This is a genomic window from Tamlana sp. s12, from assembly GCF_016767215.1.
Taxonomy (GTDB): Bacteria; Bacteroidota; Bacteroidia; order Flavobacteriales; family Flavobacteriaceae; genus Pseudotamlana; species Pseudotamlana agarivorans.
Window position 1 is genome coordinate 2076172 of record NZ_CP068547.1, and the last position, 461373, is coordinate 2537544.

The window sequence follows — 461373 nt, forward strand, 5'->3', positions numbered from 1 at the left end:
AACGGTCTCGTGTATGATTTGTGGCGTGTTTAGGCACCGAATTTCGTAATTAAGCCCAAACTAGCCATTAATTATACACCGTGTTGGCTGTAGTTTTTTATTTTATAATCTTTCTTGATAAGGAATAAACATGATATTCGATGGTGAAATTTTCATCGAATTTGATATTAATTTTAACTTTAACGTCGTCATATTTCAATAGATATTTTAAAGATTCTTTGGGTAAGAATAATTTCTTTTGTGAAATAGGGTCAAAATAGCAATAAAAGTTATCTTTCAAGATAAGATTTTTAGAATTGTCATTTAAATCTAAAATTGAAACATTTAAAATTTCATTTAATTCTTCGATATTTGTTATCCTAATATCTTTTGTTCTAAAAATTTCTTGACCACTGTATTCTTTTAAATATTTTTTCGGTGTTTTAAAGTATTCAAAATAAATATTCTCTCTCCAACCGCTATAATTTTCAATTAATTCGCCTCTTCCTGTATTCTGAGAAAAATTAAATTCTCCATTACCAAGATAAGTACGGTCTAATTGCATAGAGCTCCAATATTCATTAGCAGATATAATTTCTCCGTTTATAATTTTTGTACAGTACTTATATACATCTTCATTATAATTGTAAAAATAAGATTTATTTATTCTGATTTCATTGTTTTTAAAATTATCAACATTAGATAACATTTTAAGTTCTTCGAAATTAATTGCAAATAAATATTTTTGAAGAAATTCAATGTCATTTGTTAGTATTTTAGGCAGGTATTTATCGAAAGAGGATGTAAAAGAATTATTATCAATTTGCTCTAATATTTCTTCATTGATAACCTTCAATATCGTTTCTTTTGAAAAAATTTTTTCAATATGAAATTTATCACAATCATGTTGATAATAATTATTTTTTATAATAATATAATAATTTTCTTTCATTTCATTAAATTACAGCCAACTACTGAATAAACCAATGTTTGAATATTATTGGTTCTAGTTATTCTGTGTAATTCGAGTTGATTATTAATTTCAATAAATAAGCAAACAATATACAACTATTTAAGAATTACAGTAGCATCTTCCCACTCTAAAAATTCTTTTTTTATTGGAGTTTCTTCTAGTGTTTCTGAAATTGGTGCATCGTCCATTTGCACAAGCCCTTGATCGTACACATTAAACTTTAGTTTTGTTAGGTCGTTGCTTTGGTATCTGTTTTTATTGTGTACAATCACATTGTCTTTAAAATCCTCACCTTTTAAGCCTTTCATAATTATATCGCCATCAAATCCTGCTTTTGCACCACCTCGCATGCTGCCAGTAACGGTACGCTGAAAAATTGAGAATATTAATTTACCATTATAAGCTTTTCGTAAATCGTTATCAAAATCTAGTTTTGCAGCTTCAAAAATCTTGTTCCAGCTATCAATTAAAATCACATCATAATTCGGGATCAAACTATCTAAAAGCTGTTTTTCTTTGCCTTTGTCAAGCTCGCCAACGGTATCAATGTTATTCATGTTTTGTGGCTCGATATACTGCTTTACTTTATCCTGAAATAAGGTGCTTTGTGGGTGTTCTTCCAAACTAATAAAAAGGACTTTGTAATTCTTAGCCATTTCGTTTGCTAATTGAAACAGGAAGCGTGTTTTTCCTGCGCCCTGTTCAGCATCAATAGTACAAGCCACCGATCCAACTGGTTTAACCTCAATATCACCTAAAAACTTACCTAAATCGCCACCAATTATAAATGATCCATTACTTTGTACTTCATGGTTTATTTTAGTCACTAAAGGGTTGCTTTGTGGCTGTGGTGTTTCTATTATGGTTGCTACTGGTTTTTCTACTTCAATAATTATAGGAGTTACAACTTCAATAGTTTCAGGTTCAATAATGCCATTTAAAGCATGGGTTTTATTTCCATTAACAATGTCGTTGTATTCCTTTTTAAGATGCAAGGCTGTAGTGCTTTTTCTAACGCCATTAATCGCTTTTCTAATAAAATCAAAACTAACACCATGGGCTTTTTTTAAGGCTTCCATGGCTTTTCTATCGTACTTTATATTAGTGGTTTTTGATTTTTTTAATCCAAATAACGCCAGTTGTCCTGATTTGCTTTTAGGTTTTGGCAGGACTACTTTTTTAGTAGAAGTATCTGTAGTCTGCTTTTTAGGTTTTGGGGGTTCAGGATTTAAGAATCGTTTTAATGTTGATATATTATATTTTACAATTTTATTGATTTGAAAAACGTCTTTTCCATTAAAATTATACTCATTCCAAGCCGTGTTATACTGGTAATCTTCTAATCTTGAAAGCATAAATGTTAACTGATCTTTACTAAGTCTATCAGTCGTTGTTTTATAGATTTTTTCATAAATATAAACTGGTACATTTACGTAAACAGGCTTTTTTTCGTCTCTTATATAACCGTTATTAAAATGCAGTAATGTAAAATGCCTGTTCTCTACAAGATCCAACATGTTTTTAGCTGCATTGCTTAATGTTTTGTCTGTAAAACTTGTTAAACGGTTTAATTGCTGTGTCGGGTTGCTAAATATTTGTTTCTCGAATTTTTTAGGTAAATCATTTAAAACGAATAGTGTTTTTTCGGGTGTTTTTCGTTTTGTATGTTCAGCTCTAATTTTCTCAATGTACGTTTGGATTTTATCACTCCAAAGAATGTCGTTTGCGTATTCTTTAGATATTTGTTTTAGCTGAATATTAGTTAGTTTTTTAGGATCAATTAACTTCTCAATAAGTAATTCCTTTTTCTTTTTTTTAGCTGCGCCTTTAGCTTTAATTTCTTTGGAAATTTCATCGAATTCTTTCCAGTAGGCAGGATCTCCATTTTCATCAAAATTTAAAATATAATCGGCTGCCTTTTGACTTTGGGCTGCTGCTTTAAAAATAGCTTTATGATTATCTTGTAGCTCTTTTTTAACGCCTTTAGCCCAACCTTTAATGTAGGATGCGTTGTTCTTTAAATTGGCTAACATAATGCCGCTTTCAGCATTTAGAAATATAGCTCCAATTTCGGCAACCAATTCTTCTAAGGCATATTGACCATCATATTTATTTGCTCCACGTTCAAAGCCTGCAATATTTCGTCTGTTGGTTCTGCTTGCATGTCCTGTGGCGTGTATAAATTCATGAAATGCTATACCGTACCAACTTTCAACGGCATCAAATTGAGATTTTAAAGGCATAACAACGGTATCGCTGTTCGGGTTGTAATGCGGTGATTCCTTTGTTTTTTGATCTAAATGCCTTGTTTCAAAATTTGGTTTATTGGGCATGTGTTTTAAAACTAAATCGGCTGCTAAAATTTTCTTTTCAGTAGATTTAATGTCCTTTTCTTTTAGCTTTAATTTGGCTCTTTTAGCATCAAAATCAATGTTTTCAATGTCTCGCTCGTTAAATACATTGTAGTACTTTAAAAAGCCAATTTTGCGTAAATCTTTATCGTCTTGACCTAACTGGTTTTTGAGTTGCTTGTATCGTTTTTCTGAAATGGTTTTGCCTTTATACGTGTAGACAAAATTATAATAAATGGCTTGCTGAGAAAGTGATCCTTTTTTTACTTTTCCTTTTTCCTCTTTAATTTGTTTAAATGTGAGCCAAAACAAACGGTTATCGGTTATCACTTCAGTAATGCCTTCTTCAAATTCACCATTACTATTGATGTAAACTTTACCTCTAGTTTCGTCGGTATGATAACGGTACATAGACAATACCAGTGCATTAATCCCTCGATAATATTTTTCGGACTGGTAATTCATAGGCAGATTTGCAAATGTGAAAGACGTGTCTTTTGCTTTGTTAAATCCTGCGCTCCATGGTAACTCGCCACTTTCATCAATAATCTTGATGAATTTATTGGTTATCATTTTATAAATATCTTCGTTTGATATTCTTTTTCCCAAGCCCTCAGCTTCGGTTAAACCGAATTGCTTTTCCTGATCAGGGGAAATAAACGGAATGCCTAAAGCAGAAAAACTCTCGTAGTACTCTACGGTTTTTACTTTGGTAAAATCGAAACCCTGTTCATTAGGGTAGGCTGCCAGTAAAGCCCTTAATTTATTGGCAACATGTTCGGCATGTTCTAATTCAGCTCGTTCTGCAAAAGTCATTAAATCATGTCTTGAAATTTGTTTGCCTGCTAAACCATTGTATTCGGTAACTATTTTGTTATAAGCTGTTTTCATGACTATAATTTTGTGTTGTAAATTTTGTTAAAGGCTTCAAATTCTAATTCGATCACTACATTTTTATTTTCAGGGTTTTTTAAAAACGCTTGTAGTTTGGAAAATCCTGTAATTAGGTTGGTTGTAAAAGGCACGTTTTTAAGTTCTAAATCTTTGTCAGGATCTATATTAAGGGAGTTTATATTTACATTTCCAGCACCTATTAATATGCCGTTTGCTTCGTAAAACAAAATGCGTTTTAAGGTTACTAAACCAATGGTTTGTAAGTTAAAAGCTTGCTTATTTGGGTTTTGAATTGTAAAATCTACTAAAAAGGAGGCTTGTGTTTTTAAAGGCTGAATTCTAACATTATGAATTTTATTTAATTTAACCGTTAGAGTATCGATAAACATTTTAAGCTCTTGCAGTTTGTTAAATCCTGCATAAAGTAGAAGCGATGGTATGACTAGTAATAAGTATTTCATGTTGTAGTTGTTCTGAGTTTTAATTATTGGTTTTTAGATTGTTTAATCTCAAATTGAATTCGATTCGCATTTCTTGTTGTTGCTTTTCTAAATAGTCCACATGCTTTTTTAGATCTGTAATAATTAGCTGGTAAACCCCTAGAGAATCTTTTAAATTTCTAATTTCAATACCATCTGCTTCGCTATTATATTTTCGTTTGGTTAGTAAAAAAGTCAAGGAAGAACTAATTAAAGTTGATCCTCCAATGGCTGCAATGAAGCCTGAAATAGTTTCGTTCATGGTTATCTAATTTTAAAGTAATAGCCTAAGTGTATGTTTGCTTGATTGTCAAGTAAATTATACCCCAATGTTATGGCATGGTTGGTTTTTACGAGTAGAATTTTTGGTGTGATTTCTTGAATTCCTGATAGTGATCCTCCAAATGAAGCTCCAAAAAAGTAACTGTTTTTCCGAACGGTTCGCATTTTGAATACAGTTTTAGGCTGCAAAATTTTGTATTCCAATTTGGGGAGTAAAACTTTGTTTTTTTGTAAATCGAAAGCCAGTTTTAAGTACAGATTTGAATCTCGGTGCTTTATGGTTTGTTTCAGTTTTGAATAATATTGCTGAATGATAAATGCCGTATCTACAACTTTAGGAATATAAATAATATGATCCTCCAAACGGTTCAGACTATCAACCTGAACCGTAAGAGAATCAACAACAACTAACAAAGAATCAACAAAATGTGTTTTACTGAATATTTCAGTTTTTTGGATGTTTTTAGTAGCAGCGTTTTTTAATATTTTGTTAGTCAGAAAATAGGCTGCAAGTGTCATTAGTATAATAATGACGACTATAAGTAAATCTTTAATTTTGCTTATCATATTGGTAGGAAAAGACGATTAGTGAAGTGATTATTAAAGCGGTGGCAACTAAACTAAAACCTAGCACCACTTTTTTTTTTCAAATGCAGAAACTCTATTGATCCAGCCGTTTAGGAATACAGAATTTGTTCCTTTTGAAATGCTTTTATAATAAGCAACACGCCCTTCTTTGTAAGCTTGAAAAAAGAATAGGGGGTCGGTGTTGTTTAATGCGGTAAGGGTTTTTATGCCTATAGCACCATCAACAACTAGTGAATGACCTAATTTGTTTAGTGTTTTTTGAACGAGTTTTGCACCGTTGCCAGTTCCAGCATTAACGGAATGATCGAAGATAATTTCGGCTACATCTTGATCGATAATTTCATCGCCCCAAATGGGTTTCCAAAAGTATAGATTGTAAATTTCCTTGCTTTCTGTAAGTGATAAGTTTTTTACATCGATTTCTGTTGGTGGGTAGCCTTTCCAGCGTTCTAGTACTGGGGCTGAAATGCCGTAATTTGTACCAACTAAAGCTCCTTTAGAATTGTAGTTGCCTTTGTCGTTTGGGTGATTTTGATAACCGCCCTCATGTTTTAAAATAAGTTGTATTGCAGGGTTGTAGCTTGCCATTTTTTTAATGTTTTTAGATCACACACCCGTAACATTAAAAAGAGAACAGTATTTACATTTCGACTGGTATATAACTTAAGCCAGTTGCTTTATTTTTTTTTGAAGCCAAATAGATAATCGCCAAAATAAAAACGCTTATACCAATTTTAAAAGCGGTGGTTTTATAAAAAGGCGTTTTGGTTGCTAATGGATTTTTACCAACAACTAAAACAGCATCCAAAGCAGTAGCGGTGTCCTGTAAAATAATTATAGGTTGTATTTCGGAAACTTTCATTCGTGCTGTTTCCATGCCTAAATATGAAAATGCTGCAATTTCGTTTCCATCTGCTTCAACTTCAAATGTACCATCATCATCGGCAACTGTGCCGTTAGCTCCTATGACTATATGAGCGTTAGGTAATGGGTTTCCAATGGTATCAGTTAATCTTCCTTTAACTATCATGTTTTTTCTTTTTAATAATTATTATAATGGCTATGGCAGCAACAAAAGCAGCAGCACCTATTATTTTAATCCTGTTACTTTTTGTTTGGTCGGCAGTTGCACTTGGAGCAGGGGCGTTTTTTTGATCGCAACTCGCTTTTAATGACTGCATGTAATCAGAATCCGCTAATACACCTTTCATTTTTAACATTTCAAACGTTTCGCAGGAGGTTTCGGAAAAAGGGATAAAGTTTGACATTATTTTAAATTTAGGTTAAGTGATCGCTCAATAAAGGCTTTCATGGCATTGGGTTGGACTATTTCATCTTGTAACCACTTTGTAAGTGAGCCTTTTTCTTCATTGACGTATAAATTGTTGAAATCGTTATAAACAGAAACCAACACCGTATCGTTTTCAGATGTTAAACGTTTGTATAGATCCACGTCTCTCATGCCAAAAATTTCAATCAGATCTTCATGCAAGCTTAAAGCGTATGCTCTTACTCTTTTTGCAACATCTTCGGTAACGCCTTTTTCAAGATCTACGGTAGGCAATGGTACAGGAACGACTTTAGTTTCTTCCTCTTTTTTACCTTGGTTTTTTCCTCGGTTATAGGTAATCAATAATGTGATTAGCAGAATAAAAGTACCAATGCCTATTACTTTGGTCGTAGCACTATATTTAGCAATACTCTTTGCGGTTTCTTTGGTCATATTAAATGTTTTTACCAATAATTAAACCGCCAATAAAAACGCCTGTTAGGATTAGGTATTTTTTATTTTTAGTACAACCACAAGTACCAGATCCTTTTATTTTTTGATGTGAGGCTTCAATGAATAAAACTTCTTCATGATTTGGCTCGTCAATAATTACTGTTTCGCTTAATGGTGTGTTTGTGTTTAATAATGGAATATCTGCGGAATCCATAGCATCTAAATCGGAATACATAAGTACATTCATGGTGGTTTGGGGTTTATTAAATTTCTAAGGCATCCAGCATGGCTACCATATCTTTATCGTTTGTGAGTTTTTCAAGCTTTTCGAGTTGTGCTGTTGTTGCCACTTTTTCGATAGATTGTAGGCAATTTGTGCGTTTAATCTCGTCGTTAAAATCTTTAAAATTTGTAATTGTTACCATGTTATTCTTCTGTTTGTTGTTGTGTTTTAATTATGTTGTGATTTACTAATACTTCAATAATTTCTTTTGAAATTTCGGGAGCGTTTTCATGTTGGTTCGCTTTAACCATGTAGATCATAAAATCCTTGAAAGCTTCGGGAGTTGTTTCCAACTCTAAAAAATTGATTAGGTATTTTATTTTAGGATCTAAAGAGTTTTGTTCAATTGCTTCGGGGCTTCCTAATGCAGCAGGAGTTTGACCTTTAGAGAAAACAGACGTTAGAACGGCTAAAACCTGAGGGGATTTAGCAAGTTCCATAAATTTACTGTCATTGTTTTTCTTTAATTCTTGCATTTCAAGCTTGTTTTCGAGCTTCATATTGTCAAATTCTAAAGTTTTCAATTGTCCTTCCAGTATGGTGTTTTTTGTTTTTACTTCTGCGAGTTCGGTAGCTTTATCTTTAGCTGTAAAAATTTCAGCCATATTTAAGCCCATGTGTTGTAATCCTGCAAGCGCAGAAAAATTAGTGTCTTGATTGTTGTTATTCATTTCGGGCATTTTAAAGTTGATCGTTATGGTTTTAGCAAAACCTTGTTTAAAGGCACTTCCGTTTCTTTTTTCGGGTACAATTTGAATTTCTTCACTACCGTTAGTTTTTACCAAGTTGGTTATAAATCCAGCGGAATCTTCAAGATCGTAGGCATGATGTGCTAATCTTTTTTGATTGGGTTTCGTTTGATAAATAGTGAAAGCCCACCCGTTTGAATCTATTTTTTCTGCTATTTGTTGTATTGTCATTTTGTTGTTGTATTAAGAAGTGTAAGCATTAACGGCAGCTATACTTATTTCATATTGATCCGCTGTAGGTGCTATATCAAAACTAAGACTCAAAGTGTTTTTGTCTAACTCAATTTGAGTTGGATTAACAATTTCATTTGTGTTAACATCCTTTGCCTTTATATGTAATATATACTCGGTGTTCAAATTATGTGTGATTGTATAAGATGTGGATGATCCGTCGCCAATAACAGTAGTGTAATAGGTTACTTTACCTGCTTTGTTATCGAGTATTTCTTTAAGAATTATGTTTAATTTTTCTACTGTAACTAGGTCTTTACCATTTGTAATGTTTTCTGGTTTTGCGTTTGGTGTCGAGGCTACACCATTTTTCGCTACTGAGATATTTATCTCTTTTATAACATTACCTATTTCATCTAAAGTTAATATGTGTTGTTTTTTTTTGCTGATTTTATCTACTCTACGAGAGGTTCTATTTGCTATATAGATGTCATCTCCTTTGATTTGAAACGCATACGCTTGTCCTTCTCCTGTATATAAAAGAGTTACATCGCCCTCTTTGGTAACTTCATAAAAGTTATAAAATGAATCTGCGTAGATAGAAGTTAGAATGTATAATTTGTTCTCATAATACACCATGTATTCTGGTGGAATGGAAAACGTATGCAAAATGGTAACAGTTCCATCAGGCGTTATTTTACTTAATCTTTTGTCGTAGTGTCCTTCTAAAGCATACATAACATCGTCCTCGTCAAAAACAAGAAAAAAAGGTTTTTCACCTCCTGTTTGTGCGTATTCACTTAGTTCACCTGCTTGTGTGATTTTAAGGATGTTATAGTAAGGAGTTGAAGCAGGGTAGCTAATTATGTATAGATTATCATTTGAGTCTATTGCAGGATAGATTGTTGTACCTAATAGATTTTCATCTTCAAAAAATAGAGTGATATTTTCCTCTAAATCCATTTTATAAATAGCCTCACTGTTAAAGTATGGCATAAAATAAATGTTACCTAAACTATCCATTAGGCTATAATAAGACTGATTAGACACAGGGGTTGACAATATACTAACATTTCCAAATAAGTCTATCCTGTACACATTGGTACCTCCACCTGTAACATATAATACATCATCCCTGATAATTATAGCAACGGGTGTTGAGCCTAAAACAGCAAAAAGTGAAACATCCCCTGTTGGAGTTACTTTATATATTTCTCTTGGGTTTTTCCCGCATAAGTATAAATTTCCTGAACTATCATAACTCATTGTTTCAATAACGGAAACAGGTAAATCACTTGTAGACCAATTCGGGATAATATCAAGTCCTGAAATGTTATTATTCATTTCATTAAATTTAACGCCTTGAACTTCAACTATCCGATCTGTATAATTACCTGAATCTGTTACTTTTTGTAGGTTTGGAGTTATTGGCGGTATTTCTTCCGATTTATCCGAAACATTCTTATAGACACCTAAACCTTTATATCCGTCTCTCATAATAATTAAGCGTTACAGGTATCAGATGTTGTTTGTAAAATATACAATTCCATGCTTTGAGTTTCTGATCCTGTAAATTTTACCGATTCGTTTTGCTCATAAACCACCCCTGTAAAAGGCACGGTAAAACTATCTCCTGTTTCTAAAGTTCTGCCTAAAAATTCAACAGGGGCTTCCCCCAAATTTTCAACATAAAAAGAAGTGCATAATAATTTTACAGATCCGTTTTTTAGAAATTGAGTTGGTAACAATTGCCCTTTAGGGAATGGATAATCCATAATATATTTTTTAGATAAATATTAGTTTAATCGTTTTTTAATACGAATACTAGATCGAATGACAATGCCGATGTTAAGACCTCAGGGATTTCAACAGTAACATATACTTTTCGACCTCTTGCTTCAATATCTAAAGGCTTTTTACGAGCGTAATAGTCACCATAACCTTTGTCTATAAAATCGTCCTGATGTGTTGGTTCTTGAATTTCTCCGCTGTTATCTCTTAAGCCTAAACGAACAGCTCCAATGCCACCGTTAGAAATAGAGTACATTGCAACACCAACAGCCTTACTCATTTCAGGATCAAGTATTATTTCGTTATCTCTTTTTGATCCTGCTGATGTTCCTGTAGGATATATAATTGTTAATCTTTGATATTTTACGTTTGCCATTTTGTATGAATTAAAAAAATCGGTTCGGAATTACCGTAACCGATTTTTTAATGAATAATGATTTTCAGTTTATCTCTGGAAAGTTCCCATTCCTTTTAAAGAAACTTCGATGTAGTGCTTGTCTGCTCCTAAATCTGTGCCAATTGGAAAATCGATAATGACATCAAAAGGAACTTCTTCTTTCAATAAAGCTAAACCGCTTAATTCAATATAACCTGATTTACCATCTTTTACAGGAGCAATAAAATCTGAAACTGGTAAGTTGATAATATCTTTACCTCCTTGACGTATAATTAAGTCTGCATTTTTAAATCCTGCTGGTACGGCTGCATCATCATTTACATAAGAAATACTAGCTTCTTTTCCCGATGCAGCATTGTTCCCGTAAGCTACTCTAGCGTGAGTGATCACTTGATTGTGTGCTTTTTCAAGCGTTTGCCCGATAAAAGTTTGTACACCAGCTAATTTTTTTCCGTTTGGTGTTAATAGGTTTTTTTCGCCTGCTAAAGTTGCTGGAACTTCCGCACGAACAAATTCGGTATTGTCTCTTAAAAGAAGACCTCTGCTTTTTAATTTCGTTGCTGTGTCAACAGGGAATTGTGCCTGTGCAGCTAACTTTTGAATGAACTCTTGTACTGTTTTGAATGTGGATGTATTCATAATAATGTTTTAATTGTTTAAATTTTAATTTTGGGTGTGTGTGAAAATTTTAAAATAATATGGTTTTTAACTCATGTCAACCTCGGTGTACTCGGCATCTTGAATATATTCTACGCCACCATAAAGGGCGTTTAATGCTTCTGCTGTTTCTGCTATTTCAATTGTATCAGAAACCACAGGAACAACTGTTTTTGATTTACTAAGTGAGATCAAATTATAATCTTCAATAGCTGTTTGACCAGCACATACGGTAACGCCAAGCAATAATGCTTGTGCAATAGTGTGCATCATTCCGCTTCCTCTAACCATAGATTGTGCTAAAATTGATCCTCCTAAAATTCCAAGGTTCATTTCTTTTGAAACTGGTAAATTATGCGCTACCATTTCGTATCCTTGATACCCTGCAATAGCCCCGACTGTAGTAGCTCCTGCATTAATGATTTGCGGCTTTTTTGGTGTTTTTATTTCTAGTTTTGCCATTTTATTTATTTACTTTTTTTTGATTTGATTGCATAAGCTATTCCTCCAATAACTAATAATCCAGCTATTGAACCTCCTACAATTAACATGGTGTTATCTTTTGGGGCAGCAATAGGAGCAGGGGTAGGAGCAAGTATGTTATTCTTTGCTAAAAGCGAGGCTAAATCTGCCGTACCAATAATATCTGTAGGTGATGTGTTTTGTGCGCTTTCAGGAAGTACTAATTTGTAAAAGGGAGCTTTAAACTTGAAACCATTAATAGTTTTTTCAGTAGTTCCTAGACTTTTTAATTCGCCATCCATGCCTAAAGCGTATTGACGAAATTGGCTCATAACATTACTAGCAGCATCGCTATATCTCTTAGCATTCTTTGCTTGCTGGTCAATGCTATTGTTGCTTTTAAAATTGTGTGATTGTACTTCAGCCTCTTCATAAGCTAGTTGTGTCAACATTGTATTTAATGTTGTTGCTGCTTGTTCAGGCTTCATAAACATTAGATCGTTAAAACCGTTTTCAGCTTTGATTTCTTCTATTCTGTTTATTACTGATTGATCCTGATTTTCGTTGTCTTTTTTCTTTGTTAGAAAACTAAACATACCGTTTAATTGTTCTTTTTCTAATAAAGTGATTGATGTTGGTTCTAGTACCATAATTTATTTTTTAGATGATTTATACCCAAAATAAGCAGCAGTTACTCCACATAAACCAGCAACAGCGATTGCAATGTTTTGAGTTGATTTTAATTTTTTAATTTCCTGATCTCTATAATAAATCTCATTGTTTAAGATCTCTACTTCGCTTGCCGAGTTCTGAGATCCAGACGGAGTAATAAATGTGGTTAGTAAATCTCCCAAAAAGCCGTTTAATTGTTCAGGTTTTGTATTAATTTCTATGACCATAGTGCTTAGTTTTTTTTATTAGAATCTCTAAGCTTTTTTTCACTAGAAATTGGTTCGTTTTCCTTTGGTTTTGACTTTTTTAAGGCAATAGCCCCAAGAAAAACACTAAAAGCAATAGCACCTAAAATATATGCTCCTGCCATGTCTGTTTTTGGTGTTTCCGTGGATATAACCGTGTTCCCAGCGTAAGGAATGGTTGCTGTACTGGTAGTTGTTTGGGTTTTAGGAGTTAACCAAGAAGCTAGTAGATTACCAACTAAAGTGCCTGCGCCATTAGCAACATTGTCTTGTCTAATTTCTTGTTTTAAAACCTTTGTATCTCTTCTTATTTCGCCTACCTCAAGACGTGTTTCCTGCCTGTCTAAAGCTGCATCCTCTCTTGTGTCCAAACGGTTTTGCTGTCGTATTTTGGCAGCTTCAATTTGCTCATCGCTACGTAGAAAATCAAATAATCCGTTTAAGGCATAATGAGGCAATTCAACATTCTTATTCATTTACTTTTTTTTATTTTCTTTTTTACCTCCAATTAGTGCAACTATAGAAGCGGTTAGCACTCCTATAAAAATGTGTTTTGGGTAATTGAATTTTTTAGGCGGTAACTCAGGAACTTTTAACTGTGTAACTACGTGTATAATCTCACTACTTGTTTGTTTTGCTTGACTAGTGATTGTATCTGTGTTGCTTTCAGCTAAAAGTTGAGCTAAGTTTTTGAAAGGCAGTCTCCCTTTTGGTGTGTTGCTTGTTCTATAGTCACATGTATTATTACATGATAATTGAGATAAACCGTTTAGACCATTTTCTAAAATTAGTTCATCAAATTTTTCTATATACAAAGGCTCTTGATTGTATGGTACTGTGCCGTCAATGACTAAATTATGCGCAGGCAAAAACACGTAAACATGTGTCCAGTATTCGGGTTTATAGTTAACTTGTTTTATTTGTCTTAAGCTGTTTTCTATGCCTAAATTGGTAAGAATACTAGACACTATAATAGAGTAGCTTTTACAGTCTACACCAGTTGATCTATTTGCCCATGTTCTTGATGGGCTATAAAGTTGTTGATCTGTTAAATCTTGTAAATATTGAATGTGCCAGTAAACAAATTCTTTTATGTTTTTTACCGTTTCAAAATCGGTTTTGCCTTGTAGTTTTTTAGCTAGTTGCTTTGTTTCATCTAAAGTCCGAAAAACAATTTTTTTCATGTTTTTCAGCGTATGAAAAGTATCGCCCTTACCTAAATATACTTTCTTGTTTTTAGGTAAAGGCAATAAAGGATTGAATTTTGCTCCTGTCTTAATGTTACGGGTGTGTGTGATAATTTATAACTTTAAATGAGTGTTGGAGACAAACATACATCGCTAGTTTTTAGAGAACTTAAGATAAATTACGATAAGTAATGATTTGTCACGATAAGTAACGATAAATCACGATTTATTAAGATAAGTAAAGATCTTAACCGTCCTAAAAATTGTATATTTGAGTTAGATTTTCACACATACTTTATGACATTTATTAAACTTGATCCTGAAACTGGAAACATTAAAGCTGTTACTGGTACTACTAGAGGAGAATTAAAGAAATTTTACAAATGCGAAAAGAATTTTGCTAAGTTATCGGCAGAATTTAACAGCATAGCCCCTGAAATAAAAGGCTTAACTATATTTCCTGCAAAAGTTGTTCGGAAAATTATTGAAGAGCTGGGGATGCCTAGTGAGGAAATTGATATGCAAGTTGCTTAATTATCATTTATACTTTTTTGTCTTACTTTCAAAACGTATTGTCTTGCTAAAAAAGACATGGTTTTCTCAATAAAGACAAGGGGTTTGAGAGTTGTCTTATTTGTCTTGCTTTTTTGAATGGTCAGTCCGTATTGAAAAAAGATTTCTAGGGAGAAATAATAAAATTCAGACTTAACATACTTTTACCAACTTGCAGTTAGTATGTTTTCATCTGCTTTTCGTTGTGGTCTGCGCAAATATGCTGTAGTGATACTTAAATCATGGTGTCGTGCTTGATTCATAACCGATACAGGAGAAACCCCATTATCTAATGCAAATGTAATACCACTATCTTTTAAAGAATATAAAGGGTTTTCAGTGATCTTGTTTTTAACAATGTGTTTCATCCAGCGGTCATAATACATTCTTCCTGATGCTTGTATTTTTCCTGTTTTACATTCATTTCGAGAAAAAAGATAATCATCTAGCTTCGCATTCCTAATATGTAATGCTAATTGCTGCATCAATTCAGTTTGTACCGTTAAATAACCACTTGTTTTTTTGCTGTTTTGTCGTGAAAGGTGGATTAGTCTATCTTTTATTAAAACGTCTTTTACTTGTAGCTTACTTAGTTCTGTAGGACGTATGTAACAATAATAAATGAGCTTACAAACTAAAGATAGTTCAACATAATTTTTATCAAGGTATGCGAAAACATTTTTAATTTCATCAACTTCAATTAAACCTCTTACTTTTTCTGAATTCTTTTTAGTTTGAAACACAACAGTTACATCAATGTTTTTATAACCTTTTAAAATCATGTATTTATTAAACAATCGAAGTGCATGTAAATAATTGTTGTATGTACGAGCTTTGTTTTTACGCTCAATATACACGTAGTCTAAAAATTCAGAAACTAAAGTTGCATTAAAATTGATAACAAATTCTTTATCCCTGCCTGTAGCAATAAGCCAATTATTAAAAAGAGATATGTAACTAGAATAGGTTCTGTACGTGTCTTTTCTTATTGTTCCGCTATGATAATCCCGATCTAAGCTGTTTATGTAGTTGTTTGTAGCATCTTTAATAAGGCTTAAAGCTTTAGGTGCATCATCTTCGATTATTTCATTCCATCCACGTTCTAAACGACTGTTAATGGAAGCGACCATTTTTCTAGCCATTTTTCGTCTTTCAGAAATACTTGTATGTGGAGGAATACGCTTGCGTTTGCGAACGAGCTTTTTGGTAATGGGATTAATAATTGAATAGACAATTAGCCAATCTTTATTTTCTCTTAACTCTGCTGGAATATAATCAACAAATAATTTAGAGGAATTTGATTGGGCGTTTTTTAATTCTTTCATTTTTTTTTTACTCGATTAGTTTAAAACTAAAAAAGGGTAAATGGAAATGAAATGGAGTGACACAGATTTGACACACGCTTTTAAATGAAAATACCGAAACCCTTTTGTTTAGAAAGTGTTTCGGTATTATTGTAGCGAGAGCGGGGCACGATCCCGCGACCTCCGGGTTATGAATCCGACGCTCTAACCAGCTGAGCTACCTCGCCATAATTTGAGGCTGCAAATATATAAACATTATTAATGTTACCAAACAGATCTCAAAAAAAATAATATTAAATTTTATACCCTCACTTATCAATTTATGTATATATTGGCAATATAAATTTCTAAATTACTTATGGACGACAAAATTAGATTTGATATAGAATTTCAAATACACGCTTCCCCTCAACTTTTATATCAATATATTTCTACACCTTCGGGTTTATCAGAGTGGTTTTCGGATAACGTAAACTCACGAGGTGAACTCTTTACTTTTATTTGGGATGGTAGCGAAGAAAAAGCAAAACTCTTAAATAAGAAAGGTGGAGAACGTGTTAAGTTTAGATGGATTGCTGATGAAGAAGATGGCCTTACTTGTTACTTTGAAATTCGTATCCAAGTTGATGAAATCACTAAAGATGTGTCTTTGATTATTACAGATTTTGCTGATGATGATGATGAGGTTGATGAGGCTAAAATGCTTTGGACCAATCAAATTTCAAGTTTAAAGCAAGTATTAGGTTCTGCTTAATTACAAATAGCATATTTTAAATTATATTTGTCCCGCTTACGCAAAAAAATGCCGTAAGCGGGATTTTTTATGACAAATTTTAACGGAACACTTTTAGACGGCAATGCTTTTTTATCAATTAAAAATAGGGGATACGCTTATGGCGACGCTATTTTTGAAACCATAAAATCGAGTAGCGGAAAAATTTTGTTTTGGGAAGATCATTATTTTCGCTTGATGGCTTCTATGCGCATCATGCGTATGGAAATTCCGATGACGTTCACCATGGAGTTTTTAGAAAGTGAAATTCAGAAAACCCTTGAAGCTAATGGTCTTGAAAAGCAATCTGCCCGTGTAAAATTAAGTGTACATAGAAATGAAGGCGGCTTTTATACGCCAAAAACCAACCAGGTGAGTTTTGTGATTGCCACCGATGCGCTTGCAGAAAGTTTTTATACCGTTTCAGAGGCGCTATATCAAGTCGATTTGTTTAAAGACTATTACGTGTCGCCAAGTTTATTATCTACCCTTAAAACTAATAATAAGGCTTTAAATGTGGTAGGTAGTATTTATGCAAAAGAGAACGATTTAGATAATTGTCTTTTACTAAATACCAATAAGCAAGTTGTTGAGGCCTTAAACGGAAATGTCTTTCTTGTTAAAGGGAACACCATAAAAACACCCCCATTAACCGATGGTTGTTTAAAAGGGGTTATGAGAACGCAACTTATTGAAATTATTAAAGCGCTTCCAGAGTATGAATTTGTAGAAGATTCAATTTCTCCTTTCGAACTTCAAAAAGCAGATGAAATGTTTATTACCAATGTTATGATTGGTATACAGCCCGTGAGTAAATACAGAAAGAAAACCTTTGCTAATGACACAGCAAAAAGTTTACTTCAAAAACTAAATGTAAAAATTCGTTTGAATTAGTTGTAACTCGGGTTTTCAGGGGCGTTAGACCAAATACTATATTCCCCACCAAATTCTAGCATCTTTTCTTTCCAAAAAGATTCATAGTCTTTTTCGATGATATCCTTTTCGTAAATGTTTTCAGACACCACCCAAGAATGTGATTTTAACTCCGAGTCTAATTGATTGGTGTCCCAACCAGAATAGCCTAAAAAGAAACGAATATCATTTTCGTTAATGACATTCCCTTTTATTAGTTCTGCAACACGATTAAAATCTCCACCCCAATAAATACCTAATGATATTTCGATGCTATTAGGAATGAGTTGAGGTATTTTATGAATGAAATATAAATTGTCTTGCTCTACAGGGCCGCCATTATAAACTTTAAAAGTAGCCTGAACTTCTGGGATTAACTCATTAATTGTGTAATCGAGGGGTTTGTTGAGAATAAAGCCTATGGACCCTTCTTCCGAATGATCTGCTAATAAGACTATAGAACGGTTAAAAGAAACATCACCAATAATTGCAGGTTCTGCAATTAATAAATCTCCTTTTTTGGGTTTTATTGTCACCATATGTCGAGGAATTTAGTAACTAAAACTAATATTAATTTATTAATAATGCAACTCTTTTAGAGATATATAAAGAAAAAGCCTCCGTTTTGGAGGCTTTTTGTAAGATATAAAGAAGTAAATGATTAGTTTACTGCATTTGATAAATCAGAACCAGCTTTAAACTTTACAATGTTTTTAGCTGCAATTTTGATAGTTTCTCCTGTTTGAGGGTTTCTTCCGTCTCTAGCAGCTCTGTTAGAAACTGACCAAGAACCAAATCCTACTAAAGAAACTCTAGTTCCTTTTTTTAAAGCTCCTTCAATTTCAGTTAACGCACATTCTAAAGCTTTTTTTGCAGCAGCTTTAGTGATTCCTGCGTGTTCTGCCATTGCGTCGATTAAATCTGTTTTGTTCATAATGTATAATTTAATTATTAATAAAAGTTGGATAACATTTTTGTTTAAATCCTTTACAAATTTATACGGATTATCAAATCATGCAAGTAATAGCAAGGGAAATACCTAGATTTGTTAATAACTTGACGCATTTGTTAATAAAGACGATGTTGTTTATCGGATATTTGACGATATCAATGGTAACAAGGGTTTACAGCATTTTTGCGTTTTCTTCAAAAGTATATCCATTTAAAAGGGACGGAATGTCCATGGCGCGTTTCCCAGGAAGCTTAATTTCTTTCAAAATAAGGTAACCTTCTGTTACTGCTACTTTTAACGTTTTTTTGGTGGCAACAACGGTTCCGTTATTTGTGTTGTGGTCTTCTATTTCTTTTTCAGTAGCATAAATTTTAACATCTAGTTGGTCTTCACCATTAATTAAAGTACACCATGCGGCAGGGTAGGGGCTCAAGCCACGAATATGATTGAAGATAGCGTCAATAGGAGCATTCCAATTAATTTTACAATTCTCTTTGTGGAGTTTATAGGCTGTTTTTATGTCTTCTGAAATTATCTGTGGCACAGTTGTAACTTCATTTTTTTCTATGGCGTTAACGGTCTCTATAACCAACTGGCTTCCTGTAACCATGAGTTTATCATGAAGACTTCCTGCATTTTCATGAGCATCGATAGGCACCTTTTTTTGCAAAATCATATCGCCAGTGTCAATCTCTTCATCAATAAAGAAGGTAGAAACCCCTGTTTCTGTTTCGCCATTTATAATCGCCCAGTTTATAGGGGCTGCACCACGGTAGTTAGGAAGCAGCGAGGCATGTAAATTAAAGGTACCGTATTCTGGCATTTGCCACACCACCTTCGGAAGCATTCTAAAAGCAACTACAATCTGTAAATTCGCATTTAATGCTTTTAATTCCTCTAAAAAATCTTCGCTCTTTAAATTGGTAGGTTGCAAAACCTTTAAATTTTGAGAAAGCGCATATTTTTTTACGGCACTTTCATTAAGTTTTCTCCCGCGTCCTGCAGGTTTGTCTGGTGCTGTAATGACACCAACGATATTTTTATGATGTTCTACTAAGGTTTTTAAGGTATCTACGGCAAAATCTGGGGTGCCCATAAATACGATTCTTAAATCTTTCATTTCTGATGTCTTTATTATTGGATCGTCATTTTATAAATGACTTAATTTATATGTGTTTTTCTGTGTAATACTAATAATTTGATGTTCCAAAAGTAGTTTTAAAACGGACTTTAAGTCGTTTTCCGAACAATTAATGGCTTCTAAAAGTGCTCTTGAAGAAAAATCGCCAGATTCTAAAACCCCAATAACCCGATTTTTTAGTTCCTGAAGGTTGGATGCCGAAGTTTTTTTGTTTTTCTTTTGAATACACACCGAGCAAATGTTACAATCTTCAACATCTATTTCGCCAAAATAGGAGAGCAGTTGCACGCTTTTACATATCGAATCATTTTCAATATAATCGAGCATGGCCTTTACTTGATTTTGTTTCAGTTTATTTTGTTGCTTAATTATTGGTGCAATTCTGTTGATGGTTTTTTCATCTTCCCGAGGTTCAATAAACGTTACCTGAGCATCGGTTTTAGCTAGGTTTAAAGTGATTATTTCATCATCTTCAAGCTGTTCCAGGGTGCTTATTAACTGAAATTCATGAATCGATGCTTTTTTAGCGACCTTTTTTAAATCAATTTTAGTCGGATTGTCGAAAATACCGCCATACATTCTTAAAATCGATTTTACAATAATTCCGTAATCTTCATGTGTATCTAAATAATTAAAAAGCGCATTGTTTGAAATGACAAATTGTAGGGTGACTTTATTTTTAAACTGTTTCGATAATGTAATAACACTGTTTCTATCTAGGAAAAGCAGGGCATTATAGCATAAAACGGATGGGAATTGATAAGTCTTACAGAAACTATTGAAATCAAAGTCGAAGGTTTCGTATTCACCTTCCCCATATGAGATTTGGAAATAACTACACAGCTTTCGATAAACTTGTTTGATGAAATCGACATCCGGAAGCGTGCTTAAAAATTGATTTTTAACCATGGTTTCATCGCTGTTGTTTTTTAATATCACAGCAAAAGCCTTATTTCCATTTCTTCCTGCTCGGCCAGCTTCTTGGAAGTAGCTTTCAATACTTTCTGGTAAATTGAGATGAATAACGGTTCTTACATCGGGTTTGTCGATTCCCATACCAAAGGCATTTGTGGCTACCATAACTTGCGACTGGTTTTGCAACCAAGCCGTCATATTTTTATCCTTTTCATCATTGTTTAATCCGCCATGATAAAAAGTAGCACTTATGTTTTTAGATTTTAAGAATGCCGATATTTCAATAGTCGCTTTTCTATTTCTAACATAAACAATAGAAGGTGCAGGATTCTTTTTTAAAATGGTTTCCAATCGGTAATGTTTATCATTTTCATGAAAAACCATATATGCCAGATTCGTTCTTAAAAAGGAGTTTTTAAAAATTTTAGGCTGAATAAAATCAAGTTCTTTAACGATATCATTTATAACTTCCGGTCTTGCTGAAGCAGTTAAGGCCACAACATTGGCCGAGGGACGTAAACGCCTTAGTAGGGTAATGTTTTTATATGCTGGCCTAAAATCACTGCCCCATTGGGAAATACAATGTGCTTCATCAACAGCAATTAAATTCACGTTCATGAGTCGTATACGATCCTGAACGAGCTCTTGCTGCAAACGTTCTGGCGACAAATAGAGAAATTTATAGTTGCCATAAATACAATTGTCTAGCATCGTGTCCAATTGGCTGTAACTTATACCGCTGGTAAGTGCCATGGCTTTAATCCCTTTTTCATTCAAGGCTTGTACTTGGTCTTTCATTAAGGCAATTAATGGCGAAATTACAATACAAATGCCTTCTTTGGCTAGGGCCGGAATTTGGAAACATATAGATTTTCCACCTCCTGTTGGTAACAAAACGAAAGTGTCTTCACCTTCTATAACCGCATTGATAATAGCTTCCTGTTCGGGTCTAAAACTGGTGAAATTCCAATAGCGTTCTAATATGTTTATAGGGTGTTCCAAATTAGAGATTTATGGATTTTAAGATGAAATCCGTGCGATTTTCTACGGTATCGAAAGGGACATCAATCAGATTATAGTGGTAAGATTTATAAGTGTTCACAATATGTTTATGAATGCTTTCGGCTTGTTCAAAAGTTTCATAGCGTTCGCTGTCACTCGTATAAATGGTAGCCCAAGGTTTTAAAATAAAAACAAGGTCGTATTTTATGGTTTCGCAAGCATTTTTAAATGCGATGGGATAACGGTCTCCTATAAAATCCATATAAGCTAAGACATCATGAACACCGCGATCGAAAAAAATAGTTTTATCCTTTTGGATTTCAGCGTCTTTATATTGCTGAAGCCTGCCTTTAAGCAGCATATCACTAAACATAAGCGGATTGCTTAAAAATAGCTGATCGATGCCCTTTTTTTGGGCTTCAATAATAACCTGACGAGAAATTTCTTCCATACAAGGAAATCCTCTTTTAATCAATTCATTAATTAATGTTGATTTTCCTGTGCCAGGACCTCCCGTTATTAGAATTTTTTTCGTGTTCAAATCGGCGATATTTGTTGTAAAAATCGGAATTTAGCGGCTATAAAAAAAATTGAAATGCACCTAAGCTATTTTTATTAGCAAACTTATCCTTATCTTTTTAGTTTTATTGAAGAATTCATCAAGAAAATCATAGCGATAAGAATGGATGATATTGTATATTTGTATAAGAAAAAAAGCCTATGAACCCAGCTCCTAATTCAGAAGAATTTTATAAAAAATTAAAAGAACAACTATACGATACAGCGCAATGGCCATCGGAATATCTATATAAATTTATAGTCCTTTCAACTCCTGAAAAAATACTTCAAATAGAAAATATTTTTGATAATTTGGGGGCAGTAATTGATACAAAAGAGTCCAAAAACGGGAAATATACGAGTGTTTCAATTAATGTTAGTATGAAAGACCCTGAGGCTGTTATTGCCAAGTACAAAGAAGTTGCAGAAAATGTTGAAGGCGTTATAAGTCTTTAGTTTTTTTTTGTACTTTGCGCATGCAGAAACACTTCATGCAATACAATAAAACTCTACACATTTATTTTGATTGATAATTTAGAATATAACACAGAGCGTGAACATTTAATCATTCCGGAGTACGGAAGGCATATGCAGAAAATGATTAATTACGCCAAATCCCTAGAATCCAAAGAAGAACGTAATAAAGTCGCAAAAGGTATTATTGCGGTCATGGGAAATATGCAACCGCATTTAAGAGATGTTCCAGATTTTCAGCATAAGCTTTGGGATCAAATGTTTATCATGTCTAATTTTGAATTAGATGCCGATTCACCTTATCCTATTCCTACAAAGGAAATCTACGAAGAGCGTCCAGAACCGTTAAGATACCCGCAAAATTTCCCTAAATACCGTTTTTATGGAAATAATATTAAAACCATGATTGACGTGGCTAATACTTGGGAAGACGGAGATTTAAAAGAGGCTTTAATTTATACGATTGCAAATCATATGAAAAAGTGTTTTTTAAACTGGAACAAAGATACGGTTGAGGATACTGTGATTTACGATCATTTATATGAACTTTCTGGTGGGAAAATCAATTTGAAAAATTCGGAAGAAGATTTGTCAGATGCTAATAGTTTGATGCGTTCTAAAACGAAGTTTACAAGTAATAACACCAAGAAAACCCATCATAAGAAGAATAATTCTAATAACCGACAAAGAAAACGCTATTAAATTCCATGGGAACATTTAAAATTGAAGGCGGTCACCAATTAAAGGGAAGCATACAACCTCAAGGCGCTAAAAACGAAGCTTTACAGATTTTGTGTGCTGTTTTATTAACACCTGAAGTAGTTACGATTCATAATATTCCAAATATTATTGATGTTAACAAGTTAATGGCGTTGCTAGAACACCTCGGTGTTAAAGTTAATAAATTGGGCAAGGGCTCTTATACTTTTCAAGCCGATGAGGTCAATTTAAAATATTTAGAATCCGATCAATTTAAAATTGACGGCCGTGGTTTACGTGGCTCTATCATGATCGTTGGTCCGTTATTAGCCCGTTTTGGCAAAGGTTACATTCCTAAGCCTGGTGGTGATAAAATTGGTCGTCGTCGTTTAGATACGCACTTCGAAGGGCTTATTAATTTAGGTGCGAAGTTTAGATATAGTAAAGAAGAACAGTTTTATGGTGTTGAAGCCGAAAAATTAAAGGGAAGATACATGCTTCTTGAAGAGGCTTCGGTTACTGGTACTGCTAATATATTGATGGCAGCTGTTTTAGCTGAGGGAAAAACAACCATATACAATGCCGCTTGCGAACCTTATTTACAGCAACTTTGTAAGATGCTGAATAGAATGGGGGCTAAAATTAGTGGTGTAGGTTCTAACCTGTTGGAGATTGAAGGTGTTGATAGTCTTGGCGGAACCGAGCATACCATGCTTCCTGATATGATTGAAATTGGAAGTTGGATTGGTTTAGCTGCAATGACTAAAAGTGAACTAACCATTACCAATGTGTCTTGGAATGATTTAGGATTAATTCCAGAAACGTTTAGAAAATTAGGAATTACTGTTGAAAAGCGTGGTGATGATATTTATATCCCTGCTCATACCAACGGTTATGAAATACAAAGTTTTATCGATGGTTCGATTTTAAGTATTTCTGATGCCCCATGGCCTGGTTTTACTCCAGATTTATTAAGCATCATATTGGTTGTTGCCACACAAGCTAGAGGTAGTGTTTTAGTGCATCAAAAAATGTTTGAAAGTCGCTTGTTTTTCGTGGATAAACTTATAGACATGGGAGCAAAAATTATACTTTGCGACCCGCATAGAGCTACGGTTATTGGACATGATTTTAAATCGACTTTAAAAGCAACAACAATGACTTCGCCAGATATTCGTGCTGGGGTTTCTTTGTTAATAGCAGCACTTTCAGCGAAAGGCACATCGTCTATTCAAAATATAGAACAGATAGATCGCGGATATGAAAATATCGACGAACGTTTACGTGCTATTGGAGCTAAAATAGAACGTGTGGAATAAAAAATACACCCAAAATATTTATACCGAATTTAGACTTGTTTTATTCATTTAAAGCAAGTCTTTTTTTGTCCATATTACAAGGTTTGTAAATGAACTATAAAAAGGATTTATGAAGTAGGTTGAGGGGCTTGAAGGATGGATAGGTTAAAACAGGTCATAAAAAACCCTTGCATAATAAAAAATTAGCAAGGGTGTAATTTTTGTTAAGGTCTACCTTTTAACCTTTTTTCAATTTTTTGTTTAATCGCCGTCAAACGTTTCATAAGATCCATAATTTCAGGATCTTTTTCTTCTTTATAAATGGTGTTTAAACTTAATATTAGGTCTTTTACTTCTCTTGAGGATTCAATGCGCTCACTAGTCGTTTTAAACGTGTGTTTACGTTGCTCGAATTCTAAAGCTCGGTCAATTATCTCCATACGGTGTATTTAATCTTTAATCAATTTTAAGGGACGTGACGAGTAGTTTATCATCACAATTTGCCAATATAATGAAATATATGAAATTTTCGATTTTTATCTCAAATAATTATAAAAATTTTAATACTCTGAGATCAAAAGTACTTGTTTTTTCGTTTTTTTTAATTTATATAGCCCAATTTCCAAATTTTGAATCTTGTTATATATTTTGACTTAACATCAAGCAGGATTGCAAATTATAGAGGTTTTTGTAGGTGTAAAGCGTGTAAATAGTCTATTTTTATGTTTTTGTTAACAATAATCGATTTTTCGATACTTAATTTTATAGCTATTGAAAAATTCAAAAAAAACAATCTAAATGAAAAAATTACTATTACTTTTTATGGCTTGTGCTACAGTGTATACTGTTAATGCTCAGGTAAACACACCGCAATCAAGCCCTGCAGCAAAACTTGAACAAAAAGTTGGGTTAACCGATGTAACTATTGAATACTCACGCCCAGGCGTAAAAGACCGTAAAATCTTTGGTGATTTGGTGCCATATGGTAAAGTTTGGCGTACAGGAGCTAATAAAAACACCATTATTACTTTCAGTACAGACGCAACGATTTCAAATTATAAAATTAAAGCAGGTTCATATGCGATCTTTACAGAGCCAGGAGAAAGCCTTTGGAAAGTGTATTTTTATGCAGATACTGAAAACTGGGGTACGCCTAAAAAATGGGATGAATCTAAAGTAGTGGCTGTAACTTCTGTAAAAGCTTACGAAGTACCATTTAACGTAGAAACGTTTACATTAGATATCAATAGTATCACTAATGGAGGGGCTAATCTTGAACTTATTTGGGAAAAAACATACATCGCTATTCCTTTTACAGTACCAACTGATGATGCTGTTTTAGCAAGTATTAATGATGTGATGAGTGGTTCACCTAAAGCAAGTGATTATTATGCAGCTGCTTCATATTACTTACAGGAAAGTAAAAATCCAAAACAAGCTATGGAATGGATTGACAAAGCGGTAGATATGACTAAAGAAAAACCGCTTTTTTACTATTTAAGAAAACAATCTTTAATTCATGATAAAGCTGGTGATTCAAAAGGAGCTATTGCAGCAGCGAGAAAATCATTAGAATTAGCAAAAATTGCAGGTAATGATGATTATGTTAAAATGAATGAAGATTCTTTAAAAGAGTGGTTGGGGGAGTAGTTTCAAACCATACTTTGAATAAAGATTATTAAAAAATGGCTGTCCTAAGTTTTTAAGACAGCCATTTTTTTTTGTTTCAATAAAAGTTAAATTGCTACAGCGTATACTTTATACTAATACTCCAAATTTATAAGCGCTCTTACCTGATCCAAAGTGCTTATCAGTTGTTTGCTAAACGCGAACGTCATAACATCACTTTCAGTTTTTCCTTGGCGCAGTAAATTGTTAAAGTGGATAGTTTCATAATTGTAGCCTATGGTTTTGTAGTCAAAATCTAAGGTCTTTTCCTCGTTTTCTGTGTATAATGTAATTGTTGAAGGTTGATGAAACATGGTGTTTAATTTAACCGTGGCCTTTTCAAAGCTAAAAATTGCTTCCGTTTTTAAATCTTCAACCAGGGAACTTTTTAATTTTGCAATAGCACCGTCCTCATATTTAAAAGTCATATCACAAGAAGCGTCTGCGCCGTTTTTAAAATAAGTAGCTTCAGCTTCGATCTTGTTGGGAAGTCCTAAAGTCGATAAAGCGGCGAAAATAGGGTAGATGCCTATGTCTAATAAACTACCACCACCTAAGGATTTGTTGAATAGTCTCGAACTATTATCAAAATCTCTATAAAATCCGAAATCAGCTTCAAGTTTAAGCAATTTGCCATAAGTGTTGTTTTTTACCGCATCTAAAACAAATTGGTAGTGCGGCAAGAAGTAGGTCCAAAGTGCTTCCATTAAAAGCACGTTTTTAGATTGGGCTACAGCAATCATGGTTGTGACTTCCTCCGCATTCATGGCGAATGGCTTTTCACAGAGTACAGCTATACCATGCTCTAAACATAGTAAGGTGTTTTCTTTGTGCAAAGCATGTGGTGTTGCGATATAAACCGCATCGATATTGTCGTCTTTTGCTAATTGCTCATAGCTAGCGTATGTTTTAGTTGCATCGTACTTTTCAGCGAAATCTTTTGCTTTTTCAATACTTCTAGAGGCTACAGCATACAATTTTGCCCCGGGCACCGTTTGTAGGTCTGTGGCAAATTTATTAGCGATTTTTCCAAGGCCAATAATGCCCCAGTTAATTATTTTCTGTTGTGATTGCTTTGTCATTTGGCAATACGGATTGAAGGATACATGCCAAGGTAATAACGATTAGGCAGCCTACAAAATTTAACCATAAAAATGGCAGGTTAATGTATTCATATTGATTAAGTAAAAACAAAGCGATTACTATTATTTGGGTGATTAAGGCCCCTATAAAAACAGCATTACCTTTAACAAACTTGAAGAAAAAGGCTAGTAAGAATATACCTAATACATTTCCATAAAATATAGAGCCAATAATGTTAACCAGTTGAATAAGGTTTTCAGCTAAGTTCGCCACACAGGCAATACCAATGGCGATTAATCCCCAACCAAAGGTGAACCATTTTGAGGCTTTAACCATAGCTTCTTCAGATTTTTCACTTGTATTACGTTTGTATAAATCCATGGTTGTTGTTGAGCCTAAAGCGTTTAATTCGCTGGCCGTACTAGACATGGCAGCACTTAAAATTACAGCCAATAACAAACCAATTAATCCGCGTGGTAAGTTGTTCAAAATAAAATGTATAAACACATAATCTTTATCGTTGCTTTCAACTTTAACACCTTGACTTTGGGAGGCCTTATCGATTAAAACTTTAGCCTCATTTCTAATATCTTCTTCAGCTTCATTAGCTAGAGAAATGTATTTTGATGCCGTTTCGTCTTGAGTTGTGATAAACGATTCAATAATTTTTTGCTTATCATCAAACACTTGTGCTTGTTCCTTTTGCAGTGTTTTATAGTCGTCTGCATATTCCGAATTTAAAACCAATTCGGTTGCCGTAGGGTTGAAGTTAATAGGGGAGCTGTTAAATTGATAAAACACAAAAACCATAACCCCAACAAGAAGGATAAAAAATTGCATCGGTATTTTTAAAATACCGTTAAAAATGAGTCCTAATTGCATTTCCTTTACCGATTTACCTGAGAGGTAGCGTTGCACCTGACTTTGGTCGGTTCCGAAATAGGAAAGCATTAAAAAAGTACCACCTATAATACCGCTCCAAAAGGTATAACGGTTATTCAGATCGAATGAAAAATCAAGCACCTCCATTTTGCCGCTAGCTCCAGCGATTTCTAAAGCTTTTGTAAAAGTGATGTCTTGCGGAAGTTTATCAACGATCAAGAAAAAAGCCACTAACATACCAATAAAAATAACGACCATTTGGTGTTTTTGAGTTACGTTAACAGCTCTGGTTCCACCAGAAACGGTATAAACGATAACCAATAAGCCAATAATGATGTTTAGGGTGAGTAAATCCCATCCTAAAACAACAGATAAAATTATGGCAGGAGCAAAAATGGTTATTCCGGCAGCCAACCCACGCTGAATTAAAAATAGAATAGCTGCTAGGGTTCTGGTTTTTAAATCAAATCGATTTTCTAAAAACTCATAGGCTGTATAGACTTTTAATCGATGATAAAGCGGAATAAAAACCATGCAAATAACCACCATGGCAATAGGTAAGCCAAAATAGAATTGTACGAATCCCATGCCGTCATTAAAAGCTTGTCCTGGTGTTGATAAAAAGGTAATCGCACTGGCTTGAGTTGCCATAACCGATAAACCTATGGTCCACCACTTAGAGGTGTTACCTCCACGAAGATAATCCGTTACGTTTTTACTGCCTCTTGTTTGCCAAGTTCCATAAGCTACAATAGCTATTAGGGTTGAGCATAGTACGGTCCAGTCAATCCAACTTAAAGTTTGCATATTTTAAAAGGATTTTGTGATGAAGTAAAACGCAATGAAATATAGCACATTGACTATTAAAACAACAGAATATAACTTTAGCCAAGTTTGTTTTGGTGGTTCTTCGTTATTCATAAGTTGGTTTATTTTTCGGTTTGATTAAGGTCTTCTTTGCCTAATGAAAGCATATTTGCGAACAAACGATAGGCTCCAGAAACACCTGATGGAAATTCTCTAAAAAAGCTGAGTCCTGTGTAAATATAGTAGCCTTTACCATACTTAGCGACAAGTAAGCTTCCTTTTTTATCCGATTCCTTTTTATCGTGAATTTCTAAAATAGGGGTGAATTCCTTGCCCCAGGCATTCGGAAAATATAATCCGCGTTCTTGCGTCCAGCCTTCAAAATCTTTTTGAGTGATTTTATTAGGGTAATTTAAAACGGGATGTTTCGGACTTAAAAAGCGAACCTGAGCGTTTTCATCGGTAACACGGTCTCTGGATAAAGTTAATTTATAAGGGGCAATGTTGTCAACTTTTAAACGGTGACTCGTATTGTACTGTACAATCATATTTCCGCCTTGAGCTACAAAATCAAAAAGCGTTTGCTGTTTAAACTGTAAGTCATCTAAAGTATTGTAAGCACGAATTCCAACAACAACAGCATCAAAATGGCTTAAGCTTTCTGCAGAAATTTCAGCAGGTGTTAAAAACTGAACCTCGTATCCAATTTGTTCGAGACTCTCCGGAACCACATCACCGGCACCTTGTATGTAAGCGATATGTTTTCCTTTTTTCTGAATATCCAAACGAACAACTTTTGTTTCATTAGGAAGTAAAACGGTTTGTTTAGGAATGTGGCTATAATCAATTTCTATAAGCTCTTTGTTATAGGCCTGATTTCCAACGAAAACCACAGGACTAATATATCCTTCATTACCATTTTTTGGCGGCGTTATCGTAAAATTAAAGCTTTGATCTTCGCCTTTATGAATTATAGATACGGGTTGTGATTTAGGAAATACTTGCCAACCTTCTGGGTGTTCAATTTCTACGGAACCTTTTAAATTGTCATGTCCGGCTTTTACAATGACTTGGATATTTCTTTTGCTATCGGAATTAAAAATGATGACTTTTTCTGTAATACTAGCTGAAGCTTCTGGGATGATTTCAAACGGACGATACAATTCGCCTTTATCGGGTTCGGAGTAACGCTGAATCACGTCTTTTGAAATACTGACAGGCACATTATTGATGAGTAAATTAAACTTTACGTCGTAAGCTCTAGGGGTTTCTGGAAGGCCTATTAAATCTTTGTTATCCACATGATACATTCCAAGACTTCCTTTTTTGTTGAGCCAGTATGGTGTTGTTGGTTGCTGATTTTCTTTAATGTTTAAAACCTCCTCGAAGTTGTATTTTGTATTATTCTTTAGGTCGATGTTTTTTGAAACACTAAGTTTTTCTGAAGTTTCATAACTGAGTAAACGCATCGGTATGTCACTTCGGTTAAGCACTTCAATGTTAATTTTTACAGCTTCGCTAGGCGTGGCCCAATTGGTTTCTGCCGAAGCTTCTAAATACAAACCGGCACACATTTCTATTATATGAATGAGCTCTTTAGATTTTTGAATTTTCCAATGTTCATTGTCTACTTTTTGAAGCAGTTGATAGGCTTTAACCAATTGTGGAATATGCTCTGAAGGGTTTTTAAAATTGAAATCCTTTTCTACAGCGTACAAAATCTCGCCGATGGATTGTCCGCCTTTAATGCGGTTCCATGTGGTATCAATGCCTTCAAAAATGTTGTCATTATCCTTTAACGGATCACCTTTAAGAAATTCTACATACTCTTTTTGAGTGCCTCGCTGGGTTAAATTACCAAACCCTTGACATAAATGCTGACTCCTAGCAATGGCAGCCACTTCGTTGTTAGACATGCCTTTTAGTGGGTAAAAAGTACCTATATCGAAACTAATCATATCACTTTTATCGGCCGCATCGAATTTATCTTGTCCGCCATAAAACCAATGGCTTGTATTAAAAAACAAGCGTTTAGGTTGCCAAGTGGTGGTTCTATCTAATTGTTCTGGGAAAGCCGTTTTATCGTTAGCCAACTCAAAGGCTTCAACGCTTAGCATGGCCGATCCTGTGTGGTGACCATGGGTGGTACCAGGACTTCTATGGTCAAAACGGTTAATAATAATATCGGGTTGAAATGTTCTAATGGCTAAAACGACATCGCTTAAAACCATGTCCTTATCCCAAATTTCAAAAGTTTCATCAGGGTGTTTGGAGTAGCCAAAATCGTTGGCTCTTGTAAATAGTTGTTCACCACCATCAACACGTCTGGCAGCAAGCAATTCCTGAGTTCTTAAAACACCTAGTAATTCTCTAATATCGGATCCTATTAAATTTTGACCGCCATCACCACGGGTTAAAGAGAGGTAAGCAGTTCGGGCTTTTAAGTGATTAGACATGTATGCGATTAGTCGCGTATTTTCGTCGTCTGGATGCGCTGCAACATATAATACAGAACCTAAAAAGTTGAGCTTTTGTACGGATTCGTAAATTTCAGATGATGAGCTTTTTATAGGTTTTTGTGCGTAGGTAATTAATAGCGTGAGTAAAGCTATTGTAAAAGAAAGGCGTTTTTTGTTCATTTTGGTTATTCGCTAAAAAATCAAATATACCAAAGTTGATGCTGCGTTAAAAGGTTTTAGTGTTTCTTTAACGGTTTGGGTTGGGAGAGTTCTAAAGTCGCAAAGTTATAGAGATGTAGAGTTTCAAAGTTCCAAAGTTATAATGATATAAAGTTACATTGAAGCAACTTCTAAAAGTTAAACTGGAAACCAAACGGCTATCCCCTAGAGGGGATTATAGGGGTGTTTTTATATTTTGTAAGTATAAAGTTCGAAAGCTAAAGAGCTTCAAAAGTACCTCGACAACCACGGTGTAACAAGGTTGCTGTATCATTGAGTCTTAGGATTAATAATCAATAAACAATTATCAATAATCAATTGCTTTAAGTTTTTAAGGTAGTGTTCAAATAAAAAATCACGGCTAGTAAAATTACCAACCGTGATTATTATATGAATAAAAATTAATTTAAAAAGACTTATTACCTTTTAATGAAACGTTTTAAAGTTTCAGTACTTCCGTTGGTTACTTTGAGTAAGTACATTCCAGATTGTAAAGGTCTTAAATCAATTTTTTCTGCTCCAGAAGCTTGTGTGTTTGAATACACAAATTGTCCTAAAGTGTTATAGATTTCAATTTTAGACGTTTGACTTCCAGATAGTTTAACAGTGATGAAATCTGTTGCTGGATTAGGGAATACCGATACAGCAAAAGCGCTATCTTCATCGGTTACTTTACCAGAAGCTTCTTTAGCTGAACCAGCAATTAGCTCAAATTCAATCCAATCGATATCAGCACTTTCTCCATCAGCGTTAGAGGTTAACACGATTTCATTGTTACCTGCGTTTAACGCAACGACTAAGCTAGCTCTAGCAAAAGCTGAACTTTCGGTAGCAGGAAGTGATAATGTTTGTGAATTCCCATTAAAACTGATATTTACAGTAGGATTCATTGTAGCCTTTCTGGTATATCTAAGTGTTACCGTATAGTTTCCAGAAACAGGAGCATCAAAGTTCCAGATAATTTGTTTCCTAGCACTGTTTGAAAGGTTAATGGTATTTTCAAAATCGGCAGCATCATAATATTTGATAGATCCGTCGTAAGCGATAGTTCCAGCATCGGTAACTTCAATACGTGTAGGTTCTGTTGGTTCTACAATAGAACCTTCAATTGTTGCAGATGCGTAGTTTGAATTAATAGAACCGTTGGCTTTAATCCAATAGAAATATTCGGTATTGGCTTGTGCAGTTGCGTCTACATAACTTGTAGCAGATGTAGCCAGAGTAGCTATACGTACTCTTCCGCTTGGATTTGAATCTAAATCTCTGTACACTTCAATGCTTGTTGGAGCAAAATTGGAGTTCCAATTTAAACTTATAGACGCTTCTCCTGGAGTAGCTGTTAAGCTTATTGAATTGCCAGGAGCAGAAATCGTTGCTGAAGCAGCATTAGAATTAAATGCACCATTTGATTTAATCCAGTAATAGTACGTTGTTCCAACAGCAGCTGTATTGTCGGTGTAACTCGTAATATCAACAGAAGCGATATTTGCTAATTTAGTTCTACCAGCAGGATCGGCGTCAGTATCTCTGTATAGTTCGTAGCTTGTTGCAGTTCCTTCAACTAAAGTCCAGTTAAGGTTAATTTCAGTTTCAGTAGCAACGGCGTTAAGTGAAACTACAGGGTCTGCATCTGGTGCAGAAATCGTTGCAGATGCAGCATTAGAGTTAAATGAACCGTTAGCTTTAATCCAGTAATAGTACGTTGTACCTACAGCAGCTGTGTTGTCGGTGTAATTCGTAATATTAACAGAAGCGATATTCGTTAATTTAGTTCTACCAGCCGGATCGGCATCAGTATCTCTGTATAATTCGTAGCTTGTTGCAGTACCTTCAACTAAAGTCCAGTTAAGGTTAATTTCAGTTTCGGTAGCAACGGCGTTAAGTGAAACAACAGGATCCTCAGGTTGGTCGATCACTAAACCGTATTCTACAGCACCTAAATCTGGTCGAGATCCGCTGTAATCAATTCCTGAAGTAGTTACACCTGCATCAATTAAATTACTGCTTGATTTTAAGTTTAAGAATCCGTTAGAAGTAGGATCTGCATTTGGACCTGGTGATAAAGTCACGAAATCTGAACTACTAGCAGTTAATGTTCCATCAATATTAATGAATGCGTTTGGAGCAGAATAATTACCTCTAATACGATCTGTTTGAGAATTACCTAAAGAGATGTTGTTTTTGAAAATGTGACTAGCACCATCTCTAGTATGAATGTTATACTCTCCGTTATTATAAGTTGTATTATTAGTGAATTCTATAGCACCAATGTTTCCATTATCTGTAAATCCGTGTTTTCCGTTATTGAAAGCGATACAACGACGTACAATATGGTTTATTTTGTGTGCAGATGATCCTAATTTGAAACCATTTTTATCGCCTCCACCAGAAGAACCACCTGTAGTTAATGTACCGTTACTGTGAGCAATACAATCTTCGAAAGTTACTACACCAATTGGTCCTGTATCACTCTTCGTGTATAAATCCCAACCATCGTCAATATTATGGTGCGCCACACATCCACGGAAGGTGTTACCTACACCACAAGTTAATTTAGCGGCAAAACCATCGGCATCTTCATTATCAGAATCACGGTTATCGTATGCTTCACAATTTAAAATTAAGTTATGTGAAGGCCAATCACTAATAGAAGTTGCATTTGTGTTGTATCTACTTAACTGTAAACCAGTATCATGGTTTGATCTAAAAATACAACTTTCAATGGTGTTGTAGTTTCCAGAAAGTAGCATACCGTTGTCACCAGCTTCTTCAATAGTAATGTCTTTAAAGTGCCAGTAGTTACCATCTAAAACAATACCACGGTTTGAAGATGACTCCGACTGAGCGGCAAAGCTAAGAACAGGCATACCGTCGTACCCGAATACTTTAATTTTAGAGCTAGAAGATCCGTTTTTAGTGATAACAATAGTAGAAGAGAAGTTATATTTACCTCCTTTTACATAAATAGTACCTCCTGAAGACACGCTAGAAAGCGCAGATTCAAACGTTTTTGGTGAATTTATAGACCCAGAGTTACTTGCAGAACCGTTATTGGCCACGTAAATGGCTGAAGGGTCGATAGGTGGGTTTTCAGGATCAGGATCGTCATCTGAATCTGGAGTAGTCACTTGCGCAGCATTCGATGAATAATCATTACTAACTTTTACCCAGTAGTAGTAAGTTGTTTCGGCAGCAGCCGTATTATCGCTGTAGAATCTAGCATCTGGTGCTAAAGTCGCAATTTTTGTTCTACCAGCAGGATCAGAATCGATATCTCTATAGATTTCAAGAGCGTCAACGGTGATGTTACTAGCTGTCCAACTTAAGTTCACATTGGTGCCAGAAACAGAAGCACTTAAAGATACGCTAGGATCTCCTGGAGGCGGATTAACAACATCTCCTGTGCTAAGTATCATGTAGTAAAGGTTTGCAGTGTCACCTTTTGTAATGGTGTGCGAACCAGCACTTAGTTGTTGCGTTAACTCGCCACCAGATACATTAACATTATTACCATCAATTTTAATGCTTCCAGACCAACCTTCGTTAAAAACAAGGGTTATAGAACCACTTGAAGCTGCATTAAATGCAATGCTTGTACTAGACTCAATTTTTAAACACTGTGTTAGGGTTAAACCGGCGTAGTTAACCGTTCCTTTAGAATCGGAAAGGTTTCCAGAAATACTAAATACACTGCTGCTTGTTCCAGAAGTTGTGAAGTTATGCGTTGTACCTCCCGCTGGCGGTGGTGTAATTATTTCGCCATCACCGTCTGGTTTTGCAGATTGTGAATTTGATTCTACATTACCATTGGCTTGTACCCAATAGTAGTAGGTCGTTCCGTTATCTACAGAATTATCGGTATAGCTTGTAGCGCTAGATGATAAATCGGTTAATTTCGTTCTTCCGCTAGTGTTAGAGCTTGTGTTTCTGTAAACAGCAAAAGTTGAAGCAGATAAATTCGCCGTAGTCCAATTTAAAGTTACAGAGCCATCGCCTGCATTTGCAGTAAGTGAAATACTTGGGTCGGTTGGAATTATTGGAGGCGTACCTTCGCCTTGAATGTATTGTAAAGATGTATTATAGTTTACCAAAGCTGATTTAAGGGCACTATTTACGGCATAAGACGTATCATCTACAGAATTATTAAAAGTGAAGTTGAAATCACCACCTTCTTGTCTGCCACTATACGTCGTCACGTTAGTTTTAGCGTTTTGAGGTGAATCTGCAGTATAACTATACATTGCAGAAGAATTGTCGAAATTGTTGTAAGTGTTAGAACCATAAGATGATTTTACACTACTGCTAATGGTTTGACTTTTACTTGTAACCACATAAGCATCAAAATCTGTTGTCGATCCCGAATAATTAGAGTCTCCATAGGCAACAAAACGTTTTTGCCCAGTCAAATAATTGTTGTAAGCCTTAATGGTACCACCATCTTCTTTAGAAAATGTTGGCATATCCGAGTAATCGTTGGAACCTTCACTTTCATCATAAACATCAGACCCTTGCATAGAAGTCAGCATAGGGTATTTACAGTTACGGAAATAGTTTCCTTCTACAAAAACCGATGATCCTTTGGTAGAACCCACACCATATTTAGCAATACCATCGTAGTAGTTGTTGTAAACGTGTGCCGAATAAAAACGTACGCGAGGGTGGCGCGAATCGGAATGGTCATACCAGTTGTGGTGGTATGTAATGTACAAACCTTCAGTCGTGTTTTCGCTTAAACCTAAAAGGTTAGATTTTCCTGCATCCCAAAAGTGGTTATAAGAAAAAGTAACATAAGTTGATTTTTTACAATCTAAAGCGCCATCTCCTTTTGCTTGATCAGAGTCTCCACCAGCATCACCATAAAAGAAATCACAGTTGTGTACCCAAACATATTGGTTGTTTTGCTGTAAACCAATATTATCACCTTCACCGCTATCGCAGTTCATGGTACCAATATTTCTTACTTCAATGTTTGTTGCATTTTTAATACGAATACCCCAACCGTCAGCGGTAGCATCATCGCCTACGCCTTCTAGGGTAATGTAGCTCGAGGCATTATTACTGTTTTCAATAACAATATCACCATTTTGCATATACGACATATCAGTTACCTGTCCGATAAGACGAATAATTAAAGGGCGTGTGTCTTTGCCTTTTTTAAAGCCTTCAAGAATAGTTTGTATACCAACACAAGGGTTAGAACTAGCTCCTGTAACATCCAGGCTAACAGTATTTTTAGTGTTTTCAGTTAAGTATAAGATAACCGCGTTATCTTTTGGTGTTCCATCTTCTTTGTAAGCTCCAGGAACTCGGCCATTACTAAATGAAAATCCTGTACGGTCGTGGGCTTTTACGGTAATATTACTTGTTGTTGCTCCAGATCCTTCAGATCCGTTAAATACAGGGGCAACTTTAATAGTGTACTGTCCTGCTTTCAAACCTAATACGTCGGCACGGTAGTAGCTTCCGTACCCGCGAATGAGTTGTGTGTCAATTTTTCTGTTACTAATACCTTGTCCGCTATAATACACGTTATAGGAATCGGCTCCAGAGACTGGGGTCCATTTTACGTTGGCTGTTTCGAACCAACCGCTTGCTTCGTTAATCGTTACCGACTGAGCAATCGCTAGAAAGGATGCTAGGAGGAATGCTAACGAAAAAACTGTTTTTTTCATTTTGTTTAATTTAATAGTTAATGTTTAGTTGTTTTTACAATTCTAATCACATCACGTTCATGTTATTAGAAAATGTAATCGATTACATTGATAGATTTTGTAATCCATTGCCTAAAGTATATGTTACACCTCTGTTTTCCAAATAATTACGAAGTAATGTTAATAACTTCTTAAAATTTGAGGCAAAATTGTGTTTATTTATCGATGAAGTGCATAAAAAATTGTGTTATTAATATTTTTGTAAGGTAATTTGGTGTCGATTTGTTGTATTGGCTTGTTTTGTGTTAAAATTTTGGATTACAAAGAGGGAGGGAGGGGAGTTACAAAGTTATATAGCTGTAAGGTTATAAAGTTAGAGAGAAGCAACTTCTAAAAGTTGAACAGGAAACTGAGCTCATATCCCGTTGAGGACTGTCGAGATGAAAACATTGTTTTTATAGAAGATACATGGCGAAGCCAATAGGGGTGTGCGAGATGGGAGTTTCAGAGCTTCAAAGTTTCAAAGAAACTCTAATAAGTTCAGTGTGACAAAGTTGGTATATAGTTTAATAGCAGGGGTATTCGTCCATAATCAATAATAATTAGTCAATTTTTTAAATCACTCTTTATTATATTTCTTATGTTCAATATTTTTGGTTTTCAAAATGCCGTAAAACTTTCTTGGCGAAATTTTTAGGTCTTTGGTGATGTCACTTACTTTTTTCTGCCCTTTTTTATACAACTTTAAATTATCGTTTACTTTTTTATTAAAGTAGTGTTTTTCTAGTTTCTCAATAACTTGTAATTCAGTGAGGTTTGAGTCCTTTGCATATTTTTCAATTTCAGATTTAATATCTTTTAAACTACTCATATGTTTTAATTTTAAGGATTATTCTTTACGAACACTATCGTATTTAAGTGGCTAATTTACTAAATAAAAACTGATTAAAAAATCCGAAAGGATTTTTATGAGTAGTCGAGACTAGTAATAAATTATATCCGTGTTGTCCAAGGTTTTTATTTTAAATTGTGTAAGATTTTCCAGTTTTCGTTTTGTTCATTAGATAAAGATTTGAAAATCATAAACCCAAATTCTGCGATTAAATTTATTTGTTTTTTTGTTTCTTCATATGTCATTATTAATTTCCAAGAACCCTGAATTTCCTCGTGTGAAAAGAATGCCTTATAAATGAACATTTGATTTTTACTAAAATTTAGCTTTTTTGTATCTAATAAGTGAAGTGAATGTACAATTGAATGTCTAACATTTGTAATTACATAATACCAATCATTCAAATTTATATCAGTATTATTTAGATTTTCAGATTCCTTATAGTTAGGACTAATTTCGCGTAATAGTTTTAATAACGCTGTATTATTCTTTGATCTGTAATATTTTCGTAGAAATTCTTTTTGATCAGTTAAGAGTTCTTTTTTAACTTTTAAATGTTTTTGGTATGTAGGGTATACGTTAAGGAATTCTCCTATTATATTGAATAAAAAACTTTCCAATATTTCGTAACAATTTGCTAAAAAAGTCATTCCATTTTGAGAAATTAAAGTATCTATGCTTTTTATCATCTCTTCTTGACCTTTAATTTCTATTTGAAACTCAGTAGGATAGTTTAATTTCCAGCCGTTAGCACTTTTTCCTGTTAAATCACCAATAATCAACTTAGTTCCTATGATAGGCTCAATACCTGAATTTGATTCATGCTTTTTCTCAATTTGTTTTATCGTATTGGACAAATGGACTTTGGTCTGATAATGTAAGGATTCATACAAAGCTATTTTATTCAAAAAGTCATCAATTTCCTTTTTTAACGGATTTGTCATTTTCTGTATTTTTCTTGACTAACGATAAATTTTGATCTAAATATGTCTTTGAAATTCAGCCGTTAGCTAATGGGACTATTCGGATAGTTTTGGGTTGATTTTTTTGGTACAACTATGCTATATAAAATAGCTAACAGAGCGGCTTATAATTTACTTTTACCTCCAAATTAAATTCTTCACTATTAAATTCTTCACTGTTCACTTTTAATTATTAACTATTACCTTTTCGTTTCTAACTTTCAATATTCATAGCTCATTCAACAAGCTCGTTGTTAGAAATCCGCAGAGATTAATATTCAATAGTAAATAAACAATAATCAATATTACAACCACTTCTTACGCTTAAAGTAATATAACATGGCTAAAAACATGGCAATCATGACACCCCAAACAACAATATAGCCATATTTGTAATTTAATTCCGGCATATACTCGAAGTTCATACCGTAAACACCTGCAATGAAGGTTAGTGGAATAAAAATGGAGGCCATGATGGTTAGTACTTTCATGACTTCGTTCATTTTGTTGCTAATAGCGGTCATATACATATCCATTAAACTGGAAGCCATTTCTCTATAAATGTCTATACTCTCGGAAACTTGAATTAAATGATCGTAGATATCTCTAAAAAAAGTGATTGTTTTTTTCTCGATAAGCGGGTTTTCATTTTTATCAATTTTGATAAGGATTTCCCGAAGCGGAAAAATAGAGCGGCGCATGCGAAGAATTTCGTGTTTTAAATCTCGAATTTTTTTACTGGTTTGATCGTCAACATTTCCTGAAAAAATAGCATTTTCAAAGTCTTCAACTTTATCTCCTAAGAGTTCTATAACGCTAAAGTAATGGTCTACAATAGCATCAACTAAAATGTATAATAAATAATCAGACCCTAACGATCTGGCTCTTCCGCGCCCAGCGATGATACGTGCTCTAACGGCATCAAAAACATCGCCTTCCGATTCTTGGAATGTGAGTACGTAGTTTTTGCCTAAAACAAAACTCACTTGTTCCGAAATGATGTTTTCTTCATCATCATCTTTATAATACAGCATTTTCAACACCACAAAAAGGTATTCGCCATAGTCGTCGAGTTTAGGGCGCTGGGAAATACTTACAATATCCTCAACCACTAAAGGGTGTAAATTAAAATGATTCCCTAAAGATTCAATCGCATTCACATGGTTTAATCCGTTGAGGTTCACCCATGTCACCGAATCGGAGTTTTTGAAGTTATAACTTTCTTCAACCGAATTCAGCTCCTTAACAATACAGTGGCTTGTATTGTAATCGAAGGCTTCAATAAACAGTTTTTCTTTAGTGCGTTCTCCAGTGTATATTGCACTTCCAGGCGCTTGACCTAATTTTTTTTTAGAATGCTTTGTTCTCGTTTTTTTTGCCATGGAAAAGAAAGTAGTCTGTGTTAAAAAGTATAATGAGTGGTTGATTACGGTTTCCGACTAAGTTAATGAAACTTCATGAATTAAACAGCATCGCCATCATCGTCATGAATGTCATCAATCGCGTCTTTTTGAATTAATGACACTGCCTTTTGAAGCATGAGATTGTTAGGGTAAGTTACCAAACTTCCGTTGTCCAGTCGTAAATGCAATTGAAAGGCTCTAATATCTTCAATGATACCGGTTATTGGGAAATCTTTATCGTGAATTTCTATTTTATCACCCACTTTATAAGGAAAGTTGAAAAACATAATAATACCTGAAGTGATATTACTAAGAATAGACCAAATAGCGAAAAGTCCAATACCTATAACTGCAAAAATAGATGAAAATACAACCGCCAGTTCTTTAAATTCCGTTCCGAAAATTAGCGATTCAATTAAAAGACCTACTAATAAAAAATTGACCGTAACATAGCGTTTCATTAAGCGAATTCGAGCATCGTTAATGCCGTTTTTTCGAGCCACTTTAGTAATGGTGAAGTTAATGATGTACCGCAAAATCAGTAGTGAAAAAATGACTATTGCCGATACAATAAGTTCGTTTTGATAAGCTTCTTGAAAATTTACAAGCATATAAAATAAGTCGTTTTTAGTTAATCAAAGATACATTGGAATCTTATTTCGTCCTAATAATTCATTTTTTCCATTGATGAAAAAACGAATCAAAAAAATCTAGGCTGACGAAACTTTATCTAAATTTTTTGTTTGTTCCCTAAATTTTAGGAACTCGCCATTAAATTCTGTGATTTCCGGAAAGCCCTAGTTGGCTCAAACAGCCTAAAATTTTGCGGGTACTTCACTTCAAATTTTACGATAAATTTTCGATAGGCCAAAAACATACCTTTGAAAAACAATCCTTAGATTGATAGTTTAAATTAAATCTTTTAAATAAAAAAGGGACGATTTCAGTGTATTAAGAATCTAAATGCAACGATTCTCTTAATTTATCATCTTTATTATGATTTAAATTCCAATAGGCCGATTTGATGGTTTTTAGTTTGGTTGCCTTGGTGGTAAGCGATTTTGCTTGTTTACCAAATCCGCTGCTAAAGGTTTCCTCCCAACTTAAAATATCATAAGGGAATTTGGGATTAAACATAATTTTTAAGGTGCGTTCTAATTCTGGATAATGTACAGTATAGCTATCCGCTTCCAAAGTTGCTGTCGCAGCATATGCTTGTAATGGTTTGTGTTTTAATCTGATAAATTCAAAAGCTGGAATGATTTGCAAGTTGCCCGTTGGTAGTGATTGCGGATTGATACGCAGCTGTGTCCAGAGTTCGTTTTCTAAAATAGATTTATTGAGGCTGAAATGTTTATCGGCTTCGCCCTGAAAATAGGAGTGGGAAGCGATTTCAAAAGCCGTTTTGTTATTCAATTGCGTGTAAACATGTCCGCACCATTCTTGCACCGAAGTCGAAAGTTTTAAAGCATGTTGATTGTTCGAAACCGGATAGAAAACACTCTGCATGATGCTGTAGGGGTAAATGCCCGTATTGAAATTTTTTGTGGCGTTTAGTTTTAAAACGGGAATGGTTTCATCATTTCGGCGATCGGCTTTAACTTGTATATCTGGAAGAAAATCTTCAGTAACAAAAATTAAAACGGCTGTGCCTTGGCGAATTTCTCCGTAACGGGCTTGTTCCAGTTTGTATGAAGATATTTCAGCTTCACCGGCATACCAATAGCTTTTAAATTCTGATGATAATGGGGTTTTGGTTGATGACGTTTTCACGGATTTCGTTTCAGTTACATCAACTTCCGAACTAGATGATTGATGTTCTGCGGATGGTTTTTGGTTGCAGGATAGCATCAAAACGCATAGCCCAAAGATACTCTGTTTTATAAAGGGTTTAGAAGTAAATAGTTTCATAACAAGGATTTTACCCATAAAGTTACAATCTTATTTTTCTTCTGCAATGGCGTTTAAAGTTTTATAAACCAGATGCACAGGCAGTCCCATGACATTAAAATAAGAACCTTCTATTTTGGTCACACCAATTTGTCCGATCCAATCCTGAATACCGTAAGCACCTGCTTTATCGAAAGGATGGTCTTTTTCAATGTAGTATGTAATTTCATCATCACTTAAAGGTTTAAAAGTAACTTTTGTGATGTTATGCAAGGTTTTTTCGAAGGTCGGGGTTGTAAAACACACCGATGTAATCACTTCGTGTGTCGTATCGCTAAGGGATTTTAAAATACGGAAAGCTTCTTCTGCATTTTCTGGTTTACCTAAGGCTTTGTTGTTGTGCCAAACAATGGTATCACTGGTAATAAGGATGTCTTTGGCTTGTAACTCATCTTTAAACGGTAAGGCTTTCAGTTGGGCTAAATAATTACTGATTTCAAAATGGGTGAGTCTTGAGGGATATTCCTCTTTTACTGGTTTTAAACGAATTTCAAAATCTAAATCCAAATTCTTAAAGAATTCTTGTCGGCGTGGCGATCCCGAAGCCAAGATGATATGAAAGTTTTTTAAAGCGTCGTTAATCATGAATTAATATTTATACCATTTCTTATTTGAAATTACAGTAATAAAACGCTCCTTTTTTTCTTTCTATTTCAGAATAAAAAGAAACCGTAGCTTGGGCTATGCTTTATTTTTCTTCATTATATAAAGGAAAAAAATCAAGATTTTCTTTTACGGTAATTTCAAATATGAACTGGTAATGCAAACTTGTATAAAAGTAAGGAAAGCATCCCGAATAGCATGACTAATTTATAGAGATTACTAAGTTGATGGTAATCTTGCTTCGATTTGGCGTAGCAGGTTTTAATGAAGGTGAAAATTAGCGGCGCTACTACCAGAGCTAAAAAATAAAGAACCGCCACTTGAATGTTATATAAGGTGTTGATAACATAATAAATGACAGCTAGGAGCGGAATGATGCTAAAAATTATTAAAATCGTTCGGGTTCGGGCTCTTCCCATAGCAATGGGTAAAGTGTTCATGCCAGCTTTGTAGTCGCCGTTAATATCTTCTAGGTCTTTTGCGATTTCTCGAAGCAGATTGAGCATGAAGGCAAATAAGGCATAATGCCAAATGACTTCAAAAAGGGTGAGTTGTATCTCTCGGTTTTGTGGCGTCATCACAGGTAATAAATCAAATAAACCGACAATAATTAAGCTTAACCCAACCAGTACTGAAATAACTAAATTACCAATTAAAGGCATTTGTTTTAAGGTGGTGGAGTACACATAAAGCAAAGCGGATATTAACACGAATATCGTGAAAAATGGCGCTTTGTTTACGGCGTGTGACAAGTAAAATCCTAAGGCAACACCAATAATATTGAAAGTGATGAAAAGATTATACGCTGCTTTTTCTGAAATGCCAGAACCAATAATGATCTTATCGGGCTTATTAACGAAATCGGTTTCAATATCGTTAATGTCGTTGATAATATTTCCAGCTGCAGCAATACAAGTGGTCGCTAGTGACAAAACTGAAATCCCTACAAAATCCAAAGCCGTATCAATGCCAAAAGGCTCCAAAAGCGCGTACTTGATTAGGAATTGTACTAAGACAATCATAATCAGGTTTTTCCAACGAATGAGGTTTAAAAAGGCTTTGACGGGGGACAAGGGATGATTTGTGATTTACTATTGATTATTGATTATTTGTGTGGCTTACGGCATATAGCATAGGGCAATTTATTATTGACTATTGACTTTTAAACTGTGTTTAATTTTTTCTGCCTATCTAATATTTACCATTTAATATTTAATATCGCTTAGACTTTAAACTTTAAACCTGAAACCCATAAACTAATGATGATGCGCCGAAAAATTCCCACTCCATTTACTCTGAATTTTCAGAACCTGTTCAATAACATCTCTTACAGCGCCTTCGCCACCTTTTTTATGTGAAATGTATTTTGAAATGTTTTTTATTTCAGGTACGGCGTCTTGCGGACAACAAGGTAGGCCTATAATTTGCATCACCGGGTAGTCTGGTATATCATCGCCCATGTATAGGACGTTTTCAGCGTTGATGTTATTCTTTTTAAAATAATCTTCTAACTGTTCAATTTTATTTTTAGCACCTAAGTAAATGTCTTTAATACCCAGGTTTTCTAATCGAACTCTCACACCTTCATTTTTACCACCAGAAATAATACAGATATTATAACCTTGAGCTGCGGCAGTACTCAAAGCGTAGCCGTCTTTCGTGTTCATAGTTCTTAACATTTCTCCAGATGTGGTAACGGTTACCGATCCGTCTGTTAAAACGCCATCAACATCAAAAATAAATGTGGTAATATGTTCTAGGTATTCTTTATAGCTTTTTTCTTCCATGGGTATGTTGAATTGATTTTGTTAGTAGCTTATAGATGTCTTTGTGCTCTTGTTTTTCCAATAATTTTAAATGCGCATTTATAGTTTTTTTATCGTTGCGCTTGGCAGGGCCAGTTTGCGCCATATAAGGCGACATGTCTTGAACTTTTTTAGCTGTTTCCAGAATTAAAGGTTTTAGCATGTCGAATTCGGCACCTTCACTTTCAGTAATTTCATGAGCAATGCGATAAAGCTGGTTGGTGAAATTATTCACATAAACAGCCGCTAAATGCAGGGTGCGACGTTGATCGCTATTCACCCGCTTGGTTGGAGATCCTAGACTTACAGCTACTTTTTTAAGTAAAGGATAACTTTTTTTATCAATGGTTTCAATGCAAATAGGTACATTGGCGAAATCGACATCGGCATCTTTACTAAAGGTTTGTAAGGGATACAGCACGCCACGTTTGAGTTTTTTATCCAAATCATAAACACCAACGCTTCCCGAAGTATGCACGACCAATTTGTCCTCAAAAGGTAATTTTGAAGAAAGTTCAGCTATACTATCGTCGCTAACCGTTAGAATATATAGATCTGCATCAACTAAATCATCTAGATTATCGCAGGTATTAACCTGTTTACTGTATGGTTTTAGCTTGTCCAAAGTTCGGTTATACCATTGTATTACAGAAACTTCGTTCGTTTTATTAAACGCTTTAAATAAGTGTGTGGCCACGTTTCCCGCGCCAAGAATTACTACTGAAATCATGCCGCTAAAATAGGTAATATTAGCCTATTTAAAAACCTATTGTTCTATCTTTGTGTTATGGAGAAAAAAGATATTAAAACCAGAGACGACGTGTTTTTGTTAGTTTCCTCTTTCTATGATAAAATCCGTAGCGATGCAGAATTAGGCCCGTTTTTTAATGATTTAATTAAAGATTGGCCTGCGCATATCGAAAATTTAACCAATTTCTGGGAAGCCAGTTTGTTTCTAAAAACCAAGTATTTGGGTAATCCTTTAGAGGCGCATATAAAAGTCGATCAAGAAAATAATCATATCATAAACGAGCGTCATTTCGGACTGTGGCTAAACCTATGGTTTAAAACAATTGACGAACTTTTTGAAGGCGATTACGCCCAAAATGCCAAGCATCGTGCTCGTAAAATGGGCACTTTTTTATACCTAAAAATATTCGAAGCGCGAGGGAATCGGGGGTAGGTATAATCGTATTTTACAATCACATAATTTTTCTCTGTGTGTCTCTGTGTATACTCTGCGGATCTCAGTGAAATAACATTTTTACACAAAGCTACACAAAGCTACACAGAGAAACACAGAGCTTCACGGAGATTTATAAGCATATAGGAGCCTTTGTGTGTCTCGTGTAAACTCAGCGAATCTCAGTGTTATAACATTTTTACACAAAGCTACACAGAGATACACAGAGCTTCATGGAGATTTACAAGCAAATAGGAGCCTTTGTGTGTCTCTGTAAAAACTCAGCGGATCTCAGTGAAATAACATTTTTACACAAAGCTACACAGAGATACACAGAGCTTCATGGAGATTTACAAGCAAATAGGAGCCTTTGTGTGTCTCTGTAAAAACTCAGCGGATCTCAGTGAAATAACATTTTTACACAAAGCTACACAGAGAAACACAGAGCCTCACGGAGATTTACAAGCAAATAGGAGCCTTTGCGTGTCTCTGTGCAAACTCAGCGGATCTCAGTGAAATAACATTTTTACACAAAGCTACATAGAGAAAACACAGAGCCTCACGGAGATTTACAAGCAAATAGGAGCCTTTGTGTGTCTCTGTGCAAACTCAGCGCATCTCAGTGAAATAACATTTTTACACAAAGCTACACAGAGAAACACAGGGCTTCACGGAGATTTACAAGTAAATGGGAGCTTTTGTGTGTCTCTGTGTAAACTCAGCGCATCTCAGTGAAATAACATTTTTACGCAAAGCTACATAGAGAAAACACAGAGCCTCACGGAGATTTACAAGCAAATAGGAGCCTTTGTGTGTCTCTGTGCAAACTCAGCGGATCTCAGTGAAATAACATTTTTACACAAAGCTACACAGAGAAACACAGAGCCTCACGGAGATTTACAAGCAAATAGGAGCCTTTGTGTGTCTCTGTGCAAACTCAGCGGATCTCAGTGAAATAACATTTTTACACAAAGCTACACAGAGAAACACAGAGCCTCACGGAGATTTACAAGCAAATAGGAGCCTTTGTGTGTCTCTGTGCAAACTCAGCGGATCTCAGTGAAATAACATTTTTACACAAAGCTACACAGAGAAACACAGAGCTTCACGGAGATTTACAAGCAAATAGAAGCCTTTGTGTGTCTCTGTAAAAACTCAGTGAATCTCAGTGAAATAACATTTTTACGCAAAGCTACACAGAGAAACACAGAGCTTCACGGAGATTTACAAGCAAATAGAAGCCTTTGTGTGTCTCTGTAAAAACTCAGTGAATCTCAGTGAAATAACATTTTTACGCAAAGCTACACAGAGAAAACGCAGAGCTTCACGGAGATTTATAAGCAAATAGAAGCCTTTGTGTGTCTCTGTGTAAACTCAGCGGATCTCAGTGAAATAACATTTTTACACAAAGCTACACAGAGAAAACGCAGAGCTTTATCGAAAGTGATAATTAGAATACATTCTTTGTGTGTCTCTGTGGAACTCAGGGCATCTCAGCGTAAAAGCTTAATTATACAAAGCTACACAGAGAAAACGCAGAGTTTCAAGGAGATTTAAAAGCAAATAGAAGCCTTTGTGTGTCTCTGTGGAACTCAGCGGATCTCAGTGAAATAACATTTTTACGCAAAGCTACACAGAGAAAACACAGAGCTTTACAGAGAATAAATGACATAATGAAGCCTTTATATTTCTTCATGAAATAAAACACACCTCAAAGTTTCAGAAAGAAAGGCGTTACCAATATAAAGGCAGCAATTCAACCTACAACTCATTGAATTAGCCTCTATTTTTTGAATACTTTAACACTTCAAAACAAACTTAAATCCTTAAATTTGCGCGACCTCAAAAAAGGCAATTCATTATGCAGAAAAAACTCGCCAACATTTTATTTTCTACCAAAGTTACAGCCGTTTTATTTATCGTATTTGCAGCTTCCATGGCGGTAGGGACTTTTTTAGATGCCGGACAAGAAACATCACCTACACCTTACACTAGAAACTTAATCTATAATGCTTGGTGGTTTGAAGCCATTATGGGGTTTTTTATTGTTAACTTTTTAGGGAATGTGGTGCGTTTTCGTTTGTACAAAAAGGAAAAATGGGCAACTTTTATTCTGCACTTGGCTTTTATTTTTATTCTTTTAGGTGCTTTTATCACAAGATATATTAGTTATGAAGGGATGATGGCTATTCGTGAGGGTGCTACGGAAAACACGTTTCTTTCTCAAAAAACATACATTACAGCTTTTATTGATGGCGATTATGAAATTGATGGTGTCCCACAGCGTTTGCCAATAGAGCGTGAGGTTGATTTTTCAGGACGTATGGAAAATCATTTTGAAATAGACACCAAATACAATCAGCAGCCTGTAAAGATCACTTTAGAGAAATTTATTGTTGGTGCTGAAGAAGATATCGTACCGAATGAAAACGGCGAAGAATATTTGAAATTAGTAGAAGCAGGAAGCAGTGGACCTCATAATCATTTTCTTAAAGTAGGTGAGGTGCAAAGTGTTCACGGTATTTTAGTGGCTTTAAACAAACCTACTGAAGGCGCGATTAATATCAACTATGCAAATGACGAGCTTACTATTAAATCGCCATTTGAAGGTGAATACATGACCATGGCCACTATGGCTCAAGGTAAATTGGTTAAAGACAGCTTACAGCCTTTAATTTTACGTTCGAGATATGTTATAGGAAACATGCAAATGGTATTTCCTAAGCCTGTTGTAAAAGGGGAGTTTGATATTGTTGAAGGGTCTGCTTTGTTAAAAAGTAGTACTACCGATGGTGTTAAACTACGTGTAAGCTCTAATGGCGAGTCTAAAACCGTTGCTGTTCTTGGTAATAAAGGAAGTAGTGGAACATTTAAACAAATTTCAGTTGGAGGTTTAGATATTGCCTTGAAATATGGTTCTAAAGTTTTAGAATTGCCTTTTGCAATAAAACTTAATGATTTTGAAGCCGAACGTTACCCAGGAACAGAAAATGGATACGCTGCTTTCTCTAGTGAAGTAACCGTCATTGATGACACTCAAGATGATTTCGATTATAAAATTTATATGAATAATATCTTAGATCACCGCGGATTTCGCTTTTTCCAATCGAGTTTTGATCCCGATGAAAAAGGTACTATTCTATCTGTAAACCACGATTATTGGGGAACTTTAATAACTTATATCGGTTACTTCATGCTGTACTTTGGTTTGCTTGCTATCATTTTTACCAAACATTCTCGGTTTGGAGACTTGAGAAGACAGTTGGCTAAAATAAAATCTAAAAAGGCTAAACTATTAACGGTATTGGGGCTTTGTTTCAGTTTGTCTGGAATCGCTCAAAACCATGATCATGGCGCGCATAGCCCAGACGACGGTCATAATCACTCCAAGCCTACAAAGGAACAAATCGATTCTATTCTTCAGAAAAATATAACCCCTAAAGAACACGCCGATAAATTTGGTCACTTAGTGATTCAGGATTTAAGCGGACGTATGATGCCTATAAACACCTATGCATCCGAGTTATTGCGTAAGTTGAGTAAGCATGATGATTACGAAAATTTTGACGCGAATCAAGTTTTCTTATCCATTCAAGAGAGTCCGATGTTATGGTATAATGTACCTATCATTTACCTAAAGCCTAAAAAGGGTGATTCTATTAGACATTTAATTAATGCGCCTAAAGATGCGAAGTACGTGGCTTTAGCCGATTTCTTTACTGAAAGAGGCGAGTATAGGTTAGCACCGTTTTTAGAAGAAGCCTATAAAGCACAAGTGCCTAACGGATTTCAAAAGGAATTTAAGGAAACCGACCAACGTGTTAGTTTGCTCTATAATGCTATTGAAGGGATGTCTTTAAAAATTTTCCCAATTCCTGAAGATTCAAATAATAAGTGGATTTCTACTTACGATTATGCTCAGGATATCTCGGTGATTAAAGATTCTTTGTACAGCAATTTTGTGAAAAATGGTTTCAGAACGTATTTATTCAAGCTTAATGAAGCAAAACAAACAGGGAATTTCGACGAAGCTAATAAACTGCTAACGGCGTTTAAGAAAACGCAAGAGCGTTATGGCGCCGAGGTGATGCTAAGCGATAAAAAAATTAAAACCGAAATCCTATATAACAAATACGATATCTTTAAAAAGCTATTTAGCTGGTATATGTATGCGGGAACCTTCATGTTTGTGTTACTTATTGTTCAGATTTTTAACGATAAACACAAATGGATAAACACCGGTGTAACTATATTTAAGTATATCATTGTGGCACTGTTTGTATTGCATACCGCAGGATTAATTACAAGATGGTACATTTCGGGGCATGCACCTTGGAGTGATGCTTACGAATCGATGATTTATGTGGCTTGGGCGACCATGTTATTCGGATTAATTTTTGGACGAAAAAGTGATTTAACATTGGCTTCTACGGCTTTTGTGACGTCTATGATATTGATGATTGCCCACTGGAATTGGATGGATCCAGCTATTGCTAACCTACAACCTGTATTAAATAGTTACTGGTTAATGATTCATGTGGCGGTTATCGTGGCAAGTTATGGTCCTTTTACTTTAGGGATGATTTTAGGTATTGTATCGCTGTTTTTAATGATTTTCACGAACAAGACCAATAAAACTAAAATGGACTTAAACATTAAGGAGCTTACCGTAATAAACGAAATGGCACTTACTGTTGGTTTAGTGATGCTTACTATTGGAAACTTTTTAGGAGGTATGTGGGCTAACGAAAGCTGGGGGCGTTATTGGGGTTGGGATCCTAAAGAAACTTGGGCGCTTATTAGTATCATGATTTATGCCTTTGTAATTCACATGCGTTTGGTACCTGGTTTACGTGGTCGTTGGATTTATAATCTACTTTCTATTGTCGCTTTTGCGAGTATTTTAATGACCTATTTTGGGGTGAATTTCTACCTGGCTGGTCTACACAGTTATGCTAGTGGTGATCAAATTGTAAGTGTGAAATTTATTGCGATTGCTTGCGTTCTAATCGCTATTTTAGGATTTTTCTCTTACCGAGGATATGCGAAATACTATAAAAAGTAATTTTTTGTAAGCTTGGTGTAAAGTTTGAAGTTTTTTCCGACTTAAAAGTCATACTAACTTTATACTAATCATATGAAAACCTATTTATTACTTTTTTTAAGCGTATTTACTTTAGCTGCTTGCTCTTCTGATGATGATAGTAACGATAGCACGGATGATATGATACCGGAGAAGGCTTCGTACCGAGGGGAATTTGAATCTAAGGCTCACCCAACATCGGGGATTGCCGATATAAATGAAGAACATACCCTTTTAAACCTTACTAATTTTAAGTCTGATGACGGTCCTTCATTGGAACTGTATTTGGCTACAGATGAAGACGCTACTAAATATATTAGTTTAGGGTCTTTAAAAGGCTTAGACGGGAATTATGAATATGCCACTCCTGAAGATATAGATTTTTCAGAATATGACCATGTTATCGTTTGGTGCGTGCCTTTTGGAGTTAATTTTGGGCAGGCCGTTCTAGAAATGAATTAAATTAAATTTGAAATATAATTATAGCCTAAGGCTATTAAAATAGCAAGACCGAAACTTAATAGGGTACCAATTAAAACGTATTCTGTTAATTTTCGGTCTTTTGCTTTTGATAAATCTCCAAAGCGAAATACCGATTTTGCTGCTATTAAAAAACCAACACCTTCCCAGTGATTGGTTATAATAAACATAAAAACAAACAGGCGTTCTAAAATACCTATATAAGCACCTGCATCTTTTAGTGAAGATTCGTTATCAAAATCTTTCAAATCCCATTTAGAAATAATGGTTTTCATAACCACCGAAGTCACCTGGGTTAAACATACAAAGCTTGTTAGAAGTAGTAAGGTCTTGGCTTCAAAAATAAAGTGGAGGTCAACTTTAAAAGGGTAATAAATAGACAGAACAAGCCCTATAATAATAAAGTGAGCCAATTGGTCTAGAGCGAATAGTATGCGATTGTTAGTGCGATCGTTTAAATGAAGTTTAGCCAAATCTATTATAAAATGCGAAACCGTAATAAGTGTAATACCTATCCAATAACTGAAATCGAATTGCAACAGAATAATAAGGACTACAAAATGCACAAAAACATGCCAATAAAGGTATTTCGATTGGTGTTTGTGTTTTTCTTTATGACGAACCCATGCGTTTGGCTGACATACAAAATCGCCAATAAAGTGCGCTAAAAATAATTTAAGAGCCAGAACTAACATAGATTTTGTATTTGTGTTTTATAGTAGTTTAAAAGTTTGTTGAGCTCGTCTAAACCAGCACGTTTTAAACCCTGACTGATGTTTCCTTGGGTTTTATCAAGGAGTTCTGCCAATTCATTTTGATTGTAGTTAGGGTGCTCTAAAGTGGTTTTTATTAAGGTTGCCGAAGTACTCGTCCAATGATTTATGGTAAGTTGCGCCAATTCTAACATGATGTTTATGGTGGTGTCAAACTCAGTAAACGGCGATTTTATGGCTAGAGTGGTTTTCTTTAAATTTTCAAAACACTCCCCAGAATTTATAAAGGCTTCTCCGTTAGATTCTGTGATGTTTTTTGAGGTGAACGACTTTTTTCCAAGGCCAATAGCTAGGCGTACATCAATGTTTTTAAACTGTTTTATGGTCGCTTTTATTAAAATACAGGCGTGTAAGGCCTCACCAGGAGCAACCTCCAATTGAAAGCTATCACCTCTGTAAATCTCCCATTGGCTAGGCGTTTCACCAAAATGGTTTAAAATAGACTTAAGGGCTTCCAGCCAGTTTTGGGGTGAGCTTTCCTTAGAGTTTATTATATCGCCTGTTATAATGCTTATCATTTTAAAAACTAATGTTTTATCAAATGTATTCTTTTTTATTTAATACAGCAAATTATTAGCTTAAAAACTAATAAACTTAATTATTAGTTAATTTGCTAATATTTGTAATTATTAGTCTTTGAGATGATAAAATCATTCAGTTGAATTGTTAATATTTTTTCTGAAATAGAATATCTTTGCGGTCTTAAAAATTACGATTAATAGCCTATGAAATTACTAAAAGAGTTTAAAGAATTTGCCGTAAAGGGGAACATGATCGACATGGCTGTGGGGATTATAATAGGGGCGTCTTTTAATAAGGTGATTGATGTTTTAGTGAAAAAAATATTTTTACCACCTTTATCCTTACTAACCGATGGTGTTAATTTTGAAGATAAAAAACTGATTCTAAAAGATGCTGTTTTAGATGCTTCTGGGGCAATTGCCAAGGAAGAAATTGCAATAGGTTATGGGGCTTTGGGTGAGGCGCTAGTCGATTTTTTAGTTGTAGGTTTTACCGTTTTTGTAGTGGTTAAATTTATGAACCGATTGCGCAAAAGAGCACACGATACCAAGGATAAGGCAGTGGCGCCTCCTAAAGATATTGAGTTATTATCCAGACTTACCACACTTATGGAAGAGCAAAACGCGTTATTAAAATCTAAAAAATAAAACGGCTATGGCTAAAACAGGAAGAGAAAAAAACACAAAAAATAAAGCCAAACATTCCAAGCTCATGGCTAGAAAAGAAAACAAAAAAAGAGCAGAAGCTACTTTACGAAAAGAACGTTTAAAGGCTATTATTCAAAAAGCTAATGCGCAAAAAGATGATGGTGAGGCTTAAAAAAGCTTTGTTATTTTATCGTATGAAATCTCTTTGAAATCGCTAATAACCATATCGGCAATAGAGTAATCTTGATTTTTAGAGTGAAAGCTGTCGTAACCCACACAAAAAATGTCAGCATTTTTGGCTGCTTTCATCCCATTGGTAGAGTCTTCAATAACCATACATTCTTCTTTTTTGAATCCCGTAGCTTCAGCAGACTTAATAAAAATTTCTGGATGTGGCTTAGATTCTTTTAAATCCCCACCGCTAAATTTCGCTGTAAAATATTGATGCAAATCGAATCTATCAAAAATTTGATTGATGCTGGTCATCGCCGCAGAAGATCCTAAAACCAAAGTTAAACCATTGCTATGGTAATCCTTAATTAAATCTAAAACCCCGTCAATTAACCCTAAAGAAGAGTTGTGTTCAAAAAAATGTTTAAAATAATGACGCTTACGCTGAACTAAGGTTTCGGGAGCCTGATCCAAATTAAAATGATCACACAAACGCTTACAAATATTGATGGTAGATTGCCCAGTAAAGGATTCGTATAGGTCTTTTGAAACATCAATACCTACTTCATTAAACATATCGTGATAAGCCTTGTTGTGCATGGGTTCGCTGTCAATAATTACCCCATCCATATCAAAAATAACCGCTTTTAACATCTCAATTTTTTTTGTGTAAATATAATAAGATTAAAAAGTTTAAAAGGTCTAGTTTCTCGAAAATTGAAGTGAGACTAATTCCGCGAAAGCGAACTCTTAAAAAACACTAATTTTTACAAGTACCTTGCATAAATTGAAAATAAGACTCCTTTAAAGCGAAATTATTTTAAACTTTGTAGCCTGAAGGCGTTTAAAGCGTGTATTTTATCATTTAATTGAATTACTATCAAAACACATTCAAATATGCATCCCAAAAACAAGCATAAATCGGGCTACGATCTTGAGGCCTTAATACTCGTGTATCCCGAATTGAAAATCTATGTTTTTGAAAATAAATACAACACCCAAACCATAGATTTTGCTAACCCTAAGGCGGTTAAAGCTTTGAATACGGCTTTGCTTTTTCAATATTATAACATAAAGTTCTGGGAGTTTCCAGATACCAATTTATGTCCGCCTATCCCTGGCCGCGTGGACTATATCCATCATATAGCAGGTTTTTTAGAAGCTTCAGGAATTAACAGTCATATTAAGGTTTTAGACATTGGTACCGGGGCAAGTTGTATTTATCCTATTTTGGGACAAGCAGAATATGGATGGACCTTTGTGGGCACCGATATAGATGATAAATCCTTAGCTTATGCTCAGAAAATCATAGATAAAAATGAGCTGAATACTGCGATAACGCTAAGGAAACAACAAGATGCTTCTCATATTTTAAAAGGTGTGGTAAATGAAGCTGATAGTTTTTCGGTTTCGCTTTGTAATCCGCCATTTTTTAAATCGGAAGCTGAAGCTTTAGAGGCCACCATAAAAAAGTTAAAAGGTTTAAAAAATGAAGTAGGGCAGGTGATCAGAAACTTTTCTGGTACCCAAAATGAATTATGGTATCGTGGAGGCGAGAAGGCGTTTTTGCATAATTATATTTTTGAAAGTACTTTTTATAAAGAACAGTGCCTCTGGTTTACAAGTTTAGTGTCTAAAAAAGACTTGATACGAGGCTTAAAAACCTCACTTAAAAAATTAGGTGCTACCGAAGTAAAAGTTATAGAAATGGGACAAGGCAATAAATTGTCTCGAATAGTAGCATGGACGTTTCAATAGAGGGATCGTAATAAAAGGAATATTAGCCAGTTTTTAGTAAGCTTTTAAAGTCAATTACGATTAAAGGTCTTATTTTGTAAGTACATTATTTTTAGTTTTTAAGATTAAGAAATAGATATGAAGTTAGATATTTTAGCCATAGGAGCACACCCCGATGATGTCGAATTAGGCTGTGGCGCCACGATAGCCAAAGAAGTTGCTCAAGGCAAAAAGGTTGGTGTTGTCGATTTAACACAAGGGGAGTTAGGTACTAGAGGTACCGCCGAAACCAGAAAAGTGGAAGCTGCCAATGCCGCTAAAATTTTAGGCATTTCGGTTCGAGAAAATTTAGGCTTTTCTGATGCTTTTTTTGTGAACGATCAAGCGCATCAGTTGGAGGTTATAAAAATGATAAGAAAATATAAACCAGAGATGGTGCTTTGTAATGCTATTGATGACAGACATATAGACCATGGTAAAGCCAGTAAATTGGTTAGTGATGCCTGTTTTTTAAGCGGATTAACAAAAATAGAAACCACCTTAGACGGATTTTTACAAGAGGCATGGCGACCAAAGTTTGTTTATCATTACATCCAATGGAAAAATATAGAACCCGGTGTGGTTGTTGATGTTTCTGGTTTTATCGATAAAAAAATGGAAGCGGTTTTAGCCTATAAAACCCAATTTTTCGATCCTAAAAGTAAAGCGCCTGAAACACCGATATCTAGCAAAAATTTTACCGATAGTGTTATTTATAGAGCCAGAGACCTAGGGAGATTGATAGGAACCGAGCATGGCGAAGGCTTCACAGTAGAGCGATATCCCGCTGTTAGTAGTTTGTTCGATTTAAAGTAGTTAGCTTTGAAGCGGAAAAAAAATTAAAAATTTCTGTAAAATTTTTAAAAAAGTCTTTGTTGGAAAGACTTAAAACGTTTACATTTGCACACGCATTACAAAATGCAGTTACACGGTGGTTGTAGCTCAGTTGGTTAGAGCATCGGTTTGTGGTACCGAGGGTCGTGGGTTCGAATCCCATCTTCCACCCAAAACAAGAGCCTTTCAAGAAATTGAAAGGCTTTTTTTGTGGATTAAAACAGCCTAAATTAAATTAATCTAGAGTTTTAGAACTTTCATAGAAGATTCTCGAATATTTAAATTACCATTTAAAACAACCGTTTGATAGATACTACTCTCTTTGTTATCAATTTGTTTTAATAATAATTCAGCAGCGGTTTTTCCAATAAGTTTTGTAGGCTGGCTTACGCTTGTTAACTGAGGGTCTACAAATTCGCTAAGTTGGGTTTCAGAAAAACCTGCGAAAGCAATATCTTTTGGAATTTTAAAACCATGTTGTTTAAAAACACGCATGGCTCCAATAGCGCAATAATCATTCGAAGAAAATATTGCATCAGGGATGTTTTTAGTTTCAATAAAACGAGTCGCTATTTCTTCACCATCTTCAACCGTTAAATGACTATAAATAATTTTTTGTGGAACTAATTTATGTTTTGTCATAGCGTCCTTATAACCACTAATTCTATTATTCGTATAACTGTATTTTTTCTTTGGTGCGATGTGTATAATATTTTTTAGGCCTTGCTGAATTAGGTGTTCAGTAGTAAAAAATGCCCATTTGTAATCGTCAAAAAGTACTTTAGTGGCTTCTAGTTCATCAATAACACGATTAAAAAACACAATAGGAAGCCCCTTGGCTATTAACTGTTTGTAATAAGCGATGTTTTCTTCTTCAGAACATAAGGAAATAATTAGGCCGTCTACCATATTGTCAACTAAGGTTTCTACATTTTTTCGTTCTGTTTCCGAAGATTCATTGGATTGCATTAATAAAACCTGGTAGTTATGCTCTAATAATACATTTTGTGCACCTAAAATAACTTGTGGGAAATATGATTTTTCAAACTCAGGAACAACAATACCAATATTAAAACTGCGCTGTTGAATTAATTTTTTAGCCATAGGATTAGGTCTGTAACCTAACTCTTTAGCTGTTTTTAAAATCAATTCTTTGGTATCTTGACGGATGTCATATTTGTCATTAAAAGCTCTAGATACTGTTGAAATAGAAACGTTTAGTTTCTTGGCGATGTCTTTAATGGTAATATGTTTCATAAGTGATTATTTCAAACAAATATATAGAATAAAAGTTTTCGGGAATTTCGGAAACGTTTTCGGAAATAAATATCGTTTTCGGGAACGTTTCCGTAACTATTTCTAGTTGAAATAAAATTCGAGTTACAAAGCTTCACTATTTTTATAGAGAAAATTATAATTAATGAATAATATAGACATCATTGTAATTCTTGTATTTACGGCATTGGTATTTGTGTGCGGAATGAGTTTTTCGAAAAGCGGAAAAAACATGAAATCCTTTTTTGCTGCGGGAGGTAATTTACCTTGGTGGATGAGTGGTTTATCCTTGTTTATGAGTTTTTTCTCAGCAGGTACTTTCGTCGTTTGGGGTTCCATTGCTTATTCAAACGGGTTGGTTGCTGTCACCATACAGTGGACCATGTGTTTGGCTGGTATTATTATTGCTTTTCTCATCGCTCCTAAATGGCAAAGAACCAAAGTGCTTACTGTGGCTCAATTTATTACCGAAAGATTAGGAGCAAAAACCCAAAAAATATACACCTATTTATTTTTAATAATATCCATGTTTACTACTGGTGCATTTTTATATCCTGTAGCTAAAATATTGGAGGTTTCAACCGGAGTTCCAATAACAACAAGTATTATCTTTTTAGGTGTTTTGATACTGATATATACCGCTGTTGGCGGACTGTGGGCGGTAATTGTTACCGATGTGCTTCAGTTTGTGGTGCTTACAGCCGCTGTTTTAATTGTATTACCATTGTCTATCGATAAGATTGACGGACTTCAAAATTTTGTAACGCTGGCACCCGAAGGTTTTTTCGATTTGGTAAATCAAGAATATTCACTAGGGTTCATGGTTGCTTTTGGACTGTATAATTTGTTTTTTATAGCGGGTAACTGGGCCTATGTCCAGCGATATACAAGTGTGTCTAATTCAAAAGAAGCTAAAAAAGTGGGATTGCTGTTTGGCGGACTTTATCTGGTTAGTCCAATTATATGGATGCTACCTCCAATGATTTACAGTGTTTTAAATCCAGGACTTCCAAAATTAGCAGACGAAGGGGCGTATTTATTAATGTGTAAAGACGTGTTGCCTATTGGCATGTTAGGATTGATGCTTGGAGGGATGGTTTTTGCAACCTCTAGCTCCGTAAATACCACATTAAATATATCTGCAGGCGTACTAAGTAACGATATTTTTAAAAGATTATATCCTACAACCTCATCGGAGAAATTAGTAAAGGTTGGTAAGTTAGCAACGGTTGTACTCGGGTTAATTACCATAGGTATAGCCTTGTTGGTACCGTATATGGGAGGTATTGTAGAGGTGGTTATGAGTTTAGCAGCCATAACTGGTGGCGCGATGTTTTTACCTCCAATTTGGGCATTGTTTTCTAATAAATTAACAGGAAAAAGTGCTTTAATGGTAACTATATGTTCGCTAATCATAAATGCTTTCTTAAAGTTTTTAATACCCATATTATTTGATTTTAAACTGGATAGAGCTAGCGAAATGATGTTTGGTGTTGGTGTTCCGGTTGTTTTACTCGTGATGGTAGAATTGTATTTTAACTTAACTAACCAAACGGCTATTGATTATACGCGATATATCAAATTAAAAGAAGACCATCACCTTGAAGATGAGGAAGAGGACGAAGAGGATACTAATAAACGTGGAGCTCTAGTTATCGGTATTGGTGTTCTATGTACAGGAATATTAATGTTGGTATTGGCTGTTATCGCAGAAAAAGGTCAGGGTTCGGTAACAATCATAGGGAGTTTAGTTTTCATTTTAGGAGGGTATATTATTTATAAAAATAAAGCATGATAGTACAGGGATTTAATAAAACAATTCGAACAAATAAACAGCTTGATTTTATTAGTGATTTTGTTATTGTTGGCGGAGGTTTAGCCGGTGTTTGTGCAGCTATTACATCAGCTAGAAAAGGTGTAAAAACAACTTTAATACAAGATCGTCCTGTGTTAGGTGGTAATGCCTCATCTGAAGTCCGACTTTGGGCGTTAGGGGCAACATCTCATATGGGAAACAACAACCGTTGGTCCAGAGAAGGTGGGGTGGTTAATGAAATTTTCGTAGAGAATTTATATCGAAATAAAGAAGGTAACCCCGTTATTTTTGATACCATTTTAATTGATAAAGTTTTAGCCGAAAAAAACATTACACTGTTGTTAAATACAGCAGTTTATGATACGGTAAAAAATGGCGATCATAAAATAGCTTCTGTAAAGGCTTATAATAGTCAGAATGCTACTTTTTATAACATTTCAGCACCACTTTTTTGTGATGCTTCTGGCGATGGTATTGTTGCTTTTCAAGCAGGAGCAAGCTTTAGAATTGGTGCAGAAGCAAAAGAAGAATTTGGCGAATTATTTGCTCCCGATATAGCTTACGGAGAGCTGTTGGGGCATTCAATCTTTTTCTATACTAAACGCGCTTCTAAACCCGTAAAATACGTGGCGCCAGAGTACGCTTTAAAGGATATTACCAAAGTACCACGATATAAAATCATTGAAAAAGACGATACCGGTTGTCGTTTTTGGTGGTTAGAGTACGGAGGAAGAAAAGATACCATTCACGATACTGAAGAAATTAAACATGAACTCTGGAAAGTTGTGTATGGCGTTTGGGATTACATCAAAAATTCGGGTGAATTTGAAGATGTCGAAAATTTAACCTTAGAATGGGTTGGTAATATTCCCGGAAAAAGGGAAAGTCGTCGTTTTGAAGGCCTTTATATGATGAAGCAACAAGACGTTATAGAGCAAAAAAGATTTGACGACGCTATAGGTTATGGTGGTTGGGCCATAGATCTTCATCCTGCCGATGGTGTTTATAGTGATAAATCGGGGTGTACACAATGGCATAGTAAAGGAATTTATGATATTCCTTATAGCAGTTTTGTAAATAAAGACATCGATAATTTATTAATGGCTGGCAGAATTATAAGCGCTTCGCATGTGGCTTTTGGTTCAACACGAGTTATGGCTACCACAGGGTTTACTGCTCAGGCAGTAGGAATGGCAGCAGCTATTTGTGTGTCAGAAGGCATTCAACCAGCCGATATTTTGAAAAACGGTAAAATAAAACAGTTGCAAAATGAATTGAATTTAATCGGACAAAGTATCCCGAATATTCCAATTGATGCCGAAAGTAATTTGGTTTCAAAAGCAACAGTTACAGCGTCTTCAGAATTGGCACTAGGTACAATTGACTTTGATGGCGATTGGTTGTCTTTAGAAACTTCGGCAGCAGCTTTACTTCCGTTAAAAAAAGAAATAAAATACAACTTTAAAATAGCCGTAAACGCTACTGAAAAAACACAATTAGAAGTCCAATTACGCGTTGCAGAAAAGCAGTATAATTATACTCCAGACATCACTTTAGAAACTGTAATTATTGATATGGTTCCTGGCGAACAAATGGTTGAAGTACCGTTTTCAAAAGCATTAACAAAAGATCAGTATGCTTTTGTGTGTTTTATGGCTAACGAAAAATTGAAAATTCAAGAAAGTAACCAATTATATTCGGGAGTTTTAGCTGTTTTCAATGGTGTAAACAAAGCCGTTTCTAACAATGGAAAACAAACACCACCTGAAAATATTGGTGTAGATGCTTTCGAGTTTTGGATTCCTAAACGTAGACCAGCAGGAAAAAATATTGCTATGGAAATTTCGCCAGCTATTGATGCTTATGGGGTTCAAAATATATCTAATGGCTTTGTTAGACCTTGGGGTACAGCAAATTCGTGGACAGCGGCATTAGACGATAAAAACCCTTCATTAAAAATAGAATGGCAAGAAGTAGAAGAACTTTCAGAAATTAGCTTGTTTTTAGATACAGATTACGATCATGCGATGGAAACCGTGCAATTTGGACATTATGATGATGTGATTCCTTTTTGTTTAAGAAACTATAAAATTACATCGGTAGAAGGTGAAGTATTGGTGGAGGTAAAAGATAATTATCAAGGTTTGAATGTGCATAAACTTAAAAATAAAATAAAAACAAAAGGGGTGTTAATTGAAGTTGAGCATCCTTCAAATAATGTTCCAGCTACAATTTTTGAAGTTGTTTGTCAATAAAATACAATTCATGTTATGAAGCAAATTCTAATAGTTTTCACAGTTGTATTTTTTATGTTAGGTTGTGAAAATACTCAATATGAGCAGGATATAATATCTCTAAACGGTATTTGGCAATTTTCAACAGAAAAGGAATTATCAGAATCTGAAATTTTAGCTGCTGATTATAATCAATGGGATACTTTAAAGGTTCCAGGAAACTGGAATACTCATGATGAATACAAAAAATATATTGGTAAAGCCTATTATGAAAGAGCATTTACGGTACCAAATAATTGGAAAGGAAAACAGATAAGAATACAATTTGATGCCGTATATCAAACCTCTAAAGTTTGGGTAAACGGACAGTTATTGGGTAAACATGTTGGCGGTTACACCCCTTTTGAGTTTAACATTACAGATATCGTAAACTACGATAAACCCAATACGGTTTTAGTAATGGCTGATAACAGCTACTATCGTGGCGCCTGGTGGCCGTGGGGTGGCATAAGTAGAGATGTAACCCTAATTCAAAATAATGCGATTCGATTTGTATACCAACACATTTCGGCCATACCAAATTTTGAAACCAATATGGTGAAGTTTATAATGGATTATAAATTAGAGAATAATAGCGCTGATGTGTCAGAAATTACCATTAATACGAATATTAACACGATTGCTAATAAAGAATTGTTTTCTAAAGAATTAAAAGCAGAAATAGAAGGTAATAGCACTAAAACATATCAGCTTATTTTTGAAAGAGATTTATCAGAATTTGATTTATGGGATCTCGAAAGTCCTAACTTATATCAAGTTACAAGTACTGTTGCTACCAATAAAGTAGAAGATAAAATTACCGATAAGTTTGGTGTTCGAAAAATTGAAGCACGAGGCGATCAACTATTTTTAAACAATAAACCTTTATATGCAAATGGTTTAAATAGAGTACACGATCACCCTGATTTTGGAAATACAGAACCAGACGAATTGGTTATAAGCGATATGAAAGATATTATGGCCTTAGGAGGGAGAATGTCTCGTTTAATGCATGCGCCTTTAGCTAAAAATATACTTGAATTTTGCGATGAAAATGGTTTTTTATTAATTGAAGAAATTCCTGTTTGGGGAGATGATGACCAACAAACCTTTAAAGATAACCCACAAACCAAAGCATGGTTAAACGAATTAATTACACGAGATTATAATCATCCATCAGTAATTGGTTGGAGTGTTGCTAATGAATTAAGGGAAAATGATTCCATAGCACCATGGGGTGAAAAAGCCTTGACTAAAAATCAGTTTGAATACATTAATTCTATGTTGGATTATGTAGAAACCTTAGATACAACACGATTAAAAACCTATGTTGGATTAACCACTTATCAATCTGGTAGTAACATGGAAAATGAACCTTACGAGAAGTTAGATCTTATTTGTATCAATAGCTATAACAATGCCTTATTTGCAGCAGAAAAAACACATGAAAAATTCCCAGGAAAACCAATTTTTTTATCCGAAATAGGTATTAAACAAATTGGACCAGCTCATGATGGGACCTTGTCTGAAGAATTAGTAAATCAGATTAGCGGTTTGCGTAATTATCCTTTTGTTGTAGGGTCATCTTTATGGTCTTATAATGATTACAAAAGTGGTTATAAAGGAACACCGGCTTCGGGATTTAGAGAGTGGGGAGTGGTAAACGAAAAACGTGAACCTAAAAAAGCATACGAACAAATTAAAGCATTGTATCATGATTAAATCAACTATAAAATTATTAAGCCTGATAGCCATAGTACTTATTTCTTCTTGCTCTCAACAAAAAAAAGAGTCGGTTCAAGAAAGTAAAGAATATGGTGGATTTCCTTGGGATATTCCTCAAACAAAACCAGATAGACCATTAAGTAAGGCTATGGAAAGACTTTATACAAATTACAAAACCCCTAGACCAGAGGATAATGAATTGTACTCCAGCTTTGCTTATACAGCACTTCAAGGTTTTGATTATCATGATGGAGACGGAACAGTTTCACGCCGCGATCCATCAAAAGTTATTGTAGAGGATGGTAAGTTTTATGTTTGGTATACCAAAAGGCATACGGTTGCTCCTCCTGTAGGATATAGTAATGCCCACAAATCTACCGATGTTATTCCTTCTACAGATTGGGATTTAGCAGAGATTTGGTACGCAACCAGTACCGATGGTTTTACTTGGGAAGAACAGGGGGTAGCTGTGTCTAGACCGGCAGAACCTCATGTTGGTGCAAGATCGGTTTCTACGCCTGATATTTTAAAATTTGAAGATAAATTCTACTTGTACTACCAAGGATTTAATATCGCTAGCGGAAGTAGTCCAAAAGGAGACGCTTGTCCAGTAACGGTTTCTTATGCTAATTCTCCGGACGGCCCATGGACAGCAACAAATAAAATTGTGGTTGAGAATGGTGCGCCTGGAACTTGGGATCAATACTCCATACACGATCCGTACCCTTTAGTGTATAAAGGGAAGATATATTTATACTATAAAGCTGCTTTTGGAGATCGCCCAGATTATTTGGTAGCTAACGGATTGGCAATTGCCGACAACCCTATGGGGCCTTTTAATAAGCATCCTTTAAATCCTGTGTTAAATTCGAGTCACGAAACAGCTTATTTCCCTTTTGAAGAAGGTATAGCGACTATAGTAACTAGAAATGGAAATGAGAGTAATACCATTCAGTATGCACCCGATGGGGTAAATTTTGAAATTGCTTCGGTATCTGCTTTACTTCCCATTGCCGCAGGCCCATGTGTTCCAGATGCTTTTAATAGTAATGGAAATGGTAGAGGAATTACTTGGGGCTTATGCCATTTTACCAATTTTGGAGATGATTGGGGAAAAGAATACAGTGTTTTAGGACGCTTTGATTGCGATTTAAGTCTTGATCTAGATGATAAGGGCTTAAAACAAACACAAACAAAATTTAGACCCGAAGTCTATTTTTCCAAAGGATTAAATGAAAAACAAAAAGAACGAATACTAACTAAAACCAATAGGAATGAACTTAATAAGTAAACTAACAATTGTAATGCTATTCTTTTATAGTAGTACAGTTTTAGCACAATTACCAGCAGAAATAACTCCCGAAAATGGGTGGTATTTAAATTGGGAAGATGAATTTGATTACCCTAATGAACAACTAGATGACCATTGGATTTCTGCTAATGGACCAACAGATAATGATATAGTGTTATGCAGCCGTTGGCGAGAGAATGCCGTAGTGGCAAATGGTATTTTAGAACTAAAAGCGATTAAAGAACAACATGGTGGGCAAGAATGGACTGCTGGAAGTATCTGGACCAAGAGTAATGATTTCAAATACGGATACTATGAAGCCAGATATAAATATGCAGGCGCTACAGGAACTAATAATTCCTTTTGGTTATATCCATACAGTCAATCAGATCCAGGACATGATAAAATTGAATTAGATGTTAATGAAGGACAGTATCCCAATATTATCAAAACAAATATTCATAATTGGACACCAGGAGATAAAGAAGTACATCCTATACAGGAAAAATACACGGTTGAAGGCGCTGGAGGACGTCATAGTGGCTATACACACGAATTAGAATCTCCCATTAATACAACCAAGCTAAGATTTTCATCAAATAATGCTTCTCATTTTCATATTGGAGAGTTTAGAGCATACGCACCAAACGTAAATGGGTACCCTGCAGAACCAACATCAGAAACTGCTGATACCGATGTGCCAGGGTTGATCAATCACTCTAGAGATGCTTCTACAACCTTCACAGCTAGTGGGCAATATGTTGTAGCAGGTAGAAATACTGATCCGGAAAATGTAGCCGATGGAGCTGTTGCAGAAGTAGGTAAGAGTTGGATCGCACCGGCATCGGGAGAAAAGTGGTTAGAAATTGTATTTGGTGAGGCGAAAGAAATAGGATGTGTTCAATTTTCGAATGGATGGTATGATGGTAGTACGAACGCTTGGAATGGATTAATCTCGGATTACGAGATAGAATATTGGAATGGTGCTTCTTGGGTTAAATTGGCAAGCTATGATAGTACTGCGAGCATTGATTTAGCTAACGAGTATCATACTTACGGATTATTATGGACCCCTGAAGCTCATGTTTTTTATTTAGACGGGAAAGAGATTCGAAGAGAAGCTAATCCAGCTTATTTGCAAAAAAATAAATGGAATACAGATGGTTCATGGGTGTCTGTAGAAAATCATGGTAAAACGCAATTATTGTTAAGCTTAGCAATATTAGGACATAACTATGCGGGACCTGTTACAGATGCTATTGATGGTACAAGTATGAAGGTTGATTGGGTACGTTACCATAAGAATGATAATTTAGTTCTTGGTGTATCTGACTTTGACAAAAAAACCGGAAGCATTTATCCAAATCCAACATCAGATGTTATAAAGTTAAGTGATGCAGAGGGCGCCGTTAAAATATATAATACACACGGACAATTATTAATTTCAGATAACGTACAAGCTAATGAGGATATTGATACTTCTGAATTGCCCAATGGTATATACTTTATTGAAATCCTTAATGAAAATTATAGAATTTCGAAAAAGTTCATTAAAAAATAACTCTTTTTAAGAAAAAGGCAACTTTATAAGAGAACCACGATTTGTTTATACTTTTACGATTCATTTGATAGCAGGTAAATTAGATCGTTTGAAGTTAATATCCCACCCAAAACAAGAGCCTTTCAAGAAATTGAAAGGCTTTTTTTGTGCTCAAACTCTTCAAGAAAAAGGAGTGTTTTAATTTATTTCTAAAATTTCTATCCACTAAAACACTATTAATTTATTTTAAATTTTAAATTTGTTTAATAAAAACTGTATATAGTTGAACAATATTAAAAAAGACTTTACAATTAAGGACCTTGAGAATCTCTCAGGAATTAAAGCGCATACCATTCGTATTTGGGAAAAAAGATATGGTTTACTATCTCCGCAAAGAACCGATACCAATATAAGGTGCTATTCAGCGAAAAGCTTGCAAAAATTACTAAATGTTGTTTTGTTGAATAACAACAATTATAAGATTTCTAAGATTGCTGAGATGTCCGATGAAACCATTCGTATCAAAACGAAGGAATTGGCTATCCACAACGCGATAAACGATGAAGCTATTAATGCGCTTAAGATATCGATGTTTCAGTTTGATAAAGTTTTGTTTAATAATGCCTATAACAAACTGCTTCAAAAAAAGAGTTTTCGAGAGATTTTTAAAGATGTTTTTATTCCTTTCTTGAATCACATTGGTTTACTGTGGCAAACCGAAACGGTACTGCCAGCACATGAACACTTTATATCTAATATGATTGTTCAGAAAATACAAATCAATATTGAGCAGTTGGCAGCACACCCTGTAGATTCTGGTTCCATTTATGTTTTGTTCTTACCAGAAAATGAAATTCATGAATTGGGACTCATGTTTTTAAACTACGAATTGACGCTACGTGGTCATAGAACGATTTACCTCGGACAAAGTCTACCGCTTAATAATCTGGATTACTTTTTTGAAAGTGAAGATGCCATTTGTTTTGTAACCTGTTTAACGGTCATGCCCTACGATGATAAAGTTATCGGGTATTTTCAGGAAATTAATGACATTCTAAAAGATACCAAACATCAACTCATTGCTACTGGCGAAAAAACAGCATTTGTGAAAGATGTTGATTTTACAGCAAATATCACTACATATCCTTCACTTCTCGAACTCTTGCAAAACCTTTAATACCGTCCTTAAATTATTTTGTTTAACTTTATTTTGTAATTGTTAAACAAAATTTATTATCTTTGAATGTGTTTTAGTGTTATAAGGCACTATTTTTTTGGCTTAGTTTACTTTTGTTTAATTAAAATTATTAAATGTTAAACAAAACTATTTTTTAAGCAGTGTTTATTTAAACGAGTATTAATTAAAAAATTAAACCTTATGTTATTTCAAAGAAAATTAATCAGACTTACTTTATGCTTTCTGTTACTAGTTCCAATGTTCTCTTGTAGCAGTGATGATGATTCTAATAGTGGAGAAAAACCCTCAACTATTACAGACATTGTATCTGAAAAACCTGAGTTATCCAGTTTAGCCGCTGCTTTAGAGGTTGCAGGTTTAGATGATGATTTGGATGGTTCGGGTAGTTTTACATTGTTCGCGCCTAATAATACAGCCTTTCAAGCATTATTAGACTCCAATGCTTCATGGAATTCCTTAGCTGATGTTCCTGTAGAAACCCTTCAAGCTGTATTGTTATTCCACGTTGTTGGTGATGAAATTAATTCTACCGACTTGTCAAACACCTATGTAAATACTTTGTCTACTGGACCAAATAGTGAACCTTTATCACTACAGGTTGAAACCACTGGTGGTGTTGTTTTTAATGGTAGTGCTCAGCCCATAAGTGTCGATTATGATGCTACAAATGGTGTGGTGCATATTATCGACGAAGTTATGTTGCCAAGCAATATTGTGATGCTAGCTTTAAATAATAGTGGCTTTACTTCATTAGTGGCTGCTTTAACCGACAGCAGACATACTACAGATTTTGTTTCGGTACTTTCAGGCGATGGACCTTTCACAGTTTTTGCGCCAACAAATCAAGCTTTTCAAAATTTATTAGACACTAATAGTGCTTGGAACTCTTTAGCAGATATTCCTATTGCAACTTTAGATGCTGTTTTGAAATACCATGTGATCACACCTGCCAATGTGCAGTCAGATCAATTAAGTAACGGTGATGTTACCATGTTAAGCGGTGGCGAAATCACCATAGATTTATCCAATGGAGCACAAATAATGACGACTAGCAATCAAACAGTTAATATCATTGTTAGCCCACAAACAAGTGATGTGCAGGGGACAAATGGTGTTATCCATGCTATTGATGCTGTGCTTTTACCTTAATCAACACAGATTTGTTTTAACCAGCTTAGGCTATTAATATCTCGCATTTGAAAAAAAATATATACATAATAGGCTCTGGATTTTCAGCATTATCGGCTTCTTGTTATCTAGCGCAAGCAGGTTATCACGTAACGATTCTAGAGAAAAATAAAACCGTTGGAGGCCGTGCAAGACAGCTTCTTAGAGACGGATTTACATTCGATATTGGACCGACATGGTACTGGATGCCGGATGTTTTTGAGAAATTTTTCTCAGATTTTAATAAAAAGCCTTCCGATTTTTATGAACTAGAAAGGTTAGACCCTGCTTATCAGGTATATTTTGATGAAGCAGATGCGATTACCATTCCAGGTCATCTAGAGGCTATTTATAAGGTTTTTGAAAAAGAGGAGCCAGGAAGTTCTAAACATCTTCAAGCTTTTCTTAAATCTGCCGCCTATAATTATGATGTATCAATTAATAACTTGGTTTACAAACCAGGAGCCTCAGCTTTAGAATTAGTGACTCCGGAGACTATAACTAAAATTACTCAGTTTTTTTCAAGTTTAAGATCGCAAGTAAGAAAGCATATTAAGAGTAAAAAGCTGATTCAAATTTTAGAGTTTCCGGTGTTGTTCTTGGGGGCAAAACCTAGTAACACCCCTGCGTTTTATAATTTTATGAATTATGCCGATTTCGGATTAGGAACTTGGCACCCAAAAGGTGGCATGTATATGGTTATTGAGGCCATGATTGCCTTGGCAAAATCGTTAGGTGTAGTCTTTAAAACGGATGCCAATGTTGAAGAAATAAAAGTAAATGTTCAAGGAGAAATTGATGCTTTGGTAGTAAACGGAGAAAGACTAGAAACCTCCATGGTTCTAAGTGGCGCCGATTATCATCATACCGAAACGCTATTACCTGAAAAGTACCAACAATATTCTGAAACCTATTGGGATTCTAAAGTGTTTGCACCGTCTTCCTTGCTTTTTTATGTGGGGTTTGATAAAAAAATAGAGCATGTTTGTCACCATACCTTGTTTTTTGACACCGATTTTGATACCCATGCCAAAAGTATTTACGATACCCCAGAATGGCCAGAAAAACCCTTGTTTTATGCGAGCTTTCCATCTATTACCGATGCTAGTTTCGCACCAAAAGGTAAAGAAGCGGGGACTTTTTTAATCCCCTTAGCACCAGGTATAAAGGATACGCCTCAAATTAGAGAAGAATACTTTAATCTGATTATAGAACGGTTAGAACTTTTAACAAATCAAAAAGTTCGTGAACACATCATTTTTAAAGAGAGTTTTTGTGTCAACGATTTTATAAAGGATTACAACTCCTATAAAGGTAATGCCTACGGTTTGGCTAATATTTTAACACAAACGGCTTTTTTAAGACCAAAAATTAAAAGCAAAAAAGTGAAGGGCTTGTTTTTTACAGGACAACTCACAGTGCCAGGTCCCGGAGTACCACCGTCATTAATCTCCGGAAAAATCGCATCAGATTCAATTTTAAAAACTTACAAAAATGAAACAGTTGTTTGATGATGTTTCTTACTCATGCAGTAAGCTTGTTACCCAAAAATATAGTACATCCTTTACGTTGGCTACCAGAATGTTGGCACCAAAAATACGTGCAGATATTTATAATATTTATGGTTTTGTTCGCCTTGCCGATGAAATTGTAGATTCCTTTCACGATTACAATAAAGAGGATTTGTTTGCAGAGTTTGAAAATCAATATTACGAATCTAAAAGCAGAAGTATTAGTTTAAATCCTGTAATAAATGCTTTTATTCATACGGTAGATAAATATGATATTCAAGATGATTTGGTGCAGGCTTTTTTAAAAAGTATGAAAGCCGATTTATATAAAACAGCTTATACGAATGTTGATGAATACAAGGCTTATATTTATGGTTCAGCAGATGTAGTAGGACTCATGTGTTTGAAAGTTTTTGTAAATGGAAATCAACAAAAATACGATGAGCTCAAAGATGCTGCCATGCGCCTAGGTTCTGCATTTCAGAAAGTGAATTTTTTAAGAGATTTAAAAGATGATTACGAGGTATTAAACCGTTCATATTTTCCGAATGTTAACTTTTCTTCTTTAGACGATCATTCTAAAGCAACTATTATAAAAGAAATTGAAGAAGATTTTGATTACGCTTTTCATCATGGTGTATTGAAATTACCTGTGGAAGCCAAATTTGGAGTCTATATGGCGTATCGTTACTATTTAAGATTATTAAAAAAATTAAAAAAAGTATCTTTTTCTGAAATTATGAAAACTAGAATTAGGATTTCTAATGCTATGAAGATGAATTTATTAGCAAGGAGCTATGTCAAGTATAAATTAAATATTATTTAATGAAATTTGTATTTTTAAACCTGATCATTATGATGGTATTTGGGGCGAATCTGCCAGGTTATATTCTGGAATATCACGAGGCTTTAACTCCAGAAAAGGAATTACAATTTATTGAAAAATATGAAAATGATTCTGATGTTGATGTTCAAGCTTACGTCATTTCTTTTAAAATGAAGCAAGCTAAGTACGAACGTTTACCATGGAATAAAGTAAAAGTGTTTAATAGGTATAAAAACCAATTGGATGGGCTCATTTCAAAACATGATAAAAACGTACATTTAAGGTATGTGCGTCTTGTTATTCAAGAAAATATTCCAAGTTTTTTAAATTATAATTCTGATATTGAACAAGATAAAGCCCTTTTAATGAAAGCAATGAATCATCAAGATGAAACGGATTATTTGGATGAATACATTGTGAAAAACACCTCGATATGAATGTTTTGATTTATATAGGAACAACGTTGTTAACCTTCATTATTATGGAAGGCGTTACATGGTGTACTCACAAGTACATTATGCATGGTTTTGGTTGGTTTTTACATGCCGATCATCACCAACCCGGTTATCCCCATGTATTTGAGAAAAATGATGCTTTTTTTGTGATTTTCGCTATACCCAGCATTTTGTTATTTTATTTTGGAGTGACCCCAGTGTTAAACCCTCTTTTTTTCGTAGGACTAGGCATTTTTTGTTATGGTGTGGCTTATTTTTTAATCCATGATGTTTTAATACATAAGCGTTTTAATTGGTTTAAAAACACCAAAAATTGGTATTTAAAAGGGTTACGAAAAGCCCATCGTATCCATCACAAACACCTCGATAAACCCGACGGTGAATGTTTTGGGATGTTATTGGTACCTTTCAAATATTTTAAATAATAACAGTGAATCACTATTTATACTTAATATTAAATTTGGGCAGTCTTAGTGTACCTTTGCTGTACAGTATTTTTGAGAAAAAATTTCACTTTATACAGTATTTTAAACCCGCTTTTTATAGCATTTTATTGGTAGCTATACCTTTCTTAATTTGGGATGCTTGGTTTACATCTTTAGGAGTTTGGGGATTTAATTCAGATTACCATTTATCATTTTTAATTTTTAAAATGCCAATAGAAGAATGGCTATTTTTCTTTTGTATACCCTACGCTTGTTTGTTTACTTATGAAGTTATTAGATATTATTTTCCTAATTTAAAAACATCACGTTTAGTGGCTACTTGGGCGAGTTGGTCATTAATAGTACTAGCAAGTAGTTTGCTTTTATTACATTTTGGGAAATGGTATACGACCATCAATTTTATATTTTTTATACTCCTGATGGGGTATGGGGTACTACGACACTTGGAGACTTTAAGAAAGTATTTGCCGGTATTTTGTATCATATTAATGCCGTTTTTTATAGTTAATGGTGTGCTTACAGGTGGTTTTACTGAAGCGCCAGTCGTGTTTTATGACGATTCTGAAAACCTCGGATTTCGTTTGCTCACCATCCCTTTTGAAGATGCTTTTTACGCTTTCAATTTGCTGTTTTCAGTACAATTACTGTTTAATTTTTTTGAAAGAAAATACCATGCTTAATCCATGTATGATTTTGTTTTTCGCTGTTTTGTCATTTCGACAGAAGGAGGAACGACTGACGAGAAATCTCATGCAACCAGATGCTTTTTAATGATTCGTCGGAATGAAAGGATTCCTATGATCAAATACATTGAAATGATTTAAACCAATCTTTTTAAAATAGAATACACCTATGCTTAAAAATAAATACATCCGTTTTGCCATTTTTCTAGTTACTAACATATTGGCCTTGGTGATTGGGGCGGTATTAATGAATAATGGACCACAATCTGAATGGTACACCTCATTAAATCAGGCGCCTTGGACACCACCAGGCTGGGTTTTTGGAGCCGCTTGGTTTACAATCATGTTCCTCTTTGCCTTTTACATGACAAAGCTAAGTTTTCAATTTGAAGCCTTAAGCAAATACCTTATCGTACTCTATAGTTTACAATGGGTATTAAATGTGAGTTGGAATTACATTTTCTTTAATAAACATGAGGTACTGCTAGGATTAATCACCATTGTGTTGCTTTGGTTGCTCATAGGATTTTTTACAATTAATTTTTATAAGAGGCTTAAGCTCTACACGCTTTTAATTTGTCCTTATTTAATTTGGATGACCATAGCTACAAGTTTAAACGCTTACATTTTTTTCAATAATTAAAATATGATGCGATTTGAAAAACATTCTGGCATATACACACTGTATACCGAACAGATTTTAAATATTCCGTTAGAGGAAGCTTGGTTGTTTTTTAGTGCTCCGGAAAACCTTAAAGAAATTACGCCTCCTAAAATGGGCTTTGAAATCACGTCTAAAGTAGATGAAAGAGCTTATCCCGGACAAATAATCACTTATAAAGTGGGTTTGTTTCAAGGAATAACACAGAATTGGGTTACAGAAATCACGCAAGTTAAGCATCAGGAATATTTTATAGATGAACAACGATTTGGGCCTTACAATTTATGGCATCATGAACATTTTTTTGAAGCTTTGTCTGAAGGGAAAACTTTAATGAAGGATAAAATATCCTATAAATTACCTTTTGGGGTTTTAGGGGATTTGGCACACCGTTTTTATATAAAGAATGAGCTTAAGGCTATTTTTAAATATAGGCATGAGGTCTTAGAAGAAAGATTCAATGGAAAATAAAATAACTATTTTTTGGTTTCGTCGCGATTTGCGTTTGGAGGATAATACCGCGCTTCATTTTGCTCTAAATTCAGGAAATAAGGTCTTACCCATTTTTATTTTTGATGAAGATATCCTTGAGTCACTCCCTGAAAGTGATGCTAGAATTACCTTCATTTATAACAGCTTAAATGAAATAGATATACAGCTTAAGTCCTTTGGAAGCTCGCTACTCGTTTTAAAAGGAAAACCTTTAAATATTTGGAAGAAACTATGTACTGAATATCGCGTTGAAAAGGTATATTTCAATAAGGATTACGAGCCTTATGCGATAAAAAGAGATAATCAAATATCCGCGTTTCTAAATACCCAAAATATACAGACGCATTCATATAAAGATCAGGTTATTTTTGAAGAACATGATATTTTAAAAGCAGACAAAAGTCCGTATACCGTTTATACACCCTATAAAAATCAGTGGTTGAAGCACTTCAATTTAAAAGTACATACGGCCACTTTCGATTGTTTAAATCTTAAATCACAGTTTTTAAAGTTTCAATGTACTTTCCCAACACTCGAAAAACTTGGTTTTAAGGAAAGCGATATCAAAGTAAAACCATATCAACTAAATGATTTAAAAGCGTATGATGAACTGAGAGACTATCCGGCCTTAGATAAAACCTCGAATTTATCACCATATTTACGTTTTGGTCTGGTTAGCATTCGTAGAATAGTGGATCATGCCCATCAAACCAATGCTGTATTTTTAAGTGAGCTGATTTGGCGTGAATTTTTTATGCAGATATTGTTTCATTTCCCGAAAGTGGTGACTCAAAATTTTAAATCCAAATATGATAATGTTATTTGGAGGCATGATGAATCTGATTTTAAAAAATGGTGTGCAGGAGAAACCGGATATCCATTAGTTGATGCCGGTATGCGTGAGCTAAATAAAACGGGTTACATGCATAATCGTGTTCGCATGATTACTGCAGGGTTTTTATGTAAGCACCTGTTAATCGATTGGCGTTGGGGTGAGGCTTATTTTGCTGAAAAACTATTAGACTTCGAGCTGGCCTCCAATAACGGTAATTGGCAATGGGCAGCAGGTACAGGCTGCGATGCTGCTCCATATTTTAGAATATTTAATCCCACAACTCAAATTAAAAAGTTTGATAAAGATTTAGAATATATAAAACGATGGGTACCCGAATTTCAGGAGTTAGATTATCCGAAACCTATTATCGAACACAAAGCAGCCCGAGAGCGCTGTTTACATGTTTATCGCCAAGCACTAAGTTAATCATAAAGCGGATTAATTTTAGTGTTGGGGGATTTCGAAAAACAATTAAGAACAAGCCAAGTCTTGTGACTACTGCTGTAAGAAGCCCTTTTTAACCCCTTGACATATTTAAGTCTTTTAATGCTTCAACTTACTCAGCAAGTAATCTTTGAGCAATAGCCTTTGTACAAAATGATGATTTTCTTTTGGAGCTTAATGGTTAAGATGTTCTAAAATTTATTCTCTAAATCAATAAACAAACTGTTTGTCGATCCGTAGTCTCCATTCCGTGAATATTTATGATAGTTTATTAAAGGATCACTTTGATGCGATACATTAAAGGTTATATTTGGCCCAACTAAAAATTAACATACATTAACTAACCAAAAAGTAAAAATGAAAAACCTATTACAATTCGCATTAATTTTATTATTAGCTACAACAGCAGGTTACGCTCAAAAATTAAAAGTAAAAGAAGGATCTTTTAAGTCTTTAAAGGATATTAAAGAGTACACTTTAGTTTTTGACTACGCTGGAGTAGAAATTCCTAAATACGATTCTGAAGAAGAGTTTCTTGAGGATAAAATGGCCAAGAGAGAGGAAAAAGAAGCAGGGGCAGGAGAGGTATTTAAAAAATCATGGTTTGCAGATAGAGAAAATGTTTATGAGCCAAAGTTTATAGAGTCTTTCAATAAAAGATTTGAAGATGGTGAAGTAAAAGTTACTAAAGAAACTACTGCTTCGCACACTATGGTTATAAAAACAACTTTAATGTACGCAGGTTATAATGTGGGTGTTATGAGACAAAATGCTAAAATAGAAGCTTTAATTAGTATTTATGAAAATAGTGCTCCAGATAAAATATTATTTTCTGGAATGTACACTAAAGTTGAAGGTCAAGGAGCTATGGGCTTCGATTATAACTCTGGATACCGTATTTCTGAAGGTTATGCTAAACTAGCGAAAGAATTCGCTAAAGATTTAAAGAAAAAGGGATTGAAGTAATTGTTGGTTTTTTAGTAAGCTAACAAACAGAAAAGTTCTTAATATAAAAAAAGAGGCTGGTTTAAAGTTAATTTGACGTCAATCTGAATTTATTTCAGATTCTCATAATTGTTGATTTTCAATATGATGAGATTCTGTGTCGAGCACAGAATGACGATTGTTTTAACTTTAATTCAGCCTCTTTTTTTACTTTTATTAGTCTTGATTCGTGATCAAAAATATTGAACTCAAAAAGTACAAATCCAAAATAATCACCTATTTGCTAAGGTGTATGAATCGTTAATCTAATTTCACACGATTTTCACGATTTGCCAATTCCCAAGCAGTGTAAAAAACCAAACGTGCACGGGTTTCTAAAAATTCATAGTTAATTTTATCTGGCGTATCACTTGGTCTGTGGTAATCGTCATGCGTTCCGTTAAAATAGAAAATCACAGGAATGTTGTTTTTTGCAAAATTATAGTGGTCAGAACGGTAATAGAAACGGTTTGGGTCGTTATCATCATTATAAGTATAATCCAAATCCAAGTTCACATATTTATTATTAACAGCTTCAGAAACGTCATGGAGTTCCTTACTTAATTTATCAGATCCTATTAAGTACAAATAATTTTTTCCGTTTTTATGTTTGTCATCAACACGTCCAATCATATCGATGTTTAAATCGGTTACCGTATTCTTTAAAGGGAAAATAGGCTCCACATCGGTATAATATTTAGAACCTTGTAATCCAATTTCTTCGGCAGTAACATGTAGAAATAAAATGGTTCGTTTTGGTCCGTGACCAGCTTTTTCGGCAGCTTTAAAAGCTTTAGCTATTTCTAAAATAGCTACCGTTCCAGAACCATCATCATCGGCACCATTGTTAATATCTCCATTTGAAGACACACCAATATGATCTAGATGCGCTGAAATAACTAAAATTTCATCTGGTTTTTCAGAACCTTTAATATAGGCTAAAACATTTTCTGAATCTTTTGTACCTGTTGGAAGAAAAGAGGAAGGCACTTTTTGAAAATAGTTGCCTTCTCCAAGGGGTGACGGAATTTCATTAGCGATGTAGAAATTTTTCAAAAACTCAACAGCTTTTTTTTGTCCAGGTTCACCAGTGCCACGTCCTTCAAATTCATCTGAAGCATAAGTGTATAGCTTTTTCTTTAAGCTTTCCGCGGATATAATTTTAGCATAAGGTTCAGGATCAATAGAGGTTTTACTTAGGGTTTTACTCTGTGAGTTACTGTTACAAGAGTTTAGTAAAAATGCAGCACAAAAAAGGGTGATAAAATGTTTCAAACTTAATCTTATTTATAATTTTGAAGCTATAATACAAAAATGTATTTATTAAATTATGTTTTATTTCAATTTAACAGTTCAATAGTCAAGGAATTAGGCCGGAATTTTAAATAATTATTATTTCGGCAAAAAACAAGGCATGATAAAAGTCAGTATAGCTATCTTTTTTATAAATTACATTTGTAACTTGATTTTAAAATTTTAATTGATGGAGTTTTTAAACGCAACGTATCTCGCTTTATTTTTAATTATTTGTATCGGATTTATTATAGGAAACATTAAAATTAAGGGGATTTCGTTAGATGTTTCTGCTATTATTTTTGTTGCCTTATTATTTGGTCATTATGGTGTTGCTTTACCAGATATTTTGCAAAAAATCGGACTCATTTTGTTTATTTACACCATTGGTTTACAAGCCGGTCCAGGTTTCTTTGACTCCTTTAAAGAAAATGGTAAAAATCTCGTTATTATCGCTGCTCTGGTGGTGTTTTCGGCGGCCATTATTACTTTTCTTTCCATTCAATTTTTAGATATCGATAAGTCTATAGCCATAGGTTTAATGGCGGGAGCACTTACTAGTACCCCAGGTTTGGCTACAGCTATTGATGTAACCCATTCACCTTTAGCATCCATTGGTTATGGTATTGCGTATCCATTTGGGGTTATTGGGGTAATTTTATTTGTGAAACTCTATCCTAAAATTTTTAAAATAAACTTAACAAAAGAAGAAGCTGAATACGAAGAAAAGGCGCATGGGAATCTAGAAACCATTACACGTGCTAATTTTGTTGTTGAAAATGAAGGTGTTATCGATAGAACGATTGAAGATTTACAAGTTGGATCGATGACTAAAGGTGTGATTTCGAGAATAAAGCATAAAAATGAAGCTTTCGTGCCTAAAAAAAATACGGTATTACATAAAGGTGATTATATAAGAGTCGTGGGGACCGAAGACGCATTAAATCGCATAGAATTATTAATTGGACCTAGGATTGATGTTGAAATATCTCTAGGAGAGGCCTATATTGTACAGTCATATTTGGTAACAAAAACAGAATTAGTAAATAAAACCTTAGGGCAATTAAACCTTAAAAATACCTTTAATGCTACGGTTACTAGAGTACGACGTAGTGGTATCGATTTATCGCCTAATCCTAACCTTAAATTGCAAATTGGTGATAAATTAATGATCTCTAGTCAGAAGAGTAGTGCCAAACAGATTTCAAGACTTATTGGGGATAATAAAAGTAAACTTTCTGATACCGATTTTTTCCCCTTAGCTCTAGGTATTGTTATTGGTATTCTTGTAGGTGGTGTTTCTATATCGTTTGGAGATGCATTTAAATTTAATTTGGGATTAACAGGAGGCGTACTTATAGTCGCTATGATTTTAGGACGTATAGGAAAAACAGGTAATATGCTTTGGGTAATGAGTGGTAACTCTAATCACTTGTTACGACAATTCGGACTAATGCTTTTTCTAGCCGTTGTTGGAACAAATGCAGGAGCAACCTTGGTTGAAACCTATTCGCAATATGGTATTAAATTGTTTTTAATAGGCGGATTAATAACCTTTATTCCTATGGTTTTAGCAGCTATCGTAGCCCGTATGTTTTTCAAAATAAATATTTTAACGCTTTTAGGGACTTTAACAGGATCGATGACAAGTACGCCAGGTTTGGCTGCTGTAGATAGCATGACTAAAACGGATGCGCCTTCAGTGGCCTATGCTACTGTTTACCCGATTGCTATGGTGCTATTAATTATTTGTTGTCAGGTGCTCGGGCTGTTATTCTAAGCCGTTATATTAAGTATCGCTTTCTGTTTAAGTTAAAAAATGCCATTACTACGGATTTAAAAAGTAATCCATATACTTAAAAATGAAATGATATAAGGGGCTAATATGGCTGTAAAAACGCCGTTGATAATAAGGCCGATACTGGATAGTGCTCCAAAATTCCCACTAATTTGCATGGATTTGGACGCGCCTAATACATGAGCAGCAGTACCCATTGAAATGCCTTGAGAAATAGCGCTTTTAATGCGTGTTATTTTCATGATTTCATAACCAAATATAGAGCCAATTATCCCAAATAAAATTACTACAGATGCGGTTAGGGCAGGAATGCCTCCTAAGGTTTTAGAAACTTCCATGGCAATGGGAGTGGTTACCGATTTGGGAGCTATTGAAAAAATAATCTCCTTGGGAGCACCCATAAATTTAGCGATTAAAACCACCGAAATAACGCCTACAATACAACCTACCAATTGGGAAACAATAATAGGAATGGCTTGTTTTTTGATTTTCCCTAATTGCTGATACAGCGGGACACCAAGAGCGACGATGGCTGGTTTTAATAAAAACTCAATCATTCGACTGCCTTTTTGGTAAACCTCAATATCGATTTTGAAAAGCCATAAAAAGCCAATGATGAGAATAATGGCAATTAGAACGGGGTTTAAGAAAATAGACTTGGTTTTTTTCTGCAGGTTTTGTGCTATAAAATAGGCTACAAAAGTAAGCGTGAGAATAAATATTTCGGTGTTTAAAACAGCATCCATGGGCTATGATTTTTTGCCTTTTTTGAAGGTGTTTTTATGTTTCATAAACAACTGATGTGTCCAGCCAGTACAGGCAAAAACAATGATGGTGCCTAGGGTAGAAGCCACAATAATAGGCCAGAAGGAGGCTTTAATCAAATCTAAATACAACATAATGGCTACACCAGGCGGAACAAAAAAGAAGGCCATGTTTTTGGTTAAAAAATGACTCAATCCGCTTACCCATGTTAACTTAATCCAACCCAATTCTAACAAAACGGTTAATAGGATCATGCCAATAATACTAGAAGGCATTTTTATGCCGGTTAGATGGACTACAACTTCTCCAAAAAGTAAACAGCCTAGTATAATTACGACTTGCCTCATGGTTTTAAACTGATTTTGTATTGCTACTTGGGAATATTATTTTCGAAAATACGATGCATCTGTATAATATGCTAATAATTGTGAGTTAACAGTTCCTGAGATGCTTATTGGTATTTATAGGAGCAAAAGAAAGGAGCTATATTGAGGTGAACTAAAACTAGGGTTTATTTTATTCTGTGGGAATCAGCAAGCGTTATATGGTTATTCCGATTCCTAAGTTTATAGTAGTTGGCTCCTTTTCATTTTTGAAATTAACATAATTAGTTAAATAAGAGTCGGAATCATTATTTTTAATAGCATTAAAATATTGATTAATTTTTAAACTTAAATAACCTTTTGTGCTAGCAGAATAAGAAATGTTCTTTTTTAATTGAACAAATGCTCCAAAACTTATTGGATTAAATTTGTCCTTTATATCATTGTCAAAATTTTGGGATACGTTCGTATTGTCTACTGGGTCAAATATGGGGTCTTCAGGATTAATGAAATTAGGACTACTAATTCTTGATTCTCCTTTCTCTCTTGCTGATATTAAAAAACTTGAAAAACCACCAATACCAAAAAGTAATGAACGGTTGTTTCCAAAATGAAAATTGAAGTTAATAGGTGTTTGAATTTGACTAACATTTCTGTTACCATTATTTGTAACATAACCTACTTTGTTTTCAATTGAGAATCTGTCCAAATAAAAACCAACCCCAAAGTCAATAGATGTTTTTTTGTTTAGCGAATAATTAACACTAGGTAACACAAAAGCTCCAATATTCATCGAAGATTTGATTTGAGGGTTGCCGTTAATGTTTGAGTCCGTAAGTTTACTTGTTTTTGGAAAGGATAAGGTTGTTCCAGTAGATAATTGTATTGTTACTTTTTTTTCTTGCGAAAAAGATTTTGTGAATAAAAACATTAATAATGCCACTAGAAATAATTGCTTCATGGTTTTTGGGTGTTTAATAAGTTTTAATTGTTTGAGAGTTAGTTGATCATTATTTTGGAAAGAAATCATTTTTTTTACTTATGCCTTTTTTTTGAGTATGACAAGTTCGCAATAATTCATAGATATTGTTAGTCACAGTTTTTATTCATTCCATTTCTTTACCCTTTTTACTAACTGAGTTATTTTCAATTTTAAATCTAAAATATCTAAATCAACTACCTCGATATGCTTTACTATTTCCGCTGAAAATCTACTTTTATTGGACGAATATTTTTTTGTGCTTTTGCTGGCAATGATGTCTTCTAATTTCTTATCCGAGTCAATTTTCAAATTTTCAATCCCTAGCCAACTTTTTATTGTGTTTGAAGTTAGGTAGTTTTCTATTTCTCTTCCTTTTGTAACCCAAGAATTTCTATCTCCTAGTTCTTTTTTTATCCTAGATTTTGTTGGATTAATTTTTGTTTGTTTAGAAAACCCATCTCTATCCATAAGGACAAAAGCATTTCTGTTAAGCTTTAAAAGAGGAATTAGTTCTGAAATCATTTGTTCATTATCAAAAGATAGGTGAGAAAGCAATTTGCCTCCATAAAACATTATTGAAAAGTGCAGCCCTTCAATTAGTGTGTTGTCTAATAGCTCAATCCACTTTAGGATATAGATTCTATCGCTTGGTCCTTCGACCCAAATTATACCATTAGCTTGTAAAATGTCACTCGAATGATAACCTAAATCATTTAAAATTGAAAATGTTCTATCTGTCCTTTTTGCATTATAAATGGTAGATTTGATTCCATCATTTAATACGTGGTATATGGACGTATTATACCTTGAGTCTAGGAAAATGTTAGAATGAGTTGTTATAAAGTAAATATTCTTTGTTTTATTCAAAAACCTAATGAACTTTCTTTGCAATTCAGGGTGAAGATGAATTTCTGGCTCTTCAATACAAACTACAGAGTTTTCATGAATTACTAATGTACTACACATTATTACTAACTGATGAATTCCTGTTCCGAAGGATTCAAGCGGCAATCTATTACCATCAATAGTTAATACGATTTCCTCTTTAGTGTGTGGAATTTCAATTTCTAGGTCCGGTTTATTTATTAATTCGCGAACAAAAGCCTGAATTAAATTGAATTTTTCTCTAGATTTTTCATCTCCTATTACGGGGTTTTGCATTTCGAACATTTTGCTGATAATGTTAGAACCATTTATAGAAGAGTTAGAATCTCCATACGAGTGTCCTTCTTTAATAACTCTTAGATGTGGGATATAAATTAAGTCACTAAAGGAGGATTGAATTTTAGCGATTATTGTCTTAGTCCATTGTTGTTCTATGGTATTAATTAATTCAATACGACTAGCCGTTGAATACTTAGTTTGAAAAGGTTCTAATTGTTGTGGAGTTAAATTTTCAAAGAATTCTGGAAGTTTAATTTTTTGAGAATTTAGTGATATACTAAAATTATGGAATTCTGAAAGAAAATTTTTGTAGTCAAATTTTAAATGTGGTCGTATTTTATTTTTATCAATAGGAAATTCGTCGCCTTTTATTTTTAGATGTAATACTGATTGTTCTCCGTTTCTACGATGTTGATTTTGAATATCATTAGGGAATTTATTTAAATCCTTGATTATGAAATTTAGTGTTTGTAGAAACCTAAGAACGTTTGATTTACCACAATTATTTTTTCCAATAATTACGTTAATCTTTTTTAGGTTACAAAGATAGACTCCCTTTTCATCGAAACTTCTATAATTGCTAATTCCAAATTCTTGTATATTCATTTAGTTTAGTTCTAGCTACTTATAATAAAAAAACTGTCCAAAAGCTAAATACAATCGCAATTTGAAATACATTCAGATTTACGATAAAATTTACCTTTCAGACAGCTTTATATATTGTAATTATAAAGATTTTGAAGTTTATAAAACTTATCCGTTTAACATAACAGGCATAACTAGCATGGTAACTTGTTCGCCTTCATCTAAACCATCAACAGGCGTTAAAATTCCAGCGCGGTTTGGCATACTCATTTCTAGTTGTACATCATCAGAATTTAGGTTATTCAACATTTCAGTTAAGAAACGTGAGTTAAATCCGATTTGCATATCATCACCTTGGTAATCGCAAGTTAAACGCTCTTCGGCTTTGTTGCTGTAATCAATATCTTCTGCAGAAATATTAAGTTCGGCACCAGCAATTTTTAAACGAATTTGGTGTGTGGTTTTGTTAGAGAAAATACTAACACGACGTACAGAATTTAAAAATTGATTTCTGCTAATCACCAGTTTATTCGGATTCTCTTTTGGAATAACCGCTTCGTAATTTGGGTATTTACCATCAATTAGTCGGCAAATTAACTCTGAGTTCTCAAAAGTAAACTTGGCATTAGACTCATTGTATTCAATGGCTACTTCGTCTTCACTAGCAGCTAAAATACCTTTTAAAAGATTTAAAGGTTTCTTAGGCATAATGAATTCGGCAACCTGATTGGCTTTAATATCTTCACGGGTGTATTTCACTAACTTATGCGCATCGGTAGCAACAAAGGTTAAGCCTTCCGTAGAAAACTGAAAAAAGACACCACTCATTACCGGACGTAAATCGTCGTTTCCAGCGGCAAAAATAGTCTTGCTAATAGCAGTTGCTAAAACATCGCCAGTTACCACGGTTTTGCTTGGGTCTTCTAAAGCCACAGCCTTAGGGAATTCTTTACCATCAGCGTAAGCTAAAGCATATTTACCATGGTTAGAACTAATTTCGATGGTGTTGTTGTCTTCAACCACAAAGGTTAAAGGCTGCTCAGGAAAGGTTTTTAAAGTATCTAAGAGCAAACGTGCAGGAATTGCTATGCTACCTTGACTATCGCTCTCTACGTCTAATTTAGAAGCCATAGTGGTTTCTAAATCGCTAGCAGAAACGGTAAGTTCGTTTTGGTCTAGTTCAAACAAAAAATTATCTAAAATAGGTAAGGTATTCGAACTGTTAATCACACCTCCTAAAACCTGTAATTGCTTTAATAAATAAGTACTTGATACTATAAATTTCATCTGAGAATATTATGTTTGCTAAGCTGATTTTCAATGTGTTCCTGTAGTTTCTTAAAATTAAACTAGCAGTTTCACGCAAATCATTAAAATAAATAAACCTAGCTTTTATTGACATTATGCTTCATACAAATATATTCTAAACGGCTTATATTTGGAAACAAACTTATTAACATTTAAGCGGCGTATTTTTTCTTTCTGATATAGTTGAAAGCCATGCCGAAAATCGCGAGTAAAACCAGTGGTAGTACGATGTTTATAAGGCGCCACTTGGTTTTTTCGGCAGCTATTTTTTGCTGATCTAAAAAGGCAACGGCAATTTCTTTCGACCGAATGTTTATAAGTCCGTTATCATCTAGCAAATAATTTACGGCATTGAGTAAAAATTCTTTGTTCCCATACGTTTGCCCCGTCCAGCGGTCGAAACCTAATTCTTGCGGCACATGTCGTATCACATCGTTCTTTATAATGTCACCATCGGCGATAAGAATCATTTTTGTTTGTACACTTTTATCTTTGGAATTTGAAAGCTCAAAAGGCTTGATGCGGTTGCTGTAAACTGAGTTGAATGCGCCTTCGAGTAACACAGCTAAATTTTGGTTTCCGGCATTAAAAAGTTGCGGATTTTGTTCCTTAGTAACCAGTTCTAAACTAATTTTTCTCGGGGTACCTTCTAATTTTGATAGAGGTGCCGACTGCAACAAAATGGTCTTTTTTATGTCGTTTTTTAAGGTGTCGATTGGGTTTGCAAAATCAAACTTTATCAAGTTCAAATTGTTTACAATAGGGTGGTTGCTCTGACTTCCTGCAAGCGGGGAGTAGGGCCATTGCAAATGCTGAAATTGCGACTGACTCCCTTCACCAATGGCTAAAGTAATAGGTGCTGAATATAGGGTGCTTACCATTTCTGGATTCACACGAGCACCATATTTAAAGAAAAAATCGGTTAGGTTTAAATCTCTGGGGATGGCAACGTTACTGCCGTTAGCGTTGTATAAACTGTCCTTTTCCATGGCAATGGCATCGATAAGCCATAAGCTTTTGCCGCCGTTCATGGTGTATTGATCTAAAACGTACTTCTCTTCTTCGGAAAAAGCTTCGGTAGGTTTCGCCGAGATGATTAAATCGTAAGTCTCTAAATCGTGAAGCGTTTTTTGCGGATTGTTAGCAATGCTATCCAAAGTAAAGGGGGCAATAAAGTAGTAATTGCCTATTTTTTTTACAAAATCAGCGATGTATCGATCTTCAAGTTGCTTATTACCTTTTAAGATGGCAATTTTACGTTTTTTAGGCGTAGTGAGTTTGCTAAAACCATCGGCAAAAGCATATTCCAGATGCTGCACCGAATTGGTTACCAACTCTTGCTGAGTGGCTCCAATTTTGTTTTTTACTAACGGAATAATAACCGTTTGGTCGATATAACTGGCAAGGGCCCAAGGAAAAATAATGGCTTTTGACGATTTACCACTTTCGGTAACACTTAACTGCATAGGGGTTAAACCACGTTGAGTAAGTTGCTGGATGTTACGCTCGCGGGTGGCTTCATCTTCAACAGGGTTAATAAAGTTGAAAATGATGTTTTTGTTTTCAGCAGAAAACTCTTCAAGGAGTTGCTGTGTTTCCTTTTTTAGGCGTCTAAATTCTGAAGGGAAATCATCACCATCTAAAAACACATCAATAATAAGCGGCGCATCAACATGTTTTATAGTTTCAATCGCTGATTGGCTTAAGGTATAACGTTTATCGGCAGTCAAATCAAAACGTTCAAAAACAAAACTGCTTATGAGGTTAATCCCAATTAAGGCGATTATAAGAAGGGCTATATTTTTGATAGTGTTATTCAAAGGTTTTCTCTAATTTGTAGGTTCTTAGGGCAGTTACTTTGTCGTTAGTAAACAGCAATTCAATGCATTCTTGGTCTTTGTTAAAAGCACCAGGCTTAAATCCTAAATTATAATTCCATTGGTCTTCAGAATTGGCTTTGATGCTATCATCCCAACCATACCATTCGCTTTCACCAAGCAGCTGTTTCACTTCTCTTTTGGGTTTTCCTATAAGTAAACTGTCTTCTATAATATTATGGAGCATCTCAAAACGCAATTCAGGATCTTCCTCCCAAGCTTCAGCATTGAAATACTTTTCATGATGGTAGTTGCTGAAAATATTGATAACGGGATAGAATATATAAAAGTACACCAAAGGTGTTAAAGCCAAACTGACTATAAAAGTAAGCCATTTGCGTTTATCTATGGTATTTATAAACAGCCAAACCAGAACGAATACAATAAGTAATGAGATAATAAAAAGCGGAGTTAAAACCATGGTTATGCTTTATTCAAATTTATTTTAGTTAGCATTAAAAAGAATAGCGTTAAGCTTATAAAATAGACCAAATCTCTCGTGTCAATCACACCACGACTCATGCTTTTAAAATGCGCGCTCATGCCTAATTGATTAATAAAATCATTAGAAAGGAAGTCGGCAACACCTTCAAAACCGATATAAAAAATAAAACATATAAAAACAGCGGTAATAAAAGCTACAATTTGATTGTCGGATAAGGTCGAGGAAAATACGCCTATGGCTGTATAAGCCGCGATGAGAAATAGGAGTCCGAAATACGATCCCATAGTACTACCCATATCTAAATTTCCAACAGGATTCCCAAGTTCATAAACCGTATAAACGTACAGTAAGCTAGGTATAAGTGCAATAAGTATAAGTACAAAAGCGCCAAAATATTTCCCTAAAACTATATGGAATAATGAAATAGGTTTGGTAAGCAATAGCTCTAAAGTGCCTTGTTTTTTTTCATCTGAAAAACTACGCATCGTTACGGCCGGAATTAAGAAAATTAAAATCCAAGGCGTTAGTAAGAAAAAAGAAGACAAATCGGCAAAACCATAATCTAGAATATTGAATTCCCCCTTAAACAACCACAGAAATAAGCCGTTAAGCGTTAAAAAAATAGCAATAACCAAATATCCAATTGGCGAGGCAAAAAATGAATTTATTTCTTTTCTTAATATGGCGAACATTTAGTTTTGTTAAAAGTTAAAAGTTAAAAGTTAAAAGTTAAAAGTTAAAAGTTTCTACTAGTTCCTGGTTGTTGGTTACTGGTTTTTGGTTGTTGGCTTCCGTCTCCCGTCATTTTTCCCTATTCTAACAAACATACCCCTTTTATTATTATTCGAAATCAGAAATTTTATGAACCTGCTGCGGGTAATCGACATCCTGTAAATTAATAGGATCCGGAATAAACTTAATGCTTATCGCGTCCATGAGTCCGAGTCCGAGAAGGGTAGAAGCACTACCAACGGTGGCACTATTACTTTTATAAACGGCAATTTCTAAAAAATCACCAGAATTAAAAACCACTAAGCGTCTGCCTTCATCATGACGTTTGTTTTCTGGAATGTCAAAATTAACAATATCACTGTATTTATGGTATATAGTTTTAAAGGTGTAATGACGCGCTGTAATTTCAAAACGTCTTCCTTTTTGTACGCTTTCAAAAAAATGACGCTTAATATTGGTCACCACATTCCCGTAGTTATCAATATAAATCACCGAACCAATAATTTGGGTTTTATCGTCATTAACGTAAGGCGTAATATTTTTAATAGGTTTAATACCTGAAATGTTTTTTCCAATCACATCTAACGTACCACCACGAGCAATATGGCAGGCCACCTGCACAAAAACATCCAACACCGTAAAACTACTTGTTATTTTATCGTGAATATTAATTTCTACAATCTGTTCGGGAGCAATTTCCGAGCAAATCATACTCATAATACCATTGTTAGCACACACAAAATAATGTCCATCTAGCTTAACAGCGATGTGTTTGTTTTCCGGATTTAGCTCCGAATCAATACCAATAATATGGATGGTGCCTTTAGGAAAACTATTGTATGCATTCTGAATGATGTAAGCCGCCTCAGGAATGTTAAAAGGTGATACAGCATGTGAGATATCAACAATTTTAACATCAGAAAGTTCGCTGTAAATAGCACCTCGTGTAGCGCCAGCAAAGTAATCTTTCTCTCCGAAATCAGTTGTTAGTGTAATAATTGCCATGGGCAAATTGTTGATATGTTTTTAACGTTAAGTCCCTCAATTTTACTTAAATTTGAGAGAGTCATGAATAAGATACAAACCTACAAATTTTCATTTTCGTTTTTATAATTTAAATGAAAAATATAAGGCCATAAAATCTTATTCATTAAATTAGAAGCACAGAAAAACAACAGAACAGCTATACATTAATTTTTAACCTAAAACCACGCCTTTGAACGAAATAATCATCGAACTTGAAGAGATTTCTCCAAAAGATTTTTTTGGAGCACAAAACACGAATATTGAACTTCTAAAAAAGTACTTTCCTAAATTAAAAATTGTAGCCCGCGGGAATAAAATTAAAGCTTTTGGTGATGAAGAATTACTGGAAGAATTTGATAGACGCCTCACCATGCTCCTAAAGCATTTTGCAAAATATAATAAGCTCGACGAAAATGCCATCGAGCGTGTTTTAACCAGTCAAAGTAGCGATGATTATACCACCTCCGAAAAAAGTGGCGAAGTTATCGTGCATGGGGTTAGCGGCCGACTCATAAAAGCTCAAACGCCAAATCAGCGTAAAATGGTAGAGCTCATGCGTAAAAACGATATGGTTTTTGCCATCGGTCCAGCAGGAACAGGAAAAACCTATACCGGCGTAGCCTTGGCTGTTCAAGCTTTAAAAAACAAGGAAGTTAAGCGTATCATTTTAACCCGTCCAGCGGTAGAGGCAGGGGAGAATTTAGGATTCCTTCCGGGCGATTTAAAAGAAAAATTGGACCCTTACATGCAGCCTTTATACGATGCGCTAAGGGATATGATTGCTCCCGAAAAACTCGCGCATTATATTGAAAACGGTACCATTCAAATCGCGCCATTGGCCTTTATGCGTGGACGAACCTTAGATAATGCCTTCGTGATTTTAGATGAAGGGCAAAACACTACCCACGCCCAAATGAAAATGTTTTTAACCCGTATGGGAAAAAACGCCAAGTTCCTATTAACGGGCGATCCTGGTCAAATCGATTTGCCACGCCGTACCATTTCCGGACTTAAAGAAGCTTTACTCATCTTAAAAAATGTGGAAGGTGTGGGCATGATTTTCCTAGACGATAAAGATGTTATTCGTCATAAACTCGTTAAAAAAGTTATTGAAGCCTATAAAAGCATTGAAAACGCGGACTAAAGAAATCATAATTTTTTTTCAGGAGCAGAAACCTGCTTTCCGTTTTATCTTTTTCGCCCTTTAGGGGCAAAAAAGGATGCCACTTCAATCAGGGCTAGGGGCACGAACATAAAGATAAAGGCCTGAAAAACCATGATACGTGGTTGATAACATTAAAATATTAAAAAGCATAAAAGATGATGGTTGTGAAAAACATACCATCATCTTTTTTTAAGATTAACCCCAAAATTGTATAGATTTTGATTTTTAAGGTTGAATTAAAAATTTTAAAGGAGTATATGTTTGAAATACTTTTGTTGGTTTTAATTTAGAAAACAAGAAATATGACAGATCCTGCATCATTAGCAAAAACCATCGAAAGCGCTTCAAAAGTTGCAAACACACCTTTATTTACTACAGTAATCGATAAAATAACTGGATTTAGATTGAGCAAATGGGCCGCGGAAGGTGAAGTAAGGAAAAAACTCATTCATGATGAATACGAGAAAGCTAAAGAGGGAGGTATAATGGGGATGCAGTACATTGAATACATGAGGAACACCGAAAATTTAATTGATACTGCAGTAAAAAGTTCAAAATATATAGAAGCTGGTAAACCGAATGAAATCAAAATGGATAATGATTTCTTTTGGAATACAATTGAGCACTCTAAAACAGTTTCTAATGAGGATATGCAAGAGCTTATAGCCAAAATAATTGCTGGTGAATATAATGAACCCGGCACTTATTCTATGAGTACACTGCAAATACTTAAGATGCTCGGAAAAAGTGAACTTGAATTATTCGAAAGAATTTGTTCATTGTGTGTTAATGATGACCAGATACCTCAAAATATTTTTTCATTGCCAGAAAGTATCAGACCTGTTTTGAATTCACTTGGTATAGATTTCAGTAGTCTTCAAACTTTGCAATCGTTGGGCCTATTCCTACCCAACGATATGAGTAGAAATTTAAACAACCCTGAAAAGAAAAAATTCGCTTTAAAATATTTCGATCAAAAAATCAGATTTGAACCAACGCATGAAAAGCAATTTGATATTGAAATGCCAAGTTTTTACGGTTTGTCATTAAACGGAAAACAGATAATTAAACACCTGAACCCTAAATTTATTAATGAATACTTTGAATGGTTAAAGACAAATTATAAAATCAAGAACTATAAATTAATGGAAAATAACTAACACCAACAATAGTTATAAGTAATTGCTTGCTCTCGCCTCTTTCTAAAAATCCTCTTGGATTTTCAGTTTGGTGTGTACTTGCAAAGTTTAGTTCTAGGCCACGTAACGACTCATAGCTGAGACCGTTAGCTGTAATCCCCCATAGAACCCCAAAAACTCCTCAGTACGTAAGTTAACGTAAAATTGAGTAAATTGAAGCAGAAAGTTTTAATAATTATGAAAAAATCGGATATTTATAAACCACTGATTTTTAGAAACATAATTTTACGTTAGTCAGAATATGACAAAAGAGACCCTAAAATTTATATATTTTATTGATTTAAACGAACCTATTGTTTGTTTAAATCTAATAAATACAAATCAGATAAGTTCTCCTACACTCGCTCATTATCATTCTTATAGAACTGAATACCCTCTTTATAAAATAACTCCTGATGAACTTTTAACAGATATAAACTCAACCCAATTTGGGTTTGTTTCTCCGAGGTTTCAATATATAATAATATCAAATTGGGCAACAAATGGGTTAAAAGTAGGAATTGGAACAATTAACACAAAATTTTATTCAAATTCCGATATTGAACGAATTCATAAAATAGCAAAACTTGAGGTTGAATTTGAAAAGGTTAGGAGACAAATTAATTCAAATTTGCCAAGTAGATTGACTTGTATTTTTGTCGCGGAAGATGATATTGACGGAAGAAATATGTTAAGAAATATGTTTTTTAATAGAACAAAATTTCACATAGCACCTGTAGTTTTGAATTCAATAAAATCACATAAAGCAGATTCAAAATGGATTACGGATTACGAAAAGACTAAAAAAATCAGTTCAATTGTAAAATACTGGCAAGGAATAGACTTTGATAAACATCATCAATATGAATATTTAATTGAAGGAGTTGTTAGGTTGGAAAACAAAGAAGATAGAGAAATAATAAAAACGGAATTCAATAGTGAAAAATACTACAGCTAACACCGGATAAATTTATTACTAGTTTATCCTAACTTACGAAAAACCTCTCTGATTTTCTATTCGCTTTTATTTGCTAAATTGCATGTTTGACCAAACAACAAACCATATACAACAACGTGTTAGGTAATCCTTCATAGAAACCCAATAATTCCTCGGTACGTTGGCTAACGAAAAATTGAGTAAATAGGAGCTGAATATATTAATAAATGTGAGAAAATTGAACAGTTTTAAACTGTTGATTTTCAAAGATATATTGTTGGATTAGTCAGGATTAAACAAAGATCTCGAATAAATGAATTGGATACAGATTTACAATAGAATTTTTGAATTGATAAATATTCAAGGCAATACTTATTACGGAGGAACAAAATTTTTAAATATCATTAAAGAAGTTAATTATAATGTCCCATCTTATATAAATTGTATAGAGCAACGTAGGGCTGAAAACAAAAGTACAAGCAGAAGAGATTACTTTTTTGACCTAATAATGGAACAACCTGAAAATGAAAGAATTCAAATAGTAAATTCTATTATTGGCGCGATTGGTCATATAGAACCAGAAAGAACGGCTTCCATTCGCGACTTAATTGAGCCTGTAAATCATTTAAAAGTTCCACAGGCTGAAATCCCAATTAATTTATGGAATGCAGATAGACTAATAGATTATTTAGAGAGAATGGATTTAGCTATAACAAAGGTAATTATGAATTGTATTAACACTCACTTATACTTGGTTGGAAAGGTTCTATAAATCATTTATTAGAGAAAAAATTGCTGCTCAAATAAATCTTAATGAATTAACACCTATGGCTGTACAAATAAAAAATTATTTAAAAATGGAACTTGAAACAAACAATATTGGATATCCTGAACAAGTAATTATTCTTATTTCTACAGTTACAAATGTCGTTGCTAAAGCAAGAAATAATTTTAGCGATTCTCATAGTGGAAATCGTGCAGAAAAATGGGTCGCAATATTTATTCGTGACAATGTAAATTCAATTGTAAAAATGATATTAAACTTTATATAAATAAACAATATGGAAACTAAATCACAAAACATTTCACTTAAAGCAATATTAATAATAATGGCAGTTGGAATTTGGGCAGTTGTACTTCAAAACGCAGGAATAATACCGACGAAACAAAACGTATACTTGAAAGGTGGATATGTAAATGTATCAGGAAATGTTGGTGTTTCGGGTAGCGTTGATGTTGATAATACTGTTGATATTAATATTAGTGAAGTTAATGGCTGGGGTGCTAAAGCGTATAGTAATGGCTTATTAGGTGTTTATGATCCTTATCAAAACTAAACAATCGCCCTCAAAGTATAAAAAAATAGAGGTTTAGTAGCTATAACAAGAGTAAATATGCTAAAGGCTTGTGTTTAAATGAAAAGTTAGTTTGTGTAAACCCGCTAATTTCTTGTCCGAGATCGTTGAGGGTAATTAAGCAGTTCTAATATGGGGAAGCCTACAAATACTTTAATTAGTTTATGAATAAGATTAAAAAATATATTGGTATAATTAAATGGTTCGACCAATTAAAAGGATTTGGAGTTATAGTGAATCATGAAAATAAGGAGTTTTTTATCCATAAATCGAACATTTTAGATTCTCCTGATAAGATTTTAAAAGCTACTTCCTTTGTTTTTGAAGAAGGAAGTAAAAAAAAGGGAAAGTCCTCCCCAGCAGTAAATTGTACGATCCCCAAAACACAAAATGATTTTAATCTAGCAATGGAATTAATTGGGAAACCACGAACTGTTGGCATTGAGGTTAAAATTATAGGGAAGAGCAGTTGGGGTAATTCATATACCAAAAGAGAATTGGGTAAATATGATATTTTAAATTATTTTTTATATAAAGTACTCAAAGATAAAAGTAAATCAGATATTATTGATTTTTTTAGAGATGCATTCAATGAAAATATTACAGGTTGGGGAATAAGTGAAATAACCGATTTTTATAGGGTTACAAAAAATAGAATCAATGCTTTAAAACTTGAACCAGAGGGGACAGAAAATAAAACCGAAAGATTCACGGGAATGAATGAAGGAAATTATAAAGTAATAAAGCATTTAATTGATTATTATAATGCTAATATAAGTAGTAAAATTTCCGTTCAATTATGGAAGTCTGGAGATTTGGACTATTCTGAAAATAGTAAATTGAATATTGACCAAGGTTTTTACCTAAAGAAAGATCTACCCTTTGATCAAAATTATTTAGTTGAACATATTAGTTTGTTAAATGCTGCAGATTTTAAAAACATATCTAAATATAACATTCGAGATGAAGTAAATTTGAAATTAATTAATTCTTTTTTTTCAGATATTATTTCAAATATCGAAACTTTAAAAGAAAAAGTAGAGGTTTACAATATCCTGGATTCAAGTCAAAGAGAAGAATTGTTTAAAATGATTTTGACAAATATTACCTCAGGTTTATTATTTGATGTTTGGAGTAATAAAAGATTGTTTGTTGATTATGAAACAAAAAAACTTAGATTATATTTTCCCGATTCTGCAGATTATTTCATTGACGAAAAAATTTTATTTGAAAACTGCTCTAGTATTGGTTTTGATTTAATTAAAAGAATCAAAACTTTAAATGGAGAAAGTACTAAGCAAATCTTTTCAATTTTAAAATTGAAAGTTGAAAGAAAATTAATCGATACTGAAAATTTAATAGAAAATATAAAAGCAATTAAACTATTAAAAGGAAGTGAGCAAAATATCATTCTTCAATTAATTTTTCCTCAGTTAGTTGACGAACAAATTTCTTTATTAATTGAAAATAATTTTTTACAGTTTAGTGAAAAACAATGTGCTTTATTGAATTTTTCACTTGATATTGATGATAACACAAAAACAAGATTCATCAATGTTATTGCTGGGGACTATAAGATTGAAATAAGAAAAAGATTAAGGCTATTAAAAATATTAAGTGAAGACGCTTTAAAATCTTTCTCAGTTAAATATATAAAGGAATTTAATGATGCGGAAAAATTGATTTTTACATCCTTTTGCGATGATTTAAACGTATTTATTGCTATTTGTAATAATTGGTTGTTTGAAAATGTATATTTAACACGAAAACTTTTAGTGTATGGTGGTAAAAATAACTTTAGTCTATCTGAACGATTCCAAGCAAAGTTGTTAGGTCAATTTAAAATATTTTCTAATAAGGCTAAACTTGAAATATTAAGATATTATCTCCATGACCCTTTTATATGTTTATGTATAGAATCATTTGATTTCTCATTTCCGGATGAAGTTGAAATGCTTTTTACTCTAATTGATCCTGGAGTGAATTATAAAGAAGAAATCATTGAGGTATTCGATAATCAAAAAAATAATATTTCAATACTAGATTTATTTGCACTTTCAAAACTATTTAAAAAATACAATTTATATTTTGATAACTCAGACTTGGAAATACGTTTTCAACAAACTTTAAAATCTGAAGAACTTATAGGTTTAGTGGATTTTTTAGCAAAATTAAAAGGTGAGGATTTTAAATTAACTGAAACGCAAATAGTAAATTACATAAATTGTAAGTTACCAGAGAATGATGCATTGTGTCTTAATATAATTCCACTTGTTATTAGTTCTAATTTATTAATTTCTATTCTTAACAAATGCACGTCGTTAGTTGATAGTTCTAAACACCTTAATAGTCTATCAAATAATAAAATTTTCAAGAATCTATCCGAGGAATTTATAAAAGAGCATTTAATGAATTACCTTGAGAAAGAGCCGATAAAAATATTGGACTTAGCATTAATTCACTTTAAAAATCTATACGTATATTTTGCAGACAGAATTTTATTAAATAATAAAGTTTTTATAGGTTTTCATAGTCTGCTTCTAAAAAAATCCAAAGAAATAAATGCTGTATTTGATGAGAAAGATAACGATCTTAATATTCTCACCCGTTCTTTTAATGATCCTCTTAACGAATGCAATATTGCTAAGTTACAAGATCTATTTGTTAGACATAAATATGCTTTTCAGTCAGATTTTATAAAGTTTAATGCTTATCTAGTGTATAAGAATCATCAATCAGTTCTAAAATTTAAGAAAATATTATCATCATATGAGTTTACTGAGTTAAGTGCATTGTTGATCAATAGCTTTATTTTATATCCAGTCAAATCAAGAAGTGAGTTAATGTCTTTAATGAATCGTATCCTAAAGGAACATTTCAATTTATTAACAAAAAATATAGTGACAATTGATACTTATATTAATATTTACTCAATAAGAAATTTAGTAAAAAAATGTAATGGAAGAAAAAAATATTCAGGTATTAATTTTTGGCAGAGTGGTCAAGCATCTAGATTTTATACAAAAGGATACCATTTTTTAATTTCAGGGGAGAGCGAGGATATATATTGTGAGGGGCGATTTTGGAAGTCTCAACACTTTTATAATTCTGAAACGAATAAACCGACTGAAGAACTATATGACTTTTATTGGTGTAAAAATGCAGTGTGTGCTGGTGTTAATGATAAAATAGAGTTTGGAAATGAATATGAAAATTGGACTTTGATAGAGTTAAATGAATTATTTAATATAAATTTAGATAGATTGGCATTTATTTACTTGGCAGGCTGGTTAAATCGTATGCAAACAATCTTTGATAGGCTAATATGCATGGAATGTTGTCAATATTTACGTCCTAAAAATTATAAACCTCATTTACTAGGGTATTATGCCGTTCCTCTATTTTGCTGTGTTAATGATAAATGCCAGTCATTCAATAAGCCTATAAGATTCACACACTGTAGAGGGTGTGGGAAAATTTTGGATAGTAGAGAATGTAAAGTATGTTCTACTTGTAAATGGTTGATTTGTGATGACAAAACTTGTAATAAATGTGGATGTGGAGCCAATCATACTCCCGTATTTGTTGAATATGAATAAATACCATCACCTGTTATTTTGTATGAGCAATAACGGAAGTATCTAATTTTACCGCCGTAATTTGCTATAAATGCATGTCGGTAAGATAGTGTGAGTAATATTCGAGATAGTATTGCTCAAACAATTTATCTTTGTGCAAAACCTTGATATTAAATAAACAACACCAATCACATGAAAACAAAACAACCTCTAGATTTTAAAATTTTGAAACTCGCAATTTTGCCATTAGTACTTTTGTTTTTTGGAAGTGGGGTAGAAGCACAATCAGGAAATGGTGTAAAAAAAATATCAGGAAAACTAGATTACAAAAGTTATTTGATTCCTAAATATTACCATAGTCCCACCTTTGCGTTAATGGATTTTTCCTATGCTATTAAAGGCGATGCCGATAGTTTATTTGTACCTATAAAAAGTCAGATTTTAGGACGCTCTACAAGTCCTATTTATCCTTCACCAACAACTTTCGAAATAGATTTACCCATCCAACCAAATGCGAGGTTCGTCAATTTTGATAAGAAAAACAGCTCTAAACAAGGTGTGCAAGTTTTTTATACGCAAATAGGACTGAATATGTATGGTGATTCCTATTTAGATCAATTAGAGCAAAACGGGTATCAATCGGTAACATTAAATTCTGAAACGGAACAAATTTCAAAAGGCACCCTTTTAATTTATGCATCCGACAATAAGCAGGTATTTCCTAAAAATTGGGGTAAGGATAAAAAAATGTTTACAGCCGATGACGAAGTAACCAATCTGGAAACAGGCTATACTTTGGCCACTATAAAAGGTGATGGTTCTATTCAATTTAGTCGTGACTCTATTGGTGTTATGGATTTATTGGAGCCAACAGCCAAAAACGATGCGCCAGATTTTTCTGAAATGGGCTTGGTTGAAGCTTATAATGCACTTATCGATCTCCTAAAAGAACGTTATGCTTATACAAAAAAGAGAAACTTGGATTGGGAAAAAATTAGAGCCAAGTATCTGGATGAGATTAAAGACGCGGAAAAAAGAAAGGATACTGGAGATTATTTTATTGCTATAAAAGATTTGTCTATTTCACTTAAAGATGCCCATGTACAAACATCGAGTTATGATATGGCCTTAGTGAGTAAGTACTATAAAAAACTGGGAGAACTTTGGGGAGGATCGCTTGGTGTGTCTGTTGTCGAACTAACAGATGGTCGTTTTGTAGTTACAACAATAGCAGAAAACTCATCTGCTAAAAAAGCGGGTTGGGTAGTAGGTACCGAAATACTAAGTGTTAATGGAAAGACACCAGCAGAACATATGGAGGATATCCCTATTAATACCAGTAAAGGCACGGATGAATCTATTGCTTTAGAACGCATAAACTTCTTTTTCAATTTTCCGATAGGCACCAATGTTGGTGTAGCTTTTAAGAATCCTAATCAAACGAAACCTCAAAAAGTTCAATTAGTTACCCAGGATGCTGACAGTTTCACTTATCCCGAAAAATCTTGCGACCGTAATGAGACTGATTCACAAATAAGTTATAAGTTTTTCAATGAGGGCAATATTGGCTACATCCGATGGAAAAATTTTGAGGAAATACCTGTTACTTTGGCGACCTATGAGGATTTTTTATTAAAAGTAAATGATAGAAAAGGCATAATTATAGATTTAAGAGGTAATTCTGGAGGCCTCCTTATTTTGATGTATACGATGACTTCTTATTTTTTTTCAGAGCAAAATCCAGCACCGCTTAATTGGTTAGATTTATATAATTACGATCCGAGACAGCACGATTTTATAAAAGCAGGAAGTAATAATATGAAAATCTATACACCGAACTCAAACCTCTATTACTCTGGTAAAATAGTTGTTTTAGTGGATGATAAATCGGCTAGTGCTGCCGAATATTTTTCACAATATTTACAATCTCAAAACAGAGCCACCGTTATTGCTGAACATGGTACTGAAGGTGCTGGTGGTATTTTAGCGGTGGTTACATTACCTAAAAAACAAATGTTTACTTACACAGGTGGTCAAACCTATTTTGCGAATACCAAAGAAGTTAATTTAGAAGGAAAAGGTGTGACACCAGATATTCGGGTTCCAATCACCTTAGAAAATGAATTAAAAAAACAACAATGTGAAGATGTAGTGCTTCAAACCGCTATTGAGTTTTTAACGGCTGATAAAGAATAAATGGGGTAATTTGCTAACTGCGTAGTATTAAAGTATCAATACTCAAGTACATTGGATTGAGGTTAAGTAAGTGGTTTTATCAGAGAGAAATTAAATTGGATTATATAACATCGTTACAGGTTATTTAAACATTAAACAAAAGTTCTTTGTTAGAGAACTTTTGTTTACATTTCATTTATAAGATTTGTTGGTACGCATTCCGAATATGATAAAATAGATGCCGACACCATTTAATAAATTAAGATCATGAAAATAAAACCTATAAAAACGGAGCAAGATTACGAGAAAGCTCTAGAAAGACTTGAAGTTATATTTGATGCTGCTCCTGATACAAAAGAGGGAGATGAAGCTGAAGTATTATCAATGCTTATTGATAATTATGAAAATCAATATTATCCTATTGAAGCTCCAGACCCTATTGAAGCCATAAAAATTAGAATGGAAGAAATGAATTTAAAACAAAAAGACTTAGTTGGCATCATTGGAGGAAAAAGTAGAGTTTCAGAAATTTTGAATAAAAAGAAAAAACTGACTGTTGATATGATTAGGGAATTGGAGCGCGTTTTACATATTTCAGCTTCAGTTTTGGTAAATAATTATCAACTTTCAAAATAAAAAGCAATATGTATCAACTTAATTTATCATTTATAATTAGTTTAATTTAGATTGCAAAATTTCACCAAACATTGTATTTGATAATTTAGGCATTCAGTCATGTCAGAAATCATAATAAAACCTAGTTGCTCATCAATACGCAGAAGTGATTTTTAAGCAGTATTTAATCACTTAAAGTGGCTATTAAAATGAATAGGTTAAAGAAATAGCTGAATAATTCATATTGCGATCAAATCCTATTGCTCCGTTTTGTAATTGAATTTTAGCCTTTCTTTTATGCTTCCCTGCTGAAATAAATAGTGGTATACTGGCAACAGTAACAGCGCCACCCAAATAAGATAACCAAAGTCCCTTATTGTTATTTGTAGAATCATTATCGATAATCCCTCCGCTCATATTAATTCCATAACCTCCAACAATCATTGCTACTCCACTACCTAATACAATCCAAGCAACGGTATTATTGGTTTTCTTTTTCTTTATATGAAAATCATATAATTCTTGAGCAGATTGATTTTGCGTTTCTGTTAACACTTGTCCTAAAGCATGATTTGAAAAGCTTAAATATAATATCAGGATGATTAGTATTGGTTTTGCTGTTTTCATAGGATATATTTTTTTTAATAATTGTACTTTATATGATTGATTTGAAGCAAATTATCATTCTCCTAACGAAAACAAAAGTTACGAAAAAATACTAACTTATTAAAAATTAGTTATTTGAAAGGGTTGATTTAACATGAAATGGAACCGCTACAATTTATTTGTAACTAATTTGCGTTCATATTCTTATCCGCCTTTATTTTCTAACGCCTATGCTTTATCAATTCTTAAATTTTAGTATTCCCATGTGTACCAAGCCCAAAAATCAACATCATACATTAAATTTATCACAATCCGCAAGCTCCTCTAGTTTATAAAACCGTCATCAAATTGTTCCCTTAAACTATAAAAAACTGTTAAAGAATTAGTTGAAAACATACCGAATGGTATTTATTTTTAAGTTTGCACCATGCAGCAAGAATTAAAATCGGAGTTAACGAAACAGCACATTGTGCATGAGGCGTTTAAGCTATTTTACGAAAATGGTTATAAAGCTACCAGTATTAATGATGTCATGAAAGCTACGAAAATGACAAAAGGTGCGTTTTATCATCATTACAAAAACAAACAACAACTAGTACTGGAGGTTATTCAACTAAAAATACAAAAACGTGTGCATGATGGGATGATTACCCCGCTTTTGGAACCTGGTCATGCCATCGACATTTTAAAGGACACTTTTTTAAACAGAATTAGGTCTTTCCCTTTATACGATAAGCAAAATGGATGTCCAATGAATAACTTCATTAACGAAATCGACCATGGTGAAGTTGGTTACCAATTAGCCTTAAAAAGTATCATAGACAAATGGAAATATGCCTTGGTTACCTTGATAGAGAAAGGCAAATCAGAGGGGACTATTAAAAATGATACGCCTAGTGAATCGGTAGCCGTTTATTTAATTAGTGCTTTTGAAGGTATTAGAGGAATCCGAAAAATATATGAGGATGATGTCATACTGGATCAATATATTTCTGGTTTAGAATTATATATTAATCAATTAAAATCATAATTTTTTTTAATAAAAAACATACCAATAGGAATGTTTTTAAAAACACATATTATATGGAAGGAACTAGAAGAAACTTTTTAAAAAAATCGGCAATACTAGGCGTTACAGGAGCAACATTACCAGGAATAGCATTTGGAGCAACAAAACCTGAAGAAATAATCAAAACGGATACCTCAATCAGACCTAAGGTTTTGTTTTTTGATGTCAACGAAACATTATTAGACTTAACGGCCATGAAAAAAAGCGTGGGAAACGTGCTAAATGGTAGAAGCGAATTATTGCCGCTTTGGTTTACTACGATGCTTCAATATTCCTTGGTTTCTACAGTGGGAAGACAATACAATGATTTTGGTATTATTGGTGCGGCAGCTTTACAAATGGTAGCAGCAAATCATGGCATTAAAGTCACCGAAAAAGAAGCACGTGAAGCTATTTTAGAACCAATTCGGTCGTTACCGGCTCATCCCGAAGTAAAAGACTCCTTAAAAGCATTAAAAGAGGCTGGATATAAATTGGTGTCGTTTACCAACTCATCAAACAAAGGTGTGCAAACACAGTTTGAAAACGCTGGATTAATCGAATATTTTGATGAAAGATTAAGTATTGAAGATATAGGAAAATTTAAACCACATACAGATGCCTACGATTGGGCGGCAAGAAAAATGGGGGTGAATCCTTCCGAGTGCTTATTAGTGGCGGCTCACGGTTGGGATATTGCTGGTGCCATTTGGGCAGGTTGGAGAGCTGCATTTATCAGCAGACCTGGCGCTCAATTATATCCACTCGCTCCAAAACCAGAAATAAATGAAAATGACTTAGCCCTAACAGTAAGAAAATTAATGGCATTAAAATAAAAGTTAATAAATCGAACCACATGAAACTACAAAATAAAGTTATTATAGTAACTGGTGCTTCAAGAGGTATTGGCAAAGAAGTTGCCGTTTTATTAGCTGAAAACGGAGCGAAAGTTGTTGTAAACTACGCGAATAGCAAAACCGAAGCCAACGCAACCGTAGAATCCATTACACAAAATGGCGGCACAGCTCTGGCTATAAAAGCAGATGTTAGCCAAAGACATGAAGTGACCCATCTGTTTGACAAAACGATTGAAGTTTTTGGGAAAATAGACGTATTGGTAAATAATGCTGGAATACTAGTTACTAAATTATTAAAGGACAATACGCAAGATGAATTCACTAAACTTTTCGACGTTAACGTGAGGGGTATTTTTAATACACTTCAGGAAGCCGATAGCAAGTTAGCAGATAAAGGGATTATAGTTAATTTTTCATCTAGTACAGCTAAATTAATGTTTCCAAACTACGCCTTGTATTCGGCAACGAAAGCAGCCGTGGAACAAATAACTAGAGTGTTTTCGAAGGAAATTGGTAGAGGGATTTCGGTTAATGCTATTGCGCCTGGTGCCACTGCTACCGAATTATTTTTGGATGGAAAATCTCAAGAAACTATAGATAAATTGAGTGCAATGAACGTCTTTGGAAGGTTAGCCGAACCGATTGATATTGCCAAAATAGTATTGTTTTTAGCTAGTGATGATTCTAAATGGATTTCAGGTCAGGTGATAGGTGCTAATGGTGCGTTGGTTTAGTTTAAAAGTTCTAGTGATTTCATCCACGAATTCTTTGGAAATAGGCGCTTATTATAAAAATAGCATAAAAACAATTTGTGGATTTGAGTGCTATAGAGTTAAAGGCGCTGCAAAAGGCTTAGTGGAAATGTATGTCACCGAAGAAATAAATTTAAATTACAATCCTGCATTTACGAATCGGTATTTGCTAGACTTATTTTATCCATTATATGTTAAGAAATATTCAGAAAATCATCCCAATGATGTTTATAAGGAATATGTTTTTGAATTAGAGTAAAATAATTTACATCATAATTTCATGTGGCATATTCCAAGGAGTTAGTTGTTTTAATGACATTAATAACCATAAAAAAATATCCAAGGACAGCGTTGCATTCGTTATAATAGTGTGTTTTTTTTATGTATTAGTAGTTTCATTCTGGTAATAGCATTAGACTTTAACTAGTGTTCGTTAACATACTTTTCAGGAATATAAGGAGTTACAATTGCTTGTGGGAAATTTGTGTTTGTCAGCCCAAACGATACTTCCATTTTAATTTATTTTGTATCTTCATTTCCAAATTTAACTTTATTAATTAATTCATTTAAAAATGAGAAAAAACAACTTTTTTAAAGCATTATTAGCTTTCTCTTTTGTTAGCTGTATGTATGCCCAAGAAAAGCCCAATATTTTGGTGATTTTTGGTGATGATATTGGGGTAACCAATATTTCAGCCTACACTATGGGGCTTGTTGGTTATCAAACACCTAACATCGATCGAATTGCCAACGAAGGTATGATCTTTACCGATTATTATTCAGAACAAAGCTGTACAGCAGGACGTTCGTCATTCATTACAGGACAAACCATTTACAGAACAGGGATGTCTAAAGTAGGTTTGCCAGGTTCCGATGTAGGACTTCGTAAAGAAGATGCTACGATTGCAGAGTTATTAAAACCTCACGGTTATGCAACAGGACAGTTTGGAAAAAATCACCTAGGAGATTTAGACAAATTTTTACCAACGAATCATGGTTTCGATGAGTTTTTCGGTAATTTATATCACTTAAACGCAGAAGAAGAGCCAGAAAATAGAAACTATCCTCAGGATCCAAAATTTAAAGAACAATATGGTCCTCGTGGTGTTATTCATAGTACAGCTGACGGTAAAATAGAAGATACGGGACCATTAACAAGGAAACGTATGGAGACTATCGATGATGAAACCTCTGATGCCGCTATTAAATTTATGAAAAAGCAGGTGGATGGCGATAAACCTTTCTTCGTATGGTTTAATACTACACGTATGCACTTATATACACATGTTAAAGAAGAGCATAGAGACGAACGTGGTTTTACAGCAAGAACAGAGTATGCTGATGGTATGATAGAACACGATAAACATATTGGAAAAATGCTTAAGTCATTAGACGATATGGGAATTGCAGATAATACCATTGTAATTTATACTAGTGATAATGGTCCGCATAAAAACTCTTGGCCAGATGCAGGTAATAGTCCTTTTAGAAGTGAAAAGGAAACTAACTGGGAAGGGGCATTCCGTTCACCAGCTATGATCCGTTGGCCAGGCCACATTAAACCAGGTTCAGTTTCTAATGAAATTGTTAGTGGTTTAGACTGGATGCCAACTTTATTAGCTGCTGCAGGAGATGATCAAATTATAGAAAAATTGAAAAAAGGAGGTCATAAAGCCGCTGGAAAATCATTTAAATTACATTTAGATGGGTACAATATTTTACCATATTTAACTGGAAAAGAAGAGCGTTCTCCAAGAAGAGAGTTTTTCTACTTTAATGATGACACGCAGTTAACAGGTATCCGTTACGAAAACTGGAAATTGGTATTCCTAGAGCAACGTCAAGAAGGTACGCTTAAAATTTGGGCAGAACCATTTACACCGTTACGTTTACCAAAAATGTTCAACTTAAGAGCCGATCCATACGAAGAAGCAGATATTACTTCTAATACGTACTGGGATTTTGTATTGCGTCATGCATTTTTAATTGTTCCAGCTCAAAAACAAGCTGCTAAATTCTTGGAAACCTTTAAAGAGTTCCCTCCAAGACAAAAACCAGCTAGTTTTAACTTAGAAGAGGTTATGCGTAAATTATCTGATGCTACAGGAGGATAAACCTTTAATTTACTTATAACACTATTATCAGGAGGCTATCCTAAAAGTCGAATTAACGTCAATCTGAATGTATTTCAGATGCTCATAATTATTGTATTTCAATTTTATGGGATTTTGTGTCAAACACAACATGACGATTATTTTAACTTTTATGATAGCCTCTTTTATATTTAGAGGTTTTCACATCTTTACTAAAAAGTGTTTAACGTCGAATTATAAAGTATCCTATTTTTAGGGAAGGCTACAATAGTAAAAAAGCCAATAATTTTTAAGAATTATTGGTATTAGTGTAAATTCAACTGATAGAATTAAGATATTTTACTTTATTTTGCCAAATATTTTCATTGAGCTCTTGAGCTTTCTTTCGCTTTAAAAATGAAGCGTTTGAAAAATAAGGTTGATTGAAAATGTAATTAATAAGTATCTAGCACAAGACAATAAATCCATTAAAAATGAGTAACACAATAATTGATACTAATTTCAATTTTCCAGGACAGAAAAGCCTTTATAAAGGGAAAGTAAGAGCCGTTTATAACATTAATGATGAAGAATTGGTTATGATTGCAACCGATAGACTTTCTGCTTTTGATGTGGTGATGCCTAAAGGAATTCCTTATAAAGGACAGATCCTAAACCAAATAGCCACTAAAATGATGGCGGCTACCGAAGATTTGGTGCCTAACTGGTTAACGGCAACCCCAGACCCTAATGTGGCTGTGGGACACTTATGCGACCCTTTTAAAGTTGAAATGGTTATTCGTGGTTACATGTCGGGACATGCTGCACGTGAATACAAAGCAGGAAAACGTATGCTTTGCGGTGTGCCTATGCCTGAAGGTATGAAAGAAAACGATGCTTTTCCAGAACCTATTATTACCCCTGCAACGAAAGCAGAAATGGGTGATCATGATGAGGATATCTCTCGTGAAGACATCTTAAAGCGTGGTATTGTTTCAGAAGAGGATTATGTGATTCTTGAAGATTATACCCGTAAATTATTTCAACGTGGTTCTGAAATCGCTGCGTCCAGAGGTTTGATTTTAGTGGATACTAAATATGAATTTGGAAAAACTAAAGACGGAAAGATCGTTTTAATCGATGAGATTCATACACCTGATTCTTCACGTTACTTTTACGCTGAAGGCTACCAAGAGCGTCAAGATAAGGGCGAAGCTCAAAAGCAATTAAGTAAAGAATTTGTACGTCAGTGGTTAATTTCTAACGGATTTCAAGGTTTAGAAGGGCAAACCGTGCCGGTTATGAGCGATGAATACATCCAAACTGTTAGCGATCGATACATCGAGCTTTATGAAAACATCACAGGAGAAACCTTTGTGAAAGCCGATGTAAGCGATATCCAGGAGCGTATTGAAGCCAATGTTCTGGATTATTTAAAGAAAAAATAAAGCGATTAAGCACTGCTCATAGTTGAATAATCCATCTATGTTTTTAAAATAATAAATTTAAAAAACCTGTCGAAGTGCCTTTGTTTAAAAGACGTCGACAGGTTTTTTTATGTAAAGCTGTTTGAATGATGTCACGTACTAATGTAGCGAATAAACACTTCAACAGTTACACATTTAAACAACTTGAAAATCAAATATGGTAATGCACAATTCTATGATTAAGAGGTTGTTCATTTCTATAATTATTTAAAGGCATGTTGTTTTTAAGCTTTAAAACTTCATCTATCGATAAAATAACAGGTTCTTTAAAAACAATCCAGTTCACACTTTCCGAACAAGGTGGTGTGGTTAACGAACCTCCGTACGAGTAGTAATGTCTTTTTTCAAGCTCTAGACTGGATAAATCAACTTCTTGATGAATCTCTTTTTTTGCACCCGCTTCTAATGGTAGAAAACTTTCAAAAAATTCGAACAATTCACTCTCCTTGCCTTCTTTACCTAATAAAGCTAAAACAGTCATTTTGCCTTCATCATTGGTGTGTATAAAATGAATTTCAATCGGGTATGTAACGCCATCAATTTTATGTTCAGAGGGTTCATGGAAATGAATTTGTTTTAAGCAATAACGCTCGTTTTTGTAGTTGATATAATCGCCCGTTTCAAAATCAAACTGAATGGTATGGCCGTTATTTTCAACATCATTTATTAGTGTGGTTGGAGCATATTCAAACTGCAATTCATTTTTAACATGAGTCGAATCAGAATTTATATGAATGATGTTTATTGGAGACTGCTGCATACCGTTGCAATCGGATTGCTTTTCGATCTCCGACCAATTTTCTGGAGCGGTCTCACCAGAGTAACTCCAATGTTTTTTACTGTTATGGTTTTTTACCGAATGCGATTCATGTTGATTAGCATATTGGTGATAAGGAAAGGTTGCCAATCCTATAAATAATAGTATGACTGTGAATAATTTAGAATTCATAATACGTTGATTAACTTGGTTACAAGCTCAAAATTAAGGTCACGACATGAAAATAAAACTGACTTTTGTTAGTTCAGTAAAAAAAAATGTCATTTTTAATGACAACTTCTATAATTTGAGGTATTCTATGAAGAATTATTCGTTTGGTTTGATTTTATCCATCACTTTCCTATTTAATTTATAGAGAAATGCATTGGTTTTAGCATAGTGAAAAGCAATAAAACAAACGACCACCATAAATAAGAGTGCTCCAAAAACAGCTTCAGTTGGGGATAAAGATTTATTTAAAAATCGTTTAATACCATATCCTGTAAAGCTTCCGTAAAGTAGAATAAAATGTATGACGTAAATGGATAACGTTTTTTCTCCAATTTTAGAAATGTATGATCGTTTTAAAAAACGTTCTAAGCTGTAAAAAATACTGAAAATGATGAGCACATCACCCAGTCGTCTAAACAAATAATTATAGTTCGCACTGCGCTCGAAAAGCTCAATACCTGTAAGCTCGTTTAGAGCCAGTAGAAAAGGGGATGAGCCGTATATTAAAAATGCACCCGTCATAAAAAATGAAATAATGGTGAGCAATTGAAAGCGCTCCCGGTGTGCATGTCTAAAAAATATTGTTGATAAAAAAGCTCCAAATGCCGAATATCCGAACCACGGTAAAATGGTGAAAATCGAACCGTTACTTTTTGAAATATAGTTGGCGAAAAATCGCGGTATGTTTTCTAAGGTCAGATCTCTGTAAAGGGGTTCTGTTATAAAACAGAGGCAACCTACGGTAAACAAAACTACAGAAAATAAATAACTGTGTTTTTTTAATAATACATAGAAACCAACTAATAATATGAGCGATAAACCAATGCACTGAAGGACATCAATAACTAATACGTAGGGGTTAAAATAGCCAGAAAACCAACTTAGCAGATTTACTCGTAAACTGTAACCGATAAGGATGAGTAGGAGTCCGCGAAATAGACCTTTTTTTATGCGGGGTTTATCGTCCCCTTTAGCATAGGCTCGAAGCAATAAATAATTAAAAACCAATCCAGAAATGGTAAAAAACATAGGAGCCGTGACACCTCTAAAATAGTTCCATATACTGAAAACAGTATTGTTCGGGTCTTTGTAAACAGGGTCAAGTAACGTGTCTATAAAGTGCCCTTGAAGCATCATTAAAATAGCAAATGCTCTTACAGCATCAATAAAATAAAGACGGTTGGTCTGCAATGTTTTTTGATTTGGTTGCGCACAAAGATACTTTAAAAATTACATTGTATCGGACGAAAAGCACTGTTGAAAGTCGGTTGAAAAAGTAAGTGTGTTAAAATTGTATTATTTATTAGGTTTTAACAATGTAATTATTATTTTAGCAACTCTTGAGGTTTAATTTATTATAGCCATAAATTAAAAGGTGCTAAATAAAGAATTTATTAATTCGTAAGTGCAGCTTTATCGCTATTAAATTAAAAGTTTAAGAACCAACTAAACTATTCTAAACCATTTTGTAAAACAGGATGTAATTAAAATTATCATTTAATTACATCCTATTTTATTTTAAGACATTCCTGTTGTGATTTAAGGAGGTAAATAGGTCGCTTATTTGCTGATGTTCATCTACAGATACACGTAATCCGTAGAAAAAGCTTAGAGAAACCACAATAAATTTATAATTTAGAAAACGCTTAAAAGTTCTTAATTTTAAGCTACTAAACTAAAACACAAACTAATTTATGAGTAATTATCACATAAAACACCTAGAAGAATATTATCAAGTCTATCGAAAATCCATTAGAGAGCCAGAAAATTTTTGGGAAGAGGTTGCTGAAGAACATTTTATGTGGCGTAAAAAATGGGATAATGTATTAAGTTGGGATTTTAGCAAACCTGAAATTAAATGGTTTGAAGGGGCGCAACTTAATATTACCGAAAACTGTATTGACCGACACTTATCAACTCGCGGGGATAAAACAGCGATTTTGTTTGAACCTAATGACCCCAATGAACCTGCCGAACATATTTCATACAATCAGCTTTATAAAAGAGTCAATCAGTTTGCGAATGTTTTAAAATCTAAAGGGGTTAAAAAAGGCGATCGGGTGTGTATTTATTTACCTATGATTCCTGAATTAGCCATTTCTGTTCTGGCTTGTGCTAGAATAGGCGCCATTCATTCTGTGGTTTTTGCAGGATTTTCATCTACGGCTTTATCTACAAGAATTAATGATAGCGATTGTAAAATGGTGATTACAAGTGATGGATCCTACCGTGGCGCTAAGACCATCGATTTAAAAGGTATTGTTGATGATGCCCTAGAAGATTGCCCTGGTGTGAATTCCGTTTTAGTCGCCAAACGGATTCATTCGGAAATACCTATGAAAGAAGGTCGTGATGAGTGGTTGCAACCGCTTTTAGACAACGCTTCAGAGGATTGCGCAGCGGAAATAATGAATTCTGAAGATCCTTTGTTCATATTATACACGTCCGGATCAACCGGAAAGCCCAAAGGGATGGTACATACCACAGGCGGGTATATGGTATATACGGCTTATACTTTTAAAAATGTATTTCAATATAGAGAAAACGACATCTATTGGTGTACGGCAGATATTGGCTGGATTACAGGACACAGTTATATTGTGTACGGTCCTTTAGCTAATGGGGCAACTACAGTGATGTTTGAAGGCGTACCAAGTTACCCAGATTTTGGTCGTTTTTGGGAAATTGTAGATAAACACCAAGTAACACAGTTTTATACCGCACCAACAGCCATTCGTGCTTTGGCTAAGGAAGGTGTGGACTTGGTTGAAAAATACGACCTATCTTCTTTAAAAGTATTGGGGTCGGTAGGAGAGCCTATCAATGAAGAGGCTTGGCACTGGTATAACGATAACGTTGGTAAAAAACACAGTCCGATTGTAGATACCTGGTGGCAAACTGAAACAGGAGGGATTATGATTTCTCCAATTCCGTTTGTAACACCAACAAAACCAACTTACGCGACACTACCATTTATAGGCATACAGCCCGCTTTAATGGATGAATCGGGTAAGGAATTAAAAGGTAATCAAGTTGAAGGGCGTTTGTGTATAAAATTCCCATGGCCAAGTATGGCACGAACCATTTGGAATAATCACGAACGTTATAAGGAGACCTATTTTTCTGCTTATGAAAACAAGTATTTTACAGGTGATGGCGCTTTACGAGACGAAGTAGGCTACTATAGAATTACTGGTCGTGTTGATGATGTTATTATCGTTTCAGGTCATAATTTAGGAACAGCACCTATTGAAGATGCTATAAATGAGCATCCAGCAGTTTCAGAATCTGCAGTAGTTGGTTTTCCTCATGATATCAAAGGAAATGCGCTGTACGGTTACATTATTTTAAAGGATACCGGCGAGAGTAGAGATCAAAACAATGTGCGTAATGAAATTAACCAAATGATTACCGAGCATATTGGTCCGATTGCCAAACTGGATAAAATTCAGTTTACCGTAGGATTACCTAAAACGCGATCAGGAAAAATTATGCGTCGTATTTTACGAAAAATAGCTTGTAAAGATATTAGTAACTTAGGTGATACCAGTACTTTATTAAATCCAGAAGTGGTTCAAGAAATTATAGATAACGCCTTGTAATAAAGGCGTTATTTAGGCATTAAATAGCCCCAGTTTAGATGCTTGCGTTTGTCTAAACGAGCCAATGTTTTTAAAAATACCAAGGCAGTAATAAGCGCATCGCCAGTGGCGGTGTGCCTATCTACTAAAGGGACATTGAGCTCTTTGGCTAATTCATCTAAGCTGTGCGGTTTTTGCTCGTCTCGATAAATGACATGGACCGATTTATTATAAAGGGCTCCTGTATCGATAAATTTATTTTTCAATTGACCTAAACCGTGTCTTTCAAGTATTTTATTAATCATATTGCGATCAAAATCAGCATGATGCGCAATAAGTATATCCGATTTGATATAGGCTAAAAAGGCTTTTATAGCTTCCAGTTCTGTGAGTTTATCAACCTTACTATTTTTTAAAATACCATGAATTTTTACAGATTCAGCCTTAAAAACATCTTGTTTGATATACAGTTCTAGAGATTGATTAACATCAATTTTTTTATTTATAAAAGATACGGCTCCAATGGATAATACGCGGTCTTCTGTATAATCAAATCCCGTAGTTTCGGTGTCAAAAGCAATGAATCTGGTGTTGCTAATATCCGCATTCACCTTGTCTTTAAATTCATCGAGATAGTCTAACCAAAAGTCAGGATAGTCTTTTTTTTTCTCCGAAAACCATTTGAAAAAAGCCATCTAAATAAAGTTTTTTAAATCGAATCGAATTTTAAGCACTTCCTGGATTTCGTGAACGGGTTTTAAGCAGCGTCTTAACTTAAGTTGTTCCTCTTTGGTTAAGCTTTCTATATCAATAAACTTTCCAGAGTCATTATGAAGAATGCCTTGTTTGGTTTTAAATTTAGAAAGGGCTTTGAAAGCGTAAGAACATGAATGGTATAATTCTTTGTTATTAGGGTCTGAAATCGCTAATTGCTCAAAACGTTCGGAGGTATTATTGATGCCTCGCGTGTTGTTTTTTAAAGTGAGCAAACGTGCCGCATCAACCAAAGGCATAATACAACGGTTTTTTATGTTGAAGAGGTCCTTTTGTTCCCTGCTTTTTTCTACCGCAAATTGTTTAAAAAAGCCTAGTGGGGACGGATTTTTAATGGCATCTCGTGCTAAAAATTTAAAAAATAAACTGCTTTCTTCTAATGTTTCATAAATAGAATCTGAAAGCGCTTCCGATAAGGTTTCTTCACCGTAAATGGGGCTAAAATCAAAAAATATAGATGAGAGCAAAATTGCTTTTTCATCAGGTTTTGAAATCCAATCGTCAAATTGTTGTTTCCATTGTTCGAGAGACATACACCATTTCGGATTACTGGCCATCATATCGGCTTCACAATATTCAAAACCAATTTTGTTTAACGATTTAGTTACCAGTTTTGCCAACTCCAGAAAATAAGTTTGGGTTTCCTCATACTTATCATCAGGAACATCTTCAAAAATTATGGCGTTATCTTGATCAGTAAATAGCATCTGTTCTTTTCTACCCTGACTCCCTAAACCAATCCAACAAAATTTCACAGGAGGGTTTGAAGGCATTTTTTTTAGGGCGATTTCAATAGCGCGTACCGTTACAGCATCGTTAATTTTCGAGATAACCTTAACAATATGGCCTACCGGAATATTTTGCTCTAAATAACTTTTCAGTAAACTATTGGCTTTTAAACGTGCCGATCGTAACTTTTTTGTTCTATTGGCGCGTTTAATTTCTTTTAAAATAACAGTCGGACTATTGCCTAAAGTCACAAGGACATCATGGTGTGTTAATACACCAACCAGTTTCGTGTTTACAGTACCGTCCTTAGTAACACATAAATGGCCAATATGATGCTTGATCATTTGAAGTTGTCCGTCGGCAACCGTTAACCCCTTTTTACAAGTTATTACAGGTGTTACCATGATATTGGTTACCGGCGTTTCAATAGGAAAAAGACCAGTTGCAATCTTATTTTTAATGTCGCTATTGGTAATAATACCCACAGGATTTTTCAGATTGTTTACTACCACAATACAACCAATTTTGTGATCCCGCATTTTTATAGCCGCCTCCTTTAGGGTAGAATCTATGGTACAGGTAATGGGGTTTTTGGTGTAGTTGGCGGTTTGAAAATTGATGATATCTTGAGCACTATTGGGTAGGTAATCTACAAATATTTTACCTGCTTCCTCTGCGGTGTAGGGGTCGTAAGCATTGGTTGCGAAGGCTGTAACAAGGAATTTATTAATGCTAGCGTTGTCTTTGGTAACTGCTGTAAAAACACTAATAGGAATGGCGTAAACTATCGATTCTTCATTGGCGGTAGCCGTGAGTTTATAGTTTTCTTTCGCAATTAGTGGGCGTATTCCAAAAACATCGCCAGCATCACTAATATTAATAATATCTTGGGTATTGTCGCCCATGGTGTGTAACAATTTTACACCACCATTTCTTACCACGTAAAAATCTGATTTTGCAGCATCGCCTCTTTCAAACAGCGTATCGCCCTTTTCCATGTAAATGATTGAAATCTCTTTGGATATTTCAAACAAATCATTGGTGCTTAGTAAATTAAAAGGCGGATACTTAATTAAGAAATCAAGAACACGTTCTGCAATAGAATTTTTCATGAGGCAAGCTTAACTTATTAAATAAGTTTAAAATCTAATAACAATTCACCTTCAACAGAAGCTTGTAAATGATCGCCTTTTACGTTTTGACCAGCACCTGTTGCCGGCGTTCCTGTGAAAATTAAATCACCAGGTTCTAAAGTCATAAATTTAGACACATAAGCAATAATTTCAACGAAGTTGTATATCATATCACTTGTATTACCAACTTGCTTTTCTTCACCATTTATTAATAGGTTAAAGTTGATATCATTCAAATCTGGGAAATTAGAAATCGATTTAAATCCAGCCACTGGAGAAGCACCGTCAAAACCTTTTGCTAATGCCCACGGACCTTTATTTTCACGACTTGCAGCAAGTACATCTTTAGCAGTATAATCAATACCAATACCTATTTCGCTAATGTAAGAGGCTGCATCAGCTTCAGAAATATCTTTACCTTGCTTCCCGATTTTAGCGACTAATTCTACTTCATAAATTAATTGCTCTGTTATGGATGGAAAAACAATGTCTGCGTTGTTTTCAACTAAAGTGCTTTCAGCTTTTAAAAAGATGGTTTGTGCCCCAGTTTTAAGCGCTGCAACTTCACTTTTATCATTTACGTAGTTTTTACCAATGCCTATAATTTTCATGATTTTTTTATAAATTTAATTGTTAATTTTCAGACACTAAAAGTAATGAATTAAGCTATTTTTCGTCCTACAAATTATATAAATTTTATACCGTTAGCGTATCGAGTTATCGCGCTTATTCAAAAAAAGAGATAAGGCAGCGTTAGAAAAGAATTTAGGTCTATTTTTGCTATAGATAAAGTTTGATTAACATAACTCACTTCGCGTTCAAAAGAATTCTATGAAGCACCTCAGTACCACGACTACAAAAAAAGATAAAAGAAAGTCTAAAGTGACTATGATACAAGCTTTTAAAACCATTATTTGGCCAAGGCGAAATTTGGTTTTTTTAGGGTTGCTGTTAATAGTAATAAGAAGTTTAGCCGGACTTATTTTACCGTGGCAAAGTAAAGTACTTCTAGATGATGTTGTGCCAAGCAATGATCCGTCGCAGCTTTACAGCTTAATAATCATTGTGCTATCGGCTATTTTAGTACAAGCCTTAACATCATACGTATTAACGCAAATATTAAGCGTTCAGGCGCAATTTTTAATCAGTGAATTACGTGCCCAAGTGCAGAAAAAAGTTTTGTCTTTACCCATTAGTTTTTTTGATAACAATAAAACTGGCGGTCTAGTGTCCCGAATCATGAGTGATGTAGAAGGGGTAAGAAACTTAATTGGCACAGGTTTGGTACAATTAGTAGGAGGGACGTTCACAGCCATTGTTTCTTTAATTATTTTAATAAAGTTGAATGCCTGGATGACGCTTTTTGTGTTCGTGCCGATTTCCATATTCGGATATATCGCCTTGCGTGCCTTTAAATACATTCGTCCTGTATTTAGAACTCGAGGAAAAATTAATCAAGAAGTTAAAGGCAGACTTACTGAAACCTTAGCAGGGGTAAGGGTTATAAAAGCGTTTAATGCTGAAGAACAAGAAAATCTTGTTTTTGAGCAAGGGGTGGAGCGCTTGTTTCAAAATGTGAAAAAAAGTTTAACAGCAACCTCTATCATGACCAGCTCATCGACTTTTTTAATTGGTGTGGCCACCACAGGAATTATGGGTATTGGTGGTTATTATATGATGCAAAATGCCATGACAACTGGTGATTTTTTGTTTTTTACTTTGATACTCGGATTTATGATTGCGCCTATAGTGCAAATGAGTAATATTGGGAGTCAGTTGACTGAAGCTTTAGCGGGATTAGACAGAACCGAGGAGTTGATGAACATGACTGCTGAAGAAGACAACGAACAGCGTACCATAGAACTACAAAATTTTAAAGGTGATATTGAATTTAAAGATGTGTCTTTTGCTTATGAAGAAGACAAAGACGTGCTTCACAAAATAAATTTTAAGGCACCTTCCGGAACTGTTACTGCTTTAGTAGGAAGTTCAGGTTCGGGAAAATCGACCATTGCGGGATTGTCGGCTACTTTTTTAAATCCGAAATCAGGTACCGTTTTAGTCGATCATCAAGATTTATCTAAAGTAAAATTAAACAGTTTTAGAAAAAATTTGGGTGTGGTTTTACAGGATGAGTTTTTGTTTGAAGGGACGATTAGAGAGAACATCCTTTTTCCTAGGCCAAACGCTACCGAAGCGGAACTTCAGAATGCTGTTAAAGCTGCCTATGTAGATGAATTTACCGATAGATTTGACAAAGGCTTAGAAACTTTAATAGGAGAACGAGGCGTGAAGCTTTCTGGAGGGCAACGTCAAAGATTGGCTATTGCTCGTGCCATTCTTGCCGATCCTAAACTTATTATTTTAGATGAAGCCACTTCAAACTTAGATACCGAAAGTGAAGCCTTAATTCAGAAGAGTTTAAATGAATTGGTAAAAGATCGAACCACCATCGTTATTGCGCATCGATTAAGTACCATTAGAAAAGCCGATCAAATTTTAGTAATTGAAGCTGGTAATATCGTAGAACGCGGTACCCACGACGAGTTAATTGCCGTTGGAGGAAGGTATTACGATTTATACACCTATCAAGCCAAAATATAGCTGTCAACCTAATTTTAATTAAGATGAAAGTAACAAGTTTAAACCCTTCAGAATATCCTGAGTTTTATAAAACCTACATTGATAAAGTCCCTACAGATTTAAATTTGTTAGAGGCTCTTGAAAAAGGAAGAACAACTGTTTTAGATGCTTTTAAAAGTATTCCAGAAGCTAAATTAAGCTGGGGTTATGCGTCTGGAAAATGGACTATAAAAGAAGTGTTTCAGCATATTATTGATACCGAGCGCGTTTTTAGTTACCGTTGTTTTAGAATCTCAAGGCAGGATAAAACGAATCTTCCTGGGTTTGAGCAAGATGATTTTGTGGCCACTTCAAACGCTAATGAAAAATCTTTAGACGACCTTATAGAAGCTTATGAAGCCGTACGTCGAAACACTATGGTTCTACTAAAAGAAATGTCGGAAACCGAATTTAAACATATAGGTATGGTTAGCGGTAACCCCATGTCTGCCCGAGCCGCGGCCTTTGTAATTGTGGGTCATGAAGTACATCACTTGCAAGTCTTACAACAGAAATATCTTTAATTTAGGCCTTTGTAGTAAGCATCTTCCTTTTGCGTTTCAATAAAGTGAAAACCAATAAAGATAAAACGCCAAATACCGAAAATCCTATAAAAATTGGGAGTACCGAGTGTTTGATGTAGCCTCCTATATAATTCGCAATGGGCACCGCCATAATGGTTGAAGCAAAGCCGTTTATTGCTGCACCAATGCCCGCAATATGACCTAGAGGCTGCATGGCTAAAGCCCTTAGATTTCCGAAGAGAAAGCCAACAGCAAAAAATTGAGCTGCAAAAAACATTAATAAAATGTATATACTAGGGTTGTTGCCAGACCAAAATAAAATCACGTAAAGCACCGAAACGATGGCGTAACCTACTGTAGCGGTATAGGCGATACGCCACATACCATATTTCTCCACCAATCGGCTATTCATAAAGGTGGCTAAACCAATAGAGATGGCTAAACTTGCAAAAATGTATGGAAACATTTCAGCCATCTGGTATTGTACCTGGAAGATCTGCTGTGCTGTACTGAGGTACACCATAAATGATCCCGTAATAAATCCAGAGACTAGTGTGAAAGCAACGGCTTCACGCTCCTTAAAGAATTTTCGAGTGCCGTCGTAAAATAGATTCGCCGAGAATTTAATTCGTCTTTCTTTAGGAAGAGTTTCAGGTTGTCTTTGCCAAAACCAGAACATGATAATCACCCCAAATATAAGATTGAAATAGAAAATGGATTTCCAACTAAAATAAGCCATGAGGAGATGCCCGAGGGTAGGAGCGACCACAGGAACAAGTATAAAAAACATCACCACAATGGATACGATTTTTGCCATATAATCCCCTTCATAGGAGTCGCGAATCATGGAAAGTGATAAACTTCTAGGGGATGCTAACCCTATACCTTGAAGGATGCGTCCCACAATCATCACCTCAAAACTTGTTGTTGTTACACAAATAATACTAGCCATAATAAAAACAGAAAAACCTATAAAAACAATGGGTTTCCTGCCAAAACTATCCGATAAGGGTCCGAAAATAAGCTGTCCGCAACCAATACCCAGAAAAATCATGGTAATTAATAACTGATTGTCAGAGGCATCTATAACACCTAAATGAGCTCCGATTTCAGGTAAAGCCGGTAATAATGCATCAATGGAAAGGGCAACAATTGACATAAGTGATGCCATTAAGGCCACAAATTCAATTTTAAAATGTTGGTTTTTTTGCATTTGGCAAAAGTAATTCAATTAAAATCCTTTTTTAATAACTTAACGATATATTAAGACAAAGAACTGATTTAAACTTTTTTCATTTGCTAAAAAATTGCTCTTTTTTACCCATTTTTCACCTTTTTTTCTTTCCGTAGCCCAGCTATGGAACTCAAAAAAACTTTCAAATGGTCAAAAAATGTCTAATTTTCGCTTAAACGCAAAAAGATTAAATCAGTTCAATATTATTGTTAAATTTGATATCAAGTAAAGCATAATCACACCTATGAATATACAGCCACTTTTAAACTACATCGGGCAGCATGTTACTCTAAGCAAGGAGGAAGAAGCGATTTTAGAATCGAAAGTTAGTTATAGAAAGTATTTAAAGGGGCAATTTGTGGTTCAACAAGGTGATGTTTGTAAGTACGAATGTTTTGTCATTTCTGGTTGTACCAAAACATATTATGTCGATGATGAAGGTCAAGAACACATCGTCATGTTCTCCATTGAAGATTGGTGGACTTCCGATATCGGGAGTTTTATAACACAAACGCCAGCCGATTTTAGCATACAATGTATTGAAAACACCGAGCTCATAATGTTTTCTTACGATGAAATAGAAAATCTATATGCTGAAATTCCAAAGCTAGAGCGTTTTTTTAGACGCATCATCGAAAAGGCTTTAGTAGCTTCACAGAAAAGAATCATTAGAAGTTTTAGTCTTTCCGCAAAAGACAGGTTTCTATATTTTAGAAATCAGTATCCTAAAATTGAGCAACGAATCCCTCAGTATATGATTGCTTCATACCTTGGTATTACTAAGGAATTCTTAAGCAAAATTAAAAGCCAGCTTATTCTCGAGCAGTAAAAGTTAATCTAGATTAACTTTATTTAATAAACTACTTCATTTTATATCACGGGGACGTTTCAGAACTTTGTACCGTAATAATTCATCATGTATTATGAATAAATTAATTGAACAGGTTAGCAACCTTAATGATCTTATAATTCAAGGCCAAGGTCTTGAAGCGTTTGATTTGTATTATGATGATGATGTGGTTATGCAAGAAAATAATAGAATGGAATACCTGGGTAAAAAACAAAACAGAAAAAGGGTAGCTGCATTTTTTCAGGGCATAACAACATTTCGTTCGGCGAAACCCTTACACGTTACCATTGGTGAAAAAATTACCATGGTGGAATGGGCATTTGATTTGACACATAAAGACTTAGGACTCATTAATTATAATAAAGTCGTAGTTCAGGAGTGGAAGAACGGAAAAATAGTAAAAGAACGCATGTATTACGGATCATAACAGGTTAAACATTAAAAATAAATTACTTATGAAAAAGACCATTAAAAGTTTAGCAATTTTAGTATTTGCTGTTGTAGTAACTTCAGCATTTACAAACTATAAAGGAGAAAAAAAACAAGTTAAAATTGAAAGCAGTAAAGTCGTTTGGAAAGGCTATAAAGTGCTTGGATCTCACGAAGGTACCGTACAACTGAAATCTGGAGTTTTAGAATTCGATAACGATAAATTAACCGGAGGTGAGTTTGTTATTGATATGACAAGCTTAGTGAGTACTGATTTAGAAGGAAAAGATAGTAAACCAAAATTAGAAGCCCATTTAAAATCGGATGATTTCTTTGGTGTTGAAAAATATCCAACATCGTCTTTAGTGTTTACTAAAGTAAAAGCTTCCGGTAAAAATGCTTACGATGTGACAGGCGATTTAACCATTAAAGGTAAAACACATGCGGTAACATTTACAATGTCGATCTATGGAAGTAAAGCCACTGCCTCATTAAAAATTGATAGAACAAAGTTTGATATACAATATGCATCATCTAATTTCTTTGATAACTTAAAAGAAAAAGCCATTTACGATGAATTTGATATTGTAGCCGATTTAGAGTTTTAGTATAAAATCACCTATTGAAAAAGAGGATTATTAGCGTTTTAGGGCACCCTATTTAGGGTGCCTTATTATTTTTAGCCGTTTTTGTTGCTTGTTGCCTTATATTTGTTGTTCGTAAAGCCATAAAGCATGTCATTTAAAAAGTTAATTGAGCCGTTAAAAGATTCATTAAAAAGTAAAGGTTTTAATGAACCTATTGGGGTTCAAAAATTAATATTATCAAAAATTAAAGGTGGTGCTAATCTGTTTTGTATTGCTCCAAAAGATTCTGGGAAAACAACGAGCATCGTGCTTAGTGTGATTCAGAAACTTAAAGGTAAAGCTTTTGAAGATGCGCCTAGAGTTTTAATTTTTGTAAAAGATAAACAGGCAGCCTTAGACTTAGAATTGGAGTTTAATGCATTTCTTCGCGGCACCGATTTACGTGTTTATAGCGCTTATGATCAAAAAAACATTGATCAACAACGTGATGATATTTATGATGGGGTAGATGTGGTTATTGCGACTCCGAAGCGTTTAAACAGAATATTTTACCTCAATGGCATCAACCTAAACAAACTTCAAATGTGTATTGTTGAGGATGCCGATTTCTTATTCAGAAATAATAATTTTGCTGAGGTTACCAGAACCCCAGAAAGTATTGGGAGATGTCAATATTTGGTTTTCGCCGAGCATTTTGATAAACGTTTTGAGCGTTGGCAAGACAGTTTTATGTTTAACTCTGAAGTAGTGACATACAAAAAGGATTAAAGGAAATTCATAGACTTTGTCATATTGAATTTGTCGAAACATCAAAGTTTATTCATTTACATTTAGGTTTATATAGGCTCCAACATATGTTGATATTTGTTTGTTTGTTGAAATTAAAACGTATATCAAAAATCATGGACAAAACAATTTGTACGGATTATTTTATTATATTTATACGTATAAATTAATTCTATTATGGATGCTAAATTAACATTAAAGCTTAATCAAGATATTATTGAAAAAGCTAAAGCATATGCTTCTAACAAAAAAATGAGTTTGTCTCGTATTGTAGAAGCCTATTTACAATCTTTGACTTCTGAAAATGACACCTCCGAATTCGAAATTTCACCATTCGTAAAAAGTATCTCAACCGGGACTGAAATTCCGGCAAATTTGGACTATAAAAAAGAATATTCTGATTATTTAATTGATAAATATAAATGAGCAAAAGAATATTTATAGATACCAATGTCATGTTGGACTTTTTAGGGGAGCGCAAACCCTTTTATGAACCGATTGCTAAAATCGCAACCTTAGCTGAAAAAGCGAAATTAACAATGGTTGTTTCACCAATTTCGTTTGCTACAGTTAATTATTTTCTAGAAAAATTTGAAAACGGAAAAATAGCTAGAGAAAAACTAAGAAAATTTAAGATAATTTGTGAAGTATGCTCACTCGATGAACAAACTATTGAAAAGGGACTCAATGCTTCTATTAAGGAATTTGAAGATGCATTACAATATTTTAGTGCAACAGAATCAGAATGTGAAATAATAATAACAAGAAACGGAAAGGACTTTAAAAAATCAATCTTACCTGTTATGACAGCAGATGAATTTTTAAAATCTTTGAATAAAATATAAAACCTAAAACGCATTTGCATTAGTTTAAATACTTTTAATTATGCAATTGAAAAAACATAAAAAATGAATCCGAAAACTGCTATTAAAATAATGTTATGGATACTTTTGGCAGTCATACTTTTTCATTTAAGCATTATTCTAAAAATAGTTCCTTATGAATTAACTTGGGGTGGGAGGTTGAAAAATGATGCTGAGATGTATGTTTTTGAAACGATCTCGATATTAATAAATCTATTTTTATGTGTCATCCTTTTTATAAAAGGAAAATACATAAAAGCATTTTTATCAATGAAAATAGTCAACATTATTTTATGGGTATTTTTAATATTATTTGGACTGAATACTGTTGGAAATCTTTTAGCAGAAACCAATTTCGAGAAATTTTTCACCCTAGTGACGTTTATTTCTGCGCTTCTAATTTGGATAATTCTACGTAGGGATAAAAAAGGAATATATAATAATGGCTTAAATTGATATGGGTTTTGGCTAAGTGCTAAGTCATAAATTAAAAGCTTTTTTAATTACCGTACTAAGCCTTGTTAAAACGTTGGCATTCATTAAGTTTTATAGATGAAAAATAGAAAAACCGACATATTACTAGGAGGCGTATTTTTAATCCTGACAATTGTCTTCATTGTGATTGCAATGACAAACAAATCTTTCTTTGATTGGGTTTTTGAACGACACCATAACCAATGGAGTTGGTACTTAAGACCACTATTTTTACTGCCATTTTGTTATTTCGCTTATAAAAAAAGTTTCGCTGGAATGATGGTTTCGGTTTTTGCCTTGTTTACAAGTATGTTTTGGTTTCCCAAGCCTGAGATAGTAAGTGAAAGTGTCATAGCTTTTTTAGAATTTGAGAAGGAGTATTTATACGGTGATTGGGACTTGAGCAAACAACTATTGACTTTAACAATTCCTATTTCATTTATTGCTTTAGGATTGGCATTTTGGAAACGAAGTGTCATAATGGGGATTGCGGTAGTTGTTCTTATGGCAACAGGTAAAATGGTTTGGAGTATTCAAAATGCGGGTGAGTCAGGAAAATCAATATTGATACCAGCGATTCTTGGGTTACTAATTTGTTGCGGTCTGATTTTTTACGGATTTAAAAGGTTAGAAAAAAAATAACGTAATTACAATTCTCTATGTAATTTATTGCTTGTTCTAGCTTAATTACGAAAACCTTACGGATGTTTTATTCGGTTTGGATTTACAAACTAGATGTGTAAATACGCCGCTATACATATCAACCTTAAATTATTAACAAGAATTCCTGAACTCTGAGGCTTTGTAACTCTGAAGCTTTTGTTTTTCAGAGTTTTAATTAACAAAGGGCACTTCAGCAAGTTCAGCATGACAAGGCTTGATGTCTATGTTCAATTTAATAAAGCCGTGGACTTTTAATTCAGCGTACATTCCTAGAGAAAACCATAAAATATCATAAAGGAATATTCCCATGTTTGCGTTTTGGGCCTTCTACAATCTTGCCTTCAAGCATGGCAAAACCTTTAAGGAGTTTTCTTCTGGTGTCCTTAGGAAGAATGACTTCATCAATAAATCCACGTTTGGCTGCTTCATAAGGATTAGCAAATTTTTCGGCGTACTCCTGTTCTTTCTCCATTAGTTTTTCTTCAGGATTATCGGCTTTAGATATTTCTTTTTTGAAGATAATTTCACTCGCACCTTTAGCTCCCATAACCGCAATTTCGGCACCTGGCCAAGCAAAGTTTAAATCGGCACCAATATGTTTGGAATTCATCACATCGTAAGCACCGCCATAGGCTTTTCTGGTAATGACCGTTATTCTGGGCACCGTCGCTTCACTAAAAGCATAAAGTAATTTAGCACCATGAGTAATAATGCCATTCCATTCTTGATAGGTGCCAGGAAGAAAGCCGGGAACATCCACCAAAACTAATAATGGGATATTAAAACAATCGCAAAAACGAATGAAACGGGCCGCTTTTCTGGAACTTCGCACGCCAAGTACCCCTGCGAAAGACATGGGCTGATTGGCTACAATACCGATACTTCTTCCGCCTAAGCGAGCAAAACCTACAATAATACTTTCGGCGTATTCTTTATGGATTTCATAAAAGGAATCGGTGTCAATAATACCCTCAATAACGGTATTCATGTCGTAGGGCTTATTAGGGTTTTCTGGAACACAGTCTGATAAAACCTCACGTACCTCATCAGTAAAAGTGTAATCTATTTTTTTAGCCGTTTCCTTGTTATTTTGAGGGAGGTAGCTTAATAGTTTTTTTATATCGTCTAGGCATTGCACATCGTTTAGGGACTTTTTATGCGCCACGCCAGACTTCGAGGCGTGTGTATGGGCGCCACCAAGTTCTTCACTAGAAACATCTTCATTGGTTACTGTTTTAACCACACTCGGACCAGTAACAAACATATAACTGGAATTTTCTACCATAATGGTAAAATCGGTTATGGCAGGGGAATAGACAGCACCACCAGCACAAGGCCCCATAATGGCCGAAATTTGTGGTATAACCCCAGAAGCTTGTACATTACGGTAAAATATATCGGCGTAACCACCTAAAGAACGTACACCTTCTTGAATTCTGGCGCCTCCTGAATCGTTTAACCCGATTACGGGCGCTCCAACTTTAATGGCCATATCAAGGAGTTTGCAAATTTTTTCGGCATGCGTTTCAGATAACGAACCACCAAAAACGGTAAAATCTTGGGCATATACATATACCAAACGGCCGTTAATGGTTCCGTAACCCGTAATAACACCATCGCCGTAAAACACCTTATCCTCCATATTAAAATCGGTAGTTCTGTGGGTTACAAGGGCGCCTGTTTCTTCAAAAGAGGCTTCATCTAACAAATATTGTATACGCTCTCTAGCAGTAAGTTTATTATTCTCATGCTGTTTGTTAATGCGCTCTTGGCCGCCTCCCAATTGAGCAAGGTTATATAGGTGTTTTAGTTTTTCTATTTTAGAACTCATAGAGTATGTTTTTATGAATTAGAATGAGGAAGATTTATGGTGTCTCGATCTTCAAGAAACTGCTTAACCGCAATAAGTGCCGCCATTTTAGCTTCTTCTACAACGTAGTCTTTTACAGCTTCATTAGTGTAATAGGTTTTAACAAAGTGCGTGTCGAAGTGCCCCGATTTAAAAGCTTCATGTTCGCATACGAACTTACCAAAAGGCAGCGTCGTTTTAATGCCTTCTATTTTGTAATCATCGATAGCCTTTCTCATAAGTTGAATGGCTTCTTCTCGGGTTTTACCATAAGTGATGAGTTTGGAAAGCATAGGATCGTAAAAAATAGGAACTTCCATACCTTCTTCATAACCGTTATCTACACGAATGCCTTGTCCGCTAGGAATTTTATAAGTTTCCAAAAGCCCTACGCTAGGTAAAAAATCATTTAAAGGGTCTTCGGCATAAACGCGAAGTTCTAAGGCGTGACCTTTTATTTTTAAATCTGCTTGATTAATGTGTAACGCTTCACCACGTGCGATTTGAATTTGAAGTTCGACTAAATCTAATCTTGTTATGAACTCCGTAACTGGGTGTTCCACCTGTAATCTGGTATTCATTTCTAGGAAATAAAAATTGTGTTGTTCGTCCAATAGAAACTCAACCGTACCAGCACCAATATAATCACATGATTGTGCAACTTTTATGGCTGCTTTTCCCATGGCGTTACGTAAAGTTTCACTTAATACCGATGAGGGCGCTTCTTCAATCACTTTTTGATGTCGGCGTTGGATACTACATTCCCGTTCGAATAGATGCAAGGTTTTTCCGTGTGTATCGGCTATAACCTGGATTTCAATATGCCTTGGTGACTGTACATACTTTTCAATAAATACCGATCCGTCACCAAAAGCCGAAGTGGCTTCGCTAATGGCACGTTTCATTTGCGACTCTAAGTCGTTTTCCGTTTCAACGATACGCATGCCTTTGCCGCCACCGCCAGCCGAAGCTTTAATGAGGATGGGATAACCTATTTCGGTAGCCACCAATTTGGCTTTAGAAACATCGGTAATGGCTTCATCAATTCCTGGAACCATAGGAATATTATAGGCTTTAACAGCTTCTTTGGCGGCTAATTTGCTGCCCATAATTTTTATGGCTTTGGATTTCGGTCCAATAAAAATAATCTGGTTTGCTTCACACAGTTCGGCAAACTGAGCGTTTTCACTTAAAAAACCATAACCGGGATGAATGGCATCAACGTGCAGTAATTTGGCAACTTCAATAATTTTATCAGCTTTTAAATACGATTGATTGGACGGCGCTTTTCCGATGCAAATCGCCTCATCAGCAAATTTAACATGGGGTGCATTTCTGTCAATTTCAGAAAATATAGCAACCGTTTTAATGCCCATTTTTTTAGCCGTTCGCATGACTCTAAGGGCAATTTCACCGCGATTAGCAACTAATATTTTTTTCATAAAAGTGTTTTTAGTTGGTGCTTTTAAGAAGTGGTTTTAAAATGATAATAAGTTTATTCAAACTCGATTAAAAGATGGCTCTTTTCTACGGCTTCACCTTTTTTAACTTCTATAGATTTTATAGTGCCACTTCTTGGAGATAGGATATTGTTTTCCATTTTCATGGCCTCAAGAATGAGTAGAGAACTGTTTTCTTCAACCTGTTGGCCGACTTCAACAAAAATGTCTAAAATTAATCCAGGCATAGGGGCAACCACCGTATTGGTATGATGCGAAACGGCATTGCTAAATCCCATATTATTTATAAGAAGGTCTAAATCATCTAATATTTTGACTTGGTACGTGCTTCCATTTATTTTAACTACATACTGTTTGGTATTCAAATCGCCTTCCAATACCTCAGCCTTGAAGGATTTATTTTCTTGAAGTATGTGGTAATTTTTATGAGACGTTTTAATGAGGTTAAGACTTGAAACCTCCTGTGGTTCGATATCGAATTCCTGATTGTCATTAACATGCACATTGTAAGTTTTGCCCATAGTAGAAAATTATTGTTATTAAATATAAGCAATTTATTATAGTGTAAATTTTTAAATCAAGGAAAAAAGACTGGGGTTTAGGGTGTTATAGAGGGAGTTGTTAATGAGGATAAAGCGCCGCTGAAAAACTCAACTTTTTTAAAGAATTGCAAAGTAGACCTATGTTTTTGGGCAGGTAGAATCTTGTGTTTAGTGTACAGTGAGAATGACTTAGTCTTCGATTTAAACTGTGACTAACTTTAGAAGGTTTTAAAGTATTAGAATGGTTTTATATTATCTTTAATTTTTTCAGAAACAAATGCATAATAAGCTTGGTTAGAGGGCACGAAGTGAAGGTTGTCTTCATGGATGTTTTCAATGAGTTGATCAAATTCATTTAAATCTACTAATCTTAAGGCTTCTACTTCTTCTTCCTGAGGTTTTAATTCGGATATAGGAACCTTTAATTCCGCTAAAAAAGTATTGTGAAATTCGTTGTCTACCATACCATTTTCATACGATTGAAAACAGTTGAAAACACCTATTTGATGCAGGTCTTTTTCGGTAACTAACAAGCCAATTTCTTCTTGAATTTCTCGAATGGCGGCTTGTTTTAAAGTCTCTCCAGCATCTACATGTCCGGCAACTGATACATCCCACATAAGCGGACAAATGGCCTTTTTAGCCGAACGCTGCGAGAGTAAAACTTCACCATTTTTAGTATATAACCAAATATGAACCGTATGGTGGTACAATCCTTTTTGGTGGATTACAGATTTTAATTCAGAAACACCTAAAAGTTTTCCGTTTTTATCGGCAACATCAATTAATTCGTCCATGGGTATAAAAAAGACGCATGACAAAAAATGAATAATCAAATTTTGTCATGCGCCATTAAATTTAAATATTAGTCAAAATAGCTAAACGTTTCGCCATCTTTTATGTTGAGTAAGGATTCATAAATTAATTTAATCACATTTTCAACATCATCACGGTGTACCATTTCTACCGTGGTATGCATGTAACGTAATGGTAAAGAGATTAGAGCAGAAGCTACGCCACCATTGCTATAAGCAAAAGCATCGGTATCTGTTCCTGTGGCTCTTGATAGGGCAGAACGTTGAAACGGAATTTTTTTCGCTTCAGCAGTATCTGTAATTAAATCTCTTAATTTTTGCTGAACCGCTGGGGCATAAGCAACAACAGGACCTTTACCAATTTCTAAATCACCTTCCTTGGTTTTTTCAATCATAGGCGTTGTAGTATCATGGGTTACATCGGTTACAATCGCCACATTTGGTTTAATGGTTTGTGTAATCATTTCAGCACCGCGTAAACCTATTTCTTCTTGAACCGAGTTTGTGATGTATAATCCGAATGGCAAGGTTTTTTTATTTTCTTTAAGCAACCTGGCCACTTCAGCAATCATAAAGCCTCCCATACGGTTATCTAAAGCACGACAAACAAATTTATTGCCGTTTAGTACATGAAATTCGTCTGGGTAAGTAATGACACAACCTACGTGAATTCCTAAACTTTCTACTTCTTCTTTATCTTTTGCACCAACATCAATGGTAATATTGTCTGGTTTTGGGGCTTGTTCCTTCGATTTATCTCTGGTATGAATCGCCGGCCAACCAAACACACCTTTAACGATACCGTTTTTAGTATGAATGTTTACCACTTTACTCGGCGCAATTTGGTGGTCGCTACCTCCGTTTCTTATCACATAAATTAATCCGTTGTCTGAAATGTAGTTAACATACCATGAAATTTCATCAGCATGTCCTTCAATAACCACCTTGTATTTAGCATCCGGATTAATGACACCAACAGCAGTTCCGTAAGTGTCTGTAATAAAAGTATCTACATAAGGTTTTAGGTAATCCATCCAGATCTTCTGACCTGTCCACTCGTAGCCCGTTGGGGCTGCATTATTTAAATATTTTTCTAAAAAGTCGATCGACTTTTTGTTAAGAATGCTCTTGTTTGCCATTTAAAAAAGTTTTGCACTAAAATAACAATATTAATAGAGATGAAAAGCTTTAAAATGGATATTGTAATACAGAATTTGTTAAAAATAATAAAACAAAAGTGAGATAATAAATGCCTAAGGTTAATAGTGATTATAATTTCTTTATTTTTACCTGTTAAATGCCCCACTTTTAAATAAATGAATTGTTTAAAATATTTATTGGTTTTTTGTCCGTTTTTAGTTTTTTCGCAAATTAACAACATCGAACAGGATACTACGTCTATTGAATACCTGATTATTGAAGGGGATTCGATACCAAGACAATCTATTAATTTAGATGAGGTGGTGTTATTACATCGATTAAAGTTTGATGATAAAAAGGAACGTGTTCGTTATTTAATTCTAAGACGAAAAACATTAAAAGTGTACCCTTATGCAAAAATGGCTGCCGAGCGCTTAGATTCCATGAACACGAGATTGGCAACCTTAAAAAACAATCGGCAGAAGAAACGTTACACGAAACAAATTCAAAAATATATTGAAGGTGAGTTTTCTGATGAACTAAAGAAATTAACACGTACAGAGGGGCAAATTTTAGTAAAATTAATTCACCGACAAACTGGTACAACGGCCTTCGATTTGGTGAAAGAATTGCGTAGTGGATGGCGTGCTTTTTGGTATAATACCACAGCAAGTATGTTCGATATTTCCTTAAAACGTGAGTTTGACCCTGTTAATGTCAAGGAAGATTATCTTATTGAAGATATTCTACTTCGTGCTTTTCAAAATGGCTTGTTGGAACCACAGCCGCCTGCCATTAAATTTAATTTTTACGAGTTAACCGATAAATGGATTTATCAAAAAACACCTGAATAAATGCGTGTTCAAACACCATTAGAAGAAAAGTTAAATGCCTTTACGCATGGTCTAGGAGCTTTTTTCGGTTTAGTGGCTCTGTATCTTTTGGTGCATTATAATTCTGAGAAAACAGCCTGGAGTTTAGTAAGTGTTGTTATTTACGCAATTACCATAATTATTTTATTTTGTGCATCAACCTTTTATCATGCCTCTAAAAGTGAGAAACGTAAACATTATTTTAGAATTATAGATCACATTAGTATTTACCTGCTTATAGCCGGAACGTACACCCCCGTATGCCTAATAGCTTTGAATGATAGCTTAGGAGTGTTTTTATTTTGTACGGTTTGGAGTATTGCGCTTTTAGGCGCGGTATTAAAGTTATTTTTCACAGGACGCTTTGAAGTTTTTTCAACCTTGTTATACCTTATAACAGGTTGGCTTATTGTATTAGATATTTCGAATTTATCTGAAGCTATTGGTCCTCAAGGTATGTGGTATTTAGCAGCAGGTGGTGGAGCCTACACCTTTGGTATTATTTTTTATGCCCTTGAAAAAATACCTTATAATCATGTTATTTGGCACCTTTTAGTATTAGCTGGTGCTGTTTGTCATTTTTTAATGATTTTTCTTTATATCATTTGAATAAAACCTTGTTTATGGTTGAATTTTGTAATGCTGAAAATACCACTGATTATATTTTAATTGAAGGTTTAGCTGATATCATATGGCGTGAACATTATATTCCCATAGTTGGCAAGCCTCAAATTGACTATATGTTAGATAAATTTCAATCGGCTGAAGCGATAGCACAACAGGTTGAAAACGGTTTTCAGTATTATACCATGGTATGGAAAACACGGGCCGTAGGATATTTGGCGATTCGAGAAGAACCAGACGCTTTGTTTTTAAGTAAAATTTATATACTGAAAACATTTCGAGGACAAAACATTGGTAAGCAAGCAATATATTTTGTAGAGTCTATGGCGCGAAAATGCGATCGTGATAAAATGCGGTTGACTGTAAACATCCATAATAGTAACGCCATAAAAGCTTATGAAAATATGGGCTTTAACATTGTTCGCCCTTTGGTAGTCGACATCGGACAAGGATTTGTTATGGACGATTACGAAATGAGTAAGCGTGTTGATAGGAGGTAAGTTAGGCATGCTTTAGGCGGTACGCTTTAAGCTGTAGGCTATAAGCAGTGGAACAACGTAAATATTGAAACAAAAGCCCTAGCTTTAAACTATCTAACATCTAATATCAAACTTCTACCTTCATTATCCTTCAATAATATCCTTGTATTCTTCAAAAAAAGCTTCAAACAGATTCATTTTTTCATTGAAAAACGTCATGACATCACGCCAAGAATCTTTGTTATGTATCGATACTTTTTGTTCTAGAGGTACGTAAATTCTAGAGATCTCTTTGTAGTTTTCAAGAATGTATTCTTCTTCGTAAATGGCTTCAGGTAAAAACTCGTCTTTCAAAATAGGTTGTAGAGCAAGGAGCTTTTCCCAATATTTAATACGGTGTTCCAAATCATCTTCCACATCTAAAGCGACTAAAGCTGTTTTATTATCGAAGTGAAATTTAAAGCTAAACCCTTTTAATTTCGTGTTGTATAAGATCCATTTTCGAGGAAAAGATTTTCCGAAGCTGGTCCAAAATTCTTGTTTTAATCGTCTAGATTCTTCTTTTGAAAACACGGTATTTGTTTTTGAAAATGGCTTAAAAAAATTGTTTTATCACTCAAAGCTGGCGTTTAAAACATTTAAACCAGTAACTTTTATTTAGATTACAAAGTTACTATGATATTTAGTTTTTGAAAGTTTTCCTAATAAAAGGTTTTTAAAGTTTCAAAATATTTCAATAACATTGGAGGTATGTGTTTTAAAGCTGGTTTAAGAGGTGTAGTATCTACGCTTTAGAAGCGATATACGCATCCACAAATTCTTCAAGAACATTTAAAGGAATAGCGCCATGGGAAATAACTACTTCATGAAATTCGCGAATATCGAATTTGTCCTTTAAAGTGGTTTTTGCTTTTTCTCTCAACTCTAAAATTTTGAGCATCCCTATTTTGTATGCTGTTGCCTGGCTTGGCATTACAATATGTCTTTCAACCATTTTAACAGCGTCTAATTCCGCGTTAGGCGTATTGTCGGTGTAGTATGTAATAGCTTGCTCACGCGTCCATTTTTTAGCGTGAATACCAGTATCGACAACCAATCGGCAAGCGCGCCACAATTCCATAGCGAGTCTTCCAAAATCGGAATAAGGATCGGCATAGAAGCCCATTTCTTTAGGAATAAACTCAGAGTATAGTCCCCAGCCTTCTGCATAAGCCGTATAACTTCCAAACTTTCTAAACATAGGAATATCTTCCAACTCTTGCTGAATAGCAAATTGCATATGGTGACCAGGAATCCCCTCATGATAAGCTAAGGCTTCCATTTGGTACGTAGGCATAGAGGCCATGTCGTATAAATTGGCATAATATATTCCAGGTCTTGAACCATCGACAGCAGGACGGTTATAAAAGGCTTTTCCAGTAGATTGCTCTCTAAATGGTTCTACAGCTTTTACGGTAATATCAGCCTTTGGTTTGGTGATAAAAATCTCATCTAAGCGGGTTTTCATACTATCGATGATGTGTACCGCTTTTTTTAAATATGCGGCTTTCCCTTCCTGTGTGTCAGGGTAATAAAATTGTTTATCGGTGCGCATGAAGGTAAAAAAGGCTTTTAAGTCGCCTTCAAAACCAACGTTTTCTCTAATAGCGTCCATTTCTTTATGAATGCGATCCACTTCCGATAAGCCAATATTATGAATCTCATCGGCGGTTAAAAGCGTCGTCGTGGTGTTCTTTAAAGCATTGTTATAAAAGGCTTCTCCATTCGGGAATTTCCACACACCAGCATCGCTGTTCGCTCTTTCTTTTTGAGCTTTCATAAAAGAGATTAGTGTCTGATACGCTGGTTTTACGTCATTTAATAAAGCCTCATTGGCTTGTGCTACTAATGTTTTTATTGTTTCCTCATCGGTATCGAGCTTGTTCACTTTTGTCATGAAGTCTTCCAAAAGGGTGCTTTTAGAGGTTGAAGCATCAAAAGGTTGTCCTACTAAAATATTTTCAGAATCCTGTATCACTTTATCGTATACAAACTTTGGAGGTATCACGCCAATGGCTTCACGAGCTTTTAGGTTTTCTACAAGTTGCGTAAAGTAGGGTTTAAAAGCTTTTAACCTTGAAATATAAGCTTCAGCATCTTTCGAATCATCGATACGATGCATGTTTATTAAAAAAGCAGGCTTACCCGATTGCGCACCAAACATTTGGTTTACAGGGTAATTATGTAATCTGTATTTGTAGTTTTCAATGTCGTTTTCTAATTTTTGTTTAAGTAGTTTGTAACTTAATAACGTTGATTTAGAAAGCGCTTCAACTTGAACTGAATCGGTTAACCACTTTAGATTCTGTTTGTTGATTTCCAATTCTTTTTTTGCGGCTGAAGGCGAATTATCATTTAATTTATCGTAATCTTCTTTTATACCTAATCTGGTTTGAAACTCGGGATGACGATCTACATAGGCATCAAAGGTAGTTTGAAAGAAATCATCAACTTTTTTAGATTCCTTAGTCATAGCTTCTTCCGTTAAGGTTGTTTTACTTTCCTTTTTACAAGAAATAGTTAAAGCTATTATAGAGAGTGACAAGCAAAGTTTAAAGAAATTTTGTTTCATTTAGGCAAGTATTACAATACATATCAATTTTGAAGCCGTAAAGTTAGAAATCGACATGAGTACCGCTAAATAATCTTGTGTTTTAACACATGAAAATTTTTATTTATTTCAATATGTAATAAAAAACAGTAAAAGTCTTTTAAATTGTAACGCCTAAATGAGTGACTCTTTAATAGTCTTAAAATAGTTTTGATATAGCATTAATGAAAATTAAGTGATCTTATGACCATTAAGTACTTAATTGAAGTCAAAAAACTTAAAAAGTGTCGTACAATGCATTTTCGATTGGTAAGACTTTAAATCATATAGGCAATGCCTACACCAACAATGATGGCTATAAATTTTGATAAATTAAATTTATGTCCGTCGCCACTCTCAAACAGTATGGTGGTTGAAATATGAAAAAAGATACCAATCACTATGGCGTTAATCATATCGGTATAAACATGAACCGCATGAGCATTGTTTGAAATATACGTCCCTAATGGTGTCATAAAAGCAAAAACTAATAAAAAAGCGCCAATTTGAAGTTTTGTGTAGTTCGATTGCATTAAAAACAGGGTTATTACCGTTGCAATTGGAACTTTATGTACCAACACACCATAAACCATATCGTTATGATCGTGAATTGAAAAACCTTCAAGGAAACTATGAATACACAAACTTATAAAAAGCGTCCACGGAAAAGTAGAATGGTCCTTATGAATATGTACATGCCCATGTTCGGCACCTTTAGAAAAGAGCTCTAAGGTAATTTGCAGTAAAATACCTCCCATAATAAGTAATCCTGCCAGTTTGGTGTCTAAATGATGATAGACTTCTGGAAGCAGTTCAAAAAGCGTTAAGGCTAATAAAAAGGCCCCACTGAACGAGAGTAGGAGCTTGGTGTTCCAAGATTTTTGTTTTTTAGAGACTAAGGCAATTCCAAAACCTAAAAATACGGCGAGTATGGGAAGTAAAAATTTATTCATTCAATAAAAACGGCTCATTGAGCGAGCAAAATTAGATATGGTAAATTCACTATTTAAAAATCATGACTAAGCGTTCTGATGATTTCGGACTAAATTTATTGAGTTTATAGTCGCCAACAACATCTAGTAAATAAACTTCAGCTTGTTCAAATAAGGCTTCAAAATCGGCTAAAGTAAAAGCACGAACGCGTTCTTGAAAATGATATACTTTTTCGTCGACAGTAAAAGTAATATCTTTTATAATATATTGGTCTTTAACATAACGTTTGAGGTGAAATTCAATATCGTCAACCACTTTAGTTTCTTCTGGGACTAAATTATTGATGACGTATTCACTATTCATAAAATCGATAACGCCAAAACCAAATTCGTTTAAATTTTGTTTAATAGCCTCAATTGTTTTTAGGTTATCGGCATCATCTTCAAAGTAGCCAAAACTTGTAAATAAATTAAAAACCGCATCAAACTGTTTGTGGTACGGTTTACACATGTCATGCCTCTCAAACTTTAACCTATGGTTTTCAAATTGCTTGGCAAATTTGATACTGTTTTCACTTAAATCAACACCAGTTACATCGTAGCCAATTTTGTTAAGATAGCGGGAATGGCGCCCCTTTCCGCAGGCTAAATCTAATATTTTACCGTTTTCCGGAAGATTTAGGTAGTTGGTAAGCGTGTCCATAAAAGCATGGGCTTCTCTGTCGTTTCGATCTTTGTATAAAATGTGGTAAAAAGGCGTGTCAAACCAAGAAGTAAACCAAGTTGTTGTATTATTTGTCATAAATATTTTCTGTGAAAACAGAAATTCTTTTGTTTGTGGGGCGCATAATACATCGTGTTAACTTGTTGGTATTAATTCTTAATCCCCCGAATTATCAATAAACTTTACGTTTGCCACAAAATTACATTATTTTTGCAATCTATTGGGCTTAAAAAAGTCAACAGACGTAAAATATGGGAGAAAATTTTAATATGGTAGCCAAAACATTATTTGGCTTTGAAGATTTATTGGAAAAAGAACTAACACAATTAGGTGCACAATATATTAAAAAAGGTGTGCGAAATGTCTCTTTTTCGGGCGATAAAGGCTTTATGTATAAAGCGAATTTAGGCTTACGTACGGCCATTAAAATTTTGAAACCGATCCATGCTTTTAATGTGAAAAATGAGCAAGATTTATACAATAAAATCTATGCGATGGATTGGTCTCAGTATTTGAAACCGACTGGGACTTTGGCTATAGACGCTACCATTCACTCCGATTTGTTTTCACATTCTTTATTCATAGCTCAGAAAACAAAAGATGCTATCGTAGATAAATTTAGAGATACCGATGGCCAGCGTCCTAACGTGGATTTAAAATTTCCAGATTTAAAAATTAATGTGCATATCGATCGAAATCGTTGCACCATTTCGTTAGACTCTTCTGGCGATTCCTTACACAAACGTGGGTATAAAACAGCTACCAATATTGCACCTATAAATGAAGTGTTAGCGGCAGGTATGATTATGCTTTCTGGATGGGATGGACAAACCGATTTTATGGACCCCATGTGTGGTTCGGGAACCATGCTTATTGAGGCGGCTATGATTGCTTGTAACATTCCACCAAATTTAATGCGAAAGGAGTTTGCCTTTGAGCGCTGGGAAGATTGGGATGTTGATTTATTTGAAAAAATTGAAGAATCCCTTCTGAGTAAAACCAGGGATTTTCATCATAAAATTATAGGTTACGATAAAGCCCCTAGTGCTGTTGCTAAGGCTAAGGAAAATGTGAAAAATGCACAGTTAGAAGATTTTATAGAGATTAAACATGAAGATTTCTTTAAAACCCAAAAAGGAGGCGATGAAAAATTACACATGGTATTTAATCCGCCTTACGGTGAGCGTTTAAATATTGATATGGAAGAGTTTTACAAAAACATTGGTGATACTCTAAAACAGAATTATCCTGGTACTGATGCTTGGTTTATAACATCAAACTTGGATGCCCTTAAATTTGTAGGATTACGACCTTCTCGAAAAATACAATTATTCAATGCCAAGCTAGAATCACGTTTGGTAAAATACGTGATGTATGAAGGAAGCAAGAAGGGGAAATATATGAATTAGTGCTTCGGAAGACAGCGTTCTAACTTTAAAGTTCTAGATTTTAGATTGATTAGGTCTGCTAGCATTAAAGTTTTATAAATTTAGTTTCCACACTGAAGCAGCTTTTATGCTTGACTCCTGAGTTAAAGAAAAACAAATAACTATTATTTATGTTACAGAACCATAAGTTTAAGGCACATGTACATTGGGAATTAGCTGAAGGTGATTCGACAGCGAATCCGAGAAACTTTAGTAGAAATCATAGTGTGATTGTGCCCAATAAAGGGGAGGCGCTACAGGTTTCGGCTGCCAAAGCTTTTAGAGGTGATGAACGTTGTTATAACCCCGAAGATTTGCTCTTATCGGCTTTAGCTTCCTGTCATATGATGTCGTATTTATATGTCTGCGCTCAGCATAAAATAGAAGTATTAAGCTATTCTGACGATGCCGAAGGTATTTTAGAAGTAAATACAAATGGAAGCGGCCAATTTACAAGGGTGCAATTAAAACCCCTCGTTACTATTAAAGATAAGTCGCAAAAGGAATTAGCTCTCAGTTTACATGAAAAGGCAAATAAACTGTGTTTTATTGCCAACTCGTGTAATTTTCCCATTTCGCATCAAGCGGAGGTTTTGGTTTGAGGTTATAAAGTTAGAAGGTTAAAAAGTTATAAAGTTAAAAAGTACTTTGACAATACTACTACAAGCACAGTGTGACTTTGATGGACTGTATGCGATAGGCGGTAGGCTATGCTAACTATAATCAACCAAATACCTAGGTTTCACTTTCTTAAATTCTCTGGCATAATTTAAAATCGATAGTATAATTTTCAAACCGAGAATGAATTGAAAAACCTATGGATATCCCCTTGAGGGGCGATTTCCTAGGTAACGGCAATTCTTCGTTCTTGTTGAATAATTCTAGTTATTAGAAGACTAAATAGATTCTCTTTACTATTATTGAACTTGAAGGCTATTTCATCTAAATAACTCTGTAAATGTTCAGGGCTTACTCGGTGATACTGACCCACAATAGCCCTTTTGATTGTTGTCCAGAAAGAATCCAATCTAGAAGTATTATATTTTCCTATTGACATTATGTTTTTTGAATGATTGAGCTTAACATGTTTTGCATGTGTCTTATGAAGCATTCTATAAGCTCCAAAACCATCTGTAACTACCTCGCTTGCTGTATCAATGTGCTTGTTTAGCAATGGTCTAATGGTTTTTGCATCAGCCTTATCAATCACTATAACCTTCACTAAGCCTTCTCGCTGCATCATCCCAAGTACGGGCTTTTTGTGCTCCATTCCTCAAGGATAAATACCGAGTTCCTTTTTATAAGACTTACGCATATTAGTCATACTTCCTCCAACATAGCTCTCATCTACCTCGACAATACCATTTAATAGATCATCTGAATCAGAGTACATAGCTTCTCGTATGCGTTTTTGCATATACCATGCTGTATTTTTGTTAACATTAATATCACGAGCAAGTTGTAGTGACGAAATTCCTTTTTTAGCATTAACAATTAAAAATATTGCTGCAAACCATTTGGGTAATGGTAATTTTGAAGCGTGCATTATAGTGTCTACCGTAACGCTAAAAGAACTATTACAGTCCCTGCACAAATGTCTATTTGAATTTTTTCGATTATGAATATGCATGCTTCCACAGTGAGTGCAAACAGGCCCATTAGGCCAACGAATAGACTCAAGGTGCTCTATACAGGCTTTCTGAGTACCAAAACGTGAGGCGATTGAAAGTATTGATTCTTGTTTCATTTCTCTAAGATATACATTTTTTTGCCATATTCTAGGAAATCGCCCCTTGAGGGGATTATAGGGGTGTTATGGTGATGAGTTGAAAAGTTCCAAAAGCAATTCGACAACACTTCGACAAGCTTAGAGTGACATTGGCGGCCTATATACAAGGGAGCATCGTTAATTTTTAAACGTTACTACTAACTTTGAACTTTAAACTTTAAACTTTTCACTCCCAAACCCTTACTTATACTTGCTAAACAAAGGAATTCGATAAGATATCGTGTAGCTATAACCAGCACCTATAGCACTACTATCGTAAGTTTTTCCGAATCCAGGAATATAGACGTTTTCAAAATTATCAGGAACTTTTTCTGCGGCAAGCAGTCGCACTTGAACGTTTAATCCCATATACAGATTGGTTAACACCTCTGCTTTTAATCCGAGTTGAAGTTCGCCCCAAAAAGCCGTTAGGCCACTAAACTCTTGTTTTTCGGTAAGCTTATATTGCGGAGCCCAATATTGATTAGTAGTATAAATTGTTGCTCCATTTAGGTCTTGACTAAAAGAGCTTCCTCCAATGCGAAAACCAAAATAAATCATGTTGTCCATGTTTAACCAGTTATCGTACATGTTATAATCTACACCAACTTTTAGGTAACTTCCAGTAGAAGTGATATCCATATAGTCGGTGATGGTGTTTTTTTCTTCGGTACCTAATTCCGCGGCAGCGTAAAGGTGTTTTGAAACTCTAAAATCGGCATTAATTTCAAAACCTTTATAGTCTTCATCAAAAGAAGACCTTATAAGCTTCCCGATATCCCCACCAACACGTAGTCCATATTTCAATTTAATTTTTACCGAATCTTTTGGGGTGCTATTCGTTTTTGCTGCAGACTTAGACTTTTTAAATTTAGTAGTGTCTACCGTTTTTATGGTTTCAGATATTTCTGTAATGGTGTCGTTTTGAGCTTGAATACTCATCGAGGCAACCAAAAAGAAAGCAATAAGATTAATGCGATATAATAAAATGGGTTTCATCTTCATTTTCTACAGATTGGTTCTCGTTCATAGGCTGTCTAGAAAGCATCCAGTTATCAGCATCGGGTTCAATAGTTAAGGTAACGTTTTTGTAAATGGTTTTATATCCACAGGCACGAGATACATAAACTTCTTCACGGCTATAATTTATGGTTATGGTATCTGGATTACCCTCAATATAATCATCCGTATCATCGTCTGGTGTTCCATTATCGTTTACAGTGGCGTCGCTTATCAGTGTGTATTGTGTGGTGTTTACATCTGTTTTTAACGGTAAAAAGACTTCATCGGTATCAGTAAAGTAATAATCAGATAAAACATTGTCGTTACCAACTCCGAAGGCTATTAAATCAAACACATTTTTTTTGTTGTCAGGATTTAAAATATCATGAAAATCGATGATAAGTCGTGGTGTGGTTGCTACACCTTCTGGACAAATGTCGTCGGGTTCACACGCTATGGCGACAAAAACACCAATTATTAATAGCACTGGGGCAATAAGAAGTTTAATGTATTTCATTATTGTTTATTAATAACTATGATAGGCCTATAAAAAGAGGCTATTGTCATAGAATTTTAAATTATCGACGCTCTAAAAGTACAACATTTTCAACATGAAAAGTTTGTGGAAACATATCAACAGCTTGTGTTTTTACCACTTTGTATTGGGCATCCATAAGTTCTAAATCACGGGCTTGTGTGGCACTATTACAGCTCACATAAACTACTTTTTTAGGCGCTATATTTAGTATTTGTTGCACCACATCTTTATGCATACCATCACGAGGCGGATCGGTAATAATCACATCTGGCTCACCATGGGTTTTAATAAAGTTGCTATTAAATACATTTTTCATGTCACCTACAAAAAACTCAACGTTATCAATCCCGTTTAATTGTGCATTTTCTTTCGCAGCTGTTATAGCATCGGGAACGGCTTCTACACCAACAACTTTTTTGGCTTTTTTAGCAACAAACTGAGCAATGGTTCCTGTTCCAGTATATAAATCGTACACCAATTCGTTTCCTGATAATCCAGCAAAATCTCTGGTGATTTTATAAAGCTCGTAAGCCTGATCGGAATTCGTTTGATAAAAAGACTTGGCATTAATTTTAAACTTTAAACCTTCCATTTCTTCAAAAATATGGTCTTGCCCTTTATAGCAAATCACTTCTTGATCGTAAATAGTATCGTTCGCTTTGCCGTTAATAACGTATTGTAACGAGGTTACTTCCGGGAATTGTTCAGCAATAAAATCTAAAAGTAGTTCACGCTTTTCTTTGTCTTCTTTGAAGAATTGAACCATGACCATGATATCGCCCGTAGAAGACGTTCTAATCATCATAGTACGTAAAAAGCCGGTTTGGTTTCTGGTGTTAAAAAACTCAAGATTATTTTCGATGCCAAAAGATTTAACCGCATTTCTAATAGCATTAGAAGGGTCTGCTTGAAGGTGACACTTATTAAGGTCTAAAATTTTATCCCACATACCAGGAATATGAAAACCAAGGGCATTTCTATCGCCTAAATCTTCATCCGATTGGACTTCTTCAAGGGTTAACCAGCGGCTATCACTAAAAGAAAACTCCATTTTATTTCTGTAGAAATATTGATTAGCAGAACCTAAAATTGGGGTAACCTCTGGAAGTTCTATATGTCCGATTCGGGTTAAATTGTTGGTAACCTCTTTTTGTTTATAAAAAAGTTGGTGCTCGTAGGCCATGTCTTGCCACTTGCAACCACCACAAGTTCCAAAATGCTCGCATTTGGGCTCAGTACGCTTATCTGAAAGTTTATGAAAAGCCGTTGCTTTTCCTTCGTAGTAGGCTTTACGTTTCTTAAATGTTTGCACATCAACAACATCGCCAGGAACAGCATTAGGAAGGAATATTACCTTACCATCTGGAGCTTTAGCAATAGTTTTACCTTTTGCTCCAGCATCAATTACTTCTACGTTTTCAAAAACTTGTTTTCTTGTTTTTTTTCTTGCCATGCTGCAAAAATAATGAACTCCTTTATACTTTATTGAGAGAAGTTAAAAATTGTTATTTTCTTTTTTAGGGATTTCAGAATTTGAAGTTGTAAGATTGTCTAAAACATTTTTTGAGGTGTTGATTTATTTGTAATTTGCGGGCTCTAGGGATGATTTCTCTCCCACGCTGAATTTTCGAGACTTTTCGGAAGGATAAAGGTACAGAAGGAATGGTTATTTTAAGTATCTATTTATTAGATACAAACATTTAAATTTATTTAAAATGGCTGTTTTAAACCAATTAAGTTCGCAAGAAGCGATTACATTAGAAAACAAGTATGGTGCACACAATTACCATCCACTACCTGTAGTATTAAACAGGGGAGAAGGTGTGTTTGTATGGGATGTTGAAGGAAAAAAGTATTACGATTTCTTATCGGCATACTCGGCAGTAAACCAAGGGCATTGCCATCCAAAAATTGTGGGTGCTATGGTAAATCAAGCGCAAACCCTAACCTTAACTTCGCGTGCATTTTATAATGATATGCTCGGAAAATTTGAAAAATTTGCGTGTGAATATTTCAAATTCGATAAGCTTTTACCAATGAATACAGGAGCCGAAGCTGTTGAAACGGCTTTGAAAATATGTAGAAAATGGGCTTATGAAGTTAAATCTATTGATGAAAATGAAGCCGAAATAATAGTTTGTGAAAACAATTTTCACGGTAGAACCACCACAATTATTTCATTTTCTAACGACCCTGTGGCACGTAAAAATTTCGGGCCATACACAAAAGGATTTATAAAAATTGAATACAATAATCTTGATGCCTTAGAAGAGCATTTAAAAAACAACCCTAATGTAGCAGGATTTTTGGTTGAACCGATACAAGGTGAAGCCGGAGTTTATGTGCCTGACGAAGGTTATTTAACCAAAGCTAAGGCTTTATGTGAGAAATATAATGTACTGTTTATTGCTGATGAAGTGCAAACAGGAATCGCTCGTACAGGAAAACTATTAGCGGTAGATCATGAAAATGTGAAACCAGATATTTTAATTTTAGGAAAAGCGATTAGTGGTGGTGTTTATCCGGTTTCGGCAGTTTTAGCCAATGACCCGGTGATGAACGTGATAAAACCAGGAAACCACGGTAGTACTTTTGGAGGTAACCCTGTTGCTGCCGCTGTTGCGATGGCTGCATTAGAGGTTATTGAAGAAGAAAATTTAGCTCAAAATGCTTTAGAATTAGGCGCTTTGTTTAGAAGTGAATTAAATGCCTGTGTTAAAACAAGTGGCATCGTGAATCTGGTTCGTGGTAAGGGCTTACTTAATGCTATTGTTATTAATGATGACGAAGACAGTGATACCGCTTGGAATATTTGTGTGGCGCTTAAAGAAAATGGTTTACTAGCTAAACCAACCCATGGGAATATTATCCGATTTGCACCGCCTTTAGTGATGACTAAGGATGAGTTATTAGATTGCGTTAAGATTATTACAACTACCTTGAAGCAGTTTGAAAGTTAAAAGTTAAAAGTGGAAAGTTAAAAGTTATGGCTTTCGTTTCATGATTAACGTTGTAACATTGCCTAAAGCCTAAAGCCTAAAGCAAACAACCTAAAACTAAAAACCCCATCAGATTTAAAATACTGATGGGGTTTTATTTTTTTATTCGTTAAACTATGGTCGATAGAAAAAAGGTTTAATCTTGTTATTCTTCCTCCAAACTAGCTGTAATATCAGTTACGATTTCGAGGGTTTTTGTAAGTTCATCGTTATTAACGAAAATTTCTTGAAAACCTGGAAAATTACCACCACCAAAACCAGCCAGTCTAGCCGATTCTGTTTGGTCTTTTACAATCGGACTGATACCTTCATTTTCCAACTCGGAAACGATACGTTGCACGATAATGATATCGCCAGTATAAACTTTTGTGAAATTTGAATCAGACATAATGTTTAAATTTTAGTGATCTATTAAAGATACGGAATTTTTGATGATTTTAGGGAGTTATAATGTTACAAAGCTATAAGGTTATAAAGTTTCCATAGAGATATTAGGCATATAACTATATATCAGTTAGCGCGGACTTGTACCTTAAATCCGTAGGTTATAGTATTTTGCTTAGCTGTAATGATTTCTGGTAGTATTTCTCATTTTTTCAGGTGTTAAATGTTTGAAGTTTTTAAGGTTCTTGTGTTTGTGTTTGATCTGTTTGCTTACACAAGGAAGCTACTGTATATAGGATAGCCCCAACTTTGTTGGGGTTTAATTTTTTTCACATTAAACTGTTGGGGCTTGACACTTTTCTTTGTTAAGTTTTAAAGTGAATAATTCCATACACCCTTAACTTATATTGTCTAGCCGTTTTTATCCATTTGGCAGGAATGGATATAAATCTAAAGATGAATTTTTTAATTCTATAGTTTGCCTTTAATCCCTTAAATCGTTTGGAAAACCGTTCTATAATATACTGATACAGATTCCTGCACATAGCAGTAAATAACAGAAAAACTGTATTTTGCTCTAATTTTGAAAACGGCAAGTTGTTCCATCCAAAGTCATTCTTGAGAATATCAAATTCTTTTTCAATCGCTCCACGTTGATTATAAAAATCAACAACTTCATTGATGGACATCGAAAAGTCGTTGGTCAATATCGCTGAATACAAATAAGCATCTTTAGTAAATAAATTTACCTGTTTGTCATTACGCTCTATTTTACTTACAACAAGCCTGTATTCCTTAGTTTTATGGAGTTGTTTTTTTCGTTTTAATGATCTTATAAAGGGAGTGAATTTTATTTCTCCTCTGAAAATTGTTTCGGAGCCGACCCTTTGTTCAGACCAGTTAGTTATTTCAGATATCCTTTTAGCCAATGCGTCGCTCATACATGCTCTAATAAAGAATCGATTAACTTTTGTAGAAATAAAATCAACCACATTAACTTGATAAGAAGCTGCATCGGCTCTAAAAGCATCAATTTGTATTCCTTGATTTTCGAGTTCATAAAACATTCTAGTTAATGTTTCTAACTGTAAATCTTTGGCTGCACTATTTCCATTTCGATTTTCAACATAAACAATATTATTCTTAATTATCCCCACTCCTGGGCAGTATCCAGAGCCCTTTTTGTAAGTTCTTATGCTGTCTTTCTTATTGGTGTATAGAATCGTATTGTCATAATCTAAAATATGATCATTCGTGGTAGTTAAGTTCAACTTTTTCAATAATCTTAAATTCAACTCATTTAAAGTAAAGTTCAAGCCAAATTGATGTAAACTAGTGCCTCTGGGTAATGTAAAAAGGTCTTTTGTCTGTGATAATTCTTTGAATCTATCAAGAATCCTATCAGGACTTGGTACTCTAAAAAAAGGATTATCTCTTAGATGCTCTTTTAAGTTCAACGAGATATCTTCAATACAATCTCCTCCACAAAAATAGATAGACCAAAAGGAATATAATAAGTCTTTCCAACTATAAGAAGCTTGCTGTACTATATGTGGTAAATTGTTTTCAAGCAATGTGCCTAAACCAAGCTGTTCAAACTCATTGATAACAAAATTTAATCCTCCAAAAGGATTAATACGTTGAGATTTTATTATTTTCATAATGTGTTTTTGTAGCAACACCAATTTAGGTGAAAACACACAAAACCGCAAACCTTTGTAAACAAATAGTTTGCGGTTGTTTTTTACTCTATACCTACGGATTTAAGGTTGTAGTCCGTGCTTAAGTCGATACCTCTATACCATTCATGTTACATCAAATCCCCTTAAAAGCTTAAAAGTAAATAGAACTTCAACATTCATTTAGAAAAAACACTTTCCTTTTATAAACTACCTTATGACTATATTAGTTATGTAAAAAAAGTCACTATACCTTTATTAAAACTTTCTAATTTATTATTGTGGGCACGGACTACAACCTTAAATCCGTAGGTATAGAGTAAAAAACAACCGCAAACTATTTGTTTACAAAGGTTTGCGGTTTTGTGTGTTTTCACCTAAATTGGTGTTGCTACAAAAACACATTATGAAAATAATAAAATCTCAACGTATTAATCCTTTTGGAGGATTAAATTTTGTTATCAATGAGTTTGAACAGCTTGGTTTAGGCACATTGCTTGAAAACAATTTACCACATATAGTACAGCAAGCTTCTTATAGTTGGAAAGACTTATTATATTCCTTTTGGTCTATCTATTTTTGTGGAGGAGATTGTATTGAAGATATCTCGTTGAACTTAAAAGAGCATCTAAGAGATAATCCTTTTTTTAGAGTACCAAGTCCTGATAGGATTCTTGATAGATTCAAAGAATTATCACAGACAAAAGACCTTTTTACATTACCCAGAGGCACTAGTTTACATCAATTTGGCTTGAACTTTACTTTAAATGAGTTGAATTTAAGATTATTGAAAAAGTTGAACTTAACTACCACGAATGATCATATTTTAGATTATGACAATACGATTCTATACACCAATAAGAAAGACAGCATAAGAACTTACAAAAAGGGCTCTGGATACTGCCCAGGAGTGGGGATAATTAAGAATAATATTGTTTATGTTGAAAATCGAAATGGAAATAGTGCAGCCAAAGATTTACAGTTAGAAACATTAACTAGAATGTTTTATGAACTCGAAAATCAAGGAATACAAATTGATGCTTTTAGAGCCGATGCAGCTTCTTATCAAGTTAATGTGGTTGATTTTATTTCTACAAAAGTTAATCGATTCTTTATTAGAGCATGTATGAGCGACGCATTGGCTAAAAGGATATCTGAAATAACTAACTGGTCTGAACAAAGGGTCGGCTCCGAAACAATTTTCAGAGGAGAAATAAAATTCACTCCCTTTATAAGATCATTAAAACGAAAAAAACAACTCCATAAAACTAAGGAATACAGGCTTGTTGTAAGTAAAATAGAGCGTAATGACAAACAGGTAAATTTATTTACTAAAGATGCTTATTTGTATTCAGCGATATTGACCAACGACTTTTCGATGTCCATCAATGAAGTTGTTGATTTTTATAATCAACGTGGAGCGATTGAAAAAGAATTTGATATTCTCAAGAATGACTTTGGATGGAACAACTTGCCGTTTTCAAAATTAGAGCAAAATACAGTTTTTCTGTTATTTACTGCTATGTGCAGGAATTTGTATCAGTATATTATAGAACGGTTTTCCAAACGATTTAAGGGATTAAAGGCAAACTATAGAATTAAAAAATTCATCTTTAGATTTATATCCATTCCTGCCAAATGGATAAAAACGGCTAGACAATATAAGTTAAGGGTGTATGGAATTATTCACTTTAAAACTTAACAAAGAAAAGTGTCAAGCCCCAACAGTTTAATGTGAAAAAAATTAAACCCCAACAAAGTTGGGGCTATCCTATATACAGTAGCTTCCTTGTGTAAGCAAACAGATCAAACACAAACACAAGAACCTTAAAAACTTCAAACATTTAACACCTGAAAAAATGAGAAATACTACCAGAAATCATTACAGCTAAGCAAAATACTATAACCTACGGATTTAAGGTACAAGTCCGCACTATCTGGTTAGTGGTAGAAAAAAAGCCGTAATTATGGAAATAAAAATGGCTTTTATATTTTAGTGATATACCTTTTAGAAATTTAGTTTTATATTTCTTTATCCAATTTAATCGGATCTTGTCTTGTATCAAATATGGTAACAATGTTAATTCGCTTGGAATTGTAGCGATAGTATAATGTTGTTTGTTTGGTGATGACACATTTTCTTAATCTGTTTCCTTTTTTAGATTCAGGAAATATTTCTGGCTGGTTTTTGATGATCTCAATCGATGAATCTAATTTTTCAACTAAATCCTTTTTTATTTTTAAAGACCATTCGTTGATTAAGTATTCGAAAAGTTTCTCTAATTTCTTCTCGGCTGTTTTTGAAATAACAACTTTTCTACTCAAATTATCTGTGTTTTTCCATGAAGGCATCGTAATCTGTAACTTCCCCGTGTTCTATTTCACGAGAAGCATTTTCAATTTCTTTGCGTTGTTCAATAGACAAATCGTCCCAAAAATCAGTGGTTTTTGACTTTTTGAAGATTTTTTTAATCGATTCAATAATTTTCGGATTTTCAGTGTCCAAAAGCATTTTAATCAATTCTATTTTTTCCGCTTGAATATTCATTACAATTTAATCTATTACCAAAAATAACGAATTAACCTGAAAAATCGAGGATAAACATATTTTTTAAGCTAACCTAATAAGAAGATGAATCCGTTAGCACGGACTTATACCTTAAATCCGTAGGTATAGAGTAAAAAACAACCGCAAACTATTTGTTTACAAAGGTTTGCGGTTTTGTGTGTTTTCACCTAAATTGGTGTTGCTACAAAAACACATTATGAAAATAATAAAATCTCAACGTATTAATCCTTTTGGAGGATTAAATTTTGTTATCAATGAGTTTGAACAGCTTGGTTTAGGCACATTGCTTGAAAACAATTTACCACATATAGTACAGCAAGCTTCTTATAGTTGGAAAGACTTATTATATTCCTTTTGGTCTATCTATTTTTGTGGAGGAGATTGTATTGAAGATATCTCGTTGAACTTAAAAGAGCATCTAAGAGATAATCCTTTTTTTAGAGTACCAAGTCCTGATAGGATTCTTGATAGATTCAAAGAATTATCACAGACAAAAGACCTTTTTACATTACCCAGAGGCACTAGTTTACATCAATTTGGCTTGAACTTTACTTTAAATGAGTTGAATTTAAGATTATTGAAAAAGTTGAACTTAACTACCACGAATGATCATATTTTAGATTATGACAATACGATTCTATACACCAATAAGAAAGACAGCATAAGAACTTACAAAAAGGGCTCTGGATACTGCCCAGGAGTGGGGATAATTAAGAATAATATTGTTTATGTTGAAAATCGAAATGGAAATAGTGCAGCCAAAGATTTACAGTTAGAAACATTAACTAGAATGTTTTATGAACTCGAAAATCAAGGAATACAAATTGATGCTTTTAGAGCCGATGCAGCTTCTTATCAAGTTAATGTGGTTGATTTTATTTCTACAAAAGTTAATCGATTCTTTATTAGAGCATGTATGAGCGACGCATTGGCTAAAAGGATATCTGAAATAACTAACTGGTCTGAACAAAGGGTCGGCTCCGAAACAATTTTCAGAGGAGAAATAAAATTCACTCCCTTTATAAGATCATTAAAACGAAAAAAACAACTCCATAAAACTAAGGAATACAGGCTTGTTGTAAGTAAAATAGAGCGTAATGACAAACAGGTAAATTTATTTACTAAAGATGCTTATTTGTATTCAGCGATATTGACCAACGACTTTTCGATGTCCATCAATGAAGTTGTTGATTTTTATAATCAACGTGGAGCGATTGAAAAAGAATTTGATATTCTCAAGAATGACTTTGGATGGAACAACTTGCCGTTTTCAAAATTAGAGCAAAATACAGTTTTTCTGTTATTTACTGCTATGTGCAGGAATTTGTATCAGTATATTATAGAACGGTTTTCCAAACGATTTAAGGGATTAAAGGCAAACTATAGAATTAAAAAATTCATCTTTAGATTTATATCCATTCCTGCCAAATGGATAAAAACGGCTAGGCAATATAAATTAAGGGTGTATGGAATTATTCACTTTAAAACTTAACAAAGAAAAGTGTCAAGCCCCAACAGTTTAATGTAAAAAAAATTAAACCCCAACAAAGTTGGGGCTATCCTATATACAGTAGCTTCCTTGTGTAAGCAAACAGATCAAACACAAACACAAGAACCTTAAAAACTTCAAACATTTAACACCTGAAAAAATGAGAAATACTACCAGAAATCATTACAGCTAAACAAAATACTATAACCTACGGATTTAAGGTTATAGTCCGTGCCTAAATCGATATTGACTTTCATAACCTTCCTTATAACTATAACAGTTAAGCAGAAAAAGTCACTATACCTTTATTAAAACTTTATAATTAATTATTATGGGCACGGTCTACTAGTCCACGCTAGCGAGCTCATCACTTTATAACAATTCAACAATTACAAATATCCACAATAAATCTACCTCAATTCAGCACCCAATTGACTTTCAAAAGTAGACTGAAGCTTCTTCATGATTTTATCAATTTGCTTATCGTTAAGCGTTTTGTTTTCATCTAGAAGGGTGAAACTAACTGCGTAACTCTTTTTGCCAGCAGGTAAGTTTTTACCTTGATACACATCAAACAAATTAACGTCCTTAAGCAATTGCTTCTCACTTTGTTTTGCAAGCTTATAAATAGCTTCAAAAGTGACATTATCATCCAATAATAAAGCGAAATCACGTCTTACAGGTTGGAATTTAGGAATGGCTTTAAACTTAATGTTGTTGTGTTTAACCAAGTCTAAAATATTGTCCCAGTTAAAGTCGGCGTAAAGCACTTCTTGAGCAATATCGAAGTGTTTTAGGACTTGCTTTTTAACGATTCCGAAGTCTACCAATTTGTTTTTTCCTAAGCTTATTGTTAAACCTTCAGAAAATAAATCGTTTGAAATTGGTGTTTCTTGGATTCTTGAAATCCCTAAACGTTCTAAAGCACTTAAAACGAGTCCCTTCATTAAAAAGAAATCACTCTTTTTATTTTGGTCGTGCCATTTTTCAGCAGATTGATTTCCTGTAATGAAAAGTGATAAATGCTTAAATTCTTCACGTTTATCATCGCCGTAACCATGGTACGTTTTTCCGAATTCAAAAAGTTTTAAATCGGCGCGTTTTCTGTTGATATTAAAAGAAATAGCTTCTAATCCAGAAAACAATAGCGATTGTCTTAAAACTGATAAATCACTACTTAAAGGGTTTAACATAGTAATGTTATGTTCATCCTTTAACTGCTCGCTTAACTTCACGTAATTAGGTGTGGTTAAGGAATTTGAAAGTATTTCATAAAATCCTTGAGAAGCTAACTGACTCCCAATGATGTTTTGCATTTTGTAATCTTCAAAACGAGACGTAGTTGCTATAGAAGCGTTTAACTTTGTCGTCGTTTTTATGTTATTATAACCGTAAACTCTAAGAATTTCTTCAATGATATCCGCTTCGCGTTGCACATCGTTTCTGTAAGCAGGAACGGTTAAACCTAAACCAGTTTCGGTAACGTTGTTTACTTTTATCTCTAAAGAAGAAAGAATACGTTTAATGACTTCCTTCGGAATTTCTTCACCAATTAATTTTTTAGCGTTTTCAAAACTTAAACGCACTTCAAAATCGTTGATTTTATTCGGATATAAATCCACAATATCGCTAGTAATTTCACCGCCAGCAATCTCTTGGATTAGCAATGCCGCTCTTTTAAGGGCATATTCTGTAATGTTAGGATCGATTCCACGTTCAAATCTGAATGATGCATCGGTATTTAAAGCATGACGTTTCGCTGTTTTACGAACACTTACAGGGTTGAAGTAGGCACTTTCTAAAAAGATGCTTGTTGTGTTTTCGGTTACTCCAGAATGCGTGCCACCAAATACACCTGCGATACACATTGGTTTTTCGGCATCACAAATCATTAAATCATCTTCATGCAATTCGCGTTCAACACCATCTAGGGTAATGAATTTTGTTCCAGCTTCTAAAGTTTTAACCTCAATTTTATTGCCTGCAATTTTGTTGGCATCAAAAGCGTGTAATGGCTGACCTAAATCATGCAACACATAATTTGTAGCATCAACAATGTTATTTATTGGACTAAGTCCGATGGCTTTTAAACGGTTTTGTAACCAAGCCGGAGACTCTTTTACTTTAAATCCGGAAATGGTTAATCCGCAATAGCGAGGCGCTAATTCTTTGTTTTTAACATCAACATCAATTTTTAGGATGCGATTGTCAACACGAAAGGCACTAACTGAAGGCGTAATTAATTCGACACTAATGTCTTTTTGAGCCAGTCCAGCTTTTAAATCTCTCGCTGTTCCGTAGTGGCTCATGGCATCAGCACGGTTAGGTGTTAATCCAATTTCAAAAACCTGATCGTTTTCAACATCATAAAGTTCAGCAACAGGGGTTCCTACAGCAATCGATTCATCTAAAACCAAAATCCCGTCGTGCGATTTTCCTAGTCCGAGTTCATCTTCAGCACAAATCATCCCGAAACTCGCTTCACCTCTAATTTTTCCTTTTTTAATGGTCCAAGCTTCACCTTCTTCAGTATAAAGCGTGGTTCCAATAGTTGCTACAGGAACTTTTTGTCCAGCCGCAACATTAGGAGCGCCACAAACAATTTGTAGCGGCGAATCTTCACCAACATTTACTGTAGTCACTTTTAGCTTATCGGCATTTGGGTGTTTTTCGCAAGTTAGTACCTCACCAACAACAACGCCTTCTAGGCCGCCTTTAATCGATTGAAAAGCCTCTAAACCTTCCACTTCAAGTCCTAAATCTGTAAGTAATTCGCTAGTTTGTTCTGGTGTCCAATCTGTTTTTATAAATTGTTTTAACCAGTTATATGAAATCTTCATAAATATCTATCCTAAATTAAAGGCTGCAAAGATAAAATATTGAAGCAAGCATTCAAACAAAGCGTTGCGATTTAAAAGCATTATTTTTAAATGATGGGAAATGTTCTCGTCTCCGCTCGAACACCCTAATAATAAATATTTCAACTTTTCTCCTAAAATCAAAAGGTAACGGTCTTCGAGCGGAGTCGAGAAGCATGTTTTTTTAAAGTGAGGATATAAGTTCTCGACTCCGCTCCTTTAGATTAGCAAAACAGAAAAAAGATAATTTTTATATTTAGAAAGAGAAAGGGAAGTTAGGTAAACTATGACAACCGCTCTGAGTTATAAAAGCTCATGCGCCGATTCAGACCTGACTTCCTTTTTCATCAAAAACTCAAATAGAAATTCGGGATTTTAAGCCCATTATTAAGGAGTTAAGTTAATGATGAATTTCTCATTTCTGTTTCACCTAAAAGCTAATTTATGAAAAACATTTTTATTGGAATTGACATCAGTAGTAAAACCTTAGATATTTGTGAAAAAGTGGGGCAAGATGTTACCTATTCAAAGATTAAAAATAATCAACAACAAATTCGAAAGTTTTTAAAAGCTTATCAAGGACAAAAAGTTGTCGTATCTATGGAAAATACAGGTAGATACAATTGGGAGCTCTATGACGTTCTTCCTGAGTTTGATTTTAAAGTTTATGTTTTAAACCCGATAAGTTTATCTAAAAGCCTTGGTTTAGTACGCGGTAAAGATGATAGAACAGACGCTTATAGAATCGTTTGGTTTACAGAAAAAAACATGGATGATTTGAAGCCTTGGAGACAGAGTTCTACGGCCATTAGAAAACTCAAAGTACTAATGACAGAGCGAAATGCAAGGATTAAATCTAAAAGAAGATTAAGCAAACAAAAGCATGATTACAAGAAAATGAAGCCTTTAGGTTTAACCGAAAACCTAAGTAATTGGAATCAACAACAGGTGAATCAACTCAACAAACAGATAGATAAAATAGAACAGTTGATACAGGAAATAATCAATCAAGAACCTTCATTAAAAAATCAACAAAAGTTGATGCTTAGCATTCCTGGAGTGGGCAAAATAGTTTCTTGGACTTTACTAGCTAAAACAGAAGGTTTTGTGAAAATTCAAGAACCTAGAAAAATGGCGTGTTACTCTGGAGTGGTTCCATTTGAACATCAATCAGGAACATCCATATACAGAAGACCAAAAGTATCTGTATATGCAGATAAACAAGTCAAGTCCATACTCCATTTGGCGGCTATGAGTGCTATAAGGTTTAATAACGATCTAGGGATTTATTATCAACGAAAAGTAAAGGAAGGCAAAAATAAAATGCTTGTAATTAATGCGGTAAGAAACAAAATTATACATATCATTTTTGCCTTAATGAAATCCGGAAATAAATATCAAAATCGTTTGGTTTTATCATAGAAATCGAACACCCTAATGTTGAAGTGTTAATTTCAATTTCCTGTTCTAAATTCAAAAGAAAATGGTCTTCGAGCGGGGTCAAGAAGTTTATTTGAATTGGATTTGTAAATCAGCAAGCTATCTAAGCTAGATGAATGTAAAAATAACAGACTGTTTCAGTCTAATCGAAAGGTTCTTGACTCTGCTCGAACACCGTAATATTTCAACTCTACTCCTAAATTTAGATGGTAACGGTCTTCGAGCGCAGTCGAGAAGTGTCTATAAGTCATTGCACTATGTTCTGGTTTCCGATCCCTACTAAACCTTTATAAATATCTTTTTCTGAAACATAATATACCCTAGAATCACATAAAAAGCAACGACAACAAGGGCGTAAAGTAACGAAGCGAGTTTTGCACTGATAAGCTCAGGGAAAAATAAGGTTTGGTAAAGCCATGAATGGATGTTATGGTTTTCGTCCAGTTTAATGCTGTACATGCATTTTGAAATGAAACTTGATAGAAAATATATGGTAATGGCATTGGTGCCAACATATTTAAAAATACTACCAAACTGATACTCTTTTATGTCTCTAAAATAGTAGATGACAGCTAGAATTAGCGTGCCCCATCCGCTAGTAACCAATACAAAGCTGCTGCTCCAAATGGCTTTATTAATTGGGAATATCAAGCTAAAACCATAACCAGAAATCAATAAGGCAAAGGCTGTTATAAGCAATGGTTTTAGTGGAGCAAGACGATCTAAAACCTTAGCAATTAAAACGCCTATTAGGCAAGATGCAATACTAGGAATGGTACTTAAAATACCTTCTGGGTCGTAATCGGGTTGCCACATATGGTTTCCTAAAAGCTGTAAGTCGATGTAGTTCGTCCAGTTGTTTTCAGCGCGATCAAAAGTTGGTAAGGCGCCGTTTGGTAAAGGAACAAAACCTAAAAATAAATAATACCCTAACAGTATGATTAAGCAAATGGCTAAAATTTGTTTCCAATTGCAGTTAAGGTATATAATCGATACAATAAAAAATACAATGCCAATACGTTGAAGCACCCCTGGTATTCTAAAGGTTTCCATGTCTTCAACAAAAGGAAATAAAGGAGAGAATATATTTAAAAATAGGCCTAATACAATTAGTTTTAAACTTCTTATGCCTATTTTTTTATAGGTGTCCCTCGAGTTGGCTTTGTTTTTATAGGCGTAATAAATAGAAATCCCAACGATGTATAAAAAAAATGGAAAAATGAGATCGGTAGGGGTAAGGCCGTGCCACGCCGCATGAAGCAAAGGGGCATAAACATGCCCCCAATCGCCAGGTGTATTTACCAAAATCATAGCCACAATGGTTAAACCTCTTAAGATATCAACAGAGGCTATACGTTTGCTAGTTGCCATTTTTTGAGATTAAGATTTTTTTAGACCAGATTTATGACCTATGAAAGCGTAATACAGTATGAACGCATAACAAGGTAGTAAAATCCAGTAGCCATAAGAAGCCGCTTCGGCAGTAGCTGCAACTGTATCATTTCCAAGAGATATTAAAGCTTCCTTTTTAGAGTCTACCAAAGCCCCATAAAGTGGTGGAATGATCGCACCTCCCGAAATAGCCATAATTAAAAGGGCAGAGGCTGTTTCTGTAAATTTCCCTAAACCATTAAGCGCTAAAGGCCAAATGGCTGGCCAAACTAGGGCGTTTGCAATACCTAGTGCTGCAACAAAATATACCGATGTAATGTCTGTGGTGAAAATGATACAAAGCGAAAATAGTAGTCCTAAAACAGCACTAGCCTTTAGGGCGGTAACTTGGCTGATATATTTTGGAATTAAAAAGACACCAATAGCATACGTCCCAACCATAGCAAAAAGGGTATACAATGTAAAGTACTTAGATTGCTCAACTGGAATATTTAAGGAAATTCCATAAGAGATGATGGTATCGCCCGCAATCACTTCTACACCAACATAAAGAAATAGAGCTAAAACCCCTAACCATAAATGTGGAAACTGAAAAATACTCGTTTTTGCAACTTCTTCGGTATTTGAAGGTTTTATTGGTTCTGCCACAACGTTAGGAAGCGGCGCTTTTAAGATAAGTACACCTAGTACGACTAAAATGATTGCCATAACAATGTATGGTGTTACTACACTGTCGGCCATAGTATTTAAAAGGGTGGCTTTTTCAGAATCGCTTACAATGGTGAGTTTTTCTTTAATCTCATCAATTCCAGAAAGTAAAATAGTACCAAAAATAACCGAACCAAGAGCCCCTGCTACTTTGTTAGCAATCCCCATTATAGCGATACGTTTGGCAGCACTTTCAATAGGTCCTAAAATGGTAATGTATGGGTTTGAAGCCGTTTGCAGTAAGGTCATCCCAGCTCCTTGAATAAAAATGGCACTTAAAAACATCCAATAGGTTCTAGCTTCGGCAGCTGGAATAAAAATCAAAGCACCAACAGCCATAATGATAAGGCCTAAAGACATCCCTTTTTTATAGCCAATTTTATTAATGATATAGGATGCAGGCAAGGCCATGACCACGAATGAAATATAAGATGCAGAGGCTACTAAATAAGATTGAGCGTCGGTAAGCTCATTAATGGTTTTCATAAATGGAATGAGCGCTCCATTAATCCAAGTTACAAATCCGAATATAAAAAAGAGTCCTGCAATGATTAAAATAGGCACCAAAGTGTTTTTTGATGCAGGTGAGGTCGTTGTTTGGTTATTAGTCATGTTTAAATTTTAAAATTCTTATTAATGTTAGTTTTCTTTATCGTCGTTTATGTTGAAAATCCGCTCTTTAGCTTGTTTGGTATAGTTGCGTCCAATAGGGATTTTGCGGTTTGAAATTTCTATCGTATTTCCTTCCAATGCACTTATTTTATTGATAGAAACCGTATACGATCTGTGAATGCGCATGAAGTTAGAGTGAGGCAGTTCTTCAGTAATAGCCGATAATGATTTATGAACCACATAATCGCCTAGTTTGGTAATGACTTTTATATAATCTTTAAGACTTTCGATATATAAAATGTCATTTAAGTTTATTTTTAAAAGCTTTTTATTAACCTTAAGGAAGATGTGTGGCTCTTGCTGTAAACTAGCATCTATGGCCATATTATTCACGTAAACTTGTTGGTAAATTTTATTAACGGTTTTTAAAAATCGATTAAAAGGAATAGGCTTTACCAAGTAGTCTAGAATGTTGAGTTCAAAGCTTTTTATGGCATACTCGCGATACGCTGTGGTTATAACGATTAGCGGTTTAGAACTTAGGTTATCTATAAAGCTGAAACCTGTCATTTGTGGCATATTAATGTCTAGAAAAATGACATCAATTTTTTGTTGTTCTAAAACACGATAAGCCTTTAGGGGGTTGTTAAAAGTTTCAACAACTTCTATATGATCAAAGTTTTTTAAATGACTTTCTATTACTGTAATAGCAAGCGGTTCGTCATCAATAATAATGCATTTAATTTTCATTAGGTAGGTATTTTTAAATACAGTTTATAAATATCACCTTCAATTTTAGAGTCTAAAACAAAGTTTGTAGAAAACATCAAATATAAGCGTCGTTTAGCATTTTCATTACCTATACCTCGGTTTTCTTGATAAGGTAAATTGGGATTAAAATTATTTATTAGTGTAACTTCTAAATAGCTTGAGTTTGTAACTTCAAAGCTCATTTTTAATTTTAGTTTATCGCAACCATTCATGCCGTGTTTAAAGCAGTTCTCAACAAAAGAAAGGAGTAATAAAGGCGGAACATACACATCTTCTAGATTGCCTGTAATGTCGATTTCAACTTCCACACGATCATTAAAACGTAAACGTTCAATATCTATATAATTATTAATATGATTTATTTCGTTTAATAAACTGGTTTTAGAGCCATCAATGTCATAAAGCACATATTGCATTAATTCTGATAGTTTTATGACGAGTTTTGGGGCATTGTCGGATTTTTGAAGTGTTAATGCGTATAAATTGTTAAGTGTATTAAAAAAGAAATGTGGCTGAATTTGTGTGCGCAAATATTTAAGTTCGGTACTTAATTGAAGTTTGGCTAAGTTTTCATTTTTCTTTTTTTCTAAAAACCATTCTACCACAAATTTTATGGCTGTTACAAATGAAATTACATAAAGCTCTCCTATAATAACATCTACAATATAATTGATATCGAAAAAACTTGATGGTAAATTAGATTCTGGAAATATTTCTTCGGTAACTAAGGTGTAATTTAATCCGGTTCTCACAATATAAACCAGAATTAAGATTAAAACCATAATAGATAAATAGGTTTTATATTTTTTGCGTAAGATGAATTTTGGGATTAAATAAAAAATATTACCATATACTATTATTATATGAATGGCGAATTCCACCACATTAGATTTGAAGGAATATAAGTAATCATCAAAGTAGCTACCCCACCTTAATACATTTAAAGTAAAATACGCCAACCAAAACATAACATGATATTTGATCGGTATTGTTGTGGACGGGAACTTTTTTTCTTGTGATGAAATGATTCTTAGGTTTTTGCGAGTTTTAATGAAAAAACTTTATTAATATTCAACAATTTTAGTGATATATTTATTAATTAGCAATAAAAAGACTGATAGTTTGAAAGCCAATATTCACTTATCGTTTACACAATGTTGTCTGTATGTTAAATGATGTCGTTTATATAAATTTTTTTAAAACAAATTTAATATTGGATAGTTTGGCTTCACTTTAAAAAACAAAACAATCAAATTATGAAACAAAACTTACAAAAACTTTTCTTGTTTTCTTTCTTAGTTTTTATTGTCCAATTCTCGTTTGGACAAGAGAAAGAAATTAAGGGAACTGTAACTTCTAAAGCTGATGGAATTCCATTACCAGGAGTTAATGTAACAGTTCAAGGAACCACTAATGGTACACAGACAGATTTTGATGGACACTATTCACTTACGGCAAACGTAGGCGATGTGTTAAATTTCTCTTATTTAGGAATGACCACAATTAAAATTACAGTGGCACAGCAAGATGTTATTAATGCACAACTCGTAGAGGATGCCGAGCAACTTAACGAAGTCGTAGTAACTGCTTTAGGTATTAAAAAGGAGAAAAAAGCCCTTACGTATTCTGCGCAAGAGGTTGGAGGAGACGAATTAACCCGCGTTAAACAAACTAACCCTATTAACAGTTTATCAGGTAAGTCGGCTGGTCTAACTATTACAAGGAGTTCTTCTGGTTTAGGAGGGGCGACTAAAGTGGTATTAAGAGGTAACTCGTCGACAACAAATAATGATCCTTTATATGTTATAGACGGGATTCCTATGTTAAATAGTGGTAACGGATCTAATGGTAACGAGCCAGGAACCGATATTTTTGGTAGCCAAACGGGTAACCGTGATGGTGGTGATGCGATGTCGTTAATTAACCCAGACGATATTGAGAGTATGACCGTTTTAAAAGGAGCATCGGCTTCAGCGTTATACGGTAGTCAAGGTGCTAATGGTGTGATTTTAATCACCACTAAAAAAGGAAAAGAAGGTGCTTTATCGGTAAACTTTAATTCAAGTTTTACAATGGATAATGTGATGTCTTTGCCAAAGTTACAATCAGAATACCAAAGTAACTCAGTAGGTCAACCAATTGCTGAAAACGGACGTGTTGCTGATGCGCAATCGTGGGGGGCTAAAGCTGATAATTTAACCAACGACCCAAGTGAATTCTTCTCAATGGGATATACGGCTATTAATGCATTATCATTAACAGCAGGTAACCAAAAGGCACAAACATATTTCTCGTATGCCAACACATTAGGTGAGGGTGTTATACCAGGAAACGAACTAAAACGTAATAACATAACATTACGTGAAACGGCTAAGTTTTTAAAAGAAAAAATTGATGTTTCTGCCAGTGTTAACTTATCAGATCAACGTATTAGTAACAGACCAACCAATGGTTTATATTCAAACCCATTAACCGCTGTTTATTTACAACCTGTTGGAATCAGTAGAGATATTTACAAAAATAAATTTGAATATTTCAATACGCAGTTGAATCAAATGGATCAGTATGCATCTTCTTTTGATGAGAACATTCAACAAAATCCTTATTGGTTAATTAATCGAAGCCCTAGTGAAGATATTGTACAACGTGTTTTGGCAAACGTATCGGTTAAATATCAGATAACAGATGCTATTTCTTTACAATCTAGAGGTAGTTACGATAAAACATTTTTTACTTTCGATAAAAGACAATATGCTGGTACAGACCCTGTAAACTCAGGACAAAACGGACGTTATGTTTTAGAGAAAACAGAGAATTCGCAACAGTACATCGATTTTATCGCTTCATACAACAAAGATTTTTCAGATGACTTTACATTCTCAGGTCTTTTAGGGACGAGTTTAACAAAGTATAAAACTGGAGATCAAATCTTCTTGGATTCTGGTCGTGATGGTTTAGGATTAATACTTCCTAATGTTTTTACAATTGCAAACTTAACGACCACAAATAATATTAGACAATCGGTAAATAACAGAGAAGTACAATCTGTATTTGGTTCTATGAATTTTGGATTTAAAAACATGCTATTTTTAGATGTTACGGGGCGTACCGACTGGTCTTCAACTTTGGTGTATACCGATTCAAATTCATTTTTCTACCCATCAGTTGGTTTAACAGCTGTATTAACAGAAATGTTCGATATGGGAGGTGCTATTTCTTTTGCTAAATTAAGGGGGTCTTATGCCGAAGTAGGAAAAGATATTCCTGTGTATGCTACTATTCCATTAAATCATATAAATACAACCAATAACTCTGTAGCGCCTGCTACCATAGCTCCAAAAAGGGGTGAAACTCTAGAGCCAGAAAAACAAAAAGGCTTCGAAATAGGTACAGAGTGGCGTTTCTTTGGAAACCGTTTGGGAATCGATTTTACATACTATGATACAAGTACTTTTAATCAAATTTTCTACGTACAGTCTGATCCTAACCCATACGGATATTCACAAAATATTGTAAATGCAGGTGAAATTTCTAACAAAGGTATTGAGCTTGTTTTAAACGGGAAACCTGTAGCTACAAATGGTTTTATATGGAATACCGCTTTAAACTTTGCTCAAAATGATAATAAAGTAATTAAAGTGCACCCAGATTTAACTGATGATGAGGCCATTATTACTGCTCATGGTGTTAATGGATATGAATATTCCTTAATTGAAGGTGAAGATTTTGGTAGTATTAAAGCACGTTCTTTAATAAGAGATGACAATGGTACACCAGTGGTTAATTCTTCAGGTACATTAATGTCTACCGATTTTGAAACGGTAGCACACGCACAACCTGATTTTACTTTAGGTTGGAATAATAGTTTCGAGATTGGAGATTTCCATATCAACTTCTTAATAGATGGAAAATTTGGCGGCGATGTTATGAGTGTTACCGAAGCTGTTAACGACAAGTATGGTGTATCTCAATCTTCTGCAGATGCTAGAAACCGTAATGGTGGGATGGTTAATGTTGTAGACGAAAATGGATCTGCCTCACAGATTACTGCACAAGAGTATTATAACGCTATTGGTGGACGTGATGGTATGTTAGGTGAATACATATATGACGCTAGTAATATAAGCTTAAGAGAGTTTTCGGTAGGTTACAAGTTGTTATTAGGAGAAAGTGATTTTATTGAAAACATTAATTTTTCCTTAATAGCTAACAACCTTTTCTTTATCTATAAAGAAGCGCCATTCGATCCAAATATTGCAGCCAGTACAGGTATGGGATTACAAGGAGTCGATATTTATAATCAACCTTCTACAAGAAGTATTGGTTTAAACATTAACGTAAATTTCTAAAGACTTATGAAAAATATACTAAAATATACAATGGCTTCACTAATAGCCATAAGTTTAACTAACTGTACTAGCGATTTTGTGAGTATCAATACAGATCCAAATGGCTTTTCTCAAGAAAGCTTAGCACAGCAAAACAATCATATTGGATCTAGGTTTTCACCTATGTTTTCAAATATTATTCGTGTTGAGCCTGCTTGGAACTACCAGTTACAACAAAACCTTAATGCGGATGTCTTTTCAGGTTATATGACAGCGCCAACCCCTTTTGCTGGTAATATTAATAATCAAACCTACGCTTTGGTAAATGGTTGGAACGGATTTATTTGGGGAGATGCCTATGATACTAATGATGGTAATGGGGTGATTCCTTTCGCTAGAGAAATTAAAGAACAAGTAGAGCTCGCAGGAGATGATAGTGGTAAGAAATTTGTTTACCTAGCTAACATTATTAATGTAATGGGGATGCATCGTGTATCTGATATATTTGGTCCAATTCGTTATTCAAAATATGATGATTACGATACGACTGGAGAATACGATTCACAAGAAGTAGCTTACAAAACTTTCTTTTCTGAATTAGAAGAGGCGATTACGGGATTGGAAGCTTTTACTGATGATGTTCAATTCATTCCTTTCGACCAATCTGCGTTTGAAGGAGATATTTCTAAATGGCGTCGATTTGCTAATTCTCTTCGTTTACGTTTAGCGATAAGAGTATCTAAAGTAGATCCAGTTTTAGCTAAAGCAGAAGGAGAAAAGGCACTGTCTAGTAATGCGGGGCTTATGGAAGCAGAAAACATGTTGATTGATATGGGTGGTTTTGTACACCCAGTACTAACTATTAGTCGCGTGTGGGGTGATGTGTTAATGAGTGCCGAAATGGAATCTATTTTAAAGGGTTTTAATGATGATAGAATTTCAATGTTTTTTAATGCTCCTGCCGATCCTGCTTTAGGAGATTATAAAGGACTTCGAATGGGAATTGAAATAGAAGCGAAATCGGAGTACGGGAGTCATTCCTCAATTGGTGCCGTTGTAGATGGAACTGATAAAATCTGGATGACAGCAGCAGAAGTACATTTCTTAAAAGCTGAAGCAGCTTTAAGAGGTTGGGCAGGTGCTGGAGATGCCAAGACTAACTACGAAGCAGGTGTAAGAGCATCATTTGCTCAATTTGGTGCTAGTGGAGTTGATGCCTATTTAGCAGATGCCACGAGTACGCCTAACGACTATGTCGATGTTAAAAACCCAGCGAATAATTACGCTTACCCAAGTGATGTTAAAATCGCATATAATCCTGCAGGAACTTTAGAAGAACAATTAGAGCAAATAATTACTCAAAAATGGATTGCTATGTTTCCTGATGGTCAGGAAGCTTGGAGTGAATTTAGACGTACAGGATATCCAAGAGTTTTTCCTGTGGTTATAAATAACAGTGGAGGCGCTATTGATACAGATATTCAAGTAAGACGTATCAACTTTGTTGATAATGAGAAGAATACCAATTTAGATAATGTTAACGATGCTGTTGGTATGTTAAAAGGTCCAGATAATGGAGGAACAAGACTTTGGTGGGATACCGGAGCACCAAATTTTTAAGTTTAGGTTGATTAAACAGTTAGTTTAGTTTGTTGATGGTAAGCAAGCGGAGAATCTCGGTTTTCCGTTTGCTTTAATAAAAGTTATTTAAAAGAAATACAAGTATATCGTGAAAATTGCAAATCAAAAAAATATAGCCCACACCAAGGCTGGTATGTTTGAAGAAACACGCTTTGAGAAAATACACAACGTTATTTTCCAGGACTCTACCGAAGCTTCAATATTAGTAGCTCAAGAGATCGCGGCTTTAATTAGAGATAAGGAAAAACAAAACAAGCCATGTGTGTTAGGTTTAGCGACAGGGTCTTCACCAATAAAGGTTTATGAAGAACTTGTGCGCATGCATAGAGAGGAAGGTTTAAGCTTTGCAAATGTAATCACCTTCAATCTCGATGAATATTTACCTATGGATAAAGGTAACATCCAGAGTTACTTTTATTTCATGCATGAGCATCTTTTTAATCATATTGATATTTTAGAAGAACATATAAACATTCCAGATGGCTCTGTGAGTTCGGAAGATTTATACCAGTATTGTATCGATTATGAGATGAAGATAAAAGCGGCTGGCGGATTAGATTTTCAGTTGCTAGGTATTGGTAGAACTGGCCATATCGGTTTTAATGAACCAGGATCGCATTACAATTCTAGCACCCGTAGTATCACTTTAGACCATATTACTCGTGTAGATGCGGCTCCTGCTTTCTTGGGTATTGAAAATGTACCAAGAAAAGCCATAACCATGGGTATTGGTACCGTTTTAAGTGCCAAACGTATTGTTTTATTAGGCTGGGGAGGCAATAAAGCAGAAATTCTGAAAGAAACTATTGAGGGTGAAATCACACCAGAAGTGCCGGCAACTTATTTGCAAAATCATGATAATACAAGCTTTATTATCGATGAAGCGGCAGCCTCAGAATTAACCAGAGTTAAAACCCCTTGGTTAGTAACGAACTGTGTTTGGAATGACGATTTAAAACTTAAAGCCGTAGTTTGGCTTAGTGAGCTAACCGAAAAACCATTTTTAAAGTTAACCGATAAGGATTATAATAATAATGGTATGTCTGGTTTACTTACCGAAGAAGGTACAGCCTACGATTTAAACATAAAAATGTTTAACAAACTACAGCATACTATTACAGGTTGGCCAGGAGGTAAACCAAATGCCGACGATACCAATAGACCAGAGCGTGCTACCATTCCCAAAAAGCGTGTAATTATTTTTAGTCCGCATCCCGATGATGATGTGATATCCATGGGAGGTACTTTTGATAGGCTCGTAGAACAGGGGCATGAGGTTCACGTCGCTTATCAAACCTCTGGTAATATTGCAGTTTCGGATGAGGAAGCCTTAAAATTTGCCGAAATCACCCAATCACTTTGTCCCGAATGTGAGGAAACTGCGGCCATAATTAGCTTTCTTAAAAATAAAACCGATCATGATATCGATTCTGTAGAAGTTCGAAAATTGAAAGGTTTAATTAGACGTAGCGAATCTTTAGGAGCTACCCGCTATTTTGGTTTAGATGACGCTAATGTACATTTTCTTGATTTACCTTTTTACGAAACAGGTACCATAAAGAAAAATAACATATCTCAGGAGGATATCGATATAATGTGTGATATCATTTCGACCATAAAACCACATCAAATCTATGCAGCAGGCGATTTAGCCGATCCGCATGGTACGCATAAAGTGTGTTTAGATGCTCTGTTTGAATCACTAAAAGTATTAAAAACAGAATCTTATATGGATGATTGCTGGGTATGGTTATACCGTGGCGCATGGCATGAGTGGGAATCCTATCAAATTGAAATGGCTGTACCTATGAGTCCAGACCAAGTATTAAGAAAACGTCACGCGATATTTTATCACCAATCACAAAAAGACGGCGTGATGTTTCAAGGTGGTGACTCTAGAGAATTTTGGGTTCGGGCTGAAGATAGAAACCGCCTAACCGCTAAAAAATATAATGATTTAGGCTTGTCGGAGTATGCGGCTATAGAAGCTTTTAAACGATATCATTTTTAGAAAAATGAAGGTATCAATCTTAATAATTTTGGCATTCACTTTTTTCAATTGTAAAAAGAACCGGTCTGCTAACGATATTTCAGGAACATGGAAAATGGTTTATGCTGAAATTATTGAGAATGATTTAACTACGGTGAAAGATTTAAGTCACACCGAGTTTATAAAAATAATTAACGATTCACATTTTGCTTTTTTCAATCAAGACCTCACTAATGATGAGAATTTCTATGGAGGTGGAGGTACTTATTTGTTAAATGGCGATGACTACCAAGAAGTGTTAAGCTATACATCGGCTAAACATTTTAAAGACCATAAATTTTCTTTTAAAGTTCAATTTAAAGGAGATACCCTAATTCAAACAGGGCTAGAACACATTAAAGAAGCAGGAATTAATAGGGTTATTACAGAGAAATACTTAAGGCTAAAATCATAGGGGAAAGTTCCCTAATAATTTTTGTTTTCAGGCTTAAACCATACTAAATGAAAAAATATTTACTAATTATTATAGCTATTGTATTAACCAGTACTATGGGCTTTGCACAAAATCCTTTAGCTGAAAAATACAATATAATGCCTTGGCCAAAGGCGATTAAAGAGCTTCAAGCTAAGTTTTTAATAGACAGCAGTTTAACTATTTCGGTGGGTAATAACAAATCCGAACGTGTATACTACGCTGCTACTCAGTTTTTAAGACGTTTAACGCTTAGAACAGGCACCTTCTTAGAGGAAGGCTTTCCATTAGAAAATAATAAAGGAATGATTCAAATTCACTTTGATGAAATTTCTAAACTCGATATAAAAAATAACGAATCTTACACGCTTAGTGTTCTGAATTCAAACATTAAAATTTCAGCAAAAACGGATGTAGGAGCTATACGCGGACTAGCAACGTTGTTACAATTAATAGACTGTAATAGCAAGCAATATTTTATTCCAGGTGTAGAGATAACTGATGCACCTCGATTTGTTTGGCGCGGATTAATGATTGATGTTTCAAGACATTTTGAAACTGTAGATGTATTAAAACGTCATTTAGATGCTATGGCCTCTATGAAAATGAACGTTTTTCATTGGCATTTAACCGACGATCAGGGGATTCGTATTGAATCGAAAACCTATCCAAAATTAACAGCATTGGCTTCCGACGGCTTATTTTATACCCATAACCAAATTAAAGATGTTGTCGCTTACGCAGATAAATTAGGTATTCGTGTAATTCCAGAAATCGATGTGCCTGGGCATGCTACAGCTTTTTTAACAGCTTATCCAGAACTAGGGAGTAAAGATGATTACGATTATAGTATTGAACGTTTTTCAGGAGTTTTCGATCCGACGCTAAATCCAACAAAAGATATCACATACACCTTTTTAGAAAAATTATTTGCTGAAATAACACCCTTATTTCCTGATGAATATTTCCATATTGGAGGCGATGAAAATGAAGGGAAACACTGGGATGAAAACAAAGACATTGCAAAGTTTAAAAAGAAACACGGTTTAAAAACCAATCACGATTTGCAAACCTATTTCAATGTAAAGCTTGAAAAAATATTAAAAAAACAGGGCAAAAAACTTATGGGTTGGGATGAAATTATGACTCCCGATATGCCTACCACTGCAGTGATTCACTCTTGGCGAGGGGAAAATGAAGGCTTACCAAAAGGAGGTACCTTGATTGAGGCAGCCAAAAAAGGATATCAAACGGTATTGTCTAACGGATTTTACATCGATAGAATGCAGTCTGTGGATTATCATTACAGCATCGAGCCTATTGGCGATGTGGTTTTAACAGACGAAGAACGCGACCGCATTTTGGGAGGAGAAGCCACCATGTGGAGTGAGCTGGTAACATCTTTAACTATAGACTCTAGAATTTGGCCAAGAACAGCTGCTATTGCTGAGCGTTTTTGGTCTGATAAAAACATAAATAACCTTGATAATATGAGAAAACGTTTAGCAGTCGTATCCCATCAATTAGAAGAATTGGGTATAAGCCACATTAGAAACCGTTCGGTTATTTTGAGGGGTATGACCAATAATCAGGAGATTTCTTCTTTGTTAGTCTTATCTAATATTTGCGAGCCATTAGAAATTTATGCTAGAAATAAGGATGGTATTGAGTATAAAACCTTTTCACCTTTTAACTTATTTGCCGATGCTTGTCTGGCTGATGCCATGGACGCGTGGTATTTTAAAAAAGCCACTGCAAACTTTATAGCTTCAGGAGCATCTGAAGAGGTGCTAAACTATTTAAAAAAGTGGTCAGAAAATCATAAAGCCTTCAGTCAGCTTCAGCAAAATCCGAAAATAAGTACTCTAGAGCCTTTGTCTAAAAATTTATCCTTGGTATCTCAATTGTTGCAGGATGCCATTCAAAATAAAAAAATATCCAAAGAAAATATCCAAATCATTAAAAATACATTGATTTTACTAAGAGAACCTGTTGTAGATGTGGAGCTGGTTATAACACCATCATTAAATGAGCTTGTAAACTATTGTGAGACAAACTTTTTAAACCTATAAGTTATGGTATTAATTGCAGATAGCGGTTCTACAAAATGCGATTGGATTTTATGTTCCGATGATCATACTAAACCTGTTCGCATTAAAACCAAGGGCTTAAACCCAGCGATTTTGACGAAAAAACAATTCCAAAAAATCATTTCCAATAGTGCAGAACTCGATCACATTAAGCATGTGGTAACCGATGTTAAGTTTTTTGGAGCTGGTTGTGGTACGAAAAGAAATCAGAAAAAAGTGAATGCTATTTTATCCGATTTTTTCCCAAATGCCATCGCGTATTCCAATGAAGATACCATGGCAGCCATTATGGCCACAACAAAAGAACCAGCAGTGGTTTGTATTTTAGGTACAGGTTCTAATTGTTGTTATTTTGATGGTAAAAATATTCATATGAAAGCACCTTCTATGGGGTATTTACTTATGGATGAGGGTAGTGGGAACTATTTTGGTAAGGCATTACTCCGTGCTTACTATTACGAGACTATGCCCAGTGATTTGAGACAGACGTTTTCGGTAGATTATAAATTGAAAGAAAAAGATGTGATAAAAGGCTTGTATAAATCGGCGCGTCCTAATAAATATTTAGCAGCTTTCGCACCTTTTTTGTTCAAACATGAAAGCCATCCGTTTATTCAAAATATACTAAAAAAAGGAATGGATGCATTTGTAGAAAATCATGTTTTACGATACAGAGAAACGCTAAAACAGGTTCCTATTCACTTTGTAGGTTCTATTGCTTTCTATGCTCAGGATTACATTAAAGAGGCCTTGAGAGCAAGAGGAATAGAAGTGGGGGTGATTGTGAAAAGTCCTATCGAAAATATTATTGAAAAGCATGCTAAAGCGAGTTCGATTTAAGGCTTAGTGGTTAGGCTTGGTAAAGTATAAAACATTGAAGATTTTTAGTTCTCGACTCCGCTCGAACACCCTGTTTTTAAACGATGCATCAAAGCGTTTTGTATGATAAGCGTATTCCGTTTTGTGCTCGCGCTAGCTTGTAGCTAGTGGCCGTAAACAAGCTAGAAGTAGTTTAAATAATACGGTCTTCGAGCGGAGTCGAGAAGTGGTATTATAACCAGGTGTGCTCTTGATTATGCACGAAAATCACAGTTAAACTAGAAAATTTAAGTAGTACCAAAAAAAAGTACGAATCTCATTTGAAATTAGAATAAAAAACGATGTTATCTCATTATAAGCTGAAAAACGAAACCCTCTATTTAGAAGCCTCCAAAATTGCTGTTGTTCCAAATATTTCCATGTATAACAGATTTTTAAATTGGATTAGTGGCGAATTTGAATTGTTTTTACAAGATGATTCTAACGGACTGAAAGTTTATTTTCCATCGGGATGCCTAAGTGTTCAATTGGTACAATCGGTGCGATCGGATGTGTATTTTGAGATTCATGTAAAAAGTAAAAACAAATTTCTAGGCACCCAAATGCATCGTCAAGCTTTGGTGGTATTAGATCAGATTTATAAAGTTTGAAATAAAATGTAATACCTTCAAAGCAAGTTATGTGTTTTTATTTTCGTATTTAAAATTGTAGTTATTTCTACATCTTGACTTCAAAAAAATCTATCTTTTTAAAGTAAAATGTCCAGAAAATGATTTGCTATTACCTAAATTAACTCTAAACCAATAATCATTTGAAGGCATTGCTTTACCCTTGTAAATTCCATCCCACCCTAGATCATTTGAAGATAATCTCGTTAGTAACATTCCAAATCTATTAAAAATAAATACTTCAGAATTAGGTGAATTACGAATGCCTTTGATATGCCAAAAATCATTATAACCATCATTGTTTGGGGTGAAAAACTTTGGGTAATCAATTATTGAAACCTCTTGAAAGTCTTCTCCACAACCTGCTTTATCCTTAATAAATACGGAGTATATGCCACCTTGAAGATTTGGAAAATAATTACTTTCTTGATAGGTACTTCCGTCTATTGAGTATTCAAGGTTACCGTCTCCAGAAGTAATAATTTCAATATAATTATTACCTAGTTCTCCAAAATTTACTTTTTGAATTTTTGGTAATTCAGAACGGACAAGATTAAAGTTAAATGTGTTATCACACGTTATACCTTTGTTGATTTGGGTAACTACTACGGAGTAGCTTCCTTCTTCTGATATTTCGGCTTTATAAGTGTGCGAAATAACCTTGTTTTCTTCATTTAGCCATTTATAAGAATTGTAACCAGAATGGGTCTCTAATGATATTGAGGGGGTTAAATTACAAATAACATATTCATCTTTTAAATTAATTTCAGGTAATTGATTTATTATTAAGTCAAAAGATGTTTCGGAAAAACAAATTGGATTTGAGGCATATTCTACTTTGACATGGATTGTTTGAGCAAATGGTACTGTGTTTTGGAGTGTTATAGGTAGTGGGCTAGGAAGAGGAGTGTTATTATCATCATAATATTGAATGATTAATCCACTTTGGTTGCCGATTAATTGTTCTTCTACTAAGGATGTGTCAAATTGACCATATCCACTTCCTAGGTTACAGGTATATAAGTTATCAGGTTTATTAATGTTTGGTTGGGTAACCGTTTGTAATTGAATTTTAGTTTCTGAGAAACAACCTGAATTGTTGTTGGTAATTCTAGCGGTTATTGTTTCATTGAATTGAATGGAGTTAACGTATGGATTTGGTAAAGGATTTGGTAATTTATTGCCATTTTGGTTGTAATAATCAACAGTCATTCCTGTTTGCCCGTTTAGAATTAAACTTTCAATATTAGAAGTATCAAAGTACTCCGAAATGCCATCATTATTATCATCACAACTTTGTAAAGTCAGTACTTGGGGGACCTTTGGTAAAGGGGTTACAATTAATTCAAAAGTGGTTGTAATGGAACAATTAGTTGTTGTATTTGTTACTAAAGCAGTAATAGTTTCTTGGTTTGGCGTTTTATTTGAAATTAAAAGAGGAAGCGGCTTGGGTAGTTGCTCACCATTTTCATAAAAAAAATGTATTTCCATTCCTGATTGTCCATTTAAAATAAGGTCTTTAATACCTCCAGTGTTAAATTCTGTGATCCCATCAAAATCATCATCACAAGCATACATATTACTAACTTGATTGATTTCTGGTATTGAAGAGACAATTAAGTCGAAACTTGTTTCACTGTAGCAACAAGGCTCGTCAGAATGAGCGACTCTTACTTTTATAGTTTCTCTTTGGGCAATTGTATTTGTGAAGGGGTTAGGTAAGGTTTCATATTCATTTCCACTACCATCAATAAATATTACCGTCTTATTTAATTGTCCTCCTAATACTTGATTTGATATAGCTGATGTGTCAAAATTTGAAGAAATACCTGAGTTTAATTTGTCTTCACACTCTTGTAGATTATCAATTCCATAGGCTTTAGGAGGTTCACGAACATCTATTGTTTTAGTGAGAGTTACTACATTATTGTTTAAAGCAGTAACTGTTGCCTTAATAGTGTAAATCCCATCTTCAGAGAAATCATGGAAGGGGCTTAAATCTGTTGAGGTATTATTAACTCCAGAGTTTGGGTCTCCAAAATCCCAATGTATTGATGAAATATTATTTTTATTTTCTACTCTAAATTCTTTTAAGAACTCAGAACAATTGTTCGAAATATTCATTTCGAAGTTATTGGATGTATGTTTTGGTCTTCCTGTTATATTAATGAGATAATTAATATCCGAATTGGTAATTTCTTTATATTCCTGTACTGGAGGGCAGCCTGAAGATTCTGATCGTAGCCATGATGTATCGTTATTGCTTGTCCCTCCAGCAATAAATATTAACCCAGAACTACTAGTACTAGGCACGTTATACACTTCTACAAGAATTTTATCCACATCTGCAGGAACTACAATGGGTTCTCCAAAGTATATTTCAAATATTCTTGCAACATTAGGACCTGATCCGAAATATGGAATATTAATAATTTGACTACTTCCAATAAGATCTGTTTTACTATAGCTTTGGGGAAAGTTATCGTCAATTTTATAAATATTGAATTGAATTTTGGCATCCCAGGAACCTGCATTTGCAATACCAACCTGACCTTTATCTATTATAAACTCTTCATTCTTGGATATTCCAAAATCATCTAGTATAAATCTTCTAGCGTATTTTAGGCCACCCCAGCTACAGCTATATTGATTTACTTTAACGGCTTCACTACACGAGGTATGCGTTAGTAAAACGGGAAAACCTAAACCTTCATCTGATAATATTTCCCCTGAAACTTTTATAAAGAAATTAGCAGATTCATGTACTGAGTTTGAAAGGTTATTATCATTAGCACATCCTAAATAATAGGATAAATCATTACCATTTTCAGTACCCGCAATGTGAATTATTGATTGTAAAGGTTTGTTTATATCATAGGAAACATAAACTTCTACAGCGATATGTTGGACATCCCCAGGAATGACAATTGGCTTATCAAATTGTAAATTTAATATTTCTGGGTTTTCACCAATTTCAGGAATAACCATGACTTGACTACTACCAATATAATTACTTTTGTTAAGTCTCCTATTTGAATCGGCACTATAGATATTAAACTGAAGATGTTCACCTCCCAAAGTATTATAAAAAGCTACTTTACCAGAGTTAATTGAAAACCGATTATTAGATTGGATACCAAATTCTGAAAGATCAAAAAATTGATAAAAATGTTTTGGTGATTCACATGAAAACATACCCGTTTGAATTGGTACATTACCTACATTATGGGTTAATGTAATCTGCGCATAGGAATTTATAAATCCAAAAATAGTGATAATAATGAGAAATTTAATCTGGAACTTTTTTTTCATTTTAAGAAACTGTAGATGGTGTGTTCAGCAAGTATGAACGGTTGTTTAGTTGGTCTAAATTTGTTGAATGATGGTTTGGGTTCCAAATTACAATTATTAATTAGAAAAAATCTAAAACTCGGTACAAGAAAAATATTAATAGAACTTCACTAATAATGGATATGTTGCTTGTTGATGAGTTATCTGGTATACAGTTGGTTAGATTTTGTTTTATAGTTGTAAAAAGCTGGTTTTACAATCTTGTATGAGATATGACTATGGGTTTACAACAATTTTGCTAATCCTGTAACCAATCAAACTGGTTAGCAGGCAAGAACTTCTGTAGATATTGAAATAGTAAAGTAGGTAGGCAAAATAAAGTATGTAGACTGTCTAGGAAATGGAGTTCTATATTGTATTGAACCTGCTAAAATATCTCAATATTATAGGGAAGCAAAGTTCCATCTAATAAAATCGGAATGAATTGACTTGCTGCACAGTTTTTTTTAAAACTAGGAGGGGGCTTTAATTGTTTAGATTTTAACCTATCTCCTGTTTTAGTACGATGCATTTTGTCTAACAAGTATCACTCAAATAGAAAATCATTGTAGAATTTTGTATGTTAGCGTCTGCTAAATATAAGGTATTAAAGGTGATATGTTATGTTTTTAGCGACTCCACCATAAAAACTAGAAACTAATGACATTATTTAATAAACTTAAATGGGTACTAGGCATCTTAATCGTATTTGTACTTATCATTACCACAAACTTAATTGATAGGAATAACTTTGTTAGAGTAAGAGATGCGGTATCTACCATTTATGAAGACAGAATCATTGCAAATGATTTAATATTTGATATGCAGAAGCTGGTTTATGAAAAGGAATTAGCGGTTACTTTATCTGATTCGGTGTTTTTACATACTGAAAGTCCTAAATATAACGCCGATTTACAGGCTTTAATTTCTCGGTTTGAACAAACAAAACTAACTCCTGAAGAGGCCAGAGTGTTTGAAGATTTAAAAACTAATCTTGAAGTACTTTATAATTACGACGTAAAGACTTTACAATCGACCTTGAATTATGAATCGAAAATTGCTCCTAAGTTTGCAAAGGTGAAGGCCAACCTTGATGATTTATCAAAAATCCAACTACGAGAAGGGCGCAGACAAAAGGCTATAAGTAAAAAAGCCATTGATACTGTTGAATTATTTACAGATATTGAAATTTATATATTGGTTGTTCTAGCCATTATTGTTCAAGTAATTGTGATGTATAACCCGAAGGAGAAAGCGTAGGGTTTTAAAGGGCTTGAATCACTATTTTACTTAAAAATGTGTTCTACCTTAGTTCTAAAAATGAAATTGTTTAAATGCGTTACAGGTTAAGTGGTGAAAGTATTATATGTTTGATATTCAAAAGTTGGCAACAACCTAAAAACCTAACCTTAAAATAAATAACAAGTAAAATATAATGTCTGATTTTATACTAAAATTTTGGCCTGAAAAAGAAACTAATTCTGACCAAACAACTGAACTGAAAAAAGAGTTAACTGTATCTCAAATAATTGGAGAAGAAACTGAGTTTTGGGGAAAACCTGCATATAAAGCCGGAAAAATGTTGAATAATTTTTTAGAGCCGAAACTGGAAAGAAATAATCCTTATTTTGAAACTATAGCAATTACTATCGAAGAAAAAAATTATGGAGTAATTGAAGGAACTGAAGATTTTGAATATATTGACAGAATGAATGTTATTTCTATAAAAGGTGGAGAAGGAGGTTTTAATAAATGGAATGAAATGTGTGAAAAACTTGAAGAAATTACAGGAAATAAATATCAAGGAGGCTGGGAATTATTGTAAACTGAAATAAAAAAGGCAGTTGCCAACAAGGTGTATAATTAATGGCTAATTCGAGCTTGCTTACGAATATTCCTGTGGAATATTCTATTCGGTTTGTATTTGTTAAATTCCGTGCTAAATCACGCCACAAATCATACACGAGACCGTTAGCATCAAGCAAAATGCATCGATGAAAATTCATTTAATAAGAATTTTTTATAGAATTTAGTTTAAATAGTATCTTCATCCATTATTAATTCAAAGATTATTGACATTATGAAATCGATTTATATAGCGGTTATTATTGCAATTTGTTTCAGCCCATTATTGCAGGCTCAGCAGGCTCTTGATTGGGAAAATCCAGAAACATTTGGTATTAATAAAGAAGAGGCACATGCATATTTTATTTCCTACAATAATGCAGTATCAGCTATCGAAGACAGTTTAAAAACACCGTACTACCAATCTCTCAATGGTGAGTGGTCATTTAACTGGAGTAAAAATGCCGATGAAAGAAACTTGGAGTTTTTTAAAAATGAGTTTGATTTAAGGGATTGGAAAACTATTACTGTTCCTTCCAACTGGCAAATGAATGGATACGGCTTTCCGCACTATGCTAACATCACTTATCCCTTCCCTTTGAACAAACCCTTTGTACCACATGACTACAACCCTGTAGGTCAATACAAGAAGTCTTTAGAAATACCTATTGATTGGAAAAATAAGGAAGTATTCATCCATTTTGGAGCAGTAAAATCTGCCTTTTATCTGTGGGTAAATGGTGAGAAAGTAGGCTACAGCCAAGGCAGCAAATTGCCCGCTGAATTCAATATCACCAGATATCTTAAGGCAGGCATCAACGACGTAAGTATAGAGGTTTACCAGTATACAGATGCTAGTTATCTCGAAGATATAGATTTCTGGAGGTTGGCAGGAATCGAAAGAGATGTCTTTCTACATGCCCGACCAAAATTTATGATCCAAGACTTCTTTGCAAAATCAACCTTAGATGCCAGCTACAAAAATGGTGAATTAGACGTGTCAGTTTCACTCAAGAATAATTCTCAAACAGAGGGTATAAAGAAGGTCGAAATTAAACTTTTGGATGGAGAGCAGGTAATTCATAATTCTATCAAAGAAAGTCCGATAGCCGCCAGATCAACATCTACAATAAACTTCCAACATAGTATTCCAAATGTAAAAGCATGGTCAGCCGAAAAACCAAACCTATATACATTGCTTATTTCCTTGTACAATAACAAGGATGAGCTTCAAGAATGCACCTCTCATCAAATCGGTTTTAGAACTGTTGAATTGAAAGAGGGCCAATTACTCGTCAATGGGCAAGCGATATTGCTTAAAGGTGTTAATCGCCACGAACATGATCCAAAATTAGGACATGTTACGACTAAAGAAATGATGCTTAAAGATATTAAATTGATGAAGGAATTCAACATCAATGCTGTTCGTACTTCTCACTACCCCAATGACCCATATTGGTATAAACTCTGTAACCAGTACGGACTTTATGTTATAGATGAAGCTAATATTGAATCGCACGGTTATGGCTGGATTGTTAACCAAGTTTCCAGAGATCCTAGTTTTCACGATGCAATGGTAGATCGCATCCAAAGACTTTTCTATAGAGATAAAAATCATCCATCTATAATTACTTGGTCAATGGGTAATGAAGCCGGTACTGGCTTACCGTTTATAGATGCATATAATTGGCTCAAGAAAATGGATGATACAAGAGTGGTTTCCTATGATCGTGCTGAAGTTGATCCCGAATTTGATCACATTAGACATACCGACATCATTGGTTATATGTATGCACCGATTGAAGAAGTTAAGCTGAGTCACTTGCCAAATAATCCAAACCGACCCTTTATCTGGGTAGAGTATGCACATTCAATGGGAAATAGTACAGGAAACCTCAAAGAATTATGGGACTTCGTCAGGTCAGAACCGAGAGTCCAAGGTGGTTTCATTTGGGATTGGGTAGACCAAGGAATAACAAAGACAGACGAAAATGGAGTTGAATATTGGGGTTATGGTGGTGATTTTGAACCTGAGGGCGTAAGAAATGATGGTGCTTTTTGCTTAAATGGTATTGTCTTTCCAGATAGATCAATCCAACCTGCTCTTTGGGAGGTAAAAAAACAGTACCAAAACATACATATATCAGCCAACAATTGGAACGAATGGTCTTTTGACATCTATAATGAGAACTTCTTTACCAATTTATCTGCCTTTGATTTATCTTGGGAGATACTAGAAAATGGACAAAGCATCAAGCAAGGGACAACTGAGCTTAGCTGTAGTCCCCAAGAAACTACCACCTTAGTCTTGCAAGAGTCAATGCCAAAGCTTAAACCTGGGTCAGAATACTTCATCAATTTCTATATAAACACATTAGCACAGGAGGGCGTCCTTAAAAAGGGGCATATGGTAGCTTCAGAGCAATTGTTAATTCCTAACGCAGCCTCAATAGAAAATCCTGTTGTCAAGTCTTCAGACATTAGCGTAAAAGATACCGAAGATTACATCGTCTTGAGCTGCGAAAACAATATTAAGATCACTTTTGACAAAAAGAAGGGGCAACTAATATCCTTAGAACATAAAAAACAAAATTGGCTTAAAACTCCGCTTACACTCAACACTTGGAGAGCACCAATAGATAATGATTTGGGAGCTGGTTTAGAAAAGAGTTGCGAAATATGGAAAGATGTAGAAACTAAACTGGAAACAAAATCTGTTTCTTGGCAAGAAATGGAGGGTGGTCAAGTATCCATTAGTGTCCTTAAAAACAATCCTAAAATGACCAACTTCCATATCAATTACACAATACATGGTAGCGGCAAAATCATGGTTAAATATGTATTCGAACGTGTAAGCTCCGTACCCTTTTTACCCAGAATGGGAATGAATCTCCAAATTTTGAGGGAGTTTGATCAAGTCAAATATTACGGTAGAGGACCGCATGAAAACTATCCGGATAGAAACACCTCAGCATTTATCGGAATATATGAGTCGCCAGTGGGTGACTTTTACACCCCATACATCCGACCCCAAGAAAATGGTTACAGAACAGACACCCGCTGGATGGAAGTTAGAAATGCAGAAAACCAAGGTTTGAAGTTTTACAGCAAGAGCAATCTCGGGTTCAATATCAATCATTTTACGAACGAAGATTTCGAACCGAGTACCCTAAATAAGCATACAATAGATATTAAAGACCAAAACCATACCAACATTAACATTGATTATCGTCAAATGGGCGTTGGTGGTGATACTAGTTGGGGAACAGTCCCATATCAACCATATCTTATTATCCCTGAGCCAATGAAGTTTACTTTTGTGATTGAGCCAATATTTTAGTTATCTTATACACAAATCATCTGTTTTTTCAACACGATGAGCTGCCAAAATCGATAATTTCAAGTGTTATTTATTAAGGAATGGTACTTTGAAATGCCAAGGCGCTAACAATAAATATACGCAAGTTAGGGAAATAGGGTAATTTAGCTTTTATACATTATACTCAAAACAGTAATGGTTTGTCAACTAATATCTTCATAATCCCAACCTCCGCATATTCAAGCCGTTAACCGTAAGAAAACTCACTTAATTAGGAACAAAATATTACTCCACCTTTAAAAAAAATCATCTATAAATGAACTTGAATTATGAGAAATGGAATTTATAAAACACTCTTAATATCGATATTTTTTTTAGCTTTTATCTCTTGTAGTAATGATGACGATAGTAACCATAAACAAAGCCTAAACGGAAATTATAACGGAACTTTTACGGTTGAATATTTAAACGGCGATACGTTCTCAAATTCTGTAACGGTAAGGTTTAGCGAAGGGAATAATTATCAAAGTAGTGGAAATAAAGATTATTTTCCTGCTGGAGGAAGTGGAACTTATAAAAAAAGTAATTCAACAATAGAGTTTTTTGACATTAATTTTTGGACTACAAATTTTGACTGGCATCTAATTTTAGGAGGCGAATATGAATATTCAATAAAGGGAAATGAATTAATCCTATCTAAAAGTAAATCTGATTTTGGAATCTACAAATATGAACTCACTAAAGGAAAATAATTGTTGCAAACAATAGCTATAATTCAACGCATGTTTTCAATCTTTCGGCTGCAGCGTAAAGAATCTTGCAGATGTTTCAGCAACGAAATTATAAACGGAATAGTTTAATTTTCATCATTTCAGACCTTAGAACAAACTAAAACAAGCTTGTCATTATCAAAATTAGAAGTGAAAAACAAATATCTATCACCACCATCTTTAATTTTAAACTTTTTACGAATTTGCTGAACGCTTTCAGGAAAGTTTCGTGTTGTAATATTAGCTTTAGTGTTGGCCAAGTGTTTTAGCGCTTTTTTGTTGTATGGGATGCAATCATCAATTTTAAAACGTCTTCCTGGAAAATCGATTAAAGCTTCATTCGTATATAAATGGGCATTAGGATGAAGTTTGTCTAATTGCAATTTTTCAGAAATACTTTGAAAGGCTCCTGATTTTAAAATAGAACTATTAGGTTCGTAAAGATAGGTTAGTGGGTCACTATAAGTCGCATGGGCTGTTTTTTCTTCATTTAAATAAAAGGAAAAGCTTTCGGTTTCATGCTTTTTAATATTAACCGTTTTAATGGCGATATCCTCCTTAAAACCTGCTTCTAATATCCATAAAAGCTCTTTTACTTCGTTGTTAACCGAAACTACGATAATGTTTTTAACGTGCTTTAATTCACTTATCCCCACCGAAAAATCTAATAGAGGCGAGGTTTTAATGAGAATGTTTTTGCTGTGCTTAAAAAGCAGGTTTAAATGTTCCGGAACATTTGGTAAACAATCGTTTAAAAAAAAGACCTTGCCCTTGCTGTCGTGACGGCGGGACGGATCGATGTAAATCCAGTCAAATGTTTTATCAGTCCCTTTTAAGTATTCTAAGCCATCACCAGCAAAAGTCTGGCAGTTTTTTACACCTAGGGCTTTAAAATTATTAGAAACAATGTCAGAGAGTTTTGGGTTGATGTCACAGTGTATAACTTCTTCAAAGCGTTTAGAGAAATAGTAGCAATCTACCCCAAAACCACCTGTTAAATCAATAATTCGTGCTCCAGAAATGAGCTCCGATTTATATTTCGCAGTGACCTCCGAAGAGGTTTGCTCAATGTTTAACTTGTTCGGATAGTAAATGTTTTCAGTATTAAACCAAGTTGGAAGTTTGTTTTTACAACGGTTTTTGGCTTCAATCTGCTTTATAACGTCCTGAGGCGGTATATAATCAAAAGGCAGGCCTTTAAGTAAAAGCGAAGTGATATTGGTGTTTAAATTTTCAGCAATGAAATTCTGAATTTCAGTATTTAAAATCTTGCTATTCAATGTGAAAATTAAATGTTTTCGGTGAATTTTTTAACGATTCGGTTTTCAGATAAATACTCTTTTAAAATAACTTTAATAGAGGTATAAGCTGGAATGGCGATAATTAAACCAATAACGCCAAATAAAATTCCAGTCACTAAAATGATTAAGAAAATTTCAAGTGGATGCGATTTAACACTTTTTGAAAATATAATAGGCTGACTCACAAAATTATCGATAAGCTGACCAATCATGAATACAATAAATACCCAAAAGGTTTTAGGTAAAATGTAAGCTATAAATTCTTGACCAATATTGCTTGTCATCGTTAGTGTCATCATTAAAATAACACTAATAAATGGTCCAACATAAGGTATTAAATTGAGTAAAGCACATAAAAAGGCAATGACAATAGGGTTCTGTATACCAATTACTAAAAGACCAGTCATGTAAATGATAAACAGAATGGAAATCTGACAAATAAGTCCGACAAAGTATCGAGACAATAAGTTTTTAATTTTTAAGAAAGAATTTCTAAACTGATTTTCGCTATGTTCTGGCACAAAAATAAGCAAGGTATTTTCTAATAAAGTGCGGTCTTTTAAGAAGAAAAAGGCGATAAATAGTACTGAAAACACGCCTATACTAAAGCTCCCTAAGCCACTTACTATGGAGTTTAATACTTCTGGAATAAAAGAAAAGTCCAGTTTATCAAGGAATTTTATACCATCGAAAGGTTCGCTTAAGTCGTTTTCACTTAAATTAAAATTTAATATAAAAGCATCATAGCTATATTTAATATTGGATTCAAGTTTATGAATGTCTAAAAGAGAAAGGTTATGCCCTTGTTCTAAAACCAGAGGAACAAATAGGCCTCCAAGTCCAATCATAACACCCAATAGCAGAAAAATCGTAATTATAACGGCTATGTTTTTTTCAACTTTAAGGTTTTTCTCTAAAAATTGTACAAGAGGTCTGCAAATTAAAGAGGTTACCGCGGCAATAGTAATATAGGCTATAACCGAACGAACTTGATAAAGAAAAAATAAGATTAAAGCAATGCTAGAAATGGTGAGAACTGCTCTTACAATGCCGCTAGAAATGATTTTTGGATTCAAATTAAATAGTTTGAAATAAGTAAGTAAAACTAATCAATTAAAATAAGAATAAAAAATACCTTTATTCCTGAATTCTGTTACTTGGGATGCTGTAAAATAATCGAATCGAACTCAGGTTTAAACTAATTGTTTTGTTGCTTCATATAGGGCAATGTTAGTAGCCTGAACAACATTCATACTGCTATTTTGTCCGAACATATCGATATGAATAACATCGTTTGAAGCTTTTAAAACGGCTTCAGATACGCCAAAATTTTCATCACCAATAACAAAAGCCATAGGTTTTTCTGCTGAAAATTTAAATTGGTGAATGGGCTTGCTATCCTTTGTGATTTCAATAGAAATTATTTGATAGTTGTCTTTTTTTAACCTTTCAATTACCTCTGAAGTGTCTTCCAAAATTTCATAAGGCACCACTTTTTCTGTTGCTCTAGAGGTTTTGGCCATTTTCCTTCCTAAAGTTATGTTCTGCCCGCATAAAATTATTTTTTCAACACCAAAGGCATCAGCGATACGAAATAAGCTTCCAATATTAGGCGTATTCGTTACATGATCGCAAACCAATGTAATAGGAAATTGACGTTTTTTAAAATGGGTATTATAATGATTTAACTGCATGACATGGTTTTAGTGGTCAAAAACATACTTGATGATGTTAGCGCCCATTTTAAGCGCCTTTTCACGTACTTCTAAAGGATCGTTATGCACTTCTTCATCTTCCCAACCATCACCTAAATCACTTTCATAAGTAAACAGTAAAATTAGTCTGTCGTCTTGAAATAGACCAAAGGCTTGCGGCCGCTGCCCATCGTGTTCATGAATTTTAGGTAAGCCGTTTGGGAATTTATAAGGCGCTAGAAAAATCTCGTGATTCAATGGGATTTCAATCAAATCTTTATCCGGAAACACTTTTTTTAATTCTTTGGTAATGTATGGTTGCATACCATAATTATCATCAATATGTAAAAAGCCACCCGAAAGCAGATAGTTTCTTAAGTTTTCGGCGTCTGCTTCATCAAAAAACACATTACCGTGCCCAGTCATGTGCAAAAACGGGTATTGAAAAATATCTAAACTTCCAGTTTCTACAGTTTGGGGTTTTGGGTTTATTTTAGTGTGAATCTGTTGGTTACAAAACGCAATAAGGTTTGGTAATGCAGTGGGGTTGCCATACCAATCGCCACCACCTTTATATTTTAAAACAGCTATATCCTGAGCTAAAAGTCCGAGTGAAAACAATGAAAAACTAATAAAAAAAAGAATCCTCATGTATACTTATTCGTTTATAAAAGCCACAGAATGACAAGCTATTATAGCTGCTGTTTCTGTACGTAACCGTGTTTCTCCCAAAGTTACTGGAATAAATTTGTTTTTAAGAGCTAAGTCGATTTCTTTAGGCGAAAAATCACCTTCAGGACCAATTAAAATAGTAACATCCTTATTGGGTATTAGTTTTTGTTTTAAGGATTTTTTATCACTATCCTCGCAGTGTGCAATAAAAAGATCTCCCGAAAACGAGCCATTTATAAAATCTTTAAATAGAATAGGTTCGTTTAAGGTAGGCATATAACAGCTTAATGACTGCTTCATAGCCGATTGTAAAATGCGTTCAAAGCGGTCGTTTTTAACCACTTTACGTTCACTATGATCGCAAATAATAGGGGTGATGCTTTCGATACCTATTTCGGTGGCCTTTTCTAAAAACCATTCGTAGCGATCGTTCATTTTTGTAGGCGCTACAGCCAAATGCAAATTAAAATCTCGCTTTTTTTGTTGGGTTTTAGAAATAATATTGGCCATACATTTATTAATGTTGGGCATAGTAATCTCAGCAATAAACAGCCAACCTTTACCATTAGTAATGTGTAAAGTATCGCCACTGGTTTTACGCAACACTTTTACAATGTGTTTGCTTTCCGTTTTATCAAAGGATATTTGGGCGGTTTGGTCGTTTATTTCTGGATTATAGAAAAGTTGCATTTTACTTTTTTTCAGTAATTTTTAATACTTGTAATTCTGAAATTTCCTTAGGTTCATGGGTTTTTAAAACCACATAATAACGATTGGTTTCAGGTAAATCTATAGTAAACAAGTCATTTAAAGCATAGCTGTTATTCGTTAAGCTATTTTCTAAAGCAGTATCTAGTTTTCCTTTTGTAAACCAACCTGTGTCACCACCTTTTTCGGCACCTGCATCCATCGAGTAGCGTTTAGCCAGAAAATCAAAGGGCGCACCATCTTTATAATTAGCCATGATTTGAGATCTAAGCGCATTCAAATCTGTCATATTATATTTATTACCATCTAAATAAATGTAGGATACACGGTTGTAAGTGTTCGTAGTTTTATTAACGACTTTATAATAGGTTTTCTCAAATTCACGATCTAAAACTTCAGTGCTGCCTACATTTTTCTTAAAAAGGGATTTGGCTAATACCGTTTGGTGTTTCTCTTCATTAAAAGTAATTAATTTATTTTTAGTTGATTTATTCGATTTTATAAAAGCATCGGCTTGTTCTGGATTTTCAATGTCTTTCAATTCCTTTTCAACCGAAGGCTGTGCATGCAGGGTTACTACACTAACAAATATTAGTGTGGTAAGTAGTTTTTTAATCATGTAAATGGGTTTTGGGGCAAGGTTAGTATTTCGTTTTGAATATGTTTTTAAATTTTTAATCGGGCCGATGCCACAACATCTTGTTTGGCAAAATTGCCCTCTAGATATTTTAAATAGCCAACAATTGCAATCATAGCACCATTGTCTGTGGTGAATTCAAATTTAGGGACGTAGGTGGTCCAACCAAATTTTTGTTCGCCGTCCTTTAAAGCTTGTCGAATACCCGAATTTGCTGAAACACCACCACCAATGGCAATGTGTTTAATTCCAGTTTCTTTAGAGGCTAATTTTAATTTGTCTATTAAAATTCCAATAATGGTGTATTGGATGGAGGCACAAATATCATTTAGGTTTTCTTCAATAAAATTCGGGTTTTCCTTAACTTCTCGTTGTATAAAATACAGAATGGCTGTTTTTAACCCCGAAAAACTAAAGTTTAATCCGTCTACTTTTGGTTTCGAGAATTTAAAAGCTTTAGGATTTCCTAATTTTGCACGCTTGTCTATTTCTGGACCTGCCGGATAACCTAGTCCTAGAATCTTACCGCTTTTATCAAAAGCTTCACCAACGGCATCATCAATAGTTTCACCAATAACGGTCATGTTAAAATAATTTTCAACCTTAACAATTTGGGTGTGCCCTCCAGAAATGGTCATCGCTAAAAACGGAAATGGTGGTTTGTTAAAACCTTCTTCATCAATAAAATGCGCTAAAATATGGCCTTGCATGTGGTTCACATCAATAAGCGGAATGTTTAGACCATAAGCCAAAGATTTCGCAAAAGAAGTGCCTACCAATAAACTACCCATCAGTCCAGGGCCTTTTGTAAAAGCAATAGCATGTAACTGCTCTTTAGTAATGTTAGCTTTTTTAAGTGCTTGATGTATTACAGGAACTATGTTTTGTTGATGGGCACGAGAGGCTAATTCTGGCACCACGCCACCGTACTCTTCATGTATTTTTTGGCTAGAAACAACATTACTTAAAATTTTACCGTTAACCAATACAGAAGCCGCCGTATCATCGCAAGACGACTCAATTCCTAGTATATATATATTTTCTGAAGACATTAATTTATATTAGGCATAATAATTACTAATTTTACAGCGAATAAGCGTTTTATTCACATGCACAAAACTACTCAATTATTTTTTTATTAAAAACGTTAATAAGTTTATATCTATAGCTTAATATTTGCTAGGTATTAGGAATATTAAAAGATAAAAGTAGTTTGTTTTTTTATTAGGTTATAATTCGGTTTAAGATTAAGAAATTTCTAAAAATATTATCTAAAGTTGCTGGCATTTTATTAATGCTATTCATCATCTTGTTGCTTATTTTATCCATTCCGTATGTACAAACGCGCTTAGGTAATTATGCTACGAACCGCTTGAATGAAGAGTATAAAACCAACGTGTTTATTAACCGCGTGAGCATGCAACTTAATGGGGATATAGAACTCAAAAAGATTTATATTCAAGATTATAAAAAAGACACTTTAATTAGTGTAGCCGAATTGAATACCTCCGTATTAAGTTTTAGAAATTTATTAAACGGAAATTTGGTTTTTGGGGATGTCGATATTGAGGATTTAGATTTTAACGTGAAAACCTACAAAGGAGAAACCGAAACGAATCTCGATGTGTTTGTCCATAAATTTGAAAGTGATAATCCCGAACGCGTTAAAAGTGATTTCTTAATGTCCTCGAGTGATGTGTCCATCTATAATTCGGTTTTTAGCCTTACCGACGAAAATCGAGAAACATCTAAAATGCTCTATTTTAGCGGATTAAACATCAATGCCACCAACTTGCTTATTAATGGTAGTGATGTGAGTATGCGGGTAAATACCTTGTCTTTTAAGGACAGTAGAGGCGTAGAGGTTAAAAATTTAATGACCAATTTTGCCTATACGCTTAACGATATGACTTTCGCGAATCTTCAGGTAAAAACAGAGAATTCGGTTTTAAATGGGGATTTGAAATTCATCTATAAACGTGAAGATTTACAGTTTTTTACCGATAAAGTTAATATCGAAGCTAATTTTAAAGATTCTAACGTGCTTATTGATGAGCTGAATACGTTTTATAATGAATTCGGACGTGATATTAACGCGATTTTTGACGTGAAGTTATCAGGTACTTTGAATGATTTACAAATGACCGATTTAAGGCTGTCTACTAGCGATAGAACTCATGTAAATGGCGATATCCGCTTTCAAAATTTGTTTACCCCAGATAAGGAAAGTTTTTATATGGATGGTACTTTTAGAAGCCTGTCTTCGACGTACTTCGATTTAAGACGTCTACTTCCTAATATTTTAGGGCGTTCTATACCATCATCATTAAGTCGTGTGGGGAAATTCAATATTATAGGTAACACCCAAATTACAACTAAAAAGGTGGTTGCCGATGTTAAAATTAATACCGATATCGGTTTTGTAGACTCTAACTTGGTGATAGACAAAATCAATGATATTGATAATGGCTCATATCAAGGGAATATTATTTTAAATGAATTTGATTTCGGTTCCTTTTTAAATAGCCCTAAAGTGGGAAAAGGTTCTCTAAATTTTGATGTGAACGGTAAAGGTTTTACTGCCGAAAAGGTAGATACCCAAGTAAAAGGAGATGTTTTTCAGTTGGAATACAATAACTATAATTATAAAGCCATTAAAGTTGCCGGAAATGTGATGAATAATATTTTCGACGGTAATCTTATGGTTAACGATCCTAATCTACAAATGAACTTTTTAGGGCTTATCGATTTTTCCGATCATGTCAAAAAATATGATTTTGAAGCCGTTGTAGACTATGCCAATTTAAACACCTTAAACTTTATTAAGCGCGATTCTATTTCTATTCTTAAAAGTAAGGTTAACATGAATATGAATGCCGGAAGTGTCGATGATGCTTACGGGAAAATTACTTTTAGAAATACCGTTTATCAAAATGAAAACGATACTTACGCTTTCGATAAATTTGAATTAACCTCAAGGTTTGAAGGGAATGAGCGTTACTTGTCTTTTAGTTCCCCAGACATTATTCAAGGGAATTTAAATGGCCATTTTGTCTTAAAAGATCTTCAAAAGTTATTTAAAAATGCCATTGGTTCAGCGTATTCAAACTATACGCGCGATAAGGTTCAAAATAATCAGCATATTGACTTTAATTTTAAGATTTACAATAAAATTGTAGAAGTACTTTATCCTGAGGTAAAATTGGCTAAAAACACGTTTATTCGCGGACATGTAGAGAGTGATGAAAGTAAGTTTAAACTCATGTTTAAGTCACCAAAAATTAACTACGACGATTATTTTGTTAATAATGTCGAGTTGCAAATAGTTAATGGTAATCCGTTATTTGATACCTATATCGAAGCCGATAGCTTAAATACCAAATATTACAATTTATCTAAGTTTAATTTGATAAATGTGACCTTGAATGATACGCTTTTTATGCGTGCTGAAATTGTTGGAGGTAAACGAAACGACGACACGTATAATTTGAATTTCTATCACACCATCAACGACCTTAACGAGTCAGTTGTCGGTTTTAAAAAGTCTGATTTTACCATTAAAAATCACAAATGGCATATCAATGAGGCGAACGATAAATTCCATAAATTTATCTTCGATAAAAAACTGGCGCATTTACAGTTGGACCAGTTTAAGGTGAATCATGAGAACGAGATTATCAATCTTTCTGGATTTATTCAAGATTCAACTCAAAAGGATATCAAGTTAGATTTTGCTCATATTGACCTCGATAAAGTCTTGCCAGAATTGGACAGCTTAAAGTTTGAAGGTCGGGTTAATGGTAAACTGGAAATCATTCAAAATAATGGCAACTATGTGCCGTCTTCAGAAATTATAGTGAACAATTTAAAAATCAATGAGTTTGAGTTGGGATCCTTTGAAGCTAATATAAAAGGTAATCAATCTCTAACACATTACCTTGTAGATGCATCTATTAAGAATGATTTAGCCAAATCTTTTCACGCTCAAGGCGCAATAAATGTCGAGAAAAAACAGACATATATAGATGTCGATTTAGATTTTGATAAATTTCGTTTACATCCTTTAAATGCATTGTTACAAGGCGTTTTGTCTGATATTCGCGGTGAAGCCACCGGTGTAATTCATGTAGTTGGAAACCTTAACAAGCCCGGAATTAACGGTGATTTACTTCTAAATGAAGCAGGTTTAGGTGTACCTTATTTAAATGTAGATTACGCTTTCGCGGAAAACGCCTCAATGAGTTTAAACGAGCAAACGTTTAGGTTTAACAACATCGATATTACTGACACAAAATACCAGTCTAAAGGAAAGCTAAGGGGAACTATAAGCCATACTAACTTCTCAAAATGGAATCTAGGCTTAGATATTACAACGGATAATTTATTGGTTTTAGACACTAAAGAAGATGAAGAGTCGCTTTACTACGGAACAGGTTTTTTAGGAGGTCGAGCTAGTATAAAAGGACCTACAGAACAATTGGTTATCTCGGTTGAAGGTGAAACAAAAAAAGGAACCGTTTTTAATATTCCTCTAAACGACTCTGAATCTTTCGGTGATAACTCCTATATGCACTTCATTACGAAGGAAGAAAAAATGGCTAAAGAGCAAGGGGTCGAAATTGTATTTAAAGAAATTAAAGGATTAGAACTCGATTTCGATTTGGATGTCACCGAAGATGCCGAAGTACAACTCATAATAGATAAAAGCACTGGGCACTCTTTAAAAGGTCGTGGGAGAGGTGGTTTATTAGTAGAAATAAACACCAACGGAAAATTTAAAATGTGGGGGGATTTTTCAGTGTTTCAAGGGGTTTATAATTTCGCCTATGGTGGCTTAGTTCAGAAGGAATTTATAGTACAACCTGGGGGTACCATTGCTTGGGAAGGCGATCCTTTAAAAGCTCAAATCGATATGAAAGCAACCTATCGAACACGTGCCAATCCTTCTCCTTTATTAGACACTCCTATAAATAGAAGTATTCCTGTAGAGCTCAATATTGCGCTTGTGGGTGATTTGGAACAACCAGAACCCGAATTTAGTTTCGAGTTCCCTAATGTAAGCTCTACGGTGAAATCGGAGTTGAATTATAGACTTCAGTCTAATGAAGACAAACAAAATCAAGCCTTATATCTATTGTCTACAGCGTCATTTTCTAGCGGATTAAGTGATCTTAATTTTTCTGGAACTATTGCCGAAAGACTAAACGGCATTATCAACGGACTGTTTACAGGAAGTGATAGTAAGCTCAATATTGGTTTAAATTATGAATCTGGACAAAACAGACCCGATTATCAATCCGATGATCGTTTTGGTGTAACCTTACAAACCCAAATTAGCGACCGTGTTATTATTAATGGTAAAGTTGGGGTGCCTGTTGGCGGAAGTGGTGCTACGCAATCGGTTGTAGCAGGAGATGTAGAGATTGCATTTTTGTTAAACGAAGATGGCAATCTAACCGCTAATGTTTTTAATCGCGAAAACAGTATTCGAAATTTTGGTGAGAAAATAGGGTATACGCAAGGGGTAGGGATAGCCTATAGTTTAGATTTTGATACCTTTAAAGAACTCATTAATGCGATTGTACGAAAATCAGCTCCTCTTGAAATTATCGAAATAAAGGATGAGCAGGTCGAAAATAAAAAAGAGGAAGCGTTGCCAAATTACATTTCAATTAAGGGAGAATCAAGTGATTAGGGTAGGTTTTTTATGAATAATTTCAATTTCTTTTATTTTCTTATCAACTAAAACGTTGTAGTTTTAATTGTAGGGTAAAATATGACTTATGTTATAGAAATATGGTTTTAGTTTATTAATTTTACCGTAATAAATAAGAAAATGAATGCCTAAAACAATTAAAAAAGTAGCGGTTTTAACTTCGGGAGGAGATTCTCCAGGAATGAATGCAGCTATTCGTTCTGTCGTTAGAACATGTGCATACCATAATGTAGAATGCCTTGGTGTTTATCGTGGATATGAAGGTCTTATTGAAGGCGATTTTGTAGAATTAGATGCCCGTAGTGTTAAGGGGATTATTAACAAGGGTGGTACCGTGTTAAAATCTGCGCGCTCAAAAGGATTTAGAACTGTAGAAGGACGTCAACAAGCCTACGAAAAATTGAAAGAGAAAGGCGTTGATGGTCTCGTAGTTATTGGAGGTGACGGATCGTTTACAGGAGCCCTTGTATTCAATCAAGAATTTAATTTCCCAGTTATGGGTATTCCAGGAACTATCGATAATGATATTTTTGGAACATCACATACTTTAGGCTTTGATACAGCACTTAATACCGTTGTTGATGCCATCGATAAAATTAGAGATACAGCCAGTTCGCATAACCGATTATTTTTTATTGAAGTTATGGGACGCGATGTTGGTCATATTGCATTAAATTGTGGTATTGCTGGTGGTGCTGAAGAGATTTTAATTCCTGAAGAAGATTTAGGGTTAGAACGTTTGGTCGAATCTCTTAACAAAAGTAAAAAGTCTGGTAAAACTTCTAGTATCGTGATAGTAGCTGAAGGTGATAAAATAGGAAAAAATATTTTTGAACTTAAAGACTACGTTGATGAAAACATGGAGGGGTACGACGTAAGAGTATCCGTTCTTGGTCATATGCAACGTGGGGGAGCGCCTTCTTGTTTCGATCGAGTTCTAGCTAGTAGAATGGGCGTAAAAGCGGTAGAAGCCATGTTAGATGGTGAAAGTAACTTTATGGTAGGGCTTAAAAACAATAAAATGGAGTTAACACCATTAGATAGCGCTATTAAAGGTAAAACAAAAATAAATTTAGAATTATTGCGTGTCTCAGATATCATGAGCACTTAACATTTATAAACAAGATTATGTCAAAATTAAAAATTGGAATTAACGGATTTGGTAGAATAGGTAGAATTGCTTTTAGAGTTGCAGCTTCTAGACCTGATATTCAAATAGTAGGTATTAATGACTTATTAGATGTTGAGCATTTAGCTTACTTATTAAAATATGATTCTGTACACGGAAGATTCAATGGTACTGTTGATATTAACAACGGAAACTTAGTAGTAAACGGAAATGAAATTAGAATTACTGCAGAACGTAACCCAGAAGATTTAAAATGGGATGCTGTAGGCGCAGAGGTTGTATTAGATTGTACTGGTATCTTCACAACTTTAGATAAAGCTCAAGCTCACATTACTGCTGGTGCTAAAAAAGTTGCGATTTCTGCACCATCTGCAGATGCTCCAATGTTCGTAATGGGTGTTAACCACGATAAAATTACTTCAGAGCACACAATCGTTTCTAACGCGTCATGTACTACAAACTGTTTAGCACCAATCGCTAAAGTTATTAATGATAACTTCGGAATTATTGAAGGTTTAATGACTACTGTTCACGCAACTACAGCTACTCAAATGACTGTTGATGGTCCTTCTAGAAAAGACTGGAGAGGTGGTAGATCTGCACTTGCTAATATCATTCCTTCTTCAACTGGAGCTGCAAAAGCTGTAGGTAAAGTAATTCCTGAATTAAACGGAAAATTAACAGGTATGGCTTTTAGAGTACCAACTCCTGATGTTTCTGTTGTAGATTTAACAGTAAGAACTGAAAAAGGTGCTACTTGGGATGAAGTTAAAGCGGTAATCAAAAAAGCTTCTGAAAATGAATTAAACGGTGTATTAGGTTATACTGAAGAAGCTGTAGTTTCTCAAGACTTCGTTTCTGAAACTTTAACTTCAGTTTTTGATGCAGAAGCAAGTATTGCTTTAAATGATAATTTCTTTAAATTAGTATCTTGGTACGATAATGAGTTTGGTTATTCAACTAAATTAGTTGACTTAGCGCAACATATCGCATCTGTAAAATAATTTATTTAAAATATTAATAATAACTCCACAGAGTTATTGTGTATAAAGCACAGTATTCTGTGGAGTTTTTTTATCTCTAAACTTATGATTTTAATTGTTGATAGTGGTTCTACAAAATCTGATTGGATTGCCGTAGATAGTAATGGAAACCAATTGTTTGAAAAAATTCGTACTAAAGGACTCAATCCTGCCATACTACCCGAAAAGAAGCTGTTTAAAATTATTAAAAGCAGTAAAGAGCTAAAAAAGAATAGAGAACGAGTAACGCACATATTTTTCTATGGAGCTGGTTGCGGTACTGAAAATCCGAAGCGTTTATTGGAAGGTGTATTACAGGAAATTTTTGTGAATGCACAAATTGATGTAAATGAAGACACTCTAGCTGCTGTATATTCTACAATTAATACGCCAACCGAAGCTGCTGTAGTTTGTATCATGGGTACAGGTTCTAATTGTAGTTATTACGACGGTGAAAAACTGCACCAACGAGTGAATTCTTTAGGGTACATTTTAATGGATGACGCTTCAGGAAATTACTACGGTAAGCAATTGATTAGAGATTATTACTTTAATCATATGCCTGTTACAGTGAAGCATGCTTTTGATACCAAATTTAATTTGGAATCCGATTACATTAAATACAACGTTTATAAGCAACCGAATGCTAATGCTTATTTAGCAAATTTTGCTGAATTTATGTTCTTAAATAAAGATTCAGAATACATCGTTAATTTAATAAAAGATGGTATTCGTCTCTTTGCTAAAAATATGATCTTACAGTTTAAAGAAGAGCTTAAATATGTTCCTGTACACTTTGCTGGATCTATTGCCTTTTTTGCACAAAAAGAAATTAAAGAAGTAGCTGAAGAAATGGGTTTTAAGGTTGGGAATTTCCAACGTAGACCTATCGAAGGCTTAATACCGTACCATACTAAAGACCTTTAGTCTATAGTTTCTACAAACGGGAATTTTTTTATGTTGAAAAATCATGTGGCGCTTTATATCTCTAACAATGAAGATAAAAAGCGTATTGTTGAAAGTATACAGACTGGTGAGTTATTTGAAAACTTAGCAGGATTAAAAACGGTGCTTTTTTCTGAGTTGACGCTTGATAAGTTTATTCAAGAGGAATTGCAACATGATCAATTTGATGTAGAAACCATTCATAAAAATAAATTATCTCAGGCATCTGGAGGAGAAAGAAAAAAAGCGCTTCTAAAGTACCTCATTTCACAAAATCCAGAATGCCTTATTGTAGATAATGTATTTGATAGTTTAGATAGCGCTTCACAAAAAGCAATAGCCTTACAATTAGAGACTTTAAGTGATAACACGACAATCATTCAGGTATTAACGCGTAAACATCAGCTTTTACCGTTTATTTCAAATCTGTATCAGTTTCATAACAATACATTCAAAAAAGTTGAGCGCTTAGAAACGCCTGTTTCTTATAAGTTCTTAGTAGATAAATTGCCTCAGCCAGAACATGAATTTGATGTCGATTTTAAAAGTCTAGTAAAGTTCAACAAGGTGAACATCCAGTACGGTGAACGCCCTATTGTGAGTAACATTACTTGGGAAATAAAGCCAGGGGAGTTTTGGCAATTAATAGGTCCTAACGGTGCCGGAAAAAGCACTCTAATCACCTTAATAACTGGCGATAATCCTAAAGCCTACGGACAAGATTTGATTTTGTTTGGCAGGCAAAAGGGTAGTGGGGAAAGCGTCTGGGATATTAAAAATAATATTGGGCATTATTCCGCAGAAATCTTACGCGGGTTCCGAAGGTTAGATTCTGTTGAGAAAATGATGCTATCAGGGTTTTATGATTCTATTGGGCTTTATATATTCCCAACAGATAGGCAAAAGTTTATAGTCCACGACTGGCTTAAAATGTTAGGCTTATTTGAGCTTAGAAATAAAGATTTTTTGTCTTTGTCTGTAGGTCATCAGCGCTTAGTTTTAATAGCACGAGCTATGGTTAAACATCCTCCGCTATTAATTTTAGACGAGCCAACCAATGGATTAGACGATGCAGATGCTGAAATCTTTTCAGAATTGGTTAATAAAATTGCTTCTGAAAGTAAAACAGCCATATTATATGTTTCCCATCAAAAGGAAGCATCTCTACTGCGTCCAGATTTTATTTATGAATTAACCCCTAGCGAATCGGGTTCTCAAGGGAAGGTGTTACACGTTTAACTGTTGTAAACACGATTTTCCTGTTCATTAACTCGAATAAAAGTGGTGCGTTTGGTGAGTTCTTTTAACCTGGAAGCTCCAACATAAGTACAGGTACTTCGTAAACCTCCTAAAATGTCTTGAAGCGTACCGTCAACTGCTCCTTTGTAAGGTACTTCCACCGTTTTGCCTTCGCTTGCTCTATATTCGGCAACGCCGCCTACATGTTTTTCCATGGCAGTAGCCGAACTCATACCGTAAAATTGTTTATATACTTTGCCGTTTTTTTCAACGATTTTGCCACCACTTTCATCATGTCCTGCTAACATGCCTCCTAGCATAACAAAATCGGCACCAGCACCAAAAGCTTTAGCAATATCGCCTGGCGTTGTACAACCTCCATCACTAATTATTTGTCCGCCTAAACCATGCGCCGCATCAGCACATTCTATAATCGCAGAAAGTTGTGGATAACCAACACCTGTTTTTACTCTTGTGGTACAGACCGAACCTGGACCAATACCCACTTTAACGATATCGGCTCCAGAAATTAAAAGTTCTTCTACCATTTCGCCTGTAACCACATTTCCTGCTATGATAACTTTATCAGGAAATTGACTTCTAGTTTTACGAACAAAGGCTGTAAAGTGCTCAGAATAGCCATTAGCCACATCAATACAAATAAACTTTAAATGGGGATGTAATGCGAAAATACGCGTTAGTTTTTCGGTGTCTTTATCACTTGTCCCTGTACTAACAGCAATATAATCCTCGATGGATTTAGGGGCGCTTTCCAAAAAGGTATTCCACTCTTCTATAGTGTAGTGTTTATGTATAGCTGTAAATACTTTTTTTTCAGATAAAGCCATCGCCATTTCAAAAGTACCTACGGTATCCATATTGGCCGAAATGATAGGGATCCCTGACCAAGTTATAGGGCTATGTAAAAATTTGAATTCCCTTTCCAAACTCACTTCCGATCGGCTCTTCAAAGTAGATCTTTTAGGTCTAATCATGACATCTTTAAAGCCTAATTTGATATCGTATTCTATTCTCATCTAGTATTTTTATGATAGTTTAATCCAAATCTAAAATTAGGCATTTTTAAAATAAAAGTTGACTTAATGACGAATAATGATTTTGATAATTCGTAAATTTATAGATATGTTTGCTAAAAAACCTATTATATGAGGTTAACCCCCAAATTTATGAAATCGATTAAAAAGAGGTATAAATTATCTTTTCTGATTTCCTTAAGCATTATTACAATTTTACTTATTGGTTTTCTTTTTTTAGAGAAAAAAATTTACATCGAAAGTGCTGCTAGTATTTTGTTTGTTCTTGCTGTTATTCAGGTATTCGGACTTCAATACTTCTTTAAAAACCAGCTTAAAAACGATGTAGTTAAATCAAATCTAAAGTTGCGTGTCAGTGAGTTAAAACGAAATTTAGACACCGCAGAAACAGTTGCCGATCAAAAATCTATTTATTTGGCAAACATGAGTTATGAAATCCGTACCCCTTTAAATACGGTTTTAGGGATGTTAAACATGATTAAACAAACGCATTTAGAGTCCGATCAAACCGCCCAAGTAGAAATTGCGGAGTATTCATCATTGCATATTCTACAATTGGTTAATATGATTGCCGATAATGCTGTTGCAGAACGAGGGAATATTAAATTGAGTATGGAGGCCGTCGACTTAAAAGCCGATTTGATAAGACTTTTTCAAGTTTTTGAATTTCAGGCTTTCGAGAAAAGTTTAGGTTTTAAATATAAGTTTTTAGCCGAAAATGATAGTAAGTTCCTTGTTTTAGCTGATTCGGCTAAAATTCAGCAAGTATTAACGAACCTAATCAATAACGCTATTAAGTTTACCAATTCTGGAACCATCACGGTTACTGTAGATCAAACTGAAGGTATAGACGATAGTTTGTTTTTCACTTTTTACATTAAGGATACTGGCGTTGGCATGAGCCAGGAAGAGGTTAAATACCTGTTTAATAATAAAAATGATTTATCGCAGTCAAATTTATTAAGAGACTATAGAGGAGGAGGTATAGGTCTTGCAGCATCGCATCATCTGGTTGAATTAATGGGTGGCGAATTAAAAATAGAAAGTAAAGAGAATGAAGGGTCTACCTTTTATTTCAGTTTACAACTTACTAAGACCCTAAATATCGAAAACGATACTATTGAGAAGACTCCTGAGATTATCAATAGGTTGAATGTTTTAATTGCAGAAGATAATAGAACCAATCAAAAGGTGATAAAAGCCCTATTAGAGCGCCAAGGTGCCGATTGTACTTTTGTTAAAAATGGTTTAGAAGCTGTAGAACTTTATAAAATTCTAGATTTTGATTTAATTTTTATGGATATCTATATGCCTGATATGGATGGATATGAAGCAACTCGACTCATCAAAGCAACTGATAAGTATAGCAAAAATTTAACTCCAATAATAGCTGTATCTGCAAGTGCTTTTGAAGAGGATATTTTGAAAGCCAAACAAGCCGGTATCGATGATTTTCTTGCAAAGCCCATTGAAGTTGCTAAATTGAAAGAGGTATTAGTACGGTATTCTAAATCGTAATGCTTGATTTACTTACCAATAGCGTTTTTTATTTCACCGCAATCACGCTTATCTCAACATTAACGTCCTTTGGTAAACGCGCTACTTGAACAGTTTCTCGAGCAGGTGCTGTGGGATCATTAAAATAGCTGCCGTAAACGTTGTTTATTTTTTGAAAATCATCCATATTACTAATAAAAATAGTAGCCTTTATAACATTTTCAAAGCCCATGTTAGCTTGAATTAAAATCGCTTCGATATTACTCATAACCTGCTTGGTTTCCGATTCAATATCACCTAAAACAAGGTCGCCAGAAGTGGGGTGAATCGCAATTTGACCAGATGTGTACAAGGTGTTTCCTGTTAAAACAGCTTGGTTATAAGGACCTATAGGAGCCGGAGCATTTGGTGTAGTGATAATTGTTTTCATATGGAACTATTTAAGGTTGTGTTTAAATTGCTAAATTAAAAATAGCGAAGAATTTCACCAGAAACAAAATTAGTTTCAAAAACCGGTTTATAACCTAAGATCTTGTTGTCTTCGTTTTTCGTATTTTAAATCTTTTAGTATACTAGATTTTATACCGATAAAGAAATTCCAAGATTTGTAATCGCCAAAGGGTGTCCAACTAAAATTCATACGCCAACTCAATAAGTCACGTTCAAAACGAAGCTGAGTAGGTGTGAAACCAAGATTTTTAAAGTCATACCCGGAAGATGCTCCAATAGTCCATTTTTCGGTTAATTGAATATCTCCAGAGAACATTAATGAATGAGATGAAATTTCATTTTGCCTTTGACTATTGGAATAATTTATGGCATAAGCAAGTCTTAAACTCCAAGGTATTTTATGGTGATAAAACGCCTCGGACTCTTCGTCTTTACTCTCGTCATCAGGTTCTTGCATGGTATGGGTGGCAAAATCTTCAGAAACACCAAATAAATCATCGTCACGACCACCACCTCGTAAGTTTTCTTCAAGATTTTTATCAGTTAAACCTTTTTCGGCGACACTTTTTCCTTTGTTTGAAAGCGCCCAGCTAGCTGTTAAATTTCCGGAGGTAAGCCTAAATAAACTCCCGCCGTTATCAATATTAAACTTATCAACTCGTTTATTGTTATTGTCTAGAGCATAAGGGTCTAAGGTCGCTCCAAAGTTAATGCTTAACTGGTCTTTAAAAAGTTGTGTACCACCACTCATACGTACAGGACTCCATTTAAGGGAATCGCCTGCCACGTTATAAGAGGTAGAAAAGTTTAAGTTATTTAATAAAACTACTTTTTTAGCTTCAGTAGCCGTGCTGTCTTTATCTCGTACTTTAGCTTCAAAATTATTGGAAAGCGAAAGCCCTACAGCACTTGAGAACGTTTTGTTTGGCGCACCAAAAATGGTGTTATCAAAACGGCTGTATTCCACATCGGCAGTAGTATTACCATCGGCATCAATAACTTCATAAGTGTCATAATATTGGTCGAAAGCCGGATTGATATTATAACTTACCGAAGGTCTCATAACATGCCTAATGGCCTTTATTTTTCGATCTTGACCTTCTTTTTCAAAGTTAAACATACCATAAACCGTTGTTCCCATACTGGTGTTAAAGTTGTATGTTCTGTAAGAGTCGAAGCCATTTACCGTTTCATCAACTTCCTCTTCGGTAACAGGATCATAATATTTATTTACAGTTTTAAAGGTCCAGTATTCGTTATAACTTGTTCCTGCACTTACACTAAAATATTTGAATAGCTTGAAGTTTGTCGTTAAAGGAATAGTGTGTTGAAACCCTGCTTTGGCGTCATCAAACATTTCCTTTTTAAAGAATAAAGAGTCCGTGGTTACAATCCTGTTTTCAGCTCTTAAATTATATTGTAAATTAATGTTTTGAATGATTCCTTTTTTAGAACCCGATTTTGACGCAAAGGGATACATTCTTCCTACACTACCTTGAAGCGTAGGTAAGGTCATATTAATTTCTTCTGTTTGTGAATTTTGTGTGTGTGTAGCCGTTACGCTATAGTTTACTTGTGGTTCTCCTTGGAAGGTTTTAGAATATGAAACGGAAGACGACAAGGTGTTGTTTAAACGGTTACTCACATTAACTTGATTGTTCGAAATTTGGTAGTACTGGCTACTACCTAAGTTTACAGATGCAGAAAATCGAGAACTCGGATTCGCTTTAGAGTCTTGACTGTGAGACCATCGTAAGTTGTAAATGGTGCTATTGGCATAATCCGGGAAACCACGCTCACTAGTTATGAGGTTTTCATAACGGAATCCAAAATTACCTCTGTAACGGTACCGTTTGGCATAATTGCTTTCTAACCTAAGCGCATAACTTCCATTGGTATAATAATCTCCCAGTAAAGTTAAATCGATATAATCACTTACAGCAAAATAGTAGCCACCATTTTGTAAAAAATAACCGCGGTCATCTTGCTCACCAAAAGTTGGAATAATAACACCAGAAGTTTGTTTTTCACTTTGAGGAAAAAATCCAAAGGGTAAACCTACAGGCGTAGGAACATCATATATGAAAATGTTAGCAAAACCGGTTACAATTTTTTTACCAGGAACAATTTTAGCTTTTCGTAATTTAATGTAATAGTCTGGGTCTTCTAAATCTTCGGCAGTCGTGTATTTAGCACCTTTTACAAAATATACCGAATCGTTTTCTTTTTTTGTGATTTCTGAAATTACGGTCCCTTCGCCTTGTTCTGTTTTTGAGTTGTAAATAAGGGCCTTTTTCGATTTTGTGTTAAAGAGAATAGAATCGGGTTCTACCACATTGCTTCCTTGGGTAAACACAGGTTTTTGCGTGTAACCTCCAATAGAATCTGTAATTCCTTTAGCGTAAACCGTGTTTTTTACATAATCAATTGTAATATCGCCAGCCGTGATGTTCATATCACCATAAACAATTTTAGCCTGGTTATATAAATATAGTTTATGCTCTTTTTGATTGAATTTAGAGTAATCTTCGGCGTGATAATTAACTGTATGCTCTAAAAAATCCTTTTTAGGTTTTATAGAATCCGTTAAAGTAGAATCTTGAGTTTTTTCAGAAATTTCTTTAGTGTTGAGACTATCACTTGAAACAACAAGCGTGTCACGACTAACAGGTTCGATGACTTTTCGGTCTATTTTTCTTTCCTGTCTAGGAATGTCTTGAGCGAAGCTAAACGTGTTGATAAACACTGTAAAACTTAGTGTAAAAAGTATTTTAAAGTTGTTTGTACGCAACGCTTTTAAATGTATTTTTGTAACGAATGGCTCAGTTTTTGAAAAGCCAAAATTACATATATTTTTTTGGGATTGATTTAATTATCAATTAAAAATTAAAAATTATAAATGCATGATTATTTAATGGTGCAATAAATAGTGATTTTTAATGGTTTAAGCTAGACAGAATAACATGGCACCTGGATTTATTACTTATAAATTTTAATTCATTTTTTGTTCTTGCTAATAGTAAATATAGAATTTATCAGATGAAAACGCATAAAATATTACATTTCGTATTAATTATAATAGTATTAACATACACCCTAGATGTTAATGCATTTAACGACCACCCCAAGAAGAAATTTGTGGTCGTTTTAGATGCCGGACACGGTGGTCATGATCCTGGAAATATGGGGAATGGCTATAAGGAAAAGGAAATTGCCCTAAATGTAGTTTTAAAAGTAGGTAAGATGCTCGAAAAAAATCCGGGCATAGAGGTGATTTATACAAGAAAGAACGATAAGTTTATCGATTTATTTGTACGTGGTAAAATTGCCAATGAAGCCAATGCCGACTTATTCGTCTCTGTACATTGTAACGCCCACGGTTCATCGGCCCACGGTACTGAAACTTTCGTTTTAGGGACCCACAGAAACAATACCAATTTTGAAGTGGCTAAACGAGAAAACTCGGTGATTTTCATGGAGGAAGATTATCAAAAAAATTATGCAGGATTTGATCCAAATTCGCCAGAATCGGTAATGAGTATCTTATTAAGTCAGGAAGAATACCTCGACCAAAGCATCATGTTGGCGAGTCTTATTCAAAACGCTTTCACCAATAATTTAAAACGTAAAGATAGAGGAGTGAAGCAAGCTGGGTTTATTGTATTACATCAAACGGTTATGCCTAGTGTTTTGGTAGAAACGGGGTTTTTAAGTTATAAAAAGGAAGGTGCTTATTTGAATTCTTCAAAAGGGCAGCAACAAATCTCAGAAGCCATTTATGAAGCCATTTTAGAGTATAAGAAGACTTTAGATAAGACTGTTCCAGGGTACATGCCGGTAGAAGAAGCTGTAATTGTAAAGGAAACTACAGAAACTCTGCAAGTAGAGAAATCTCAAACTATAGTTACTAATACCTCAAATATAATTTTTAAGGTTCAAATTGCTGCCAGTTCCAAACTTTTAGGAAGTCAACCATATAATTTTAATGGATTACATGGTGTTTCAGGTGTAAAAACAGGAAGTTTATATAAATATTACTACGGGAATACAACTAGTTATGAAGAAGTTAAGCGCTTAGCGGAAGAAGCTAAATCTAAAGGTTATCCTTCTAGTTTTATTGTGGCTTTTAAAGACGGAATTAAAACACCGTTAAGTGAAGCCATAAAATCAGTTGCTAATTAGAGCGGTTCTTCATAAATATGTATTAAATTTGTTCCTCTAAATCTATACATTTTGCAAATATCTAGAGAAGTAAAAACAGCCATACTCGTAATCATAGGAATTATCCTTTTTGTTTTTGGATTCAATTTTTTAAAAGGGCACAACTTGCTCGACGGGTCAAAATCCTATTACACAGAATTTAGTAATGTTGAAGGACTGGTGCCATCAACGCCTGTTACCATTAGCGGTTTAAGTGTTGGTAAAGTAGCCAATATCACCTTCAAAGATGATGGCTCTGCAAATCTGGTTGTAGAATTGGTAATTGATAATGATTTTAAATTCTCTAAAAATAGTGTTGCCGAACTTTACGATACAGGCTTACTAGGAGGGAAAGCTATAGCTATTATACCAGCTCCAGATGGCGGAGAAAATGCAAAAAGTGGCGATGTTCTAAAGAGCCGAGTGAAAGAAGGTTTAGTAGATTTGGTTGGTGAAAAATTAGCACCTATTCAAGAACAAGCAAAAAATATGATTACCAATGCCAATGTTTTAATTGGTGGTTTAAACGAGGTTCTAGATAAAGAAGGCAAAGAAAACCTTAAAAAAAGCTTAGCAGATTTAAGTACGACGATGAACGACTTGAAGAAAACATCACATTCTTTAAATCAAATTGTAGCAGGAAACCAAGAACATTTGGACAATGTTTTGGCTAATGCCGATAAAATTACAACCAATTTTGCCGATGTTAGTCAAAAACTAGCCGATGCAAATTTAGATCAAACTTTAGCTAGCTTAAATTCAGCTCTAAAAAGTTTCGACGGTTTAATGGCAAATCTTCAAAACGGAAAAGGCAGTATCGGTAAACTTTTAAAAGATGATCAATTATATAAAAATCTAGAAGAAGCTTCTAGCGAACTAGAAGAACTTATAAGAGATATCAAATTGCATCCTAATAGATACACTCGAATCTTATCTAAAAGAGAAATTCCTTACGAACCAAACGAAGAAGAAACTAACTAATCGTATATGCAGTATTTGCCAAATATAATATTCGCTATAGCACTTATTTTGGGCTTTGGGTATTTTGCTAAAAACGTAAAAAAACTCATCCGAAATATTAAATTAGGTCAGCATGTAGATGTTAGCGATAATAAATCCGAACGTTTCAAAAACATGGCCCGAATTGCATTAGGGCAAAGTAAAATGGTACGTCGTCCAGTTTCAGGTGTTTTACACGTTATCGTTTATGTTGGGTTTATCATTATTAATATAGAGCTATTAGAAATTATAATTGACGGACTTTTCGGCACCCACCGTATATTTTCATCTTTAGGAACTGCTTATGGTTTTCTAATCGGAACTTTCGAAGTCCTAGCGCTACTTGTTTTAATTTCAGTAACCGTTTTCTGGGTAAGAAGAAACATCATTAAATTAAAGCGTTTCTGGAAAAGTGAAATGAAAGGTTGGCCAAAAAACGACGGAAATTTCATTCTGTATTTCGAAATGGTATTAATGTCCTTGTTTCTTGTTATGAATGCTACCGATGTGCATTTTCAAGCCATGAATTCAGGGAACGTTATTAGTCAATTTATAGCCCCTTTATTTAGCGGCTTATCAGAAACGACATTACATGTTATCGAAAGAGGTGCGTGGTGGTTACATATTTTGGGCATTTTAGTGTTTTTAAATTATCTTTATTTCTCTAAACACCTTCATATATTATTAGCTTTTCCAAACACATATTTTGGTAAATTAAAGCCTAAAGGGCAGTTTAATAATTTAGAAGCGGTGACTAAGGAAGTAAAATTAATGATGGATCCTAATGCCGATCCGTTTGCTGCTCCCGAAGAAGGTGCCGAAGATGTAGAACCTGCTAAGTTTGGAGCTAGTGATGTACAAGATTTAAACTGGGTGCAACTATTAAGCGCCTATACTTGTACCGAATGCGGACGATGCACATCGGCTTGCCCTGCAAACTTAACAGGTAAAAAGTTATCGCCTCGAAAAATAATGATGGATACCCGTGATCGTTTAGAGGAAGTCGGTAAAAATATAGACGCTAATAACGGCGAATTTAAAGACGATGGTAAACAATTATTAGGCGATTATATCACACACGAAGAACTTTGGGCTTGTACGACTTGTAACGCTTGTGTGGAAGAGTGTCCCGTGAGCATCGACCCATTGTCTATTATCCTAGAAATGCGACGTTATTTGGTTATGGAGCAGTCTGCAGCCCCTACAGAGCTTAATACTATGATGACCAATATCGAAAATAATGGAGCGCCTTGGGCTTATAACCAAATGGATCGCTTAAACTGGAAAGACGAATAGTAATATAATTAGGGCGTTACCACAAGGGTCGGGCTTTCGCAAGTCGCTCTCGAAAAGAGGAGCTCCAACAATTGCTCAATCCCTAACGCACACACAACATAAAACAAAACCCCTACAAAGTTTTAAAAATAGTAGGCTTTTAAACTTTTAAACTCAAAAAGATGAGCGATTTACTCAATGTGCCCACCATGGAAGAATTTATGGCGCAAGGAAAACAACCAGAAATATTATTTTGGGTAGGTTCTGCAGGTAGTTTTGACGATAGAGCTAAAAAAATAACACGAGCATTTGTTAAGATATTAAACAAAGCCAATGTAGATTTCGCCGTATTAGGAACCGAAGAAAGCAATACTGGCGATATCGCTAAACGAGCTGGAAATGAGTTTTTATTTCAAATGCAAGCCGTTACTAATATCGAAGTGCTTAATGCTTACGACATTAAAAAAATTGTAACCTGCGATCCGCATTCCTTTAATTGTTTAAAAAATGAATACCCTGGTTTGGGTGGTGTTTATGAAGTCATTCATCATACACAATATATCAATGAACTTATAGCTTCTGGTCGTTTAAAAGTTGAAGGTGATTTATATAAAGACAAGAAAATTACGTTTCACGATCCTTGTTATTTAGGTAGAGCAAATAATGAATACGAAGCACCTCGCGATGTTTTAAAACAAACCAATGCCCAGCTTGTCGAAATGAAACGACATAAACGCACCGCTTTATGTTGTGGGGCAGGAGGCGCTCAAATGTTTAAAGAACCCGAAAAAGGTGATAAGGATGTAAATGTGCTTAGAACAGAAGATGCGTTAGAAACACGTCCAGATATTATTGCTACGGGTTGTCCGTATTGCAATACCATGATGACCGATGGGGTAAAGGCTAAAGAAAAAGAAGCCGAGGTTAAAGTTCTAGATATTGCAGAACTTATTGCCAATACATTAAATCTTTAATCTGTCGTTAAAATAGTTGTAAGAATTAAATAACGCCTTAGCACCGTTATTTAAATGATAGTATTACGCTTCAATAAAGAAAGTTTTAATCAACTTTTGAGACCAATAAAATAATAATAAACGTAAATTTCCATATATCATGTTAGTCGATTTTAATAGCTTGCCAGAAGAATCTCGAGTTTGGATTTACCAAGCCAATCGTTCTTTTTCAGAAGAAGAATTAGAAGAAATTCAAGCCAAATTAAACACCTTTATTGAAAACTGGACGGCTCATGGTAGCGACTTACATGCAGGATATACTCTAAAATACAAGCGTTTTATAGTAATTGGTTTGGATCAATCACAAGCGAAGGCTACAGGTTGTTCAGTCGATAGCTCCGTGCATTTTATTCAACAGTTAGAAAAGGACTATAACGTCGATTTAATGGATAAAATGAATGTATCCTATAAGCAAGGGGAGTATGTAGCGCATAAAACACTTACCGATTTTAGAAAAATGGCAAAAGATAAAGCGGTTTCAAAAAACACCATTGTTTTCAATAATTTAGTCACTACCGTGGCCGAATTTAACGAAAGTTGGGAAGTTCCGGCAAGCGAGAGCTGGCACAGTCGTTTTGTTAAATAGTTTACGAGTTCTACTAAGCTTTTTTTAATATTTTCTACATTTTTTAGTTTTTTCTTATTTATTAAGAATTATTCTTAATAAAGTTTTTTTGTGTCATAAAAGAAAATATATTTGCACCTCTATTTATAAGAAGTCTAAATAAAAACTAACAAATGAAATTTAATTTAACCAAACTATTTTACCTATTAACCCTAGGATTATTTATTGTATCATGTTCTAGTGATGATGATGCTACAAGCCCATCAAATGACACTGAAAAATCAGAGTTTATAGAAACCTATGCAAAAATAGCATCGGCAAACTATAAAGATACTTATGATACTGCAGTTGCTATGAAGTCTAAAATTGACGCATTCATTGCAGCACCAAGCGAATCAACTTTAACAGACGCAAGAAACGCTTGGTTATACGCCAGAGATTTTTACGGACAAACAGAAGCTTATCGTGAAGCTAACGGACCTATTGATAATGAAGACTTATTAGGGACTGAAGGTCAAATTAACGCTTGGCCATTAGATGAAGGTTATATTGATTATGTTGCCAATGGAGCAGGAGGTGTGGTTCAAAATGGATTAATTGGCGATACTAGTTTTGATCTTACAGAGGAAAATATTATCAATAAAAATGAATTCGGTAAAGACGATAACATTTCTACAGGATGGCATGCTATTGAGTTTTTACTTTGGGGACAAGATTTAAACTACGATCCTGTTAAAGACACCTACGATAATTATGCTGTTTCTGGTGAAAGACCTTTTACAGATTATACCACCGCAGATTTTGCTGAAAGAAGAAAAACATACTTACAAATTGTAACTAATTTATTAGTTAATGATTTAAAAGATTTAAATGATACTTGGGCATCAGGAGGCGATTACCGCAAAACATTTGAAGCTTTACCAGTTGATGAAGCTTTAACAAACATATTAAATGGTATCGGATTTATTTCTAATGGCGAAATAGCAGCAGAGCGTATCATTCCTGCTATCGACGAAGGTCAAGAAAACGAACATTCTTGTTTTTCAGATAATACAAACCAAGATATGTGGGCTAATGTTCATGGTATTAATAACCTCATTATTGGAAGCTATACTACCGAAAGTGGTGCTAAAATTGAAGGTTTATCTTTAATCGATCTTGTAGCTGATGAAAACTCTGAAGTAGCCGATAAACTGGAAACGAAAGCTTCAGAAACCATTTCTAAATTAAATGCTTTATTAAATTTAGGGAAAAATTTTGATGAAATTATTAGCGAAGAATCATTAGGATCTAATGGCCCTGCAGAGCAATTATCAGAAGCTTTAAAATCTCAAAGTAAAGAAATTGCTGAAGCAGCATCAACTTTAGGTGTTTCAATTACCATAGAATAAGCTTAATTAAATTTTTAATGTCAGGAGTAAAACTGATATAGATAACAAAAACTGAAGTCCTTAATTTGGGCTTCAGTTTTACTTTTTTCCACTAGCCAAAATTTTTTCTTATGAAATACGTTTTCTATTGTATTTTATTTATCTCAATACTTTCATGTGATTCCGATACGTTTACAGAACAAGATTATATCGATATTAATTATGAAATAGGAGAAGAAAACTTAGTCTCTCATCTATCCATTGAAGCCTTCACGGCAGATAAAGCTTTTGGCAGAGGAATTCCAGAATTAACAAATTTGGAGTCTTCATTTTTTGGTATAGGTAATGCCATGTTCGACCAAAGTTGGGTGTCGGCGCCAGCCACAACAACCTCTAGAGATGGATTAGGGCCGCTTTTTAACGCGCGAGCTTGTAGTGGGTGCCATTTAAGAGATGGTAGAGGAAAACCGCTTTTAGAAAGTGGCGCGAATTCTGAAGGGTTTTTAATCCGCTTAAGCCATGGTAATAATGAAATGACAGGACCTATTGCTTTGTTTAATTATGGCGGCCAATTACAAGATAATTCCAATTTAGGCATCAAAAAGGAAGGTCAAATACAAGTCGCTTTTGAATTGATTTCTGGCGAATACCCAGATGGTACAGCTTTCGAATTGCGAAATCCAACATATACCATTACGAATGAAAACTACGGCAGCCTTGGAGCAGCCGAACAATCACCCAGAGTTGGGCAACAAGTTATCGGTTTAGGGTTTATCGATGCACTAAGTGAAGCTAGTATTTTAGCTAATGAAGATATTAATGATGCCGATGGCGATGGTATTTCAGGAAAAGCAAATTGGGTTTGGAATGTAAAAGCAAATAAAAATACCATAGGTAAATTTGGTTGGAAAGCCAACCAACCAACTCTGGAACAGCAAGTAGCAGGAGCATTAAATGGCGATATGGGGTTAACGACAAGCATATTTCCAGATGAAAACTGTCCCGATGGAGTAGATTGTTCTACCCTTTATAATGGTGTAAATGAAGGCGATTCTGTAGAGATTCCAGATACGCAGTTTAGCCGATTAATGTTGTACCAAGCAGCAATTTCGGTTCCTATACGTAGAGATTTCAAAAATGCCGATGTTTTAAAAGGAAAAAAACTGTTTAATGATTTGGCTTGTGTTTCTTGTCATGTTAATGATTTCACGACTAGTTCATACGACCTATTGCCACAGATTAGTGCTGTGAAAATTCGTCCTTATTCAGATTTTTTACTGCATGATATGGGCGATGCCTTAGCAGATAACAGAGGCGACTTTTTAGCCAATGGAAACGAATGGCGTACCCAACCTTTATGGGGGCTTGGTTTGATTGAAATGGTAAACGGCCATACATTTTTGTTACATGATGGGCGTGCACGAAATATTGAAGAAGCTATTTTATGGCATGGAGGCGAAGCTGAAAAGTCTAAAACAGACTTTATGAATTTGTCTAAAGTTGAACGTGAACACCTTCTTAGTTTTTTAAATTCTTTATAATATGAAAAAGTTTATTTATTGTTTAATAGCCGTTGTTTTAGTTTTTAATTCTTGTCAAAAAGATGATGATTCAACAAAACAACAACCCATAGATACATTTCATGAAAATTACTATGCTGAAAATATTCTACCAGCATTAAACAATTTTAAAACTGAAATAGAAGCACAATTTAAGCTTTCAGAAACCTTTAAAGCCGAGCCTACCGAAGATAATTTTAAAAAATTGCAAGCACAATGGTTAAATACAGCTAAGACTTTTTCAAAAACTCGTGCCTATAATTTGGTCGCTGTTAAATCTAAGTTTTTTGATATTCTTATTTATAATTTAGTGACAAACCCAGATCAAATTGAAGTAAATATCAATGAAAAAGCAATTTATGATACCGATTATATCGCTTCAAAAAGCACGGTAACTAAAGGTTTGGGGGCTATTGAATATCTTTTATTCAATAATCAAGATTCTGATTCTGCATGGAATCTACTTCAAAATGATGCTTTTAGAATTGATTATTTGATAGGTGTTACCCAAGAAGTTTTAAGGCAGGCCAATTTATTAATTGATTTCTGGGAAGCAGGCTATAAAGATACTTTTATAAATGCTCGAAGCGTGTCATGTATAGAAAACGCACGTTGTTTGGCTTTCAATCAACTTATTAATATTCTTGATGTAACCAGAGTGACTAAAGTTGGAAAACCATCTGGTTTAGAAGACTCTAGTAGTGCTACTTTAGAATCGCTGGAAGCTTATAGAAGTGGGAGTTCGTTAGCGCTTATACGAAGCACTATAGAGGAGGTAGAATATGCTTATTCCTTAAGTCCTGCTAATTTCTCCAATGTTGTTAATGATATTGCAGATTCTAATCAAATATCAAACGAGATTGATAAAACCTTTGAAGCCGTTTATACACATATTGATGCTATTGATACGAGTTTGTACGAGGCTATTTCAAATGATAACCCTAATGTAGAATTGCTTTATAATTCTTTATTTGATTTGGTTAAATATTTTTCAGTAGATGCTGCAAGCGTTTTATCTGTTACTGTTTTACCAACAGACAATGATGGCGATTAAGTTTAAGTAAATCTTTGTTTGAACAAACTATTTAATTTACGGATATACGATTTCAAAGCTTTGTTGTTTATAAAGATGTTATAAATCTATCATAAAGTCTTTTCATCTTCCTATTAAAAGTGGTATTTTGGCATGGTTTTTAACAACTACAAATCCCTTATAAATTCACTTTTATGCGTCAGCTATTTAAATTAAGTTTTTTTTGTTTAGTAACAGTTTTAGGTTTCGCACAAAACACAAAAAATCCATTACTATCTAAAGACATAGAATCTCAAAAAAAATGGGTAGATAGTATTTATAATTCCATGACTTTAGCCGAAAAAGTCGGTCAACTTTATATGGTTCAAGTGATGTCTAATCAAAGTGATGCCTCCAAGAAAAAGGTTATTGACGATATTAAAAAGCATCATATAGGCGGTATTATTTATTCAAAAGGAGGTCCATACCGACAAGCTAAATTAAATAACGAGTTACAAGCCATTTCTAAAGTACCTTTACTTATTGGTATGGATGCCGAGTGGGGCCTAAGTATGCGATTAGATTCAACCTATGCATTTCCTTGGAATATGACTCTAGGAGCTATTAAAGACAACAAACTTGTTGAGCAGGTAGGAAAGCATATAGGAGAGCATTGTAAGCGTTTGGGCGTTCATTTTAATTTTGCTCCTGATGTCGATATCAATACAAACCCTAAAAATCCTATTATTGGAAACCGCTCTTTTGGAGAAGACCGCTATAATGTTACCGATAAGGCCTCTGCTTTTATGAAAGGTATGCAAGGTGCCGGGGTTTTAGCTAATGCTAAACACTTTCCAGGCCATGGCGATACCTCTCAAGATTCACATAAAACCCTTCCTACCATTGATTTTGATAAAGAACGTATCGAAGCTGTAGAGTTGTTTCCTTATAAGCAATTAATTAACGAAAATCTTTCAAGCGTTATGGTGGCACACTTAAATGTGCCAAGTTTAGAGCCACGTGAAAATTATCCATCGTCTTTATCTAAAAATATAGTTACAGGTATTCTTAAAGAACAGTTAGGTTTTAAGGGCTTAATTTTTACCGATGCATTAACTATGAAAGGGGCAGCCGATTTTAGTGAAACCGGTGATATCGATTTGGCAGCCTTTCAAGCAGGTAATGATGTGATGCTCATGTCTGAGGATGTTGGAATTGGTGTTGGTAAAATTATGGAAGCCTATAATAGTGGCGAAATTAGCGAAGCGCGTTTAGAGCTTTCAGTGAAAAAGATACTTCAAGCGAAGTATAAGGTTGGATTGAATAATTATGCACCAATTTCATTGACTAATCTAGCTCAAGATTTAAACCGTTTAGAGGATGACATGCTTTATGAAGAGCTTATGGAGAATGCCATCACTATCGTAAAAAATGATAATAATTTACTTCCATTACAGGAATTAGAAACTAAGTCTGTAGCCTATGTGAAGTTAGGAGATGACTCAGGAACGGCTTTTTATGATGAACTAAAGAAATACATGAAAGTTCATGCGATTTCAGCCGATAATATAGGTGATCTACTAGGGAAATTACAAGCATATAATACCGTTATTATTGGTTTTCATCGTTCGAATGACAGTCCTTGGAAATCTTATGAATTCAGTGAAGTGGAAAGCATCTGGATTGAAGAAATAGCGAAAAGACATACAGTGATATTAGATGCTTTTGTAAAGCCTTATGCTTTAGCAGATTTAAAAAGCATTACCAATATTGAAAGTATTGTAGTGAGCTATCAAAATAGTGTTATTGCTCAGCAAAAATCGGCGCAACTTATTTTTGGAGCGTTTGGTTCTAAAGGGAAGCTACCGGTTAGTATTGGTAATTATTTCCCAGTTGATTTTGGTTTTCAAACACCAAATATTAAACGACTAGGATATACGATCCCGGAACGTGTTGGTGTAAATTCAAAAAAGCTTGCGAAAATTGACGAGATAGCCGAGTATGCAGTAAAAAAAAAAATGACGCCGGGAATACAACTTCTCGTCGCTAGAAAAGGCAAAGTCATCTACAATAAAAACTTTGGTAAGCATACTTATTCAGGAAAAGAGGAAGTAAGTTTTGACGATATTTATGATGTCGCATCACTTACAAAAATATTGGCTACGCTCCCTTTAGTCATGGAGCTAGAAGAGAAGGGGCTTATTACTTTAGATACCAAACTATCTGAAGTTTTACCAGATTATAAAACTTCTAACAAAAAGGATGTGACTTTCAAAAGTATGTTGTCACATTACGCACGTTTAAAACCCTGGGAGCCGTTTTATTATCACACTTTAGATAAAACTAAACATCCAAGTGAAAAATATTATAGAAAAACGAAAAGTGATTCTTTTAATGTTGAAGTAGCTAAAAACCTATTTATGCGCACTGATTATCAGGATTCTATTCCAGATATTATACGCGATTCTGAGTTGTTAAAAAGACTGACTTACCGATACAGTGACTTCCCTTATTATATTTTAAAGAAATTTATTGAGCAACATTACGACAGAACATTAGATCAATTAGCGAATTCGCATTTTTATGAACCACTAGGGGCTAATTATACGACCTATAACCCTTATCATAGCATTAGTAGCAAAAAAATTGTACCTACAGAAGTGGATGATTATTATAGGTATCAAACCGTTCATGGCTATGTACATGATATGGGTGCTGCCATGCAAAATGGTATTGGTGGTCATGCCGGACTCTTTAGTAATGCTAACGATGTGGCTAAAATTATGCAAATGTATTTGCAAAAAGGATATTACGGTAATAAGCGTTTTTTTAAAGAAGAAACCTTCGATAAATTTAATACGCGTTATTACTTAAATAAAGAAAATAGACGAGCAATTGGTTTTGATAAACCCCAATTATCGGGTAGTGGTCCAACTTGCGGATGTGTGCCTATGAGTAGCTTCGGACACTCAGGATTTACCGGTACATACGCTTGGGCAGATCCAGAAAATGAGCTCGTTTATGTGTTTTTAGCTAATAGAACTTATCCGAGTTCAGAATCAAACCTGTTACTCCGAGCGAATATTAGAACAGATATTCAAAAATTGATTTACGAGGCTATTGAAAATTAATATTTAAAATTTAAGATTTTACGCTAGCGTAAAGACTCAAAATTGAAAACATGAAAATAGGTATAGTTTGTTACCCAACTTTTGGTGGAAGTGGCGTTGTTGCTACAGAATTAGGATTAGAATTATCTAAACGAGGTCATGAAATTCATTTTATTACCTATAATCAACCTGTTCGCTTAGATTTATTAAGTCATAATGTGCATTACCACGAAGTTACGGTACCAGAATATCCTTTATTCCATTACCAACCTTATGAGCTCGCTTTATCGAGTAAATTGGTTGATATGGTGAAACTTCATCAAATTGAAATATTACATGTGCATTACGCCATTCCTCATGCTTATGCCGCTTATATGGCGAAGAAAATGCTTCAGGAAGCGGGTATTTATGTACCTATTGTTACCACACTGCACGGAACAGATATCACTTTAGTGGGAAGTCATCCGTTTTACAAACCAGCGGTAACTTTTAGTATTAATAAATCTGATGCGGTAACCGCCGTGTCTCAGAGCTTAAAGGACGATACCTTACGCTTGTTTGATATTAAAAAGGATATTCATGTTGTGCCTAATTTTATAGACTTAGAGAAATATAAAACCCATGGCATGCCCGATTGCCAGCGTGGTATGATGGCCAAAGAAAATGAAAAAATAATCACACACATTAGTAACTTAAGACCAGTTAAACGAGTTCAGGATGTTATTAGTGTGTTTTATAACATTCAAAAGGAATTGCCAGCAAGATTAATGTTTATTGGTGAGGGGCCTGAAAAAGAAAAAATTGAGCAGCAATGTCGTGATTTGGGAATAGCCAATAAGGTTGTTTTCTTCGGAAAAAGTAATGAAATTGATAAAATTTTATGTTTTAGTGATTTATTCCTGCTTCCATCGCAAACCGAAAGTTTTGGTTTAGCGGCTTTAGAAGCTATGGCATCTGGAGTTCCTGTTATTTCAAGTAATTCAGGAGGCATTCCTGAAGTTAATATTCATGGAAAATCAGGTTATTTAAGTGATGTAGGTGATGTGGCCGATATGACTAAAAATGCTTTGGAAGTTTTGCGTGACGATGAAGTTTTAAAAACATTCAAAGAAAACGCAAGAAAGGAAGCCTTGAAATTCGATTTACACACCATAGTACCTAAATACGAAGCGATTTATGCTGATACTTTATCGAAATGTTTTGCGCTTTAATTTCAAATAAAAACGTTTAGTTTAATTAGTTAAACTGATATCCAAATTCTGGCATGTTTATCTGGTATATTTATACATGCTGATCAATTAAAATAGTATTACCATCGGGGTCTGTTAAAAGGATGCTTGCTGGTCCAGTTGTGTTTTCATCGGCTTCACTATTTAAGGTGACGTTTTTACCTTTAAGCGTTTGTTGAATGCTTCTAACATCATCATAATCTTTCAATGTGTTTGCACTTTCATCCCAACCAGGATTAAAAGTTAAAATGTTGTTTTCAAACATGCCTTGAAACAAGCCTATTAACGCATTGCCATTTTTCATGATGAGATAATTCATATCTAAACTGCCCGCAAAAACAGAAAAACCAAGGTTTTCATAGAAACTTTGTGATGTTTTAAGGTCTTTTACGTTTAAACTTATAGAAAATGCTCCTAATTTCATACTGTGTTGATTTATAGTTGTCTATAAAGTTACAAATAATAACTATTGATTGGTAAAAGAAAAAAGCTGCTTAAAAACAGTAAATCTAACAAAGTATAGATTTAATTTTTTAAACAGCTTATTAAACTAGTCTAACCACAAATGGGTAGGGGTCGTTCTAATATTCAGAAACGTTTGTAACTTCAAAAGACTTTCCTGCTTCTCCGTTTTTAAGCTTGTAACTTACTTGTCTTGTTTTGCCTCCAACAGGGAAACGTTGTCCTAGCGTCGTTTCTATTAATGAAAATTCATCACCACCATTATAACCATCACTAATCTTAGAATTTTCGCTAACAGGAGGGAAATAAACAGGGATCATAGAATTTTTTTTCAATGTAGAGAAAGCTACAACATTACCTTTTCCATTATGATCTGTGAAAACAACAAGTTCTGGTGATCCATCAGAATCCAAATCCTCTACTTGAGCATCAACAACATCACCTTTAAATGTAGCAACTTGAGGATTTCCATGGTTTTCGTTTAAACCAAAAGCATTAACCGTTAATTCTGTTTCACCACCTTTTTTTACTGCTGAAATATTAAATCCGATATCTTGTAGCATCAGTATTTTAGCATATGCGGTCTTATCTATTTGTGAAGCATCAAGATCACCATCTAGTTTAGAGTAATCTCCTGCAAAGGTAGCACCTCCAGAGCAATAGAAGTAAAGTGAAGCTTCATCCGCTTTGTTTTCAGTAGTGATATTTAAGTTGTTGTCTTTAAAAGTAAATAATACCGTTTTTCCACTAACATTGGCAGAATAAATACCATCCGATTTTTTATAGGCTTTCGTGTCAAAAGTACAAGTTGGTTTTTTCTTATCTGCTCTAGATCTAACTTTTACATTAATATCATTATCACTTGTTTGGTTTACAAGTACAGCAACCCAATCGTAACCTTCGCCACGTTTCGTGTAATCTTCGGTAATATAGTTTCCAGAAACATCAGCAGAGCTCGAAGCAGTTGTTGTTTCCGTTTCTGCTACATCATGGGTTTCTTCAGTAGCCTGATTTTGTGCTTTATTGTCTTTACAGCTTGTAAAGGCAAGTACAGTTAAAAGTAGAATTAAAAATTTGTTTGTTTTCATAATTTTAATAATTAGTGACTAAATAATAATTTTAATTAAGTTTTATATAAAATGAAACTGATTAATAAGTTATCGGTTTTCATGTTTTAATATGGAACTTTTTAATTAATGGAATCTGTACTCCACATTTTGAAAGCATTGAATAGATTCAATATAATTAATTCGTATAACTTTTTAATCAGTCTTTTTTTAATTTTTGTTTTACAATTTCATTGTTACACCAACAGAGGGAATAAAATTAACGGTACCACCAGCGATTTCGGCAAAAACACCCCATTTTTCATTCCAAAACCAACGTCCGCCTACTTGTAAACCAATGTCAAATTCACTAGTGTCATGATCGTTGTCTCCCATATAAATCGCATAACCAGCGTTTGCACCTCCATAAACATCCCAATCCTCATCAGTGATACCAAAAATATGATCGAAATAATAATTGGCTTTCACCCCAAGAGTCATCCAATCTAAATCAAAATTTGTTGCTACAGCAGGAGCTATTGTAACATCTTTATGTACAGGGATTTCGTAATTGACACCAATCAGTCCGAAGTTTAACTCTTTCCTTGCTTGTCCAAATACACTAGAAACACTGAGTATAAGAGCAAAAGCAAATAAAAATTTAAATTTTTTCATATGTCTTAAGTTTTTAAGTTATCATATAAATATACATTAATTTTACTATATTTCTTACTTGCTAATATTTTTATAGCTGGTATAAAAATTAATGGAATCAACTAAGTTTTTAATAACATGACGCTAAGTATTTTAAAGAAGGAATTGTCTGGAGAGCTTTTGTACGACGATTTAATAAAAGCGATTTATGCCACCGATGCCTCGGTTTATAGAAAGTTACCACATGCCGTAGCGTATCCTAAAAATACCGATGATATTAAAAAACTTATTCAGTTTGCTAAACAAATGGGAAGTACTTTAATTCCGCGAACGGCTGGCACTTCACTAGCAGGACAGTGTGTTGGGGATGGTATTGTTGTCGATGTTTCAAAACACTTTACAGGTATTTTAAAAGTCGATGAAGTTGGCAAAACAGTAACGGTGCAACCAGGCGTTGTGCGAGACGAGCTTAATTTACACCTTAAACCTTATGGTTTATTCTTCGCACCAGACACATCAACCTCTAATCGTTGCATGATAGGTGGTATGGTTGGTAACAATTCCTCGGGAACCACATCCATACAATTTGGAGTGACTAGAGATAAAGTTTTAGAATTAAAAACCATATTAAGTAATGGCGATGAGGCGGTTTTTGGAAACTTAACCCCAGAGCAATTTCATGAAAAATGCCGTTTAAACAGTTTAGAAGGACAGATTTACAAGTCTATTTTCGACGAATTAGAACCTGAAGCGGTTCAAAAGCAAATTCATGATAATTTTCCAAAGCCAGAAATACACCGTAGAAATACAGGCTATGCTTTAGATATGTTAATCGATTCGGAGGTGTTTAATGCTTCAAGTAAACCATTTAACTTTTGTAAACTACTTTCTGGGAGTGAAGGTACTTTAGCTTTTACGACCGAAATCACATTAAAATTAGATGAATTACCACCAAATGAACGTATTATGGTGGCGGCGCATTTTAGAACCATTGAAGATTCGTTAACCTCAGTAACCACTTGTATGAAACACCATTTATACATGTGTGAAATGATGGATAAAACGATTTTAGATTGCACGAAAAATAATTTGAAGCAGCTGGAAAACAGGCAATTTATTGTTGAGGATCCTGAGGCTATTTTAATGTGCGAACTAAAAGCAGATTCTCGAGAAGCGGTTTTGGAAGCAGCCAAGCAATTGGTAAATTCCCTGACACTAGAAGGATTAAGCTATGCCAACGTGGTACTTTTTGATGACGATATTGATAAGGCCATCGAGCTTCGTAAAGCAGGGTTAGGTTTATTGGGGAATATTATTGGCGATAACAAATCGGCCGCTTGTATTGAAGATACAGCAGTAACCTTACCAGATTTTGCTAATTATATTAATGAATTTACAGCCATAATGGATGGCTACAAGCAAAAAGCCATTTACTATGCACATGCTGGTGCTGGAGAATTGCATTTGCGCCCGGTTTTAAATTTGAAGCTTAGTAAAGATGTTAAGCTTTTTAGACAAATAACTACCGATGTGGCTCACTTGGTAAAAAAATACGGTGGTTCTATGTCTGGCGAGCACGGTGATGGTATTGTTCGTGCCGAGTTTATTCCGTTAATAATAGGTCAAGCCAATTATGAAATTGTAAAACGAATAAAAACGGTTTTTGATCCCGAAAATATATTCAATCAAGGCAAAGTAGTGGATGCATTTCCGATGGATGAATCTCTTCGATACGAGGCCGATCGTGTGGAACCTGAGATTGAAACGCTTTTAGATTTTTCTCATTCAGAAGGTATTTTACGTCAGGCAGAAAAATGTAATGGTAGTGGCGATTGCCGAAAATCTCCAGAAATGGGAGGCACCATGTGTCCAAGTTACCGCGCCACAAGAAATGAAAAGGATTCTACCCGTGCGCGTGCGAACGCTTTACGTGAGTTTTTAACCAATACCAAAGCTGGAGAAAATCCTTTTGATCATAAGGAATTAAAAGAGGTGTTAGACCTATGTTTAAGCTGTAAAGCTTGCTTAAATGAATGTCCAAGTACCGTGGATATTTCGGTGATGAAAGCCGAATTTCTGTATCAGTACCAAAAGGAGCATGGTACAGATTTACGAACAAAACTTTTTGCTTATAACAATAAAGTGAATGAATGGACTTCAGGAGTTTCTAAGCTGACTAATTTTTTCTTCGAAAATGGAGCTACTTCAAAAGTCATTAAAAATATATTAGGTATTGCCCCCGAAAGGAGTATGCCTTTGTTGTCTTCTAAAAGTTTACAAAAACATATTAAAGATTTACCGGCTCAGTCTTCAGGTCCAAAAAAATATATTAAAACGGTCTATTTATTTGTTGACGAGTTTACCAATTTCTTGGAATCGTCTATTGGTATAGATGCCATAAACTTATTGCAGGCTTTAAATTATAAGGTTGAATTTGTAAACCACGTAGAATCAGGGAGAGCATTTATATCGAAGGGCTTTTTAGATCAGGCAAAAGAATGTGCTGTACAAAATGTGGCTATTTTTAAAGATTTAATTTCAGAAGAAACACCTTTATTAGGTATTGAGCCTTCAGCTATTTATACGTTTAAAGATGAGTATTTGATGCTGGCTCCTGATAAAACTTCAGCCAAAAAAATAGCACAACATACTTATATTATTGAAGATTTTTTACTGCAGGAGCTTGAAAAAGGACAAATTTCCGCAGAACAATTTAATTCAGAATCTAAAACGATTAAAATCCATGCCCATTGTCATCAAAAAGCACTGAGTAATCAAATGTCAACTTTCAAACTCCTTAACCTTCCTAGAAATTATAAGGCGACCATTATTCCAAGTGGTTGCTGTGGTATGGCGGGAAGTTTTGGTTTTGAAAAGGAGCATTACGAAGTAAGTATGCAAGTTGCCGAGCAAACTTTGCTTCCAGCGGTGCGTAAGGCTCCGGTTAACACTATAATTGCAGCCAATGGAACAAGTTGTAGACATCAAATTAAAGATGGAGCACAACGCGAGGCGAAGCATCCTATAACGATATTAAGCGAAGCTGTATTGTAGTTTTTTAAGGTTTTTATACAATTTAACCCTGACCAACAATCGTTATAGCGGCAATTAGATCTTTAACTTCCATTTCGGCAAAATCGTCATGAACAATGAATGGCGCTAATTTATCGTTGTTAAAATTATAGATTTTCCAGCGTTTAAATTGATACTCTAAAGCAGTGAAATTTTCAACCCAGTCCCCAGAATTAAGGTAAGTAGTGCTACCTTGTTTGGTTTCTACGTAGGTCATTTTAGGCTGATGGATATGGCCGCAAATCACATAGTCGTAACCGTTTTCGATAGCAATTTCAGCAATGACTTTTTCGTAATCATTTATATATTTAACAGCACCTTTTACACCGTTTTTTACTTTTTTTGAGAGCGAAAAGCGTTCCTTTCCTCGTTTTTCCAAATACCAGTTTACCATTTTGTTAAGTAGCGTCAACAGGTCGTAGCCATAACCTCCAAGTTTCGCAAGCCATTTAGCATTTTGGATAGAAATATCGAATACATCGCCGTGAAAAAACCAAGCTTTTTTACCGTCTAAGTCTAAAACCGCTTTATCTACTATAGAAATATTTCCAATAGTGGTATTGCTAAATTTTCGTAGCATTTCGTCGTGGTTTCCCGTGACATAAATCACTTCTACACCATTGGCAGCCATAGACATGATTTTTTTTATAACTTTTAAGTGTGGTTTTGGGAAATATCGCTTACTAAACTGCCAAATATCAATAATATCACCATTAAGAATGAGCTTTTTCGGGGCAATACTATTTAGGTAAGTTAGTAAGTGTTTGGCATGGCATCCGTATGTGCCTAGATGTACATCGGAAATAACGGCAATTTCTATTTTTCTTTTAATAATCAACGGCTTTAAAATGTTTATCTAAATAACAGATTTTAGTGTTATTTGGGTATTAACTCATAATTATCTAATTATCAGAATATTGTTAATTCTCTGTTAAGCCTTACCTGTAATTATTAATTCGCATTATGTTTTTTAGTTTTCGTATTTCTAAGAATAGATTTACATTAGCAAAAAATATGTATTATGGCTGGTAATTCCTTTGGAAAACTATTTAACTTAACGACTTATGGTGAATCACACGGACCTGCTTTAGGGGGGGTTATTGATGGCTGTCCTGCTGGAATCGAATTAGATTTAGAGGCTATACAAAACGAATTGGATAGACGTAAACCAGGACAATCGGCTATTGTAACACAGCGTAAAGAACCAGATACGGTAAAGTTTCACTCGGGGATTTTCGAAGGCGTTACAACAGGAACCTCTATAGGTTTTGTTATAGAAAATACCAACCAAAAATCTCACGATTATTCACATATCAAGGATAGTTACCGTCCGAGTCACGCCGATTATACCTACGACAAAAAATATGGTATTCGCGATTACCGTGGTGGCGGACGTAGTTCAGCACGTGAAACCGCATGTCGCGTGGTAGCAGGAGCTATTGCCAAGCAAGTACTAAAAGATGTTGAAATTACCGCTTATGTGTCTGGCGTAGGAACCATGCAACTTAATAAGCCTTATAACGAATTAGATTTAACAAAAATAGAATCTAACATTGTACGTTGTCCAGATCAAGAAATGGCGGCCAAAATGGAAACTTACATTAAAGAAGTTCGCGGAAAAGGAGATACCGTTGGAGGTATTGTTAGCTGCGTGATAAAAAATGTGCCTGTAGGTTTAGGCGAACCTGTTTTCGATAAACTACATGCCGAGCTAGGTAAAGCGATGCTTTCTATAAACGCCGTTAAAGGCTTCGAATATGGTAGCGGATTCCACGGAAGCACCATGTATGGTAGCGATCATAACGATAAGTTTAACAACGATGGTTCAACAAAAACCAACTATTCTGGAGGTATTCAAGGCGGCATAAGTAACGGCATGGATATTTATTTCAACGTGGCTTTCAAGCCCGTGGCTACACTTATTCAGAAATATGAAACTATAGATAAAGCCGGTAATACTGTAGAAATGCAAGGTAAAGGACGTCACGATCCATGTGTTGTGCCTCGTGCCGTGCCTATTGTAGAAGCTATGGCTGCTTTGGTTTTAACCGATTTCTTTCTCATTAATAAAATGTATCATTAGTAGCTGTTTCCCGCTTTCCACTATATCTTTTTTGTACTGAACTTGTTTCAGTATCTTATTATGTGAGTAGCATACAATTTAATTAAAGCTTTAATCGAAATATAAGCTTAAGCACAAAAAAGGATGCCGTTTCAATCGGGGCTAGGCTATTTTGTGTCATTCATACCGAATTATCAAGGTCTGTGTGGGTTTACCTAGGTAAGTCTGTTAATAGGTTGTTTTTTAGTATGATATGCTGTCTTTCAATATGAAATCTCACGTTTATTTCTGACTGTTTATAACACATGATCGATTCGGGATTTAGATTTCCAATAATTCGAATTCCAAAAAAATTAAAAATACTTATCTTGCTCACTACTTAGAAAGAACATAGCAAATGAAGAAACTAGCATTACATTGGAAGATTATTATCGGAATGGTTTTAGGAGTCGTTTTTGGCTTCATAATGAATTCTATAAATGGCGGAAAGGGGTTTGTATCAGACTGGATAGCGCCTTTCGGAACCATATTTATTAATCTTCTTAAGCTGATTGCAGTGCCTTTAATTTTAGCGTCTTTAATTAAAGGAATTTCAGATTTAAAAGATATTTCTAAAATTAAATCCATGGGACTACGTACCATTGGGATTTACATAGCCACTACTTTAGTGGCAATTGTTATAGGTTTAAGTATTGTTAATGTCGTGAAACCTGGAGAAGGTATGCCTCAGGACACTATCGAAAAAATTAAACAAAAATACGAGAACGATGCTGGAGTTACCGATAAACTCATGAAAGCAAGCGCTCAAAAAGATGCGGGGCCTTTACAAGCTTTGGTCGATATATTTCCGAGTAACATTTTTCAATCCTTTGCAGAAGCTTCCATGCTTCAAATTATATTTTTCGCCCTATTTGTTGGTGTTTGTTTGTTATTAATAGGCGAAAAGAAAGCCAAGCCATTAGTTGATTTTTTCGATTCCCTCAACGATGTGGTCATGAAAATGGTAGATCTTATCATGCTTTTTGCACCTTATGCGGTTTTCGCATTATTAGCAAACGTTATTATTGCTTTCGACGATGTAGAGATTTTAATAAAACTGCTTTTTTATGCTTTCTGTGTAATTGGCGGTCTTTTATTAATGATTTGTTTCTACCTGCTTTTAATAGGAGTGTACGTTAAAAAATCACCCATGTGGTTCTTAAAACAAATAAGTCCGGCGCAATTATTAGCCTTTTCTACCAGTAGTAGTGCAGCAACACTACCTGTAACTATGGAACGTGTTGAAGAGCATTTGGGAGTTGATAAAGAAGTGTCTGGTTTTGTACTGCCTGTTGGAGCGACTGTAAATATGGATGGAACGAGCTTATATCAAGGTATTGCGGCGGTTTTTATCATGCAGGTTATTTGGCCAGAAGGTTTAACATTTTCAAATCAATTGGTTATTATCGCTACAGCTTTATTAGCTTCTATTGGAAGTGCTGCCGTACCAAGCGCAGGTCTAGTGATGTTGGTTATTGTATTAGAATCTATTGGCTTTCCAGCGGAATTATTACCCATTGGAATTGCATTAATTTTTGCGGTAGATCGCCCTTTAGACATGCTTAGAACAGTTGTAAACGTAACTGGTGATGCTACAGTTTCCATGTTGGTAGCAAAATCTTTAGGAAAACTACATGATCCTAAACCAGAAGAATGGGATGATAATTATGAGGCGGTTAGGTGATTTTGAAAGTTAAAAGTTAGAAATTAAAAGTTAAAAATTAAAAGTGGAAAGTTGGGAATAAGCGATAAGCGTTATGTTTTATGCTGTATGCTATAAGTTGAAAACTAGTGACGAATAATTCATAAAACGTATTATTTCTAGACTGTTTGATGGGAAAACAAAATCACGATTACCTTAATATTTTTAAAGTATATGGAAACAAATGAGAAATTAAGAGCGCAGATTTTTGATATAATAAAGAATCAACTAAAAGATAATACTCCTCCAGAAACAAAAGAAACATTTGATAGGTTGAAAAAGGAAGGGTTTGATGATTTTCAATCAAGACAAATGATTGGACAATGTTTAGCTGTTGAATTATTTGAAGTAATGAAAAACGGTAAACCGTATAATAATAAGCGATATGTTAAGAATTTATTAGCTCTACCTAAGGAGCCATTTGAATAATAAATTATTTTACGCAGGAGGCAAAATGCTAAAAACCAACAACCAACAACAAATAACCAGTAACCAACCCCCTTCAATAATAAATAAGCAACAATAAATAATCAATTTAAACGCTCATGTCCGATAAAATAACATTAACCGAACCTGTTGTTTCTGTGTCTTGGCTTAATAGTCATTTGGATGCATCAAACTTGGTGATTTTAGATGGCACCATTGCCAAAGTGTTTACGGCGGATTCAAAACAAATTCCGAAGGCACGTTTTTTCGATATCAAACAAAAGTTTAGTGCTGTTGAAAATGAATTTCCTAGCGCCTTTCCTTCTGAAGCTCAATTTCAAGAAGAAGCTCGGCTTTTAGGTGTTAATTCCGATAGTGCCATTGTGGTTTACGATGATAAAGGTATCTATTCCAGTGCTCGAGTATGGTGGATGTTTAAAGCTTTTGGTTATAATAATGTGGCTATTTTGGATGGTGGTTTTCCAGAATGGAAAAAAATGAACTATACCATAGAGCACGCTTCAGGCTATCAGGGTGAAAAGGGTAACTTTTCAGCAGAGTTACAGCCAGGTTTTATGCAATTTTTTAACGATGTTAAAGCGGCTTCCGAAAATAAATCACACACCATTATTGATGCGCGATCGGCAGCAAGGTACCAATGTGAGACACCAGAACCACGTGAAGGTTTACGTATGGGCACGATTCCAAATTCTGTTAATTTACCTTTTACAGATTTATTATCCGATGGAAAATTAAAATCTAAATCAGAAATCAATCAAGCTTTTCAAAAATTAGCCAAAAAAGACGATCCTATCATTTTTTCTTGTGGTTCGGGAATTACAGCCTGTGTATTAGCTTTGGGCGCTACGATGTCCGATTATAAAAACATAGCGGTTTATGATGGTTCTTGGACGGAATGGGGGAGTTTGGTTCCAGAACAATAAGCTAATCTAAAAACTTAGCTTTTAACTCGGGCGTGGGAATCATGCAGTTGTCTTTTTTGCCATACCATTTATAACGATTTTTTGCAATAAAATCGTAAACAGCGTTTCTAATAAAGGCAGGAACGATTAAAAACGCACCCATTAAATTCCGTGGAAACCCTAATTTTAAAGCCACTTTTAAAGCTGCGGTAGATTTGTAGCTGATGCCTTTTTCAGGGCTGTAGAGTAGGATAGAGTCCGTTTTTTCGGTGTCAATGTTATAAGCTTTAATAATTTTTTTACCAATCTCACTTTGTAATGCCGCAAACATAAAACGGTTGTCCTTATCGTGTTTTATAACATATTTTACGCTGCCATCACAGAGGTTACAAACACCGTCAAAAAGAATAAGTTGTTTATGTTTTGGTAAATTTATCATTTTTTTGCTTCCACTAATTCTAATTGGTCTATACTCACATTAGTCGTGAAAATACCATAATTCACAACCGCTTTATTTTTTTCAATTTTATCTATAGTTCCAATAGCACGGCCATCTTCCATGCGTACGCGATCGCCAAGTTTTAAGGTTGGTTTAGGTTTAGGCGCTTCAATAGCTTTTTGCTTAGCGACTTTTTTCTTTTGTCGAATCACTTCAACCTTCTTTTCAGCTTCTTGCTTCACTTTTTGCTCTTTGGCTTTTATGACCTTCTTTTGCTTAGCTGAAACTTTTTTACGCTTCGAATTTTCTATTTGAACCACTTTAAAAAGCTCCGACATTAATTCGCGTTTCTGCTTGTTTTCAAAGTATTTTTCAGCAATATCATTCACTTTTTGTCCTAAATAAATTAAGCGCTGATTACTATCATACAATTCTTGATAGCTTTCTAGTTTCTTTTGAATTTTAGCATTTATTTCTTCTAACTTATCAGCTTCCTCGAGCTTTTTCTTTTCGTTTAACTTTAACGACTGACCTGTTTTTTCAAGTTTAGAGCGTTCTTTTTGAAGTTTCGCTATCGTAGCATCAAAACGTACTTTACTGCGCTCAATCTTCTTTTTAGCACGGTTTATTAATCCGTATGGAATACCATTTTTCTGCGCGACTTCAAATGTAAAACTACTTCCGGCCTGACCGATAACCAATTTGAATAAAGGTTCTAATGTGCGTTCATCAAAAAGCATGTTAGCGTTAAGCATATGTGGCATTTCATTAGCCAGAATCTTTAAATTGGAGTAGTGGGTGGTAATAATTCCAAAGGCCTCACGATGGTAAAATTCTTCTAAAAAGGTTTCCGCAAGGGCACCACCAAGTTCTGGGTCAGAGCCTGTTCCAAATTCATCAATAAGAAAAAGTGTGTTTTTATTACACTTTCTTAAAAAATAATTCATTTGTTTTAAGCGGTAGCTGTAAGTACTTAAATGATTTTCAATAGATTGATTATCACCAATATCACTTAAAATTCTATCGAATAAACATACTTTACTTCGTTCATGAACTGGAATTAACATCCCGCTTTGAAGCATAACTTGAAGTAAACCGACTGTTTTTAATGTGATACTTTTTCCGCCGGCATTTGGTCCCGAAATCACAATAATACGACTGTCTTGTTGGAGTTCGACGGTTTGAGGAAATGTTTTTTCGCCCTTCTCTAAATTGTTTAAATAGAGTATCGGGTGGTAGGCATCGCGTAAAAACATGCTTTTTTCATCCGAAATCTCTGGGAGTATCGCATTTAACGATCTGGCGTATTTCGCTTTCGCGGAAATGACATCGATATCAATTAAAAAGTTCTGATAATCGTTTAGTAAAGGTAAAAACGGACGAATATAATCGGTAACTTCCTTTAGAATACGAATGATTTCTTCATGTTCTTCGTATTCTAAATTATTAAGTTCTCTGGTGTGCTGAAGCGTGGTTTCTGGTTCGATATAAACAATACTCCCCGTTTTACTACCGCCCATAATAGATCCTCTAACCTTACGGCGGTACATGGCTTTTACCGCCAAAACACGCTTGTTGTCTACTACCGATTCTCTAATATCGTCTAAATATTCTAATCCGTGATAGGTGTTTAAGGCCGAACTGAAACTGGCATTGATTTTACCTTTAACTTTATTAATCGACTGTCGTAATTCCTGTAATAAAGGCGATGCATTGTCTTTAATGTCTCCAAAACGATCGACAACGCTATTAATTTTTTCAATAAGCAGTTTGGTAACTTCTATATGCGAAGCAAACTGATATAAATTGGGGTAGTATTCCTCAAACTTTTTTAGAAAAATAAGGATATCGTTAACCGTAACCGACATGGCTACAATTTTTTTTAACCCATGAACTTCTAAAAAGGTGTTTTCTATTTTTAAAAGCTTAAGCTCTTTAGTAATGGCATCAAAACCGTGATTTGGAATGCGGTTATCGTTATAAAACGAGGCCACATATTCATGCGTTAATTGTAAAGAAAAAAGGAGTTCTTCTTTTATTTTATATGGTGAAATTTCTAAAGCTTTTTCATGCCCAAGTGGCGTAACACAATGTTCGCTAACTTGCTGTAAAACGGTTTGAAATTCTAAATCTTGTAATGTTTTTTGATGAATATGAATCATACGTAATGTTTGCCTCACTTGTTTTAAGGATTGCAAAGTTAATCAATCTGTTTGAGAAGATTTTAATGAATTTGAATTGCGGTAAACTGTTAATTAACAGTGTGGTATCGGTAATTAACAAAACACTAACACATTGGAGTCTAAAATATAAATACCTTGAAACTCGACAAAAGTGTCATCAATCAAACTTCAATCAGTGAGTTAAGGCTGTCTAAAATGTTATATCTCTGTTGTGTTGAATTTGTCGAAATATCCCTATTTTTATAAGGGTTTCGACCGGATTAACTTGACAAAACTAAATTAAAAGGCATTTAGACGGCCTTTTTAAATAAATTTCTGGGAATACTTTGTCAAAAAGCGTTTAGCCATGAATGGTTTCACTTTTACCGTAGTTCTGAATCACTTTAGCTTCAAAATCAATGAGTTCTTTCCAGCGTTTTTCAACATCGACCCCTTGACCGTATTGACGTGCAAATTTTAAAAAAGTTGTGTAATGCCCGGCTTCACTAATCATTAAATCATGATAAAACTTTGAAAGTTCAGGGTCTTTAATTCTTTTAGAGAGTAGTTTAAAACGTTCGCAGCTTCTCGCTTCAATCATCGCCGAAAACAAAAGCCTGTCTACCATAGATTGCACACGGTTTCCGCCTTTGTTCATAAACTTATAAAGCTCATTAACATAACTGTCTTTACGCTCGCGCCCTAAAGTATAGCCTCGTTTCTTTATGATATCATGAACCATCTGGAAGTGCTCTAATTCTTCTTTAGCAAGTTCTAAAAGTTCGGTAACTAAATCGGTATGCTCAGAATTTAAGGTGATAATAGTTATGGCATTCGTCGCAGCCTTTTGCTCACACCACGCGTGGTCTGTTAAAATTTCTTCTATGTTAGATTCTACAATATTAACCCAGCGTGGGTCTGTTGCTAATTTTAAACCAAGCATATCTTTTTTTTTGTAAAAGTAGGTATTTTAATTTTTTGTTATTCTAGTGAAGTTGGGAATCTATAAGGGCATTATTACTCTAAAACAGATTTCTGCATCCCAAAGCATCATAAACTTAACTGATGTAATTCCAAATGTTTTTAAACCTAGTAAGCTGTTTGTAGGTGTTTAATACCACTTGATTTTCTGGAAGTGCCAATTTAGGGTCTGTTTTCAATAGGTTTTTAGCTTGATGTCTGGCATGTTTTAAAATGTCGTTATCCTTAATGATATCTGCAATTTTTAAATTTAAAACGCCACTTTGTTGGGTACCCATAATATCACCCGGACCTCTTAAACGTAAGTCAACCTCGGCGATTTCAAAGCCGTCATTGGTTCGTACCATGGTTTCCATGCGGGTTTTGCTGTCGGCACTAAGTTTGTGTCCAGTCATTAAAATACAGTAACTCTGTTCGGCACCACGCCCCACACGTCCGCGTAATTGATGTAATTGCGATAAACCAAAACGCTCGGCACTTTCGATTATCATAACCGAGGCATTAGGAACATTAACACCAACTTCAATAACCGTCGTGGCTACCATAATTTGTGTTTCACCTTTAATGAAGCGCTGCATCTCAAATTCTTTATCGGCTGGTTTCATCTGGCCATGAACAATGGAAATTTGATATTTTGGCATAGGGAAGTCTCTCGCGATACTATCATAACCATCCATCAAATCCTTATAATCCATTTTCTCGCTCTCTTGAATAAGCGGATATACAATATAAATTTGTCTGCCCTTATCAATTTCATCTCTAATAAATCGGAATACATTGAGGCGATTTTTATCGAAGCGATGCACCGTTTTTATAGCCTTTCTTCCTGGAGGTAATTCATCGATTATAGAGATGTCTAAATCGCCGTAAACCGACATGGCTAAAGTTCGTGGAATAGGGGTAGCGGTCATCACTAAAATGTGTGGTGGGATGGAGGCCCCTTGGGAGGATTGAGGAGGGCTTGTCGGTCCCTTTCGCCATAATTTACTTCTTTGAGCAACTCCAAATCGGTGTTGTTCGTCGACAATAGCAAGGCCTAGATTTTTAAATTTCACCTTGTCTTCAAGAAGGGCGTGAGTGCCAATTAAGATTTGTAATTCACCATTTTCTAGCGATTCGTGAATTTTTCGTCTTTCTGAAGTTTTACTTGAGCCAGTGAGTAGTGAAATACTGATATTTAGTGGTTTACATAGTTCTTGTAGTCCGTTAAAGTGTTGGACTGACAAAATTTCAGTCGGCGCCATTAAGCAGGCTTGAAAACCGTTGTCAAGTGCCATGAGCATTGACATGAAGGCTACAATGGTCTTCCCAGAACCCACATCACCTTGCAAAAGGCGGTTCATTTGCGCATTGCTCCCTAAATCGGCACGAATTTCTTTTAAAACACGCTTCTGTGCACCTGTTAAATCGAAGGGTAATTGCTCGCTAAAAAAGGTGTTAAAGTAGTCACCTACTTTCGTAAATGGGAGCCCTTTTATTTTCGATTTATGCACTAAATTTTTAATAATTAATTGCAGTTGAATGTAAAATAATTCTTCAAATTTTAGTCGAAATTGTGCCTTAGAAAGTAGCTCCGAACTCTTAGGAAAATGCACATTAAAAAGCGCCGATGATTTGCTAATTAAGTGTAATTCTGAGCGCATATTTTCGGGTAAAGTTTCGGCAAATTTTCCGCCAGAATCGATAAATAATTGCTGCATGATTTTACATAAAACCCGATTGCTTATTCCTCGATTTGATAATTTTTCGGTAGATGGATATACTGGTTGCATGGCCGAACGAATATTTTTTTCATGGGCTTCTACCAGCTCTAAATCGGGATGGGCCATACTGAATTTATTTCCAAAGACGTTGCATTTCCCAAAAGCGACATAAGGTTTGTTTGCTTTTAGACTCTCACGAATCCATTTTTGTCCGCGAAACCAAACCAATTCCATTGTACCTGTGTTATCCTGAAAGGTGGCAACTAGTCGTTTGCCTCGTTTTTGAGCGACTTCTTTAAAACCTGTTATTTTGCCAATAACTTGAACTTCAGCATTGGTTTGCTGTAATTCGTTTATTTTGTAATACCGGGTGCGATCTATGTATCTGTTTGGGAATAAATTAATTAAATCCTGAAAGGTGTGTATGCCAAGCTCCTTACGTAATAAATCGGCTCGACTCGAGCCTACGCCTTTTAAATAATCTATGGGGGTTTGTAGGTTTACAGACATAACGAGGCGAATTTAATCAATAAAAATAAAATGAAAACTCTTATTGAATTCTTAATATCTGGATGATTTTTGAAATTTTATTTTGAGAATTTAGAAGATTAATGAATTTTAACTAAAAGCATTAAATGTTTGTTATTAATTCTATAGCAATGGTTAAATTTGTTGTTCTTAAAAATAGACGATTTTAAAGTTAGATAGATTGATGAGAAAACTCAACGAATTTATATGGGAAACGCATGGTATTCATGCGGGTACCGAACAAGATCACGTAAAGCATGGTATCGATAAACTAGAGGATATTATTGATAAAGCCATTGAAGCGAAAAACCCAAGCATTACTTTTATTATTCATTCACCGCGTTTAACAAATTTTAGATATACGGCTGAAAAAGATACGAATGTTAAGTTTATTCGTGGAAACAGATCTTATTTAAACTATCCTAAGCGAATAGCTAATTTGCGTAAGAAATATGCTGGGAAAATCAATATAAAATTTGGTGTTGAGTTGGAATGGATGGGGCCAAACTTAGGATTACAATGGAGTCGTTCTAAGATTTTTCAAGCGGAAGATGCCGATTACGTTATTGGATCTGTACATTTTGCTCCTGAAGGTCTGCCTTATGATGGATCGAAAGAAGAGGCTGAAGAACTACTGAAGCTTAGAGGAAGCTTGGAAGCGTATTGGGATGGTTATTTCAATGAAATGATTCAAATGATTGAATGTTTTGGTGATATGATTCAGATTATCGGTCATATCGATTTACCAAAACTGAATGTAGATATGCCAGAGGCGCTTGTTAATTTTGAAACGAGCTCGCATCCTTTAGCTAATAAATTTAGAGCCCTTTTAGAGCTTATTGCCGATAGAAACCTTTCTTTAGATGTGAATATGGCAGGGAAGTTTAAAGGTGTTGGCGTGTATCCTGTACAAAGTATTTTACGTCGTGCGCACCAATTGCAAATTCCGGTTTGTGTGGGTACCGATACACATCACGTGCGTTATTATGGTTTAAATTACAAGGAAAGTTTAGAATATATACAGGAAGCAGGTTACGAGAGTTATGTAAGTTACTCGAAGCTTATTCCGGAAAACCGTACGATTTATGACGATCATGAACTGAAAGTGAAATATACCGTTTTAAACAAGGGAATTGAGTTGTTAAATCAGCGATTGGATGATACAGAGCGCCGTATTATTCCAGATTTCTCATTTGGAGGCTCTTTTTCTGAGTTTGTAGATTTATACAAGAACTCAACAGGGATGGGCGATTATAACGCCATTCGTATTAGAAAATGGGGTAAATCCATTACAGTTACGAATGAAATTCCTAAAATGTCTGGAAAGAAAGTCAATGGTTTGTTTTCAGAGCATTTAGATCAGCCAGGTGTTATTTCTTCATTGTTTAATACTTTGGCTTCCGAAGGCATTAATGTGGAAACAGCGCGTTTAAGATCGAATAAAAACGGTACGGCAGAGGCTTTTCTTTCACTGAGTGAAGGGAATGGCAATGTTAAAAGTGCTATCGATTTTATTAATGGTACCGACTCTGGAACGTTTAGCAATTTGACGTATAAGGAAAATGCCGAATTGCCAAACTACTACCGCGAAGGTGTTTATTTGTTAGAAATGGATGGTGTGGCATTAAATTTAGCATTAAGTGAAAAGGTGATCCTAACAAAGCATAATAACGCTCCTGGTGTTCTTTTAATATTACTTTCGGCCTTAGCGTCTAAAAACATTAATATCGCCGATTTAAGGTTAGGACATTTAAATAATGTGGGGTATTCTGCTATTGCTGTTAAAGGCGATAGTCATGTAATACGAAACTTATTGACTAAGCTTGGAGATCAGTATTACGAAGCCAATTTAATAGAATTTCATAGTTTTTAATTAATGGAATTCTAATAAATAGCTGATTTAAAAGTTGATTGTACGTCAATCTGAATTTATTTCAGATTCTTATAATCTTTGATTTTCAATGAATAAAGGTTAAGGATCAAGCACAGCATGATGATTGTGGTAACTTTTAGGAAACCATTTCTTACTTTATAAGGTGCTTGGGATTGCTTCTAAGCAAGTCTTAATTTTATAAAAATATAAATAGCCGATTCAGTTTTTCTTCGTTACGGAGATATTAAAATTCTGAATCGGCTATTTTTTTTGTATGTTTATTTCCAATTGAAGTCAATTTGAATTTATTTCAGAATTTCAATATCTAACTCAGAATTGGTATTAAACCTTATTTTATAAAAGTATTGTAGCCTCATCCTATATGAATCGTAACCTATTCTTTTTTTTTCTACTATCGACTTGTATTTGTTTTTCGCAACAAACCCATATTGTCGATTTTAAACAAGCTAAAGCTGAAATTTCTTTTGGTGATCTCATACTCAAGGAGGTTAAAGGCACAGTGGTTTACAAGTTTGATATTCTAAAAGTCACCGATTCCATTTTTCTAGATGCTAAAGGTTTTAAAAGCATATCAGCTGTTTTAAATGATGATGTTCAAGTAGGATCTTACAATGGTGAGAGGCTTATAATTAATCATCAATTTAAAGCGAATACATCCTATTCACTTGAGGTTAACTGGGAGGCGCGTCCGAAAAAAGCTTTATATTTTATCGATTGGGAATATATTGATGGTAACCGTCAAATTTGGACTCAGGGTCAGGGGAAATACACCAGTAATTGGTTTCCGAGTATCGATGATATGAATGAAAAAATCGAATTTGATTTAAGCATTACCTTCGATAAAAATTATGAGGTGATAGCTAACGGCAAGCTTACCGATAAAACCATTTCGGGGTCTTTAGCCACTTGGTATTTTGATATGACTAAGCCCATGTCGAGTTATTTGTTGGCGTTTGCTATTGGTAAATATGACAAAAAAACAACACTTTCAAACAATGGTATTCCATTAGAAATGTATTATTACCCTGCTGATGAAGAAAAGTTTGAACCAACCTATCGTCATACTCTGCAGATTTTCGAATTTCTACAAAGAGAAATAGGTGTTCCTTATCCGTGGCAAAATTACAAGCAGGTTCCTGTTAAAGATTTTCTATATGCCGGTATGGAGAATACCAGTGCCACTATATTTTCTGATGCCTTTTTAATTGATGAAACCGCATTTGTAGATAAAAACTATGTGAATGTTAATGCGCACGAATTAGCGCATCAATGGTTTGGCGACTTAGTAACCGAAACATCAGGAACACACCATTGGCTTCAAGAGGGCTTTGCGACCTACTATGCGTTGTTAGCTGAGCGGGAGGTTTTTGGAGTAGAATATTATCAGTACAAACTTTATGAATATGCTCAGGAATTATTAGATCAAGACAGGGCAGGAGCAAGCACGGCCTTACTGGATCCTAAATCGAGTAGCACCACTTTCTATAAAAAGGGCGCCTGGGGCTTGGTTTTACTAAAAGATAAGGTAGGTGAGAAGGACTTTAAAAAAGGGGTGAAAAATTATTTGTGGAAGTATCAGTTTAAAAATGTTGAAACCCAAGATTTTATTTCTGAAATAGAAAAGACTAGTGGTAAAGACTTAACCGAGTTTGTAAACAAGTGGCTGAAATCTTCGCAGTACCATTACAATGAGATTGAAAGCTATCTTAGGAGAAATTTTAAAGGCTATAAGACGTTTTTAGATTTGGATTGCGATAAATCGGCCAAAGATTGCCAGAAGTTTATACAAGCTTCGGGAAACAAGTATCAGAATGCTGAAGTGATTCGCTTGCTAAAAGGAAATATAACAAAATCGGTTTTTAACCTAAAATCTATTAAAGAGAGGCAGGCCGTAGCTTTATCCATGTCAACCATCACTTTAGCTGAAAAAGCAGATTATGAGACCTTGCTTCAGGATAAGTCTTACGCTACCATAGAAGCAGCTTTATTCAATTTATGGCGTAGTTTTCCTAATGATAATGCTTTATATTTAAAACAAACCAAGGATATCGTTGGTTTTAACGATAAAAACGTGCGTATTCTTTGGTTAACTTTAGCATTGATTACAGAAGATTTTGAACCCCTAAATAAATCACGTTATTTTGACGAACTCACCGATTATACAAATCCGAGGTATAGTTTTGAAATTCGTCAAAATGCCTTTGCATATTTGAATCAAATTCAAGCTTGCAGAACCTTGTGTTTAGATAATTTGCAACAGGCAACCACGCATCATAACTGGCAATTTTCAAAATTTGCAAAACAAATGTTGAAGCAGGATAAATAGCGTTAAGGATCATTTTATAATTACAAAATTTAAAAATTTGAAAGCATTAGTAATTTCTGGAGGCGGTAGTAAAGGCGCATACGCAGGTGGTGTGGCAGAGTATTTAATTAAGGAAGAAAAGCGAGAATACGATTTGTATTTAGGGACTTCTACGGGTAGTATGCTTATTCCGCATTTAGCAGCGGGTAAAATTGATGAAATCCACGAAGTTTTTACGAATGTTAATCAGTATAACATATTTAGTGTAAACCCTTTTATAGTGCGTAAAAAAGGCGATCGAGAGTTTGTATCTATCGACTTTATAAACTCGCTGTGGCAGTTTATAAAAATGAAACGGACCTTCGGAGAGAGTAAGGCTTTAAGGCGTTATTTTAGAAAGCATTTCACGAAAGCATACTACGATCAAATTAAAGCGACCAAGGAAGACGTTGTGGTAACCGTGTCTAATTTATCTAAAAACATCGCCGAATATAAATCTATTAAAGACTTTAGTTACGACGAGTTTTGTGATTGGGTTTGGATTTCATGTAACTACATACCTTTTATGTCTTTAGTGAAAAAAGACGGTTTCGAGTATGCTGATGGGGCTTTTGGTTGTGTGGTGCCTATTCGAGAGGCGATTTTAAGAGGTGCTACAGAAATTGATGCGATTATTTTAGAATCTGAAAACATGCAGTACAATAAGGTTTTAGGGAAAAACCCATATTCTTTAATGCTGAATCTTTTTGGTCACCTTCTAGATCAAGTAGAACGCAGTGATATCTTAATTGGAAAATTGGCTGCCAAAAATCGTGGTGTGAAGTTAAATCTTTATTATACGCCGTCGCGATTAACTGAAAATTCCTTAATTTTTAATAAGAAACTCATGACCGATTGGTGGGACAAGGGCTATGAGTATGCTAAAGAAAAGTGTAAAGCAGCACAATCCAATGAACTTCGAATGGATAAATAATATGTTAGGTGTTCAGCTTGGTTAAGCATCGAAGGATGCTTACCACATATCCGAAACTTCACTTTTTACAAAGGATAAAGCGGCATCGCTAGGGGAAGGACGCTCCATCATTTCAGTTAAAACAACCTCTCTTAATTTGTTGGCAGTATCTGTTTTTTCAGACATGTTTGCCTTTCTAATAAGTTGAATTGTGGCGTTTTTAGCCGTTGTAATAATGCTCCAACATTTATTGCTAATATAGATTTGTTGCGATAAGTTATGCTCAAATTCTTGTTCTATGTTTTTTATAAGTAAGGATTCGTAATCTTCTTTGTTTGATGTGATTGGAGTTACTCTTACCATAAGTTTTGATGGGGCAATGCGCTCTAAAAATAAAGCCATACGCTCATAAGCCTGTAAGCGTAATGGAATCGTGTTTACCTGCAAATCTTTTTTGAGTAGATAACGTCTTCTGCCGTCTTCATTTTTGGTATGCTCTTTAAAAAAGTAATAGGCAATACAACCTGTAATTAATGAAGGTATGGCGAATAAAAAAAGGTCAATAACTCTAGAGGCTTCCATAAGATTTGGTTTGGTTTAAGTGATTACTTTGGATGATGACCCAAATATAAACAATCTTTTAAATTTTGCATTCCTAAAAATGGAACGCTTGTTTTTTCGTATGCAAATGTTGAATGTAATTTATTCGACAGACTGTGGTCGTCGATATTCATTTCGATGTCTTTCATGGTAAACTGACAAGGGTGTTCGTAGCCAGCAGCATGTGTAATTTCAATCAATTCTTTTCTAAATGTTTTAAAATACTGTGCTAGGCGCTCCGATTTTAACGTAGGATCTATGCCGCTCTGCAACCATTTGCTTTGTGTTGCCACACCACTAGGGCAACGGTTTGTATGGCACACTTGAGCTTGAATACACCCAATACTCATCATGGCCTCTCTGGCTACGTTAATACAATCGGCTCCCATAGCAAAGGCCATAGCAGCTTTAGCAGGGAAACCTAATTTGCCGCTACCAATAAATACGATACGCTCGGAAAGGCCTTTGTTTTTAAACATTTTATACAAATCGCTAAAACCATAAACCCAAGGTAGAGAAACATGATCGGCAAAACTAGGAGGAGCTGCTCCGGTACCACCTTCGCCACCATCTACAGTAATAAAGTCAGGGCCTTTTCCAGTGGCTACCATAAAGTCTGCCAATTCTTCCCATTGTTCTAACTTACCAATAGCAGCTTTTATACCAACAGGTAAGCCTGTAGCCTCGGCTATTTTTTCAATAAAATCTACCATTTCAGGAATATTAGAAAAGGCTTTATGGTTTGGAGGTGAAAGCACATCAACACCAATAGGAACACCTCTAATTTCTGAAATTTCTTTAGTGATTTTAGCACCAGGAAGCACACCACCTTTTCCAGGTTTAGCGCCTTGAGAAAGTTTAACTTCAATAGCTCGTATAAAAGGGTTGTTTTCAACCAGTTTTATCATTTTATCCATGGAAAATCCGCCTTCTTCAGAGCGCACACCAAAATATCCAGTTCCGAAATGGAAAATAACATCGCCACCATGACTGTGATGTGGCGATAAACCGCCTTCACCAGTATTGTGATACGCTCCAGCGATTTTAACGCCTTTGTTTAACGATTCTATCGCTTTCGCGGAAAGGGAGCCAAAACTCATGGCCGAAACATTGATGACTGATGCTGGTCTGAAAGGCCTTCTCCTTTTATGAAATTCACCCATCACTTTGGCACAGGGCAAAAAAGATTTGTCTTCGTGGTTAGGATGATTTTCAGGAAGTTTAAAAGGCATCATCGCATTATTAATAAAAATATGCTGATGCTGATAAATATCTCGGTCGGTACCAAAACCTTCGTAGTTGTTTTCCTTTTTAGCCGAGGCGTAAATCCAACCGCGTTCAATTCTGTTAAAAGGCAGCTCTTCACGATTATTTGCCACAAAATATTGACGCATTTCAGGACCTATACTCTCAAATAAATAGCGTAAATGCCCGAAAATGGGGTAGTTGTGGCTTATGGTATGTTGTTTTTGAAAAAATACATCGCGTATAGCTACTAAGGCTAACCCTATTAATAACCATCCCCACCAGCTTATGTGAGATACTAAATCTAAAATCGTACTCATGTTTATAATTTAAGGTGTAATTCCTGTTTTTCTTTAAGTTTTTAAAGGTATTTAAAATTATTGTTTTTCATAAAGATTGAATATATATCTTTATAACATGAAATATAAATATTTAGGACTTCTCGTCTTTATTGTTATTCTGGCCGTTATAGCGGTGCCTGTTTCTAATTATTTTGTAAAGCTAAAAATAGAAAAAGCATTACATAATTTACCAGAACATATTAATGTTAATACTGAAGATATTCATGTTGATGTGGTCTCTGGAACCGTGGAGTTTAAAGATGTGCTTATTTCTGTTTTAAATAAAACTACTCAAGAGAAATCTATAAAATTGAATTTAAGTAACATTTTAATTGAAGACATTGATTATATAGAATTTGTATTTTATAATAAAGTTAGCATTGAAGCTTTGGAAATAGATGCGCCAAAAGTAACATATTACAAAGCAGGTAAACAAAAAAAGCCAACCAGTGCTTATGAAGCTTCTGAGACTCCAGAAGTAGTTATTAAAAATGTAAAGATTACCAATGGGGCTGCTCAAGTTTTAAGTCTACAAAACGATTCGTTATTGTTTGATATTAAATCTTTTAAAATAAATTTAAAGGATTTAAAACATCACCCCGATAAAAAAAATCGTATGCCTGTGACATTTCAAGATTTTGATATTGAGGCAGATTCGATACAGCTTAACGTTGGCGCGTATGATCGTTTATTTATTAGTCAAGCACAATTAAAGGATCATGCTTCGGTATTAAAAGCCGTTCAGCTAAAAACCATGTTTTCTAAAAAGGAACTTTCTAAACACATTACAACAGAAAGAGATCACTTTAATTTAGGTGTCGATTCTATTGTTATAAATGAAGTGGATTTTGGTTATAAACAAGATACTATTTTTTATTTTACTACAAATAAAGCGGCATTGCATCACTTAGATTTTAACATCTATAGAGACAAATTGGTAGCAGACGATTATACTATAAAATCACTATATGGTAAAATGCTTAGAGAGTTAAATTTTGATCTTAATGTGAAAGAACTTCAGGTTTACGACGGGAAGATTGTTTATGAAGAGCGTGTACATCATTCGGGTGTTCCTGGCGAAATTTTTTTCACAGATTTTAACGCAACCATGTCCAACATTAATAATACATACCCTGAAGGAGATAAAACGGTAGTAAATATAACAGCAAGGTTTATGGATGAAGCGCCATTAAAAGCGTACTGTGATTTTGATATTAACAACGAATACGATCGGTTTCTTTTTAAAGCAGAATTAGGATCGTTTCATGCCGAAAAAATGAATCAATTTTTAGTGCCGAATCTCAATGTCAAATTTGAGGGTATATTACACAAAACCTACTTCACTATTGATGCTACCGCCAATCATTCGTCCATTGATTTAAAAACAGATTTCGATGGTCTTAGAGTAGATATTTTACGAAAGCATAAACATAAGAAAAACAAGTTTTTATCTGCTATAGCTAATATCTTTGTTAAGAAAACTACCGAGCATGGCGATAGTGCCTTTGCAGAAGCTAAAAGGCACGGTATTAAACGCGATAAAACTAAATCGGTTTTCAATTTCCTTTGGCTTAACGTTAAAGAAGGGCTACTTCACGCTAAAAACTAAAAAAGCACTGTTTAGTATATGCTAGCGTCATGCTGAACTTGTTTCAGCATCACATGATAATTATTAGTAATGATGTTTTTTTTGAAAATAAACAAGTGCAGGTGGACCTTGTAATTTATTATTGACTTCGGATATTCCTTTGGCTTAACGTCAAGGAAGGGCTACTTCACGCTAAAAACTAATAAAGTACTGTTTAGTATATGCGAGCGTCATGCTGAACTTGTTTCAGCATCCCATGACAAATATAAAGTTTGATGTTTTTTTGAAAATAAACAAGTTCAGAATGACGAGACAAGTTTTTAGATTACGGATATTCAATTAAAAACTTGGTAATTCCTTAATTTGTTCATAATTATTAATTATTTCATCCTATAAAAAGCCTAACATTGGTTAATTTCACGGCCTAAAATTGATGATGATTTGGAAAAATACTTAAGCCAGTTAAATGACGCTCAATTAGAGCCTACGATACAAATTGACGGACCCATGATTGTTATTGCAGGTGCTGGATCTGGAAAAACAAGAGTGCTAACTTACCGTATTGCTTACATGATGAGCAAAGGCATAGATCCTTTTAATATCTTATCGCTCACCTTTACCAATAAGGCAGCTAAAGAGATGAAAGAGCGTATTGCTACCATTGTAGGGGCTAGTGAAGCAAAAAACCTGTGGATGGGAACTTTTCACTCCATTTTTGCTAAAATTCTTAGAATTGAGGCCGATAAACTAGGGTTTCCAAGTAATTTTACCATTTACGACTCTCAAGATTCCGATAAACTTATTGGATCTATCATTCGAGAAATGCAACTCGATAAAGATATTTATAAAGCTAAACAAGTACGTTCCCGTATTTCATCATATAAAAACAGTTTAATTACCGTTCGTGCATATTTTCAAAATCCTGAATTAAAAGAAGCTGATGCGATGGCAAGACGTCCGCGCATGGGTGATATTTACAAAGAGTATGTAGACCGCTGCTTTAAAGCGGGTGCTATGGATTTTGATGATTTACTTTTAAGAACCAATGAGCTTTTAACTCGATTTCCTGAAGTATTAGCGAAATATCAAAACCGATTTAAATACATTTTGGTTGATGAGTACCAAGATACCAACCATTCACAATATTTAATTGTTAGAGCCTTAGCCGATAAATTTCATAATATATGCGTAGTAGGTGATGATGCCCAAAGTATCTATGCTTTCCGTGGTGCGAACATTAGTAATATTTTAAATTTCCAAAAGGATTATGATGATGTGAAAATGTTCCGTTTGGAGCAAAACTACCGTTCAACAAAAAACATTGTAAACGCAGCAAACTCTATCATTGATAAAAACCAAACCAAACTAGAAAAAATTGTTTGGACAGCCAATGACGAAGGAGGTAAAATAAAAGTACACCGTTCCTTAACCGATGGTGATGAAGGACGTTATGTGGCCAGTACTATTTTAGAGAATAAAACTAAGGACGGATTAAACAACAGTGACTTTGCGATTTTATACCGTACCAATTCGCAGTCTCGTGCCATGGAGGAAGCCTTGCGTAAGCGTGGTATTCCGTATCGTATTTATGGCGGTTTGTCCTTTTATCAGCGTAAAGAAATTAAAGATGTTTTATCATACTTACGTTTAATTGTAAATCCTGCCGACGAGGAAGCTTTAAAACGTGTTATTAATTTTCCACCCCGAGGCATTGGTCAAACTACGGTAGATAGGCTTATAGTGGGCGCTAATGGTTACAAGCGTACCATTTTTGAAGTGATGAAAAACATCGATAAAACCGATATTAAAATCAATTCAGGTACAAAAAATAAACTGAAAGATTTTGTAACCTTAATTGAGAGTTATCAAGTTTTAAATCAGACTGCCGATGTTTTTGAATTGGCAGAGCATGTGACCAGAACCAGTGGTTTATTAAAAGAATTTGGTAAAGATACTACGCCAGAAGGTGTGACCCGTGTTGAAAATATCGAAGAGCTTATTAACGGTATGAAAGATTTCGTTGAAGGACAGATTGAAATCGCTGATGCAACCGGCTCTTTATCCGAATTTTTAGAAGATGTGGCTTTGTCTAGTGATTTGGATAATGAAACTGAAGATGATGATGAGGTGGCTTTAATGACCATTCACTTAGCAAAGGGGTTAGAGTTTTCTAATGTGTTTATTGTGGGGCTTGAAGAAGATTTATTTCCAAGTGCCATGAGCATGAATACCAGAAGTGAGTTGGAGGAGGAGCGTCGTTTGTTTTATGTAGCGCTTACCCGTGCCGAGAAACAGGCCTATTTAACTTATGCTTTATCGCGATACCGTTGGGGGAAATTGGTAGATTCTGATCCGAGTCGATTTATTGAAGAAATAGACGAGCAATATTTAGAAGTGCTTACACCAATGGAAGAGCGCCGTATAAATCCGATGCTTTCTGCTGATATTTTTGGAGATACCGAGCCTAATAAAATTCGTTATAAACCGGCTAAGCAACCAACATTCACTAAAAATAAAACCCCGAAAAAAGAACCTGAAAAGTATGTAGCACCAACGACTAGAAATTTAAAGCCGGTAGCTAAATCTTCAGACAGTAGCGGAGGCTCTAATTTATTTGATAATAAGTTGACTGTGGGTAATAAAGTTAAGCATATCAGATTCGGAACCGGAGAGGTATTAAAAATTGAAGGCACTGGAGCCGATGTAAAAGCAGAGATTAATTTTCAGCATGGAGGGACTAAAAAGTTGTTGCTTCGTTTTGCTAAGTTAGAGGTGATCGGGTAGGTTTTTTTGTTGAACTGTTTATTCGTTTAATCGTGTAATTGTTTAACCGACATTTCAACTATAATCTTCGTGCTAATGAGCATCTGTGTAAATCTGTGAAATCAGTGTCTTTTAAAAGTTTTTTGGCCACGGATTATCACAGGTCTTTTTTTCATTTGGTGTAATTTAGATGTTATTTTGAGTTTAACCGTTTAACCGTTTAACCGTTTAACTTTGTAACTTTGTAACCGTGTGCTTTGTAACTCACATTTTAGCATTTACTTTGTGTAAGCAAGCTTAACAAGATATACTATGGCCGATTTTATAAGAATTTACGAAGAAAACCCTAATGAAAGAGAAATTGATAAAGCTGTAAAGGTTTTAAAACAGGGTGGCCTTATTATCTATCCAACAGATACGGTTTACGGCTTGGGCTGCGATATTACAAACATCAAAGCCTTAGAACGTGTTGCACGCATTAAAGGTGTGAAGCTGGAAAAAGCTAACTTTTCCTTTGTTTGTCATGATTTAAGCGATTTAAGCGATTATGTGAAGCAAATTGATACCAGTACATTTAAAATTCTAAAACGTGCTTTACCTGGTCCTTACACCTTCGTTTTACCAGGGTCTAAAAATTTACCTAATCCGTTTAAAAAGCGAAAAACGGTTGGTATTAGAGTTCCTAATAACAATATAGCTTTAGAAATCGTAAAACGCTTAGGAAACCCAATCATTTCAACTTCTATACGTGATGAAGATGAGGTTTTAGAATATACCACCGACCCCGAACTTATTTTAGAAAAATGGGATAATTTGGTCGATTTGGTTATCGATGGGGGTTATGGCGATAATGAAGCTTCAACAGTGATTGATTTATCTGAAGATGCCCCTATAGTAATTCGTGAAGGTAAAGGCGGATTGGAAATCTTTTAGGAAATATTCATTTTACTCATTAACAAAAAAGGCTGTCTAGAAGACAGCCTTTTTTTAATAGTCACTTAAACTAAAGTAAAAATCAACACTTTATATTTACCAAAATCTTTACCAAGAAATAGTGCTGATGTTTTGTTAAACTCGATTATTCTTTAACGAATTTTAAAGTTTTTGCTTTGTTGTCACTTTTAATAGTGATTAAATATAAACCTTTATTTAAATGGCTTAAATCAATTCTGTTATCAAATACTTGACCGCCATTTAGAGTTAATACTTGTTGTCCTAAACTGTTAACGATTTCTACGTGATCAATTACTGTATTAGCTTTAATGTTAATAACATCGGTTACAGGATTAGGGTAAACACTTATAGCATTAATATCATGTTCTTCAGTCGATAAACTAGGATCTGTTTCAGTTGTAAACGTCCATACCGTCGCATTAGCCCCCGAATTACCAGCTCCATTACGAGCAACAACTACCCAGTTATAGGTTGAGTTGTAATTTAAAGTAATTGCTACAGTGGTTTCTGCAAGACTACCTAAATAGGCTAATTCACTACCATTTTCACTAAAGTAAATATCGTAGCTTGTTGGTGCACCTCCTGTAGTTGCAGGTTCCCAAGCTAGAACAGCAGAGTCGCCGTTATTTTCATCTAAATCGATATTTGTGCTGTTATGAGCAGGTGTTGGATTAATTACGGCATTTGGTGCTGTTAAACTTTTATCAATTAAATCCACATTATCAATAGCTAAAGCATCACCAACAGCTTGAGTTTGCTCCCATACGAATGCGATATATATGGTTTTGCCTTCATAAGCTGTTAAGTCCACGGCATGTTGCGAAAATCTACCATTGGCACCATTAGTTACTTCAAGTTCGGTTTGCGTGTCTACTGTTGTAAAAGCAGCATGATCGTATTGCGTGTTGGCATCGACGTACTCAGCTACACGAATAGTAAGTACCGATTTATTGTCGGCTGCAAGAATATCAGTTTGGTCAAAAACTAATTTTGAATTTGTTGCAGTAATAGGAGCAGTTGGTGTTACTAACCAATCTTGAGTTGGTGCATCAGAAGGCGATACAACCATGTAGCCACCTTCAGCATAATGTTCCCATTTGCTTTGTTCGCTAGTTACTGTGCCTTTGTAACTAACCCATCCAGCAGGCGGATTTGTAAAATCTTGTAAATATTGTGCGTTAGCCGCAAATGAAAAGGCTATACATAAAGTTAAGAGTAAGGTAGTTTTTTTCATGTTCTTCAATTAAAAATGGTTCTTGTCGTGTTATCATAAATTTCATCTGTATCCCACGAAAGGATGGTTAAAAATATTAGTATAATTACATTATATAAAGGCAATGTCTTGTGGTTTTACCGAAATTTGAAATGTAAAAATCAAAAAATTGAAGAAATAGACTTTTTGGCTTAGGCCTTTTATTTATTGCGGTTATCGCAAATCCAAAAAAGAAAACGTTAAAATTTTTGATAGAATTTAGAGCGTCCTTCTAAAGTTGTTTTTTTTCTATTAATTAGATTGAAACATTTAATTTTTTATACCATTATTAGCTTTTCTTTAAAATATCATTAAATTTTTAACTTAATTTTGTAAATAACTGAAAAACAGCTGTTTGTGTTTTGTTTTTGACTTTTAAATTTCGGTAAATAGCAAATCCCTTCTCTTTCTATCTTCATTGTACGGTAATATATTTAGGTAATGATATTGTTAAGCTAATACGCTCTTAACAGTGTTTTAAACCATATTTATTAACTAATTCAATAACCAAAATGAAAAGAATTACTTTTTTTATGATGATGCTTTTAAGCGTCACGGTGTTTGCTCAAATCGAAATTGTTGATGATTTCGACAGTACAGCAAACAATCAAGTACCAACTGGTTGGACCTCTTCAAATATCGCAGCAAGTGCAACGTTTGCATGTGGTGGTGTAGGAAACAGTATGCTTAATTACGGACAGGCGGGTGTTGCGGGTTCATTAACGTCACCAAATTATACAGGTATCTCTAATGGTTCTGTAGTTACTGCTAGTTTTTCATATAATATTTTTGAACAAAGTAGCCGTTTTCCACCTAGAGTTTATACTGCACCAGCAGCAGGCTGGGGGAGTTTAGTTTTAGAATACACTACCGATGGAACAAACTGGACCACCATTACAACCATTGATGATTCAAACTATACCTTTGGTGATGAAAATTCTTGTTTATCCACAGGAGATATCGACTTAGGCGTTATTGCCAATGCAAGTGATTTTCAAATTCGATTTGTAACTGATGTAGTTGCAGTTAACGGTTTTGCGTTAATTATTTTAATTGATAATCTTACTATTACACAGGTAGCTAATAGTGTTCCAAACTGTGATGCGGTTTTAACATCTCCAGTAAATGGTTCAACAGATGCCGATTTAGATGCTTTGTTAACATGGAATAGAGCTACAGGGTTGGCTACAGGATATAGCGTTACTATAGGAACAACTAGTGGAGCTAGTGATGTTTTAGATACAACGACTACTGATACATCTTACTCTTTAGCAAGTTTAAATTTAGCATATAGCACCGAGTACTTTGTAAATATTGTACCTACTAATGGTATTGGTAGTGCTACGGGATGTGCTGAAGAAAGCTTTACAACCCGTGCAGAGCCACTTGATGGTTCTACATGTTCTAAGCCTATTGTGGTATCAAGTTTTCCATATTTAGGTCAAAACGACACAGAAAATTTTGAAAATAATATAGATGTTAGTCCGTGTAGTAATTCATACATGAGAGGTAATGATGTATTTTATGAAATTTCACCAGCAGCCGATATGTCTATTAATATTGGTTTAACAGATGTAGATGACAACGGGGCTAGTATTCACGTGGTTGAAGGTTGTCCAGATGCAGCTACGGAATGTGTTGCTTATGTAGGTGTTTATGCTTCTGATGCTGAAAGACAATTAAATGAGGTTGTATTAGAAGGAGGAAAAACATACTATATTGTTTTAAGTAATTCAAGTGCTTCAAGAACTTATGCTTACACATTATTTATTGAGCAAAACAGTTGTATTAACCCAACGATTGCTTCTCTAACACCTGTAGCTGATTGTGCTAATGGTCAGTTTTCTGTAGATGTTGATGTGTCATATTTAGGTGATGCAACTTCTTTAACGTTAAGTGATGATGATGCTTCTACGGCCGATATTACGAATATTTCATCTACTGGAGTAGTTACTGTTGGTCCTTACGCTAGCGGAACTACTGTTAACTTTACATTAATTAGTAATGATGATGGAGGATGTTCGTATACCGACTCCACTTACTTTTATTGCCCACCTTCAAATGACGAGTGTGCTAATGCGATACCTGTAACGGTTAATACCGATCAAACCTGTACAAATTTCGTAAGTACTAGTAATGCTGGTGCAACGGCTGCTTCAGATGAGGAAGGATCTTGTTCTACTTCTGGAAACAGTGTTTGGTTTAGCTTTGTAGCTACTAACGAAATTCAAATTTTAGAATATTTAAACGTGGTAGCTGCTCCAGGATACAACGACGGAGGAACGTTACAAGCTACCGAATTATTTGAAGGAAGCTGTGGGTCTCTTACTAGCCTTCAATGTTCAACAAGCTTTTATACCACATTTACTGGTTTAACTGTAGGTAATACATACTACGTAAAGAACAAAACCAATCTTGGTGGTGCATACGCACAAAATTTTGACATCTGTATTAAAGAACCTTTTGCTGCACCAGCAAATGATGAATGTTCGAATGCTGTAGCGCTTAGTTTATCTACAGACGATTTATGTGATAACAAAGTATCAGGTACAACAATAGGAGCTACAGAATCTTCGGAAACTTTAGCTTGTGGTAGTGGTTCTACGGTTTATAATGATGTGTGGTATACTTTTACACCTGCTACCGATGGTATTTATGAGTTTGCTCATACCGAAGTTTCTGGAACGACATCGTCTTACTTTGTAATTTTTGATGGTACATGTGGAACTTTTACTCAAAAGAGTTCAGCTTGTAATTCTAATAATAACCAAATTCATACCATGACCGCTGGAACAACATATTATATCACGGTTAAATCGGCTAATACTGATCCGGGTGTTAATTTTGATTTATGTGTATACCAATTACCACCAGCAGTTGCAAACAACGATTGTGCTACGCCAACAACCTTATTAGAATCTTCTGATATGAATGGTAACAATAAAATTGTTGGAAATATGGATAATGCTTATGCTTCTCAAGAAACTTGCTATTCATCAGGAAAGCATATTTGGTATGCATTCACGCCAACATATACAGGTGATTACCATGTTGATTTTACTAAAACTAGTGGTTCAACAACGTATTATACCGTTTATGATACCGATACGTGTTCTTCAATTAACAGCAACTATGTTTCTGGAATTACAAGTTGTTATAACTCTGGAGCTAAAACCATTCAGGTTGTTGCTGGAAATACATACCTAGTTTCTGTGTATTGTAGTGCAAGCGGAGCTTCAGAATTTGAATTGTTTATTTATCCAGATGCAACATTAAGTACTGATGCTATCGAGTTTGAGAACTTCAAATACTTCCCTAACCCTGTGGTTAATACGTTAACGGTTCAGGCTAAAAACAGTATTTCAAATATTAGTATCATCAATATCGTAGGACAAGAAGTAAAACGCTTTACTCCTAATACAATGAAATCAACTGTAGATATGAATGACTTAAAGAATGGTATTTACTTCGTTAAGGTATCGATTGATACAGCAGTAAAAACCTTTAAAGTTATTAAAGAATAAGTGAGTAAATACTTGCTTTAAATTGAATTTGTATAAATTTGATTTAGTCACGAAAGCATCGCGAAAGCGATGCTTTTTTGTTTTACGCATTTCCCTTGTTAATTTTTTTGGAATTCTACAATAAAGATATCTCAATTTTACAGGAACCGTTAATCCATTTTGTAGATACTTACAATCTAGTTGATTTTATTATATTTGTTATCTTAATATTTCAATAGAGCTGCATATTCAATGTAAAAACATTGTTAAATTATGATAAATCATTGATAAATGTTAGGTCAGAACCCCATAATCTAATTGCTATTTTGATAGGAATAAAAGCTTCGTTCTCTACTCTCGATAAGTGCATGTCTTGCGCTACTTTGCTTTTGTGTCTACTAAGTTCTACAGCGAGTTTCGGACAAAATCATCAGCTATTAGAAAAAGCTGAAGAGCTTATTTATTCCAACCCAGATGAGGCGATTAAAATTTCCGAACACATCGTTAAGAGTGCTGAAGACGAACAAACGCGTGCTCATATCAATTATATTTTAAGTAAAAGCTATTTGGTAAAGGGTGATTTAAATAATGCCGCAATTCCTATTTTTAGTAATACAGATGAACTTTCTAAGGTTAGCCCAATGGCTCAATTTAGAAATTATATAGTTAGAACAGAGTTGTTTAGAGAATTGTATTTAGATAAACAAGCTAAAGATTATCTATCTAGAGCTCAGGATGTTCTTGCAAATATGAAAGCCGAAAATACGGTAAAAGACTCTCTTCAAAGTTTAATTATTCTTGAGGATATTCAAATGAAAATTGATAGGCATGAGAACTTAAATGCCCTGAAAATTATTGATGAAACTAATGAGAAATTTAAAGCATATTTTAATAATCATAGCAACGGAAAGCTTAAAATTACCTTAGCAAAGGAAATGGTTTATAAGGATTTGTCTTTACATGATTCTGCCTTTGCTTATATCAATAAAACCAATCAGTTATTTGAACGGGTTCAACAAAACAACTTATATGAAAAAGCAATTTTTTATAGCGAGTTAGGTAATTTGTATCTTCAAAAAAATGAATTTGAAAAAAGTGAAGAAATCTTATTCATGGCCTTAAAATGTGCTGAAGTGATTGATAATCCGTCATTACTGATGCAAATTAATCGCGATTTAGCCATAAATTATTTGGCAACCAATCAAAAAAGTAAATACCTAGTTTATAACGATAAGTTCTTAGTATTAAATAATAAAGTGGAATTAATGGATCAAAAATCGATTAATACTGTTTATAATTTGGTTACGGAAGAACATAATAAGGTGGTTTTAAAGGAGGAAAAAACCTATCAGAATTATAGAAATATAGTCATTGTTATAGCTTTTCTAATTTTATTAATTGGAGCCTTTGTGTTGGTAAAGAGTGAATTAAGGAAAAAACGACTTCATGAAATTATAAAATATCTTGAAATAAGTAGAGCTTATTTTAGCAAGATAAAACCAACAAAACGAGCAAGCAAGAATAAAATAATGATCCCTGAAGAAACAGAACGAGGGATACTTATTAAGCTTAAAAAATTCGAAAACTCTAGGAAGTATTTAAATAGAGATATGTCGCTAGCTGTTTTAGCAGGACAATTTGAAACAAATACTAAATACCTGTCTGAAATTATTAATAAACATTATAACGACAATTTTAATACGTTCATCAACAAGCTTCGTATTAACTATATCATTAATAAACTTAAGAAGGATAACAACTATATTAACTATAAAATTAGTTTTTTAGCCGAAGAAAGTGGTTACTCATCGCATAGTAGCTTTGCCACGGTATTTAAATCCATTGTTGGTATGTCTCCAGCAACATTTATCAATTTGATAAAAGAGGAGCGTGAAGCATTAAAATCAAGTACAGAAGAATCATGAAAATAGCACTTAAATCTATATTTCTATGCATGGCACTTGTTATTCAATATAGTGCTCATGCGACGGGCAGCATGATTCAAATTAAACAAGTAGATAGTTTATTAGAAGAAAGTCGTAGACAAGTCTATAAAACTCCTGACGCATCAATAAAATTAGGGCTATCTATTTATAAAGATGAGAGTTACTCTCAAGAAGTTAGGGTTAAAGCTTTGTTATTAGTGTCTTTTGGCTATACATCGAAACGTGATTACAGAAAAGCTTTGGAGTATATTGTTAAAGTTGACGAGATTTCCGATGAATTAGACAATGAATTGCTTGAAATAGAAATTCTTTATCGAACCGGAGTGCTTTATCAGCAGCTTAAAATTTATGATAAATCCATTGAGTTTATGGAAAAAACAGAGCGGTTCTGTTTGTCTTATCCAGATAAAGATGCGGTTCGTTTGTTTTTAGCTAATAGTTATGTGGTAAAAGCCTTTATTTATAAAGACAATTTAAATTGCGATATAGCTTTAGATTTTTTCAATAAGGGTATTTTAGAGTACCAGAAAATAAATAGCCGAAAAAGTAATGGAAATTTAAGTATTATCTACTATAATATTGGGAATTGTTACTCTATGTTAGGAGAATACGGTAATGCAAAAAATAGTTTTGCACGATCTATTTCCTTGGCAAGAAGAGAGAATGCAGATAGTTTAATATCATTTGCAGAAAAAGGTTTAGCCGAAGTTTATACGCTAGAAGGTAACTATAGAAAAGCCGTAGATTTACTAGAAGAGGCCTTAGAACGGTCTAAAGGTGTTGGTGATTTGGTATTAAATTTAGGTATTTACAAAGGCCTTTTTGAAAATCATTTGGCATTGAATGAACCAGGAAAATTTCAAGAATATTACAATTTATATTTAAAGACTCAGGCGCAGATAAAAACCTCTGAACGTAACTCTATAGGTGATTCTATTAACGAGAGTTATAAACTTCAAAACACAGAACTATTAACTATCAAAGAGCAATTTAGTAGCCTGCTTAGGTGGTCTATCTTGTTGGTAGTAATCTTTGTTTTAGGGGTGCTATTTCTTGAGTTTAAAAATAAAAAAACCATCCAAAACCTTACAAAAAAGGTAGATTCTCTTCAAGGTGGTAGTAAAATCAAAAAGTAAAATCAAAAAATAACATTTTATTGTAACAGATTGTTTTTCAGTTTGTTGTGTTGGTGTTTTTGCTTTCAAATTTCAGTAAAAGGCAAAGACAGAAGGTTTATGTTAAGAAGGTATTATAATATCTTTAATTTTTATAAACCACTAACCAAAAAACATAGCATGAAAAACAAGTTGCAGATTGCTCTGGTAAAACCCCATCCTTTTTCTGCAAAAGGATTGATTGAATTCGGTTTTAGAAATTCAATTTTTAGTCGCTGGATGTTTGTTCTAGTACTAACATTAGTTTTATCAGCTTCAGGAAAAAGTTACGCACAAGTATCAGAATCATTTAACAGCGGGATACCCAGTAACTGGTCTATTGTTAACAACAATGTTGGAAGTTCTAATTGGGACACGACTACCGATGGATTCTTAAATACAAATGGTGTTTACGTAAGACCAAGTGCCGACAATATTGGCGATCAAAATACTGCTGAATATTTTTTGGTAACACCTCAATTTGCTGTTCCAGAAAAAGGGGAAATTCACTTTTATACCAAACAAAGTAGTGAAATAGATTATGGTGCAACCTATGAAGTAAGAATTTCTACAGCAGCACAACCAGATATTAATGGTTTCACTATTGCACTGCAATCTTATACAGAAACCAATCTTAATAATGTATCTCAAACGGCTTACGAGAAAAAGGTTATTAAATTTCCTAGTTCTATTCCTGTTGGTTTAAATGTTTATATCGCTTTTGTTGCTATAAATACGCAAGTAGGCGCTAATCCAACTGGAGATTCTTGGTTTATTGATGATGTTGACATATTAGAAGGCTGTACAGGTGCCATTTCCGATGTTGAAATTGAAGATGTAATGACAACTACTGCTAATGTTAGTTGGACACATCCTACAGCAACTAATTTTGAATTGCAAATTTTACCAAAAGGTGGCGTTCCGGCTGCCAGTGGTATTCCAGTGTCAGGAACAAGCTATAGCTTGATGAATCTTGATGAGGAAACAGAATACGATATTTATATTAGTCCAATTTGTGACAATGCTACTCAAGGCGATTGGTCAGGACCATACAGCTTTGAAACGCTTAAATTAGGATTAACTTGTACAGAGCCTATCGTATTAGAGAATATAGGGTCGAGTCCTTACGAGTTAGTTGAAAATTTACAAAATTACGTGCACCCTAATCCTGCTGAAGTGAGTTACACTACAGTAGGGACTAACTGTGTTCCAGGTGGTGGAGGTACAACCAATTATTTAAATGGTGATAAAATATTTCATACCTACACACCAACTGAAGATGGATTACTTTCAGTTAGCCTAGAAACGGGAACCGAAGGTGGTGGAGGTAGCAACAACTGCTATAATAGCAGAATCTCTCTTTTTGTTTACGAAGGGTGTAGTAATGTTGGTGTAAGCTGTCTTGATGGTTTTACAATTAATAATGCATTTTCACCTAAATCCATAGAAAACCTATTTGTAGAACAAGGTAAAACCTATGTGATTGTTGTATCGTCTGAGCTTTCTTCGGGAGCAGGGATTTGTTTTAAACTTAACGTTTCAGGTTTAACATGTGCACCTCCAGGTAACTTTAAATATAGCGATTTAACCGAAAACAGTGTAAAATTTACATGGGATAATGTAGGCGGTTTTTCAGATTCTTGGGAATACCAAGTTGTAGCGCGTGATGCAGGTGAACCAACTACGGCAGGTACGGCAACAAATACCAATACCGATGTTGTTATAAACACAGGATTAACACCTGGTACTGCCTACGATTTATATGTAAGATCGGTTTGTGGTGGTTCGCCAGGAGCATGGAGTAAACCTTATGCTTTTACAACGCAATGTACTGTTTTTGATACCCCTTATTTTACCGATTTCAATGGCGCTAATGTGACACCAGAACCATGTTGGACAAGCCTTGATATCAATAAAGATGGAAATACTTGGGGTTATTTAGGGACAAACGAGACTTACGCTACTATTGTAACCGAACTTAACAGGGTTAATGGTATCAGTAATGATATGTTAGTGTCTCCTCAAATTAATTTTGACGCTTCTCAAAAAAGAATACGATATAAGCACAGAGCAACACAAGGTGCTTCTGTGTACTCAATTAGATTATCCACAACAGGTATTGGACCAAATAACTTTACTACGGAAATTTTACCTGTAACACGAATTACAAATACAGCTTTTCAAGAAGTTATTGTAGATATACCAGCAGGGATTACAGGAAAGGTAAATATAGCATGGTATGTGGAGCCAAGTGCTAATGAAGATGCACTTAGATTATCTATTGACGATGTTTATATTGAAGACAAACCTTCTTGTCCTAAACCACTTAATCCTTCGAGTTTAAATGTGAAAACAGATTCAGCATGGTTAACCTGGACTAAAGGAGATGAAGAAACACAATGGCAAGTGGCCATTCAAGATGCAGGAACAGGTATTCCTACAGGGGATGGTATTATCGTAGATAGCAATTTCCCTTATGCGGCTACAGGATTAGAGCCTGGAACGAGATACGAATACTACGTAAGAGCACATTGTGCTGCTGACGATCAGAGTGAGTGGGTTGGTCCTGCTACTTTTACCACCTTGTGTACGTCTTACGATGCACCGTTTTATGAAAGTTTTAATGATGATGATCCAGATACACAGAAATTTTGTTGGGACACCTCAAATGACAGTTGGTCTGTAACTGATACCAGAGCAGAAACATCTTCTCGATCTACAGATGCTTATTTAATTTCTCCGGCCATTAATTTAGATGGGGTAAAAGAGTTGAAATTTAAATATAGAGCTGAAGTAGGGTTTTCATTTGGTGCTGTTACACCACCACGTTATGGTTTGGAGGTGTTAATGTCTACCACAACAAATAATCCTTCAAGTTTTTCGGTAATCTCACCAGCTGAAGTATTTACGCATTCTAATTATTTAGAAAAATCGATAATTATTGAAGCTAACGGTCCGGTGTATATCGCCTTTAGAGTACCGTCATTTTCAGGAGGATCATCGACTTTACATATTGACGATGTGAGTATAGATGATGCTCCACCTTGTCCGGTACCAGGGAATCTTTCATTAGATACCGTAACATCTAATAGTGCAGATTTTTCTTGGAACGCAGGTTATCAAGAAACCTCTTGGCAGGTAGCTGTTCAATTTGCAGGTGTTGGTGTTCCAAACCATGAAGGTACTGAGTCTACACAAACAACATTCTCTGCTTCAGATTTAACTCCTGATACAGATTATGAAGTTTTTGTGAAATCTAATTGTGGAAGTGATGACAGCGACTGGATTGGTCCTTTATATTTCTCAACCACATGTACAGCATTTCCATCACCATTTGTAGAAACTTTTAATACAGACTCTACAACCGAAGGGTGTTGGACGATTATAGATGATAATTACGACTTAGATACTTGGGAACTTGATAGTGCTTCATTTCCTTATGAAGGTGATCAAGCAGCGGCCATGTTTACAGGACATAATGGTAGAAATGAAGATTGGTTAATATCACCAACCATTACGCTTACCGAAAATCAACAATTAAGATATTATTATAGAGTTAATGATAATTTCTTTACCGAAGATTTAGAAGTATTATTATCTACCAATGGTATTGGTTTAGATCAATTTACCCATGTGTTATACGATTCTGATGATGATCCAGTAATCATTAATAACGTAGAATATAAAGTTAAAATTATTAGCCTAGCAGGTTATGTAGGTGATGTAAACATTGCCTTTCACGTGCCATTTTTCGCATCAACTTCTGTTTATAGAGGTCAAACTTTAGTTATAGATAATGTTAATATTGAAGATATCCCTGATTGTCCAGAAGTTACTAATGTTATTGCTAACAATTTAACCGATACCCAAGTAGATTTAAGCTGGGATGATGATGGACAAACCTCATGGGAAATTTCAGTACAGCCATCTGGAACAGAAGCTCCAGTAGGTAGTACTAATCCAGATTATTTATACGAAGCAACGTCTAATCCTTTTACAGTTACAGGATTAACAGCTTCAACGAAATATGATATCTATGTAAGAAATACTTGTGATGCCGATAGCGCATGGACGGGGCCACTTGAAGTGACTACATTATGTAGTTTCGAAAACTTATGTGAGTATACCATTTTAATGACTAGTGATAGAGACTCGTCATCAGAGTTAGTGATTACACAAAACAATCAAACCTTCCAATCGATTCCATTTTCTGGAAATACCGAAGAAAGGTTTACTGTATTCTTTTGTTCTGGTGTGCAGTTTTCAATGTATTTTGATACTGTAGGTTGGTATGCGCCTCAATATGAAAGCTACCAATTTGAAATTCTTGATCCAGATGGAAACTCTGTGTACAAGAGTCCATTAGGTCTGGAACCAAGAACAACGGTATATACAGGATATTCTTCTTGTGGTGCTATTACTTGTCCAGAACCTACAGATTTAGCATCTAATGAATTGTCTACGCTTTCTTGGACAGCAGGAGGTAGTGAAACACAATGGGAAGTTGCATTTCAGCCTATAGGTAGTGGAACCATACCACAATCTGGAACCATAGTTTCTACAAATTCTTATACGCCTACAGCTGCCGATTTTGTAGATCCAAATATGGCAAGCTACGAGTTTTTTGTGCGTGCCGTATGTGGTGACGACGATTCAAGTTATTGGGCGGGACCTTTAGTTTTTGTTAGAAATGATGATGTAACTACCGCAGTAGACGTTATGGTGAGCACCGATGAAAATTGTAGCACACCAATGAAAGAGATCTCTTTTACAAACGTTACGACTTCTCCAGAAGCCATGAGTTGTGATGGAGCAAATAACGGTGATGTTTGGTTTAATTTTACCGCGCAATCTCCAATTCATCAAATTGTAGCGCATTATACGACAGGAACTTTTAGAGAAACAGGTTACGCTGAATATTCTGAATTGGTGATGACACTATACAGAGAGAATTCGGCTGGAGCCTTAGAAGAAATAATCTGTAGTTACGATAATACGATTACAGCGATGTATGCTTCCGAGTTAGTTGTGGGAGATACCTATAAAGTAAGATTAACGAAAGTACATGCAGAACCAACAGAATACCGTCTAAGTTTATGTATTACTACACCAAATGATTTATGTGATGTTAAAATTGTAAACGGTGGTTTTGAACATCCAGGAATCGGACGCTTAAGTGGAGTTAGTTCAATCCTTTCGGTGAATTCAATTCCAGGTTGGAGACAAAATTTAGATTCAACCAACTCAGCATTTGTTTGGGAATCTTTAAATGCTCCTGGTTTTTCACCTTATGAAGGCGGACAACTTATCCAGTTGCGATCAGATCAAGGGACAACGATAGACCCAAGTGATCCAAATATTAAAGGATTATATAGAGATTTTGATACTTCAGAAATAACCTTAATGACATATAGTTTTGCGCATTACGGTCGTTTTGAAGGTAATAACATTCAAATGTATGCAGGAGCGCCTGGCGGACCTTATACTTTAGTTACCGAAAATATAGGAGAACAGTCTTGGGAAGTTGTCTCTGGCGATTATGCTGTACCATCCGGACAACCTGTTACACGATTTATTTTTAGAGCTAATGGAACAGACAATATTGGTAATTTATTAGATGCTATTGAATTTGGATCTAATAATGAAATTATTACAGCGCCATTTGATGTGGATTGTACAAATCCAACAGCAACATTAGAAGCTCGTGGTACAGGTACTTGGTTACAAAGTGATACCAATCCAAGTCCAGTAACATTTGATGATGAAAACAACAGTACTGTAAATATTTCTAACTTCTTAGCACCTGGGGTGTATTCATTTACATGGAAAACACGCTATTGTGAATACAATATTGAATTAAACTATAATGGCATTGGGGACATTCCATCTGTAGAAACACCAATTGAATATTGTTTAAATGATACCCCAGAGGCTTTAGAAGCGACACCTTTAAGCGGATACAACATTGTTTGGTTTACCCAAGAAACAGGTGGTACTGCTAGTACAACGGCGCCAACGCCAAGTACTTCTGTAGCAGGAAATACATCATACTACGTGGCTTATAGAGATAACACTAAAGGTTGTGATGGACCTCGTGCTGAGATTGTGGTTACTGTTAATGATTTAGTAACTCCAGAGCTTACATTTAGTTATAATCCGTTTTGTGAAGCTGAAACTACAGCGCAATTACCAATATTATCAGACAATTTTGCGAATGGTGGAACATTCACATCAAGCACATTAACTGTTGATGCTATGACCGGTGAAATTGACTTGACAACGGTGACTTCAGGAATGCACGATGTAACCTATACTTACAATGGAGATCCTACCATGTGTACAGTAAGTGGAACATATACAGCTACAGTAGATATTATAGCTTCAGTAGCACCAGTTTTAACTTTTGACTACGGTACAGCGCCTTACTGCTTAATTGCAACAACAAGCGCTTTACCAAATTTAGGAACTGGTTTTACAACTGGAGGTACATATATTTCTACCACTTTAATGGTAGATCCAGTAACGGGTGAAGTTGACTTCACATCAGCAAGTTCGGGGATACATGATATTACGTACACATTAGTTGCCGATATTACTAATTGCATTGCTTCAGGAAGTTATACCACATCTATTGAAATTATGCCTACTAGGATGCCGGTAACCGAGTTTATTTATTTAGACAACGTTTACTGTTCTTATAGTGCAAATGCGCTTCCAGAATTAGCATTAGGATTTACGGCTGGAGGAGCCTTTAGCGCAGATCCAGGTTTAGCTATTGATAGCGTTACCGGTGAAATTGATTTCACTTCAAGTGCTACTGGAGAATACACTATTTCTTATCAAGTGTTAGAAGACCTAACTGCTTGTGCAGAAGGAAGCATATCAACTTTCAGTATGACCATTTTTGATACTATTGAGGTTGATATAGTAGGGGAGTGTCAAGAGGGTGATTACATCCTAGAAGCTTCACCAATTGATAGCGCTTTTGACAACTCTCAAGTGACGTACACTTGGAAGGATGCTAATGGAAACGTGGTTGGACAGAATTCTGAAATATTCAACGTGACAGAATACACCAGTCAAAACAATACCGATTCACTATTATTTTCTGTTGAAGTAGCTTATGGCGATTGTTCAACTAGTGCCACGTTTACAGCGGAGCGATCAAGTTGTATCGATATTCCTAGAGGTATTTCTCCTGATGGAAACGGTAAAAATGATGACCTAGATTTAACAGGGTACGGAGTTACCGAGCTATACATCTTTAATAGAAACGGAACAGAGGTTTATAAGTTTAAAGGGACTTATACCAACCAATGGCATGGTCAAACTAATAAAGGTGAAAATCTTCCAGATGGCACATATTTCTATAGTGTTGTAAATGGAGATGGTAGTAAAACTACAGGTTGGATTTTTATTAATAGAATTCAATAATTAAAAATTTAGACAACCAGCAATTTAAGATAGCAATGAAAAAAATACATCTCACACTAACATTTGCACTCTTAGTTTTACTAGGTGTTAATGCACAACAAGACCCTCAGTATACACAGTATATGTATAATATGAACGTGATTAACCCTGCCTACGCAGGATCTAGAGGCGATCTAGCCATTGGATTGTTACATAGGTCACAATGGGTAGGTATCGAAGGGGCTCCTAAAACTTCAACTTTTTCAATTCACAGTCCTACAGGTAAAAACGTAGGGCTTGGGTTGTCGGTTGTTTCAGATCAAATAGGTCCTATTGAAGAAAACAATGTTTATGCAGATTTCTCATACACTTTAAACCTTGGTGGTGAACACCGTTTAGCACTGGGTTTAAAAGGAGGCGCTAGTTTTCAAAACATCGGATTGTTTAATGATATTGGAAACGGTTATGTTGTTGATGCCAACGATGAAGCATTCAGTGAAAACACAAACAATACCTATTTAAATATTGGTACTGGGATTTTTTACTATACCGATAACTATTATGTATCGTTTTCGATTCCCAACATGTTAAAAAACACGTATTTGGATGTTAGTAATAACGGCGATACTTATAAGTTTGGTTCCGATGTAGTGCATTACTTTTTATCGGCAGGATATGTTTTCAACCTTTCTGAAAACACGAAGTTTAAACCGTCCTTTTTGTTGAAATCGGCTTTCAATGCGCCAACATCTTTAGATGTTTCGGCTAACTTCTTGTTTTTCGAGCGTTTTGAAGCAGGCGCAACGTATAGGCTAGACGATTCCGTTGGCGCTATGGTTAATTTTGAAATATTATCAGGCCTACGCGTAGGCTATGCATACGACTATACAACTTCAGAGCTTAATGTTGAATCTTCTGGTTCTCATGAAATCATGTTGTTGTTCGATCTTAATTTCCCTAAAAAAGTGTCTGTATCACCTAGATTTTTCTAACTAAAAACCACCTTAAAAATGAAACATATTTATAGTCTTTTATGCTTGGTTCTTTTTGTAACAGCCAGTTATGGGCAAAACAGTCAAAGGGAAAAAGCTAATAAATACTTCGAAACTTACCAGTATGTAGATGCTATTGAAGTCTACTTAAAAATGATTGATAACAACCAAGCTAATAGCAACGATTACAAGCAGCTAGGCGATAGTTATTATAACCTGTTTAATCTTGATGAAGCTTCAAAATATTATGAAATGGCTTCAAAATCTAAACAAGATTCAGAATTTTATTACCGTTATGCACAGGTTTTAAAATCGCAAGGTAAATACCAAGATGCCATCGAACAAATGGACACGTTTGCTACCATGAGTCCGTCCGATCAACGTGCTAAAGAACATAGACAAAATCCTAATTATATTTCTAGTTTAGATGATCAATCTATTTTATTCCATGTTAAGGAAGCACCTATAAATGATCCTAACGAGAGCGATTTTAGTCCTATAATGTCTAATGATAATGTTTTATACTTTGTTAGTACACGTAATCACGGAAGTAAAAAAGATAAATCTACTAATGAGGCTTATTTAGATATCTATAAGTCGGTACGTGATGAAAATGGTGAGTTTTCAAAGCCAGAACCGGTAAAAAGTTTAAATAGTAATTATCACGACGGACCCATAACCATAAGTGCTGATGGAAAAACCATGATTTTTGCTAGTAATGGTTACCGTGATGGGTCTTTCAAAAAAATGAAAGACAAAGGAATAAAATTAGCGCAACAAGGTTTGTATAAAGCCTCTTTAGTTGATGGTAATTGGACCAATATTAAAGCCTTACCTATTAATAGTATAGAGTATTCTGTAAGTCACCCATGTTTAAGTCAGGATGGTAAAACCCTCTACTTTGCATCTAATATGCCAAATGGTTTTGGTGATACAGACATCTGGAAAGTAAGTGTTGATAACGATACTTACGGAGAACCAGTAAACCTAGGAAAGCATGTTAATACGCCAGGTAAGGAAGGTTACCCATTTGTAAGTAGTGATAACATTCTTTATTTCGCTTCAAGCGGAAAACAAGGCTTTGGTGGATTTGATATTTTTAAAGTCGATTTAAATAAAAATGAAGAGGCTATAAACCTGGGAAAGGAGATAAATACTAGGAGAGACGATTTTGCTTTTAGTATTAATATGGAGCAGGAAATCGGGTACTTTTCATCTAACAGAACGGGAGTAGATCATATTTATATGGCCATTCCAATTTGTAAGTTTCAAACGAAGCTTGTGGTAAAAGACGCCGTTACAAATACTGTTATTCCTTCAGCTACAATTGCTGTTGTGGGAGCTAATGGCGATGTGATTTCTAATGCCATGACCTCACAAGATGGAGCCATGACCTTTAATGCACTATGTAAATTATCTTATGTGTTTAATGTTTCTAAAGTAGGCTACGAGCCAAACTCAATAACCGTTAGCGAGACAAAAGCGGAAGATCTTACTAAGACCATATTGTTATCTCCAGTTCATGAATTGATTACAGAAACTGAAGTGAAACTCAATAATATTTACTTCGAGTTTAACAAAAGTAATATTACACAATCTGGCGCATCAGAGCTTGATAAGCTGGTAGAAATCATGAATGATTACCCAGATATGAAAATTCTAGTGCGATCGCATACTGATACAAAAGGTAATTCAAGTTACAACATGAAACTATCAGAAAGAAGAGCCCAATCTACGGTTCAATACCTGGTTTCTAAAGGAGTTAGTAAGGATAGGTTAACGCCTGAAGGTGTTGGTAGTACAGAACCAAAAATTGATTGTAAATCAGATTGTACTAGTGAAGAAGATGCACAAAACCGACGCTCTGAGTTTTTAATTATAAAATAAATTGGCAGTTAAGTGGCTAAAGTGAAAAAGAAAAGTTGATTTAAGAATGATAGTCAAACGGCATGCATAGATGCGTTTGACTATTGTTTGTTATAAGGGGAAAGTATGGCTATGAAAAAAATTTTAATGTTATTTAGTGTTCTAAGTTTAACCTTAACAGTGTTTGCCCAAGAACCAAACGATTGTATTGATGCTATTACCGTGTGTGGAAATGGGGTCTTTAGATCGAATGCGACAGGATCTGGAAACGAATTTGAAATCAATTCGTGCTCGGGTTTTGAGCATCATTCCATTTGGTTAAAAGTAGATATTGTACAAGGAGGAACCTTAGGGTTCGATTTAATTCCAGACGACCCAGATATTATGGTCGATTACGATTTTTGGGTTTTTGCACCTAATAGTAGTTGTTCAAACTTAGGAGCGCCTATTCGATGCTCAACAACAAACCCAGATTTAGCCGGGTTACCTAATAACCATACAGGAATTAATGGCAGTACAACTACAACGCAGTCAGGGCCTGGTGCAAATGGTAATGGTTACGTATATTGGTTAAATGTAAACCCTGGAGAATCTTATTATATTGCTGTAGATAGACCTGTTGGCGATGGTGGTTTCGAAATTCAATGGACGGGTACAGCAACAACAGGATCAGGAGCCTTTCCAACACCTCCAACAGCTAACGATATGGAGGATGTTATTACTTGTAGTACAACACCTGGAGTTGGGATTTTTAATTTAAATAGTTTAAAAAGCAGTATAACGTCAACACCAGGAGCTTCAGTAGAGTTTTATGAAAATTTAGCCGATGCTACCGATGGTATCAATCAACTGGCAGATCCAATAGCAAACCCTTTAGGCATTTATGCAACAACATCTAGTCCAACGCAAATTTATGCCAAGGTGGTATCACCAGGCACAGCATGTTACAGTTTAACCGATTTTAATTTAGTTGTAGAAGCCGTTCCTGACGCTTCTGTTACGCGTTCGCCAGCTTCTATTTGTCAGAGTGAAGAGATTACGTACTCTTTTACAGGATCACCTAACACAACGGTGCATTACGAAATAGACGGAGGAGCCACCGAAAGTATTGTTTTAGACAATTCAGGAAATGCTACTTTGGTGACGACAGCTTGGACTAATACCACATTACAATTAATTGATGTTCAAATTATAATGGCTTCTGGAACCGTGGCTTGTTCCACATCGCTAACTCAAAGTGTTTCAACAACAGTTTCGCCTGGAACGGTGCCAACGTTTACACCTGTAGATCCCATTTGTGAAAATGATACGCTTGGTAACTTGCCAACAACATCTTTAGAAGGTATTACAGGAGCTTGGAGTCCTGCCATAGATAATACCGTAACAACGACTTATACGTTTACGCCAGACGCCGGACAGTGTGCGGTGCCTCAAAGTATGGAAATTATTGTAACGCCTGGAGCGACGCCAACTTTTGATGCTGTAGACCCCATTTGCTATGGTGATACGCTGGCACCTTTACCAACAAGTTCTACCGAAGGTATTACAGGTTCATGGTTACCAGCTTTAGATAATACAGCAACGACTACCTATACGTTTACTCCAGATCCCGGACAATGTTCGGCTACTCAAACTTTACAAATTGTTGTAAATCCTTTAAGTAATCCAACTTTTGCAGATGTGGATCCTATTTGTAGTGGTGATACATTATCGCCATTACCAACCACATCGCTTGAAGGTATTACAGGTACATGGGCACCAGCGATAGATAATACGGTTACGACAACTTATACGTTTACACCAGATGCAGGGCAGTGCGCGAATTCACAAACTTTAGATATTGTGGTGAATCAACCAACAACGCCAACATTTGCAGCTATAGCTTCAATTTGTAGTGGTGATGTTTTAGCGCCATTACCAACAACTTCTGTTGAGGGCGTTACAGGTTCATGGTCCCCGGCTTTAGATAATACACAAACAACTACCTATACGTTTACGCCCGATGCTGGAAGTTGCGCTTTATCGCAAACTCTTGATATTGTAGTTAATCAGCCAACAGTACCAACTTTTGCAGCTGTAGCGCCAATTTGTAATGGGGATGCTTTAGCGCCATTACCAACAACCTCTATTGAAGGCGTTACAGGAACCTGGAGCCCTGCTTTAAACAATACAACAACAACCACGTATACCTTTACACCAGATGCAGGAGCGTGTGCAACAACGCAAACTCTAGAAATTATAGTAAATCCGTTGCCAATTATTACCATGGATAGCATGATAGGGTGTAGTGTATCTGCTGATGGGTTTAGTAGTTTTGATCTAAATGCAGAAATTCCTCAAATTCTTGGTAGTACTCAAAGTACGACTGATTTTACCGTCACTTTTTATGAAGATGCAGGAGCCACGAATAGTATTTCTACAAATCCATATACTAACACAACGGCTTATAATCAAACCATTTATGTTATGATAACGCCGTCAAACGCAAGTTGTCCAGGTGTTTTTCCTTTCGAACTTCAGGTGTTAGATGGTGCACAAGCGACCATGCCGATGCCAGAAATGGTTTGTGATTACGATGGAGAAAATGATGGCCTTTTCGCTTTCGATTTAACCATTCTGGATCAAGAAGTTTTAAATGGTCAAGACGAAAACATTTATAAGGTAAGTTATTATGAAACTGCAGTTGATGCTGAAAATGGAACCAATCCTATTTTGAATCCGCAAGGTTTTGTGAATTCAACGCCTTATAATCAAACTATTTATATTCGTGTTGAAAACAGTAATATTCCAGATGTATGCTACGCGACAACCACTTTCGATTATGAGGTGAGTCCGATTTTAAAGCCAGTAATTTCTTCTAGTAGTGGTTCTAATACGCTTTGTGTGGATTATAGCACTGGACAATTACAAAACAGTATTACTTTAATGAGTGATTTACAAGGCTCGAATTATGCGTATACCTGGTATTTAGACGGTGTTGAAATTTCAGGAGCAAATCAAGAGCAATATGTAGTAGATACAGCAGCTCCTGGTTTATATACGCTTACTGTTACCGAAATTCAGTTGGTAGCCAATTGTACTTCAGAAATAAGTGAATCTTTTGAAATCATTCAATCTGGTGCAGCTCAATTGGTTTCTGTTACTCAAACAGGAACATTTGAAGCCAATCCGAGTATAAATGTATTGGTAGAAGGCTATGGTGAATACTGGTTTCAGCTTGACGATGGCCCTATTTTAGATAATGGTGGGGTGTTTACTAATGTTAGTGGGGGAACTCATTCGGTTACGGTATATGATAGAAAAACAGAGAATCCTTCATGTGATCCACCGTTAGTTATCGACGATATTAGAATCATTAGTTATCCTAAATACTTTACACCTAATAATGATGGAATAAATGATACTTGGAACATTACAGCAATGAGTAATCAACCTGGTTCTTATATTGAAATTTATGATCGCTACGGCAAATTTTTGGAGAAAATTTTACCATCTTCAACAGGATGGAATGGTACCTATAGAGGAGAAAATCTACCAACAAACGATTACTGGTTCATTTTGAATTACGAAGAATCTGGTGTTCCAAAACAATTTAAATCGCACTTTACGTTAAAACGATAGGTTAGGGGAATGGATAATATTTAACTATTATCACATTCAATTTAAAGAGGTTGAATTATTTGTTTTTAAACTTATAATTCGGCCTCTACTTTTTTGAAGCGGTTTTTAAATCGGTTACGATTTTCACTGTATATTGCTAATAATTAGTAACTACAGCTGAATAAAAATTATAGAACTATAAAGCTTAAATAACTTAGAACTCTGGTTACTTAATTAGCATTCACTTTTACATTTTAGGAAGTTTTAAGGTTTCAATCCAGAAAATATTAGACTCGTAAAATTGCAAAGCAGTTTCAACAATGCGGTTGCTTTTATCTCTAGGAGATTTTGAAATAAATCTTGCTTTCGAACCATTAAAATCTAACGTGTAGTCCTCACTAATATCAGTTTTTTCGTTTGTGATAAACGTAACGACTTTTTTTTCAATCTTCCAAGTTCCTTTACCATAAAGGTTTTTCTCTGCTGGTGCTCCCTTTTGTTTTGTATTAGAATGAAACAAGAAGGTACCGTCCTTATTTAAGCTTAGTTTGTACATTATCTCAATACCGTTGCTTGGACCCAAAGTTCGTGTGTAAATGCCGGAAATAGGCTCTGATTGGGTAAATGCAACCAGGTGGAGTAATAAGGCGATAGTGGAAAATAATATTTTCATTGTACTTTTTTGGTTAGTACGCTGCTAGGCACAATTATCTTGCCATTAAATGGATAATTATTAAATTTAAAAAATAGAGGAGTGGTATGCATTAAAAAAGCCTAAAACAGCAATAGCTGTTTTATAAACCACCCTGTAAAATTATTTATATTTTAAGTTTGTTGTGGAATCAACGATTAACGACTTCATTTTAATAGTTTTGAATACTTGCTAATGCTTGAAAAATACCTGAGGATTATTTGACCTATAAAAAAATAACTATTTTTGATATATGAAAATAGATGACAAAAATATAAATCTAATTAAAGAGCTCTGTAAACAATATAAAGTTCGCACTTTTTCTGCCTTTGGGTCTGTAACTAGAGATGATTTTAATCAAGATTCTGATATTGATTTTGTTGTAGATTTTGAAGAAACTGATCCTTTTGAGTATACTAACCTATATTTTCAACTTAAAGAAAAATTAGAGAGTCTACTTAAACGCCAAATAGACCTTATTGAAGATAGAGCTGTTAAAAATCAATATTTCAGAAAGGAACTTAATGAAACCAAAGTGTTAATTTATGGACAATAGAATTAATGCTTGGCTTGAAGATATTGAAAGATCAATAAATGAAATTTATGAATTTCTTCCCAATAGAACTGATTTTCTTGAGTATAAGAAAGACTTAAAAACAAAAAAAGCGGTTGAAAGAAATATTGAAATTATTGGAGAAGCAGTTAATCGAATTTTAAAAGATAAAGGTTCTGGAATACAAATAAATAATGCTCAAAAAATTATAGGAACTAGAAATCGAATTGCACACGAATATGATAATATTTCGGACGAAGTAATTTGGACTATTATCATAAAAGAATTACCAATATTAAAAGCAGAGATCAGCGAATTAAGAAAAACGCAATAGCCACAAGTGGGTTATGATTATAGCTTTTATAAATATGTTTTACAATCTATTCAATAAAAAAAAGCCTAAAACAGTTATAACTGTTTTAGGCTTTTTTAATGAGGTATTAAATTCTAATTATAGAAACACACCGTAAACTCTTAAAGCTGGGTTATCTAAACTTGTAAAAGTTCCAGCGGTATTAGAGTATGAACCAAAGTTGCCTTCATGTGTAAATAAAAGCCCTTCAGCCGAGTTAAACATGTTAACTATAGGTGCTAAAACGTAAATTAGAGCTTCGCCATCACCATAAGTACCAACATAATCTAAGTACAATCTTCCGTCTTGAACTACTGGTTTATCGAAGCAGTAGAATGCAAAGAAGTTTGCTCCATCAGAATTTCGTTGTACAACAACACGAATTTGATTAGCGCATGTTGCGTCACTATTAAAATCAAGCGTTAAACTGTATTCAAACAATGTGAAGCCTGCGGCATTTAATTGCGCATTGATTGATTCATACATGGTATCATGAGCAGGAGAGGTTAGAGGGAAGCTTCCTAAGCTAGGTCTGTATAAAAATACAGGATTACCTGTTTGAACCAAATATTGTACGTCATTACCAATGTATAAAGGCAATTGATCGTAAATAATTCTTAGGCCATCTTCCGTATTAACATACTCATTATTTGTAGCATCGTAAGTGAAACTAGTTAAAATAGTCCCATTAATTTCTACTGGCTCAATGAAGTAAAAACCTTCTGCAGTAATAACAACAGGTTTTGTAGTTGTTAATTCTTGTCCATTTTGGATGTAAGTGATTGTTGCTACTCTGCTTGAAGCGTCAAATTCAAAAGACGCTATAGCTTGATCATTAAGTAGAATGTTTCTGAAAACAGATTCGCTACCATCACCTGTTAGGTTGTCTACTGAATCAAAAGTAGGTTGTAGGTCTAAATCTGCTTGAGTAGCCTTTCTTAATGTGAAAATAGTAATATCATCACCGTAATCGGTTTTACTTTCTAATACCACTTCATCTTCGGTTACCGATAGGATATTGAAAACATATTCTCCGTCGTTATTATTGTCATTGATTTCATAAATAGCATGGAAAACAGCATGTGTTTCTAATACCAACTCCAGTTTTAAAGTTTTGGCAATTCTGTAAGTAATGGTATTGTCTTCAGCGCCTTTTAAATAATCTGAAGCGATGGATACATAGCCGCTGTCATCAAAATCCATAAGCATGGTAAAGGCACCAAAATCTTTGTTAGGAGAGTAATAACCCACCCAACCATATTCTGATGAAGTTAAAATGTCGGTATACTCCGTTTTTACTTCGTCAATTCTTTCGTTAATGGATTGATCGAAAAGTGGTTCTACATCATTATCGGTACAAGCTGTAACCGCTAATAATAGCATACAAACACTTAAAGTCAATTTTAATAGTTTATATATATATTTCATTTTATAACTTTATTTAATTAAAAGATATACTAATATTTACTCCGGAATAACCCCCGTGTTTATAACTTCTGTTAATCTTGTCTGTAGGGTAGCTTTCACTGCAACCAAGTCAATATTAAAGTTGTTTTTAAAATAAGCTAGAATTAAATCTAATTTTTGTCTAATTTTTAAACGTCCTTGATTAATTTCTTGGCATTCTAACACAACAGCTCCATCGGTATATACACTACAGTCTTCTTGATCTAAGAAGTAGTAGTTAAAGATGTCGTCTTCAAGTACTAAATAATGAGCAATAACTTCACAAAAATCTTCAAACTCATTTAGTGTTGAATAAGGACTAACCATACCAAGTTTAATAGCGTCTGCTAGACTTACACCATTACTCCAACCGTTTCCTAAGTAAGTGTCTGAAATCGTATTATAACCAATTGGAATACCATAAGTTTGATGAATAATATGTGAAAATTCATGGTGCGCTGTAGCTAAAATTCCTCCACTAGGGTTAGCTAACCAATCACCGTTTTGTAAGTCTAAACTATTCATGTTTAAAAGGGTGATTCTTGCACCGCCTTCAGCATAACCTAATAATCTTGTACCGTCATCTTTGTAGATGTAAGACCCGATATAAACAAGTTCTGGTGGGAATAATTCTTTAATAAAATTTTCACCATCATCACCCACTTCTGTATAAGGTTCAATCCATAAGTAGTCAATAATTTTAGTAGCATCGATCACCAAATCTGATTCGATTGGTGTGGCACTCTGACTGGCAGAAATAAAATTGTCGTTCCATCTCCAACGTGTTGCAGTACCGTAACGTTCGAATAAACTATGTCCGTCGTTATCGTATAAATATACATCATTAGGATGCGTAATTGAAGGATCTTCAGGTGGTGTATATGTCGTGTTCGTGTCATCTGAACTACATTGCATAAACAAAGTAGCAGAAAACATTAATCCGATTAGTTTTATAGTGTTTTTCATATCAAATGTATTTTATTATCTAGGGTTAGCTTCTATACCGTTAACCGTAGCTCTTTGTGGTAATTGTATCGCTTTTCTTAAATCTTCGGCACCTAAAACATAGGTATCGCCGTTAACATCAATATGAGTAACTTCCATACTGTGTCGTTTTATATCGAACCATCTTAAACTCTCGTTTAAAAATTCTTTTCTGCGTTCAGAAAGTACAAACTCTAACATGGCATCTTGATCAGATCCGCCAAAATAATCAACCACATTTTGCAAAGTAAGTTGCCCACCATTAGCATATCTTAAAGTTGCTAAAACATTGTAGTCGTCTAAAGCTTCTTGCAATCTGTTTTGCATCACGTAAGATTCCATTCTATTAAAAATAACTTCTTCACTTCTAAATTCAGTTACCACGATGTAAGGGAATCCTGTAGTTGCAGTAGTGTATCTAAAAAGTTCGTTATATTTTGGTTGAGAACGCGCTTGTGTACCGTAGTTATAGAAGTAGTCTCTTTCGTCACTATCACCTTGGATATTGATTCGAAGTATCTGATTAATAATATTAGTATTTGTTCTGTATCCAAAGTAGTATCTGTCTCCAGTACTTTCTTTTCTGCTTACAAATAGGTTATAGGCTTGAGTGATATCATTAAACTGATCGGCTATTTGAGCAGATGATGTTCCTGTGAAAACAGCAGCCATATCTCTTACATAGGTAGTTCCTATAGTACCAGTGCCTATAATTTTGTTAGAATATTCTATACATTTATCATAGTCTTGAGTAAATAGGTAGAATCTTGAAGCAAAAGCGTTTGCTGCACTTTTTGTAAAATGATACTTTCCTAATCCCGTATAATAAGCATCTGAAATTAAAGGTAAGGCATCTAATAAATCCTTTTCAATTAATTGATAAGTTTCCTCAAGGGTTCCTCGTTCATATTCTACTTTTAGACTAGTTTCAGGAGCCGTGATATAAGGAATACCTAAGGTTCCTTTATTAGCATCGTTGTAGTGTTGTGAAAACACATTAGCAAGAATAAAGTGGTTGTAGGCTCTACAAATTAGGGCTTCACCTCTTAATGCATTTCTAAAATCGGCATCACCACCTTCAATTTGATCTAAAGACTCTAAAGCTTGATTGGCATGCGCAATGGCGTTATAAGAGGTTTCCCAAAGGTAAGATGGCGTATCTTGTTGGGTTGAAGATTGTACCAATCTATATTGATAGTTTTCTGTCATCCAATCTACCTGCGTATTGTCAAAGATCGCAGTCACGTTATCGGTTCTCCATTCTAGAAAAAATTGAGATCCTTCGTTATAAGCTGAAACCAGTAACTCCGATACATCATCTAAAGAAGTTATGGTTTGTCTATTATCTGGGGTTTCGTCAAGGTAATCATCACACCCAAAAAATAGAGTTAAGCTAAATATGGTTATTAATATGTTCTTTTTCATAGGACTAGAAGTTAAAGTTTAGGCTAAAGGTGAAACTTTTGGTTAATGGTAATGAAACACCTCCAGATTGATAGAATTCTGGGTCTATACCGTTTAATCTATCATCAGAATAAATTAGCCATAAATTAAATGCTGAAATACTCGCTGTTGCAGATTTAATGAATGTGTGGTCTGTAATGCTTTTAGGAAACGCATAGGCAAGCTTAATGTTTTTAAGTCTCACATAATCACCATCGGCAACACGTACATCACTCTTATTATATAAACTATAAGCATTTAAACCTTGGTAGTTTAAGGCTTGTGCAGCTGTTTCAGATAAAATGGCAGGAATATTAGTGATGTTTTCATCACCAGGTAACGTCCATCTGTTAATTAACTCACCAGGTAGGGAGCTGTCATCAGAATAACTGCTAGAAAACGATTCGTCTAATCTAATTTTATTACCTCCTCGATATGAGAAACCAATCGTTAAACTTAAGTTTTTATAAGAGAAGTTATTATTGAAACCTCCAAAGAAAATAGGCTCTGTAGGGCCTTCATATTTTAAATGCTCCGTGATATCAGTTCTGTTCTGTAAATTCATAGATTGAATGATACTGCCATCGGCTGCATAAAAAGTTGGTACACCATTAGAATCTAATCCAGCAAATGGAATAGAGAATAATGATCTAACCGGATATCCTTCAATATTAGCACCATTTCTACTTACGGCTGCACCAATATTGTCTCTAGATTCCCATTGTGTAATTTCACTTTCGGAGTGGCTAAAGTTAATGTTTGAAGACCATCTAAAGTTTCCTGAATTTACATTTTGTGTGCTTAAATTAGCTTCGTAACCATTACGGATAAACTCTCCAATATTACCAAGTTTAGTACCTTCACCACCAACACCGTTAGTTTCAATAAAACCAATAAGGTCTTTAGAATGTCTTTTGTAGTACTCTAATTCAAGACTTACCGCATTGTTAAAAAAGCTAGTTTCTAAACCAATGTTCCATTCGTATAGTTTCTCAAAAGTTAATTCGCTGTTTTCTAATTGAGAAATAATTAAAGATACTTCACTTTCAGAGTCTTGAGGACGTAAAGGTTCGGCACCATAAACAATTAAACCGGCACTAGCGTTAAATGGGTTAGATCCTGAAAGACCGTAAGTCGATTTAAGCTTTAATAAGTTTACCCAAGCAGCGTTGTCCATAAACGATTCTTGGTGAATATTCCAAGCACCACTTATGTTGTAGGTTGGCAAATATCTTGCGCTTGATGCGTCTCCCGTTCTGTTATCTCCAGTATAAGTATAAGTACCGTTAATAACATAACGATTATCGTACGAGTAAGCTATGTTAGAAAACATACCCCAACCACGTTGTTTGGTTTCTAAGGCGCTAAAGTAATCTAAGCCACGAGAATCTAAATATCTAATAAAGTTAGGGTCACTTAAAATTAATCCTCCTTTATCAAACATATAACCCCAACCATCATTTTTCTGTGTAGATCGGTTGCTATAGGTTAACTCTTGAGCTAGTAAAGCAGAAACGGTATGTATATCGTTAAAAGTGTGCGAGTAATCAAACTGATTTCTAGCGTAGTAGTTTGTTAAGGTATGATCACTCGTTTTTCTAAATCCGCCATTAGGTAAAACACTATATGGTTCTAACTCTGGGGCATCTGGATCTCTAAATAAAAATATATTACTGTTTCTAATTAAAGGGTTATCAGCTCTATAGGCTTCAGCATTATTAGAGTTTTCGTGAATGGTTTGAACGGCATTACTTGTATACCATCTTCCTTGTAATACAGTAGTAAAATTAAGGTCTTTTGTTACTTTCCATTTTAAATCGGTTTGGAAAGATAAATCTAAAACATCTAGGTTTACAAAGTTGTGATCAACCTCGTGTAAGATATTAAAAGGGGCGTAGTTTTTTCTGAAATATTGACGATCTCCATTTTGATCATAAGGCGTCATACTTCTACTGGTATAAAGCGCATAATTAAATGGGTTGTTATCAAACTGTCTTTCATACAAACCAGTAATCTCATTAAACTCTCTATCTTGAGAGGCTGCTACTTGCTGATCTCTTACGTTTCCAGTTAATTTCATGCCCAGGGATAATTTATCAGATAAAGTGAAATTACCATTTAAATTAGCTGTGTAGTTTTTTACTTTATCGGCTATGGTTTGTCCGTCATCGATCATGGTTCCTATAGATGCTCTAAATCTTGATTTATCTGAACCTGATGATATACTGAAGTTATTGGCTCTCATAAATGAAGATTTAAAAAGCACATCAAACCAATCGGTATTAGCATCGGCATAACGTTGAAGGTAATCATAGTTTGGTGTTCCACCTGTTCCCCAATCAATATCACCTTTTACAATGCTATATAACATATCTTCAAAAACACCATGGCTATTACTTGCATTAGCACCAGCAATATCGATCCATCCTTTTTCATAAAGCTCTTGATAAACACTCATCTCATCACCAGAATTTAAAAAGTTAAACTGGTCGTATGTAGGTTTTGCTCTAGAAGTAATGTTTGTTGAAAAGTTTATAGATGGCTTTCCAGAAGTACCTTTTTTAGTAGTAATTACAATAACACCGTTTAGGGCACGCGCACCATATAATGCGGTAGCAGAGGCATCTTTTAATACTTGAAAAGATTCGATATCTTCAGGGTTTAATCCTGCTGTAGAAGAACTTAATAAAGTACTTAAGTTACCAGAAGTAATTTCTTCATTAGAAAGTTCAATGGCGTTTTCTAAAATAACGCCATCAACAACCCATAAAGGTTTGTTGGTACCGTTAATCGAAGCATCACCTCTAATTCTAATTACTGGTGCAGCACCAAAAGTACCCGAAACATTTTCTACTTCAACACCGGCTACTTGTCCTTGTAGCGAGCGGCTTACGTCGGGAACACCATCTAATTTAGCTTCTTCTAATTTTACAGTAGAAGCAGATCCTGTAAATAATTTTCTGTCAATTTTTTGATACCCTGTAACCACCACGGCATCTAACGCAGCAATGTCTTCTTCCATGACTACGTTAATTGAATTGGAGCTTCCTACAGTAATCGTTTTGGTTTTTAAACCTACAAAACTAAATTTTAGGACATCTCCTGATTTTGCTCCAATGGCATAATTACCATCAAAATCTGTAACAACACCTGTTGTGGTGCCTTCTACAATAATCGTAACACCGGCAATGGGAATGTCTTGTTCATCTTTGACATTTCCAGAAACTGTGTTTTCTTGTGCATAAGAAAATTGAATTGAGCATGCAAAAAGCAACATCACCAATGCACATAATTTCTTTTTCATAAATTGGAATTTGAGTTAGTACTTGACAAAACTCATAATATAATCTTAAAGAATCAAAGAATTGGAAGTCAAAACCCCCTTCAGAGCAGTTTGAGCTGCTTGATTGACGAATTTTCAGTGTATTGTTAAAAAAACAGGATTGTATTGGCGAAATGTTAATGAATTTCGAATAATAGTGAATATTATTTATAATTTTCACATTTCAAAAATTTAAAAATTCATGAATTCTGTTAGACAAAGCACTAAAACCTTGATGTTTTGCTAACATAAACTTAAAATGCTTTTATGAAAAATCTCACTAAAACCAATATATAGAATTTACATATTTGGAGATTAAAAAACGATTTGAACCTCAAAAATGGGGGTAATATAAACCTTCTAACCGCGAAGTTAAATTTGGTTTTGTTTATTATTCTATCGAAGAATTGGAAGTAATTATTAATATAGAGTAGAAGGTAAGGAAGGTTTATTGCAAAAAAAAAACTCAACTTTTCAGTTGAGTTTTTTAATGTTATAACATTACAGCTTAGTTTCCAGCTGAAAGATTTTTCATTTCTTTTTCAATCATGTCGTAGAACTGATCGATTTTCGGTAATACAACAATACGTGTACGACGGTTTTTAGCTCTGTTCTCGGCAGTATCATTATCAACTAAAGGTTTGAATGAACTACGTCCTGCAGCAATTAATTGTGATGGGTTAACATCTAATGATACTAAAACTCTAACTACAGAAGTTGCACGTTTTACACTTAAATCCCAGTTATCTAATAATGGTGGTTTGCTGTAAGGTACGCTATCTGTGTAACCTTCTACCATACATTCGAAATCTGGTTTGCTGTTTACAACTTTTGCAACTTTAGCAAGAACTTCTTTCGCTCTTGTAGTGACGTTGTAGCTACCACTTTGGAATAATAATTTATCAGCAATAGAAATAAACACCACACCTTTTTCAACATTAACTTCGATATCTGGATCGTTAATTCCAACTTCACGTTTTAAACTAGTTACCAATGCTAAAGTAACACTGTCTTTTTGTGTTAAGGCATCTTGTAAGCGGTTAATTTTAAGCTCTTTTTCTTTGATGCTCTCTAAGGTTTTTTCAATATTACTAGCACCTTTTGATGATAGCATCGTTAAATTATCATTGTTTTTACGTAAATCTGCTACTTGCTCTTCTAAAGCAGTGGCTCTCGCTGTTGCTGTTGCTCTGTCTTCTAAACAAGAATTAAGTTTTACCGTTGCAGAATTAAGCAAATCTTGAGTTTCCTTTTGTTTTGCCTGTAGATCTGTAAATTGTTTTTTTGATACACATGAGCTTAGGGCTAACATTACAGATGCACTAAGTAATAAGATTTTCTTCATAATAATTTTAGGATTAACTTTCAATAATTGGTTGAACAAAAATATATAAAATTCTGCTGACATAAGCAATTTAACAAAACTTTTACTTAAGACTTTAAACTTTTAAAAGTCTTTTTTTTAAGTATAAAATAGTCAAAAACAATCGATGTTCTATTATAGTATTTTATACGCTGTTTTGTTTGTTTCCGCTGATTTAATAGCCGATTTATATGCTTGTAATAACTAAAATGTGCTCTAATTATTGCAAAGGTATGTTTCGGTTTTAACTCAGCAAGAAATTTTATCCCTGCGATGCCATCGAGGCATAATCTCGCAAGTATTATGCCAAATAAATATTTGTTTACATTTTTTGTAAGCGTAAATAAACTATTTCTAAAGTTGAGAAATGTTTTTTTAGGATTTACAGCATTTAATGTGGCACCACCAACATGAAATACTGTAGAATTGCCTACATACTTAATTGTGTAACCTAAGTTTTTTGCACGCCAACATAAGTCAATTTCTTCCATATGAGCGAAAAAATGATTATCCAAACCCTTAAGCTTGTTAAAGGTTTGCTGTCTAATAAATAAACAGGCACCAGATGCCCAAAAAATATCAGTCGTGTCATTATATTGACCTAGATCTTTTTCAAGGGTATCAAAAATGCGTCCTCTACAATATGGAAATCCGAATTTGTCAATATATCCACCAGCGGCACCAGCGTATTCAAAATGAGTTTTCTGCTTAAAATCTAAAATTTTAGGTTGTATGATGGCCGTGTTTTCATCAGCTTTAAAAGTCTCTATAATAGGAGTCAACCAATTTTCGGTAACTTCAATATCGCTATTTAGTAAACAAAATATATCAGCTGAAATATTTTTTAAAGCATCATTATACCCTTGGGCATAACCACCATTGGATTCATTCTGAATGATTTTTACTGAAGGAAAGGTTTCTTCTAAAAAGGGGACCGAATCATCGGTCGATGCATTGTCGGCTACATAAATGGTAGCTTCTTTTGAAAACTTTACAACAGAAGGTAAAAATTGCTGAAGCAGGGTTTTACCATTCCAATTTAATATAACTACGGCGACTTTCATTAATTGTAATTAGGAATGTTTTCTAGAAATTGATAGCATTCATTTTTAAAATCCATTTGGCAATAATAGTGATTTAGTCCGTTGGTAACCATTAAATAGCTGGCATTTAACTCTAAATTATAACGAGCAATTTGATCGAAAGTGCTTTGGTTTATAGTAATTTTTGGTGCTTTACACTCTACAATTAAATGGATGGAACCGTCTGGGTTGAACACGACAATGTCATAGCGTTTTTTTAAGCTGTTAATAACGAGTTCCTTTTCAACATTTATTAATGATTTTGGAAATTTCTTTACTTCTATTAAATACTGTATACAATGTTGTCGTACCCATTCTTCCGGTTGCAAAACCACAAATTTTTTACGAATAGGATCAAAAATAGATGCTTTATTTTCGCTACTTTTGAATCGAAATGAATATTCTGGAAAATTAAGTGCTTGCACAGTACATTTATTTAGTTTTCAAAGTTACGCTACAATATATAAATACCAAATATCCTAAGGTAATTGTTGGATGGTGTTATTTTTTAATCTGAAATCTTTTTAATTTGGACGAAGTCAAACAACTGGTAACCGATATAAAAAACGGCAATTTAAAACCCATTTACTTTTTAATGGGCGAGGAACCTTATTATATAGATAAGATTTCCGATTTTATTGAAAACTCAGTGCTTTCTGAGGAAGAACGTGGTTTTAATCAAATGGTACTTTATGGTAGAGATGTTACTGTTGAAGATGTTGTAGGTCATGCCAAGCGATTTCCTATGATGGCAGAGTATCAAGTGGTGATTGTTAAGGAAGCTCAAGATTTGTCGCGAACCATTGAAAAATTTGCTAGCTATGCTGCCAATCCCCAGCCTACAACCATTTTGGTTATTGACTATAAGTATAAAAAGTTAGATAAACGTAAAGCGCTTTATAAGGCAATTAATAAGGTAGGTGTAGTATTCGAGAGTAAAAAACTTTATGAAAATCAAGTTTCCGATTGGATTAGACGTGTTTTGGCATCAAAAAAATATACCATCACACCAAAAGCCGCTCAAATGCTTGTGGAATTTTTAGGAACTGATTTAAGTAAAATTAATAACGAACTTGAAAAGCTTCAAATTATTCTTCCTAAAGAAACTCAAATTACCCCAGAGCATATCGAAGAAAATATTGGTATAAGTAAAGATTATAATAATTTCGAGCTTCGAAAAGCGATTGGAGAACGCAATACACAGAAAACCTATAAAATTATAAAGTACTTTGGCGATAACCCCAAGGATAATCCTATGGTTGTAACCGTTTCTTTGTTGTTCAACTTTTTTTCTCAACTTTTGCACCTTCACGGATTAAACGATAAGTCGCCAAGGCATGTGGCTCAGGCCTTAAAAGTGAATCCTTACTTTGTAAATGAATACCTCACTGCTGCAAAAAACTTTCCCATGCGAAAAGTAAGTTCGGTCGTGGCTACTTTAAGAGAATTTGATGTAAAAAGTAAAGGGGTAGGTTCTAATGCAGTATCTCAAGGCGATTTGCTGAAGGAGTTAATGGTTCGTATATTAAATTAATTCATTCCATATTATATGTATAACGAAATTCATAGCAGCTGGAAACCTTACTTAGCAAATGAATTTGAGAAGCCTTATTTTCAAGATTTAAAAGATTTTGTAGCTTCGGAATATGAATCACATGCGTGCTATCCACCTAAAAATGAAATTTTTAAAGCTTTTGATGCTTGTCATTTTGAAGATGTAAAAGTGGTTATTTTGGGCCAAGATCCATATCACGGATTCGGACAAGCTAATGGGTTGTGTTTTTCAGTTAATGATGGAGTTAAGCACCCACCATCCTTAGTAAATATTTTTAAAGAGATTGAAACAGATTTAGATGAAGCTTATCCTATAACAGGTAATTTAGAGCGATGGGCCGAGCAAGGCGTGTTGCTCTTAAATGCAACTCTAACCGTTAGAGGTCATGAAGCGGGCAGTCATCAAAAAAAAGGTTGGGAGCCATTTTCAGATGCTGTTATTAAAACAGTGAGTGACAAAAAAGAAAATGTAGTGTTTTTACTTTGGGGTGGTTATGCGAAAAAGAAAGTAAAACTCATTGATACTAATAAACATAATGTGCTTATTTCGGGGCATCCTTCTCCGTTAAGTGCTAATAGAGGGTATTGGTTTGGTAACCGTTGTTTTAGTGCTACCAATTTGTACTTAAAAGAGGTTGGAAAAAAGGAAATTCAATGGTGATAACCACAGGAAGTGATGTACTGTATTAAAATAGGTGGTTTTAACTTTTTAATTAGGAAATTATGCTGACTCAGGTGTTAAATGAGTTAACTTCCAGTTGGAGCCAATCTTGGCGTTAAAGTTTTAATACCGTGCTCTGATTTTAATACAATAGGCTTTTCATTCACTTTAGAGGGCTTAATGGTTTTATTGCAACTAAATTTTAACAATAAAAAGTTTAAGAGAACTAAAGTAGATATGACTATGGTGGCGGTTACAAGCATAAATAGTTGTTTATCAGTGTAATGTCAAGTAGTTGTCATGACACTATTTATAGATTTTAACTGCTGCAAATTTAACCAATAAAAGACTACAAGCCAACTGCTTTTAATAGCTATTTATCCTTTTTTTGAAAAATCTAAAATAAAAGTTAAAAAATTAACATAATCGTAGAATACATAGATAATATTGAGGATTAGTGTCTAATAAGTTTTAGAATTTTTCACTTTTAAAGGATGGGTAAAATAGGATTTTGTTGGTTTTATTAGGAAAGACTTGGAAGTAAAATCAATTTAAAATCATAGTTGTAATAATTTTGAAGCTATTCAATCTCCATAAATAGGCAATTCTTTATTTCTTGAAAAGTTCATATCACATAAGTAAATTAAAGTTTTTGAAAAATCATTTTTAATTGGTGAAATAAGGGTTTTAAGGAAATAAAAATTATTTTTGGCTAAAATTAAAGTCATGGAAGAACCTAAATGGGTTACAGTAAAAGAATATACAGATATTACCTATAAAAAATGTGATGGTGTGGCTAGAATAGCATTTAACAGACCAAATGTTAGAAATGCATTCCGACCAAAAACTACCAGTGAATTATACGATGCGTTTTATGATGCCAATGAAGATGTAAATATTGGTGTTGTGTTATTATCAGCCGAAGGGCCTTCAACAAAAGACGGCGTTTATTCATTTTGTAGTGGTGGCGATCAAAAGGCTAGAGGTCACCAAGGTTATGTGGGGGAAGATGGTTATCACAGATTAAATATACTTGAAGTGCAACGTTTAATTCGTTTTATGCCTAAAGCGGTTATAGCCGTGGTTCCTGGGTGGGCTGTTGGTGGCGGACATAGTTTACATGTGGTATGTGATCTAACTTTAGCAAGTAAGGAGCATGCTATTTTTAAACAAACCGATGCCGATGTAACTAGTTTTGATGGTGGTTATGGTTCAGCTTATTTAGCTAAAATGGTTGGGCAGAAAAAAGCACGTGAAATCTTTTTCTTAGGAAGAAACTATTCGGCACAAGAAGCTTTTGAAATGGGTATGGTGAATGCCGTTATTCCTCATGATGAATTAGAAAGTACCGCTTATGAGTGGGCTCAAGAAATACTAGCGAAATCTCCAACTTCGATTAAAATGTTAAAATTCGCCATGAATTTAACTGATGATGGCATGGTAGGGCAACAAGTTTTTGCAGGAGAAGCAACACGTTTGGCCTATATGACCGATGAAGCGGTTGAAGGGAGAAATGCTTTCCTAGAAAAACGCAAGCCTAATTTTAATAAAAAATGGATTCCATAATGGGGAACTTTTCCACGTGGATTTCCGCGATGCGTTTAAGAACGCTTCCTTTATCGGTATCAGGCATTATTTTAGCTTCGTTTTTAGCCAAACATGATCAAGTATTTAACTGGAGCATTTGTATTATAGCCATTTTAACAACCTTGGGTTTACAAATACTGTCCAATTTCGCTAATGATTATGGCGATGGTGTAAAAGGTACAGATAATGATGACAGAATTGGTCCGCAACGCGCCATTCAATCAGGTAAAATTACTCCAAAACAATTATTAAATGGCATAATAATAACAGTTATAATAACTCTATTTTTAGCGATTTTATTAATTTTTGTGGCCTTTGGTTTAGAATATTTTTTACTGTCTTCAATGTTTTTAATTTTAGGTATAGCAGCCGTTGTTGCTGCCATTAAATACACGGTTGGGAGTAGTGCCTTTGGATATAAAGGTCTGGGTGATGTGTTTGTTTTTATATTTTTTGGCTTAGTAAGTGTTATAGGATGTTATGTGCTTTATGCTAAAACGGTAAACTTCATAACGGTTTTACCAGCCATAACTATTGGTTTATTAAGTACAGGGGTTTTGAATTTAAATAATATGAGAGATCGTATTTCAGATGAAAAATCAAATAAAATAACCCTTGCCGTTAAATTAGGCGCTAAAAAGGCGAAAAAATATCATTATGTATTAATAATATCAGCTATTGTACTTTCCTTTTTGTTTGGTGTATTATATTACGATTCACCGTTTAATTTTATTTATGTGGTCGCTTACATCCCTTTATTTATTCATTTAAAAACAGTGCGAAATAATGTGGATTTAAAATTATTAGATCCAGAATTAAAGAAATTAGCATTAACTACTGTCCTGTTGGCATTGTTAATGGGAATCGGGCAATTGTTATAGATTTTTTGTAATTTAATCTTCTAAATTTTTTAAGATGAAAATAACGTTTTACGGACACGCAAGTTTAGGTATTGAAGTGAATGATGTACATATTCTTGTAGATCCTTTTATTACAGCAAACCCAAAAGCTTCTAGTATCGATATTGAAACGCTTAAAGCCGATTATATTTTAGTAACGCACGCCCATCAAGATCATATTGTAGATGTTGAGGCCATTGCAAAACGTACAGGAGCAGTTGTGGTTTCAAATTTTGAAATTGTAAGCTATTACGAAAAACTTGGTATTGAAGGTCACCCAATGAACCACGGAGGTAAATGGGATTTTGAATTTGGTACCGTAAAGTACGTCAATGCAATCCACACATCATCTTTTCCAGATGGTAGTTATGGTGGACAACCAGGAGGGTTTGTTATTGAAGGTGAACGTAAAAATATTTATATAGCAGGAGATACAGCGCTTACTTATGATATGAAGCTTATTCCGCTTCAAACGACATTAGATTTAGCCATTTTGCCTATTGGAGATAACTTTACCATGGGCATTGAAGATGCCATCTTTGCTAGTGACTTTATTCAATGTGATAAAGTAATGGGCTATCATTATGATACTTTTGGATACATTGAAATTGATCATGAACTCGCTAAACGTAAATTCTTTGAGAAAAATAAAGACTTAATGCTTTTAGAAATAGGAGAATTTATTGAGTTATAGTACTTTAACGAAACCCCATATGAGTCAGAAAATAAAATTCATTTGCCTACTTATTTTAATAATATGTATTCAATTTCCTATAAATGCCCAAGAAAAAAAACCTAAAGTAGCATTGGTTTTAAGTGGAGGAGGCGCTAAAGGTGTTGCTCATATCCCTGTTTTACAAAAATTAGATTCCTTAGGGATTGTTCCAGATTTAGTTGTGGGAACCAGTATGGGTAGCGTTGTTGGAGGATTATATTCCATGGGGTATTCTGGTAATGATATTGCTTCGATTTTAAATAAATTAGATTGGACAAACCTTTTAGGTGGTAGAGTTACTTTAGCTCGCGTAGGAAACGAAGAAAAAAGTGAATTTGACAACTATTTAGTAGGTTTAAATTGGCAAAACAAAAAGCCATCTATTAGCACGGGTTTGTTAAATGATCAAAATCTACGTGAACTTCTTGCGCTTTTAACTTATCCTGTTTATGGCGTGCATGATTTTGATGAATTACCTATTCCGTATCGCGCCGTTGCAACCGATATAGTACACGGAAATGAAGTTGTTATAAAAGGAGGTTCCTTATTAACGGCCATGCGAGCTAGTATGTCCATTCCGTCTATTTTTAAGCCTGTAGAATATGAAGAAACCTTGCTGGTTGATGGCGGTATTCTAAATAACTTTCCAACAGATATAGCTAAAAACCTAGGGGCAGATATCATTATTGGTAGTGATGTTGGAGGCGGATTAAAAGCTAAAGACCAATTAAATAGTATCACAACTATTCTGTTTCAAACCAGTATGTTGGTGAGTAGTATGAAAAATCCCGAAAATAGAAAGTTGTGTGATGTGTTAGTTAACCATACACCTAATTTGACGTATTCTACGGGTGATTTTAATAAAAGTAGCCAAATTTACGAAGAAGGTAAAATAGCCACAAACGAACAAACTGATGCGCTAAAAGAATTGGCAGAAAAGTTAAAAACCTTCGAGCAAAGAAAACCAAAAGTACCAGAAGTACCAGAAGAATTCAAGCTGGATACTGTTGTTTATAAGGGAATAAGTAAAGGCAGCTTAAACTTAGTAAAATCTCGAATAAATTTTGAAAGCAATACCAATTATACGCCAAAAGAAATTGTAGCAGGTATTGATAGAGCTATGGGAACCAATCTGTTTAATCAAATAGTGGTTGTGCCTAAAGTGAAAGATAGTGTTTTAGGTCTAGAAATAAATGGGGTTGAAAATTCAAAACATCAGGTTAAATTAGCCTTGCATTACGATACTTATAGAGGGTTAGGAGCTATTGTGAATTATACCGGTAGAAATTTATTAGGAAATGCTTCTAGGTCATTGTTTACATTGGATATTGCCGAGCAACCTAAACTTCTACTTCAGCATCAAAAAATATTTGGTGAGCGACATATGTGGTGGTGGCGTGCAGAAATGCTGTGGCTTAAACTTAAGCAAAAGGTATATTCCGATGGCTATGGTGTTAATGGTATTAATAATAATAACTTACAATTCGAATATGAATTTAACCGTAATGTGATACCTAATAAAAGTTATTTTGGTTTTTCAGCTAGGTCTACTAGGTTAAAATTAGATCCAAAAATAGCTGTTACTAAAGGTAATGATACCTTACTACTAGATCATTATAAATTTAATAATGTTTTGATAGATGCGCATTTTAATTACAATAGTTTTGAAGAAGTCTTTTACTGTAAAAGAGGTACTTTGGTTCATGCGTCTCTAGGGCAATCTTTAGTTCATAACGTAGAAGAAAGCTATACAAACAGTCAGGATAAAATAGATGGTAGTACAAATAGTTATACAAATGCCATAATTAGATATGAAAGACGTTTTCCTGTTAAGCCATCTTTAACAGCGATAATTGGAGCTAATGGGGCTTTTACTTTTGAGCAATCTAGAAACTCTGATGAAGTTAGTTTTGATGAATATGGCTATGGCGGAAAGTTTTTTGTTGGTGGTGATTTAAATCGTGGCTTGTATAATACCTTTATTTTTAATGGTTTAAATGAAGATGAACTTCCTGTAACACAATTCATGTCAGTTAGTTTAGGACTTCAATATAATCCGATTAATAAAGTTTATATAAAGCCTCACGTTAGTTTAGGTACTGTAGGTTTTAAAGATTTTACCGATTTCACAGATTCAGCCTTATCACCTAAAGGGGCTTGGTCTGAAGGTGAGGACCCTAGTGCTCTGTTTTCAGCAGGTTCCACATTTTCATACAGATCACTATTTGGACCTATTAACTTAGATGTCTCTTATGTAAATGATTTAGATCAATTTCGCGTGTTTTTAGGAATTGGGTTTCAATTTGGAAGATATAATTAAGGAAAATGATAGCAACTTATCATAAATACATTCTAGATTTCAAACAAGCCAGTGGAACCTCTCGTGGAGTACTTAGAAAAAAGGAAACATGGTTTATTGTTTTACTCGAAAACAATAAACAAGGTGTAGGGGAGTGCGGTGTTTTTCGTGGTTTAAGTATTGATGATGTGCCTAATTATGAAGATATTTTAAAATGGACTTGTGAGCACATTCATCTAGGTCTTGAGGCTTTATTAATAGAGCTTTATAATTTTCCTTCCATTCAATTCGGATTGGAAATGGCTTTTCAGTCACTCCAAAGTCAAGATCAATTTGAGTTGTTTCCTTCAGAATTTACACAAGGCAAAAAAGGTATTCCTATCAACGGATTAATTTGGATGGGTGATGAAAGTTTCATGAAATCTCAAATTAAATCTAAAATTGAAGCCGGATTTTCATGTATTAAGATGAAAATTGGTGCCATAAACTTTCAAACGGAAATCGAGCTTTTAAAATCCATTAGAAAAGAGTTTTCATCAAAAGAAATTGAATTACGCGTTGATGCTAACGGCGCGTTTCCACCTGCTGAAGCCTTAGAAAAATTAAAAATTTTGTCCGATTTAGATTTACATTCCATAGAGCAACCCATCAAGCAAGGTCAGGTGGATGATATGGCGAGTTTATGTGAAAAAACGCCACTTCCCATTGCATTGGATGAAGAATTAATAGGCGTATTTTCTGTAACTAAGAAAGTAGAATTGTTACAAACCATTAAACCACAATTTATCATTTTAAAACCAAGTTTAATTGGTGGTTTTGGTGGTAGTACAGATTGGATAATAGCCGCTGAAAATCAAAATATTAATTGGTGGATTACAAGTGCTTTAGAAAGTAATATCGGATTAAACGCCATAGCGCAATTTACTTTTAAACTGAACAGTAATTTGCCTCAAGGTTTAGGTACTGGTGGTTTATTTACCAATAATTTTGAAAGCCCTTTAGAGGTAAATCAAGGTGAATTAGTATATAATAAAGACTTAACTTGGAACTTTAATTTATAGTTTAAATGTATATAGAACAAGCTTTTAAAGGATTATACGATTGGTGGCGCTACATTGTTGGTGTGTTAATCATATTTTGCTTCTGGCAGATTATCGGTATGATTCCTTTGGGGCTTGCCGTAGCCTATAAAATGATACGATACGGTGGTGACCCAGCAATTTCTAGTACTCAGGACATCATGTTGTTGCTAGGTAGTAATCTGTTTCTGTTTGTCATGCTTATTGCTTTTTCTGTGGGCTTAATTGGGGTTTTTATAACCTCGAAATATTTACACCAACTTCCTATAAAAAACTTAACAACGGTTAGAAATAAAATAGACTGGTCGCGCTTCTGGTTTACATTTGTGCTTTGGGGAATTATTTCAGTAAGTTTTATTTTTATTGATTATTTTTTCTACCCAGAAGAATTTCAATGGAACTTTCAGCTTAAACCATTTTTAATACTTTGTGCTATAGCGATCGTTTTTATTCCAATACAAACGAGTTTTGAAGAATACTTCTTTAGAGGTTATTTAATGCAAGGTTTTGGCATGATTTTTAAAAACCGATGGATGCCATTATTAATTACGTCTGTTGGTTTTGGTTTAATGCATTTGGCAAATCCAGAGGTAGAACAATTGGGCTACGTTATTATGATTTATTACATAGGAACCGGTTTTTTCTTAGGAATCATGACGCTTATGGACGATGGATTAGAACTGGCTTTAGGCTTTCATGCAGCAAATAATTTATTTACAGCGCTTTTAGTGTCAGCAGACTGGACAGCCTTTCAAACCCATTCCATATTTAAAGATTTATCAGACCCTACAGAGATGGGATTTATGGAAATATTTGTTCCAGTTTTTATTGTGTTTCCAGCGTTACTTTTTGTATTTTCCAAAAAATATAAATGGACCAATTGGAAAGATAAACTTACCGGAAAATTAATAGAACCAGAGATAGAAAATAATATAAATTTGAATAGTTATGATGCCGAATTATAGAAATGTTCACAACAAGTTTAAGTTAGATAATGTAAGTTATAAACATGAAGATTTAATGGAAGTCGCTTACAGCTATGTGAAGGAAGGTTTGCCGTTTCAGCAAGAATTGGGTAACTTTTTGCTAGATTGGCTAGATGATTATGATTACGTTGAAGTGCAGACTTCGGGCTCTACAGGTAAACCTAAAAAATTAAAAATAAAGAAACAAGCCATGGTAAATTCAGCCTTGGCGACTGGCGATTTCTTTAATTTAAAACCAGGATACAAGGTGTTACATTGTTTACCATCAAACTTTATTGCTGGTAAAATGACCATTGTAAGAGCGATTATTTTAGGTTTGGAATTGGATATGGTACAGCCTTCTGCTTTTCCAAGAATTGATTATGAAAAAGACTATGATTTTTGCGCCTTTACACCTATGCAGCTTAAAAATTTTGCTAAAGACTTAGAAAGTATTAAAGCTGTTATTGTAGGTGGAGGTATGGTTTCAAAACATATTGTTGATTTAATTCAAGATAAAAAACCTGTGGTTTATGAAACTTATGGCATGACAGAAACGGTTTCGCATATTGCTGTGAGAAAACTTAATAATTTAGAGAGTTCTGAAAAAGTATCTTATTTTAAGACTTTACCAAATATTACCATTTCTACCGATGATAGAGATTGTTTGGTTATTGAAGCTCCTGCCATTTCAGATGAAACGATTGTAACTAATGATATTGTTAAAATTCATTCGGAAGACAGCTTTGAGTGGTTAGGACGTTACGATAACGTGGTGAACTCTGGTGGTATTAAATTATATCCAGAGCAAATAGAACGTAAACTTCAGAATAAAATTCAAACGGACTTTTTTATAACTTCAAAACCAGATGATACTTTAGGTGAAAAACTTGTTTTAGTGATTCAAAGTGATTCCAATAAATTAGAACCTGCGGTTTTTGAAGATTTAGGTAAATATGAAAAACCAAAAGAAATTATTAATGTTCCAAAATTTGTAGAAACTTCTTCAGGTAAAATTCATCGACAAAGAACTTTAGACTCGGTTAACTCTTAATAATTTGTAACAAACCACATTCTTTTTATACTAACCAGGAAACATTTTTTATGAGCTTTTTTAAACGCGTGTTATCAACATTAACAGGTATCATTTTATTTTGCATGTTATGTGTTGTCGGATTAATTATTGTTGGTGTTATTGCAGGGTCTACGTCTAGCGACACGGTTAGCATCAAACCAAATTCAGTTTTAAATTTAAAATTAGACTTTCCTATTAAGGATTACGCAGGAAAGATTGAATTTAAACAGTATACCTTTTTAAACGAATCTAAAAAAAATGGATTGTTTAATATTATTGATGCGATTAACTACGCGGCTACCGACGATAATATTAAAGGAATTTCTATTGATAATAATTTCGTTGATGCAGGAATTACCCAAGTTAAAGCCCTACGTGGTGCATTACTAAAGTTTAAAGAATCAGGAAAATTTGTTGTGGCTTACGCCGATGTTTTTTCACAGAAAGATTATTACTTAAGCTCAGTAGCTGATACCATCTACATCAATCCTGCTGGAATGATGGAGTTCAAAGGTTTGTATTCCGAGCGCTTATATTTTAAAGATTTTCAAGAGAAATCGGGCGTTAAAATGGAAGTGGTGCGTTTAGGGAAATATAAAAGTGCTGTTGAACCATTTTTAAGTAATGAAATGAGTGATAACAACAGAGAACAAATTTCTGTTTACTTAAATGCGTTATGGAAAGATATTAAACAAGATATTTCTGTTACCAGAAATGTGCCTGTAGATCAATTAAACCTTATTGCTGATAGTTTATTAGCTAGAACACCTAAGCTAGCAAAATCTTCTGGCCTTGTTGATAAAATAGCATACCATGATGAATATGTAAATGGGATGAAGAAAGCCATTGGAGTAGAAGATAAAGAAACTCTTGAAATGGTTTCTATTTTGGATTACTCAAATTTTGCGTCGTCTAAAATTAAAGATTATTCGGCAAAAGATAGAATCGCTGTGATTTATGCTCAGGGAGACATTATGTATGGTGAAGGAGATGAAAATACTATTGGTCAAGGCTCTATGAATGCTTCGCTTAAAAAAGCACGTGAAGATGAAAAAGTAAAAGCAGTGGTACTAAGAATTAATTCTCCAGGAGGATCGGCATTAGCTAGTGAGCTTATTTGGAGAGAAATAGAACTGACTAAAAAGGTTAAGCCTGTCATTGTTTCTATGGGCGATTTGGCGGCTTCTGGTGGTTACTACATTGCTTCAAATGCACATAAAATTATTGCAGAACCTACTACAATTACAGGAAGTATAGGGGTTTTTGGAATGTTGCCTAATGGAAAACAATTGGCGGAAAATATGGGGATTAACGCCGAGCAAGTTATTACCAATACAAATGCTGTAACCTACAGCTTTTTTGAGCCTTTAAGCGAAACACAACATAAGTATATTAAGGAAGGTATTATTGATATTTATGATTTGTTTTCTACCCGTGTTTCCGACGGAAGAAATTTAACCAGAGAGCAAGTAGAAGAAATTGCACAAGGAAGAGTTTGGACAGGATCTGATGCGATTAAAATAGGGTTAGTAGATGAACTTGGAGGATTAGATTTGGCTCTTAAACGTGCTGCCGAAGCTGCAAACATTGAAACGTATAGAATTAATGAATTTCCTGTTTTTGAAAAAGATCTTGATAAAATGCTTCGAGAATTTGGATTGGTAAAGGCAAAGGAAACGATTTTAGAAGAAGAACTAGGTGCTGAAAACTATAAGCTTTTAAAGGAAATTAAAGCCTTAACCGATAAAAAAGGCGTGCAATTGTTGTTTCCGTTTAGCATGGAAATTAAATAATAAATTTATTTGAGGCTATAATTCTTTAATAGTTCTAGGTGATTTAAACTTAGAACTATTAAAGAATTTTTTTTGTGGTCATTTAGATTTTAGGAACCCAAATATCTATACATAGATATTCGAAATCATCGATTTACTGTTGCATTTTAAAATAATAATCCGCTGAATGTCTTCCTGAACCGTAAACTAAAAAGAAGCTACATACTAATAGTGCTGAAATAGCCAGTATAAGATTGTTTACATGCATTTCTCCAACAAAATTAATAAGTATGGCCCCTATTAAAATAGGGAGCTGTGCGATAATAGCCCAACGTGTTAATAGGCCGAAGGCAATAAGCACACCACCAATAAAGTGAGCTGGTGCAATATAATGCAGTACAAGCATACCGCCTGCAAAGTTTTCAATAGGTTCGAAAAGCCCCATGAGCAATTCGGTATGCGCCATAAAGTTAATACCTTTAAAGAAAAGAAATACACCCAAGGCCACACGAACCATATCTAAAGGCAAATAGGTGTGTGTGTTCGCCCATTTGTTTAATGATTTAATTGTATCCATGACTGAAGTTGTTGATTTTCAATCAATAAGATACGAAATATTACTTGCATTTAAAAATAAATCCCTTTGTTAAACTTGTAGGACACCTAAATTAAAAGCTTTTTCAATAGGAGCGTGGTTTGCTGCTTCAATACCCATACTTACCCAAGTTCGGGTGTCTAGCGGGTTAATAATACCATCGGTCCAAATTCTAGCAGCAGCATAGTATGGAGACACTTGATTGTCATAACGATCCTTAATTTTATTGAATAATTCCGCTTCTTTTTCAGGTGTTATTTTCTCTCCAGATTTTTCTAAGGAAGCTTTTTCTATTTGTAACAAAACTTTTGCGGCCGAATTACCACTCATAACAGCCAATTCTGCACTTGGCCAAGCGGCTATTAATCGAGGGTCGTAAGCCTTTCCACACATGGCATAGTTTCCAGCACCATAGCTATTACCGATGATAATGGTAAACTTAGGAACCACCGAATTACTTACCGCATTTACCATTTTAGCGCCATCTTTAATAATACCACTATGCTCACTTTTACTACCAACCATAAATCCAGTAACATCTTGTAAAAACACTAAAGGAATTTTCTTTTGGTTACAGTTTGCTATAAAACGGGTGGCTTTATCGGCGCTATCATTGTAAATAACACCTCCAAATTGCATTTCACCTTTTTTGGTTTTAACTAGTTTTCGCTGATTAGCTACGATACCAACCGCCCAGCCATCAATTCTAGCATAACAAGTAATTATGGTTTGTCCATAACCCGCTTTATATTCATCGTATTCAGAGTTGTCAACTAAACGCTTGATAACCTCATACATATCATATTGATCGGCTCTAGATTTTGGAATAATTCCGAATAAATCTTCTGGATTTTCTAGAGGATTTTTGGCTTCAATACGATTAAAACCAGCCTTATCATAATCACCGATCTTACCTACGATATTTTTTATAGTTGTTAAAGCATCTTCATCATCTTTAGCCTTATAATCAGTAACTCCTGAAATCTCACAATGGGTAGTAGCACCACCTAAAGTTTCATTGTCAATGGATTCTCCAATCGCGGCTTTAACTAAATAACTTCCGGCAAGGAAAATACTACCTGTTTTATCTACAATTATAGATTCATCACTCATAATAGGTAAATAAGCACCACCAGCTACACAGCTTCCCATAACAGCAGCTATTTGTGTAATACCCATACTACTCATAATCGCATTGTTTCTGAATATGCGACCGAAATGTTCTTTGTCAGGAAATATCTCATCCTGTAAAGGGAGATAAACGCCTGCAGAATCAACTAAATAAATAATTGGGAGTTTGTTTTCAATGGCAATTTCTTGTGCTCTAAGATTCTTTTTTCCTGTAATGGGAAACCAGGCACCAGCTTTTACAGTCGCATCATTTGCAACCACAACACATTGTTTGCCTTGTATGTATCCTATTTTTACAACAACGCCTCCAGAAGGGCATCCACCGTGCTCTTGATACATATCTTCACCTGCAAAGGCAGCAATTTCAATGGCTTTAGATTTTTCGTCTAATAAATAGTCAATACGCTCTCTAGCCGTCATTTTACCTTGACTATGTAGTTTTTCAATGCGTTTTTTTCCGCCGCCAAGGCTAACTTTTATAAAGCGTTGGTTAAGGTCAGAGAGTAAAAGTTTATTGTGATCTTCGTTTTTATTGAAGTTAAGATCCATAATGTGATTGATTATTAAGCTAAGCACAAAAATAGCTATTCTAGGTTAATGTATACAAGTAAATTGTGTGATCCTTAATCAGTCTAATTATTTTTTATTGTAAGTTAATGGTTGTTTATATATTTTACATGGAATTATATTCCTTGGAATATAAATTTATTTTGCTTAAATTTGTATCATCAAAAATATAGATATGAAAAAAGTAATAGCATTCGCAGGAAGTAATAGTAAAACCTCAATAAATAAGCAATTGGCTGTTTACGCTTCCAGTTTATTGGAAAATGTAGACGTTAATATTTTGGATTTAAATGATTTTGAACTGCCACTTTTTGGTGTCGATTTAGAATCAGAAATAGGTATTCCAGAAAAGGCTCATGATTTTTTAAATTTGATAAAGGATTCAGATGGTATTATTTTATCACTTGCCGAACATAACGGAGCCTATTCCACAGCTTTTAAAAATTTATTCGATTGGATGACACGTATTGAAAGCAAAACATTTTACGGTAAACCTATGTTGCTTTTAGCTACTTCACCAGGAGGTAGAGGAGGACAATCGGTTTTGGAAATTGCTTCAGGAAGGTTTCCGTTTCATAACGCGGAAATAGTAGAGACTTTTTCTTTACCATTTTTTGGAGAACACTTTGCTGATAATAAAATAACGGATAGTGGGTTTAATGCCGATCTAACGAAAAAAGTGGCAACTTTTCAAAATGCATTGTAGGTATGGGAGATATTTCAAAGGACATTCAATCAAAATTCCCAAATGCTAAAGTAAAAGCATTAATCAATATTATTTATACGGCAAACTGGATAAATAGCCATCAGAATGAATTTTTTAAGCCTTTTGGAATTTCGCCTCAGCAGTTTAATATTTTAAGAATTTTACGAGGAGCAGGTGAGCCTATTAGTGTGCAAGCTATTAAGGAACGCATGTTAGAGCGTGCCCCAAATGCCACGCGTTTAATGGATAAATTATGCACTAAAAAGTTGATAAATAGATTGCCTTGCCCAGGGGATAGACGCGTTGTTCATATAGAAATTACCGATTTAGGTTTAACTTTATTAGAAGAAATTTCTAAGGATTTTAAAGAAGACTTGCTTGTAAACCTTACCGAATCGGAAGCTATACAATTAAGTGATTTACTAGATAAAATAAGATAAATAGAAAGAATAAAAAAAGATGAAAACAGTTATTCATAAAGCAGATAGTCGTGGTTTTGCAAATCATGGTTGGTTACAAGCCAATCACTCTTTTAGTTTTGCAAATTATCATGACCCAGCTAAAATCAATTTTGGTGCACTTCGTGTGCTAAATGATGATGTTATAGCCCCCAAAATGGGTTTTGGCACACATCCACATGATAACATGGAAATCATCACCATTCCCTTAAAAGGAGTATTAAAACATAGAGATTCTATGCATAATTCTTGGGAATCTGTGCTTCCTGGAGAAGTGCAGGTGATGTCGGCAGGAACGGGTGTTCAGCATTCAGAAATTAATGGGTCTCAGGAGGAGCATTTAGGATTGTTTCAAATCTGGATTATGCCAAATCAGCAACAAGTTGAACCACGTTACGATCAAAAATCATTTAAAGAAACGGATAGGAAAAACAAGCTTCAACTATTGGTGTCTTCTATGGATGATGAAAGTGAAAACATTTTGAAGATTCATCAAGACGCTAAAATTTCACGCATAGATTTGGATGCTGGTAAAGCATTAAGCTATAAGATGAAATCCGCTCAACACGGCGTTTATGTCATGGTGGTTTATGGGCAAGTTGCTTTTGGTGGTGAACTACTTGAAACCAGAGACGCCATTGGTATAAGTGAAACGGCAACTTTTTCCGCGGAAGCGATAGAAGATACCTCGTTACTATTCATTGAAGTACCGCTGCAGTTTTAAACGTTAGGGTACTGTAATAATATATTAAGCATATTCTGAAAAGTAAACTTGTTGTCATATTGAGCCTGTCGAAATATTGATACCTAATGAATAATCAAAATCGGTTTCGATAAGCTCAATCTGATAAACCATATTTAACTTATTTTTAGATAGTTATACTACTTGATTTCATTTGAGCTATTTAATCGCAAACAGGATTTAAGTTTTTGCGATTTACCTGTTTCTTCCTTAAGAAAATAATTCCAACAGCTATTAAAACGCCTATGCCAGCCATTACTGCGCCAACCCAATCTGCAGAAGTGTAACCATAACCCATAGCAATGGGAAGTCCTGCAAAATACGCGCCCGAAGCATTACCTATATTAAAAGCACTCTGATTTAATGAAGACCCCAAAGTTTCAGAACCTTTTGAAGCGTTGATAATAGCCACTTGAATAGGTGTTGATAAGCAAAATGTAACCGCTCCAATAATAAAAGTCATCACTAAAACAAGTATTTTATCTGAAGCTAAAATGGTATTTAGTACCAAGCAGATTACCATGAAAATTAAAGTGATAATAATGGCGTAAATAGGAGTGAACTTTTCGGCCAATTTAGCACCAAGAAAGTTTCCGATGACCATGCCTAGACCAGCTAAAATCATTGCTAATGATACCATAGAGTCTGGATGTCCGGCCACTTCAGTTATTAATGGGGCAATATAGCTATACCATGCAAAGAATCCGCCGGTACCAATAGTGGTAAGTAAAATGATAAGCCATAATTCTAAGCGTTTAAAAATTTTTAATTCCTTTAGAAATGAGGCTTCTGAAGATTGTTTTAAAGCCGGAATCCAAAAATGAACGCTTAAAACTGCTAGAATACCAACTATGCCCACCATATAAAACGACACATGCCAACTAAAGTGTTTACCAAGGTATGTGCCTAAGGGTACGCCTAAAAGGTTTGCAAATGTTAAGCCACTAAACATGATGGCAATTCCTTGGGCTTCTTTTCCAGGTTTGGATAATTTTCCAGCAACAACAGCGCCAATTCCAAAAAAGGCACCGTGGGGTAAACCAGATAGAAATCTTAAAATTAATAACGAATGATACCCGTTCGCAAAGGTTGAAAGCGTGTTAAATACGGTAAACCATAGCATTAAAACCAATAACACTTTGTTTGCAGGCCATTTGCTACCTAATCCTGTAAGCACAGGGGCGCCAATAACAACACCAAGAGCATACGCCGAAATAAAATGTCCGGCCTTAGGAATGCTAATGTCTAAAGCAGTGGCTACTTCTGGCAGAATCCCCATTATTACAAATTCTGTTAATCCAATACCAAAACCTCCAATGGCTAACGATAATAAAGCTTTATTCATTTTAGTTAAACCTAAATTTTATTAAAGACACAAAGTAAAGCGTAAATCACAACTTATTTCGGCTAAAAGATTTAAATAAAAGTTAATTGTAAAACTGAGAAATTTTTAATCTAACCGTTAAATTATTTTAAATAATTATAATATCTATTATTAATTTGATAGCGTGAATTGGAGAAATTTCACTAAAAATGTTTAAAAAGCATGCTTCAATTTTGTGCCATTACTATAAATACTAAATTTTGGTTTCTACATATGAAAATGAGAAAATCTTGGTTGAAGTAATAATCTTCATAATATTTACTAAAAATTACTGTTAAAAATACGATATTTGCTACTTGACTTCAAGGGAGAGTAGCTAACTGTTTTTCCTTATTTTATATGAATTGACAACTTAAAACTATAACGTTTAGTGTATTTTAAATAAAACTAAATGTATAAACAAGAAATTAAATTATGGCGATGAATAAAAACACGGTATTAGCGTGGGCAACATGGATTATGATAATTGTAGGATTGGCATTAATTGCACTTGGTGCTTTTAGATATAACGATGTGGCAGGCTGGGGATTTGCGGCTGTAGGCATCGGCTTTTTTGCTGTAGCCTGGGTGTTTAATGCCTTAAAAGGACGTGTATAATCGATATTAATACAGAAAATTACTTTTACTATGAGTGACGATAAAAAAATTATTTTTTCAATGTCTGGTGTAACCAAGACATTTCAAAGTGCAAATACGCCTGTACTTAAAAACATATATTTAAGCTTTTTCTATGGCGCTAAAATTGGAATTTTAGGTCTAAATGGTTCAGGGAAATCAACCCTTTTAAAGATTATTGCTGGCGTTGATAAAAATTATCAAGGTGATGTGGTCTTTTCTCAGGATTATTCTGTTGGGTACTTAGAACAGGAACCTAAACTAGATGATGATAAAACGGTTATGGAAGTTGTTCGTGAAGGTGCTGCAGAAACGGTAGCAATTCTTGACGAATACAACAAAATTAACGATAGTTTCGGATTGGAAGAAGTGTATTCAGATCCTGATAAAATGGAGAAGCTTATGGCGCGCCAAGCGGTATTACAAGATCAAATTGATGCCGCTAACGCCTGGGAACTGGACACCAAGCTTGAAATCGCTATGGATGCCTTAAGAACTCCAGACGGAGACAAAAAAATAGGCGTGTTGTCTGGTGGTGAAAAACGTCGTGTTGCATTATGTCGTTTACTTTTAAAGGAACCTGATGTATTACTTTTAGATGAGCCTACCAACCACTTGGATGCGGAATCTGTGCATTGGTTAGAGCATCATTTGGCACAATACAAAGGAACTGTAATTGCTGTAACGCACGATAGATACTTTCTAGATAATGTAGCTGGATGGATTTTAGAATTGGATCGAGGAGAAGGTATTCCATGGAAAGGAAACTATTCATCTTGGTTAGATCAAAAATCTAAACGTATGGCTCAAGAAGGTAAAGCGGCTTCTAAACGTCAGAAAACATTAGAACGTGAGTTAGAATGGGTGAAGCAAGGTGCTAAAGGACGCCAAACGAAGCAAAAGGCACGTTTAAAGAATTATGATAAGTTATTAAGTCAAGACCAAAAACAGCTTGATGAAAAGCTTGAAATCTATATTCCAAACGGACCGCGTTTAGGAACCAATGTGATTGAAGCAAAGGGTGTAGCCAAAGGCTATGGCGATAAATTGTTATACGATAATTTAAATTTCAACCTACCTCAAGCTGGAATTGTTGGTATTATTGGTCCGAATGGCGCAGGTAAAACCACTATTTTTAGAATGATTATGGGTGAAGAAACTCCAGATAAAGGAGAGTTTACTGTTGGAGAAACTGCTAAGATCGCATATGTGGATCAAAGTCACTCCAATATCGATCCAGAAAAAACCATTTGGCAAAATTTTAGCGACGAGCAAGAATTAGTGATGATGGGAGGAAAACAAGTGAATTCAAGAGCTTATTTAAGTCGTTTCAACTTTTCTGGAAGTGAGCAAAATAAAAAAGTAAGTTTATTGTCTGGTGGAGAACGTAACCGTCTGCATTTGGCCATGACCTTAAAAGAAGAAGGAAACGTTTTATTACTAGATGAGCCAACCAATGATTTAGATGTAAACACCTTAAGAGCTTTAGAGGAAGGTTTGGAAAACTTCGCTGGATGTGCCGTGGTGATTTCGCACGACAGATGGTTCTTAGATAGAATTTGTACACACATTTTAGCTTTTGAAGGCGATTCTCAAGTGTATTTCTTTGAAGGTTCTTTCTCAGAATATGAGGAAAACAAGAAAAGTAGACTAGGAGGAGACTTAATGCCTAAACGTATAAAATATAGAAAGTTAGTAAGATAATTTTAATAGTAAGCGCTCACTGTAAAGTGGGCGTTTTTTATGTCAATTCGTTTAAGACTAGAAAGATTTTAATTAAAATGACAGATCCTAAAATTAAAAATATTGAAAGCAGCTTGCTTTCGGACAACTATTACATCCTTAAAAAATTCAGTTTTGATTTCCTAATGTCTAACGGAAAATGGGTTAATCAAATGCGAGAAGTTTACGATCGTGGCGATGGTGCCGGAATTCTTCTTTATAATACATTAAAAAAGACCGTTATTTTAACAAAACAATTTAGAATGCCAACCTATTTAAATGAAAATTCAGATGGCATGTTGGTTGAAATTTGTGCGGGTATGTTAGACAAAGATAATCCAGAAGCATGTGTTATTCGAGAAACTGAAGAGGAGGTAGGCTATAGACTAAAAGAGGTTAAAAAAGTATTCGAAGCTTATTCTTCACCAGGTGTTATGACCGAAAAGATGCATTTTTTTATTGGCGAATATACCGATGACATGAAAGTTAGCTCTGGAGGAGGTTTAGAAGAAGAACATGAAGATATTGAAGTTTTAGAAATTCCTTTTTCTGAAGCCATTAAAATGCTTAGTCAAGGTGAAATACATGACACAAGAACTATTGTATTGTTGCAATACGCTCAAATTCATAGACTTTTAGACTAATTACAACGTCATATTTTAATACAAATTTGGATTAAGTAACCCTATTCAAATCATTTAGTTGCGGCTCTTATAAAATCGGTAATGAGGTAAGTAAGTAGTTTTCCAACAAGAGCGCCTTTCTTTTTTGAGGCATCTGCCTCACATAAATGAAGGTAAGCGGCATTTTCATGCATGGCAAATTTATGAAGAAATTGTCTTGCTTTGCTAGCGCTAAATCCGCTTGGAGTCATAGCACTGCTCGCTATGTTTTCAATAGCATCACAATCGATTTCTATACCAAAAGGTTCTTCACAAATAAATAAGGCTGCTCTTTTTAATTCTTTTCTAAACTTTAATTCATTTCTTACTTCTAAGGCTTCAAAAGTATTATACTTAATGTTTTTGGAATCGTTTAGTGTTTTTAAAATTTGATCGGACGAGTAGTTTTCATGTAATCCAAAAACAAAGTAATGATTGAGGAAGCCTTCCGCGGAAGCGTAACTAAAACCATTTCCACTATGACGGCCTTCTTCAGATCTAAAATCGGAATGCGCATCAAAATTAATCGCATTTATGGGGTGTCCCAAAGCCAAGCTTGCACCTTTAATATTACCATAAGCGTTATTATGACCGCCACCAATTATAATAGGTTTCTTTCCAGCTAAAACAATTTTATAAACAAGATGAGAAACATATTCATCTATGGTTTCAACTAATTTTCTGGCTTTTAAAATATCTTTCTTTTTAGAGCCATTTAACTTTTCTAAAGTTTCTAATTCTGGACTAAAATTTAGATGCCCTAGAACTAAAACGCGCTCTGCTTTGGTAAAAGCATTACTCTGTATGTTTAACAGTACTTTCAGGGTAGATTCCCATGTATTGGAGGTGCCCGTTTTTCCGTAATTGGCAAAAACACCTACATCCTCAGGAAGTCCTATGATTACAAAATCAACATCCAAATTTAAAAGTTGTTCGTATATATTATTGACGCGCGGCAGCATTTTGATATGCTGACCGAACTTGGATTCACCCAATCGTTTGTTTAATAACTTGTTACGTGTAGCAGTGTTAAATAAAACCAGTTTATCCATGATAAGTAAAATTTGAATATTAAAAATACATTATAAATATTTTATAACCTTAAAAACCAAAAATTAAAAATTACGTTTAACTTTATCGAAATTAAATCAACAAAATTATGGAAAATAACAAAACTAGTTCTGGATTAAAAATTGCTTTAGGTATCGCCATTGTTTTATTTTTAGGAACCGCATTTTATACCATGAACCTTTATAAGCAGTCTAATGATGACAAAAAGGAATTGGCAGAACAAAAACAATTAGTGATGAATGATCTAAACGCCATGGCAAAACAATATGACGAGGCAATTAGCGAAAGTGAAATCACTAATAATAACTTAATTGAAGCTAGAGGTCGAATTCAAGGATTAATAGATTCTTTAAAAATTTCTGAAACCAATGTAAAAAGTTTGTGGAGATACAAGCAGAAATATGTTTCACTTCAAAAAGAAATGGATGCTATTTTAGCTCAAAACGATTCACTTAGAATTGAAAACTCATACTTAGCAACATCATTAGATAGCACGCGTGTTCGTTTAGAGGAGCGTACTGTATTTACCGATTCATTATTAGTACAAAATAATGCTTTGGCTGAAGTTGTAGAGAATGCTTCGATTTTGAATACTATAGATTTGAAAGGATCTGGAGTTATTGAAAGAACATCAGGGAAAGTTATTCCTACCGAGCGTGCAAGAAGAGCAGATAAAGTTCGTGTGTGTTTTACAGTAGCTAAAAACGCTTTAGTTCAAGCAGGAGATCAAGAATTATATGTTCAAGTTATCGATCCTAAAAACACGACGTTAGGTCTTAACGAACAAGTTGAGTTTGATGGTAAAATTTTTAATTATAGTATCATTAGTAAATTTAACTACGAAAATGCTAATTTAAATATATGTGAATTTGTAGATCTAAAAGGTGATGCAGATTTTGAAAAAGGACGTTACATTGTTAATGTATACAACCAAAAGGATTTAGTTTCTACAACTGAATTTACTTTGAAATAATAAAATATAAACACTTAAAGTACCTAAAACCTCAAATGTAAAGTTTGAGGTTTTTTTATACCCGAATATGAAATTATTTAATTTTGCATATCTTTAAACCAAACTTAATAGCACTTTATTGCTAACACTTCCCACCCCAAATTATTAATGCTAATTTTTAAATGATGCATACATGGATGTAAACCATGCTTTTTTAAATACTTTCTTAGACGTTTCCGAAGAGAGTTATAAGCAGTTATTAGAATTGTCTACGATTAGAGATTTAAAGGCCGGAGATCAAGTCTCTAAAAATGGAGAGGTTCCTACTAAGATTTATTTGTTAGTATCTGGTACGATGCGGGCTTATTTGAGTTCCAAAGAAGGTAAGGAGTACACTAAAAGCTTTTTTACTTCTTTTAGTTTTGTTGGGTCATTAACGGCTTTAGTACAAAAATGTCCATCAAAATTAATTTACGAAGCATTAACCGATTGTAAGGTCTACGAATTAAACTTTGCAAACTTCAAAGAGCTTTGTAATAAGGATTTAAATATAAGTGCACTATATAATAAAGTCTTAGAGCACATTTTTATTAAATATGAAGAGCGACAATTAGAATTAATTTCTATGGATGCAACTGCTAGGTATTTAAAACTACAAAAGGAAATGCCCGATATCGAAAAAGTTTTACCACAATTTCAAATAGCGAGTTTTTTAAGTATTACTCCAGTTCAGTTAAGTAGAATCCGAAAGAAATTAAAGTCACAATAAATACTTACAAAAGTTTGTAAGTATTTTGTAGGGAAATGTTAAAATTTATGTTTTCATTAACATTATTAACAAATGTTAACTAAAGGTTAAATGGTTAGTTTTATATTTGGGTAATTCACTAAAGGTTTATTCTTTAATGATACACTAATTAACCAACCATAAAAAAAGCAGGTCATTTTATATAACCTGCTTTTTTATTTTAAGTATGTTGATTGTTTATTTTAAACTTCCAACCATGTTTTCTGGTTTTACCCAAGCATCATAATCTTCAGCAGAAACATATCCTAAATTGATAGCCTCTTCCTTAAGGGTAGTACCATTTTTATGTGCTGTATTAGCAATTTCAGCAGCTTTGTAGTAACCAATTTTAGGGTTTAACGCCGTTACAAGCATTAAAGAGTTGTTTAATAATCTGGTAATAACCTCTTGGTTTGGTTCAATACCAACGGCACAATTCTCTTCAAAACTAACACATGCATCACCAATTAATTGAGCTGATTGTAATACGTTTGCAGCCATAACAGGTTTAAAAACGTTAAGCTCGTAGTGACCTTGTAAACCACCAACAGAAACAGCAACATCATTACCCATAACTTGAGCACAAACCATTGTCATAGCCTCACATTGCGTTGGGTTTACTTTTCCTGGCATAATAGAACTTCCTGGCTCATTGGCAGGAATGATGATTTCACCAATACCTGAACGTGGACCAGAAGCCATTAATCTAATATCATTTGCTATTTTGTTTAAAGAAACAGCCAATTGTTTTAAAGCACCATGAGTCTCTACAAGTGCATCATGTGCTGCTAAAGCTTCAAATTTATTTGGAGCTGTTACAAATGGTAATTTTGTAAAATCTGCAATATATTTTGCAACTAATTCACTATAACCTTGAGGTGTATTTAAGCCAGTTCCTACTGCTGTTCCTCCAAGTGCTAGTTCACTTAAGTGAGGTAAGGTGTTTTCTAAAGCTCTTAAACCATGATCTAACTGAGCGACATACCCAGAGATTTCCTGACCTAAAGTAATAGGTGTAGCATCCATAAGGTGTGTTCTACCTATTTTTACCACATCACTGAAAGCTTTAGATTTATCATTTAAGGTGTTTCTTAGTTTTTTAACACCAGGAATCGTTGTTTCAACAATCTTTTTATAGGCTGCAATGTGCATGCCTGTAGGAAAGGTATCATTTGAAGACTGAGACTTGTTAACGTCATCATTAGGCTGGATGGTTTTTTCGCCCTCTCCAATCACTTTTCCTGCTATTTGGTGCGCTCTATTTGCAATCACCTCATTCACATTCATGTTACTTTGAGTTCCAGAACCTGTTTGCCAAATTACTAAAGGAAATTGATCGTCGTGTTTTCCTTCTAAAATTTCATCGCAAACTTGAGAAATTAAATCACGTTTTTCAGCATCCATAACACCCAATTCACAATTGGTATGGGCAGCCGCTTTTTTTAAGTAGGCAAATCCGTAAACAATTTCTAAAGGCATAGAAGCCGCTGGTCCAATTTTAAAGTTGTTTCTAGAGCGTTCTGTTTGAGCGCCCCAAAGTTTATCGGCTGGTACTTGTACCTCACCCATAGTATCTTTTTCGATTCTGTAACTCATCTTAATAGTATTAATTTAAAGAGGTAAAGTTAAGGCTTTTGCTAGTTTTTAAGAACTGGATAACACTAAATTTTGATTAACTTTTTTAACAATTATATAACGGTTTTCATCTGATTAAAATAAGATATTTTGTTTAATTTACATTAAATGAGCTGCTTAAGTGAAGTGGTTTAATAAACTTAACTAAATAAATAAAATTATGGCAACAATTAGATTAGGAGATGAAGCTCCAAATTTTACAGCTGAATCTACAGAAGGAACAATTAATTTTCATGAATGGCTAGGGGATAGCTGGGGCGTATTATTTTCGCACCCTGCAGATTATACGCCTGTTTGTACTACAGAGTTAGGAACCGTAGCTAAATACAAAGCTGCCTTTGATAAACGTGATGTAAAAGTAGTGGCGCTAAGCGTTGATGGCCTAGATTCTCATAAAGGTTGGATACAAGATATTAATGAAACTCAAAATACTACAGTTAATTTCCCAATAATCGCGGATGAAGACCGTAAGGTTTCAGAGTTGTATGATATGATTCACCCGAATGCCGATAGTAGCGCAACGGTGCGTTCTGTATTTGTTATAGGAAATGATAAAAAAGTAAAATTGATGATTACCTATCCAGCCTCTACTGGAAGAAATTTTGATGAGTTATTACGTGTTATAGATTCATTACAATTAACAGCATATCATAAAGTGGCAACGCCAGCCAATTGGCAAAAAGGGGAAGATTGCGTGATCGTCCCGTCGGTTGACACAGCGTCGATTCGAAGTTTATTTCCTAAAGGTTATAAGGAAATTAAGCCTTATTTAAGGATGACACCTCAGCCCAATTAAGCGCTTTCTGTAATAGTTAAAAACTCTGTTAATAAATTTTATTTTGATTTTGTATAACTACTGTGTTTACATTATATTTGCGACAGATTTTATAACTGACACGATACATTATGTTTGATTTTGATCAATATTTAGGCTTTTTAGCATTTTTAACCATATTAACTATTGGTTTTTGGTTAATGATATTTTTATTAACTTTTATAGTTCCTTATTGGATTGGTGGTTCAATCATTGAAAAACTAAAAGAAATGAAGGAAGAAAAGAAAGCAAAACGCGAAGCTTAAAACATAAGTTTATTATATAAAAAAAGGAGATTAATTATTTAATCTCCTTTTTTTATGCTTGTGTTTTTTTTAATTCAGGTCATTACTAGCCTTCAAAATCTGAATCGTCAAATTGATCTCCTCGGTCACCTCTTTTTTCATGGCGTTGTTTTTGTTGATTGAATCTATATAAGAAGGATACATTGATTTGGCGTGGTCTCCATTGGAATTCTGAATCTCTTTCAAAAAAATCTGTTTCCGTAAGCGTTCTACGTTTTCTAGAGTTAAAAACGTCGCGAACGTTTAAAGATATTGTGGCGTTATCATTGATTTCTTTACTGAAAGCTAAATCCATAGAAAATATACCTTCAGTAGTGCTTTGTGCATTCGAATTTGGACCTCTATAATTCATATTTGTTTGCCAGTCAATTTTTCCAGGAAGCGTTACCTTACTACTAAACCTAGCAAACCAGCTATTATCTTTGTTTCCGTAGTCCACGTCATTAAATACACCTTCTTTTTTAAAGTGAAAGTAATTAAAGCTAGAGTTTAAGCGTAACCATTTATAGGGGTTGTATAGAATTCCAATTTCGGCACCAGTTCTGTCATTAGAGGATAGATTGATAGGTACCGTTCTAATGATATCAATACCGTCGGAAGTTTGATGACCTGTTTCTTCTTCAACTCGTTCGAAAGAACCTGTTTCGTGTTGATAATAAATGGATGTTGTAAAGGTTAATTTATCCCATCGTTTTAAATATCCAATATCGAAAGCACTAGCAAATGCAGGGGCTAAATTAGGGTTTCCCTGAAATACATTAGTACGACTAGATCGTGTAGGGAAGGGGTTAATGTAATATCCTCGTGGTCTATTTATTCTTCTATTATAACCAAGAGTGATGCTTTCTTCTCCGTCTTCATCTTCATCAGCTAAGTTGTAAATAATATTTACCGTAGGAAAAAGGCCTAGATAATTATTGTCAAAATCAACATCAACAGGAAAACCAAATGAGTCTTCCAACTCTTGATCTGTTAAACGGGAATCGATATGTCCTTTTAACTGAGTGTTTTCTAATCGTAAACCTAGTAAAAAAGAAAAGTCGCCAAATTTCATTCCGTATTGTGTGTACACGGCGGCAATATTTTCGGTGTAATCAAAAATATTGGAGATGGTATCATTTACAAAAAAATCACCGGTACTCAAATCTTCTTGCCTTAAGATATAATCGGTGATTTCATTTTTGAAATTACCTCTAAAGCCCGCTTCAAAGCGCGTGTCTTCACCTATTGGTAAAACATAGTCAGCCTGAATTAAATACTCCTTTTCTTTATCATTTTGATTGATTTTTTCTTCCTGAAAAGGTGTGGGGTTGATTTGGTTTGTAGTGATATAATTTTCATCAATATCAGAAAATTGGTCTTCATCTTGATTTTCATATTGAAAATCGGCTGTCAATTCGTGGCCTTCATCATTGAACTTTGTAACGTAGTTTAAAGCAAATTGAAAACTGTTTCCAGCTTCTGAATCTTGTTCTCTTCTTAGTGTTTGTTCTTCTAAAATATTAGAATTGTATCGTTTACTAAGATTTAAAGATTTGTCGGCGTCTTCACCATACCTATAAAAAATACTTCCTGTTAGTGCTGTTTTTTTTGTTAAGAAGTATTCCATACCTAAACTAGCATTGAAGTTGCGGTTTAGACGTGTTATTTCTTGATTTTCGTTAATATTTTCAAACTCTGGGGGTACGGTTTGTCCGTCTTCAATTTTATCAAAATAAGTCGTGTAGCTGTTACCATTTCTAGGGGCATCATAATAGCGGTATCCTAAATTTGAAAAAAGGTTAAATTTTTCGGTTCTGTAATTTAAATTTGTTGAAGCACCTAAGTTATCAGGGTGTCCAGCAGTAAGATTTACTGAACCATTAAAACCGAGTGTTTCTTTCTGTCTTAAAATAATATTTAAGATACCTGCAGTTCCTTCGGCGTCGTATCTTGCTGAAGGGGAAGTGATAACTTCAACGCGTTCAATAGCTTCGGCAGGCAACTGACTTAAAACATTAGTATCGCCAAAACCAGCCATAGCCGATGGTTTTCCATTTATTAGAATACGCACATTTTCATTTCCCCTTAAGCTTATAGCACCTTCAACATCAACAGAAACAGAAGGAACGTTATTAAGTGCATCACTAATGGTTCCTCCGGCAGCAGTAAGGTCTTTTCCTATATTGTAAATTTTCTTATCGAGTTTGATGTCTACCGTCGTTGTTTCGGCAATAACTTCAACAGCATCTAAAGCTTCCATATTAATTTCTAATGCAATAGACCCTAAGTTTAAATCTGAAGAGATTTCTTTATCAGAAAGCTTAACGGTTTTATACGACATGTATTCCAGAGAAATGTCGTAAACTCCCTGTGAAATGGGAATACTGAATTCACCTTTTTCATTGGTAATACCACCTTCAACGATTTTATTTTCAGCTTTACTAAAAAAGGAAACCGTAGCATATTCTAAGGGTTGCTTGGTTTCTTTATCGAGAATAGTTCCAATAACGGTAAGTTCTTTGCCTTTTATTTTTCTTTGGGTGTGACCCAAATTTGATAGTAATAGAAAAGCAAAAAGTGGTAAAATAAATTTATGCATTAGTCATGGTTTGTTCAGTATGACTGCAAATTTATAGGATGGTTTAACCAGAAAGGGTTAATGTTTTGTTAATAAAAAAAGCCTAAATAATTTCTGAAATAGCTTCAGGAGGTCTTCCAACAACAGCTTTATCGCCATTTATAACAATAGGTCGCTCTATTAATTTGGGGTTTTCTACCATAGCTTTAATGATATCGGCATCAGATAAATCTTTATTTTTAAAATCACTTTTCCAAATAGCTTCATTTTTTCTAACTAAAGCTATAGGCTCAATACCTAAAAGCTTAATGATTTCTTTCAGGTCTTTTTCTGAAGGTGTATTTTCTAAATATTTAACAACTTCAAATTCCTTTCCTGAGTTTTCTAGAATTTGTAATCCGCTTCTAGATTTACTACATCTATTATTGTGATATATTTTAATCATGATAATTGAATATTATAGTTTTTTAATTGGTCTTTAAGGTTTTCTGCTGATGTGAAATGAATGCCATGTATACCAAGTTTATTGGCTGCTTCAATGTTTCTTAAATTGTCATCAATGAAAATGGCTTTATCAGCTTCAATATTAAAGCGGCTTAGCGTAAGCTTGTAAATGTCTTCAAATGGTTTTCTGGTGTTTTCTTCTCCTGAAACCAAAATGCCTTCAAACCATTGTAAAAAGTCAAATTTCTCTTGAGCAATCGGAAATGTTTCTGCACTCCAATTGGTTAAAGCAACCACTTTATATTGTTTAGAATCAATAAGTTTTTTTAGGATATCTACGGTGCCTTGTATGGCTCCACCTAGCATGCGCTCCCAATCGCCATAAAAAAGTCTAATTTCTTTTTCATATTGGGGATGTTGTTTAACCAAGTCTTCAGTGGCTTGAGCTATTGGGTAGCCAGTATCCTGATTTTCATTCCAGTCACTGGTACAAATATGCTCTAAAAACCAACGCATCTTTTCTCGGTCGCCATTAAAGACCTCTAAAAAAACGTATTCAGGATTCCAATCGATAAGTACACCGCCAAGATCGAATATTATGGTATTTATTTTGGTCATAATTGATTGTCGTCTTCTACTTTTTGTCCCATCATCATGAGGTATGATTTAAGAAATTCGTCAATATTTCCATCCATTACAGCGTCAACATTTCCCGTTTCATGAGCGGTACGCACATCTTTTACAAGTTTGTAGGGATGCATCACATAATTTCGAATTTGACTTCCCCATTCAATCTTCATTTTGCCTGCTTCAATATCGTCGCGTTGCGCTAATTGTTTTTGAAGTTCAATTTCATAAAGCTGCGATTTCAACATTTGCATAGCACGAGATCTGTTATCGTGTTGCGAACGGGTTTCAGAACATTGTATTTGGATGCCTGTTGGTTTATGATGTAGCTGAACTTTGGTTTCAACCTTATTAACGTTTTGTCCTCCTGCACCGCTAGATCTCGCAGTAGTAATCTCGATATCAGCAGGGTTAATCTCAATCTCAATAGTATCATCAACTAAAGGGTAAACATACACAGAGGCAAAACTAGTATGCCGCTTAGCGTTACTATCAAAAGGAGAAATACGCACCAATCGATGAACACCATTTTCACCTTTTAACCAACCAAAAGCAAAATCACCTTCAAGTTCTAGGGTCACGGTTTTTATACCGGCAACATCGCCTTCCTGAAAGTTAAGTTCTTTAACTTTAAAGCCACTTTTTTCGGCATACATTAAGTACATGCGCATAAGCATACTTGCCCAGTCACAGCTTTCTGTTCCGCCTGCACCTGCAGTGATTTGAAGTACAGCACTTAAGCTATCACCTTCTTCAGAAAGCATATTTTTAAATTCGATATCTTCTAAAAAAGTGGCAGTTTTATCGTAGTGCGTTTGAACTTCTTCAGCCGTATATTCACCTTCTTTATAAAATTCATAAAGCAAATCGAGCTCTTCGATAAGTGACTTTACATTTTTATAATCTTCCACCCATTTTTTCTTCACACGAAGCGATTTCATGAGTATTTCAGCAGATTTTGGATCATTCCAAAAGTTGGGATCGAAGGTCTGTTCTTCTTCGTTTTGGATTTCTATAAGCTTGGCATCTATGTCAAAGATAGTGCCTAAGTTTGTCAAGGCGGGTATTAAGATCTTTAATTTGATCGGATGTTATCATGTCAATTTACTTTTGAACAAAAATAGGATTTAATAGAGGAGGGAAAAACATTCTAAGCATAATTTTATAGTTTTACATTAAAATTTCATAATGAAAATAGACCTTAGAAGTGATACGGTAACAAAGCCTACAAACGATATGTTAACCGCTATGATGCAAGCTGAAGTTGGTGATGATGTATTTCGAGAAGACCCAACAGTAAATAGGTTAGAGCAAAAGGTGGCTGATATGTTTGGTAAAGAATCTGCTTTGTTTTTTCCTAGTGGAACTATGGCGAACCAAACTGCAATAAAATTGCATACCAATCCAGGAGAACAGGTTATTTGTGATAAATACGCGCATATTTATAATTATGAATCTGGTGGCGCTTCATTTAATAGCGGGGTTTCGTGTAAATTGATTGATGGTAACCGTGGCATGTTTACGGCGAAGCAGGTTATAGAAGCTATTAACCCTGACGATTATTACTATAGTAAAACCAGTTTGGTTGAAATAGAGAATACAACCAATAAAGGCGGAGGGGCTTGTTGGGATTTTGAAGAGATTCTAGCCATTAGACAAGTTTGTGCAGAAAATGGTCTTGGTTTTCATTTAGATGGTGCTCGTTTATGGAACGCTCTTGTAGAGACCAGCGATTCCATAGCTCAGTATGGTAAAGTTTTCGATACGATATCAGTATGTTTAAGTAAAGGTTTGGGCTGTCCTGTCGGTTCCGTGCTGGTTGGTGATGCTAAAATCATGAAAGACGCCTTACGGGTTCGAAAAATATTTGGAGGCAACATGAGGCAAGCGGGATATCTAGCTGCCGCTGGAATTTATGCCTTGGATAACCACCATGTTGAACGATTAAAGGAAGATCATAAAAAGGCCAAAGAAATAGGGGAGTTTCTAACACAATTATCAGTAGTTAAGTCTGTGGAACCTGTAGAAACTAATATTGTTATTTTTGAATTGAATGAGGATATGGATGATAAAAAATTTGTTCAAGACCTCGCTGATCAACAAATTTATATCATTGGTATGGGCAATAAAAAATTACGCATGGTAACACATTTAAATTATGATGATACCATGCATAATAGATTTTTAGAAATATTAAAAAAGCTAGCTGAAAAATAAATTAGCTTGAAATCGATTTTTCAGTAACTATTGAATTAAGCTTCTTTTTCTTTAACTTCAGCAGTGGGAGCATTGGTTTTTACAGACTCAATGCCGTTTTCCATTCCAGATTCTGAAGCATACATTTGGCTTGTACCTACAATTTGACCGTTAGCAGCTTTTAAATTAAAGTGAAATTTTCCGTTGGCAGCAGTTTTACGTTCAAATTTTGAGTCGTCTGCACAATTGGTTTTTACAGATTCAATTCCATTTTTTGCACCAGCTTTATCGGCATAACCTTGGCTAGCTAAGATAATCTGACTGTTTTTTGCTTTTAAATGAAAATAGTATTTGTCGTTGTTTTCACTTTGAAATAATTCGAACATAATTTTGATTTTTAAGATTAGAAATTAAAAATAAGAGAATTTCATTTATTTTACTATTCCTGTACTTAAAAAAAGTTCAAAATTCTCAATTTACTTAAATAAATCCATTCCTGGAATATTAGGCATGCCCTCTTTGGCAACGGCTGCTAATTCAGCTTCGTTTACCTGAGTAGCTTTTGCAATGGCTTTATTTAGTGTAAGAATTAAATAATCCTCCAACTCTTCTTTGTCATTTAATAAACTTTCGTCTATGTCAATAGACTTTATAGTACGGTTGGCTGTTAATGTTACTTTTAATTTGTTGTCGTGACTGTTTTCATCTACTAATACAGTATCTAAGCGCTTTTTGGTATCTTCTACTTTTTGTTGGGTTTCTTTAAGTTTTCCCATCATACCCATCATATCTCCAAACATAATTTTTCTTTTTTTTTATTGATTTATTTATACAAAATTAGTAAAGTATTTATTGAAATCAACTAAAAACCTCCAAATAGGTTAGGTTTAAAACCATATGATTTACTTCCAAACACTTATCAAATTCAGTTTAATTATTAGAAGTGGTTTCAAATTATATTTATAAAAAGAAACGAATAATACGAATTCATGCATTTACTGCCTATAAAACACTTAAATTTAAAAGGTAAATCGTATAAAATGAAAATTCAAGTTTATATTCTCATCTTAAGCCTTATTTTTGCCCACTCTTGTAAAAAAGATAATAAGATGATAGAAAATACAACTCAGGTTCAAGCTCCTGTAGCAAAACAAATTCCTCATAAATTAAGTATCCATAACGATAATAGAATTGATAACTATTATTGGTTAAATGATAGAGAAAATCCTGAGGTGATCGATTATCTTAATAAAGAAAATGATTATACCAAAGCATTGATGGCGCATACTGAAGACTTTCAGAAAACGCTTTTTGAAGAGATGAAGTCGAGAATAAAGGAAGATGATACTTCGGTGCCTTATAAATTGAATGGTTATTGGTATATCACAAAATATGAAGCTGGTAAGGATTACCCAATATACACTAGAAAAAAAGGCTCTTTAGATGCTGAAGAAGAAATTCTTTTCGATTGTAATGAGATGGCGAAAGACCAGGCTTACTTTAGTCTTGGTGGACTCTCAATTAGCCCAGATAACACCATGGCAGCTTTCGCAGTCGATTTGGTGAGTAGAAGGCAATACACCATCCAAATTAAAAATTTAGTGACCGGTGAAATTTATTCCGATGAAATAAAAAACACCACAGGAAGTGCGGTTTGGGCAAGCGATAATAAAACACTTTTTTATACACGAAAAGATGCCGTTACTTTACGATCAGAAAAAGTATTTAAGCATAAAATTCATTCTGATAGTAAAGATGATGTAGAGGTGTTTTATGAAGCTGATGAAACCTTCAACACCTTTGTTTATAAGTCGAAATCAAAGAAATATATTATAATAGGTTCGTCGAGTACGTTGTCTTCAGAATATCGCTTTTTAGACGCCGATACGCCAGATGAAGATTTTACTATTTTTCAGGAACGTACAGAAAATTTGGAGTACACCATTGCTCATTACGATGATAGTTTTTACATCATATCCAATATTGATAAGGCAACAAACTTTAAAATATCTAAAACGAATTTAAAGGATACTTCAAAGGAGTTTTGGAAAGATGTAATACCGCATCGAAACCATGTTTTAATTGAAGATTTAGAGATTTTTAATGACTATTTAGTGGTGAATGAGCGTGAAAACGGACTCAATAAATTGCGTATTATGAGTTGGGATGGTAAAGAGGATTATTATTTACCTTTTGAAAGCGAAACTTATACCACGTATATAGGCAATAATCCGGATTTTGAAAGTCCTATTTTACGTTATTCCTATAATTCTTTAACATCACCAAGTTCGGTTATTGATTATAATTTCAAGACAAAAGAAAGTGATATAAAAAAGGAGCAGGAGGTTCTTGGAGGAAAGTTTAATAAAGAAAATTACGAATCGAAACGTATTTGGGCAACAGCGCGTGATGGCGTAAAAGTTCCTATGTCGTTAGTGTATAAAAAAGGAGTAAAATTTGACGGATCAGCACCTTTATTACAATACGCTTACGGTTCGTATGGCTCGACCATAGATCCTTCGTTTTCTACGGTACGTTTAAGCTTGTTAGACCGTGGTTTTATTTATGCCATAGCACATATTAGAGGCGGGGAGTATTTAGGCCGTGAGTGGTATGAAAATGGTAAGTTACTTACCAAAATGAACACATTTACCGATTATATTGATTGTTCTAAGTATTTAATTGACCAAAAATATACGTCTAATAAGCACCTTTATGCTTATGGAGGTTCGGCTGGCGGATTGCTCATGGGAGCTGTTATTAATATGAATCCAGAATTATATAATGGTGTGTTAGCGGCAGTTCCTTTTGTTGACGTAGTTACAACCATGTTAGACGATACCATACCTTTAACAACGGGGGAATATGACGAGTGGGGGAATCCTAACGAGGAAGAGTATTATCATTATATGAAATCCTATTCACCTTATGATAATGTGAAAGCTCAAGAATATCCTAACATGTTAGTAACCACAGGTCTTCATGATTCTCAGGTGCAATATTGGGAACCTGCTAAGTGGGTGGCTAAATTGAGAACCGAGAAAACGGATTCAAATAAATTATTACTTCATACTGATATGGATTCAGGTCATGGAGGGGCTTCAGGGCGTTTTGAAAGCTTAAAAGAAGTTGCTTTAGAGTATGCGTTTTTATTAGATTTAGAGGGAATTCATGGTCAGTAGAAAAAAAAGTTTTACTTTTGTACGGTTTCAAGCTGTTTTGCTTCATAAAGTAAGCAGTTTCTAAAAAGCATTTATGGAACAAAGAAATCAAGTTTATAACAACGTATTAGATTTGGTAGGAAATACTCCTCTTGTCAAACTTAATCGAATAACTTCTGAGTTTAAAGGTGACTTTTACGCAAAAGTTGAAGCCTTTAATCCAGGACAATCTTCCAAAGACAGAATAGCACTTTACATTATTGAGCAAGCAGAAAAGAAAGGCATCCTTTCTCCTGGTGATACCATTATCGAAACAACTTCTGGTAACACAGGATTCAGTATTGCTATGGTAAGTATCATTAAAGGATACGATTGTGTACTTGCTGTGAGCTCTAAGTCATCGCCTGATAAGATTGACATGCTGAAAACGATGGGAGCTAAGGTTTATGTGTGTCCTGCGCATGTTAGTGCCGACGATCCACGTTCTTATTATGAAGTTGCAAAACGTCTACATAGCGAAATGAAAGGTTCTGTGTATATTAATCAGTATTTTAATCAACTGAATATCGATGCACACTATTATTCTACAGGTCCAGAAATTTGGAAGCAAACAGAAGGTAAAATCACCCATCTTGTTGCATGTAGCGGAACCGGAGGAACCATTTCAGGAACAGCTAAGTATTTAAAGGAACAAAATCCGAATATTAAAGTAATAGGTGTTGATGCTTTTGGTTCAGTGATTAAAAAATATCATGAAACTAGAGAGTTTGACGAAAAAGAAATTTATCCTTATCGTATTGAAGGTTTAGGAAAGAATTTAATTCCTGGAGCAACAGATTTTGATGTGATTGATAAATTTGTGAAAGTTACCGATGAGGAAAGTGCACACACTGCTAGAGAATTAGCTAGAACAGAAGGTATGCTTGTAGGATATACATCAGGTGCTGCGATGCAAGCTATTAAACAGCTTGAAGAAGATGGTGAATTTGGTGAAAATGATAAAGTAGTTATTATTTTTCCAGATCATGGTGCAAGATATATGAGTAAAGTTTATAGTGACAAATGGATGAGTGATCAAGGTTTCTTTGATAGTATCAATGAAGCGGCAGAGAACATTCAGTATATAAAATAACTTCCTATGGAAGTGTGTTAAAAGAGATTATCTTTTACTTTAAAAGTAAAAAATGATCTCTTTTTTCATTTAACAAATAATTGAGCATTAAAAATTATGTTCAATGCTAATAAATATTTAATTTTGCGCCAATTGACTTCAAACCAAACTTACTTTTTTTTATATCATTTTCAACATTAATTTGATGTTGATGAAAAGTGTTAGAGTTTAAAGTTTTACCATAATTTAATTGCAACAAGATTTATAATAAATGAGAGATTTATTTGATAAAATTTATAAGGATAAGGGACCATTAGGAAAATGGGCGTCTCAAGCTGAAGGCTATTTTGTTTTTCCAAAGCTGGAAGGAGAAATTTCAAATCGTATGAAATTTCAAGGAAAAGACGTTATCACTTGGAGTATTAATGATTATTTAGGTTTAGCTAATCATCCAGAAGTAAGAAAAGTGGATGCTGAGGCAGCAGCACAATACGGTTCGGCTTACCCTATGGGGGCTAGAATGATGTCTGGACACACCGATTTACATGAAAAACTTCAAAACGAATTGGCTTCATTCGTTCAGAAAGAAGCAGCTTATCTTTTAAATTTTGGTTATCAAGGTATGGTGTCTACCATTGACGCTTTGGTTGCAAAAGATGATATTATTGTTTATGATGTAGATGCACATGCTTGTATTATTGATGGTGTACGTTTGCACATGGGTAAACGTTTTACTTATAAGCACAATGATGTTGAAAGTTTAGAGAAAAACTTAGAACGTGCTACAAAAATGGCCGAACAAACCGGAGGTGGAATTTTGGTTATTTCTGAAGGTGTTTTTGGTATGCGAGGCGAGCAAGGACGTTTAAAAGAAATTGTTGCTCTTAAAAAGAAATTCAACTTTAGATTATTTGTTGATGATGCTCATGGTTTTGGAACTTTAGGAGCTACTGGTGCTGGAGCAGGCGAGGAGCAAGGTGTTCAAGCTGATATAGATGTGTATTTTGCAACTTTCGCAAAATCTTTAGCTAGTACAGGAGCATTTATTGCTGGAGATCAAGAAATTATTGATTATTTAAAATATAATTTACGCTCTCAAATGTTTGCAAAATCATTGCAAATGCAATTGGTAGTTGGTGCGCTTAAGCGTTTAGAAATGCTTAAAACCATGCCTGAATTGAAAAATAAATTATGGGAGAATGTTAACGCCTTACAGTCTGGTTTAAAAGAGCGTGGATTTGATATTGGTACGACACAAAGTTGTGTAACTCCTGTATATTTAAAAGGAAGTATTCCAGAGGCCATGGCTTTGGTTCGTGATTTACGTGAAAATTACGGTATATTTTGCTCTATTGTAGTATATCCTGTGATTCCTAAGGGTATGATTTTATTAAGATTAATTCCAACGGCTACGCATACATTAGAAGATGTTTCAGAAACATTAGATGCTTTTGATGCTATTCGTGAGCGTTTAGAAAACGGAACATATAAGCGTTTATCCGCAGCTGTTATGGCAGCCATGGGTGAGTAGTTTATTTATAAATAGATATTATAAAAAAATCCGATTCAATTTTGAATCGGATTTTTTATTTTAAGAAAGTTCTTTTCTAAATGTTTTTCTTCTTTTGATAACCACAGGATCAAAATGCTTCCATATTTTTTTGATAGCTTCGTTGTCCTCAAGTTCTGGCGTTCTATAACAGGTTTCTATACCTTTTTCCTTAAATGTATTGTAATATTCGTTAAAGATTATAGCATGAACGCCGCGATTTTGATAATCGGGATGAACACCTATTAAATAGAAATCGGCAGTTTTACTATTTTTTTTAGAATCTAAGATGTATTTAAATCCAAAGGGAAACAATCGGCCTTTTGCCTTTTGTAAGGCTTCAGAAAAAGAGGGCATTACAATAGCGAAAGCTACAAGTTCTTTTTTGTTATCCACAACAAACTTTATGTATTCCGGATTTATAAAACTGATAAATTTCTTCTTGAAATAAGCCTTTTGTATATCGTTAATAGCAACAAATGATGATAATGAAGCGTATGTTTGGTTAAATAAATCAAACATTTTATCCACATACGGCATCACATCGGATGTTTTAGTGAAATTTAAAGCGCTTAATTGATACCTCTTTTTTATTAAGGTTTGTGCTTTTAAGAAAAACTCTGGTTTTACATTTTCGAAAGGAAAAATACTTTCAGAATATGTTTTTTCAACTTTATAGTTGGCTGCTTCGTAATGTTTAATGTAGTATGGATGGTTATACCAAGTAACCATACAAGAAAGGGAGTCAAATCCTTCGGTTAAAACGCCTACCTTGTCTAGGTTTGAAAACCCTACAGGTCCTTCAGTATATTCTAAATTATGGGATTTACCTATCTCTTCAACTTTATCTAGAAGTGTTTGAGACACTTCAAGGTCATCAATAAAATCAAACCAGCCAAAACGCATTTTTTTTTGGTTTTGACCTTTAATTTCAAGCCAGTTAACTATAGCAGCAACGCGTCCTACGATTTCATCATTTTTATATGCTAAAAACAAACGCGCTTCTGCATCATTGAAAACAGGGTTTTCTTTTTTGTTAAATGATTTAATTTCTTGACTTATAATTGGAGGTGTCCAATATTTAGAGTCCTTATATAGTTTGAAAGGAAATTTTACAAATGCTTTAAGATCCTTTTTAGTTTTAACCTCTTTTAATTTTATCATACTTCTATAATCGATTTTCGAGTAACTCCCTTGAGTTAATCAAAATCAACGTCTTCTTTTTTTCTTTTTTCAATAGGTTCAGGTGTCGCATTCTTTTTGTCGGTATTCCCTACATTGTTAGGTATACCATTTTCCTCATCTTCTACAGTATTATCAACTTTAGGTTTTTTGTCTTTATGGAAATCTAAACGATATGATGCTCCAAAATTAACGCTAAAAACAGAAGGGGTATCTTTGGTGTTGAATGTAATGGCACTATCCAATTGTAGATCTTTATTCAATAAATAAGCACCGCCTAATCGAAATAAATTATCGGCATAGAAATCACTCTGTATTCCTTGAGTTTCGGCAAATATAACCCATTTCATAGTGACTGCGTGGGTTAATGTTAAAATATACTGGAAGTCAGACTGGTCGGTTCCAATTCTGTCCTTAATGAAGTTCATGACAAAAACCCAACCATTAGCAAAATTGTTTTGCGTAGCAATCATTACTTTAGGACTGAAGCCTTCAATGCCTGGTGCTGTAAACGGATTGTCAGCGGAGTCAATGTTACCACCTAAATAAACAGAAACAGCAGGGATTAATGATTTCCATTTAAAGGTTCTGTTGGCTTTCCAGCTATACAGGTTAGGTTTTTCTTCTGGTTTGTTTTTTAATGGATCGTAAACCAAATACTTGGCACCAATGGTGAAAAATTTGAAATTTGAACGATTGTATTCATAATCGTAAGTAGACGTATAGGTTTGTGTGTCGTTTTGGTATGTACCTTCAATGCTTATTTCTAGTGGTTCCCATAATAAACCATATCTAGCAGCAAAGTCAATACCGAATCCTGAAGCTTCATAAGCTGCTGCTGGAGTACGTTTTTCTTTTATAAAATAAGGTCCTGCTTCAAATTGCACCACATTAGTTCCTACTGAAAAAGCGCTTCTTGAAACACCAGGTCTATTGGAGTTGATAACTTCAGTGTATTGACAATAGCCTTGGGAAGTTGCTAAACAAAACAGAAAAAACAGTGCAGATTTAAGTAGGTTCATAAGCTTTGGTTAAAAAAATCCTTAAATATGAAGTTATTAAAGGATGTTCAAATATAGATATTTTATAGTTTTTTTATCATTATTCAGCTTTTTTTCAGGAGATAGAATTGTATTTTTGCTATAAATTACAATCAAAAGTTAAAAAATGGGGTTATTAAGAACCATACTTATAATTGCGTTAGTTTATTACGGATTAAAAATACTATCAAGAATTTTTGCTCCTTACTTGATAAAATATGCTTCAAAAAAGGCTGAAGAACGCTTTGGAGGACAATTTGGACAATTTCAAAAAGCACCAAGAAAAGAAACGGATAAAAGAGAAGGGGAGGTGACTATAGATAAAATGCCTCAAACAAAATCTTCAAATAAACAGGTGGGTGATTATGTTGATTTCGAAGAAATAGATTAATTTTCGCAATCATTAGAATTAAAGCCAGTTTATGCCATTTTCAATAAAAAGATTTTTACCACACATATTTGTAATTCTAGGGTTTGTTGTAATATCTCTAGCTTATTTTAATCCTGTCCTAAAGGGAGAAGTCATTTACCAAAATGATATCGTCCAGTTTATCGGGATGAGTAAACAACAAAAGGATTTTAAGGCAGAAACAGGACAAGAAACCTATTGGACCAACAGTGCTTTTGGAGGCATGCCAACCTATCAACTTGGGGCACGATATCCGCATAATTATATCAAGAAGTTGGACTTAGTCCTTCGCTTTTTACCAAGACCAGCAGATTATCTTTTTCTTTATCTGTTAAGCTTTTATGTACTGCTTTTGGTGTTAAAAGTCGATTTTAAATTAGCGGCTTTAGGAGCATTAGCCTTTGGTTTTTCTACATATCTTATTATAATTCTTGGAGTAGGTCATAATAGTAAGGCGCATGCCATTGCTTATATGCCATTGGTTTTAAGTGGTATTATTTTAACCTTTCGGAAGAAGTACATCTGGGGTTTTTTCTTAACTGTAATTGCTCTTGGTTTGGAATTGGTTGCTAATCATTTTCAAATGACTTATTACTTGATGTTTTTAATCGTTATACTCGGGATGGCCTATTTGATTGATGCTTATAGAAAACAAACACTTCCAGAGTATTTTAAGGCGATAGGGATTTTGGTAGGGGCTTTAGTATTAGCCATTGCGCTTAACGCTACCAATATTTTGGCGACTCAGGAATATGTAAAGGAAAGTAAACGAAGTAAAAGTGAATTAACTATTAATCCAGATGGTACACCTAAAGAGGTGACTAATGGATTGGACAGAGATTATATAACTCAATTTAGTTACGGTATTGTTGAAACTTTTAATTTGTTTATACCTCGATTCGTTGGGGGAGGCAATCATGAAGATGTAGGAAAGGAATCAGCAACCTACGACGCTTATCGAAAACTTGGTGCTACAACTACTCAGGCCCTGCAAGAATCGAAACGTGCACCATTATACTGGGGAGATCAACCAATTGTTGAAGCGCCAGCTTACGTAGGGGCTGTCGTGTTATTTTTGTTTGTGTTGGCTTTGTTTCTAGTTCAAGGGCGATTAAAATGGTGGCTTGTTGGTGGTACGGTTTTTTCTTTATTACTCTCTTATGGTAAAAACTTAGGGTTTTTAACCGACATATTTATTGATTATGTACCGCTTTACAATAAATTCAGAGCGGTTAGCTCTATTCAAGTTATCTTGGAACTGTGTATTCCTGCGCTAGGGATTTTTGGACTTTCAAAATTGTTAGATGTTCATGTTTCAAAAGAAGAAAAATTAAAAGCTTTAAAATATTCAGGGGCAATCACTGGAGGACTTTGTGTTGTCTTTTTATTGTTTAAATCAACTTTGTTTGATTTTGTAGGTGTAAATGATGGTTTGTATCGTGAAAGTTATGGGCAGGGTTTTATTGATGCCATTAAATCGGATCGAAAACGTGTATTTACAATGGACACCTTACGTTCATTGATATTGGTAGCGCTTTCTTTTGGTGTTATTTTGATGTTTTTGAAGGATAAATTGAAAGAAAAGTGGTTGATTACCGTATTTTGTGCACTTATTTTGTTTGATTTAGTTGGTGTAGATAGGCGTTATGTGAATAATGATGATTTTGTAGCTGGAATAAAAATGAGTAAGCCATTTCAAGCTTCAGAAGTTGATAAATATATTTTACAAGATACATCATATTATCGTGTTTATGATTTAGTTTCTGGGCCTTCTAAGCCATCATATTTTCATAATTCATTAAATGGCTATAATGCTGCGGAGTTAAGACGATATCGAGAAGTTTTCGATTTTTACATCGCTAAAAACAATATTAATGTATTAAGTATGTTGAATACGAAATACATTGTTGCTCAAGATGAGAAAGGGAAGTCATTTCCTTATGAAAACGAAGAAGTAAACGGTAATGCATGGTTTGTTGAAAGCCTAAATTTGGTAGATTCTGCTAATGAAGAAATCTTAAAATTAGATAAATTAAACACAAAATCACAGGCAGTTTATTCGCAGCATGAGGGTAGTGAATTTTTAGAATACAAAGATTTAAAATTCAAAACAGATTCAACATCAGTAATTGATTTGGTAGAAGTTAAACCTAATTATTTGAAGTATAAATCGAATAACATTAATAAAGGTTTTGCAGTATTTTCTGAGGTTTATTACGGTAATGGTTGGAAGGTTTTTGTTGATGGGGAGCCTGGAGAATTTATGCGTGTTAATTACATTTTAAGAGGGATGCAAATTCCGGCTGGAAGTCATACGATTGAGTTTAAGTTTGATCCAGATGTCGTGAAAACTGGAAGTAAAATCACGTTGGCAAGTTCTATATTATTGATGTTTTTGATTGTAAGCGGATTGTTTTATGAGTTTAGAAGAAAACCTCAAGAATAGTTTTCTTGAACTTTGTAACTAGAGTCTTTTTAATTAAAGCTTAATTTAAAATGCAGGTGAAAAAAGTGCTTATTGTTACCTATTATTGGCCTCCTGCAGGAGGGCCAGGGGTACAGCGCTGGCTTAAGTTTGTAAAGTATTTGCCTGAATTTAATGTAGAACCTGTTGTTTATATTCCAGAAAACGCAAATTACCCTATTTTAGATGAAAGCTTAAAAGCGGAAGTTTCTAATGATTTAAAGATTTACACTAGTTCTATTCGGGAACCTTATAAATTAGCTGGGTTTTTGTCTAAAAAATCGTCTAAAACGATTAGTAAGGGGATTATTTCCGAAAATGAAAATCAATCATTACTAGAGAAATTGATGCTTTTTGTGAGAGGAAACTTTTTTATTCCTGATGCTCGGGTTGGATGGGTAAAGCCTTCAGTAGATGAGCTTTCTGATATTATAAAAAAAGAGCAAATTTCAACTTTAATCACAACAGGACCGCCACATAGTGTGCATTTAATCGGATTACGTTTGAAGGAAAAACTAGGGGTAAGGTGGCTGGCAGACTTTAGAGATCCATGGACTACGATCGGCTATCATAAGCAGTTAAAGCTAACGAAGACTTCAAAAAACAAACATAAGGCTTTGGAAAAACAGGTTTTAAATGCGGCAGATCAAGTTGTAGTAACCAGTTTTGCTACGAAAAAAGAGTTTCAGGCTATTACAAACAGGCCTATAGAGGTGATCACAAATGGTTATGATAATGAAACGGATGTTGATTTTGTAAAGGATTTAAAGTTTTCATTAGCGCATATAGGATCTTTATTGTCTAAGAGAAATCCAGAAATTTTATGGAAAGCTCTGTCTGAATTAGTAAGTGAAAATGAAAGTTTTGCTAAGGATTTTCAGCTTAAATTAGTAGGTTCTGTAAGTGAAAATGTGTTGAATTCTCTTGAATATTTTAGGTTAAGTGATTATTTAAATAATGTAGGTTATGTTTCGCATAAAGAGTCTGTTGTGTTTCAAAAAAAGTCTCAAATTTTATTGTTAATAGAAATAGATTCTGAAGACACAAAAAGTATCATTCCAGGGAAATTATTTGAATATATGGTTTCAGATAGACCCATATTAGCCATTGGTCCGAAGCAGTGGGATGTTGAAAAAATTATTAAAGAAACCAATACAGGTTATTGTTTTAGTTATTCTGATTTTGGTGCTCTAAAGAAAACTATCCTAGAGTGTTATAAAGCATTTCAAAAAGGAGAATTACAAACGTATCCTATTGGTTTGAAAAAATTTCATCGGAAATCATTAACCCAATCTTTATCTAACTTACTTTAAGATGGGGGTAGTTGCTGTTCAATCATTCAAAAATATTATCTCTACCTATTTAGGGTTTTTTATAGGCGCTATAAATACGCTGTTTTTATATACGGAGTTTTTAAGCGACGAATATTACGGTATGGTAAGTTATATGCTGTCTCTAGCATATGTAATAATGCCTATTATGTCTTTAGGTATGCATAATACGCTTGTTAAATTTTATTCCTCGTTTAAAACCAGGGTTTCTCTGCATAGTTTCCTAACCTTAATGATTTTCTTGCCTATTTTAATCATTATTCCGCTGTTAATTTTAACCTATTTTGGTTATGATTTTATTGCTGGACTTCTTTCAAAAAAGAATGAAATTATTAAGGATTATTTATGGCATACCATTTTCATAGCGATAGCCTTAGCTTATTTTGAAGTGTTTTTTGCTTGGGCGAAAGTGCAAATGGAAACTGTGGTTGGCAATTTTATGAAAGAGGTGTTTCATAGAGTGGGAGCTATGGTATTGCTTTTTTTATTGCATTATAAATTAATAGATGTAGAACAGTTTATGTTAGGTTTGGTGCTTGTATATGTACTACGAATGTTGGTTATGAAACTCTATGCCTTCTCTGTGAAATTTCCTATAATTACTTTTAGCAAATTGAATAATTTAGGAGCTATTTTAAAGTATTCATTTCTGATTATTATCGCTGGTTCTATAGCTACGGTATTGTTGGATGTAGATAAAGTGATGTTAGGTTATTATGTAGATATACGAGAGGTCGCTTATTATAGTGTTGCTGTTTTCATAGCAACGGTTATTGCTGTTCCGCAACGTTCTATGCACCAATTATTAATGCCTTTATCTGCGAAATATTTAAATGACAGAGATTTTAGTTCATTAAGTGATTTATATAAACGCAGCTCTATTAGTCTTCTTGTGGTTGGAGGTTTAATCTTCTTGTTAATTGTTTTAAACATCAACGAACTATATTATATCATTCCTAAAGAGTTTAGTAACGGTTTGTTTGTGGTGTTTTTAATAAGTATTTCAAAATTGTATGACTCTGCTTTAGGAAGTAACAATGCTATCTTATTTAATAGCGATTATTATAGAGTTGTATTGGTGTTAGGTGTGTTTTTGGTTATTCTAATGGTGTTGTTGAATATGGTTTTTATACCGTTGCTTGGTATTAATGGGGCTGGTTTAGCAACGTTTTTAGCGATTTTTATGTACAACTCAATTAAGTTGTATTTTGTTTATAGGAAGTTTAAGTTGTTTCCATTCTCAAGAGCCTCTTTGAATGTCATTTTGTTAATTTTTATAAGTGTTTTGTTGTTCTATTTCTGGGAATTTCCTTTTCATCCATTTATAAATATAGGATTGAAGTCTTTAGTTGTTAGTATGATCTATTTATTTATTGTTTATAGATTTAATTTTTCTGAAGATATTACACTGGTTATAAATCGTTATATAAAAGGGAAGTAGATAAAAAAAGAAACCCCCACAATGCTTTACAAAAAGCATTCGCGGGGATTTCAATACTAACCAACCAAAAAAATCTTTAAGATCGCATTCTTCGTGCTGTCGATCTTGTATTGTTATTAGAACTCCTGCTGTAATTTTGCGCAGTTCTTTGTTTATTATCGTTTACTCTAGTTGTTTTAGGTCTTTTTGTGCTACGGTTATTATTTGATTTCGTAGCAACTTGCTGACTTTTTCTAGATTTGTTATTATATGTACGTGTGTTTTTGTTGTTTGGATTTTTTGCGACCGAATTATTTTTAGAAGCCGACTTTCTATAATTCTGTGTTGTGTTTTTTGAGCTTCTTTGTGTTTGTGTTCTTGCAACGTTTTTAGACGAGTTTCTTGTTGTTTTAGTGGTTCTTCTATTGCTATAATTTTTATTTGCAGCGGATTTTCTGTACGCACTTTTGTTAACCGATGTTTTGTTTTTGCTGCTTCTATAAGCTGTTGCGTAAGAGCGATTTCTAGAAATTGCAGCTCCTCTTCGAGTGGCAATAGCTGTTCTTGGTCTTGCATTGTTTATAAATGGTCTTACATAACGGTAGCGTACTGGACGGTAGTGCGTTCTGTAAGGTCTGTTGTAAACAACACAGTAATTAGGTCTTGGTACACGGTAGTATCTATGCCAAGGTCTGAATATATAGCCTCTATTGTAAATGTTAATATAACCAGTGGTGTATGCGAATTGATTGTAATTATTGTAAAAAACGTTTAGGCTTCCAACTCTTGCAATACGACCATAGTTGTTGTAAAATATGTTTACGTTTCCTGCTTGTATCACGCGTCCGTAATCGTCGTAATAGATTGGAATATTTTCAATTTGAATAATAGCACCGTATTCATCGTATTGAATATAACCATTGTAATTATAGCCTGAATTAAAACTCACGCTCACATTACCTGTGTTTATGGATACATTTAAATTATTGCTGTTACCAAGGATGTTGAAATCAAATTGACCATCAGGGAAAATTGAAAATTCAATGTTGCTTTCAACAAAAATAAATGAGTTGCCGTAGATTGAGGTGGTTGCTAAGGTGTTTGAATTCATTTCGTTTGAAGGCATTGCTTGAATCGAAAAGAACGAAAACATAAAACCAACAAACAACAAAATTATTTTATTGCTTAAGCTATTAATCATTGTTAAATCTTTCTGAGTGTGTTTTGAAGTTTTCATAATAATAAGTTTTAAACGTTCATGCTTGGTGAATTACAAACAGCGTGCCATAAAATTATTAATGTGTTTAATCTTCTGTTGTTTAATATTTATTTTAAAACTCTGTTTATGAGTGTTGTTATTGAAAAGGGGTAACACGAATTATCTTTTCTGTTAAACTAATGTAAGTAGACAAATATTATAAAGCGTATTTTAAGTCTGTTCTACTAGGGATAAATTATTTTGAAAAGCCGTACTTTTATACAAATGATTATTGATAAATGAAGTCAAAGAAGGAGACCTGTAAAAACTGCGATAAGACCTTTAAAGAAAAATTCAAATTTTGTCCTTATTGCGGACAGCAGACAAAAGATGAATTAACGGTAAAGGTTCTATTTTACAACACGATACATAATTATTTCTCTTTTGATGCTCGATTTTATAAAAGTTTTTATCCTCTGTTATTTAAGCCGGGTTACTTAGCTGTTAAATTTATAGAAGGCAAACGTTTAATGTATTTGCATCCTGCACAGATGTATTTATTTGTTTCTATTGTGTTTTTCTTTTTGTTTTCTTTTATCCAAAGGGAACAGGTTAAGAACTTAGATGTGGAGTTGCAAAAAACAAAGACACCAGAAAGCACTCTTAATTTTGATTTATCTGAACAAATCATAGATTCTTTAGATGCACAGTTTGTTAATGGTGATTTTAAAGCAGATTCAATATTAAGTCATAATGATGCGGATAAAGGTCATCATGTTATAGCTAATTTTTCTGAAAAAAAACTATCTACCATGCTAGATCCTGAAGCAGCCAAGCATAAAGGTATGTTTAGCATGGATTTTAATTATAAAATTCTTGATTCATTAATAAATAACAGGGCTTCGAGTGATATAATATTAACTCATATGGGTATGAATGATGATCCAGGTTTTTTTGAGAAAAGATTTTACACTCAAGCTTTAAGATTTTATGAAACCAGACGAGGTGGTAGGGTGCTTCAGGCGTTTTATGATGCAATTCCTTATGCTATGTTTATTTTGTTACCAATTTTTGCTTTGATTTTAAAATCACTTTATTTTAAGAAAGGTCTGTATGCGAGTTATTTGGTGTTTAGTTTTTACTATTTCTCGTTTATTTTTACACTTTTCAGTTTATTTCTTTTAGGTAGCTTTATAACACAGCTTCCCGACTGGTGCTATTCTCTTTTAAGTTTGGTGATGTTTGTGTATCTCATGGTTTCTATAAAAAACTTTTATAAGGAAGGGTGGGGTGTTACAATATTAAAGACTTTTGTAGTAACTCTCATTTTTTTAATTGCTGTAATACCTTTAACGGTTATTGTTTTAAGTGGGTTTGCTTTTCTTTTTTATTAACTTCTTGTTGTTTGCTTCTTTTTATGATTTTGCGAGTTAATATTTTTAGTATTTCTGGTGTGTTTCATTATAACGCTATTTATTAATTAATAAGTCTATAACAAAATCTATGTATTTTGTTTTGATAGTTGGTGTAATCTCATTAAAAATGCGTGTTTTTTTCTACTGCGTGGTTGTGCAATTTGCTGATTGTAAGAATTATTTGTGGTTTAAGTCCTGAAACTGAGTCTTTGGTAGTTCTAATAAGAAGGGGCACATTTGGTTTTTGTCTAGTTAAAATCTAGTTCTTTTTCATTATGATATTTAGTTTGATGAGTTTACATCGAGTTGTGAATTTAATAAAATATTGAGTTGAAATTTATATTTGTGATTATAAATTAACTAAATATTTAAGATTATGAAAAAAACTACATTATTGCTTTTGTTATTGGTAAGTACATTTACTTTTGCTCAGACGGTTACTTTATCTTCAATAGATGGAGAAACGCCGGGGGATTTTGGTTTATCAAGCGGTTTGACACTAAATGTCGGGACTACTTATGAGTTTATTATTGACTACACTGGTCAAGAAACTGTTGGAAATGATATTTTGGTGAAAATTTTGGAAGGTGGTTCCTATGCAGATACAGCTGATATATTTGTAGAACCAGTTACAGCGGCAAGTGGTCAGGCAATTATTCAAGTGACTCCAACTATTGTGCAATCTTCAGCAATTCTACAGGTGAGATCTACAAAAACTACAGATTTTGATGAATCTTCTCAAGAGAATATGTTTTTGTTTAATTATAAAGTAGATCCATCGTTATCTACAAACGACTTCAATAAAAACAAATTAGCAGCTTATTACAGTTCTAAAATTGATGCTGTAGTAGTTGGTAATTCGGTAAGTGGTGATTATGCTATTTATGATTTGTCAGGAAAAAAGATTGTAAATGGGGTTGTTTCAACTGAAATTAGCACAGCGTCTTTAAAAAGTGGTCTTTATATATTGTCAACTGCTCAAGGTGTGTTGAAATTTGTAAAATAAGTTTAAGAAAAAAACACTTTTGAAAAAGGAGTCTTTATGAGGCTCCTTTTTTTGTTTGATAAAAATTTTGTCTAAAGTTTTTCTTTTAAATATTTTCCAATTTCAGAAGATTCAATTTTTATAATATCTTCAGGAGTTCCTGTTGCTACAACATTACCGCCGTTTTCTCCACCACCCGGTCCTAAGTCAATTATAAAATCAGCACATTTAATAAGGTCAATATTATGTTCAACAACTATAATAGAATGTCCTTTGGAAATTAAAGCATTAAATGATTTTAAAAGCTTTTGAATATCATGAAAATGAAGCCCTGTAGTGGGTTCATCAAAAATGAATAAGGCTTTCTCTTTATTGTTGCCTTTTCCTAAAAATGAAGCAAGTTTAATACGTTGTGCTTCGCCACCAGAAAGGGTGGAAGAGCTTTGTCCTAATGTCACATAGCCTAAACCAACATCCTGTAGAGGTTGAAGTTTATTTTTGATTTTTGTTTGTTCGTTAGCTTCAAAAAAATGAATAGCATCATCGATAGTTAGGTTTAAAATATCATCAATATTTTTTCCGCCATATGTTACTTCGAGAATTTCTTTTTTGAATCGTTTCCCTTTACAAGTTTCACATTCTAAATGCACGTCGGCCATAAATTGCATTTCAATGGTTACTTCACCTTCGCCCTTACAACTTTCACAGCGTCCGCCATCTACGTTAAATGAAAAATGTTTCGGCTGATAGTTTCTTATATTGCTTAATTTTTGTTTAGAGAACAGTGCTCGGATGTCATCATAAGCCTTGATGTAGGTCACAGGATTTGATCTTGAAGATCTTCCAATCGGATTTTGATCAACAAATTCAATATGGTTTATGTTGCTGAAATTGCCTTCTAGGGCTGTAAATTGACCTGCTTTATCACTGAAATCTGTGAGTTTCTTTTGTACAACAGGATACAGTATTTTTTTTACTAATGTGCTTTTTCCGCTACCTGATACTCCTGTGATTACCGTAAGCATGCCTAAAGGGAAGCGAACATCAATATTTTTTAGGTTGTTTTCTCTAGCACCCAAAATGTCAATGTAATATTTAGAGGTTCGTCTGGTTTTAGGAACCTCGATATTTAAAGTGCCGTTTAGGTATTTTGCTGTTAGTGATTCAGATTTTAAAATGGTTTTAAAACCCCCTTGGGCAACTACTTCGCCTCCTAAGGTTCCTGCTTCGGGACCAATATCAATGATATTATTAGAAGCTTTCATAATATCTTCATCATGCTCTACGACAATAACGGTATTGCCTAAATCTCGTAAAGACTTTAAAACAGAAATGAGTTTTTCAGTGTCTTTAGGGTGTAATCCTATGCTAGGTTCGTCTAAAATATACATGGAACCAACTAAGCTACTACCTAGGGAGGTAGCTAAATTAATACGCTGACTTTCACCTCCCGAAAGGGTATTTGATTTTCGGTTTAAAGTCAGGTAATCTAGGCCAACGTTAGAAAGAAATTCTAATCTGTTGTTTATTTCAGTTAGAAGTCGTTTTGCGACTTTTAAATCGTATTCGTTTAATTGTAACTGTTTGAAAAACAAGGCTAGTTGATCCAAAGGCATTTCCACAAGATCAGAAATGGTTGCATCAGAAATTTTAACGTAATTAGCTTCAGTTCGTAATCGTCTGCCTTGACAAGCTTTACATTTTGTTTTTCCTCGGTAACGAGAAAGCATGACACGATTCTGAATTTTGTAAGCTTTAGCTTCAAGTTCGGAGAAAAATGTATTTAGGCCTTCAAAATATTGATTTCCAGTCCAAATTAATTGTTTCTGATCTTCAGTAAGTTCAAAATATGGCTTGTGAATAGGAAAATCGAATTTATGAGAATGGTTTACAAGCTGATCCTTGTACCAGCTCATACTTTCTCCTCGCCAAGGGAATATGGCGTTTTCATAAACAGATAGTCCTGTGTTAGGTATGACTAAATCCTCATCGATGCCTATAATGTCTCCATAACCTTCACATTTCGGGCAAGCGCCATAAGGGTTATTAAAGCTGAACAAATGAACATTAGGTTCAAAGAATGTGAGTCCATCCAATTCAAACTTATTGCTAAAATGATGTTGTGTATTGGCACTTAGGTTTTCTATAAAACAAGAGCCTTTGCCTTCGTAAAATGCTGTTTGAATTGCGTCAGCCAAACGATTATAGAAATCCTCACTTTCTTTTTTAACAATACGATCAACAACTAAGAAAAAGGTGTCTGATTTAGATATGTTTTCTACTTGATCAATTCTAAATACATCATTATTAACCTTTACTCTTGAGTATCCTTGTTGATTAAGTGTTTTTAGCTTGTCTTCCATGCTGCGACCTTTCTCTAGGATAATGGGTGCTAGTAAAAGCATTTTTTCGCCTTCAGGAAAGGTTTTTATGTAATTGACAACATCTGTAACGGTGTCTTTTTTGACTTCTAATCCAGAAATAGGCGAGTAGGTCTTGCCAATTCTAGCAAACAAAAGTTTTAGATAGTCAAAAATCTCGGTAGTAGTACCTACAGTTGAGCGAGGGTTCGTAGAATTGACTTTTTGTTCAATAGCAATGGCAGGAGCGATGCCTTTTATATATTCTACTTTGGGTTTGTTTAAACGACCAAGGAATTGCCTTGCGTAGCTAGATAAACTCTCTACGTAACGTCTTTGTCCTTCAGCATATAGCGTGTCAAAGGCTAAGCTAGACTTGCCTGAACCAGATAAACCTGTAATAACCACCAGTTTGTTTCGGGGAATGGTTACGTCAATATTTTTTAAATTGTGCAATTGAGCACCTTTAATTATAATATTTTCTTTAGGATTCTCGTTATTCGTGGTAGATTTCATAGACTTACAAAGGCAATAATACTGCAAAGATACTATAAGTAATTGTACCTAAAAAGTGTAATAGAGTTCGAAGAATACTAAAAAAACGCCAGATTATTTTTATATTAGGACGGAATGTTGTTATATTTGGATTAATTATTCATCATATAACTCATAATAAGCCTATAGCATAAAATTACTTTTCAAACATTTTAACCTCAAGCAACAGAAGTTTTTTCTTTTGCGGAACTAAAGTAATTAACTATGCAAAACGAACTTATTACAGACGCTACCCTGGTTAGCAGCTACATAAAAGGTGATGAAGGTGCCTTGGAAGTCCTTATTCTAAGGCATAAACAAAAAATATACAGTTTTATTTATTCCAAAGTTTTCGACAGAGATGTTGCTGAAGACATATTTCAAGATACATTTATTAAAGTGATAAGAACTTTAAAACGTGGGGCTTATAACGAAGAAGGGAAGTTTTTGCCTTGGGTTATGCGTATTTCTCATAATTTGGTGATTGATCACTTTAGAAAAAGTAATAGAATGCCAAAATTTGATAATTCTGGTGAATTTAGCATTTTTTCAGTATTAAGTGATACAAGTTTAAATGCTGAAAAAACGATTATAAAAGAGCAGGTTGAAAATGATGTGAGACGTTTAGTTGATAAGCTACCTGAAGACCAAAAGGAAGTGTTACTACTGCGTATTTATAACGATATGAGTTTTAAGGAGATATCGGATAAAACAGGGGTAAGTATCAACACGGCTTTAGGGCGTATGCGTTATGCTTTAATTAATTTGCGAAAAATCATAGATAAGCATAATATTGTTTTAACTAATTAAGCAATAAATTAATTTTTAGGCCGTTATCTTATAAATCAATTAAATGTAAGACATGGCAAAAATTTACTCTGAAAAATCTATTAACAAGATGGATGATCTTGAACCGAAAGAAGAAACGGTTAATTTTCTTCTAAGTTATTCTAAGGCTTTAAGTGTTATTAATTGTAAAAAAATGAAGTTTGAAGCGCTTCTTAATTAAGTATTGAAAAGTCCTGATTTTAAAATCAGGACTTTTTTTGTTTTAAATAATCCTTTATAACAGATTGTCTTCCAATAGTGCTTGTGATGATATCTTTATCTAAGTTCCAGCCTCGTGCTGGAGAATATTCTCTTCCATACCAAATGATTTGTAGGTGTAAGTCGTTCCATAATTCTCTAGGAAATAATCTTTTAGCATCTTTTTCAGTTTGAACTACATTCTTGCCATTGCTTAAATTCCATCGATACATTAATCTGTGTATGTGGGTATCCACAGGGAATGCAGGAACACCAAAAGCTTGAGAAATCACAACACTTGCTGTTTTATGGCCAACGGCAGGCAGGGCTTCAAGAGCTTCCATGTTATTTGGAACTTCACCATTGTGTTTATCAATAAGGATTTGAGATAAACCAAAAATACCTTTACTTTTCATAGGAGATAAACCTACAGGCTTGATGATCTCTCTAATTTCTTCAACCGAAAGTTTTACCATGTCATAAGGATTATCAGCTCTTTCGAATAGCAAAGGTGTGATTTGATTGACGCGAACATCCGTGCTTTGCGCCGACATTAATACAGCTATTAGTAGGGTATAAGGGTCTTTATGGTCTAGGGGAATTGGTATTTCAGGGTAAAGATCGCTTAAGGTTTTTATAACAAATTCAACCTTTTCTTGTTTCGTCATAAATCGTATTTTTGTTAAAAATCAAAGTTAAGACTATGAAAACATTAAAGCAAGGTGAAACTGTTCCAGATTTTACATCAAAAGATGAGCAAGGGCGTGAGATTTCGCTAAGTGACTATAAAGGAAAAAAATTAATCGTATTTTTTTATCCCAAAGCGAGTACACCAGGTTGTACTAATGAGGCTTGTAATTTAAGAGATAATTACGAAACTTTACAGGATCAAGGATATGAGTTGTTAGGGGTTAGTGCAGATTCTGAAAAAAGACAAACAAATTTTAAGAAGAAATATAATTTTCCATTTCCGTTGTTAGCCGATGAAGATAAAACCGTTATAAATGCTTTTGGCGTATGGGGACCTAAAAAGTTTATGGGTAGAGAATATGATGGTATTCATCGAAAAACTTTTTTAATAGATGAAAATGGAGTCGTAGAGCGTGTTATTGATAAAGTAAAAACAAAAGATCACGCAGCACAAATTTTAGAATAGAAAAAAAGCCTGTAAAATCAAGATTTTACAGGCTTTTTTTAAATATTTAAGTTTTCTATTTTCTTTTTCTATTCAAAGTTAATGGTTTTCTGGTGTATCCAAACAAACGATAGTCTTTGATTAATTCGGCGGTACCTTCAGGAACCATATCTTCCCAACCACGGTCTCCGCTTGAAATCATTTGAAGTATTTCGCGCGAGAAAATATTCATGATTTCTGGGTCGTAATCTGTAATGTCTATAACTTTTCCGTTGTATTTGAAGAATTTATACAGCTCCTTCATTCTAGGATAAACTTTTAGATTTTCGCTTGTGATTAACTCTCCTGTATCAGGATCAAGCATAGGGTATAAGTATACTTTTAGATCTTTAAAGAAAAGTTTTCCGAAAGCTTCTAAGATTCCTCCGCTAATGTGGCGGTAATATTTCTCATCAAAAATATCAACTAGATTATTAACCCCCATAGCTAATCCCATTCTGGCTTTTGTGTAGTTAGAGAAGTATTCAACTACTTTAAAGTATTCCTGGAAATTAGATATCATAACTGAGTGTCCTATAGAGCATAACAAGTCTGCACGATCAATAAAATCTTGTTCATCAATTTCACCTTCAGCACGTAAATTTGACAAGGTAATTTCAAAAACAACTACCGTTTTATTAACGTCTACTTTGTTTTCTTTTATGAACATGTCGTATGATTTCTCATACATAGCCATATTCACTTTAGTTACCGGTCTAAAGCTACCACGAAGCGCTAAAATGTTTTTCTTGTAAAATACTTTTGCAGGTAGAACATTAGTGCCATCTGGTCCAAACATAACCGCATCGGTCATGCCATTTTTAACCAGTTGTAAACTCATCAAACGATTATCAACATTACTAAAAACAGGACCTGAAAAGTTTATCGTATCAATTTCCAAACGATCTTTATCTAAGTGATCATAGAGATAACGCAGTAATTTTTTTGGTTCATTGTATTTATAAAATGCACCATAAATTAGGTTTGTTCCTAGAACTCCTAAAGTTTCTTGTTGTAACCTGGCGTCAGTTTCTTTGAAGCGGAGGTGTAAAATTATTTCATTGTATTCAGCTCCAGCTTCAACTTGATATTTAATTCCAACCCAACCATGACCTTTAAATTGCTTTGCGAAGTCAATTGTTGCTACCGTATTGGCATAGGTGAAAAATATTTTATTTGGGTTTTTCTCGCGAGTCAGCCTATTTTCCATCAAACTCATCTCATGAGCAAGCATTTTACGTAAACGGGCTTCGGTAACATATCTACCATCGTCTTCAGCACCATAAATGGCATCACTAAAGTCTTTGTCGTAAGCCGACATGGCTTTTGCGATGGTACCAGAAGCGCCTCCTGCTCTAAAAAAGTGACGACAAGTTTCTTGTCCAGCTCCAATTTCGGCAAAAGTACCGTAGATATTTTCGTTTAAGTTAATGCGAAGTGCTTTCGATTTTAATGAAGGAATGTCATCAAACTCTTTATCTCCTTTAATGGTAATTTCCATATAAAAACAAGTTGTATCGTGTCTCACAAAGGTATCAAATATGTGTAGCAAACAAAAAAATAACCTTATTTTTGGCTAAAATTTATCAAATTTTGAAAATAACGTTTCTTGGTACAGGTACTTCTCAAGGTATCCCTATTATTGGGAGTGATCATCCGGTTTGTAAAAGTGCAAACCCGAAAGATAAACGTTTGCGTGTTTCAGTTTTAATCGAATGGAACGGGTTTCATTACGTAATTGATTGTGGTCCAGATTTTAGATATCAAATGCTGCGATCTGGTTGTTCTAAAATTGATGCCATTCTTTTTACTCATGAACATTCAGATCATGTGATGGGCTTGGATGATATTCGACCTTTTTATTTCAAGCAAGGAGATATTTCTATTTATGCACATAAACGGGTGATAAAAGCATTGAAGAAGCGATTTGATTATATTTTTACTACTAAAAACAAGTATCCAGGAGCGCCATCACTTCATGTAAACCGCGTAAAGAACAAAGCATTTAAGCTAAATGATGAAGAGGTGATTCCTATAAAAGGACTCCATGCTTCTTTAGAAGTATTCGGTTATCGATTTAATGATTTCGCCTATTTAACCGATATGAAATCGGTTTCAGATAAAGAAATAGAAAAGCTTAAAGGTGTGAAGGTTTTAGTTGTTAATGCCTTGCGGATACAGCCACACCATTCACATTTCAATTTAGAAGAAGCCTTGGCTTTTATTGAAAAAGTGAATCCGGAAAAAGCATATTTAACTCATATTAGTCATTTGTTGGGATTCCATGATGAAGTTGAAAAATCATTGCCGGATAACGTATTCTTGGCTTATGACGAATTAGAAATTTTAATTTAAAACTATAAAATGAAGCAAAAAATTTTCATGTACCTGTTCATATTTACCAGCTTATTGGTATTGTTTCAGTATGTTAATGCTAAAAATATATTTAAGGATATTGACAAAAAGCTAGTCACGAGTAGAACCGAATTAAAAAAATATAAAGATTCTGTAGCTGTTTTACAAAATGACATTATGGAAGCTTCACATTTTAACCTTGATAAAAACGAAGACGCCATAACCTATTTTGAAAATGAGGGCTATAAAGTTGATGAACTTATTCCGTTTATTAAGGATGAGCTATATAAATTAAACGAGGTTCGTGGTGAACATCCGTTAATACCTTATGCTTCTAGTGAAGGAAGAAAACTAATGTTAAACACCATTAAGCTTCTCAATCACAAATGGATTATTGCAGATTTTTCAGATGGTGAATTTTGGGGAGAATTGTTCTTAACTTACGAGATTACAGAAGATAAAGAATTAAAATTCAATCTCGTAGAACATTTCCTGTATCCATTAAACTAAATCTATTTCACTTTATAAGCCGTTCCTTTTTGCTTTTTAGTTTCACCTACATAAGAATATTCATAGGTGTATGAGGAATCGGTTGTGGTTAATATTTTAAGATGAATGTCTTTGCGTTCGGCCATATTCTTAGGGTTTATGGTTTTAAAAACCACTTCACAGTCGTTAACCCAACGTAATTTTGAAGAATCTATCTTGCTGTTATAGGTTTCAACCTGAATATCTTCATCTCTATAAAAAGTAGATTTAAATACTTCTCCGTTAATAGTAACTTCACTATAAAATTCGCCTGTTTGAAAAGATTGGCAATCTCTAGCTTTCTCATAACAGCTACATAAAACAAACAATAGTAAAAGAGGTAAGTATCGCATAAAATAATTTTAAGCAAAATTAGTAAAGAAAAGCCTTAATTCATGTAATTTTTAAAAGTTCCGTCAGAATAAAATATAACAATACGATCTATAGTTTTTTCTTCCGCAGAATTACTGGTTGTTGTTTTAGTTTCTATGTCATCAAAATTAAAATTTGTTTGAGGATTTTGAACTTTATGGGACGGTTTTGTTTCGGGAGCCTTTTTTTCGGTTGAAGGAAATTCACCTTTGCCATTTAATAGCCAATACAAATTTACCTCAGGATAGGAGGATAAAATTTTTAGAACAAAATCTAAACTTGGTTTATTTCTTCCGGAAAGGATGTGCGAAATACTAGAGCGCTGTACATCTATTTTTTCAGCGAAAGCGGAAGCAGATTCTCCGTAAAAATCCATGACTTTTTGTAGTCGTTTAATGAAATCCTTGTTGTTTACCATTGTAAATTGTTTAGCAAAATAAACTTGTTACAAATGTAACTAATTCAGTTTAATCTTGCACTATATTTATCGAAAACATCACATTTTAATATAATTATAACTTTAACTAGGAGTATTTAATATACTGAAAAGCAATATTTTAAAATATCAAACACAAGTTTGTTTAATTTTCTAAATTACATTGTAAATTAAACACTAAAAACGGTTTATCGATGTAAACTAAATGACCATTTTTTGTGTTTACAAATGTAATATTGTTTTTGTTTACATTTGTAACCTAAATAATCAACATGAATATTCAAGCTATTAAATCACTTTTTTTAAATAATAAAGAAACTGCGCTTTATGGTCGTTATATTACTAATAAGGACATAGAGCCCCTACTAAATAATTTACCAGAAACAGCAAGCGTCAAAGTTATTGGGCGCTCTGTACAAGACAGACCTATTTATGGTATAAAAACTGGGCATGGTAAAAAACGCATCCTATTATGGTCACAGATGCACGGTAATGAATCGACAACTACAAAAGCATTGTTTGATCTATTAAACACTTTATTAAAAGATGAATCAGCCTTAAACCACCTTTTGGAGGCTTGCACACTTTATATAATTCCAATTTTAAATCCCGATGGTGCCAATGCTTATACACGAATTAATGCAAATGAAGTAGATTTAAATAGAGATGCTCAAAATTTGACTCAACCAGAGAGTCAGGTTTTAAGAGCTATATTCAATGACTTTAAGCCTCATTTTTGTTATAATTTGCATGGACAGCGTACTATTTTTAGTGCTGGGAAGGTGAATAAATCGGCAACAGTATCATTTTTATCTCCTGCACAGGATAAGGATTGTACAATAACCCCTAATAGAAAGGTGTCTATGGAGGTTATTGCTATTATGAATGCCATGTTACAACAAGAAATCCCTGAACAAGTAGGGGTTTATGATGATGCTTTTAATATTAATTGTGTTGGCGATACGTTTCAGAGTGAAAATGTACCAACGATATTGTTTGAAGCCGGCCATTTTCATGAGGATTATCAACGAGAGAAGACACGAGAGCTTATTTATATGTCCTATATAACATCTTTAGACTACATCGCTAAAGACCCAGTTGATGGATCGGTGTATGAGTCCTACTTAAGTATTCCTGAAAATGAAAAATTGTTTTTAGATATCATTATAAGGAATGCCTTAGTAAAAGGGGAGACTGTAGACGTTGGAATTCAGTATGAAGAAAGGTTAATCGATGAAAATTTAGAATTTATCGCTAAAATAGTTAAAATTGATAATCTTGAAGGAATTTTTGGTCATAAAGAAATTGAAGCTCATGGTAATGAGGTGCTTAATGAGCAGGGTAAATCTCTAGAAATTGACAGCGAAAACGTTTTAGTTAGAATAAATAATGAAAATGTCTTATTAAAAACGAAATAAATCACATCTTTTATACTTTATCTTTAAAGAAAATGTATTAATTTTGCTGTATATTTAAGAATAGTTAATTATGGGTAAAATAAAATTAGACGAAATAGATCACCAAATTCTTGACATGTTAATAGATAACACAAGAATTCCATTTACAGACATAGCTAAAAAACTATTAATTTCAGCAGGAACAGTACATGTTCGTGTTAAAAAGATGGAAGAATCAGGAATTATTAAAGGTTCGTCATTGATGCTGGACTACAAAAAATTAGGTTATTCTTTTATAGCTTATGTAGGGGTTTATTTAAACAATACTTCTCAAACCAAATTTGTTTTAGAGCGTATTAATGAAATAGCTTATGTGACAGTAGCTCACATTACAACAGGAAAATTTAATATTTTCTGTAAAATTAGAGCAAGAAGTACCGAACACGCCAAAGAAGTTATCTTTTTATTAGATGATATTGAAGGTGTTTATAGAACAGAAACAATGATTTCTCTTGAAGAAAGTATCAACGATAAAAAACGATTAATGCATTCTATTTTTAATGAAATGTAATTAATATTATTATTTCGATTATAATCTCTAAAAGCCCTTCCATAGGGCTTTTTTTAGATACATTCAGGAACTCCAAGGTAAATCTGTAGTTGTAATTGTCGGTATTAAATAAAAATATCTAGTTTAGTAATGTCTTTTAAGTTTAAAACAGGGAGTTTATGCATATTTTTTATTACAATTTAATTGTTGTGATTTTGGAGGGGTAGTGGAGTCGCAAGTTTTACTATTTTTTTAATAATACCCAGTACACTTTTGGTTAGTAGATATTCTGCAGACTGATACCGAATAAAAGTTTTGCTTTATGTTTTAATAAAAAATTAAAGATTTTACCTCCAGTGTGTTTTAATATAATTAAATACGCTTTAAGGATTTAAATAACAATTTTGTTCTCTTATCTATTTTAAGGCTGAATTCAGTGTAGTATATTAGTGTTTTATGAAACTTTTTCAGCTTCCCACTGTTTTTTTCGGTAAACATTGAAAATGTCCAAATATTCATCTTGATCTATTGCAACTTCAGATTTTGATAGCACTTTTAAAAAAGTCCAATATAGGATTTTTGAGTCGAGTGCTATGCTCAAGTTTTCAACATATTCGATATCTAATGAAAACCGTTCTTCCCAAACTAAGCTATTGCGACCTTTTACTTGTGCAAGTCCTGTAATTCCAGGTCTTACACTATGTCTTTTACGTTCAATTTCATTGTAATACGGGAGGTAAGAAACAACAAGTGGTCTTGGACCTATCAAGCTCATATCTCCTTTAATAACATTTATTAATTGAGGGATTTCATCTAAAGAGTAACGTCTGATGTACTTACCGAGTTTTGTGGTACGTTCCCTATTAGATAACAAATTGCCATTGGAGTCCGTTTTGTTGTTCATACTCTTGAACTTTATTATTTTAAAAATTTTCTCGTCTTTTCCTGGTCGCTCTTGTAAGAAATAAGGGGAGTCCTTATAATCAATCCAAAGAATTATTGTTAGAATTAAAAATACAGGAGAAAGCAGTATTACGCCTAATGAAGAAAAGCAGAAATCAAAAAGTCGTTTAAAGAAAGTAGTGTATAGATTTTTAGGCATGGTACGAAGGGTCTTACAATAGATTAGTCATTTATTTTTCTATAAAAAAAAACAAATAAATCAGTTGTTGCCAATTTAGACGTCAAGATATCCAATTTATTAGTTGTACAGCAACTATTTCTTATTTTGTCGCTTATATAACCTCGTCAATATTGTTAAAGTGGTAAGATTTAAGTTGCAGTCTTACGGCATGTAATTTATAAAACATAAGACCATTCAAAATTGTCAGGGTTCGGACCAAAACGATGGTTGCGATCCATGTCGTCTAAATAGGTTGTATCGGCTTCAGAAAGTTCAAAATCAAATATATCAGCATTAGAAATAATTCGTTTCCTTTTGGATGATTTAGGAATGCAAGCAATACCTTTTTGAAGGTTGTATCTCAACACGATTTGTGCAATACATTTATTATATTTATTAGCTAGTAGTTGTAGTTCTGGTAGGTCAAAAACCTTACCCTGCATTAAAGGAGACCAAGCCTCATATTGGATTTGATGTTGTTGGCAAAAATCAATCAACTCTTGTTGAACTAAGTAAGGGTGGAACTCCATTTGGTTAACCATTGGGATTATAGTAGCACTTTCCATTAGATCTTCCAATTGATGCTTTAAGAAGTTACTAACACCAATGGCACGTACTTTTTTCTGTCTGTATAATTCTTCTAGTGCACGCCAGGTATCTTTGTACTGTCCTGTAACTGGCCAATGTACCAAATAGAGATCAATGTAATCCAACTGAAGTTGTTTTAAACTCTTATCAAAAGCTTTTAAAGTTTTTTCATAACCTTGATCACTATTCCATACCTTATTAACTACAAAAATATCCTTTCTAGAAACATTACTGGTTTTAATACCTTCGCCAACACCTTTTTCGTTTCTATAAATTGCTGCTGTGTCTATATGTCGATAACCTGCTTCAAGAGCCCAATGTACGGCATTCGTTACTTCTTGTCCGTCCTTAGAAAGGTAAACTCCAAGACCTAAATAGGGCATTTTAACTCCATTTCTTAAAGTGAAAAATCCAGAAATGTCAGTAATTTGATTTGTTGTCATATCTTTTGTTAAAATTTTAATTCCACCTTTTTAGATTTGGCTGTTCATAGTTTAATTTGAATATAACTAATAAGTTAGGATCAAATAATACTCTTGATTTTTATCATTTTTATTGAAAAAAACAAAATTGTAGCGAATATACGAATTTTAAGGAAACTTATTAGGCACCTTGTTTTGAGGTGGACAACTATTTACTTAAGTTTAATCATCCCCTTACTTTAAATTTAGTTTATAAGCAAAGTATGGTTTTGAAAAAACATGAATAACTCAGTTTTCCATCAATATGCTTCTATAAAAGTTCAATGGGCGAGATTCAAACTTTATTTAGTTTAATCATGTTAACAGGTTTGAGTTTTTTAATGGGACTAAAGTTATGGAGATATACCCTAAGAATAATAACATTAACTTTAGATTCAAATAGTTGCTACGGTTATTATGAGTTATTATATTTGGTAGATTTAACTTAAGGTATAACCAGAATAATAAAATTAAATGAAAGAAGACTATTTAAAAAAAGTACAAACTATTGATGATTTAATTACGGCTTTTTATGCTTGCCTAGGAGGCGAGTCAGGAGAAAAAAGAGACTGGGATTTCTTTAAGTTTTTATTTCACCCACAGGCTTATAAAATTGGTTATGAAAAGGATATTAACAATAATTTTAGGCCACAGTGGATTCATCCAAATGATTATATTGAACGTATAGGGTATTGGTTTGATAATACTAGAAAAACTGCTTTTTATGAAAGAGAAATAGGCAGAGTAGTAGAGACCTATGCTAATATTGGTCATGCTTTTAGTCATTGTGAAGCTTTTCATAGCAAGGAAGATATGGAAAATAATAAACCATATAAACAAGATGTGAAAAGTATTCAATTAGCCTATTATCAAGATAGATGGTGGATAATTAATATGTTTTGGCATGGCGTTACACCAGAATTTCCAGTTCCGGAAAGATATAAGAAAATTCAATAGTTTGTTATTTGTTTAACTTTTTATGTTATTTCCCTTTGGTTATAATCATCCTATTAATTTCATTGTCCAGTAAAGTAGGTTACATGAATATGATCACACAATAGCAAAGAACCACATGGAGATTTCCCTAATTGCTAGATTCAGGAATATAGAAATATAATTATATGATTTTGTAGTGATATTAAATCTCATTTTTACGTTAAACGATATTATTTCAATTATGTAGAATAAATCTTTAATCCTAGTAATAAATAATTAGATTTGAGCACTAGGGTAATTTAATATTATGACTACAAAACATATGAAAACGGTAATGATTTTAGGAGGAACCAAAGGGGTTGCTTACGAGATTCTAAAATCCTGCTTAAAAAAAGGATATAATGTGTCTTTTTGTGGTAGAAGCAATGATGAGGGTAATAAAATCATTCAAAGTTTACAATCAAGTCAAAAGTTATATTTTCATGAAATTAATTTAAATACTATTAATGGAATTGAAGATTTTTTCATTCAAACCATAAATAGATTCGGTAGGATTGATGCATTGGTATTGTACGCAGGAATAACACCTATTGCTGATATAATTGAAACGGATGAAGATGTTTTTGATAATGTTTTCAATATTAATTTAAAAGCCCCATACTTCTTATTGAAACATGTTTTGAAATTTATGAAAAAATTTAAAGGTGGCTCAATAGTATTTTTTGGTTCCCCTCACATGGATCATGGTATGGAAAATAGGGCAGCTTATGCGCTCACCAAAAGTTCTCTTTATACTTTGTCGAATCACATTGCTCATCATTATGCTAAATATGGAATTCGATCAAATTATGTAGTAATGGGTTGGACAAATACAGAAGGAGAGATTGAATTAAGAAAGTCACAAGGTGTTAGTGAAGAAGAATTAACGGAGGAGGTTGCAAATACCATACCTATGGGGCGTATATTAAATTGTTTAGACTCTGTTCCGGCTGTTATGTATTTTATTTCTGATGAATCAGCAATGACCACAGGTTCCTTAATAAGAATTACTGGAGGGCATTACATTTAATAATAATGGTTTTATGAGTCTATCACTTATTGTTAACCTTAATTCCGAACTTTTAGAAGGACCTGTTTTCGATCATGAAGAAAAACTCCTTTATTTTGTATCTATTTTAGATTGTTTAGTTTTTTGTTATAATCCAGATTCTAAGGAGGTTTTGAGCGTGAAATTAGACACTCCTGTGAGTTGTGTTTTTCTGCTAAGTAGAAAAAAAATCATGGTCGCCTCTAAAAATGGTTTTTTTGAAGTTGATTTTAATACTATGCAGAAGCAATTTTCATTTCAATTAGATATAGCAAGTACCGTTAGGTATAACGATGGAATAATAGATCCTAAAGGGAGGTTTCTTATTGGAACCATGGGATTTCCCGAGGTAAAAGAGAATGTTGGAAAGGTTTACTCGTATTCTAATGGAAAATCTAAGGTTATCATTGAAAATACAACGATCTCCAACGGGTTGGCATTTTCAAAAGATGGTTGCTCACTTTACTTTATAGATACGCCTACAAAAAAAGTGGCAAAATATGCCTATGACGTTGAAGTTGGAGATGTTTCATTTGTTAGTTACGTGATAGCGTTTAATGGAGAAGGATATCCAGATGGTATGTGCATGGATAATGAAGGTATGTTATGGATTGCAGAATGGGGTGGAGGTTGTGTTTCTCGTTGGAATCCTGGAAATGGTCAAAAATTAGATGAAAGGAAATTACCGTTAACAAACGTGACTTCCTGCTGTTTTGATAATCATTTAAACTTATATGTAACCACAGCAAAATCTTCTTCCATGAACGATATCCATGGAAGTGGACTTTTTTATATTGAATTAAATTGAATGAAATTATGAATAAAGTTAACATAAGTGTTATAGTACCTATATACAAGATAGAGCCGTATCTTTCCCAATGTATTGATAGTATTCTAGATCAATCTTTCACTGCGTTTGAATTGATTTTGGTTGACAATGGAAGTCCTGATAATTGTCCTCAAATTTGTGATGAATATGCAGATAAAGACAACAGGATTAAAGTGATTCATAAAGAACATGGAAGTCTTTTAAGCGGTAGAAAAGAAGGGCTTAAGAACGCCAAAGGAAAATATATAGCTTATATTGATGGTGATGATTGGGTTGATAAGTTTTATCTCGACATTTTATATAATCTTGCAGAAGTAAATAACTCCGATCTTGTCGTTACGGGACATTTTAGAGAATTTGAAGGCAAAATTGAAACCGTAAAACCTTCATATGCAGGTGTGTTTGATGAAAATGAAATTAAAAATTCTATCCTGCCTAAAGCAATGTATAATGGGGGCTTTTGTGAACATGAAATATCGACCTATGTATGGAGTAAACTTTTCAAAAGAGAGATGCTTAATAAAGTATTATTTGAAGTTCCTGATGAAATTGTAATGGGAGAAGATGCTGCCATTACCTATACCTATTTAACTATTTCAAAAAAGCTTACAATAAGTAGAATACCACTCTATTACTATAGACAACGAAATGATTCCATCTTAAAAACAATTAAAAATTCGAGTATAGAATATTCTAGGTTGGGTATGTTGAAAGATTTCTTAGAAATTAAATTAAGTCCTTATCTTGATGCAGAAAATCTAAACACTCAAATATTGTATTATTTGTACTCCTCGATTTTGGTAAGATCGGGAGGATTAATTCATGATGCGTCGGGTAATGTGATTTTTAATCCTTTTTTAAATACAAAAAAGAATTCCAAAGTTATAGTTTACAGTTCTGGATCTTTTGGTCAGCACTTAATGTCGGCTAATAGTAAAAGTGATTATTTTCAAATTGTAAAATGGATAGATATTGATTATCACGAAATGAATATTGGTCATAATTTTGTTGAACCCATGAGTGCTATTGTCAATACTGAATTCGACTTTTTAATAATTGCCACAATCAATCCGGTTGTTTTTAAGTCTATTAAGGCTGAGTTGATGTTAATGGGAATTGATAGCAAAAAGATAGTGCAAATCAATACAGATGAAAAAGAAATATATCAACTTTTACAACAATTAGGCTTTACAAAGCACCTAATAGAGCATTAGGTGTTTTTTATTAAAACACCTAAAAGCAGTAATTACCAACCTAGTTTGTTTGATTTAAGGTTTGTAAAAGGCCTTGGCTCAGGGTGTGTTTTGGTTTCCAACCCCAAGAGGTAAGTAAATCAGGAATGGCTTTTGCCTCCATGATTTCATTTTCTCGATAGGGTAATTTTCCAAATCTTAATTCTGTTTTAGTATTTCTAGAAACATCTTTAAGTGTTTCTAAAAAATAACGCAACGTATAGGATGACCCAGTGCCTAAATCTGTTTGAGTATAAGTTGTTTCTAAATTATTAGATTGACTTATAGCCAATTCAATAGCAGATACAACATCGGCTACATAAATAAAATCTCTTTTTTGCTCACCAGGAGTTAAATCAATAAAAGGATTGTTTTCTTTTATTGATTTAACCATGTTAGTGACGAACTTAGAATCTGAATCTCCTGGGCCAAAAGGATGGAATAAAGTAAAGTCGATTACTTTACAGGTATTAGATTTATTGGCTATGAGTCTAAGCCATTGAGAACATTGTTTTTTTGATAGTGCATAGTCCTGTAAATAATTATACCCTTCACCTTTGGTAATAAAACTACCTATATTGATAAATACCTTGGAATTGTATTTTTGAGATAATTCTAGTAAATGAACTGGTAAATCAACATTTACATCTAATAGGCTAGGAACAGGTTCATTAGTTCTTCCATATTTGGTCGCCGTATGAACAATTCCAATAGGTTGATGTTTTTTAAAAACTTTATCTAAAGGTTCAGTAGTACTGTATAATGTTATCTGTCCATTTGTTAGTCGTTTAAGATTTTTAGGAGATCTCACTAAACCAATAACATGATACTTTTTTGCTAATTGTTGCACTAAGTGATGACCTAAAAAACCATCAGCTCCTGTAATAAAAAGGGATTGTTTCTCCATGAGATATACTAATTTTGAAGAAATTCCTTTATTTGGATTTGGCAAAGGGATAAAGCGTCTTCACCTTCTGAAAATGCTTTATACCAATCTACAATTTGAGTTACTGTTTTTTCCATACCCCACTTTGGTTGCCAATCCAAATCCTGTCTAGCTTTAGAAATATCCAAGCGAAGTAAACCTGCTTCATGAAAAGCATCATTGCCTTCAATTTTATAGGATGCTGATTCTCCCCATCTGTTACAAACTTTATTGATAAGAGATTCAACCGTTTTAATATTATCATCATCAGGGCCAAAATTATAACTTGTTGCTAGTTTTTTGTTAGCTGATAATTTCCAAATAAGTTGTAAATATCCTCCCAAACAATCAAGAACATGCTGCCAAGGTCTTACAGCTTTAGGGCTTCTTATTATAACCTCTTTACCAGACTGGATAGACCTAATAAAATCGGGTACTAATCTATTAGCCGCCCAATCACCACCTCCAATAACATTTCCCGCTCTTGCTGTTGCTATTACAGTTTGAGAATCGGTGAAAAAAGAATCGCGATAAGATTGAGTAACCAATTCAGAACAGGCTTTACTGTTGGAATATGGGTCATGCCCTCCTAGGGTATCTGTTTCACGATAGCCCCAAAACCATTCGTTGTTTTTGTAAACCTTATCTGTGGTAATATTAAGACAAACTTCTACATTTGGTAATTGACGAACAATTTCAAGTAAGTTTGCTGTTCCCATAACATTTGTTCCATATGTTTGAATAGGGTTTTTATATGATTCAATAACCAGTGGCTGAGCAGCCATATGAATTACTATTTCTGGATTTGCCTTTACCATGGCATCTTGTAAAGTAGAAAAGTCTTGAATGTCCCCTATATGAGAGTTCATCTTTTTTTCTAAACCAGTAAAATCGAATAAATTTTGTTCTTGATCAGGGGAAAGTGCATAACCAGTTACTTCTGCTCCAAGAGATTGTAGTAATAGAGTCATCCATGAACCTTTAAAACCAGTGTGTCCTGTTAAAAAAACCTTCTTTCCCTTAAAAAAATTATCATATACTACCATGTTTTCCATTTCGCAGTGTTGTTACCCCACATTTCCTCTAATTGATTTTTATCTCTTAGTGTGTCCATTGGTTTCCAGAATCCCGTATGTTTAAAAGAGTAAAGCTCTTTGTCTTCAGCCATTCTTTCTAGTGGTTTTCTTTCAAAAATAGTAGAATCATCCTCTAAATATTCTAATACCTTAGGTTCACAAACAAAGAAACCTCCGTTAATCCAACCGCCATCACCTTTAGGTTTTTCAAGAAACTCACTAATACGGTCTCCATCCATTTTTAATGAACCAAACCTTCCATCAGGTTGTACAGATGTCATGGTTATACATCCAGAATGGCTTCTATGATATTCTTCTAAAGCTTTAATATTTACATCAGATACGCCATCACCATAGGTAAGCATAAAGGGTTCATTACCAATATACTTTTTAGCTCTTAGTATTCGACCACCTGTCATACTATGCATTCCTGTATCTAGAAGCGTAATCTTCCAAGGTTCTGATTTATTATCATGTATTGATATTTTATTATCTGCCAAATCCACTGTGATATCGGAATTATGCATAAAGTAATTTGCAAAGAACTCTTTAACAACATACCCCTTATAACCCAGTAGGACCACAAATTCATTAAATCCATAATGGGAATACATTTTCATAATGTGCCATAAAATTGGCTTTCCTCCAATTTCAACCATGGGTTTTGGCTTCAAATGTGTTTCTTCAGAAATACGTGTTCCAAGCCCACCGGCTAATAATAAAACTTTCATTTTGTAGAAAAAATTAAACGTTAATTCAAAGGTTAATTATTGAGAAATCATATTAAATTATGACTGAAACAAATCTAATTACTTTTTAGAAATGTTTACTCGATCATCTCATGTTTTCGATTAAAGCAAGAAAAACTCTTTGAGGTACACATTATTTTTAAATGGACTGTAGATAATCCTATTTCTATGCCTTTATTCGATAATTATAATATTGCTTTATTAAATTATTTAGTTTTAGACCTTGAAAAATAAGGTTGGGTTTTAATTGTAATTTAATCAATATTTGAGTTAATGAAGTCGACCATCTTAATGCAAGGTTTTAGAGTGGATTTCGTGAGATTGAATATGTTGAGAATTCAAACCCTTATAAATAATTGATTTCATATAATTTTATAGGTATAGCGAAATGTGTTCATAGGAATTGTTTTTACTAACTAACTTCTTAATACAGGCTATTGTTCATATCTATTGAAATAAACTAACTAGTTAGAATTTATAGTGTATAGGTTAAGTAGGATTATTTTAAAGTACTATCGATTTACGACTTTGTATAAAAATTTTTCGATCACAACCCTACCACTTTTAAGTTAACAACATATTAATAAATATAGTCTATGCAAAAAAAACTAATAATACTTGGCGGAAACCCTGAAACAGGAGTTTTGGTAGATATTGCTGAGTCCATGGGGGTTTATACCATTGTTATTGATCCAAACCCTAATGCTCCTGCAAAAAAAAGAGCATCTGAAACCTATGATATAGATGGTTTTGATGTCGATAAAATTGTAAGTATTGCTAAAGAAAGAAATGTAGATGCCGTATTAGTTGGAGTTGCTGACATTCTAGTAAAGCCATATCGCGAAATTTGTGAGAAATTGAATTTTCCTTGTTATGCTACCGAGAAAGCGGTAGAGGCTTTTTGTAGTAAAGACGGGTTTAAACGCTATTGTGAAAAGTATGGTATACAAGATATCCCTGGGATTTATTTAAAAAGCGGTTCTGAAATAAGAAAGCCAGATAACATTAGTTATCCATTGATAGTTAAACCTGTGGATAGTGGAGGAGGAGTTGGAGTGAAGATTTGTCGAGATGAAGAAGATTATATTGCTACAGTAGAAACAGCCTTGAAGTATTCTAAAAAAGGAGTGGTATTGGTTGAAAAATATATGGATACTAATTGTGATGATTTAGCGGTGTATTATACTTTTAGAAATGGTACCCCTTATCTTTCTGCAACTTTTGATAGGCAACTTACAAGACTACAAGGAGATTCTAGTCCAATAGCCTTAGGTACCGCATATCCTTCTAAATATACTGATAAGTTTGTTAAAAATGTACATCCAAAATTATGCACCATGTTTGAAGGTTTGAATATACAGGCTGGGGTACTTTGTATTCAGTTTTTTGTTGAAAACGGCGAGTTTTATATTTATGATCCTGGATTTAGATTACAAGGAGAAGCGCCCCATATACATCTAGAGGCTATAAATGGTTTTGATCATAGAAAGATGCTTATTAACTATGCTTTTACGGGAATTTTTGGTGATGATGATTTTCCTATTAAAAATGACTATAAGTTTAAAGGTAAATTTGCCAGTTCAATTTGGGTACTATTAAAAGGAGGTAAAATTGATAAGGTTGAAGGTATAAATGAAATAAAATCTAATAAGAATGTAACTTTTGTTGTAGAACGGTTTAAAGTTGGAGATACTGTAAAAGAAGAATTTTTAGGCACGGAAAGACAGATTATTTATAGAATTTATGTTAATGCTGATTCTGTAAATGAAGTCAATCAAATAATCGAAAACTTCAAAAGCACTTTAAAGATTACCAATTCGAATGGAGAAAACATGGTTTTAGAATGGTTAAAGCCTTGGAGTGAAAAAGATTACGTTACTAATTGTAAAAGTTTAATTTAAATAAAGAATAAAATACACACATTAAAAGGAATGTTTTGAGATGCTATTGTTATGGTTTTTAATTTTATATGTTATTATAATTCAAGTAAACTCAAATAGGTCCTTTAATGTTGTTTATAAAACAAAAAAATGACAAAAAATATATTAGATTCATTTAATTTAGTTGGAAAAAAAGCTATTGTTGTAGGTGGAGCAGGAGATCTTGGAAAAGCAATGGTTGAAGCTTTATCGCAAGCAGGAGCTCAAACTGTAGTTATTGATTTTGATGACCGTGTATTTGAAATATGCGACAATTTCAAAAAAAACGGTCTAAATGTAAGTGCTATAAAAGCAGATGTTAGTAAAATTGAAGAAATAAGAGAATCATATAGTGCTTCATTAGATATACTTGGTGGAAAAGTAGATATTTTAATAAACTCAGCTGGAATACAAAGGCGATATCCAAGTGAAGATTTTCCAGAAGAAGAGTGGAGTAAAGTTATAGCTGTTAATTTAGATGCCACATTTTACTATTGTAAATATGCAGGTAACACTATGTTGAAAAATGGTGGCGGAAAAATAATAAATATTGCTTCCATTATGAGTGTTTTAGGTGGAATAACAATACCGGCATACGCAGCATCTAAAGGAGGAGTTGGGCAATTAACAAAAGCGCTTTCAAATGATTGGTCTGCTAAGGGGATTTGCGTTAATGCCATCGCACCCGGATATATGGACACTCAGTTAAATACAGCTTTGATTAATGACAAAAAAAGAACGGATGAGGTATTTATGAGGGTTCCAATGAAAAGATGGGGGAATGGTGATGACCTAAAAGGTTTAGCTGTGTTTTTATCATCTTCTGCAAGTGATTATATTACTGGTACTATAATCCCAGTGGACGGTGGGTATTTGGGAAGGTAATATGTCTTAAATATAGTTTTTTTTTATTAAAATGAAGTCATTTTAGAAAAAGTTATTATTATAAAAAAACATACCCCGAAAAAGCATTTGTTGCTAAGTTTCGGGGTTTATTTGTTTGTGTTTTTGTTAGTGTGGAGCTAGAGTATGTATTCTATTGTTATAAATTATTATATTCTTCTAATAAAGCATCCCAAACTTTTTGACGCTCGTATTTAGAAACAATATTAATTCTTGATTCCTTTCCCATCGTTTTACCTTCACTCTGGTTTTTAAAAATATAAATCATAGCTTTTTGTATCGCTTCTTCGTCTTTTACCGGGATGATAAGGCCGTGTTTTTTATGTTCAATGATTTCATTGCAACCATTAATATCTGAGACAATACTTGGTAATTCCATGGCTCCTGCTTGCATTACAACATTAGGAAAGCCTTCTCTATAGCTAGGAAATACTAAACAATTTGAAATAGCAAAATAACCTCTCACATCTTCAACAAAACCTGTAGATATAATGTTTTTGTTAGTATTTATTATATCAGTAGTTTCTGGATTAAGCGGGTCTAAGTGGTTTTCATATGGACCAATTAAAAGCAGTTTAGTATTTTGAGATTGTTTATTGAATTCATTAAAAGCTTTAATTAATTCATTTATACCTTTATCCGTCACTAATCTACCAACAAAGATGAATACGTAATCTGATTTAGAAATTGATAAGCTATTTTTAAGGTTATCAATATACTCATTCGAATAATTAACGGAATCAAAATAAGAAGTATCTATGCCATTAGAACTTCCGTTAGCAATAACTTTTAGTTTTTTTTTATTGGTAAATTTATGATTTAGAATAATTGTTTCTAAACCAAAAGAATTAGGGTATATTTTCGTTGCACACGAATATGTTATTTTCTCTACGGCATTTAATAATATTCTTTTTAGACCTGATGCCTCAACAAGTGGCAAGCCTGCTATGGTATGTAGTCTATTTGGTACACCAGATAATTTTGCAGCAAGCATGCCTAATGTTCCTGCTTTTGGTGTATGTGTATGTACTATAAACGGTTTCTCTGTTTTAAAAATTTTATAAAGTTTGTAAACAGCTTTTAAATCTTCAAAAGGTGTTATTTTTCGAGTCATTTCTACAGGGATTGTTTTAACACCTTCGGAAATCCCGTAATCTTCCAATGTTGTACCGCCAGTTGATGAAACGACTGTCATTTTATAATAAGATGACATAAATTTAATCTGCCCCTTAAGTAAGCCTTTAAGAGAGCTAGGTACAGTAGTGATTCGTATAATTTTTTTATTCATAAAAATAGCTGAATGGTCCTTTAGAATATACAAGCAAATATATAAAAGTAATTAGTTCTGTGAGTTATTTCTATCAACTCTACTTTTAATTTGATACATGAAATTTAGATTGAATGGTAGATGTTTCAATTTTCTATTTAATCAGACGTTGGATATAAGTTAATGTTACTCAATCAAATGTATTTTGTCGATGTTTTTGGTTTTGGTTGTTTTAGTTCTTAACTATCTTTTTGTCAGTTATTTACGACGTTTGATTCTATTTGGTGTGATCTAAATATAGTTTGTTTTTTAATTTATTCAATAACAATTTAATTTTAAAATTAATTCATAAAGTGCTGTTTACTAGTGTGTTAATGGTTTTTGAAGCTTTGATGTAAAATTATTTTCAAAAAATGTAATCCAATATTGTGGATTAACCGTAGTTATTATATTTGATTATTGTAACAGAATTTGTATTTCGGCAAATAAAATATACATTTAATCGATTTTTTTATTTTAAATATGTATTTTGCCGAATAAACAAGTCTTTTTATCGAAATCAAATAAATAATTAATGAATATCAATTTATGTTATCAAACTTTTTATTATTATGAAGAAAAATTTAAATCAAATGATGTTAGTTTTATTTTTAATGCTAGTCACGTCATCTTGCAACAATGAAGAACTTTTTGTTGAAGACATTTCAGAAGAAAATATTGAAAATGAATCTGATGAAGATTCAAACGAAGAAAATATTGCTGACGCCACATCTCCTTGTGATTTTTTGTTAGGTAATATAGAAGCTAATAGCAAGATAATTATTGATTGTTTAATTGATTTAGAAGGCAAAGAGATTTCTTTACCCCCAAATGTATCAATTGTTCATGAAGGAGGAGATATTACAAATGGTAAATTAAATTTTACCGGTGGTGGTAATATTTCTAGTGAATTACTTAATGAAAATTTGGGTGTTAGTGGTGAGTCTGTAGAATTAAATAAAAACGAGTTTAACTTTAAGCCAGAACGTTGGGGTATAGTTGAAGGAAAGGTTTCAGATGAAGTTGCAAATAAAAATAGTGACATTATTAGAGAAACTATATTATTAGCTAAGGAGTATGGGGTTGACACCTTTGTTATTGATAAAATGGATGCATACTTTGGGCCAAATGGCGATTCTTATAATGAAGCCATTAGACTTCCTTCTAACTTTCATCTTAAAATGACTGAAAATACAAATTTAAGAATGCAACCTAATGGATTGGAAAGGAATGCTTTATTATTTTGCTGGAAGGAAGATAAAGTAACAATTTCCGGAGGAAAACTATGGGGAGATCGTTATACACATGATTATACAGCTGTTAACGGTTCACATGAATGGGGTACTCTCATTAGATTTAAAGGTGTTCATAATGGTATTGTTGATAATGTTGAAATGCATGAAGCTACAGGAGATGGGTTTGTGGTATTAGGGGTATCAGATAGAAACCCAGATGGTTCATTAAAACCTGGTAAAATAGAATCCTTTAATGTTACTGTAAGGGGTTGTTTAATTAAGGATAATCGTAGAAATAATGTGACCATTGGGGATGGTACAAATATTTTTATAGAAAATAATACTATTATAGGAGCAGGAGGAGGAAATTCAGGTACTAAATCGGATGGTACATCACCTCAAGCAGGAATAGATGTTGAAGCCCGTGAAAAAAAGGCCCCAGACGGAAATTCTATATATGAATGGCAGAAAACAGATAATCTACATATAAGACATAATGTTTTTGAAGACAATTATGCTGGTGATATTGGATTATTAAGTGGTGAAAATACTTTTATATATGAAAATACTTTTAGAAGTCAAAGGGCTATAGGGACTGCAGGTTCTTTTAATTGTAAAATTTATAATAATATCTTTGAAAGGCCAGATGGCATAATATCTGACTCAAAAGCTATTAATCTTGAGCCTCGATATTGGGATAACGGTACTCAAAGAGTTACAGATTTTGAAGTTTATAACAACACGATCATTGGATATCAGTATGCAATTTTAGCTGGAGGAAAGAATCATACATTTACAAATAATACTATTACTAATTGTAAAGCTGGTATTACATTATTAAATTCAGAAGATTTAAAATTTGACAATAATGTTATTTCAAGTAATATAGAAACCTCAACAGGTTATGTTACGTTTTCAGTAGAAACAAATATTAAAAATGCTAGTATTAAAAATGGCTCGACTTCTGTGAAGGGCAGAGATTTATATTTTTCATATAAAAATAACAATCAAGCAGGAAGTATTACCATTGATAATGTAACATTCAATGGAGAGATTTCCTTTAGATCGGTACAAGGTGTAACACTTAAAAATAGCTCATTTGCTAATATTAGTATTACAGATTGTAGTCCTGTACTTATAAATAATAATTGACTATTTATATAGGTAACAATTTATAAATAGCGAAAGTATTAAAATCTCAGGTTATAAAAATTAATCTGAGATTTTTTATTGATTAATTTTTAGAAAAGAATTGTAGCCTATCCCATTTTAGGACACCTCTAAATTCGACAAAAAATTGTTTTCTTGCTCGGATTTGGGGATTAAATTTATTTCATCTTCAAATTTGGGCATAAATTCTACAGGGGACCTATAAATGTAAATTATAGATTAATTTAAAACATTAATCCATTTTTCATAAAAAGTTTTGTTGTTAAACCTTTGAGAATTTACTCTAGCATTATTAGATAGTTCTTTATACATTTCTTTTGAGGTAATAAGTTGGCTTAAAGCATATGCATATTTATTGACATTATCAAATTTAACTATTAAGCCAGAATTATTTAATAATTCTAAAGGTCCCTCACAATTGTCAAATACAATTGCAGGTAATCCAATATGTTGGCTTTCTATTAAGACTAATGGTGTAGCTTCCATTCGAGAACATAAACAATAAATGGATGATTCTAAATACTTTTCTTTGATATTAGAAATTCTATCATTTATAATAATTTCATTTTTAATGTTATAAGAATCAATAATTTCATGAAGTTTTATTTGCTCCTTTTCCGATAATCCAACTATTTCTAATTTCCAATCGTTCTTATCCAATAAACTCCAAGCTTTAATTAAATAATCAAATCCCTTAACATGAATATTATTCCCTATCGCAAGTACTTTTTTATTTGTGTATAACTCCTCTTCTAAATAATTTAATTCTTCATCAATGGTGATAGGGTTGTAAATTAAAGAGGTTTTACTTGAAGGAATATTATATAATGAGCACCAATCTTTCACCTCTTGCTGAGACAGTAATACAAATTTATTAGCTCTTTTGGATGCGTAATATCTAGATATTTTAAACAAAATTTTATTAAAGTTTTTCGAAAGAGAGAAATGCTCCCAAACAATTAGTTTAGTCTTTTTAGGCATAAAAAGGCTTTGCATCATTACAGAATTTGAATCTAAACTAATATAATAGTCACATAAATTATCTTTTAGTTCCTTAAATATCTGTTTATTAAAATCAATTAAACTTAATGGCATTATGGACCATTTTGATTTAATTTTTTTGATTTTAATTTCTGATTTCATTTTAAAAAAAGGCTTTTTGTCGTCAAGTACGATGATAGTTATATTATACTTTTCTACAAGACCATTAACTAATGTTATTAATACTCTCTGCGTACCGCCAGCTGCAGATAAAGTGTTTATAAAAAACGTTATATTTTTCATAGTGTAATTATCTATTTTTTAATTTTAATCACTTTGGAAAGTAGAGAATTAACTAATCCTTTTTCGTAGCTATTCATAGCTACAAAGTATATCCAAATTGTTGAAAGCAATATAAATAATGAAATTTTAATGGCTAGGTTATACCAACTACCAGAATTAAATGAAATTAAGTTTATTAAATAGGCCGAAATAATTACTAAAGGGATAGAGAAAATATTTCCTTTAAGCATAGAGGTTGCATAAGTTTTTATGTTCAGTCCAATATGTTTTTTAAAATAATAATTATTGTAAATATTTTGGCCTAAAATAACAGACGAAGCAATTGCAATTGCAATTCCAATGCTATCATAAATATCAACAAGGAAAACAGCAACAATAACACTAACAATGGCTAATGCAGTGTTGATTTTTATTTTATGCACATGTAAATTATAGGCTTCTAATATAGAATTTCCAACATTTTGTAATGAAGGGGTAGTTAATGTTATCATTATCATACTTGCAATAACCCAGGAATCTTCATACCCATCACCAATCCATAGTTTTATAAATTGGTTGCCAAAAAATAAAAACCCAAACAACATATTTGATATAACAAACCATTGGATTCGGCCAACTTTAACCATCAAATTATTTAGTTCAGTATGAGAGGCTTTATTTACATACATTTTAGTTGCAGTTGGTAAAAACAAGCCAGATATTGCAGAAGACATAGTCATATAATAACTAATAAATAACATAGCAATTGCAAAAACGGCTATTTCTTCAGTAGTTGATTTAATTCCCAATATAGTTTGGCCCGATCTCCAATAGAGTTGGTCCATTAAAAGACCTAAAAAAATCCAAATAGAATAGGAGAAAATTTTGGAGACATACTTTTTATTGAACTTCGAAAAATTAAATTTCACAGGAATTTTTATTCGAATAAAAATATAGTAGGTTAATAAAACTAATAAGTTAAAAACAGTATCAATGATAACTATTCCTAATGCTTTACCACCAGATTTCAGGACTATTATAATGGTTATAGCTCTTAATAAAATTCTAGCATAATTTAGAATCTTAGGAAAATTAAACTGCTCGTATGCCATAATAATGCCTACTAGAGCACCGCGTATCATGACCCAAATTAAATTTAAAAGCATTAACAAATACATTACTTTAAATAAAACCAAATCATCTGCAGATAGATTATCAAAAAAATAATCAAAAGTTACATAAAATACGAGGCCAATTAATGTAATAACGACTGCTAAACCAGCGTAAATTCCTAGATTAGTAGCAATAAAGGATTCCTCCTTATCTTTATCGTTTTCATGTCTATATTTTGAAACAAAACGTACTGTTGTTGGTGTTAAACCAAAGTCTAATAGAGCTAAATATCCAATTAATGATCCAACCAGCATATATAGTCCATATTCAGACTTCCCTAAACTTGATAGGATTAACGGTGTTAATCCAATACCTACAATAATATTGGTAAAAATTGTTAAATAGGAAACAATAGAAGCTGTCTTAATTTGGCTCATTTACTTATAATTATATTTTATTTTAATTTTTTACAACATTTATATAAAATATTTTATAAAATCCTAATTTATATAACAATGGAGTTAAATTTTCTATTTTTGATAAATGTCAAGGGAAAAGTATAATATTATTTAGAATAAAAAATCCTATCAAAACTAGTGTTGAAATATAGATTTTTTTAGTTGGAAATGTTTCATTAATAGTATTAAATAATAGTAACGGTATAACAATCCAACTGTAAATACCAAACCGATCGGAAAAAGGGATATAAAAATTAAAAAAGAAAACCGATGAACTCAAAATATAATATTTAATCAAAAATGAGTCTCTGTAATTCCAGTTCGTAAATTTTAGAAAGAGGACAAGAAAGAATGTATTATATAAGACAAAATCAAACCGAAATCCAATTTTATATGTTGTATCTCCAACATAACTTAAATTTTGTAAGTCTTCATTTCCTAAGGTTGATAAATATGGGATAGCGTGGAAACCAAATCCAACTAAAGATAACAATATTGCTAATGCATAAAAGGCTATATAATATTTAACTTCAATCCTATCAAAATAGTTGATTATTAAAAAGAGTACAATTGGAATAATGGCAGTTCTGTGGAGAAGGTATGCAACTACAAAATAAAATATGAATTTCATGGTCTCTCGTTCTAAAATAGAATAAAGTGCTAATAAAATAAAACACATAGAAAGTCCATTTCTTATAATATTTATTTCCATGGATAAAAAAGAAAAGCTACTTGCTAAAGTTAAAAACAAAATTAAACTACTTCCTTCTTTTCCGTAATCTGTAAATTTGCGAATAAAAATATATAATGAAATATTCATTACAGCGGCTACCAATAATAAAAATATAGTGAAATTGCGATGCCAAAAAGAAAAAGAAGCTATAACTTCAAATAAGAAATCTGATTTTAAAATAGTGAAGATTTCAAAGTAACTCCGGGCTTGTGTTGTTATTTTGATAAAATAAAAATTAAAATAATTACTGGTGTCAGTGCCAATATCGTATTTACGAGTGCCAATAAATATAATTAAAAAAACTACGAAAGTTATTAATATTCTTTTATCATTCTTGATAAACTTCTCTTTTTCAGATATTAATAGTTTTAAGACTAAAGTCCCAAATAAGATGTAAAACACTAGTACAATCCTATATATAAATATAAAATCATCTTCCGTATAATCTCCAAATACTTCCATAGGATTAATCAGAATATTGCTTATTGTTGAGTGTCAATTAATATTTTTTTATACCATATCTTATCTCTATTAGATAACTTGAAAGATCTTTTGGTTATTAAAACAGATGTAAATCCAAATAAAAAAAAACAAAAATACATGAACACTTTTATTAAACTAAAGGTAGTACGTTTTAATGTATAGATTAGGCCTGTTTTATTAAGATATTTCCAATAAGTTATAATAGAATAGCGACTTGATTTTAATCGTTTAATCATTGATGACGTACTAGCTTCTCTATAAAACAATAAAGGTTCCTTTATACTTGTAAAGTTACTCTCTTCTACGGTTCTAACCCATAATTCAAAATCCTGAGCTCTTTTTAAATTTTCATTGTACTTATTTTTCTTAAACCAATTTGATTTACCAGTAATTGTAGGGTGTGCAGCCCAAGGCCCCTGTAGAGCTACTTTAAAGGTGATTTTGTTTAAAGCAGTCCCTTTTCTCAATCCAATGATTTCATTATTGTTGTCAATAGCAATTAAGCCAGTACCTAGTAAGTCTACTTCAGGATTATTCAATAAATACTCAACCTGTGTTTTTATTCTATCTGGAAACATAATATCATCAGCATCCATTCTTGCATAAAACCTTCCTTTTGCAAGATCGGAAAGTTGATTTAATCGTTTAGGAAGTCCAAAATTTTCTCCATCACTAATTACGGTTACTCGTTTATCATTTTGTTCAAATTTTTTTACAATTTTTAATGATCCATCAGTACTGCCATCATCTATTAATAAAATTTCAAGATTAGTGTATGTTTGGTTTAAAGTTGATTTAACAGAATTAAATAAATATTTTTCCGCATTAAAAAAAGGAATACCAACTGTTACTAGGGGGGGCGTAAGATTATCCATAAATACGTTCAAGTTTCTTTACACTCTGGTTTATATTAAATCCTTTGTTAGTTAGTATTTCTAACCTTTTATCAGAATTTACTTTTTTCTGTTTTAATAATTCAACCAATTTTGTTTCCCAGGTAGAGAAGTCATCATCAAGTCCCGCAAAACTGACTAAATTTAACCCCATGTCAACTTCTGGTGAGATATTGGTTGAAATTAATGAAGGTACACCTGTAGCTTGAGTCTCTACTAATACTACAGGAAACCCTTCATGAAATGAAGGCATAATCATGGCATCTGTACCTGCTAAAATGTTTGGAATATCGGAACGAATCCCTAAAAATTTAACATAATTATTAAGTTTTTTTTCTTTTACCAATTCCATTAATTCATTTTCTAGAGGGCCTGCACCAACAATAGCAATTACAAAATCATACCCTTTTTTAGTTAGATATTCTATGAAATTTATGGTGAAACTATGATTTTTTACCGGTGAAATTCTTCCTATTTGGGTAAGTACAATAGTGTCATCATTAAGATGCAATTCTTCTTTTAAGAATTGTCGATTTATAATTCTATTATTAGAAAATTTTTCTATATCAATGGCATTTAGTAAATGTTCAATATTGTGGTTTTTTGGAAATAAAAAATTTCCTGCAGCCTCTCCACATGCTACAAAATGTGTTGAAAATTTTCTCATTAAATTTCTCGAAATATTCTGATAAAACTTACCGTATAATGTTTTACTATTCACATCACTTGTATTGTGTGAATGTGATATTCTCATGTTTATTTTAGAAAAATAAGCCGCTAAAACATGAAAACCATTGCTAAATAGCATATGACAGTGTACTGCGTGAAACGGTTTTTCTTTTGTTATCAGCTTTGAAAGTTTTATTGTTCGCGAAATCGGATTAGAAGTATTAATTCTAAATATTCGACCACCCAAGCTTATTATTTCATCATCATAATCACATTTAGAATCTTTAAAGTAAACAAAATCAAATTGATACTTTGATTTGTCTAATTTTCTATACAAATTCATCAACATGGTCTCGGCACCAGCTCGATCCATTCCTCCAACAATATGTAAAATCCTTTTCATGTACAGCTTTTTATTATTCTAACATTGTGCCCCCAATTTATATTGGAAAAAATATTGGTTACCATAGATTGCTATTAATGTTTAAAGAATTTTTTATCAATCTAAACTTACCACTTTTTTCTACTGATATGTCATCAACATATTTTAATATGAGTTTCATTTTATAGCCCATTCGATCTCTTAGGTTCTGTAAAAATAATTGTTCATTCGAATTCGAGTATTTTGATTGGTCTGCAACGATAAGTATTATAAGTTCTTCCAAAGAATTTTGCTGAATTTGAAATTTTACAATACCATTTACTCCTTTTAGACAATTAGAGATATTTCCTAAATTAATTTTTCCAGTTTCTTCTGAAAATATAAAATCTGAGCTACGACCAATAATTTGTTTTACTAGTGGGTTGTTGTTTCCACACGTACAAGTTTTATTACTTAGTTCTATTTCATCTCCAATCTCATATCTGATTAACGGTGTTCCATGAGTATTAAAAGAAGTTACTACTAATCTACCTTTAACTGTTGGTAAATTATCTTTATCTAAGACTTCAAATACACCGCTTTGCAATTCTAAATGTAGATTTTTATTTATACATTCTAGGATAAATGGAGCCCCTTCCGAGGAGGCGTATTGATTATAAAGTTTTGTTTTAAAATATCCTTCTAATACATTTCGAATTTCTGGTGTTATAGTTTCCGCAGTAGGAAATATTGCTTTTATGGTATCGGACGGAAACTCAATTTGATTAATTTTACCATACTTGGCAATTTCGTACATTGTTGATGGAAAGCCAACCATAAATTCAGGTTTAAATTTTATTAGGTTTTGTATATAGTGTTTTAAATATTTTTCGTGAATATGAAAAGTTGAATAGTAACGCACCTTATGAAAATAGTCAGTTTTCCAAAATCTGTTTTTTTTTATATCTCCTTTTGAAAGCAAATTTTTTCCACTAAACCATGCGGTTTTTTTACCTAATTTATATCCAAATTTACTTCTAAAGTTATCTAGTATAGCAAATCGTTCTTGAATATCAGTTGACGTGTATAATACTTCAAATGATTTTCCTGTTGTTCCTCCTGTTTTTGAAGAATGTCCATTATCTCTATTTATAGTGTTTACTTTTTCAATATTAATTCTCAATATTTCTTTATTTACAATGGGTAAATCTGCAATATTTTCAATTTTGGTGGGGTTTAAAATATTGCTGTATCTAGATTTGTAAAAATCTGAATTAGATAAAGTATGTTTGATAAATTGACTGTATTTTTCCTTTTGGATACCTAGTAAATCATTTAATGACAGATTATCATTCATTTTATAATGTTCTAAAAATTGATAATAATTTTTTGAATATCGTTTTTGATATGAAAGTATGTTATAAAATGTAACAATTAAGTTTTGGAGATTATTGGGGGCACACTTATATATTTTGTCTTTTAGATTATTCATAATATCATTTTAACAGTGAATAAAAAACATTGAATGGTAATATTTTAAATAAAAAAGCTGCGATTTTCAGATTCCGTTTTCGTTTGTCTTCTTGAAGCTTAAAGTTATTCCAAGGGGTTTTTTTGAGGTACATTAAATACTTCTCAGTTAAGGGGTGTTCAGAGCCTTTTACCCATGGGCGTTTAATAAATGAAGGGGTCAAATGAACAAGAATAGGATTATTTATAGCTTCTTGCAATTCATCATTACTATAAAAAATTTTCATGCCAAATAACTTTTCAATTTGTGGTTTTGTCATTAAATAAAATGGTGTAATGCAGTTGTATTTTGGAGGTAAAGTATAAAAATCATCATGAAACAATGCATTTATAACTGCTTGGTCATTACTATATTTTACCTTCCGATTGAGGTAAGTTTTCATATATTCCTCAACCCTAACAATACTTTTTTCTTCTCTAAATTTCTTTAGATTCATAATTAGCATTCCAGAATTATAATATTTTTTATCTAAAGGAATACCTATTGACGATTTATGGTTAGCCGTTATTACATCAGGTACTCCAGCAAAAGAGTAGTTGTCAATATTAATGTCCCATAATGCGTTAAAAGAACCTAAAACTAAAACATCACAATCTAAATAAATTACTTTTTCTATGGTTTCTGGTAATAATTTTGAAAGATAAAGCCTTGCATATTTGTTAATTTTATCAACTTCAAAAATAAAATCTCCAACTAATTCTCTTGATTTTTCAAAATCATAAAAATTGCAATTTGCAGCATTGGATTCAATCATGTTTTGTAGTTTATTCTGGCTATCAAGCGAAATTCCAACAGAAATAATATGAAATGTAAGCTTTGATTCTTCTCCATTATTTTCTATAATAGAAATAATTGCAGTAGCTAAAAAGGGTACATAATTTTCATCGCTTGACAATGCCACATGTATATCCATATCAATTTTTCTAAATTAAATTATTCTTTTAAAAGTGAATTTTATTTGAATTATCTATAGTCAAAATTTACATTTTATAACCTACCATTTACACCGTCTTTAAGGATGCCTTTTACATCATATAAAACTCCATTTGGATTCAATAAAGATTTCCAATCAACATTTAAATACTCTTTATGAGCAACGGTTAAAACAATAACATCGAATTTGTTGTCTGGTAATTGCTGTATTGTTTCTAATTTATATTCGTGCTTAACTTCATCTGGATTTGCCCATGGATCATAAATAGTTATATTGGTTCCATAACTTTTTAATTGATTAATAACATCTACGGCTTTCGTGTTTCTTACATCCGGACAGTTTTCCTTAAATGTAATTCCTAGGTTTAAAATTTTAGCGCCTTTAATACGAATATCATTTTGAACCATAAGTTTAATGATTTCAGAAGCAACATATTGGCCCATACTATCATTTAATCGGCGTCCAGCTAAAATGATTTCAGGATGGTATCCAACTTCTTGTGCTTTTTGTGCTAAATAATAAGGATCTACACCAATACAGTGTCCGCCTACTAACCCTGGTTTAAATGGTAAAAAATTCCATTTTGTTCCAGCAGCTTGTAGAACAGCATGTGTGTCAATATTCATTAAATTGAATATTTTAGCCAATTCGTTTACAAAGGCAATATTTATGTCTCGCTGAGAGTTTTCAATAACTTTTGCAGCTTCAGCAACTTTAATAGTAGGAGCAAGGTGGGTACCAGCAGTAATAACACTAGCGTATAATGCATCTACTTTTTTACCTATATCCGGTGTAGAACCTGCAGTAACCTTTAATATTTTATCTACGGTGTGTAATTTATCTCCTGGATTAATACGTTCTGGAGAATAACCTGCATAAAAATCTTGATTAAATTTTAAGCCGCTAATTTTTTCAAGCACGGGAACACATTCATCTTCAGTTACACCTGGATAAACCGTAGATTCATAAATAACAATATCTCCTTTTTTTAAAACTTTCGCAACCGTCTCGCTAGACTTGTACAAAGGGGTTAAATCTGGTCGGTTATTTTTATCAATAGGCGTGGGAACCGTAACGATATAGTAATTACAAGATTTTAGGTCTTCTAAATTCGCAGAAAAATAAAGTCCGTTATCATTGTTTATATCCGTTTTTAAAACGGCTTTTAAAGTATTCGAATCAACTTCCAAAGTAACGTCATTACCTTCCGATAATTCATTAATTCGCTTTTGGTTGATATCGAAACCAACAACATCATATTTTGTTGCAAATAATCTAGCTAGCGGTAAGCCAACATATCCTAATCCAATAACTGCAATTTTATCTTTATTCATTTTTATTTACCTATTGCGTAATATTCAAAACCAATTTTGTTCATGTCAGCTTTATTTAAGATGTTTCGTCCATCAAAAATGAATGCTGGTTTTTTCATGTCATTGTAAATTTTATTCCAATCAAGTGTTTTAAATTCATCCCACTCTGTCATGATAGCTACTGCATGTGAGTCTTTTAATGCTTGGTAAGGAGAATCGGATGATTTTAAAAGTTGTTCATTTTCTTCTTGAGTCCGCGTGTTTAAATAGTTTAAATCCAATTGAATTTTTTCTTTAGAAACTTTTGGATCGTAAACTACAACTTCAGCTTGTTCATTTAATAAATGATCTGCAACATAAATTGCGGCAGATTCTCTAGTATCATTTGTGTCTTTTTTAAATGCCCAACCTAGCATGGCTATTTTTTTTCCCGATACGGTATTATATAATGTTTTTATTAAACGATCTGAGAATCGCCTTTTTTGGTGATCGTTCAAAATAATTACTTGTTCCCAATAATCGGCTACTTCATTTAAACCATAAGTTCTTGCTATGTAAACTAGGTTTAATATGTCTTTTTGAAAACATGAACCTCCAAATCCAACAGAAGCTTGTAAAAATTTAGATCCAATTCTAGAATCCATCCCAATAGCTTTTGCCACTTCATTAACATCAGCTTCTGTGTGTTCACATAATTCAGAAATCGCATTAATTGAAGATACGCGTTGCGCTAAAAAAGCGTTGGCAGTAAGTTTTGATAATTCTGAAGACCAAACGTTGGTCCTCAATATCTTATCTTCTGAAACCCAACTACCGTATATGTTAGCTAAACAATCAATCGCTTCGTCTGATTCACCTCCAATAAGTACACGGTCTGGAGTTAACAAATCTTGAACCGCTGTTCCTTCAGCTAAGAACTCTGGGTTGGATAAAATATTAAAATTCACATCGCTACCAATATTTTTCAAAATGCTTTTAATGGCTTGGGCAGTTCTTACTGGTAGGGTTGATTTTTCAACAACTATTTTATCAGATTTAGCAACTTTAGCGATATTTCTCGCACAAAGTTCTACATACTTCAAATCTGCTGCCATACCTTTTCCTATACCATAGGTTTTGGTAGGCGTGTTTACTGATATAAAAATCATTTCAGATTCATCAATAGCTTTATCGATTTCGGTAGAGAAAAACAGATTTTTTCCTCGTGTTTCTTTAACTATTTCAGCTAAACCAGGTTCGTATATAGGGAGTTTAGAAACATCACTATTATTCCAAGCGGCAATACGCGCTTCATTAATATCTACAATAGTGACTTGAATGTTTGGGTTTTTTTTAGCGATAATAGCCATGGTCGGACCTCCAACATATCCGGCACCAATACAACATATTTTATTTATTTTCACGAAATTATAGGTTTTTTGAATACCAATTTACGGCTTCTTTTATACCGTCACTAATATTAAATTGAGGGTTATATTTTAATAGTTTTTTCGCTTTTCCAATGGACGCTAAAGAGTGGGGGATATCTCCTGCTCGATTTTCACGATGTTTTATTTCAATGTTTGCAATTGATTCATCTAAGCTTACTAAATGCTTTTTTAACAAAGTTGCTAATTCTAAAAGCGTAGTTCGGTCACCATATGCAACATTGTATACTGTATTTAATGCAGCTTCGTTAGTTGTTGTTATAGCTAGAATATTCATTTGAATTACATTGTCTATATATGTAAAATCTCTTGAATAACTACCATCACCATTGATTATAGGGGATTCATGATTAAGGAATTGTTTAACGAATAATGGGATTACTGCGGCATAAGCTCCGTCTGGATCTTGTCGTTTACCAAAGACATTAAAATAACGCAAGCCTATGGTATCTAATCCATAAGTTTTTTGAAATATATCTGCATACAATTCATTTACATATTTGGTAATAGCGTAGGGGGATAATGGTTTTCCAATAACATCTTCTACTTTAGGTAGTGCTTCATGGTCTCCATAGGTAGAAGAGCTTGCCGCATATACAAAACGTTTAACTTTAGCATCTCTAGCCGCTACAAGCATATTTAAAAACCCAGAAACATTAACATCGTTTGTTGTAATAGGGTCGTTAATTGACCTTGGAACCGAGCCTAAAGCAGCTTCATGAAGTACATAATCGACATTTTCACAGGCTTTGTGGCAATCTTCAAGGTTTCTTATATCACCTTCAATAAGGGTGAATTTAGAGTTGTTTAGAAATGGTTGTATATTTTTAAGCTTGCCTGTTGAGAAATTATCCAAACAAACAACAGATATATTATTGTTGAGAAGGTTCTCGCATAAGTTTGAACCGATAAAACCAGCCCCACCAGTTACTAAAACGGTACTTGATTTAATTTTAGTTAATTCTTGGTCAATCATATTGTTAATTAAACTTTTCTATAAGGTTTTGATTAATAAGGAATAATAATTTTATCATTTCTGATAGTAACTTATGTACCAATCTATAAACGATTTGACTCCTTCCTTAATAGAAGTGTTTGGTCTATAATCATAATCGTTGATTAGCTCATCTACATTGGCCCAAGTTCGCTCTACGTCTCCAGGCTGCATTGGTAGCATGTTTTTAGTTGCAGTAATACCTAAATTACATTCAATTTCTTTAATGAAGTCAAGGAGTTTCACAGAATTATTATTTCCTATATTATATAATTTATAAAATTCATTATTTTTAATTCGCTCTTCTGGTTTTTTTTCTATAATGCGTACAACTCCCTTTGCAATATCATCTATGTAAGTGAAATCTCGTTCTAAATTACCATGATTAAAAACCTTAATTGGTTTGTTTTTCATAATAGCATCTGTAAATAAAAACATAGCCATATCTGGGCGCCCCCATGGACCATAAACAGTAAAAAATCTAAGCCCTGTTGTTGGAAGTTTATATAAATGGCTATATGTATATGCCATTAATTCATTACTTTTCTTTGTTGCAGCGTAAATACTTATTGGTTGATCTACATTATCTTCAGTGGAGAAAGGAATTTTTTTATTTAATCCATAAACGCTCGAACTACTTGCATATACCAGGTGCTTTATTTCAAAATTTCTACAACATTCTAATAGATTCAGAAAACCTACTACATTTGAGTCAACATAAGACTCGGGGTTTTCAATGCTATATCTAACTCCTGCTTGAGCTGCAAGATTACAAACAATATCAATCTTATTCTTTTCAAATAAATTAGGAAGTTCTATTCGATTTTCTAAATTCATTTTCACAAAAGAAAAATTGTTTTCATTGCTACTATATAATTTATTTGATATAAATGAATTGCAAGTATTTATTCCTAACTCTTTTAATCTTGCCAATTTCAGGTTTACGTCGTAATAATCATTTAAGTTATCTAAACCAATAACCTCAAAACCTTTAGCTACTAATATTTTTGATACATGATAGCCTATAAATCCTGCAGCACCGGTTACTAGAACTTTTTTTCCAACTACTTTGGCGGGGTCTTGTGGAAGCATTTAAATTGGGGATTTTTGTTTAACGGAAACAAATATGAAAAAAAATATTACACCAAAAGAGATTATTATACTAAATAGATGTTTTTCACGATAAAGTGTTCATATTAATTTATAAATGATTTTAATCGGGAAAACCTCGCTTATCAGCTAGTTTATTTTTTCTTTAATTAATGAAGATTCCTAATGTTTAAAAATTACTTTCACTATTTAAGATAGGGATAATTATAATATGATTTTTAACTGTATTAAATCAATAGTTTAAGTGTATAATAAATTTTATTATTAAAAATATCAGATTGTTTTTTCGTTAAAAAACTTTTTTTTCAGTTGTAAAAAAAACAAAATTGTAGTTAACCGATTATAATAACGCTTTTGGCGAATTAACTGAATTGTAGGAGTTGTGCATTGAAACAATTAGTAAATTTACAAAGTATAATACAAATTTGAATTGATTAATAGCACATTAGTTTGATTGTATTAAAGTATAAAGATGATATTTTAAACTCTCTATAAATATCTAATAAAAAGTTACAAGAATAGATTATATAACTTTTTAATCACTTTAATATAGGTAGTGCTAATAATGATTTACGATTTGGTTTTATATGAACGAGGGAATTCATTCACGTTTTTTTATGGTATCAATATCGTAGTTTAAATTACTATGACAAGGTCGTATGTGTAAAAAAGTAAATGATAATTATTTTGAATAATAAAATTAATGTTGACTAAAACAAAAATATACTTATCATCACCTCATATGGGAGGTTCGGAACAAAAATTTGTTGCCGAAGCATTTGATACTAATTGGATTGCTCCATTAGGACCAAATGTTGATGGTTTCGAAAATGACATAAAACAATATTTAGGAGATAATAAAGAGGTGGCTGTTTTAAGTTCAGGGACAGCTTCAATTCATCTAGCTTTGGAGCTATTACAAGTTTCACAAGGGGATGAAGTTTTATGTCAAAGTTTTACTTTTTCCGCATCTGCAAATCCAATTATTTATCAAGGAGCAACTCCTGTTTTTATAGATAGTGAATGTGATAGTTGGAATATGTCGCCAGAGCTATTGGAAATTGCTATTCAGGATAGGATTGAAAAGTATAAAAAGCCTAAAGCGATTATTGCTGTTCATTTATATGGTATGCCTTATAAGGCAAATGAAATTAATCGTATCGCGCAAAAGTATGACATTCCAGTTATAGAAGATAGTGCTGAAGCTCTAGGGAGTACGTATAACAACCAAGCTTGTGGGACACTTTCTGATATTGGAATCTTATCATTCAATGGCAATAAAATTATAACAACTTCTGGTGGAGGCGCTATGATTGTTAAGAGTAAGGAAATGAAAGATAAAGTTGTTTTCCTGTCTACGCAAGCTAGAGATCAGGCGCCACATTACGAACATACTTCTATTGGATATAATTATAGAATGAGTAATGTTTTAGCAGGAATAGGTAGAGGGCAAATGGAGGTTTTGAATGATAGAGTTCGGGCAAGACGAAGAAATTTTGAATTTTATAAATCGGCTTTAGAAAATTTCAATACAATTAAATTTCAAGAAGAAGGAGATAATGTTTATTCAAATAGATGGATTACTTGTATTAAAACCGATTCTTTCGCTAAAAGAGAACAAATAAGGTTGGCTTTACTTGAAGACGATATTGAGTCCAGACCACTATGGAAGCCTATGCATTTACAACCTGTATTTAAAGATTATCTCCATTTTACTAATGGAGTTTCTGAAGATTTATTTGATAAAGGGCTATGCTTACCTAGCGGATCTAATTTAACGCAAGATGATTTAGATAGAATAATTAATAGAATTATAAAAAATCCAAACTTATGATTAAGAGTTACCTCTCATATCTTTCTCAGAAATACGCATCAAAATGGTTAGTTTTTGGAATTGATTTAAGCCTAGTGTTAATAACCTTTTTGTTAGCATATTTAATTCGATTTAATTTCACATTCAATTTTGACTTAAATCATTTATTCATGCAATTACCATTTATTCTGGTTGTAGCATCATGTAGTTTTCTGTTTGTTGGATCATTTAAAAGCGTCATAAGGCATACTGGGTTTACAGATGTGATAAATTTGTTTAAATCAATTGTTTTAATGTCAGGAATATGTGTGACTCTCGTTTTCCTGAATAGTATGTGGAATGTATTACCAAGTTTTACCATTCCTCTTTCAATTATAGTAATGCATGCTTTGCTTAGTTTTGTGTTATTAGCTTCAAGCCGTCTGGTTTTCAAAATTGGTTTTAGATATTTTAATTGTAAATTAAATACTTCAAAACGTGTTTTAATTTATGGCGCATCAGATTCAGGTATAATAACTTACAATGCTTTAGTGAGTAATGTAAATTCTACAGTTCAGGTTGTTTCATTTATAGATGATAACCCTAAAAAAAACGGAAAGAAAATAAATGGAATCCCTATTATTATTGGAGAGAAGGTTACCAATAGTTATATTGAATTAAATGGAATAGATGAAATTGTCGTAGCGTCTCAGTCGCTTACTTCGGTGAAACTAATTAAATTGGTTGACGAATTAATAGATTCAAATGTTAAAATAACTAAGATACCTCCAATAGAACAGTGGATAAATGGAGAACTTAGTTCTAAACAGATTAAACAAGTTCAAATTGAAGATTTATTAGGTCGAGCACCAATTGAAATTAACAATCCGAATCTTTTAAATGAATTTAAAGGAGAAACTGTAATTGTTACTGGTGCAGCAGGTTCTATCGGAAGTGAATTGGTTAAACAGCTCTCAAATTTTAATGTTAAGGAGCTTATTTTAGTGGATCAAGCTGAATCTCCACTTTATGATATTCAACAAGAATTAAAAAGAGATGGAAAGCATAATTTTGTTGCTATAGTAGCTGATATTAGAGATAGCCTTAGATTGGACTCTATATTTCAAAAGCATAGACCAACAATGGTTTTTCATGCAGCGGCGTATAAACATGTGCCACTTATGGAACAAACACCTTATGAGGCTATAAAAATTAATGTTAATGGTACTAAATTATTAGCAGATACAGCTTCTAAATATCAGGTTAAAAAGTTTGTTTTTGTATCTACAGATAAAGCTGTTAATCCTACTAGTGTTATGGGGGCTACAAAGCGAATGGCTGAAATGTATATCAGTTGCCTTCAAAAGGAAAGTAAAACAAAATTTATTACAACTAGATTTGGAAATGTTTTAGGTTCTAATGGTTCTGTAATTCCTTTATTTAAAAAACAAATAGAAAATGGAGGTCCTTTAACCTTAACTCATCAGGAAATCACAAGATATTTTATGACGATTCCTGAAGCCGCTCAACTTGTTCTTGAAGCTGGGACTATGGGAAAAGGTGGTGAAATTTTTATTTTTGATATGGGTGAATCTGTTAAAATATTTGATTTAGCCAAGAACATGATAAAGTTATCAGGATTAAGATATCCAGAAGATGTGGATATTAAAATTACAGGGCTAAGACCAGGAGAAAAACTTTATGAGGAGTTATTAGCTAATGGTGAAAATACCCTCTCAACTTATCATAAAAAAATAATGATAAGTAAAACAAGGGAGTTACCATACATCAAAATTAAATCTGAAATTGAAGAATTGTGCAAAATAAATCGTTTTCAAAATAACAACATTGTTATGAAGATGAAACGCATAATTCCTGAATATAAATCAAACAATTCTGATTATGAAAAATTTGATAAACAAGTTCAGCATTATAAAAAAGCTAAAAATATTAGTAGAGACGGCTCTGAAAAAACTTATAGAAACTTATAAAAATTCCTCCTCCCCAAATTATTATAATATGAAAATATCGATTCCGATAATAAAATTAATCATTCCTTTGATTACTGTTTTAGTTATAATTACATCTTGTACAACTAAAAAAGAGGTTGTGTATTTCCAAAATGCTAAATCTTCAGAAACTGTTGTAGATACAGACACGTTCACCGCGAAACTAAAAATAGGAGATATTTTAAATATTTACATTTCTACGTTAGATTTATCAGTTGCCATGCCATATAATCTTGTTGAAAACTCTACAGTTGGGAATCAAGGAAGTGCTATAGCTGTAGATTATTTAATAGGTCCAGATGGTACTATTGATTATCCTGTTTTAGGAAAAATTAAATTGGTTGGATTAAGTATTGAAGAAGCAAAGGAAGTTTTAAAGAAAAAATTTTCCGAAGGAAAATTACTTAAAAATCCAGTGGTGATTATGAGGATTAATAACTTTAAAGTTTCTGTAATGGGACAGGTAAATAAACCTGGGGTTTATGAGGTTTCAGGGGAACGTGTTTCTATCCTAGAAGCGCTTTCAAGTGCGGGAGATTTGACAATTACAGGGAGAAGAGATAACATTTTAGTTATTAGGGATTTTAATGGATCAAAAACATATACAAGAATTGACCTTACAAGTAAAGAAGTATTTAATTCACCAGTCTATTTTTTAACGCAAAACGATGTTGTTTATGTTGAGCCTAATACAAAAGGAATTAGTGCCGGTTCAGGTGATGCAAGAATAGGCTTGTTTGCTTCTTTGTTAGGTTTAGTAATAACTTTAGGACTTTTAATAAAGTAATAATTATGAGCTTAGGTCAGCATAATTCAGGTTTAAATAACGATAATAGTAAAGTCGATTTTAAAAAGGAAATTTCTATTTATATTAAACAATGGAAATGGTTTGTTTTAAGCTGTATATTCTTTTTGTTTTTGGCTTATTTCTATACTAAAAATACTACCCCTTTATATTCTGCTACAGCTAAAATAATGTTACTAGATAGTGATACCGGTGCAGGTAATCCTGTACTTCAAGATTTGTCTATTTTATCTTCTGATGATAATTCTATGGTTGAAGATGAAATACAGGTTTTAAAATCAAGACATTCTTTAAAAAATTTAGCAAAAAAGTTAAAATTATATGTTACTTATTATGCTGTAGGAAGAGTTAATGAATACGAATTATATAAAAGTAGTCCAATAGAAATTAAATTTTTAGCTTCAGATTCAATTATTCAAAATACATATAGTCAATTTTATTTGAGTATTGTTTCTAAATCTAAATTTGAATTCAAGTTTGAAAAAGACGATACACCACAAAATTACTCCTTTGGTGAAACTATTTCCACTCCTTTTGGTGAAATAATTGTTATACCTAAAGCAAATATTGGAGGATCAATTGGATCTAATTTAAAAGTTGCAATAACCCCTGTTGATTACGTGAGTGGAGCACTGAATAGAGAGTTATTTGTTTTTCAGTCGGGAAAGGGATCTAAAGTGTTAGACATTCATTTGGATGCTCCCAATGTCGATAAGGCTATTGATATTATTAATGGATTAGTAGAAGGTTATAATTTAGCCACTATTGAAAAAAACAAACTTCGAGCTCAAAATACTGCAAATTTTATAAATGATAGAGTTGAGTCATTAACTTCAGATTTGGTTAGTGTTGATGATAGTATTGTTAAATTTAAAGTAAATAACCAAATCACCAATATATCTTCCAAGGGCGGCATGTTGTCAACATCAAGTATGACTAGCGAACAGCAACTACAAGACCTTAAAACTCAAAGAAACATGTTAGATTACATGTTGGGGTTACTTAAAAACAATTCATATGAGATTATCCCTTCTAATTTAGGTGTGGGAGATGTTTCCATAAGTGCTTTAGCAACACGGTATAACGAACTTTTGGAGAAAAGAAAAAGTTTAATGAAAAGTGCAGGTGAAAATAATTCTGTTGTTATAGAGTTGGACCAAACTTTAAATTCAATAAAAAAGAATCTTTATGAAAGTGTTAATAATAATATTAAAACAATAAGCATTCAAATAAATAGTTTACAAAACCAACTAAGTAGTCTTAATTCTAAAATTGCTTATGTGCCGGCACAAGAAAGCAAATTAATATCTATTCAGCGTAGACAAAGTATCAAAGAATCGTTATATTTATATTTACTTCAAAAACGTGAGGAAGCAGAAATATCTCAAACTACATCATTACCCAGTGCAAAAGTAATTGATCCTGCCTATAGCTTAGGAAAAGTAAAAGACAACACAACCATATTAATTATAGGGGCTCTTTTTCTCGGATTATTAATTCCATTCTTAACTATTTATGTTATTAATTTATTAGATACTAAAATACATAATAAAGAAGATCTAGAAAATGTGATTAGAAATATTACAGTTTTAGGTGAGATTCCGAAAATTCAAAATGCGGGAGACAAACTAATTAGGTACAATGATAGATCTATTCTATCTGAATCATTTAGAATTATTAGGACAAATTTTGAGTTTTTGAAACGGGATAACAAACCTTCAAAATACCAAAATGTTATTTTCGTAACCTCGACAATAAATGGAGAAGGAAAATCATTTGTAAGTTTAAATACGGCATTAACTTTAACAAATACAGGAAAAAAGGTTCTTCTAGTTGGAACCGATTTAAGAAATCCTCAAATTTTTTCAGCAATTAAAAAAGATGCTTCAGACCAAAGAGAAGAAACAGGTTTATCTGAATACTTATCTGATTATAGTATACAAATAGAGGATGTCATTTCTTCTAGAGAAGTCAATGGAATTAAATTAGATTTATTATTATCCGGACAAATTCCTCCAAATCCAGCGGAATTACTAATGGATCAAAGGCTTGAAACTTTATTCGATACGGTTTCTGAAAACTACGATTATGTAGTCGTAGATACCGCTCCGTCAATGCTAGTGACAGATACGTTATTGATGCATAAATACTCAGGTCATACCATCTATGTTACAAGAGCGGGTTATACAGAAAAACGTATTTTAAACTTTGCTTCAGAATTACATCAATCAAATAAATTAAATCACATGATGCTTGTGGTTAACGATGTAAAAGAATCCAATTTTGGATATGGAGCAAAGTATGGCTACTATGGTGCTCCAGAAAAGAAAGGCTTTTTTAAACGAAAGAAGAAAAAGGTGTGAAATTTTAAATTTGGAAAAACTTAAAATAAAAAAGAGGTTTAAGTATGTTAACTTAAACCTCTTTTTTATTTAATAGTTATGAAGACAATTAATTTTAACTGGCGTAAAAATTGAATGCATCTATAATTGTCTCTTCTTCAACCAAACAATCTATTTTAGTTTTACCAATATCTTCTAGTAAAACAAAATTTATATTACCGTGAGTGTTCTTCTTATCGTACTTCAGTAATTCTATAATAGGAGCGTATTCTTGTTTGTCAATATCAACTTTACCATAATACCCCGTTAATAGGGATTTAATTGCTTCTGTTTTTTCTTTCGGAAAGCTAGTGAGTTCAGTAGAAATGTAACATGCTAATATCATGCCTATCACAACAGCTTCGCCATGTAATAAAGTAGTTTTGTTAGGGTTGCTTAAAAAATACGATTCAATAGCATGCCCAAGTGTATGTCCGTAATTTAAGGTTTTTCTTAATCCATTTTCAAATGGGTCGATTTCTACAACATTCTTTTTAATTTCAACCGATTCGTAAATTAATCGATCTAAATCATTTAAAGAAAGTTTCGATAAATCTTCAAAATTACTCCAATACGATTCCCCGGTAATAAGGCCATGCTTTAGCATTTCTGCTAATCCTGAACGCATTTCATTTTTAGGTAAGGTGTCGAGGTATTTAGTGTCTATTAATACCAAATCAGCATTACTTATAACACCAATTTGATTTTTTAAGGCACCTAAATCTACACCCGTTTTTCCTCCAACAGAGGCGTCAACCATAGATAGGAGCGTGGTAGGTATATTCACATAAGCAATTCCTCGTTTAAAAGTGCAGGCTACAAATCCGCCTAAATCGGTAATAACGCCACCACCAATATTTATCATTAAACTTTTTCTATCGGCATCTAAATCAGATAAAGTATTCCATACGCCAACACAGGTGTCTATGTTTTTATTAATCTCTCCAGATTCAATCTCAATGATTTCAATAGTAACCTCTGTTTGTAATTTTTCTAAAAAAATAGGTAAACAGTATTGATGTGTATTTTCATCAACTAGGATAAAAATTTTAGAAAAATTCTTTTTGGATAAATATTCGTTTAAGGATGAATAGCACGTTTCATTAAAATGAATAAGACTATCATTGGCTTCAATAGAGTTCATATTATGTGTTATAATTTAGAAGCCGTGAAATTAAGGAGTTTTTGTATAAAATTATAATCAAGAGCTAATTTCTTTTGTAGGCTTCCCTAAAAATAGGACAGTAAATAATTCGAATTTATTAACTTTAAATTCAAACTGTTACAATGAAACACAGCAAATTTAGCGAGAGCCAGATCATAAAAGCTCTCAAGGAAAATGAACAGGGAAGATCGGTAGGCGATCTATCGAGAGAATTAGGAATAGACAAAAGTACGTTCTATTACTGGCGAAAGAAGTATGGAGGTATGGAACAGCAGCAGCTTAAACGGCTTAAGGAGCTCGAAGACGAGAACAACAGGCTTAAACAGATGTACGCAGATGTGAGCCTAGATAACAAGATGCTAAAGGACGTATTGTCAAAAAAGTTCTAAAGCCTTCCGACAAAAGAGTTCGTGCAAAGTATCTTATCAAAGCATATGTTATCCCTATCATGCGCGCCTGCAAAGTTGTAGGCCTTAGCAGATCGATGTGGTATTACCATAGTAAAAAAGATGATAGCGAGGTTATAAATAAATTAACCGAGCTTGCTGAGTCATATCCGACCAGAGGTTTTGATGAATATTATTATAAGATCCGTCGCGAAGGCTTACAATGGAATAGAAAACAAGTGCTGCGTGTTTATCGAGAGATGAAACTCAGTTTAAGGCGTAAACACAAAAAGCGTTTGGTTAAACGTGTGAAACAGCCTTTAGAAACACCTTCTAGCCTCAATGAGTGTTGGAGCATGGATTTTATGAGCGATGCCCTTACCGATGGCAGAAAAGTGCGTGTGTTGAACGTTATAGATGATTGTAATCGAGAAGCACTAGCTATTGATGCAGGGCTTTCGTATCCAGCAAGAGCTGTTGTTGAAACACTAGAGCTCTTAAAGGAAGAGATAGGAACACCTAAATATATTAGATGTGACAATGGTCCAGAATTTATATCTAAGACCTTTATGAACTGGTGCAAAAGGAATTTTATAGAAATCAAATACACACAACCTGGTAAACCGATGCAGAACGGATATATAGAACGCTTCAATCGCTTCTTTAGAGAAGATATATTGGATGCTTATTACTTTAATGACACCTATCAGCTCCAAAGAATCAGTGATAACTGGAGAGAGGACTATAACTTTAATCATCCGCATAAATCTTTAGGTAATAAATCCCCTAAGGAATATATGCCCAGATTTGATGAAGAATTTAAATTCTTCATCAAATCTGACCTAAATAATAATTATTTGTCGAATTTTAAGGTGTCCTAAAAAGGGGAAGCCTACATTTTGATTTAATTTTTGTCTTTAAAATGAGGTGTTAGTTTGGTGCATATAAAGCGATTAAACTAAGCCAAGGTATGATTAAAGAAAGTTTAGTAATATTGATTTAACGTATTCAGGCGTATCATTTGGTTTTATAGATTCCAAAGGCAGTATCTCACAAAGTGTGTAAAGATTAAATATCGAGGGTTGCAACCCTCGATATTTTTTTGTTTAATTTTAAAATTTACACACTTATGAAGAAAGAAGATTTTCTAAACGACGATTTTTTAAAACAGTTTAAAACAGGAGACGAACTAACCTCCTTTCTAAAATCCATCCAAAAGCGAGGTATTGAAAAGATGCTAGAAGGGGAACTTGACGCTCATTTAGACTATGAGAAACATCAGCAATCTAATAATAGCAATACCCGTAACGGCTATGGGTCTAAAAAGATAAAAACAGCTTTAGGAGAGGCTAATATTAAAGTTCCCAGAGACCGAGAAGCTTCTTTTAACCCCATGCTGGTTCCTAAACGCACAAACATGGTTGACGGCATAGAAAACGTCATTGTCAGCCTTTATGCCAAGGGCATGAGTAATTCTGATATTGAAGAGCAAATCCGCGAAGTCTACGATTTTGATGTATCTACATCTACCATATCACGTATCACAGATAAAGTTACCAATGATATTGTTGCTTGGCAAAACAGACCCCTGGAGCCCGTATATTTAATTACTTGGATGGATGGTATTGTATTTAAGGTTCGGGAGAACTCCAAAGTCATTAACAAAACCATGTACATCGCCGTAGGGCTCCGTAGAGATGGTAAAAAAGAAGTCTTAGGACTTTGGCTGGGTAAGAATGAATCGGCAGCCTTTTGGATGAGTGTACTAACCGATATGAAAGCCAGAGGCGTTCAAGATTTGCTTATCACGGCCACAGATAATCTTAACGGTTTTACCGACACCATTAAAAACGTTTTTCCTGAATCTAAAACCCAAATTTGCGTGGTACATCAGATTCGTAACGCTTGTCGCTATGTTGTTTGGAAAGACAAGAAGGAATTTACAAAAGACATGAAAAATATCTATGATGCACCCACCAAAAATGCAGCAAAAGCCGCTCTAGAGGACTTTGCTCAGAAATGGGAACACAAGTACTCTTATGCTATTAAAAGCTGGAGAGACAATTGGGATGAGCTTACTGCTTTTTATGAATTTCCTGTTGAAATTAGAAAAATCATTTACACTACCAACCTGATTGAAAACCTTAATGGAAAAATCAGAAAGTACACTAAAAACAAGCTCTCATTCCCAACAGATGAAGCTGTTATGAAATCCACTTTTTTAGCCCTTAGAGAGGCTACCAAAAAATGGTCGATGCCTATTAGGAACTGGGGTATTATTTTAAACCAGTTTTTAACTATATTTGAAAAAAGGGTTCAACTTTAAAAAAGTTAAACCCTCGATTTATAACTTACACACTTTACGGGATAGTGTCATTCCAAATTTTTATAGTTGATTTTCAATGTGCTACTATTGTTATTATCAGTTTCAACTAAATAAACATCTTGTATATCTGTGGGGATTAATTGCTCATAATCTGTGACTAAATCTTCCGTAAGTTTTTCGCCTACACGTAACTTGGTTACTTTAATGTTAGAAGCTTCATGTACTTTGTTGTAATTAAATAATAAGCGCTCTACGATATCTTTTATTTTAATGGGATCTCCCATGTTAAAAGTAAACGTGTTACCTGAAGGTGATATTTGAGTACTAATTTTTAATATAAGCTGACAAGCTTTTTGTTTGCTTATAAAGTATCTTGAAACTTTAGTATTTGTTAATGTGATGTTTTTACCTGATTCAATTTGAGTTTTTAATAAGGGAATTACAGAACCATTGGATCCCATAATATTTCCAAATCGGGTAGTGATAAAAGTAGTTTCTGAAACTGTATTTAAATGATTGAGATAATCTTCGCAGATACGTTTCGACATCCCCATAATATTTATAGGTTTTACTGCTTTATCTGTTGATACAAAAACAAATTTTTTCACTTTATAAGCTATCGATAAATCAGCTAAAAGTTTTGTGCCTAAAATATTGTTTTTAACCGCTTTATACGGGTTTTCTTCCATTAGCGGTACATGTTTGTAGGCAGCAGCATGAAAAATAAGGGTAGGATTATACAAAGAAAATAAAGATTCTATAGCCGATTTATCAGTTATGTCTAAGAGTTTGAAAACGATATCTGTTGTATTTTCAAATTCAAGATCTTTAATCAAGTTGTATAAAGGTGATTCTGCAAAATCAACTAAAATAATTTTTTGGTATTTCCCTGCAACCAATTGTTTGGTGAGTTCACTACCTATGGTTCCAGCAGCTCCAGTGATTAAAATAATGTCCCTAGAAAAATCGAAATACTCATTCCTGTTAACAGCCGTTTTCATGAATGAAAATAGACCGGAATCAGATAATAAGTCATCAATAATTTTAGCAGTAGATGAATTCATTGGAGCTTTCTTTGATGAAATATAGGTGTTTTGAATTAAACTTCCACAGAGATCGGAGATTATTCCGCCTATAGAAACTTTATTTTGTAATAACCTGTATGATGGTTAATCCAATAAGTTTTAAATCGAAAAAAAAGTTACGCTTTTTAATGTATTCTTTATTATATTTTAATTTATCTGGAATTATAGTTTCAATGAAAAATTTTTCTGGGTCGTCTGCATTTTCCAATAATTCCACTTCATTTCTGTACTTTAACGAAGCAAGCCCAGTGATTCCAGGTCTAACTTGAAAAATTTTCATAATATCTTCATTGTAATAATTCACATAATGTCGTAACTCTGGTCTTGGTCCAACAAAACTCATATCACCTATAATGATATTAATTAGCTGTGGGAATTCATCAATTTTATAGCGTCTTAAAATATAGCCAGCTTTGGTAATTCTAGAATCATGGTTACCTATGGTTAATAAACCTTTATTGTCTGATTTGACACGCATGGTTCTAAATTTATAGATATTGAAGTCTATGTTGTTTTTTCCAACACGTTTTTGAATAAATAAAACTGGACCTGGAGAATCGAACTTTATAAGAATGATAATAATAACAAAGAAAGGTGAAAGTAAAACAAGCCCAATTAAAGCAAAAACAAAATCAAAACATCGTTTTATCATACTACGAGTTTAATTTAAAGCTTTTTATGGTGGCTATACTATCACAGTTTTCAACGGTTAGTTGGATGTTTCTGTCATTATGTTCTCCTTCAATACTATAAATTCCACAAGGTTTTTGTCTGGGATTACTGTCGGAGAAGTTGATATCGCCTTTTTTTAAGATTGTAGAAATTTCAGAGGAGTCGGTATATTTGTCATAAATGGATTGCTTAACCTCTGGACTATATATAATTTTCTTTGAATTTATATTTTTTAAAACCCTAGCATCAGGTCCATAGCTACAAGATGTTTTTTTGCCGCTTAAAAAAAAAGCTAAGATTATTAAGCCTAAAGAGAAGCCACCTAAGTAGTAGCCAATACGTTGAATAAGTTTCATTTAAAAGAGTTGAGAACAATAAATGGGTGAACTTTTAAAATATAAGCAAGTTTATATCGCTATATTTTAAATCGTACCATTCACCAACAGATTTGCTTGTTAAAATTCCGTGGTAAAAGTACAACCCATTTTTTAAACCTCGATCTAATCTTAAAGAATTTTCTATACCGCCATCTTCGGCAATTTTTAAAAGATATGGGGTGAAAATATTACTTATCGAAACGGAAGCAGTTCTCGGATAACGTGCAGGGATATTAGGCACACAATAATGAACAACATCATGTTTAAGGAAGGTAGGTTGCTTGTGGGATGTCACTTCACTAGTATCAATACAGCCACCCATATCGATGCTTACATCAATAATAATCGCGCCTTTTTTCATAGATTCAACCATGGTTTCTGTAACGACAATTGGCGCTCTGTTTGAACCACGAACGGCTCCAATAAGGACATCACATCGTTTTAAAGCTTTGGCTAAATTTTTAGGTTGAATGGTAGAGGTAAATATAGGTCGACCCAAATGGGTTTGAATACGGCGTAGTTTGGTGATAGAATTATCAAATACTTTCACACCCGCACCTAGTCCAAGGGCACTTCTAGCAGCAAATTCACCAACAGTTCCAGCGCCTAAAATGACAACTTCAAGGGGTGGCACACCACTGATGTTTCCAAACATAAGTCCGTTGCCATTTTTAGGTTCAGATAATAACTCTGCAGCTATTAATACGGAAGCCGTCCCAGCAATTTCACTTAATGATTTTACAGCAGGATAACTACCGTCGGTATCACGAATAAACTCAAAAGCTAAAGCTGTAATACGCTTAGTAGCCAGAGTTTCAAAATATTTTTTAGTTTGTGTTTTTAATTGTAGCGCAGAAATTAAAATGGTTTGCGGGTTTATCATTTTAATTTGTTCTAGAGTAGGGGGTTCTACTTTTAGAATCATCGGACACGAAAAAACTTTAGCCGTGTCTTTGGTGATTTCGGCGCCAGCCTCGCTATAATCTCTATCTGTAAAATTGGCTCCGTTTCCTGCTCCAGACTCTAATAAAACACGATGGCCATTACTCACTAAGGCGTATACGGCATCGGGAGTTAAGCAAATTCGTTTTTCTTGGAAAGCTGTCTCTTTTGGTATACCTATAAATAACTCTCCTTTTTTTCTGAAAATTTCTAGAGTTTCTTCCTGTGGAATAAGTTGTTGCTTGGTAAAAGGTGATAATTGCTTGGCCATTAGAAGGTGCGCTTAATAAAAATTCAAATTACAAATAAATTTTATAATGATGCTGATTCTTGAGAAATAAATCTTAAAAATGAAATGAGGTTTGGTGTGTTTTTGATTTAGAAATTAGAAATACTTTTTAATAGTTCCCCAAAAACTCTTGGGAGATACTCTGAGTTCATCTTCTAGCTCTTGAATGGACTTATCTGCTTCATTGATCTTATAAAATATCCTGGCTCTAACAATGTAAATAGATGGAATGATCACTGCAATTATAGGAACAATTACAAATAATTGTCTAGAACTATCTATATAAGTTAAATCATCATTTAGAAACCCAAGAATTTGGTAGCTATACATAGCTATCGGTATAATTAATGAATGATACCACCATTGTCGGCAAGTAAAAAACCAAATAAGCAATAAGTAAAGTGGTATAATTTTACCTGTTAAAATCCACATGGCTGTGTTAGCATCACCAAAATATCGACTGTTATATGTAAATAAAAAGGTGTTCCAAATTTTATCTTTTGGAACGCTTTCATGTAAATAAAATAAATAAGGTGTAACGGCAATCATGAGCGCCACTAAACTGCCTCCTGTTACTGTTTTTTTTACAATACTTCTAAAGTTTGAAGGTCTATCGTTTTCCTGACTATTTTTCATATACTATTTTTCACCTTGTGTATAAATTCAGGAAGATTGTTTGCTGACTTAAACAAGGGTTAAAGAGCGTGTATTATCATCATCCAAACTAATACGGACTTCGTCAAATTCGTCGAATAAACTAATATCAACCTTCTCAGGCCATTCAATCAGTGTCCAGTAACCGGAATCTAAATAATCTTCAATACCAAAATCGTAAGCCTCCTCCGTGCTTTTTAAACGGTAAAGGTCAAAGTGATATAATTTGCCTTCTTTTAAATTGTATTCATTCACAATTGAAAAAGTAGGACTACTCACTTCATCTTCGCTACCTAAAACTTCAACGATCTTTTTAATTAATGTTGTTTTACCAACACCCATATCTCCATAAAATAAAATGGTTTTGGTTTTGGCTTGCTTAATAATGTCTTTAGCGACTTGCTCAACTCCAGATAATTCGTAAGTTATTTCCAATTTTCAAAAAATTTAGGTGCCCAAAATTAATAATTTGTTTAATTAAAACCTAAGTAGAAAATGAGAGCTTATTTCGGATTAAAAACTACGAAAGGAATTATCATTTCTTGTAAAGAAACGCCACCGTGTTGATAGGTGTTCCTGAAATAACTTACATAATGATTGTAATTATTAGGGTAAGCGAAAAAAGAATCTCCTTTGGCGAAAATAAAAGAGCTGCTCATATTAATAGAAGGTAGGTGTAGGCTTTTCGGATTTTTAGCTTCAAGCACTTCCTTTTTATCGTAAGTTAAACTACGTCCAGTTTTGTAACGTAAGTTTAAGCTAGTATCACGATCTCCAACAACTTTTGAGGGGTTTTTAACATTTATTGTACCGTGATCGGTGGTCAAAATTAGCTTAAAACCTAGTTGATTGGCTTGCTGAATCATTTCTAATAAAGGCGAGTTTTTAAACCAACTTAAGGTAAGGGAGCGGTAAGCTTTATCATTTGAAGCTAATTCTTTTATAACTTCCATCTCTGTTTTAGAGTGTGATAGCATATCTACAAAATTGTAAACTATAACTGATAAATCGTTTTCTTTTAGTGATTTGAAATTTTCAGCAAGTTTTTTTCCAGATTTTAAACTGGTGATTTTATGGTATTCATAATTAAGATCGGTTAGCCCTAAACGCTTCATTTGCGCTTCTAGAAAGTCTGCTTCGTGTAAGTTTTTACCGCCTTCGTCGGTGTCATTTTTCCAAAAATCAGGAAATAGTTTTTCCATATCCGAAGGCATAAGTCCAGAAAATATGGCATTTCTAGCGTATTGAGTCGCAGTAGGGAGAATACTATAAAAAGCCTCTTCTTTTTCTTTCTTGTAATAGTTGTTAATTATAGGTTCGAAAACTTTCCATTGGTCGTATCTCAAATTATCAATCACAACTAAAACGGTAGGTTGCGCTTTGCTAAGTTCTGGAACAATTTTGTCCTTAAATAAAGTGTGAGACATGGTTGGCGCATCTGTATTAGGTGTAAACCAGTCTTCGTAATTTTTTTCTATAAATTTACCAAACAAGGAATTAGCTTCATTTTTTTGAGATTCAAGAATTTCAAACATGCCTATGTCTTCAATTTCTTCCAACTGAATTTCCCAATAAATTAATTTCTGATATAAGTTACACCATTCGTCATAACTATTTACCATAGCCAAATCCATCGATATTTTCCTGAATTCTTGCTGATAGTTAGAGGTTGTTCTTTCGGAAACTAACCTAGAATGATCTAAATTCTTTTTTAAACTAAGAAGAATTTGATTGGGGTTTACTGGTTTTATAAGATAATCGGCAATTTTATTACCAATAGCTTCCTCCATTATATATTCTTCTTCACTTTTAGTAATCATTACTACAGGCAAGGTGTCCTGCTTGGTTTTAATTTCGTTTAATGTTTCCAAGCCTGTAAGTCCAGGCATGTTTTCATCTAAAAAAACGATATCAAAATTTTCTTCATCTAAAATATCTATAGCTTCAGAGCCACTTTTACATTTAGTTACTTTGTAGTTTTTCTTTTCTAAAAATAAAATATGAGGTTTTAACAAATCAATTTCATCATCAACCCAAAGTATTTTTATTGTATTCATATAGCTATATTTGTATATATTTAATTGTAAAAGTTAAAGTTTGAATAAACTTAAGATATTAAACGACCCAATTTACGGATTTATTACGATTCCTAATTCGCTAATTTTCGATTTAATTCAACATAAATATTTCCAAAGATTGCGCAGGATTACCCAGATGGGTATGTCGTATTTGGTATATCCGGGAGCGCACCATACAAGATTTCATCACGCTATCGGATGCGTACATTTAATGCAACAGGCCGTTAATGTGCTGCGTTTTAAAGGGGTTACTATCTCTGAAGAGGAAGAAAATGGACTCTATGCAGCCATTTTATTACATGATATTGGTCATGGACCATTCTCTCATGCTATGGAACATTCCATTGTTAATAATGTTTCTCATGAGGAAATTTCGCTGCTTTTCATGGAGCGTTTAAATACCGAATTTAACGGAAGTTTAACGCTTGCTATTCAAATTTTTAAAGGTGAATACCCTCGAAAGTTTTTATATCAATTAATATCTAGTCAACTAGATATGGATCGTGCCGATTATCTAAAGCGAGATAGTTTTTACACCGGTGTAGCTGAAGGAAATATAAATAGCGAACGTTTAATTACGATGCTAAATGTTGTTGAAGATGAATTAGTTATTGAGGAAAAAGGCATTTATAGTGTTGAAAAATTTATAATTGCTAGGCGTTTAATGTACTGGCAAGTTTATCTGCATAAAACGGGATTGGTAGCCGAACAATTATTAATTCGTGTTTTAAAAAGAGCTAATGAGTTACATGATTTAGGTGTAGATTTAAAGGCTAGTAAGGCATTAATGTACTTTTTAAATAATAAAATATCTACCAATAATTTTGATGAGCAAACTCTTGACGTTTTTGCTCAATTAGATGATTTTGATATCATTTCAGCCATGAAAGAGTGGCAGTCTCATGATGATTTTGTGTTAAGTGAATTGTGTAAAATGATTATCAATAGAGATTTGCTTAAAATAAAAATTAGAAATAAAAACATTAAGGATAAAAGTCTGGAAAAACGCTTGAATAGTTTAATGGAAACCTATGATATTTCCAAAGAAGAGGCACATTACTTTGTGTTTACGGGGCAGATTTCAAACCAAGCTTATCAAATAAAAGATAAGCAGATTAATATTTTGCATAAATCGGGGAAAATTCAAGATATTGTTAAGGCTTCCGACCAATTAAACTTAAAAGCTTTATCAAAACCAGTAACTAAATATTATATCTGTTATCCAAAGGATAAAGTTTAACACATTTTTTTCTATTTTTGCAAGAATCAAAAAAAACATCAAAGTTTTATAGTGTGAAATTTACAGCACAGCAAATAGCGGGAATACTTGAAGGTGATGTTGATGGGAATCCTGACATTGAAGTTTCTAAACTTTCAAAGATAGAAGAGGGGTTTGAAGGCGCGTTAACGTTTTTAGCGAACCCCAAATATAAGCATCATATATATACAACTAAGGCCTCAATCACTATAGTGAATAAGTCTTTTGTTCCAGAACATGAGGTCGAAACCACAATGATAAAAGTAGAAGATGCCTATTTGGCCTTTTCTAAAATTTTAGAATTTTATAATTCTGCAAAACTGAATAAATCAGGGATTGAAAGCCCTTCGTTTATTTCGGAATCAGCCACATTTGGAGAAAACTTATATGTTGGTGCCTTTTCATATATAGCTGATAATGTTGTTATTGGGGAAAATGTAAAAATTTATCCCAATGCATTTGTGGGTGAAAATGTTGTTATAGGAGATAACACCATTGTTTTTGCCGGAGCTAAAATTTATTCTGATACCATTATAGGGAGTCATTGTGTTATTAACTCAGGAGCCATAATTGGAGCCGACGGTTTTGGTTTTGCACCAAATGAGGATGGTGGTTATAGTAAGATCCCTCAAATAGGGAATGTGATTATTGAAGATTTTGTTGATATAGGCGCTGCTACAACTATAGATAGAGCGACACTAGGATCTACAATAATTAGAAAAGGTGTGAAATTGGATAATCAAATTCAAATAGCACATAATGTTGAAATAGGAGAAAACACTGTTGTTGCTGCTCAAACTGGCGTGGCTGGTTCTACTAAAATAGGAAAGCATTGTCAAATTGGTGGTCAGGTCGGACTTGCAGGACATATCACTATTGGAGATAATGTTAGAATTCAAGCACAATCGGGAATAGCAAGAAATGTTAAAGATAACGAAGTGTTACAGGGCTCTCCGGCCATAAAATTAAGTGACTATAATAAGGCATACGTTCATTTTAAAAACTTGCCAACTATTGTAAAAAACATAAACGATTTAGAAAAAATAAATGGGAATAGTTAATACTGAATTCAAACAAAAAACAATTAAAGATAGTGTTTCTTTAAATGGTGTTGGGTTACATACTGGTAAAAACGTAACCTTAACTTTCAAACCAGCAGTAGAAAACACAGGATTTGTGTTTAAACGTATCGATTTAGAAGGTGAGCCTGTTATTGAGGCCGACGCAAATTATGTAACAAATACTCAACGTGGCACTTGTTTAGAAAAAAATGGCGTTGTTATTCAAACATCAGAGCATGTTCTTGCTGCATTAGTAGGCTTAGATGTCGATAATGTTATTATTGAATTGGATGCGTCGGAGCCGCCAATTATGGATGGTTCTTCTAAGTTTTTTGTTGAAGCTATTGAAAAAGCGGGCGTTGTAGAACTTGAAGCTTTTAGAGAAGAGTTTGAGATTACAGATATCGTTTCTTATGTGGATGAAGAAAGCGGAAGTGAAATTTTAATCATGCCTGCTTCAGAATATCAAGTAACTACAATGGTTGATTTTGGAACTAAAGTATTAGGAACCCAAAATGCGACGTTAAATACGATATCAGATTTTAAGGAAAATATTTCTAATTCACGTACATTCAGTTTTTTACATGAAATTGAAATGCTGTTAGAAAATGGTTTAATTAAAGGTGGTGATTTAAATAATGCTATCGTTTATGTAGATAAAGCGATATCTCCAGAAACCATGGAAAAACTTAAAGCTGCCTTTAAAAAAGACAGTATTTCTGTTAAACCAAATGGTATTTTAGATAACCTAACTTTGCATCATCCAAATGAAGCAGCAAGACATAAATTGCTAGATGTTTTAGGAGATTTAGCCTTAGTTAGAACTCGTATTAAAGGTAAGGTAATAGCTAATAAACCAGGGCATTTTATTAACACTCAGTTCGCTAAGAAATTAGCTAAAATCATTAAAAATGAGCGTAGAAATAATGTACCAAAAATAGATTTGAATGCACCTCCTTTAATGGATATCAATCAAATTATGGCCATGTTACCACACAGGCAACCTTTCTTATTAATAGATAAAGTATACGAACTCACAGATAATTATGTAACAGCAATGAAAAATGTTACAATGAATGAGGAGTTCTTTAAAGGTCATTTTCCAGGTGCGCCTGTAATGCCAGGGGTTTTAATTTGTGAAGCTATGGCTCAAACAGGAGGGATATTAGTATTAAATACGGTTCCAGATCCTGAGAATTATTTAACCTTTTTCATGAAGATGGATAATGTTAAATTTAAGCAAAAGGTAGTTCCAGGTGACACTTTAATTTTTAAATGTTCGTTAATTACACCAATTCGTCGCGGAATATGCCATATGCAAGGTTATGCTTATGCCAATGGTAAACTTTGTGCGGAAGCCGAATTAATGGCTCAAATCTCAAAAGTTAAATAGATATGAATCAACCGTTAGCATATGTGCACCCTGGTGCAAAAATTGCAAAAAACGTTGTAATAGAACCCTTCGCAACCATTCATAATAATGTTGTTATTGGTGAAGGCACTTGGATTGGAAGTAATGTTATCATTATGGAAGGTGCTCGAATCGGTAAAAATTGTAACATCTTTCCTGGAGCTGTAATTTCAGCAGTACCACAAGATCTTAAATATAATGATGAAGATACTACCGTTGAAATCGGTAATAATGTAACCATTAGAGAATGTGTTACCATCAATAGAGGAACAACAGATCGAATGAAAACTGTTGTAGGTGATAATTGTTTAATTATGGCTTACTGTCATATTGCTCACGACTGTATAGTTGGAAGTAATTGTATTTTTTCTAATAATAGTACCCTTGCAGGGCATATTACAGTTGGAGATTATGTTGTTTTAGCTGGTATGACGGCAGTTCATCAGTTTGTGTCTATAGGTAATCACGCTTTTGTAACAGGAGGGTCTTTAGTTAGAAAAGATGTTCCGCCTTTTGTAAAGGCTGCACGTGAACCTTTATCTTATGTAGGTATTAACTCGGTTGGATTAAGACGTAGAGGTTTTTCAACAGAAAAAATTAGAGAAGTTCAGGATATCTATAGAATTCTCTACCAGAAAAATTATAACAATACTCAAGCTGCTGAAATTATTGAAGCAGAAATGGAGGCGACTCCAGAACGCGATGAAATATTACAATTCATTAAAAACTCACATCGCGGAATTATGAAAGGATATTTTAAATCAAATTAAATTAAATACATGGCAACAACATCGGATATTAGAAATGGATTATGCATAAGATACAATCACGATATTTATAAAATTGTAGAATTCTTACACGTTAAACCAGGAAAAGGCCCTGCATTTGTGAGAACAAAATTGAAAAGCGTTACAAACGGAAAAGTTATTGATAATACATTTTCTGCTGGTCATAAATTAGATGATGTTCGTGTAGAAACTCATAAATTTCAGTTTTTATATAATGATGGCGAATTCTATCATTTTATGAATACCGAGGATTATAGTCAAATTCAACTTGTTGAAGCTGCCTTAGATAACCCAGGTTTAATGAAGGAAGGTGAAGTTGTAACCGTTATTATTAATTCTGAAGATAATGCACCGCTTTCTGTAGAAATGCCTGCTAGTGTGGTTTTAGAAGTTACTGCTACCGAGCCTGGTGTTAAAGGAAATACAGCAACAAATGCAACCAAACCTGCAACTGTTGAAACTGGTGCTACAGTTAATGTGCCTCTTTTTATTAATGAAGGAGATAAAATTAAAGTAGAAACAGAGAAAGGAACTTATAAAGAACGTGTTAAAGAATAAGACCCGTTGAAATTCCCTTCTAAATTTTCACTTAAAGACATCGCCAACCTCATTCAATGTGAATATGTTGGCGATCCTAATTTTGAGGTTCTTGGTATGAATGAAATTCATGTCGTAGAACCCGGCGACATTGTGTTTGTCGACCATCCAAAATATTACAACAAAGCTCTTGAGTCGGCAGCAACTATTGTTTTAATTAACAAAAAAGTAGACTGCCCAGAGGGTAAAGCTTTGCTTATTAGCGACGACCCTTTTAGAGATTTCAATAAACTAACAGACCATTTTAAGCCGTTTCAGGCTTCGGAAACTAGTATAGCGCGTTCAGCAAAAATTGCAGAAAGCAGTATTATTCAGCCGAATTGTTTTATAGGACATAATGTGGTGATTGGAGAACATTGTATTATTCACTCTAATGTGAGTATCTATGATGATGCTGTAATTGGCGACCATGTAACCATTCATTCAGGAACGGTTTTAGGGGCTAATGCGTTTTATTACAAGAAACGTCCAGAGGGTTTTGATAGGTTAAAATCTGGTGGTCGTGTGGTTATAAAAGATCATGTCGATATTGGTGCAGCTTGTACCATAGATCGTGGTGTGTCTGGAGATACTATTATTGGTGAAGGTTCTAAATTGGATAATCAAATTCAAATTGGGCACGATACTGTTTTAGGAAAAAAATGCTTGATAGCATCTCAGGTCGGTATTGCTGGTTGTGTTGTTATTGAAGACGAAGTTACCATTTGGGGACAAGTAGGTTGTACAAGCGGAATAACGATAGGTGAAAAGGCTGTAGTTCAAGCGCAATCTGGAATAAGTAAATCATTAGCAGGAGGGAAGATTTATTTCGGCTATCCTGCTGAAGAAGTAAGAGTTAAGCTTAAGGAATTGGCGGCCATTCGACAAATACCAAAAATATTAGATATTCTCAAACTAAAAAAACTGTAATTTCTTATAATAAGTTAATTCAAAAAATTACATTTGTTTTTTAAATATATTAACATTTAATTATCACTTATGAGTGTTTTAGTAAATAAAGATTCAAAAATTATTGTTCAAGGATTTACTGGGAGCGAGGGAACTTTCCACGCAAGCCAAATGATTGAATACGGAACCAACGTTGTTGGTGGTGTGACTCCAGGAAAAGGAGGGCAAAAACATTTAGATAGACCTGTTTTCAATACTGTATTAGAAGCAGTTGAACAAGTAGGAGCAGACACAACTATTATTTTCGTGCCGCCAGCATTTGCTGCCGATGCTATTATGGAAGCTGCTGATGCTGGAATTAAAGTGATAATTACTATTACAGAAGGAATTCCTGTTGCAGATATGATTACTGCTTCAAGTTACATAAAAGGAAAAGATTGTCGTTTAATTGGTCCTAACTGTCCAGGGGTTATTACTCCAGGTGAAGCTAAAGTTGGTATTATGCCAGGTTTCGTTTTCAAGCAAGGAAAAGTAGGTATTGTTTCTAAATCAGGAACGTTAACTTACGAAGCGGCAGACCAAGTTGGAAAACAAGGTTTAGGAATTACTACTGCCATTGGAATTGGTGGAGATCCAATTATTGGAACAACGACTAAAGAAGCTGTAGAGTTATTAATTAACGATCCTGAAACTGAAGCTGTTGTAATGATAGGTGAAATTGGAGGTCAGTTAGAAGCTGATGCTGCAAACTGGTACAAAGCTAGTGGAAGTAAAAAACCTGTTGTAGGATTTATTGCTGGTGAAACAGCTCCTGCAGGTCGTACTATGGGGCACGCTGGTGCTATTGTAGGTGGAAGTGATGACACGGCTCAAGCTAAAAAAGCTATTATGAGAGATTGTGGTATCCACGTCGTAGATTCTCCTGCTGAAATTGGTAAGAAAATTGCTGAAGTATTAGCATAATACATACTTAACAAACATTAAAACCTTACAAATCTTTGTGAGGTTTTTTTTGTTTGAAGCCATTTGTATTTGCTATATTTGAAGTTAATACTGAAATTATTAAATAAGCGCTTTGCTGTGTGTAATTCCAAATTAGTCAGTTAGATACAGCATTTTTAAAAAATTATATAATGAAATTATTAGAAGGAAAAACAGCAATAGTAACTGGTGCTAGTCGCGGAATAGGAAAAGGAATCGCACAAGTTTTTGCTCAACAAGGAGCCAATGTGGCATTTACATACAGCTCATCTGTTGATGCTGCTAATGCTTTGGAAAAAGAATTGATTGCTTTAGGTGTTAAAGCTAAAGGATATAAAAGTAATGCAGCTAGTTTTGAAGAAGCTCAAACTTTAGCTGCTGAAGTTGTTAAAGAATTTGGTGCTATTGATATTTTGGTAAACAATGCTGGAATTACAAAAGACAATTTATTAATGCGTATTTCGGAAGAAGATTTTGATACGGTTATTGAAGTAAATTTAAAGTCGGTTTTCAATATGACGAAAGCTGTACAACGTACCATGTTGAAGCAACGTAAAGGTTCAATTATCAACATGAGCTCTGTAGTTGGTGTTAAAGGTAATGCAGGTCAAACCAATTATGCAGCTTCTAAAGCTGGTATAATCGGATTTTCAAAATCAGTTGCTTTAGAATTAGGATCTAGAAACATTAGATCGAACGTTGTTGCTCCTGGATTTATTGAAACTGAAATGACTGCTAAATTAGATGACACCGTAGTAGAAGGTTGGAGAGCTGGAATTCCTTTAAAACGAGGAGGAACACCAGAGGATATCGCAAATGTTTGTGTGTTTTTAGGAAGTGATATGAGTGCTTATATCACTGGACAAACACTTAATGTTGATGGCGGTATGCTAACATAAAAAAGTCTTTTGTCATTCTCTCAGCAGGGAATCTCATCACGATAACTTTAAGTTTTTTAATGAGTTTAGAAACAATTATTTACATCATATTTGCTGGAATTATAGCGCTACTTTTAGCGCTATTTCAGTATTTTAAAAAAGGAAAAAACAGGTCTAAGCTAGACTTGTTTTTTTCGTTTTTAAGGTTTGTTACTTTATTTTCTGTATTGTTGTTGATTATTAATCCGAGTTTCGACCAAATAGAACTCAGCATTGAAAAACCTAGTTTGGTTATTGCTGTAGATAATTCTAGCTCGATTAAACATTTAAAACAAGACGACAAGACACTAGGATTTGTTAAGAGCCTTAAAAACAATACAGAGCTTCAAGAAAAATTTAATGTAAACATTTTCACTTTTGGTAATCAATTAAGAGAAGGCGATTCCATTGATTTTACCGATAAACAAACTAATGTGCATGATGCTTTTAAAGCCTTGTCTCAAATTTACAAAAACACTAATGCGCCTACTGTATTGCTTACCGATGGAAATCAAACGTTTGGAAACGATTATCAGTTTGTAACAAACAGTTATAAACAACCTGTTTACCCTATAATTTTAGGAGATACAGTAAGTTATACCGATTTAAAAATTCAACAATTAAACGTAAATCGTTATGCTTACTTAAAAAATGAATTTCCAATTGAAACTATTTTAGTTTATAATGGTTCTGAGCGTGTAGCCTCAACCTTTGTAGTTTATCAAGGGAATCAAAAGGTGTATTCAAAACCGCTTAATTTCTCAAAACAAGATAATTCTAAAATCATTCATTTCACTTTACCTGCCAATAAAGTTGGGGTAAGCGCGTATAGGGCTGAAATTAAACCTATAGAAAACGAAAAAAACACCATAAATAATATTCAAAATTTTGCTGTTGAAGTCATTAATGAAAAAACCAATGTGGCCATTGTTAGTGATTTTCCTCATCCTGATTTAGGCGCCTTAAAAAAAAGTATAGAAAATAACGAACAGCGTTCAGTTTCTATAGTAGGGGTTAAGGAGTTTGTTAGTAAGGTAAATGATTTTCAATTAATAATATTGTATCAGCCAAATAGCAAGTTCAAACCTGTTTTGGAGAACTTAAAAACGCTTAAAAAGAATTATTTTACCGTTATTGGAACAAAAACAGATCTTCATTTTATCAATAATAGCAACTTAGGGTATCGCGTTGATATCACCAACCAGAAGGAAGATTATCAAGGGGTTTTAAATACTAATTACAGTCCTTTTTATATTGATGATATGGGCTTTGAATCGTTTCCGCCCTTACTTTCAAATTATGGTGGGGTGCAAATTAGTCAGCCAATTGATGTGGTTTTAAACAAATCGGTTCAAAATGTTACTACTAACGATCCTTTGTTATTCACTTTTGAAGCAGAAGGTAGACGCCAAGGCGTTTTGTTAGGTGAAAATATATGGCAATGGCGAGCACATAGTTATTTAGAAAATCAGTCCTTTCATGAATTTGATAATTTCATTGGTAAATTTGTTCAATACTTGGCATCGAACAAGAAAAGGAGTCGTTTAAATATCGATTTTCAATCTTTTTATAATGGAAATAGCCATGTTATAATAAAAGCAGAAGTATTTGATAAAAATTATGTTTTTGATACTCGCGAAGTTTTGCACATTACAGTGAAAAATAAAGGTTCTAAAACCGAAAAGACATTCCCATTAATTTTAAAAAATAACCATTACGAAGTGGATTTGAGTGGATTGGAACCTGCTGAATATGAATTCTCGTTATCCACCAAGAACGATAAGATAACTAAAACTGGATCTTTTAAGATTTTAGAATATCATGTAGAACAACAATTCTTGAATGCTAATGCTGAAAAATTACAACAATTGGCTAGAAACAGCTCGGGAACAAGTTATTTTATTAATAATGCTAATGGCATAATTAAAGAATTATTAGAGGACAAACGCTATGTGTCTGTTCAAAAAAGTAGTAAAAATACCATACCTTTGATCGATTGGAAATACCTTCTAGGCATTATCGCTTTAAGTCTAAGTATGGAATGGTTTTTAAGAAAATATAACGGATTAATTTAATAAATATATAAAATGGAAAAATTACCTAAAATAGCATTACCCTTTATCATTGCAGTCGTTGTACTGGTTGTTATAATAACAAAATCGGCTGTGACCATAGGTTCTGGTGAAGCAGGTGTATTATATAAAACGTTTGGAGGTGGTGTTGTTACAGATGAAGCAGCGCTCGGTGAAGGTTTTCATATCGTGGCGCCATGGAATAAGGTGTTTGTTTACGAGGTACGTCAACAAGAATTAACAGAGCGTATGAAAGTGTTATCTTCAAATGGATTAGATATTCAGCTTGAAGCAACGGCTTGGTACATGCCAGATATTAAAGATTTGGGGAAATTACACCAAGAAAAGGGTGCTAATTATTTAGATCGTGTATTAAAGCCAGCGATGCGTTCGGCTACAAGATCTGTTGTAGGTCGCTATACTCCAGAGCAAATTTATTCTTCTAAAAGAGATGCTATACAACAAGAAATATTCGATGAAAGTAAAAAAATTGTAAGTGATCAATACATTAATTTAGTTGAAGTTCTTGTACGTGATGTAACGCTTCCGACTGCTATTAAAGATGCTATTGAGCGTAAACTAGGGCAGGAGCAGGAGTCTTTAGAATATGAGTTCAGATTGGTTACAGCTGCTAAAGAAGCAGAAAAAGTAATTATTGAGGCTCAAGGTAAAGCCGATGCGAATAGAATTTTAAGTGCTTCTTTAACTGATAAAATTTTACAAGACAAAGGCATTGAAGCTACTATAAAATTAGCAGAATCTCCAAATAGTAAGGTTGTGGTAATCGGTTCTGGCGACAGTGGCATGCCTATTATATTAGGAAATCAGTAAATAGAAATTAAATAATTCAGTATTTTAATTGTTCCTTTAGAAAATAATGATTTTTAAAGTTTAAAAAATACGGATTATTGAAATTATTAAGAAAGCCCATAGATATTTGGAATATATCATTTTTATTATAGATATTTGTAGGAGAAAAATATAAGACATGACTTTTATTCATATTCATCATCATTTTCAGATTTGCACTCAAGCGAAATGAATTTGTATTGAATAAAATCAACATATAAATTAAACCCGTTTGAGACAATCAAGCGGGTTTTTATTTTTCAAAAATCAACTAAATTGTTTCAAACTCATAAAACCATTAAAATGAGTAAATTAAGAATTGCAGTACAAAAATCGGGTCGATTAAATGAAGATTCGATGAGAATTTTAAAAGATATCGGGATCTCAATCGACAATGGTATTGACCAATTAAAAGCATCGGCTAGGAATTTTCCAGTTGAAGTTTTCTATCTGAGAAATGGCGATATTCCTCAGTATTTAAAAGATGGTGTTGTTGATGCGGCTATTATCGGTGAAAACGTTTTAATTGAAAAAGGTGCCGGAATTAATGTTGTAGAAAAGCTTGGTTTTTCAACCTGTCGTGTTTGTATTGCTGTACCAAAAACTACAAATTACAATTCAATTAAAGATTTAGAAGGTCAGCGTATTGCGACTTCTTATCCGAATACCGTAGAAATGTATTTAAAAGAAAACGGTGTTAGTGCAAACCTACACATCATTAATGGTTCGGTAGAAATTGCTCCAAATATTGGACTTGCTGATGCTATTTGTGATATTGTTTCAAGTGGAAGTACCTTGTTTAAAAACAATTTAAAAGAAGTAGAAACGATTTTAACTTCGGAAGCTGTTTTAGCGGTTTCTCCAAAATTAACAGCGGAAAAACAAGAAATTTTAGATACCATCCAATTTAGAATCAAATCGGTTTTAAAAGGAAGGGATTCTAAATATGTGTTACTAAACGCACCAAACGATAAAGTTCAAGACATTATTAATGTACTTCCAGGTATGAAAAGTCCAACCGTTTTACCTTTAGCGGAAGAAGGATGGAGTTCGATTCACTCTGTGATTAGCAAAAATGAATTTTGGAATGTTATCGACGACCTAAAAGCTAAAGGCGCTCAAGGTATTTTAGTTTGTCCTATTGAAAAAATGGTGTTATAAAGTTGATTATTTCATTTCCACGAAGGTGGAAATCTCATCAAGTTTATATGTGATTATTAAAAGATTTCCGCCTTCGCGGAAATAAAAGAAAAGAAGTTCAGAATGCAAATCATAAATAACCCAAATCGTGAAGATTGGTCGGAAATTCTAAAACGACCAACTCAAACGGTGAACGATATTGAAGACACTGTTAATGTGATTTTTAAAGAAGTTGCTGAAGACAAAGAAGCTGCCATTAAAAAATATACTTTAAAGTTTGATGGGGTAGATTTGGAAAGTAATGAGGTGACTTCAAATGAAATTGAAGAAGCCATTGCCCGTGTTCCAAAAAAGCTTCAAGAGGCTATTAAACTGGCAAAGTCTAATATTGAACGCTTTCATGGGATTCAAAAAACAGCGAAAGTTGAAATAGAAACTACAAATGGCGTACAATGTTGGCAGGAAAAACGTCCTATTCAAAAGGTAGGTTTGTATATTCCAGGAGGTACAGCTCCTTTATTTTCAACCGTTTTAATGCTTGCTGTTCCTGCTCAAATTGCAGGGTGTAAAGAAATCGTACTTTGCTCACCACCGAATAAAGAAGGGAAATTAGCACCAGAAATTTTATTCGCTGCTCAATTATGTGGTGTGACTAAAATTATTAAAGTTGGTGGTATCCAAGCTATTGCTGGGATGACTTTTGGAACAGAATCTATTCCTCAGGTTTATAAAATATTCGGACCAGGAAATCAGTTTGTTACCGTTGCGAAACAAATTGCAACCAAATACGGGGTAGCCATCGATATGCCTGCAGGACCAAGTGAATTATTAGTAGTTGCCGATGATTCTGCAGATGCTTCATACGTGGCTTCAGATTTGTTAAGTCAGGCCGAACACGGTACCGATAGTCAGGTGATTCTGGTGTCAACTTCTCAAAAATTAATTCAAAAAGTTTCGAAAGAAGTTGAAACACAGCTAGCCATACTTCCGCGTAAAGCGATTGCAGAAAAATCTATAGCCAATTCTAAATTAATTTTTGTTGAAAACGACAACTTAGCTTTAGAATTAATCGATGAATATGGTCCGGAACACTTCATTATCTGTTCTAAAAATGAAGATTTGTATGTGAATGGTATTAGTAATGCAGGTTCTGTTTTTATAGGAAACTATACACCAGAAAGTGCCGGTGATTACGCCTCTGGAACCAATCATACCTTACCAACTAACGGATTTTCAAAAGCGTATTCGGGCGTAAATTTAGATAGTTTTATGAAGAGTATGACCTTTCAGAAAATATCGAAACAAGGCCTTTTAAATATTGGAGAAACCATAGAACTTATGGCGGAAGCTGAAGGTTTACAAGCGCATAAAAACGCGGTTTCAATTAGATTAAAAGATTTAAAAAAATAAAACAATATAGACCTTTCAGGTTTTAAAAACCTGAAAGGTCTAAGACAGAAAATGAATATTCAAGATTTAATAAGACCAACCATTAAGGCGCTTAAACCGTATTCGTCTGCAAGGGATGAATTTCAAGGCAATAGTGATGCCATGGTGTTTTTAGATGCTAACGAAAATCCGTATGAAAACGGCGTAAATCGTTACCCCGATCCGCAACAACGTTCAGTGAAATCGTTATTGTCGGAGATCAAAAATGTGCCTACTAAAAACATGCTTTTAGGTAACGGTAGTGACGAAGTTTTAGATTTAATTTTTAGAGCTTTTTGTGAGCCTAATCAGGATAATATCATCACTTTACCACCAACTTATGGTATGTACAGTGTGTTGGCAAATATCAATGCAGTTGCTATAAAAGAAGTGCAATTAGATGCCCAATTTCAGCCTAAAGTAGATGCTATTTTAAATGCAGCAGATGCACATAGTAAATTACTATTTATCTGTTCGCCTAACAACCCTACGGGAAATAGTTTTGCTTCCGAAGCGATTTCAAAATTGCTTAAAAACTTTAAGGGCATTGTGGTTATTGATGAAGCTTACATCGATTTTTCAAACGAAGAAAGTTGGGCAAGCAAGTTATCAGAATTCCCAAATTTAATTGTCACTCAAACGCTTTCAAAAGCTTACGGTATGGCAGGGATTCGTTTAGGGCTTTGTTTTGCTTCCGAAGAAATTATTTCAGTTTTAAATCGTATTAAACCGCCTTACAATGTTAATGAGTTAACGCAGCTCAAGGCTATTGAGCATCTTCAAAATAAGGCTTTAACCGATAAGCAAGTTTCTGTGATTTTAGAAGAACGCGATTTATTGGTGGCTTCGTTGAAAACTGTAGATTATGTTTCTGAAATCTATCCTTCTGATGCGAATTTTGTTTTAGCGAAAGTTGATGATTCTACAAAACGCTACAACCAACTCATAGAAAAAGGGATCGTTATTAGAAACAGAACGACTCAGCCAGGTTGTGAAAACACATTGAGGTTTACCGTTGGGACCCCTGAAGAAAATAAGAAATTGATTGAAGAATTAAAAAGTTTAAGTAAACTCTAAACTTTTATATGAAGTTGTGATAATGGATTTAGAAAAATTTTTCTCATCAGAGTTGATTCTTGAAAACGAATCACTCTTATTACGCCCATTATCAATTGATGATATTGATGGTATTGAACAAATTAGTTACAGTAATGCTCTTGGCGAATTTGGTGCACGCGTAAAAAACAGGGAAGATTTAAATCATTATTTTGATTTTTGTCTTAACTCAAAAATGAATAAAGAACTATATCCATTTATAATTATAAAAAGGAAAACTAACAAGCCAATTGGTTTAACGATGTTTGGAAATATTAATTTTCAGAATAAAAGATTAGAGATTGGATGGACATGGCTTGGGGAAAAATATCAAGGTACTGGTTTAAATGCATCATGCAAAAAATTGCTTTTAGATTATTGTTTTAATGAATTAGACTTACGTCGCGTAGAGTTTAAAATTGATATTAAAAATGTGAAATCGCAAAAAGCTGTTGAAAAGCTTGGTGCTTTTAAGGAAGGCCTTTTAAGAGATTATAATTTTCAATCTTATGGGAACAGTGCTGGCACTTATGTGTATAGTATCTTAAGAGATGAATGGAATAGAGCATAATTTATATTCTGTATTTAATGCAGGGTTTTAGTAGAATTATTAATTAAAAATAGATTTCTGCCTTCGCAGAAATTAAAAAAATGAAGAAAGTATTATTTATAGACCGCGATGGTACGCTTGTTTTGGAGCCACCAGTAGATTACCAACTTGATAGTTTAGAAAAATTAGAATTTTACCCGAAAGTATTTCAATACATGGCTAAAATTGCTAGCGAATTAGATTACGAATTGGTGATGGTAACGAATCAGGATGGTTTAGGAACCGATTCTTTTCCAGAAGACACCTTTTGGCCGGCTCAAAATAAAGTGATTTCAGCTTTCGAAAAAGAAGGCGTTGTATTCACCGATATACATATAGATAAAACCTTTCCGCATGAAAATGCTGAAACACGCAAACCGAAAACAGGACTGCTGACTAAATATTTCTCTGAGGAATATGATTTAGAAAATTCTTTTGTTTTAGGAGATCGTATTACCGATATGGAATTGGCTAAAAACCTTGGAGCTAAAGGGATTTACCTTTCTGAAAACCCGGAATTGGGTGCCGATGAAATTGAGGCTTCTCAAAAGGAAATTAACGATTGTATTGCACTTACCAGTACCGATTGGAAAGCCATTTACGAATTTTTAAAGCTGCAAGATCGTGTTGCTGAGATTACAAGAAACACCAATGAAACACAGATTTACATCAAATTAAACCTTGATGGCTCTGGAAAAAATGATATCAGCACGGGGTTATCTTTTTTCGATCATATGTTAGATCAAATTGGGCGTCATGGCGCTATGGATTTAACCATAAAAGTGAATGGCGATTTAGAAGTAGATGAGCATCATACCATTGAAGACACTATGATTGCCTTTGGAGAATTATTCAACAAAGCTTTAGGTAATAAATTAGGCATTGAACGTTACGGATTTTGCTTACCAATGGATGATTGTTTAGCTCAAGTAGCAGTTGATTTTGGAGGTAGAAATTGGCTAGAATGGGATGCTGAATTTAAACGTGAAAAAATAGGGGATATGCCTACTGAAATGTTTTATCACCTATTTAAATCGTTTACGGACGGTGCGAAATGTAATTTAAACATTAAAGCTGAGGGAGTTAACGAGCATCATAAAATTGAAGGTATTTTTAAAGCTTTTGCTAAAGCCATGAAAATGGCGGTAAAACGTGATGCAAACAAAATGTTTTTGCCGAGTACAAAAGGCGTATTATAGACCCCTAACCCCCAAAAGGGGGAATTAAAAAGTTTCTAAAAAAAAGAAAATTCATAAGATAGCTAATTAACAATGAGTGAGTTTAAAGACATGAGTGAGAGTTCTTCCCCTTCGGGGAAGCTAGAAGGGGCTTCTAAGGCTTCGGTTGTCATCATAAATTACGGCGCTGGAAATATTAAAAGTATACAATTTGCTTTTAAACGTTTGGGTGTTGATGCTGTTTTATCTAACAATCCAGATGAGATTTTAGCAGCTGATAAAATTATTTTCCCAGGCGTTGGCGAGGCAAGTTCTGCTATGAAAATGCTTAAAGAAAGTGGTTTAGATACTTTAATTCCAACTTTAAAACAACCTGTTCTAGGGATTTGCTTAGGCATGCAACTCATGTGTTTATCTACAGAAGAAGGTAACGCGAAAGGTTTAGGCATTTTTCAAACGCATGTAAAACGTTTTTCTAACACCGTTAAAGTGCCACAAATGGGTTGGAATGTGATAAAAGATTTGAAATCCGATTTATTTAAGGGCATTAAAGAAAACGAATACATGTATCTTGTGCATAGTTATTACGCCGAGCATTGTAATGAAACCATTGCTAAAACAGATTACGGTATCAACTATGCTTCAGCTTTACAGCATAATAATTTTTATGGGGTGCAATTTCATCCAGAAAAAAGCAGTACAGCAGGTGCTAAAATTTTAGAGAATTTTCTAAAGTTAGATTTGAAAAGTTAGATATTAAAAGTTTTAAAATGAAAAACGAATTAATTCTACGTACAAAACAGTTTGCTTTAGATTGTTGGTCATTTTGTTTTAAGGTTCCAAAATCTAGAGAATATAATGCCTTTGTTAATCAATTAATCAGAAGTTCAAGTTCTGTAGGAGCCAATTATCGCGCAGCACAACGAGCAAAGTCTACGGCAGACTTTATAAATAAACTAAAAATTGTTGAAGAAGAAGTCGATGAAAGTGTGTATTGGTTAGAGATTTTTGAGGAGTTACTTTCTGGGCATATCTCAGAAATATCTAAACTTCAAAAAGAAGGAAAAGAATTATTAGCAATAACGGTTGCTTCAATTAATACAGCAAAGCGGAATCAACAACGTAAATAACTTTTAATATTTAATATTTTATATTTAAAATTCACTTATGAGAATCATACCAGCCATAGATATCATAGACGGAAAATGTGTGCGTCTTACAAAAGGTGATTACGACACCAAAAAAGTGTATAATGAAAACCCTTTGGAAGTTGCCAAAATGTTTGAAGCTTCGGGCATTGAAAATCTACACCTTGTAGATTTAGATGGCGCAAAAGCTAAGCATATTGTAAATTATAAGGTATTGGAACAGATAGCTGCTAAAACCAAATTGAAAATTGATTTTGGTGGTGGTTTAAAATCCGATGAAGATTTACATATTGCTTTTAATTCAGGAGCCAGACAAATAACCGGAGGTAGTATTGCTGTAAAAGATCCTGAAGTTTTTGAGGGGTGGATAGAAAAATACGGTAGTGAAAAAATTATTTTAGGAGCAGACAGTAACGCAGGAAAAGTCGCAATTAGTGGTTGGCAAGAAGATAGTGAAGAGGAGCTTATTCCGTTTATTAAAGGTTATCAAAACAAAGGTATTAAGTATGTGATTTGCACCGATATTTCTAAGGATGGCATGCTTGAAGGTCCGTCGTTTGAATTGTATAAACAAATCTTAGCTGAGTGTTCTAGTCAAAGTAGTGGGCAGTCGGTTAAATTAATCGCTTCTGGTGGAATTTCAGAAATTGGTGAATTACCAAAATTAAAAGACCTAGGTTGTGAAGGGGTTATTGTAGGAAAAGCCATTTATGAAAACCGCATTAGCTTACATCAATTAGAAAAATACGTTTAAAGTATTGTTTTTTCTATTTCGCGAAAGCGGAAATCTAATTCATAAGATAAAGATTTCCACCTCGATGGAAACTCAAAAAAAGATATTAAATGTTAACAAAAAGAATTGTTCCTTGTTTAGATATTAAAAACGGACGTACCGTAAAAGGTGTGAATTTTGTAGATTTGCGCGATGCTGGAGATCCAGTGGTTTTAGCTAAGCAATATGCCGAACAAGGGGCTGATGAGTTAGTTTTTTTAGATATAGCTGCGACTTTAGAAGGAAGAGGAACCACTTTAGATATGGTTTTACGTGTTGCCGAGCAAGTTAATATTCCGTTTACCGTAGGTGGAGGTATATCGTCAGTAGAACATGTCGATGCGCTTTTACAATGCGGCGCTGATAAGGTTTCTATAAATTCATCAGCGGTTAAAAGACCGGAATTAGTTAATGAATTGTCTAACAAATTTGGAAGTCAGTGTGTGGTAGTTGCTATTGATGCCAAGCAAGTAGAAGGGCAGTGGAAAGTGCATTTAGCAGGAGGAAGCATTCCAACGGAAATTGATTTGTTCGAATGGGCTAAGGAAGTGGAACAACGTGGTGCTGGTGAAATTTTATTCACGTCAATGAATCACGATGGTACCAAAAATGGATTTGCCAATGAAGCTTTGGCTAAATTATCGGAGACTTTAAATATTCCAATAATTGCATCAGGTGGAGCAGGAAATGTTCAGCATTTTATAGATACTTTTAAAGATGGAAAATCGGATGCAGCATTAGCAGCTAGTGTGTTTCATTTTGGCGAAATACCAATTCCGCAGTTAAAAGAAGAATTGAAAAAAAATAATATAGAAGTACGACTTTAGGTCGTCATACTGAACATGTTTCAGTATCACATAAAGAAATTATCATGACTATTAAATACGACTCAAACGGACTCGTTCCAGCGATTATTCAAGATGCAACCACAGCTAAAGTATTGATGCTAGGGTATATGAATGAAGAATCATACCAAAAAACCATTGAAACGAATAAGGTTACTTTTTTTAGTAGAAGTAAACAACGTTTATGGACTAAAGGTGAGGAAAGTGGAAACTTCTTAAACCTTGTGAGTATAAAAAATGATTGTGATAACGATTCGCTTTTAATCCAAGTAAATCCAGTTGGTCCAACTTGTCATAAAGGAACAGACACTTGTTGGGCTGAGGAAAATAAAGCGTCTTATGGTTTCTTTTCTACCTTAGAAAATGTGATTGCCGAGCGTGTTGCTAATAAGGATACTAAAAAATCTTATGTAGCCAGTTTGTTTGATAAAGGGATTAATAAAGTCGCTCAAAAAGTAGGAGAGGAGGCTGTTGAAACCGTTATTGAAGCCATGGATAACAATGATGAATTGTTTTTATATGAGTCTGCCGATTTACTATTTCACTACCTCATGTTACTTCAAGCAAAAGGATTTACCCTTAAAGATATTGAAGCTGAATTAAAAGGAAGACATAAGTAATTCCGAGGTTTGAAAAAGTTTTTCTACGTTTTTAATATACAATATTTAGGATATCGTTTTCACGGATGGCAAAAACAGCCAGATGTGAAAACCTTACACCTTATGGTGGATAGAACTCTAAATTATATCCTGGAAGGCAAACCTTTTAAGAGTTTAAGTTCTGGGCGTACTGATGCCATGGTTTCGGCAGAATGTGCAGCTTTCGAATTGTTTTTGCAGGAACCTATTGAAGATCAGGAGGCTTTTCTTGAATTATTCAATTATAACTTACCTCAAGATATTCGAGCCTTGAGTATTCGAGAAGTTGATGCTAAGTTCAATATCATTAACAACTCTAAAATTAAAGAGTATTTATATTTATTCACTTACGGAGAAAAGTGCCATCCTTTTTGTGCACCAATCATGACGACCATTTTAGATGATTTGGATATCGAATTGATGAAAGAAGGAGCGAAACTTTTTGAAGGTGAACATTATGTACGTTCGTACTGCTACAAACCAACCGATAATGGTATCTATACAAGAGAAATTTTAACTTGTGAATTGGTTGAAAACACAATCTATACCGCCAATTACTTTCCGGAACAATCTTATATTTTACGTGTTAGGGGTAAAGGATTCATGCGTAATCAAATTCGATTAATGATGGGAACACTTATCGATTTAGGAAAAGGTAAACTTACTCTTGAAGATATTCGTGTAAGTTTATTACCTGATAGTATCGTAAAAATGGAATACATTGCTCCGGCTTCAGGGTTAATTCTGAATAAAATTGATTTCATTTAAATTTTTCTTCGAAAAATCAATTACACAAACAGCCATTGAGCATTTTTAATAATTTTCAGCTTAAATTACCAGATTTTAGTGTTACGCTATTTGTTCTGGATAATTATTAGGCTCAACCTATGTTGTTGTTTATTAGGTTGTTATGAGTATTTCTTCTCTTTATTAAGCTAAATGAGTTAAAAATTGTTTTTATGAGCTAAAATTAGTTCTTCAGTGTAAGGATTATTTTACTAACTTTATTTTGTATAAAAAAAGGTGCTATACAAATTAATGTATAACGCTTTAAATTAGTCATTTACAAATCTCTAATAATTAGAGTAAGTTTACCTCAAGTGTAAGCTTTAACTATAATCAAAATCAAAAATTATGTTACGTTGGACCATCACTTTTATTATCATTGCGTTAATCGCTGGAGTTTTAGGCTTTGGAGGAATAGCAGGAGCTTCTGCAGGAATTGCTAAAATTCTCTTTTATATTTTTATCATTCTATTTATTTTCTCTTTGTTAAGAGGTGTGATGAAAAAATAAGAAGTCTTAAAAGTCGATTATACGTCTATCTGAACTTATTTCAAATTCTCATATTATGAGATTTTGTGATAAGCACAGAATGACAACTGTTTTAACTTTTAAAACATCTTGTTCAAATTAATTTTGTAACAAGCATTAAAGTTTATTCTGCCTTGAAATCATGTGTGGTTTCGAAGATCTGTTGTGAAATGGATTGACTAAAATCTAGTAGCAGAATAACTTTTAATAAAATCAATAATTAACTATAAACATTCAAAATTATGAAGAAAATAATATTAGTATTAGCTTTATTATTTACGGTATCAACTGTATTTACGAGCTGTAGAGAAAAGAAAGAAACACCCGGTGAAAAAATTGAAGAAGCTGTAGAGGATACAGGTGACGCGCTTGAAGATGCGGCAGATGATGTTGAAGATGCCGTGGATGATGCTGTCGATGAAATAGAACAGTAATAATAACATGCAAATAAATACCATGTAAAAATTCATGGTGATTTTATGTATAATAAACTAGAAAAGTCTCGAGCAACTCGAGACTTTTTGTATTTTTAAAAGATTTAAAAATAAAAATTCTATGAGTTTAGTAATACAACCTTCTGTTTTTGACTTCTTCAAAAAATTAGAAAAAAATAACAACCGTGATTGGTTTAATGACCATAAAAAGGAGTTTAAAGCCAAAGAAGGTGAAGTAAAAGAGTTTTATAATGCTGTTTTAAATCAACTGAATACTCATGATGAAATTGATAAACTAAAAATATTTAGAATTTATCGTGATGTACGATTTTCTAAAAACAAATTACCTTACAAAACACATTTTGGTGGTTCATTTCACAGAGCTAAACCTCGTTTAAGGGGAGGTTACTATTTGCATATTCAACCCAATAATGAAAGTTTTATTGCTACAGGATTTTGGGATCCTGCCAAGGAAGATCTATTAAGAATTAGAAAAGAATTTGAAATGGATGACTCTGAAATCCGAGACATCATTGAAGAAAAATCATTTAAAGCTGTTTGGAGTGAACTTGTTGGTGATGAAGTTAAAACAGCACCTAAAGGCTTTAGCAAAACGCATAAAGCCATCGATTTAATTAAGAAAAAGCAATTTTTATTCGTTAAAAAGTATAGCGATAAAGAGGTTTTGGATGCTCAGTTTTTAGAAAATATAAGCCATGCGTTTAAAATAATCCGCCCATATTTTGATTATATGAGTGATGTTTTAACCACAGACTTAAATGGTGTTTCTGTAATAGATTAAACGGCTTTAAGGTATTCAGGGTTGTCAAATAATTGAATTTGACTTAATAACCGTTCTTTTACAAAATTCATCATGCGTTTGTTTAAAGCCGAAGAATTCTCAATATAAACGAGGAATTCTTCAACAGTAAATTGGCCGATAATCATACCTTTCATTGAATTTCTAAGCTTCATGTCTCTTTGTATGGCGTTTTCTATATAAGCCATGCGCTTTTCTAAAGTAAATTCATGAAAAACGGATTTGTGCTTTCTGATGTAATTTTTGAAAACCTCTACGAGTAAGTCATTTTGTAGTTTTATAATGGGTCTCAGAACTAAATTTTGAAACCGCTCATCGGTACTCATGTTTTCGTTAATGGTCTCGCCTAAAATCTCAGGTCGAATGTTGGTCAGATTTGATTGTCTAGTGCTCATTTTTTGGAGATTTTACTTAAAAATAGATATTAAATAAGCGCTTGATATTAAATTAACTTTATAATTATTAACGGGTTTATTAACATTCGAGAATTTCTTACCTTTAAAAATTTTATGGAAAGCTTTGAATTCACTTGCTATGCGTGGTGATTTCAGACTTTGATTTTAAAAAAAATAAACCATTGATTTTTAGAATAAAACGAAGAATAAATTTTAATACTTAATTATATAATATGAATTTTCACACAAGAAAATGGATTAAACCAGAAGATTTAAATGCCAATGGAACCTTATTTGGAGGCCGTTTACTCGATTGGATTGATGAAGAAGCAGCGCTTTACACAATCATTCAATTAGAAAACCCTAAAGTAGTAACAAAATACATTAGTGAAATTGATTTTAGAGCTTCGGCAAAACAAGGAGATATTATTGAAATTGGTATTAGTCCTGTGAAGTTTGGAAAAGCCTCGTTAACCTTAAGTTGTGAAGTTAGAAATAAGATGACTAGGGAAACCATTATTACGATTTCAAATATAGTGATGGTTAATATTGGACCCGACGGTAAGCCTTTACCACACGGTAAAACAAAGGTGGAATACGTTAAAGATAGGTTACAATAAAATTGATTGAAAATTGCAATCAATTTTAATAATCTGTTGAAAAAAAAGCAGTTTATGTCTTATCCACTGTTAATTTTATAAAAATTTAATAACAAGGAGGTATTAAGTTTTTAATAATTGTAATAAAACATAAATTTGTATTCCTTAATAAGCTAGGTATGCCTTGATCAATTCGATTTGAAGGCGTTTTAATACATTATAATAAAAAAATTATGAGTAAATCATTGTTTGACAAAGTGTGGGATTCCCATGTTGTAAGAAAAATTGAAGATGGTCCAGATGTGTTGTATATCGATCGTCATTTAATTCATGAAGTAACTAGTCCTGTGGCCTTTGTTGGTTTAAAGAGTAGAGGTTTAACCGTATTATATCCAAAGCGTACTTTTGCAGTTGCGGATCATAATACACCTACAATTAACCAACATTTACCTGTTGAAGACCCGTTATCTGCTAATCAATTAAAAACATTAGAAAATAACGCTAATGAATATGGTATTAGTCACTGGGGACTTGGACACCAAAATAATGGTATTGTTCACGTTGTAGGACCAGAGAATGGTATTACACTTCCAGGAGCAACTATTGTTTGTGGAGATTCACATACGTCAACTCATGGTGCTTTTGGAGCCATTGCTTTTGGTATAGGTACTTCAGAGGTAGAAATGGTGCTTACTACACAATGTATTATGCAGCCTAAGCCTAAAAAAATGCGTATCAACATAAACGGGCCTTTAAGCAAAGGGGTAACACCTAAAGATGTTGGTCTTTATATCATTTCTCAATTAACAACTTCTGGTGCTACTGGATATTTTGTTGAGTATGCTGGTGATGTTTTCGAAAACATGAGTATGGAAGGCCGTATGACGGTTTGTAACTTATCTATTGAAATGGGTGCCCGTGGTGGTATGATTGCTCCAGATGAAAAAACTTTCGAATACATTAAAGGGCGTCCAATGACACCTAAAGGAGCTGATTGGGATAAAGCCATGGAATATTGGGAAACCTTGAAAACTGACGAAGGTGTTGTTTTTGATAAAGAATATACTTTTGATGCAAGCGATATTGAGCCTATGATTACCTACGGAACGAATCCAGGTATGGGTATGGGTATTTCTAAAAACATCCCATCTGCTGACTCTGTTGAAGGCGGTAAAGCAACTTACGATAAATCTTTAGCTTACATGGGGTATGCTGAAGATGAGCAAATGATTGGAAAGAAAATTGATTACGTATTTATTGGTTCTTGTACTAATGGACGTATCGAAGATTTCCGTGCTTTTGCATCGATTGTAAAAGGAAGAAAAAAGGCTGATAATGTAACAGCTTGGTTAGTACCAGGTTCACACATTGTTGAAGCCAAAATAAAAGAAGAAGGTTTGTTAGATATTTTTGAAGAAGCTGGATTTGTACTTAGAGAACCAGGTTGTTCGGCTTGTTTAGCGATGAATGATGATAAAGTACCTGCAGGGAAATATGCGGTAAGTACATCAAACAGAAACTTTGAAGGTCGTCAAGGTCCTGGATCAAGAACCTTATTAGCTAGTCCTTTAGTGGCTGCTGCAGCTGCTGTAACTGGCGTTGTTACCGATCCTAGAGAACTTTTATAATTAATAATTAACAATGAATAGTTAGAAATTTAAGTAAAGGATTTAAAACCTTTCTCTTTTAACTTTTCACTTTTAACTTGAAAAAATGGCTTACGATAAATTTACAAAATTAACTAGTACTGCAGTTCCATTGCCAATCGAGAACGTAGATACTGATCAAATTATACCAGCACGTTTTTTAAAAGCAACAACTCGTGATGGTTTTGGTGATAACTTATTCCGTGACTGGAGATACAATGGTGATGATACACCAAAAGAAGATTTCGTTTTAAACAACCCTATTTACAGTGGTAAAATCCTTTTAGGAGGAAAGAACTTTGGTTCTGGATCTTCAAGAGAGCACGCTGCATGGGCGGTTTATGATTACGGATTTCGTTGCGTAGTATCTAGTTTCTTCGCAGATATCTTTAAAAATAACTGTTTGAACATTGGTGTATTACCAGTTCAAATTTCTCCGGAATTTTTGAATGAAATTTTTGAAGCGGTTTACGAAGATCCTAAAACGGAACTGGTAATCGATTTAGAGGCTCAAACAATTACATTACCATCATCTGGTACACAAGAATCATTTGATATTAATGGTTACAAAAAAGGTAACATGTTAAATGGTTTTGATGATATTGATTACTTACAGAGCATGAAAAGTGAAATTGAAAGTTTTACTGAAACACGCCCGTTCTAAAGCATGAGTTTTAGAAAAATAGAAATAATGGATACGACATTACGCGATGGTGAACAAACCTCGAGTGTGTCGTTTTCTGCTTCTGAGAAGTTGACAATCGCAAAGCTTTTACTTGAAGAATTAAAAGTGGACCGAATTGAAATTGCCTCGGCACGTGTGTCTGAAGGCGAGCTTCAAGCGGTAAAAGATGTTACGAAATGGGCAGCAGAAAATAATCATTTGTCAGCCGTAGAAGTTTTAACGTTTGTTGATAAAGGTGTTTCTATAAACTGGATGCTTGAGGCAGGTGCTAAGGTGCAGAACCTACTCACTAAAGGTTCATTAAATCATTTAACTCATCAGCTTAAAAAGACTCCAAATCAACATTTTGAGGAAATAAAAGAAAATATTGAGCTTGCTCAGAATCACGGTATCATTACTAATGTATATTTAGAAGATTGGAGTAATGGTATGCGAAATTCAAAAGCTTATGTTTATGAGTTTTTAGACTTTTTATCCTCACAAGCTGTAACACGAATTATGCTTCCAGATACTTTGGGAATATTAACGCCCGAAGAATCGTTTAACTTCATTAAAGAAATAAAGGAAGCTTATCCTAAAATGCATTTTGATTTCCATGCTCATAATGATTATGATTTAGGAGTAGCGAATGTCATGGCTGGTTTAAATGCTGGTGCCGACGGATTGCATCTTACCGTTAATGGTATGGGCGAGCGTGCTGGAAATGCACCAATGTCTAGTACCATAGCTGTAATTAACGATTTTATGCCTCACCTTAAAATTGGGGTTAATGAGAAGATGTTATACACGGTTAGTAAATTGGTAGAAAACTTTTCAGGATTAGTTATTCCTTCTAATAAGCCTATAATTGGAGCGAATGTTTTTACGCAAACTGCTGGTATTCATGCCGATGGTGATAGTAAAAACAATCTCTATTTTAGCGATTTAATGCCAGAACGTTTCGGCAGAACTCGTAAGTATGCTTTAGGGAAATCATCTGGTAAAGCTAATATTCAAAAGAATTTACAGGAACTCGGACTTCAGCTTAACGACGAAGATTTAAAAAAGGTAACCCAACGTATTATTGAGTTGGGGGACAAAAAGCAAGTGGTTACCAAGGAGGATTTACCATATATTATTTCTGATGTTTTAGATAGAACATATGAGGAAAAAGTAAAGGTTAATACCTATGTGCTTACACATTCAAAAGGATTGAAACCTACAACATCGGTTTCCATTACTATAGAAGGTGAAACTTTTGAAGAGAATGCACAGGGCGACGGACAATTTGATGCTTTTATGAATGCTATTAAAAGTATATTTAAAAACGAGCGCTTAATGGTTTTGCCAGACTTAATCGATTATGCTGTTAGAATTCCACCAGGAAGTCGTTCGGATGCCTTATGTGAAACCATTATTACCTGGAAAAACACCGAAAAGGAGTTTAAAACCAGAGGTTTAGATTCCGATCAAACAGTTTCGGCGATTATAGCAACCGAAAAGATGTTGAATATCATTATTAATTAATTTAATAATTGAAATTCAAATTTGTTACCAAAAATAAATATAAAGACTAAAATAAATAAAAAATGAAATTTAATATAGCCCTTTTAGCTGGAGACGGCATAGGACCAGAAGTTATAGATCAAGCCGTAAAGGTAAGTGATGCTGTTGCTAAAAAATTCGGACATGAAATTACTTGGAAACCTGCTTTAACAGGTGCTGCTGCTATCGATGCAGTTGGAGAGCCTTATCCAGATGAAACTCATGAAATTTGCGCATCTTCTGATGCTGTTTTATTCGGAGCGATTGGACATCCAAAGTATGACAATGATCCTTCTGCACCAGTAAGACCAGAGCAAGGCTTACTTAAAATGCGTAAAAAATTAGGGTTGTTTGCTAATGTGCGCCCTACATTTACTTTTCCATCATTATTAGATAAATCTCCTTTAAAACAAGAGCGTATTGAAGGAACCGATTTAGTTTTCTTAAGAGAACTAACTGGTGGTATTTACTTTGGAGAAAAGGGTAGAAGAGATGAAGGCGAAACGGCTTACGATAACTGTGTTTATACCAGAGCTGAAGTACAACGTTTAGCTAAAAAAGGTTTTGAATTAGCGATGACACGTTCTAAAAAACTTTGTTGTGTTGATAAAGCCAACGTTTTAGAAACGTCTCGTTTATGGAGAGAAACCGTTCAGGCTATGGAAAAAGATTACCCTGAAGTAGAAGTAAGCTACGAGTTTGTTGATGCGGTTGCTATGCGTTTGGTGCAATGGCCAAATAGTTACGACGTATTAATTACTGAAAACCTTTTCGGAGATATTTTAACTGATGAAGCTTCTGTGATTTCTGGATCTATGGGATTAATGCCTTCTGCGTCTATGGGTGCTGATATTGCATTGTTCGAGCCAATTCACGGATCTTATCCACAAGCTACAGGATTAAATATTGCTAATCCAATGGCTACTATTTTATCAGCTGCAATGATGTTTGAAACGGCTTTTAACTTACCTGAAGAAGGAAAAGCAATTAGAGATGCTGTTAACAAAGCACTTGCTGAAGGTATTGTTACTGAAGATTTAGCCGATGGCGGAAAAGCTTATGGAACTAAAGAAGTTGGAGATTGGTTAGCTGCTAATATCTGAGCTTATTAATTAATATAAAAAAAGCCAGAACATTTAAAATGTTCTGGCTTTTTTTATGAATTTAATGACGTGAAATACTCCTGTTTAATTGTTTAAATGTTCAGCATAAAACCCCATCATAGCTTTATATAAGTCTAATCGGTTTTCTTCTTTATGAAATCCGTGACCTTCATCATATTTAACCATATAAGGAACATCAACACCTTTTTCTCTTAGAGCTTTTACAATTTGATCAGATTCATCGATATTCACTCGTGGATCGTTAGCACCTTGTACTACAAATAGAGGCTTTTTAATTTTATCGATGTGGTATGCAGGAGACACTTCTTCCATAATCACTTTTTCGGAAGCTTCATCTTCATCATACCAAACTTCTTTCATGATTTTAATATAAGGTTTCCAGTATGGTGGAATGGTTTTCATAAAGGTAAATAAGTTAGAAACCCCAACATAATCAACACCACAAGCGTATAAATCTGGTGTTTTAGTTAGTCCTCTTAGCACGGCGTATCCACCGTGGCTACCACCATAAATGGCTACATTGTTTTTATCAACCCAACCTTTTTTCACAACATAATGCAAGCCATCTTCAACATCGTCCATAGCTTTTCTTCCTATTTGTTTGAAGCCAGATTCTAAAAAGGATTTACCGTAACCCCCGGAAATTCTGAAATTAACTTGTAATGTAGCGTAACCACGACTAGCAAAAAGTTGTGCTTCTGGGTTAAAACCCCATGAATCACGAATACCCTGTGGTCCGCCGTGAGGATTAACAATTACCGGAACTTTTTTACCATCGATAGCAGCTTTAGGTAAAGTGATATAACCATGAATGTGCATACCGTCTCTACTTTTAAAAGAAATTGGGCGCATTTCAGCCATATCTTCTTCTTTAAGATTTGGCATTAAATTATAAAGTAACTTGAATTCATCTTTAATAGGATCGTAAGCATAATACATCCCATATAATTTATCACTCTGCAGGAAAATTAAATACTTGTCTTCTTCATCTGTAACACCAGCAATAGAGTAGTTGTATTTAGGAAACTTGGCAGTAATTTTTTTGTGTAGTTTTTTATAATAATCACTTACCGGAACGATTTCTTGTTTTTCTCCTTCATAAGCAAAGTAATCTAATTCGTAATTTCTTTTTCTTGATAACCTTAAACTAGACACATCAAATTCTTTATTAGAAAACAATTTTTTTATAACCTTATCTTCTTTTAAATCATATAAATAGATTTCGGTTTTATCGGTGTCTAAGTTTGAAACCACGTAAGCATCATCCGGGTTATCAGATGCATAGTTAAAAGAAATGATGCTAAAAGTTTGTTTCCAATTTAATTTCTTTTTGATTTCATAGTTCTTACCATCGGTGGTGTAATATAAATCCATATTAACCCCATCACGTAACCTTGAGAACCCACGAAGTTTGCCATCTTTATCAAATTCATATCCGTCAATAGGGTTAGCGGCATCATCATTTTTGTAAAGCTGAACTAATTCTCCCGTTGTAATATTTATTTTATAAGGTTCAAAAATTTGAGGATTATTTTGATTCATAGAAATAATCATATGTTCTTTATCCTCTTTCAAACTATTGAGAATATTCACTTTTACACCATCAAAAGGTGTTAGTTCGGCTTGATTGCTTCCATCTAGGTTTACAGCAAATAAATGGTAGTTTTCATTACCTCCTTTATCCATGATATAAACCAGTCTGTTGTTATTTGCCCAGCCAAAAGCACGAATTAATTCATCTTCTTCTTTAATAACCTGTGTTACCTTATCGGTTTCAAGACTTTTAACATAAACGTGATTTTTAGCATTTTCATCTTTTTCTTTATACGCTAAGTAAGCGCCATTTGGAGAAAAGGAAAAGGCACTTGCTTTAGGTTTTGCAAAATAATCTTCAACTGAATATTTAAAATCGCCCTTGCCTTTCTGCATGAGCTTATTTAATTCGGCTTCTGAGGATGGTAAATCCGTGTTACCAGGTAAGGTTTTAACAGTTTTAGTAAGAGTTAAAGGATGATCTTCGGTGCCTGTTTGAATTAATGTTCCTTCAAAAGTGTTGTTTTTATAGTTCCCTACATATTTTAAACCCACTTGTTTTAACTCAATGGTTAAAACATTATCTGTGAAATCAATTTTATCCATAGGAAAATCAGCTACGCCTTGGGTAGGGCTGTCCATGGTACATGTTAATCCGTCGCCTTCGTTTTTAATATTGAAAAGGATTGGAACTTCGGTTTTTTGGAGTTTTATGTTTCCAGCCCACGCTCCTGTGATATCTTGTGCGTTTGTTTGTGTAATCATACTTAAAAATAAGAATAAGGCACTACTGAGTTTTAAAATTGTTTTTTTCATTTGAATGTGTAAAGTTAAAAAATCTATATGGAGTTAATTAATTATGGTGATTAGAAGGGATAAGGTGTTTTTTGTTACATTTTTTCTATTAAAAAAGCATTATTTCAAGATTTTAAACTAAAGATATCACTTTTTATCTCATAATTTTTAATTTATAAGATGCAATTAATTCCTTAATACTCTTTTGCTTAGTAAATTCTGAAGAAACACAACATAATTTTAAGGCAATTCATGTATGATAAACCCTTTAAAGATGTTATTTTTGCACGTCATAAAATTTTTAGCATGTCGGCAACAAAAGCGGAATTAGAAGAAAGAAAAGAAGGAAAAGATCTATATAGCTATCAAAAAGGCGCTATAGATAAAATATTTAAAGCCTTCGAAGAGTCTCCAGATGATTACCATTTACTGTATCAACTACCTACTGGTGGAGGGAAAACAGTAATTTTTTCTGAAATTGTTAGACAGTATTTAAAGCACCATAAGAAAAAGGTTTTGGTTATGACGCACCGTATTGAGCTGTGTCGTCAAACTTCTAAAGTGTTAACTGAGTTTGGTGTGCATAACAAAGTAGTGGATAGTAAGGCTGATTTAAGTGATCAAGCCGACTACAGTTGCTTTGTTGCTATGGTTGAGACTTTAAACAACCGTTTAAATGACGACAAACTTGATATTTCGGATATCGGATTGGTAATTATTGATGAGGCACACTATAATTCGTTTACAAAATTATTTAAATTTTTTAGTCAGTCGTTTATTTTAGGGGTTACCGCAACACCTTTAAGTTCTAGCATTGAATTGCCAATGACCGATAATTATGACGAGCTTATTGTAGGTGAAAGTATAGAATCTTTAATTGAAAATGGCTTTTTAGCACGTGCTGAAATGTTTACTTATAACGTAGGTTTAACCTCGTTAGTGGTTGGAGCGAATGGTGATTATACAGTTAAATCATCGGAAGACTTGTATACCGATAATGATATGCTATCCAAGTTATTACAAGCTTACGAAGAGCGTTCTAAGGGTAAGAAAACCTTAATTTTTAATAATGGTATTAATACGTCTTTACACGTTTATGACACCTTTAGAAGAGCGGGGTATCCTATTGCACATTTAGACAATACCAATAGTAAAAAGGAGCGTGCCATGATATTAAAATGGTTTAAAAATACGCCAGACGCCATTTTAACTTCGGTGAGTATATTAACTACTGGTTTTGATGAGCCTACGGTTGATAGTATCATTTTAAACAGAGCAACCAAATCCTTAACCCTTTACTACCAGATGATTGGTCGTGGATCACGTATTTTGAAAAATAAGAGAACGTTTTCTGTGATCGATTTAGGTAATAACTTCCACAGATTTGGACCTTGGGGTGAAGACTTAGACTGGCAACGTATCTTTAAATCGCCAACCTATTACTTAGATTCTATTTTAAGTGATGAAGATCTAGAGAGTAATTTTAGGTATGAAATGCCAGAAGAACTTCGTGCAGAGTTTGGTAAATCAAAAGACGTTTACTTCGATATTCAAAAAACGTATGTAGATTCTATTAGAAATGGAGAGTCTTCAAAAGTGGTTTTAGAACGATCTATAGAACAACATGCCAAAATTTGTATTGAAAACAGTGAAGACGTTTACGATGCCATTGGTTTAGCTAAAATGTTGGGTGATGATATCGATTTTAGAATTCAGCGTTACACAAAATGTATAAGTAAAAGCACCTATAACTTTGTAGATTGGTTAAAAGGGGATTATCGAAAAAAGCTAAATTCTTATTTACGCTCTAATTTTGATGAAGTTTTTGAAGAAATTCACGGTTTTCCACCAGAAGATTAAGTCATTCCATAATAATAACATTAATAATTGTAGCTTACTTAAAATAAGGTTTATCTTTGCAGTATTATTAATTCATTAAATTCTGTCCGAATAGATAAACTATGGCAAAATCGCAAGTTACCTTTAACAAAATTGAAAAAGAGAAGAAACGTTTAAAAAAGCGTGAGGAAAAGCAAAAAAAGAAAGAAGCTCGAAGAGCGGAAGCTAAAGAAAACCCACAAGGGATTCAGTTTGCTTACGTTGATTTTAACGGGAACTTAACAGACACACCTCCAGATCCTGCGATGCGTGAAAAGATTGAGGCAGAATCCATTGAATTAGGAATTCCTAAAAAAGAAGATCGCATAGAAGAGGAGCCAGTAGCTAAAGAAGGTAAAGTGTCTTTCTTTGATCATTCTAAAGGATTCGGTTTTATTATTGATAGTGTAAATCAGGAAAAATATTTTGTTCATATAAGCGGAACTTTAGAGCCTATTGAAGAAAATGATAAAGTGACTTACGAACTAGAACGTGGTCAAAAAGGTATGAACGCCGTTCAAGTAAAAAAGATTTAAAAATTTTTATCCTGTAGTTTAAACTACAAACCCCTAAGCAGATATATGAGTATATCGCGTAAAACGATTCTTATCATTTTATCCTTTTTTGCCATTTATGTGATTTGGGGTTCCACTTATTTACTTAATAAAATAGCTGTAAGCAATTTACCACCTTTTTTTTTAGCCTCCGTACGTTTTTTAACGGCCAGCGGCTTAATTTTTCTTATAGCTAAAGTTTCTAAAATAAGTCTAAAAATCACTCTAAATCAGCTTAAAAACACAGCTATAGCTGGTTTTCTGTTTCTAACCTTTGGTAATGGTGTTGTTGTTTGGGCCTTAAAATATGTCGATAGTGGTTTTGCTGCTTTAGAAATATCTGCCCAGCCCTTAGTTGTGCTTTTACTTTTGCGTATGCTTCAAGGTAAGCGTATTTCACTCATGTCTTTCTTTGGTGTACTATTAGGTTTTATAGGCATCTTTTTATTAGTAGGGCAAAAAGAAATTTTGAATCAAGACGGACAAATTTTAGGCATGATAACCATTTTTGCCTGTATGGTTAGCTGGGCTTATGCCAGTATTTTTGTTGGAAAGGCCGATTTACCAAGTAATCATTTTGTAAATACAGGATACCAAATGTTATGTGGTGGTACGTTCCTAGGACTAATTAGTCTTATTTTAAACGAATCTTGGTCTTGGCCAAATACTTGGCAAAATGAAGTACAATGGTCGATGTTAGGCCTAATTTTATTTGGAAGCCTTATTGCTTTTACAGCATTCAACTATCTTTTAAAAACCGTCTCCCCTGAAAAAGTAGCAACTTCAACTTACGTTAATCCTATCATTGCTTTGATTCTAGGATGGTGGGTTTTAAATGAACAAATTTCACTGCAATCTATATGTGCAGCTATCGTATTACTTACGGGGGTATATTTCATAAATTCTAATCGAAAATTTAAATTAAGAGCACATGGACGTTAGAAACGCTATAAAATTCATGATAATAAGCACCTTAGCTTTTACATGTATGAATGCCATAGTAAAATATTTGACACATTATGATGCGTTTCAAATTGTGTTTTTTAGATCCCTGAGTTCCTTGTTTTTTACTTTTGGATTCCTATTGAAAAATAAAATTTCAATCCTTGGAAATAAAAGAAAACTGTTAGTTTTAAGAGGACTTGTTGGAGTAACCTCCATGGCGTTATTTTTTATGTCAACCAAATACCTGCCAATAGGTACAGCCGTTTCATTGCGTTATATGGCGCCTATTTTTGCTGCAGTGTTTGCTGTTTTATTACTTAAAGAAAAGGTTAAGCCTATTCAATGGTTCTTTTTTCTTGTGGCGTTTGTAGGTGTAGTCATTTTAAAAGGATTTGATGCCACATTAGATCCTTATGGCTTGTTACTTATTTTTGTCTCCGCTCTCTTTAGTGGTTTAGTTTATGTCGTGATTAGTAAAATTGGAAAAGCAGATCATCCGGTGGTTGTAGTAAACTATTTTATGGTTATTTCAACCATTATTGGTGGAACCATGGCCTTGTTTAATTGGACTAACCCTGTAGGTGTTGAATGGCTTATGCTATTTGCCTTAGGTGTTTTTGGTTATTTTGGACAAGTTTATATGACTAAAGCATTTCAAATAGCTGCTACGAATCAGGTTGCGCCATTAAAATATTTAGAAGTCATTTTTACAGTGATGTTTGGTGCTTTTATTTTCGGAGAGGTTTATACCTTATGGAGTCTTTTAGGTATTACAATGATTATTGCTGCCTTAGCTTTAAACGCTTTGTATAAAGGTAAAAAGTAGTTTACTTATTTTTGTTTCATTTAGTAGTTAAAAATTAAGATTAAACGTCATGTCTTTTAAAATAAAAATAAACAATTACAGAAGAAAGATAATGCATGCCCTCACAAAACGTGTAGGCGCTTCATATGTAGAGCCTCAAAAAGGAGATCTTCATATTAAAGACATCAAAAAAGTTTTAATTATACGTCCTAACCATAGATTAGGCAATCAATTACTTTTAACACCATTGGTTCAAGAAGTCATTCGTACGTTTCCTAGGTGTCAAGTAGATTTGTTTGTTAAAGGCGGTGTGGCACATCCTGTATTTGAAAATTATAAAGAAGTCTCAGAAATTATAAAGCTCCCTAAAAAACCGTGGAGCAATCTTTTTAAATATATTAAATGTTGGATTTCTATTAAAAGTAGGTCCTATGATTTAGTGATAAATGCCGATAAAAATTCATCTTCTGGAAGGTTACTGACTGAATTAGCCAATGCAAAATTTAAAATTTTTGGTGATGTGGATGAAAGCATCATTAGTAAGTATGAAGATTATAAGCACATTTCAAAATATCCGGTTTATAATCTGAGACATTACCTAGAGGTGTTAGGTATTGAAGATGAACATCAAAAAATGCCGTTATTGGATATTAAACTGAATGCCGCTGAAATTTCGAACGGAAAAAAAGTTTTGTATGGTATCACTAAAAATGACAAGAAAACCATTTGTATTTATACGAACGCCACTGGGAACAAATGCTATTCTGAAACTTGGTGGGAAACCTTTTATGCAAGATTACAAAAGGAATACCCAGAGTTTAATATCATTGAAATGCTCCCTATAGAAAATATTTCACGGATTAATTTTAAAGCTCCCAATTTTTATAGTGAAGACATTCGTGAAATGGCGAGTATTTTTCGAAATACGAGTATTTTTATCGCGGCAGATAACGGAGTCATGCACTTAGCTAGCGCTTCATTAACACCAACAGTTGGTTTCTTTTCGGTAACTACCGTAGATATCTATAAACCTTATGGAAATGGGAGTGTAGCACTTCATACAGATAAGACTAATATCGAAGATTGGATCACTGCTATCGACAATATTTTAAGAAAAGATGGTTAAATATTACCTATTAAAACATTTAAAAAGCACTCAAATTTTATAATTTGATAATCGGAAATATGATGTTTATACAGTAGATTTAGTTTTTGTTACTTATTAAGTATTTCATTTTTAAAAAGATAAGTCTTTATATTTCGATTTTTTGAAACTATTATTGGTTTTAAAAATTATCAAATCTTCAATATAATTAGGTGTATTTCAGTTTTCCTAATCATTCTTGGTGAGTTTGTTTTTAATTATTTAAAAAACAGAGCTTAATTTTATTAATAATGCATCCATAATTATTGCGTAAAAAAAGTCCTTATAGTATTTAGTAATTTGTCCTTAAATATTTATTAAATTTAATGGATAACTCAAGGCGTAATTACTAAATTAAAAGATTTGAAAGACCCAGTTAACCTTCCATTATTTTCATCATACGAGTATGATTCTAGGTTTTATGATGAATTATTTGCTAAAAGAGATGATGTTAGAGTCATTTACAAAACGTTATTTGAACTTTTTGGGGCTTACTCCGTTTCAGAATTTAATCGTTTAAATATTCAGGCGAAAGATTCTTTTTTTAATTCAGGTATTACATTTCAAGTATACGGTGAAAATGAGGTGAATGAAAAAATATTCCCTTTCGATTTGTTTCCTCGTATTATCGATCATGAAGAATGGGAAACTATTGAATCAGGAGTGTTGCAACGCAGCAAAGCTTTGAATCTTTTCCTTTGGGATGTTTATCACGAGCAAAAAATTATAAAACAAAATATTGTACCAAAGTCTTTAATAGATTCCTCTGTTAACTTTTTACCAGAGATGATTAATTTTGATCCGCCGGAAGGTATCTACAATCATATTTCTGGAACAGATTTAATCAAACACTCCGATGGACAATATTATGTGTTAGAAGATAATATTCGTTGTCCTTCGGGAGTGAGTTATGTAATAGGGAATCGTGGTGCGGTAAAACATGCGCTTTTTGGTGTATTTAACCAGTATAAAACGCATACGGTTGTCAATTATGGTTCTAAACTTTTAGAAACCATGCAGTCGGTAAAACCAACAGGAGTAGATAATCCTGTATGTGTTATCTTAACACCAGGTGTGTATAATTCTGCCTATTACGAACACTGTTTTTTAGCCAAGCAAATGGGAATCCTTTTAGTTGAAGGACGGGATTTGTTTGTTGAAAACGACTTTGTTTACATGAAAACCATTTATGGTATTGAGAAAGTCGATGTTATTTACAGAAGAGTAGACGATTTGTATATAGATCCTTTAGTTTTTAAAGCAGATTCTTTACTAGGAGTTCCTGGTTTATTTTCGGTGTATTTAAAAGGGAATGTAGCTCTAGTTAATGCACCAGGAACAGGTGTTGCAGACGATAAAGCCATTTATACTTATATGCCCGAGATCATTAAATACTACCTTGATGAAGATCCTATTTTAAATAATGTACATACATACCATTGCAGTAGAAAGAACGAATTGAGTTATGTGCTTGAAAATATTGATAAGTTGGTGGTAAAACCTGTAGATGAATCAGGAGGATACGGTATTTCAATAGGTAATAAGTTATCAAAAGAAGAGATTGAAAAGGTAAAAGAAAACATAAAAAAGGATCCAAGAAAATACATTGCACAACCTATCATGTCATTGTCTACACATCCTACTTATATTGATGATAGCCAGTCTTTTGAGTCTAGACACGTCGATTTAAGAACCTTTACCTTATTAGGAAAAGATGTTGATTTTGTATTGAAAGGCGGATTAACAAGAGTCGCATTAAAAAAAGGAAACTTGGTTGTAAACTCATCACAAGGAGGAGGATCAAAAGACACTTGGGTATTAAAAAAATAGAATATTTATGTTAGCAAGAGTAGCAAATAATTTGTTTTGGATGGGGAGATATATTGAACGATCTGAACATGTAGCACGGTTTTTAAGAGTCAACTATTTTTCATCACTAGATGCTCCCGACGAATTATCACAATCTAGACAATTTGTTTTACGCTCCATAATGTACATGGCGGCGAACGAAATTATTGATTCGGATATTATTCTGGAAGAAGAAGAAGTGTTATATAATGTTGGCTTGAATATAGATTCGTCTTATTCTATCGTTAACGGTTTTGTTAACGCACATGAAAATGCAAGAAGTGCAAGAGATTTAATTTCTAATGAATTATTTGAAACCGTCAACCGTGTTAAACATGTTATAAAAGGATATCCCGTTGAAAAATTGGTTAAAAGTCAATTATACGATTTCACTACCATTGTAAGTAATGCTACATCTGATATTAAAAGTAAAATACAAAGTACACTCTTGCATGATGAAGTTTATGCCATCATTATGTTAGGTATTAATATTGAACGAGGTTTACAGGTGGCGCGTATCATTAACTCTAAAGTAAGTGATGCTAGTACAGTGAAAAAGATTTACGGCGATTTGGTAGATGGTAATTACCAGTGGGCCACTTTATTAAAATGTGTTTTAGCTTACGATATGATGCGTAGGAGCTATAAAAAATCACCCGAAAGAACGAATACCTTAGAATTTCTAATCTTAAATTCTAAATGTCCGCGGTCCATCAAAAACTGCTTAAATCAAATGAATAAATACATTTGTATGATTTCTAAGCAGCATGAAAAACCTGTTAATTCAGCAGCTTTTTTAATTGGTAAAATGACCTCACAATTTGAATATAAATTAATTGAAGAAATTGATAATAATTTAGAAGAATTTATGGCTGAATTGATTGACAAACTGGCTACTATAGCTGTAAAGTTAGAAGAAGATTATTTCGATATTTCACATACTTTAGATGCTAAAGCCAAGGCTTAGGAAGTAATTTGTTTTTCTTTAGACCTTCTTTTCTATGGTATTTTCTTTTGCTGGACGTAAATCAACAGATACTTCCATATCATTTTTTCCTGTGGAATAAATCACTCCTTTAAGTGGTGGAACATCGTAATAATCGCGGCCATGGGCCACCACAATATGCTGATCTTTTGGTACTTGGTTGTTTGTAGGGTCGAAATCTACCCAACCAAATTGAGGAATAAAAACGGAAAACCAAGCATGCGAGGCGTCGGTTCCTATTAATTTTTCTTTGCCTTCCGGCGGAACAGTTTCAATATAACCACTCACATACCTTGCAGGTAATCCCATAGAACGTACACATGCAATAGCCACTTGAGCAAAATCTTGACAAACTCCTTTTTTGGCGTTCATAACCTCGTCTAGAGGTGTAGCAATATTTGTGAAACCTGAAACAAAATCAAAATCAATGAAAATACGCTGCATGAGTTCATGAGCTGCTTCATAAAGTGAGCGGCCAGGTTTAAAAGAAACTTCGGTGTACTTTTTTATTTTCGGCGACATTTTAGTGATCAAAGGAGAAAATAATACATACTGTCGCGCATTGATAATATCGGGCTCAATGCCTTTTAATAAAACGAAAGCTTCTTCTATGGTTACCTTGTTTCTAGCTTCAATGTTTTCATTTGAAATTTGAGATTTATAATCTCTAGCAATTTTACTTCGCGCAATAACGGTAAGTTCTTCGTGATTTTCCTGAATAGAAAAGGTTGCTATAGTATTTCCGAAAAAATCAACTCTTTCAAAAATTTCACTAGGCGTAGGACTAATTTCTAAACGATAATCTATTAATTCTTGACCTGGAAAATTTTTAGGTTTTAGAGTCACTAGATTATGACAAAAAGAAGCGCCTTGCTCGTACTTGTATTTGGTTTTATGCCAGAGATCGAAAACTACCATTTAATTTGTAATGTTACGTTTTACTAACTGTTTTTGTTGTAGCGAATGATTGAAATAGGTGTCTGAAATGGACATAGAAGTCACATGAAACAAATCACTCAATTTGGAAAATAACTGATCTAATTTCAAGCGTATTTTCGTTTCACTATCGACTTCAAGAATGCTATCAATATCTATATTTTGCACTAAACTAAGTGCTTTTTCAATATTCTTTAAGCATTCTGTAGGTTCACCATTAGGGTTGTTATTGGGTAATTTGCTAATGTCCTTTTGTAATCGAGTTATTTGATAGGTTAAAGAACGCGTGTATTCTTGATCTAAAAGTAGTAGTTTAACGACGTTTTCTAAACTCAAATAGGATTTATAGCTGTATCGATAAATGTTTAAACTCTCATGACTAGATAATAATGATTCTAGAATTTCGTATTCTAAGTCCTCGTCATGATTTACCACGATAAGTGCTCTAAATTTTTCTATGGTCATGGAAGCTTCTTCTAATTGCAAACCAATAAAATAGAGTAGAAGCCCCTGTTTTACCATAATACTTTCTTCGGTAAGCGCCATGAAAGCAATAATTCTGGTAATAATTTTATCAAAAAAACGCGTTAAGCCATAGATGCTATAATTTTCTTCAGATTTGAAATTTTTCCAAATTTTATCAATACTGTCAAAAACGCGCCACATGTCTTTAGACCATAAATTTCGAAGCGTGAAATACGACCCATTAAAACTTTGTAAACTTTGCGCAAAACTACCGATACGTTTTTCATCAATGATAACCGAAACAATTTCTTTTAAAGGATCTTTAAGAAGTGCTTCAGCGTTCTCTTCATCGTAAAATCCAGGAAATGTAGAAGTTATTGTTGTAATGGAATGATATAAAATGTTTAAACATTCGGGATCAGGTAGGTATTTATTATTGTACTGCACATTAGTCATTCGGTTTAATACCATACGAATGTATCGTGCTGTGAGTAAAGTTCTTGCCACGTAACGTCCAGACCAAAATAAATTTTCGGCAGTATTACTAGGGACATCATTGATGCTAGCAATGTTATTAGGTAAGCTCTTGTTCCAGGAGTAGAGGGCCAAGTGTGCTTGGTTTTGATCACCAATAACCCAAAAATCTTTACTAGTTCCTCCACGCTGATTTGAAACAAAAAGTTTCTCGCGTTCGGCAGCCACACGTACTAAACCACCAGGCATCACACTATATTGATCACCTTTAGCAATAGAAAACGTGCGACATAACACCTTGCGAGGTTCAAGTTTTTCATTAATAAAATTTGGTGCTGTCGAGAAATATATTTTCTCTTGGGCTACATATTGATTTGGATTAGCAAGTATGTTTTTCTTTAATTGTTTGAGTTCCTTTTTACTTAAAAACTCACAGAAAATGATGTTTTCACGCTGAGAGCGATCTATTTTTTTTACAACAAATGACGTGAGGTTTTCAAAAACATGGTTACGTTCCTTTTCTTGTCCGCACCACCAAGAAGCAATTTGAGGTAAAATAAGGTCTTCTTTTAAAAAATATTTACAGATATTTTCCAAAAAAGGAATAAGACCAGGGTTTTCGAGCACGCCACTTCCAATCGGGTTTACAATGGCTACATTTTGAAGTCGAACTACTTCCAAAAGTCCAGCAACCCCTAAGTACGAATCTTCACGAAGTTCTAAAGGGTCCATAAAGGCATCATCAACACGACGTAAAATAACATCAACTTGTTTTAGGCCTTTAAGCGACTTCATCCAAACCTTACCATTTCTAACTACTAAATCGTTTCCTTTTACTAAAGGATAACCTAAAAAGGTTGACAGGTAAGCATGTTCAAAATAAGTTTCATTATGAGGACCAGGGGTTAAAATGACCACGTTAGGATTTTCTTTATTTCCTGGTGCTGCCTTTAAAAGCAGTTGATTAAAATCTTTAAAAAACTCTGAAGGTTGTGTGACATGAATATTATCAAAAATCTCAGGAATCACTTTACTTTTAGAGAAGCGATTTTCTAAAGCATAGCCCATGCCTGATGGTGCTTGGGTACGGTCATTTACCACCCACATACGTCCGTCGGGACCGCGAGCTAAATCAACAGCATGAATTAATAAGGTTTTGGCTGTTTTGTAATCAATTTGGTCGCAAGCACGTAAAAATCCGCGATGCGCATAAATCACTTCAGGAGGAATGATTCCGTTTTTCAGTAATTTACGTTCGCCATAAATATCCTTAAGAATTAGATTGAGCAGTTCGGAACGCTGCTTAATACCTTTTTCAACCAATTCCCATTCTTTTTGCTGAATGATGAAGGGAATAATATTTAAATTCCAAGGTCTATTTAAACCATTCGGATCGTTATAAACATTATAAGTCACGCCGTTTTCGGCTAAAAGCCAATCGATTTCCGATTGCTTAGCAGCCAGTTCTTTGCTCCCAATTTTCAATAAATTATCCAACAGAATTTTCCAATCAGGTTTGATTGTTAGTTCTGAAGTTAGTAACTCGTCATATTTACTAAAATCCTTAAAGTAATTTTCAAATATGCTATTTTCTTTCGTCTCCATTAATTAGGAATCCTTATGCTTTAAGAGACTTTCTACTTCATAAGAAGCTGATAAATTTCTCTTTATTTTTTTCTTAAATCCAGGGTGTAAGGGAATTCAAAATTAACAGGCAATTCTTTGTATTTAAAACGTTTAGAGCTTCCTTTTTCTTCAACACTTCTATTAGGATTTTCCTTATCTGGATTGATGTTTTCAACTGGATCAATTTCCCCTTGCGTATGGCCAAACTCCCAAAAACGATTTATTCTTCGAGATTCTGCTTCAAAACTATTCACAGGGTACTTCTCATATGATCGTCCGCCTGGGTGCGACACAAAATAGGTGCAACCACCAATAGATCGTCTATTCCAAGTATCAACAACATCAAAAACTAAAGGTGTATCCACAGGAATTGTAGGGTGCAATGCAGAGTACGGATCCCAAGCTTTATACTTAACTCCGGCTACATATTCGCCTTTAACTCCAGTGCTTTTTAATTGAACTTTTACACCGTTGCAAGTTAATACAAATCTTTCATCTATGAAATTAGAAACTTTAACTTGAAGTCTTTCTAAAGAAGAGTCTACATAGCGGGCTGTACCGCCTCCGGTCATCTCTTCACCTAAAACATTCCAAGGCTCAATTCCTGCTCTTAATTCTAAGTGAATATTATTAATTTCTACCATACCATGAAGTGGAAATCTAAACTCAAAAAACGGATTAAACCATTCCTCTTTAAAAGCGTAACCAGCTCTGTTTAATTGTTCGACCACATCTTTAATATCTTCACGAACGTAGTGTTCAATTAAGAATTTGTCATGCAATTCGGTGCCCCAACGCACTAAATTGTGCTCATAAGGTTTTTTCCAGAACCAAGCTACTAGTGTTCGTACTAATAGCATTTGAGTTAAACTCATTTGTGGATGTGGTGGCATATCAAATCCACGTAGCTCTAGAATGCCTAATCGTCCAGAAGACGAGTCTGGCGAATACAATTTATCAATACAAAATTCGGCGCGATGTGTGTTTCCTGTAAGATCGGTTAGTAAATGACGGAATAAGCGATCGGTTAGCCAAAAAGGGACTTCCTCATCTTCGGGAATTTGAGCAAACGCAATTTCTAATTCGTATAAATTATCCATGCGGGCCTCATCAATTCGTGGTGCCTGACTGGTTGGTCCAACGAAGGCTCCAGAAAATAAATACGTTAATCCCGGGTGATGTTGCCAGAAGGTTAGTAAACTTCTTAACAAGCTAGGTTTACGAAGTAGGGGACTATCTTGCGGACTAGTACCCCCTAAAGTCACATGGTTTCCGCCACCAGTTCCCGTGTGTTTCCCGTCGAGCATGAATTTTTCGGTACCCAAACGCGATTCTTTTGCAAGCCTGTATAATGTAAATGTGTTGTTACATAATTCTTCCCAGTTTTTCACAGGATGCACATTTACCTCTATTACTGCAGGGTCTGGCGTGATTTTTAGAGATTCTAGTCTGTTATCTTTTGGAGGCTCGTATCCTTCTAAAATCACTGGAACATTAAGTTCTTTAGCAGTCATTTCTATGGATGCAATTAAATCTAGAAATACTTCGGCAGATTCTAAAGGTGGAAGGAATAAATAAAGTTTTCCATCTCTAATTTCGGAACACAGGGCGGTGCGCACGAAATAGTTTGGTTGATTGTAATCAATTCCAAAATCACAATAATCTTTATAACGTGCTTTTACAATATTTTTAAAACTTGGAAGTCTTCCCTTAATACCAAACAGTTCGGGTTCGTAAATTGGGAAAATTTCATGTTCTGGTTTAGCTTCTAAGGAGGCTAAAGGTAATCTCAAGCCAATAGGGGAGTCGCCTGGTGTTAAAAACAGGTGTTGACGCCTAAAGGTCCAAGCACTTGTAAACCATTTGTTTTCAGTTTTATTTAAGGGCAGTAAATAACCAACCGGGGTTGATGTCCCTTTTTCAAAAATGGCGTTTAGTTTTTTCTTTGCCAGCTCGTTATCTTCATCATCGGCTGGATTATAATCGGTAGGTAAATTACCTTGTTCCCATAAGTAATAGAATGGGTCTTCGTAAGTAGGTAAAATATGTTCGTTTGTAACCCTTAAATATTTAGTAAGGGTTTCTAAGAATTTTTTATCCGTATCAGGCGGAATTGTAACATCATCGGTGTAAGTGGCTAATAAATTCTTATTATACCAAATCGGTCGACCATCTTTACGCCAACAAATTTCAATTTGCCAACGTGGTAAAGGTTCACCAGGATACCATTTTCCTTGGGCATGGTGAAGCACACCACCTTTTCCAAAGGCTTCATGTAATTTTTTAGATAAATCTTTGGCTAATTTTCGTTTTAGCGGTCCGTCGGCCGTCGTATTCCACTCAGGAGCATCTAAATCATCAATAGAAATGAACGTAGGTTCGCCACCCATAGTTAAACGAACATCTCCCTTTTGAAGTTGTTTTTCAACCTTATTTCCAAGTTTATAAATGTCTTTCCATTGGGCTTCCGTATAAGGTTTTGTTACTCTAGGCGATTCGAAAATACGCGTTACCGAGTTTTCAAAAAAGAATTCGGTTTCACAAACATCGGTAGCTCCCGACACCGGGGCAGCACTTTCAAAGGAAGGTGTACATGCCAGCGGAATATGACCTTCGCTAGCAAGCAGTCCAGAAGTGGCATCAAAACCAATCCATCCTGCTCCAGGTAAATACACTTCAGCCCAGGCGTGTAAATCGGTAAAATCTTCCTCGGGACCTGAAGGACCATCTAGTGACTTTTCATCAGATTTTAACTGAACTAAGTACCCAGAAACAAATCGAGCACCAAAACCGAGGTGGCGTAATGTTTGGACAAAAAGCCAAGCGAAATCACGACAAGACCCATTTTTGCGTTCTAGAGTTTCCTCACAAGATTGCACTCCAGGCTCCATACGAATGTTATAGCTTAAATATTCGTATATCTTCCTATTAATATCAATTAAGAAATAGATTGTTTTTCGCGGCGTATAATCGATCGTTTTTATAAAATCCTTTAGTAAATCACCATTATCGGTAATTTCTAAATAGGGAAGAAGCTCTTTTTTAATAGTATCAGTATATTCAAAAGGATACTCTTCGGCAGATTCTTCAATAAAGAAATCGAAAGGATTAATGGTCTTTAAATCGGCAATAATCTCGACATCAATAGAAAGTTCGTCTGTTTTTTCAGGAAACACTAATCGCGCTACATAATTTCCAAAAGGGTCTTGCTGCCAATTAAAAAACTGTTCTTCTGGTTTAATTTTTATGGAGTAAGACTCAATTGGTGTTCGTGAGTGTGGCGCTGGCCGCAGTCGGAATATGTGTGGGGATAAAGAAACTTTTCTATCGTACTTATACTTTGTTTTGTGGGAGATTACGATTTTTAACGCCATAAATTACCGTGTAAATAACAGATTTTACTGCTAGAGTTTAACTTAACACCAACTAAAATTTAAAAAATAAACATTTTGGAAAATCTAATATACCCCCTTTAAAATGAAAGAAAGTACTTTTTACTATTTCAAAATGATAAAAATTTTAGTTAATTATAAAATTAGTAATAAAAGCTTAAAAACCTTCTGAAAATGTATATATAATAGCTCTGTTTTAATGTGAAAATGATAGTTTTTTGATGGGATTATTATGATATTCATACATGGCAATAAAATAAACACAAATGAGTGTCATCTAACCTAGCGTTCTAGTTTAGGTATTAGAACAACTTCCAGTAGGCTTGATGATGATTAAATTATTTAAACTTTAGATTATGGCCACCAGACCACAAAACATTTTTGAATGCGACCTTTTGGAAATTTAATCCAACAAAGTGGTGCTATTTTTTGTTGGATAACGGATTCTATGCTATCACAAAAGACTGAATAAGAACACCAATCGACTTGATTTTGGGTTTCTTGTAGCCAATCAATTTTATCGGGTATAAAAAACTTACAGTGTTGTAATTCAGCGATTCTTGTATAATGGATATAGAATCCACTAATACATGCTGAATTAAGGATATCAAATGGGGTATCAAAATCTTCAAAAGGGAGGAATAATTGTGCTTTAAAATACACCTGCTGTTTGATGCTTTCGGATTGTACTTGTAGTGGTTTTAATACTTTTTGTGTATGTTCATTATAAAGTAAAGGAAGTTGTTTTTCATTAAGTTTTGTTATTTTTTTAAGTAGAGTATCCTTTCTGTTGGGGCCAATCCAGTGTTCGATTTCAGTTTGGCCATGGTTAGGATCATACAAGTAAAATTTATAGACAATTTCAAGATGAATAAAGGTTTGGTCCAACTCTAAAATACAATCTATTTCACCTATAGTTTGCTTATTGTTTTGAATTTGCGTGTTTTTTAAAAGAATTTTGATGTCGTTATAGCTTGATAATTGAAAGAATACAAACTGCTCAACACGTTTTCCTAAACGTAGATTTGGTTGTTCATGCGTCGTAAATTGTGATACATCTTGTTCTGGAAGTAATAACTGCTGTAATCCCATGACATCTGACTTTTTCCATAGTAAAGGAGTGTTTACAAAGCCCTGATATTGTAGCTGTAATTGGTTTTTCTTGAAACTCATAAGTGCTAAAATTAGGATTTACATTTGAATTACCTTCATTTATATGTAAATTAACATCGTATAAGCGACGGTTATCATCTTTAATTTCCTCGTTATAACCTTTTAAATATTTCAAAATGAAAAATAATATCATTAAATACATATTGGCCACTTTTGTAGTATTGCTTATGGCTTGTGGTTCTGGAAAAACGAATGCGACTCAAGCAGAATTAGACCGATTAGCTACTATAGTTAACAATAAAGATTTTAAAATTATTTCAGATTGGGCTTATCCAACTACTACAATGGCCATGCAACAAGCGGCACGATTATTACCTCCAGGGAATCAGGGCGGGTCTGTGAATTTAATTGGAAACAGCAATTTTTTGACGATTTCAGGAGATAGTATCACCTCATATTTGCCTTATTTTGGAGAGCGACAAATGGGAGGAAGTTATGGTGGTGATGATAGCGCCATTGCTTTTAAAGGGCTTATGAAGAATTATAAAGTCTCGCAAAAGAAGGATTCTAGTTATGATATTTCATTTGAAGCAAAAAGTAACTCGGAAAACTTTCGAGTTAATATCACCCTATTTCCAAATTTAAAATCTGAAATGATTTTAACTGGTAACACAAGAACACCTATACGTTATTCAGGTTCTATTCAAAATAAAACGGAATCCGATTAGAATCAAAAATACGACTAACTATAAAATTTAAATAGTTACTTTTCCATTTCAAAAAGATACAAGGATATAAATGGATTCTCTTACCCAAATCGTTTTAGGTGCCGCCGTTGGTGAAGCTGTATTAGGTAAAAAAATAGGCAATAAAGCTATGTTATATGGTGCTATTGCAGGTACTATTCCAGACTTAGATGTATTAGCATCACATTTTACTGATACGGTTTCAGCGCTAGAAATTCATCGCGGATTTACGCATTCCATCTTTTTTTCGGTCATTTTCGGACCTATTTTTGGTTGGATCGTCTCCAAGTATGAAAAATATAAAGATTTTAAAGGCTGGTCTTGGCTCTTTTTCTGGTGTTTTATAACCCATCCGCTTCTAGATGCCTTTACCACATGGGGAACACAGCTGTTTTGGCCTATAGATTACCCTCTTGCTTTTAAGTCGATTTTTGTTATAGATCCCTTATATACATTGCCGTTTATTGTTTTTTTAATTCTAACGATGTTTCAGGAAAAAACATCACGAAAAAGGCGTGTCTATAATAATTACGGACTTATCGTGAGTAGTGCTTATTTAATTATCACCGTGGTATTAAAAGGATGGGCTTATACTAAATTTGAAAAAAATCTAACAACTCAAAACATATCATATTCTCAAATTGATACACGACCTACACCGTTAAATACCATTTTATGGACTGCAAATATTGATACCAAAGATGCTTATTTGGTAGGGTATTATTCCTTTTTTGATACAAAGCCTATTACGTTTTATAAGTACCCTAAACATCATGAATACTTGGGCGATTTGAAAAATAACGACAAAGTAAAACGTATGATTCATATCTCGAAAGGGTGGTATACCATAACAAAGAAGAATGACAAACTATATTTTAACGACCTACGTTTTGGAACTATGGGGATTAAACCCGACAACAATCAGTTTGTTTTTCAATATGAAATTCAAGTTTTGGAAAACGGTGAAGTCCGTTTTATAGAAACTCCAAAAGATGGTAGAGACGCTAAAAATCTAATGGCGGATTTATGGGTTCGTATCAAAGGAAATTAAAACCCTAAAAGTTGTTTTCATTTTCAGAACTTCTTATGACACTTCAAATTTACTTTCAAAGTAGCTTAGTGAACTTCTTATAGTTCGTGTTTCGCCTAAATATCATAACAATTTCATCTTATAAAGGAATTACGGAGTAAATAGTAATCCCCAGAGCAAAAGTGTCGCTATCTTTGCTCAAAAAAATAGCCATGTTAAAACAGTTTTCAGATTTAGGAATTAACGAACAGCTCCAGCAAAGTTTAATCGATTTACAAATTTCTGAACCGACAGACGTTCAGAAAAAAGCGATTCCGGTAGTTTTAAATCAGAAAGATGATCTCGTTGTTTTAGCAAAAACAGGTACAGGAAAAACAGCGGCTTTTGGCTTGCCGTTATTACAATTGGCCAATGTAGAGAATAAAGACATTCAATCTTTAATCCTTACACCTACAAGAGAATTAGGCCAGCAGATTTACAACAATTTACAATCTTTAGCTTCAAATAGCACAGAAATTAAAATCGTCTCTTTGTGCGGAGGAACACCCATAAAGCCACAGATTGAAGCTTTAACAAATCAGTCTCAAATTATAATTGCTACACCTGGTCGTTTGGTAGATTTAGTTAAACGTGAAGCCATTAATCTGAAAAGCATAAGCTATTTTGTATTAGATGAAGCTGATGAAATGATAAGTGCTTTAAAGGAAGAGGTGGATGCCATTATAAATGAACTTCCTAAAACCAGAAGAACCTTATTATTTACAGCAACCATGCCTGGTTACATAAAACAATTGGTTCAAAATTACATGTCTAAACGTGTGGTACACATCGAAGCCGATATGGAAACGGTTGGTCATCAAGGTATCGATCATCAATATGTTGTGGTAGAGCCTATAGAGAAATTAGAAGTTTTAATGCATTTTTTAAACTCTAGAGAAGGCGAACGTGGTATTATTTTTTGTAAAACCAAGGCTGCTGTTAATAAATTGGCTAAAAATTTAGCGATTAATAAATTTTCATCAGGAGCGTTACATGGTAGTTTGTCTCAAGGTATTCGTGATCGTATTATGGGACAATTTAGAGATGAACATATCGATATTTTGGTTGCTACCGATTTAGCTGCTCGTGGTATTGATGTTAAAAACCTGTCTTACGTTGTAAATTATCATTTACCAGATACTTATGATGCCTATGTACATAGAAGTGGAAGAACGGCTAGAGCAGGAGCGAAAGGGTTTTCTTTAACCATTTTACAGGAAGAAGAAGTGATTGATATTGCCGATTTTGAAGATGAATTAGGCATTACTTTTAAGACCTTTAAAAAAGCTGATGCTCAAAGTATTGAAGAGAATAATACATTGTTATGGGCTAAAAAAATATTTAAAACCAAACCTAATCGTGAGGTTTCAGAAGATTTAAAAGCCAAGATAAAAACCATATTTCATCATTTAACCAAAGAAGAACTTGTTGATAAAATATTAGCAAATTACTTAGCTCAAAACGCCACGGCAATTCCAAATCCTGAAGGCGCTAAAACGCATAAAAAGAAAAAGCAATAATGGCTAACGACATAAAAAATCAACAGGATATTTTAAATAAATTAAATATTCAAGCCTTAAATCCGATGCAGGAAGAGGCTTTTTCGGTTATCGAATCGAATACAAATACTGTTTTGTTATCACCCACAGGAACAGGGAAAACACTAGCGTTTTTACTACCCTTATTAGAAGTTTTGGATCCTGAATTGCAAGAAATTCAAGCCTTGGTTATCGTGCCTTCAAGAGAATTAGCGATTCAAATTGAACAAGTGATACGCTCGATGGGATCAGGTTTTAAAGTGAATGCTGTTTATGGAGGTAGACCTATTTCCAAAGATAAAATTGAAATAAAACATAATCCTGCCATTTTAATTGGTACACCCGGCAGATTATTAGATCATTTTGATGCCAATCGTTTTGATAAAACAAGCATTAGAACGCTTATTCTAGATGAATTTGATAAATCATTAGAAGACGGTTTTGAAGAAGAAATGAAGGCCATTATTAGGCAATTGCCAAGTATAAACAAACGTATTTTAACCTCAGCAACGCAAGGGGTTAAAATACCTGGTTTTGTACGGTTGGACAAGCCTATTACAGTGAATTACTTAAACACTAAAAAAACATCGCAATTAACAATAAAAACTGTTATTTCTCCTAAAGCCAATAAGTTGGGGACTTTGTTAGAATTGGTAGCGCATATTGGCGATAAACCAGGCATCATATTTTGCAATTTAAGAGATAGCATTAACGACGTAAGTGCTTTTTTAAAACGCAATAAAATTAGTCATGCTTGCTTTTCTGGTGGTATGGAGCAAAAAGACAGAGAAAGGGCGCTTATAAAGTTTAGAAACGGAAGTTGTCAGGTTTTAGTGGCTACAGATTTGGCTGCCCGAGGGATTGATATTCCAGAAATGAATCATATCATCCATTATGAATTACCACGACACGAAGAAGAATTTATTCATAGAAACGGTAGAACCGCCCGTGTTAATGCTAAAGGAACGGCCTATATTTTAAAGTGGGAGAACGAAATATTACCAGAATTTATCAAAGATGTTAAGGGTATCAATATTTCAAAGAAAGCCCCTAAAATTGAACAATATTGGGAAACCTTGTTTATTTCAGGTGGCCGAAAAGATAAAATTTCAAAAGGTGATATTGCAGGATTATTTTTTAAACAAGGCGGTATAAGTAAAGACCAGCTGGGTGTTATTGAACTTAAAGTAGACTGTGCTTTTGTAGCAGTTCCGTTAGCTCTTGCCAATACTTTAGTTCAAAAACTAAACAATACCAGATTAAAAAACAAGAAGGTCCGTGTAACGGTCTTATAATCAGTGATTTTTTAATTGTTGTTTTTTGTATTTCATGTGATTTTTACACCTACTTTTGCGGCTTCAAAATAAAGATGATATGAAGCGCATAAATGAATATAAAAAACTCTTTGGAGTTGAAAACGAAATCGAGTTAAAGGCTTTAAAGAAAAGTTACCGCGATTTGGTTAAAGCATGGCATCCTGATAAGTTTCAAGATGGTGATGCATTAAAAGAAGAAGCTGAAATTAATAGCCGTAAAATTATTGATGGCTACCATTTTCTAGTTAGTATTGCGCCAGAAACCTTAGCAGCGAATTTAGAAGCCTATACAGAAACCATTACAAATTCTGCTATTTCTGATTACCATCACAAAGGGATGTTACTAGAAATTACTTTTACGGATGGTACTACCTACGAGTATTTTGGAGTTACAAAACAGGTTTATATTAAAATGATTAATAGTAATAAACTAAATCGATTTGCTAAACGCTCTATTTATCCTAAGTATCAGTATAGAATGGCAAAACGTGAGCTTGAAACAGCTTAATATATTCAAATATAAAGAAGCTGTCTGTTAAGTCAAACCCATCGTCATGCCGTGCTCGGTACGGAATCTCATCAATTGACATTCATAGATTATGAGAATCTGAAATAAATTCAGATTGACGGAAAGGTTATTTCTTAGACAGCTTCTTTCTTTATTATATACTTACAATCAAAGGTTGTTAAGCGTTTGTTGAAATAACGTTTAATATGTCATTTTTCTGAAGTACGCCAGACTGTCTCCAAACCTGTTTTCCGTTTTTAAATAGTAACATGGTAGGTACACCTTTAACCTGGTATTTTGTTGCTAACTCTTGATTTTTGTCAACGTCTATCTTAATAATAGAAATGGAGTCTTTTAATGTGTCTTTCACATCTTTTAGAATCGGACCTAAAGTTTTGCAAGGACCACACCAAGTGGCATAAAAGTCAACAAGTACAGGTTTATCCTGATTTATGATTTCTGAAAAGTTACTCATTTTATTAGGTTTTATAATCAATATTTAAAAATAGTTGATGTCTTATCGACCATAGTCTAATAAGCCATTTTTACAATTTTTTCAACCTTCTCAGGAGATAAATCTTGATGCTCACCCAATCCTAACCAACCACGGTCGGTAAAACGTTTTGAAATTTCTTCAGCAGTACCTTCATAATCTTTAGTATAATCAGATAATTTGGTGTCAATCTCTAAACTTTGGAAAAAAGCTTCTGTTTTTTCAATAGCAGCATAAGCTTTATCATCGGTATTTCCTTCTGTCACATTCCATACACGCTCTGCGTATTGCGCTAACTTTTCTTTTTTCGCTTCAAAATTGAATTTATAATGACTAGGGAAAATGATCGCTAATGTTCTTGCGTGATCAATTCCATATAAAGCGGTAAGTTCGTGTCCCATAGCATGCACAGCCCAATCGGTAGGCACACCTTTTTGAATTAAACCGTTTAAGGCCATCGTGCAACTCCACATAAAGTTTGCTGCCGATGTATATTCTGTAGGATCTTTAATTACTTTAGGAGCGACTTCAATTAAAGTTTGTAAAATGCTTTCAGCAAATCTGTCTTGTAATAAGGCTCCAATAGGGTAGGTCATATATTGTTCTAAAACATGAGAAAAAGCATCGGTAATTCCGTTGGCTAACTGACGTTTTGGAATAGAAGCAATCACTTGAGGATCTAAAACTGAGAACTCAGGAAATAAACCAGGACCACCCATAGCAAGCTTTTCCTTGGTTTCCTCTCTGGTAATCACAGCACCAGAATTCATCTCGGAACCTGTTGCAGGAAGGGTTAAAACGGTTCCGAATGGCATGCCTTTTTCAGTTCTTATTTTTTCTGTTAGAATATCCCAAGGGGTATCGCCATCAAATAATGCAGCAGACGATAAAAATTTGGTGCCATCAATCACAGAACCACCACCGACAGCTAATAAATAAGTGATGTTTTCATCTTTAATCACTTTTAAAGCTTGCATTAAAACAGCATATTCCGGATTGGCAGGAATACCACCAAATTCAACCACATCAAATGATGATAAGGCAGCTTTTACTTGATCGTATATGCCGTTCTTTTTAATACTACCACCACCATAAAGCATTAAAACTTTGGCGTCATTAGGAATTTCATTTTCTATATTTTTTATAGTGTCTTTTCCAAAAATAATTTTGGTCGGGTTTTTAAATTCAAAAGTGTTCATTTGCTTAATTTTTATGGTTATGTGTGTTGTAAATAAGTTTTAAAAGTGAGCTTGTCAGGTTGAGCTTGTCGAAACCTTTATTGATTATCAAATAGTTAAAATATTTCAACAGGCTCAATTTGGCAACTTTTTTACATTATGTTTTTAGATTTTAACAATCATTTTTCCTTTATTTTTTCCTTCAAACAAATCGATGAAAGCCTTTGGAATATTATCAAAACCTTCAACAATCGTTTCGGTATAAGTTAATTTACCTGCTTTCAACCAAGTCGCTAACTGTTGTATAGCTTCTGGGAACTTTTCAGCATAATTAGATACAATAAATCCTTGCATTAAAGCACTGTTTTTAACCAAAAATGGCTGTACGCTTAAACCGGTAGGTAGTTCCGTTTTATTGTAAACCGAAATAGCTCCACAGATAATAATTCTAGCAAAGCGGTTGATGTTAAAAAGTACCGCATCCGATATTGGTCCACTCACATTGTCAAAATAAATATCAACACCATTTGGAGCTAGTTTTTTGAGCTCAACATTTATATCCTCACTGGTGTTATAATTGATACCAGCATCAAAGCCAAATTCATTTTTTAGCATGTCAATTTTTTCATCGGTACCAGCAATTCCTATAACATGAAGGCCTAGAATTTTAGCAATTTGCCCAACGACACTACCAACAGCTCCAGCAGCACCAGAAATGATAATAGTTTCTCCTGCTTTAGGTTTTCCTATCTCTTGTAAACCTAAAAAAGCGGTGAGTCCGGTCATTCCTAAAACACCTAAGTAGGCACTTAAAGGCGCTTTAGAAGCATCTACTTTATTTAAGCCTACACCTTTTGATATTTGTTGTGTTGACCAATCGAGCATTCCAGAAACATAATCGCCTTCAGCGAATTTCTTGTTTTTAGAAGCTATCACTTTGGCAATGACACCAGATTGTATGGGTTTATTTAATTGGAATGGTGGCACATACGATTTGGCATCACTCATGCGTCCTCTTAAATAAGGATCTACTGAAACGTAAGTGGTTTCTAAAAGCATTTCACCTTCAGAAATTTGGAGTTTGTTATCTTCAGTAACAAATTCAAAATTTGAAACCGTAGGTTCACCTTGGGGTCTGTTATTTAATAAAATGGTCTTTTTCATAGCTATTTTTTTATTCAATTACAGTTACTAATTCATTCATTGGTTTTCTCACCTTTACAAGGTTTACTAACCAGTCTTTATCTTCTTGTCTGTAGCCTAAAGGAAGCATGACTGCACTGCGTAAACCTTTTTCTTTTAAGCCTAAAATCTCATCAACGGCAGTAGGATCAAAACCTTCTAGAGGTGTGGCATCTACACCTTCAAAAGCAGCAGCAATTACGGCTTGAGAAAAAGCGATGTACGCTTGTTTTGCAGCATGATTAAAATTCTCTTCGGCCTCTTTTTGCGGATAAGAATTTAATAACATCTGACGGTAGTTTTCCCAACCTTCGTTTTTAAATCCGCGAATATCGTTGGTTAAATCAAACATGTGGTTAATGCGATCGGCAGTATAGGTATCCCAAGCAGCAAAAACGAGTAGGTGAGAGCAGTCGGTAATCACCGATTGATTCCAAGCTACAGGTTTAATCTGTTCTTTAACATCTTGATTTTTTATGACTATAATTTCAAAAGGTTGTAAACCGCTTGAGGTAGGAGCAAGTCGTGCAGCTTCTAAAATACGTTCTATTTTTTCTTCGGCAACCGTTTCACCATTCATGGCTTTAGCAGCATATCTCCAATTTAATTTATCTAATAATTCCATATTCAATTCTTATTTATGATTTTTTGCAATGCTTTTTATATCGTTTGAAGTGATAATCACTTCGTTGTAATTTGTAGTATTCGATAGGTCTATCATAGTTTGAGCGATATCTTCGGGTTCGGTAATTTTATATTGCTTCAGTTTACCTATAAATAAAGGCTGAATCACTTTAAAGATGGCCAAGCCTATATTTTCAAGTGTGCGTTGCTCATCACGATCACCGCCAATTAATGAAGGTCTAAAAATAAAGGTGTTCTTAATGTTTTGTTTTTGAACATCACGCTCCATCTCACCTTTGGTTTTATTGTAAAACACGTTACTATTTGGGTTAGCGCCTAATGCAGAAACCACAGAAAATGTTTGGATATTATTATCCTGAGCTAACTTTGCTGCAGCCACAGGAATACCATAATCTATTTTCTTGTATAGCGTTTTATCTGGCGTTTTTTTAGAGGTTGTTCCAATACAGCAATACACTTCGTTAGCCGTAAAATCACTTTTAAACTGATCTAACTCTAATAGATTACCTATAAACTGTGAGACCTTGTTTGGTAGATTTTCGATTTTTGATCGCGAAAATAATTTGATATGTTCATATCTAGAATCTGCAATCAATTTCTCAAGTAAAATAGAACCTGTTAAACCTGTGGCTCCTAAAATTATGGCTGTTTTTTTCATGTTATTTACAAACTTTTATACTGCTCCAAGCCGCTTGATACGCTTCTTCTAGAAGGGTTTCATCCAAAGTGAACGAACCTCGTTTTTGGTTAATCATTAAAAAGGATAGCGGATTTATAGTATATGCGTATAACAGATAATCGGAAATAGGTTTTATAACACCTTCCTTTTTACCACGTGCCCATAAATCTAAAAGCGGTTGTAGATGTTTTATGCCTTCTTGTCGGCAAGATTCATCAATAATTGGCGTATTATCACATTGTGCTAAAAACATGGCGTTTTCGCACTCTTTAAGTTTAAAATCAGCAATGCGTTTCCAAATGATTTCAAAACTTTTTTGAACACAAGTGTCTTCATTATAGTTAGCAAAGGCATACTTGGTGTATTCCGCTTTGACTTCGATATACGTTTTGTTAACCAAATCCTGTTTGTTTTCAAAATACAAATAAATGGTAGCAGGGGAGACATTAGCCATTTTGGCTATTTTACTCATCGGAGCTGCGTGAAATCCATCATTATTAACCAAGTCTATGGTTGCTTTTATTAAGGCATTACGCTTGTCTATACTTTTTTGAAGTTTCGCCATCTTACTTAATTTGAATACAAAGGTAATAAAAAATGAACGTTCATTCTTTTTTTAACAAAAGTTTGGGTTATAAGCAAGAAGCTATAAGCTATATGCAATTGCTTAAGTGCAATATATTAGGAAATAATAAATAAGCAATAATCAATTATTATATAGGAGTAATTATGTGATTTAGAACTTAACTTTACAAGTACACGCTAAACTTAAAATCTATTATGATTTTCAGATGGAAGCGAGAAAATGGAATGAATAATGGCCATTTTATAACGTATATTTTTCTGACAAACCTTGCTCGGAGTTATTAATCTACTGAATTGTAAATTAGGTTTTAAGAACTATAATATTTTTTTAAATTTTAATTCTTTGTTAGCATCTACAAGTAAAACTAACTCATTAACATTTCCTTTTTCATCCCTTACAAATTGTATGGTTTTTGGAATATTTCCTGCTATATATTGACCTTTTAGTATAAATTTATCCCCTTTTATCGGAATAAGTTCTTGGTTTCTGCCATTAGGTAATTCAACAAAAATGCCTTGGACTGTATTTTTGATGGTTACTGGTGGCCTCTTTGCTAATTGATATCGACCTAAATATTCCTTCTTTTGAATTTCGGTTAATGTAATAGCAGCATTATTGTTTGTAGTAACGTATTGTTTGTCCCATTCAGGATTAAATATATCAGCTGCTTTATATCTTATTTTCTGGCGTATATCTGAACTATTAATTCTTTCGTATAATTCACAGGTAACAAACGCTAAAACAGTATCGATATTTGGGTACACAACAATGCCATTTCCCCAAGATCCAGCAGCAAAAAAAGCATTTTTGAATCGATAATCTTCTGTATTTTGTACCAACCACCAAGAATATCCATAACCTATATCTAATTGGGCCCCCTTGAAATAGTCAACATGATCATTTACTTCCTTATAGTTGGTTCTTTCTTTTAACATTTCATCAACCCAATATTTTGAGATTAATTGTTTACCATTCCAGTTCCCTCGGTTTAACATAAGGTAACCAATTCGGGCAAAATCTCTAGTAGATAGCCACATATGATACATGGGAGAATTAGATGATGGGTTTGCTACCTTGTGTTGAGCACCTCGATTCCAGTCTTGAAAATTTAAAGGGATTGCTAATTGAGATTCAACTTCATCATAAATATTTTTTTTTGTTTTTAGTTCAAAAATAGTCCCGTAGGTGTCAAAATCCCAATTGTTGTATAACCAATACGACCCAGGTTCGTGACTTCCTCTTTGAGGTAAATTAGCATTTGGTACGGTTATATTTGTGTTCTTGAAAACTGCTGATCTTGCTGAAAGTAAATCTTGAACCGTGGCTTTTTTTTCAATAGGTAGAATTCCTCCTATATCATCAATTTTTAGGTCTCCAATAGTTTCATTTAATTTAATGGTACCATCTTCTACATATTTACCAAAAAGCATTGAAAGAATACTTTTTCTACAGGAAGCCACCCGACTTAACTGTTCAAGGTTGCCGTATTGATATACGATCTCTCCTTTTTGGATTATCATTAAGCCTGTAACTTTGGTACTGTCTACAATAAAATCATTAAAATGTTTCATTTTAATTGGATCCCAACCTATATCCGATGTGTTTGGATTTACTGTCCATTCTTTATTAGGAAAAGTTTGTGAATAACCATAAAAACTTAATAAAATGGAGAAGAGGGTAAAAATCGTTTTCATTTTTTGTTGTTATTTAATGCTAAATATCTGATTAACATCAAATTTACAATAATTTTAAATACAAAAATTTTAGTCCTTAACTCAAGAAATTAATAGGTTTTTATTGTGTGAGAATGTGCTATAATATTGGAATTAGTCAATTTATTTGTCACTAATAAATAACCAATAATCAATTATTAACTAGGAGTACAGTATAAAAAACACCCCAAGCATAATTCCAGCAAGCGGCACTAATTTTTTACGCTTATTTTGTTCTTTGAAGATGACTCCGCCAACTAATACGGCGATTAGAATCTGACTCCTTTTAATGGCTGAAAGCAACATAATTAACGCTTCTGGATCTTGCAGCGCTTTAAAATAAAAGTAATCTGCGGCTTGCAATAAGATACCTACTGCAGGAATAGACCATCTAAACTTAAAGGCTTTACGTTTTTCGGCATAAGGGAACCAAGTGATGCTTAAAATAACAAGCAGAATTAAAATCACATAAAAACAAAACCAAAAAATTAGGGTTAGTGGCGCAATGTTTAAATATTGAATTAAAAACTTGTCGTATAAACCACTAGATGCACCTAAAAACGTGGCGGCAATGATGGCTAGTATCCATTTGTCTTTTTTAAAGTTAATGCCTTCTTTTTTTCCTATTTTAGAATATAACATCACTGAAAAAATGATTAGAAAAAAACCTAACCACTGTAAGGTGTTAGGGCGTTCTTGATAAATTAGTATCGCCCCAATAAAAGTGAAAAATGGGCCTGCCGATCGAATAGGCGTCACAATGGTGATGGGTAAATGCTTTAAAGCCTGATATGCTAAAATCCAAGATGTTGCCATTATAGCTGATTTAATAAAAATAAATCCGTGTAATTCCCAGGCCATCGAATGAATATAAATGGCGTTGGATTTAGCATATTCAGGAAAATAAACCGAAGCTATATAAAAGGGTAGTAGAAAGGTGAAGCCGGAGCCTACGGTACCTAAAAGCACCGGAAACACTTCGTTTCCGCGTACAGCATGCTTTTTACATAAATTGTGTAATCCTAAAAATAATGCGGCCAAAAGCCCTAAATACATCCACATGGCCGCGAAGATATATTAAAGCTCATTTTTAGAAAATATTTTTTCAACTAAATTTAAATGATGTGACTGTAAAAGGTTTTTAATGTATTTTTAAATGCGCGATAAAGCCTGTTTTCAGGCAGAATTTTGCATAAACCAACTAAACCACCACATAATTATGTCGACTATTGAGGCAAATACCACGATTAATATGAAATTAATAATCGCAGGATTATTAATATTTTTTAGCATCATTTTCTTTGTAGACCTGCAACCTGGCATGCCTGAAGTCACTTATACAGCGGCTATTGCCTTTTTAATGGCTTTTTGGTGGGTTACCGAAGCTTTACCGATAGGCGTAACCTCGTTATTACCTGTAATTTTGTTTCCTGTTTTAGGTGTTCTGGATGGTAAGTCCATTTCTGGAGCGTATATCAATTATGTTATTTTTCTTTTTATAGGTGGTTTCGTCATGGCTTTGGCTATGGAAAAGTGGAATTTACACAAACGCATCGCCTTAAAAATATTAGCGCTAGTAGGCGGGAGCCCGTTTAGAATTCTGTTAGGGTTTATGTTAGCGTCATCATTTTTATCGATGTGGATGTCCAATACAGCAACGGCCATGATGATGCTTCCCATAGCATTTTCGGTGACTGCTGCTTTGGAAGAAGTTTACGGCGAAGGAAAAATAAGTTCATTCGCGGCTGGTTTATTATTAGCCATTGCTCATGCTTGTTCTATAGGGGGTATTGCAACTTTGGTAGGAACACCTCCAAATTTATCGTTTCTACGAATTTTTGAAATTATTTATCCGAATTCACCTGAAATATCCTTTGGTCAATGGGTTGTTTTTGCTTTTCCGATAAGCGTCATGATTTTTGCTGTGTCCCTAGGTTTAATTTATTTAACATACCGTCCGAAAGGACACATTGAAAAACTTGATAAATCATTTTTTAGAGATAAATACCGTGAATTAGGAGCTGTAAGTCTGGAAGAAAAGCGTGTTTTTATCCTATTTATAAGTTTAGCATTATTATGGGTGTTTCGATCGGATTTAAATTTTGGAATTATAAGTATTCCTGGGTGGAGTGGTTTTTTCAAAAATCCTAAATATTTAAATGATGGCACGGTAGCTATTTTCGTGGCCATGCTTTTATTTATTGTACCAGCGTCTAAAAAAAACACAGCCTTAGTCGATTGGAAAATTATGGGAAAACTCCCTTGGCACATTGTGTTTTTATTTGGTGGCGGTTTTGCTCTTGCTAAAGGTTTTATAGATTCAGGTTTGTCTAGTTATGTTGGAGGATTATTGGCAGGTACTAAAGATATGTCGCCACTAATGCTAGTGGGTACTTTAACCACCATGATGTCGTCGTTAACTGAGTTTACTTCCAATACAGCAACTACAGAAATGATGCTTCCTATAGTGTCTGGATTGGCATCAGAAATTCAAGTTAACCCGTTATTAATCATGATTCCGGTGACTTTAGCGGCGTCTATGGCCTTTATGCTGCCCATTGCCACACCACCAAATGCCATTGTTTTTGGTACGGGAAAATTAAAAATGGTTCAGATGATAAAAACGGGACTCATTATCGATATTGTGGCAACCATCATCATCGTGCTCATGACGCTTTTTTGGGGAACTATAATTTTTGAAATAGACCCGACTGTGTTTCCGGAATGGGCGGCTTCTTCCGCGAAAGCGATAAAACATTAAGTAGTATTTTTTTAATAAAAGTGAGTTGATTATATCTTTTTAATAAATAGTCGGTAGAAACATTTGTTGCATACTTTGTTACATATCTGGTATGAACTGAGCGTATAAGTGGGTAATTTTATGATGTTCACTGTCAGCTTTTTAGTGTTATTGGTTGAGTTGTGAATGAAAAAATTAATCCAACTTAAATACTTTCAACATGAAAAAAAAACTATGTACTTTGCTATTTATTTCGCTCTCCTTTTTTCTCTCAACTGCGCAAACAACAGCGATACCTGACCCTAATTTTGAAAAGGTATTAATTGACATTGGAGCCGATACCGGACAAGTAAACGGAACGGTCCCAACTGCCAATCTCGAATTTATTTATAATTTAAATGTAAGCAGTAAAAATATCACTGATTTAACTGGTATTGAAGATTGTGTTAATTTACTCCAATTATTTTGTCAGGACAACAGTCTTACAAAATTAGATTTATCGAAAAATCTAACCCTCCGAACTGTGAATTGTCATAGCAATAAAATTGACAATTTGAATATTAGTACCAATACTGCTATAGAAAGTATCACCGCTTACAATAATGCCATTACCAGCCTAGATTTAAGTTTATTGACTAAATTGAGTTATTTAAGGTGTGATAACAATAAACTTACGACACTAGATGTTAGTAAAAACACTTTATTAGAAATTTTATACTGCAATAACAATGAAATTTCGGTTTTAGATGCAAGTAAATTAACAGCTTTAGAAGTATTGTATTGTGGGGCAAATAAAATCTCTGCCTTAAATGTTACCAATTCATCTAAACTCACAGACTTAAGTTGTGTATTAAATGATTTAACCGCACTTGATGTTTCAAAGAACCCTTTGCTTGTTAATTTGAATTATGGTGAAAACAGTATGACAAGTGCTGTTGATGTAAAAAATAATCCAGTATTGGAGCAATATTATTGTAATGGAAACAATTTAAGTAGTATTGATGTGTCTCAAAATCCAGAACTATGGAATTTAGGCTGCTACGAAAATAATTTATCAAGTATTGATGTTTCGGCTAATCCCAAATTGTCACGCTTTATATCTTATATTAATCCGATTAAAACGCTCGATTTAAGTAATAATACGGCTTTAGAGGTTCTGTGGTGTAATTTTAATGAACTTACTAGTTTGGACCTAAGTTCCAATGTGTTGTTGGAAGATTTATCTTGTGTAGGCAATCAATTAATTAATTTAGATTTAAGTGCACAAAGTGCATTATTGCGTTTAGACTGTAAAGCAAATGATTTAACTATCATGGATATTCGGAATGGTAATAATTCTAATATGACCAAATTTGAAGCATCCAGTAATTCAAACCTAACCTGTGTTTTTGTAGATAATGTTAGCTACAGTACCTCGAATTGGACCAATATAGATTCTTCTAGTAGTTTTGTTGAAAATGAGGCTGGCTGTAGTTTGTTTTCTTACACCCTAATTCCAGATTCTAATTTTGAACAAGCTTTAATTGATATGGGGCGTGATTCTGGTCCTATTGATGGTAAAGTGCTTACCGCTAATATATCTAACAATGTATCTTTAAATGTTGGAGGTAGAAATATCACGGATTTAACTGGTATCGAAGATTTCACCAGTTTACTGCAATTGTTTTGTCATAATAATGATATTACCAGCTTAGACTTATCGAACAATCTAAATCTCAAATCCTTGAGTTGCCATAATAATGAACTCAAAAGTTTGGATATTAGTAGCAATACTGCGCTCGAAAGCCTGACGGCTCACAATAATGCCATTACTAGTCTAGATTTAAGTTTATTAACTAAATTGAATTATTTAAGGTGTGATAGCAATGAACTTACGGCGCTAGATTTAAGTAATAATACATTATTAGAAACCATATATTGCCATGTCAATCAAATTTCCACTTTAGATGTAAGCCAATTAACAGCTTTAGAGATTTTGTATTGTGGGGCTAATAAAATTTCAGCATTGGATGTTACCAATTCGCCTAAACTAATAGACTTAAGTTGTGCATCAAATAATTTAACAACACTTGATGTTTCTCAGAATCCTTTACTTATTAATTTAAATTATGGTGAAAACAAAATGGTAGCGGCAGTGGATGTTAAAAATAATCCAGTATTGGAACAGTATTACTGTTACGGAAATAATTTAAGTAGTATAGATGTGTCTCAAAATCCAGAACTTTGGAATTTAGGCTGCTACGAAAATAATTTAACAGCCATCGATGTTTCTGCAAATCCAAAATTATCACGACTAATAACGTACATTAACCCAATTACAAGTCTAGATTTGAGTAATAATTCGGCTTTAGAGCTGTTATGGTGCCATGTTAATGAACTTACTAGTTTAGATTTAAGTTCTAATGTATTATTGGAAGATTTATCTTGTGGTGTTAACAAATTAACCGATTTAGACCTTAGTGCACAAACCGCATTATTGCGTTTAGACTGTAAAGGGAATCAATTAACAAGATTAGATTTACGTAACGGAAACAATGCCATTATAACTAAGTTTGAAGCTACTAATAACCCAAGTTTAACTTGTATTTTTGTGGATGATGCTGGCTATAGCGCTACCAATTGGACCATTATTGATTCTGCTAGTAATTTTGTTGAAGATGAAGCAGGTTGTGGGGCGTTTACTTATACTTTAATTCCAGACCCTAATTTTGAACAAGCTTTAATTGATATGGGGCGTGATTCTGGTCCCATTGACGGTAAAGTGCTTACTTCAAATATATCTAACAATGTGTCATTAAGTGTTGGAAGTAGAAATATTAGTGATTTAACTGGTATTGAGGATTTTACGAGTTTATTGCAATTATATTGTCAGGATAATAATATTGCAACTTTAGATTTGTCGAACAATCTAAAACTTGAAGATTTGAATTGTCATACTAATAACCTCACTAGTTTAACTATTAGTGCCAATACTCAGCTTGAAAGTGTGACTTGTAGTAGTAATCAGATTACGACTCTAGATGTAACAAATGCACCTAAACTTAAAAACTTAAATTGTGCGTTAAATAATTTAACAACGTTAGATGTTTCCAAGAATCCGTTGCTTGTTAATTTGAACTATGGTGAAAATAATATGGCGGCGGCTGTAGATGTTACCAATAATCCAGTATTAGAACAGTATTACTGTAATGATAACAATTTAAGTAGTATAGATGTGTCTCAAAATCCAGAGCTTTGGAATTTAGGCTGCTACGAAAACAATTTAACTACTATCGATGTTTCTGCGAATCCAAAATTATCTCGACTAATAACGTACATAAACCCGATTACAAGTTTAGATTTGAGTAACAATCCGGCTTTAGTACAACTATGGTGCCATCTTAATGAACTTACTAGTTTGGACCTAAGTTCCAATGTATTATTAGAAGATTTGTCTTGTGCTGTTAACAAATTAACCGATTTAGACGTAAGTGCACAAACTGCACTATTGCGTTTAGATTGTAGAGTGAATGAACTAACAAGTTTAGATGTACGAAATGGCAATAATTCTAATATGACTAGGTTTGAATCGACTACGAATCCAAATCTAACCTGTATATTAGTAGATGATGCGACCTTTAGTACAAATAACTGGACTATTGTGGATGCTACAAGTACTTTTGTTGAAGATGAAGCAGGGTGTATGGCATTAAGCGATCAAGATTTTGCTTTATCCACATTCAGTATTTATCCGAATCCTGTAAAAGACTATATTAATATTAGTACAGATGTGAGCCTTAAGAAAGTTGAAATCTATTCGATTTTAGGAGCAAAGGTTTTTGAGTCTTTTGAAAATAACCAAAGATTGGACTTAAGTTCGCTACAATCTGGGGTTTACATTTTAAAAATGTTTTCAGATAAAGCTGAAAAAACAGTAAAATTTGTGATTCAATAACGTATGATATACACTTGAAAAATACGTTTTTAAATAAATTTAAGGCTGAAGGGCAATGCTTAAAACACATTGACATTCAGCCTTTTTTAATTTTTACGGATTAGTAGACCACAAAGCAGCACTTTTAAGCATGGCGCGCTTCGGTAATTTTAAACCTGCAACAATAAGTTGAGCAAAATCTTCGGGTTGTAAAACGCTATCTTCCGAGTCTTTAGTAGCAATACCTAGGTCGACAGACATGTCTGATGCAATGGTGCTTGGCGTTAGAGTACACACTCGAATGTTGTTTTTACGGACTTCCTTCATTAAGGATTCCGACATACCGATAACCGCAAACTTTGAAGCAGAATATGCCGAAGTACTTGCGTTTCCATTTAATCCAGCTGTTGATGACACATTTATGATCTCGCCATCGTTTTGATGGATTAAGTTTGGTAAAACTTCTTTGGTGACATAATACATACCCATAACATTAGTTTGAATGATTTGAGTCCATTGGTCGACAGGCATATCATTTAATGTCCCAAAAGCCGCAATTCCAGCGTTGTTTACTAAAATATCAACGCCTCCTAAATTTTCAATAAGTTCTTTAATGGCTACTTTTACGTCTTCATAATTACCAACGTCGAAGGCGGCATAGGTGGCTTTAACGCCTAGCGCTTCAATTTCTGCAACGGTTTCTTTTAGAAGTTTTTCATTTCTACCTGTAATAGCGACATCAATGCCTTCGTGTGCAAAAGCAAGTGCTGTGGCTTTTCCTAATCCTCGGCTGCCACCTGTAATTATGGCTTTTCTATTTTTTAATGTTGTCATTTTAAAATATTTATGTATTGATATTGAGTTGTTTATAATGATGAGATAAATCATTTATCAAAACCTGTAAGTTACAAAACTGCGGGTACAGCGGTGTAGACGAATATGTTGTTTTTAAGTTAAAACTGAATAACTGCATAGATTTAATGTAGTGATCTGTTTATGAATTTGATAAGACATTCTAAATTGATGAATTGACTAATCATGTAGTTAGTTTCCTGTTAATTTTTGATATATTCGCTCTTTTGAATTCTAAATTTTACAACCTAACTAACTAACCCCTTGCTGCATGACTAGAACTTATACCTGGGTTTTATTAATCATTTTACTTCTTACAGGTGGCTATTTGGTTAAAGCTTTTTTTGAGGAAGATGACGCGCTAAAACGTGTTGAATTTGAATTGCAGCAAACTAAACTAAGTTTAAATGAAGCCTTGAATTCAAATAAACAGGCTAAAAAGGAGATTGAGCATTTAAACCTACAACTTACCAACTATCAAGCAGAAATAGAGCGCATTCAGTACAAAATAGACATCACAAATTTGCTTCAAGAACGCGTCAAAGTAGCAACATTTAAAAGACGCCAAACTATCGATTCTTTATTAAAAATAAAACGTGAACACCTATCTGTGCTAATAGCCAACGATAGCGTGTTCGATTAATACCAGTAATTCTACTAAATACTCTTTGATGAAAAGCAGCTTCCTCATTTTATGCCTTTTGATTTTTATAAACATTAACTTGTTTGGTCAGAGCCCAAAGCAAACACCTTCTGAAACCATAACCATAGATTCCACTTATGTAATAAAACTTGAAAAACCTTTTCTCTTAAAGCCTCAAGAGATATTAAAAAACAACACCAATAGTAAATTATATGTGTTTAATGCTCCGAGTTTTAAATATTTTCAGGAATTACGTCAATTTTTAAAAATGGAAAACGAAACCGAGCTTGATACCGTCATAAACCGTTACCACCAACTTATTTTAGAAAGTCAGGATCTATATGATAAGCTTGCCAAAGACTGTCGTGCTCAACAAAATTTATATGAGCAAAGCATTTGCGAGTTTCAGGAAAGTGTAAACCATTTAGAATCTTCGGTAAATCGCACAGAACAGGCCCTATTGGAATCCAACACGTCGTTAGAAGCAGCCTCATCAGAATTAAAATCCTATCGAAAAAAACGATTCTGGAGTAACATGGGCGCTGTTGGAGCAGGAACCGTAATTGGTGTGCTTATTGGTGTTTTAGTGGCTAATTGAAAACGGATAAGTAAAAGTCTTAAACTGATTTTTCTTCTGAAAACACTTACAAACCTGTATATTTATAACCCTATTAAAATAGATGTTCCCACATTTTAAAAACCAAAAGACACCATGTCAGAAGATTTTAAAGCATTTGAAAACATCGGACTCTGTTTTAGCGGAGGCGGTTATCGAGCCACTTTTTATGCCTTGGGTATTTTATCTTATTTAAATCATCAGAATTATAAAAACATACCGCTTTTAAAACGAACCAAGGCCTTAAGTACAGTTAGTGGTGGTACTTTAACTGGAGTGGCTTATGCTAAAGCTGTACAGGATCCTGACTTCGATTTTAAGTTGTTTTTTAATAGTTTTTATAAGACGTTTACTCCCGAAAATGATACTTTACTAGAAAAAGCCATTTCAAAACTGGAAGATGATGCCGTTTGGAAGTCCAATCCTTCTAAAAAACGTTCATTAATCAATGCTTTTGCTTTAACCTATGCCGAATTGCCTTTATTTCAAGGGGAATTCAGCCTTTTTAAAAAGGAGCATATTAAACAACTGGAGCAGGTTTGTTTTAATGCTACCGATTTCTCATTCGGACTTACTTATCGCTTTCAAAACAGGGGATATTTTGGAAATAATCCCTTGTATAAAACCAATCAAAAGGAAATAAATGCGCTGCGTTACCAAATCGCTTTAGGCGATGTTATAGCGTCATCATCATGTTTTCCAGTGGGATTTGAACCTTTGGTTTTCCCCGATGATTACTTTAAAGATCATAACGATACAGATTATAAAAATTTAAAAGCCATAGGTGCTTTTGCTAAAGGTGTAGGCATTATGGATGGTGGTATTGCCGATAACCAGGGGATTGGCAGCATGATGCTTATTAACGAGCGCATGAAAAACGGTTTAGATTTAATTATTGTGAATGATGTGGGAAGCTTTAAAATGCAACCATGGGAACCCGATGCGTCTAAAATTGAAAAAACATCGACGCTCCAACAAGCGATAAACAAAATTTTAAAGTATTTCACCATCAAGCCTTTGTATGTTATTATGCTCATCATTGGCGTTTTGATTTTAACTTTGAATAATATGCAGGTTTTTGGTTCGCAATCTTATACCAGTCTGTATATTCTAGGCGGTGTTTTTCTAGGGGCTGGTAGTTTATTAACCGTTTTAGGATTATTGGCTTCCATGTTAAAATCGGCTGTGCTGTCTAAACTGAAAACCATTTTCAAAAAAAATGTTCCAGAACCGTTGTTAGATGATGTATTAACGTTTCAAAAATTGGATATTGGCTTAATTCAGAGAATGCTTTCAGAACGATTTAGCTCGGCTATGACCATGATAAACGATGTGTTTTTAAAGCAAATGCGACGTTTAAACTACGATTTATTTTATTCAAAAGACATTTTAAAAAATAAACGTATCACCACAACGGTGTATAAATTAAGTGGTAAAAAAACCGCTTACAATCAAGCTACTAGTCTGAGTAAAGACATTAAACCACCAAGTAAAGCTTTAAAAAAGGTGTGTTTAACGGCCTCAGAAACACCAACAACTTTATGGTGGGATAAAACCGATATTGCCAGTAACCGTATGGAAACGCTATTGGCTTGTGGACAATTTACCATCTGTTACGAACTCATGGATTATATTTTGGAACTGAAATCTAAAAATAAAAATTTATTTAATGATTTCCCTGAAATTGAACCACTTTACAACGCTTTGGAGTCCGATTGGAATCTATTTAACAACGACCCCTTGTGGTTAGTGCATGCCCTAAAGGTTTAAGAATATCACAGAAAATCTTATTTTTAAACTTTAAAACCAACCCAACCCGATGAACAAACCAATTGGCGATTTACATTGTCACCCGTCATTTAAACCAAGTAATAATCCAGATATAAGCGATATATGGACCTACAAAAAAAACATTCATCCCAAAGATTTATTTAAGGGAATACTAGGTGTTAGTCCGCGACGCTGGATGGTGAATCTTTTTGTTAAAGATTTAGCTACTTATACCCAATCAAATTTAGACAGTTGTTACGAAGGCGATAACCGACTTCTGTTTCTTTCCATTTATCCCATTGAAAGGCAGTTTTTAAGGCCTGACAGACCTTTTGCCACATCTACTTTAATACAGCGTTTTATTTTGGCCCAAGTATTTGGTATAGAATTAAAAAGACATATTGATAGTAGAATTATTCAAATTCTAACGGGGTTTTCTTCTACAAAAGTGGTCGATTATTTAAAAAGTGTTTATGATTCAGAGTACGTCGATTACTTCAAAACTGATTTTGCCTTAGAATATAAGTACATCAATCAAAGTCATTTAAGCTGTTCGCCGAATGCTGAAGATAATGTTGCTACATTTCAATTAGTATCTAATTATGAAGAGTATGTAGCACTTCGAAATCAGAATATTATAGCAGGAATCCTTACTGTTGAAGGGGCCCATGCTTTGGGAGAATATAACTCAAAGGATTTGGTAGGGGACAAAATGATTGATGACTTATCAGAAGAAAATAAAGAGAAGCTTAAGGCCAGTTTCATTAGAAATATTTCAGCATTAAAAGATAAAGAGCAGTTCGAATTCACACCGTTTTTCATCACGTTTGCGCATCACTTTAATAATTTACTTACGGGACATGCTAAAAGTTTTGGTGAAGCAAAAAACAAGAGTGTGCCTGGGTTTTCCAATGTTTTTAATCAGAAAAATGGCTTAGACCTGGGTATTAGTGAATTTGGAAAGGAACTCATCAAATCACATTTACTTAGCCGACATAACGGACAGCGTATTCTTATAGACACCAAGCACATGTCGTTGCAAGCGCGAAATGATTATGCAGCTATTGTGAAAGCGCTCAGAGATGAAGGCGATGCTGTGCCCATCGTTATTAGTCATACAGCCATAAACGGGATTTCAACACGAGCAAAAGCAGCAGAACGTCTGGATACCAATCAACTAGATAAATACTCCTATGTAAGCCGATGGGACATTAATATTACTGATGAAGACATTCGTGAAGTATTTGATTCCAAAGGTATTATTGGCGTTTGTATGCATGATGGTAGGATGCCTGGCGGAAAGTTTAAAGACCTACTTAAATCCTATAAAAAACGCTGGCCACAAAAAGAGTTTATAAGTAAACTGCATACGCAAATGTTTTTAACCAATGTGTTTCACATTGTAAAGATTAACTTAGATCACATTCGAACTTTAAATGACCAAACACAGATTGAGGAAAATAAAATTTCAGAAGTTCAGGCTTGGAAAACCATTTGTTTAGGCTCAGACAATGATGGCATCGTGGATCCATTCGATAATTTTAATACAGCCAGTACGCTTAAAGATTTTAAAACACGAGTAAAAAAGGCCATAGATATGAATTTTGATCCCTGTTGGAAGCGTTTTAAAATTTTAGCTATTGAAGAGGAAAATTACCGTTTTTTCGATGAAAATGAAATTACAGAGTTAAAATTAGGATTGACATCTGAAGAGATTGTAGATCGTATTTTCTCTGACAATGTTGAAACATTCTTAAGCACTTATTTTGTAAGATCCTACTTAGAAGGCACCGAAAATTAAGTTCATTTTGAAAAAGTAAGCTGTGTTTTGTAATGAATCGGTGTTTCTACGACTAGCTTTGTGGTTTTGATGCGATAATTGAAACAGTTAAAAATCTTTTGATTTCTTACCATGTTTACGCAAAAAAGCCCTTTAATTACTTTATAAAATTAGTGCTATGAAAAAGAAACTAAAAATTGATATGGTATCCGATGTGGTGTGCCCATGGTGTACCATTGGATTTAAACGATTGGAAAAAGCCATTGCCGAACTTGGTATTCAAGACCAAGTAGAGGTGGAGTGGCAGCCTTTCGAGCTTAATCCGCAAATGCCTAAAGAAGGCCAGAATGTTACCGAACACATTACCGAAAAATACGGATCGACTTTAGAACAACAAAAAGCCTCCCAAGAACAAATGACTGAAATAGGTGAGGAGCTTGGCTTTAAATTCGATTATTTTGAAGATATGCGTATGGTTAATACGTTCGAAGCGCATATTTTATTGGATTATGCTAAAAAATATAACAAGCAAACCGATTTAAAAATGCGTTTAACTACGGCGTTTTTTAGCGAACGAAAAGATGTTTCCGACCGTGAAGTTTTAAAGCAAGCTTTGATTGATGTAGGTTTAAACGCTGAAGAAGGCATGGCATTATTAGACAATGATGAAGTGCGTTATAATATTAAAAGTCAGGAAGCTTTTTGGCAGAATGCTGGCGTTCAATCGGTTCCAACGGTGGTTTTTAACAGAAAAAGTGCGGTTACTGGGGCTCAGCCAGTTGATGTGTTTAAGGAAGTTTTAAGCGAGATGCTTGAAAACGTATAGCAAGGTGTTCGAGCGAAGTCGAGAACAATTTAGCTTCAATAAATTAAAACTTCTCGACTTCGCTCGAAGACCTTATTATGTGAGCACTCGAATTAATTTGTAGGCTCTTTGAAACTCAGTGTATTCTCTGAGCAACTTCTGTGTAAAAACCGTCATGCAGAACAAAGTGAAGCGTATTACAATTACTAATTGTGCTCTGAGACTTTGTAGCTATGAAACTCTGCAACTTTCTATAAACAGATTAATTAATTCAGACTATCTTCCAATCCCCATTTATCCAAACTTCTTAATATATGTTCAAGAGATTTCCCTCGAATGGTTAATTCGTATTCCACTTTAGGAGGAACAACAGGGTAAACTTTTCTAAAAATAAGGCCATCTTTTTCTAAATCTCTTACTGTTTGGGTAAACATTTTATTAGAAATCCCCGGAATTTTCTTTTGTAATACTCCTGAACGTAAACCGCCTTCTAATAAATGAAATAGAATTAAAGGTTTCCATTTTGTTCCTATTAAATTCATAGTGTAATTCAACGGACAACTATTTTCTTTATTCAAAATTTAAACTTATATTATTGATATTCTATAATTTACTCGTTTTGGTAACTATATTACTTTTTGGTTTGTTATTGCCAATAAGACAAATATAGACTAATTTTGCTTTAAAAATAAAACATATGACAAGTAGTAACAATTATCCAAAATCATTTTCGCATATCGGAATAACCGTTCCAAATATAAAAGAAGCCGTTAAATTCTATTCGGAAGTTATGGGCTGGTACATCATTATGGAACCTTCAACAGTAAAAAAGGAAAAAGAAACCGCCATTGGTCAAATGTGCATTGACGTTTTCGGAGACGATTGGACAGCATTTGAAATTGCTCATTTAGCAACTTCCGATGGTATAGGAATAGAATTATTTTCTTTTCCAAATGGGGTAAAAGAAGCACCAGAATTTAATCCTTTCAATACAGGGTTATTTCATTTTTGCGTTCAAGACCCCAATATTGAAGAACTTATTGATAAAATTTTGTCATACGGAGGAAAACAAAGAATGCCCATTAGATCATACTATCCAAATGACAAGCCATTCAAAATGTGTTATGTTGAAGACCCATTTGGAATTGTTTTTGAAATCTACACGCATAGTTATGAACTAACATATTCTTCGGGTGCTTATTCAAAATAAGACGATTCTTCATTCGTGCCTCCTAATGAATGATATACTTCATATTGAAAGTTAACGTTTAATAGAGGTAGTTGTCATGCAAAACGCAGTGAAGCATCTATCAATAATAACAAAAAACTCAAAATCATGAAATCCCTCATAAACTTTATAGCATTACAGTTACCTATAGGAACACCAAATCCAGACGACAATCAACCTCTGGATTTGTCTGACCCATTTGAGGTCATTGTGTTTATCATTTTACCTATAGTTATTGCAATTCTTTATTTTCTTTGGAGAAAACAAAACCAGAAGGATAAAAAATAAGCGATTATTTTTCGTTGCCTGGATCGGTGTCCAATTCAATATTTTCTATGGGCTCTTTTTTAGGTTTCTTATCATCTTTCTTCTGATCCTGATGCCTGTCATTGGTTAAAGGCCTAGCCGTTCTTCCGCCAGGAATATCTAAATTCTCCTTGGCGCTTTCGGGTTCATTTTCACTTTTTTTAAGAATCTTATTGTTTTGTACATCTAAATCTACCTGTTCAGATTTATCTTTTTTGTCCTGTTCCTTTTTCATGAGTTTTTTATTTTAAACGTTATTATTACCGTCTTTTATCAAAAATAACTTGAATAAAACTAGGTGCTTAGCTTGATTAAAATAAATATTGATGCTTTTCAAAAGGAAATACGCTATAAAAACAAGTTATTAGTTTCTTCTTCGATGTTAATAGAATACTTTTTATTCGACGACGTAGGAGGGAAGCATAATATGTGAGGAATGCATTATAGAATTCTTAAAATTCACCATTTGGTTTTAATTTTAGAATCCATAAATCCCTAGAATTATCCTCGCTTTTATCTATAATATCTCCATCCATACTTTTGGTAAATCCAGATACTAAAAAACCACCTGACTCTAATTCGCTAAAACAAGTTAATATGTCGAAATTACTCCCTCCAAAAGATTTTTTCCATGATAAATCACCGTTTAGATTATAGTTTGCTAGCCAAGCTTCATTTTCATTATTATCAGAGTTGTATTCATAACCAGTTATGAAGTAAGAATTTTTATCCTTTGATAATGTTATTGACGAAATATTATCAAATCTATCACCATTAAATTCTTTAGACCAATTGATGTCTCCTTCCTGTGTAAGATTAAGTAACCAATAGTCTTGTTCTATTACGCCGCTATATATATATCCACCTATAAAGATACTATTGTCTGGTCCTAATATCATAGAACTTATCCGCATTGAACGATACTCAGTATTTATAATTTTTGTCCATAAAATAGCACCTGAAGCTTCTATACGGTAAAGTAATAAATCTTTTTCGGAATGGCCAGCAGCGAAAAATGTACCATCAGTTAGTTTTATTATAGAACTAACGCTTCGTTTATCCAAATGTGATTTCCATAGTACGTTACCATCGTTTTCTAACATTACAAACCAACTGCTAGAACCAATGCCTTCACGTTTAAAATCTTCATCTGACGACCAAGAGCCACCCGCTAAAAGATAATTTCCAGATTCTGTTACAATTATATCTTCTAAGTTATCTCTTTTTGAACCCCCAAATGTTTTAACCCATTGAATATTTCCAGAGGAATCAATCTTAACTACCCACCAATCACTGTTACCATAATTAATTTGCACATTTCCTTCTTCTGAAGTTGAGCCTCCACCCATAATATAACCTCCATCAGCTGTTTCTTTCATGACAGTAATTGAATCATCATTAGGACCTCCATAGCTTTTCTCCCATTCTAAATTGCCTTCAATATCAAATTTAACAACCCAAAAACTATATGAACCAATAAAATTATTTACCGTGGGAGAATATTGGCTCCCTGCGGTTAAAAAACCTCCATCAGGAGTATCAAATATGAAACTTCCAGTTTCATATTCATTTGTACCATAAGTTTTTGAAAAAGTTTGAATAGCAACTTCATTTATACCATCACAATTACTATCAATACCATCATAATCATCTTCATTTGCTCGCGGGTTTATACTACTATCACTATCATCACAGTCCTCATTATTTCTAACAAATCCATTTGGTTTCAATTCAGCCATCATACCCAGATTAATATCAGGATTTCCAAAACCGTCACTATCACCGTCAATATACCATTGTATAAGCGTTGGTTCTTCTTCTATAATATCTTGCATAGTGTCATCATCTTTTTTACATGATGTAATTATGATAGATATTGAAAATATAAAAAACAGTTTTTTTGTGGAATTGATCGAAAGCATAATAAAGTATAAAATGAAAATAAATTGTATAAAATTAAGGCGTGAAGATATAAAACTGAACTATGTAAAAATAATACAATCTATAAAATTTTCTGTTTTACATAATATTACAAACTGTAATTAAATTTTTTCAAAAAATATTGAGAATTGTATATAGCGTAGAAAAAAGTAAATAAATTTATATGGTAAAAATAAGAGGTGCATAGAATTTTGTTTTTACGCACATATTTAATTCTTAGCATAAAGTGATAATGAATTCCTTAAACCTCGATTTTCTAAATTTATGCTCTTATGGCAATCTACGAGAATCTTGTAAAATTTTTTATAACGTACATTTTGTCGAATACGTGATTTTTAATAAGAGCAAAAAGGTTAGCTTTTATTTTGGCGTTGGCAAGCGATGGTTAATTATTCGCTAATGTTTATTGTTATAATAAAGAGCTCATGAATGCATTGCATTTGTGTTACAAAACAATCTAGCGCATTGGCAGCGGCAATTTTACATAACGGCTAATTTTAGCTGCACATTAAGCTTAACGTATCCAAAGCCACAATTAGCTTGACATAATTACTATCGATATAAGTCTGCGACATTATATCTGCAATTATGTCAAATATCGCGAAAAGCGCTATTTCGCTAATTGTTATTAAATGTACTATAATTTATATTATGTAAAATAGAATATTTCATTCGCCAACTACTATCCTTCATATATTTGATTTAAGAATTATTAAAATGAAATATCCCATTGGATTCGAAAACGGAAACCATCTGCAGGATCAAGAAGCGAATTATCTTCAATTTGGAAATAAGTAATCTCTGAGGTTAATTTATTCCGGTGTCCATTAAAAAACCAATTAATAGCCAAGCCGAATTCTTGTTCTAAATCTTTTGAAATTTCTGTGTTCGGATTATAATTAGCAAATCTACCTGCAATTTCAAGTGGTTTCGGTACAAAATCAAAAGCATGTGATAAAAAATAACCCGCTTGTAAATACAAACCTCTTAAACGGGTTTCCGTATCATTTACTTGATCAAAAATAGCCTTTCGGTGTAGTTCACTTTGCCATGAAACCCCTTTGTATTTAAATGCTGTTTCAATCATCAACTGATTTACTTTGTATTGTCCGTCAACACCTTCAGCAAAATAAAATCCAACAAGTTAGATTGAGACAACTCATATTCAAAGTAATATTTTAAATAAGGTTGAAAGGCATGGCCGCCTATTTTTAAACGCGCACGATTAATTTTATAAACGGCGTTATTTGTTGGAAAAATATCATCGTAATCTAATGGATTTTGGTCTCCAGGTGTTGCAAAACGAAACTGTAATCTGGACTCAATATGAAGTAAATGTTTATTATCGGTGGTTTTAAATTGAAATCCTTTATTGGTGTAATCAATTTCAATCTTTTTTAATGAAATTGAATCCTTATTAACCTCTTGGCAATAAGCGGTATTAAAGATCAAAATAAAAAGTAGAATAAATTTTATTGGGGTGCCTAGATGAAAAACTGGAATTCTAATTTGCATTAACTTTTTGGTATAACGTAAATTCAAAATATTTTGTTAAAAAAACTCAGTGTTTATAGTCCAATTATAAATGTTTGGAAAACAGAAAGGTAATCCAATTTTATACGTCAAAGTTACATATATAGTCATTAACATTTAACATAAAACCCATATAAATGTACAGTTTAATTTATGTAAATATTAGAGTTAACTGTATATTTGCAGCTTAATTTAAAGCATGAAAAACAGCTCGAAATCTAAAAGTGAAAAGTCTCGTATTAAGCTATTACATCAGTATTACAGCTATACGGGGTTTTATAATTTTGTTTGGCAGGCCGTTAAAAAGGCATTGCCCATAATTATTGGTGTCGTTGTTTTAGTGTATGTGATCAATCATTTTTTTGATATCAATAAGGCTTTAACCGAACTCACCGAAATTCTTCCTGCTTGGGGGGTTTTAAGTTTCTTTTTCGTGTCTGAAACCCTTTTAGGACTCATCCCTCCCGAAATTTTCATTGCTTGGGCTGGAAAAATGTATAGTCCGTGGTTTTTTCTCGGACTTTTAGCCGTACTTTCTTATATCGGTGGATTACTGGCGTATTGGATGGGCCGTACCATTACAAAAATACCTTCGGTGCATAACTACTTGGAAGTTAAAATGGAAAAACAACTTAAAAACTCCCGAAAATGGGGTGGTTTTTTAATTGTTGTTGGAGCTTTACTGCCACTACCCTTTTCAATTTCATGTATCGCTGCCGGAATTATTAAATTTCCATTTAGAGCGGTAACCCTCTATGGTTCACTGCGCTTATTACGATTTGTAATATACGGACTGGTTATTTTCCACGCCTTGTAATAATTGATATTTTAGAGTGGTATTAGTCAAAAATTAATCAAATTATTTAAAAAAAATATCATGTTTTCATCAATCAATATTTTCAGACTTATAGCCTTATTAGAAGGTGTTTCTTATATTTTATTGTTGTTTATCGCAACACCAATAAAACATTTCTATCACGATCCGCAGTATGTTAAAATGCTAGGTATGCCTCATGGTTTACTATTTGTAGCCTATGTCGCTTTTGCTTTTATGTTTAAAAAAGAATTTGCTTGGAACACCAAAGAGTTCTTAACTGTTTTAGTCGCTTCAGTGATCCCTTTCGGAACTTTTTATATCGATAAAGTGTACCTGAAAAAATTAAGCGCGAAATGAATATTTTAAAACGTCGTTTTTTTGATTATTTAATTTCAATGGGTTTAGATGAAAACTTAGCGCAATACATCAATGCCTTCGTTTTTCTTCTAGGGTTATTAATAATAATTTTCATAATAGATTTCATTATTAAGAAGATTATTATTCAAGCTTTTGCACAGTTATCAAGTCGTACTAAAACCAATTTCGACGATTTATTAATCGCTAATAAAGTGCCGCGTAACGTCGCTCATATTATTCCCTTTATTATTGCCTTGGAATTTATTCCAGATATTTTTGAAGATTTTTCAGATTTTGAAATAATTATTGAAAAAGGGCTTCAGGTTTTTGCTATTATACTGACGCTTTGGGTGGTTAGAAGTGTTTTAAATACGGTTAAAGATTATTTTAAAACCTTACCTCGATTAAGAGATAAACCTATCGATAGTTACATTCAGGTTTTCATGATTTTTGCGTGGACAGTAGGTGTATTTTCGGCAATTGCCATTATGACTGGTATTCCGTTTATCAATTTTATTACAGGTATGGGAGCTATTTCTGCTGTAATTTTGTTGGTTTTCAAGGATACTATTTTAGGTTTTGTTGCTAGTATTCAAGTGGCTATTAATGATATGGTACGTATTGGCGATTGGATCACGGTTGAAAAATATGGTGCCGATGGCGATGTGATTGAAATCAATTTAGCTACGGTTAAAGTTCAAAATTTTGATAAAACCATTACCACCATTCCGCCTTATGCCCTAATTTCTGATTCGTTTAAAAACTGGCGTGGTATGTCAACTTCCGGTGGCCGACGCATTAAACGTTCTTTAATTATCAAGCAAAGTGGTGTTAAGTATTTGTCTGTTGAAGATGTTGAAGCTTTAAAGAAAATTCAGTTGTTAACCGATTATCTTGAAACACGTCAAGGTGATATTGATAATTATAACACGTCTAATCAAATCAATAAAGATGTTTTGATTAACGGTAGAAATCTTACTAATTTAGGCGTGTTTAGAAAATACATCGATTCTTATTTAAACAACCATTCTGCTGTAAATAAGGACATGATGATTATGGCGCGACAATTAGCACCATCTACACAAGGTATTCCTTTAGAAATTTATGCTTTTAGTAGTGATAAACGTTGGGCGAATTATGAATACATTATGGCTGATATTTTCGACCACTTAATAGCGGCCCTACCTTATTTTGGTTTGGAAGTGTTTGAACTACCTAGTGATTCTAGTTTTAAGCAAGCTTAGGTTTTCAAAAGATTTAAATAGATCGATTAATTCGTCTTCTTAGACCGCATAAGTTACACGATTACACAATTAAACGTTTTAACGATAATCAAAAATAACCATGCATATAAACGATAAATCAGGAGTTCAAAGTTATCAAGCAAATCCAAACCGCTATGATGCCATGACATATAATCGTTCAGGGAAAAGTGGTGTTTTACTACCTGCTTTATCTATTGGTTTGTGGCATAATTTCGGATTTGTAGATGATCTCCATAAAGGTAGAGAAATACTTCGAACGGCTTTCGATTTAGGGATTACACATTTTGATTTGGCTAATAACTACGGACCACCGTATGGTTCGGCTGAAGAAAATTTCGGAATCATTTTTAAAAAAGATTTTAAACCCTATCGTGATGAGTTATTCATTGCTACTAAAGCGGGTTACGACATGTGGCCAGGCCCTTACGGTAACAATGGGTCTCGAAAATATCTTATATCAAGTTTAGACCAGAGTTTAAAACGTATGGGCTTAGATTATGTTGATATTTTTTATCATCACCGTCCAGACCCAGAGACGCCTCTAGAAGAAACTATGGGAGCTTTGGCAGATATCGTGCGTCAAGGAAAAGCGCTTTATGTAGGTATTTCAAACTATCAGCCACAAGAAACACAAAAAGCAGCTGAAATTTTAAAGGGCTTAAATGTGCCATTTATATTGCATCAAGCCCGGTATTCTATGTTTGATCGTTGGGTTGAAGATGGTTTGCTAAATACTTTAAAAGATAATGGTGTGGGGTGCATTGCATTTTCTCCTTTAGCACAAGGCTTGTTAACAGACAAATATATTAATGGCATTCCGGAAGGATCTCGAGCTGCAAAAAATTTAACGTATTTGAATGAAGATGCCGTACTAAGTCACACTGAAAAAATTCAAAAGCTTCATGCCATCGCACAAAATAGAAATCAGAAACTTTCGGAAATGGCTATTGCGTGGATTTTAAGGCAACCACAAGTGGCTTCGGTATTGCTCGGAGCAAGTTCAGCTCATCAGCTTCAAGATAATGTAAAAGCATTAAATAACTTAGAGTTTAGTCCTGATGAATTGAATTTGATTGAACAGATATTATCGAATTAAATAATTGCTTCTTCAGTTAAACAATTCAATATTTAAACGAATAAACAAGTAAAATACTTATTCTTTAACCACAATCACCGTAGCTTTAACACCAGTAGCTAAATTCCATTGGTTGTGTGTTACTACATTACCCATATCGTCAATAACCCGAAATTCAGCGGTATTAGGACCAGATTCCCCTTGATTAAGGGCTACAAAATCAATTTTATTTATTCCTGGTTTTAAATCTAATTTGAATCCTTTAAATGAATTTGATAAAAACACTCTAGCATGTACAACATCGTCGTTTACACGAACCTGAATAATATCGCCGTCCATGTAACCATGATCACGGTATACTACATTAACAAATTTACCATTGCTATTAAAATCCCCTAAATATTGATCGACAGTACTGCCGTTTCGAAGTTCAATTTCTTCTTTACTAAGTTTTAAATGATCTAAGGTTTTATTGATTTTATCGACGTATAATTCACCTGGATCACCAAATTCCTCCTCTGCAAACATCGAAAATTCCTTTTTTGGAAATGGAGTGTTTGGTGTTGACTTAGGCATGTCGAAATTTTCCTCAGGTTTAATTTCTGGAGTTTCAGATTTAGTGTCTTTTGGGGCTTCAATAGCAGGGATATTAAAGGATTTTTTTCTACTATCAATTTGAGAATAAGTAGATAGTGAAAATAAAATCGCAAAGAGATATAAGATGTAAGATTTCATTAATCTTCTGTATTTTATATGAGAATTTTGCCTGTTATTGATAGCAAAGATATTTTTTTCTTTGAAAATCAAAAGGTTCTCATTCATATTTAGTAGATGTTTAACAATAAGTATTCCGAAATTAACAGGTTTAGACACCGGGTTCGTATGTCTTCAGGCTTTATATGAAGATGTTCGGGATATTCAAAGCATTAATACGCTAACAGTGCTAATAGAGCTATTTCAAAACGTTCTTTAGGTAAATATTGGTTTTCCAAGTTTTTGGTAAAAGGTATGGGGGTTTCTAAACTGCCAACGCGTTTTACTGGTGCATCTAAAAACTCAAAACAATGCTCCATAATTAAGGCGGAAATATCACTCGCTATTCCTCCAAATAGTGAGTCTTCCTGTAAAATAATGACTTTGCTTGTCTTTTTAACAGAATCGTAAATCGCTTCAGTGTCTAATGGTTGAAGGGTTCTTAAGTCAATTAAATCTGCCGAGATGTCTTGGTGTTTATCTAAAGTATTTAAGGCCCAATGTACACTTGCTCCATAAGAAATTATCGTAATATCCTCCCCTTTTCTTACGACTGATGCTTTGCCAAAAGGTAAGGTGTAATAATCCTCTGGAACATCTTGCTGTATCGTTCTATAAAGGGCTTTATGCTCGAAAAACAACACCGGATTCGGATCGTTAATGGCGGTAGCAAGAAGGCCTTTGGCATCGTAAGGAAACGCAGGATAAACCACTTTTAATCCTGGAGTTTTATTAAACCAGGCTTCGTTGGTTTGTGAGTGAAAAGGTCCAGCGCCCACATCGCCACCACAAGGCATTCTAATCACTAC

General features: G+C 34.0%; 396 protein-coding genes, 2 tRNA genes and 2 pseudogenes (1 of these 400 only partly in view). 218 read left to right on the plus strand and 182 right to left on the minus strand.

Annotated features, from left to right (window positions below; translation table 11 throughout):
* Positions 1-97: 97 nt before the first annotated feature.
* The 21 genes from JJL45_RS09115 to JJL45_RS09215 form a co-directional block, all read right to left on the minus strand.
* Complete coding sequence (locus JJL45_RS09115) at positions 98-931, minus strand: hypothetical protein (RefSeq protein WP_068604521.1); 834 nt, start codon at positions 929-931, stop codon at positions 98-100.
* Positions 932-1047: 116 nt separating this feature from the next.
* The gene (locus JJL45_RS09120; RefSeq protein WP_068604519.1) at positions 1048-4194 is read right to left on the minus strand and encodes a zincin-like metallopeptidase domain-containing protein; all 3147 of its coding nucleotides are present in this window, start codon (positions 4192-4194) and stop codon (positions 1048-1050) included.
* A gap of 2 nt (positions 4195-4196) precedes the next feature.
* Positions 4197-4658: a hypothetical protein gene (locus JJL45_RS09125; RefSeq protein ID WP_202664112.1), complete on the minus strand. Its 462-nt coding sequence runs from the start codon at positions 4656-4658 to the stop codon at positions 4197-4199.
* Between the two features lie 19 nt (positions 4659-4677).
* Positions 4678-4938, minus strand: a complete 261-nt coding sequence (locus JJL45_RS09130; protein WP_068604515.1) for a hypothetical protein — start codon at positions 4936-4938, stop codon at positions 4678-4680.
* A gap of 2 nt (positions 4939-4940) precedes the next feature.
* Positions 4941-5525: a hypothetical protein gene (locus tag JJL45_RS09135; RefSeq protein ID WP_202664113.1), complete on the minus strand. Its 585-nt coding sequence runs from the start codon at positions 5523-5525 to the stop codon at positions 4941-4943.
* A gap of 60 nt (positions 5526-5585) precedes the next feature.
* The gene (locus JJL45_RS09140) at positions 5586-6134 is read right to left on the minus strand and encodes a glycoside hydrolase family 108 protein (RefSeq protein WP_068604510.1); all 549 of its coding nucleotides are present in this window, start codon (positions 6132-6134) and stop codon (positions 5586-5588) included.
* A 52-nt stretch (positions 6135-6186) separates the two neighbouring features.
* Positions 6187-6576 (minus strand): carboxypeptidase-like regulatory domain-containing protein, encoded by a 390-nt coding sequence (locus JJL45_RS09145; RefSeq protein ID WP_068604508.1) that lies wholly within the window; start codon positions 6574-6576, stop codon positions 6187-6189.
* Positions 6566-6814, minus strand: a complete 249-nt coding sequence (locus JJL45_RS09150) for a hypothetical protein (RefSeq protein ID WP_068604506.1) — start codon at positions 6812-6814, stop codon at positions 6566-6568. The genes JJL45_RS09145 and JJL45_RS09150 overlap by 11 nt, the downstream gene beginning before the upstream one ends.
* Complete coding sequence (locus tag JJL45_RS09155; protein WP_068604504.1) at positions 6814-7269, minus strand: hypothetical protein; 456 nt, start codon at positions 7267-7269, stop codon at positions 6814-6816. The genes JJL45_RS09150 and JJL45_RS09155 overlap by 1 nt, the downstream gene beginning before the upstream one ends.
* Before the next feature lies 1 nt (position 7270).
* Positions 7271-7516, minus strand: coding sequence for a hypothetical protein (locus tag JJL45_RS09160; RefSeq protein WP_068604502.1), 246 nt, complete (start codon positions 7514-7516; stop codon positions 7271-7273).
* 16 nt (positions 7517-7532) lie between these two features.
* The gene (locus JJL45_RS09165) at positions 7533-7694 is read right to left on the minus strand and encodes a hypothetical protein (RefSeq protein WP_202664114.1); all 162 of its coding nucleotides are present in this window, start codon (positions 7692-7694) and stop codon (positions 7533-7535) included.
* A 1-nt stretch (position 7695) separates the two neighbouring features.
* Positions 7696-8472, minus strand: a complete 777-nt coding sequence (locus tag JJL45_RS09170) for a hypothetical protein (RefSeq protein WP_068604500.1) — start codon at positions 8470-8472, stop codon at positions 7696-7698.
* 12 nt (positions 8473-8484) lie between these two features.
* Positions 8485-9969, minus strand: coding sequence for a hypothetical protein (locus JJL45_RS09175; RefSeq protein WP_068604498.1), 1485 nt, complete (start codon positions 9967-9969; stop codon positions 8485-8487).
* Between the two features lie 5 nt (positions 9970-9974).
* Entirely contained in the window at positions 9975-10247 is a 273-nt protein-coding gene (locus tag JJL45_RS09180; RefSeq protein ID WP_068604496.1) for a hypothetical protein, read from the minus strand.
* 26 nt (positions 10248-10273) lie between these two features.
* Entirely contained in the window at positions 10274-10639 is a 366-nt protein-coding gene (locus JJL45_RS09185) for a hypothetical protein (protein ID WP_068604495.1), read from the minus strand.
* Positions 10640-10708: 69 nt separating this feature from the next.
* A complete protein-coding gene (locus JJL45_RS09190; protein ID WP_068604493.1) occupies positions 10709-11299 on the minus strand; it encodes a hypothetical protein in 591 nt (196 codons plus the stop codon).
* A gap of 66 nt (positions 11300-11365) precedes the next feature.
* On the minus strand, positions 11366-11779 hold the full coding sequence (locus tag JJL45_RS09195; RefSeq protein WP_068604492.1) for a hypothetical protein: 414 nt from the start codon (positions 11777-11779) through the stop codon (positions 11366-11368).
* Positions 11780-11784: 5 nt separating this feature from the next.
* Positions 11785-12429, minus strand: coding sequence for a hypothetical protein (locus JJL45_RS09200; protein WP_068604490.1), 645 nt, complete (start codon positions 12427-12429; stop codon positions 11785-11787).
* A 3-nt stretch (positions 12430-12432) separates the two neighbouring features.
* A complete protein-coding gene (locus tag JJL45_RS09205) occupies positions 12433-12678 on the minus strand; it encodes a hypothetical protein (protein ID WP_068604487.1) in 246 nt (81 codons plus the stop codon).
* A 5-nt stretch (positions 12679-12683) separates the two neighbouring features.
* Entirely contained in the window at positions 12684-13172 is a 489-nt protein-coding gene (locus tag JJL45_RS09210) for a hypothetical protein (RefSeq protein WP_068604485.1), read from the minus strand.
* The gene (locus JJL45_RS09215) at positions 13173-13880 is read right to left on the minus strand and encodes a transglutaminase-like domain-containing protein (protein ID WP_202664115.1); all 708 of its coding nucleotides are present in this window, start codon (positions 13878-13880) and stop codon (positions 13173-13175) included.
* Positions 13881-14180: 300 nt separating this feature from the next.
* Here JJL45_RS09215 and JJL45_RS09220 point away from each other — a divergent pair, with 300 nt between their 5' ends.
* A complete protein-coding gene (locus JJL45_RS09220; protein ID WP_068604480.1) occupies positions 14181-14417 on the plus strand; it encodes a hypothetical protein in 237 nt (78 codons plus the stop codon).
* Between the two features lie 182 nt (positions 14418-14599).
* Here JJL45_RS09220 and JJL45_RS09225 read toward each other — a convergent pair whose 3' ends face one another.
* A complete protein-coding gene (locus tag JJL45_RS09225; RefSeq protein ID WP_068604478.1) occupies positions 14600-15760 on the minus strand; it encodes a tyrosine-type recombinase/integrase in 1161 nt (386 codons plus the stop codon).
* Positions 15761-15892: 132 nt separating this feature from the next.
* Positions 15893-15966 (minus strand) — tRNA-Met (locus JJL45_RS09230).
* Between the two features lie 131 nt (positions 15967-16097).
* On the opposite strand from JJL45_RS09230, the gene JJL45_RS09235 reads away from it, so the two are divergent.
* Entirely contained in the window at positions 16098-16493 is a 396-nt protein-coding gene (locus tag JJL45_RS09235) for an START-like domain-containing protein (RefSeq protein ID WP_068604476.1), read from the plus strand.
* Positions 16494-16562: 69 nt separating this feature from the next.
* Positions 16563-17405 (plus strand): aminotransferase class IV, encoded by an 843-nt coding sequence (locus JJL45_RS09240; protein WP_068604474.1) that lies wholly within the window; start codon positions 16563-16565, stop codon positions 17403-17405.
* On the opposite strand, the gene JJL45_RS09245 is transcribed toward JJL45_RS09240, so the two are convergent.
* The 5 genes from JJL45_RS09245 to JJL45_RS09265 all read right to left on the minus strand — a co-directional run bounded on the left by JJL45_RS09245 (position 17402) and on the right by JJL45_RS09265 (position 21974).
* Positions 17402-17962: a YqgE/AlgH family protein gene (locus JJL45_RS09245; RefSeq protein ID WP_067147524.1), complete on the minus strand. Its 561-nt coding sequence runs from the start codon at positions 17960-17962 to the stop codon at positions 17402-17404. The genes JJL45_RS09240 and JJL45_RS09245 overlap by 4 nt on opposite strands.
* Positions 17963-18084: 122 nt before the next feature.
* Positions 18085-18357, minus strand: coding sequence for an HU family DNA-binding protein (locus JJL45_RS09250; protein WP_068604472.1), 273 nt, complete (start codon positions 18355-18357; stop codon positions 18085-18087).
* 190 nt (positions 18358-18547) lie between these two features.
* The gene (gene fmt, locus JJL45_RS09255; RefSeq protein WP_068604470.1) at positions 18548-19495 is read right to left on the minus strand and encodes a methionyl-tRNA formyltransferase; all 948 of its coding nucleotides are present in this window, start codon (positions 19493-19495) and stop codon (positions 18548-18550) included.
* Positions 19496-19525: 30 nt separating this feature from the next.
* Positions 19526-21433, minus strand: a complete 1908-nt coding sequence (locus JJL45_RS09260; RefSeq protein WP_068604468.1) for an ATP-dependent DNA helicase RecQ — start codon at positions 21431-21433, stop codon at positions 19526-19528.
* A 1-nt stretch (position 21434) separates the two neighbouring features.
* Positions 21435-21974, minus strand: a complete 540-nt coding sequence (locus tag JJL45_RS09265; RefSeq protein WP_068604466.1) for an AAA family ATPase — start codon at positions 21972-21974, stop codon at positions 21435-21437.
* A 179-nt stretch (positions 21975-22153) separates the two neighbouring features.
* Here JJL45_RS09265 and JJL45_RS09270 point away from each other — a divergent pair, with 179 nt between their 5' ends.
* From JJL45_RS09270 to murA, 3 genes are all read left to right on the plus strand, one after another.
* Entirely contained in the window at positions 22154-22447 is a 294-nt protein-coding gene (locus JJL45_RS09270; protein ID WP_067147537.1) for a DUF493 family protein, read from the plus strand.
* 66 nt (positions 22448-22513) lie between these two features.
* The gene (locus JJL45_RS09275; RefSeq protein WP_067147540.1) at positions 22514-23167 is read left to right on the plus strand and encodes a DUF4290 domain-containing protein; all 654 of its coding nucleotides are present in this window, start codon (positions 22514-22516) and stop codon (positions 23165-23167) included.
* Between the two features lie 5 nt (positions 23168-23172).
* A complete protein-coding gene (gene murA, locus JJL45_RS09280; RefSeq protein ID WP_068604464.1) occupies positions 23173-24483 on the plus strand; it encodes a UDP-N-acetylglucosamine 1-carboxyvinyltransferase in 1311 nt (436 codons plus the stop codon).
* 203 nt (positions 24484-24686) lie between these two features.
* Here the strand turns inward: murA and JJL45_RS09285 are convergent, their stop codons facing one another.
* Positions 24687-24902 carry a hypothetical protein gene (locus tag JJL45_RS09285; RefSeq protein WP_067147546.1) on the minus strand — a complete coding sequence of 72 codons (216 nt, stop codon included), beginning with the start codon at positions 24900-24902 and terminating at the stop codon, positions 24687-24689.
* 358 nt (positions 24903-25260) lie between these two features.
* On the opposite strand from JJL45_RS09285, the gene JJL45_RS09290 reads away from it, so the two are divergent.
* Entirely contained in the window at positions 25261-26112 is an 852-nt protein-coding gene (locus JJL45_RS09290; protein ID WP_068604462.1) for a DUF2911 domain-containing protein, read from the plus strand.
* 113 nt (positions 26113-26225) lie between these two features.
* On the opposite strand, the gene JJL45_RS09295 is transcribed toward JJL45_RS09290, so the two are convergent.
* The 13 genes from JJL45_RS09295 to JJL45_RS09355 all read right to left on the minus strand — a co-directional run bounded on the left by JJL45_RS09295 (position 26226) and on the right by JJL45_RS09355 (position 45576).
* A complete protein-coding gene (locus JJL45_RS09295; RefSeq protein WP_068604460.1) occupies positions 26226-27212 on the minus strand; it encodes a Gfo/Idh/MocA family protein in 987 nt (328 codons plus the stop codon).
* Positions 27181-28902, minus strand: coding sequence for a sodium:solute symporter (locus tag JJL45_RS09300; RefSeq protein WP_068604459.1), 1722 nt, complete (start codon positions 28900-28902; stop codon positions 27181-27183). The genes JJL45_RS09295 and JJL45_RS09300 overlap by 32 nt, the downstream gene beginning before the upstream one ends.
* A 122-nt stretch (positions 28903-29024) precedes the next feature.
* A complete protein-coding gene (locus JJL45_RS09305; RefSeq protein WP_068604457.1) occupies positions 29025-31541 on the minus strand; it encodes a PIG-L family deacetylase in 2517 nt (838 codons plus the stop codon).
* 458 nt (positions 31542-31999) lie between these two features.
* Positions 32000-37252 carry a T9SS type A sorting domain-containing protein gene (locus JJL45_RS09310; RefSeq protein ID WP_202664116.1) on the minus strand — a complete coding sequence of 1751 codons (5253 nt, stop codon included), beginning with the start codon at positions 37250-37252 and terminating at the stop codon, positions 32000-32002.
* A 598-nt stretch (positions 37253-37850) separates the two neighbouring features.
* A complete protein-coding gene (locus JJL45_RS09315; RefSeq protein ID WP_068604454.1) occupies positions 37851-38102 on the minus strand; it encodes a hypothetical protein in 252 nt (83 codons plus the stop codon).
* A gap of 146 nt (positions 38103-38248) precedes the next feature.
* Entirely contained in the window at positions 38249-39067 is an 819-nt protein-coding gene (locus tag JJL45_RS09320) for a hypothetical protein (protein ID WP_068604451.1), read from the minus strand.
* Positions 39068-39390: 323 nt separating this feature from the next.
* The gene (gene corA / locus JJL45_RS09325; protein WP_068604448.1) at positions 39391-40467 is read right to left on the minus strand and encodes a magnesium/cobalt transporter CorA; all 1077 of its coding nucleotides are present in this window, start codon (positions 40465-40467) and stop codon (positions 39391-39393) included.
* A gap of 80 nt (positions 40468-40547) precedes the next feature.
* Positions 40548-41099, minus strand: a complete 552-nt coding sequence (locus JJL45_RS09330) for a mechanosensitive ion channel domain-containing protein (protein ID WP_067147570.1) — start codon at positions 41097-41099, stop codon at positions 40548-40550.
* A 340-nt stretch (positions 41100-41439) separates the two neighbouring features.
* Positions 41440-42399 carry a septum formation inhibitor Maf gene (locus JJL45_RS09335; RefSeq protein WP_068604573.1) on the minus strand — a complete coding sequence of 320 codons (960 nt, stop codon included), beginning with the start codon at positions 42397-42399 and terminating at the stop codon, positions 41440-41442.
* Between the two features lie 30 nt (positions 42400-42429).
* On the minus strand, positions 42430-43023 hold the full coding sequence (locus tag JJL45_RS09340) for a Maf-like protein (protein WP_068604446.1): 594 nt from the start codon (positions 43021-43023) through the stop codon (positions 42430-42432).
* Between the two features lie 158 nt (positions 43024-43181).
* On the minus strand, positions 43182-44114 hold the full coding sequence (locus JJL45_RS09345; RefSeq protein WP_262895006.1) for a geranylgeranylglycerol-phosphate geranylgeranyltransferase: 933 nt from the start codon (positions 44112-44114) through the stop codon (positions 43182-43184).
* Positions 44115-44297: 183 nt separating this feature from the next.
* Positions 44298-44828, minus strand: a complete 531-nt coding sequence (locus tag JJL45_RS09350) for a KdsC family phosphatase (RefSeq protein WP_067147579.1) — start codon at positions 44826-44828, stop codon at positions 44298-44300.
* Positions 44809-45576 (minus strand): Rossmann-like and DUF2520 domain-containing protein, encoded by a 768-nt coding sequence (locus tag JJL45_RS09355; RefSeq protein ID WP_068604442.1) that lies wholly within the window; start codon positions 45574-45576, stop codon positions 44809-44811. The genes JJL45_RS09350 and JJL45_RS09355 overlap by 20 nt, the downstream gene beginning before the upstream one ends.
* Before the next feature lie 57 nt (positions 45577-45633).
* Here JJL45_RS09355 and JJL45_RS09360 point away from each other — a divergent pair, with 57 nt between their 5' ends.
* The 3 genes from JJL45_RS09360 to JJL45_RS09370 all read left to right on the plus strand — a co-directional run bounded on the left by JJL45_RS09360 (position 45634) and on the right by JJL45_RS09370 (position 51574).
* The gene (locus JJL45_RS09360; RefSeq protein WP_068604440.1) at positions 45634-46029 is read left to right on the plus strand and encodes a group III truncated hemoglobin; all 396 of its coding nucleotides are present in this window, start codon (positions 45634-45636) and stop codon (positions 46027-46029) included.
* A gap of 1861 nt (positions 46030-47890) precedes the next feature.
* Positions 47891-51094: a cytochrome c biogenesis protein gene (gene ccsA / locus JJL45_RS09365; protein ID WP_068604438.1), complete on the plus strand. Its 3204-nt coding sequence runs from the start codon at positions 47891-47893 to the stop codon at positions 51092-51094.
* A gap of 72 nt (positions 51095-51166) precedes the next feature.
* On the plus strand, positions 51167-51574 hold the full coding sequence (locus JJL45_RS09370) for a DM13 domain-containing protein (protein WP_068604436.1): 408 nt from the start codon (positions 51167-51169) through the stop codon (positions 51572-51574).
* On the opposite strand, the gene JJL45_RS09375 is transcribed toward JJL45_RS09370, so the two are convergent.
* Together JJL45_RS09375 and JJL45_RS09380 are read right to left on the minus strand one after the other, a co-directional pair.
* Positions 51571-52287, minus strand: coding sequence for a DUF3307 domain-containing protein (locus JJL45_RS09375; RefSeq protein WP_068604434.1), 717 nt, complete (start codon positions 52285-52287; stop codon positions 51571-51573). The genes JJL45_RS09370 and JJL45_RS09375 overlap by 4 nt on opposite strands.
* Positions 52281-52883, minus strand: coding sequence for a SatD family protein (locus JJL45_RS09380; protein ID WP_068604432.1), 603 nt, complete (start codon positions 52881-52883; stop codon positions 52281-52283). The genes JJL45_RS09375 and JJL45_RS09380 overlap by 7 nt, the downstream gene beginning before the upstream one ends.
* A gap of 207 nt (positions 52884-53090) precedes the next feature.
* Here JJL45_RS09380 and mscL point away from each other — a divergent pair, with 207 nt between their 5' ends.
* Together mscL and JJL45_RS09390 are read left to right on the plus strand one after the other, a co-directional pair.
* Entirely contained in the window at positions 53091-53534 is a 444-nt protein-coding gene (mscL, locus tag JJL45_RS09385; protein ID WP_068604430.1) for a large conductance mechanosensitive channel protein MscL, read from the plus strand.
* A 7-nt stretch (positions 53535-53541) separates the two neighbouring features.
* A complete protein-coding gene (locus tag JJL45_RS09390; protein ID WP_202664117.1) occupies positions 53542-53706 on the plus strand; it encodes a hypothetical protein in 165 nt (54 codons plus the stop codon).
* Here the strand turns inward: JJL45_RS09390 and JJL45_RS09395 are convergent.
* On the minus strand, positions 53703-54359 hold the full coding sequence (locus JJL45_RS09395) for an HAD family hydrolase (protein WP_068604428.1): 657 nt from the start codon (positions 54357-54359) through the stop codon (positions 53703-53705). The two genes, JJL45_RS09390 and JJL45_RS09395, sit on opposite strands and share 4 nt — an antisense overlap.
* 243 nt (positions 54360-54602) lie before the next feature.
* Between JJL45_RS09395 and rlmF the strand changes: the two genes are divergently transcribed.
* From rlmF to JJL45_RS09410, 3 genes are all read left to right on the plus strand, one after another.
* Positions 54603-55463, plus strand: coding sequence for a 23S rRNA (adenine(1618)-N(6))-methyltransferase RlmF (gene rlmF, locus JJL45_RS09400; protein ID WP_068604426.1), 861 nt, complete (start codon positions 54603-54605; stop codon positions 55461-55463).
* A 117-nt stretch (positions 55464-55580) separates the two neighbouring features.
* The gene (gene bshB1 / locus JJL45_RS09405; protein WP_068604424.1) at positions 55581-56297 is read left to right on the plus strand and encodes a bacillithiol biosynthesis deacetylase BshB1; all 717 of its coding nucleotides are present in this window, start codon (positions 55581-55583) and stop codon (positions 56295-56297) included.
* Positions 56298-56411: 114 nt separating this feature from the next.
* Positions 56412-56487: transfer RNA gene (locus JJL45_RS09410), tRNA-His, on the plus strand.
* Between the two features lie 68 nt (positions 56488-56555).
* Here JJL45_RS09410 and JJL45_RS09415 read toward each other — a convergent pair.
* Positions 56556-57572, minus strand: a complete 1017-nt coding sequence (locus JJL45_RS09415) for a LacI family DNA-binding transcriptional regulator (RefSeq protein ID WP_068604422.1) — start codon at positions 57570-57572, stop codon at positions 56556-56558.
* A gap of 163 nt (positions 57573-57735) precedes the next feature.
* Here JJL45_RS09415 and JJL45_RS09420 point away from each other — a divergent pair, with 163 nt between their 5' ends.
* The 16 genes from JJL45_RS09420 to JJL45_RS09495 all read left to right on the plus strand — a co-directional run bounded on the left by JJL45_RS09420 (position 57736) and on the right by JJL45_RS09495 (position 75919).
* Positions 57736-59385 carry a sodium:solute symporter family protein gene (locus tag JJL45_RS09420; protein WP_068604420.1) on the plus strand — a complete coding sequence of 550 codons (1650 nt, stop codon included), beginning with the start codon at positions 57736-57738 and terminating at the stop codon, positions 59383-59385.
* Positions 59382-61661 (plus strand): FAD-dependent oxidoreductase, encoded by a 2280-nt coding sequence (locus JJL45_RS09425; protein WP_068604418.1) that lies wholly within the window; start codon positions 59382-59384, stop codon positions 61659-61661. Before JJL45_RS09420 ends, JJL45_RS09425 begins: the two co-directional genes overlap by 4 nt.
* A gap of 15 nt (positions 61662-61676) precedes the next feature.
* The gene (locus JJL45_RS09430; RefSeq protein WP_068604415.1) at positions 61677-63401 is read left to right on the plus strand and encodes a glycoside hydrolase family 2 protein; all 1725 of its coding nucleotides are present in this window, start codon (positions 61677-61679) and stop codon (positions 63399-63401) included.
* Positions 63394-64695 carry a glycoside hydrolase family 117 protein gene (locus tag JJL45_RS09435; protein ID WP_068604414.1) on the plus strand — a complete coding sequence of 434 codons (1302 nt, stop codon included), beginning with the start codon at positions 63394-63396 and terminating at the stop codon, positions 64693-64695. Before JJL45_RS09430 ends, JJL45_RS09435 begins: the two co-directional genes overlap by 8 nt.
* Complete coding sequence (locus JJL45_RS09440; RefSeq protein WP_082935979.1) at positions 64679-66256, plus strand: T9SS type A sorting domain-containing protein; 1578 nt, start codon at positions 64679-64681, stop codon at positions 66254-66256. The genes JJL45_RS09435 and JJL45_RS09440 overlap by 17 nt, the downstream gene beginning before the upstream one ends.
* 262 nt (positions 66257-66518) lie before the next feature.
* Positions 66519-67412, plus strand: a complete 894-nt coding sequence (locus tag JJL45_RS09445; protein ID WP_068604410.1) for a MerR family transcriptional regulator — start codon at positions 66519-66521, stop codon at positions 67410-67412.
* Positions 67413-67613: 201 nt separating this feature from the next.
* Positions 67614-68582, plus strand: a complete 969-nt coding sequence (locus tag JJL45_RS09450) for a fasciclin domain-containing protein (RefSeq protein WP_068604409.1) — start codon at positions 67614-67616, stop codon at positions 68580-68582.
* 47 nt (positions 68583-68629) lie between these two features.
* Complete coding sequence (locus JJL45_RS09455; protein ID WP_068604407.1) at positions 68630-70111, plus strand: phytoene desaturase family protein; 1482 nt, start codon at positions 68630-68632, stop codon at positions 70109-70111.
* Entirely contained in the window at positions 70095-70937 is an 843-nt protein-coding gene (locus JJL45_RS09460; protein ID WP_068604405.1) for a phytoene/squalene synthase family protein, read from the plus strand. Before JJL45_RS09455 ends, JJL45_RS09460 begins: the two co-directional genes overlap by 17 nt.
* The gene (locus tag JJL45_RS09465) at positions 70937-71374 is read left to right on the plus strand and encodes a hypothetical protein (RefSeq protein ID WP_202664118.1); all 438 of its coding nucleotides are present in this window, start codon (positions 70937-70939) and stop codon (positions 71372-71374) included. The genes JJL45_RS09460 and JJL45_RS09465 overlap by 1 nt, the downstream gene beginning before the upstream one ends.
* Positions 71371-71817, plus strand: coding sequence for a sterol desaturase family protein (locus JJL45_RS09470; RefSeq protein WP_068604402.1), 447 nt, complete (start codon positions 71371-71373; stop codon positions 71815-71817). The genes JJL45_RS09465 and JJL45_RS09470 overlap by 4 nt, the downstream gene beginning before the upstream one ends.
* A 5-nt stretch (positions 71818-71822) precedes the next feature.
* Positions 71823-72518 carry a lycopene cyclase domain-containing protein gene (locus JJL45_RS09475; protein ID WP_068604400.1) on the plus strand — a complete coding sequence of 232 codons (696 nt, stop codon included), beginning with the start codon at positions 71823-71825 and terminating at the stop codon, positions 72516-72518.
* Between the two features lie 172 nt (positions 72519-72690).
* Positions 72691-73164, plus strand: a complete 474-nt coding sequence (locus JJL45_RS09480; RefSeq protein WP_068604398.1) for a TspO/MBR family protein — start codon at positions 72691-72693, stop codon at positions 73162-73164.
* 3 nt (positions 73165-73167) lie between these two features.
* Complete coding sequence (locus JJL45_RS09485) at positions 73168-73653, plus strand: SRPBCC family protein (RefSeq protein WP_068604396.1); 486 nt, start codon at positions 73168-73170, stop codon at positions 73651-73653.
* Positions 73643-74935: a cryptochrome/photolyase family protein gene (locus JJL45_RS09490; protein ID WP_068604395.1), complete on the plus strand. Its 1293-nt coding sequence runs from the start codon at positions 73643-73645 to the stop codon at positions 74933-74935. Before JJL45_RS09485 ends, JJL45_RS09490 begins: the two co-directional genes overlap by 11 nt.
* 375 nt (positions 74936-75310) lie before the next feature.
* Positions 75311-75919: a hypothetical protein gene (locus JJL45_RS09495; protein ID WP_068604393.1), complete on the plus strand. Its 609-nt coding sequence runs from the start codon at positions 75311-75313 to the stop codon at positions 75917-75919.
* A 279-nt stretch (positions 75920-76198) separates the two neighbouring features.
* On the opposite strand, the gene JJL45_RS09500 is transcribed toward JJL45_RS09495, so the two are convergent.
* Positions 76199-77212 carry a M28 family metallopeptidase gene (locus tag JJL45_RS09500; protein ID WP_068604391.1) on the minus strand — a complete coding sequence of 338 codons (1014 nt, stop codon included), beginning with the start codon at positions 77210-77212 and terminating at the stop codon, positions 76199-76201.
* A 208-nt stretch (positions 77213-77420) separates the two neighbouring features.
* Here JJL45_RS09500 and JJL45_RS09505 point away from each other — a divergent pair, with 208 nt between their 5' ends.
* On the plus strand, positions 77421-79010 hold the full coding sequence (locus JJL45_RS09505; protein WP_068604390.1) for an aspartate:alanine exchanger family transporter: 1590 nt from the start codon (positions 77421-77423) through the stop codon (positions 79008-79010).
* 56 nt (positions 79011-79066) lie between these two features.
* Here JJL45_RS09505 and JJL45_RS09510 read toward each other — a convergent pair whose 3' ends face one another.
* From JJL45_RS09510 to JJL45_RS09550, 9 genes are all read right to left on the minus strand, one after another.
* On the minus strand, positions 79067-79774 hold the full coding sequence (locus JJL45_RS09510; protein WP_068604389.1) for an LrgB family protein: 708 nt from the start codon (positions 79772-79774) through the stop codon (positions 79067-79069).
* A 3-nt stretch (positions 79775-79777) separates the two neighbouring features.
* Entirely contained in the window at positions 79778-80140 is a 363-nt protein-coding gene (locus JJL45_RS09515; RefSeq protein WP_068604388.1) for a CidA/LrgA family protein, read from the minus strand.
* Positions 80141-80333: 193 nt separating this feature from the next.
* Complete coding sequence (locus JJL45_RS09520; protein ID WP_202664119.1) at positions 80334-81077, minus strand: hypothetical protein; 744 nt, start codon at positions 81075-81077, stop codon at positions 80334-80336.
* A gap of 141 nt (positions 81078-81218) precedes the next feature.
* Positions 81219-82868 carry an ATP-dependent nuclease gene (locus JJL45_RS09525; protein WP_068604386.1) on the minus strand — a complete coding sequence of 550 codons (1650 nt, stop codon included), beginning with the start codon at positions 82866-82868 and terminating at the stop codon, positions 81219-81221.
* Positions 82869-83015: 147 nt separating this feature from the next.
* Positions 83016-84134 (minus strand): DNA polymerase III subunit beta, encoded by a 1119-nt coding sequence (gene dnaN / locus JJL45_RS09530; protein ID WP_067147658.1) that lies wholly within the window; start codon positions 84132-84134, stop codon positions 83016-83018.
* Positions 84135-84307: 173 nt separating this feature from the next.
* Complete coding sequence (gldG, locus tag JJL45_RS09535; protein ID WP_082935978.1) at positions 84308-85975, minus strand: gliding motility-associated ABC transporter substrate-binding protein GldG; 1668 nt, start codon at positions 85973-85975, stop codon at positions 84308-84310.
* Complete coding sequence (locus JJL45_RS09540; RefSeq protein ID WP_068604385.1) at positions 85968-86453, minus strand: hypothetical protein; 486 nt, start codon at positions 86451-86453, stop codon at positions 85968-85970. Before JJL45_RS09540 ends, gldG begins: the two co-directional genes overlap by 8 nt.
* 2 nt (positions 86454-86455) lie before the next feature.
* Positions 86456-87169: a gliding motility-associated ABC transporter permease subunit GldF gene (gene gldF / locus JJL45_RS09545; RefSeq protein ID WP_068604384.1), complete on the minus strand. Its 714-nt coding sequence runs from the start codon at positions 87167-87169 to the stop codon at positions 86456-86458.
* Positions 87170-87317: 148 nt separating this feature from the next.
* Positions 87318-88214, minus strand: a complete 897-nt coding sequence (locus tag JJL45_RS09550; protein ID WP_068604382.1) for an S-adenosyl-l-methionine hydroxide adenosyltransferase family protein — start codon at positions 88212-88214, stop codon at positions 87318-87320.
* 211 nt (positions 88215-88425) lie between these two features.
* Here JJL45_RS09550 and JJL45_RS09555 point away from each other — a divergent pair, with 211 nt between their 5' ends.
* The 9 genes from JJL45_RS09555 to JJL45_RS09600 all read left to right on the plus strand — a co-directional run bounded on the left by JJL45_RS09555 (position 88426) and on the right by JJL45_RS09600 (position 99259).
* Positions 88426-89379, plus strand: a complete 954-nt coding sequence (locus JJL45_RS09555) for a PhoH family protein (protein WP_067147670.1) — start codon at positions 88426-88428, stop codon at positions 89377-89379.
* Positions 89380-89702: 323 nt separating this feature from the next.
* A complete protein-coding gene (locus tag JJL45_RS09560) occupies positions 89703-90560 on the plus strand; it encodes a DUF2806 domain-containing protein (RefSeq protein WP_068604380.1) in 858 nt (285 codons plus the stop codon).
* Positions 90561-90840: 280 nt separating this feature from the next.
* Entirely contained in the window at positions 90841-91536 is a 696-nt protein-coding gene (locus JJL45_RS09565) for a DUF2441 domain-containing protein (protein ID WP_068604379.1), read from the plus strand.
* Positions 91537-91828: 292 nt separating this feature from the next.
* Positions 91829-92287, plus strand: coding sequence for a hypothetical protein (locus JJL45_RS09570; protein WP_068604377.1), 459 nt, complete (start codon positions 91829-91831; stop codon positions 92285-92287).
* 55 nt (positions 92288-92342) lie between these two features.
* Positions 92343-92567 carry a hypothetical protein gene (locus JJL45_RS09575; protein WP_202664120.1) on the plus strand — a complete coding sequence of 75 codons (225 nt, stop codon included), beginning with the start codon at positions 92343-92345 and terminating at the stop codon, positions 92565-92567.
* A gap of 9 nt (positions 92568-92576) precedes the next feature.
* A complete protein-coding gene (locus tag JJL45_RS09580; RefSeq protein WP_068604374.1) occupies positions 92577-92852 on the plus strand; it encodes a hypothetical protein in 276 nt (91 codons plus the stop codon).
* A 182-nt stretch (positions 92853-93034) separates the two neighbouring features.
* On the plus strand, positions 93035-96469 hold the full coding sequence (locus JJL45_RS09585; protein WP_068604372.1) for a cold shock domain-containing protein: 3435 nt from the start codon (positions 93035-93037) through the stop codon (positions 96467-96469).
* Positions 96470-96640: 171 nt separating this feature from the next.
* A complete protein-coding gene (locus tag JJL45_RS09590; protein ID WP_068604370.1) occupies positions 96641-98644 on the plus strand; it encodes a S41 family peptidase in 2004 nt (667 codons plus the stop codon).
* A 246-nt stretch (positions 98645-98890) separates the two neighbouring features.
* A complete protein-coding gene (locus JJL45_RS09600) occupies positions 98891-99259 on the plus strand; it encodes a type II toxin-antitoxin system HigA family antitoxin (protein WP_068604368.1) in 369 nt (122 codons plus the stop codon).
* 183 nt (positions 99260-99442) lie between these two features.
* Here the strand turns inward: JJL45_RS09600 and JJL45_RS09605 are convergent, their stop codons facing one another.
* Positions 99443-99865: a hypothetical protein gene (locus tag JJL45_RS09605; protein ID WP_068604366.1), complete on the minus strand. Its 423-nt coding sequence runs from the start codon at positions 99863-99865 to the stop codon at positions 99443-99445.
* A gap of 406 nt (positions 99866-100271) precedes the next feature.
* Between JJL45_RS09605 and JJL45_RS09610 the strand changes: the two genes are divergently transcribed.
* The 6 genes from JJL45_RS09610 to JJL45_RS09635 all read left to right on the plus strand — a co-directional run bounded on the left by JJL45_RS09610 (position 100272) and on the right by JJL45_RS09635 (position 106021).
* Complete coding sequence (locus tag JJL45_RS09610; RefSeq protein WP_068604365.1) at positions 100272-100874, plus strand: TetR/AcrR family transcriptional regulator; 603 nt, start codon at positions 100272-100274, stop codon at positions 100872-100874.
* Between the two features lie 53 nt (positions 100875-100927).
* A complete protein-coding gene (locus JJL45_RS09615) occupies positions 100928-101728 on the plus strand; it encodes a haloacid dehalogenase type II (protein WP_068604362.1) in 801 nt (266 codons plus the stop codon).
* A gap of 20 nt (positions 101729-101748) precedes the next feature.
* Complete coding sequence (locus JJL45_RS09620; RefSeq protein ID WP_068604360.1) at positions 101749-102483, plus strand: SDR family oxidoreductase; 735 nt, start codon at positions 101749-101751, stop codon at positions 102481-102483.
* A gap of 13 nt (positions 102484-102496) precedes the next feature.
* A complete protein-coding gene (locus JJL45_RS09625) occupies positions 102497-102760 on the plus strand; it encodes a hypothetical protein (protein WP_202664121.1) in 264 nt (87 codons plus the stop codon).
* A gap of 313 nt (positions 102761-103073) precedes the next feature.
* Positions 103074-104615: an arylsulfatase gene (locus JJL45_RS09630; RefSeq protein ID WP_068604355.1), complete on the plus strand. Its 1542-nt coding sequence runs from the start codon at positions 103074-103076 to the stop codon at positions 104613-104615.
* A gap of 452 nt (positions 104616-105067) precedes the next feature.
* Positions 105068-106021 (plus strand): phosphoribosylaminoimidazolesuccinocarboxamide synthase, encoded by a 954-nt coding sequence (locus JJL45_RS09635; RefSeq protein ID WP_068604353.1) that lies wholly within the window; start codon positions 105068-105070, stop codon positions 106019-106021.
* A gap of 190 nt (positions 106022-106211) precedes the next feature.
* On the opposite strand, the gene JJL45_RS09640 is transcribed toward JJL45_RS09635, so the two are convergent.
* Positions 106212-107009, minus strand: coding sequence for a carbonic anhydrase (locus JJL45_RS09640; RefSeq protein ID WP_068604351.1), 798 nt, complete (start codon positions 107007-107009; stop codon positions 106212-106214).
* Between the two features lie 135 nt (positions 107010-107144).
* Positions 107145-108239 carry a heparan-alpha-glucosaminide N-acetyltransferase domain-containing protein gene (locus tag JJL45_RS09645; RefSeq protein WP_082935977.1) on the minus strand — a complete coding sequence of 365 codons (1095 nt, stop codon included), beginning with the start codon at positions 108237-108239 and terminating at the stop codon, positions 107145-107147.
* A 503-nt stretch (positions 108240-108742) separates the two neighbouring features.
* On the opposite strand from JJL45_RS09645, the gene acs reads away from it, so the two are divergent.
* On the plus strand, positions 108743-110650 hold the full coding sequence (gene acs / locus JJL45_RS09650; RefSeq protein ID WP_068604349.1) for an acetate--CoA ligase: 1908 nt from the start codon (positions 108743-108745) through the stop codon (positions 110648-110650).
* Positions 110651-110658: 8 nt separating this feature from the next.
* Here the strand turns inward: acs and JJL45_RS09655 are convergent, their stop codons facing one another.
* From JJL45_RS09655 to JJL45_RS09665, 3 genes are read right to left on the minus strand one after another with little or no spacing between them, the layout of a single operon-like run.
* Entirely contained in the window at positions 110659-111324 is a 666-nt protein-coding gene (locus JJL45_RS09655; protein ID WP_068604346.1) for a 3'-5' exonuclease, read from the minus strand.
* A complete protein-coding gene (locus tag JJL45_RS09660; protein ID WP_068604344.1) occupies positions 111325-113244 on the minus strand; it encodes a DUF294 nucleotidyltransferase-like domain-containing protein in 1920 nt (639 codons plus the stop codon).
* A 17-nt stretch (positions 113245-113261) separates the two neighbouring features.
* A complete protein-coding gene (locus JJL45_RS09665; RefSeq protein WP_068604342.1) occupies positions 113262-113876 on the minus strand; it encodes a fumarylacetoacetate hydrolase family protein in 615 nt (204 codons plus the stop codon).
* A gap of 220 nt (positions 113877-114096) precedes the next feature.
* On the opposite strand from JJL45_RS09665, the gene JJL45_RS09670 reads away from it, so the two are divergent.
* Positions 114097-115869, plus strand: a complete 1773-nt coding sequence (locus tag JJL45_RS09670; RefSeq protein WP_068604340.1) for an ABC transporter ATP-binding protein — start codon at positions 114097-114099, stop codon at positions 115867-115869.
* A 23-nt stretch (positions 115870-115892) separates the two neighbouring features.
* Positions 115893-116411 (plus strand): DinB family protein, encoded by a 519-nt coding sequence (locus JJL45_RS09675; RefSeq protein ID WP_068604338.1) that lies wholly within the window; start codon positions 115893-115895, stop codon positions 116409-116411.
* 1 nt (position 116412) lies between these two features.
* Here JJL45_RS09675 and JJL45_RS09680 read toward each other — a convergent pair whose 3' ends face one another.
* Positions 116413-117624, minus strand: coding sequence for a multidrug effflux MFS transporter (locus JJL45_RS09680; RefSeq protein WP_068604335.1), 1212 nt, complete (start codon positions 117622-117624; stop codon positions 116413-116415).
* 265 nt (positions 117625-117889) lie between these two features.
* Between JJL45_RS09680 and JJL45_RS09685 the strand changes: the two genes are divergently transcribed.
* The 7 genes from JJL45_RS09685 (at position 117890) to JJL45_RS09715 (ending at position 122276) form a co-directional block, all read left to right on the plus strand.
* On the plus strand, positions 117890-118474 hold the full coding sequence (locus JJL45_RS09685; RefSeq protein WP_068604333.1) for a Crp/Fnr family transcriptional regulator: 585 nt from the start codon (positions 117890-117892) through the stop codon (positions 118472-118474).
* A gap of 94 nt (positions 118475-118568) precedes the next feature.
* Complete coding sequence (locus JJL45_RS09690; protein WP_067147736.1) at positions 118569-118922, plus strand: SnoaL-like domain-containing protein; 354 nt, start codon at positions 118569-118571, stop codon at positions 118920-118922.
* A gap of 28 nt (positions 118923-118950) precedes the next feature.
* A complete protein-coding gene (locus tag JJL45_RS09695; RefSeq protein ID WP_068604331.1) occupies positions 118951-119532 on the plus strand; it encodes a YceI family protein in 582 nt (193 codons plus the stop codon).
* 126 nt (positions 119533-119658) lie between these two features.
* A complete protein-coding gene (locus JJL45_RS09700) occupies positions 119659-120279 on the plus strand; it encodes a DEAD/DEAH box helicase (RefSeq protein WP_068604330.1) in 621 nt (206 codons plus the stop codon).
* 195 nt (positions 120280-120474) lie between these two features.
* Positions 120475-120723 (plus strand): DUF6364 family protein, encoded by a 249-nt coding sequence (locus tag JJL45_RS09705; protein ID WP_068604328.1) that lies wholly within the window; start codon positions 120475-120477, stop codon positions 120721-120723.
* A complete protein-coding gene (locus tag JJL45_RS09710) occupies positions 120720-121142 on the plus strand; it encodes a type II toxin-antitoxin system VapC family toxin (protein WP_068604326.1) in 423 nt (140 codons plus the stop codon). The genes JJL45_RS09705 and JJL45_RS09710 overlap by 4 nt, the downstream gene beginning before the upstream one ends.
* 570 nt (positions 121143-121712) lie before the next feature.
* Entirely contained in the window at positions 121713-122276 is a 564-nt protein-coding gene (locus tag JJL45_RS09715) for a hypothetical protein (protein WP_068604322.1), read from the plus strand.
* A 310-nt stretch (positions 122277-122586) separates the two neighbouring features.
* Here JJL45_RS09715 and JJL45_RS09720 read toward each other — a convergent pair whose 3' ends face one another.
* The 5 genes from JJL45_RS09720 to JJL45_RS09740 all read right to left on the minus strand — a co-directional run bounded on the left by JJL45_RS09720 (position 122587) and on the right by JJL45_RS09740 (position 128102).
* Positions 122587-124128 carry an acyl-CoA carboxylase subunit beta gene (locus JJL45_RS09720; RefSeq protein ID WP_068604320.1) on the minus strand — a complete coding sequence of 514 codons (1542 nt, stop codon included), beginning with the start codon at positions 124126-124128 and terminating at the stop codon, positions 122587-122589.
* Positions 124129-124139: 11 nt separating this feature from the next.
* Positions 124140-125588 (minus strand): acetyl-CoA carboxylase biotin carboxylase subunit, encoded by a 1449-nt coding sequence (gene accC / locus JJL45_RS09725; RefSeq protein WP_068604318.1) that lies wholly within the window; start codon positions 125586-125588, stop codon positions 124140-124142.
* Positions 125589-125641: 53 nt separating this feature from the next.
* Positions 125642-126127 (minus strand): acetyl-CoA carboxylase biotin carboxyl carrier protein subunit, encoded by a 486-nt coding sequence (locus tag JJL45_RS09730; protein WP_068604316.1) that lies wholly within the window; start codon positions 126125-126127, stop codon positions 125642-125644.
* A 257-nt stretch (positions 126128-126384) separates the two neighbouring features.
* Entirely contained in the window at positions 126385-126945 is a 561-nt protein-coding gene (locus tag JJL45_RS09735; RefSeq protein ID WP_068604314.1) for an NUDIX hydrolase, read from the minus strand.
* A gap of 68 nt (positions 126946-127013) precedes the next feature.
* A complete protein-coding gene (locus tag JJL45_RS09740) occupies positions 127014-128102 on the minus strand; it encodes a M42 family metallopeptidase (protein ID WP_068604312.1) in 1089 nt (362 codons plus the stop codon).
* 177 nt (positions 128103-128279) lie between these two features.
* Here JJL45_RS09740 and JJL45_RS09745 point away from each other — a divergent pair, with 177 nt between their 5' ends.
* The 3 genes from JJL45_RS09745 to JJL45_RS09755 are packed head-to-tail and all read left to right on the plus strand — an operon-like array spanning position 128280 to position 130099.
* A complete protein-coding gene (locus tag JJL45_RS09745) occupies positions 128280-128957 on the plus strand; it encodes a DUF4294 domain-containing protein (RefSeq protein ID WP_068604311.1) in 678 nt (225 codons plus the stop codon).
* Positions 128958-129584 carry a PAQR family membrane homeostasis protein TrhA gene (gene trhA, locus JJL45_RS09750; protein WP_068604310.1) on the plus strand — a complete coding sequence of 209 codons (627 nt, stop codon included), beginning with the start codon at positions 128958-128960 and terminating at the stop codon, positions 129582-129584. It begins immediately after the preceding gene.
* 14 nt (positions 129585-129598) lie between these two features.
* Entirely contained in the window at positions 129599-130099 is a 501-nt protein-coding gene (locus JJL45_RS09755) for a GNAT family N-acetyltransferase (protein ID WP_068604566.1), read from the plus strand.
* A 123-nt stretch (positions 130100-130222) separates the two neighbouring features.
* Here the strand turns inward: JJL45_RS09755 and JJL45_RS09760 are convergent, their stop codons facing one another.
* The 4 genes from JJL45_RS09760 to JJL45_RS09775 all read right to left on the minus strand — a co-directional run bounded on the left by JJL45_RS09760 (position 130223) and on the right by JJL45_RS09775 (position 134441).
* Complete coding sequence (locus JJL45_RS09760) at positions 130223-130651, minus strand: DUF4268 domain-containing protein (RefSeq protein WP_068604308.1); 429 nt, start codon at positions 130649-130651, stop codon at positions 130223-130225.
* Between the two features lie 211 nt (positions 130652-130862).
* Positions 130863-132689, minus strand: coding sequence for a DUF885 domain-containing protein (locus JJL45_RS09765; protein WP_068604306.1), 1827 nt, complete (start codon positions 132687-132689; stop codon positions 130863-130865).
* Between the two features lie 296 nt (positions 132690-132985).
* Positions 132986-133660 (minus strand): ZIP family metal transporter, encoded by a 675-nt coding sequence (locus JJL45_RS09770; protein ID WP_068604304.1) that lies wholly within the window; start codon positions 133658-133660, stop codon positions 132986-132988.
* A 49-nt stretch (positions 133661-133709) separates the two neighbouring features.
* Positions 133710-134441 carry a class I SAM-dependent methyltransferase gene (locus tag JJL45_RS09775; protein WP_068604302.1) on the minus strand — a complete coding sequence of 244 codons (732 nt, stop codon included), beginning with the start codon at positions 134439-134441 and terminating at the stop codon, positions 133710-133712.
* A gap of 173 nt (positions 134442-134614) precedes the next feature.
* On the opposite strand from JJL45_RS09775, the gene JJL45_RS09780 reads away from it, so the two are divergent.
* Entirely contained in the window at positions 134615-135772 is a 1158-nt protein-coding gene (locus tag JJL45_RS09780; RefSeq protein ID WP_068604300.1) for a class I SAM-dependent RNA methyltransferase, read from the plus strand.
* 149 nt (positions 135773-135921) lie between these two features.
* The gene (locus JJL45_RS09785) at positions 135922-136392 is read left to right on the plus strand and encodes an OsmC family protein (protein WP_068604298.1); all 471 of its coding nucleotides are present in this window, start codon (positions 135922-135924) and stop codon (positions 136390-136392) included.
* Between the two features lie 242 nt (positions 136393-136634).
* On the opposite strand, the pseudogene JJL45_RS16160 reads toward JJL45_RS09785, so the two are convergent.
* The 4 genes and pseudogenes from JJL45_RS16160 to rlmD all read right to left on the minus strand — a co-directional run bounded on the left by JJL45_RS16160 (position 136635) and on the right by rlmD (position 140551).
* Positions 136635-137537 (minus strand): annotated as a pseudogene (locus JJL45_RS16160) (IS1595 family transposase).
* Positions 137538-137759: 222 nt separating this feature from the next.
* Positions 137760-138563 (minus strand): DUF6048 family protein, encoded by an 804-nt coding sequence (locus JJL45_RS09800; protein WP_082935975.1) that lies wholly within the window; start codon positions 138561-138563, stop codon positions 137760-137762.
* A complete protein-coding gene (locus JJL45_RS09805) occupies positions 138529-139077 on the minus strand; it encodes a DUF6452 family protein (RefSeq protein WP_068604290.1) in 549 nt (182 codons plus the stop codon). The genes JJL45_RS09800 and JJL45_RS09805 overlap by 35 nt, the downstream gene beginning before the upstream one ends.
* Before the next feature lie 61 nt (positions 139078-139138).
* On the minus strand, positions 139139-140551 hold the full coding sequence (rlmD, locus tag JJL45_RS09810) for a 23S rRNA (uracil(1939)-C(5))-methyltransferase RlmD (RefSeq protein ID WP_068604288.1): 1413 nt from the start codon (positions 140549-140551) through the stop codon (positions 139139-139141).
* 262 nt (positions 140552-140813) lie between these two features.
* Here rlmD and rocD point away from each other — a divergent pair, with 262 nt between their 5' ends.
* Positions 140814-142058, plus strand: coding sequence for an ornithine--oxo-acid transaminase (gene rocD / locus JJL45_RS09815; protein ID WP_068604285.1), 1245 nt, complete (start codon positions 140814-140816; stop codon positions 142056-142058).
* 184 nt (positions 142059-142242) lie between these two features.
* Here the strand turns inward: rocD and JJL45_RS09820 are convergent, their stop codons facing one another.
* Positions 142243-142485, minus strand: coding sequence for a putative signal transducing protein (locus JJL45_RS09820; protein WP_067147840.1), 243 nt, complete (start codon positions 142483-142485; stop codon positions 142243-142245).
* Positions 142486-142846: 361 nt separating this feature from the next.
* Entirely contained in the window at positions 142847-144142 is a 1296-nt protein-coding gene (locus JJL45_RS09825) for an IS1380 family transposase (RefSeq protein WP_202664122.1), read from the minus strand.
* A 424-nt stretch (positions 144143-144566) separates the two neighbouring features.
* Here JJL45_RS09825 and JJL45_RS09830 point away from each other — a divergent pair, with 424 nt between their 5' ends.
* Complete coding sequence (locus JJL45_RS09830) at positions 144567-145862, plus strand: IS1380 family transposase (protein WP_202664122.1); 1296 nt, start codon at positions 144567-144569, stop codon at positions 145860-145862.
* A 320-nt stretch (positions 145863-146182) separates the two neighbouring features.
* On the opposite strand, the gene JJL45_RS09835 is transcribed toward JJL45_RS09830, so the two are convergent.
* Both JJL45_RS09835 and JJL45_RS09840 read right to left on the minus strand, forming a co-directional pair.
* The gene (locus tag JJL45_RS09835; protein ID WP_202664123.1) at positions 146183-146485 is read right to left on the minus strand and encodes a type II toxin-antitoxin system RelE/ParE family toxin; all 303 of its coding nucleotides are present in this window, start codon (positions 146483-146485) and stop codon (positions 146183-146185) included.
* A gap of 1 nt (position 146486) precedes the next feature.
* On the minus strand, positions 146487-146708 hold the full coding sequence (locus tag JJL45_RS09840; protein ID WP_202664124.1) for a hypothetical protein: 222 nt from the start codon (positions 146706-146708) through the stop codon (positions 146487-146489).
* Positions 146709-146925: 217 nt separating this feature from the next.
* Between JJL45_RS09840 and JJL45_RS09845 the strand changes: the two genes are divergently transcribed.
* On the plus strand, positions 146926-148221 hold the full coding sequence (locus JJL45_RS09845) for an IS1380 family transposase (protein WP_202664122.1): 1296 nt from the start codon (positions 146926-146928) through the stop codon (positions 148219-148221).
* 407 nt (positions 148222-148628) lie between these two features.
* On the opposite strand, the gene pheT is transcribed toward JJL45_RS09845, so the two are convergent.
* On the minus strand, positions 148629-151058 hold the full coding sequence (pheT, locus tag JJL45_RS09850; protein ID WP_068604263.1) for a phenylalanine--tRNA ligase subunit beta: 2430 nt from the start codon (positions 151056-151058) through the stop codon (positions 148629-148631).
* Between the two features lie 462 nt (positions 151059-151520).
* Between pheT and JJL45_RS09855 the strand changes: the two genes are divergently transcribed.
* Positions 151521-152498, plus strand: a complete 978-nt coding sequence (locus JJL45_RS09855) for an IS110 family transposase (RefSeq protein WP_068604262.1) — start codon at positions 151521-151523, stop codon at positions 152496-152498.
* 297 nt (positions 152499-152795) lie between these two features.
* On the opposite strand, the gene JJL45_RS09860 is transcribed toward JJL45_RS09855, so the two are convergent.
* The 4 genes from JJL45_RS09860 to JJL45_RS09875 are packed head-to-tail and all read right to left on the minus strand — an operon-like array spanning position 152796 to position 156781.
* Positions 152796-153887 (minus strand): acyltransferase family protein, encoded by a 1092-nt coding sequence (locus JJL45_RS09860; RefSeq protein ID WP_068604259.1) that lies wholly within the window; start codon positions 153885-153887, stop codon positions 152796-152798.
* Between the two features lie 9 nt (positions 153888-153896).
* Complete coding sequence (locus JJL45_RS09865) at positions 153897-155228, minus strand: sugar MFS transporter (RefSeq protein ID WP_068604257.1); 1332 nt, start codon at positions 155226-155228, stop codon at positions 153897-153899.
* Positions 155229-155255: 27 nt separating this feature from the next.
* Positions 155256-155978: a LytR/AlgR family response regulator transcription factor gene (locus JJL45_RS09870; protein ID WP_068604255.1), complete on the minus strand. Its 723-nt coding sequence runs from the start codon at positions 155976-155978 to the stop codon at positions 155256-155258.
* The gene (locus tag JJL45_RS09875) at positions 155978-156781 is read right to left on the minus strand and encodes a sensor histidine kinase (RefSeq protein ID WP_242521381.1); all 804 of its coding nucleotides are present in this window, start codon (positions 156779-156781) and stop codon (positions 155978-155980) included. The genes JJL45_RS09870 and JJL45_RS09875 overlap by 1 nt, the downstream gene beginning before the upstream one ends.
* A 474-nt stretch (positions 156782-157255) precedes the next feature.
* Here JJL45_RS09875 and JJL45_RS09880 point away from each other — a divergent pair, with 474 nt between their 5' ends.
* From JJL45_RS09880 to JJL45_RS09910, 7 genes are all read left to right on the plus strand, one after another.
* The gene (locus tag JJL45_RS09880) at positions 157256-160348 is read left to right on the plus strand and encodes a SusC/RagA family TonB-linked outer membrane protein (RefSeq protein ID WP_068604250.1); all 3093 of its coding nucleotides are present in this window, start codon (positions 157256-157258) and stop codon (positions 160346-160348) included.
* A 6-nt stretch (positions 160349-160354) separates the two neighbouring features.
* Complete coding sequence (locus tag JJL45_RS09885) at positions 160355-161947, plus strand: RagB/SusD family nutrient uptake outer membrane protein (protein WP_068604248.1); 1593 nt, start codon at positions 160355-160357, stop codon at positions 161945-161947.
* A 154-nt stretch (positions 161948-162101) separates the two neighbouring features.
* A complete protein-coding gene (nagB, locus tag JJL45_RS09890; protein ID WP_068604280.1) occupies positions 162102-163979 on the plus strand; it encodes a glucosamine-6-phosphate deaminase in 1878 nt (625 codons plus the stop codon).
* Positions 163980-163983: 4 nt separating this feature from the next.
* A complete protein-coding gene (locus JJL45_RS09895) occupies positions 163984-164412 on the plus strand; it encodes a hypothetical protein (protein ID WP_068604246.1) in 429 nt (142 codons plus the stop codon).
* A 47-nt stretch (positions 164413-164459) separates the two neighbouring features.
* Complete coding sequence (locus JJL45_RS09900; RefSeq protein WP_082935972.1) at positions 164460-166502, plus strand: beta-N-acetylhexosaminidase; 2043 nt, start codon at positions 164460-164462, stop codon at positions 166500-166502.
* Between the two features lie 3 nt (positions 166503-166505).
* On the plus strand, positions 166506-167360 hold the full coding sequence (locus JJL45_RS09905; protein WP_068604244.1) for an N-acetylglucosamine kinase: 855 nt from the start codon (positions 166506-166508) through the stop codon (positions 167358-167360).
* A gap of 320 nt (positions 167361-167680) precedes the next feature.
* Complete coding sequence (locus JJL45_RS09910) at positions 167681-167989, plus strand: hypothetical protein (RefSeq protein WP_068604243.1); 309 nt, start codon at positions 167681-167683, stop codon at positions 167987-167989.
* A gap of 90 nt (positions 167990-168079) precedes the next feature.
* On the opposite strand, the gene JJL45_RS09915 is transcribed toward JJL45_RS09910, so the two are convergent.
* Complete coding sequence (locus JJL45_RS09915; protein WP_068604241.1) at positions 168080-171319, minus strand: T9SS type B sorting domain-containing protein; 3240 nt, start codon at positions 171317-171319, stop codon at positions 168080-168082.
* A 678-nt stretch (positions 171320-171997) separates the two neighbouring features.
* Here JJL45_RS09915 and JJL45_RS09920 point away from each other — a divergent pair.
* The 4 genes from JJL45_RS09920 to JJL45_RS09935 all read left to right on the plus strand — a co-directional run bounded on the left by JJL45_RS09920 (position 171998) and on the right by JJL45_RS09935 (position 177253).
* Positions 171998-172597, plus strand: coding sequence for an MCP four helix bundle domain-containing protein (locus JJL45_RS09920; protein WP_068604239.1), 600 nt, complete (start codon positions 171998-172000; stop codon positions 172595-172597).
* Between the two features lie 175 nt (positions 172598-172772).
* Positions 172773-173162 carry a hypothetical protein gene (locus tag JJL45_RS09925; RefSeq protein WP_068604237.1) on the plus strand — a complete coding sequence of 130 codons (390 nt, stop codon included), beginning with the start codon at positions 172773-172775 and terminating at the stop codon, positions 173160-173162.
* A gap of 255 nt (positions 173163-173417) precedes the next feature.
* The gene (locus JJL45_RS09930; RefSeq protein WP_202664125.1) at positions 173418-176522 is read left to right on the plus strand and encodes a glycoside hydrolase family 2 TIM barrel-domain containing protein; all 3105 of its coding nucleotides are present in this window, start codon (positions 173418-173420) and stop codon (positions 176520-176522) included.
* Positions 176523-176830: 308 nt separating this feature from the next.
* Positions 176831-177253, plus strand: coding sequence for a hypothetical protein (locus tag JJL45_RS09935; RefSeq protein ID WP_068604233.1), 423 nt, complete (start codon positions 176831-176833; stop codon positions 177251-177253).
* A gap of 119 nt (positions 177254-177372) precedes the next feature.
* On the opposite strand, the gene JJL45_RS09940 is transcribed toward JJL45_RS09935, so the two are convergent.
* From JJL45_RS09940 to tsaD, 7 genes are all read right to left on the minus strand, one after another.
* Positions 177373-178551, minus strand: a complete 1179-nt coding sequence (locus JJL45_RS09940) for a class I SAM-dependent methyltransferase (RefSeq protein WP_068604230.1) — start codon at positions 178549-178551, stop codon at positions 177373-177375.
* 8 nt (positions 178552-178559) lie between these two features.
* Complete coding sequence (locus tag JJL45_RS09945) at positions 178560-179648, minus strand: AI-2E family transporter (RefSeq protein ID WP_067147927.1); 1089 nt, start codon at positions 179646-179648, stop codon at positions 178560-178562.
* Between the two features lie 117 nt (positions 179649-179765).
* Complete coding sequence (locus tag JJL45_RS09950; RefSeq protein WP_068604227.1) at positions 179766-180266, minus strand: TrmH family RNA methyltransferase; 501 nt, start codon at positions 180264-180266, stop codon at positions 179766-179768.
* A gap of 9 nt (positions 180267-180275) precedes the next feature.
* Complete coding sequence (locus JJL45_RS09955; RefSeq protein ID WP_068604225.1) at positions 180276-180917, minus strand: DUF4159 domain-containing protein; 642 nt, start codon at positions 180915-180917, stop codon at positions 180276-180278.
* A 6-nt stretch (positions 180918-180923) separates the two neighbouring features.
* Positions 180924-181628, minus strand: coding sequence for a 16S rRNA (uracil(1498)-N(3))-methyltransferase (locus tag JJL45_RS09960; protein ID WP_068604223.1), 705 nt, complete (start codon positions 181626-181628; stop codon positions 180924-180926).
* 1 nt (position 181629) lies between these two features.
* Positions 181630-182265: a peptidylprolyl isomerase gene (locus tag JJL45_RS09965; protein WP_068604222.1), complete on the minus strand. Its 636-nt coding sequence runs from the start codon at positions 182263-182265 to the stop codon at positions 181630-181632.
* Positions 182266-182312: 47 nt separating this feature from the next.
* On the minus strand, positions 182313-183335 hold the full coding sequence (gene tsaD / locus JJL45_RS09970) for a tRNA (adenosine(37)-N6)-threonylcarbamoyltransferase complex transferase subunit TsaD (RefSeq protein ID WP_068604220.1): 1023 nt from the start codon (positions 183333-183335) through the stop codon (positions 182313-182315).
* Between the two features lie 242 nt (positions 183336-183577).
* On the opposite strand from tsaD, the gene JJL45_RS09975 reads away from it, so the two are divergent.
* The 5 genes from JJL45_RS09975 (at position 183578) to JJL45_RS09995 (ending at position 192334) form a co-directional block, all read left to right on the plus strand.
* The gene (locus JJL45_RS09975; RefSeq protein WP_068604218.1) at positions 183578-187978 is read left to right on the plus strand and encodes a translocation/assembly module TamB domain-containing protein; all 4401 of its coding nucleotides are present in this window, start codon (positions 183578-183580) and stop codon (positions 187976-187978) included.
* Between the two features lie 145 nt (positions 187979-188123).
* Entirely contained in the window at positions 188124-189110 is a 987-nt protein-coding gene (gene pfkA, locus JJL45_RS09980; RefSeq protein WP_068604217.1) for a 6-phosphofructokinase, read from the plus strand.
* A gap of 17 nt (positions 189111-189127) precedes the next feature.
* Positions 189128-190132: a type I glyceraldehyde-3-phosphate dehydrogenase gene (gene gap, locus JJL45_RS09985; protein ID WP_067147951.1), complete on the plus strand. Its 1005-nt coding sequence runs from the start codon at positions 189128-189130 to the stop codon at positions 190130-190132.
* A gap of 84 nt (positions 190133-190216) precedes the next feature.
* Positions 190217-191077 carry an N-acetylglucosamine kinase gene (locus JJL45_RS09990; RefSeq protein ID WP_068604215.1) on the plus strand — a complete coding sequence of 287 codons (861 nt, stop codon included), beginning with the start codon at positions 190217-190219 and terminating at the stop codon, positions 191075-191077.
* Between the two features lie 30 nt (positions 191078-191107).
* Entirely contained in the window at positions 191108-192334 is a 1227-nt protein-coding gene (locus JJL45_RS09995) for an ATP-binding cassette domain-containing protein (protein ID WP_068604213.1), read from the plus strand.
* Here JJL45_RS09995 and JJL45_RS10000 read toward each other — a convergent pair.
* Complete coding sequence (locus JJL45_RS10000) at positions 192331-193371, minus strand: GMP reductase (protein ID WP_068604211.1); 1041 nt, start codon at positions 193369-193371, stop codon at positions 192331-192333. The two genes, JJL45_RS09995 and JJL45_RS10000, sit on opposite strands and share 4 nt — an antisense overlap.
* 150 nt (positions 193372-193521) lie before the next feature.
* Here JJL45_RS10000 and JJL45_RS10005 point away from each other — a divergent pair, with 150 nt between their 5' ends.
* Positions 193522-194907, plus strand: coding sequence for a response regulator (locus JJL45_RS10005; protein WP_202664126.1), 1386 nt, complete (start codon positions 193522-193524; stop codon positions 194905-194907).
* A 28-nt stretch (positions 194908-194935) separates the two neighbouring features.
* Here the strand turns inward: JJL45_RS10005 and JJL45_RS10010 are convergent, their stop codons facing one another.
* Positions 194936-195316 carry a RidA family protein gene (locus JJL45_RS10010; protein WP_068604207.1) on the minus strand — a complete coding sequence of 127 codons (381 nt, stop codon included), beginning with the start codon at positions 195314-195316 and terminating at the stop codon, positions 194936-194938.
* 87 nt (positions 195317-195403) lie between these two features.
* On the minus strand, positions 195404-198127 hold the full coding sequence (locus JJL45_RS10015) for a putative LPS assembly protein LptD (RefSeq protein ID WP_068604205.1): 2724 nt from the start codon (positions 198125-198127) through the stop codon (positions 195404-195406).
* A gap of 248 nt (positions 198128-198375) precedes the next feature.
* Between JJL45_RS10015 and JJL45_RS10020 the strand changes: the two genes are divergently transcribed.
* The 10 genes from JJL45_RS10020 (at position 198376) to bshA (ending at position 211650) form a co-directional block, all read left to right on the plus strand.
* Entirely contained in the window at positions 198376-199518 is a 1143-nt protein-coding gene (locus tag JJL45_RS10020) for an N-acetylmuramoyl-L-alanine amidase (protein WP_068604203.1), read from the plus strand.
* 51 nt (positions 199519-199569) lie between these two features.
* The gene (locus tag JJL45_RS10025; RefSeq protein ID WP_068604202.1) at positions 199570-200517 is read left to right on the plus strand and encodes an MlaD family protein; all 948 of its coding nucleotides are present in this window, start codon (positions 199570-199572) and stop codon (positions 200515-200517) included.
* Positions 200518-200523: 6 nt separating this feature from the next.
* Positions 200524-201831, plus strand: a complete 1308-nt coding sequence (locus JJL45_RS10030) for a (Fe-S)-binding protein (protein WP_068604200.1) — start codon at positions 200524-200526, stop codon at positions 201829-201831.
* A 161-nt stretch (positions 201832-201992) separates the two neighbouring features.
* Positions 201993-202784: a (Fe-S)-binding protein gene (locus JJL45_RS10035; protein ID WP_068604198.1), complete on the plus strand. Its 792-nt coding sequence runs from the start codon at positions 201993-201995 to the stop codon at positions 202782-202784.
* 139 nt (positions 202785-202923) lie between these two features.
* Positions 202924-203409 carry an ABC transporter ATPase gene (locus JJL45_RS10040; protein WP_068604195.1) on the plus strand — a complete coding sequence of 162 codons (486 nt, stop codon included), beginning with the start codon at positions 202924-202926 and terminating at the stop codon, positions 203407-203409.
* Between the two features lie 152 nt (positions 203410-203561).
* Positions 203562-204779 (plus strand): imelysin family protein, encoded by a 1218-nt coding sequence (locus tag JJL45_RS10045; protein WP_068604193.1) that lies wholly within the window; start codon positions 203562-203564, stop codon positions 204777-204779.
* Between the two features lie 110 nt (positions 204780-204889).
* The gene (locus tag JJL45_RS10050) at positions 204890-206299 is read left to right on the plus strand and encodes a di-heme oxidoredictase family protein (RefSeq protein WP_068604191.1); all 1410 of its coding nucleotides are present in this window, start codon (positions 204890-204892) and stop codon (positions 206297-206299) included.
* Position 206300: 1 nt separating this feature from the next.
* Complete coding sequence (locus JJL45_RS10055) at positions 206301-207371, plus strand: imelysin family protein (protein ID WP_068604189.1); 1071 nt, start codon at positions 206301-206303, stop codon at positions 207369-207371.
* 173 nt (positions 207372-207544) lie between these two features.
* The gene (locus tag JJL45_RS10060; RefSeq protein WP_068604188.1) at positions 207545-210460 is read left to right on the plus strand and encodes a glycoside hydrolase family 3 N-terminal domain-containing protein; all 2916 of its coding nucleotides are present in this window, start codon (positions 207545-207547) and stop codon (positions 210458-210460) included.
* A gap of 50 nt (positions 210461-210510) precedes the next feature.
* Positions 210511-211650: an N-acetyl-alpha-D-glucosaminyl L-malate synthase BshA gene (bshA, locus tag JJL45_RS10065; RefSeq protein ID WP_068604187.1), complete on the plus strand. Its 1140-nt coding sequence runs from the start codon at positions 210511-210513 to the stop codon at positions 211648-211650.
* 70 nt (positions 211651-211720) lie between these two features.
* Here the strand turns inward: bshA and JJL45_RS10070 are convergent, their stop codons facing one another.
* From JJL45_RS10070 to JJL45_RS10080, 3 genes are all read right to left on the minus strand, one after another.
* A complete protein-coding gene (locus JJL45_RS10070; protein WP_068604185.1) occupies positions 211721-212092 on the minus strand; it encodes a VOC family protein in 372 nt (123 codons plus the stop codon).
* A 157-nt stretch (positions 212093-212249) separates the two neighbouring features.
* The gene (locus JJL45_RS10075; RefSeq protein ID WP_068604183.1) at positions 212250-213218 is read right to left on the minus strand and encodes a hypothetical protein; all 969 of its coding nucleotides are present in this window, start codon (positions 213216-213218) and stop codon (positions 212250-212252) included.
* Between the two features lie 201 nt (positions 213219-213419).
* A complete protein-coding gene (locus tag JJL45_RS10080; protein WP_068604181.1) occupies positions 213420-213851 on the minus strand; it encodes an outer membrane beta-barrel protein in 432 nt (143 codons plus the stop codon).
* A 117-nt stretch (positions 213852-213968) separates the two neighbouring features.
* Between JJL45_RS10080 and JJL45_RS10085 the strand changes: the two genes are divergently transcribed.
* Entirely contained in the window at positions 213969-216884 is a 2916-nt protein-coding gene (locus JJL45_RS10085) for an FAD-binding and (Fe-S)-binding domain-containing protein (protein WP_068604179.1), read from the plus strand.
* A gap of 22 nt (positions 216885-216906) precedes the next feature.
* Here JJL45_RS10085 and JJL45_RS10090 read toward each other — a convergent pair whose 3' ends face one another.
* Entirely contained in the window at positions 216907-217737 is an 831-nt protein-coding gene (locus JJL45_RS10090) for a UDP-2,3-diacylglucosamine diphosphatase (protein WP_068604276.1), read from the minus strand.
* A gap of 186 nt (positions 217738-217923) precedes the next feature.
* Between JJL45_RS10090 and aroC the strand changes: the two genes are divergently transcribed.
* From aroC to JJL45_RS10110, 4 genes are all read left to right on the plus strand, one after another.
* Entirely contained in the window at positions 217924-218985 is a 1062-nt protein-coding gene (aroC, locus tag JJL45_RS10095; RefSeq protein ID WP_067148013.1) for a chorismate synthase, read from the plus strand.
* Between the two features lie 376 nt (positions 218986-219361).
* Entirely contained in the window at positions 219362-220687 is a 1326-nt protein-coding gene (locus JJL45_RS10100) for a dicarboxylate/amino acid:cation symporter (RefSeq protein WP_068604177.1), read from the plus strand.
* A gap of 192 nt (positions 220688-220879) precedes the next feature.
* Positions 220880-221134, plus strand: a complete 255-nt coding sequence (locus JJL45_RS10105) for a DUF1841 family protein (protein ID WP_068604175.1) — start codon at positions 220880-220882, stop codon at positions 221132-221134.
* A gap of 116 nt (positions 221135-221250) precedes the next feature.
* Positions 221251-222075: a sulfurtransferase gene (locus tag JJL45_RS10110; protein ID WP_068604174.1), complete on the plus strand. Its 825-nt coding sequence runs from the start codon at positions 221251-221253 to the stop codon at positions 222073-222075.
* Position 222076: 1 nt separating this feature from the next.
* On the opposite strand, the gene JJL45_RS10115 is transcribed toward JJL45_RS10110, so the two are convergent.
* From JJL45_RS10115 to recG, 4 genes are all read right to left on the minus strand, one after another.
* On the minus strand, positions 222077-222493 hold the full coding sequence (locus JJL45_RS10115; protein WP_068604172.1) for a thiol-disulfide oxidoreductase DCC family protein: 417 nt from the start codon (positions 222491-222493) through the stop codon (positions 222077-222079).
* Positions 222490-224655, minus strand: coding sequence for an endonuclease MutS2 (locus JJL45_RS10120; protein ID WP_068604170.1), 2166 nt, complete (start codon positions 224653-224655; stop codon positions 222490-222492). Before JJL45_RS10120 ends, JJL45_RS10115 begins: the two co-directional genes overlap by 4 nt.
* A gap of 361 nt (positions 224656-225016) precedes the next feature.
* The gene (locus JJL45_RS10125) at positions 225017-225598 is read right to left on the minus strand and encodes a tRNA-(ms[2]io[6]A)-hydroxylase (RefSeq protein ID WP_068604167.1); all 582 of its coding nucleotides are present in this window, start codon (positions 225596-225598) and stop codon (positions 225017-225019) included.
* A gap of 115 nt (positions 225599-225713) precedes the next feature.
* Positions 225714-227849 (minus strand): ATP-dependent DNA helicase RecG, encoded by a 2136-nt coding sequence (gene recG / locus JJL45_RS10130; RefSeq protein WP_068604164.1) that lies wholly within the window; start codon positions 227847-227849, stop codon positions 225714-225716.
* A gap of 202 nt (positions 227850-228051) precedes the next feature.
* Between recG and JJL45_RS10135 the strand changes: the two genes are divergently transcribed.
* The 3 genes from JJL45_RS10135 (at position 228052) to JJL45_RS10145 (ending at position 233039) form a co-directional block, all read left to right on the plus strand.
* Complete coding sequence (locus tag JJL45_RS10135) at positions 228052-229740, plus strand: histidinol-phosphatase HisJ family protein (RefSeq protein ID WP_068604163.1); 1689 nt, start codon at positions 228052-228054, stop codon at positions 229738-229740.
* Between the two features lie 382 nt (positions 229741-230122).
* Positions 230123-232087 carry a M1 family metallopeptidase gene (locus JJL45_RS10140; protein ID WP_068604161.1) on the plus strand — a complete coding sequence of 655 codons (1965 nt, stop codon included), beginning with the start codon at positions 230123-230125 and terminating at the stop codon, positions 232085-232087.
* 37 nt (positions 232088-232124) lie between these two features.
* Positions 232125-233039: a patatin family protein gene (locus JJL45_RS10145; protein WP_067148064.1), complete on the plus strand. Its 915-nt coding sequence runs from the start codon at positions 232125-232127 to the stop codon at positions 233037-233039.
* Between the two features lie 39 nt (positions 233040-233078).
* Here JJL45_RS10145 and JJL45_RS10150 read toward each other — a convergent pair whose 3' ends face one another.
* On the minus strand, positions 233079-233600 hold the full coding sequence (locus JJL45_RS10150) for a hypothetical protein (protein ID WP_068604159.1): 522 nt from the start codon (positions 233598-233600) through the stop codon (positions 233079-233081).
* 23 nt (positions 233601-233623) lie between these two features.
* On the minus strand, positions 233624-235183 hold the full coding sequence (locus JJL45_RS10155) for an FMN-binding glutamate synthase family protein (protein WP_068604157.1): 1560 nt from the start codon (positions 235181-235183) through the stop codon (positions 233624-233626).
* Positions 235184-235280: 97 nt separating this feature from the next.
* Here JJL45_RS10155 and JJL45_RS10160 point away from each other — a divergent pair, with 97 nt between their 5' ends.
* The 3 genes from JJL45_RS10160 (at position 235281) to JJL45_RS10170 (ending at position 240488) form a co-directional block, all read left to right on the plus strand.
* Complete coding sequence (locus JJL45_RS10160) at positions 235281-236813, plus strand: hypothetical protein (RefSeq protein WP_068604155.1); 1533 nt, start codon at positions 235281-235283, stop codon at positions 236811-236813.
* Positions 236814-237233: 420 nt separating this feature from the next.
* On the plus strand, positions 237234-239576 hold the full coding sequence (locus JJL45_RS10165) for an ATP-dependent helicase (protein ID WP_068604153.1): 2343 nt from the start codon (positions 237234-237236) through the stop codon (positions 239574-239576).
* 291 nt (positions 239577-239867) lie between these two features.
* The gene (locus tag JJL45_RS10170) at positions 239868-240488 is read left to right on the plus strand and encodes an L-threonylcarbamoyladenylate synthase (protein ID WP_067148120.1); all 621 of its coding nucleotides are present in this window, start codon (positions 239868-239870) and stop codon (positions 240486-240488) included.
* 145 nt (positions 240489-240633) lie between these two features.
* On the opposite strand, the gene JJL45_RS10175 is transcribed toward JJL45_RS10170, so the two are convergent.
* A complete protein-coding gene (locus JJL45_RS10175; RefSeq protein ID WP_068604151.1) occupies positions 240634-241743 on the minus strand; it encodes a T9SS-dependent choice-of-anchor J family protein in 1110 nt (369 codons plus the stop codon).
* A 530-nt stretch (positions 241744-242273) separates the two neighbouring features.
* Here JJL45_RS10175 and JJL45_RS10180 point away from each other — a divergent pair.
* The 7 genes from JJL45_RS10180 (at position 242274) to JJL45_RS10210 (ending at position 262256) form a co-directional block, all read left to right on the plus strand.
* Positions 242274-245285, plus strand: a complete 3012-nt coding sequence (locus JJL45_RS10180; RefSeq protein ID WP_068604149.1) for a T9SS type A sorting domain-containing protein — start codon at positions 242274-242276, stop codon at positions 245283-245285.
* A gap of 305 nt (positions 245286-245590) precedes the next feature.
* Positions 245591-247189, plus strand: coding sequence for a helix-turn-helix domain-containing protein (locus tag JJL45_RS10185; RefSeq protein WP_202664127.1), 1599 nt, complete (start codon positions 245591-245593; stop codon positions 247187-247189).
* Between the two features lie 29 nt (positions 247190-247218).
* The gene (locus tag JJL45_RS10190; RefSeq protein WP_068604145.1) at positions 247219-248346 is read left to right on the plus strand and encodes a tetratricopeptide repeat protein; all 1128 of its coding nucleotides are present in this window, start codon (positions 247219-247221) and stop codon (positions 248344-248346) included.
* A 159-nt stretch (positions 248347-248505) separates the two neighbouring features.
* Positions 248506-255798 (plus strand): choice-of-anchor J domain-containing protein, encoded by a 7293-nt coding sequence (locus tag JJL45_RS10195; RefSeq protein ID WP_068604144.1) that lies wholly within the window; start codon positions 248506-248508, stop codon positions 255796-255798.
* Between the two features lie 35 nt (positions 255799-255833).
* On the plus strand, positions 255834-256769 hold the full coding sequence (locus tag JJL45_RS10200) for a type IX secretion system membrane protein PorP/SprF (protein WP_068604142.1): 936 nt from the start codon (positions 255834-255836) through the stop codon (positions 256767-256769).
* Positions 256770-256787: 18 nt separating this feature from the next.
* On the plus strand, positions 256788-258656 hold the full coding sequence (locus JJL45_RS10205) for an OmpA family protein (protein WP_068604140.1): 1869 nt from the start codon (positions 256788-256790) through the stop codon (positions 258654-258656).
* Positions 258657-258767: 111 nt separating this feature from the next.
* The gene (locus tag JJL45_RS10210; RefSeq protein ID WP_202664128.1) at positions 258768-262256 is read left to right on the plus strand and encodes a T9SS type B sorting domain-containing protein; all 3489 of its coding nucleotides are present in this window, start codon (positions 258768-258770) and stop codon (positions 262254-262256) included.
* A gap of 226 nt (positions 262257-262482) precedes the next feature.
* Here JJL45_RS10210 and JJL45_RS10215 read toward each other — a convergent pair whose 3' ends face one another.
* The gene (locus JJL45_RS10215) at positions 262483-262908 is read right to left on the minus strand and encodes a copper resistance protein NlpE N-terminal domain-containing protein (RefSeq protein ID WP_068604134.1); all 426 of its coding nucleotides are present in this window, start codon (positions 262906-262908) and stop codon (positions 262483-262485) included.
* Positions 262909-263179: 271 nt separating this feature from the next.
* Here JJL45_RS10215 and JJL45_RS10220 point away from each other — a divergent pair, with 271 nt between their 5' ends.
* Both JJL45_RS10220 and JJL45_RS10225 read left to right on the plus strand, forming a co-directional pair.
* On the plus strand, positions 263180-263482 hold the full coding sequence (locus tag JJL45_RS10220) for a nucleotidyltransferase family protein (protein ID WP_068604132.1): 303 nt from the start codon (positions 263180-263182) through the stop codon (positions 263480-263482).
* A complete protein-coding gene (locus tag JJL45_RS10225; RefSeq protein WP_068604130.1) occupies positions 263472-263813 on the plus strand; it encodes a DUF86 domain-containing protein in 342 nt (113 codons plus the stop codon). Before JJL45_RS10220 ends, JJL45_RS10225 begins: the two co-directional genes overlap by 11 nt.
* Before the next feature lie 117 nt (positions 263814-263930).
* Here JJL45_RS10225 and JJL45_RS10230 read toward each other — a convergent pair whose 3' ends face one another.
* From JJL45_RS10230 to JJL45_RS10260, 7 genes are all read right to left on the minus strand, one after another.
* On the minus strand, positions 263931-265259 hold the full coding sequence (locus JJL45_RS10230) for a DUF4302 domain-containing protein (RefSeq protein ID WP_068604128.1): 1329 nt from the start codon (positions 265257-265259) through the stop codon (positions 263931-263933).
* 36 nt (positions 265260-265295) lie between these two features.
* On the minus strand, positions 265296-266243 hold the full coding sequence (locus JJL45_RS10235; protein ID WP_082935968.1) for a substrate import-associated zinc metallohydrolase lipoprotein: 948 nt from the start codon (positions 266241-266243) through the stop codon (positions 265296-265298).
* Positions 266244-266258: 15 nt separating this feature from the next.
* Positions 266259-267686 (minus strand): RagB/SusD family nutrient uptake outer membrane protein, encoded by a 1428-nt coding sequence (locus tag JJL45_RS10240; RefSeq protein WP_068604124.1) that lies wholly within the window; start codon positions 267684-267686, stop codon positions 266259-266261.
* Positions 267687-267690: 4 nt separating this feature from the next.
* Entirely contained in the window at positions 267691-271008 is a 3318-nt protein-coding gene (locus tag JJL45_RS10245; protein WP_068604122.1) for a SusC/RagA family TonB-linked outer membrane protein, read from the minus strand.
* A gap of 526 nt (positions 271009-271534) precedes the next feature.
* Positions 271535-272371 carry a flagellar motor protein MotB gene (locus JJL45_RS10250; RefSeq protein WP_068604274.1) on the minus strand — a complete coding sequence of 279 codons (837 nt, stop codon included), beginning with the start codon at positions 272369-272371 and terminating at the stop codon, positions 271535-271537.
* Positions 272372-272457: 86 nt separating this feature from the next.
* Positions 272458-273453, minus strand: a complete 996-nt coding sequence (locus JJL45_RS10255) for a glycosyltransferase family 2 protein (protein WP_068604120.1) — start codon at positions 273451-273453, stop codon at positions 272458-272460.
* Positions 273453-273896: a type I restriction enzyme HsdR N-terminal domain-containing protein gene (locus JJL45_RS10260; protein ID WP_068604119.1), complete on the minus strand. Its 444-nt coding sequence runs from the start codon at positions 273894-273896 to the stop codon at positions 273453-273455. Before JJL45_RS10260 ends, JJL45_RS10255 begins: the two co-directional genes overlap by 1 nt.
* 104 nt (positions 273897-274000) lie before the next feature.
* On the opposite strand from JJL45_RS10260, the gene holA reads away from it, so the two are divergent.
* On the plus strand, positions 274001-275005 hold the full coding sequence (holA, locus tag JJL45_RS10265; protein ID WP_068604117.1) for a DNA polymerase III subunit delta: 1005 nt from the start codon (positions 274001-274003) through the stop codon (positions 275003-275005).
* A gap of 15 nt (positions 275006-275020) precedes the next feature.
* Entirely contained in the window at positions 275021-275686 is a 666-nt protein-coding gene (locus JJL45_RS10270; protein ID WP_068604115.1) for a uracil-DNA glycosylase, read from the plus strand.
* 86 nt (positions 275687-275772) lie between these two features.
* On the opposite strand, the gene JJL45_RS10275 is transcribed toward JJL45_RS10270, so the two are convergent.
* Complete coding sequence (locus JJL45_RS10275; RefSeq protein WP_202664129.1) at positions 275773-275949, minus strand: hypothetical protein; 177 nt, start codon at positions 275947-275949, stop codon at positions 275773-275775.
* A gap of 463 nt (positions 275950-276412) precedes the next feature.
* On the opposite strand from JJL45_RS10275, the gene JJL45_RS10280 reads away from it, so the two are divergent.
* From JJL45_RS10280 to sppA, 8 genes are read left to right on the plus strand one after another with little or no spacing between them, the layout of a single operon-like run.
* Positions 276413-277252, plus strand: a complete 840-nt coding sequence (locus JJL45_RS10280; RefSeq protein WP_067148177.1) for a 1,4-dihydroxy-2-naphthoyl-CoA synthase — start codon at positions 276413-276415, stop codon at positions 277250-277252.
* Positions 277240-278154: a 1,4-dihydroxy-2-naphthoate octaprenyltransferase gene (menA, locus tag JJL45_RS10285; protein WP_242521382.1), complete on the plus strand. Its 915-nt coding sequence runs from the start codon at positions 277240-277242 to the stop codon at positions 278152-278154. The genes JJL45_RS10280 and menA overlap by 13 nt, the downstream gene beginning before the upstream one ends.
* A gap of 34 nt (positions 278155-278188) precedes the next feature.
* Positions 278189-278866 carry a metal-dependent hydrolase gene (locus JJL45_RS10290; RefSeq protein ID WP_068604111.1) on the plus strand — a complete coding sequence of 226 codons (678 nt, stop codon included), beginning with the start codon at positions 278189-278191 and terminating at the stop codon, positions 278864-278866.
* Between the two features lie 19 nt (positions 278867-278885).
* Entirely contained in the window at positions 278886-281207 is a 2322-nt protein-coding gene (locus tag JJL45_RS10295) for a patatin-like phospholipase family protein (RefSeq protein WP_082935967.1), read from the plus strand.
* Positions 281208-281212: 5 nt separating this feature from the next.
* Positions 281213-282247 (plus strand): o-succinylbenzoate synthase, encoded by a 1035-nt coding sequence (locus JJL45_RS10300; protein WP_068604109.1) that lies wholly within the window; start codon positions 281213-281215, stop codon positions 282245-282247.
* A 5-nt stretch (positions 282248-282252) separates the two neighbouring features.
* Positions 282253-283230, plus strand: a complete 978-nt coding sequence (locus JJL45_RS10305) for a CPBP family intramembrane glutamic endopeptidase (protein ID WP_068604108.1) — start codon at positions 282253-282255, stop codon at positions 283228-283230.
* Positions 283214-284284, plus strand: coding sequence for an AMP-binding protein (locus JJL45_RS10310; RefSeq protein ID WP_068604105.1), 1071 nt, complete (start codon positions 283214-283216; stop codon positions 284282-284284). Before JJL45_RS10305 ends, JJL45_RS10310 begins: the two co-directional genes overlap by 17 nt.
* Before the next feature lie 50 nt (positions 284285-284334).
* Positions 284335-286098: a signal peptide peptidase SppA gene (gene sppA, locus JJL45_RS10315; protein ID WP_068604102.1), complete on the plus strand. Its 1764-nt coding sequence runs from the start codon at positions 284335-284337 to the stop codon at positions 286096-286098.
* Between the two features lie 133 nt (positions 286099-286231).
* Here the strand turns inward: sppA and JJL45_RS10320 are convergent, their stop codons facing one another.
* Both JJL45_RS10320 and JJL45_RS10325 read right to left on the minus strand, forming a co-directional pair.
* A complete protein-coding gene (locus JJL45_RS10320; protein ID WP_067148199.1) occupies positions 286232-286654 on the minus strand; it encodes a DoxX family protein in 423 nt (140 codons plus the stop codon).
* Between the two features lie 69 nt (positions 286655-286723).
* Positions 286724-288352, minus strand: a complete 1629-nt coding sequence (locus JJL45_RS10325) for an acyl-CoA carboxylase subunit beta (RefSeq protein ID WP_068604100.1) — start codon at positions 288350-288352, stop codon at positions 286724-286726.
* Positions 288353-288545: 193 nt separating this feature from the next.
* Here JJL45_RS10325 and JJL45_RS10330 point away from each other — a divergent pair, with 193 nt between their 5' ends.
* Genes JJL45_RS10330 through JJL45_RS10340 form a run of 3 tightly spaced genes read left to right on the plus strand, consistent with a single transcriptional unit; the run spans position 288546 to position 290258 of the window.
* Entirely contained in the window at positions 288546-289076 is a 531-nt protein-coding gene (locus tag JJL45_RS10330) for an NADPH-dependent FMN reductase (RefSeq protein WP_068604098.1), read from the plus strand.
* 2 nt (positions 289077-289078) lie between these two features.
* A complete protein-coding gene (locus JJL45_RS10335) occupies positions 289079-289516 on the plus strand; it encodes a MarR family winged helix-turn-helix transcriptional regulator (protein ID WP_082935966.1) in 438 nt (145 codons plus the stop codon).
* A gap of 19 nt (positions 289517-289535) precedes the next feature.
* Entirely contained in the window at positions 289536-290258 is a 723-nt protein-coding gene (locus tag JJL45_RS10340) for a pirin family protein (RefSeq protein ID WP_068604094.1), read from the plus strand.
* Between the two features lie 181 nt (positions 290259-290439).
* On the opposite strand, the gene JJL45_RS10345 is transcribed toward JJL45_RS10340, so the two are convergent.
* Positions 290440-291621, minus strand: coding sequence for an MFS transporter (locus tag JJL45_RS10345; protein WP_068604092.1), 1182 nt, complete (start codon positions 291619-291621; stop codon positions 290440-290442).
* A 453-nt stretch (positions 291622-292074) separates the two neighbouring features.
* On the opposite strand from JJL45_RS10345, the gene JJL45_RS10350 reads away from it, so the two are divergent.
* The 3 genes from JJL45_RS10350 to nudK all read left to right on the plus strand — a co-directional run bounded on the left by JJL45_RS10350 (position 292075) and on the right by nudK (position 294641).
* On the plus strand, positions 292075-292257 hold the full coding sequence (locus JJL45_RS10350; RefSeq protein ID WP_067148219.1) for a CAL67264 family membrane protein: 183 nt from the start codon (positions 292075-292077) through the stop codon (positions 292255-292257).
* Positions 292258-292287: 30 nt separating this feature from the next.
* A complete protein-coding gene (ettA, locus tag JJL45_RS10355) occupies positions 292288-293979 on the plus strand; it encodes an energy-dependent translational throttle protein EttA (protein ID WP_067148222.1) in 1692 nt (563 codons plus the stop codon).
* A gap of 77 nt (positions 293980-294056) precedes the next feature.
* Positions 294057-294641 carry a GDP-mannose pyrophosphatase NudK gene (gene nudK / locus JJL45_RS10360; protein ID WP_068604090.1) on the plus strand — a complete coding sequence of 195 codons (585 nt, stop codon included), beginning with the start codon at positions 294057-294059 and terminating at the stop codon, positions 294639-294641.
* 50 nt (positions 294642-294691) lie between these two features.
* Here the strand turns inward: nudK and JJL45_RS10365 are convergent, their stop codons facing one another.
* Positions 294692-295711, minus strand: coding sequence for a formimidoylglutamase (locus JJL45_RS10365; protein ID WP_068604088.1), 1020 nt, complete (start codon positions 295709-295711; stop codon positions 294692-294694).
* 107 nt (positions 295712-295818) lie between these two features.
* Here JJL45_RS10365 and JJL45_RS10370 point away from each other — a divergent pair, with 107 nt between their 5' ends.
* Positions 295819-296703, plus strand: a complete 885-nt coding sequence (locus JJL45_RS10370) for a chromosome partitioning protein ParA (protein WP_068604086.1) — start codon at positions 295819-295821, stop codon at positions 296701-296703.
* Positions 296704-296875: 172 nt separating this feature from the next.
* A complete protein-coding gene (locus JJL45_RS10375; protein ID WP_068604084.1) occupies positions 296876-297451 on the plus strand; it encodes a Crp/Fnr family transcriptional regulator in 576 nt (191 codons plus the stop codon).
* A gap of 216 nt (positions 297452-297667) precedes the next feature.
* Here the strand turns inward: JJL45_RS10375 and fumC are convergent, their stop codons facing one another.
* On the minus strand, positions 297668-299065 hold the full coding sequence (gene fumC / locus JJL45_RS10380) for a class II fumarate hydratase (RefSeq protein ID WP_068604083.1): 1398 nt from the start codon (positions 299063-299065) through the stop codon (positions 297668-297670).
* 199 nt (positions 299066-299264) lie between these two features.
* On the opposite strand from fumC, the gene JJL45_RS10385 reads away from it, so the two are divergent.
* Both JJL45_RS10385 and JJL45_RS10390 read left to right on the plus strand, forming a co-directional pair.
* The gene (locus tag JJL45_RS10385) at positions 299265-299900 is read left to right on the plus strand and encodes a peroxiredoxin (protein ID WP_068604081.1); all 636 of its coding nucleotides are present in this window, start codon (positions 299265-299267) and stop codon (positions 299898-299900) included.
* A 110-nt stretch (positions 299901-300010) separates the two neighbouring features.
* A complete protein-coding gene (locus tag JJL45_RS10390) occupies positions 300011-300184 on the plus strand; it encodes a hypothetical protein (protein ID WP_169815721.1) in 174 nt (57 codons plus the stop codon).
* A gap of 85 nt (positions 300185-300269) precedes the next feature.
* Here JJL45_RS10390 and JJL45_RS10395 read toward each other — a convergent pair whose 3' ends face one another.
* The 4 genes from JJL45_RS10395 to prfB all read right to left on the minus strand — a co-directional run bounded on the left by JJL45_RS10395 (position 300270) and on the right by prfB (position 304952).
* Positions 300270-302804 carry an outer membrane beta-barrel protein gene (locus JJL45_RS10395; RefSeq protein WP_068604079.1) on the minus strand — a complete coding sequence of 845 codons (2535 nt, stop codon included), beginning with the start codon at positions 302802-302804 and terminating at the stop codon, positions 300270-300272.
* Positions 302805-302886: 82 nt separating this feature from the next.
* Positions 302887-303228: an arsenate reductase (glutaredoxin) gene (arsC, locus tag JJL45_RS10400; protein ID WP_068604078.1), complete on the minus strand. Its 342-nt coding sequence runs from the start codon at positions 303226-303228 to the stop codon at positions 302887-302889.
* Positions 303225-303845 (minus strand): HAD family hydrolase, encoded by a 621-nt coding sequence (locus JJL45_RS10405; protein ID WP_068604076.1) that lies wholly within the window; start codon positions 303843-303845, stop codon positions 303225-303227. The genes arsC and JJL45_RS10405 overlap by 4 nt, the downstream gene beginning before the upstream one ends.
* Positions 303842-304952 (minus strand): peptide chain release factor 2 gene (gene prfB / locus JJL45_RS10410; protein WP_158651380.1). Its coding sequence is split into 2 segments (ribosomal slippage): positions 303842-304888 and positions 304890-304952, totalling 1110 coding nucleotides; the frame shifts between segments, so codons are not numbered across the junction. Before prfB ends, JJL45_RS10405 begins: the two co-directional genes overlap by 4 nt.
* 90 nt (positions 304953-305042) lie before the next feature.
* Here prfB and JJL45_RS10415 point away from each other — a divergent pair.
* Complete coding sequence (locus JJL45_RS10415) at positions 305043-306071, plus strand: threonine aldolase family protein (protein WP_068604074.1); 1029 nt, start codon at positions 305043-305045, stop codon at positions 306069-306071.
* A gap of 35 nt (positions 306072-306106) precedes the next feature.
* On the opposite strand, the gene JJL45_RS10420 is transcribed toward JJL45_RS10415, so the two are convergent.
* Both JJL45_RS10420 and JJL45_RS10425 read right to left on the minus strand, forming a co-directional pair.
* Positions 306107-306436: a YegP family protein gene (locus JJL45_RS10420; RefSeq protein WP_068604072.1), complete on the minus strand. Its 330-nt coding sequence runs from the start codon at positions 306434-306436 to the stop codon at positions 306107-306109.
* A 90-nt stretch (positions 306437-306526) separates the two neighbouring features.
* Positions 306527-306850 carry a YbaB/EbfC family nucleoid-associated protein gene (locus JJL45_RS10425; protein WP_068604070.1) on the minus strand — a complete coding sequence of 108 codons (324 nt, stop codon included), beginning with the start codon at positions 306848-306850 and terminating at the stop codon, positions 306527-306529.
* Between the two features lie 240 nt (positions 306851-307090).
* Between JJL45_RS10425 and JJL45_RS10430 the strand changes: the two genes are divergently transcribed.
* From JJL45_RS10430 to JJL45_RS10440, 3 genes are all read left to right on the plus strand, one after another.
* Positions 307091-309232: a S9 family peptidase gene (locus JJL45_RS10430; protein ID WP_068604270.1), complete on the plus strand. Its 2142-nt coding sequence runs from the start codon at positions 307091-307093 to the stop codon at positions 309230-309232.
* 73 nt (positions 309233-309305) lie between these two features.
* On the plus strand, positions 309306-310343 hold the full coding sequence (locus JJL45_RS10435) for a PLP-dependent cysteine synthase family protein (RefSeq protein WP_068604068.1): 1038 nt from the start codon (positions 309306-309308) through the stop codon (positions 310341-310343).
* Positions 310344-310593: 250 nt separating this feature from the next.
* A complete protein-coding gene (locus JJL45_RS10440) occupies positions 310594-311853 on the plus strand; it encodes an aminotransferase class I/II-fold pyridoxal phosphate-dependent enzyme (RefSeq protein ID WP_067148268.1) in 1260 nt (419 codons plus the stop codon).
* Positions 311854-311913: 60 nt separating this feature from the next.
* Here JJL45_RS10440 and JJL45_RS10445 read toward each other — a convergent pair whose 3' ends face one another.
* Together JJL45_RS10445 and JJL45_RS10450 are read right to left on the minus strand one after the other, a co-directional pair.
* Entirely contained in the window at positions 311914-313035 is a 1122-nt protein-coding gene (locus JJL45_RS10445; protein ID WP_068604066.1) for a GTP cyclohydrolase, read from the minus strand.
* A gap of 35 nt (positions 313036-313070) precedes the next feature.
* Entirely contained in the window at positions 313071-314075 is a 1005-nt protein-coding gene (locus tag JJL45_RS10450) for a transporter (RefSeq protein ID WP_068604065.1), read from the minus strand.
* Positions 314076-314220: 145 nt separating this feature from the next.
* Between JJL45_RS10450 and JJL45_RS10455 the strand changes: the two genes are divergently transcribed.
* Genes JJL45_RS10455 through JJL45_RS10470 form a run of 4 tightly spaced genes read left to right on the plus strand, consistent with a single transcriptional unit; the run spans position 314221 to position 319738 of the window.
* On the plus strand, positions 314221-314484 hold the full coding sequence (locus JJL45_RS10455) for a DUF4834 family protein (RefSeq protein ID WP_068604062.1): 264 nt from the start codon (positions 314221-314223) through the stop codon (positions 314482-314484).
* 31 nt (positions 314485-314515) lie between these two features.
* Positions 314516-316948 carry a YfhO family protein gene (locus JJL45_RS10460; RefSeq protein WP_068604060.1) on the plus strand — a complete coding sequence of 811 codons (2433 nt, stop codon included), beginning with the start codon at positions 314516-314518 and terminating at the stop codon, positions 316946-316948.
* Between the two features lie 50 nt (positions 316949-316998).
* Positions 316999-318279 carry a glycosyltransferase gene (locus JJL45_RS10465; RefSeq protein WP_068604058.1) on the plus strand — a complete coding sequence of 427 codons (1281 nt, stop codon included), beginning with the start codon at positions 316999-317001 and terminating at the stop codon, positions 318277-318279.
* 1 nt (position 318280) lies between these two features.
* A complete protein-coding gene (locus JJL45_RS10470) occupies positions 318281-319738 on the plus strand; it encodes a polysaccharide biosynthesis C-terminal domain-containing protein (RefSeq protein WP_068604055.1) in 1458 nt (485 codons plus the stop codon).
* Between the two features lie 76 nt (positions 319739-319814).
* Here JJL45_RS10470 and JJL45_RS10475 read toward each other — a convergent pair whose 3' ends face one another.
* Positions 319815-320954 carry a hypothetical protein gene (locus tag JJL45_RS10475; protein WP_068604053.1) on the minus strand — a complete coding sequence of 380 codons (1140 nt, stop codon included), beginning with the start codon at positions 320952-320954 and terminating at the stop codon, positions 319815-319817.
* A 260-nt stretch (positions 320955-321214) separates the two neighbouring features.
* On the opposite strand from JJL45_RS10475, the gene JJL45_RS10480 reads away from it, so the two are divergent.
* Positions 321215-322309, plus strand: a complete 1095-nt coding sequence (locus JJL45_RS10480) for a DUF3667 domain-containing protein (protein ID WP_068604051.1) — start codon at positions 321215-321217, stop codon at positions 322307-322309.
* Between the two features lie 397 nt (positions 322310-322706).
* On the plus strand, positions 322707-323336 hold the full coding sequence (locus JJL45_RS10485; RefSeq protein WP_068604049.1) for a hypothetical protein: 630 nt from the start codon (positions 322707-322709) through the stop codon (positions 323334-323336).
* A gap of 71 nt (positions 323337-323407) precedes the next feature.
* On the opposite strand, the gene uvrA is transcribed toward JJL45_RS10485, so the two are convergent.
* Entirely contained in the window at positions 323408-326191 is a 2784-nt protein-coding gene (gene uvrA / locus JJL45_RS10490) for an excinuclease ABC subunit UvrA (protein ID WP_068604047.1), read from the minus strand.
* A gap of 243 nt (positions 326192-326434) precedes the next feature.
* Between uvrA and JJL45_RS10495 the strand changes: the two genes are divergently transcribed.
* A complete protein-coding gene (locus JJL45_RS10495; RefSeq protein WP_067148301.1) occupies positions 326435-327019 on the plus strand; it encodes an RNA polymerase sigma factor in 585 nt (194 codons plus the stop codon).
* 52 nt (positions 327020-327071) lie between these two features.
* The gene (locus JJL45_RS10500; RefSeq protein ID WP_202664130.1) at positions 327072-327218 is read left to right on the plus strand and encodes a hypothetical protein; all 147 of its coding nucleotides are present in this window, start codon (positions 327072-327074) and stop codon (positions 327216-327218) included.
* A gap of 25 nt (positions 327219-327243) precedes the next feature.
* Here JJL45_RS10500 and JJL45_RS10505 read toward each other — a convergent pair whose 3' ends face one another.
* Positions 327244-327903, minus strand: coding sequence for an endonuclease III domain-containing protein (locus tag JJL45_RS10505; RefSeq protein WP_068604045.1), 660 nt, complete (start codon positions 327901-327903; stop codon positions 327244-327246).
* A 35-nt stretch (positions 327904-327938) separates the two neighbouring features.
* Here JJL45_RS10505 and bcp point away from each other — a divergent pair, with 35 nt between their 5' ends.
* Positions 327939-328391, plus strand: coding sequence for a thioredoxin-dependent thiol peroxidase (bcp, locus tag JJL45_RS10510; RefSeq protein WP_068604043.1), 453 nt, complete (start codon positions 327939-327941; stop codon positions 328389-328391).
* A 55-nt stretch (positions 328392-328446) separates the two neighbouring features.
* Here bcp and JJL45_RS10515 read toward each other — a convergent pair whose 3' ends face one another.
* Positions 328447-329910, minus strand: coding sequence for a nicotinate-nucleotide adenylyltransferase (locus JJL45_RS10515; protein ID WP_068604041.1), 1464 nt, complete (start codon positions 329908-329910; stop codon positions 328447-328449).
* 92 nt (positions 329911-330002) lie between these two features.
* Here JJL45_RS10515 and JJL45_RS10520 point away from each other — a divergent pair, with 92 nt between their 5' ends.
* A complete protein-coding gene (locus JJL45_RS10520; protein WP_068604268.1) occupies positions 330003-330764 on the plus strand; it encodes an MBL fold metallo-hydrolase in 762 nt (253 codons plus the stop codon).
* Between the two features lie 9 nt (positions 330765-330773).
* Positions 330774-331274 carry a hydrolase gene (locus JJL45_RS10525; RefSeq protein ID WP_068604039.1) on the plus strand — a complete coding sequence of 167 codons (501 nt, stop codon included), beginning with the start codon at positions 330774-330776 and terminating at the stop codon, positions 331272-331274.
* A gap of 2 nt (positions 331275-331276) precedes the next feature.
* Here the strand turns inward: JJL45_RS10525 and JJL45_RS10530 are convergent, their stop codons facing one another.
* Entirely contained in the window at positions 331277-331645 is a 369-nt protein-coding gene (locus tag JJL45_RS10530; protein WP_068604037.1) for a DNA topoisomerase IV, read from the minus strand.
* A gap of 35 nt (positions 331646-331680) precedes the next feature.
* A complete protein-coding gene (locus tag JJL45_RS10535) occupies positions 331681-332082 on the minus strand; it encodes a helix-turn-helix domain-containing protein (protein ID WP_068604035.1) in 402 nt (133 codons plus the stop codon).
* Positions 332083-332372: 290 nt separating this feature from the next.
* Here JJL45_RS10535 and JJL45_RS10540 point away from each other — a divergent pair, with 290 nt between their 5' ends.
* A complete protein-coding gene (locus JJL45_RS10540; RefSeq protein ID WP_068604033.1) occupies positions 332373-333518 on the plus strand; it encodes a M14 family zinc carboxypeptidase in 1146 nt (381 codons plus the stop codon).
* A 70-nt stretch (positions 333519-333588) separates the two neighbouring features.
* A complete protein-coding gene (locus tag JJL45_RS10545; RefSeq protein ID WP_067148328.1) occupies positions 333589-334068 on the plus strand; it encodes an Lrp/AsnC family transcriptional regulator in 480 nt (159 codons plus the stop codon).
* Between the two features lie 433 nt (positions 334069-334501).
* Here JJL45_RS10545 and JJL45_RS10550 read toward each other — a convergent pair whose 3' ends face one another.
* Positions 334502-335149, minus strand: a complete 648-nt coding sequence (locus JJL45_RS10550) for a sugar transferase (protein ID WP_068604031.1) — start codon at positions 335147-335149, stop codon at positions 334502-334504.
* Positions 335150-335346: 197 nt separating this feature from the next.
* A complete protein-coding gene (locus tag JJL45_RS10555; RefSeq protein WP_068604029.1) occupies positions 335347-336201 on the minus strand; it encodes an aldo/keto reductase in 855 nt (284 codons plus the stop codon).
* A gap of 492 nt (positions 336202-336693) precedes the next feature.
* Between JJL45_RS10555 and JJL45_RS10560 the strand changes: the two genes are divergently transcribed.
* The 4 genes from JJL45_RS10560 to JJL45_RS10575 all read left to right on the plus strand — a co-directional run bounded on the left by JJL45_RS10560 (position 336694) and on the right by JJL45_RS10575 (position 340285).
* Positions 336694-337176, plus strand: coding sequence for a hypothetical protein (locus tag JJL45_RS10560; RefSeq protein WP_068604027.1), 483 nt, complete (start codon positions 336694-336696; stop codon positions 337174-337176).
* A 286-nt stretch (positions 337177-337462) separates the two neighbouring features.
* The gene (locus JJL45_RS10565; RefSeq protein WP_242521383.1) at positions 337463-338224 is read left to right on the plus strand and encodes an SDR family NAD(P)-dependent oxidoreductase; all 762 of its coding nucleotides are present in this window, start codon (positions 337463-337465) and stop codon (positions 338222-338224) included.
* A gap of 13 nt (positions 338225-338237) precedes the next feature.
* Positions 338238-339050 (plus strand): SMP-30/gluconolactonase/LRE family protein, encoded by an 813-nt coding sequence (locus tag JJL45_RS10570; RefSeq protein ID WP_068604026.1) that lies wholly within the window; start codon positions 338238-338240, stop codon positions 339048-339050.
* An 8-nt stretch (positions 339051-339058) separates the two neighbouring features.
* Entirely contained in the window at positions 339059-340285 is a 1227-nt protein-coding gene (locus JJL45_RS10575) for a glycosyltransferase family 2 protein (protein ID WP_068604265.1), read from the plus strand.
* Positions 340286-340325: 40 nt separating this feature from the next.
* On the opposite strand, the gene JJL45_RS10580 is transcribed toward JJL45_RS10575, so the two are convergent.
* Genes JJL45_RS10580 through rfbF form a run of 3 tightly spaced genes read right to left on the minus strand, consistent with a single transcriptional unit; the run spans position 340326 to position 343035 of the window.
* Positions 340326-341210 carry an NAD-dependent epimerase/dehydratase family protein gene (locus JJL45_RS10580; RefSeq protein ID WP_202664131.1) on the minus strand — a complete coding sequence of 295 codons (885 nt, stop codon included), beginning with the start codon at positions 341208-341210 and terminating at the stop codon, positions 340326-340328.
* 8 nt (positions 341211-341218) lie between these two features.
* The gene (gene rfbG, locus JJL45_RS10585) at positions 341219-342283 is read right to left on the minus strand and encodes a CDP-glucose 4,6-dehydratase (protein ID WP_068604021.1); all 1065 of its coding nucleotides are present in this window, start codon (positions 342281-342283) and stop codon (positions 341219-341221) included.
* Positions 342268-343035 (minus strand): glucose-1-phosphate cytidylyltransferase, encoded by a 768-nt coding sequence (gene rfbF, locus JJL45_RS10590; RefSeq protein WP_068604019.1) that lies wholly within the window; start codon positions 343033-343035, stop codon positions 342268-342270. Before rfbF ends, rfbG begins: the two co-directional genes overlap by 16 nt.
* 614 nt (positions 343036-343649) lie before the next feature.
* Here rfbF and JJL45_RS10595 point away from each other — a divergent pair.
* Together JJL45_RS10595 and JJL45_RS10600 are read left to right on the plus strand one after the other, a co-directional pair.
* Positions 343650-344954, plus strand: a complete 1305-nt coding sequence (locus JJL45_RS10595; protein WP_068604017.1) for a carbamoyl-phosphate-synthetase — start codon at positions 343650-343652, stop codon at positions 344952-344954.
* 129 nt (positions 344955-345083) lie between these two features.
* Complete coding sequence (locus JJL45_RS10600) at positions 345084-345857, plus strand: SDR family oxidoreductase (protein ID WP_068604015.1); 774 nt, start codon at positions 345084-345086, stop codon at positions 345855-345857.
* A gap of 157 nt (positions 345858-346014) precedes the next feature.
* Here JJL45_RS10600 and JJL45_RS10605 read toward each other — a convergent pair whose 3' ends face one another.
* Positions 346015-347163, minus strand: coding sequence for a glycosyltransferase family 4 protein (locus JJL45_RS10605; RefSeq protein ID WP_068604013.1), 1149 nt, complete (start codon positions 347161-347163; stop codon positions 346015-346017).
* 590 nt (positions 347164-347753) lie between these two features.
* Here JJL45_RS10605 and JJL45_RS10610 point away from each other — a divergent pair.
* On the plus strand, positions 347754-349568 hold the full coding sequence (locus JJL45_RS10610) for a right-handed parallel beta-helix repeat-containing protein (protein WP_068604011.1): 1815 nt from the start codon (positions 347754-347756) through the stop codon (positions 349566-349568).
* 237 nt (positions 349569-349805) lie between these two features.
* Here JJL45_RS10610 and JJL45_RS10615 read toward each other — a convergent pair whose 3' ends face one another.
* From JJL45_RS10615 to JJL45_RS10665, 11 genes are all read right to left on the minus strand, one after another.
* The gene (locus JJL45_RS10615; protein ID WP_068604009.1) at positions 349806-350870 is read right to left on the minus strand and encodes a glycosyltransferase; all 1065 of its coding nucleotides are present in this window, start codon (positions 350868-350870) and stop codon (positions 349806-349808) included.
* An 11-nt stretch (positions 350871-350881) separates the two neighbouring features.
* Positions 350882-352399, minus strand: coding sequence for an oligosaccharide flippase family protein (locus JJL45_RS10620; RefSeq protein WP_068604007.1), 1518 nt, complete (start codon positions 352397-352399; stop codon positions 350882-350884).
* A 109-nt stretch (positions 352400-352508) separates the two neighbouring features.
* Complete coding sequence (locus tag JJL45_RS10625) at positions 352509-353615, minus strand: EpsG family protein (RefSeq protein ID WP_068604006.1); 1107 nt, start codon at positions 353613-353615, stop codon at positions 352509-352511.
* Positions 353616-353635: 20 nt separating this feature from the next.
* Positions 353636-354511 carry a glycosyltransferase family 2 protein gene (locus JJL45_RS10630; protein ID WP_068604003.1) on the minus strand — a complete coding sequence of 292 codons (876 nt, stop codon included), beginning with the start codon at positions 354509-354511 and terminating at the stop codon, positions 353636-353638.
* Positions 354504-355601, minus strand: coding sequence for a glycosyltransferase family 1 protein (locus tag JJL45_RS10635; RefSeq protein ID WP_068604002.1), 1098 nt, complete (start codon positions 355599-355601; stop codon positions 354504-354506). Before JJL45_RS10635 ends, JJL45_RS10630 begins: the two co-directional genes overlap by 8 nt.
* 58 nt (positions 355602-355659) lie before the next feature.
* Positions 355660-357051 (minus strand): phenylacetate--CoA ligase family protein, encoded by a 1392-nt coding sequence (locus tag JJL45_RS10640; RefSeq protein WP_068603999.1) that lies wholly within the window; start codon positions 357049-357051, stop codon positions 355660-355662.
* A 4-nt stretch (positions 357052-357055) separates the two neighbouring features.
* A complete protein-coding gene (locus tag JJL45_RS10645; protein ID WP_068603997.1) occupies positions 357056-358003 on the minus strand; it encodes a glycosyltransferase family 8 protein in 948 nt (315 codons plus the stop codon).
* 74 nt (positions 358004-358077) lie between these two features.
* Positions 358078-359358, minus strand: coding sequence for a nucleotide sugar dehydrogenase (locus tag JJL45_RS10650; protein WP_068603995.1), 1281 nt, complete (start codon positions 359356-359358; stop codon positions 358078-358080).
* Between the two features lie 2 nt (positions 359359-359360).
* Entirely contained in the window at positions 359361-360740 is a 1380-nt protein-coding gene (locus tag JJL45_RS10655; protein WP_068603993.1) for a nucleotide sugar dehydrogenase, read from the minus strand.
* 4 nt (positions 360741-360744) lie between these two features.
* Positions 360745-361740, minus strand: coding sequence for an SDR family oxidoreductase (locus JJL45_RS10660; protein WP_068603991.1), 996 nt, complete (start codon positions 361738-361740; stop codon positions 360745-360747).
* Between the two features lie 54 nt (positions 361741-361794).
* Positions 361795-362850 (minus strand): NAD-dependent epimerase, encoded by a 1056-nt coding sequence (locus JJL45_RS10665; protein ID WP_068603989.1) that lies wholly within the window; start codon positions 362848-362850, stop codon positions 361795-361797.
* A 721-nt stretch (positions 362851-363571) separates the two neighbouring features.
* On the opposite strand from JJL45_RS10665, the gene JJL45_RS10670 reads away from it, so the two are divergent.
* The 4 genes from JJL45_RS10670 to JJL45_RS10685 all read left to right on the plus strand — a co-directional run bounded on the left by JJL45_RS10670 (position 363572) and on the right by JJL45_RS10685 (position 369837).
* Positions 363572-364702 (plus strand): DegT/DnrJ/EryC1/StrS family aminotransferase, encoded by a 1131-nt coding sequence (locus tag JJL45_RS10670; RefSeq protein ID WP_082935965.1) that lies wholly within the window; start codon positions 363572-363574, stop codon positions 364700-364702.
* A gap of 149 nt (positions 364703-364851) precedes the next feature.
* The gene (locus JJL45_RS10675) at positions 364852-366651 is read left to right on the plus strand and encodes a nucleoside-diphosphate sugar epimerase/dehydratase (RefSeq protein WP_317191933.1); all 1800 of its coding nucleotides are present in this window, start codon (positions 364852-364854) and stop codon (positions 366649-366651) included.
* A 28-nt stretch (positions 366652-366679) separates the two neighbouring features.
* On the plus strand, positions 366680-367456 hold the full coding sequence (locus JJL45_RS10680; protein WP_068603982.1) for a polysaccharide biosynthesis/export family protein: 777 nt from the start codon (positions 366680-366682) through the stop codon (positions 367454-367456).
* Between the two features lie 5 nt (positions 367457-367461).
* Positions 367462-369837, plus strand: coding sequence for a GumC family protein (locus JJL45_RS10685; protein WP_068603981.1), 2376 nt, complete (start codon positions 367462-367464; stop codon positions 369835-369837).
* 94 nt (positions 369838-369931) lie between these two features.
* Here JJL45_RS10685 and aroB read toward each other — a convergent pair whose 3' ends face one another.
* Positions 369932-370999 (minus strand): 3-dehydroquinate synthase, encoded by a 1068-nt coding sequence (aroB, locus tag JJL45_RS10690; RefSeq protein ID WP_068603979.1) that lies wholly within the window; start codon positions 370997-370999, stop codon positions 369932-369934.
* Between the two features lie 143 nt (positions 371000-371142).
* Here aroB and JJL45_RS10695 point away from each other — a divergent pair, with 143 nt between their 5' ends.
* From JJL45_RS10695 to JJL45_RS10705, 3 genes are all read left to right on the plus strand, one after another.
* The gene (locus tag JJL45_RS10695; RefSeq protein WP_068602456.1) at positions 371143-371409 is read left to right on the plus strand and encodes a transposase; all 267 of its coding nucleotides are present in this window, start codon (positions 371143-371145) and stop codon (positions 371407-371409) included.
* Between the two features lie 35 nt (positions 371410-371444).
* Positions 371445-372287 carry an IS3 family transposase gene (locus JJL45_RS10700; RefSeq protein ID WP_242521431.1) on the plus strand — a complete coding sequence of 281 codons (843 nt, stop codon included), beginning with the start codon at positions 371445-371447 and terminating at the stop codon, positions 372285-372287.
* 248 nt (positions 372288-372535) lie between these two features.
* The gene (locus tag JJL45_RS10705) at positions 372536-373732 is read left to right on the plus strand and encodes an IS256 family transposase (protein ID WP_068604578.1); all 1197 of its coding nucleotides are present in this window, start codon (positions 372536-372538) and stop codon (positions 373730-373732) included.
* Between the two features lie 47 nt (positions 373733-373779).
* Here the strand turns inward: JJL45_RS10705 and JJL45_RS10710 are convergent, their stop codons facing one another.
* From JJL45_RS10710 to JJL45_RS10740, 7 genes are all read right to left on the minus strand, one after another.
* Entirely contained in the window at positions 373780-374796 is a 1017-nt protein-coding gene (locus JJL45_RS10710) for an SDR family NAD(P)-dependent oxidoreductase (RefSeq protein WP_068604580.1), read from the minus strand.
* Between the two features lie 79 nt (positions 374797-374875).
* On the minus strand, positions 374876-375469 hold the full coding sequence (locus tag JJL45_RS10715) for a sugar transferase (protein WP_082935983.1): 594 nt from the start codon (positions 375467-375469) through the stop codon (positions 374876-374878).
* Position 375470: 1 nt separating this feature from the next.
* Positions 375471-375845 carry a DUF4258 domain-containing protein gene (locus JJL45_RS10720; RefSeq protein ID WP_068604582.1) on the minus strand — a complete coding sequence of 125 codons (375 nt, stop codon included), beginning with the start codon at positions 375843-375845 and terminating at the stop codon, positions 375471-375473.
* 34 nt (positions 375846-375879) lie between these two features.
* A complete protein-coding gene (locus JJL45_RS10725) occupies positions 375880-377079 on the minus strand; it encodes an alanine dehydrogenase (protein ID WP_067149363.1) in 1200 nt (399 codons plus the stop codon).
* 114 nt (positions 377080-377193) lie between these two features.
* Positions 377194-377733, minus strand: a complete 540-nt coding sequence (locus JJL45_RS10730) for a hypothetical protein (protein WP_068604584.1) — start codon at positions 377731-377733, stop codon at positions 377194-377196.
* 48 nt (positions 377734-377781) lie between these two features.
* Positions 377782-378186, minus strand: coding sequence for a tRNA (adenosine(37)-N6)-threonylcarbamoyltransferase complex ATPase subunit type 1 TsaE (tsaE, locus tag JJL45_RS10735; protein ID WP_068604587.1), 405 nt, complete (start codon positions 378184-378186; stop codon positions 377782-377784).
* Between the two features lie 68 nt (positions 378187-378254).
* Positions 378255-379808 carry a PglZ domain-containing protein gene (locus JJL45_RS10740; RefSeq protein WP_068604588.1) on the minus strand — a complete coding sequence of 518 codons (1554 nt, stop codon included), beginning with the start codon at positions 379806-379808 and terminating at the stop codon, positions 378255-378257.
* Between the two features lie 40 nt (positions 379809-379848).
* Between JJL45_RS10740 and JJL45_RS10745 the strand changes: the two genes are divergently transcribed.
* The 24 genes and pseudogenes from JJL45_RS10745 (at position 379849) to JJL45_RS10860 (ending at position 402034) form a co-directional block, all read left to right on the plus strand.
* Complete coding sequence (locus JJL45_RS10745) at positions 379849-381069, plus strand: HD domain-containing protein (protein ID WP_068604590.1); 1221 nt, start codon at positions 379849-379851, stop codon at positions 381067-381069.
* 53 nt (positions 381070-381122) lie between these two features.
* The gene (lpxD, locus tag JJL45_RS10750; RefSeq protein WP_068604767.1) at positions 381123-382148 is read left to right on the plus strand and encodes a UDP-3-O-(3-hydroxymyristoyl)glucosamine N-acyltransferase; all 1026 of its coding nucleotides are present in this window, start codon (positions 381123-381125) and stop codon (positions 382146-382148) included.
* Positions 382135-383541 carry a bifunctional UDP-3-O-[3-hydroxymyristoyl] N-acetylglucosamine deacetylase/3-hydroxyacyl-ACP dehydratase gene (locus JJL45_RS10755; RefSeq protein ID WP_068604592.1) on the plus strand — a complete coding sequence of 469 codons (1407 nt, stop codon included), beginning with the start codon at positions 382135-382137 and terminating at the stop codon, positions 383539-383541. The genes lpxD and JJL45_RS10755 overlap by 14 nt, the downstream gene beginning before the upstream one ends.
* Positions 383542-383543: 2 nt before the next feature.
* A complete protein-coding gene (gene lpxA, locus JJL45_RS10760; RefSeq protein ID WP_067149351.1) occupies positions 383544-384329 on the plus strand; it encodes an acyl-ACP--UDP-N-acetylglucosamine O-acyltransferase in 786 nt (261 codons plus the stop codon).
* Between the two features lie 9 nt (positions 384330-384338).
* A complete protein-coding gene (efp, locus tag JJL45_RS10765) occupies positions 384339-384905 on the plus strand; it encodes an elongation factor P (protein ID WP_068604594.1) in 567 nt (188 codons plus the stop codon).
* Between the two features lie 6 nt (positions 384906-384911).
* Positions 384912-385853, plus strand: a complete 942-nt coding sequence (locus JJL45_RS10770; RefSeq protein ID WP_068604596.1) for a UDP-3-O-(3-hydroxymyristoyl)glucosamine N-acyltransferase — start codon at positions 384912-384914, stop codon at positions 385851-385853.
* A 69-nt stretch (positions 385854-385922) separates the two neighbouring features.
* Positions 385923-386795, plus strand: a complete 873-nt coding sequence (sucD, locus tag JJL45_RS10775; RefSeq protein WP_067149345.1) for a succinate--CoA ligase subunit alpha — start codon at positions 385923-385925, stop codon at positions 386793-386795.
* A 170-nt stretch (positions 386796-386965) separates the two neighbouring features.
* A complete protein-coding gene (gene fabG, locus JJL45_RS10780) occupies positions 386966-387712 on the plus strand; it encodes a 3-oxoacyl-[acyl-carrier-protein] reductase (RefSeq protein ID WP_068604598.1) in 747 nt (248 codons plus the stop codon).
* A 59-nt stretch (positions 387713-387771) separates the two neighbouring features.
* Positions 387772-389805 (plus strand): VWA domain-containing protein, encoded by a 2034-nt coding sequence (locus JJL45_RS10785; RefSeq protein ID WP_068604600.1) that lies wholly within the window; start codon positions 387772-387774, stop codon positions 389803-389805.
* A 12-nt stretch (positions 389806-389817) separates the two neighbouring features.
* Positions 389818-390633, plus strand: coding sequence for a prohibitin family protein (locus JJL45_RS10790; RefSeq protein WP_067149341.1), 816 nt, complete (start codon positions 389818-389820; stop codon positions 390631-390633).
* A 321-nt stretch (positions 390634-390954) separates the two neighbouring features.
* Positions 390955-391812, plus strand: coding sequence for an ATP phosphoribosyltransferase (gene hisG / locus JJL45_RS10795; RefSeq protein WP_068604769.1), 858 nt, complete (start codon positions 390955-390957; stop codon positions 391810-391812).
* Positions 391813-391914: 102 nt separating this feature from the next.
* Positions 391915-393201 (plus strand): histidinol dehydrogenase, encoded by a 1287-nt coding sequence (gene hisD / locus JJL45_RS10800; protein WP_068604603.1) that lies wholly within the window; start codon positions 391915-391917, stop codon positions 393199-393201.
* A gap of 51 nt (positions 393202-393252) precedes the next feature.
* The gene (gene hisC / locus JJL45_RS10805; protein WP_068604604.1) at positions 393253-394296 is read left to right on the plus strand and encodes a histidinol-phosphate transaminase; all 1044 of its coding nucleotides are present in this window, start codon (positions 393253-393255) and stop codon (positions 394294-394296) included.
* Between the two features lie 22 nt (positions 394297-394318).
* A complete protein-coding gene (locus JJL45_RS10810) occupies positions 394319-394885 on the plus strand; it encodes a GNAT family N-acetyltransferase (RefSeq protein WP_068604607.1) in 567 nt (188 codons plus the stop codon).
* Positions 394886-394965: 80 nt separating this feature from the next.
* Complete coding sequence (hisB, locus tag JJL45_RS10815) at positions 394966-396102, plus strand: bifunctional histidinol-phosphatase/imidazoleglycerol-phosphate dehydratase HisB (protein WP_068604608.1); 1137 nt, start codon at positions 394966-394968, stop codon at positions 396100-396102.
* 90 nt (positions 396103-396192) lie between these two features.
* Entirely contained in the window at positions 396193-396834 is a 642-nt protein-coding gene (hisH, locus tag JJL45_RS10820; protein WP_068604771.1) for an imidazole glycerol phosphate synthase subunit HisH, read from the plus strand.
* 17 nt (positions 396835-396851) lie between these two features.
* The gene (locus tag JJL45_RS10825; protein ID WP_082935984.1) at positions 396852-397211 is read left to right on the plus strand and encodes a four helix bundle protein; all 360 of its coding nucleotides are present in this window, start codon (positions 396852-396854) and stop codon (positions 397209-397211) included.
* 37 nt (positions 397212-397248) lie between these two features.
* Complete coding sequence (hisA, locus tag JJL45_RS10830) at positions 397249-397983, plus strand: 1-(5-phosphoribosyl)-5-[(5-phosphoribosylamino)methylideneamino]imidazole-4-carboxamide isomerase (RefSeq protein ID WP_068604612.1); 735 nt, start codon at positions 397249-397251, stop codon at positions 397981-397983.
* A gap of 89 nt (positions 397984-398072) precedes the next feature.
* The gene (gene hisF, locus JJL45_RS10835) at positions 398073-398828 is read left to right on the plus strand and encodes an imidazole glycerol phosphate synthase subunit HisF (protein WP_067149330.1); all 756 of its coding nucleotides are present in this window, start codon (positions 398073-398075) and stop codon (positions 398826-398828) included.
* A 32-nt stretch (positions 398829-398860) separates the two neighbouring features.
* A pseudogene (gene hisIE / locus JJL45_RS10840) lies at positions 398861-399466 on the plus strand (bifunctional phosphoribosyl-AMP cyclohydrolase/phosphoribosyl-ATP diphosphatase HisIE); the annotation flags it as partial.
* Positions 399467-399475: 9 nt separating this feature from the next.
* A complete protein-coding gene (locus JJL45_RS10845) occupies positions 399476-400252 on the plus strand; it encodes a tRNA pseudouridine synthase A (RefSeq protein WP_068604617.1) in 777 nt (258 codons plus the stop codon).
* Between the two features lie 366 nt (positions 400253-400618).
* Complete coding sequence (locus JJL45_RS10850; RefSeq protein WP_068604620.1) at positions 400619-400780, plus strand: DUF1328 domain-containing protein; 162 nt, start codon at positions 400619-400621, stop codon at positions 400778-400780.
* Between the two features lie 260 nt (positions 400781-401040).
* The gene (locus tag JJL45_RS10855) at positions 401041-401232 is read left to right on the plus strand and encodes a hypothetical protein (protein ID WP_068604622.1); all 192 of its coding nucleotides are present in this window, start codon (positions 401041-401043) and stop codon (positions 401230-401232) included.
* A 121-nt stretch (positions 401233-401353) separates the two neighbouring features.
* Positions 401354-402034 (plus strand): DUF2461 domain-containing protein, encoded by a 681-nt coding sequence (locus tag JJL45_RS10860; protein WP_068604624.1) that lies wholly within the window; start codon positions 401354-401356, stop codon positions 402032-402034.
* Here JJL45_RS10860 and JJL45_RS10865 read toward each other — a convergent pair.
* Positions 402031-402447 carry a glyoxalase gene (locus tag JJL45_RS10865; RefSeq protein ID WP_068604626.1) on the minus strand — a complete coding sequence of 139 codons (417 nt, stop codon included), beginning with the start codon at positions 402445-402447 and terminating at the stop codon, positions 402031-402033. The two genes, JJL45_RS10860 and JJL45_RS10865, sit on opposite strands and share 4 nt — an antisense overlap.
* Positions 402448-402680: 233 nt before the next feature.
* On the opposite strand from JJL45_RS10865, the gene JJL45_RS10870 reads away from it, so the two are divergent.
* From JJL45_RS10870 to leuB, 5 genes are all read left to right on the plus strand, one after another.
* The gene (locus JJL45_RS10870; RefSeq protein WP_067149317.1) at positions 402681-403067 is read left to right on the plus strand and encodes an acyl-CoA thioesterase; all 387 of its coding nucleotides are present in this window, start codon (positions 402681-402683) and stop codon (positions 403065-403067) included.
* Between the two features lie 212 nt (positions 403068-403279).
* On the plus strand, positions 403280-404674 hold the full coding sequence (leuC, locus tag JJL45_RS10875) for a 3-isopropylmalate dehydratase large subunit (protein ID WP_068604628.1): 1395 nt from the start codon (positions 403280-403282) through the stop codon (positions 404672-404674).
* Positions 404675-404759: 85 nt separating this feature from the next.
* On the plus strand, positions 404760-405356 hold the full coding sequence (gene leuD / locus JJL45_RS10880; protein WP_067149313.1) for a 3-isopropylmalate dehydratase small subunit: 597 nt from the start codon (positions 404760-404762) through the stop codon (positions 405354-405356).
* A gap of 3 nt (positions 405357-405359) precedes the next feature.
* A complete protein-coding gene (locus JJL45_RS10885) occupies positions 405360-406883 on the plus strand; it encodes an alpha-isopropylmalate synthase regulatory domain-containing protein (protein WP_068604630.1) in 1524 nt (507 codons plus the stop codon).
* Between the two features lie 62 nt (positions 406884-406945).
* Positions 406946-408004: a 3-isopropylmalate dehydrogenase gene (gene leuB, locus JJL45_RS10890; protein WP_067149309.1), complete on the plus strand. Its 1059-nt coding sequence runs from the start codon at positions 406946-406948 to the stop codon at positions 408002-408004.
* An 84-nt stretch (positions 408005-408088) separates the two neighbouring features.
* On the opposite strand, the gene JJL45_RS10895 is transcribed toward leuB, so the two are convergent.
* Complete coding sequence (locus JJL45_RS10895; protein ID WP_082935985.1) at positions 408089-410374, minus strand: S9 family peptidase; 2286 nt, start codon at positions 410372-410374, stop codon at positions 408089-408091.
* Positions 410375-410659: 285 nt separating this feature from the next.
* Between JJL45_RS10895 and JJL45_RS10900 the strand changes: the two genes are divergently transcribed.
* From JJL45_RS10900 to JJL45_RS10930, 7 genes are all read left to right on the plus strand, one after another.
* On the plus strand, positions 410660-412213 hold the full coding sequence (locus tag JJL45_RS10900) for a DEAD/DEAH box helicase (protein ID WP_067149435.1): 1554 nt from the start codon (positions 410660-410662) through the stop codon (positions 412211-412213).
* 101 nt (positions 412214-412314) lie between these two features.
* Complete coding sequence (locus JJL45_RS10905; RefSeq protein WP_067149307.1) at positions 412315-412767, plus strand: cold-shock protein; 453 nt, start codon at positions 412315-412317, stop codon at positions 412765-412767.
* 45 nt (positions 412768-412812) lie between these two features.
* A complete protein-coding gene (locus tag JJL45_RS10910) occupies positions 412813-413727 on the plus strand; it encodes an EamA family transporter (protein WP_068604632.1) in 915 nt (304 codons plus the stop codon).
* Complete coding sequence (locus JJL45_RS10915) at positions 413717-414556, plus strand: DMT family transporter (protein ID WP_082935986.1); 840 nt, start codon at positions 413717-413719, stop codon at positions 414554-414556. The genes JJL45_RS10910 and JJL45_RS10915 overlap by 11 nt, the downstream gene beginning before the upstream one ends.
* Positions 414557-414605: 49 nt before the next feature.
* Positions 414606-415661, plus strand: a complete 1056-nt coding sequence (locus JJL45_RS10920; protein WP_068604634.1) for a glycosyltransferase family 9 protein — start codon at positions 414606-414608, stop codon at positions 415659-415661.
* 381 nt (positions 415662-416042) lie between these two features.
* Entirely contained in the window at positions 416043-417509 is a 1467-nt protein-coding gene (locus JJL45_RS10925) for a circularly permuted type 2 ATP-grasp protein (RefSeq protein WP_068604636.1), read from the plus strand.
* Positions 417510-417516: 7 nt separating this feature from the next.
* Positions 417517-418494 carry an alpha-E domain-containing protein gene (locus JJL45_RS10930; protein WP_068604637.1) on the plus strand — a complete coding sequence of 326 codons (978 nt, stop codon included), beginning with the start codon at positions 417517-417519 and terminating at the stop codon, positions 418492-418494.
* A gap of 18 nt (positions 418495-418512) precedes the next feature.
* Here the strand turns inward: JJL45_RS10930 and JJL45_RS10935 are convergent, their stop codons facing one another.
* From JJL45_RS10935 to JJL45_RS10950, 4 genes are all read right to left on the minus strand, one after another.
* The gene (locus JJL45_RS10935; RefSeq protein WP_068604639.1) at positions 418513-419430 is read right to left on the minus strand and encodes a transglutaminase N-terminal domain-containing protein; all 918 of its coding nucleotides are present in this window, start codon (positions 419428-419430) and stop codon (positions 418513-418515) included.
* Positions 419431-421992 carry a circularly permuted type 2 ATP-grasp protein gene (locus JJL45_RS10940; RefSeq protein ID WP_068604642.1) on the minus strand — a complete coding sequence of 854 codons (2562 nt, stop codon included), beginning with the start codon at positions 421990-421992 and terminating at the stop codon, positions 419431-419433.
* A gap of 62 nt (positions 421993-422054) precedes the next feature.
* Complete coding sequence (locus JJL45_RS10945) at positions 422055-425387, minus strand: DUF2126 domain-containing protein (protein WP_068604644.1); 3333 nt, start codon at positions 425385-425387, stop codon at positions 422055-422057.
* 372 nt (positions 425388-425759) lie between these two features.
* Positions 425760-426578, minus strand: coding sequence for a DUF1853 family protein (locus tag JJL45_RS10950; RefSeq protein WP_068604646.1), 819 nt, complete (start codon positions 426576-426578; stop codon positions 425760-425762).
* 116 nt (positions 426579-426694) lie between these two features.
* Between JJL45_RS10950 and JJL45_RS10955 the strand changes: the two genes are divergently transcribed.
* The 5 genes from JJL45_RS10955 (at position 426695) to JJL45_RS10975 (ending at position 431695) form a co-directional block, all read left to right on the plus strand.
* Positions 426695-427246, plus strand: a complete 552-nt coding sequence (locus tag JJL45_RS10955) for a DUF4251 domain-containing protein (RefSeq protein ID WP_068604648.1) — start codon at positions 426695-426697, stop codon at positions 427244-427246.
* Between the two features lie 70 nt (positions 427247-427316).
* Positions 427317-428315: a metal-dependent hydrolase gene (locus JJL45_RS10960; protein ID WP_068604650.1), complete on the plus strand. Its 999-nt coding sequence runs from the start codon at positions 427317-427319 to the stop codon at positions 428313-428315.
* Between the two features lie 191 nt (positions 428316-428506).
* Positions 428507-429853: a DEAD/DEAH box helicase gene (locus JJL45_RS10965; protein WP_068604652.1), complete on the plus strand. Its 1347-nt coding sequence runs from the start codon at positions 428507-428509 to the stop codon at positions 429851-429853.
* Positions 429853-431166, plus strand: a complete 1314-nt coding sequence (locus tag JJL45_RS10970) for a DEAD/DEAH box helicase (RefSeq protein ID WP_068604654.1) — start codon at positions 429853-429855, stop codon at positions 431164-431166. The genes JJL45_RS10965 and JJL45_RS10970 overlap by 1 nt, the downstream gene beginning before the upstream one ends.
* Before the next feature lie 79 nt (positions 431167-431245).
* A complete protein-coding gene (locus JJL45_RS10975; RefSeq protein WP_068604656.1) occupies positions 431246-431695 on the plus strand; it encodes a KTSC domain-containing protein in 450 nt (149 codons plus the stop codon).
* A 178-nt stretch (positions 431696-431873) separates the two neighbouring features.
* On the opposite strand, the gene trxA is transcribed toward JJL45_RS10975, so the two are convergent.
* From trxA to JJL45_RS11015, 8 genes are all read right to left on the minus strand, one after another.
* Complete coding sequence (gene trxA / locus JJL45_RS10980; RefSeq protein WP_068604658.1) at positions 431874-432170, minus strand: thioredoxin; 297 nt, start codon at positions 432168-432170, stop codon at positions 431874-431876.
* A 56-nt stretch (positions 432171-432226) separates the two neighbouring features.
* Complete coding sequence (locus JJL45_RS10985; RefSeq protein WP_068604660.1) at positions 432227-433387, minus strand: iron-containing alcohol dehydrogenase; 1161 nt, start codon at positions 433385-433387, stop codon at positions 432227-432229.
* 144 nt (positions 433388-433531) lie between these two features.
* A complete protein-coding gene (locus JJL45_RS10990; RefSeq protein ID WP_068604777.1) occupies positions 433532-434530 on the minus strand; it encodes an NADP-dependent oxidoreductase in 999 nt (332 codons plus the stop codon).
* A 10-nt stretch (positions 434531-434540) separates the two neighbouring features.
* Entirely contained in the window at positions 434541-435173 is a 633-nt protein-coding gene (locus JJL45_RS10995) for an NAD(P)H-dependent oxidoreductase (RefSeq protein WP_068604662.1), read from the minus strand.
* Positions 435174-435182: 9 nt separating this feature from the next.
* Positions 435183-435851, minus strand: coding sequence for an NAD(P)H-binding protein (locus tag JJL45_RS11000; RefSeq protein ID WP_068604664.1), 669 nt, complete (start codon positions 435849-435851; stop codon positions 435183-435185).
* Between the two features lies 1 nt (position 435852).
* Entirely contained in the window at positions 435853-436437 is a 585-nt protein-coding gene (locus JJL45_RS11005) for a TetR/AcrR family transcriptional regulator (protein WP_068604665.1), read from the minus strand.
* Positions 436438-436772: 335 nt separating this feature from the next.
* The gene (locus JJL45_RS11010; protein WP_068604667.1) at positions 436773-438152 is read right to left on the minus strand and encodes a serine hydrolase domain-containing protein; all 1380 of its coding nucleotides are present in this window, start codon (positions 438150-438152) and stop codon (positions 436773-436775) included.
* Positions 438153-438332: 180 nt separating this feature from the next.
* A complete protein-coding gene (locus tag JJL45_RS11015; protein ID WP_068604669.1) occupies positions 438333-439232 on the minus strand; it encodes an EamA family transporter in 900 nt (299 codons plus the stop codon).
* 190 nt (positions 439233-439422) lie between these two features.
* On the opposite strand from JJL45_RS11015, the gene JJL45_RS11020 reads away from it, so the two are divergent.
* Together JJL45_RS11020 and JJL45_RS11025 are read left to right on the plus strand one after the other, a co-directional pair.
* Positions 439423-440931, plus strand: coding sequence for an SLC13 family permease (locus JJL45_RS11020; RefSeq protein ID WP_242521384.1), 1509 nt, complete (start codon positions 439423-439425; stop codon positions 440929-440931).
* Between the two features lie 199 nt (positions 440932-441130).
* A complete protein-coding gene (locus JJL45_RS11025) occupies positions 441131-444844 on the plus strand; it encodes a T9SS type A sorting domain-containing protein (protein ID WP_068604674.1) in 3714 nt (1237 codons plus the stop codon).
* A 93-nt stretch (positions 444845-444937) separates the two neighbouring features.
* On the opposite strand, the gene JJL45_RS11030 is transcribed toward JJL45_RS11025, so the two are convergent.
* On the minus strand, positions 444938-445657 hold the full coding sequence (locus tag JJL45_RS11030) for a 3-ketoacyl-ACP reductase (RefSeq protein WP_068604676.1): 720 nt from the start codon (positions 445655-445657) through the stop codon (positions 444938-444940).
* Positions 445658-445946: 289 nt separating this feature from the next.
* Between JJL45_RS11030 and JJL45_RS11035 the strand changes: the two genes are divergently transcribed.
* The 5 genes from JJL45_RS11035 (at position 445947) to JJL45_RS11055 (ending at position 451310) form a co-directional block, all read left to right on the plus strand.
* Positions 445947-446318, plus strand: a complete 372-nt coding sequence (locus JJL45_RS11035) for a hypothetical protein (protein WP_068604678.1) — start codon at positions 445947-445949, stop codon at positions 446316-446318.
* A 28-nt stretch (positions 446319-446346) separates the two neighbouring features.
* Positions 446347-446916 (plus strand): hypothetical protein, encoded by a 570-nt coding sequence (locus JJL45_RS11040; protein ID WP_202664132.1) that lies wholly within the window; start codon positions 446347-446349, stop codon positions 446914-446916.
* A 114-nt stretch (positions 446917-447030) separates the two neighbouring features.
* Complete coding sequence (locus tag JJL45_RS11045; protein ID WP_068604682.1) at positions 447031-448704, plus strand: patatin-like phospholipase family protein; 1674 nt, start codon at positions 447031-447033, stop codon at positions 448702-448704.
* Positions 448705-448753: 49 nt separating this feature from the next.
* Complete coding sequence (locus JJL45_RS11050) at positions 448754-450505, plus strand: hypothetical protein (RefSeq protein ID WP_068604684.1); 1752 nt, start codon at positions 448754-448756, stop codon at positions 450503-450505.
* 157 nt (positions 450506-450662) lie between these two features.
* Entirely contained in the window at positions 450663-451310 is a 648-nt protein-coding gene (locus JJL45_RS11055) for a DsbA family oxidoreductase (protein WP_068604686.1), read from the plus strand.
* Positions 451311-451555: 245 nt separating this feature from the next.
* Here JJL45_RS11055 and JJL45_RS11060 read toward each other — a convergent pair whose 3' ends face one another.
* Positions 451556-451831, minus strand: coding sequence for a winged helix-turn-helix transcriptional regulator (locus JJL45_RS11060; protein ID WP_068604688.1), 276 nt, complete (start codon positions 451829-451831; stop codon positions 451556-451558).
* A 155-nt stretch (positions 451832-451986) separates the two neighbouring features.
* Here JJL45_RS11060 and JJL45_RS11065 point away from each other — a divergent pair, with 155 nt between their 5' ends.
* Positions 451987-452499, plus strand: a complete 513-nt coding sequence (locus JJL45_RS11065; protein ID WP_068604690.1) for a VOC family protein — start codon at positions 451987-451989, stop codon at positions 452497-452499.
* 126 nt (positions 452500-452625) lie between these two features.
* The gene (locus tag JJL45_RS11070) at positions 452626-452805 is read left to right on the plus strand and encodes an adenylosuccinate synthetase (protein WP_082935987.1); all 180 of its coding nucleotides are present in this window, start codon (positions 452626-452628) and stop codon (positions 452803-452805) included.
* 4 nt (positions 452806-452809) lie between these two features.
* Here JJL45_RS11070 and JJL45_RS11075 read toward each other — a convergent pair whose 3' ends face one another.
* From JJL45_RS11075 to JJL45_RS16175, 4 genes are all read right to left on the minus strand, one after another.
* Positions 452810-453058 (minus strand): hypothetical protein, encoded by a 249-nt coding sequence (locus JJL45_RS11075; protein ID WP_068604692.1) that lies wholly within the window; start codon positions 453056-453058, stop codon positions 452810-452812.
* A gap of 217 nt (positions 453059-453275) precedes the next feature.
* A complete protein-coding gene (locus JJL45_RS11080) occupies positions 453276-454658 on the minus strand; it encodes a putative metal-binding motif-containing protein (RefSeq protein WP_202664133.1) in 1383 nt (460 codons plus the stop codon).
* Between the two features lie 818 nt (positions 454659-455476).
* Positions 455477-455851: a hypothetical protein gene (locus JJL45_RS16170; protein WP_068604698.1), complete on the minus strand. Its 375-nt coding sequence runs from the start codon at positions 455849-455851 to the stop codon at positions 455477-455479.
* A gap of 8 nt (positions 455852-455859) precedes the next feature.
* Complete coding sequence (locus JJL45_RS16175; RefSeq protein WP_068604699.1) at positions 455860-456279, minus strand: hypothetical protein; 420 nt, start codon at positions 456277-456279, stop codon at positions 455860-455862.
* A 217-nt stretch (positions 456280-456496) separates the two neighbouring features.
* Here JJL45_RS16175 and JJL45_RS11090 point away from each other — a divergent pair, with 217 nt between their 5' ends.
* From JJL45_RS11090 to mgrA, 4 genes are all read left to right on the plus strand, one after another.
* A complete protein-coding gene (locus JJL45_RS11090) occupies positions 456497-457114 on the plus strand; it encodes a YqaA family protein (protein ID WP_068604701.1) in 618 nt (205 codons plus the stop codon).
* 60 nt (positions 457115-457174) lie between these two features.
* A complete protein-coding gene (locus tag JJL45_RS11095; RefSeq protein WP_068604703.1) occupies positions 457175-457471 on the plus strand; it encodes a DUF3817 domain-containing protein in 297 nt (98 codons plus the stop codon).
* On the plus strand, positions 457468-458715 hold the full coding sequence (locus tag JJL45_RS11100; RefSeq protein ID WP_068604706.1) for a mechanosensitive ion channel family protein: 1248 nt from the start codon (positions 457468-457470) through the stop codon (positions 458713-458715). The genes JJL45_RS11095 and JJL45_RS11100 overlap by 4 nt, the downstream gene beginning before the upstream one ends.
* Positions 458716-458815: 100 nt before the next feature.
* The gene (gene mgrA / locus JJL45_RS11105) at positions 458816-459832 is read left to right on the plus strand and encodes an L-glyceraldehyde 3-phosphate reductase (protein WP_068604707.1); all 1017 of its coding nucleotides are present in this window, start codon (positions 458816-458818) and stop codon (positions 459830-459832) included.
* Positions 459833-459889: 57 nt separating this feature from the next.
* On the opposite strand, the gene JJL45_RS11110 is transcribed toward mgrA, so the two are convergent.
* Together JJL45_RS11110 and JJL45_RS11115 are read right to left on the minus strand one after the other, a co-directional pair.
* Positions 459890-460546 carry a hypothetical protein gene (locus JJL45_RS11110; RefSeq protein ID WP_068604779.1) on the minus strand — a complete coding sequence of 219 codons (657 nt, stop codon included), beginning with the start codon at positions 460544-460546 and terminating at the stop codon, positions 459890-459892.
* 191 nt (positions 460547-460737) lie between these two features.
* Positions 460738-461373 carry the final stretch of a thiamine pyrophosphate-dependent enzyme gene (locus JJL45_RS11115; protein ID WP_068604780.1) on the minus strand. The gene runs 1341 nt beyond the window's last position, so 636 of the gene's 1977 nt are visible here — the last part of the coding sequence; its start codon lies beyond the right edge, outside the window — the gene reads right to left on this strand; it ends in the stop codon at positions 460738-460740.

Bases quoted from the DNA above. Each gene is read 5' to 3' on its own strand.
- JJL45_RS09115 (WP_068604521.1), bottom strand. From the start codon at position 931: ATGAAAGAAAATTATTATATTATTATAAAAAATAATTATTATCAACAT.
- JJL45_RS09120 (WP_068604519.1), bottom strand. From the start codon at position 4,194: ATGAAAACAGCTTATAACAAAATAGTTACCGAATACAATGGTTTAGCA.
- JJL45_RS09125 (WP_202664112.1), bottom strand. From the start codon at position 4,658: ATGAAATACTTATTACTAGTCATACCATCGCTTCTACTTTATGCAGGA.
- JJL45_RS09130 (WP_068604515.1), bottom strand. From the start codon at position 4,938: ATGAACGAAACTATTTCAGGCTTCATTGCAGCCATTGGAGGATCAACT.
- JJL45_RS09135 (WP_202664113.1), bottom strand. From the start codon at position 5,525: ATGATAAGCAAAATTAAAGATTTACTTATAGTCGTCATTATTATACTA.
- JJL45_RS09140 (WP_068604510.1), bottom strand. From the start codon at position 6,134: ATGGCAAGCTACAACCCTGCAATACAACTTATTTTAAAACATGAGGGC.
- JJL45_RS09145 (WP_068604508.1), bottom strand. From the start codon at position 6,576: ATGATAGTTAAAGGAAGATTAACTGATACCATTGGAAACCCATTACCT.
- JJL45_RS09150 (WP_068604506.1), bottom strand. From the start codon at position 6,814: ATGTCAAACTTTATCCCTTTTTCCGAAACCTCCTGCGAAACGTTTGAA.
- JJL45_RS09155 (WP_068604504.1), bottom strand. From the start codon at position 7,269: ATGACCAAAGAAACCGCAAAGAGTATTGCTAAATATAGTGCTACGACC.
- JJL45_RS09160 (WP_068604502.1), bottom strand. From the start codon at position 7,516: ATGAATGTACTTATGTATTCCGATTTAGATGCTATGGATTCCGCAGAT.
- JJL45_RS09165 (WP_202664114.1), bottom strand. From the start codon at position 7,694: ATGGTAACAATTACAAATTTTAAAGATTTTAACGACGAGATTAAACGC.
- JJL45_RS09170 (WP_068604500.1), bottom strand. From the start codon at position 8,472: ATGACAATACAACAAATAGCAGAAAAAATAGATTCAAACGGGTGGGCT.
- JJL45_RS09175 (WP_068604498.1), bottom strand. From the start codon at position 9,969: ATGAGAGACGGATATAAAGGTTTAGGTGTCTATAAGAATGTTTCGGAT.
- JJL45_RS09180 (WP_068604496.1), bottom strand. From the start codon at position 10,247: ATGGATTATCCATTCCCTAAAGGGCAATTGTTACCAACTCAATTTCTA.
- JJL45_RS09185 (WP_068604495.1), bottom strand. From the start codon at position 10,639: ATGGCAAACGTAAAATATCAAAGATTAACAATTATATATCCTACAGGA.
- JJL45_RS09190 (WP_068604493.1), bottom strand. From the start codon at position 11,299: ATGAATACATCCACATTCAAAACAGTACAAGAGTTCATTCAAAAGTTA.
- JJL45_RS09195 (WP_068604492.1), bottom strand. From the start codon at position 11,779: ATGGCAAAACTAGAAATAAAAACACCAAAAAAGCCGCAAATCATTAAT.
- JJL45_RS09200 (WP_068604490.1), bottom strand. From the start codon at position 12,429: ATGGTACTAGAACCAACATCAATCACTTTATTAGAAAAAGAACAATTA.
- JJL45_RS09205 (WP_068604487.1), bottom strand. From the start codon at position 12,678: ATGGTCATAGAAATTAATACAAAACCTGAACAATTAAACGGCTTTTTG.
- JJL45_RS09210 (WP_068604485.1), bottom strand. From the start codon at position 13,172: ATGAATAAGAATGTTGAATTGCCTCATTATGCCTTAAACGGATTATTT.
- JJL45_RS09215 (WP_202664115.1), bottom strand. From the start codon at position 13,880: ATGAAAAAAATTGTTTTTCGGACTTTAGATGAAACAAAGCAACTAGCT.
- JJL45_RS09220 (WP_068604480.1), top strand. From the start codon at position 14,181: ATGACATTTATTAAACTTGATCCTGAAACTGGAAACATTAAAGCTGTT.
- JJL45_RS09225 (WP_068604478.1), bottom strand. From the start codon at position 15,760: ATGAAAGAATTAAAAAACGCCCAATCAAATTCCTCTAAATTATTTGTT.
- JJL45_RS09235 (WP_068604476.1), top strand. From the start codon at position 16,098: ATGGACGACAAAATTAGATTTGATATAGAATTTCAAATACACGCTTCC.
- JJL45_RS09240 (WP_068604474.1), top strand. From the start codon at position 16,563: ATGACAAATTTTAACGGAACACTTTTAGACGGCAATGCTTTTTTATCA.
- JJL45_RS09245 (WP_067147524.1), bottom strand. From the start codon at position 17,962: ATGGTGACAATAAAACCCAAAAAAGGAGATTTATTAATTGCAGAACCT.
- JJL45_RS09250 (WP_068604472.1), bottom strand. From the start codon at position 18,357: ATGAACAAAACAGATTTAATCGACGCAATGGCAGAACACGCAGGAATC.
- fmt (WP_068604470.1), bottom strand. From the start codon at position 19,495: ATGAAAGATTTAAGAATCGTATTTATGGGCACCCCAGATTTTGCCGTA.
- JJL45_RS09270 (WP_067147537.1), top strand. From the start codon at position 22,154: ATGAACCCAGCTCCTAATTCAGAAGAATTTTATAAAAAATTAAAAGAA.
- murA (WP_068604464.1), top strand. From the start codon at position 23,173: ATGGGAACATTTAAAATTGAAGGCGGTCACCAATTAAAGGGAAGCATA.
- JJL45_RS09285 (WP_067147546.1), bottom strand. From the start codon at position 24,902: ATGGAGATAATTGACCGAGCTTTAGAATTCGAGCAACGTAAACACACG.
- JJL45_RS09290 (WP_068604462.1), top strand. From the start codon at position 25,261: ATGAAAAAATTACTATTACTTTTTATGGCTTGTGCTACAGTGTATACT.
- JJL45_RS09295 (WP_068604460.1), bottom strand. From the start codon at position 27,212: ATGACAAAGCAATCACAACAGAAAATAATTAACTGGGGCATTATTGGC.
- JJL45_RS09300 (WP_068604459.1), bottom strand. From the start codon at position 28,902: ATGCAAACTTTAAGTTGGATTGACTGGACCGTACTATGCTCAACCCTA.
- JJL45_RS09305 (WP_068604457.1), bottom strand. From the start codon at position 31,541: ATGAACAAAAAACGCCTTTCTTTTACAATAGCTTTACTCACGCTATTA.
- JJL45_RS09310 (WP_202664116.1), bottom strand. From the start codon at position 37,252: ATGAAAAAAACAGTTTTTTCGTTAGCATTCCTCCTAGCATCCTTTCTA.
- JJL45_RS09315 (WP_068604454.1), bottom strand. From the start codon at position 38,102: ATGAGTAGTTTAAAAGATATTAAATCTGAAATTGAAAAATATGCAAAG.
- JJL45_RS09320 (WP_068604451.1), bottom strand. From the start codon at position 39,067: ATGACAAATCCGTTAAAAAAGGAAATTGATGACTTTTTGAATAAAATA.
- corA (WP_068604448.1), bottom strand. From the start codon at position 40,467: ATGGCAAAAAAAACGAGAACAAAGCATTCTAAAAAAAAATTAGGTCAA.
- JJL45_RS09330 (WP_067147570.1), bottom strand. From the start codon at position 41,099: ATGCTTGTAAATTTTCAAGAAGCTTATCAAAACGAACTTATTGTATCG.
- JJL45_RS09335 (WP_068604573.1), bottom strand. From the start codon at position 42,399: ATGAAACTATTTACTTCTAAACCCTTTATAAAACAGAGTATCTTTGGG.
- JJL45_RS09340 (WP_068604446.1), bottom strand. From the start codon at position 43,023: ATGATTAACGACGCTTTAAAAAACTTTCATATCATCTTGGCTTCGGGA.
- JJL45_RS09350 (WP_067147579.1), bottom strand. From the start codon at position 44,828: ATGGAAGAAAAAAGCTATAAAGAATACCTAGAACATATTACCACATTT.
- JJL45_RS09355 (WP_068604442.1), bottom strand. From the start codon at position 45,576: ATGATTTCAGTAGTAATTCTTGGCGCGGGAAACGTGGCCACACACTTA.
- JJL45_RS09360 (WP_068604440.1), top strand. From the start codon at position 45,634: ATGGAGAAAAAAGATATTAAAACCAGAGACGACGTGTTTTTGTTAGTT.
- ccsA (WP_068604438.1), top strand. From the start codon at position 47,891: ATGCAGAAAAAACTCGCCAACATTTTATTTTCTACCAAAGTTACAGCC.
- JJL45_RS09370 (WP_068604436.1), top strand. From the start codon at position 51,167: ATGAAAACCTATTTATTACTTTTTTTAAGCGTATTTACTTTAGCTGCT.
- JJL45_RS09375 (WP_068604434.1), bottom strand. From the start codon at position 52,287: ATGTTAGTTCTGGCTCTTAAATTATTTTTAGCGCACTTTATTGGCGAT.
- JJL45_RS09380 (WP_068604432.1), bottom strand. From the start codon at position 52,883: ATGATAAGCATTATAACAGGCGATATAATAAACTCTAAGGAAAGCTCA.
- mscL (WP_068604430.1), top strand. From the start codon at position 53,091: ATGAAATTACTAAAAGAGTTTAAAGAATTTGCCGTAAAGGGGAACATG.
- JJL45_RS09390 (WP_202664117.1), top strand. From the start codon at position 53,542: ATGGCTAAAACAGGAAGAGAAAAAAACACAAAAAATAAAGCCAAACAT.
- JJL45_RS09395 (WP_068604428.1), bottom strand. From the start codon at position 54,359: ATGTTAAAAGCGGTTATTTTTGATATGGATGGGGTAATTATTGACAGC.
- rlmF (WP_068604426.1), top strand. From the start codon at position 54,603: ATGCATCCCAAAAACAAGCATAAATCGGGCTACGATCTTGAGGCCTTA.
- bshB1 (WP_068604424.1), top strand. From the start codon at position 55,581: ATGAAGTTAGATATTTTAGCCATAGGAGCACACCCCGATGATGTCGAA.
- JJL45_RS09415 (WP_068604422.1), bottom strand. From the start codon at position 57,572: ATGAAACATATTACCATTAAAGACATCGCCAAGAAACTAAACGTTTCT.
- JJL45_RS09420 (WP_068604420.1), top strand. From the start codon at position 57,736: ATGAATAATATAGACATCATTGTAATTCTTGTATTTACGGCATTGGTA.
- JJL45_RS09425 (WP_068604418.1), top strand. From the start codon at position 59,382: ATGATAGTACAGGGATTTAATAAAACAATTCGAACAAATAAACAGCTT.
- JJL45_RS09430 (WP_068604415.1), top strand. From the start codon at position 61,677: ATGAAGCAAATTCTAATAGTTTTCACAGTTGTATTTTTTATGTTAGGT.
- JJL45_RS09435 (WP_068604414.1), top strand. From the start codon at position 63,394: ATGATTAAATCAACTATAAAATTATTAAGCCTGATAGCCATAGTACTT.
- JJL45_RS09440 (WP_082935979.1), top strand. From the start codon at position 64,679: ATGAACTTAATAAGTAAACTAACAATTGTAATGCTATTCTTTTATAGT.
- JJL45_RS09450 (WP_068604409.1), top strand. From the start codon at position 67,614: ATGTTATTTCAAAGAAAATTAATCAGACTTACTTTATGCTTTCTGTTA.
- JJL45_RS09460 (WP_068604405.1), top strand. From the start codon at position 70,095: ATGAAACAGTTGTTTGATGATGTTTCTTACTCATGCAGTAAGCTTGTT.
- JJL45_RS09465 (WP_202664118.1), top strand. From the start codon at position 70,937: ATGAAATTTGTATTTTTAAACCTGATCATTATGATGGTATTTGGGGCG.
- JJL45_RS09470 (WP_068604402.1), top strand. From the start codon at position 71,371: ATGAATGTTTTGATTTATATAGGAACAACGTTGTTAACCTTCATTATT.
- JJL45_RS09480 (WP_068604398.1), top strand. From the start codon at position 72,691: ATGCTTAAAAATAAATACATCCGTTTTGCCATTTTTCTAGTTACTAAC.
- JJL45_RS09485 (WP_068604396.1), top strand. From the start codon at position 73,168: ATGATGCGATTTGAAAAACATTCTGGCATATACACACTGTATACCGAA.
- JJL45_RS09490 (WP_068604395.1), top strand. From the start codon at position 73,643: ATGGAAAATAAAATAACTATTTTTTGGTTTCGTCGCGATTTGCGTTTG.
- JJL45_RS09495 (WP_068604393.1), top strand. From the start codon at position 75,311: ATGAAAAACCTATTACAATTCGCATTAATTTTATTATTAGCTACAACA.
- JJL45_RS09505 (WP_068604390.1), top strand. From the start codon at position 77,421: ATGGAGTTTTTAAACGCAACGTATCTCGCTTTATTTTTAATTATTTGT.
- JJL45_RS09510 (WP_068604389.1), bottom strand. From the start codon at position 79,774: ATGGATGCTGTTTTAAACACCGAAATATTTATTCTCACGCTTACTTTT.
- JJL45_RS09515 (WP_068604388.1), bottom strand. From the start codon at position 80,140: ATGAGGCAAGTCGTAATTATACTAGGCTGTTTACTTTTTGGAGAAGTT.
- JJL45_RS09520 (WP_202664119.1), bottom strand. From the start codon at position 81,077: ATGAAGCAATTATTTCTAGTGGCATTATTAATGTTTTTATTCACAAAA.
- JJL45_RS09525 (WP_068604386.1), bottom strand. From the start codon at position 82,868: ATGAATATACAAGAATTTGGAATTAGCAATTATAGAAGTTTCGATGAA.
- dnaN (WP_067147658.1), bottom strand. From the start codon at position 84,134: ATGAAATTTATAGTATCAAGTACTTATTTATTAAAGCAATTACAGGTT.
- JJL45_RS09540 (WP_068604385.1), bottom strand. From the start codon at position 86,453: ATGGTTTTAACTCCGCTTTTTATTATCTCATTACTTATTGTATTCGTT.
- gldF (WP_068604384.1), bottom strand. From the start codon at position 87,169: ATGTTCGCCATATTAAGAAAAGAAATAAATTCATTTTTTGCCTCGCCA.
- JJL45_RS09550 (WP_068604382.1), bottom strand. From the start codon at position 88,214: ATGGCAATTATTACACTAACAACTGATTTCGGAGAGAAAGATTACTTT.
- JJL45_RS09560 (WP_068604380.1), top strand. From the start codon at position 89,703: ATGACAGATCCTGCATCATTAGCAAAAACCATCGAAAGCGCTTCAAAA.
- JJL45_RS09565 (WP_068604379.1), top strand. From the start codon at position 90,841: ATGACAAAAGAGACCCTAAAATTTATATATTTTATTGATTTAAACGAA.
- JJL45_RS09570 (WP_068604377.1), top strand. From the start codon at position 91,829: ATGAATTGGATACAGATTTACAATAGAATTTTTGAATTGATAAATATT.
- JJL45_RS09575 (WP_202664120.1), top strand. From the start codon at position 92,343: ATGGCTGTACAAATAAAAAATTATTTAAAAATGGAACTTGAAACAAAC.
- JJL45_RS09580 (WP_068604374.1), top strand. From the start codon at position 92,577: ATGGAAACTAAATCACAAAACATTTCACTTAAAGCAATATTAATAATA.
- JJL45_RS09585 (WP_068604372.1), top strand. From the start codon at position 93,035: ATGAATAAGATTAAAAAATATATTGGTATAATTAAATGGTTCGACCAA.
- JJL45_RS09590 (WP_068604370.1), top strand. From the start codon at position 96,641: ATGAAAACAAAACAACCTCTAGATTTTAAAATTTTGAAACTCGCAATT.
- JJL45_RS09600 (WP_068604368.1), top strand. From the start codon at position 98,891: ATGAAAATAAAACCTATAAAAACGGAGCAAGATTACGAGAAAGCTCTA.
- JJL45_RS09605 (WP_068604366.1), bottom strand. From the start codon at position 99,865: ATGAAAACAGCAAAACCAATACTAATCATCCTGATATTATATTTAAGC.
- JJL45_RS09610 (WP_068604365.1), top strand. From the start codon at position 100,272: ATGCAGCAAGAATTAAAATCGGAGTTAACGAAACAGCACATTGTGCAT.
- JJL45_RS09615 (WP_068604362.1), top strand. From the start codon at position 100,928: ATGGAAGGAACTAGAAGAAACTTTTTAAAAAAATCGGCAATACTAGGC.
- JJL45_RS09620 (WP_068604360.1), top strand. From the start codon at position 101,749: ATGAAACTACAAAATAAAGTTATTATAGTAACTGGTGCTTCAAGAGGT.
- JJL45_RS09630 (WP_068604355.1), top strand. From the start codon at position 103,074: ATGAGAAAAAACAACTTTTTTAAAGCATTATTAGCTTTCTCTTTTGTT.
- JJL45_RS09635 (WP_068604353.1), top strand. From the start codon at position 105,068: ATGAGTAACACAATAATTGATACTAATTTCAATTTTCCAGGACAGAAA.
- JJL45_RS09640 (WP_068604351.1), bottom strand. From the start codon at position 107,009: ATGAATTCTAAATTATTCACAGTCATACTATTATTTATAGGATTGGCA.
- acs (WP_068604349.1), top strand. From the start codon at position 108,743: ATGAGTAATTATCACATAAAACACCTAGAAGAATATTATCAAGTCTAT.
- JJL45_RS09655 (WP_068604346.1), bottom strand. From the start codon at position 111,324: ATGGCTTTTTTCAAATGGTTTTCGGAGAAAAAAAAAGACTATCCTGAC.
- JJL45_RS09660 (WP_068604344.1), bottom strand. From the start codon at position 113,244: ATGAAAAATTCTATTGCAGAACGTGTTCTTGATTTCTTAATTAAGTAT.
- JJL45_RS09665 (WP_068604342.1), bottom strand. From the start codon at position 113,876: ATGAAAATTATAGGCATTGGTAAAAACTACGTAAATGATAAAAGTGAA.
- JJL45_RS09670 (WP_068604340.1), top strand. From the start codon at position 114,097: ATGAAGCACCTCAGTACCACGACTACAAAAAAAGATAAAAGAAAGTCT.
- JJL45_RS09675 (WP_068604338.1), top strand. From the start codon at position 115,893: ATGAAAGTAACAAGTTTAAACCCTTCAGAATATCCTGAGTTTTATAAA.
- JJL45_RS09680 (WP_068604335.1), bottom strand. From the start codon at position 117,624: ATGCAAAAAAACCAACATTTTAAAATTGAATTTGTGGCCTTAATGGCA.
- JJL45_RS09685 (WP_068604333.1), top strand. From the start codon at position 117,890: ATGAATATACAGCCACTTTTAAACTACATCGGGCAGCATGTTACTCTA.
- JJL45_RS09690 (WP_067147736.1), top strand. From the start codon at position 118,569: ATGAATAAATTAATTGAACAGGTTAGCAACCTTAATGATCTTATAATT.
- JJL45_RS09695 (WP_068604331.1), top strand. From the start codon at position 118,951: ATGAAAAAGACCATTAAAAGTTTAGCAATTTTAGTATTTGCTGTTGTA.
- JJL45_RS09700 (WP_068604330.1), top strand. From the start codon at position 119,659: ATGTCATTTAAAAAGTTAATTGAGCCGTTAAAAGATTCATTAAAAAGT.
- JJL45_RS09705 (WP_068604328.1), top strand. From the start codon at position 120,475: ATGGATGCTAAATTAACATTAAAGCTTAATCAAGATATTATTGAAAAA.
- JJL45_RS09710 (WP_068604326.1), top strand. From the start codon at position 120,720: ATGAGCAAAAGAATATTTATAGATACCAATGTCATGTTGGACTTTTTA.
- JJL45_RS09715 (WP_068604322.1), top strand. From the start codon at position 121,713: ATGAAAAATAGAAAAACCGACATATTACTAGGAGGCGTATTTTTAATC.
- JJL45_RS09720 (WP_068604320.1), bottom strand. From the start codon at position 124,128: ATGAGTTCTAAAATAGAAAAACTAAAACACCTATATAACCTTGCTCAA.
- accC (WP_068604318.1), bottom strand. From the start codon at position 125,588: ATGAAAAAAATATTAGTTGCTAATCGCGGTGAAATTGCCCTTAGAGTC.
- JJL45_RS09730 (WP_068604316.1), bottom strand. From the start codon at position 126,127: ATGGGCAAAACTTACAATGTGCATGTTAATGACAATCAGGAATTCGAT.
- JJL45_RS09735 (WP_068604314.1), bottom strand. From the start codon at position 126,945: ATGGACGAATTAATTGATGTTGCCGATAAAAACGGAAAACTTTTAGGT.
- JJL45_RS09740 (WP_068604312.1), bottom strand. From the start codon at position 128,102: ATGGCAAACAAGAGCATTCTTAACAAAAAGTCGATCGACTTTTTAGAA.
- JJL45_RS09745 (WP_068604311.1), top strand. From the start codon at position 128,280: ATGAATTGTTTAAAATATTTATTGGTTTTTTGTCCGTTTTTAGTTTTT.
- trhA (WP_068604310.1), top strand. From the start codon at position 128,958: ATGCGTGTTCAAACACCATTAGAAGAAAAGTTAAATGCCTTTACGCAT.
- JJL45_RS09755 (WP_068604566.1), top strand. From the start codon at position 129,599: ATGGTTGAATTTTGTAATGCTGAAAATACCACTGATTATATTTTAATT.
- JJL45_RS09765 (WP_068604306.1), bottom strand. From the start codon at position 132,689: ATGAAACAAAATTTCTTTAAACTTTGCTTGTCACTCTCTATAATAGCT.
- JJL45_RS09770 (WP_068604304.1), bottom strand. From the start codon at position 133,660: ATGAATAAATTTTTACTTCCCATACTCGCCGTATTTTTAGGTTTTGGA.
- JJL45_RS09775 (WP_068604302.1), bottom strand. From the start codon at position 134,441: ATGACAAATAATACAACAACTTGGTTTACTTCTTGGTTTGACACGCCT.
- JJL45_RS09780 (WP_068604300.1), top strand. From the start codon at position 134,615: ATGGGAGAAAATTTTAATATGGTAGCCAAAACATTATTTGGCTTTGAA.
- JJL45_RS09785 (WP_068604298.1), top strand. From the start codon at position 135,922: ATGTTACAGAACCATAAGTTTAAGGCACATGTACATTGGGAATTAGCT.
- JJL45_RS09800 (WP_082935975.1), bottom strand. From the start codon at position 138,563: ATGAAGATGAAACCCATTTTATTATATCGCATTAATCTTATTGCTTTC.
- JJL45_RS09805 (WP_068604290.1), bottom strand. From the start codon at position 139,077: ATGAAATACATTAAACTTCTTATTGCCCCAGTGCTATTAATAATTGGT.
- rlmD (WP_068604288.1), bottom strand. From the start codon at position 140,551: ATGGCAAGAAAAAAAACAAGAAAACAAGTTTTTGAAAACGTAGAAGTA.
- rocD (WP_068604285.1), top strand. From the start codon at position 140,814: ATGGCTGTTTTAAACCAATTAAGTTCGCAAGAAGCGATTACATTAGAA.
- JJL45_RS09820 (WP_067147840.1), bottom strand. From the start codon at position 142,485: ATGTCTGATTCAAATTTCACAAAAGTTTATACTGGCGATATCATTATC.
- JJL45_RS09825 (WP_202664122.1), bottom strand. From the start codon at position 144,142: ATGAAAATAATAAAATCTCAACGTATTAATCCTTTTGGAGGATTAAAT.
- JJL45_RS09830 (WP_202664122.1), top strand. From the start codon at position 144,567: ATGAAAATAATAAAATCTCAACGTATTAATCCTTTTGGAGGATTAAAT.
- JJL45_RS09840 (WP_202664124.1), bottom strand. From the start codon at position 146,708: ATGAATATTCAAGCGGAAAAAATAGAATTGATTAAAATGCTTTTGGAC.
- JJL45_RS09845 (WP_202664122.1), top strand. From the start codon at position 146,926: ATGAAAATAATAAAATCTCAACGTATTAATCCTTTTGGAGGATTAAAT.
- pheT (WP_068604263.1), bottom strand. From the start codon at position 151,058: ATGAAGATTTCATATAACTGGTTAAAACAATTTATAAAAACAGATTGG.
- JJL45_RS09855 (WP_068604262.1), top strand. From the start codon at position 151,521: ATGAAAAACATTTTTATTGGAATTGACATCAGTAGTAAAACCTTAGAT.
- JJL45_RS09860 (WP_068604259.1), bottom strand. From the start codon at position 153,887: ATGGCAACTAGCAAACGTATAGCCTCTGTTGATATCTTAAGAGGTTTA.
- JJL45_RS09865 (WP_068604257.1), bottom strand. From the start codon at position 155,228: ATGACTAATAACCAAACAACGACCTCACCTGCATCAAAAAACACTTTG.
- JJL45_RS09870 (WP_068604255.1), bottom strand. From the start codon at position 155,978: ATGAAAATTAAATGCATTATTATTGATGACGAACCGCTTGCTATTACA.
- JJL45_RS09875 (WP_242521381.1), bottom strand. From the start codon at position 156,781: ATGGTTTTAATCTTAATTCTGGTTTATATTGTGAGAACCGGATTAAAT.
- JJL45_RS09880 (WP_068604250.1), top strand. From the start codon at position 157,256: ATGAAACAAAACTTACAAAAACTTTTCTTGTTTTCTTTCTTAGTTTTT.
- JJL45_RS09885 (WP_068604248.1), top strand. From the start codon at position 160,355: ATGAAAAATATACTAAAATATACAATGGCTTCACTAATAGCCATAAGT.
- nagB (WP_068604280.1), top strand. From the start codon at position 162,102: ATGTTTGAAGAAACACGCTTTGAGAAAATACACAACGTTATTTTCCAG.
- JJL45_RS09895 (WP_068604246.1), top strand. From the start codon at position 163,984: ATGAAGGTATCAATCTTAATAATTTTGGCATTCACTTTTTTCAATTGT.
- JJL45_RS09900 (WP_082935972.1), top strand. From the start codon at position 164,460: ATGAAAAAATATTTACTAATTATTATAGCTATTGTATTAACCAGTACT.
- JJL45_RS09905 (WP_068604244.1), top strand. From the start codon at position 166,506: ATGGTATTAATTGCAGATAGCGGTTCTACAAAATGCGATTGGATTTTA.
- JJL45_RS09910 (WP_068604243.1), top strand. From the start codon at position 167,681: ATGTTATCTCATTATAAGCTGAAAAACGAAACCCTCTATTTAGAAGCC.
- JJL45_RS09915 (WP_068604241.1), bottom strand. From the start codon at position 171,319: ATGAAAAAAAAGTTCCAGATTAAATTTCTCATTATTATCACTATTTTT.
- JJL45_RS09920 (WP_068604239.1), top strand. From the start codon at position 171,998: ATGACATTATTTAATAAACTTAAATGGGTACTAGGCATCTTAATCGTA.
- JJL45_RS09925 (WP_068604237.1), top strand. From the start codon at position 172,773: ATGTCTGATTTTATACTAAAATTTTGGCCTGAAAAAGAAACTAATTCT.
- JJL45_RS09930 (WP_202664125.1), top strand. From the start codon at position 173,418: ATGAAATCGATTTATATAGCGGTTATTATTGCAATTTGTTTCAGCCCA.
- JJL45_RS09935 (WP_068604233.1), top strand. From the start codon at position 176,831: ATGAGAAATGGAATTTATAAAACACTCTTAATATCGATATTTTTTTTA.
- JJL45_RS09950 (WP_068604227.1), bottom strand. From the start codon at position 180,266: ATGCAGTTAAATCATTATAATACCCATTTTAAAAAACGTCAATTTCCT.
- JJL45_RS09955 (WP_068604225.1), bottom strand. From the start codon at position 180,917: ATGAGGATTCTTTTTTTTATTAGTTTTTCATTGTTTTCACTCGGACTT.
- JJL45_RS09960 (WP_068604223.1), bottom strand. From the start codon at position 181,628: ATGCAACTTTTCTATAATCCAGAAATAAACGACCAAACCGCCCAAATA.
- JJL45_RS09965 (WP_068604222.1), bottom strand. From the start codon at position 182,265: ATGATTAAAAAACTACTTACCACACTAATATTTGTTAGTGTAGTAACC.
- tsaD (WP_068604220.1), bottom strand. From the start codon at position 183,335: ATGTCTTCAGAAAATATATATATACTAGGAATTGAGTCGTCTTGCGAT.
- JJL45_RS09975 (WP_068604218.1), top strand. From the start codon at position 183,578: ATGCTATTCATCATCTTGTTGCTTATTTTATCCATTCCGTATGTACAA.
- pfkA (WP_068604217.1), top strand. From the start codon at position 188,124: ATGCCTAAAACAATTAAAAAAGTAGCGGTTTTAACTTCGGGAGGAGAT.
- gap (WP_067147951.1), top strand. From the start codon at position 189,128: ATGTCAAAATTAAAAATTGGAATTAACGGATTTGGTAGAATAGGTAGA.
- JJL45_RS09990 (WP_068604215.1), top strand. From the start codon at position 190,217: ATGATTTTAATTGTTGATAGTGGTTCTACAAAATCTGATTGGATTGCC.
- JJL45_RS09995 (WP_068604213.1), top strand. From the start codon at position 191,108: ATGTTGAAAAATCATGTGGCGCTTTATATCTCTAACAATGAAGATAAA.
- JJL45_RS10000 (WP_068604211.1), bottom strand. From the start codon at position 193,371: ATGAGAATAGAATACGATATCAAATTAGGCTTTAAAGATGTCATGATT.
- JJL45_RS10005 (WP_202664126.1), top strand. From the start codon at position 193,522: ATGAAATCGATTAAAAAGAGGTATAAATTATCTTTTCTGATTTCCTTA.
- JJL45_RS10010 (WP_068604207.1), bottom strand. From the start codon at position 195,316: ATGAAAACAATTATCACTACACCAAATGCTCCGGCTCCTATAGGTCCT.
- JJL45_RS10020 (WP_068604203.1), top strand. From the start codon at position 198,376: ATGAAAACGCATAAAATATTACATTTCGTATTAATTATAATAGTATTA.
- JJL45_RS10030 (WP_068604200.1), top strand. From the start codon at position 200,524: ATGCAGTATTTGCCAAATATAATATTCGCTATAGCACTTATTTTGGGC.
- JJL45_RS10035 (WP_068604198.1), top strand. From the start codon at position 201,993: ATGAGCGATTTACTCAATGTGCCCACCATGGAAGAATTTATGGCGCAA.
- JJL45_RS10040 (WP_068604195.1), top strand. From the start codon at position 202,924: ATGTTAGTCGATTTTAATAGCTTGCCAGAAGAATCTCGAGTTTGGATT.
- JJL45_RS10045 (WP_068604193.1), top strand. From the start codon at position 203,562: ATGAAATTTAATTTAACCAAACTATTTTACCTATTAACCCTAGGATTA.
- JJL45_RS10050 (WP_068604191.1), top strand. From the start codon at position 204,890: ATGAAATACGTTTTCTATTGTATTTTATTTATCTCAATACTTTCATGT.
- JJL45_RS10055 (WP_068604189.1), top strand. From the start codon at position 206,301: ATGAAAAAGTTTATTTATTGTTTAATAGCCGTTGTTTTAGTTTTTAAT.
- JJL45_RS10060 (WP_068604188.1), top strand. From the start codon at position 207,545: ATGCGTCAGCTATTTAAATTAAGTTTTTTTTGTTTAGTAACAGTTTTA.
- bshA (WP_068604187.1), top strand. From the start codon at position 210,511: ATGAAAATAGGTATAGTTTGTTACCCAACTTTTGGTGGAAGTGGCGTT.
- JJL45_RS10070 (WP_068604185.1), bottom strand. From the start codon at position 212,092: ATGAAATTAGGAGCATTTTCTATAAGTTTAAACGTAAAAGACCTTAAA.
- JJL45_RS10075 (WP_068604183.1), bottom strand. From the start codon at position 213,218: ATGAAAACAAACAAATTTTTAATTCTACTTTTAACTGTACTTGCCTTT.
- JJL45_RS10080 (WP_068604181.1), bottom strand. From the start codon at position 213,851: ATGAAAAAATTTAAATTTTTATTTGCTTTTGCTCTTATACTCAGTGTT.
- JJL45_RS10085 (WP_068604179.1), top strand. From the start codon at position 213,969: ATGACGCTAAGTATTTTAAAGAAGGAATTGTCTGGAGAGCTTTTGTAC.
- aroC (WP_067148013.1), top strand. From the start codon at position 217,924: ATGGCTGGTAATTCCTTTGGAAAACTATTTAACTTAACGACTTATGGT.
- JJL45_RS10100 (WP_068604177.1), top strand. From the start codon at position 219,362: ATGAAGAAACTAGCATTACATTGGAAGATTATTATCGGAATGGTTTTA.
- JJL45_RS10105 (WP_068604175.1), top strand. From the start codon at position 220,880: ATGGAAACAAATGAGAAATTAAGAGCGCAGATTTTTGATATAATAAAG.
- JJL45_RS10110 (WP_068604174.1), top strand. From the start codon at position 221,251: ATGTCCGATAAAATAACATTAACCGAACCTGTTGTTTCTGTGTCTTGG.
- JJL45_RS10115 (WP_068604172.1), bottom strand. From the start codon at position 222,493: ATGATAAATTTACCAAAACATAAACAACTTATTCTTTTTGACGGTGTT.
- JJL45_RS10120 (WP_068604170.1), bottom strand. From the start codon at position 224,655: ATGATTCATATTCATCAAAAAACATTACAAGATTTAGAATTTCAAACC.
- JJL45_RS10125 (WP_068604167.1), bottom strand. From the start codon at position 225,598: ATGCTTGGTTTAAAATTAGCAACAGACCCACGCTGGGTTAATATTGTA.
- recG (WP_068604164.1), bottom strand. From the start codon at position 227,849: ATGTCTGTAAACCTACAAACCCCCATAGATTATTTAAAAGGCGTAGGC.
- JJL45_RS10135 (WP_068604163.1), top strand. From the start codon at position 228,052: ATGAGAAAACTCAACGAATTTATATGGGAAACGCATGGTATTCATGCG.
- JJL45_RS10140 (WP_068604161.1), top strand. From the start codon at position 230,123: ATGAATCGTAACCTATTCTTTTTTTTTCTACTATCGACTTGTATTTGT.
- JJL45_RS10150 (WP_068604159.1), bottom strand. From the start codon at position 233,600: ATGGAAGCCTCTAGAGTTATTGACCTTTTTTTATTCGCCATACCTTCA.
- JJL45_RS10155 (WP_068604157.1), bottom strand. From the start codon at position 235,183: ATGAGTACGATTTTAGATTTAGTATCTCACATAAGCTGGTGGGGATGG.
- JJL45_RS10160 (WP_068604155.1), top strand. From the start codon at position 235,281: ATGAAATATAAATATTTAGGACTTCTCGTCTTTATTGTTATTCTGGCC.
- JJL45_RS10170 (WP_067148120.1), top strand. From the start codon at position 239,868: ATGGCCGATTTTATAAGAATTTACGAAGAAAACCCTAATGAAAGAGAA.
- JJL45_RS10175 (WP_068604151.1), bottom strand. From the start codon at position 241,743: ATGAAAAAAACTACCTTACTCTTAACTTTATGTATAGCCTTTTCATTT.
- JJL45_RS10180 (WP_068604149.1), top strand. From the start codon at position 242,274: ATGAAAAGAATTACTTTTTTTATGATGATGCTTTTAAGCGTCACGGTG.
- JJL45_RS10190 (WP_068604145.1), top strand. From the start codon at position 247,219: ATGGCACTTGTTATTCAATATAGTGCTCATGCGACGGGCAGCATGATT.
- JJL45_RS10195 (WP_068604144.1), top strand. From the start codon at position 248,506: ATGAAAAACAAGTTGCAGATTGCTCTGGTAAAACCCCATCCTTTTTCT.
- JJL45_RS10200 (WP_068604142.1), top strand. From the start codon at position 255,834: ATGAAAAAAATACATCTCACACTAACATTTGCACTCTTAGTTTTACTA.
- JJL45_RS10205 (WP_068604140.1), top strand. From the start codon at position 256,788: ATGAAACATATTTATAGTCTTTTATGCTTGGTTCTTTTTGTAACAGCC.
- JJL45_RS10210 (WP_202664128.1), top strand. From the start codon at position 258,768: ATGAAAAAAATTTTAATGTTATTTAGTGTTCTAAGTTTAACCTTAACA.
- JJL45_RS10215 (WP_068604134.1), bottom strand. From the start codon at position 262,908: ATGAAAATATTATTTTCCACTATCGCCTTATTACTCCACCTGGTTGCA.
- JJL45_RS10220 (WP_068604132.1), top strand. From the start codon at position 263,180: ATGAAAATAGATGACAAAAATATAAATCTAATTAAAGAGCTCTGTAAA.
- JJL45_RS10225 (WP_068604130.1), top strand. From the start codon at position 263,472: ATGGACAATAGAATTAATGCTTGGCTTGAAGATATTGAAAGATCAATA.
- JJL45_RS10230 (WP_068604128.1), bottom strand. From the start codon at position 265,259: ATGAAATATATATATAAACTATTAAAATTGACTTTAAGTGTTTGTATG.
- JJL45_RS10235 (WP_082935968.1), bottom strand. From the start codon at position 266,243: ATGAAAAACACTATAAAACTAATCGGATTAATGTTTTCTGCTACTTTG.
- JJL45_RS10240 (WP_068604124.1), bottom strand. From the start codon at position 267,686: ATGAAAAAGAACATATTAATAACCATATTTAGCTTAACTCTATTTTTT.
- JJL45_RS10245 (WP_068604122.1), bottom strand. From the start codon at position 271,008: ATGAAAAAGAAATTATGTGCATTGGTGATGTTGCTTTTTGCATGCTCA.
- JJL45_RS10250 (WP_068604274.1), bottom strand. From the start codon at position 272,371: ATGAAGAAAATCTTATTACTTAGTGCATCTGTAATGTTAGCCCTAAGC.
- JJL45_RS10255 (WP_068604120.1), bottom strand. From the start codon at position 273,453: ATGAAAGTCGCCGTAGTTATATTAAATTGGAATGGTAAAACCCTGCTT.
- JJL45_RS10270 (WP_068604115.1), top strand. From the start codon at position 275,021: ATGTATAACGAAATTCATAGCAGCTGGAAACCTTACTTAGCAAATGAA.
- JJL45_RS10275 (WP_202664129.1), bottom strand. From the start codon at position 275,949: ATGCTTGTAACCGCCACCATAGTCATATCTACTTTAGTTCTCTTAAAC.
- JJL45_RS10280 (WP_067148177.1), top strand. From the start codon at position 276,413: ATGGAAGAACCTAAATGGGTTACAGTAAAAGAATATACAGATATTACC.
- menA (WP_242521382.1), top strand. From the start codon at position 277,240: ATGGATTCCATAATGGGGAACTTTTCCACGTGGATTTCCGCGATGCGT.
- JJL45_RS10290 (WP_068604111.1), top strand. From the start codon at position 278,189: ATGAAAATAACGTTTTACGGACACGCAAGTTTAGGTATTGAAGTGAAT.
- JJL45_RS10295 (WP_082935967.1), top strand. From the start codon at position 278,886: ATGAGTCAGAAAATAAAATTCATTTGCCTACTTATTTTAATAATATGT.
- JJL45_RS10300 (WP_068604109.1), top strand. From the start codon at position 281,213: ATGATAGCAACTTATCATAAATACATTCTAGATTTCAAACAAGCCAGT.
- JJL45_RS10305 (WP_068604108.1), top strand. From the start codon at position 282,253: ATGTATATAGAACAAGCTTTTAAAGGATTATACGATTGGTGGCGCTAC.
- JJL45_RS10310 (WP_068604105.1), top strand. From the start codon at position 283,214: ATGATGCCGAATTATAGAAATGTTCACAACAAGTTTAAGTTAGATAAT.
- sppA (WP_068604102.1), top strand. From the start codon at position 284,335: ATGAGCTTTTTTAAACGCGTGTTATCAACATTAACAGGTATCATTTTA.
- JJL45_RS10320 (WP_067148199.1), bottom strand. From the start codon at position 286,654: ATGGATACAATTAAATCATTAAACAAATGGGCGAACACACACACCTAT.
- JJL45_RS10325 (WP_068604100.1), bottom strand. From the start codon at position 288,352: ATGGATCTTAACTTCAATAAAAACGAAGATCACAATAAACTTTTACTC.
- JJL45_RS10330 (WP_068604098.1), top strand. From the start codon at position 288,546: ATGAAAAAAGTAATAGCATTCGCAGGAAGTAATAGTAAAACCTCAATA.
- JJL45_RS10335 (WP_082935966.1), top strand. From the start codon at position 289,079: ATGGGAGATATTTCAAAGGACATTCAATCAAAATTCCCAAATGCTAAA.
- JJL45_RS10340 (WP_068604094.1), top strand. From the start codon at position 289,536: ATGAAAACAGTTATTCATAAAGCAGATAGTCGTGGTTTTGCAAATCAT.
- JJL45_RS10345 (WP_068604092.1), bottom strand. From the start codon at position 291,621: ATGAATAAAGCTTTATTATCGTTAGCCATTGGAGGTTTTGGTATTGGA.
- JJL45_RS10350 (WP_067148219.1), top strand. From the start codon at position 292,075: ATGGCGATGAATAAAAACACGGTATTAGCGTGGGCAACATGGATTATG.
- ettA (WP_067148222.1), top strand. From the start codon at position 292,288: ATGAGTGACGATAAAAAAATTATTTTTTCAATGTCTGGTGTAACCAAG.
- nudK (WP_068604090.1), top strand. From the start codon at position 294,057: ATGACAGATCCTAAAATTAAAAATATTGAAAGCAGCTTGCTTTCGGAC.
- JJL45_RS10365 (WP_068604088.1), bottom strand. From the start codon at position 295,711: ATGGATAAACTGGTTTTATTTAACACTGCTACACGTAACAAGTTATTA.
- JJL45_RS10370 (WP_068604086.1), top strand. From the start codon at position 295,819: ATGGAAAATAACAAAACTAGTTCTGGATTAAAAATTGCTTTAGGTATC.
- JJL45_RS10375 (WP_068604084.1), top strand. From the start codon at position 296,876: ATGGATGTAAACCATGCTTTTTTAAATACTTTCTTAGACGTTTCCGAA.
- fumC (WP_068604083.1), bottom strand. From the start codon at position 299,065: ATGAGTTACAGAATCGAAAAAGATACTATGGGTGAGGTACAAGTACCA.
- JJL45_RS10385 (WP_068604081.1), top strand. From the start codon at position 299,265: ATGGCAACAATTAGATTAGGAGATGAAGCTCCAAATTTTACAGCTGAA.
- JJL45_RS10390 (WP_169815721.1), top strand. From the start codon at position 300,011: ATGTTTGATTTTGATCAATATTTAGGCTTTTTAGCATTTTTAACCATA.
- JJL45_RS10395 (WP_068604079.1), bottom strand. From the start codon at position 302,804: ATGCATAAATTTATTTTACCACTTTTTGCTTTTCTATTACTATCAAAT.
- arsC (WP_068604078.1), bottom strand. From the start codon at position 303,228: ATGATTAAAATATATCACAATAATAGATGTAGTAAATCTAGAAGCGGA.
- JJL45_RS10405 (WP_068604076.1), bottom strand. From the start codon at position 303,845: ATGACCAAAATAAATACCATAATATTCGATCTTGGCGGTGTACTTATC.
- JJL45_RS10415 (WP_068604074.1), top strand. From the start codon at position 305,043: ATGAAAATAGACCTTAGAAGTGATACGGTAACAAAGCCTACAAACGAT.
- JJL45_RS10420 (WP_068604072.1), bottom strand. From the start codon at position 306,436: ATGTTCGAATTATTTCAAAGTGAAAACAACGACAAATACTATTTTCAT.
- JJL45_RS10425 (WP_068604070.1), bottom strand. From the start codon at position 306,850: ATGTTTGGAGATATGATGGGTATGATGGGAAAACTTAAAGAAACCCAA.
- JJL45_RS10430 (WP_068604270.1), top strand. From the start codon at position 307,091: ATGAAAATTCAAGTTTATATTCTCATCTTAAGCCTTATTTTTGCCCAC.
- JJL45_RS10435 (WP_068604068.1), top strand. From the start codon at position 309,306: ATGGAACAAAGAAATCAAGTTTATAACAACGTATTAGATTTGGTAGGA.
- JJL45_RS10440 (WP_067148268.1), top strand. From the start codon at position 310,594: ATGAGAGATTTATTTGATAAAATTTATAAGGATAAGGGACCATTAGGA.
- JJL45_RS10445 (WP_068604066.1), bottom strand. From the start codon at position 313,035: ATGATAAAATTAAAAGAGGTTAAAACTAAAAAGGATCTTAAAGCATTT.
- JJL45_RS10450 (WP_068604065.1), bottom strand. From the start codon at position 314,075: ATGAACCTACTTAAATCTGCACTGTTTTTTCTGTTTTGTTTAGCAACT.
- JJL45_RS10455 (WP_068604062.1), top strand. From the start codon at position 314,221: ATGGGGTTATTAAGAACCATACTTATAATTGCGTTAGTTTATTACGGA.
- JJL45_RS10460 (WP_068604060.1), top strand. From the start codon at position 314,516: ATGCCATTTTCAATAAAAAGATTTTTACCACACATATTTGTAATTCTA.
- JJL45_RS10465 (WP_068604058.1), top strand. From the start codon at position 316,999: ATGCAGGTGAAAAAAGTGCTTATTGTTACCTATTATTGGCCTCCTGCA.
- JJL45_RS10470 (WP_068604055.1), top strand. From the start codon at position 318,281: ATGGGGGTAGTTGCTGTTCAATCATTCAAAAATATTATCTCTACCTAT.
- JJL45_RS10475 (WP_068604053.1), bottom strand. From the start codon at position 320,954: ATGAAAACTTCAAAACACACTCAGAAAGATTTAACAATGATTAATAGC.
- JJL45_RS10480 (WP_068604051.1), top strand. From the start codon at position 321,215: ATGAAGTCAAAGAAGGAGACCTGTAAAAACTGCGATAAGACCTTTAAA.
- JJL45_RS10485 (WP_068604049.1), top strand. From the start codon at position 322,707: ATGAAAAAAACTACATTATTGCTTTTGTTATTGGTAAGTACATTTACT.
- uvrA (WP_068604047.1), bottom strand. From the start codon at position 326,191: ATGAAATCTACCACGAATAACGAGAATCCTAAAGAAAATATTATAATT.
- JJL45_RS10495 (WP_067148301.1), top strand. From the start codon at position 326,435: ATGCAAAACGAACTTATTACAGACGCTACCCTGGTTAGCAGCTACATA.
- JJL45_RS10500 (WP_202664130.1), top strand. From the start codon at position 327,072: ATGGCAAAAATTTACTCTGAAAAATCTATTAACAAGATGGATGATCTT.
- JJL45_RS10505 (WP_068604045.1), bottom strand. From the start codon at position 327,903: ATGACGAAACAAGAAAAGGTTGAATTTGTTATAAAAACCTTAAGCGAT.
- bcp (WP_068604043.1), top strand. From the start codon at position 327,939: ATGAAAACATTAAAGCAAGGTGAAACTGTTCCAGATTTTACATCAAAA.
- JJL45_RS10515 (WP_068604041.1), bottom strand. From the start codon at position 329,910: ATGGAAATTACCATTAAAGGAGATAAAGAGTTTGATGACATTCCTTCA.
- JJL45_RS10525 (WP_068604039.1), top strand. From the start codon at position 330,774: ATGAAGCAAAAAATTTTCATGTACCTGTTCATATTTACCAGCTTATTG.
- JJL45_RS10530 (WP_068604037.1), bottom strand. From the start codon at position 331,645: ATGCGATACTTACCTCTTTTACTATTGTTTGTTTTATGTAGCTGTTAT.
- JJL45_RS10535 (WP_068604035.1), bottom strand. From the start codon at position 332,082: ATGGTAAACAACAAGGATTTCATTAAACGACTACAAAAAGTCATGGAT.
- JJL45_RS10540 (WP_068604033.1), top strand. From the start codon at position 332,373: ATGAATATTCAAGCTATTAAATCACTTTTTTTAAATAATAAAGAAACT.
- JJL45_RS10545 (WP_067148328.1), top strand. From the start codon at position 333,589: ATGGGTAAAATAAAATTAGACGAAATAGATCACCAAATTCTTGACATG.
- JJL45_RS10550 (WP_068604031.1), bottom strand. From the start codon at position 335,149: ATGCCTAAAAATCTATACACTACTTTCTTTAAACGACTTTTTGATTTC.
- JJL45_RS10555 (WP_068604029.1), bottom strand. From the start codon at position 336,201: ATGACAACAAATCAAATTACTGACATTTCTGGATTTTTCACTTTAAGA.
- JJL45_RS10560 (WP_068604027.1), top strand. From the start codon at position 336,694: ATGAAAGAAGACTATTTAAAAAAAGTACAAACTATTGATGATTTAATT.
- JJL45_RS10565 (WP_242521383.1), top strand. From the start codon at position 337,463: ATGACTACAAAACATATGAAAACGGTAATGATTTTAGGAGGAACCAAA.
- JJL45_RS10570 (WP_068604026.1), top strand. From the start codon at position 338,238: ATGAGTCTATCACTTATTGTTAACCTTAATTCCGAACTTTTAGAAGGA.
- JJL45_RS10575 (WP_068604265.1), top strand. From the start codon at position 339,059: ATGAATAAAGTTAACATAAGTGTTATAGTACCTATATACAAGATAGAG.
- JJL45_RS10580 (WP_202664131.1), bottom strand. From the start codon at position 341,210: ATGGAGAAACAATCCCTTTTTATTACAGGAGCTGATGGTTTTTTAGGT.
- rfbG (WP_068604021.1), bottom strand. From the start codon at position 342,283: ATGGAAAACATGGTAGTATATGATAATTTTTTTAAGGGAAAGAAGGTT.
- rfbF (WP_068604019.1), bottom strand. From the start codon at position 343,035: ATGAAAGTTTTATTATTAGCCGGTGGGCTTGGAACACGTATTTCTGAA.
- JJL45_RS10595 (WP_068604017.1), top strand. From the start codon at position 343,650: ATGCAAAAAAAACTAATAATACTTGGCGGAAACCCTGAAACAGGAGTT.
- JJL45_RS10600 (WP_068604015.1), top strand. From the start codon at position 345,084: ATGACAAAAAATATATTAGATTCATTTAATTTAGTTGGAAAAAAAGCT.
- JJL45_RS10605 (WP_068604013.1), bottom strand. From the start codon at position 347,163: ATGAATAAAAAAATTATACGAATCACTACTGTACCTAGCTCTCTTAAA.
- JJL45_RS10610 (WP_068604011.1), top strand. From the start codon at position 347,754: ATGAAGAAAAATTTAAATCAAATGATGTTAGTTTTATTTTTAATGCTA.
- JJL45_RS10615 (WP_068604009.1), bottom strand. From the start codon at position 350,870: ATGAAAAATATAACGTTTTTTATAAACACTTTATCTGCAGCTGGCGGT.
- JJL45_RS10620 (WP_068604007.1), bottom strand. From the start codon at position 352,399: ATGAGCCAAATTAAGACAGCTTCTATTGTTTCCTATTTAACAATTTTT.
- JJL45_RS10625 (WP_068604006.1), bottom strand. From the start codon at position 353,615: ATGGAAGTATTTGGAGATTATACGGAAGATGATTTTATATTTATATAT.
- JJL45_RS10630 (WP_068604003.1), bottom strand. From the start codon at position 354,511: ATGGATAATCTTACGCCCCCCCTAGTAACAGTTGGTATTCCTTTTTTT.
- JJL45_RS10635 (WP_068604002.1), bottom strand. From the start codon at position 355,601: ATGAAAAGGATTTTACATATTGTTGGAGGAATGGATCGAGCTGGTGCC.
- JJL45_RS10640 (WP_068603999.1), bottom strand. From the start codon at position 357,051: ATGAATAATCTAAAAGACAAAATATATAAGTGTGCCCCCAATAATCTC.
- JJL45_RS10645 (WP_068603997.1), bottom strand. From the start codon at position 358,003: ATGGATATACATGTGGCATTGTCAAGCGATGAAAATTATGTACCCTTT.
- JJL45_RS10650 (WP_068603995.1), bottom strand. From the start codon at position 359,358: ATGAATAAAGATAAAATTGCAGTTATTGGATTAGGATATGTTGGCTTA.
- JJL45_RS10660 (WP_068603991.1), bottom strand. From the start codon at position 361,740: ATGATTGACCAAGAATTAACTAAAATTAAATCAAGTACCGTTTTAGTA.
- JJL45_RS10665 (WP_068603989.1), bottom strand. From the start codon at position 362,850: ATGCTTCCACAAGACCCCGCCAAAGTAGTTGGAAAAAAAGTTCTAGTA.
- JJL45_RS10670 (WP_082935965.1), top strand. From the start codon at position 363,572: ATGTTGACTAAAACAAAAATATACTTATCATCACCTCATATGGGAGGT.
- JJL45_RS10675 (WP_317191933.1), top strand. From the start codon at position 364,852: ATGCAATTACCATTTATTCTGGTTGTAGCATCATGTAGTTTTCTGTTT.
- JJL45_RS10680 (WP_068603982.1), top strand. From the start codon at position 366,680: ATGAAAATATCGATTCCGATAATAAAATTAATCATTCCTTTGATTACT.
- JJL45_RS10685 (WP_068603981.1), top strand. From the start codon at position 367,462: ATGAGCTTAGGTCAGCATAATTCAGGTTTAAATAACGATAATAGTAAA.
- aroB (WP_068603979.1), bottom strand. From the start codon at position 370,999: ATGAACTCTATTGAAGCCAATGATAGTCTTATTCATTTTAATGAAACG.
- JJL45_RS10695 (WP_068602456.1), top strand. From the start codon at position 371,143: ATGAAACACAGCAAATTTAGCGAGAGCCAGATCATAAAAGCTCTCAAG.
- JJL45_RS10705 (WP_068604578.1), top strand. From the start codon at position 372,536: ATGAAGAAAGAAGATTTTCTAAACGACGATTTTTTAAAACAGTTTAAA.
- JJL45_RS10710 (WP_068604580.1), bottom strand. From the start codon at position 374,796: ATGAATTCATCTACTGCTAAAATTATTGATGACTTATTATCTGATTCC.
- JJL45_RS10715 (WP_082935983.1), bottom strand. From the start codon at position 375,469: ATGATAAAACGATGTTTTGATTTTGTTTTTGCTTTAATTGGGCTTGTT.
- JJL45_RS10720 (WP_068604582.1), bottom strand. From the start codon at position 375,845: ATGAAACTTATTCAACGTATTGGCTACTACTTAGGTGGCTTCTCTTTA.
- JJL45_RS10725 (WP_067149363.1), bottom strand. From the start codon at position 377,079: ATGGCCAAGCAATTATCACCTTTTACCAAGCAACAACTTATTCCACAG.
- JJL45_RS10730 (WP_068604584.1), bottom strand. From the start codon at position 377,733: ATGAAAAATAGTCAGGAAAACGATAGACCTTCAAACTTTAGAAGTATT.
- JJL45_RS10740 (WP_068604588.1), bottom strand. From the start codon at position 379,808: ATGAATACAATAAAAATACTTTGGGTTGATGATGAAATTGATTTGTTA.
- JJL45_RS10755 (WP_068604592.1), top strand. From the start codon at position 382,135: ATGGGAATAGTTAATACTGAATTCAAACAAAAAACAATTAAAGATAGT.
- lpxA (WP_067149351.1), top strand. From the start codon at position 383,544: ATGAATCAACCGTTAGCATATGTGCACCCTGGTGCAAAAATTGCAAAA.
- efp (WP_068604594.1), top strand. From the start codon at position 384,339: ATGGCAACAACATCGGATATTAGAAATGGATTATGCATAAGATACAAT.
- sucD (WP_067149345.1), top strand. From the start codon at position 385,923: ATGAGTGTTTTAGTAAATAAAGATTCAAAAATTATTGTTCAAGGATTT.
- fabG (WP_068604598.1), top strand. From the start codon at position 386,966: ATGAAATTATTAGAAGGAAAAACAGCAATAGTAACTGGTGCTAGTCGC.
- JJL45_RS10785 (WP_068604600.1), top strand. From the start codon at position 387,772: ATGAGTTTAGAAACAATTATTTACATCATATTTGCTGGAATTATAGCG.
- JJL45_RS10790 (WP_067149341.1), top strand. From the start codon at position 389,818: ATGGAAAAATTACCTAAAATAGCATTACCCTTTATCATTGCAGTCGTT.
- hisG (WP_068604769.1), top strand. From the start codon at position 390,955: ATGAGTAAATTAAGAATTGCAGTACAAAAATCGGGTCGATTAAATGAA.
- hisD (WP_068604603.1), top strand. From the start codon at position 391,915: ATGCAAATCATAAATAACCCAAATCGTGAAGATTGGTCGGAAATTCTA.
- hisC (WP_068604604.1), top strand. From the start codon at position 393,253: ATGAATATTCAAGATTTAATAAGACCAACCATTAAGGCGCTTAAACCG.
- JJL45_RS10810 (WP_068604607.1), top strand. From the start codon at position 394,319: ATGGATTTAGAAAAATTTTTCTCATCAGAGTTGATTCTTGAAAACGAA.
- hisB (WP_068604608.1), top strand. From the start codon at position 394,966: ATGAAGAAAGTATTATTTATAGACCGCGATGGTACGCTTGTTTTGGAG.
- hisH (WP_068604771.1), top strand. From the start codon at position 396,193: ATGAGTGAGAGTTCTTCCCCTTCGGGGAAGCTAGAAGGGGCTTCTAAG.
- JJL45_RS10825 (WP_082935984.1), top strand. From the start codon at position 396,852: ATGAAAAACGAATTAATTCTACGTACAAAACAGTTTGCTTTAGATTGT.
- hisA (WP_068604612.1), top strand. From the start codon at position 397,249: ATGAGAATCATACCAGCCATAGATATCATAGACGGAAAATGTGTGCGT.
- hisF (WP_067149330.1), top strand. From the start codon at position 398,073: ATGTTAACAAAAAGAATTGTTCCTTGTTTAGATATTAAAAACGGACGT.
- JJL45_RS10850 (WP_068604620.1), top strand. From the start codon at position 400,619: ATGTTACGTTGGACCATCACTTTTATTATCATTGCGTTAATCGCTGGA.
- JJL45_RS10855 (WP_068604622.1), top strand. From the start codon at position 401,041: ATGAAGAAAATAATATTAGTATTAGCTTTATTATTTACGGTATCAACT.
- JJL45_RS10860 (WP_068604624.1), top strand. From the start codon at position 401,354: ATGAGTTTAGTAATACAACCTTCTGTTTTTGACTTCTTCAAAAAATTA.
- JJL45_RS10865 (WP_068604626.1), bottom strand. From the start codon at position 402,447: ATGAGCACTAGACAATCAAATCTGACCAACATTCGACCTGAGATTTTA.
- JJL45_RS10870 (WP_067149317.1), top strand. From the start codon at position 402,681: ATGAATTTTCACACAAGAAAATGGATTAAACCAGAAGATTTAAATGCC.
- leuC (WP_068604628.1), top strand. From the start codon at position 403,280: ATGAGTAAATCATTGTTTGACAAAGTGTGGGATTCCCATGTTGTAAGA.
- leuD (WP_067149313.1), top strand. From the start codon at position 404,760: ATGGCTTACGATAAATTTACAAAATTAACTAGTACTGCAGTTCCATTG.
- JJL45_RS10885 (WP_068604630.1), top strand. From the start codon at position 405,360: ATGAGTTTTAGAAAAATAGAAATAATGGATACGACATTACGCGATGGT.
- leuB (WP_067149309.1), top strand. From the start codon at position 406,946: ATGAAATTTAATATAGCCCTTTTAGCTGGAGACGGCATAGGACCAGAA.
- JJL45_RS10895 (WP_082935985.1), bottom strand. From the start codon at position 410,374: ATGAAAAAAACAATTTTAAAACTCAGTAGTGCCTTATTCTTATTTTTA.
- JJL45_RS10900 (WP_067149435.1), top strand. From the start codon at position 410,660: ATGTCGGCAACAAAAGCGGAATTAGAAGAAAGAAAAGAAGGAAAAGAT.
- JJL45_RS10905 (WP_067149307.1), top strand. From the start codon at position 412,315: ATGGCAAAATCGCAAGTTACCTTTAACAAAATTGAAAAAGAGAAGAAA.
- JJL45_RS10910 (WP_068604632.1), top strand. From the start codon at position 412,813: ATGAGTATATCGCGTAAAACGATTCTTATCATTTTATCCTTTTTTGCC.
- JJL45_RS10915 (WP_082935986.1), top strand. From the start codon at position 413,717: ATGGACGTTAGAAACGCTATAAAATTCATGATAATAAGCACCTTAGCT.
- JJL45_RS10920 (WP_068604634.1), top strand. From the start codon at position 414,606: ATGTCTTTTAAAATAAAAATAAACAATTACAGAAGAAAGATAATGCAT.
- JJL45_RS10930 (WP_068604637.1), top strand. From the start codon at position 417,517: ATGTTAGCAAGAGTAGCAAATAATTTGTTTTGGATGGGGAGATATATT.
- JJL45_RS10935 (WP_068604639.1), bottom strand. From the start codon at position 419,430: ATGGTAGTTTTCGATCTCTGGCATAAAACCAAATACAAGTACGAGCAA.
- JJL45_RS10940 (WP_068604642.1), bottom strand. From the start codon at position 421,992: ATGGAGACGAAAGAAAATAGCATATTTGAAAATTACTTTAAGGATTTT.
- JJL45_RS10945 (WP_068604644.1), bottom strand. From the start codon at position 425,387: ATGGCGTTAAAAATCGTAATCTCCCACAAAACAAAGTATAAGTACGAT.
- JJL45_RS10950 (WP_068604646.1), bottom strand. From the start codon at position 426,578: ATGAGTTTCAAGAAAAACCAATTACAGCTACAATATCAGGGCTTTGTA.
- JJL45_RS10955 (WP_068604648.1), top strand. From the start codon at position 426,695: ATGAAAAATAATATCATTAAATACATATTGGCCACTTTTGTAGTATTG.
- JJL45_RS10960 (WP_068604650.1), top strand. From the start codon at position 427,317: ATGGATTCTCTTACCCAAATCGTTTTAGGTGCCGCCGTTGGTGAAGCT.
- JJL45_RS10965 (WP_068604652.1), top strand. From the start codon at position 428,507: ATGTTAAAACAGTTTTCAGATTTAGGAATTAACGAACAGCTCCAGCAA.
- JJL45_RS10970 (WP_068604654.1), top strand. From the start codon at position 429,853: ATGGCTAACGACATAAAAAATCAACAGGATATTTTAAATAAATTAAAT.
- JJL45_RS10975 (WP_068604656.1), top strand. From the start codon at position 431,246: ATGAAGCGCATAAATGAATATAAAAAACTCTTTGGAGTTGAAAACGAA.
- trxA (WP_068604658.1), bottom strand. From the start codon at position 432,170: ATGAGTAACTTTTCAGAAATCATAAATCAGGATAAACCTGTACTTGTT.
- JJL45_RS10985 (WP_068604660.1), bottom strand. From the start codon at position 433,387: ATGAACACTTTTGAATTTAAAAACCCGACCAAAATTATTTTTGGAAAA.
- JJL45_RS10990 (WP_068604777.1), bottom strand. From the start codon at position 434,530: ATGAAAAAGACCATTTTATTAAATAACAGACCCCAAGGTGAACCTACG.
- JJL45_RS10995 (WP_068604662.1), bottom strand. From the start codon at position 435,173: ATGGAATTATTAGATAAATTAAATTGGAGATATGCTGCTAAAGCCATG.
- JJL45_RS11000 (WP_068604664.1), bottom strand. From the start codon at position 435,851: ATGAAAAAAACAGCCATAATTTTAGGAGCCACAGGTTTAACAGGTTCT.
- JJL45_RS11005 (WP_068604665.1), bottom strand. From the start codon at position 436,437: ATGGCGAAACTTCAAAAAAGTATAGACAAGCGTAATGCCTTAATAAAA.
- JJL45_RS11010 (WP_068604667.1), bottom strand. From the start codon at position 438,152: ATGAAAACGATTTTTACCCTCTTCTCCATTTTATTAAGTTTTTATGGT.
- JJL45_RS11015 (WP_068604669.1), bottom strand. From the start codon at position 439,232: ATGTGGATGTATTTAGGGCTTTTGGCCGCATTATTTTTAGGATTACAC.
- JJL45_RS11020 (WP_242521384.1), top strand. From the start codon at position 439,423: ATGAAATTAATAATCGCAGGATTATTAATATTTTTTAGCATCATTTTC.
- JJL45_RS11025 (WP_068604674.1), top strand. From the start codon at position 441,131: ATGAAAAAAAAACTATGTACTTTGCTATTTATTTCGCTCTCCTTTTTT.
- JJL45_RS11030 (WP_068604676.1), bottom strand. From the start codon at position 445,657: ATGACAACATTAAAAAATAGAAAAGCCATAATTACAGGTGGCAGCCGA.
- JJL45_RS11035 (WP_068604678.1), top strand. From the start codon at position 445,947: ATGACTAGAACTTATACCTGGGTTTTATTAATCATTTTACTTCTTACA.
- JJL45_RS11040 (WP_202664132.1), top strand. From the start codon at position 446,347: ATGAAAAGCAGCTTCCTCATTTTATGCCTTTTGATTTTTATAAACATT.
- JJL45_RS11045 (WP_068604682.1), top strand. From the start codon at position 447,031: ATGTCAGAAGATTTTAAAGCATTTGAAAACATCGGACTCTGTTTTAGC.
- JJL45_RS11050 (WP_068604684.1), top strand. From the start codon at position 448,754: ATGAACAAACCAATTGGCGATTTACATTGTCACCCGTCATTTAAACCA.
- JJL45_RS11055 (WP_068604686.1), top strand. From the start codon at position 450,663: ATGAAAAAGAAACTAAAAATTGATATGGTATCCGATGTGGTGTGCCCA.
- JJL45_RS11060 (WP_068604688.1), bottom strand. From the start codon at position 451,831: ATGAATTTAATAGGAACAAAATGGAAACCTTTAATTCTATTTCATTTA.
- JJL45_RS11065 (WP_068604690.1), top strand. From the start codon at position 451,987: ATGACAAGTAGTAACAATTATCCAAAATCATTTTCGCATATCGGAATA.
- JJL45_RS11070 (WP_082935987.1), top strand. From the start codon at position 452,626: ATGAAATCCCTCATAAACTTTATAGCATTACAGTTACCTATAGGAACA.
- JJL45_RS11075 (WP_068604692.1), bottom strand. From the start codon at position 453,058: ATGAAAAAGGAACAGGACAAAAAAGATAAATCTGAACAGGTAGATTTA.
- JJL45_RS11080 (WP_202664133.1), bottom strand. From the start codon at position 454,658: ATGCAAGATATTATAGAAGAAGAACCAACGCTTATACAATGGTATATT.
- JJL45_RS16170 (WP_068604698.1), bottom strand. From the start codon at position 455,851: ATGATTGAAACAGCATTTAAATACAAAGGGGTTTCATGGCAAAGTGAA.
- JJL45_RS16175 (WP_068604699.1), bottom strand. From the start codon at position 456,279: ATGCAAATTAGAATTCCAGTTTTTCATCTAGGCACCCCAATAAAATTT.
- JJL45_RS11090 (WP_068604701.1), top strand. From the start codon at position 456,497: ATGAAAAACAGCTCGAAATCTAAAAGTGAAAAGTCTCGTATTAAGCTA.
- JJL45_RS11095 (WP_068604703.1), top strand. From the start codon at position 457,175: ATGTTTTCATCAATCAATATTTTCAGACTTATAGCCTTATTAGAAGGT.
- JJL45_RS11100 (WP_068604706.1), top strand. From the start codon at position 457,468: ATGAATATTTTAAAACGTCGTTTTTTTGATTATTTAATTTCAATGGGT.
- mgrA (WP_068604707.1), top strand. From the start codon at position 458,816: ATGCATATAAACGATAAATCAGGAGTTCAAAGTTATCAAGCAAATCCA.
- JJL45_RS11110 (WP_068604779.1), bottom strand. From the start codon at position 460,546: ATGAAATCTTACATCTTATATCTCTTTGCGATTTTATTTTCACTATCT.